This is a genomic window from Streptomyces ortus (assembly GCF_026341275.1).
Taxonomy (GTDB): Bacteria; Actinomycetota; Actinomycetes; order Streptomycetales; family Streptomycetaceae; genus Streptomyces; species Streptomyces ortus.
Genome location: NZ_JAIFZO010000002.1, coordinates 2136588 through 2597960, shown reverse-complemented (window position 1 = coordinate 2597960; position 461373 = coordinate 2136588). Strand labels below are relative to the sequence as shown.

General features: G+C 71.1%; 367 protein-coding genes, 4 tRNA genes, 11 pseudogenes and 2 riboswitches (1 of these 384 cut by a window edge). Of the genes and pseudogenes, 164 read left to right on the top strand and 218 right to left on the bottom strand.

Translation table 11 applies throughout. The annotated features are described in order from the left end of the window. The 4 genes from K3769_RS14680 to K3769_RS14665 form a co-directional block, all read right to left on the bottom strand. Nucleotides 1-548, bottom strand: the 5' portion of a protein-coding gene (locus tag K3769_RS14680; RefSeq protein ID WP_267026874.1) for a malate dehydrogenase. 442 nt of this gene lie to the left of the window's left edge; only the first 548 of its 990 coding nucleotides appear in the window; it begins with the start codon at nucleotides 546-548; the stop codon falls past the left edge of the window. A gap of 448 nt (nucleotides 549-996) precedes the next feature. Beyond that, a complete protein-coding gene (locus tag K3769_RS14675) occupies nucleotides 997-2223 on the bottom strand; it encodes a helix-turn-helix domain-containing protein (protein WP_267026873.1) in 1227 nt (408 codons plus the stop codon). A 746-nt stretch (nucleotides 2224-2969) separates the two neighbouring features. Beyond that, complete coding sequence (locus K3769_RS14670) at nucleotides 2970-3458, bottom strand: DUF3017 domain-containing protein (RefSeq protein WP_267031376.1); 489 nt, start codon at nucleotides 3456-3458, stop codon at nucleotides 2970-2972. Nucleotides 3459-3738: 280 nt separating this feature from the next. Continuing rightward, on the bottom strand, nucleotides 3739-4593 hold the full coding sequence (locus K3769_RS14665; protein ID WP_267026872.1) for a bifunctional methylenetetrahydrofolate dehydrogenase/methenyltetrahydrofolate cyclohydrolase: 855 nt from the start codon (nucleotides 4591-4593) through the stop codon (nucleotides 3739-3741). Between the two features lie 297 nt (nucleotides 4594-4890). On the opposite strand from K3769_RS14665, the gene K3769_RS14660 reads away from it, so the two are divergent. Next, nucleotides 4891-5547: a hypothetical protein gene (locus K3769_RS14660; protein WP_267026871.1), complete on the top strand. Its 657-nt coding sequence runs from the start codon at nucleotides 4891-4893 to the stop codon at nucleotides 5545-5547. A 230-nt stretch (nucleotides 5548-5777) separates the two neighbouring features. Here the strand turns inward: K3769_RS14660 and purH are convergent, their stop codons facing one another. Next, nucleotides 5778-7385: a bifunctional phosphoribosylaminoimidazolecarboxamide formyltransferase/IMP cyclohydrolase gene (gene purH / locus K3769_RS14655; RefSeq protein WP_267026870.1), complete on the bottom strand. Its 1608-nt coding sequence runs from the start codon at nucleotides 7383-7385 to the stop codon at nucleotides 5778-5780. Next, nucleotides 7382-8011 carry a phosphoribosylglycinamide formyltransferase gene (gene purN, locus K3769_RS14650; RefSeq protein ID WP_267026869.1) on the bottom strand — a complete coding sequence of 210 codons (630 nt, stop codon included), beginning with the start codon at nucleotides 8009-8011 and terminating at the stop codon, nucleotides 7382-7384. Before purN ends, purH begins: the two co-directional genes overlap by 4 nt. Before the next feature lie 360 nt (nucleotides 8012-8371). On the opposite strand from purN, the gene K3769_RS14645 reads away from it, so the two are divergent. Further along, on the top strand, nucleotides 8372-9166 hold the full coding sequence (locus tag K3769_RS14645; RefSeq protein ID WP_267026868.1) for a hypothetical protein: 795 nt from the start codon (nucleotides 8372-8374) through the stop codon (nucleotides 9164-9166). Between the two features lie 50 nt (nucleotides 9167-9216). On the opposite strand, the gene K3769_RS14640 is transcribed toward K3769_RS14645, so the two are convergent. Next, the gene (locus tag K3769_RS14640) at nucleotides 9217-11523 is read right to left on the bottom strand and encodes a cell division protein PerM (protein ID WP_267026867.1); all 2307 of its coding nucleotides are present in this window, start codon (nucleotides 11521-11523) and stop codon (nucleotides 9217-9219) included. 97 nt (nucleotides 11524-11620) lie between these two features. On the opposite strand from K3769_RS14640, the gene K3769_RS14635 reads away from it, so the two are divergent. Next, entirely contained in the window at nucleotides 11621-12493 is an 873-nt protein-coding gene (locus K3769_RS14635; protein ID WP_267026866.1) for a SigE family RNA polymerase sigma factor, read from the top strand. 163 nt (nucleotides 12494-12656) lie between these two features. Here K3769_RS14635 and sucD read toward each other — a convergent pair whose 3' ends face one another. The 6 genes from sucD to K3769_RS14605 form a co-directional block, all read right to left on the bottom strand. Further along, nucleotides 12657-13541 carry a succinate--CoA ligase subunit alpha gene (sucD, locus tag K3769_RS14630; protein ID WP_107015729.1) on the bottom strand — a complete coding sequence of 295 codons (885 nt, stop codon included), beginning with the start codon at nucleotides 13539-13541 and terminating at the stop codon, nucleotides 12657-12659. A 21-nt stretch (nucleotides 13542-13562) separates the two neighbouring features. Continuing rightward, the gene (sucC, locus tag K3769_RS14625) at nucleotides 13563-14741 is read right to left on the bottom strand and encodes an ADP-forming succinate--CoA ligase subunit beta (protein WP_267026865.1); all 1179 of its coding nucleotides are present in this window, start codon (nucleotides 14739-14741) and stop codon (nucleotides 13563-13565) included. Nucleotides 14742-15343: 602 nt separating this feature from the next. Continuing rightward, complete coding sequence (locus K3769_RS14620; protein ID WP_267026864.1) at nucleotides 15344-16294, bottom strand: hypothetical protein; 951 nt, start codon at nucleotides 16292-16294, stop codon at nucleotides 15344-15346. Nucleotides 16295-16516: 222 nt separating this feature from the next. Further along, nucleotides 16517-17746 carry a VWA domain-containing protein gene (locus K3769_RS14615; protein ID WP_267026863.1) on the bottom strand — a complete coding sequence of 410 codons (1230 nt, stop codon included), beginning with the start codon at nucleotides 17744-17746 and terminating at the stop codon, nucleotides 16517-16519. Further along, nucleotides 17743-20286 (bottom strand): DUF5682 family protein, encoded by a 2544-nt coding sequence (locus tag K3769_RS14610; RefSeq protein ID WP_267026862.1) that lies wholly within the window; start codon nucleotides 20284-20286, stop codon nucleotides 17743-17745. The genes K3769_RS14615 and K3769_RS14610 overlap by 4 nt, the downstream gene beginning before the upstream one ends. Then, complete coding sequence (locus K3769_RS14605) at nucleotides 20283-21455, bottom strand: ATP-binding protein (protein ID WP_267026861.1); 1173 nt, start codon at nucleotides 21453-21455, stop codon at nucleotides 20283-20285. The genes K3769_RS14610 and K3769_RS14605 overlap by 4 nt, the downstream gene beginning before the upstream one ends. A 134-nt stretch (nucleotides 21456-21589) precedes the next feature. Between K3769_RS14605 and K3769_RS14600 the strand changes: the two genes are divergently transcribed. Beyond that, a complete protein-coding gene (locus tag K3769_RS14600; RefSeq protein WP_267026860.1) occupies nucleotides 21590-22942 on the top strand; it encodes an SWIM zinc finger family protein in 1353 nt (450 codons plus the stop codon). Between the two features lie 129 nt (nucleotides 22943-23071). Then, complete coding sequence (locus K3769_RS14595; protein ID WP_267026859.1) at nucleotides 23072-24760, top strand: DUF5691 domain-containing protein; 1689 nt, start codon at nucleotides 23072-23074, stop codon at nucleotides 24758-24760. A 240-nt stretch (nucleotides 24761-25000) separates the two neighbouring features. Here K3769_RS14595 and icmB read toward each other — a convergent pair whose 3' ends face one another. Continuing rightward, on the bottom strand, nucleotides 25001-25411 hold the full coding sequence (gene icmB / locus K3769_RS14590; protein WP_107015720.1) for a coenzyme B12-dependent isobutyryl CoA mutase small subunit: 411 nt from the start codon (nucleotides 25409-25411) through the stop codon (nucleotides 25001-25003). Nucleotides 25412-25878: 467 nt separating this feature from the next. On the opposite strand from icmB, the gene K3769_RS14585 reads away from it, so the two are divergent. Together K3769_RS14585 and K3769_RS14580 are read left to right on the top strand one after the other, a co-directional pair. After that, nucleotides 25879-26784, top strand: a complete 906-nt coding sequence (locus K3769_RS14585; RefSeq protein ID WP_267026858.1) for an esterase/lipase family protein — start codon at nucleotides 25879-25881, stop codon at nucleotides 26782-26784. Between the two features lie 341 nt (nucleotides 26785-27125). Further along, on the top strand, nucleotides 27126-28808 hold the full coding sequence (locus tag K3769_RS14580; protein ID WP_267026857.1) for a M23 family metallopeptidase: 1683 nt from the start codon (nucleotides 27126-27128) through the stop codon (nucleotides 28806-28808). Between the two features lie 122 nt (nucleotides 28809-28930). Here the strand turns inward: K3769_RS14580 and pcrA are convergent, their stop codons facing one another. After that, nucleotides 28931-31489: a DNA helicase PcrA gene (gene pcrA / locus K3769_RS14575; RefSeq protein WP_267026856.1), complete on the bottom strand. Its 2559-nt coding sequence runs from the start codon at nucleotides 31487-31489 to the stop codon at nucleotides 28931-28933. Between the two features lie 445 nt (nucleotides 31490-31934). Beyond that, nucleotides 31935-32108, top strand: a riboswitch (cyclic di-AMP (ydaO/yuaA leader). 7 nt (nucleotides 32109-32115) lie between these two features. On the opposite strand from pcrA, the gene K3769_RS14570 reads away from it, so the two are divergent. Continuing rightward, entirely contained in the window at nucleotides 32116-33282 is a 1167-nt protein-coding gene (locus K3769_RS14570) for a C40 family peptidase (RefSeq protein WP_267026855.1), read from the top strand. A 166-nt stretch (nucleotides 33283-33448) separates the two neighbouring features. On the opposite strand, the gene K3769_RS14565 is transcribed toward K3769_RS14570, so the two are convergent. After that, entirely contained in the window at nucleotides 33449-33802 is a 354-nt protein-coding gene (locus K3769_RS14565; protein WP_267026854.1) for a hypothetical protein, read from the bottom strand. Between the two features lie 442 nt (nucleotides 33803-34244). Between K3769_RS14565 and K3769_RS14560 the strand changes: the two genes are divergently transcribed. After that, complete coding sequence (locus K3769_RS14560) at nucleotides 34245-35309, top strand: C40 family peptidase (RefSeq protein ID WP_267026853.1); 1065 nt, start codon at nucleotides 34245-34247, stop codon at nucleotides 35307-35309. 120 nt (nucleotides 35310-35429) lie between these two features. Here K3769_RS14560 and K3769_RS14555 read toward each other — a convergent pair whose 3' ends face one another. Together K3769_RS14555 and K3769_RS14550 are read right to left on the bottom strand one after the other, a co-directional pair. Beyond that, complete coding sequence (locus K3769_RS14555) at nucleotides 35430-36209, bottom strand: LuxR C-terminal-related transcriptional regulator (protein WP_267026852.1); 780 nt, start codon at nucleotides 36207-36209, stop codon at nucleotides 35430-35432. After that, nucleotides 36206-37489: an ATP-binding protein gene (locus tag K3769_RS14550; protein ID WP_267026851.1), complete on the bottom strand. Its 1284-nt coding sequence runs from the start codon at nucleotides 37487-37489 to the stop codon at nucleotides 36206-36208. Before K3769_RS14550 ends, K3769_RS14555 begins: the two co-directional genes overlap by 4 nt. 358 nt (nucleotides 37490-37847) lie before the next feature. Between K3769_RS14550 and K3769_RS14545 the strand changes: the two genes are divergently transcribed. Continuing rightward, on the top strand, nucleotides 37848-39383 hold the full coding sequence (locus K3769_RS14545) for a PspC domain-containing protein (RefSeq protein ID WP_267026850.1): 1536 nt from the start codon (nucleotides 37848-37850) through the stop codon (nucleotides 39381-39383). Further along, nucleotides 39370-39606, top strand: a complete 237-nt coding sequence (locus K3769_RS14540; RefSeq protein ID WP_267026849.1) for a hypothetical protein — start codon at nucleotides 39370-39372, stop codon at nucleotides 39604-39606. Before K3769_RS14545 ends, K3769_RS14540 begins: the two co-directional genes overlap by 14 nt. Before the next feature lie 134 nt (nucleotides 39607-39740). On the opposite strand, the gene K3769_RS14535 is transcribed toward K3769_RS14540, so the two are convergent. Together K3769_RS14535 and K3769_RS14530 are read right to left on the bottom strand one after the other, a co-directional pair. Further along, a complete protein-coding gene (locus K3769_RS14535; protein ID WP_267026848.1) occupies nucleotides 39741-40262 on the bottom strand; it encodes a DoxX family protein in 522 nt (173 codons plus the stop codon). A gap of 256 nt (nucleotides 40263-40518) precedes the next feature. After that, the gene (locus K3769_RS14530; protein ID WP_267026847.1) at nucleotides 40519-41820 is read right to left on the bottom strand and encodes a hypothetical protein; all 1302 of its coding nucleotides are present in this window, start codon (nucleotides 41818-41820) and stop codon (nucleotides 40519-40521) included. A 240-nt stretch (nucleotides 41821-42060) separates the two neighbouring features. Here K3769_RS14530 and K3769_RS14525 point away from each other — a divergent pair, with 240 nt between their 5' ends. Continuing rightward, nucleotides 42061-43041 (top strand): DUF4429 domain-containing protein, encoded by a 981-nt coding sequence (locus tag K3769_RS14525; protein ID WP_267026846.1) that lies wholly within the window; start codon nucleotides 42061-42063, stop codon nucleotides 43039-43041. Between the two features lie 156 nt (nucleotides 43042-43197). Here K3769_RS14525 and K3769_RS14520 read toward each other — a convergent pair whose 3' ends face one another. Next, a complete protein-coding gene (locus K3769_RS14520; protein WP_267026845.1) occupies nucleotides 43198-43992 on the bottom strand; it encodes a class II aldolase/adducin family protein in 795 nt (264 codons plus the stop codon). Nucleotides 43993-44242: 250 nt separating this feature from the next. Between K3769_RS14520 and K3769_RS14515 the strand changes: the two genes are divergently transcribed. Both K3769_RS14515 and K3769_RS14510 read left to right on the top strand, forming a co-directional pair. Beyond that, nucleotides 44243-44989 (top strand): hypothetical protein, encoded by a 747-nt coding sequence (locus K3769_RS14515; protein WP_267026844.1) that lies wholly within the window; start codon nucleotides 44243-44245, stop codon nucleotides 44987-44989. A gap of 29 nt (nucleotides 44990-45018) precedes the next feature. Next, nucleotides 45019-45501: a pyridoxamine 5'-phosphate oxidase family protein gene (locus K3769_RS14510; RefSeq protein ID WP_267026843.1), complete on the top strand. Its 483-nt coding sequence runs from the start codon at nucleotides 45019-45021 to the stop codon at nucleotides 45499-45501. 27 nt (nucleotides 45502-45528) lie between these two features. On the opposite strand, the gene guaA is transcribed toward K3769_RS14510, so the two are convergent. Further along, nucleotides 45529-47106: a glutamine-hydrolyzing GMP synthase gene (guaA, locus tag K3769_RS14505; RefSeq protein WP_267026842.1), complete on the bottom strand. Its 1578-nt coding sequence runs from the start codon at nucleotides 47104-47106 to the stop codon at nucleotides 45529-45531. A 526-nt stretch (nucleotides 47107-47632) separates the two neighbouring features. Between guaA and K3769_RS14500 the strand changes: the two genes are divergently transcribed. After that, nucleotides 47633-47929, top strand: a complete 297-nt coding sequence (locus K3769_RS14500) for a chorismate mutase (RefSeq protein WP_267026841.1) — start codon at nucleotides 47633-47635, stop codon at nucleotides 47927-47929. A 449-nt stretch (nucleotides 47930-48378) separates the two neighbouring features. On the opposite strand, the gene K3769_RS14495 is transcribed toward K3769_RS14500, so the two are convergent. Both K3769_RS14495 and K3769_RS14490 read right to left on the bottom strand, forming a co-directional pair. Continuing rightward, nucleotides 48379-49533, bottom strand: coding sequence for a hypothetical protein (locus tag K3769_RS14495; protein WP_267026840.1), 1155 nt, complete (start codon nucleotides 49531-49533; stop codon nucleotides 48379-48381). Then, the gene (locus K3769_RS14490; RefSeq protein ID WP_372514938.1) at nucleotides 49509-50759 is read right to left on the bottom strand and encodes a hypothetical protein; all 1251 of its coding nucleotides are present in this window, start codon (nucleotides 50757-50759) and stop codon (nucleotides 49509-49511) included. Before K3769_RS14490 ends, K3769_RS14495 begins: the two co-directional genes overlap by 25 nt. Before the next feature lie 272 nt (nucleotides 50760-51031). Between K3769_RS14490 and K3769_RS14485 the strand changes: the two genes are divergently transcribed. Continuing rightward, nucleotides 51032-52006 carry an LAETG motif-containing sortase-dependent surface protein gene (locus K3769_RS14485; RefSeq protein WP_267026839.1) on the top strand — a complete coding sequence of 325 codons (975 nt, stop codon included), beginning with the start codon at nucleotides 51032-51034 and terminating at the stop codon, nucleotides 52004-52006. A gap of 154 nt (nucleotides 52007-52160) precedes the next feature. Here the strand turns inward: K3769_RS14485 and K3769_RS14480 are convergent, their stop codons facing one another. The 9 genes from K3769_RS14480 to K3769_RS14440 form a co-directional block, all read right to left on the bottom strand. Next, the gene (locus K3769_RS14480; protein WP_267026838.1) at nucleotides 52161-53966 is read right to left on the bottom strand and encodes a GMC oxidoreductase; all 1806 of its coding nucleotides are present in this window, start codon (nucleotides 53964-53966) and stop codon (nucleotides 52161-52163) included. 47 nt (nucleotides 53967-54013) lie between these two features. Next, on the bottom strand, nucleotides 54014-55639 hold the full coding sequence (locus K3769_RS14475; protein WP_267026837.1) for a succinic semialdehyde dehydrogenase: 1626 nt from the start codon (nucleotides 55637-55639) through the stop codon (nucleotides 54014-54016). A gap of 126 nt (nucleotides 55640-55765) precedes the next feature. Beyond that, nucleotides 55766-57208 carry a diacylglycerol/lipid kinase family protein gene (locus K3769_RS14470; protein ID WP_267026836.1) on the bottom strand — a complete coding sequence of 481 codons (1443 nt, stop codon included), beginning with the start codon at nucleotides 57206-57208 and terminating at the stop codon, nucleotides 55766-55768. A 345-nt stretch (nucleotides 57209-57553) separates the two neighbouring features. Next, complete coding sequence (locus K3769_RS14465) at nucleotides 57554-59314, bottom strand: serine/threonine-protein kinase (protein WP_267026835.1); 1761 nt, start codon at nucleotides 59312-59314, stop codon at nucleotides 57554-57556. A gap of 100 nt (nucleotides 59315-59414) precedes the next feature. Further along, nucleotides 59415-61040, bottom strand: coding sequence for a serine/threonine-protein kinase (locus K3769_RS14460; protein WP_267026834.1), 1626 nt, complete (start codon nucleotides 61038-61040; stop codon nucleotides 59415-59417). Between the two features lie 176 nt (nucleotides 61041-61216). Continuing rightward, a complete protein-coding gene (locus K3769_RS14455; RefSeq protein ID WP_267031374.1) occupies nucleotides 61217-63064 on the bottom strand; it encodes a serine/threonine-protein kinase in 1848 nt (615 codons plus the stop codon). Nucleotides 63065-63387: 323 nt separating this feature from the next. After that, nucleotides 63388-66324 (bottom strand): serine/threonine kinase C-terminal domain-containing protein, encoded by a 2937-nt coding sequence (locus tag K3769_RS14450; protein WP_267026833.1) that lies wholly within the window; start codon nucleotides 66322-66324, stop codon nucleotides 63388-63390. Between the two features lie 154 nt (nucleotides 66325-66478). Further along, nucleotides 66479-68464: a serine/threonine-protein kinase gene (locus tag K3769_RS14445; RefSeq protein WP_267026832.1), complete on the bottom strand. Its 1986-nt coding sequence runs from the start codon at nucleotides 68462-68464 to the stop codon at nucleotides 66479-66481. 335 nt (nucleotides 68465-68799) lie between these two features. Beyond that, complete coding sequence (locus K3769_RS14440; RefSeq protein WP_267026831.1) at nucleotides 68800-70506, bottom strand: glycerol-3-phosphate dehydrogenase/oxidase; 1707 nt, start codon at nucleotides 70504-70506, stop codon at nucleotides 68800-68802. A gap of 299 nt (nucleotides 70507-70805) precedes the next feature. On the opposite strand from K3769_RS14440, the gene K3769_RS14435 reads away from it, so the two are divergent. Continuing rightward, the gene (locus K3769_RS14435) at nucleotides 70806-72011 is read left to right on the top strand and encodes a nucleotide sugar dehydrogenase (RefSeq protein ID WP_267026830.1); all 1206 of its coding nucleotides are present in this window, start codon (nucleotides 70806-70808) and stop codon (nucleotides 72009-72011) included. Between the two features lie 73 nt (nucleotides 72012-72084). Here K3769_RS14435 and K3769_RS14430 read toward each other — a convergent pair whose 3' ends face one another. The 4 genes from K3769_RS14430 to K3769_RS14415 all read right to left on the bottom strand — a co-directional run bounded on the left by K3769_RS14430 (nucleotide 72085) and on the right by K3769_RS14415 (nucleotide 76591). Continuing rightward, on the bottom strand, nucleotides 72085-73209 hold the full coding sequence (locus K3769_RS14430) for a GuaB3 family IMP dehydrogenase-related protein (RefSeq protein WP_267026829.1): 1125 nt from the start codon (nucleotides 73207-73209) through the stop codon (nucleotides 72085-72087). Between the two features lie 103 nt (nucleotides 73210-73312). Beyond that, complete coding sequence (guaB, locus tag K3769_RS14425; protein WP_267026828.1) at nucleotides 73313-74818, bottom strand: IMP dehydrogenase; 1506 nt, start codon at nucleotides 74816-74818, stop codon at nucleotides 73313-73315. Between the two features lie 302 nt (nucleotides 74819-75120). Further along, nucleotides 75121-75708, bottom strand: coding sequence for a sigma-70 family RNA polymerase sigma factor (locus K3769_RS14420; RefSeq protein WP_267026827.1), 588 nt, complete (start codon nucleotides 75706-75708; stop codon nucleotides 75121-75123). Between the two features lie 271 nt (nucleotides 75709-75979). After that, entirely contained in the window at nucleotides 75980-76591 is a 612-nt protein-coding gene (locus tag K3769_RS14415; RefSeq protein ID WP_003948568.1) for a response regulator transcription factor, read from the bottom strand. A 380-nt stretch (nucleotides 76592-76971) separates the two neighbouring features. Here K3769_RS14415 and K3769_RS14410 point away from each other — a divergent pair, with 380 nt between their 5' ends. After that, on the top strand, nucleotides 76972-77295 hold the full coding sequence (locus K3769_RS14410; protein ID WP_210880788.1) for a WhiB family transcriptional regulator: 324 nt from the start codon (nucleotides 76972-76974) through the stop codon (nucleotides 77293-77295). A 104-nt stretch (nucleotides 77296-77399) separates the two neighbouring features. On the opposite strand, the gene K3769_RS14405 is transcribed toward K3769_RS14410, so the two are convergent. Continuing rightward, nucleotides 77400-78320, bottom strand: a complete 921-nt coding sequence (locus K3769_RS14405) for a LysR family transcriptional regulator (RefSeq protein WP_267026826.1) — start codon at nucleotides 78318-78320, stop codon at nucleotides 77400-77402. Between the two features lie 79 nt (nucleotides 78321-78399). On the opposite strand from K3769_RS14405, the gene K3769_RS14400 reads away from it, so the two are divergent. Both K3769_RS14400 and K3769_RS14395 read left to right on the top strand, forming a co-directional pair. After that, nucleotides 78400-79071 (top strand): MOSC domain-containing protein, encoded by a 672-nt coding sequence (locus K3769_RS14400; RefSeq protein WP_267026825.1) that lies wholly within the window; start codon nucleotides 78400-78402, stop codon nucleotides 79069-79071. A 9-nt stretch (nucleotides 79072-79080) separates the two neighbouring features. Then, nucleotides 79081-79854, top strand: coding sequence for an SDR family NAD(P)-dependent oxidoreductase (locus tag K3769_RS14395; RefSeq protein ID WP_267026824.1), 774 nt, complete (start codon nucleotides 79081-79083; stop codon nucleotides 79852-79854). Nucleotides 79855-79996: 142 nt separating this feature from the next. On the opposite strand, the gene groL is transcribed toward K3769_RS14395, so the two are convergent. The 4 genes and pseudogenes from groL to K3769_RS14375 form a co-directional block, all read right to left on the bottom strand. Further along, a complete protein-coding gene (gene groL, locus K3769_RS14390) occupies nucleotides 79997-81622 on the bottom strand; it encodes a chaperonin GroEL (protein WP_267026823.1) in 1626 nt (541 codons plus the stop codon). A 117-nt stretch (nucleotides 81623-81739) separates the two neighbouring features. Beyond that, on the bottom strand, nucleotides 81740-82048 hold the full coding sequence (groES, locus tag K3769_RS14385) for a co-chaperone GroES (protein ID WP_003998759.1): 309 nt from the start codon (nucleotides 82046-82048) through the stop codon (nucleotides 81740-81742). A 438-nt stretch (nucleotides 82049-82486) separates the two neighbouring features. Next, a pseudogene (locus K3769_RS41130) lies at nucleotides 82487-83255 on the bottom strand (polysaccharide deacetylase family protein); the annotation flags it as partial. Further along, on the bottom strand, nucleotides 83252-84148 hold the full coding sequence (locus tag K3769_RS14375; RefSeq protein WP_267026822.1) for a polysaccharide deacetylase family protein: 897 nt from the start codon (nucleotides 84146-84148) through the stop codon (nucleotides 83252-83254). The pseudogene K3769_RS41130 and the gene K3769_RS14375, both read right to left, overlap by 4 nt. A 90-nt stretch (nucleotides 84149-84238) precedes the next feature. Between K3769_RS14375 and K3769_RS14370 the strand changes: the two genes are divergently transcribed. Further along, complete coding sequence (locus K3769_RS14370) at nucleotides 84239-85462, top strand: class I SAM-dependent methyltransferase (RefSeq protein ID WP_372514937.1); 1224 nt, start codon at nucleotides 84239-84241, stop codon at nucleotides 85460-85462. Here the strand turns inward: K3769_RS14370 and K3769_RS14365 are convergent. From K3769_RS14365 to K3769_RS14355, 3 genes are read right to left on the bottom strand one after another with little or no spacing between them, the layout of a single operon-like run. Beyond that, on the bottom strand, nucleotides 85459-86637 hold the full coding sequence (locus tag K3769_RS14365; protein ID WP_267031372.1) for a dipeptidase: 1179 nt from the start codon (nucleotides 86635-86637) through the stop codon (nucleotides 85459-85461). The two genes, K3769_RS14370 and K3769_RS14365, sit on opposite strands and share 4 nt — an antisense overlap. A gap of 14 nt (nucleotides 86638-86651) precedes the next feature. Beyond that, complete coding sequence (gene purE / locus K3769_RS14360) at nucleotides 86652-87200, bottom strand: 5-(carboxyamino)imidazole ribonucleotide mutase (protein WP_267026821.1); 549 nt, start codon at nucleotides 87198-87200, stop codon at nucleotides 86652-86654. Continuing rightward, complete coding sequence (locus K3769_RS14355) at nucleotides 87197-88369, bottom strand: 5-(carboxyamino)imidazole ribonucleotide synthase (RefSeq protein WP_267026820.1); 1173 nt, start codon at nucleotides 88367-88369, stop codon at nucleotides 87197-87199. Before K3769_RS14355 ends, purE begins: the two co-directional genes overlap by 4 nt. 193 nt (nucleotides 88370-88562) lie before the next feature. On the opposite strand from K3769_RS14355, the gene K3769_RS14350 reads away from it, so the two are divergent. Next, entirely contained in the window at nucleotides 88563-89135 is a 573-nt protein-coding gene (locus K3769_RS14350) for a GtrA family protein (RefSeq protein ID WP_267031371.1), read from the top strand. A gap of 107 nt (nucleotides 89136-89242) precedes the next feature. Here the strand turns inward: K3769_RS14350 and K3769_RS14345 are convergent, their stop codons facing one another. Beyond that, nucleotides 89243-90511 carry a sensor histidine kinase gene (locus K3769_RS14345; protein ID WP_267026819.1) on the bottom strand — a complete coding sequence of 423 codons (1269 nt, stop codon included), beginning with the start codon at nucleotides 90509-90511 and terminating at the stop codon, nucleotides 89243-89245. Between the two features lie 165 nt (nucleotides 90512-90676). After that, on the bottom strand, nucleotides 90677-91354 hold the full coding sequence (locus tag K3769_RS14340) for a response regulator transcription factor (protein WP_107015675.1): 678 nt from the start codon (nucleotides 91352-91354) through the stop codon (nucleotides 90677-90679). 552 nt (nucleotides 91355-91906) lie between these two features. On the opposite strand from K3769_RS14340, the gene K3769_RS14335 reads away from it, so the two are divergent. After that, nucleotides 91907-93409: an oligopeptide:H+ symporter gene (locus tag K3769_RS14335; protein ID WP_267026818.1), complete on the top strand. Its 1503-nt coding sequence runs from the start codon at nucleotides 91907-91909 to the stop codon at nucleotides 93407-93409. Nucleotides 93410-93525: 116 nt separating this feature from the next. On the opposite strand, the gene K3769_RS14330 is transcribed toward K3769_RS14335, so the two are convergent. The 6 genes and pseudogenes from K3769_RS14330 to K3769_RS14305 form a co-directional block, all read right to left on the bottom strand. Beyond that, nucleotides 93526-94839, bottom strand: a complete 1314-nt coding sequence (locus K3769_RS14330) for a hypothetical protein (RefSeq protein ID WP_267031370.1) — start codon at nucleotides 94837-94839, stop codon at nucleotides 93526-93528. A gap of 77 nt (nucleotides 94840-94916) precedes the next feature. Beyond that, the gene (locus tag K3769_RS14325; RefSeq protein ID WP_267031369.1) at nucleotides 94917-96086 is read right to left on the bottom strand and encodes a hypothetical protein; all 1170 of its coding nucleotides are present in this window, start codon (nucleotides 96084-96086) and stop codon (nucleotides 94917-94919) included. Nucleotides 96087-96127: 41 nt separating this feature from the next. Beyond that, the gene (locus tag K3769_RS14320) at nucleotides 96128-97084 is read right to left on the bottom strand and encodes a COG1470 family protein (RefSeq protein ID WP_267026817.1); all 957 of its coding nucleotides are present in this window, start codon (nucleotides 97082-97084) and stop codon (nucleotides 96128-96130) included. A gap of 37 nt (nucleotides 97085-97121) precedes the next feature. Then, complete coding sequence (locus K3769_RS14315) at nucleotides 97122-97826, bottom strand: LPXTG cell wall anchor domain-containing protein (protein ID WP_267026816.1); 705 nt, start codon at nucleotides 97824-97826, stop codon at nucleotides 97122-97124. A gap of 770 nt (nucleotides 97827-98596) precedes the next feature. Continuing rightward, nucleotides 98597-99100, bottom strand: coding sequence for an ATP-binding protein (locus K3769_RS14310; protein WP_267026815.1), 504 nt, complete (start codon nucleotides 99098-99100; stop codon nucleotides 98597-98599). 457 nt (nucleotides 99101-99557) lie between these two features. Further along, a pseudogene (locus K3769_RS14305) lies at nucleotides 99558-99923 on the bottom strand (STAS domain-containing protein); the annotation flags it as partial. Nucleotides 99924-100162: 239 nt separating this feature from the next. Between K3769_RS14305 and K3769_RS14300 the strand changes: the two are divergent. Further along, on the top strand, nucleotides 100163-101074 hold the full coding sequence (locus K3769_RS14300; RefSeq protein WP_267026813.1) for an RNA polymerase sigma factor SigF: 912 nt from the start codon (nucleotides 100163-100165) through the stop codon (nucleotides 101072-101074). A 275-nt stretch (nucleotides 101075-101349) separates the two neighbouring features. After that, the gene (locus K3769_RS14295; RefSeq protein ID WP_267026812.1) at nucleotides 101350-102888 is read left to right on the top strand and encodes a ricin-type beta-trefoil lectin domain protein; all 1539 of its coding nucleotides are present in this window, start codon (nucleotides 101350-101352) and stop codon (nucleotides 102886-102888) included. A gap of 16 nt (nucleotides 102889-102904) precedes the next feature. Here the strand turns inward: K3769_RS14295 and K3769_RS14290 are convergent, their stop codons facing one another. Next, nucleotides 102905-103804 (bottom strand): hypothetical protein, encoded by a 900-nt coding sequence (locus K3769_RS14290; RefSeq protein WP_267026811.1) that lies wholly within the window; start codon nucleotides 103802-103804, stop codon nucleotides 102905-102907. 33 nt (nucleotides 103805-103837) lie between these two features. Continuing rightward, nucleotides 103838-104269, bottom strand: coding sequence for an ATP-binding protein (locus tag K3769_RS14285; RefSeq protein ID WP_267026810.1), 432 nt, complete (start codon nucleotides 104267-104269; stop codon nucleotides 103838-103840). 213 nt (nucleotides 104270-104482) lie between these two features. Here K3769_RS14285 and K3769_RS14280 point away from each other — a divergent pair, with 213 nt between their 5' ends. Genes K3769_RS14280 through K3769_RS14270 form a run of 3 tightly spaced genes read left to right on the top strand, consistent with a single transcriptional unit; the run spans nucleotide 104483 to nucleotide 105765 of the window. Further along, nucleotides 104483-105334, top strand: coding sequence for a helix-turn-helix domain-containing protein (locus K3769_RS14280; RefSeq protein ID WP_282566173.1), 852 nt, complete (start codon nucleotides 104483-104485; stop codon nucleotides 105332-105334). A 7-nt stretch (nucleotides 105335-105341) separates the two neighbouring features. After that, nucleotides 105342-105542: a DUF397 domain-containing protein gene (locus K3769_RS14275; protein ID WP_267026809.1), complete on the top strand. Its 201-nt coding sequence runs from the start codon at nucleotides 105342-105344 to the stop codon at nucleotides 105540-105542. 22 nt (nucleotides 105543-105564) lie between these two features. Beyond that, nucleotides 105565-105765 (top strand): DUF397 domain-containing protein, encoded by a 201-nt coding sequence (locus tag K3769_RS14270; RefSeq protein WP_267026808.1) that lies wholly within the window; start codon nucleotides 105565-105567, stop codon nucleotides 105763-105765. Between the two features lie 99 nt (nucleotides 105766-105864). Here the strand turns inward: K3769_RS14270 and K3769_RS14265 are convergent, their stop codons facing one another. Continuing rightward, nucleotides 105865-106275, bottom strand: a complete 411-nt coding sequence (locus K3769_RS14265; protein ID WP_267026807.1) for an Imm10 family immunity protein — start codon at nucleotides 106273-106275, stop codon at nucleotides 105865-105867. A gap of 118 nt (nucleotides 106276-106393) precedes the next feature. Here K3769_RS14265 and K3769_RS14260 point away from each other — a divergent pair, with 118 nt between their 5' ends. Next, nucleotides 106394-106831, top strand: a complete 438-nt coding sequence (locus tag K3769_RS14260; protein WP_267026806.1) for a cytidine/deoxycytidylate deaminase family protein — start codon at nucleotides 106394-106396, stop codon at nucleotides 106829-106831. A gap of 19 nt (nucleotides 106832-106850) precedes the next feature. Here the strand turns inward: K3769_RS14260 and hutI are convergent, their stop codons facing one another. The 4 genes from hutI to hutU form a co-directional block, all read right to left on the bottom strand. Beyond that, nucleotides 106851-108038 (bottom strand): imidazolonepropionase, encoded by a 1188-nt coding sequence (gene hutI / locus K3769_RS14255; protein WP_267026805.1) that lies wholly within the window; start codon nucleotides 108036-108038, stop codon nucleotides 106851-106853. A gap of 50 nt (nucleotides 108039-108088) precedes the next feature. After that, nucleotides 108089-109456, bottom strand: coding sequence for a formimidoylglutamate deiminase (locus K3769_RS14250; protein WP_267031367.1), 1368 nt, complete (start codon nucleotides 109454-109456; stop codon nucleotides 108089-108091). A 5-nt stretch (nucleotides 109457-109461) separates the two neighbouring features. Next, the gene (locus K3769_RS14245) at nucleotides 109462-110721 is read right to left on the bottom strand and encodes an allantoate amidohydrolase (protein WP_267026804.1); all 1260 of its coding nucleotides are present in this window, start codon (nucleotides 110719-110721) and stop codon (nucleotides 109462-109464) included. 110 nt (nucleotides 110722-110831) lie between these two features. Continuing rightward, nucleotides 110832-112505 carry a urocanate hydratase gene (gene hutU / locus K3769_RS14240; protein ID WP_267026803.1) on the bottom strand — a complete coding sequence of 558 codons (1674 nt, stop codon included), beginning with the start codon at nucleotides 112503-112505 and terminating at the stop codon, nucleotides 110832-110834. Nucleotides 112506-112679: 174 nt separating this feature from the next. On the opposite strand from hutU, the gene K3769_RS14235 reads away from it, so the two are divergent. The 5 genes from K3769_RS14235 (at nucleotide 112680) to K3769_RS14215 (ending at nucleotide 116559) form a co-directional block, all read left to right on the top strand. Next, nucleotides 112680-114041, top strand: coding sequence for a type III PLP-dependent enzyme domain-containing protein (locus K3769_RS14235; protein WP_267026802.1), 1362 nt, complete (start codon nucleotides 112680-112682; stop codon nucleotides 114039-114041). Nucleotides 114042-114239: 198 nt separating this feature from the next. Beyond that, complete coding sequence (locus tag K3769_RS14230) at nucleotides 114240-114638, top strand: hypothetical protein (protein ID WP_267026801.1); 399 nt, start codon at nucleotides 114240-114242, stop codon at nucleotides 114636-114638. Nucleotides 114639-114778: 140 nt separating this feature from the next. Beyond that, entirely contained in the window at nucleotides 114779-115570 is a 792-nt protein-coding gene (locus K3769_RS14225) for a transcriptional regulator (protein WP_267031366.1), read from the top strand. After that, complete coding sequence (locus K3769_RS14220) at nucleotides 115567-116091, top strand: roadblock/LC7 domain-containing protein (protein ID WP_308216333.1); 525 nt, start codon at nucleotides 115567-115569, stop codon at nucleotides 116089-116091. The genes K3769_RS14225 and K3769_RS14220 overlap by 4 nt, the downstream gene beginning before the upstream one ends. 93 nt (nucleotides 116092-116184) lie before the next feature. Next, complete coding sequence (locus K3769_RS14215; protein WP_267026799.1) at nucleotides 116185-116559, top strand: roadblock/LC7 domain-containing protein; 375 nt, start codon at nucleotides 116185-116187, stop codon at nucleotides 116557-116559. 4 nt (nucleotides 116560-116563) lie between these two features. On the opposite strand, the gene K3769_RS14210 is transcribed toward K3769_RS14215, so the two are convergent. From K3769_RS14210 to K3769_RS14200, 3 genes are all read right to left on the bottom strand, one after another. Continuing rightward, nucleotides 116564-117148, bottom strand: coding sequence for a hypothetical protein (locus K3769_RS14210; RefSeq protein WP_267026798.1), 585 nt, complete (start codon nucleotides 117146-117148; stop codon nucleotides 116564-116566). 116 nt (nucleotides 117149-117264) lie between these two features. Then, nucleotides 117265-118194, bottom strand: a complete 930-nt coding sequence (locus K3769_RS14205; protein ID WP_267026797.1) for a MurR/RpiR family transcriptional regulator — start codon at nucleotides 118192-118194, stop codon at nucleotides 117265-117267. Further along, nucleotides 118191-119741 carry an aromatic amino acid ammonia-lyase gene (locus K3769_RS14200; protein WP_267026796.1) on the bottom strand — a complete coding sequence of 517 codons (1551 nt, stop codon included), beginning with the start codon at nucleotides 119739-119741 and terminating at the stop codon, nucleotides 118191-118193. Before K3769_RS14200 ends, K3769_RS14205 begins: the two co-directional genes overlap by 4 nt. 226 nt (nucleotides 119742-119967) lie before the next feature. Between K3769_RS14200 and K3769_RS14195 the strand changes: the two genes are divergently transcribed. Further along, on the top strand, nucleotides 119968-120402 hold the full coding sequence (locus tag K3769_RS14195; protein ID WP_267026795.1) for a hypothetical protein: 435 nt from the start codon (nucleotides 119968-119970) through the stop codon (nucleotides 120400-120402). Nucleotides 120403-120799: 397 nt separating this feature from the next. Here the strand turns inward: K3769_RS14195 and K3769_RS14190 are convergent, their stop codons facing one another. Then, entirely contained in the window at nucleotides 120800-122191 is a 1392-nt protein-coding gene (locus K3769_RS14190; RefSeq protein ID WP_267026794.1) for a cystathionine beta-synthase, read from the bottom strand. A 145-nt stretch (nucleotides 122192-122336) separates the two neighbouring features. Between K3769_RS14190 and K3769_RS14185 the strand changes: the two genes are divergently transcribed. The 3 genes from K3769_RS14185 (at nucleotide 122337) to K3769_RS14175 (ending at nucleotide 125903) form a co-directional block, all read left to right on the top strand. After that, entirely contained in the window at nucleotides 122337-123353 is a 1017-nt protein-coding gene (locus K3769_RS14185; RefSeq protein ID WP_267026793.1) for an SGNH/GDSL hydrolase family protein, read from the top strand. A 252-nt stretch (nucleotides 123354-123605) separates the two neighbouring features. Then, nucleotides 123606-124826: an acetyl-CoA C-acetyltransferase gene (locus K3769_RS14180; protein WP_267026792.1), complete on the top strand. Its 1221-nt coding sequence runs from the start codon at nucleotides 123606-123608 to the stop codon at nucleotides 124824-124826. A 285-nt stretch (nucleotides 124827-125111) separates the two neighbouring features. Then, entirely contained in the window at nucleotides 125112-125903 is a 792-nt protein-coding gene (locus K3769_RS14175) for a hypothetical protein (protein WP_267026791.1), read from the top strand. Nucleotides 125904-125936: 33 nt separating this feature from the next. Here K3769_RS14175 and K3769_RS14170 read toward each other — a convergent pair whose 3' ends face one another. Further along, on the bottom strand, nucleotides 125937-126248 hold the full coding sequence (locus tag K3769_RS14170; protein WP_267026790.1) for a hypothetical protein: 312 nt from the start codon (nucleotides 126246-126248) through the stop codon (nucleotides 125937-125939). 104 nt (nucleotides 126249-126352) lie between these two features. Here K3769_RS14170 and K3769_RS14165 point away from each other — a divergent pair, with 104 nt between their 5' ends. Beyond that, on the top strand, nucleotides 126353-126583 hold the full coding sequence (locus K3769_RS14165; RefSeq protein ID WP_107015651.1) for a DUF4287 domain-containing protein: 231 nt from the start codon (nucleotides 126353-126355) through the stop codon (nucleotides 126581-126583). A gap of 95 nt (nucleotides 126584-126678) precedes the next feature. On the opposite strand, the gene K3769_RS14160 is transcribed toward K3769_RS14165, so the two are convergent. The 3 genes from K3769_RS14160 to K3769_RS14150 all read right to left on the bottom strand — a co-directional run bounded on the left by K3769_RS14160 (nucleotide 126679) and on the right by K3769_RS14150 (nucleotide 129274). Then, entirely contained in the window at nucleotides 126679-127593 is a 915-nt protein-coding gene (locus K3769_RS14160; RefSeq protein WP_267026789.1) for a Bax inhibitor-1/YccA family protein, read from the bottom strand. Between the two features lie 185 nt (nucleotides 127594-127778). Continuing rightward, nucleotides 127779-128954, bottom strand: coding sequence for a 4-hydroxybenzoate 3-monooxygenase (locus K3769_RS14155; RefSeq protein ID WP_267026788.1), 1176 nt, complete (start codon nucleotides 128952-128954; stop codon nucleotides 127779-127781). 234 nt (nucleotides 128955-129188) lie between these two features. Beyond that, nucleotides 129189-129274: transfer RNA gene (locus K3769_RS14150), tRNA-Leu, on the bottom strand. Between the two features lie 454 nt (nucleotides 129275-129728). On the opposite strand from K3769_RS14150, the gene K3769_RS14145 reads away from it, so the two are divergent. Together K3769_RS14145 and K3769_RS14140 are read left to right on the top strand one after the other, a co-directional pair. Continuing rightward, nucleotides 129729-130499, top strand: coding sequence for an ABC transporter ATP-binding protein (locus K3769_RS14145; protein WP_267026787.1), 771 nt, complete (start codon nucleotides 129729-129731; stop codon nucleotides 130497-130499). A 304-nt stretch (nucleotides 130500-130803) separates the two neighbouring features. After that, on the top strand, nucleotides 130804-133332 hold the full coding sequence (locus tag K3769_RS14140) for an ABC transporter permease (protein ID WP_267026786.1): 2529 nt from the start codon (nucleotides 130804-130806) through the stop codon (nucleotides 133330-133332). A 94-nt stretch (nucleotides 133333-133426) separates the two neighbouring features. Here the strand turns inward: K3769_RS14140 and K3769_RS14135 are convergent. The 9 genes and pseudogenes from K3769_RS14135 to K3769_RS14095 all read right to left on the bottom strand — a co-directional run bounded on the left by K3769_RS14135 (nucleotide 133427) and on the right by K3769_RS14095 (nucleotide 144537). Next, nucleotides 133427-134724 (bottom strand): annotated as a pseudogene (locus tag K3769_RS14135) (class I SAM-dependent methyltransferase). Nucleotides 134725-135059: 335 nt separating this feature from the next. Beyond that, nucleotides 135060-136463 (bottom strand): NAD(P)/FAD-dependent oxidoreductase, encoded by a 1404-nt coding sequence (locus K3769_RS14130; protein ID WP_267026785.1) that lies wholly within the window; start codon nucleotides 136461-136463, stop codon nucleotides 135060-135062. 460 nt (nucleotides 136464-136923) lie between these two features. Beyond that, nucleotides 136924-137865 (bottom strand): Ppx/GppA phosphatase family protein, encoded by a 942-nt coding sequence (locus K3769_RS14125; RefSeq protein ID WP_267026784.1) that lies wholly within the window; start codon nucleotides 137863-137865, stop codon nucleotides 136924-136926. Between the two features lie 243 nt (nucleotides 137866-138108). Next, complete coding sequence (locus tag K3769_RS14120; protein ID WP_267026783.1) at nucleotides 138109-138630, bottom strand: DUF501 domain-containing protein; 522 nt, start codon at nucleotides 138628-138630, stop codon at nucleotides 138109-138111. Nucleotides 138631-138668: 38 nt separating this feature from the next. After that, nucleotides 138669-139145 (bottom strand): FtsB family cell division protein, encoded by a 477-nt coding sequence (locus K3769_RS14115; protein ID WP_210880832.1) that lies wholly within the window; start codon nucleotides 139143-139145, stop codon nucleotides 138669-138671. A 90-nt stretch (nucleotides 139146-139235) separates the two neighbouring features. Continuing rightward, the gene (eno, locus tag K3769_RS14110; protein WP_189769778.1) at nucleotides 139236-140522 is read right to left on the bottom strand and encodes a phosphopyruvate hydratase; all 1287 of its coding nucleotides are present in this window, start codon (nucleotides 140520-140522) and stop codon (nucleotides 139236-139238) included. Nucleotides 140523-140988: 466 nt separating this feature from the next. Then, the gene (locus tag K3769_RS14105) at nucleotides 140989-141690 is read right to left on the bottom strand and encodes a LysM peptidoglycan-binding domain-containing protein (RefSeq protein ID WP_267026782.1); all 702 of its coding nucleotides are present in this window, start codon (nucleotides 141688-141690) and stop codon (nucleotides 140989-140991) included. A 5-nt stretch (nucleotides 141691-141695) separates the two neighbouring features. Beyond that, a riboswitch (cyclic di-AMP (ydaO/yuaA leader) is annotated at nucleotides 141696-141865 on the bottom strand. A 218-nt stretch (nucleotides 141866-142083) separates the two neighbouring features. Continuing rightward, a complete protein-coding gene (locus tag K3769_RS14100) occupies nucleotides 142084-142986 on the bottom strand; it encodes a LysM peptidoglycan-binding domain-containing protein (protein WP_267026781.1) in 903 nt (300 codons plus the stop codon). 231 nt (nucleotides 142987-143217) lie between these two features. Continuing rightward, nucleotides 143218-144537 carry a cytochrome P450 family protein gene (locus tag K3769_RS14095; RefSeq protein ID WP_267026780.1) on the bottom strand — a complete coding sequence of 440 codons (1320 nt, stop codon included), beginning with the start codon at nucleotides 144535-144537 and terminating at the stop codon, nucleotides 143218-143220. 237 nt (nucleotides 144538-144774) lie between these two features. On the opposite strand from K3769_RS14095, the gene K3769_RS14090 reads away from it, so the two are divergent. Continuing rightward, on the top strand, nucleotides 144775-145983 hold the full coding sequence (locus tag K3769_RS14090; protein ID WP_267026779.1) for a globin domain-containing protein: 1209 nt from the start codon (nucleotides 144775-144777) through the stop codon (nucleotides 145981-145983). An 80-nt stretch (nucleotides 145984-146063) separates the two neighbouring features. Here the strand turns inward: K3769_RS14090 and K3769_RS14085 are convergent, their stop codons facing one another. From K3769_RS14085 to K3769_RS14065, 5 genes are all read right to left on the bottom strand, one after another. After that, complete coding sequence (locus K3769_RS14085) at nucleotides 146064-147050, bottom strand: nucleoside triphosphate pyrophosphohydrolase (RefSeq protein WP_372514936.1); 987 nt, start codon at nucleotides 147048-147050, stop codon at nucleotides 146064-146066. 37 nt (nucleotides 147051-147087) lie between these two features. Continuing rightward, the gene (locus K3769_RS14080) at nucleotides 147088-147732 is read right to left on the bottom strand and encodes a SurA N-terminal domain-containing protein (protein ID WP_267026777.1); all 645 of its coding nucleotides are present in this window, start codon (nucleotides 147730-147732) and stop codon (nucleotides 147088-147090) included. Nucleotides 147733-147885: 153 nt separating this feature from the next. Next, nucleotides 147886-149409: a serine/threonine-protein kinase gene (locus K3769_RS14075; RefSeq protein WP_267026776.1), complete on the bottom strand. Its 1524-nt coding sequence runs from the start codon at nucleotides 149407-149409 to the stop codon at nucleotides 147886-147888. Next, nucleotides 149406-150044 (bottom strand): hypothetical protein, encoded by a 639-nt coding sequence (locus K3769_RS14070; RefSeq protein WP_267026775.1) that lies wholly within the window; start codon nucleotides 150042-150044, stop codon nucleotides 149406-149408. Before K3769_RS14070 ends, K3769_RS14075 begins: the two co-directional genes overlap by 4 nt. Nucleotides 150045-150187: 143 nt before the next feature. Continuing rightward, entirely contained in the window at nucleotides 150188-152242 is a 2055-nt protein-coding gene (locus K3769_RS14065; protein ID WP_267026774.1) for an N-6 DNA methylase, read from the bottom strand. Between the two features lie 228 nt (nucleotides 152243-152470). Between K3769_RS14065 and K3769_RS14060 the strand changes: the two genes are divergently transcribed. Continuing rightward, the gene (locus K3769_RS14060; RefSeq protein WP_267026773.1) at nucleotides 152471-153193 is read left to right on the top strand and encodes an Rv1352/Rv1906c domain-containing protein; all 723 of its coding nucleotides are present in this window, start codon (nucleotides 152471-152473) and stop codon (nucleotides 153191-153193) included. 77 nt (nucleotides 153194-153270) lie between these two features. Continuing rightward, the gene (locus K3769_RS14055; RefSeq protein ID WP_267026772.1) at nucleotides 153271-154017 is read left to right on the top strand and encodes a hypothetical protein; all 747 of its coding nucleotides are present in this window, start codon (nucleotides 153271-153273) and stop codon (nucleotides 154015-154017) included. Between the two features lie 94 nt (nucleotides 154018-154111). On the opposite strand, the gene K3769_RS14050 is transcribed toward K3769_RS14055, so the two are convergent. From K3769_RS14050 to K3769_RS14030, 5 genes are all read right to left on the bottom strand, one after another. Continuing rightward, nucleotides 154112-154873 carry a GNAT family N-acetyltransferase gene (locus tag K3769_RS14050; protein WP_267026771.1) on the bottom strand — a complete coding sequence of 254 codons (762 nt, stop codon included), beginning with the start codon at nucleotides 154871-154873 and terminating at the stop codon, nucleotides 154112-154114. 125 nt (nucleotides 154874-154998) lie between these two features. Continuing rightward, entirely contained in the window at nucleotides 154999-155715 is a 717-nt protein-coding gene (locus K3769_RS14045; protein ID WP_267026770.1) for an HNH endonuclease family protein, read from the bottom strand. Between the two features lie 295 nt (nucleotides 155716-156010). Then, complete coding sequence (gene mfd, locus K3769_RS14040; protein ID WP_267026769.1) at nucleotides 156011-159571, bottom strand: transcription-repair coupling factor; 3561 nt, start codon at nucleotides 159569-159571, stop codon at nucleotides 156011-156013. A 328-nt stretch (nucleotides 159572-159899) separates the two neighbouring features. Next, nucleotides 159900-162473, bottom strand: coding sequence for an ABC transporter permease (locus K3769_RS14035; protein ID WP_267026768.1), 2574 nt, complete (start codon nucleotides 162471-162473; stop codon nucleotides 159900-159902). Continuing rightward, on the bottom strand, nucleotides 162470-163258 hold the full coding sequence (locus K3769_RS14030; RefSeq protein WP_267026767.1) for an ABC transporter ATP-binding protein: 789 nt from the start codon (nucleotides 163256-163258) through the stop codon (nucleotides 162470-162472). The genes K3769_RS14035 and K3769_RS14030 overlap by 4 nt, the downstream gene beginning before the upstream one ends. A 400-nt stretch (nucleotides 163259-163658) precedes the next feature. On the opposite strand from K3769_RS14030, the gene K3769_RS14025 reads away from it, so the two are divergent. The 3 genes from K3769_RS14025 (at nucleotide 163659) to K3769_RS14015 (ending at nucleotide 167426) form a co-directional block, all read left to right on the top strand. After that, nucleotides 163659-165182 (top strand): MFS transporter, encoded by a 1524-nt coding sequence (locus K3769_RS14025; protein ID WP_372514934.1) that lies wholly within the window; start codon nucleotides 163659-163661, stop codon nucleotides 165180-165182. 217 nt (nucleotides 165183-165399) lie between these two features. Then, on the top strand, nucleotides 165400-165822 hold the full coding sequence (locus tag K3769_RS14020) for a DUF485 domain-containing protein (protein ID WP_267026766.1): 423 nt from the start codon (nucleotides 165400-165402) through the stop codon (nucleotides 165820-165822). A 26-nt stretch (nucleotides 165823-165848) separates the two neighbouring features. Next, nucleotides 165849-167426: a sodium/solute symporter gene (locus K3769_RS14015; RefSeq protein WP_267031364.1), complete on the top strand. Its 1578-nt coding sequence runs from the start codon at nucleotides 165849-165851 to the stop codon at nucleotides 167424-167426. A gap of 267 nt (nucleotides 167427-167693) precedes the next feature. Here the strand turns inward: K3769_RS14015 and K3769_RS14010 are convergent, their stop codons facing one another. The 3 genes from K3769_RS14010 to K3769_RS14000 all read right to left on the bottom strand — a co-directional run bounded on the left by K3769_RS14010 (nucleotide 167694) and on the right by K3769_RS14000 (nucleotide 172465). Continuing rightward, on the bottom strand, nucleotides 167694-168581 hold the full coding sequence (locus K3769_RS14010; protein ID WP_267026765.1) for a cellulose-binding protein: 888 nt from the start codon (nucleotides 168579-168581) through the stop codon (nucleotides 167694-167696). 124 nt (nucleotides 168582-168705) lie between these two features. Continuing rightward, nucleotides 168706-171462: an SUKH-4 family immunity protein gene (locus K3769_RS14005; RefSeq protein WP_267026764.1), complete on the bottom strand. Its 2757-nt coding sequence runs from the start codon at nucleotides 171460-171462 to the stop codon at nucleotides 168706-168708. Between the two features lie 7 nt (nucleotides 171463-171469). Further along, on the bottom strand, nucleotides 171470-172465 hold the full coding sequence (locus K3769_RS14000) for an SMI1/KNR4 family protein (RefSeq protein WP_267026763.1): 996 nt from the start codon (nucleotides 172463-172465) through the stop codon (nucleotides 171470-171472). A gap of 248 nt (nucleotides 172466-172713) precedes the next feature. On the opposite strand from K3769_RS14000, the gene K3769_RS13995 reads away from it, so the two are divergent. Both K3769_RS13995 and K3769_RS13990 read left to right on the top strand, forming a co-directional pair. Next, a complete protein-coding gene (locus K3769_RS13995; protein WP_267026762.1) occupies nucleotides 172714-173220 on the top strand; it encodes a YwqJ-related putative deaminase in 507 nt (168 codons plus the stop codon). A gap of 193 nt (nucleotides 173221-173413) precedes the next feature. Then, nucleotides 173414-173917 (top strand): SUKH-3 domain-containing protein, encoded by a 504-nt coding sequence (locus tag K3769_RS13990; protein WP_267026761.1) that lies wholly within the window; start codon nucleotides 173414-173416, stop codon nucleotides 173915-173917. Between the two features lie 99 nt (nucleotides 173918-174016). Here K3769_RS13990 and K3769_RS13985 read toward each other — a convergent pair whose 3' ends face one another. Continuing rightward, on the bottom strand, nucleotides 174017-175357 hold the full coding sequence (locus tag K3769_RS13985) for a sensor histidine kinase (RefSeq protein WP_267026760.1): 1341 nt from the start codon (nucleotides 175355-175357) through the stop codon (nucleotides 174017-174019). 259 nt (nucleotides 175358-175616) lie between these two features. Here K3769_RS13985 and K3769_RS13980 point away from each other — a divergent pair. The 6 genes from K3769_RS13980 (at nucleotide 175617) to K3769_RS13955 (ending at nucleotide 180425) form a co-directional block, all read left to right on the top strand. Continuing rightward, a tRNA-Gln gene (locus K3769_RS13980) sits at nucleotides 175617-175688 on the top strand. Nucleotides 175689-175805: 117 nt separating this feature from the next. Continuing rightward, nucleotides 175806-177290, top strand: coding sequence for a bifunctional UDP-N-acetylglucosamine diphosphorylase/glucosamine-1-phosphate N-acetyltransferase GlmU (gene glmU, locus K3769_RS13975; RefSeq protein ID WP_308216332.1), 1485 nt, complete (start codon nucleotides 175806-175808; stop codon nucleotides 177288-177290). A 137-nt stretch (nucleotides 177291-177427) separates the two neighbouring features. Beyond that, complete coding sequence (locus K3769_RS13970) at nucleotides 177428-178399, top strand: ribose-phosphate diphosphokinase (protein WP_267026758.1); 972 nt, start codon at nucleotides 177428-177430, stop codon at nucleotides 178397-178399. A 185-nt stretch (nucleotides 178400-178584) separates the two neighbouring features. After that, complete coding sequence (locus K3769_RS13965; protein ID WP_267026757.1) at nucleotides 178585-179169, top strand: 50S ribosomal protein L25/general stress protein Ctc; 585 nt, start codon at nucleotides 178585-178587, stop codon at nucleotides 179167-179169. A 71-nt stretch (nucleotides 179170-179240) separates the two neighbouring features. Continuing rightward, a complete protein-coding gene (pth, locus tag K3769_RS13960) occupies nucleotides 179241-179852 on the top strand; it encodes an aminoacyl-tRNA hydrolase (protein ID WP_267026756.1) in 612 nt (203 codons plus the stop codon). A gap of 75 nt (nucleotides 179853-179927) precedes the next feature. After that, a complete protein-coding gene (locus K3769_RS13955) occupies nucleotides 179928-180425 on the top strand; it encodes a hypothetical protein (protein WP_267026755.1) in 498 nt (165 codons plus the stop codon). A 79-nt stretch (nucleotides 180426-180504) separates the two neighbouring features. On the opposite strand, the gene ppc is transcribed toward K3769_RS13955, so the two are convergent. Next, nucleotides 180505-183237, bottom strand: coding sequence for a phosphoenolpyruvate carboxylase (gene ppc, locus K3769_RS13950; RefSeq protein WP_267026754.1), 2733 nt, complete (start codon nucleotides 183235-183237; stop codon nucleotides 180505-180507). Between the two features lie 297 nt (nucleotides 183238-183534). Here ppc and K3769_RS13945 point away from each other — a divergent pair, with 297 nt between their 5' ends. Next, nucleotides 183535-184563: an acyl-CoA desaturase gene (locus K3769_RS13945; RefSeq protein ID WP_267026753.1), complete on the top strand. Its 1029-nt coding sequence runs from the start codon at nucleotides 183535-183537 to the stop codon at nucleotides 184561-184563. After that, nucleotides 184560-185231 (top strand): TetR/AcrR family transcriptional regulator, encoded by a 672-nt coding sequence (locus tag K3769_RS13940; protein WP_267026752.1) that lies wholly within the window; start codon nucleotides 184560-184562, stop codon nucleotides 185229-185231. The genes K3769_RS13945 and K3769_RS13940 overlap by 4 nt, the downstream gene beginning before the upstream one ends. Nucleotides 185232-185261: 30 nt before the next feature. Here the strand turns inward: K3769_RS13940 and K3769_RS13935 are convergent, their stop codons facing one another. After that, nucleotides 185262-185621: a VOC family protein gene (locus K3769_RS13935; protein ID WP_267026751.1), complete on the bottom strand. Its 360-nt coding sequence runs from the start codon at nucleotides 185619-185621 to the stop codon at nucleotides 185262-185264. A gap of 4 nt (nucleotides 185622-185625) precedes the next feature. Then, on the bottom strand, nucleotides 185626-186453 hold the full coding sequence (locus tag K3769_RS13930; RefSeq protein ID WP_267026750.1) for a trans-aconitate 2-methyltransferase: 828 nt from the start codon (nucleotides 186451-186453) through the stop codon (nucleotides 185626-185628). Nucleotides 186454-186570: 117 nt separating this feature from the next. Between K3769_RS13930 and K3769_RS13925 the strand changes: the two genes are divergently transcribed. Next, nucleotides 186571-187068: a MarR family winged helix-turn-helix transcriptional regulator gene (locus K3769_RS13925; RefSeq protein WP_189775043.1), complete on the top strand. Its 498-nt coding sequence runs from the start codon at nucleotides 186571-186573 to the stop codon at nucleotides 187066-187068. On the opposite strand, the gene K3769_RS13920 is transcribed toward K3769_RS13925, so the two are convergent. Next, entirely contained in the window at nucleotides 187027-187794 is a 768-nt protein-coding gene (locus K3769_RS13920; protein WP_267026749.1) for a LuxR C-terminal-related transcriptional regulator, read from the bottom strand. The two genes, K3769_RS13925 and K3769_RS13920, sit on opposite strands and share 42 nt — an antisense overlap. Before the next feature lie 258 nt (nucleotides 187795-188052). On the opposite strand from K3769_RS13920, the gene K3769_RS13915 reads away from it, so the two are divergent. Then, nucleotides 188053-188508: a GNAT family N-acetyltransferase gene (locus K3769_RS13915; RefSeq protein ID WP_267031363.1), complete on the top strand. Its 456-nt coding sequence runs from the start codon at nucleotides 188053-188055 to the stop codon at nucleotides 188506-188508. 80 nt (nucleotides 188509-188588) lie between these two features. Here the strand turns inward: K3769_RS13915 and galK are convergent, their stop codons facing one another. Genes galK through galT form a run of 3 tightly spaced genes read right to left on the bottom strand, consistent with a single transcriptional unit; the run spans nucleotide 188589 to nucleotide 191799 of the window. Continuing rightward, nucleotides 188589-189752, bottom strand: coding sequence for a galactokinase (gene galK / locus K3769_RS13910; protein WP_267026748.1), 1164 nt, complete (start codon nucleotides 189750-189752; stop codon nucleotides 188589-188591). Beyond that, nucleotides 189752-190741 carry a UDP-glucose 4-epimerase GalE gene (galE, locus tag K3769_RS13905; RefSeq protein WP_267026747.1) on the bottom strand — a complete coding sequence of 330 codons (990 nt, stop codon included), beginning with the start codon at nucleotides 190739-190741 and terminating at the stop codon, nucleotides 189752-189754. Before galE ends, galK begins: the two co-directional genes overlap by 1 nt. Further along, on the bottom strand, nucleotides 190738-191799 hold the full coding sequence (galT, locus tag K3769_RS13900) for a galactose-1-phosphate uridylyltransferase (protein WP_267026746.1): 1062 nt from the start codon (nucleotides 191797-191799) through the stop codon (nucleotides 190738-190740). The genes galE and galT overlap by 4 nt, the downstream gene beginning before the upstream one ends. Nucleotides 191800-191962: 163 nt before the next feature. Here galT and K3769_RS13895 point away from each other — a divergent pair. After that, nucleotides 191963-192157: pseudogene (locus tag K3769_RS13895) on the top strand (hypothetical protein); the annotation flags it as partial. Nucleotides 192158-192363: 206 nt separating this feature from the next. On the opposite strand, the gene K3769_RS13890 reads toward K3769_RS13895, so the two are convergent. From K3769_RS13890 to rsmI, 10 genes are all read right to left on the bottom strand, one after another. After that, the gene (locus K3769_RS13890; RefSeq protein ID WP_267026745.1) at nucleotides 192364-193068 is read right to left on the bottom strand and encodes a helix-turn-helix transcriptional regulator; all 705 of its coding nucleotides are present in this window, start codon (nucleotides 193066-193068) and stop codon (nucleotides 192364-192366) included. Nucleotides 193069-193522: 454 nt separating this feature from the next. Then, entirely contained in the window at nucleotides 193523-195379 is a 1857-nt protein-coding gene (locus K3769_RS13885) for an outer membrane protein assembly factor BamB family protein (RefSeq protein ID WP_267026744.1), read from the bottom strand. A gap of 187 nt (nucleotides 195380-195566) precedes the next feature. Further along, on the bottom strand, nucleotides 195567-197444 hold the full coding sequence (locus K3769_RS13880; RefSeq protein WP_267026743.1) for an outer membrane protein assembly factor BamB family protein: 1878 nt from the start codon (nucleotides 197442-197444) through the stop codon (nucleotides 195567-195569). Nucleotides 197445-197656: 212 nt separating this feature from the next. Beyond that, nucleotides 197657-199468: an ABC-F family ATP-binding cassette domain-containing protein gene (locus K3769_RS13875; protein WP_267026742.1), complete on the bottom strand. Its 1812-nt coding sequence runs from the start codon at nucleotides 199466-199468 to the stop codon at nucleotides 197657-197659. 375 nt (nucleotides 199469-199843) lie between these two features. After that, complete coding sequence (locus K3769_RS13870) at nucleotides 199844-200737, bottom strand: 4-(cytidine 5'-diphospho)-2-C-methyl-D-erythritol kinase (RefSeq protein WP_267026741.1); 894 nt, start codon at nucleotides 200735-200737, stop codon at nucleotides 199844-199846. Next, complete coding sequence (gene rsmA / locus K3769_RS13865; RefSeq protein WP_267026740.1) at nucleotides 200734-201612, bottom strand: 16S rRNA (adenine(1518)-N(6)/adenine(1519)-N(6))-dimethyltransferase RsmA; 879 nt, start codon at nucleotides 201610-201612, stop codon at nucleotides 200734-200736. Before rsmA ends, K3769_RS13870 begins: the two co-directional genes overlap by 4 nt. A 117-nt stretch (nucleotides 201613-201729) precedes the next feature. After that, on the bottom strand, nucleotides 201730-203256 hold the full coding sequence (locus K3769_RS13860; protein WP_267026739.1) for a resuscitation-promoting factor: 1527 nt from the start codon (nucleotides 203254-203256) through the stop codon (nucleotides 201730-201732). 182 nt (nucleotides 203257-203438) lie between these two features. Beyond that, entirely contained in the window at nucleotides 203439-204308 is an 870-nt protein-coding gene (locus K3769_RS13855) for a TatD family hydrolase (RefSeq protein WP_267026738.1), read from the bottom strand. Nucleotides 204309-204423: 115 nt separating this feature from the next. Continuing rightward, nucleotides 204424-204921, bottom strand: coding sequence for a hypothetical protein (locus K3769_RS13850; protein WP_267026737.1), 498 nt, complete (start codon nucleotides 204919-204921; stop codon nucleotides 204424-204426). A gap of 461 nt (nucleotides 204922-205382) precedes the next feature. Continuing rightward, nucleotides 205383-206258 carry a 16S rRNA (cytidine(1402)-2'-O)-methyltransferase gene (rsmI, locus tag K3769_RS13845; RefSeq protein WP_267026736.1) on the bottom strand — a complete coding sequence of 292 codons (876 nt, stop codon included), beginning with the start codon at nucleotides 206256-206258 and terminating at the stop codon, nucleotides 205383-205385. A gap of 62 nt (nucleotides 206259-206320) precedes the next feature. Between rsmI and K3769_RS13840 the strand changes: the two genes are divergently transcribed. The 5 genes from K3769_RS13840 to K3769_RS13820 all read left to right on the top strand — a co-directional run bounded on the left by K3769_RS13840 (nucleotide 206321) and on the right by K3769_RS13820 (nucleotide 212948). Beyond that, nucleotides 206321-208063, top strand: a complete 1743-nt coding sequence (locus K3769_RS13840) for a dolichyl-phosphate-mannose--protein mannosyltransferase (RefSeq protein WP_267026735.1) — start codon at nucleotides 206321-206323, stop codon at nucleotides 208061-208063. A gap of 126 nt (nucleotides 208064-208189) precedes the next feature. Next, nucleotides 208190-208546 carry a hypothetical protein gene (locus tag K3769_RS13835; protein WP_267026734.1) on the top strand — a complete coding sequence of 119 codons (357 nt, stop codon included), beginning with the start codon at nucleotides 208190-208192 and terminating at the stop codon, nucleotides 208544-208546. Between the two features lie 191 nt (nucleotides 208547-208737). Beyond that, on the top strand, nucleotides 208738-209211 hold the full coding sequence (locus K3769_RS13830) for a nuclear transport factor 2 family protein (protein WP_267026733.1): 474 nt from the start codon (nucleotides 208738-208740) through the stop codon (nucleotides 209209-209211). A gap of 167 nt (nucleotides 209212-209378) precedes the next feature. After that, complete coding sequence (locus K3769_RS13825) at nucleotides 209379-211013, top strand: penicillin-binding transpeptidase domain-containing protein (RefSeq protein ID WP_267026732.1); 1635 nt, start codon at nucleotides 209379-209381, stop codon at nucleotides 211011-211013. A 222-nt stretch (nucleotides 211014-211235) separates the two neighbouring features. Then, nucleotides 211236-212948: a penicillin-binding transpeptidase domain-containing protein gene (locus K3769_RS13820; protein WP_267026731.1), complete on the top strand. Its 1713-nt coding sequence runs from the start codon at nucleotides 211236-211238 to the stop codon at nucleotides 212946-212948. Between the two features lie 56 nt (nucleotides 212949-213004). On the opposite strand, the gene K3769_RS13815 is transcribed toward K3769_RS13820, so the two are convergent. Further along, nucleotides 213005-213346, bottom strand: a complete 342-nt coding sequence (locus tag K3769_RS13815; protein WP_267026730.1) for an SsgA family sporulation/cell division regulator — start codon at nucleotides 213344-213346, stop codon at nucleotides 213005-213007. A gap of 175 nt (nucleotides 213347-213521) precedes the next feature. Here K3769_RS13815 and K3769_RS13810 point away from each other — a divergent pair, with 175 nt between their 5' ends. The 6 genes from K3769_RS13810 (at nucleotide 213522) to K3769_RS13785 (ending at nucleotide 219040) form a co-directional block, all read left to right on the top strand. Then, nucleotides 213522-214601, top strand: a complete 1080-nt coding sequence (locus tag K3769_RS13810; protein ID WP_267026729.1) for an energy-coupling factor ABC transporter permease — start codon at nucleotides 213522-213524, stop codon at nucleotides 214599-214601. A 14-nt stretch (nucleotides 214602-214615) separates the two neighbouring features. Then, complete coding sequence (gene cbiQ, locus K3769_RS13805) at nucleotides 214616-215377, top strand: cobalt ECF transporter T component CbiQ (protein WP_267026728.1); 762 nt, start codon at nucleotides 214616-214618, stop codon at nucleotides 215375-215377. Beyond that, the gene (locus K3769_RS13800) at nucleotides 215353-216150 is read left to right on the top strand and encodes an energy-coupling factor ABC transporter ATP-binding protein (protein WP_267026727.1); all 798 of its coding nucleotides are present in this window, start codon (nucleotides 215353-215355) and stop codon (nucleotides 216148-216150) included. The genes cbiQ and K3769_RS13800 overlap by 25 nt, the downstream gene beginning before the upstream one ends. 28 nt (nucleotides 216151-216178) lie before the next feature. Then, entirely contained in the window at nucleotides 216179-217342 is a 1164-nt protein-coding gene (locus K3769_RS13795) for a serine hydrolase domain-containing protein (protein ID WP_267031362.1), read from the top strand. A gap of 361 nt (nucleotides 217343-217703) precedes the next feature. Then, entirely contained in the window at nucleotides 217704-218558 is an 855-nt protein-coding gene (locus K3769_RS13790; protein WP_267026726.1) for a helix-turn-helix domain-containing protein, read from the top strand. 104 nt (nucleotides 218559-218662) lie between these two features. Then, on the top strand, nucleotides 218663-219040 hold the full coding sequence (locus tag K3769_RS13785) for a hypothetical protein (RefSeq protein ID WP_267026725.1): 378 nt from the start codon (nucleotides 218663-218665) through the stop codon (nucleotides 219038-219040). Nucleotides 219041-219240: 200 nt separating this feature from the next. On the opposite strand, the gene K3769_RS13780 is transcribed toward K3769_RS13785, so the two are convergent. From K3769_RS13780 to K3769_RS13760, 5 genes are all read right to left on the bottom strand, one after another. After that, entirely contained in the window at nucleotides 219241-219483 is a 243-nt protein-coding gene (locus K3769_RS13780; protein WP_267026724.1) for a DUF397 domain-containing protein, read from the bottom strand. 267 nt (nucleotides 219484-219750) lie between these two features. Then, the gene (locus K3769_RS13775; protein ID WP_267026723.1) at nucleotides 219751-220596 is read right to left on the bottom strand and encodes an EamA family transporter; all 846 of its coding nucleotides are present in this window, start codon (nucleotides 220594-220596) and stop codon (nucleotides 219751-219753) included. Continuing rightward, a complete protein-coding gene (locus K3769_RS13770) occupies nucleotides 220593-221108 on the bottom strand; it encodes a YbaK/EbsC family protein (protein WP_267026722.1) in 516 nt (171 codons plus the stop codon). Before K3769_RS13770 ends, K3769_RS13775 begins: the two co-directional genes overlap by 4 nt. Before the next feature lie 10 nt (nucleotides 221109-221118). Continuing rightward, complete coding sequence (locus K3769_RS13765) at nucleotides 221119-221292, bottom strand: hypothetical protein (RefSeq protein ID WP_267026721.1); 174 nt, start codon at nucleotides 221290-221292, stop codon at nucleotides 221119-221121. Nucleotides 221293-221330: 38 nt separating this feature from the next. Continuing rightward, nucleotides 221331-221921, bottom strand: coding sequence for a TetR/AcrR family transcriptional regulator (locus K3769_RS13760; RefSeq protein ID WP_267026720.1), 591 nt, complete (start codon nucleotides 221919-221921; stop codon nucleotides 221331-221333). 228 nt (nucleotides 221922-222149) lie between these two features. On the opposite strand from K3769_RS13760, the gene K3769_RS13755 reads away from it, so the two are divergent. Further along, nucleotides 222150-225545, top strand: coding sequence for a S41 family peptidase (locus K3769_RS13755; RefSeq protein WP_267031361.1), 3396 nt, complete (start codon nucleotides 222150-222152; stop codon nucleotides 225543-225545). 282 nt (nucleotides 225546-225827) lie between these two features. On the opposite strand, the gene K3769_RS13750 is transcribed toward K3769_RS13755, so the two are convergent. The 4 genes from K3769_RS13750 to K3769_RS13735 all read right to left on the bottom strand — a co-directional run bounded on the left by K3769_RS13750 (nucleotide 225828) and on the right by K3769_RS13735 (nucleotide 229615). Beyond that, nucleotides 225828-226049 (bottom strand): hypothetical protein, encoded by a 222-nt coding sequence (locus K3769_RS13750; RefSeq protein ID WP_267026719.1) that lies wholly within the window; start codon nucleotides 226047-226049, stop codon nucleotides 225828-225830. 94 nt (nucleotides 226050-226143) lie between these two features. Continuing rightward, nucleotides 226144-227055 (bottom strand): SDR family oxidoreductase, encoded by a 912-nt coding sequence (locus K3769_RS13745; protein WP_267026718.1) that lies wholly within the window; start codon nucleotides 227053-227055, stop codon nucleotides 226144-226146. Then, nucleotides 227052-227978, bottom strand: coding sequence for an alpha/beta fold hydrolase (locus K3769_RS13740; RefSeq protein ID WP_267026717.1), 927 nt, complete (start codon nucleotides 227976-227978; stop codon nucleotides 227052-227054). Before K3769_RS13740 ends, K3769_RS13745 begins: the two co-directional genes overlap by 4 nt. Continuing rightward, nucleotides 227975-229615: a flavin-containing monooxygenase gene (locus K3769_RS13735; RefSeq protein ID WP_267026716.1), complete on the bottom strand. Its 1641-nt coding sequence runs from the start codon at nucleotides 229613-229615 to the stop codon at nucleotides 227975-227977. The genes K3769_RS13740 and K3769_RS13735 overlap by 4 nt, the downstream gene beginning before the upstream one ends. 201 nt (nucleotides 229616-229816) lie before the next feature. Here K3769_RS13735 and K3769_RS13730 point away from each other — a divergent pair, with 201 nt between their 5' ends. Next, nucleotides 229817-230440, top strand: coding sequence for a MerR family transcriptional regulator (locus K3769_RS13730; RefSeq protein WP_267031360.1), 624 nt, complete (start codon nucleotides 229817-229819; stop codon nucleotides 230438-230440). Between the two features lie 52 nt (nucleotides 230441-230492). Here K3769_RS13730 and K3769_RS13725 read toward each other — a convergent pair whose 3' ends face one another. Then, on the bottom strand, nucleotides 230493-231314 hold the full coding sequence (locus K3769_RS13725; protein WP_267026715.1) for an exodeoxyribonuclease III: 822 nt from the start codon (nucleotides 231312-231314) through the stop codon (nucleotides 230493-230495). A gap of 80 nt (nucleotides 231315-231394) precedes the next feature. Here K3769_RS13725 and K3769_RS13720 point away from each other — a divergent pair, with 80 nt between their 5' ends. Then, entirely contained in the window at nucleotides 231395-231871 is a 477-nt protein-coding gene (locus K3769_RS13720; RefSeq protein ID WP_267026714.1) for a GNAT family N-acetyltransferase, read from the top strand. A 67-nt stretch (nucleotides 231872-231938) separates the two neighbouring features. On the opposite strand, the pseudogene K3769_RS13715 reads toward K3769_RS13720, so the two are convergent. The 4 genes and pseudogenes from K3769_RS13715 to K3769_RS13700 form a co-directional block, all read right to left on the bottom strand. Further along, nucleotides 231939-232478 (bottom strand): annotated as a pseudogene (locus K3769_RS13715) (isoprenylcysteine carboxyl methyltransferase family protein); the annotation flags it as partial. 15 nt (nucleotides 232479-232493) lie between these two features. Then, the gene (locus tag K3769_RS13710; protein ID WP_267026713.1) at nucleotides 232494-233474 is read right to left on the bottom strand and encodes an acyl-ACP desaturase; all 981 of its coding nucleotides are present in this window, start codon (nucleotides 233472-233474) and stop codon (nucleotides 232494-232496) included. Between the two features lie 67 nt (nucleotides 233475-233541). Then, nucleotides 233542-234660, bottom strand: a complete 1119-nt coding sequence (locus tag K3769_RS13705; RefSeq protein ID WP_267026712.1) for a type III polyketide synthase — start codon at nucleotides 234658-234660, stop codon at nucleotides 233542-233544. Continuing rightward, nucleotides 234660-235325 carry an MMPL family transporter gene (locus K3769_RS13700; RefSeq protein WP_267026711.1) on the bottom strand — a complete coding sequence of 222 codons (666 nt, stop codon included), beginning with the start codon at nucleotides 235323-235325 and terminating at the stop codon, nucleotides 234660-234662. The genes K3769_RS13705 and K3769_RS13700 overlap by 1 nt, the downstream gene beginning before the upstream one ends. Before the next feature lie 338 nt (nucleotides 235326-235663). On the opposite strand from K3769_RS13700, the gene K3769_RS13695 reads away from it, so the two are divergent. The 3 genes from K3769_RS13695 (at nucleotide 235664) to K3769_RS13685 (ending at nucleotide 243911) form a co-directional block, all read left to right on the top strand. Beyond that, nucleotides 235664-239467, top strand: coding sequence for an AAA family ATPase (locus K3769_RS13695; protein WP_267026710.1), 3804 nt, complete (start codon nucleotides 235664-235666; stop codon nucleotides 239465-239467). 577 nt (nucleotides 239468-240044) lie between these two features. Next, complete coding sequence (gene kilB, locus K3769_RS13690) at nucleotides 240045-240491, top strand: plasmid transfer protein KilB (RefSeq protein ID WP_267026709.1); 447 nt, start codon at nucleotides 240045-240047, stop codon at nucleotides 240489-240491. Between the two features lie 63 nt (nucleotides 240492-240554). After that, on the top strand, nucleotides 240555-243911 hold the full coding sequence (locus tag K3769_RS13685) for a hypothetical protein (protein ID WP_267026708.1): 3357 nt from the start codon (nucleotides 240555-240557) through the stop codon (nucleotides 243909-243911). A gap of 50 nt (nucleotides 243912-243961) precedes the next feature. Here K3769_RS13685 and K3769_RS13680 read toward each other — a convergent pair whose 3' ends face one another. The 10 genes from K3769_RS13680 to K3769_RS13635 all read right to left on the bottom strand — a co-directional run bounded on the left by K3769_RS13680 (nucleotide 243962) and on the right by K3769_RS13635 (nucleotide 264214). Beyond that, nucleotides 243962-249073, bottom strand: coding sequence for a helicase-related protein (locus tag K3769_RS13680; protein WP_267026707.1), 5112 nt, complete (start codon nucleotides 249071-249073; stop codon nucleotides 243962-243964). Next, nucleotides 249070-250158, bottom strand: coding sequence for a hypothetical protein (locus tag K3769_RS13675; RefSeq protein WP_267026706.1), 1089 nt, complete (start codon nucleotides 250156-250158; stop codon nucleotides 249070-249072). The genes K3769_RS13680 and K3769_RS13675 overlap by 4 nt, the downstream gene beginning before the upstream one ends. Next, complete coding sequence (locus tag K3769_RS13670) at nucleotides 250155-251573, bottom strand: hypothetical protein (RefSeq protein WP_267026705.1); 1419 nt, start codon at nucleotides 251571-251573, stop codon at nucleotides 250155-250157. Before K3769_RS13670 ends, K3769_RS13675 begins: the two co-directional genes overlap by 4 nt. A gap of 77 nt (nucleotides 251574-251650) precedes the next feature. Next, nucleotides 251651-252064, bottom strand: a complete 414-nt coding sequence (locus K3769_RS13665) for a hypothetical protein (RefSeq protein WP_267026704.1) — start codon at nucleotides 252062-252064, stop codon at nucleotides 251651-251653. Nucleotides 252065-252520: 456 nt separating this feature from the next. After that, nucleotides 252521-254110, bottom strand: coding sequence for a serine/threonine-protein kinase (locus K3769_RS13660; protein ID WP_267026703.1), 1590 nt, complete (start codon nucleotides 254108-254110; stop codon nucleotides 252521-252523). 388 nt (nucleotides 254111-254498) lie between these two features. Further along, entirely contained in the window at nucleotides 254499-255167 is a 669-nt protein-coding gene (locus K3769_RS13655) for a hypothetical protein (RefSeq protein WP_267026702.1), read from the bottom strand. A gap of 286 nt (nucleotides 255168-255453) precedes the next feature. Next, nucleotides 255454-258654 carry a type I restriction endonuclease subunit R gene (locus K3769_RS13650; RefSeq protein ID WP_267026701.1) on the bottom strand — a complete coding sequence of 1067 codons (3201 nt, stop codon included), beginning with the start codon at nucleotides 258652-258654 and terminating at the stop codon, nucleotides 255454-255456. 2 nt (nucleotides 258655-258656) lie between these two features. After that, entirely contained in the window at nucleotides 258657-259868 is a 1212-nt protein-coding gene (locus K3769_RS13645; RefSeq protein ID WP_267026700.1) for a restriction endonuclease subunit S, read from the bottom strand. Then, a complete protein-coding gene (locus K3769_RS13640) occupies nucleotides 259865-261874 on the bottom strand; it encodes a type I restriction-modification system subunit M (protein ID WP_267026699.1) in 2010 nt (669 codons plus the stop codon). The genes K3769_RS13645 and K3769_RS13640 overlap by 4 nt, the downstream gene beginning before the upstream one ends. A 90-nt stretch (nucleotides 261875-261964) precedes the next feature. Continuing rightward, on the bottom strand, nucleotides 261965-264214 hold the full coding sequence (locus K3769_RS13635) for an N-6 DNA methylase (RefSeq protein ID WP_267026698.1): 2250 nt from the start codon (nucleotides 264212-264214) through the stop codon (nucleotides 261965-261967). 283 nt (nucleotides 264215-264497) lie between these two features. On the opposite strand from K3769_RS13635, the gene K3769_RS13630 reads away from it, so the two are divergent. The 6 genes from K3769_RS13630 to K3769_RS13605 all read left to right on the top strand — a co-directional run bounded on the left by K3769_RS13630 (nucleotide 264498) and on the right by K3769_RS13605 (nucleotide 273570). Then, nucleotides 264498-266963: an AAA family ATPase gene (locus K3769_RS13630; protein ID WP_267026697.1), complete on the top strand. Its 2466-nt coding sequence runs from the start codon at nucleotides 264498-264500 to the stop codon at nucleotides 266961-266963. Next, the gene (locus K3769_RS13625) at nucleotides 266963-267331 is read left to right on the top strand and encodes a hypothetical protein (RefSeq protein WP_267026696.1); all 369 of its coding nucleotides are present in this window, start codon (nucleotides 266963-266965) and stop codon (nucleotides 267329-267331) included. Before K3769_RS13630 ends, K3769_RS13625 begins: the two co-directional genes overlap by 1 nt. Before the next feature lie 98 nt (nucleotides 267332-267429). Continuing rightward, nucleotides 267430-270804, top strand: coding sequence for a HelD family protein (locus K3769_RS13620; protein ID WP_267026695.1), 3375 nt, complete (start codon nucleotides 267430-267432; stop codon nucleotides 270802-270804). Nucleotides 270805-271615: 811 nt separating this feature from the next. Further along, nucleotides 271616-272101: a hypothetical protein gene (locus K3769_RS13615; protein WP_267026694.1), complete on the top strand. Its 486-nt coding sequence runs from the start codon at nucleotides 271616-271618 to the stop codon at nucleotides 272099-272101. A 457-nt stretch (nucleotides 272102-272558) separates the two neighbouring features. After that, nucleotides 272559-272717 carry a hypothetical protein gene (locus K3769_RS13610; protein ID WP_267026693.1) on the top strand — a complete coding sequence of 53 codons (159 nt, stop codon included), beginning with the start codon at nucleotides 272559-272561 and terminating at the stop codon, nucleotides 272715-272717. A 337-nt stretch (nucleotides 272718-273054) separates the two neighbouring features. Continuing rightward, entirely contained in the window at nucleotides 273055-273570 is a 516-nt protein-coding gene (locus tag K3769_RS13605; protein ID WP_267026692.1) for a hypothetical protein, read from the top strand. 225 nt (nucleotides 273571-273795) lie between these two features. Here K3769_RS13605 and K3769_RS13600 read toward each other — a convergent pair whose 3' ends face one another. Further along, complete coding sequence (locus K3769_RS13600) at nucleotides 273796-274113, bottom strand: helix-turn-helix domain-containing protein (protein WP_266828538.1); 318 nt, start codon at nucleotides 274111-274113, stop codon at nucleotides 273796-273798. Between the two features lie 93 nt (nucleotides 274114-274206). On the opposite strand from K3769_RS13600, the gene K3769_RS13595 reads away from it, so the two are divergent. Both K3769_RS13595 and K3769_RS13590 read left to right on the top strand, forming a co-directional pair. Further along, nucleotides 274207-275118 carry a site-specific integrase gene (locus K3769_RS13595; protein WP_267026691.1) on the top strand — a complete coding sequence of 304 codons (912 nt, stop codon included), beginning with the start codon at nucleotides 274207-274209 and terminating at the stop codon, nucleotides 275116-275118. An 83-nt stretch (nucleotides 275119-275201) separates the two neighbouring features. Next, entirely contained in the window at nucleotides 275202-276878 is a 1677-nt protein-coding gene (locus K3769_RS13590; RefSeq protein ID WP_267026690.1) for a hypothetical protein, read from the top strand. Nucleotides 276879-277134: 256 nt separating this feature from the next. Here the strand turns inward: K3769_RS13590 and K3769_RS13585 are convergent. The 7 genes from K3769_RS13585 to galU all read right to left on the bottom strand — a co-directional run bounded on the left by K3769_RS13585 (nucleotide 277135) and on the right by galU (nucleotide 283010). Next, a tRNA-Ala gene (locus K3769_RS13585) sits at nucleotides 277135-277208 on the bottom strand. Between the two features lie 108 nt (nucleotides 277209-277316). Further along, a complete protein-coding gene (locus K3769_RS13580; protein ID WP_267026689.1) occupies nucleotides 277317-278789 on the bottom strand; it encodes a SepX/GlpR family protein in 1473 nt (490 codons plus the stop codon). Nucleotides 278790-278966: 177 nt separating this feature from the next. Further along, entirely contained in the window at nucleotides 278967-279596 is a 630-nt protein-coding gene (locus K3769_RS13575; protein WP_267026688.1) for a GNAT family N-acetyltransferase, read from the bottom strand. Between the two features lie 26 nt (nucleotides 279597-279622). After that, on the bottom strand, nucleotides 279623-280231 hold the full coding sequence (locus tag K3769_RS13570; protein ID WP_267026687.1) for a MogA/MoaB family molybdenum cofactor biosynthesis protein: 609 nt from the start codon (nucleotides 280229-280231) through the stop codon (nucleotides 279623-279625). After that, nucleotides 280228-280707, bottom strand: a complete 480-nt coding sequence (moaC, locus tag K3769_RS13565; RefSeq protein ID WP_267026686.1) for a cyclic pyranopterin monophosphate synthase MoaC — start codon at nucleotides 280705-280707, stop codon at nucleotides 280228-280230. Before moaC ends, K3769_RS13570 begins: the two co-directional genes overlap by 4 nt. Before the next feature lie 73 nt (nucleotides 280708-280780). Beyond that, nucleotides 280781-282103 (bottom strand): molybdotransferase-like divisome protein Glp, encoded by a 1323-nt coding sequence (gene glp / locus K3769_RS13560; RefSeq protein WP_267026685.1) that lies wholly within the window; start codon nucleotides 282101-282103, stop codon nucleotides 280781-280783. A 4-nt stretch (nucleotides 282104-282107) separates the two neighbouring features. Further along, a complete protein-coding gene (gene galU, locus K3769_RS13555; protein ID WP_267026684.1) occupies nucleotides 282108-283010 on the bottom strand; it encodes a UTP--glucose-1-phosphate uridylyltransferase GalU in 903 nt (300 codons plus the stop codon). 94 nt (nucleotides 283011-283104) lie between these two features. Here galU and K3769_RS13550 point away from each other — a divergent pair, with 94 nt between their 5' ends. Continuing rightward, nucleotides 283105-283752 (top strand): 5-formyltetrahydrofolate cyclo-ligase, encoded by a 648-nt coding sequence (locus K3769_RS13550; protein WP_267026683.1) that lies wholly within the window; start codon nucleotides 283105-283107, stop codon nucleotides 283750-283752. Between the two features lie 58 nt (nucleotides 283753-283810). Here the strand turns inward: K3769_RS13550 and K3769_RS13545 are convergent, their stop codons facing one another. After that, nucleotides 283811-286639: a penicillin acylase family protein gene (locus K3769_RS13545; protein WP_267026682.1), complete on the bottom strand. Its 2829-nt coding sequence runs from the start codon at nucleotides 286637-286639 to the stop codon at nucleotides 283811-283813. Nucleotides 286640-286870: 231 nt separating this feature from the next. Between K3769_RS13545 and K3769_RS13540 the strand changes: the two genes are divergently transcribed. The 6 genes from K3769_RS13540 (at nucleotide 286871) to K3769_RS13515 (ending at nucleotide 293203) form a co-directional block, all read left to right on the top strand. Further along, nucleotides 286871-288397 (top strand): potassium/proton antiporter, encoded by a 1527-nt coding sequence (locus tag K3769_RS13540; RefSeq protein WP_267031359.1) that lies wholly within the window; start codon nucleotides 286871-286873, stop codon nucleotides 288395-288397. A 501-nt stretch (nucleotides 288398-288898) separates the two neighbouring features. Beyond that, nucleotides 288899-290158, top strand: a complete 1260-nt coding sequence (locus K3769_RS13535; protein WP_267031358.1) for an MFS transporter — start codon at nucleotides 288899-288901, stop codon at nucleotides 290156-290158. 69 nt (nucleotides 290159-290227) lie between these two features. Beyond that, the gene (locus K3769_RS13530; protein WP_107015535.1) at nucleotides 290228-290575 is read left to right on the top strand and encodes an FmdB family zinc ribbon protein; all 348 of its coding nucleotides are present in this window, start codon (nucleotides 290228-290230) and stop codon (nucleotides 290573-290575) included. Between the two features lie 244 nt (nucleotides 290576-290819). Then, the gene (locus tag K3769_RS13525; RefSeq protein WP_267026681.1) at nucleotides 290820-291662 is read left to right on the top strand and encodes an S-methyl-5'-thioadenosine phosphorylase; all 843 of its coding nucleotides are present in this window, start codon (nucleotides 290820-290822) and stop codon (nucleotides 291660-291662) included. Nucleotides 291663-292054: 392 nt separating this feature from the next. Next, entirely contained in the window at nucleotides 292055-292585 is a 531-nt protein-coding gene (locus K3769_RS13520; RefSeq protein ID WP_267026680.1) for a hypothetical protein, read from the top strand. 189 nt (nucleotides 292586-292774) lie between these two features. Then, the gene (locus K3769_RS13515) at nucleotides 292775-293203 is read left to right on the top strand and encodes a large conductance mechanosensitive channel protein MscL (protein WP_267031357.1); all 429 of its coding nucleotides are present in this window, start codon (nucleotides 292775-292777) and stop codon (nucleotides 293201-293203) included. Nucleotides 293204-293267: 64 nt separating this feature from the next. On the opposite strand, the gene K3769_RS13510 is transcribed toward K3769_RS13515, so the two are convergent. Continuing rightward, nucleotides 293268-293456 (bottom strand): hypothetical protein, encoded by a 189-nt coding sequence (locus K3769_RS13510; RefSeq protein WP_267026679.1) that lies wholly within the window; start codon nucleotides 293454-293456, stop codon nucleotides 293268-293270. 54 nt (nucleotides 293457-293510) lie between these two features. Between K3769_RS13510 and K3769_RS13505 the strand changes: the two genes are divergently transcribed. The 3 genes from K3769_RS13505 to K3769_RS13490 all read left to right on the top strand — a co-directional run bounded on the left by K3769_RS13505 (nucleotide 293511) and on the right by K3769_RS13490 (nucleotide 297245). Then, the gene (locus K3769_RS13505) at nucleotides 293511-294539 is read left to right on the top strand and encodes a P1 family peptidase (protein ID WP_267026678.1); all 1029 of its coding nucleotides are present in this window, start codon (nucleotides 293511-293513) and stop codon (nucleotides 294537-294539) included. 596 nt (nucleotides 294540-295135) lie between these two features. Then, complete coding sequence (locus K3769_RS13495; RefSeq protein ID WP_267026677.1) at nucleotides 295136-296341, top strand: L,D-transpeptidase; 1206 nt, start codon at nucleotides 295136-295138, stop codon at nucleotides 296339-296341. Between the two features lie 157 nt (nucleotides 296342-296498). Beyond that, nucleotides 296499-297245, top strand: coding sequence for a DUF6227 family protein (locus K3769_RS13490; protein WP_267026676.1), 747 nt, complete (start codon nucleotides 296499-296501; stop codon nucleotides 297243-297245). 121 nt (nucleotides 297246-297366) lie between these two features. On the opposite strand, the gene K3769_RS13485 is transcribed toward K3769_RS13490, so the two are convergent. The 4 genes from K3769_RS13485 to K3769_RS13470 all read right to left on the bottom strand — a co-directional run bounded on the left by K3769_RS13485 (nucleotide 297367) and on the right by K3769_RS13470 (nucleotide 303053). Beyond that, nucleotides 297367-299481, bottom strand: coding sequence for a PTS fructose transporter subunit IIABC (locus K3769_RS13485; protein WP_267026675.1), 2115 nt, complete (start codon nucleotides 299479-299481; stop codon nucleotides 297367-297369). A gap of 190 nt (nucleotides 299482-299671) precedes the next feature. Then, a complete protein-coding gene (pfkB, locus tag K3769_RS13480; RefSeq protein ID WP_267026674.1) occupies nucleotides 299672-300619 on the bottom strand; it encodes a 1-phosphofructokinase in 948 nt (315 codons plus the stop codon). Then, nucleotides 300616-301377, bottom strand: coding sequence for a DeoR/GlpR family DNA-binding transcription regulator (locus K3769_RS13475; RefSeq protein WP_267026673.1), 762 nt, complete (start codon nucleotides 301375-301377; stop codon nucleotides 300616-300618). The genes pfkB and K3769_RS13475 overlap by 4 nt, the downstream gene beginning before the upstream one ends. A 125-nt stretch (nucleotides 301378-301502) precedes the next feature. Further along, nucleotides 301503-303053 (bottom strand): MFS transporter, encoded by a 1551-nt coding sequence (locus K3769_RS13470; RefSeq protein ID WP_267026672.1) that lies wholly within the window; start codon nucleotides 303051-303053, stop codon nucleotides 301503-301505. Between the two features lie 360 nt (nucleotides 303054-303413). On the opposite strand from K3769_RS13470, the gene K3769_RS13465 reads away from it, so the two are divergent. Continuing rightward, entirely contained in the window at nucleotides 303414-304379 is a 966-nt protein-coding gene (locus tag K3769_RS13465; protein ID WP_267026671.1) for a helix-turn-helix transcriptional regulator, read from the top strand. Between the two features lie 613 nt (nucleotides 304380-304992). Here K3769_RS13465 and K3769_RS13460 read toward each other — a convergent pair. After that, a complete protein-coding gene (locus K3769_RS13460; protein WP_267026670.1) occupies nucleotides 304993-305991 on the bottom strand; it encodes a sigma-70 family RNA polymerase sigma factor in 999 nt (332 codons plus the stop codon). A 178-nt stretch (nucleotides 305992-306169) separates the two neighbouring features. On the opposite strand from K3769_RS13460, the gene K3769_RS13455 reads away from it, so the two are divergent. Next, a complete protein-coding gene (locus tag K3769_RS13455) occupies nucleotides 306170-306688 on the top strand; it encodes a GNAT family N-acetyltransferase (protein WP_267026669.1) in 519 nt (172 codons plus the stop codon). 40 nt (nucleotides 306689-306728) lie between these two features. Here K3769_RS13455 and K3769_RS13450 read toward each other — a convergent pair whose 3' ends face one another. Further along, nucleotides 306729-307529, bottom strand: a complete 801-nt coding sequence (locus K3769_RS13450; protein ID WP_267026668.1) for a dioxygenase family protein — start codon at nucleotides 307527-307529, stop codon at nucleotides 306729-306731. A 117-nt stretch (nucleotides 307530-307646) separates the two neighbouring features. Between K3769_RS13450 and K3769_RS13445 the strand changes: the two genes are divergently transcribed. Then, a complete protein-coding gene (locus tag K3769_RS13445; RefSeq protein ID WP_267026667.1) occupies nucleotides 307647-308150 on the top strand; it encodes a MarR family winged helix-turn-helix transcriptional regulator in 504 nt (167 codons plus the stop codon). Between the two features lie 533 nt (nucleotides 308151-308683). Here the strand turns inward: K3769_RS13445 and K3769_RS13440 are convergent. Continuing rightward, nucleotides 308684-310222: an MFS transporter gene (locus K3769_RS13440; RefSeq protein ID WP_267026666.1), complete on the bottom strand. Its 1539-nt coding sequence runs from the start codon at nucleotides 310220-310222 to the stop codon at nucleotides 308684-308686. A 226-nt stretch (nucleotides 310223-310448) separates the two neighbouring features. Beyond that, nucleotides 310449-311093 carry a TetR/AcrR family transcriptional regulator gene (locus K3769_RS13435; protein WP_267026665.1) on the bottom strand — a complete coding sequence of 215 codons (645 nt, stop codon included), beginning with the start codon at nucleotides 311091-311093 and terminating at the stop codon, nucleotides 310449-310451. A gap of 397 nt (nucleotides 311094-311490) precedes the next feature. Between K3769_RS13435 and K3769_RS13430 the strand changes: the two genes are divergently transcribed. Both K3769_RS13430 and K3769_RS13425 read left to right on the top strand, forming a co-directional pair. Then, the gene (locus tag K3769_RS13430; RefSeq protein WP_267026664.1) at nucleotides 311491-312780 is read left to right on the top strand and encodes a M6 family metalloprotease domain-containing protein; all 1290 of its coding nucleotides are present in this window, start codon (nucleotides 311491-311493) and stop codon (nucleotides 312778-312780) included. 206 nt (nucleotides 312781-312986) lie between these two features. Further along, the gene (locus tag K3769_RS13425) at nucleotides 312987-314654 is read left to right on the top strand and encodes an IclR family transcriptional regulator domain-containing protein (RefSeq protein ID WP_267026663.1); all 1668 of its coding nucleotides are present in this window, start codon (nucleotides 312987-312989) and stop codon (nucleotides 314652-314654) included. A gap of 121 nt (nucleotides 314655-314775) precedes the next feature. Here the strand turns inward: K3769_RS13425 and K3769_RS13420 are convergent, their stop codons facing one another. From K3769_RS13420 to K3769_RS13410, 3 genes are all read right to left on the bottom strand, one after another. Then, nucleotides 314776-315471: a ScbR family autoregulator-binding transcription factor gene (locus tag K3769_RS13420; protein ID WP_267026662.1), complete on the bottom strand. Its 696-nt coding sequence runs from the start codon at nucleotides 315469-315471 to the stop codon at nucleotides 314776-314778. A 109-nt stretch (nucleotides 315472-315580) separates the two neighbouring features. Next, complete coding sequence (locus K3769_RS13415) at nucleotides 315581-316882, bottom strand: cytochrome P450 family protein (protein WP_267026661.1); 1302 nt, start codon at nucleotides 316880-316882, stop codon at nucleotides 315581-315583. Between the two features lie 84 nt (nucleotides 316883-316966). After that, nucleotides 316967-317875 carry a ScbR family autoregulator-binding transcription factor gene (locus K3769_RS13410; protein WP_372514932.1) on the bottom strand — a complete coding sequence of 303 codons (909 nt, stop codon included), beginning with the start codon at nucleotides 317873-317875 and terminating at the stop codon, nucleotides 316967-316969. Nucleotides 317876-318184: 309 nt separating this feature from the next. On the opposite strand from K3769_RS13410, the gene K3769_RS13405 reads away from it, so the two are divergent. Continuing rightward, the gene (locus K3769_RS13405) at nucleotides 318185-320209 is read left to right on the top strand and encodes an acyl-CoA dehydrogenase family protein (protein ID WP_267026660.1); all 2025 of its coding nucleotides are present in this window, start codon (nucleotides 318185-318187) and stop codon (nucleotides 320207-320209) included. Between the two features lie 173 nt (nucleotides 320210-320382). Here K3769_RS13405 and K3769_RS13400 read toward each other — a convergent pair whose 3' ends face one another. The 3 genes from K3769_RS13400 to K3769_RS13390 all read right to left on the bottom strand — a co-directional run bounded on the left by K3769_RS13400 (nucleotide 320383) and on the right by K3769_RS13390 (nucleotide 324272). Beyond that, the gene (locus K3769_RS13400) at nucleotides 320383-321711 is read right to left on the bottom strand and encodes an enolase C-terminal domain-like protein (protein WP_267026659.1); all 1329 of its coding nucleotides are present in this window, start codon (nucleotides 321709-321711) and stop codon (nucleotides 320383-320385) included. Nucleotides 321712-321770: 59 nt separating this feature from the next. Then, nucleotides 321771-323108, bottom strand: a complete 1338-nt coding sequence (locus K3769_RS13395) for a gluconate:H+ symporter (RefSeq protein ID WP_267026658.1) — start codon at nucleotides 323106-323108, stop codon at nucleotides 321771-321773. A gap of 105 nt (nucleotides 323109-323213) precedes the next feature. Beyond that, nucleotides 323214-324272 (bottom strand): 5-dehydro-4-deoxyglucarate dehydratase, encoded by a 1059-nt coding sequence (locus tag K3769_RS13390; protein WP_267026657.1) that lies wholly within the window; start codon nucleotides 324270-324272, stop codon nucleotides 323214-323216. 120 nt (nucleotides 324273-324392) lie between these two features. On the opposite strand from K3769_RS13390, the gene K3769_RS13385 reads away from it, so the two are divergent. Further along, complete coding sequence (locus tag K3769_RS13385) at nucleotides 324393-325190, top strand: IclR family transcriptional regulator (protein ID WP_267026656.1); 798 nt, start codon at nucleotides 324393-324395, stop codon at nucleotides 325188-325190. 197 nt (nucleotides 325191-325387) lie between these two features. Continuing rightward, nucleotides 325388-325463, top strand: a tRNA-Arg gene (locus K3769_RS13380). 55 nt (nucleotides 325464-325518) lie between these two features. On the opposite strand, the pseudogene K3769_RS13375 reads toward K3769_RS13380, so the two are convergent. After that, nucleotides 325519-325614 (bottom strand): annotated as a pseudogene (locus K3769_RS13375) (tyrosine-type recombinase/integrase); the annotation flags it as partial. A 2308-nt stretch (nucleotides 325615-327922) separates the two neighbouring features. Here K3769_RS13375 and K3769_RS13365 point away from each other — a divergent pair. Beyond that, entirely contained in the window at nucleotides 327923-328393 is a 471-nt protein-coding gene (locus tag K3769_RS13365; protein ID WP_267026655.1) for a peptidoglycan-binding domain-containing protein, read from the top strand. Between the two features lie 65 nt (nucleotides 328394-328458). On the opposite strand, the gene K3769_RS40895 is transcribed toward K3769_RS13365, so the two are convergent. The 3 genes and pseudogenes from K3769_RS40895 to K3769_RS13350 form a co-directional block, all read right to left on the bottom strand. Then, on the bottom strand, nucleotides 328459-329172 hold the full coding sequence (locus K3769_RS40895) for a peptidoglycan-binding protein (protein ID WP_267031356.1): 714 nt from the start codon (nucleotides 329170-329172) through the stop codon (nucleotides 328459-328461). Between the two features lie 399 nt (nucleotides 329173-329571). Then, a pseudogene (locus K3769_RS40890) lies at nucleotides 329572-329727 on the bottom strand (helix-turn-helix domain-containing protein); the annotation flags it as partial. A 427-nt stretch (nucleotides 329728-330154) separates the two neighbouring features. Beyond that, nucleotides 330155-330274, bottom strand: a pseudogene (locus K3769_RS13350) (transcriptional regulator); the annotation flags it as partial. 159 nt (nucleotides 330275-330433) lie between these two features. Here K3769_RS13350 and K3769_RS13345 point away from each other — a divergent pair. Then, complete coding sequence (locus K3769_RS13345) at nucleotides 330434-330787, top strand: hypothetical protein (protein WP_267026654.1); 354 nt, start codon at nucleotides 330434-330436, stop codon at nucleotides 330785-330787. A 121-nt stretch (nucleotides 330788-330908) separates the two neighbouring features. Next, nucleotides 330909-332333 carry an FG-GAP-like repeat-containing protein gene (locus tag K3769_RS13340; protein WP_267026653.1) on the top strand — a complete coding sequence of 475 codons (1425 nt, stop codon included), beginning with the start codon at nucleotides 330909-330911 and terminating at the stop codon, nucleotides 332331-332333. A 65-nt stretch (nucleotides 332334-332398) separates the two neighbouring features. Here K3769_RS13340 and K3769_RS13335 read toward each other — a convergent pair whose 3' ends face one another. After that, nucleotides 332399-332839, bottom strand: coding sequence for a VOC family protein (locus K3769_RS13335; protein WP_267026652.1), 441 nt, complete (start codon nucleotides 332837-332839; stop codon nucleotides 332399-332401). A 208-nt stretch (nucleotides 332840-333047) separates the two neighbouring features. Here K3769_RS13335 and K3769_RS13330 point away from each other — a divergent pair, with 208 nt between their 5' ends. Continuing rightward, on the top strand, nucleotides 333048-333413 hold the full coding sequence (locus K3769_RS13330; protein ID WP_189774847.1) for a PH domain-containing protein: 366 nt from the start codon (nucleotides 333048-333050) through the stop codon (nucleotides 333411-333413). Here K3769_RS13330 and K3769_RS13325 read toward each other — a convergent pair. Then, nucleotides 333391-334620: an MFS transporter gene (locus K3769_RS13325; protein WP_267026651.1), complete on the bottom strand. Its 1230-nt coding sequence runs from the start codon at nucleotides 334618-334620 to the stop codon at nucleotides 333391-333393. The two genes, K3769_RS13330 and K3769_RS13325, sit on opposite strands and share 23 nt — an antisense overlap. A gap of 106 nt (nucleotides 334621-334726) precedes the next feature. On the opposite strand from K3769_RS13325, the gene K3769_RS13320 reads away from it, so the two are divergent. Together K3769_RS13320 and K3769_RS13315 are read left to right on the top strand one after the other, a co-directional pair. After that, nucleotides 334727-335755: an ArsR/SmtB family transcription factor gene (locus K3769_RS13320; protein ID WP_267026650.1), complete on the top strand. Its 1029-nt coding sequence runs from the start codon at nucleotides 334727-334729 to the stop codon at nucleotides 335753-335755. Nucleotides 335756-335811: 56 nt separating this feature from the next. Continuing rightward, entirely contained in the window at nucleotides 335812-336339 is a 528-nt protein-coding gene (locus tag K3769_RS13315) for a glutathione peroxidase (protein WP_267026649.1), read from the top strand. Nucleotides 336340-336380: 41 nt separating this feature from the next. On the opposite strand, the gene K3769_RS13310 is transcribed toward K3769_RS13315, so the two are convergent. Both K3769_RS13310 and K3769_RS13305 read right to left on the bottom strand, forming a co-directional pair. Further along, nucleotides 336381-338138 carry a DUF8823 domain-containing protein gene (locus K3769_RS13310; RefSeq protein WP_372515146.1) on the bottom strand — a complete coding sequence of 586 codons (1758 nt, stop codon included), beginning with the start codon at nucleotides 338136-338138 and terminating at the stop codon, nucleotides 336381-336383. A gap of 681 nt (nucleotides 338139-338819) precedes the next feature. Next, entirely contained in the window at nucleotides 338820-341669 is a 2850-nt protein-coding gene (locus tag K3769_RS13305; protein ID WP_267026647.1) for a D-alanyl-D-alanine carboxypeptidase, read from the bottom strand. A gap of 567 nt (nucleotides 341670-342236) precedes the next feature. Here K3769_RS13305 and K3769_RS13300 point away from each other — a divergent pair. The 4 genes from K3769_RS13300 (at nucleotide 342237) to K3769_RS13285 (ending at nucleotide 346463) form a co-directional block, all read left to right on the top strand. Continuing rightward, the gene (locus tag K3769_RS13300) at nucleotides 342237-342992 is read left to right on the top strand and encodes a GOLPH3/VPS74 family protein (protein WP_107015497.1); all 756 of its coding nucleotides are present in this window, start codon (nucleotides 342237-342239) and stop codon (nucleotides 342990-342992) included. Nucleotides 342993-343537: 545 nt separating this feature from the next. Then, on the top strand, nucleotides 343538-344395 hold the full coding sequence (locus K3769_RS13295) for a helix-turn-helix domain-containing protein (protein WP_267026646.1): 858 nt from the start codon (nucleotides 343538-343540) through the stop codon (nucleotides 344393-344395). A gap of 244 nt (nucleotides 344396-344639) precedes the next feature. After that, nucleotides 344640-344840, top strand: a complete 201-nt coding sequence (locus K3769_RS13290; protein ID WP_267026645.1) for a DUF397 domain-containing protein — start codon at nucleotides 344640-344642, stop codon at nucleotides 344838-344840. Nucleotides 344841-345287: 447 nt separating this feature from the next. Further along, nucleotides 345288-346463, top strand: coding sequence for an ADP-ribosylglycohydrolase family protein (locus tag K3769_RS13285; protein ID WP_267026644.1), 1176 nt, complete (start codon nucleotides 345288-345290; stop codon nucleotides 346461-346463). A gap of 214 nt (nucleotides 346464-346677) precedes the next feature. On the opposite strand, the gene K3769_RS13280 is transcribed toward K3769_RS13285, so the two are convergent. Next, entirely contained in the window at nucleotides 346678-348243 is a 1566-nt protein-coding gene (locus K3769_RS13280) for a sodium:solute symporter family protein (RefSeq protein ID WP_267026643.1), read from the bottom strand. A 173-nt stretch (nucleotides 348244-348416) separates the two neighbouring features. After that, nucleotides 348417-349202, bottom strand: coding sequence for an SDR family oxidoreductase (locus K3769_RS13275; protein ID WP_267026642.1), 786 nt, complete (start codon nucleotides 349200-349202; stop codon nucleotides 348417-348419). 100 nt (nucleotides 349203-349302) lie between these two features. Between K3769_RS13275 and K3769_RS13270 the strand changes: the two genes are divergently transcribed. Both K3769_RS13270 and K3769_RS13265 read left to right on the top strand, forming a co-directional pair. Beyond that, complete coding sequence (locus tag K3769_RS13270) at nucleotides 349303-350142, top strand: hypothetical protein (protein ID WP_267026641.1); 840 nt, start codon at nucleotides 349303-349305, stop codon at nucleotides 350140-350142. 109 nt (nucleotides 350143-350251) lie between these two features. Further along, entirely contained in the window at nucleotides 350252-350761 is a 510-nt protein-coding gene (locus K3769_RS13265) for a DUF2165 domain-containing protein (RefSeq protein WP_267026640.1), read from the top strand. Here the strand turns inward: K3769_RS13265 and K3769_RS13260 are convergent. Continuing rightward, a complete protein-coding gene (locus tag K3769_RS13260) occupies nucleotides 350709-354095 on the bottom strand; it encodes a tetratricopeptide repeat protein (protein WP_267026639.1) in 3387 nt (1128 codons plus the stop codon). The two genes, K3769_RS13265 and K3769_RS13260, sit on opposite strands and share 53 nt — an antisense overlap. Nucleotides 354096-354303: 208 nt before the next feature. On the opposite strand from K3769_RS13260, the gene K3769_RS13255 reads away from it, so the two are divergent. Genes K3769_RS13255 through sigJ form a run of 4 tightly spaced genes read left to right on the top strand, consistent with a single transcriptional unit; the run spans nucleotide 354304 to nucleotide 356987 of the window. After that, complete coding sequence (locus K3769_RS13255; RefSeq protein ID WP_267026638.1) at nucleotides 354304-354765, top strand: ATP-binding protein; 462 nt, start codon at nucleotides 354304-354306, stop codon at nucleotides 354763-354765. 58 nt (nucleotides 354766-354823) lie between these two features. Then, on the top strand, nucleotides 354824-355270 hold the full coding sequence (locus K3769_RS13250) for a hypothetical protein (protein ID WP_267026637.1): 447 nt from the start codon (nucleotides 354824-354826) through the stop codon (nucleotides 355268-355270). Further along, nucleotides 355255-356058 carry an SDR family oxidoreductase gene (locus tag K3769_RS13245; protein ID WP_267026636.1) on the top strand — a complete coding sequence of 268 codons (804 nt, stop codon included), beginning with the start codon at nucleotides 355255-355257 and terminating at the stop codon, nucleotides 356056-356058. The genes K3769_RS13250 and K3769_RS13245 overlap by 16 nt, the downstream gene beginning before the upstream one ends. A 32-nt stretch (nucleotides 356059-356090) precedes the next feature. After that, a complete protein-coding gene (gene sigJ, locus K3769_RS13240) occupies nucleotides 356091-356987 on the top strand; it encodes an RNA polymerase sigma factor SigJ (protein WP_267031355.1) in 897 nt (298 codons plus the stop codon). A gap of 64 nt (nucleotides 356988-357051) precedes the next feature. Here sigJ and K3769_RS13235 read toward each other — a convergent pair whose 3' ends face one another. From K3769_RS13235 to K3769_RS13225, 3 genes are all read right to left on the bottom strand, one after another. Beyond that, entirely contained in the window at nucleotides 357052-357627 is a 576-nt protein-coding gene (locus K3769_RS13235; RefSeq protein WP_372514930.1) for a hypothetical protein, read from the bottom strand. A gap of 188 nt (nucleotides 357628-357815) precedes the next feature. Continuing rightward, complete coding sequence (locus tag K3769_RS13230; RefSeq protein ID WP_267026634.1) at nucleotides 357816-360401, bottom strand: bifunctional FO biosynthesis protein CofGH; 2586 nt, start codon at nucleotides 360399-360401, stop codon at nucleotides 357816-357818. A 98-nt stretch (nucleotides 360402-360499) separates the two neighbouring features. Beyond that, on the bottom strand, nucleotides 360500-361345 hold the full coding sequence (locus K3769_RS13225) for an LLM class F420-dependent oxidoreductase (RefSeq protein WP_267026633.1): 846 nt from the start codon (nucleotides 361343-361345) through the stop codon (nucleotides 360500-360502). A gap of 191 nt (nucleotides 361346-361536) precedes the next feature. On the opposite strand from K3769_RS13225, the gene K3769_RS13220 reads away from it, so the two are divergent. Then, on the top strand, nucleotides 361537-363108 hold the full coding sequence (locus K3769_RS13220; protein WP_267026632.1) for a CehA/McbA family metallohydrolase: 1572 nt from the start codon (nucleotides 361537-361539) through the stop codon (nucleotides 363106-363108). Between the two features lie 40 nt (nucleotides 363109-363148). On the opposite strand, the gene K3769_RS13215 is transcribed toward K3769_RS13220, so the two are convergent. From K3769_RS13215 to K3769_RS13200, 4 genes are all read right to left on the bottom strand, one after another. After that, nucleotides 363149-364969 carry a protein kinase domain-containing protein gene (locus K3769_RS13215; protein WP_267026631.1) on the bottom strand — a complete coding sequence of 607 codons (1821 nt, stop codon included), beginning with the start codon at nucleotides 364967-364969 and terminating at the stop codon, nucleotides 363149-363151. A gap of 260 nt (nucleotides 364970-365229) precedes the next feature. Further along, on the bottom strand, nucleotides 365230-365469 hold the full coding sequence (locus tag K3769_RS13210; RefSeq protein ID WP_267026630.1) for a hypothetical protein: 240 nt from the start codon (nucleotides 365467-365469) through the stop codon (nucleotides 365230-365232). A 215-nt stretch (nucleotides 365470-365684) separates the two neighbouring features. After that, nucleotides 365685-365966, bottom strand: coding sequence for a hypothetical protein (locus tag K3769_RS13205; RefSeq protein ID WP_267026629.1), 282 nt, complete (start codon nucleotides 365964-365966; stop codon nucleotides 365685-365687). Further along, on the bottom strand, nucleotides 365963-366238 hold the full coding sequence (locus K3769_RS13200; RefSeq protein ID WP_267026628.1) for a hypothetical protein: 276 nt from the start codon (nucleotides 366236-366238) through the stop codon (nucleotides 365963-365965). The genes K3769_RS13205 and K3769_RS13200 overlap by 4 nt, the downstream gene beginning before the upstream one ends. 673 nt (nucleotides 366239-366911) lie before the next feature. On the opposite strand from K3769_RS13200, the gene K3769_RS13195 reads away from it, so the two are divergent. Genes K3769_RS13195 through K3769_RS13185 form a run of 3 tightly spaced genes read left to right on the top strand, consistent with a single transcriptional unit; the run spans nucleotide 366912 to nucleotide 368408 of the window. Beyond that, complete coding sequence (locus K3769_RS13195; protein WP_267026627.1) at nucleotides 366912-367763, top strand: helix-turn-helix domain-containing protein; 852 nt, start codon at nucleotides 366912-366914, stop codon at nucleotides 367761-367763. An 11-nt stretch (nucleotides 367764-367774) separates the two neighbouring features. Continuing rightward, a complete protein-coding gene (locus tag K3769_RS13190) occupies nucleotides 367775-368023 on the top strand; it encodes a DUF397 domain-containing protein (protein WP_267026626.1) in 249 nt (82 codons plus the stop codon). Further along, nucleotides 368013-368408 (top strand): nitroreductase/quinone reductase family protein, encoded by a 396-nt coding sequence (locus K3769_RS13185; protein WP_267026625.1) that lies wholly within the window; start codon nucleotides 368013-368015, stop codon nucleotides 368406-368408. The genes K3769_RS13190 and K3769_RS13185 overlap by 11 nt, the downstream gene beginning before the upstream one ends. Nucleotides 368409-368417: 9 nt before the next feature. Here K3769_RS13185 and K3769_RS13180 read toward each other — a convergent pair. Next, nucleotides 368418-368841, bottom strand: a pseudogene (locus K3769_RS13180) (TetR/AcrR family transcriptional regulator); the annotation flags it as partial. Further along, nucleotides 368825-369067, bottom strand: a pseudogene (locus tag K3769_RS13175) (SDR family oxidoreductase); the annotation flags it as partial. The pseudogenes K3769_RS13180 and K3769_RS13175, both read right to left, overlap by 17 nt. A gap of 122 nt (nucleotides 369068-369189) precedes the next feature. On the opposite strand from K3769_RS13175, the gene K3769_RS13170 reads away from it, so the two are divergent. From K3769_RS13170 to K3769_RS13160, 3 genes are all read left to right on the top strand, one after another. Then, on the top strand, nucleotides 369190-370212 hold the full coding sequence (locus K3769_RS13170; RefSeq protein ID WP_267026624.1) for an aldo/keto reductase: 1023 nt from the start codon (nucleotides 369190-369192) through the stop codon (nucleotides 370210-370212). 77 nt (nucleotides 370213-370289) lie between these two features. Next, a complete protein-coding gene (locus K3769_RS13165; RefSeq protein ID WP_267026623.1) occupies nucleotides 370290-370520 on the top strand; it encodes a Clp protease/crotonase-like domain-containing protein in 231 nt (76 codons plus the stop codon). Then, nucleotides 370517-370816 carry a type II toxin-antitoxin system PemK/MazF family toxin gene (locus K3769_RS13160; protein ID WP_267026622.1) on the top strand — a complete coding sequence of 100 codons (300 nt, stop codon included), beginning with the start codon at nucleotides 370517-370519 and terminating at the stop codon, nucleotides 370814-370816. The genes K3769_RS13165 and K3769_RS13160 overlap by 4 nt, the downstream gene beginning before the upstream one ends. 66 nt (nucleotides 370817-370882) lie before the next feature. Here K3769_RS13160 and K3769_RS13155 read toward each other — a convergent pair whose 3' ends face one another. The 6 genes from K3769_RS13155 to K3769_RS13130 all read right to left on the bottom strand — a co-directional run bounded on the left by K3769_RS13155 (nucleotide 370883) and on the right by K3769_RS13130 (nucleotide 378580). Then, nucleotides 370883-372349, bottom strand: coding sequence for an aldehyde dehydrogenase family protein (locus K3769_RS13155; RefSeq protein ID WP_267026621.1), 1467 nt, complete (start codon nucleotides 372347-372349; stop codon nucleotides 370883-370885). Beyond that, a complete protein-coding gene (locus K3769_RS13150; protein WP_267026620.1) occupies nucleotides 372346-374076 on the bottom strand; it encodes an N-acyl-D-amino-acid deacylase family protein in 1731 nt (576 codons plus the stop codon). Before K3769_RS13150 ends, K3769_RS13155 begins: the two co-directional genes overlap by 4 nt. 131 nt (nucleotides 374077-374207) lie before the next feature. Continuing rightward, a complete protein-coding gene (locus K3769_RS13145; RefSeq protein ID WP_282566168.1) occupies nucleotides 374208-375326 on the bottom strand; it encodes an LLM class flavin-dependent oxidoreductase in 1119 nt (372 codons plus the stop codon). Nucleotides 375327-375448: 122 nt separating this feature from the next. Then, nucleotides 375449-376282, bottom strand: a complete 834-nt coding sequence (locus tag K3769_RS13140) for an SDR family NAD(P)-dependent oxidoreductase (RefSeq protein WP_267026619.1) — start codon at nucleotides 376280-376282, stop codon at nucleotides 375449-375451. 124 nt (nucleotides 376283-376406) lie between these two features. Then, nucleotides 376407-377312 (bottom strand): LLM class F420-dependent oxidoreductase, encoded by a 906-nt coding sequence (locus tag K3769_RS13135; protein WP_267031353.1) that lies wholly within the window; start codon nucleotides 377310-377312, stop codon nucleotides 376407-376409. A 35-nt stretch (nucleotides 377313-377347) separates the two neighbouring features. Further along, nucleotides 377348-378580: an amidohydrolase family protein gene (locus tag K3769_RS13130; RefSeq protein ID WP_267026618.1), complete on the bottom strand. Its 1233-nt coding sequence runs from the start codon at nucleotides 378578-378580 to the stop codon at nucleotides 377348-377350. 224 nt (nucleotides 378581-378804) lie between these two features. On the opposite strand from K3769_RS13130, the gene afsR reads away from it, so the two are divergent. The 4 genes from afsR to K3769_RS13110 all read left to right on the top strand — a co-directional run bounded on the left by afsR (nucleotide 378805) and on the right by K3769_RS13110 (nucleotide 383106). Beyond that, nucleotides 378805-381777: an SARP-family global regulator AfsR gene (gene afsR / locus K3769_RS13125; protein WP_267026617.1), complete on the top strand. Its 2973-nt coding sequence runs from the start codon at nucleotides 378805-378807 to the stop codon at nucleotides 381775-381777. Between the two features lie 213 nt (nucleotides 381778-381990). Beyond that, nucleotides 381991-382236: a sigma-like protein gene (locus K3769_RS13120; protein ID WP_267026616.1), complete on the top strand. Its 246-nt coding sequence runs from the start codon at nucleotides 381991-381993 to the stop codon at nucleotides 382234-382236. Between the two features lie 184 nt (nucleotides 382237-382420). Further along, nucleotides 382421-382600 (top strand): hypothetical protein, encoded by a 180-nt coding sequence (locus tag K3769_RS13115; protein ID WP_267026615.1) that lies wholly within the window; start codon nucleotides 382421-382423, stop codon nucleotides 382598-382600. Between the two features lie 146 nt (nucleotides 382601-382746). Continuing rightward, a complete protein-coding gene (locus K3769_RS13110; RefSeq protein WP_267026614.1) occupies nucleotides 382747-383106 on the top strand; it encodes a DUF6247 family protein in 360 nt (119 codons plus the stop codon). A gap of 30 nt (nucleotides 383107-383136) precedes the next feature. On the opposite strand, the gene K3769_RS13105 is transcribed toward K3769_RS13110, so the two are convergent. From K3769_RS13105 to K3769_RS13095, 3 genes are all read right to left on the bottom strand, one after another. Further along, a complete protein-coding gene (locus K3769_RS13105) occupies nucleotides 383137-384321 on the bottom strand; it encodes a serine hydrolase domain-containing protein (protein ID WP_267026613.1) in 1185 nt (394 codons plus the stop codon). Nucleotides 384322-384710: 389 nt separating this feature from the next. Next, nucleotides 384711-385370 (bottom strand): response regulator transcription factor, encoded by a 660-nt coding sequence (locus K3769_RS13100; protein WP_267026612.1) that lies wholly within the window; start codon nucleotides 385368-385370, stop codon nucleotides 384711-384713. Next, nucleotides 385358-386644, bottom strand: coding sequence for a sensor histidine kinase (locus K3769_RS13095; protein WP_267026611.1), 1287 nt, complete (start codon nucleotides 386642-386644; stop codon nucleotides 385358-385360). Before K3769_RS13095 ends, K3769_RS13100 begins: the two co-directional genes overlap by 13 nt. 308 nt (nucleotides 386645-386952) lie before the next feature. Between K3769_RS13095 and K3769_RS13090 the strand changes: the two genes are divergently transcribed. The 3 genes from K3769_RS13090 to K3769_RS13080 are packed head-to-tail and all read left to right on the top strand — an operon-like array spanning nucleotide 386953 to nucleotide 390606. Further along, nucleotides 386953-387213, top strand: coding sequence for a hypothetical protein (locus tag K3769_RS13090; protein WP_267026610.1), 261 nt, complete (start codon nucleotides 386953-386955; stop codon nucleotides 387211-387213). After that, a complete protein-coding gene (locus K3769_RS13085) occupies nucleotides 387210-387974 on the top strand; it encodes an ABC transporter ATP-binding protein (RefSeq protein WP_372514928.1) in 765 nt (254 codons plus the stop codon). Before K3769_RS13090 ends, K3769_RS13085 begins: the two co-directional genes overlap by 4 nt. Nucleotides 387975-387978: 4 nt before the next feature. Further along, nucleotides 387979-390606 (top strand): FtsX-like permease family protein, encoded by a 2628-nt coding sequence (locus tag K3769_RS13080; protein WP_267026609.1) that lies wholly within the window; start codon nucleotides 387979-387981, stop codon nucleotides 390604-390606. Nucleotides 390607-390655: 49 nt separating this feature from the next. Here K3769_RS13080 and K3769_RS13075 read toward each other — a convergent pair whose 3' ends face one another. Then, the gene (locus K3769_RS13075) at nucleotides 390656-392302 is read right to left on the bottom strand and encodes a fatty acid--CoA ligase family protein (RefSeq protein ID WP_267026608.1); all 1647 of its coding nucleotides are present in this window, start codon (nucleotides 392300-392302) and stop codon (nucleotides 390656-390658) included. Nucleotides 392303-392460: 158 nt separating this feature from the next. Between K3769_RS13075 and K3769_RS13070 the strand changes: the two genes are divergently transcribed. The 5 genes from K3769_RS13070 to K3769_RS13050 all read left to right on the top strand — a co-directional run bounded on the left by K3769_RS13070 (nucleotide 392461) and on the right by K3769_RS13050 (nucleotide 396380). After that, nucleotides 392461-393624, top strand: coding sequence for a lipid-transfer protein (locus K3769_RS13070; protein WP_267026607.1), 1164 nt, complete (start codon nucleotides 392461-392463; stop codon nucleotides 393622-393624). A 26-nt stretch (nucleotides 393625-393650) separates the two neighbouring features. Beyond that, nucleotides 393651-394088, top strand: a complete 438-nt coding sequence (locus K3769_RS13065; RefSeq protein WP_267026606.1) for a Zn-ribbon domain-containing OB-fold protein — start codon at nucleotides 393651-393653, stop codon at nucleotides 394086-394088. Beyond that, nucleotides 394085-394858, top strand: coding sequence for an enoyl-CoA hydratase/isomerase family protein (locus K3769_RS13060; RefSeq protein WP_267026605.1), 774 nt, complete (start codon nucleotides 394085-394087; stop codon nucleotides 394856-394858). Before K3769_RS13065 ends, K3769_RS13060 begins: the two co-directional genes overlap by 4 nt. Nucleotides 394859-395310: 452 nt before the next feature. Further along, nucleotides 395311-396171 (top strand): helix-turn-helix domain-containing protein, encoded by an 861-nt coding sequence (locus K3769_RS13055; protein ID WP_267031351.1) that lies wholly within the window; start codon nucleotides 395311-395313, stop codon nucleotides 396169-396171. Beyond that, nucleotides 396168-396380, top strand: coding sequence for a DUF397 domain-containing protein (locus K3769_RS13050; protein ID WP_267026604.1), 213 nt, complete (start codon nucleotides 396168-396170; stop codon nucleotides 396378-396380). The genes K3769_RS13055 and K3769_RS13050 overlap by 4 nt, the downstream gene beginning before the upstream one ends. 178 nt (nucleotides 396381-396558) lie before the next feature. Here the strand turns inward: K3769_RS13050 and afsK are convergent, their stop codons facing one another. Continuing rightward, a complete protein-coding gene (gene afsK / locus K3769_RS13045) occupies nucleotides 396559-398946 on the bottom strand; it encodes a protein serine/threonine kinase AfsK (protein ID WP_267026603.1) in 2388 nt (795 codons plus the stop codon). Nucleotides 398947-399308: 362 nt separating this feature from the next. Then, a complete protein-coding gene (gene kbpA / locus K3769_RS13040; protein WP_267026602.1) occupies nucleotides 399309-400106 on the bottom strand; it encodes an AfsK-binding protein KbpA in 798 nt (265 codons plus the stop codon). A 124-nt stretch (nucleotides 400107-400230) separates the two neighbouring features. On the opposite strand from kbpA, the gene K3769_RS13035 reads away from it, so the two are divergent. Further along, on the top strand, nucleotides 400231-400878 hold the full coding sequence (locus K3769_RS13035) for a TetR family transcriptional regulator (RefSeq protein ID WP_267026601.1): 648 nt from the start codon (nucleotides 400231-400233) through the stop codon (nucleotides 400876-400878). A gap of 218 nt (nucleotides 400879-401096) precedes the next feature. Here the strand turns inward: K3769_RS13035 and K3769_RS13030 are convergent, their stop codons facing one another. Further along, nucleotides 401097-401621, bottom strand: a complete 525-nt coding sequence (locus K3769_RS13030; RefSeq protein ID WP_267026600.1) for a nitroreductase family deazaflavin-dependent oxidoreductase — start codon at nucleotides 401619-401621, stop codon at nucleotides 401097-401099. Beyond that, on the bottom strand, nucleotides 401621-402805 hold the full coding sequence (locus K3769_RS13025; RefSeq protein WP_267026599.1) for an acyl-CoA dehydrogenase family protein: 1185 nt from the start codon (nucleotides 402803-402805) through the stop codon (nucleotides 401621-401623). Before K3769_RS13025 ends, K3769_RS13030 begins: the two co-directional genes overlap by 1 nt. Nucleotides 402806-402954: 149 nt before the next feature. On the opposite strand from K3769_RS13025, the gene K3769_RS13020 reads away from it, so the two are divergent. The 3 genes from K3769_RS13020 to K3769_RS13010 all read left to right on the top strand — a co-directional run bounded on the left by K3769_RS13020 (nucleotide 402955) and on the right by K3769_RS13010 (nucleotide 406794). Then, a complete protein-coding gene (locus K3769_RS13020; RefSeq protein ID WP_267026598.1) occupies nucleotides 402955-404106 on the top strand; it encodes a thiolase C-terminal domain-containing protein in 1152 nt (383 codons plus the stop codon). Nucleotides 404107-404735: 629 nt separating this feature from the next. Beyond that, on the top strand, nucleotides 404736-405869 hold the full coding sequence (locus tag K3769_RS13015; RefSeq protein WP_267026597.1) for a C40 family peptidase: 1134 nt from the start codon (nucleotides 404736-404738) through the stop codon (nucleotides 405867-405869). Between the two features lie 4 nt (nucleotides 405870-405873). Continuing rightward, a complete protein-coding gene (locus tag K3769_RS13010) occupies nucleotides 405874-406794 on the top strand; it encodes a hypothetical protein (RefSeq protein WP_267026596.1) in 921 nt (306 codons plus the stop codon). A 209-nt stretch (nucleotides 406795-407003) separates the two neighbouring features. Here the strand turns inward: K3769_RS13010 and K3769_RS13005 are convergent, their stop codons facing one another. Both K3769_RS13005 and K3769_RS13000 read right to left on the bottom strand, forming a co-directional pair. Beyond that, the gene (locus tag K3769_RS13005) at nucleotides 407004-407564 is read right to left on the bottom strand and encodes a dihydrofolate reductase family protein (protein ID WP_267026595.1); all 561 of its coding nucleotides are present in this window, start codon (nucleotides 407562-407564) and stop codon (nucleotides 407004-407006) included. 108 nt (nucleotides 407565-407672) lie between these two features. After that, the gene (locus K3769_RS13000; RefSeq protein WP_267026594.1) at nucleotides 407673-408203 is read right to left on the bottom strand and encodes a GtrA domain-containing protein; all 531 of its coding nucleotides are present in this window, start codon (nucleotides 408201-408203) and stop codon (nucleotides 407673-407675) included. Nucleotides 408204-408370: 167 nt separating this feature from the next. Here K3769_RS13000 and K3769_RS12995 point away from each other — a divergent pair. Together K3769_RS12995 and K3769_RS12990 are read left to right on the top strand one after the other, a co-directional pair. Further along, nucleotides 408371-408724: pseudogene (locus K3769_RS12995) on the top strand (pyridoxamine 5'-phosphate oxidase family protein); the annotation flags it as partial. 27 nt (nucleotides 408725-408751) lie between these two features. Then, nucleotides 408752-409471, top strand: coding sequence for a pyridoxine/pyridoxamine 5'-phosphate oxidase (locus K3769_RS12990; RefSeq protein ID WP_267026593.1), 720 nt, complete (start codon nucleotides 408752-408754; stop codon nucleotides 409469-409471). Between the two features lie 91 nt (nucleotides 409472-409562). On the opposite strand, the gene K3769_RS12985 is transcribed toward K3769_RS12990, so the two are convergent. From K3769_RS12985 to K3769_RS12975, 3 genes are read right to left on the bottom strand one after another with little or no spacing between them, the layout of a single operon-like run. After that, nucleotides 409563-410177 carry a GNAT family N-acetyltransferase gene (locus tag K3769_RS12985; RefSeq protein WP_267026592.1) on the bottom strand — a complete coding sequence of 205 codons (615 nt, stop codon included), beginning with the start codon at nucleotides 410175-410177 and terminating at the stop codon, nucleotides 409563-409565. 8 nt (nucleotides 410178-410185) lie between these two features. Next, entirely contained in the window at nucleotides 410186-410623 is a 438-nt protein-coding gene (locus tag K3769_RS12980; RefSeq protein ID WP_267031350.1) for a Zn-ribbon domain-containing OB-fold protein, read from the bottom strand. Between the two features lie 35 nt (nucleotides 410624-410658). Next, complete coding sequence (locus tag K3769_RS12975; protein ID WP_267026591.1) at nucleotides 410659-411108, bottom strand: DoxX family protein; 450 nt, start codon at nucleotides 411106-411108, stop codon at nucleotides 410659-410661. A 440-nt stretch (nucleotides 411109-411548) separates the two neighbouring features. On the opposite strand from K3769_RS12975, the gene K3769_RS12970 reads away from it, so the two are divergent. Next, nucleotides 411549-412697, top strand: coding sequence for a flavin-containing monooxygenase (locus K3769_RS12970; protein ID WP_267026590.1), 1149 nt, complete (start codon nucleotides 411549-411551; stop codon nucleotides 412695-412697). A 78-nt stretch (nucleotides 412698-412775) separates the two neighbouring features. Here K3769_RS12970 and K3769_RS12965 read toward each other — a convergent pair whose 3' ends face one another. Then, complete coding sequence (locus K3769_RS12965) at nucleotides 412776-413339, bottom strand: TetR/AcrR family transcriptional regulator (protein WP_267026589.1); 564 nt, start codon at nucleotides 413337-413339, stop codon at nucleotides 412776-412778. Nucleotides 413340-413561: 222 nt separating this feature from the next. Here K3769_RS12965 and K3769_RS12960 point away from each other — a divergent pair, with 222 nt between their 5' ends. The 6 genes from K3769_RS12960 (at nucleotide 413562) to K3769_RS12935 (ending at nucleotide 420302) form a co-directional block, all read left to right on the top strand. Beyond that, on the top strand, nucleotides 413562-414683 hold the full coding sequence (locus K3769_RS12960) for a medium chain dehydrogenase/reductase family protein (RefSeq protein WP_267026588.1): 1122 nt from the start codon (nucleotides 413562-413564) through the stop codon (nucleotides 414681-414683). A gap of 27 nt (nucleotides 414684-414710) precedes the next feature. Continuing rightward, on the top strand, nucleotides 414711-415349 hold the full coding sequence (locus K3769_RS12955) for an ABC transporter permease (protein WP_267026587.1): 639 nt from the start codon (nucleotides 414711-414713) through the stop codon (nucleotides 415347-415349). Nucleotides 415350-415533: 184 nt separating this feature from the next. Next, nucleotides 415534-416208, top strand: coding sequence for an SRPBCC family protein (locus K3769_RS12950; RefSeq protein ID WP_267031349.1), 675 nt, complete (start codon nucleotides 415534-415536; stop codon nucleotides 416206-416208). Nucleotides 416209-416267: 59 nt separating this feature from the next. Further along, on the top strand, nucleotides 416268-418505 hold the full coding sequence (locus K3769_RS12945) for an acetate--CoA ligase family protein (RefSeq protein WP_267026586.1): 2238 nt from the start codon (nucleotides 416268-416270) through the stop codon (nucleotides 418503-418505). A 291-nt stretch (nucleotides 418506-418796) separates the two neighbouring features. Further along, nucleotides 418797-419576, top strand: a complete 780-nt coding sequence (locus tag K3769_RS12940) for an enoyl-CoA hydratase/isomerase family protein (protein WP_267026585.1) — start codon at nucleotides 418797-418799, stop codon at nucleotides 419574-419576. Nucleotides 419577-419639: 63 nt separating this feature from the next. Beyond that, nucleotides 419640-420302 carry a flavin reductase family protein gene (locus K3769_RS12935; RefSeq protein ID WP_267026584.1) on the top strand — a complete coding sequence of 221 codons (663 nt, stop codon included), beginning with the start codon at nucleotides 419640-419642 and terminating at the stop codon, nucleotides 420300-420302. A gap of 201 nt (nucleotides 420303-420503) precedes the next feature. On the opposite strand, the gene K3769_RS12930 is transcribed toward K3769_RS12935, so the two are convergent. The 3 genes from K3769_RS12930 to K3769_RS12920 form a co-directional block, all read right to left on the bottom strand. Further along, a complete protein-coding gene (locus K3769_RS12930) occupies nucleotides 420504-421553 on the bottom strand; it encodes a Zn-dependent alcohol dehydrogenase (RefSeq protein WP_267026583.1) in 1050 nt (349 codons plus the stop codon). A gap of 24 nt (nucleotides 421554-421577) precedes the next feature. Next, entirely contained in the window at nucleotides 421578-422720 is a 1143-nt protein-coding gene (locus K3769_RS12925; RefSeq protein ID WP_267026582.1) for an acyl-CoA dehydrogenase family protein, read from the bottom strand. A 136-nt stretch (nucleotides 422721-422856) separates the two neighbouring features. Continuing rightward, the gene (locus tag K3769_RS12920; RefSeq protein WP_267026581.1) at nucleotides 422857-423765 is read right to left on the bottom strand and encodes an SDR family NAD(P)-dependent oxidoreductase; all 909 of its coding nucleotides are present in this window, start codon (nucleotides 423763-423765) and stop codon (nucleotides 422857-422859) included. 100 nt (nucleotides 423766-423865) lie between these two features. Between K3769_RS12920 and K3769_RS12915 the strand changes: the two genes are divergently transcribed. Further along, nucleotides 423866-424792 (top strand): cyclase family protein, encoded by a 927-nt coding sequence (locus K3769_RS12915; RefSeq protein ID WP_267026580.1) that lies wholly within the window; start codon nucleotides 423866-423868, stop codon nucleotides 424790-424792. Nucleotides 424793-425248: 456 nt separating this feature from the next. Here the strand turns inward: K3769_RS12915 and K3769_RS12910 are convergent, their stop codons facing one another. From K3769_RS12910 to K3769_RS12895, 4 genes are all read right to left on the bottom strand, one after another. Further along, nucleotides 425249-425767, bottom strand: coding sequence for an ATP-binding protein (locus K3769_RS12910; protein ID WP_267031348.1), 519 nt, complete (start codon nucleotides 425765-425767; stop codon nucleotides 425249-425251). Between the two features lie 516 nt (nucleotides 425768-426283). Continuing rightward, a complete protein-coding gene (locus tag K3769_RS12905; RefSeq protein WP_267026579.1) occupies nucleotides 426284-427192 on the bottom strand; it encodes an acyl-CoA dehydrogenase family protein in 909 nt (302 codons plus the stop codon). Between the two features lie 3 nt (nucleotides 427193-427195). Beyond that, a complete protein-coding gene (locus K3769_RS12900) occupies nucleotides 427196-428350 on the bottom strand; it encodes an acyl-CoA dehydrogenase (protein WP_267026578.1) in 1155 nt (384 codons plus the stop codon). A gap of 3 nt (nucleotides 428351-428353) precedes the next feature. Then, entirely contained in the window at nucleotides 428354-429559 is a 1206-nt protein-coding gene (locus K3769_RS12895) for an amidohydrolase family protein (protein ID WP_267026577.1), read from the bottom strand. A gap of 151 nt (nucleotides 429560-429710) precedes the next feature. On the opposite strand from K3769_RS12895, the gene K3769_RS12890 reads away from it, so the two are divergent. Next, nucleotides 429711-431222 (top strand): class I adenylate-forming enzyme family protein, encoded by a 1512-nt coding sequence (locus K3769_RS12890; RefSeq protein WP_267026576.1) that lies wholly within the window; start codon nucleotides 429711-429713, stop codon nucleotides 431220-431222. Here the strand turns inward: K3769_RS12890 and K3769_RS12885 are convergent. Beyond that, a complete protein-coding gene (locus K3769_RS12885) occupies nucleotides 431201-431713 on the bottom strand; it encodes an EF-hand domain-containing protein (protein ID WP_267026575.1) in 513 nt (170 codons plus the stop codon). The two genes, K3769_RS12890 and K3769_RS12885, sit on opposite strands and share 22 nt — an antisense overlap. 162 nt (nucleotides 431714-431875) lie before the next feature. Next, nucleotides 431876-432250 (bottom strand): STAS domain-containing protein, encoded by a 375-nt coding sequence (locus K3769_RS12880; RefSeq protein ID WP_267026574.1) that lies wholly within the window; start codon nucleotides 432248-432250, stop codon nucleotides 431876-431878. Nucleotides 432251-432610: 360 nt separating this feature from the next. Here K3769_RS12880 and K3769_RS12875 point away from each other — a divergent pair, with 360 nt between their 5' ends. Together K3769_RS12875 and K3769_RS12870 are read left to right on the top strand one after the other, a co-directional pair. Further along, nucleotides 432611-433177 carry a sigma-70 family RNA polymerase sigma factor gene (locus K3769_RS12875; RefSeq protein WP_267026573.1) on the top strand — a complete coding sequence of 189 codons (567 nt, stop codon included), beginning with the start codon at nucleotides 432611-432613 and terminating at the stop codon, nucleotides 433175-433177. After that, nucleotides 433174-434403, top strand: a complete 1230-nt coding sequence (locus K3769_RS12870; RefSeq protein ID WP_267026572.1) for a zf-HC2 domain-containing protein — start codon at nucleotides 433174-433176, stop codon at nucleotides 434401-434403. The genes K3769_RS12875 and K3769_RS12870 overlap by 4 nt, the downstream gene beginning before the upstream one ends. 242 nt (nucleotides 434404-434645) lie before the next feature. On the opposite strand, the gene purU is transcribed toward K3769_RS12870, so the two are convergent. Both purU and K3769_RS12860 read right to left on the bottom strand, forming a co-directional pair. Next, complete coding sequence (gene purU, locus K3769_RS12865; protein WP_267026571.1) at nucleotides 434646-435497, bottom strand: formyltetrahydrofolate deformylase; 852 nt, start codon at nucleotides 435495-435497, stop codon at nucleotides 434646-434648. Nucleotides 435498-435603: 106 nt separating this feature from the next. Then, nucleotides 435604-436104: an SCO4402 family protein gene (locus K3769_RS12860; RefSeq protein WP_267026570.1), complete on the bottom strand. Its 501-nt coding sequence runs from the start codon at nucleotides 436102-436104 to the stop codon at nucleotides 435604-435606. 117 nt (nucleotides 436105-436221) lie between these two features. Between K3769_RS12860 and K3769_RS12855 the strand changes: the two genes are divergently transcribed. Beyond that, entirely contained in the window at nucleotides 436222-437529 is a 1308-nt protein-coding gene (locus K3769_RS12855; RefSeq protein ID WP_267026569.1) for an ABC transporter substrate-binding protein, read from the top strand. A gap of 103 nt (nucleotides 437530-437632) precedes the next feature. On the opposite strand, the gene K3769_RS12850 is transcribed toward K3769_RS12855, so the two are convergent. Continuing rightward, entirely contained in the window at nucleotides 437633-439459 is a 1827-nt protein-coding gene (locus K3769_RS12850) for a hypothetical protein (RefSeq protein WP_267026568.1), read from the bottom strand. A 200-nt stretch (nucleotides 439460-439659) separates the two neighbouring features. After that, a complete protein-coding gene (locus K3769_RS12845) occupies nucleotides 439660-441045 on the bottom strand; it encodes an NsdA family TPR-like regulatory protein (RefSeq protein ID WP_267026567.1) in 1386 nt (461 codons plus the stop codon). 324 nt (nucleotides 441046-441369) lie between these two features. On the opposite strand from K3769_RS12845, the gene K3769_RS12840 reads away from it, so the two are divergent. The 3 genes from K3769_RS12840 to K3769_RS12830 all read left to right on the top strand — a co-directional run bounded on the left by K3769_RS12840 (nucleotide 441370) and on the right by K3769_RS12830 (nucleotide 444990). Then, nucleotides 441370-442035, top strand: coding sequence for a bifunctional DNA primase/polymerase (locus tag K3769_RS12840; protein ID WP_267026566.1), 666 nt, complete (start codon nucleotides 441370-441372; stop codon nucleotides 442033-442035). Between the two features lie 559 nt (nucleotides 442036-442594). Further along, entirely contained in the window at nucleotides 442595-443365 is a 771-nt protein-coding gene (locus K3769_RS12835; protein ID WP_267026565.1) for an ABC transporter ATP-binding protein, read from the top strand. Next, entirely contained in the window at nucleotides 443362-444990 is a 1629-nt protein-coding gene (locus K3769_RS12830) for a transporter (RefSeq protein WP_267026564.1), read from the top strand. The genes K3769_RS12835 and K3769_RS12830 overlap by 4 nt, the downstream gene beginning before the upstream one ends. Nucleotides 444991-445132: 142 nt before the next feature. Here K3769_RS12830 and K3769_RS12825 read toward each other — a convergent pair whose 3' ends face one another. After that, complete coding sequence (locus K3769_RS12825) at nucleotides 445133-446023, bottom strand: alpha/beta fold hydrolase (RefSeq protein ID WP_267026563.1); 891 nt, start codon at nucleotides 446021-446023, stop codon at nucleotides 445133-445135. Nucleotides 446024-446847: 824 nt separating this feature from the next. Beyond that, nucleotides 446848-447540 (bottom strand): iron-dependent transcriptional repressor DtxR, encoded by a 693-nt coding sequence (locus tag K3769_RS12820; protein ID WP_267026562.1) that lies wholly within the window; start codon nucleotides 447538-447540, stop codon nucleotides 446848-446850. Between the two features lie 281 nt (nucleotides 447541-447821). Here K3769_RS12820 and K3769_RS12815 point away from each other — a divergent pair, with 281 nt between their 5' ends. Further along, the gene (locus K3769_RS12815; RefSeq protein WP_267026561.1) at nucleotides 447822-448580 is read left to right on the top strand and encodes an SIS domain-containing protein; all 759 of its coding nucleotides are present in this window, start codon (nucleotides 447822-447824) and stop codon (nucleotides 448578-448580) included. 30 nt (nucleotides 448581-448610) lie between these two features. On the opposite strand, the gene K3769_RS12810 is transcribed toward K3769_RS12815, so the two are convergent. After that, nucleotides 448611-450005 carry a PAS domain-containing protein gene (locus tag K3769_RS12810; protein ID WP_267026560.1) on the bottom strand — a complete coding sequence of 465 codons (1395 nt, stop codon included), beginning with the start codon at nucleotides 450003-450005 and terminating at the stop codon, nucleotides 448611-448613. A 465-nt stretch (nucleotides 450006-450470) separates the two neighbouring features. Here K3769_RS12810 and iscB point away from each other — a divergent pair, with 465 nt between their 5' ends. From iscB to K3769_RS12795, 3 genes are all read left to right on the top strand, one after another. After that, nucleotides 450471-452138 (top strand): RNA-guided endonuclease IscB, encoded by a 1668-nt coding sequence (gene iscB / locus K3769_RS12805; protein ID WP_267026559.1) that lies wholly within the window; start codon nucleotides 450471-450473, stop codon nucleotides 452136-452138. Between the two features lie 303 nt (nucleotides 452139-452441). Next, nucleotides 452442-453287: an AraC family transcriptional regulator gene (locus tag K3769_RS12800; RefSeq protein ID WP_267026558.1), complete on the top strand. Its 846-nt coding sequence runs from the start codon at nucleotides 452442-452444 to the stop codon at nucleotides 453285-453287. A 91-nt stretch (nucleotides 453288-453378) separates the two neighbouring features. Then, nucleotides 453379-454551: a 4-hydroxybenzoate 3-monooxygenase gene (locus tag K3769_RS12795; protein WP_267026557.1), complete on the top strand. Its 1173-nt coding sequence runs from the start codon at nucleotides 453379-453381 to the stop codon at nucleotides 454549-454551. A 105-nt stretch (nucleotides 454552-454656) separates the two neighbouring features. Here the strand turns inward: K3769_RS12795 and K3769_RS12790 are convergent, their stop codons facing one another. Then, on the bottom strand, nucleotides 454657-455757 hold the full coding sequence (locus K3769_RS12790) for a citrate synthase 2 (protein ID WP_267026556.1): 1101 nt from the start codon (nucleotides 455755-455757) through the stop codon (nucleotides 454657-454659). Nucleotides 455758-456160: 403 nt separating this feature from the next. Here K3769_RS12790 and pdxH point away from each other — a divergent pair, with 403 nt between their 5' ends. After that, nucleotides 456161-456802: a pyridoxamine 5'-phosphate oxidase gene (gene pdxH / locus K3769_RS12785; RefSeq protein ID WP_267031347.1), complete on the top strand. Its 642-nt coding sequence runs from the start codon at nucleotides 456161-456163 to the stop codon at nucleotides 456800-456802. Nucleotides 456803-457068: 266 nt separating this feature from the next. Here the strand turns inward: pdxH and K3769_RS12780 are convergent, their stop codons facing one another. The 4 genes from K3769_RS12780 to K3769_RS12765 form a co-directional block, all read right to left on the bottom strand. Beyond that, on the bottom strand, nucleotides 457069-457683 hold the full coding sequence (locus K3769_RS12780; RefSeq protein ID WP_267026555.1) for a TetR/AcrR family transcriptional regulator: 615 nt from the start codon (nucleotides 457681-457683) through the stop codon (nucleotides 457069-457071). Further along, entirely contained in the window at nucleotides 457671-458414 is a 744-nt protein-coding gene (locus K3769_RS12775) for an enoyl-CoA hydratase family protein (RefSeq protein WP_267026554.1), read from the bottom strand. Before K3769_RS12775 ends, K3769_RS12780 begins: the two co-directional genes overlap by 13 nt. Then, a complete protein-coding gene (locus K3769_RS12770; protein WP_267031346.1) occupies nucleotides 458411-459985 on the bottom strand; it encodes a 4-coumarate--CoA ligase family protein in 1575 nt (524 codons plus the stop codon). Before K3769_RS12770 ends, K3769_RS12775 begins: the two co-directional genes overlap by 4 nt. A 100-nt stretch (nucleotides 459986-460085) precedes the next feature. Continuing rightward, entirely contained in the window at nucleotides 460086-461276 is a 1191-nt protein-coding gene (locus tag K3769_RS12765) for an acyl-CoA dehydrogenase family protein (RefSeq protein ID WP_267026553.1), read from the bottom strand. Nucleotides 461277-461373 lie beyond the last annotated feature (97 nt).

Genomic DNA, 461373 nt, shown 5'->3' with positions numbered 1-461373 from the left:
GTCAGGCGCTGGATGTCCGCGACCGTGGAGCCGGTCTTCTTCGCGAGCTGCGTCAGCGCGCGGTTGTGGTCCAGGCGGGTCATCGCCGTGAAGCGCTCCGCCGGTACGTCCGGGGCGGCGGCCTGGGCGATGAGGGCGTTGGTGTTGGCCGGGTTGCCGACGACGAGGATCTTGACGTCGTCCGCGGCGTTGTCGTTGATGGCCTTGCCCTGGGGCTTGAAGATGCCGCCGTTGGCCTCCAGGAGGTCACCGCGCTCCATGCCCTTGGTACGGGGGCGGGCGCCGACGAGCAGACCGACGTTCGTGCCGTCGAAGGCGACGTTCGGGTCGTCGGTGATGTCGATGCCCTGAAGGAGCGGGAAGGCGCAGTCGTCGAGCTCCATGGCGGTGCCCTCGGCGGCCTTCAGCGCCGGCGTGATCTCCAGCAGGCGGAGCTTGACCGGCACGTCCGCGCCGAGCAGCTGGCCGGAGGCGATGCGGAAGAGCAGGGCGTAACCGATCTGGCCGGCCGCGCCGGTGACGGTGACGTTCACGGGAGTGCGGGTCATGGCGTTCTCCGTATGGCAGCTGACGGTGGGGCGTCCCTGCCCCGGGGTGCGGGATCCCGGTCCTGGCGGCGCGATGATCGATCACCGGTGCCGATGATCGATCTCTCGTCGTCAAGAGAGATCCAGCGGTCAGGCTATCGCGCATCCGGGATCCCGGACGTCCGGGGCCGATGTGGCCCGTCCCACAAGGCCGTGGCCCGGCGGTTCGGCGGAGCCGGGAGGTCGGCGGGGGCCGGGGGGTTCGGCGAGGCGGGGGGGTTCGGCGAGGCCGGGGGCGTTGTGTTGTGCGGGCGGTGGGGGCCGGCCGCGCCGTTCCCCACGCCCCTGAAAGCAGGAGATTGCGCCGTTCCCCGCGCCCCTGACGGGGCGCAGCCCCTCCCGGGGGCGCGGGGTCCGCCGGACGCCAACGGGCGCCCGGCTCAAGGGAGTCGGGCGCCCGTCAGGGGCACTACTTCGTGCAGCCCTCCACGCCCGACGCGAGCGTCGCACAGGCCTTCGCCCCGGTGGCGCTCTTCACCGCGACCATCGGGGTGTACGCGTCGGTGTCCGTCTCGACCTCGGCGGTCTGCGCGGCAGCCGAACCGGCCGCTATCCGGACCGTGTCCCCCACTCCGGCCGCGGTGATACGGGCCCAGGCGGCGCCGCACGTCTCGCTGTACCGGACCTCGACCTGGGCGGTGCCGACCACGGCCTTCTCCACGGTCTGCGCCAGCGTCCCGCCGCAGCCCATGTTCTCCGGGTCCTTGCCCGCGCACTGCGCGCCGTAGCACTCGACGCCCGGCGGCAGTTCCTTGCTCACCGTCGGACTCGGGGTCGGCTTGGCCTGGTTCCCGCCGTCGCCGTCACCGCGGGAGCTCGTGACGTACACGGCCACGGCGACCAGGACGAGCGCGCCCGCGACCCCCGCGAGGAACATGGTGAGCCGCCGTTTCCGCCCCTGCCCGTCCGGCGAACCGGCGGCCCCCGGCCGCGCGTCCTGCGGCGGACCCCCGGCCGGACCGCCACCGGGTCCCGCGGGGCCGGCCGAGCCGGACGGCCCGTACGCGCCCGGCGGACCGTAGCCGGAGACCCCGGACGATCCCGGGGGCGAGGCGACGACTCCCCAACCGCCACCCCGCGCGTCCGCGCCGGCCCTCGCACCGGCACCCTCGCCGCCGCTGCCGGCCCCGTACGGCGGCCTGCGCTCGTCTCCCTGGGAGGGGTTCTGGGCCGGGCTCTGCGGGGGCACGGTGGGTGACACTCCGGCCGGGCCCGCGATACCCGGCTTGGGCGCGGTCGCGCTTCCCCCGGCGCGGGCCTGCTTCCCGCTCTTTCCCTCCTTGGCCGGAGTCGGCCCGAACTCCCCCAGCGCGGCGCGCGCCTGGGAGATCCGTATCGCCTCCATGGTCATGTCGTGGCGCATCTCCGAACGACTCCAGGCGCGCTCGGCCAGCTCCCACATCGTCGTCAGATGGACGGGGTTGGTCCCCGTCACCTCGGCCAACGCCACGATCGCGCCCTTGGGCGCGAGCAGGCGGCCGTTCAGGTACCGCTCCCAGGACGTCTTGCTGTATCCCGTGCGGTCGGCCACGGCGGCGATGCTCAGCCCGCCACGGTCGACCAGTCGGCGCAACTGGCTGGCGAACTCCCTTACCTGCGGATCGAGTTCATCCGGCAAGGGCCTCCAACGAGGCATTGGTACCCCCCTCTTCCCCCCGTACGTGCTGGTCTTTTCCCGCGTGTGAAGCCCTTGCCGAGTCCCCGTTCCGGCTACCCACAGGGATGCGTTCGGCCAGGATCCCAGTTCCCGGGATGGGGGCGCACGGGAGCATTCGGGCCTGTGGGCATGCACCGTCGCATGCCCCCTGGTCTGCGGTCCAGTGTCCCACCGACTTGCCCCTCGGCTGACGGGATCAGCGGGCCGAGGGGCCCACGCCGTCCGGGTCGCCCGCGACATCCGGGTCGTCCGGCTCGTCCGGGCCGTCCGGCTCGTCCGGGCCGTCCGGGCCGTGAGCGGTCTTGGAAGTGATCGCGACCCATCCTCGGACTTGTCAACATATCGACACGCAGGGAACACACGCACACCAGGGGCAGATCGGATCGTCGACCGCTCGCCGCCGTCACGACGGGGCGACGGCCGCGGTCGGTCCGCCAGGCTATCGACGGAAACGGTGGCGTGTACGGCGTCCGGGGCGACCGGTGCCGTCGGGGACACGTTTTGCGCGTCCCGCGCGCGGGAGGTGCCGGAACGGTCACCGCCCTGCCACAGGCGACTGACAGGTATTGAACGGCCGTCGGCACGTCCGTGACCCTTGATTCCAGGCGGCGCCCCTCCGCGTTTCGGGGGAGTGGACGGGCGCCGCCGCTCACGCCCTCGAAGGGGCGCTACCGCTTACGTCTTGCCACGACCCGTCACGTGGTGTCATGACCCGTCACGTGGTGTCACGTTCTGATCGTGAAGTGCAGGGTGTCGTCCAGGAACGGAAGCTCCAGCCAGGGATTCGGCTGCGCCATCATCGCGAGCAGGGCGATGGTCGCGCCCAGGACGCCGTACGTGACGAGGTCCGTGAACCGGGAGCGGACGGCGAGCATGCCCACGTCGGGCAGCACCCAGCGCATGGCGGCGCCCGCGAGCAGCGCGACGCCGATCAGCAGGGTCCCCGCCTTGAACGCGTCGAGCGCCGTCAGCAGCAGTCCGAGTGCGACCAGGCCGGTGACCGCGAGGATCGGCCACTGCCGTACGGGCGCGGGCGCGTCGCGGGGGGCCGCCCTGCCACCGCCCTCGGGCCGCGCGGTGTCCCGGGTGAACAGCGGAAACCGCCGCGTGACCCGCCGGGGCTCCCCGTCGGGGCCGGGCGCACTGACGGCGTCACGGACGGCCAGCTCATCTTCATGCCCGATCCCGCTCTCCACCACGGACTCCGCTCCCACCTCTGCATTCGCATCCGCATCCGTATCCGCGGCGGACACCGATGGCGGGGCCGGGTCGGAGGCCGACTTCGGCTGTACGGGCTCCGGTCGAGCCGGGTCCCCGCTCTCGGCCGAGGCCGAGGCCGGGGTCGCGGCCGGGGTCGCGGCCGGGGCCGGTGTCGCGGCCGGGGCCGGTGTCGCGGCCGGGGCCGGTGTCGCGGCCGGGGCGTCGCTTGTGGCCCCTGACCCGGTTGCCGGCGAGGTCACGGTGTCCTTCTTCGCCGGGGGCGCCGGCTCCTGGTCAGACGGCACTGCGCTCCGCCGCCTCGACCACGTTGACGAGGAGCTGGGCGCGGGTCATCGGGCCCACCCCGCCCGGGTTCGGCGAGATCCACCCGGCGACCTCGGCCACCCCGGGGTGGACGTCGCCCACGATCTTGCCCTCGGCGTTGCGGGAGACCCCGACGTCGAGGACGGCCGCCCCCGGCTTCACGTCCTCGGGGCGGATCAGGTGCGCGGAACCCGCCGCGGCCACGATGATGTCCGCCCGGCGCAGATGCGCGGCCAGATCACGCGTACCGGTGTGGCACTGGGTGACCGTCGCGTTCTCCGAGCGCCGCGTGAGCAGCAGCGGCATCGAGCGGCCGATGGTCACCCCACGGCCGACGACCACGACCTCGGCGCCCTTGATCTCGACCCCGTACCGCCTGAGCAGGGTCAGGACACCGTTCGGGGTGCAGGGCAGCGGGGCCGGCTCGTTCAGGACGAGACGGCCGAGGTTCATCGGGTGGAGCCCGTCCGCGTCCTTGTCCGGGTCCATCAGTTCGAGGATGCGGTTCTCGTCGATGCCCTTGGGAAGCGGCAACTGGACGATGTACCCGGTGCAGGCCGGGTCCTCGTTGAGCTCGCGGACGACCGCCTCGATCTCCTCCTGCGTGGCGGTCGCGGGCAGTTCACGCTGGATGGAGGCGATACCGACCTGCGCGCAGTCGCGGTGCTTGCCCGCGACGTACTTCTGGCTGCCGGGGTCCTCACCGACCAGGACGGTCCCGAGTCCGGGCGTGACGCCCCTCTCCTTCAGGGCCGCCACGCGGACGGTCAGATCGGACTTGATCGCGGCTGCGGTGGCCTTGCCATCGAGAATCTGGGCGGTCATGTGCCCATCCTCGCGGATGACGGGGCCCCGGTTCCAATCCGGCCCCCCGTCCGCGGCCCCCGGCCTCCCCCGACGCTGCGCCGCGCCCCCTGCCCGCCCCGCTTCGCCCCATGATCGGCGAGGTTGCACTTGCACAACGCAGCCGGTATCCGGCTGGACAAATAAGTGACGCGTTAAGGACGATGAATGACACAGTGCCGCGGACAGTACCGGGGGGACGAACCGCATCTGTAGAACTTTCCTCCGAAATGTGCCGCGTCGTCCCCGCACTTGACGCAACGACGGAGGAAAGACGCCATGAGTTTCGGCGATCCGAACAACCCCTACGGCCCGCCTCCCCAGGGCCAGCAGCCCGGATATCCGCAGCAGCCGCAGGGCCAGCCCGGCTACCCGCCCCAGCAGCCCCAGGGACAGGGACAGCCCGGTTACGGCTACCCGCAGGGCGCCCCGCAGCAGCCCGGTTACGGCTACGGCTATCCGCAGCAGCCGGCGTATCCGGGTTACCCGGGCGGGAACCACATACCCATGGAGATGCCGGGTCTGATGAAGACCGCGCGCGTCCTGCTGTTCATCCTGGCGGGCCTGCAGATCCTGTTCGGGATCATCGCCGGCATAGCCGTCGGCGCCGCGCAGGACGCGTCGAACGGCTTCGGCAGCGGCGACGACACCGACACCCTCGCGGGCCTCGGCTTCGTGCTCGCGGCGCTCCTGCTCGGCGTGGGCGCCCTGTCGATCTTCCTGGGCGTGAAGTTCAAGAACGGCGGCACCGGCATCCGCGTCACGACGATCGTGTACGCGTCGCTGATGATCCTCGGCGGTCTCAGCAACACCGTGCAGGGCGGCGGCGGTTCCGTGACGTTCGGCGGGATCATCTCCCTCGCCATCGCCGGCATCATCCTCGCCTCGATGGTGAACGGCGCCGCCTCCGCCTGGTTCAAGCGCCCGCGGTACTGACCCCGGGGAAACGGTTCGCCCACGCCGAGCACGTCGTACACGCCGCACACGTCGTACAGACCGTTCAGGCCGTTCAGGCCGTACACGCGCCGTTCACATGCCAAGGGCCGTGCTCCGCCTCGCGAGGGGGAACACGGCCCTGGCGCGTACCTGGGCGATCACCGGGGAGAGCCGGTGAACCCACCGGACCCGGTGGACCCGGCGGACCCGGCGGACCCGGTGGACGCGCCCTAGTGGAAGAAGTGGCGCGTCCCCGTGAAGTACATGGTGACGCCGGCCTTCCTGGCCGCCTCGACGACCAGTTCGTCGCGGACCGAACCACCGGGCTGGACCACCGCCCTGACGCCGGCCGCGGTCAGGATCTCCAGGCCGTCGGGGAACGGGAAGAAGGCGTCCGAGGCGGCGAAGGAACCCCGGGCCCGCTCGGCGCCCGCGCGCTCGACCGCGAGCTTGGCGGAGTCCACACGGTTGACCTGGCCCATGCCGACGCCGACGGAGGCGCCGTCCTTGGCGAGGAGGATCGCGTTGGACTTCACGGCCCGGCAGGCGCGCCAGGCGAAGGCCAGTTCGTCCAGCTCGCCCGGGGAGAGGGCGTCGCCGGTCGCGAGCGTCCAGGCGGACGGGTCGTCGCCGTCGGCCTGGAGACGGTCGGTGGCCTGCAGGAGCCGGCCGCCGTCGATCTGCTTGACCTCCACCTGCGTGGACGGACCCTGGTGGGCGCGCAGCACGCGGATGTTCTTCTTCTTGGCGAGGGCCTCCAGCGCGCCGTCCTCGTACTCGGGCGCGACGATGACCTCGGTGAAGATCTCCGCGACCTGCTCCGCCATCTCCTTGGACACGGGGCGGTTGACGGCGATGACGCCGCCGAACGCGGAGAGCGGGTCGCAGGCGTGTGCCTTGCGGTGCGCCTCGGCGACGTTCGTGCCGATCGCGATGCCGCACGGGTTGGCGTGCTTGATGATCGCGACGCACGGGTCGTCGTGGTCGTACGCGGCACGGCGCGCGGCGTCCGTGTCCGTGTAGTTGTTGAAGGACATCTCCTTGCCGTGCAGCTGCTCGGCGTCGGCCAGGCCGCCCGTGCCGTCTGCATACAGGGCGGCGCCCTGGTGCGGGTTCTCCCCGTAACGCAGGGTGTTGCGCTTCTCGAACGTCGAGCCGATGAACTCGGGGAAGCCCGAGTCGTCGGCCGGCGCGTACTCGCTCGCGAACCAGGAGGCGACGGTGACGTCGTACGCGGCGGTGTGCTGGAAGGCCTCGGCGGCGAGCCGCTTGCGGGCGTGCAGGTCGAAGCCGCCGTCGCGGACCGCGGACAACACGTCGGCGTACCGCTCGGGGCTGGTGACCACGGAGACGGACGGGTGGTTCTTGGCGGCGGCGCGGACCATCGAGGGGCCGCCGATGTCGATCTGCTCGACGCACTCGTCGGGGGTGGCGCCCGAGGCGACGGTCTCCCGGAACGGGTAGAGGTTCACGACGACCAGCTGGAACGGCTCCACGCCCAGCTCGGCGAGCTGCTCCCGGTGGGATTCGAGCCGCAGGTCGGCGAGGATGCCGGCGTGCACGCGCGGGTGCAGCGTCTTGACGCGGCCGTCCAGGCACTCGGGGAAGCCGGTGAGCTCCTCGACCTTGGTGACGGGCACTCCGGCGGCGGCGATCCTCGCGGCGGTGGAACCGGTGGAGACCAGCTCCACGCCTGCCGCGTGCAGGCCGCGGGCGAGCTCTTCGAGTCCGGTCTTGTCGTAGACGCTGACGAGCGCGCGCCGGATGACGCGCTTGCTGCCCTCGGCCGTGTCTGTGCTGCCGGCGCTGCCTGCGCTGCCTGTGCTCTCGGCGGTCACTGGATAACTACCTTTCGTCCCTCGATGCGATAGCCGTTGCGGGCGAGCCGCCCCACGACATCGACGAGCAGCCTTCGCTCGACTTCCTTGATCCGCTCATGGAGAGCGGACCCATCGTCTTCGTAGTCCTCGTTCCGGACCTCGACCACGCCCTGGGCGATGATCGGGCCGGTGTCGACGCCGTCGTCGACGAAGTGGACGGTGCACCCGGTGACCTTCGCGCCGTAGGCGAGGGCGTCACGGACGCCGTGCGCCCCCGGGAAGCTGGGCAGCAGGGCGGGGTGGGTGTTCACGCACCGGCCGCCGAAGCGGGCCAGGAACTCCTTGCCCACGATCTTCATGAACCCGGCGGAGACGACGAGATCGGGTGCGTACGACTCGGTGGCCTCGGCCAGTGCCGCGTCCCACTCGTCACGGGTCCCATAGTCCTTCACCCGGCGGACGAAGGTCGGCAGTCCGGCACGCTCCGCACGTTCGAGCCCCGCGATGTTCGCGCGGTCCGCGCCGACCGCGACGATCTCGGCTCCGTAGCCGGCCACTCCCCGCGACGCGATCGCGTCGAGGAGTGCCTGCAGATTCGTACCTGATCCGGAGACCAGCACGACGAGGCGCTTGGCCTTGGCCACGGCGGGGCCCTTTCTCGGGGAGTGCCTTTGTATGGTCGTACGAATGCTTCGCGCCCCCGGATACGGGAAAGTCTACGAAGCGGCCGACCGCCGGCAACGATACCGGCACACCGGGCGGCCCCCACGGGACGGGGGCGTGGCCGGAAGGTAGCGTCTGGGGAGGAACCACCCCGGGAAGACGGTCCGCGCAGGGGAACGCCTCTCGCCTACGGGACGTTGACCAGGGACAGGTACGGGTACGAATGTCCGGGTAACGAGCCCCGGAGGCGTAGCCGGCTCTGTGGACAGTGGACGGTTGCCCGCCGGTCACCCGCGCCGATCACCACCGCCCGACACCACCAAGGGGAAGACGCACACCTGATGCCGGACCGAAGTCTCCGACGCCCTCCGCTCCTGCTGCGCGAGCGGCGCTCCTCCCCCACTCCACCGCGGGAGAGCGACGACGTGCCCGAGAGCGGGCAGGGCTCCGGCGCGCCGGGGAACCCCTCGGACGACAACCCCTTCGCCCCGCCGCCGGAGGGCACCCCCGACCGGCCGTGGCAGCCGCGGCGGCCCGTGGGCGGTCAGGGGCAGGACGGCGGGGGCGGCCAGGACGACGGCGGTTCCCCGTGGGGCAGCCAGTGGAGCGACCGGCAGCCGGGGCCCGCACAGGGCGGCCGTTTCGGCGACCGGCCGGGGTCGGGCAACTCGGGCGGTCCCGGTGGCGGCCAGGGCGGCCCTGACGGCTCCGGAGGACCGGGCGCGGGTACGCGCTGGGACCCGACCGACCCCGCGCAGCGGCGCGCCAGGTACGCACTGCTGTCCGGCATGTGGGCGTTCTTCTTCGCCCTCTTCAGCTGGCCCTACGTGGCGTTGCTGCTCGGCGCGCTGGCCCTGTACTGGTCGATCAGCGCCCTGCGCGCCAAGCCGCGCCCGGCGGACCCGGACACCCCGGCGCCGGCCGGCCAGGGCTCCAGGCCCCAGACCACCGCGGCGGTCAGCGGCCTCGTCACGGCGTCCCTGGCGCTCGCCATGGTCGCGATGACGTTCACGGCACAGCTCGTGTACCGCGACTACTACACCTGTGTGAACGACTCCCTCACCAACACGGCGAAGAAGTCCTGCGACACGCTGCTGCCGGACCAGCTGCAGGGGTTCCTGGGCACCCGCGACTGACCCGGGACCGGGGCGCCACCGGCCGTCGGTCAGGGGGGTCGACTCGGTCGTCAGTCCGGGGGGTCGACCCGGTCGACGGGGGTGGACGCCCGCTTCAGGGCCGCCCAGCGGGTCTCGCGTGCGTCGTCGCCGTGCCAGTCGTCGTGCCAGAGGGACTCGAAGGAGTCGGAGGGCGGCAGGAAGTCGTACGGCTCGAAGTCGGGGTCGGGGGCCGCGTGTGTGCCGGCGCGTGCGCCTGTGCTTGTGCCTGTGGCGGGTGCGGCGGGGGGTCGCTTCCTCGCAGCCCGCAACCGCGAGAACCAACGGGTCCGCGGGGGCGCCTCCGCGGCGGCGGGGCGCGCAGCTCCGGCCTCGACGGCCTCGACGGCCCTCGCTGCGACGGAGCTGGAGGGTTGCTGTAGCGGGGACGAGGACTTGGGGGTGGGGTCGGGCACTGTTGCGCTGCCGGGCGAAGCGGACGGGCGCTGCGGATCCGGCGTCGAGGGCGCCTGAGCGGACGGCGCCTGCGCGAGGGGGGCGCGACCGGTTGGCGCCTGGCTGGTTGGCACTTGACCGGTTGGCGCTTGGTGGGTTGGCGCTTGACCGGTTGGCGCTTGGTGGGTTGGCGCTTGACCGGACGTCACCTGGGCCGACGGCTCGTGCACCGGAGTTGCTGAGCTCGGCTCGTCCGTCGGAGCCGTCGGAGCCGTCGCGGGCTCGTGGACCAGGAACTCGTAGATCGAGTGCTCCCCGGTCGCCCGCCCCTCGCGCGCCCGCCGCTCGTCCGGCTGCCCGTCGGCGGACCGCGCGGCGTCTCGTGTGCGCCGAGACCACAGGCCCCGTACCCCAAGTCCGGTCGCCCCCGGTCCGCGTACGCGCAGACCTCGTACGCGCAGGCCCCCTACGCGGTGCGCCCAGCCCCGCCGCGCGTCGTCCGAGTCCGCGGCCCGCGTCCGGGTCCGGCGTTCGCGCAGGCGCCAGGACCTCAGTGCCAGGCCCGTCGGCAGACCCACCGCCGCGATCCAGGCCGCCCCCGCCGGCCCCGTCTGCCACCAGACAGGGCCGAATTCGGCGAGCGCGGCCACCCCGAGGGGGCCACCGGCCAAGGCGGCGAGGACCGCGAGAGCCAGACCGCACAGGGCCGCCGCGAGCGCCAGGGCCCCGGCGGTACGTCCGGCCGACCAGGCCGCCGCGCGCCGAGCCGCCGCCGACGCCGCGTCCTCTCCCCCGCCCGCACGCGTACGCCCCGGCACCCCCGCCACCACCGTGAACCACGCCACCACCACACCGGCCACCAGGGGCAAGGCCCCCGCCGCCCAGTTCGGCGCTGTCCCCGGGCCCGCGTCCGGAAGGGCCGCCAGCAGGGGGAAGGGGGGCAGCCGCGAACCGGGGTCCGACAGCAACGGCCCCGCCGCATGCCCGGCCCCGAGCGCGAACCCGGGCCCGAGCGCGTACGCGGCCCCCCACACCGCCGCGTTCGGGACGAGCGCCAGCGCCAGCAGCAGCACCGCGAACCGGCCCGACCAGCTGTCCGTGAGCTGCAGGAACGTCAGCCGCGCCATACCTCCGTGCCACACCAGCGAGGCACCGACCAGCACGGCCCCGCCGCCCACGAGCACCGCGGCACCGGCAACCGCGGCGCGTGCGGCGGCCGAAAGCCTCGATCGGGCGTCGGGAGCCATGACGGACGTGACGGACCCGAGGTGCAGGGTGTCGAGAACCTGGCGCGCAGACCGTGGCAGCGGCCCGAACGATCGCCCGTACGCCGTCCGGACGCCCGCTCCCGCCACGATCGCCACGAGCAGCGGCGGCCACAGGACGACGGACGTCCACGACGGACTCGGTTCACCGCCCGAGGCGTACACCGCCGCGGCGGCGCCGACCACCAGGTAGCCCAGGACGGTTCCGGCCCACGCCGCACGCACGGCGGGCGACGGCACCCCGGGCTCGTCGCCGTCGGTCGGCTTGCCGTCCGCCGCGTCGCGTGCCGCGCGGTGCAGCAGCCACACCGGCAGCGCGACGAGGAGCAACGGGGTCACCCCAACGGGTGCGGGTACTCCGGACAGCGTGTCCGTGCGAACGAGTTCGGCGCCGTGTGCCAGCAGCCACAGCGCGGCGGCGACGTGCAGGGCCCCGTCGGGACCGCTGTCCGGGTAGGGCGAACTGATCCACAGGACCGTTACGAGGACGGCCAGCACCGCCAGCCCGAGCCCCGCCGCGAGCGCGCCGCCGACCAGGCCCGCAGCCAGTCCGGGCGACCGTTCGCGCAGCCGGCCGAGCGACGGCGGCAACAACGGGCCGCGGTCGGGGCTGCCGTTCGGGCTGCGATCAGGGCGGCGATCGGGGCTGCGGTCGGTCATCTGGGTCACGCCCGCCATGCTGCCAACGACACGCGCTTTCCCGTCGTAACAGGCGAACCTCGGATGTGTCGCTCAATATACGTTTTATGTTCTTTTACGTACGGAAGGGTGCCCGGTGACGCAGACCGCTGCCCCCGCCGCTGCCCCCGTTGACGCCGACGCCACCGCCGACGCCCCCGTCGACGACGACCTGACGCCCGCTCAGGCCTTCGACGCCCTCTACGCGTACGCCGCCCCCGCCCTCGTACGGCAGGCGTATCTGCTCACCGGGCGGCGCGAGCTGGCGCGGAAGTCCGTGGAGCGGGCCTTTCAGCAGGCGTGGCAGCGTTGGCCCGAGGTGGCGGTCGACCGGGATCCGGCGGGCTGGGTGCGGGCGGCGGCGTACGAGTACGCGATGTCTCCCTGGCACCGGCTGCGGCTGCGCCACCGGGCCCCGGAGCCTCCGCCCGCCGCCCTGGACGACCGCAGGCTGTTGTCCACACTGCTGAACCTGCCCCCCGTGTACCGGCGGACCCTGCTCCTCTACGACGGCGTCGGGATCGGGCTGGCGGAGACCGCGGCCGAGACGGAGGCGAGCACTCCGGCGGCGGCGAACCGGCTGCTGTACGCCCGCGCGACCGTCGCCCGGCGCCTGCCCGAACTGTCGGAGAAGGAGGAGCTGCGGCGGCGGCTCACGGAGCTCGGCGGCACGGAACGGCTGCGGACCCCACCGAAACCCGTCGTCGTGCGCTCGGGCAGCGAACGCCGGGCCCGCCGCTGGACCCGCGCGGCCATCGCCTTCACGGTCCTGATCATCGGCTCCACCGCGTTCACCCTGCACACGGCCCCCGATCACTACGAGGCTCCGCAGGCCCCGGCCACGAGGGTGCCCGGAGTTCCGCCGCGTTCCGGCCCCGCCCCGCTGTCGGTGGGGGACCTGGAGCTGCGCGCCAGGCTGCGCGGCATGTTCGGCGACGGTCCGGAGAGGCTGCTTCCGCAACCGCGCTGAGCGCCGGGCCGACCGACCGGTGACGCGGACGGGCCCGCACCCCCGATGAGGGTGCGGGCCCGTCGGCGTACCGACAAACAGTGAACCGCCGTAGCGGCAAACAGTGAGCCGGTGTGCCGCTGTGCCGCTGTGCCGCTGTGCCGACAAACGGTGAACCGGCTGGTCAGCCGGCGAGGATGGCGCGGGCCAGCTTCGCCGTCTCGGTCGGCGTCTTGCCGACCTTGACCCCGGCGGCCTCAAGGGCCTCCTTCTTGGCGGCGGCCGTGCCGGAGGAGCCGGAGACGATGGCGCCGGCGTGGCCCATGGTCTTGCCCTCGGGCGCGGTGAAGCCCGCGACGTAGCCGACGACCGGCTTCGTCACGTTCTTCGCGATGTAGTCCGCCGCACGCTCCTCGGCGTCGCCGCCGATCTCACCGATCATGACGATCAGGTCGGTGTCGGGGTCGGCCTCGAACGCGGCGAGCGCGTCGATGTGCGTCGTCCCGATGACGGGGTCACCACCGATGCCGACGGCCGACGAGAAGCCGATGTCACGGAGCTCGTACATCATCTGGTACGTCAGCGTGCCGGACTTCGAGACCAGGCCGATACGGCCCGGCTTCGTGATGTCGCCCGGGATGATGCCGGCGTTGGACTGGCCCGGGGTGATGAGACCGGGGCAGTTCGGGCCGATGATGCGGGTCTTGTTGCCCTTCGACTTCGCGTACGCCCAGAAGGCGGCGGAGTCGTGGACGGCGATGCCCTCGGTGATGACGACCGCGAGGGGGATCTCGGCGTCGATGGCCTCGACGACGGCGGCCTTCGAGAAGGCCGGCGGCACGAAGAGGACGGACACGTTGGCGCCCGTCTTCTCGATGGCCTCGGCGACCGTGCCGAAGACGGGGATGTCGGTGCCGTCGAAGTCGACCGACGTGCCGGCCTTGCGCGGGTTCACGCCGCCGACGATGTTCGTGCCGTCAGCGAGCATGAGCTTGGTGTGCTTCATGCCCGTGGCACCGGTCATGCCCTGGACGATGACCTTGCTGTCCTTGTTGAGGAAGATAGCCATGGCTGTTCTGTCCCTCGTCCCTTACTTCGCGGCCGCGAGCTCGGCGGCCTTGTCGGCCGCGCCGTCCATGGTGTCCACGCGCTGCACCAGCGGGTGGTTGGCGTCGGAGAGGATCTTGCGACCCAGCTCGGCGTTGTTGCCGTCGAGACGCACGACCAGCGGCTTGGTGACGTCCTCGCCCTTGTCCTTGAGCAGCTGCAGCGCCTGGACGATGCCGTTGGCGACCTCGTCACAGGCGGTGATGCCACCGAAGACGTTGACGAAGACGGACTTGACGTCCGGGTCGCCGAGGATGATCTCCAGGCCGTTCGCCATGACCGCGGCGGAGGCGCCACCGCCGATGTCGAGGAAGTTGGCCGGCTTCACGCCGCCGTGGTTCTCACCGGCGTACGCGACGACGTCGAGGGTGCTCATGACGAGACCCGCGCCGTTGCCGATGATGCCGACCTCGCCGTCGAGCTTGACGTAGTTGAGGTTCTTCGCCTTGGCAGCGGCCTCGAGCGGGTTGGCCGCGTCCTTGTCCTCGAGGGCCGCGTGGTCCGCCTGGCGGAACTCGGCGTTCTCGTCCAGGGAGACCTTGCCGTCCAGCGCCAGGACGTCACCGGAGGCGACCTTGGCGAGGGGGTTGACCTCCAGGAGGAGCGCGTCCTCCTTGACGAAGGTCTCCCACAGGGTCACGAGGATCTCGGCGACCTTCTCGGCCACCTCGGCCGGGAACTTCGCCAGGGCCACGATCTCGCGGGCCTTCTCGATCGAAACGCCCTCCACGGCGTCGACCGGGACCTTCGCGAGGGCCTCGGGGGTCTTCTCCGCGACCTCCTCGATGTCCATGCCGCCCTGTACGGACGCCATGGCGAGGAAGGTGCGGTTCGTGCGGTCGAGGAGGTACGAGACGTAGTACTCCTCCAGAATCTCCGGGGCCGTCTCGGCGATCATCACCTTGTGGACCGTGTGGCCCTTGATGTCCATGCCGAGAATGTCCGTCGCGCGAGCGACGGCCTCGTCCGGGGTGGCGGCCAGCTTCACGCCGCCGGCCTTGCCGCGGCCACCGACCTTGACCTGCGCCTTGACGACGGACTTGCCGCCAAGTCGCTCGGTCGCCGCGCGCGCCCCTTCAGGCGTGTCGATGACTTCACCGGCCAGCACCGGTACACCGTGCTTGGCGAAGAGGTCCCTCGCCTGGTACTCGAACAGGTCCACGCGCGTCCGTCCCTATCAGGTAATTCGCGGTTCGTTGTCTGCGTGGGCGTGCCGCGAGGGCAACGTGACTGCGCGGTCACAAGGAGGGCGTGAGCACGGTGGCCGACACGCGGCATGTCCGTCTCGCAGGTTATCTCCGCCGACCGTGGGGTCGTAAATCGCAGATCACACCTGGGCGGTGATTACGGTCACAGATTGCCAGAGTGAAGGGCCTCACCAGGCTGGGGTTTGCCTGGTGAGGCCCGTGGAACAGCCCCTGAAACCGATCTGAGGGCGTGGACCGTCCGTCCTCACCCCAATGAGGACGGACGGCCCGGACTGCGGGATCGATACCCGGACGGACCGAACGGATTTCGGCCGTACGGGCCTGCGCCCTGCGGAGTCGGATGGGGTGCCGGGGGTGGGAGGGGTGCCTTACGGCTGTACGGCTGTACGGCTGTACGGCTGGGGTGGTCGGTGGTCGGTGGTCAGCCGGCGTACGCGAACGGCCGGATGTCGCCCGTCACACCGACCGGCGCGGAGGGGCCCGGTCTCCGGAGGGTTCCGGGGCGGGCTCGCTCTCCGGGCAGGCGGACAGATCTGTTCGGCGGAGGGCGTCGGCTCTAGCCGGGGAACTCCGGAATGTCCCGGTGCCGGTCCCGGGGCCCGGCCGCGACGACGTCCGCGGCGGCGCCGGGCACCAGCGTCGGCCGAACCCTCTCGTTCAAGGTGACGGCCTGCGCGTCGCCGTGTCTCGGCGACCCGTTGTCGACGGCGAGGTGGCACGCCGACGCACCCGTGGGGTCGCCGCCGGGCATCTGGTGCACGGGCACCTGCACGGCTCCCGCCGCCCGGGTGTTCCGGGCGCCCGCTGCATGCCCCTGGCGGCCCAGGTCGTCACCGGCCGCCGCGAGGCCACCGGCGCCACCGGCGAACCGCGGCCCGTACGCCGCCGCCGCGCCGTGCTCCCCGCTCGGCCGCTTCCCGGCTGCCCGTCGCTGGTCCAGAACGTCGCCGGGCTGCGGCGGCTCCGCCGCCGAACCGGCCGGGAGGATCTGGCCGGGAACCGCGGGCAGCGGCAGGCCCGGCGACTCGGGCGGCTCAGGCAGTCCGGGAACACCGGGCAGCGTGGGCAGTTCGGGCTCCGACGGCCACCACCGCGGCGGATCCGGCTGCTCGACGCCCCCCTCGCCGATTCCGTCGGCTATGTCGTCGGCCACTCCGTCGGTGATCTGGTGGATCAGATCATCGACGGGCCGGACGACGTGTTCGGCGACCTGCGGTACGACGTGCGCGGGCACCTGCTGCACGACACCCTCGACGACCGGGCGAACGACGTCGTCGGTCACCGGCCGTACGAGGCCCTGGGCTCCGTCGGCCACGGGCCGCGAGTCGCCCGGCGCCGACAACTGCTCGCCGGTCCGCTCCGCCGCGTGCGCCCGCTCCCCGCAGAGGAGCCCCAGCACGAACAACCCGCCCACCAGCAACACCAGTTGCAGCACCCGCCGCCCCGCCGCCCCACGTGTCGTACGCGGAGCGGTTCCGGGCAGTACGGCTACGGCTGACAGGGCCAAGGCGGGCAGAGCCTCCCGTGCGGAGGGACAGGACGGAGCGGAGTACGCCGACGTCGTGGAGTGGTGCGGGTGGGGCGCGGCCGCGAGGCTGCACGCCCCCCAAGACCCGCCGATCCTCGCACGGGACTCCCGAGGTAGCGCAAGCCCCCTGTTACCGATGGATACTCATGTCCGCTTTTTCCGTAACCCCGCTCCCCCCGCCCCCTCTTCCGCGCTCTCCTCCTACCGCGTCGGGCTGCCGGTGTCCGGTATCGGCAGTGGGCGCTTCTCGATCGCCGCCGCCATCACCTCCGGAAAGAGGTCGGGCGTACAGGCGAACGCCGGTGCGCCCAGACCCGCCAACGCCGCCGCGTGTTCCCTGTCGTACGCCGGGGCCCCCTCGTCGGACAGCGCGAGCAACGTCACGAACTGCACCCCCGAGGCCTTCATCGCGGCGACCCGCTTCAGCATCTCGTTCCGGATGCCCCCTTCGTAGAGGTCGCTGATGAGCACGACCACCGTGTCGGCGGGGCGCGTGATTTGCGACTGGCAGTACGCGAGGGCCCTGTTGATGTCCGTACCGCCGCCGAGCTGCGTGCCGAAGAGGACGTCGACCGGGTCGTCGAGCTGGTCCGTGAGGTCGACGACCGCCGTGTCGAAGACGACGAGCCGGGTGTCGATCGACCGCATCGAGGCGAGCACCGCGCCGAACACCGACGCGTACACGACCGACGCCGCCATCGAGCCGGACTGGTCGATGCAGAGGACGACCTCCTTCTTCACCGACTGCGAGGCGCGTCCGTAGCCGATGAGCCGCTCGGGCACGACCGTGCGGTACTCGGGCAGATAGTGCTTGAGGTTGGCCGCGATGGTGCGGTTCCAGTCGATGTCCTGATGGCGCGGCCGGCTGATACGCGCACTGCGGTCGAGGGCCCCCTTGAGCGTCGCCCTGGTGCGGGTCACGAGCCGCTTCTCCAGGTCCTCGACCACCTTGCGCACGACCGCCCGTGCCGTCTCCTTGGTCGTCTCGGGCATCGCCTTGTTCAGTGACAACAGCGTGCCCACCAGGTGCACGTCGGCCTCCACGGCCTCCAGCATCTCCGGCTCCAGGAGCAGGGTGGACAGCCCGAGGCGGTCGATGGCGTCCCGCTGCATGACCTGGACGACGGAGGACGGGAAGTACGTCCGGATGTCGCCCAGCCACCGGGCGACGGACGGCGCGGACGCCCCGAGCCCCGCCGAACGCTCCTGCCCCGCCCGCGCCCTGCCGCCCTTCCCGTTGCCGTTCCCGTACAGCGCGCCGAGCGCCCCGTCCATCGCGGCGTCCTGCCCGGTGAGCGCGCAGCCCGTGCCGTCCGCGTCGTCCCCGCCCAGCACGAGCCGCCAGCGCCGCAGCCGCTCGTCGGTGGCCCCGGACTGATCGGGCACCCCGGCCCGGTCGGCCGTTCCCCCGCTCACCGCTCCCGTAGTCATCGGCCCGCCCCCACAAGGTCGTTGTCCCCTGGTCCACGGCGACCACCCGGATTACCGGGATTACCCGGTTCACCCGGATCGTCGTCGGTCTCGTCCAGCCCCAGCAGCATGCGCAGCACCGGCATTACGGCGCCGGCGCGGGCCTCGTCGAGGCCGGGTCCGAAGCCGGGTGTCCCGGAGACGGTGTCCGCGACGCTCCCGCGCGACCCCGGCCCACGCCGGACCAGTTCGCCGAGGGTGCGGCGCACTCCGGGCTCGTACTCCGAGAAGGTGCGCCGCAGCAACGGGAGCACGCCGGTGAACGCGTCCCCCGGCACACCGGTCAGCCAGGAGTCGACCAGGCCGAGCAGCCGCTCGTCGTGCACGAGCAGCATGCCGCCCCCCGATCCCCCGCCGATGAAGCCCTCGATCCAGGCCGCCGCGTCGCCGGGCGCGGTGCCCGGTGACAGGACGAGTCCCATGAGCCTCGCCGCCTCCTCCTGCCCCAGCTCCCCGTCGTCCAGCAGCAACCGCACGGCCCGCCCCCGGACGACGCCCGGAACGGTGTCCCGCGCGGACAGCGTGCCCAGGACGGAGTGCCACCGGCCGCGTATGCCGGCTCGGGGGTCGCCCGCGCCTCCCCCGGCCTCCTTGCCGCTCCCCGCACCCTCCGGCCCCTTGGCTTCCTCTGCCTCCTCCGTCCCCTCGACCAACAGTCCCACCGCGCTGTGCACGGCGTCGATGTGGCCTCGCATCTCCTCCGCGGCCTCCGCGTCGAGGGCGGCGCAGGCCGGGGGCAGTCCGACGAAGACCCGCTCCGCGAGCCCGGCGGCGACCTCGGCCAGGGCCTGGGTGTCCGTGCCCCGTACGTCGCCGTAGCGCAGGGAGCGGACGAGGGCGGGCAGCGCCTGGGCGAGGTGGCCGACGTCGGCGTCCAGGGCGGCCCGGTCGGCGAGGATCCGCATCACCACGGGGAGCGCGTCGGGGAGTTCGGCGAGGAGGCAGCGCTCGGCGAGGCCCGTGACCTCGGCCAGCGAGCGTGCGCCGACCGCGTCCGACTCGGCCTTGGCGGTCGCGGCGGCGATCACCGTCGTACCCCAGACTCCGGCCTCGGCGACGCGCACCGCGAGCTCCGGCTCCCAGTGCAACCGCCAGGTCTCCCGGAACGTACCCGTGCTGCCGCGCGACGAGACCGGCTCTCCCCACCGGATGCCGAGGAGGCGCAGCCGGTGCAGGAGCCTGCTGCGTCCGCCGTCGGTCTCCTTGCGCAGGTCGAGTTCCAGCTCTGTCTCCTGTGCCTCCGGCTTGAGCCGCAGCCGTCGCTGGAGCCGGGCGAGGTCGCGCTGGAGCGGGACGGCGGGCGCCGTCGCGGGCACCTCTCCCAGCACGTCGCCGACGACGAGGCGGTCGTGCACGAGCGCGAGCGGTACGTCCGAGCCCTCGCACATCACGGCCCGTACGGCGTCGGTGGTCTCGGTGAGGCCCGGCAGGGGGCGGCCCCGCATCGCGGCGAGGGTGTCGGCGAGCCGCACCGCCTCGATGACGTGCGCGGAGGAGACCGGCCGGTCCTCGTCCCGCAGCAGCCGCGCCACCTTCGTCATCCAGCGCTCTATGGGACGGTCGGCGGCGGCGAACAGATGCCCGTACCAGCCGGGCGAGTCGATGCCCGCTCCGTAACCGCTCATACGGGAGAGCCGCCGGTGGGTCCAGGGCACCCAGGTCATGTCGGCCTTCACCTTGGGCAGTCCCTTGAGCAGGGCCCGGTCGGCGGCGACGGTGGTCCGCTGCCGCAGTGCGGGAACGTGCCAGGCGCCGCACACCACGGCCACGTCGTCCGCGAACTCCCGCTGCGCTGCCCGCACCTGAAGCCGCATGTACGCCTCGCGCAGGAGATCCCGGTCGTGTCCCCCCGTCCCGTAGACCTCCCGCAGCGCCTCCATGGCCTCGCCGAGCACCTCGAACGGTGCGAACGCGTCCTCTCCTCGCGCCCCCCGGTGCTCGATCACGTCCTCCCACCACCGCTCGGGGTCGTCGTATCCGGCGGTCTCGGCGAGGACGGCCAGCGGGTCGATCCGCACGTCCCGGGCGGGTTCGGCGTCCTCGGCGTCCTCGGTTGCTTCGGCGTCCTCGGCGGTTTCGGGACGAGCCCCGTCCGGCTTCCCCTCGTCCTCGCTCTCCGCCGTCTCTTCCTTCTCGTCCCGGGCGAGCGTGTGCGTGGCCGGGAGGTCGATGAAGCGGGCCGGCACGTCGTGGTCCAGGGCCCAGCGGATGGCCACCCACTCCGGCGAGAACTCGGCGAGCGGCCAGAACGCCGACCGCCCCGGCTCGTCCACGACATGCGCGAGGAGCGCGACGGGCGGCCGCATGTCCTCGTCGGCGGCGAGCGCGATCAACGCGTCGGCCTCCGGCGGCCCTTCGAGGAGCACCACGCGCGGCTCCGCCGCGTCGAGCGCCGCCCGTACGGCCCGCGCCGAGCCGGGCCCGTGGTGGCGCACCCCCAGCAGCAGGGGTCCGGGCGGCCGGCGGACCCCGGCCCCGCTCTCCGCCGCGTGCGTGCTCACGCGCTCACCTCCCGGCACGCCCGGTAGAAGTCCTTCCAGCCGTCGCGCTCACGGACGACCGCTTCCAGATACTCCTGCCAGACGACGCGGTCGGCCGCCGGGTCACGGACGACGGCGCCGAGGATGCCCGCCGCCACGTCTGAGGCGCGCAGGACGCCGTCCCCGAAGTGGGCGGCCAGGGCGAGGCCGCTGGTGACGACGGAGATCGCCTCGGCGGTGGACAGCGTGCCGCTGGGCGACTTGAGCTTCGTACGCCCGTCGGTCGTGACGCCGTCGCGCAGCTCGCGGAAGACGGTGACGACACGGCGGATCTCCTCGATGCCCTCGGGCACGGCGGGCAGGTCCAGGGAGCGGCCGATCTGGTCGACCCGGCGCGAGACGATGTCGACCTCGGCCTCGGCGCTCTCCGGCAGGGGCAGGACCACCGTGTTGAAGCGGCGGCGCAGGGCGCTCGACAGGTCGTTCACCCCGCGGTCCCGGTCGTTGGCCGTCGCGATGAGATTGAAGCCCCGGACGGCCTGGACCTCGGAGTTCAGCTCCGGGATGGGCAGGTTCTTCTCCGACAGGATCGTGATGAGCGTGTCCTGTACGTCGGCGGGGATACGGGTCAGCTCCTCGACCCGGGCCGTCATCCCTTCGGCCATGGCCCGCATGACGGGGCTGGGCACCAGGGCGTCCCGGCTCGGTCCGTGCGCGAGCAGTTGCGCGTAGTTCCAGCCGTACCGGATCGCCTCCTCCGGTGTGCCGGCCGTGCCCTGCACGAGAAGCGTGGAGTCGCCGCTGACCGCCGCGGCCAGATGCTCGGACACCCACGTCTTGGCCGTGCCGGGTACGCCGAGGAGGAGCAGCGCCCGGTCGGTGGCGAGCGTGGTCACGGCCACTTCGACGATGCGGCGCGGTCCCACGTACTTCGGCGTGATCACCGTGCCGTCCGCCAGCGTGCCGCCCAGCAGGTACGTCGCGACGGCCCACGGTGACATCCGCCAGCGGGCGGGCCGCGGACGGTCGTCCTGCGCGGCCAGCGCGGCGAGTTCGGAGGCGAACGCGTCCTCGGCGTGCGGCCGCAGCTCCTCACCCTTGTCCGGCGCGGGCGTGACCGCGGGCGCGGGCACGCCTTCGGACTGGTGGTGGTTCGGGTCGACGGACGTCGGGTCGACGGACACGGACATGGAGCGGTCCCCCTTGCGGCTCGGCCGGTTCGGATCTGGTACCACCGTGCACCACGCCACTGACAATCGGCTCTGACCTGCGCGAACGTATCCGCCGCAGGCGATTGTCAGTGGCGGGACCTACCTTCGGTTCCATGACTCAGCAGGGGGTGCGCTGGACCGCGGATCAGGTGCTTGCACTGGCGCCTGACACCGCGTCACGCAAAGCGGGCAGCAAGCTCGGCGCGGCCGGGCCGTGGTCGGAGGCGGGCAGTTCCGAGGAGGGGACGGTATGGGGCCTGTGCAGAGGTAGCGGCAGCAAGCCGTACCGGACGGTGATCGACATCGCGGACTCCACCGGGCCCGCGTACAAGTGCAGTTGCCCGAGCCGCAAGTTCCCGTGCAAGCACGCGCTGGGGCTGCTGCTGCTCTGGGCCGGCGAGGACGGCGCGGTGCCGAAGGGGCAGGCGCCGGACTGGGCGGAGGAGTGGATCGAGGGCAGGCGCAAGCGCGCGGACGACAAACGGGCCGAGGACGCGGCCGGTTCGGCGTCCGCGGGTGATCCGGCGGCGGCGCGGCGCAGGGCGGAGCGGCGGGCCGAGTTGATCACCGCGGGGGCGTCGGAGCTGGAGCAGCGGCTGACCGATCTGCTGCGGGGCGGTCTGGCCTCGGCGGAGCGGAGGGGGTACGGGCTGTGGGAGGAGACGGCGGCCCGCATGGTCGACGCGCAGGCGCCGGGCCTTGCCGCGCGGGTGCGGGAGTTGGGGGCGATCCCGTCGTCGGGGCCCGGCTGGCCCGTGCGGCTGCTGGAGGAGTGCGCGCTGCTCCACCTCCTCGACCAGGGGTGGCTGCGCCGGGCCGCGCTGCCTGACGGCCTGGCCGCGACGGTCCGGTCCCGGATCGGGCTGCCCGGCTCGGCGGACGGCCCGCCGGTGCGTGACCGGTGGCTGGTCCTGGCCCAGTACGACACCGCGGACAGCCGTCTCACGACCCGCCGCATCTGGCTGTACGGGGCCGAGTCGGGGCGTACGGCGCTGCTGCTCTCCTACGGGGCCGCCGGGCGCGCACCGGAGCTGGCGTTGCCCGTCGGGCTGACGCTGGACGCGGAGCTGTCCGCGTATCCGGGCGCGGGGCAGTCGAGGGCGGCGCTGGGCGAGCGGTTCGCCGCGCCGGAGCCCGCCGGTTTCCGGCCGCCCGGGGTGGATGTGGCGCGGGCCGTGGCCGAGTACGGCGAGGCGCTCCGGGACGATCCGTGGCTCGAATCGCGGCCCGTGACGTTGGCCCGCGTCATACCGACTCCGGACGGCGATGACTGGCAGCTGGCGGACGCCGACGGAGAGCTCGCCCTGCCGCTGACACCGGCCGCCCGGTCGCGCTCCGGTCTGTGGCGACTGGTCGCCCTCTCCGGCGGCGCTCCGGTGACGGTCTTCGGAGAGTGCGGCCACCGCGGCTTCTCTCCCCTCACGGCCTGGCCTCAGGGCGCGGGCGAGGCGGTGACCCTGTGCTGACGTCACCGCGATCCAGCCTTCTCGACTCCCCTACGACCGGGCGACCGGATCGCCCCGCCGCCTCCCACGACGTTTCCCAAGACGCTTCTAAAGACGCTTCCTAAGACGCTTCCTAAGAGAGGGACGCCCATGACCAGCTCCCCTGTCCCCGCCTCCGCTGCGGCTCCCGCTCCCGCTTCCGCCCCCACGTCCGCTTCCACGGAAGCGTCCGGCGGGAGCCATTGGGAGGAGCTGGTGACCGTGGCGCTGCTGGGGACCACGCGGCGTACACCCTCCGGGGTCACGTCCCGGCGCGACGCGCCGACGGCCTTGCTGGACGCGGCGGCCGTGGAGACCGTACGACGACGGGCCGGGATGCGGCCGGGCCGGGCGGCGGCCCGCGTCGAGCCAGTGGCGGAGGACACCCGTCCCCCGCTGCCGCCGGCTGCGGCGCGCCGGCTGACGATGCTGCTCGCCGACCGGCCGGGGGCGGGAAGCAGCGGTCGCCGGGGGGCGGCCCCCGACCTCAAGGAGCTGCTGCCGCAGTGGCTCGCCACGGCGAACCGGCAGGGTTTCGCGGCCCCTCCCCAGGCACTTCCCGCGCTGCTGGACGCGGCCCGGGGGCGTACGGACATCCGGCCGGCGGTGCTGGCCTTCGCGGGGCCGCGCGCCCTGTGGCTGGCGCGGCTGAACGCGGACTGGCGCTTCGCGCTGCGGGCGGCGCCGGGCGGCGGCGCCGTGCTGCCCGGGTCCGAGGAGCCGGAGCGGATGCACGCGTTGTGGGAGGAGGGGCTGTTCGCCGAGCGGGTCGCGCTGCTGGCGGCGGTCCGGGCACAGGACGCGGGGGCCGCGCGCGATCTGCTCGCCGGGACGTGGGCTTCGGAGCGGGCCGAGGACCGGTTGATGTTCCTCGACTCGTTGCGGACGGGGCTGAGTGCGGCGGACGAGCCCTTCCTGGAGCGGGCGTTGGCCGACCGGAGCCGCAACGTACGGGCCACCGCGGCGGAGCTGCTGTCCGCGCTGCCCGGTTCGGCGCTCGCCGGGCGGATGGCGGAGCGGGCGGGATCCTGCGTCGCGATCGACCGCACGCACGGCACACCCGGCCCGCACGGCACGCCGACCATAGCGGTGGAGGCGCCGCACGAATGTGATGCGGGCATGGAGCGCGACGGCGTGGTGGCCAAGGCTCCGGCCGGCCGGGGCGAACGATCTTGGTGGCTGGGCCAGTTGGTGGAGGCGGCCCCGCTCGGCATCTGGTCGCCGCGGCTGGGGGGACGCACGCCGCAGGAGATCGTGGCGCTGCCCGTGGCCGACGACTGGCAGGGCGAGCTGCACGGAGCGTGGTGCCGGGCGGCGGTGCGGCAGCGGGACCCTTCCTGGTCCAGAGCGTTGCTGGGGACGCCGGGGGCGCCGGAGGCGGGCGGGCCCGGAGCCGTTTCCCTGGCCGAGCGCGCGAAGCTGCTCGGCACGTTGGGGGTCGAGGAGCGGGCCGAGTGGGTGGCGGGGTTCATAGCGGCGCACGGGCTGTCGGAGGCGTTCCAGTTGCTCGGGGTGTGCGCGGTGCCCTGGGCCGGGCCGTTGGGGCGCGCGGTGGTGGACGCGCTCAACATCGCGCGCGACGCGGGGAGTTATCCGTGGAGTTTCAGCGGGGTCATGGGACTGGCCGAACGGTGTCTGGATCCGGCGGAGGCCGTCCGCCTCGAAGGGCTCACGGCCGTCCCCGACGAATCGGAGAACGCGGCTCCGGGCGCCGGGGGTTACTGGGCCGAATCCTTCCAACGCCTGGTCACCACGCTGCGACTGAGAGCAGCGATCCAAACCGAACTGACCCACCCGTAACCCACCCCCGACCCTCAGGGACGCGGCGAAACCGACCCGCACCGATCCACCGGCCGAGGCCCCACCCACCCAGGGGCGCGGGGAACGGCGCGATCAGCCACGACGGACCCGCACCACCCCACCGCCGGCACTCCGGCCCACCCAGGGGCGCGAGGAACTGCGCGACCAGCCACGGTCGGCCCGCACCCTCCCACGCACGCACGCGCACCAAGCGCCCACGCCCGCCGATCCGGCGGAGCCCTACGCCGGCTGGCGCACGTTCGCCCGTACCCAGTCCACGATGGCCGTGGTCGTGGCTCCGGGCGTGAAGATCTCCGCGACGCCCTTCTCCTTGAGCGGCGCGATGTCCGCCTCGGGGATGATCCCGCCGCCGAACACCTTGATGTCCGCGGCGTCGCGCTCCTTCAGGAGCTCGATGACCGCCGCGAACAGCGTGTTGTGCGCACCGGACAGGATGGACAGCCCGATCGCGTCGGCATCCTCCTGGATCGCCGTGCCCACGATCTGCTCGGGCGTCTGGTGGAGGCCGGTGTAGATGACCTCCATTCCCGCGTCCCGCAGCGCCCGCGCGATCACCTTCGCCCCGCGATCGTGGCCGTCGAGCCCCGGTTTGGCCACCACCACGCGGATCGGACCGGTTGCCACACCCATCACTGCCTCCATGAACCCACTACACCGATGGCACGTATCCCGCGCCGGCGACCGTCCCCAGCATGCATCCCGGACATGCCCGGCACGACCACCCCGCACCGCACGGTCCGGGGAAGTGAACGAACGTTATCTCCAGCATCCCGCAACCGGCAGTTTCGCGGTGCGGACCGAGGGGGAAATCACACGGTGGGACAAGTTCGCAGCGCATCGATCCCGTACACCGCGACACAGGGTTCGCACCCGGGACGAGCGCAAGGGGAGCCGCTACGAGGTTTCCGCGCCTCCGCGTCGTCAGCCGCGCGACGGGGGTGGTGCGGCGCATCGGCGATCGCACGACGACGGACACCCCGTCGCTCCACCGGCGTCACGCACGCCGCACGTGCACCGTCGCCGTCCTCACGATCGGCTTCCCACGAGGGCACACGGGGGACAGAGGGTTCCTGCCGTGCGCCGACGGGAGGTCGGCCATGAAGGTCACCAGGGCACTGCTGCCCCTATTGCCATTCTGCCAGCGCCTGTTCCCCACCAGACTGGCCGGACTCTCGCTGACCCTGCTGAAGGCGACGGCCCTGGAGATCGCGATCCTGGCCGGCCATCTCGTCCTCTACCCCTCCGGGATCACCCCGGAGCGCCGCCGGTCCCCGATCCCGACCCGGTCCCTGGCCGACCTGCCCGACCCGGACCTCGACGCGGACGCCACCACCGAAGCGGCCCGGCTGCCCGCTCCGGACAAGCCCCCGGTCGTCCTGCTGCACGGCTTCATAGACAACCGCTCGGTCTTCGTACTGCTGCGCCGCTCCCTCGCCCAGCACGGCCGGCAGCAGATCGAGTCGCTCAACTACTCGCCGCTGACCTGCGACATACGGACCGCCGCCGAGTTGCTCGGGCGGCACATCGAGGAGATCTGCGAGCGCACCGGCCGCCAGGAGGTGGACATCGTGGGGCACAGTCTCGGCGGACTGATCGCGCGCTACTACGTGCAGCGCCTCGGCGGTGACATCCGCGTCCGGACCCTGGTCACCCTGGGCACGCCGCACGCGGGCACCCGCGTCGTACCGATGATGAACGCACACCCGATCGTCCGGCAGATGCGCCCGGGCTCCGGCGTACTGGAAGAGCTTCGCAAGCCTGCCCCGCACTGCCGTACGCGGTTCGTGAGTTTCTGGAGCGACCTCGACCAGCTGATGGATCCGCTGGAGACGGCGTGCATCGCACACCCGGATCTGCTCGCACAGAACGTACGCGTGAGCGGAATCGGACATCTCGCACTGCCGGTGCACCCGGCGGTCGCGGCCGGCATACGCCGCGCCCTGGACGCCGAGGAGGAGACCGCCCGCGCCGCCGCTCACACCGGCGGTCTGACAGTGGCGTGACCGAGGAGGTCCGTCCACAGAAACGAAACCCGGAGCCATCAGCGAGGTCCAACCGGAAGCGGACACGTGAGGGCGATCGACCCCGAACCGGGGCAACGGGGCGCGGCGGGAAGCGAGGGCAAGCGCACCAAGCGGAAGCCGAGTTCGCCTTCAGAGACGTTTTTTCTTCGAACGTTCATCGAACGCAAGGCCAAAGCTCTGCCCATCCTCCGCCGAAAGGCGGCCGAATGCCCCTTTCCTGAGAGGAGGAAACCTGCCGAAGATTGTCGCGCCCTCATACCGCCGGGTACAGTCGCCGCACTGCTCTGCCAGCCCCTGTTGTCGAGGCGAAAGAGAAGTTGGTGAACGACCGTCACCCGTCGGGGACCGTAACTCCCCCGGCTCCGGCTCCCGAAGCCGCCTCGGCGCATCACGCGTCCCACGGCCGCCAAGGGGCCCAGTACGGCGACTTCACCCCGTACGACGGATATCCCGCCACCGGCTTCGAAACGACCGGTTTTGACCCGGCCGCCACCGGCTCGTACGGAACGACAGGTGGTTACGACATGACGGGCGCCTACGCGACGACCACGTTCGACACCGATCCCCTCTTCGGCGATCTGCCCGGCAACGGAAGCGGAACCGAAGGCGGTGGGGCCGGAACGGGTTCGTACGGCACCACGACCGGGACGCCTCACGGCGGTAACTGGGCTGATTCCACCGGCAGTCATCACACGCTGAACTACGACCCGTACGCGGCCCAGCACCATGCCGCCGCCTACGAGACCGGCAGTTACGACACGAGCGGTGTCTGGCCGGATTCCGGTTACCAGCAGCTCGGTGAGATCCCGACGCAGGGCACCGGCCCCGACGGCACCGGGCAGTGGGACGCGAACGCCTGGCACCAGGCCGAACAGGCCGACCCCACCCAGCAGTGGACGGCCCCCACCTTCGAGACGGGTACGTACGACGCCACCGCGTGGAACTCTGACGGCGGCGAGCAGCCCCAGCCCGAGTCCTACGACCAGCGGGAGTCGTTCCACCAGCAGGCCACCGCCACATTCGAGCAGGTGCCGTCCGAGGAACAGGTAACCGCGCGGAGCGAGTTCAAACACTCCGGCCACAGCGACACCGACGCCCTCTCCGACGAGGACACCGGCGCTCACGCCCGTAGCCACGCATACGATCGCGGTCACGACCACGCCGACGACGACGAGCCCGAACTGCTCGACGGCGTCGAGGAGATCGCCCCCGCCGCCCCCCCGGGCTCCCGGGCCGGATCCCGCGCGGCGGGCCGTTCCGCTTCCCGGTCGCGCCGCCGTCCGCCGCCCAAGCGCTCCGCGCTGCTGACGATCGCCGTGCCGTCGGCGTGTGTGATGGGTGTCGCCGGTATCGCCGCCGCCTCGGTGACCGGGGGTGAGGGCGGAGACGACGTCCAGACGACGGCCGCCGCGCCCGATACGACCGACGTGAAGCCGTCGGTCGCGAACAACAAGCTGGACGCCCAGCTCGAAAGCCTCTCCGCGGACGCGGACGACTTCGCGGACCGGGCGAGCCGCACGCAGGAACGTATCGACTTGAAGGCCGAGCAGGCCGCCGAGAAGCAGAAGGCGGCGGCCGAGGCGGCCCGCAAGGAGCGGCTGCGGCCGAAGTTCGCACTGCCGGTCTCGCGGCACGGACTCAGCGCCTACTACGGCCAGGCCGGTATCAACTGGATGTCCGTGCACACCGGTATCGACTTCCCGGTCTCGTACGGCACGACGGTGATGGCCGCGACCGACGGAACCGTCCGTACGCAGTGGAACAGCGCCTACGGAAACATGATCATCGTAACGGCCAAGGACGGCACGGAGACCTGGTACTGCCACCTCTCCACGTACAAGGTCGCCTCGGGGACGGTCGTGAAGGCCGGCGACCCGATCGCGTACTCCGGCAACTCCGGCAACTCCACCGGCCCGCACCTGCACTTCGAGGTGCGCCCCGGCGGCGGTTCGGCGATCGACCCTCTGCCGTGGCTGCGCAGCCACGGCATCGACCCCACCTAGACGCCGTGCGCGCCTGCGCGCGGTAGTCCCAGACCGGCGGTAGCCCCAGACCGGCGGTAGCCCCGGGCCGGCGGAAGCCGCCGCCCGGTGCGCGGCCCCGCACGCGGGTCCGGTCCCGCCGCCTACAGCTTCTCCACCGGCGCGTACCGCAGCAGCAGGCGCTTGGGCTTCTCCCCGCCGAAGTCGACCGTGGCTTCCGAGTTCGCTCCCATGCCCTTGACCCCGACCACCGTGCCGAGGCCGAACTGGTCGTGGGTGACCCGGTCCCCGACCGCCAGCGACACCACCGGCTTCTCCGAGGAGCCGCGCCGCGTCGCGAAGCCGGACGCGCCCGAGGCCGCCGAGCGTGAGCGGGAGGAGGACAGGGAGGCCGCCACACCGCCGACCGGACCGGAGGCCACCGCTCCCATGGAACCCGTGCGCTTCCAGTCCAGATGCGCCTCCGGGATCTCCTCAAGGAAGCGGGAGGGCGGGTTGTACGAGGGCTGGCCCCAGGCGCTGCGCATCGACGCCCGCGTCAGATAGAGCCGCTCGCGCGCGCGAGTGATGCCCACGTACGCGAGCCGTCGCTCCTCCTCCAGCTCCTTGGTCTGGCCGAGGGCGCGCATGTGCGGGAACACGCCGTCCTCCATGCCGGTCAGGAAGACGACCGGGAATTCGAGGCCCTTGGCGGTGTGCAGGGTCATGAGGGTGATGACTCCGGAACCGTCCTCGTCCTCGTCCGGGATCTGGTCCGAGTCGGCGACCAGGGCCACCCGCTCCAGGAAGGCGGCGAGCCCGGTCGGCGTACCGCCCTCGGCTCCGCCCTCACCTTCGCCCCCGCCCTCGTTTGCACCTGTGCCCGCGCCCTCGGCGCCGGCAGCCTCCTGCTCGAACTCCAGCGCCACGGAGGCGAGTTCCTGGAGGTTCTCGATGCGGGTCTCGTCCTGGGGGTCGGTGGACGCCTGCAGCTCCGCGAGATAACCGGTGCGTTCGAGGATCGCCTCCACGACGGTCGCCGGGCCCGCGCCGGACTCGACGATCGTGCGGAGGTCCTCCATCAGCGTGTTGAACCGCTTGACCGCGTTCGTCGAGCGGGCCGCCATGCCGTACGCCTCGTCGACGCGGCGCAGCGCCTGCGGGAAGCTGATCTTCTCGCGCTGGGAGAGCGCGTCGATCATCGCCTCGGCGCGGTCGCCGATGCCGCGCTTGGGCACGTTCAGGATGCGGCGCAGCGGTACGGAGTCCTCGGGGTTCGCGAGCACCCGCAGGTACGCGAGGACGTCCCGGACCTCCTTGCGCTCGTAGAAGCGGACGCCGCCGACGACCTTGTAGGGCAGGCCGACCCGGATGAAGATCTCTTCGAAGACACGGGACTGGGCGTTCGTACGGTAGAAGACGGCGACGTCGCCGGCCTTCGCGTCGCCCGCGTCGGTGAGACGGTCTATCTCCTCGGCGACGAACTGCGCCTCGTCGTGCTCGGTGTCGGCGACATAGCCCGTGATGCGCGCGCCCGCGCCCGCGTTCGTCCACAGGTTCTTCGGGCGGCGCGATTCGTTGCGCTCGATGACCGCGTTGGCGGCGGTGAGGATCGTCTGTGTGGAGCGGTAGTTCTGCTCCAGCAGGATCGTCGTCGCGTTCGGGTAGTCCTCCTCGAACTGGAGGATGTTGCGGATGGTCGCGCCGCGGAAGGCGTAGATCGACTGGTCGGCGTCACCGACGACGCACAGCTCGGCCGGCGGGAGGTCGCCCTCCGAAGGCGGTACGTCCTCGGGGTGCGCGACAGGGTCCGTGACGCTGCCGACGAGCTCCCGGACGAGGGAGTACTGCGCGTGGTTCGTGTCCTGGTACTCGTCGACGAGGACGTGGCGGAAGCGGCGGCGGTAGTGCTCGGCGACGTCCGGGAAGGCGCGCAGGAGGTTGACCGTCGTCATGATCAGGTCGTCGAAGTCCAGCGCGTTCGCCTCGCGCAGCCGCGACTGGTACATCGCGTAGGCCTGGGCGGCGGTCTTCTCGAAACCGTCGGAGGCCTGGGCGGCGAAGTCCTCCTCGTCGATCAGCTCGTTCTTCAGGTTCGAGATCTTGGCGCTGAAGGACTTCGGCGGGAAGCGCTTGGGGTCGAGATCCAGGTCACGGCAGACCAGGGCCATGAGCCGCTTGCTGTCGGCGGCGTCGTAGATCGAGAAGGACGACGTGAAACCGAGCTTCTTGCTCTCCCTTCGCAGGATCCGCACGCAGGCGCTGTGGAAGGTCATCACCCACATCGCGTTCGCCCGCGGGCCCACGAGCTGCTCGACGCGCTCCTTCATCTCGCCCGCGGCCTTGTTCGTGAAGGTGATCGCGAGGATCTGGCCGGGGTGCACCCCGCGCTCACCCAGCAGGTGCGCGATGCGGTGGGTGAGCACACGGGTCTTGCCGGAGCCGGCGCCGGCCACGATGAGCAGGGGTGAGCCGTGGTGGACCACCGCCGCGCGCTGGTTCTCGTTCAGCCCGTGCAGGAGCGTGGCCGGGTCCACGAGCGGCCGGGGGGCGCCGTCGCGGTAGTACCCCCCGCTGCTCGGCGGCACGTCGAAGTGCCCGCCGAACAGGTCGTCCGGACCACGGTCCGGCTCCTCGTCGTCGGGCGGCGGCGGGGGCTCTTCCTCATCGGCCTGCGAGGGCCTGAGGTCCGCCAGGAAGCTGTCATCAAAGAGGCTGCTCATCGCTCTCCGAGTCTAGGCGCCCCCACTGACACCCGGCCGCCACCCCGGAAACTCGGCGGAATCCCGGCCGCACGGCCATGGGTAGACCTTCACCGACGAGAAGCGCGTCAGTACATACGGTGACCACTCCCCAGTGCAGTGACTTCCTCTATGACTTCCTCGACGGCTTCCTCAATGCAGTGACCTTCGCCCCGCACATGAACCGCGTGCGGGTGACCTACGTACAACTCTTGCGAGGACCCGCCCTCCCCCCTACCTCTTACCGCCCCACGCCCCAGGGACAACTCGGAGCAGATCGCGACCATTTGACGTCGGCGGACGACACCCGTGGGCCAGGTCACGAAAATGTATCGGGCATATCGCACATCAAACTTCACAGGTGCCACACGTATTGGCTAACTTTCGCGTAGGCCGCTCGACCCGCACCGGCGAACAACGCCGGGCCGAGCGGACTCCGCCGAATCCGGCATGCCCTCGTGGCCTGCGGAACCGGGGACCCAACCGAATCCTGGGGTGAATCGGTCCGAACTCCCTCGCGGGACACGGACCGTAGGGCAAACCTTCCGAAGCACTCGCCCGAACCCGACAGCTAACTCGGTAGGCGGATGACGGAAGGAGACGCCCTCGTGGCGCCACACCGCAAGTCGCGGCCCCCCAGTTCCCTGGGCCTGCGGACGCCGGCCCTCGCCACCGCGGCCCTGACCTCGGTGGCCCTGCTCTCCCAGACGGCGGAGGCCTCGCCGGCCGCGGAGCCCAGGCCGAGCACGGAGGAAGTCCAGAAGAAGATCGACGACCTCTACCAGCAGGCGGGTACGGCCACCGAGAAGTACAACGCCGCCAAGGAGAAGACCACCAAGCAGCGCAAGCGCGTCGCCACGCTCCTCGACGACGTGGCGCAGCGTACGGAGAAGCTCAACAGCGCGCGTGAGGCGCTCGGATCGTTCGCCGCGGCGCAGTACCGCACCGGAGCCTCCGCCCCCGACTCGGCCTCTCTCCTCCTCGCGGACAACCCGCAGGACTATTTCGACCAGACCCAGCTGATGAACCGGCTGACCGCCCGGCAGAAGCAGGCCGTCGACGAGTACGTCACCCAGCGGACCACCACGTCGAAGAAGCGGCAGGAGGCGTCCGAGGGCCTGGAGACGCTCACCACGACGCAGAGCACGCTGAAGACGTCCAAGGCCGACGTCCAGCGCAAGCTCGCCGACGCGCGCGAACTCCTCTCGAAGCTGACCGCCGAGGAGAAGGCCCGCCTCGCCGCGATCGAACGGAAGAAGCAGGAAGAGGCCCGGCGCAAGGCGGACGAGCTGGCGCGGCAGCAGGCGGCCGACGCGGAGCGCCGGCGCCAGGAGGCAGCGACACAGGGCACGGGAGCCGGTACCGGTGCCGGCACGGGCACGGGCACGGGCACGGGGAGTGTGCCGGGCTCGGACTCCGCCTCCTCCACCAAGGCGGCCAAGGCGCTCGCCTTCGCCCGCGCCCAGATCGGCAAGCCGTACGTCTGGGGCGCCAGCGGTCCCGGTTCGTACGACTGCTCCGGTCTGACCCAGGCCGCCTGGAAGGCGGCCGGTGTGACCCTGCCACGCACCACGTGGGACCAGGTGGACACCGGCACGACGGTCTCCGTGGACAGTGCCCAGCCCGGTGACCTGGTCTTCTTCTACGACGACATCAGTCACGTCGGCATCTACATCGGCGACGGCATGATGATCCACGCCCCGAAGCCGGGCGCGTACGTCCGCGAGGAGTCGATCTACTACATGCCGATCCACAGCGTGGTGCGGCCGGGCTAGCCGGGCCTGGGGGCCCGCCGGGGCAGGGGGCCCGCCGGGGCAGGGGGCCCGCCGGGGCAGGGGGCCCGCCGGGGCAGGGGGCCCGCCGGGGCAGGGGGCCCGCCTGGATCGGGACGGGGTACGCGGACGGGGTACGGCACGCATGTGCGGTACCCCGTCCCCGTCCTCAGGTCCAGAGCACCGCGATGAAGATGTTCACCGTGGTCAGCCCGCCCACCAGGGCGAACAAGCCCTTCTCCACCTTCTCGTCGTCCCGTTTGACGTAGACGAGGCCGAGGATCACGACCAGCAGGGCCAGCTTCACGCCGATCTTGACGTTGTTGACGGTCTGGTCGTCGGCCTGGTTGAGGCCGACGAGGACCGCGCCGGTGACCAGCATGGTCAGCGCGCCGTGCAGCATGGCGGGGGTGAAGCGGGCCGTGCCGTCGCCCATGGCCTTCATCTGGGTGAGGAACCCGCCCAGCAGGGAGGCGATGCCGATGATGTGCAGGGCGACGAAGACATGAATGAGTACGTCCATGAGCCCGGACCCTAACCGGACGCCCGTACGCCGCCTCGCACCGGCCCGGACCCCGGGCCCTCGGCGGGCTCAGGGCCGAGCCCATAGCACCGTCGCGCGTGCCGCTCCCCCACAACGCGTCCATCGGTCACCCCACCGCGCCAAGTCGGTGGCACCGGGCCCCGATCACGGTCGCACCCGGTCAGCTCGTGGCCGACTGCCACCACTTCCGTACATGCCGTTACCACCGGCGTGCGGCGAGGTTTAGCGTCCTTCCTCAGGTGACCGGCTCCCCACCACATCCGCCCGGGCCAGGGCGGCAGTCGGCACCACCGCCAAAAGGTCCGGCGGCGGTCCGCTCCCCCTGTGCGGGCTGCCGCCGGACGTGCAACCAGCCCCTGAGGGCCACCGCCGCGGACATACCCGTGCCCCGGCGGCCGTACGGAAGGAACGTGGATCGCACGTGGCAGCGCACCGCAAGCCCAGACAGCGCTCACTCGGCGGCGGTACGGCCCGCACCGCCTTCACCATCGCCCTCGCGGGAGCGGCGAGCGCGACCGGGTTCGAAGGGACGGGGGTCGCCGCACCCCAGCTGACGCCGGCCCAGGTGAAGGCGAAGGTCGACAAGCTGTACCAGGAGGCGGAGGTCGCCACCGAGAAGTACAACGGGGCGAAGGAGAAGGCCACGAAGGCGGCCGGCCGGCTCGGCACCCTGCAGGACGAGGCGGCACGGAAGACGGAGCGGCTCAACTCCGAGCGGGCCGCACTCGGCTCACTGGCGACCGCCCAGTACCGGGACGGCGGCATCGATCCCGCGCTGGGGCTGATGCTCTCCTCGGACCCCGACCGGTATCTGGACGGGGCCGCGTTCGCCGAGCGGGCCGGCAGCCGACAGGCCTCGGCGGTCTCCCGCGTCCGCACGCAGCTGCGCGACATCGAGCAGTTGCGTGGCGCCGCACACATCGAACTCACCTCTCTCAAGGCACGACAGGCGGACCTGAAACGCCACAAGAAGACGATCACCGGGAAGCTCGGCGAAGCACGCCACCTGCTGGCACGGCTGCCGGCCGCGGACCGGGCCCGCATCGGCGCGGACGACCCGGACACCGCACGCGCCTCACGTTCCGGACAGGCCTCCCGCGACCTCGGCCACGGCTCTCCCTCCACGACCGCGCCCAACGCCCGGGCGGCGGCAGCGGTCTCGTACGTCTACGGGAAGCTCGGCAGCCCTTACGTGTGGGGGGCCACCGGGCCCGACGCCTTCGACTGCTCGGGGCTGATGCAGGCCGCGTACCGCTCCGCGGGCATCTCGCTGCCCCGGACGACATACGCGCAGATCAACGCGGGCCAACGCGTCTCCCGCTCCGCACTCCAACCCGGTGACCTGGTGTTCTTCTACTCGGGCATCAGCCATGTGGGCATGTACGTCGGCAATGGACAGATGGTCCACGCACCCAACCCGTCGGCCCCGGTACGCGTCGCACCGATCGACGAGATGCCGTTCGCGGGGGCGACGCGGGTGGCGTGAGGGGGTTCCGGTACCGGTCCACCCGCCTGGGGTTGCTCGGCGGTCGGCGGGGTGGAGGCGGTTGGAGGTAACTAATGACTGGCGGGTGACGGTTGGCGGGTGACGGTTGGCGGACAGCCTCTAGACCAGGCGTCGTGCCGTCGCCCACCGTGTCAGCTCGTGGCGGTTGGAGAGCTGGAGCTTCCGCAGGACCGCCGAGACGTGGGACTCGACCGTCTTGACGGAGATGAAGAGCTGCTTCGCGATCTCCTTGTACGCGTAGCCGCGGGCGATGAGGCGCAGGACCTCGCGCTCGCGCTGGGTCAGGCGGTCGAGGTCCTCGTCGACCGGCGGGGCGTCGGTGGAGGCGAACGCATCCAGGACGAAGCCGGCCAGGCGGGGCGAGAAGACCGCGTCGCCGTCCTGGACGCGGAAGACCGAGTCGACCAGGTCCGTGCCGGTGATCGTCTTCGTGACGTAGCCGCGGGCGCCGCCCCGGATCACTCCGATGACGTCCTCCGCCGCGTCCGACACGGACAACGCGAGGAACCGCACCGGCTGCTCGGGGTCGGCCATCAAGGGCGAACAGCGGCGCAGCACTTCGACCCCGCCGCCGCCCGGGAGGTGGACGTCGAGGAGGACGACCTCGGGGCGGGTCGCCGTGATGACCGTGACCGCCTGGTCGACGTCCGCGGCCTCGCCGACCACCTCGACGCCGGTCCGCTCGGTCTGCCCGATCTCCGCCTGGACCCCCGTACGGAACATGCGGTGGTCGTCGACGAGCACCACGCGCACCCGACGCCCTGGCGCGGAACCGGCCGGATTCCCGGTCGAGCCAGCACCGGTCGCGCCGGCCTCCGCACCGCCGGTCACGCCGTCGGTCGGCCCGACCGCTCCGGTCGGTTCGTTCGCGTCGCTCATGTCTCCGCCCTCTCCATCTCCAGCTCGACCTCCGTGCCGCCGTCCGGCACCGCGCGCAGCCTGGCCGTACCGCCGTTGCGCTCCATGCGGCCGATGATCGATTCTCTGACGCCCATGCGGTCGGCGGGTATCGAGTCCAGGTCGAATCCGGGACCGCGGTCCCGGACCGACACGAAGACGGTCCTTCCCTCGACCTCGGCGAAGACCTGCACCGCGCCGCCGTCGCCACCGTACTTGGCCGCGTTCACCATGGCTTCCCTCGCGGCCTGCATCTGGGCGGCGGTCCTGTCGTCGAGCGGGCAGTCGCCGACGACCACCACCTCTATGGGGACGCCGTGCTTGTCCTCGACCTCCGCCGCGCTGCGCCTGACGGCCTCGGCGAGGGTGTCGGGCTCGTCCGCCTCGTCCTTTCCGGTGCCCGCCGGTTTGTAGAGCCAGTTGCGCAGGTCGCGCTCCTGGGCGCGGGCGAGGCGGCGGACCTCGCTCGCGTTCTCCGCGTTGCGCTGTATCAGTGTGAGGGTGTGCAGCACCGAGTCGTGGACGTGCGCGGCGACTTCGGCCCGCTCCTGTGCGCGGATGCGCATCAGGCGTTCCTCGGAGAGGTCCTGGGTCATGCGCACGAGATACGGACCGGCCAGCAGCGCTATCCCGACGAGGACGGCGAGCGCGGCCTGCAGGACCGACCCCAGGTGGGCGGCGGAGCCCTGCAGAACGAATATCCCGGAGACTCCCGCGGCGACGAGCAGGACACCGGCCGCGGAGCGGAGCAGGCTGATCGTGCGCTTGCGGCGGCCGACCTCCATCCAGCGGGCCCGGCGGGCATTGTCCGCCTGGCGCCAGACCAGGGCCACGCCCGCGCCGACGAGGACGGTGGGCCAGAGATAGGCCTTGGCGCCACCGCTCAGGTCCACGTTCCCCACGAAGACCAGGGCCACCACGACCATCGCGAGCAGCGCGACGATCTGGCCCTTGTCGGGCTTGCGGGCCACGAGTCTGCGGCGGCCGTCGGGGGCGGTCTCGGTGGCGAGGGCGGGTGGCCTCTGGGCGTCCACGCCACCGACGCCGAGAGGGACGAAGAACCAGAACGACGCGTACAGCAGGGCGCCCAGGCCGTCCGCCATGAACAGGCCCGCGAAGACCAGCCGGACCCAGATCACGGGCAGGCCGAGATGCCCGGCGAGCCCCCGCGCCACGCCACCGAGCCAGCGTCCGTCGCTGCTGCGGTAGAGCTTGCGCGGAGGCCGTGGGTCCTCGATGGTCAGGGCTGCGGCGTCCGGCATGCCATCGATGTTCACACGCCGGGCGCCACCGGGCATCAGGGTCGACCCCCGAGACTCCCCTGATCTTCGATTCCGGTCCGGTGATCTTCAAATCTAGTTCGATGATCTTCGAATCCGGTCCGGACGGGCGGCCCGAGGGGTGCGCGGGGGACGGGGCCGCGTCGCTCAAACAATGCCGCCACGCCGTCCGGACACCGGCCCGCACGGCCCGCATGGCTCGCACGGCCCCAGCCAGCCTGCACTCACGACCCCGCGACCGGCGCCGCACGGCCCTGAGGGTTGTCCCGGGGTCGAATTCAGGGTTCGGCCAGGGTCGTTCCGACTGCCGTCGGGCCGTCGCGGCCGTCACCATGGACGTATGAGCGATCAGCAGCACGCCGCGGCGCATCCGGGGCCCGGGCCGGGCCCCGGCTCCGGCGCGAGTGCGGCCCGGGGGCCGGACGCCGGGCCGCGGGACCCCGGACCCGCAGCGGACGCCCGGGCGGACACCTGGGCCGACACCCGGGCGGATGCACCGGCGGCCACCGCGGCCCCCGCCGGTGAGGAACCGCGTGCGCCCGGGGAGGGGCGCGCGCACGACGACGCGGTCGTGCCCGAGGTTCCGCGCAGGTTCCGGCGCGATCCGCGGCACAAGATGCTGGGCGGTGTGTGCGCGGGTCTCGGGCGGCAGTGCGACATGGACCCGGTGATCTTCCGGATCGTGCTCGCGGTGCTCGCCGCGACCGGCGGCCTCGGCCTCATCTTCTACGGCTTCGCCTGGCTCTTCGTCCCGTACGACGACGAGGAGGAGAACGAGGTGCGCAAGCTCCTCACGGGCCGCGTCGACGGCCAGGCGCTGGCGGGCGTGCTGTTCGCCCTCGTCGGCTGCGGTGTGTTCCTCTCCATGCTGAACAACGCGAGCGTGCTCACCTTCGCGGCGACGCTCTCCCTGCTCCTCGCGGGCGCCGGCTACTGGTCGCGGCAGCGCGGTACCGACGTCCCCGACCCGTCCCCGAGCTCCCGCGTGCGCTCGGGCAGGGGCGGCCCCATAGCCGCGCAGGCCGTCGCCGACGCCCCGCCCGAGGCACAGGCACCGCCGGTCCCCGCAGCCTTCCCCTCCTGGTGGCGGGAGCCCATCGTCAAGGACGGGACGTACGAAGGCGGCACGGGCTATCTGTGGGGCCCCAAGGGCCCGTGGGAGCGGGACATCGCGGCGGCGATCACCATCGCGCACGGCGGTGGCCCGGACCGGGGCATACGGCCGCGGGACGCCAAGCCGCGCGGCCCCCGCGGGATCGGTGGCCGGGTGTTCCTGCTCGCCCTCCTCGCAGGCGCCCTCGTCACCCGCCTGACCTGGGACGACCACACGCTCGGTGTCAGCCTGCAAGCCGGCCTGGCCAGTGCGCTCGCCGTGTTCGGCCTGGGTATCGCGGTCAGTTCGTTCCGCGGGCGTACGGGAGCGGGGTCGGTCTTCCTCGCGATCGTCACGGCGGGGCTGCTGGCCTGCTCGGCGGCGCTGCCGGCGGACATCACCACCCACTGGGAGCGAGTGGACTGGACACCGGCCACGGCGGCCGTCGTACAGGAGCAGTACGACCTCGGCACGGGCGTCGGCACCCTCGACCTCAGCCGGATCGACCCGGGCAAGGGGCGGACCGTGACGACGAACGCCGAGGTGGGCATGGGACAGCTCAAGGTGGTCATACCGAAGGACGTGACGGTGAGACTGAACATCGACGTGGGGGTCGGGGACATCCAGTTGCCGGGAGACGACCAGCGGGACGTGGACGTGGCTCCCGGCAAGCACAAGGAGCTGACGCTCGCGCCCGTGGACGGGAGCAAGGACGGCGGCACGCTCGACCTCACGCTCGAAGTCGGCCTCGGACAGGCGGAGGTGGCCCGTGCGGCGTCATGAGTTCAAGCCCGGCCGGCTCATAGCGGGTCTCTTCCTGATGCTCACAGGTGTCGTCTACGCCGGTGACGCGGGCGGCCTCTGGGAGACGCCGTGGTTCGCGGTGATCCCGCTCGTCACGGGAGGCCTGTTCCTGGCCGCTGTGACGGGCAGCGTGGCCCACGGGATACGGCGTCGCCACCGCCGCGGGGTGCCTGCGCCCGACCCCACACACGCCCCTGGCTGACCGCGCCACCCGGGCCCGCGCGCGGGCGGCCCCGGAAATCGGCCGCTGCACCGAGCCGGACTCCGTTCGGTGCGGCGAGCGGGCGGCCGGGCCGGGGCCCCGCCCCAGCGCCCGGCAGGACGGCCGGTGCCTGCCTAGTAGGTGCCCGACCTGCGCCGTCGGCGGGCGCGGAGTGTCGCGTCCAGGGAGAACACGCCTGCTCCGGCGAGGACGAGGGGCAGCCAGGCCATCAGATAGGGAAGGTCGTTGCCGTAGTAGTACGGGTCCGCGGCCCAGCTCATCGTCAGCCAGAGACTGAGGGAGATCAGCGCCCCGCCGAGCGCGGCGAGGCGGGCCAGCAGACCGATCAGCGTGCCGATGCCCACCGCGAGCTCGCCGAGGGCGATGGCGTAGCCGAAGCCGACGGGGCTCTTGAGAGCGAGGTCGATGAGTGCGGGAATCGCCGACGAGTCACGGACCGCGCGCATCATGTCGCCGATGGAACCGGCACCGGAGTCGGACATGAACGCGCTGTCGGTGAGCTTGTCGATCCCCGCGTAGATGAACGTGACACCAAGGAAGACGCGCAGCGGCAGCAGGGCGTACCGCGTCGCGGTGTCCCGCCAGTCGCCACCGCCGCCGTCGTCCGAGTATCCGGAGTGCGTGTCCGTGCGCATGCCGTGAGCCATAGCCCTCCGCCACCTCTCAACCGCCGAACGGTTCACCCCTCAACAAACAATACGTACGGGGGCCAGTCCCCGCTCAGGGGCGGACGCATAAATTTTTGCCGCGTCCACCCGATCGTCCCCTTTGACCCTTGGTCCTGGCCCCCTCGGCCTTTGTTCTTGGTCCTGGTCCTGCCCCTTAGTTCTGGTCCTGGCCCTTGGTTCTGAACTCCGGAAGGGCGGGAGTCCCGCCGTGGTTCGAGCGTCCTCAGTCCGTCACGTCGATCTCCACACGGTTCGTCTCCACGCCCGCGGCGGTGACGACCTGTACCGCCACCCGTCCCGGTTCCACGTCCGCGGGTACCGGCACGGTGAGGACCGCGTCGGAGGGGTTGCTGAAGCCGCCCGGCACGGGGACCAGCGGGACGTGTACGTGCACCGCGCCGATCCGCACCACCATCCGCGACAGCCGGTCCGCGCTCTGCGCGCCGGGCGGTACGAACCCGGCGCCCCGGATCTCGATGTCGTCGCCGGTCCTGATCGGCGCGTCCAGGTCGCCGGCCTCGCGCGCGCGGACGACCGAGAGGATCACCGGCCGGCCGCCCTCGGCGTACTTCGCGGCGACGTACGTGGCGGCCGAGATCAGCACCATGACCGCGAGTCCCCAGGGCAGGTCCGGGAGTTGTTCGGGGCGCCGGGCAAGCCGTACGGCGGCGAAGACGAGCGCGACGGCGCCCAGCACCGCGTACTGCGTGTCCGCGAAGCTGCCGCGTCCGGAGTCGTCGGTCAGCAGGTCGGCGGCCCGGGGCCGGTCGGCCCGTACCTTCTGCAGCCGCTGCCCGAGGACCCGCAGGCCGACCACCCGCCGTACCAGCACGGCGATCGCGCACACGACGGCGAGGACGGTCACGATGCCCGCGCCCCGGGCCAGTTCGAGTCCTTCGATCAGGGAGTCGCGTTCGGTGTGGGAGGACGCTCCGGCCAGCCGGCCGGCCAGTACCAGCACGGCGTAGACGACGAACAGCACCCATCCTGCGGCCACCACGCGGGAGGTGGAGAGCCGGTTGTCCTCACCGATGACCGGCGCCAGCACCCCGCCGCGCGCCCGGTGGAACCACGAGGCCGCGGTCAGCAGCACGGCCACGACGACCGCCGCGAGCAGCCCCGCCGTGCGCGCGGCCGTCCAGCCCGCCCCGATCGCGGTGAGCGCCTGCACTAGCAGCAGGACGGCCACAAGGCCCCATACGGACACGACCGTTCGCCGCCAGACGAGACCGAGCCAGACCTCCCCCTCGGCCCGGCCGCGCTCGGCGACGAGGTCGGCGGACTGGGTCAGCGCGTCCGACACCCACTGCCGGGAGGCCCCGGCCGAGTGTGCGACCGCGGCCGGCAGCCCGTGCCCCGACGCCAGTTCGTCCCGCTTGGAGAGGAACGCGGCGACGGCCCGCCGATGCCCCTCACGCGCCCCGTGCGGGCAGTCCCCGCAGGCACAGCCGCCCTCGTGCCCGCCCCGACCGGGACCCCGGACGGGGTCACGCCCCGTGCCCTGTCCCGTCTCCTGCACCGCCACGCCCGTTGCCGCCTTCCGCACCGCTCTGTCGAATACTCATCGGCTACTCATCGGCCGTGCGCCCGCCCACCGCGCACACCCGTCCACCGCACATCCGCCCACCGCACACCTGCGCAGCCGCACAACTGCCTTGTGACGACAGCGCATTGTGCCGTACCGCACACCCCCCGCGTCCGCCAGGTCTGGTCAGCGCGGGTGAACAGGCCACCCCCGTGTTGACCCGGCTGCGAGAATTTCCGTATGGCCGAGATCATCCAGCGCGACGGGACCTGGGCCTTCGACGGCAGCACGGTCCGGATCACCCCGGGGCTGCACCGTTCCGTGCCGCTGTTCCGGCAGACGTACGGAGAGATCGCCGTGCCCCTCGAAGCGGTCGCGGGCGTCGTCTACGAGCCCGAACGCAAGCGTGGCCGACTGCGGCTGAGACTCCGCGAGGGCGCCGACCCGCTCCTCCAGGCGACCGGGGGCCGGCTGCCCGACGCGGCGGATCCGTACCGGCTGTCCGTGGACATCGACCGGTCGGGGGTCGCCGAGTACGTCGCCGAGGAGATCCGGCACGCCCTGCTCATCGAACAGATTCCCAAGGAACCGGCCGGGGCGTATCTCCTGCCCGGTCCGCCGGTGCCCGTCTCGGTCCGCTCCAGCGACGGCACGGTCTCCTTCGACGGAGCGAGGGTCCGTATCGACTGGAGCGACACCTCGGACCGGGTGAAGCGCGCGACGGGCCCGCGCATCATCGGCCTGCCGGATCTGGTGCAGGTGGAGTGGCTGCCCAACTCCGGTTACGAGGAGGGCTTCCTGCGGTTCGTGACGAACGACTCGGTGTTCTCCAAGCTGCCGCCGGAGAAGGATCCGTTCGCGCTCGACCTGTGGGGCAGCGCGCGCCGCGATCTGCTCACGGCTCTCGTCGCCACCGCGGTCATGGCCCGCCTCCCGCACCCGTCCGCCCGGACGACCGGCGGGCTCGCGCGGGGCGAGCTCGTACGCGGAGATCCCCGCCTGCCGGCCGCCGCACCCGAAGGCTCCGTACGACCTCAGGTACCCCAGGTACCCCAGATATCCCAGGGGCACCAGACACCCCGGGCGTCCCAGACGCCTCCGGAGGGCCTTCACGACGTACTCCTGCGCAGGCTGCGGGAGTTGGGCGAGCTGCATCGCGACGGCGTGCTCACCGACGAGGAGTTCGCGACGACGAAAGCGGCCGTGCTGCGCGACTTCTAGTACGGCGGCCAGTACGTGGGCTGGTACGGCGGCGCATCCTTGCCGACGCGGCCCATCTCATGGCGCGGTCCATCTCATGGCGCGGTCCGTATTCTCGCGCGGCCCGTTTTCTCGCGTGGCCTCTCCTGAGACATGTGTGGTCTCTCCTGAGACATGTCAGGACAGCAGATCCGGCTCGCTGCGGCTGATGTCCTGCCACAGCGGCTGGTAGTTGATCCACGCGACCAGGTCCCCGCCGGCCTGTTCCCGCGTCGCGACCGCCTGCTTGTGGCCGATGAGCACCGGCCGCCCCGCGGCGCGCGCGGTCAGCTGCACCTGGCAGGAGCGTTCCATCGACAGGAACCACCAGGCCGCCGCGTCCACGGAGTCGCCCACGGTCAGCAGCCCGTGGTTGCGCAGCACGAGCGCCTTGAACGAACCGAGCGCGGAGGCGATCCGCCGCCCCTCCTCGGCGTCCACGGCGACCCCCGAGTAGGCGTCGTACAGCGCGTGGTCCTCGTAGAAGGCGCAGCTCTCCTGGGTGATCGGGTCGAGGAGCTCACCGAGCGCGGACAGCGCGCGTCCGTGCACCGAGTGGCAGTGGGCGACCGCGACGACGTCGGGCCGGGCCGCGTGCACCTGGGCGTGCACGGTGAACGCCGCCTGGTTCACGTGATAGCGGCCTTCCAGCACCTGACCGTCCTCGTTGGCCATCACCAGGTCCCCGACGGTGACATGCTTGAAGGGCATTCCGAACGGGTTCACCCAGAAGCAGTCGCTGTACTCCGGGTCGCGCGCGGTGATGTGGCCGGAGACCCCGTCCTCGAAACCGAGCCGACCGAAGAGCCGCAGCGCGCCCGCGAGGCGTTCCTTGCGGTGCCGGCGCTCGTCGTCGAGCGACTCGTGCATGGGCGGCATCGCGAACCGCAGTCTGTCGGTGGGAAGGGGCAGGGGCGGTGTGGGCCCGTGCATATGTCCTCCAGCCCTGAGGGGCGGACTCCGTACGTGTTTACGGGCGGGAAGTTACCGGCGGTCAGCGCAGGAGAACAGAGATGTCGACGAAGAGAGTGCACAACCGTTGTACGAGATCGCTGGTCTGCCTGACCGGAGCCGTCAAGCCCGTCGGGCACCCGCACCGACGCCCCCTGGAGGGACCCCCCGTGCACAGCCTTCCCCACACGCTGTGCGGACCGCGCCCCGCGACCGCATCACCGTCCTGCCCATGAGGAACACGAGGAGCAGCAAGAGCGGCAAGAGACCCGGAAGAACCAGCAGGACCAGCAGGACCAGTTGGCCGGGCAGGACCAGCAGGACCAGCAGGACCAGCAGAGCCTCAAGGACCATAGGGGCCCTGCAGACCCTACGGGCCATACCGGCCAAGAGAGTCGAGCGGCTGATCACGGACATGCTCAGGCAGGTGGCCACCCGTGACGTGGTCGTGCTGGACGACCGGGCCGGCTCCCCACGGCGTCTCGCCGCACTGGCCTACGTCGCCGTGCAGTACGGCTTCCGGTACGAGCGGTCGAGCCGGGTCGGCCAGACGCTTCAGGTCCGGCTGGTGCGCGACCGCCGACCCGAGGCCCGCGAGCGCAGTACGGCGGCTCTCGGCCGGCTGGCGGCGGGCCGCGCCCCCGGTATGCGTCCGGGCACGCTGAGACCCCTGCCGGACGTGGCGCCGACGGTGAGTCTGCTGAAGACCCGCATCGAGTTCGACGCCCTGGACGACGACCTCGACTGGCGCCGCAAGGCCGTGTTCATGGGCGCCAGCGCGCTCTTCATGGCGTTGTTGCTGATCCCCGCGGGGTGGACGGCGTCGCTCGCGGCGGGCGCCATGATGGCCGCGGTGTTCGCGCTCCTCCTGCGTCTGGAGATGGTGCGCAAGGACCGGCTCGCCCGCCGTCTGCGCTCGGCGGACCGCAACTCCCGCAGGACGAATCTCCGCACCTCGCTGCCGAAAAGACGCCACTAGATGTCGGGTATCGCCGCCACACTCGTCGTATGACTCGGACGACATCGAACTGGGCGGCCTTCGTCGCCGCGGAACAGGATTTCGCCAGGACCGTCGAGGAACGGTTCGCGGGCTTCACGCACCACGTGGTGGCGACCCTCCGCAGGGACGGGTCGCCCCGCACGTCCGGTCTGGAGGTCCGCTTCCTGAACGGGGAGCTGTGGCTCGGCATGATGCCGGACTCCCTCAAGGCGCTGGACCTGCGCCGGGACCCGCGTTTCGCCCTGCAGGCGAACCCGGGGCCGGGCACGGAGCCGGCCGGCGGCGACGTACGGATCGCGGGCCGGGCGGTCGAGGTCCAGGACCCGGCGGAGAAGGCCGGATACAGCGAAGAGGTGAAACCGCCGGAGCCGTTCCACCTCTTCCGCACCGAACTGACGGAGGTCGTACGGACCTACGTCGAGGACGACACGTATCTGGTCGTCCAGATCTGGCAGCCGGGAGTGCCGGTGCGCACTCTCAGGCGGACCTGAGCCCCGCGAGAGCGGGGCCCGGGACCGCTACTCCCACTCGATGGTGCCCGGCGGCTTCGACGTCACGTCGAGGACGACGCGGTTGACGTCCGCGACCTCGTTCGTGATGCGGGTGGAGATCTTCGCGAGGACGTCGTACGGCAGACGCGACCAGTCGGCGGTCATCGCGTCCTCGGAGGACACGGGCCGCAGCACGATCGGGTGGCCGTACGTGCGGCCGTCGCCCTGCACCCCGACGGAGCGGACGTCGGCGAGCAGCACGACCGGGCACTGCCAGATGTCGCGGTCGAGACCGGCGGCCGTCAGCTCCTCGCGGGCGATGGCGTCGGCTTCGCGGAGCAGGTCGAGCCGCTCCTTGTTGACCTCGCCGACGATGCGGATGCCCAGGCCGGGGCCGGGGAACGGCTGGCGCTGGACGATCTCGTCCGGCAGGCCGAGCTCCTGGCCGACCATCCGGACCTCGTCCTTGAAGAGCTGGCGCAGCGGCTCGATCAGCTGGAACTCAAGGTCTTCGGGGAGCCCGCCCACGTTGTGGTGGGACTTGATGTTCGCGGTGCCCGTGCCGCCACCGGACTCGACCACGTCGGGGTAGAGGGTGCCCTGGACCAGGAAGGCGACCTCCGGGCCCTCGTCCGCGATGATCTCCGCCTGGGCCTGCTCGAAGACCCGGATGAACTCGCGGCCGATGATCTTCCGCTTCTCCTCGGGGTCCGAGACGCCCTTGAGAGCGGTGAGGAAGCGGTCCTCAGCGTCCACGACCTTCAGCTGGACGCCGGTCGCCGCCACGAAGTCCTTCTCGACCTGCTCGGTCTCGCCCTTGCGCATCAGGCCGTGGTCCACGTACACGCAGGTCAGCTGGGTGCCGATGGCCTTCTGTACGAGGGCCGCGGCGACCGCGGAGTCCACGCCGCCGGAGAGGCCGCAGATGGCGCGCTTGTCGCCGACCTGCTCGCGGATGTGCGCGACCTGCTCCTCGATCACATTGCCAGTGGTCCAGTCCGGGCTCAGACCCGCGCCGCGGTACAGGAAGTGTTCGAGCACCTGCTGGCCGTGCGTGGAGTGCATGACCTCGGGGTGGTACTGGACCCCGTACAGCTTCTTCTCGTCGTTCTCGAAGGCCGCGACCGGGACGACGTCCGTGGAGCCGGTGACGGTGAAGCCCTCGGGGGCGGCGGAGCAGGCGTCGCCGTGCGACATCCACACCGACTGCTCGTCCGGGGTGCCCTCGAAGAGCGTCGAGCCGGACTTGCTGACGTGCAGTTGCGTACGGCCGTACTCGCGGGCGCCCGTGTTGTCGACGGTGCCGCCGAGGGTGGTGGCCATCAGCTGGAAGCCGTAGCACATGCCGAAGACCGGGACGCCGGCCTCGAAGAGCGCGCGGTCCAGGCGGGGGGCGCCTTCCGCGTACACCGACGAGGGGCCGCCGGAGAGGATGATCGCCGCGGGGTTCTTGGCGAGCATCTCGTCGACCGGCATGGTGCTCGGGACGATCTCGCTGTAGACCCGGGCCTCACGGACTCGGCGGGCGATGAGCTGGGCGTACTGCGCGCCGAAGTCGACGACCAGGACGGTGTCGGGGGTGGCGGCGGGGGACGCTTCTGGCACGGTTTGCCTTCCGGCGGTTTTGCGGGGCTGTGTTCTTGATTCTAACGGGGGTCCGAGGGCGGGTGGCCCCGCCGGGTTTTTCGCCCCCGCCGCCCCTTCCCGTCCCGTACCTGCCTCGGGGGCGCTGCCCCGGAACCCCGTCCTCAAACGCCGGACGGGTTGAGATGTCGCCGGACGGCGGCAACCCAGCCCGTCCGGCGTTTGAGGACAAAGGGGGCGAGGGGCGAGGGGGCGCAGCCCCCATGCGTGGACGGGAACGGGCAGGGGCGGCGGGGGCGACGAAAACCCGGTGTCTCAACATGCGGGCCGGCTTGGTGCCCGCCCCGCGCGCGGGCATACTGCTCTCATGCTCTCGCACCAGACCTTCGTCTTTACCTATGGCAACCGGCCCTCCGGCTGCCATGGTCGTGCTGCTTGAGCAACTGACAAGCGACTTCCCAGGCGCCCCGGGCCGACAAGGCCCGGGGCGCCTGCGTTTTCCGGACCTTTCCGCTCCGGGGCACCCCACCCCAAGAGGAGCCCCGACATGAGCACAGCCACCACGGCCTCCCCGGACAGGACCGGCGCCCGTACCGACGAGGCCGCCGACGTCATCACCGGCGCCCGCGAACGCATCGACACCCTCGACGACCGCATCATCGGCCTGGTCCAGGAACGCATGGCCGTCTCGGCGGTCATCCAGGAGGCCCGGATCACCTCCGGTGGCCGCCGGGTGAACCTGTCGCGCGAGATGGAGGTGCTCGGCCACTACAGGGAGGCGCTGGGCAAGCCGGGCACCGCGCTCGCGATGACGCTGCTGGAGCTGTGCCGGGGCCGCATCTGAGAAGCGGGGGGAGCGGGAAGAACCGGAGGAGCGGCCTCCGGGAGCGCGCACTGAGGGCGCGTACGGCATCCCGTACGAGGTGCGCCTACGACGGACGTCCGGTGCACGCACGTACGCATGCCCTCTCACCCGTACGGCGCGTGACCGTCCCCCTGCGGGCTTCGTTCTCCCGATGTCCGTGCCAGCCAGGGGCGGGCCCGAAGAACCACGCGTGGCTCCGCTGGAACGGGAGGCGTACGGACGTGCGCCGTGGGACCCCGTTCCAGAGAAGTGACCGGACGGCAGGGGACAGCAGCCCGGTCACCCAAGAGAGGTCGGCTCCGGGGACGCTCGGAGCCGACCGGCGGAATCTGTGCAAGGGCGGTCGGAACGGTTGCGTAGGCCGCGGCCCATCGAGCACGATGCCTGGAACACCCCGAGTCCTCGAACAACATCCGTATTGCACCGCGTTACCGCCATTGGTCGAGACCATGCGCACGCCCCGTGTGCGCCGGGTGCAGACCGGCGGACAAGCCAATAAGCGGCGCTACCCCCGGCGCCGCCCTCGAAGGCACCGGCGCTGCCCTGACGTCGGTGCTGACCACGAAGGGCCCTGCGGATCCTGGGCCCTTCGCCTGCCCCGGTGCTCCTGGCGCTCCGGCGAGCAGGCCGGGCGGGCTGGCGGGTGGGCCGGGCGGCGGGCGGGGCGGGCCGGCTGGGCGGGCTACGCGGTCGTCCTCGCCAGTTTGGCCAGTTGCGCCTCGGACCAGCTTCGCCGGGACCTTGATCTTGTCCGCGTCCAGCATGTTCATCGAGCTGAAGGCCACCAGCGTCGTACCGTCGCGGACGACCGTGTACGCGGCGGGCACCCGCGCCCCCTCGATCGAGGCGAGGAGTCTGAACGCGACGGACTCGTCGCCCAGGCGGGGGTCGGCCGCCGCCTCGACGTTCTTGTAGTCGTAGCCGGCGTGCCGGTACGCGGTGCACTCCTCGGCCGCCGTACGCAGACCGTCCATCACCTCGTCGGCCTCGCCGGACCCGTAGGCGAGAAGGGCGAACGTGATCACCGAGGCGTTCGTCTCGTCCTTCGGCACGACACCGCGGCTGACTCCCGCCCGCGCCGCCGGGTCGGTGGAGAACAGGAACATGTCGGCGATCGGCCGGCACTTCGACGGGGTCGCGGGGACGCTCTGGCCCAGGAGGTCCGCCCCTTCCGACTCCTCGATCTCGAAACCCTTGACGTCCCCGCCCGCGAGCGCGGCCTTCCTCAACTGCGCCTTGGTGAGAGGCCCGTCGGTGCGAGGCCCGTCGGTGTGGGACCCGTCGTCCTTCCGCGCGCCGCCGCCCGCGGGACCCCGCGAGTCCTTGGCGTCCTCGCTGCCCTCGCTCCCCTCGGCGGGTGTCCTTGTCCTCTCCCCGTCGGCCGACCGCCCGCCCGCCCTCGACGCCGACCCCGCCGCCCTCCCGTCCGGAGCGGCGGCGCCGCTGCCGCCATCCCCACCCCCGCCGCACGCCGCGACGCAGCCGAGGACGGCGACGGCCGACGCCGCCACCAGAGGGCGTGCGATCCTCGTCGTCACCCTCGCGCCCATGCCCGCCCTCACGTCCTCGACACCCTCCCGCACGGCTCCTCACCCGAGCCACCCGAGCCACCCGAGCCCCCGGAGCCAGCGGAATCGCCGGAGTCGTCGCCCTCGTTTCCGATGTCCCGGCTGCGGTCGTACGGGTCGACCGCGGGCCCGGTCGGGGGCGCGCCCGTCTCTCCGTCGCCGGAGGCCAGCCGCGGGTGCAGGAAGCCGTCGTGGACGTCGCAGGCGGAGTTGGCGATGTCGTCGTCGTACCTGACGACCGCCAGCCTGCCCGGTGTGGCGTCGTACTTGGCGGGGTTGAGGAGCCGCAGGTCGATGACCCGGCGGACGATGGTCCGCGCCACCTCGGTGGAGTGCGGGTCGGCGGGGGCCAGCGCGTAGACGAAGGTGTAGTCGGTGTGGATGTCCAACGCCCCCTTCGCGCCCGCCTCGAACGTCGTACGGCCACGGGTCTTGACCACGTCACCGACGAGCCGTACCTCGCCCTGGTCGAAGCGGCTGAAGAAGCGCAGCGGATCGTGGTCCTTGCCGGGCTTGCGCAGCCAGGACCTCAGGTCGTCGACCAGTTCGGGCTGTTTGGGGTCGAGCACCTTGCCGAGGACGGTCTCGGGGGTGTTTCCGAGGAGCGTCCCGCGGTCGATGTTCGCCCCGACGAGCAGGGTCCTGCTCTGCTCCAGGGCCTCGGCGACCTGGTCCTTCGAGAACGCGCCGACCGCTTTCGCCTCCGGCAGTACGATCCCGGCGGCGCCGTCGGCGTACCGCGCGGCCGGGGAACCGGCGAAAGGTTCCTCCAGGGTGGGCGTGCCGGGCGCGGAACCCGGGGCCGCGGTCTCGGGCGCGGTCTCCGCGGGCAGCGGGGACGCGGCCGAGCCGGAGCCCAGGGCCGCGGCCGAGTCCGTGCCGAAGGGGTCGCCCGGCAGCAGGGACGGCTTCATGGCGACCACGGCCACCGCGAGGGCGAGCGGGATGCCGATGACCGTCCACACCTTGCGGCGCCGGGCCGCGCGCCCGTTCGCCCGCTGTCCGACGGGGTCCGCGCGCCAGGCCGGGGGCAGTTCGCCACGGGCGTCCTGCTGCCGCAGCCGCTCGGTGACCATGCGGGCGCGCGCGGACGGCTCCTTGGGCGCCTGCGAGGTCCGGATGTCCCGCTCGCTGTCCTGGACGAAGCGCTCCCACACGTCGTCCGGTATGGACTCCCCCGACCCGTCGGGCCCCCCTGCCCCGCCGGGCTCCCCCGCCTGTCCGGACGGCTTCTCACTCACGGCGCTCGCGCCTCTCCCCCATGGCCGACATAGTGGCCGACGTGCTCGAACGGTCGACCGAGGGTCAGTTCTAAGGCGTGGGCACGGGAGTTCACAAGTCGAGCCCTGGTGTGACCCAGCCCACATAAAAATTCTGTGAGTTCCAGGACAACCCTTCACAGGAGTCACAGGTCTCACTCACGCAACCAACGGCCATACCCGCGACCGTCACGCGGAGGCCTCCCGAATCTCGCGCCGTGATGTCGCGGCGCACCGGACTTTCCGAGGTCTTCATGAAGCTTCGCCGTGTCATGGCCGCTGCGGCCACGACGGCTGTCATAGCCCCGCTCGCACTGCTGTCGGCCCCGGCCGCCTTCGCGACCGACCCCACGCCCACCGGCACCGAGACCGCGACCTCGACCGTGACGCCGGGCGCGACGGAGACCGAGACCTCCGGGGCGACGACACCTGCGGCGACGCCCCCGACGACCCCGCCGGCCGCCACGACCCCCGCGAGCACGCCTGCCTCGACTCCGCCGGCGACCAGCCCGGCGCCGGGCACCACCCCGCCCGAGACGTCGGAGACCCCGGACCCCGAGCCGTCCGTGTGCGAGGACACCAAGGTCGACGTCAGCATCTCCGGCCTGCCCGGCAAGATCGCCGTGGGCAGCGGCTGGCACAAGTTCTCGCTGAACGTCCTGAACTCCTCGGACTCGACGCTCCAGGACCTCGACTTCCTCGCCGGCGCCTCCTCCGACGTGGACGGCACGGACCTCTTCAAGAGCAAGCAGGTGCAGCTCCAGGCCTGGAACCCGGACGACAAGGTCTGGGAGGACCTCGACGAAGAGGGTTACGCGGTCGGCTTCGTCGGCTACACCGACGAGCTCAAGCCCGACTACGAGGTCCACGTCCCGCTGCGTATCAACGTGAAGTCCACCGCTCCGGTCGGCGCGGGCTTCTCGCTCGGCGCGACGATCTACGGTGACGACGACGCGGAGTGCACCGGCTTCGGCGAGGTCGCTTACAAGTTCACGATCGTCGCCGCGGGTACGGACACCGGCGGCACGAAGCCGCAGGAAGGCGGCAAGGCGCCGGTCAGCGACCAGAAGCCGGACAAGGCCGTCACGCCGCAGGTGACCGGCAACCTCGCCGAGACCGGGTCCAGCTCCGCGCTGCCGACCATCGGGCTCGTGGGCGGGGTCGCGCTGGTCGCCGGTGTGGGAGCGGTGGTCGTCGCTCGTCGTCGTAAGGCCGGCTCCGACGCGTAGCTGCCGGTGGTGTGCGGGGAGGCGGCTGCGGGCCCGGTGGGGGCCGGGCGCGCAGTTCCCCGCGCTCCTTGAGGGCTTGAAGACGTAAGGACCTGCGCTCGGAGGGGGGCGCAGGTCCTTACGTCTTCTGTCTTTTCCGGGGCTGCCCTTGGGGCTACTTCTTCGGTGGCATCGGGGGCATGCCGAGGAACGGGAGCTTCAGGGCGCCGAAGGCGTCCGCCGGGACCGCGGGGGCGAGCGGCTCGACCGGCCTCAGGCGCTCGTACGCCCCGCCGGGCGCCGGACGCGGGTCCTCCTCCCCCTTGTTGGGCCAGTACGACATCGCGCGCTCGGCCTGTGCGGTGATCGTCAGCGACGGGTTCACGCCCAGGTTCGCCGAGACCGCGGCGCCGTCGACGACGGAGATGCCCGGATGCCCGTACAGCCGGTGGTACGGGTCGATGACACCCTCGTCGGCAGAGGCGCCGATCGGGCAGCCGCCCAGGAAGTGGGCGGTCAGCGGGGTGCCCATCAGCTCGCCGACGTTCGAGCCCGCGAACCCGTTGATCTCGGCGGCGATCGCGGAGGCGCCCTCCGAGGCGGTCCTGATCTGCTTCGGATTGGGGGCCCCGTGCCCCTGGCGTGCCGTCAGCAGCCCCTTGCCCGCGCCCTTCGGCTTCAGGTACGTCGTCAGGGAGTTGTCGAGGGACTGCATCACCAGGCCGATGATGGTCCGCTCCGACCAGCGGCGGTTGGAGAGCGAGCGCGCCACGAGGGTGGGGTGCTTCACCGCGTTGACCAGCCAGGCGAACGCCCTCGACGAGCCCTCCGTGTACGGAACCTGGAGGATCGACAGGCTGCCCATCGAGTTGGAGCCCTTGCCGTAGCGGACGGGCTCGATGTGCGTGTTGGCGTCCGGGTGGATGGAGGACGTGATGGCGACACCGCGGGTGAAGTCGGCCTTCGCCTCACCGGTGGCCTTGCGGTAGCGGCGGTCGCTGGTCTGCGCGCCGACCAGCGCCTCTGAGTTCGTACGGGTCAGCTCCCCCAGCCGCTTCGACAGGTACGGCAGCTGGCCGCCCGCCTTCATCCGGTGCAGCAGGGTCTGCGTACCGTACGTGCCGGCCGCGAGGACCACGCGGCGCGCCTTGAAGACGCGCCCCTCACGCCCCGCACGCCCCTTGCGCCCCTCGCCCTTGCGCCCGCGGTCCGTGGGGAGCGTCGAGACCGCGAAACCGCCCTGCGAGTCGTCCGTGAGGGACACGACGGTCGTCAGGGGGTGGACGACCGCGCCCGCCTTCTCCGCGAGGTACAGGTAGTTCTCGTTGAGGGTGTTCTTCGCGCCGTGCCGGCAGCCCGTCATGCACTCGCCGCACTCGGCGCACGCGTTGCGGGCCGGGCCGGCTCCGCCGAAGTACGGGTCGTCGACCCGCTCCCCCGGCCGCGCCTTCGCCGTTCCGTCGGCGTCCTCGCCGTCACCGAAGAAGACCCCGACCGGCGCCATGTGGAAGGTGTCGCCGACGCCCATCCGCTGTGCGGCGGCCTTGAGATGGACGTCGGAGGGGGTCATGGTCGGGTTGAGCCGTACGCCGAGCATGCGCTGCGCCTGGTCGTAGTACGGCTTCAGCTCCTCCTGCCAGTCGGTGATGTCCTTCCACTGCGGGTCCTCGAAGAACGGCTTCGGCGGTACGTAGAGGGTGTTGGCGTAGTTGAGGGAACCGCCGCCCACGCCCGCGCCGGCGAGCACCATGACGTTGCCGAGGAGGTGGATACGCTGGAGGCCGTACATACCGAGCTTCGGCGCCCAGAGGTAGTTCTTGAGGTCCCAGGAGTTCTTGGGCAGTGTGCCTCGGGTGAAGCGGCGGCCTGCCTCCAGGACTCCGACGTGGTAGCCCTTCTCGGTGAGACGCAGGGCGGTGACGGATCCGCCGAAGCCGGAACCCACGACGATGACGTCGTAGTCGTACGTTTCCTGAGGCACGTGTGCTCCTCGTTGAGTGTCCGTGCGGGTGGTGTGGCCGGGCGCTTCTAGCGGAACCGGAAAGCCTTCATCAGCTTCAGGCTGCGGCTCATGAACCGGGCGTACTTCTCGTCGTCCATGCCCAGGGACGGCGCCATCGGCAGCAGGCGCTGCTGGGCCACCGTCTGGGCCTCCGTGTACTTGAGGATGCCCTCGGAGCCGTGGCGGCGGCCGAGGCCGGAGTCCTTCATGCCGCCCATCGGCGACTGGACGCTGCCGTACGCGGGCCCGTAGCCCTCGTTGATGTTGACCGTTCCGGTGCGCAGCCGGGCCGCGACCTCGGTGCCGCGACGGCCGTCCTTCGTCCAGACCGACGAGTTGAGGCCGTACGCCGTCGCGTTGGCGGCGGCGATCGCCTCGTCCTCGTCCTCGAACCGGTAGATCGAGACGACCGGGCCGAAGGTCTCCTCGCCGCAGACCGCCATCGGCGCCTCGACGCCGTCGAGGATGGTCGGCTCGAAGAAGTACGGGCCGATGTCGGGGCGCGCGACACCGCCGGCGACGACGGTCGCGCCCTTGGCGACGGCCTCCTCGACGTGCCGGGTCACGGTCTCCAGCTGGCGTTCGCCGACCAGCGAGCCCATCTCGGCGCCGTACGCGAGGGACGTGCCGAGGCGCATCGCCTTGGTGCGTGCGGCGAACCGCTCCAGGAACGTGTCCGCGATCGACTCGTGGACGTACAGGCGCTCGATGCTGATGCACAGCTGTCCGGCCGAGGAGAAGCAGGCGCGGACCGCGCCGGCCGCCGCCCGGTCGATGTCGGCGTCCTTGAGGACCAGCATGGCGTTCTTGCCGCCGAGTTCGAGGGAGACGCCGACCAGCCGGGCCGCCGCGCCCTGGGCGACCTCGCGGCCGGTGCGGGTGGAGCCGGTGAAGGAGACGTAGTCGGCGTGCTTGACGACCTCCGGGCCGATGACCGGTCCCTCGCCGAGGACGACCTGGAAGACGTCGGCCGGCAGGCCCGCCTCGATGAGCAGGTCACGGGCCCACAGGGCGGTGAGGCAGGTCTCGGTGTCGGGTTTCATCACGACGGCGTTGCCCGCGACGAAGGCGGGCAGCGCGTCGCCGACGGAGAGTTCGAGGGGGTAGTTCCAGGGGGCGATCTGGCCGACGACACCGCGCGGGTGGCGCAGCTCGGTGACCTTGGTGAGGGTCGGCATGGCGCCCGCGTGCCGCTTGGGGCGCAGGTAGAAGGGGGCGCGGCGGCCGTAGTGGCGGGCCGCGACGGCGACCGCCTGGACCTCCTCGTGGGCGTGCAGCCGGGCCTTGCCGGTCTCCAGCTGGATCAGGTCCAGCACCTCGGCCTGGCGGGCGAGCACGAGGTCGTGGAAGCGCAGGAGGACGGCCGCGCGCTCCTTGACGGGGATCTGGCCCCAGAGGAACTGGGCGGCGCGCGCCCGCGCGTAGGCCTCCTCCACATCCTGCGGGGTGGACTCGGGCAGGTCGGCCAGCTTCTCGCCGGTGAACGGCGTGTGGTTGGCGGTGCGGCCCGAGCCGACCACGCCACGGGTGAGCTGGGCGATCAGCTCGGGCGTGACCACGTCAGCGGCCGTGCGGGCGCCTTCGGGGGCGGGCGCGAGAGGGTTGGTACCGGTCTTTTCCGGGGCCTGTGCCGGGGCCTGCGAGTCCGTCATGAGCCGCAGGGTATGCCCGCCCGAGCTCTTTGGGTACCCGTCGGTAACAGGGTTTCACCGAGTACACACAACGCGCCAGTGATCACTGGCAGTAAATGGCCTGATCAGGGGGTTGTCCAGCAATGATCAGGCCGTGGGAGGTGTCCGGTCCACGGGCCGGGGTTCCTCCCGCTGCGGGGCCCGGTGCCGGGGCATCGCCGTACGCCCCACCGCCGCCGCGAGTTTGCGCAGCCGGCGCCAGTCCATGGGCGGCTTGGGCTCCGGCACGCCCGGCCGGTTCCCGGGAACGCGTACGCGCAGGGCACCGGGCTCGATGCGGCACCGTACCGGTGTGGGCAGCATGAGGGCCTCGCCGTCCACGCCGACCTCGATCTCGGGGCGGTCGGCGTCCACGACGACCTCGCGGGCGGTCAGCACCGTGAGCCCGGTGGAGTGCCTGCCCAGCAGCAGACCGGCGGCCTCGGCGGCGTTCTCGACCCTGACGCCGAGGACACCCAGCACGCCGGACTCCAGCCGCTCGCGGTAGCCGAGCCCCGCCGGGTCGTCCATGCGGTAGGGGTTGTTGCTCACCAGGAGGGCCTGGGGCCCGTCGACGACGGTCGCCGCCGTGGCGCCCCCCGTCCCCGGCCCTGCGGCCGGGCCCGTCTCCTCCACCCGGGCGGTCAGCCGCGGCCCCTTCTGGTGCGTGAGCAGTTCGGGCAGCAGCTCCAGCGTCGTACGGACCTTGTCGTCCCGGTACTCGGGGCTCTGCACGACGACCGCGTACGCGCCGAACGAGGCGTTGTTGACGAAGGGGTGCGTGTCGGCGAAGCCGAGGTCGACGCGGAGTTCGACGCCGTCGTCCGTGAGGGCGTCGAGGCTCGCCGCCGGGTCGTTCCGGTCGAGCCCGAGGTCCATGGCGAAGTGGTTGCGGGTGCCGGCGCTGACGACGAGGAACGGCAGGCCGTGCTCCGCTGCGACGGCGGCGACCAGCGCCTGCGTACCGTCGCCGCCCGCGACGCCGAGCAGATCGGCGCCGTCCGCGACGGCCCGGCGGGCGAGTACGGTCACGTCCTCGTGCGTGTCGGGGTCGAGGAGGTGGACCCGCGCCCCGAGCTTCTCGGCCTTCTCCTTCAGCCCGAACCGCTCGACCTTCCCGCCCCCGGACCGCGGGTTCATGATGAGGAAGGGGCTGGCGGGGGCCGGGGTCCGGTGCTCCCGCACGCTCACCGTGTGCGACCTGGTGCTGCTGAGCGCGAACTTCCCGGCCCAGACGGCGAAGGCCCACAGGGTCAGGGAGGCGATGACGACCCAGAGCAGGTTCTCGGCGGCGAAGAACCAGACGACCGCGGCGGGTGTCGTGGCGGCCAGCGCCACTGCTGCCGCGCGGGAGGGGCCCCTGAGGGTCAGTACCCACCACAGGGCGGCGACGGTGACGGCCGTGCCGAGCGCCCCCGCCGCTACGAGCAGCAGGCTCGCGAATCCCCCGAACGCGAGGGGGAGCAGCACCGCGGCGCCGGCTGCGGTCAGGGCGCTTCGTGCCGCCCAGCGCTGCCGGGCATGTGCCCGTGCGTCAAGATCCAGGCCCACGCCTGCCGCCTCTCTGTTCGCGCAGTTCCCCGCGCCCCTGAAAAGATTGCGCCGTTCCCCGCGCCCCCGAAGACAACAGCTTGCGCCGTTCGCCGCGCCCCTGAAGACAACAGCTTGCGCCGTTCCCCGCGTCCCTGAAGACAACAGCTTGCGTCGTTCCCCGCGGCCCTGAAGACGAAGGACTGCGCCGTTCCCCGCGCCCCTGAAAGATTGCGCCGTTCCCCGCGTCCCCGAAGACAACAGCGTGTGTCGTATCCGGCGAGCGGTGGTTCGAGGGAGCAGTATGCCGCTGTCGGCGTCCACTTGACGCCGAGGCGAGGCGTCAAGGGGCACGTCGGCAGAGGTCTACAGCTTGCCGATGTCCAGGTTCGCGATGGCCGTCTTCGCGACCGACCGGCCGCGCTCGGTGAAATCACCCTTGCTCGGGTAACCGATCATCAGCTTGTACATGTCGCCCGACGTCGTCCTGTAGTACAGGACCTGCATCTCGCGCGGACGCGGGTTCTCGGTGTCCGTCGTGGAGTAGACGACCGTGTTCTGCGCGGCCTTGCGGTCCTTGTACCTGACGTCGTTGGGGTCGCTCCTGGGCGCGGGGTCCGAGTCCATGTCGAGCCCGTACGCGCCGCTCTGCTTGTACGTGGCGTCGTCCTCGTACATCTCCGCCGAGGCCGTCCCGGCGATGTCGCCCGACGTGTCCTCGGCCTTCTTGTCCAGCGACAGACTGATCCACAGCGCGCCGCTCAGGTCGGTGAACCGCACCCAGTGTTCGCCCTTGGGCGCGTCGGCCTCGGGCACGGTCTTCTTGTACCCCTTCGGCACCGCCAGCGTGGCGCCCAGTGCCTTCACCTCGGTCTTCCGCCAGTCGTCCGGCAGCGGTCCGGCGAATGGGTCGGCGACCACCAGGTACGCCGCCACCGCCGCCGCGACGACCACGGCCCCGAGGCCGGTCCACCCCTTGCGGCCCACCCGGACGCCCCTGCCGCCGGGCACCGGCTGCCGGTCGATCCGGGTGGGAGCGGGCTGGGCGGGAGCGGGCTGGGGCGGTCTCGCGGCCTGCTCCAGGAGGGCGCGTACCCGCGCGGCGTCCGGGCGGCGGCCCGGGTCCTTGTCGAGGAGGCCGTTGATGACCTCGGCGAGCGGTCCCGTGGCCGCGTTGGGCGGGGCCGGCGTGGCGTTGAGGACGGACTGGAGCGTCGCGGGCGTGTTGCTGCGGCGGAACGGCGACACGCCCTCCGTGGCCGCGTACAGGACCACGCCCAGCGACCAGAGGTCGGAGGCCGGACCCGGTCGCTGCCCCAGCACCCGCTCGGGCGCGATGAACTCGGGTGAGCCGACGAAGCCGCCCGTGTCGGTCAGATTCGTCTCGCCCTCGATCTGGGCGATGCCGAAGTCGGTCAGGACGACGCGGTCGCCCGTGCCCAGCAGGACGTTGTCCGGCTTGACGTCGCGGTGCAGGATGCCCGCCGCGTGCGCGGACTCCAGCGCGCCGAGCACCTCCAGGCCGATTCTCGCCGCCTCACGCGCGCCGAGCGTGCCCTCCTGGAGTGCGGCGCCGAGCGAGCGCCCCCGGACCAGTTCCATCACGATCCACGGCCGGCCGTCCACGACGGCGACATCGTGGACGGTGACGACGGCCGGGTGGTCGAGCCGGGCCGCGGCGCGCGCCTCGCGGCGCATCCGCTCGGAGACATTGGCTCGTTCACGTTCGGGAAGGTGGTCGGGGAAGCGCGGTTCCTTGACCGCGACCTCCCGGTCCACGGTCTCGTCCTTGGCCCGCCACACGGTTCCCATGCCGCCGTGGCCGAGCTTGTCGAGCAGCCGGTACCGGTCCGCGATGAGCCGACCGGATCTGGGGTCGGATCCGGGGTCGGGGGCGGATCCGGATCCGGGGGCGGGCGGCGCCTGCTGTTCCGCCTGGGCCCGCGGTGCCTGCTGCGCCTGCTGCGTCTGCTGCGTCTGCTGCTGCGGCACGGTCTCCGGCACGACCTGCGTGGGCGTGGCGTACGGATTCCCGGGGTGCGGCACGGCGACCGGCGGGCGTGGCGGTTGCAGACCGAAACTCGTCGGCTCGTCCGGTCCGTAAGGGGCTCCCCCGTTGCTGCTCATGGGGTCCATCCTTATCGCGGCGGGCGCCCGCGCTCCACCCTGGGCGCTTTCCGGTCACAGACCCGTGACGCGCGAGGCACGCTTTGCGGTGAAATGCGGCTCAAGAGCCCTTACGGGCCACGGTGTCCACGGCGACGTCGAAGTACTCCCGCGCCTCGCGCGCCTGGCGGACCGGGGACGACACCAGGACGTCGTACATCCGGCCGCCCTCCTCCCAGCACAGTTCGTAGATGTGCCGCGCGCCCTCCGCCGCGCTGAAGCCGTCCCAGGTGAACTCCCAGAGCGCGGCGGGGCGTCCGGCACGGGTGGTCTCGGTGACCCGCCCGTCGCGGTACCCGGGGTAGGTGTCGGGCCCCTTCTCGGCCGCGCGTTGCAGCACGGCGAGCGGGCCGCCCGGTTCCGGTGCGGACACCTTGACGCCGATGCGGAAGGTCTTCCCGGCCGACATGTAGTAGACGCGCTCGTCCTGCGCCTCACGCGTGAAGCCCACGGGGACGGCGAGCGAGAAGCCCGCCGCGTCGCGGACGAGACGGTATCCCGTGGGGACCGTGCGGCCGGCGGAGGCCGTGGGCCGGGAGCCGGTGGCGGTGGGGCTCGGCGTCGGAGCGGTGGCCGTCCGGGACGAGGAGACCGAACCCCCCGGCGGCGTCGGCCCGTGGTCGCCGTCGCCCATCAGCAGCGCGGCGGCCGACACGCCCGCCACGGCCATCGCCGCGACCAGGGCCGCCGCGATCAGCACGTTGCGCATGGAGGAGGTGACGGCGAAGGGGACTCTCAGCGGGTGCGGCACGGCCGGCTCCGCGACCGCCGGCGCCGAGGGGCCGGGAGCCCGGCCCGACGCGTTCCGCCCTGAGGGCGTGTGGCCGGGCGGGACCTGCGGCATACGGCCCGTGTCCAGGAACGCCCGGAGCAGCCGCTCCGCCCCGACCGCGTCGAGCCGCCGCTCCGGATCGCGTTCGAGCAGGCCCCGTACGACGGGGAGCAGCGGCCCCGCGGCGGCCGGCGGAAGGATGTCGTCGACGACCACCGCGTGCAGTGTCCCGCCCAACGAGTCGCGGCGGAAAGGCGATTCGCCGCTCAGGGCCGTGCAGAGCAGCGCGCCCAGCGACCACAGGTCGGACTCGGGCCCGGTCCTGACGCCGGACATCCGCTCGGGTGCGGTGTACTCGGGCGAGCCCACGAACGACCCGCTCTCGGTGAGCGTCGTCGAGCCCGCGACCTGCGCGACGCCGAAGTCGGTGAGGACGACGATGCCGTCCAGGGTGAGGAGCACGTTCGCGGGTTTCAGGTCGCGGTGCAGGACACCGGCGTCGTGCGCCTTGCGCAGCGCGCTGAGGAGGTCGATGCCCATCCGCGCCGCCTCGACCGGTCCGACGGGCCCGGACCGGGAGATGCGCTCGGCGAGCGAACCTCCTTCGAGGAGGTCCATCACGATGTACGGGCGTTCGTCCTGCTCGACGACGTCGTGCACCACGATGATGTGCGGATGCCGCAGTTGCGCGATCGCGCGTGCCTCGCGCAGGGTGCGTTCGCGCTGCAGCCGGGACTCCGCCGCCGAGAGCGAGGCGTCGACGACGAGTTCCTTGACCGCTACCTGCCGGGCCAGCAACTGGTCCGTGGCCCGCCACACGACACCCATGCCGCCGCGGCCGATTCTGGCTTCCAGGCGGTAACGCCCCGCTATGACCCGGGCGTTGTCGGCCGGTCTTTCCCCCTCGGTCGCCATGAGTCCCATCATGCCGCACCGGACGGAGCCCTTCCGGGTCCGCGCGACGAGGGTTGGCCGACAACCGACCAAGCCGCGATCCGTCGGGGGCGCGGGGGACGGCGCAGTCTCTTCCGGGGGCGCGGAGACCGGCGCATGTGTGGGAGCGCGGCGAACTGCGCACTCTGCGGGACGGACTACGAACCCGGCGGTCGCCACCCCCGCAGAACGGTGTCGAACTGCTTCCGCGCGGTCTCCCAGTCGGCCGCGGGCGAGGACATGTAGATCACGTACTCGACGCCGTCACGGCCGAGATACGACTGTTCGATGGCCCGGCGCGGCCCGGGAAACTCCGTGTCCTTGCCCAGCGCGGTCCAGGTGAAGTCCCACAGCGCCCCCGGACGGTCGCGGAAGGTGTTGGACTCCAGACCGACCTGCTGGTACTCGCTCAGCCGCCCGGATATCTGCTGTTCCAGGTCGACGAGATGCCGGTAGGGGGTGTCGAAGTCCGGCGAGTCGTCGATGGCGATGCGTACGAAGTGCTCGCCTTCGTCGGGCGTGTAGTCGATCTGGGTGCCGTCGACCTGCCGCTTCCAGCCCTTGGGCAGTACGAGGCTGAAACCCTTGGGGTCGTCGACGCGCTGCCAGCCGACGGGCACGTCACCGGTCTGGGCCGTCCCGGTCTGCTTTCCGTCGTCCGCACCGCCCGAGGAGGACGGGTCCTTGGGCGACGAGGAGTGGTCCGGGGACTTGGACGCGCTGCCGTCCCCCCATCCGTCCGCCAGCAGCATCGCCGCGACGCCACCGCCGCCGAGGAGCGCGGCGGCCAGGACGACCGCGGCGACGGTACGGGACCGCCGCCGCCTCGGCCCGCCGGTCACCGCCGGCTGGTTCGCGGTGGCGACGGCCGGGTCCGGAGCGGGTCGGCCCTGACTGCCGTAGGTGTCGCGGCCGTCCGGACCGCCGTACGTACCGGGGCCCTGCGCATACTGGCCGCCCTGGGACCCGTATCCATAGGGCCCGTGCGATCCGTGGGATCCGTACGACCCGTGGGTGCCGGCGTGGGTGGCGTCCTCGGAGCCGGGAGCGGCCGATCCTGGAGGGGCCGATCCTGGAGCGGGGGACTGCCCGGACCCGTACGCGCCCGGCAGTCCCCCGCCGTACGTTCCGCGCGTATCCCGCGCGCCGTCCACGTGCTGCGTCGGCACATAGGCCTGCGCCGAGTCGGGTGCCCGTCCCTCCGCGGCCTCGGCGAGCATCTGCTCGGCCTCTTCGAGACCGGGCCGCTCGGCGGGGTCCTTGCGGAGCAGGGCGGTGATGACGGACGTGAGCGGGCCCGCGTGCTCCGGGGCCTCGGGCTCCTCGCCGACGACGGCCTGCATGGTCGTCAGGGGTGTCGTCCGCCGGAACGGCGACCTGCCCTCGACGGCCGTGTAGAGCGTCGCGCCGAGCGCCCACAGGTCGGCGGACGGGCCCGGGTCCTGGCCGCGGATACGTTCCGGCGCCAGATAGTCGACGGAACCGACGATCTCGCCGGTACGGGTGATCGTCGTGTCTCCCTCGACCTGGGCGATCCCGAAGTCGGTGAGCAGCACGCGCCGGTCGTGGGAGAGCAGGACGTTGCCGGGTTTGACGTCGCGGTGCAGTACGCCGGCGGAGTGCGCGGCCCGCAGAGCGCGCAGGACCCACAGCCCGACCCGGGCCGCCTCCCTGGGCTCGATGCGTCCCGCGTCCTTGACGGCGTCGGCCAGCGAGCCGCCCTCGACGAGTTCCATGACGATCCACGGGCGGCCGTCGTGTTCCAGTACGTCGTGCACGGTGACGACGGCCGAGTGGTTGATGCGCGCGGCGGCCCTGGCCTCGGCCCGGGTTCTGGCGAGGAGGACGACCTGCTCGCTCTCGGACACATAGAGCGCGGCCGTCAGCTCCTTGATCGCGACGGAGCGGTGCAGCACTTCGTCGCGCGCACGCCATACCCGGCCCATGCCGCCACTGCCGATGGAGTCGGCGAGCCGGTAGCGGCCTGCGAGAAGCAGGCCCTGCATCTGATTCACGTTTCCCCGCAATGCTCTTGACAGGGTCAGACTAAGGACCGACACGCACCCAGGGAACCGGCGGGGTCCTACGGAGACAGCACTGTGACGGTACCCACGGGTATGAACGCGCGGTTGCCGCACGGTGATCGGGCGTTGGCGGCGGAACCGGGGTCACAGCCGCACAAGGCCCCTGGCTGCGGGGCGTGATGACGTCGCGTCAACCAGTGATGCGGCACGTCGGTGTCACGCCGGTCTCACTTGGTGATCTGGTACGCCGATGTCCTTTGGTGATCTGGTACGCCGGTGTCCTTTGGTGATCTGGTACGCCGGTGTCACTTGGTGATCTGGTACGTCGAGGACGCCTGCTCGTAGAGCCGCGTCACCTCGTCCCGCTCGGCCTCCGGACCGCGCAGCTGCACGACGTGGTACTTCCCGCCGGAGATGATCACGAGGTTCCGTACGAAGACCTCGCCCCCCGTGGAGTCCTGCCAGGTGAACTGGCCCTCGGCCATGGCCCGTCCGCCCACGTCGATCCGCCGCATCCCGCTGGACGTGGCCCAGGTCGAGTCGCGGAAGGGCTGCAACTCGCGCTCGTCCTCACGCTGGTAGGACATCGGATCGCTGCCGAACTCCTCGGTCGTGTCGCGTCCGGGCACGACCAGCAGCTCGAACTTCCCGTGCGCGTAGACGACCTGCCCGCGTCCGTTCTTGCCCGTCCGCTCCCAGCCGTTGGCGACCGCCACCCGGAACCCCTCGGAGTCCTTGCGCAGGGTGAAGCCCTGCGGAAGGTCGGGGCCGGTGGTCTGGGTCGTCGAACTGGACGAGCGCGTCGGGCTCGGACTGTTCTTGTCGCCCGGCGCCTTCTCACCCTGCGGATCGGAGCTGGCCTTCCCGTCCGACCCCGCGCCGGTGTCCCCGGAGTGACCGGGGGTGGGGGCGACGACGTCCCCCGCGGAACCGGTGCGCTCACCGCCGGAGCCCGCCTTGGGCATGAACGCCACGGCGTACGCGACGGCCGCGGCCATGGCGAGCAGGATCAGCAGGAGCAGGGTCCGGCCGAGCCGGCGCGGCTTCACCTCCCTGCCCTGCTTGCCCCGCTTGTGGCGGCCGTGGGGGGTGGTCGCGGGCAGCCCGGCGCGACGCCTGCGGACCAGCTCGCCCCGACGGCGTATGACGGGCAGCCGGGCGGGGTCCACAGGCGGCGCCGCTATGACGAACGTGCCGGCCTCCGGCTCGGGCGCCGACCGCACCAGCGAGCGCAGCCAGCCCCGCAGTTCCTCGAAGTCCAGCCGCTCCGTGGGGTCCTGGCGCAGCAGCGACTCCACGACCGGCCGCAGCGGGCCGCACTCCTCCGCGAACGCCGGCGGCTCCGCGCACACCAGCTGCACCAGTTCGGCGGTGCTCTCCTCGGGGTAGGGCGCGTGGCCCTGGACGGCGCGGAAGAGCAGCGCGCCCAGCGCCCACAGGTCCGTGGCGGGTCCGATCGGCGCCGCCAGCTGCCAGTTCTCGTGCACGGGTCCGGCCTGCTCGGGCGCCCAGCGCTCGGTGACGGGTCCCACGACGGCCATCCGCGCCTGCCGGGCGCGCTCCGCCGCCAGCGCGGTCGCCGGACCCCGCCGGGTGGCGGCAGCGCCGGCGGGAAGCTGGCTCCACTGCGTGGGAGCCCCGCCCGCAGCCGTTCCCGTACCCGTATCTGCGCCCGCACCTGCGCCCGTGCCGGGATCCGCGTCCGCGCCCGGGTGGTCGGCCGACGGCGCGTATCCGGCGCCGTACGCGGCTGCCTCCGTCGCCCGGCCGCCGGTCGTCCCACCGATCCCGCCACCGGCGCCGTAAGCACCGTTGCCGCCGTTGCCGCCATGGCCACCGCCTCGGCCGTCGGGCAGCGCGGGAGGCCGGACCTGGTCGGGGCCCGTGACGGCAGGTGCCCCGCTGCGCGGCGCCGCACCGTGCCACGCGCCCGGCATCCCCGCGCCGCTCACCCCGTACGGGTCGGCGATCTGCCCGGGCGGCGAGGTGTGTTCCACCCCTTGTCCGGCTATCCGACCCGAGATGGGCCCCGGCGCCTGACCGGTCTCCGCGTCGCTCCCGCCGGACAGCGACCGCGGAGCGGGCAACGCCGCGTTCCCGCCGCCCCGCTGCTCCTCCTGCACCCGGGCCGCCGCCCGCGCGCCCGCGCGGTAGGCCGCGATGGCCCCGGCCCGCGCGGCCCGTACGTCACCGCCGGCCTCCAGCGCCCGCTGCGCCATGTCGGAGGCGTCCGCCTGTGACTGCGTCCGCCCCTGCGCCTGGGCCTGTGCCTGTGCCTGAGCTTGGGCGTGTGTCTGGGCCTGGGCGTGTGCTTGCGGGGCGGGCAGCGCACCCGTGCCACCGCCGCCGCCACTGCCACCGCGCGCGGCCTCGACCGCGGCACGGCCGCCGTCCGTCCCGCGCGCTCCGGGCACCGCCCGGCCGACGGCGCGGCCCGGAGTACCGGACTGGCCGAGCTGTCCGACCGCACCACCGGCCCGGCCGACCTGCCCCGCCCTGCCGTCCGCCTGTCCGGCCCGGCCGACCCGCTCTGCCGGGCCGCCCGGCGCTCCGTTCCCGCCTGGTCCGGTCTCGCCGGGTCCGGTCTCGCTTTCGGCTACCGGCACCGGGTCGTACCCGCACAGCGCCTCTTCCGCGGCCCCCGAGGCGAGCCCCGTGAGCATCACCCGGCCGTCGTCGCAGACGAGCACCGTGCGCGCGGTGATGTTCCGGTGCACCCATCCGTGCGCGTGCAGCACCCGCAGGGCCGTCAGTACGTCGGCGGCCACCTCGGCGGCCCGGTACGGGCTGAGCGGTCCCTCGGCGAGCAGGGCCGCGAGCTGCCGCGCGGGCACCAGCTCGCTCACTATCCACAGCGAGCCGCCCTCGGCGAACACGTCGAAGACCTGGTCGAGCCGCGGGTGGTCGGGTATCTGCGCGGCGGCCTGGGCCGCCTCGATCGCCCGTCGCACGGCCGGCTCGGTGGGCCGCCGTGTGGTCCGCGCGGACGGCCGTCGCACCCCGCCGTCCCGCGTCCCGCCGTCCCGCGTCCCGCCGTCCCGCGCCACGAATCCGTCGGGCAGCCCGTCCGCGTCGAGCACCTCCGCCTCGACGACCTCGGGCAGCGGCACCTGCCGGACCAGGACTTCCTGTCCGCTGTAGGTGTCCCAGGCCCGGGACTCGGCGGCGATCTCGTACTCGTCGGTCGGTGGGAGCGGCAGGCGGTAGCGGTCGGCGAGCACCCGTCCCGCATAGTCCTCCACGATGCCTCCCCCGGCCGCCCGGTTGGTCAAATCCGTTCGCCATACGTCCCGTTGTGGCTGCAGATGTGCCTGCGTACGGTCCGCAACCACTCACGATACGTGCCGGAGTCAACCCGTCATGAGGAGATACCAGATCTCAATCGTCTCGTGTCCCTCAGGACTTCGGTTCGAACGACTTGGTAAGCGTGCGCCACGTGTCCTTACGAAGGTCGGTGTCCCATTTCGAGCCCTTCGCGGTATACATGAGCGCATATCCCTGACTGTCGTTCACGACGAAGCCGCGGTCTATGGACCGGTATTCGGTGCCGCTCTCCACATAGGTGAATTCCCAGTCGGCCGTGTTCCAGCCGCGGTAGTCCACCTTCTCTATTCGGATCCGCTGATACTGCGACCGCTTCATGTACTGCTCTTGGTTCTTCCAGTCGGCCACCGGGTCGTCCTTGGGCGTCGTGGTCCAGCCGACCAGCAGCTTCTGTCCGTCGGGACCGGCGAACCGGGCACCGGCCGCACTCGTGGACTGGTATTTCCAGCCCTTGGGCAGGCCGATCGAGAAGCCCTGCCCGTCCTTGTGCGTCGACTCGACCCCGCTGCCCGAACCGCTGTTTGAGCCCTCTCCCGACCCACCCGATCCACTCGACTCGCCGGAAGCGCTCGCACTCGGCGAACTCTCCTTCGTCGCACCTCCGCCGGAGGAGCCCGCCTTGTCGTCGTCGTCCGAATCGGTGCCGCTGCTCTCGTCCTGTTTGGTGTCGCTTCCCGCGTTCGCGCCGCTGGACGTCGACTTGTCGTCGCCGCTCTTGTTGTCCTTCGCGCCCGAGCCGTCGTCGCCACCCAGCGTGACGGCGAGGATCGTGCCGAGCACGGCCAGCGCCACGACGACGGCGATGATCACCAGCGTCCGCCGGGACACCACGTCGGTGAGCGGTGCCCTGGACGTGGTGCCCCGCGAGTACGCGGGCCCGGAATCGCCCGGACTTCCGCCGACCGCACTGGAGTTCAGTGCCGAAGCGGCGGCGTCCCGGTTCTTCGCGGAAGCGGGCGCGCCGGCGCCCGCTGCGGCACCGGCCGCTGCTCCGGACGGCGCGCCGGAAGCGGCGTCCGATCCGGCGGGCGAGGCGGAGGAGGCCGGCGAGGCGGCCGACGCGGACCCCGCGGAAGCCAGTGCCGCCGCGGCGGCGGCCTTCTTCTTGCCGCCCGAAGTCCCCTTCTTGGCGGACTTGTCCGCGGGCGGGTCCGGCAGCGGCACGACCTTCGTCGCGTCCACCGGTTCCGGCTCGTCCTTGGGTTCGGGCGTGTTGATGATCTCGGTGAGCATCGCGCGCGCCCCGGCGTCGTCGAGGCGCTGCTCGGGGTCCTTCACCAGGAGGCCGTAGATGACCTTCTCCAGCGGGCCCGCGTTCTTCGGCTGCTCGACCGGCTCCGTCATCACCGCGGTGAGCGTCGCGATGGCGGAGCCCTTGTCGTACGGCGGTACGCCTTCCACCGCCGCGTACAGCAGGCCGCCCAGCGACCACAGGTCGGCCGCGGGTCCCGGCTTGTGGCCGCGCGCCCGCTCCGGCGAGATGTACGAGGGGGCGCCGACCAGCATGCCGGTCGAGGTGATGGACGGGTCGCCCTCCACCTGGGCGATGCCGAAGTCCGTGAGCACGACCCGGCCGTCCTCGGCGATAAGCACGTTCGACGGCTTCACGTCGCGGTGCAGGATGCCCTCGCGGTGGGCCGAGCGCAGCACGTCGAGGATGGCGAGACCCACCTCGGCGGCGCGCTTCGACGTGAGCAGTCCGTCCTCACGGATCACCTCGGCGAGGGACTTGCCCTCGACGAGCTCCATCACGATCCACGGCCGGTCGTCCTCGTCGACCACGTCGTAGACGGTCACCGCGCTGTTGTTGCGGATCCGTGCGATGGCCTTGGCCTCGCGGAAGGTCCGGGTGATCAGTCGCCGCTTCTCGTCCTCGTCGATGCGCGGCGGCAGTCGCAGCTCCTTCACGGCGACCGTGCGCCCCAGCGTCTCGTCCTCGGCCCGCCACACGGTGCCCATGCCGCCGCGGCCGAGAACCCCTCCCAGCCGGTACCGCCCGGCGAGGAGACGTCCACCATCGTCCTGACGGGATGCTCCCGCCCGCTCCGCCTCCGACATGCGTCCCCTCATGCAACCCGCCCTGACAGAGCCTCCATTGTCCCCCACGCGGGGACCGTCCGATGCCCCGGGTGCCTCTCCCGGACGCAGCGCTTCCCCGAACCGCTCCTCATCCGGTCCCCACCTGCCCCTCGGCCCGGCCCCTCCCCCGTCATGAGCTGCGACAAGGAAGGATCCCGCCGCCACCGCCGAGGGCGCTGCCTCCGTCAATACCCCCCGGCGGGTACCCACTTCACCCGCGCGAAAGCCCCCACGGGACGCCCGGTCGCCGCACACGGCCCTCCCGGCGGCGGGCACCACCCCCTGCCCGCCGCCGAGTTGGGCTCTTGCGGCCCTTACAGCGGCACGATGTCCGGCGCCCCCAGCCGGGCCGCGTCGGCCGTCAGGTCGTCCGGCTGGCGCTGCGACTCCCGCTCCGCCTCCACCCGCTTCTGGTAGTGCTCGATCTCGCGCTCGATCTGGTCCTTGTCCCAGCCGAGCACCGGCGCCATCAGCTCGGCGGCCTCCCGTGCGCTGCGCGTGCCCCGGTCGAACGTCTCGATCGAGATGCGCGTACGCCGCGTCAGCACGTCGTCCAGATGCCGCGCCCCCTCGTGCGAGGCGGCATAGACGATCTCGGCGCGCAGGTAGTCGTCGGCCGCCGGCAGCGGATCGCCGAGCGACTGGTCCGCGGCGATGAGGTCGAGGACCTCCTCGGCGAGCGACCCGTAGCGGTTCAGCAGGTGCTCCACGCGCACCACGTGCAGGCCGGTCCGCGCGGCGATCCGCGCTCGCGCGTTCCACAGGGCCCGGTAGCCCTCGGCGCCGACCAGCGGGATGTCCTCGGTGACGCATTCCGCCACCCGCTGGTCGAGGCCGTGCACCGCCTCGTCCACGGCGTCCTTGGCCATCACCCGGTAGGTGGTGTACTTGCCGCCCGCCACGACCACGAGTCCGGGCGCCGGATGCGCCACGGTGTGCTCGCGCGACAGCTTGCTCGTGGCCTCCGACTCGCCGGCGAGCAACGGCCGCAGCCCCGCGTACACCCCCTGTACGTCGTCACGTGTCAGCGGGACCGCCAGTACCGCGTTCACATGCTCCAGCACGTAGTCGATGTCGGCGCTGGACGCCGCCGGATGCGCCTTGTCCAGGTCCCACTCGGTGTCCGTCGTGCCCACGATCCAGTGCCGTCCCCAGGGGATCACGAACAGCACGGACTTCTCGGTGCGCAGGATCAGCCCGCTCGTCGAGGTGATCCGGTCCTTCGGTACGACCAGATGGACGCCCTTGGAGGCCCGCACGTGGAACTGGCCCCGCTCCCCGACCATCGCCTGGGTGTCGTCCGTCCACACGCCGGTGGCGTTCACGATCTGCTTGGCGCGGATCTCGTACTCCCCGCCGCCCTCGACGTCCTGCACCTTGGCGCCGACGACCCGTTCGCCCTCGCGGAGGAAGCCGGTGACGCGGGCGCGGTTGGCGACCTTCGCCCCGTACGCGGCCGAGGTGCGCACCAAGGTCGCCACATAGCGGGCGTCGTCCATCTGCGCGTCGTAGTACTGCAGCGCCCCGGTCAGGGCGTCCTTCTTCAGTGCGGGGGCGACGCGCAGGGCGTGCCGCCGCGTGAGGTGCCGGTGCACGGGCAGTCCGCGGCCGTGGCCGCGCGCCATCGACATCGCGTCGTAGAGCGCGACGCCCGATCCGGCGTACAGCCGCTCCCAGCCCTTGTGCTGCAGGGGGTACAGGAACGGCACCGGTTTCACGAGATGCGGTGCGAGCCGCTCCAGGAGCAGCCCGCGCTCCTTCAGCGCTTCCCGTACGAGCGCGAAGTCGAGCATCTCCAGATAGCGCAGGCCGCCATGGATCAGCTTGCTCGACCGGCTCGATGTGCCCGACGCCCAGTCACGCGCCTCGACCAGTCCGGTGGACAGGCCGCGGGTCACGGCGTCCAACGCGGTGCCCGCGCCCACCACGCCCGCTCCTACGACGAGCACGTCCAGTTCGCGCTCGGCCATCGCCGCGAGCGACTCGGCGCGCTCCGCCGGTCCCAGTGTCGCTGTCCGCACAGTTGCCTCCAGCTGTCTGTCGCGCCGGGCTCACCCGTACGGCGAGGCCCCGCTCACATCCCCCATGCCCAAATTCTGACGGTGATGCCCGCCATCGGCCACCACCGGCGGTCCGCCTGTGGACAACTCCGGGCGATCTCCACGGCGACTCCCGGAGAAACACAACCGAGCAATCCCGCACATCGGTCATATTTACTCCTAGTCTGACATTGCGCTCGCCCGTTCTGTCCACAGGGCTTGCGCCCTCGCCCCACTCCGGCTACTGCCACTCCGGCTACAGGGAAGGACGGCCCACCGCCATGCCCGCAGACCTCGCCGTCATCGGCCTCGGCCAGCTCGGCCTGCCCCTGGCCCGGGCCGCCGCCACCACCGGTATCCCCACCCTCGGCTACGAGTGCGGCGACCCGGCGCCCCTGGCCGCGGCCGACCTGCGCCGGATGCTGTCCACGGGATTCAGACGCGCCACGAACCCGGCCGAGCTGGGCCGCGTACGCACCGCCGTCATCTGCGCTCCGACCCCGCGCGGCGCGGACGGGACGCTCGACCTGGGACAGGTGGCCTCCGCCGCCCGCACCCTGGCCGCGCATCTGCGCCCGCACACCACGGTGATCCTGGAGTCCCCCGTGTACCCGGGGACGACCGAGGAATTCCTCCGGCCGCTCCTCGAAGAGGGCTCCGGACTCCGGGCCGGCCGCGACTTCCACCTCGCGTACTCACCCAGCCGGGTGGACCCGGGCAACCGCGACCACGGCCCCGCCAACACCCCGAAGGTCATCGGCGGGCTCACGCCGGCCTGCACCGAGTCCGCCGCCGCGTTCTACGGCCGGCTCACCGACAAGGTCGTACGCGCGCGTGGACCCCGCGAGGCGGAGACCGTGCAGCTCCTGGAGACCAACTACCGGCACGTCAACATCGCCCTGGTCAACGAGATGGCCGTCCTCTGCCACGACCTGGGCGTCGACCTGTGGGACGTCATCCGCTGCGCCGAGACCAAGCCGTTCGGCTTCCAGGCCTTCCGCCCCGGCCCCGGCGTGGGCGGCCACGCCGTCCCGCGCGACCTCGCGGGGCCGCGGACGCGCGCCCTGCGCATGGTCGAACTGGCCCAGCAGGTCAACGACCACATGCCCCGGTACGTCATCCAGCGCGCGGCCACGCTCCTCAACGAACACGGCAAGTCGGCCCGCGGCGCGCGCGTGCTGCTCCTCGGCGTCACCTACAAGGCCGACCACGCCGACCAGCAGGGCTCACCCGCCCGGGAGATCGCGACCCGCCTGATGGAACTGGGCGCGGCCGTCAGCTACCACGACCCGCACGTCCCTTCCTGGTCCATCCTCGACCGCCCGGTCCCCCGCGTGGACTCCCTGTACGAGGCGGCGGCCGACGCGGACCTCACGATCCTGCTCCAGCAGCACCGCACGTACGACCTGCAGGGCCTCTCGGTCAAGGCCCAACTGCTCCTGGACACCCGAGGAGCGACTCCGACGGGGGCGGCGCACCGGCTGTGACGCGTACGCCGAGGGGCCCGGCCACCGAGTGGCCGGGCCCCTTCCGTTCGCGCGCGCTCGGCGCGGTGTCACGTCAGCGCTTGTGCTGGGCGTCCGCCACCGTGACCTCGACCCGCTGGAACTCCTTCAGTTCGCTGTAGCCGGTCGTGGCCATCGCGCGGCGCAGGGCGCCGAAGAAGTTCATGGAGCCGTCGGGGGTGTGCGAGGGGCCCAGCAGGACCTCCTCGATGGTGCCGACGGTGCCGAGGTCGACCTTCTTGCCGCGCGGCAGCTCTTCGTTGACGGCCTCCATGCCCCAGTGATTGCCCCGGCCGGGCGCGTCCGTCGCGCGGGCCAGCGGGGAGCCCATCATCACCGAGTCGGCGCCGCAGGCGATCGCCTTGGGCAGGTCGCCGGACCAGCCGACCCCGCCGTCCGCGATCACGTGCACGTACCGGCCGCCGGACTCGTCCATGTAGTCGCGGCGGGCGGCGGCCACGTCGGCGACGGCGGTGGCCATCGGGACCTGGATGCCGAGCACGTTGCGCGTGGTGTGCGCGGCGCCGCCGCCGAAGCCCACCAGCACACCGGCCGCGCCGGTACGCATCAGGTGCAGCGCCGCCGTGTACGTGGCGCAGCCGCCGACGATGACCGGGACGTCCAGCTCGTAGATGAACTGCTTCAGGTTCAGCGGCTCGGAGGCGCCGGAGACGTGCTCCGCCGACACCGTCGTACCGCGGATGACGAAGATGTCGACGCCCGCGTCCACGACGGCCTTGGAGAACTGCGCGGTGCGCTGCGGCGAGAGCGCGGCGGCGGTGACCACGCCCGAGTCGCGCACCTCCTTGATGCGCAGCCCGATCAGCTCCTCCTTGATGGGAGCCGCGTAGATCTCCTGGAGGCGGCGGGTCGCGGTCTCCGCGTCCAGCTCCACGATCTCGTCGAGGAGCGACTGCGGGTCCTCGTGCCGCGTCCACAGGCCTTCGAGGTTGAGGACGCCCAGGCCGCCCAGCTCCCCGATGCGGATGGCGGTCGCCGGGGAGACCACCGAGTCCATGGGAGCCGCCAGGAACGGCAGCTCGAAGCGGTAGGCGTCGATCTGCCAGGCGATCGAGACCTCCTTCGGGTCGCGCGTACGGCGGCTCGGGACGACGGCGATGTCGTCGAAGGCGTACGCCCGGCGGCCGCGCTTGCCGCGCCCGATCTCGATCTCAGTCACGTGTGTGGCCTTTCCGTCTTCGGTTCTGCGCGTTCCAGTATCCCCGACACACGCGGCGGGGGCGGTCCCGGAGTCCCCGAGACCGCCCCCGACCGTGGTTTCGCTACTGGCCGCGACTGTAGTTCGGCGCCTCGACCGTCATCTGGATGTCGTGCGGGTGGCTCTCCTTGAGGCCCGCCGACGTGATCCGTACGAAGCGGCCCTTGGTCTCCATCTCGTCGATGGACGCGGCACCCACGTAGCCCATGGTCTGGCGCAGACCGCCGACGAGCTGGTGCAGCACGTTGGCGAGCGGGCCGCGGTAGGGCACCTGGCCCTCGATGCCCTCGGGGACGAGCTTGTCGTCGGAGGAGACCTCGGCCTGGAAGTAGCGGTCCTTCGAGTACGACTTGGCCTGGCCGCGGGACTGCATGGCACCGAGGGAGCCCATCCCGCGGTACGACTTGAACTGCTTGCCGTTGATGAACTGCAGCTCGCCGGGCGACTCCTCGCAGCCGGCGAGAAGGCTGCCGAGCATCACGGTGTCGGCGCCGGCGGCCAGCGCCTTGCCGATGTCTCCGGAGTACTGCAGTCCGCCGTCCCCGATCACCGGGACACCGGCGGAGCGGGCCGCGAGGGCCGCCTCGTAGATGGCGGTGACCTGCGGTACGCCGATGCCGGCGACCACCCGGGTCGTACAGATGGAGCCGGGGCCCACGCCCACCTTGACGCCGTCGACACCGGCGTCGATCAGCGCCTGGGCGCCGTCGCGGGTGGCCACGTTGCCGCCGATCACGTCGACGCCGACGCTCGACTTGATCTTCGCCATCCAGTTGAGGGCGTTGCTGTTGTGCCCGTGCGAGGTGTCGACGATCAGGAAGTCGACCCCGGCCTCGGCGAGAGCCTGGGCCCGCTCGAGGGCTTCGGGGCTGGCGCCCACGGCGGCGCCCACGAGGAGGCGGCCCTCGGCGTCCTTCGCGGCGTGCGGGTACTTCTCGGCCTTGACGAAGTCCTTGACCGTGATGAGGCCCTTGAGGATGCCCGCGTCGTCGACCAGCGGAAGCTTCTCGATCTTGTGGCGGCGCAGCAGCTCCATGGCGTCGGTCCCGGAGATGCCGACCTTGCCGGTGACGAGCGGCATCGGGGTCATGACCTCGCGCACCTGGCGGGAGCGGTCGGTCTCGAAGGCCATGTCGCGGTTGGTGACGATGCCGAGCAGCTTGCCGTTGCCGTCGGTGACGGGGACACCGCTGATGCGGAACTTGGCGCACAGCGCGTCGGCCTCGCCCAGCGTCGCGTCCGGGTGCACCGTGATCGGGTCGGTGACCATGCCGGACTCGGAGCGCTTCACGAGGTCGACCTGGTTGACCTGGTCCTCGATGGAGAGGTTGCGGTGCAGCACGCCGACGCCGCCCTGGCGGGCCATGGCGATCGCCATCCGGGACTCGGTGACCTTGTCCATCGCCGCGGAGAGCAGCGGGATGTTCACGCGTACGTTGCGGGAGATGCGGGACGAGGTGTCGACCGCGCCCGGCAGCACTTCCGATGCCCCCGGCAGCAGCAGCACGTCGTCGTAGGTCAGCCCGAGCGTCGCGAATTTCTCGGGCACTCCGTCGACGTTTGCAGTCATGACACCTTCCCCAAATGGCCTTGATCGGTGCGGATGTCCATGCTAACGGGAAGCATGGCTCTCTCATTCCACGGTCTGGAGCGCCCCCGGGGCTCGTAGGTTCCTACGGGCCGGGCGGCTGCCCTGTTCAGTACGCCGCTCCACCTCGATGCGTACCGCTGAGTCTCGTCGCGTACCGATGAGTGCGACTGAGTGCGACGCGTACCCGCGGGACAGCCCGTCCACCATGAGCCGCACGCCCCCGCGCACGGTCCCGTGCCCCGGAAGCCGCCCCCACCTGCCGCCCCCGTAAGGGGAAACGCCTACTGCTCGGCGAGGGCCCGCAGGCGGCTGAGCGCCCGGTGCTGGGCCACGCGGACCGCGCCGGGTGACATTCCCAACATCTGGCCGGTCTCCTCGGCCGTGAGGCCCACCGCGATCCGCAGCAGCAGCAGTTCGCGCTGGTTCTCGGGGAGGTTGGCCATGAGCTTCTTCGCCCACTCGGCGTCGCTGCTGAGGAGGGCGCGCTCCTCGGGGCCGAGCGAGTCGTCCGGCCGTTCGGGCATCTCGTCCGACGGCACGGCGGTCGAACCGGGATGCCGCATGGCGGCCCGCTGCAGGTCGGCCACCTTGTGGGCGGCGATGGCGAAGACGAAGGCCTCGAAGGGGCGTCCGGTGTCCTTGTAGCGAGGCAGTGCCAGCAGCACCGCTACGCAGACCTCCTGCGCCAGGTCCTCCACGAAGTGCCGCGCGTCCCCCGGCAGCCGGGACAGCCGCGTCCGGCAGTAGCGGATGGCGAGCGGGTGGACATGGGCGAGCAGATCGTGCGTGGCCTGCTCGTCGCCGTCGACCGCGCGATGGACGAGCCCACCGATGACCCCTTGGGCATGAGGCGCCTCGTCGTCACGCATCGGTCCATGGTGCCTTGGCGTCGTTCGTTCCGTGGCACCGCGTCCGTAGTTGTGCACCGAAGCGTTATGAGCAGGTGCGCCGGAACTCATCTCCTGCGCCCTCCCCTCCCGCTCGACCGACTTGTTCCCGAGGAACTCCACACCTCAAGGATGCGGCATCCGCCGGGAAACGGGGATCGGGTGCCCGAACGGCGTCATTCGATCCCCTGTCGGGCCCGGCCCCGCCCGCCTCGCGGCAGGCGGGGAAACCCGTACCCCAGCGGCGGTTCACCTAACGGACCAGGCCCCATCGGAATCCCAGCGCCACCGCGTGCGCCCGGTCCGAGGCGCCGAGCTTCTTGAAGAGCCGGCGGGCGTGCGTCTTGACCGTGTCCTCGGAGAGGAACAGCTCACGGCCGATCTCCGCGTTCGACCGGCCGTGGCTCATGCCCTCGAGGACCTGGATCTCACGCGCGGTGAGCGTCGGCGCGGCGCCCATCTCGGCCGAGCGCAGTCTGCGCGGGGCGAGCCGCCAGGTCGGGTCGGCGAGGGCCTGGGTGACGGTCGCCCGCAGTTCCGCGCGGGAGGCGTCCTTGTGGAGATAGCCGCGGGCACCGGCGGCGACCGCGAGCGCGACACCGTCCAGGTCCTCGGCCACGGTGAGCATGATGATGCGCGCACCGGGGTCGGCGGACAGCAACCGACGGACCGTCTCCACGCCGCCCAGACCGGGCATGCGTACGTCCATCAGAATCAGGTCCGAACGGTCGGCACCCCAGCGGCGGAGGACTTCCTCGCCGTTGGCCGCCGTGGTCACGCGCTCTACGCCGGGCACGGTCGCCACCGCACGGCGGAGCGCCTCTCGGGCAAGCGGGGAGTCGTCGCAGACGAGGACGGATGTCATGGCCGTCCTCCGCAGCTGATGCGCGTCACCTTGGGCCTCCAGGCTGGTACGAAATCGTCACCTGTGCGGTCGACCGACTCGGACGCTTGCCCGAGCGTTTGTTCCTTCAACCGCCTCGCACACTCAACGACGGTCACCCGAAAGAGTTACGGGGCGGGGAGCCACGTTCGGCACTCTACGTGAGGGCGCGGACACGGTGGAGACACGTGCGGCAGACCCTCAAGGTTTCATCACAAGCTATGCCCCATTCAGACCCTTTTCGTTCCATTTACTGGTGTCTGGGGCTAGATTCGCAATGAGTCATATTTTCATCTCCTTAGATCGTAGATGTACGGTCATGGGCGCGTAACCGACCAAAACGGCTACAAGGGGACAAAGCAATGGCAGATTTCTCCCGCCTTCCCGGACCGAACGCGGATCTGTGGGACTGGCAGCTCCTCGCGGCGTGCCGCGGGGTCGACAGCTCGCTCTTCTTCCACCCCGAGGGCGAGCGTGGCGCGGCACGGAGCGCTCGTGAGAACTCGGCCAAAGAGGTCTGCATGAGGTGCCCGGTGCGAGCGGAGTGCGCCGCACACGCGCTGGCGGTGCGCGAGCCGTACGGCGTGTGGGGCGGCCTGACCGAGGACGAGCGCGAGGAACTGATGGGACGGGCGCGCAACCGCCTGGTCTCGGCGTCGAGCGGGGGCGACCCGTCACCCCACTGAAGGAACGTTTCTCCGGACCGACACGCGCGCGCGTGCCCCTTCTTTCCGTCCCCCGCCGCATACCTCCCGGCTCCGGCAGCCGCTGAACGCGCCCGGCGCCGTCCTCAGCGGGCGGCGGCCCTGGCCAGCTGGTCCAGCGTGGCCGCCACGGCGGGCACCTGGGCCAGATCGGGCAGGGTCAGGGCGACGATCTCCCGCCGCAGCGCGGGCTCCACCGTCACTGTGCGTGCACCCTTGGGGCGTACGGACTCGATGGCCAGCTCGGGCAGGACCGCGACCCCGAGCCCCGCCCCGACCAGACCGACCACCGCCGGATAGTCGTCGGTCGCGAAGTCGATGCGCGGGGTGAAGCCCGCGCTCTCACAGACCTCGACCAGCTGGGCCCGGCAGCGGGGGCAGCCGGCGATCCACGGCTCGTCGGCCAGGTCGCCGATGGCGACCGCGCCCGCCCGCGCCAGCCGGTGGCCCTCGGGGACCAGACCGACAAGCCGGTCCGTGAGCAGCGGCCGGATCACCAGGTCGCCCCACTCCTCCGCGTCCGCCGAACCGGCCGCCGCGGCCCCCGTCCCGCCCTCGTAGCGGAAGGCGAGTGTCACGTCGCAGTCGCCCTCGCGCAGCATCTCGACGGAGCGCGGCGGTTCGGCCTCCTCAAGGGAGACCCGGGTGCCGGGGTGGGCGGCGCGCAGGGCGGCGAGCGCGGTCGGTACGAGTGTGGAGCTTCCGCTGGGGAACGACACCAGGCGCACCCGGCCCGCGCGCAGTCCGGCGATCGCGGCGACCTCCTCCTCGGCGGCGGTCAGACCGGCGATGATGCCCGCCGCGTGCCGTACCAGGGCCTCGCCGGCCTGGGTCAGCCGCATCTCACGGCCGGTGCGGACGAGGAGGGGGGTGCCGACGGAGGCTTCGAGGGCCTTCATCTGCTGGCTGACGGCGGGCTGGGTGCAGCCCAGTTCACGCCCCGCCGCCGAGAAGGAACCGGTGGCGGAGACGGCACGCAGGACACGCAGATGACGGGCCTCGATCACCCTTGAAGCATAAGCGAATCTTGGATTCGGGGAGGAATATCGCATCGACGCTTTGGCCCGGATCGCCTAGCGTGCCGTCATGAAGCTTCTGTCTCTGAATCTGGGGCGGCCGAAGGCCGTCGACTACACGGACCAGGCCGAGGGCGTGACCGGGATCGACAAGCGGCCGGTGGACGGGCCGGTACGGGTCGCCGCGCCCGGCCCCAAGGGCGTCGGCGGGAGCGGTCTCGCCGGGGACGCCGTGTGCGAGCTGCGGCACCACGGCGGCGACGACCAGGCGGTCTACGCCTTCGCGCGCGAGGATCTGGACGACTGGGAACGCGAGCTGGGGCGCACCCTGTCCAGCGGGATGTTCGGGGAGAATCTGACGACGGAGGGCGTCGACGTGTCCGGCGCGAAGATCGGGGAGCGCTGGCGCGTCGGCTCCGGGCTCGTGCTGGAAGTGACGTCCGGGCGGATCCCCTGCCTCACCTTCCAGGGCCACCTGGGTGAGAAGGGCTGGGTCAGGCGGTTCACGCGGAAGGGGGCGACCGGCGCGTACCTGCGGGTGATCGAGCCCGGGGAGATACGGGCGGGCGATCCGATCGAGATCGTGCACCGGCCGGACCACGAGGTCACCGCCGCCCTCCAGTTCCGCGCGGTCACGCTCGAACGGACGCTGCTGCCGAGGGTGCTGGCGGCGGGCGACGCCCTGCACCCGGAGGCACGGGCGACGGCGCTGAGGTACGTCGAGAAGTACGGCGGTCACTAACCTTGGGCCATGACAACGGCTTTGATCACAGGATCGACAGCGGGCATCGGTGCCGCCTTCGCACGGCGGCTGGCCGCCGACGGGCACAACCTCGTGCTGGTCGCGCGTGACACCGAGCGGCTCGGTGAGCAGGCGACGGAACTGCACGACCGGCACGGCATCGAGGCGGAGGTGCTGACGGCGGATCTGGCCACGGACGAGGGCATCGAGGCGGTGGCCGCCCGTGTCTCGGACCGCAAACACGCGGTCGACCTGCTCGTCAACAACGCGGGCTTCGGCAACAAGGGCCGGTATCTGGACGTACCGATGGCGGACGAGCTGAAGATGCTCAAGGTGCACTGCGAGGCGGTGCTCCGGCTGACGTCGGCGGCGGCCGAGGCCATGCGGGAGCGCGGGCGCGGCGGGGTCGTCAACGTGGCGTCGACGGCCGCGTTCCTGCCGCGCGGTACGTACGGGGCGTCGAAGGCGTGGGTCGTGCAGTTCACGCAGGGGGTGGCGAAGGACCTGGCGGGCAGCGGCGTCCGGCTGATGGCGCTGTGTCCCGGCTTCGTGCGGACCGAGTTCCACGAGCGGGCCGGGATGGGCACGGACAACATCCCCAACTGGATGTGGCTGGACGCCGACAAGGTGGTCGCCGCCGCGCTGGCCGACCTGGCCCGCGACAAGTCCCTGTCCATTCCTGACCCGCGCTACAAGGCCCTGATGGGGGTGGCGAAGGTGACCCCGCGGGGCCTGCTCGGCGGCATCAGCTCGAAGACGGGCCGCAAGTACGGGCCGCAGTGAGCGCTGCTGCCGTTGGGCGAGGAGAGCCGGTGGGTGGACCCCGGCAGCACGAAGGCCCGGTCCCCGTCGCAACGGGGTACCGGGCCTTCGTCAGGTACCGGCCGGGCGCGCGGTCGGTTCACCGCGCGCCCGGTGAAGACGCCTAGTGCGAGTGGCCGTGGCCGCCGTGGCCGGCGTCGGCCTCTTCCTCGGCCGGCTTCTCGACGACCAGGGTCTCGGTCGTGAGGAGCAGGGAGGCGATGGAGGCGGCGTTCTCCAGGGCGGAGCGGGTGACCTTGACCGGGTCGATGACGCCGGCCTTGACCAGGTCGCCGTACTCGCCGGTCGCGGCGTTGAAGCCCTGGCCCTTGTCGAGGTCGGCGACCTTGGAGGTGATGACGTAACCCTCCAGGCCGGCGTTCTCGGCGATCCAGCGCAGCGGCTCGACGGCGGCCCTGCGGACGACGGCGACACCGGTCGCCTCGTCGCCGGTCTTGCCGAGGTTGCCTTCGAGGACCTTCACGGCGTGGACGAGCGCGGAGCCACCACCGGAGACGATGCCCTCCTCGACCGCGGCGCGGGTCGCGGAGATGGCGTCCTCCAGACGGTGCTTCTTCTCCTTCAGCTCCACCTCCGTGGCGGCGCCGACCTTGATCACGCACACGCCGCCGGCCAGCTTCGCGAGGCGCTCCTGGAGCTTCTCGCGGTCCCAGTCGGAGTCCGTGGACTCGATCTCGGCCTTGATCTGGTTGACACGGCCGGCCACGTCGGCGCTGTTGCCGCCGCCGTCGACGATGGTCGTGTCGTCCTTGGTGACGGTCACACGGCGGGCGGTGCCCAGCACGTCCAGGCCGACCTGGTCGAGCTTGAGGCCGACCTCCTCGGCGATGACCGTGGCGCCGGTCAGCGTGGCGATGTCACCGAGCATGGCCTTGCGGCGGTCGCCGAAGCCGGGCGCCTTGACGGCCACCGCGTTGAAGGTGCCGCGGATCTTGTTCACGACCAGGGTCGACAGGGCTTCGCCCTCGACGTCCTCGGCGATGATCAGCAGCGGCTTCGAGGCGTTGGTCTGGATGACCTTCTCAAGGAGCGGCAGCAGGTCCTGGATCGAGGAGATCTTGCCCTGGTGGATCAGGATGTACGGGTCGTCGAGGACGGCCTCCATACGCTCCTGGTCGGACACCATGTACGGGGACAGGTAGCCCTTGTCGAAGGCCATGCCCTCGGTGAAGTCCAGCTCCAGACCGAAGGTGTTGGACTCCTCGACGGTGATGACACCGTCCTTGCCGACCTTGTCCATCGCCTCGGCGATGAGCTCGCCGACCTGGCTGTCCTGGGCGGACAGACCGGCGACGGCCGCGATGTCGGACTTCTCGTCAATGGGGCGCGCGGTCGCGAGGAGCTCCTCGGAGACCGCGGCCACGGCCGCGTCGATGCCCTTCTTGAGGAGGGCGGGGGACGCGCCGGCGGCGACGTTCTTCAGGCCCTCGCGGACGAGCGCCTGGGCCAGCACGGTGGCGGTGGTCGTACCGTCACCCGCGATGTCGTTGGTCTTGGTCGCCACCTCCTTCACCAGCTGGGCGCCGAGGTTCTCGTACGGGTCGTCGAGCTCGACCTCGCGGGCGATCGTGACACCGTCGTTGGTGATGGTGGGGGCGCCGAACTTCTTGTCGATGACGACGTTGCGGCCCTTGGGGCCGATCGTCACCTTCACGGTGTCGGCAAGCTTGTTGACGCCGCGCTCAAGGGCGCGACGGGCGTCCTCGTCGAACTTCAGGATCTTCGCCATGGAGCTGATTCAGTCCTCTCAAAAAACGAACGGCACCCCTGGCACCCGGCGCTTTTTAGTACTCGCGTTCAGTACTCGCTGGGGCCAGGGGCGCAGTTCAAAGCAAACCTGGGTGAATTACTTCTCGATGATCGCGAGCACGTCGCGGGCCGAGAGGACGAGGTACTCCTCGCCGTTGTACTTCACTTCGGTGCCGCCGTACTTGCTGTAAAGCACGATGTCGCCGGTCTTGACGTCGAGCGGGAGACGCTCGCCGTTCTCGAAACGGCCCGGGCCGACGGCCAGGACGACGCCCTCCTGGGGCTTCTCCTTCGCCGTGTCCGGAATGACCAGGCCAGAGGCGGTGGTCTGCTCGGCGTCGAGCGGCTGGACCACAATGCGGTCCTCGAGCGGCTTGATGGCAACCTTGGAGCTGGTGGTCGTCACGATCCGACCTCCCCCTTCGGAGATCTCACGGGGTTAACTGTCTGAGGTGGCGACCAGGTGGATCCGTCGTCGCGGGTGCCGGACCTGCCCGTCGCTATTGGCACTCTCCTGCGGTGAGTGCCAGAGCCGAGACTATGACCGGGATTAGCACTCGGTCAAGCGGAGTGCCAATCACCTCCGGCGGTTGGCGGCATCCGAACACCCCGGAGCGGGGTTCCTGGCGCCCGTTTTACGTCGGACAGGGGGAGGTGTCTTCGCTGGTGGACCCAGTAAGAGCTGGCCGCGCAGTTCCCCGCGCCCCTGGGGGCCGGGCTGCGCCCCACCCCCCAGCCCCCTTAGGGGCGCGGGGAACTGCGCAACGGGGGCGAGGGGGCACAGCCCCCATGTGTGGTCGGGGACGGGAAGGGGCGGCGGGGGCGAGAACCCTCTCCGGGGCCCCTGGTAGTCCTCCAGGCGCCCACGGCGAACCCCTCCGCCTGCACGCGCCGAAGCACCCCCACCACCCACCGGTCAGCCCACCCCCACCCTCCCCGCCTCCCGCGCAGTGGAGAATGTCACCCGCCCGCAACCGCCCCCACCCCCGCCAGAGAACCACCGCCGCGACCCCGCAGTCCCCGCCGCCCGCAGCGTGTCCCCGTCGTACTCCCCGTACGGCAGGCCGGAACAGCCGAGGCCGGACCCCGAACCGCTGCTTCAGCTTCTCCTGCTGACCGCAGATCTCCGCCCGCTGCCCCTCGTACGGCAGCCCCGGCAGATACGGATGGTCGAGCGTGTGGTTCTGCACGCTCGCACCGACCGCCCGCAACCGCCCCAGGTGCGCGTACCCAGGCCCCACCACGCTGTCCGTGAGGAACACGCTGACCGGCAGCCGCAGTTCCCGGACCAGGTCGACGAACCGCGGATCCCTCTCCGCGCCGTCGTCGAAGGTCAGGAAGACGACCTTGTCGCGGGTCGGGACCCGGTCCACCACGGGCGGCAGCCCGGGCCCCGCGGCCCGTAAGGCGGGCCGCCGGACGGACGGGCGCGGCGCGGCGGCGAGCGGGCCGCTCAGGCCCCAGCGGCGGTACGCCTCCACCGCCGGCCCGTGCGTGCGCACCTTCTGCGCCGCCTTCTTGCCCAGCCGCTCGATCGGGTCGACCGACTGGGCGCAGCCGGTGAGACAGAGCACGCCCGCCAGCAGAACGGCCGCGGCCCCCCGCCGCCTCACAGGTAGTCCTCCAGGCGCGCCACCGCGTACCCCTTGTCGGTGATCAGTTTCAGGAAGCGGCGGACCATGTCGGGCATCGTGCCCTTCCAGTCCTCCTTGCCGCGGAAATGGCTGAGAACGATGTCTCCGGGGCGCAGGTCGCGGTCCCACTCCCGGTACTCCCAGCGGTCGACGAAGACCTCCTCGTTCCAGAGGGGGGCCGCCTTGATGCCGCAGGCCTTGGCGGCCCGCAGGGTGTCCTCGTTGTAGTTGCCGTACGGCGGCCGGAAGAGCGTCGGGCGTTTCCCGTACCGCTTCTCGATCACGTCCTGCATCCCGCAGATCTCGCGTTTCTGCGCGGCGTACGACAGGCCCGGCATGAAGCGGTGGTGGAGGGTGTGGTTGTTCAGGGACACCCCGTCGGCGCCCATCCTCCCGAAGTACCCGTAGTCCTCCTTGACCAGGTAGTCACTGAGGAACGCGGTGTACGGGATCTTCAGCTCGCGCATCATCCGCAGGAACGCCGGGTCCTTCTCCGCGCCGTCGTCGATGGTGAGGAAGACGACCTTGTCCTTGGTGGGGATCGTCGTGAAGACGGGGGGCAGTCCGTCGTGGTCGTCCACCTCGAAGCCGTCACGGGTGGGGATGTGCGGCTTCCTCGCCGGGGCCGGCGGTGCGGGCAGCGGGGTCTTGGCCAGGCCCCATCTCTTGACCGCGGCGGCGTAAGCGCGTTGCTCCTGGCGGAGTTCGGCGGCTGCCTGCTGGCCCGCGGCCGGCTCGGTGTCCTTGGGGGCCGGGGTCGAGCAGGCGGTGGCCAGGGCGGTGGCTGTCAGCAGGGTCAGGGCCATGCGGGCCGGTTTTGCGGTTCCCCGCACCCTTGACCGAAAACTGTCAGTTTGTCGTACAAGTCGCATGGTGCCGGATACTCCCAGGTCACAAGCCCTCCCCCGGCCCGACACCGCCGTCGCGCGCGTGCCGTCCACCGACTGGCCCACAATGGGGCGGTGAACGACCTCGATCCCCCGGCCGCGTCGCCGGACTCTCCGCTCGCCTCCTTCGCCGCCCTCCGTACGTCCGAGGGACGAGCCCTTCTCGACGAGGTGCGCGGCAGCGAACCGGCCCAGGAACTGGCCGTGGCGACGCGGCTGCGGCGCGAGCACCCCGTCGGCCTCGTGTCGGCCGCGCTCGGGCAGGCGCGGCTGCGGCAGCGGGCCGCGGCGAAGTTCGGGGCGGCGGACGCGGCGGAGATGTTCTTCACGCCGAACGGGGTCGAGCAGTCGACCCGGGCGAGCGTCGCCGCGTACCGTGCCGCGCGGTTCGGGGAACTGGGGGTGCGGTCCGTGGCCGACCTGTGCTGCGGCATCGGCGGTGACGCGATCGCGCTCGCCCGTGCCGGCATCCGGGTCCTGGCCGTCGACCGGGACCCGCTGACCGCGGCCGTGGCCCGCGCGAACGCCGAGACGCTCGGGCTGGCGGAGCTGATCGAGGTGCGCGAGGCCGATGTCACCGAGGTCGACACCGCCGGGTACGACGCCGTGTTCGTGGATCCGGGGCGCCGGGGCGGGCGCGGGCGGATCTTCGACCCCGAGTCGTACTCACCGCCCCTCTCGTGGGCCGTCCAGGCGGCCCTGAAGGCACCCCTCGCCGCGCTGAAGGTCGCCCCCGGCATCCCGCACGAGGCCGTCCCCACCGAGGCCGGGGCCGAGTGGATCTCGGACGCCGGGGACGTGAAGGAGGCCGTGCTGTGGTTCGGCACCGGGGAGGCGGGTTCGGTCCGCGCGACCCTGCTGCCCGGCCCGCGCACCCTCCTCGGCCGCGGACTGCCCGATCCCGCGGTACGGCCCGTGGGACGCTTCCTGTACGAGCCCGACGGCGCCGTCATCCGCGCGCACCTGGTCGCCGAGGTGGCCGCGGATCTGGACGGCGGAGGGCTGGTCGACGAGACCATCGCCTACGTCACCGCGGACTCCGCGACGGCCACCCCGTACGCGACCGTCTACGAGATCACCGACCGGCTCCCGTTCGGCGTCAAGAAGCTCAAGGCGCTGTTGCGGCAGCGCGAGGTGGGCGTCCTGACCGTGAAGAAGCGCGGATCCGCGGTCGAGCCGGAGGAGCTGCGGCGCAAGGTGAAGCCGCAGGGCCCGCACTCGGCGACCGTGTTCCTGACGCGGGTGCAGGGCGCCCCCACCATGCTCCTGGGGCACCCCGTCACCGCACCGGAAAACTAATTGTCCAGCTGCTCCAGGGTCGCGTTCGACGGGCCCCTGCGGGACTGCTCGTCGCGTGCCACGTCCTCGGCCGCGGCCAGCACCCGTACCGAGTTCTGCCAGGTCAGCTTGGCGAGGTCCCGCTTCGACCAGCCGCGGTCCAGGAGCTCCGCGATCAGGTTCGGGTAGCCGGAGACATCGCCCAGGCCGTCGGGGGTGAACGCCGTGCCGTCGTAGTCGCCGCCGATACCCAGATGGTCGACGCCCGCCACCTCACGCATGTGGTCGAGATGGTCGGCGACCGTCGAGACGGTCGCGACCGGGCGGGGGGTGGACTCCTCGAAGGCCTGGTGGACCTTCATCGCCTCGGCGGTCGAGTCGAGGTGGTGGAAGCCCTTCTCGCGCATGTTCTCGTCGGCGGCCTCCGTCCAGTCGACGGCGGCCTGGAGGACGAACTTCGGTACGAACGTCACCATCGCCACCCCGCCGTTGGCGGGCAGGCGCTCCAGCACGTCGTCCGGGATGTTGCGCGGATGGTCGCAGATCGCGCGCGAGGACGAGTGGGAGAAGATCACCGGCGCGGTGGACGTGTCCAGCGCGTCCCGCATGGTCGTGGCGGCCACGTGGGAGAGGTCCACCAGCATGCCCAGACGGTTCATCTCGCGGACGACCCCGTGGCCGAACGCCGACAGACCGCCGACCACCGGCTCGTCGGTCGCCGAGTCCGCCCACGCGATGTTGTCGTTGTGGGTGAGGGTCATGTAGCGGACCCCCAGCTCGAACAGGCCGCGCAGCGTGGCGAGGGAGTTGTCGATCGAGTGGCCGCCCTCGGCGCCCATCAGCGAGGCGATCCGGCCCTCGGCACGCGCCGCCTCCATGTCGGCGGCGGTCAGGGCGCCCCGCAGATCGGCGGGGTAGCGCTCGATCAACTGCCGTACGCAGTCGATCTGTTCGAGGGTCGCCGTGACCGCGCCGGGCAGGTCCGAGCGCACGTACACCGACCAGTACTGCGCGCCGACGCCGCCCGCGCGCAGCCGCGCCAGGTCGGTGTGCAGATGGGCGCTCTGGTCGGCGGCGATGTCGCGGGCGCCGATGTCGTAGCGGACCTGCTCGCGCAGCGCCCAGGGCAGGTCGTTGTGGCCGTCGACCACGGGGAACTCGGCGAGGAACGCGCGGGCTTCTTCGAGAGAAGGCATGGTGGTCACGTCCGTCACTTTCCGAAGCCGAAGCCGCTGCCCGTGCCCGCGCCGCTGTCGACCTTGGCGCGCAGCCGCTTGCCCTTCTCGGTGGCCTGGTCGTTCAGCTCCTGCTGGAAGTCACGCATCCTCGCGAGGAGTTCCTCGTCGTGCGTGGCCAGGATGCGGGCGGCGAGCAGGCCCGCGTTGCGCGCGCCGCCCACCGAGACCGTGGCGACCGGCACCCCGGCCGGCATCTGGACGATCGACAGCAGCGAGTCCATGCCGTCGAGGTACTTCAGCGGGACCGGTACGCCGATCACGGGCAGCGGGCTGACCGAGGCGAGCATGCCGGGCAGATGGGCGGCGCCGCCCGCGCCCGCGATGATCGCTTTCAGGCCACGCCCGGCCGCCTCCTCGCCGTACGTGATCATCTCGCGCGGCATCCGGTGGGCGGAGACCACGTCGACCTCGTACGGGATCTCGAACTCGGCGAGGGCCTTCGCGGCGCCTTCCATGACGGGCCAGTCGGAGTCCGACCCCATGACGATGCCGACGACCGGGCTCGTGACGACAGAACTCATTCGGTGATCGTTCCTCTGAGGTAGCCGGCTGCGTGACGGGCGCGCTCCAGCACGTCGTCGAGGTGGTCGCCGTAGGTGTTGACGTGGCCCACCTTGCGGCCGGGCTTCACGTCCTTTCCGTACATGTGGATCTTGAGCTGGGGGTCGCGTGCCATGCAGTGCAGGTACGCGGAGTACATGTCGGGGTAGTCGCCCCCCAGGACGTTCACCATGACCGTCCAGGGTGCGCGCGGGCGCGGGTCGCCCAGGGGCAGGTCCAGGACCGCGCGGACGTGGTTGGCGAACTGGGAGGTGATCGCGCCGTCCTGGGTCCAGTGGCCGGAGTTGTGCGGGCGCATGGCCAGTTCGTTGACGAGGATGTCGTTCTTCCCGTCGGGTCCCCGGGTCTCGAACAGCTCGACGGCGAGGTGGCCGACGACGCCGAGCTCCTTCGCGATGCGCAGGGCCAGTTCCTCCGCCCGCAGCGCCAGCTCCTCGGAGATGCCGGGCGCGGGCGCGATCACCGTGTCGCAGACCCCGTCGACCTGCTGGGACTCGACCACCGGGTACGCCACGGCCTGGCCGTGCGGCGACCGTACGACGTTCGCGGCCAGCTCGCGGGTGAAGTCGACCTTCTCCTCGGCGAGGACCGGGACGCCGGCCCGGAAGGGGTCCTCGGCGTCGGCCGCGGACCGCACGATCCACACGCCCTTGCCGTCGTAGCCGCCGCGGACGGTCTTGAGGACGACGGGGAAGCCGTCCCCCTCGGCCCCTTCGGGGAGCCCCTCGGCCGCGAACGCGGCCACGTCGGCCGGATCGCTCACGATCCGGTGCCGTGGGCACGGCACCCCGATCTCCGTGAGCTTCGCGCGCATCACGCCCTTGTCCTGGGCGTGCACGAGCGCGTCGGGGCCGGGGCGCACGGGGATGCCGTCCGCCTCCAGGGCCCGCAGATGCTCGGTGGGTACGTGTTCGTGATCGAAAGTGATCACGTCGCAGCCCCGCGCAAAGGCCCGCAGCGTGCCGAGGTCGCGATGGTCGCCGACGACGACCTCGCTGACCACCTGCGCCGCGGACTCCTGGGGGGTCTCGCTGAGGAGCTTGAACCTGATGCCGAGCGGGATGCCAGCCTCGTGCGTCATACGAGCGAGCTGACCGCCGCCGACCATGCCGACTACCGGGAACGTCACACCCCCAGGGTATCGGCCGTTTCGAGCCACCCCTGTCGCCCGCGGAATCATAGGAAATTGTGCGGGTTCATCACATCCCGGCCACATCTTCGAGTCCGGGTCCGGCAGCGGAGAGAACCGCTGGTTAGCATGGCGGAGTCGACGAAGGTTGACGAAAATGACCTATCCGACGAGACGGGGGCTGGGCGACACCATGGGCACAGCTGGTAAACGCGGGGCTCATGCCAGGCAGGCCAGCGCTGTTCGCCTCCGGATCGAGCGCCTGACCAGGGAGATCGCCAAGTTCGGCGCGGTCGGCGGAGCAGGTCTCCTCGTCAACCTGATCACCTTCAACCTGGTGCGCAGTACGACCGATCTCCAGGTGGTCCGGGCCAGTGTGATCGCCACGGTCGTGGCCATCGTCTCGAACTACATCGGTTTCCGCTACTTCACCTACCGCGATCGCGACAAGAGCGGCCGCACGAGGGAACTGACGCTGTTCGTCCTGTTCAGCGCGATCGGGCTCGTCATCGAGAACGGGATCCTCTTCGCCGCGACGTACGGCCTGGGCTTCGACAGCCCGCTGGCGAGCAACGTCTTCAAGTTCGTCGGGATCGGCATCGCGACCCTCTTCCGCTTCTGGTCCTACCGCACGTGGGTCTTCCGGGTGGCCGCGGTCCACGTCCCGGTGCCGGAAGCGGAATCGTTCCTGGGGAACCCGACCCCGTACCTGGAGGAAGACCGCCCACCCGCCCAGGGCTTCCGCCAGATCCAACGCACCCGCTGACCCCCTTCAGGGGCGCGGGGAACGGCGCAATCTTTCGCCTTTGAGCCCTTAGGGGCGCGGGGAACGGCGCAATCTTTGGTCTTTGAACCTTCCGGCGCGCGGACGCGCTACCGCACCGTGGGTTCGTCCCCGTCCCGCCGCCGCAGAGGCGTACGCGACAAGAACAACCCGAATACCGGCGGCTGCGCCTGCAGCATCTCCAGCCGCCCCCCGTCCGCCTCGGCGAGGTCACGGGCGACGGCCAGCCCGATCCCCGTGGAGTTGCGCCCGCTGATCGCCCGCTCGAAGATCCGCGCACCCAGGTCCGCCGGCACCCCCGCCCCCTCGTCGGTGACCTCGATCACGGCCTGGTTCCCGGTGACCCGCGTACGCAGCGCGACCGTCCCGCCGCCGTGCATCAGCGAGTTCTCGATCAGCGCGGCGAGGACCTGGGCCACCGCCCCCGGCGTCCCGACGGCCTGCAGATGGTGCTTGCCCGAGCTGACGATCGCGCGGCCCGCGTTGCGGTAGGCCGGGCGCCACTCGGCGAGCTGCTGCTTGATGACCTCGTCGAGGTCGAACGTGACGGCGGAGCCCGTACGCGGGTCGCGGGCGTTGGTCAGCAGCCGCTCCACCACGTCGGTGAGCCGCTCGACCTGCGCCAGCGCGATGGTCGCCTCCTCCTTGACCGTGCTCGGGTCGTCGGTGAGGGTGATCTCCTCCAGCCGCATGGACAGCGCGGTCAGCGGCGTACGCAGCTGGTGCGAGGCGTCGGCCGCGAGGCGCCGCTCGGCCGTCAGCATCCGGGCGATGCGCTCGGCGGAGCCGTCCAGCACATCGGCGACCCGGTCCAGCTCCGGCACCCCGTACCGCTTGTGGCGCGGGCGCGGATCCCCCGATCCGAGCCGTTCCGCGGTCTCCGCGAGGTCGGTCAGCGGCGAGGTGAGCCGGTTGGCCTGGCGCACCGCGAGGAGGACGGCGGCGATCACCGCGAGCAGGGCCACCGCGGCGATGATCAGCAGTGTCCGGCCGACCTCGCGGGTGACCGCCGAGCTCGCCTCCTCGACCGTGACGGTCTCGCCCTCCTCGCCCTCGCGGGTGGAGGTGATGACGTCACCGGTGGGCGGCGTGCCGATGTGGATGGAGTCGCGGCCCGGGATCTCGATGCGCGCGTACCGGTCGCCCGTGACCTGGTCCTTGAGGACCCGGGCGTTGACCTGCTCGTCGCCGAGGATGCGGCTGTCGACGATGCTGACCAGCCGTACCGCCTCGGAGTCCACCCGCTCCTGGGCGCTGTTGCTGATCGTGCGGGTCTCGACGATGACGAGCGAGACCCCGAACACGGCGATCACCACCAGCACGACGGCCAGCGTGGAATTGATGAGACGGCGACGCACAGGTCCCTCCGGCCAACTGATGATCCGGGCCGGCCCCCACCCCGTCAGGGGAGCGGAGCCCGGACACGAGCGGCTCCGCCGCGGGGCGCGACCGGCCGCACACGGCCCGCGCCGCGCACTCACCGACGACGGGACGGTGGAAGGCGCGGCCCGAACGACAACGGGTCAGCTCTTCTCGAAGCGGAAGCCCACTCCTCGTACCGTCGCGATGTACCGCGGGTTCGCCGCGTCGTCCCCCAGCTTCTTCCGCAGCCAGGAGATGTGCATGTCGAGCGTCTTGGTGGACGACCACCAGGTGGTGTCCCAGACCTCGCGCATCAGCTGGTCGCGCGTGACGACCCGGCCCGCGTCCCTGACGAGCACCCGGAGCAGGTCGAACTCTTTCGCCGTCAGCTGCAGCTCCTCGTCGCCCATCCACGCCCGGTGCGACTCGACGTCGATCCGCACCCCGTGCGTGGCGGGCGGCTGCTGGGGTTCGGCCGCGCCGCGCCGCAGCAGGGCCCGCACCCGGGCCAGCAGTTCGGCGAGGCGGAAGGGCTTGGTCACATAGTCGTCCGCGCCGGCGTCCAGGCCCACGACGGTGTCCACCTCGTCGGCGCGCGCGGTCAGGATGAGGACCGGCACGGTCATCCCCTCGGCGCGCAGCCGCCGGGCCACCTCCAGGCCGTCCATTCCGGGCAGCCCGAGGTCGAGCACGACCAGATCTATACCGCCCTGGATGCCCGCGTCGAGCGCGGTGGGTCCGTCCTCGCGTACCTCAACCTCGTACCCCTCGCGGCGCAGGGCGCGAGCCAGGGGTTCCGAGATGGACGCGTCGTCCTCGGCGAGCAGTACTCGGGTCATGAACTGATGGTAGTCCGCTGCGGACCGGCGCAGTGAGGGTGATCGACATCTGTGACGCTCCCGCCCCTTCGGCCCCGTGCGACCCTGGGGTTCAGGATGTAAATCTGTGAACGGCCTTCGAATCAGTCGCATGGTTCCATCCACACCTGTGATCCATCTCTCAAGTCATGCCATATGCGGCATTGATGCGACCTAGGGCCTTATGGTGACCAGACGCCTGGAGCACCACCCAGGGACCTTCGGCGGGTGCTTCACGCTGAAGGTCTCTTTTGTGTGCGGGCTGGTGTCTACCAGCCTTGAAAGGAATGACCTGTGGCCGGGCCCGGCCAGCGTGGGAACGCGCGCCGGGCGTGGATCCCGGTGGTCGTCGTCCACCACTTCGACCTCGCCGAGCGAGGACGGAGCGGAACTCCCCGTGGGCGTGGGGCGGGACGGCCGACCCGCCGGTGCCGGCCGCCTCCCCCACCGGGCGCGCAACCCCATACCGCCCGAGCGGGCTCCGCTCTCGCGGTGTCCCCCTCGGCGGCGCGTCCCGACCAGCAAGGAACGACCATGGCGTCCAGCCTGACGAAGGACTCGGTCTCCCCGGGCACCCCCGGTTCCGGATACGAGCAGACCTTCTTCGGCCACCCCCGCGGACTGGCCACACTCTTCATGACCGAGATGTGGGAGAGGTTCTCCTACTACGGCATGCGTGCACTGCTCCCGCTCTACCTGGTGGCCCCCGGCGGCCTGCACCTGAGCGCGAGCACCGCGACCGCGATCTACTCGGTCTACCTGTCGCTCGTGTACCTGCTCGCCCTGCCCGGCGGCTGGTTCGCCGACCGCGTGCTCGGCCCCCGCAAGACCGTCGCCGTCGCGGGACTGGTCATCATGCTGGGCCATCTGACGCTGGCACTGCCCTCGTCCGGCACCTTCTTCGCGGGCCTCGGTCTCGTCGCGATCGGCTCGGGTCTGCTGAAGGCCAACATCTCGACGATGGTCGGCCACCTCTACAAGGGCCCGGACGACCCGCGCCGCGACGGCGGTTTCACCGTCTTCTACATCGGTATCAACCTCGGCGCCTTCGCCGCTCCGCTGGTGATCGGCACCATCGGCGAGAAGGTGAACTGGCACCTGGGCTTCGCGCTCGCCGCGCTCGGCATGGCCCTGGGCCTGGCGCAGTTCCTGATGGGCCGCCGCCACCTCGACGCGCGGTCCGATGTCGTCCCGACGCCGATGTCCGCCGAGGAGAAGGCCTCGACCCTGCGCAAGGGTCTGCTGTGGCTGGCCGTCGCCGTGGTCTTCTACGCCGTCGTCGCCCTGTCGGGCCACTACACGCTGAACTGGATCATGGTTCCGCTCGCGGTCGTCGGCCTGGTCATCCCGGTCTGGGTGATCGCCCGGATCAAGCGCGACAAGTCACTGGACCAGGTCGAGCAGTCGCGGATGTCGGCGTACATCTGGTTCTTCGTCGCCGCGGCCGTCTTCTGGATGATCTACGACCAGGGCGGCTCCACGCTGTCGATCTTCGCCGAGTCGTCGGCCGAGAACAGCGTCTTCGGCTGGGGGTTCCCGGTCTCCTGGTACCAGTCGGTCAACCCTGTCATGATCATGGCGCTCGCCCCGGTCTTCGCCTGGGCATGGCTGGCGCTGAACCGGGCCGGCCGGGAGCCGAGCACGATCGTGAAGTTCTCGTCGGGTCTGGTCCTGGTCGGTGCCTCGTTCTTCCTCTTCCTGGCTCCGCTGACGATCGCCGACGGCGGGCACAAGGCCGCCGCGCTGTGGCTGGTCGCCATCTACTTCGTACAGACCGTCGGTGAACTGACCCTCTCCCCGGTCGGCCTCTCCGTCACGACGAAGATGGCTCCCGCGAAGTACGCGTCCCAGATGATGGGTGTCTGGTTCCTGGCCGTCACCGCCGGGGACGCCACGACCGCGCTGCTCTCCATCGCCGGCGTCGACCTGAACGGCATGGGCGTCGTCGCCCTGGAGGCCACGCTCGCGGTGGTCGCCGGCGCGGCGATCTACATGTACCGCAACAAGGTCAAGTCCTTGATGGGCAACGTGAACTAGCCGCTCCGCGGAGGGGGGCTGCACGTCAACGGCGCGCGCAGTCTTTGGCTTTCAGGGGCGCGGGGAACTGCGCACCCCGGCCCCGGCGGACCCGCAGCCCCCCACCCCGCTCACCCCTACGGCGCCCTGCGCGAAGCCCGCCGCCAGGCGCCCGGCATGAACGTGAACACCGCTCCGCCGAGCAGCACCGCCGTCCCGGCGACGAGCCCGAGCGCCCGCAACCCCCCACCGTCGTCACTACCGGTCTCCGCGAGCCCGCCCGAGGCAGACCCGCTCCCACCGGAACCAGAAGCGCCACCGCCGACGGAGCCGCTCCCGCCCGCCGCCCCGCCCGGCTGGGCGGAGGTGTCCAGCGTCAGGGACACCGCGGACTCCTTCGGCGTGCACGTGGTCGTCGTCCCGAGCGCCTTCACCGTCAGCACGCCCGGCGACAGCGTCGACTCCCCGTCCGCGCCCGGCTTGTACGTACCCGTCATGTCGGAGATCACCATGGGATCCCCGGACTTGATGGCCTCGGCGTTCGTCGGCCCCTCGACCGCCACCGTGCCCTTGTCCGCGCCGCCCAGCACGACCTCCATCGACGGTTTGACCGAGTCGGCCGGGATGTCGGCGGGGCTGTCCATCACGGACCCCTTGAACTGGACGGTGAGGTCGTAACTCCCGCCGTTCTTCTTGGCGTTGATCTGCACCGGAGAGGTCGCGTCCTTGTCCCCGATCGGCGTCTTGCACGCGTAGGGGATGTCGACGGCCTTGCCGGTGAAGTCGGTCTGCTCCCCACCGCCGCCGGTGGTACCGCCGGTGTCGCCGCCCCCGGTCGTATCGCCCGTCGTGCCGCCGGTCGTCGTGTCACCGCCTGTCGTACCGCCGGTCGTACCGCCGGTGGTCGCCGGGTCGGTGGGGTCGGGCGACTCGGGGGGCGGGTCCCCCTCCCCCGCCGTGACCTCGATCGTCGCGGCGGGCTGCACCGTCTCCGTCGGCGCGCACTTGGTGTCCGTGGACATGACGTTGATGGCGTACGCGTCCGGCGTCAGCGTCACCTCGCCGGCCGTCGTCAGTTTCAGCTTGCCCTTCATGTCGGACAGGATCATCGCCCCGCCCTTGGGGATCGCCGGGTTCTCGCGCGGCCCCTGCATGGCGACGGACGCTGTCTGCGCACCGACCGCCTTCAGGGTGCCGGACGGCTGCACCGAGTCGGCGGGCAGGTCGATGAGGTCGGGGTTCTTGGACGCGGCCTGCGTGAACTTCCAGACCACCTCCACCTCGTCACCGACCTTCGCCGTGGCGGGCGCGGTGACCTCCACCTTCGTGGTGCCCTTGACCGTCGGCAGTCCGGAGACCGGCGGGGGTACGCAGTCGGTCGCGTAGGACACCTCGGCGGCCTGGGCGGGCGCCGCCGCCACACCCAGCAGGACTCCCGCACCGCCGAGCATCATCGCGACTCCGGCCGCGCTCGCTCTCCGGCCGCCTCCGGGTCTCTTCGGCCCGGGCCGGACTCTCCGTTGCGTACTCACGTGTTTCCCTTCCTGGTGGGGGTCGTCGGAGTGTTCCCGTGCGGTGCGGAGAGCTGATCGGCCTCGGCGGCCCCGGGATCGGTGTCCGGGGTGAACCAGGGCAGAGCGGAGTGCGTACGGGCGCGGGTACGCGTACCTGCGTCGGAGCCGGAACCGGCCACGTCGTGGTCGGCGCCGGGGTTTTCGGCGCGCGGGGAGAGATTCAGCCTCGGCATCCGCCAAGTGACCTCGGGCAGCCGCAGCCCCCCGCGCCGCACGCCGTGCGCACCGCGACCGGGCCGCACAACGCGTCCGCCCCGGGACCGTCCGGCGCGCGCGTGGGGACCACTCGGCCGCACCCGGTCCACCACGGCCATCCCGGTGCGGAACAGCGCGGCCGGTACGACGACGCAGACCAGGAGCCAGAAGAGGGTCACACCCCAGGGGCGGCCCACGCCCCACGGCTGTTCGGCGAGCACCTTGCCGCCGAACTTCAGGGAGACCGTGTAGTCGCCGTGCGCACCGGCGGTCAGCTCCACCGGCAACGTGATCCGTGCCTTCTTGCCGGGGCCGATGGTGCCGCGCCATTGGTGTTCCTCCCACTGCGGGGCGAACACACCGTGGGATGTGCCGACCTGGAAGACCGGGTTCTTCACCGCGGTGGTGCCGACGTTGCCGACGGTGAAGACGAGCGTGCGGGCCGGCGGCGCGCCGAACCAGGTGAGCAGACCGCTGGACCCGTCGAGCCGGGTGTCGGTGAGTACCGAGAGCCGCCCGGCGCTGTCCTCCTTGGGCAGCGGCTCGACCTCGTGCCCCGCGACCAGGAAGGGGGCGTCGGCCTGCGCCTCCGCGCCGGTGACCGTCGCGACGTGGACCACGCAGGGGCACGGTACGGGTGGTTCGGTGACCGGCAGCTTCTTGCTGAAGCGGCCCTTGGCGTCGGTGGTGACGGCCCGTCCGTCCGCGTTGGCGCAGGAGTTGGTCCCGCCGATCACGCCCCGGTCGGTCGAGGACCGACCGCAGACGAGCATCATCAGCAGAGCGTTCGCCCGCCAGCCGCTGCCGCTCACCGTGACGGAACCGCCCGTCCCCGCCTGCGACTTGGAGAGCTTCACCTGCGGTTTCTCCGCCGCGGTGGCGGTGGTTCCCACCAAGGGGATCAGCACGAGCGCGAGCGCCACAGCCATCGCGACCGCCCGCCACCGACGCACCCCTTCAGCCGTGCCGCTCACATCACCGCTCCCGTCGACTCGACTTTCGTACGCGGCTGTCGGGGGTCCTCCACCGGCCCCGGCCCCGGCCGCCCCCGAAGCCGTACACCCCGTACACGTCGTGCGCGCCGCACACGCTGTACGCACCACAGGGCGCCGCCCGCGCACACCGCGAGCCCGGCGAGCGCGCCCGTCACCACCGCCGCCTTCGGTACGAACCACGCTTCCGCGGCGGCCTCGGCGCGGGCCCCGCCCTCCGCCGTGACCGTCAGCTCGACGTCGACGCCGTCGAGCGGGGGCGGGTCGGGCCAGGGTTCGTCGAGCCGGACGCGGCGGCCGGGGAGCAGTTCGACGGGCAGGGTGCGCGGGGCCCGGTCGAGCACCTCGCCGAACAGCCCCTCGGCGCGTACGGCGAGCTTCGGGGTCAGCACGGTGGTGCCGCGGTTGACCAGTTCGTAGGAGATCCGGTCGTCGTGGATCCGCACGTGTTCGACCGTGAGCGCGCGGAGGGCCGGCCCGCCGACGCGCAGCTGGATGCGTACGGCCGCGGTCCGCCCCCGGGCGCTCGCGAGGATCGCGCCGGGGTGGTCGCCGGGGGTGGTGTCCGCGGGGACGCTCACGGTGAAGGGCACGTCGGCACGGGTGCGCGCGGGGATCCGTACCGTCCGCTCGGCGAAGGTGATCCAGGCTCCGGTGTCCTTCGCCCGCGCCCGTACGGAGGGCGTTCCGTCGGCGCCGTTGTCGGCGTCGGCGCCCCGGAGCCGTACCGTCAGCGGCTTTCCGCCGGGGTTGCGCACCGACACGGTGTCCTGGAGGACCGTGCCGGGCGCGCCCTCGGCGTAGAAGTACGGCCGGCCGTCCTGGATCCCGCCGCCCGCCGAGGGCACGACGGACCAGTCGTCGGCCACGGAGACCGGGGCGACGCCGAGCACGGTCACGGAGGCGAGGCACAGGGCACGGACGGCGAACGGCATCGGCGGCTCCGGAGCAGAAGGGCTGGTGCGGGGCGGTTCAGCCGCGGGCCTGGTGGCGCCGGGTCAGCCACAGCACGCCGGCCGCGCCCGCCAGCAGGACGGTGCCGCCGAGGGTGCCGAGGGCGATCGCGGAGTCCTCGGGGCCTGTCTGCGGCAGTTCCTCACCGCCCGCCGGGGTGTCCTGCGAGGAACCGGTGGCACCGGAGGTGCCCGTGGAGCCGGCCGCCGCCGCGACGGTCACGGTCAGCGAGGGCTTCGGATTGTTGCCGGGGGTGCACGTGGTCGTCGTACCGAGGGCCTTGATGGTCAGCACACCCGCGGTGAAGGTGACCTTGCCGCTGCCCTTCGGGGTGTACGTGCCGGTCAGGTCGGTGATCTTGATGGGGGTGTTGGCGGGGATCGCGGCCGGGTTCGGCGGTCCCTTGACCGCCACGGTGCCGCTGTCGGCGCCGCCGAGTTTGATGACCGCGCTCGGGTTCATGGCGCCCTTGCCCAGTTCGACGGGGCTGGACGAGACGCCCTTCTCGAAGGTCATCGTGAGCCGGTAGCCGCTGCCGCTCTTGACGCTTTTGATGTCGATGGGCGAGACGGCCGACTTGTCCCCGATGGGGGTTTTGCACTGGTAGTTGACGTCCACGACGTCGGCCCGGGCTGCGGGGGCGGCCATCAGCACCGCCGAGCCGGCCAGGGCCGCGGCGGACGCGAGCGCTGCGGTTCGTTTCTGGTACGTCCGGTATGACACGGTCCCCTCATTCCCGAAGGCGTTCCTGAAGCCATTCCTGACACGGTTCCTGACACTTCCTGGAACAGTTCCTGACGGAACATCAGATCGGCCGTCAAGGTACGCCCGGCCCCTCGCCGAGGGAAGACAAAATGCGCACTGGATCCGTGAGGATCCAATGCGCACGAAGTGAGCGACGGGGCGAGGGAGGGGGCCCTCCCTACCCGGGGGCGTCTCCCCGGGGGCGTCTCCCCGGGGGCGTCTCCCCGGGGGTCGCGCCGCCCGGGGGTCGCGAGGCCCGGGGGTCGCCTCCCGGGGGACTTCTCCCGGGGCCGCTTCCGGGGGCGCCTCGGGGGGCGCTTCAGGGAGCGAGGGTGAGCCGCGTGAAGATCTGACGGTCCGCTACGGCTGGACGCGCAGTTCCCCGCGCCCCTGGATGCCAGGGCCGCCCGGCCCTACACAGCCAGCCCCCCAGAACCGCGAACAACGGCGCAACCAGCCCCCTGGGGGCGCGGGGAACGGCGCAGTCTTGTGCCCTCAGGAGCGCGGGGAACAGCGCAGTCTTTCACCCTCAGGGGCGCGGGGAACAGCGCAGCCTTCTACCTTCAGGGCGCGGGGAACGACGCAGTCTTTCGCCCTCAGGGGCGCGGGGAACGGCGCAGCCTTCTGCCTTCAGGGGCGCGGGGAACGGCGCAGTCTTTTAGGGGCGCGGGGAACTGCGCACCCCGGCCCTGGCGGACCCGCACCAAGAAACCGCCCCCCACAGGGCAACGCCAAACCACAGCGGAGCGCTACGCGGGGGCACCCAATTCCGCCCACACCGTCTTCCCCGCGGCCCCCTCCGCCCGGATCACACCCCAGTCCAGACACAGCCGCTGCACGATGAACATCCCGTGCCCGCCGGGCCGCCCGGCCCGGTGCGGAGTACGCGGCGCGGGCTGACCGGCCCCACGGTCGGACACCTCGATCCGCAGCACCTTGTTCTCGCAGGAGATCCAGAGCTCGTCCGGACCCTCCGCATGCAGACAGGCGTTGGTGACCAGTTCGGAGACGACCAGCAGCACGTCCTCCGCGGCGGCCCGCCGATCGGCGGTGGCCGCGGGCAGCCACCCCCACTCGTACAGCGACTGCCGGGCGAAGTCGCGGGCGAGCGGGACGACGCCGCTCTCGCCGTCGAAGTTCAGCCGGCGGGCATGACGCCCGGAGGGCGTACCGCCCGGGGACGCCCCGGAAGCGCCGCCGTCGCCCGATTCAGGGCCGCGGTCGCCCGGCGAGTAAGGCCGGGTGGTGCTCATCAGCGCTTCACCTCACCGATTCACCAGTTCACGATTCAAGACTCAGTTCTCAGCACATTCCGCACACACGGCGTACCTGCGTGCCTGGCACACGGCGCACCCGCGTACCTGCATACCTACACACCTGCGCGCCCGCGTACCTGGAAAGCACAGGACCCTCGGGTTCCGGGAGTGGTCCGGGACTGCCGCGCGCTTGCCGTTCGATCCGCTGACATATCCAGGATGTCTCCTGCCCGACCGAACCGCGGGAACACCACATGTTCGGAACGGATGACGAGACTCCGCTATCGCGTTGATCACGTCGAAGGCGTCCCGGGCCCGATGCGGCCGCAGGACGGCACCCCGGCGCCTAGTCACCCCGATCAGCCGCGGGCCGGTCGCCCCCGGACCCTGCGGCTCCGGCATCGCCCGCCGCGGCCGAGCCGTCCGCCTGTGCGGAGTCACCCGCCCCGCCCTTGTCGTCCAGAGCCGCTTCCAGCGTGTCGTGCACGGTGAAGACGGCCTCCGCCCCGGTGATCTCGAAGACCCGGGCCACCACCGGCAGCATTCCCGCCAGGTGGACCCCGCCCCCGGCGGCCTCGGCGCGCAGCCGAGCCCCGAGCAGGACGTTCAGTCCGGTGGAGTCGCAGAACTCCAACCGTGAACAGTCCACGACGAGACGCACGAACCCGCGGTCGAGGCAGTCCTCGACCGGTTCGCGCAGAAGATCCGCCGTATGGTGATCCAGCTCACCCGCCGGGGTGACGACGGCACTAGTGCCCTCTTCTCGCACCTCGACCAGAAGCCGGCCCGACTGTGCGCTGCCGACCGTCCCGCGGTCCATGCCGTCTCTCTCTTCCGACCGATGTGGTTGTTCGTTGACGCACTCGAACCCTACGCCTTCCCTGCACACTCTGACACCCGAACAACCGCCAAGAATCGGACATTTCACCGCAAAACTCACTTGCGAGTGGGTCACGAAAGCGGGTAGGGCTAGTAGAGACAGTTTTCGACACGGCCGGCTTTGGAGGCGCCGCACACCGCAGTGCACGTATCGGCATCGGCAGCCATATGCCGAGAACGATGGAGGACAGCATGTCACCCCGGCTCGACGCATCGCATGCCCAGAGGGCGACGTCGACACGCCCTCTGGACGAACTGGAAGAAGAGTCCGCCGACGAGAACGCCGGCCTGGCCGGGCTTCCCGAGATCCCCCCGTTCGCGGAGGTGGGCCCGGTCGACGCGCGAGCGCTCTCCAAGACTCTCTTCGGGCGTCTTGAGTCGCTGGAGGAAGGCACCTCCGAGTATTCGTACGTCCGCAACACTCTGGTCGAACTGAACCTCGCCCTGGTGAAGTTCGCCGCCTCCCGGTTCCGCTCCCGCAGCGAGCCGATGGAAGACATCATCCAGGTCGGCACGATCGGCCTGATCAAGGCGATCGACCGCTTCGAACTCAGCCGCGGCGTCGAGTTCCCCACTTTCGCGATGCCAACCATCGTCGGCGAGATCAAGCGCTTCTTCCGTGACACGTCATGGTCGGTGCGCGTACCGCGAAGGCTTCAGGAACTCCGCCTGGACCTGGCGAAGGCCGGCGACGAACTCGCACAGCAACTGGACCGCGCTCCGACGGTGGGAGAGCTGGCGGAGCGCCTGGGGCTGTCGAACGACGAGGTCGTCGAGGGCATGGCGGCGTCCAACGCCTACACGGCCAGCTCACTGGACGCCCAGCCCGAGGAGGACGACTCCGAGGGCGCGCTGGCGGACCGGATCGGTTACGAGGACCACGGGCTCGAAGGCATCGAGTACGTGGAATCGCTGAAGCCGCTGATCGCCGAACTTCCGCAGCGCGACCGGCAGATCCTGTCGCTGCGCTTCGTCGCCAATCTGACCCAGTCGGAGATCGGCGAGGAACTGGGCATCTCGCAGATGCACGTGTCGCGACTGCTGTCGCGGACGCTGGTGCGACTGCGCAGGGGCCTGACCGTCGAGGAGTGACACCTCCGTCGCAGCAGGACATGCGCGGGTGAACACGTGGGTGCATGCGTGGGGCCGAGCCGGTCGAACCGGCTCGGCCCCACGCATTCTACCTGTGGACGGCTCCCCGTCCCCCGCACCTCGCGTCCCGTCCCATCCGTCATTCGACGCACCCGAGTTACTTACGGGAACCCCTTTCCCGTCCGGCCCCCTTCCCCCACCATGGTCACCCGGCAAACTGGCTGGTACGTCAGCAGCCGAGTGAAGTGACGGCGCGGGCGCAGGGAGGCAGACGCATGGCTCGGGGCGAGGATGAAGACGATCGGCCCGGTGGCGGCGTGCACACGGGGGCGTCCGACGCACGGCTCACGGAACTGCTGCGCGCCGACGCCTCGGCCGGGGCCGCGGCGCTGGAGGAACTGCGCGCCCGCCACCGCCCCGCGGTGCTCGCGTACGCGCGCCTGTGCACGACCGGCGAGTACGCGGCCCGGGAGCTGACGGCCCACGCGTTCACGCTCGCCGCGCGGGAGACCGAGCGCGGCACGGACCCGCGCGGGCCGTGGCGGCACCAACTCCTGCTGCTGGCCTGGCGGCTGGCCGTCGTCTGGGCCGCCGACCAGCACTCCCGCCGCCTCGACCCCGGACTGCTCGCGCGGCTGCACGAGGCGGGCCCCGGCGGCCCGACCCCGCCGATGCTGGACGCGTTCCACTCGCTCCCCACTCGCATCCAGGGCCTCATCTGGTACGGGCTGGTCGAGCGGGAGCCCGAGGACCGGACGGCGGAACTGCTGGGGCTCACGCGCCAGGACGTGGCGTACGGGCTGGAGTCCTCGCTACAGGCGCTGCGCGCGACGTTCCTGCAGTCCCACCTCGCCTCGTCCGGGGACCCGCGCTGCCAGGACTTCCGCCGGCTGATCGAGGAGTCGGTACACCCCGACAGCCCCCGGTACAGCACGGATCTGCGGACCCACATGACCGGGTGCGGGGTGTGCGCGACCGCGTACGAGGTGCTCTCCGCCCTGCGGGACGACCCGCGTACGGCGCTGGCCGAGGGCCTGCTGCCCTGGGGCGGCACGGCGTACGCGGCGACCCTCGGAACCGGGCCGCACGCCCACGAGCAACCGGAGCCCGGTCCCTGGACGGCCTTGAGCACCTGGCCACCCTCCCGCCGCTTCGTCCTCACCTCGGCGGCGCTCGGGGGAGCGCTGGCCCCGCTGCTCCTCTTCCTCGTCCCCTCGGGCGGCTCACAACCGCAGGGGGCGGCCGGTACGACGACTCCGGCCCGCCCGCCGGTGACGGTGACGGCGACGGCCCCTGCGGAACGGCCGCCGTCCACCCCGGCTCCCCCGAAGCCGACGCGCACCCCCGGCCCTACGAAGTCCCCGACCCCGAGCCCCACCCGCTCTTACACACAGCCGCCTCCCTCCCCTCCCGGGGGCCGCTACACGCAGGTGGTGAACCTCGCCTCGGGCCGCTGCCTGGACATAGAGCACGGCGACCTGGAGAAGGGCACGGACGTCATCACGGCGCCCTGCTCCTCGTCTCGCACGCAGCGCTGGCGCGTCGACACCGACGAGGGCGCTCTGCGGTCGTACGCGGACCCCGACTTCTGCCTGGACAGCCGGGGCGCGACGGACGACGGGGTCGGCATCTGGGAATGCGCCTCACTGGACGGCCACAACGGCCCGAACCTGCGCTTCGCGGTCACGAAGACAGGCGCCATCAGCCCGGCCATAGCCCCGGACCACGCCCTGACCCCGTCGGGCGACAACAGCCTGGACCTGTCCCCGGACACGGGCGTGTCGGTACAGCGGTGGAGGGCGGGCAAGGCGTAACCCGCCCGTACCGGGCTCAGGCGCCCTCGACGAACAACTCCCCGGCATCGGCGACCCGGTAGGAACGGTCGAGCCAGCAACCGAGTTCGTCCATGTCGGTGGAGGCGAGCACGCGCTTACGCACGAGGTCGGGCACGTCGATGCCACGCCACTGAAGAGTCCGAAGAACGCTCTCGGCCCGCTCCAGAGCCCGCCCCTCCTCCCGCCCCTCTTCGCGGCCTTCCTCACGCACCTGCTCGGCAAGCGGGTGCCGCCAGAAGTACTGGATCGCCGTCATCAGGTCCCTCCACATCTGCTGTGCCCGGGGGTCTGCCAGGCATGAGTCGACGAACTGCACGAAGACCGCGGCACTGTCCGGGTCGATGGTCCGCAGGGCGGCTGCCAGGGACTCCAGTATGGGCGCGGTCTGCGGGCCCTTGCCATGTGTCATCGCCGACAGCACCGCAAGAGGTACGTCCTGGGCGGCCTCTCGTTCGTCCGCGATCACCGGCACGTTGTCCGGCCCCAGGACGAACGGACGTACCGTCAGTGAAGGGCACCCCCGCACGCCAAGATGAATCGGCTGCGACGCCCAGCGAGCGGTGGCGCTGCTCTGCGTGGTCACGATGAGCACCGGTTCACAGCGGTACTTCTCGTACAGATAACTGAGGTAGTACGGCCAGCTGCCGCGTTTCCTCTCGTCCGGTTTTCCCTGGGACTCGACGACCAGGAGGTAGGCCCCGTCGTCGGTCTCCGCTCGCAGCAGCGTGTCAACGCGTCGCTCGATCGGTTCGATCTCCGTGAGGTCCACGTTCATCGCGGCGAACTCGCGCGGCTCGGGGAAGGGGATGCGTAAGACGCTCTGCAAGGCACGGGTCAGCAGCGCGGGATCCTTCTGGAAGATCCGGTGCATGGCCTCGTGTGACGAGCCGACCATGGGCTCTCCTTTCTTTCCGACTTGATCAACGAGCTACACGGCGGCCAGGTCACACCACACGTACTTGCCGTGGTTGCCGTGCCTGAACAGGGGGTGCCAGCCCCAGGCGTCGGAGCAGGCGTGGACCAGGGCGAGGCCTCGGCCGCCCTCGGCGTCCGTGAGTGCCGTCAACTCTCCGGGAGGCTCGGGCGGTTCCGGGTCCGTGTCCCACGCGCCGATCCGCAGGACCCCGACAGACCAGCAGACCCGGAGGGTGGCGGGCCCCTTCGTATGAAGCACGGCGTTGGCGACCAGTTCGGCCGCGAGGAGTTCGGCGACATCCACGAGGCGGATCAACCCGTGCATGGTGAGGATGAGGCGGAGGGTGCGGCGGCAGATGGTGACGCCGCGGGGGTCGTTGGGGATCGAGACGGAGTACTCCCAGGGTTCGGTCTCGATGCCGGTGCCGGTTGCGTTTCCGGGCATGCGTCAGCTCCAGGGGTGGGTGGGGTGAGGGGCCAGTCGCACGGGCGGTGGCAGGGCCGCGGCCGTCCTGGCAGGACGGCGCGGTGCACTTCCGCAGCGTGTGCGGCGCGTCACTGACGGTATTTCCTAATCTTAGGAAGACGCAAGCGGCTGGCGTATTCTGACCCTCGAACGAGGTACGTCCACCGCCCAGTTGAGACGAGGAGGCGCCGGTTGCCACCCAAGAGGCACCTCACGGCCCGCAGGCTGCGGCTAGGCGCTGAACTGCGCAAACTGCGCGAGGCAGCAGGCATGAAATCACGGGAGGCCGCCGCGCTGCTCGGGGCCGACGCCGTCCAGATGAGCCAGATCGAGTCCGGCGTCGCAGGCGTGAGCGCCGAACGCGTACGACGCCTCGCCGCCCACTACGCCTGCACGGACGAGGCGTTGATCGATGCCCTCATCACGATGGCGACCGACCGCACACGGGGCTGGTGGGAGGAGTACCGAGGGGTGCTGCCGCCGGTGTTCGCAGACGTCGCCGAGGTGGAGCACCACGCGACGTCTCTCCGCGAGGTGGTGATCACCCACGTGCCGGGGCTCCTGCAGACAGCCGACTACGCCCGGGCGGTCTACACGTACATGGTCCCCGGCCTGCCCGAGAGCAAGCTGGCTCCTCGGGTGGAACACCGGATGAGGCGCCGCGTCGTCATCGAGGGCGACGACCCGACGCCGTACGAGACGCTGATACACGAGTTCGCCCTGCGCATCCGCGTGGCCGACCGCCAGGCGTCCCGCGTACAGCTCCAGCAGATCCTCGACAAGATCGAGCAGGGCCACGTCACCGTCCGCATCATCCCGACGAACCAGGACGGCTTCGCCGGCGCCGACGCCTCCATGATGTACGTGGGAGGCCCGGTGCCTCAACTGGAAACCGTCCTCCGCGATTTCCCCACCGGCACCATGTTCATCGATGCAGAAACACAACTCAGGCAGCTCCGAACACTTTTCCGTAAAGTCGAGGAGATGACGCTGGAACCCAGGGCGTCACGGGACTTCATCCACCGTATGACCAAGGAGTTGTGAGCCGCACATGACCCAAGCGCTGCGCTGGCAAAAGTCCACCTTCTCCGGGGGCGGCGACGGCAACACCTGCGTCGAGATCGCCACCCACGCAGACCACGTCCGTCTCCGCGAGAGCGACGTCCCGTCAACCGAACTCATCACGTCCTCCGCACAACTGGCACATCTCATACGCGGGGTGAAGTCGGGCTTGTTCGATGCGACAGCCTGACAAAGGAACTGTGAGGCACCCCATGAGCCACGCCCTGCACTGGCAGAAGTCCACGTTCTCGGACGGCGGTGAGGGAAACACCTGCGTCGAGATCGCCGTGTCCCCCGGGACCGTTCACCTCCGCGAGAGCGACTCCCCTGGCACCGAACTCAGCACCATCATCGCTCCGTTGGCCCACCTGATACGCGGAGTCAAGGCAGGAACGGTCGGTACAACCGTTTGATCAGCACCCGCTTCTCGGCGAGATCCGAGCGGCCATCGGAGGGTGGCGTACCCCAAGCCAGCAACTCCCGCAACCGGCGACTGACGACGAAGACCAGGACTAGAGGTCGGCACGTCGGGGACGAGCATCCTCTCGCCCGAACGTCAGCACCTGCGCCAGCACTTCCCGCAGCCGCTCGATGTCCTCTTGCGGAACTTCGAGCAAAGCCTCGATCTCCGTATCCGCCAGCTCCAGGTCATCCAGGGCAGCAGGTTGCAACGACACGGTGAGCAGATTGTCGGACAGCGTCACCACGCGGGCACAGCCATAAGCGGTGCCCTGATCCGGTGTCACCAGGCAGTGCGTGTCGAGACCTAGCGCCACATTCTGACGGGACGGTTCGCCGATGTTGCTCATGAACAGAAGAAAGAAACCTTCGCCATCGTCGTCTTCGGCGACACCCGCCTGCATGATGTCGTTGTCCTCGTCGACCTCTGCAACTACCGCACGAGCTGTGAATCTGTACGTCATGCCTGGGTTCTAGCAGAAGCCCCCGTTCGCAACCCTGTACTGCTGCAGCGACGACCGGCTCCCACAGACGGTCGCCGCCGAGTCCGACGTCGCCTGACACCGTATGGAAGTAGAGAAGATGACCACGCAGGCCGACCTCGTCGACCATGAATTGATCCGGGCAGCGACACACATCGCGGCCACTCGCTGTCAGGGCGACAACCACACCATGGCGGCTGCGGCCCGCGCCGAGGACGGCCGGATCGTCACCGCGGTAAACGCCTATCACTTTACCGGAGGCCCCTGCGCCGAGCTGGTCGTCATCGGTGCGGCAGCCACCCAGGGCATCTACGACCTGGACACCATCGTCGCCGTGGGTGACCGCGACCGCGGGGTGGTGCCCCCGTGTGGCCGCTGCCGCCAGGTCCTTCTCGACTACTTTCCCGCCCTCAACGTCATCATCGTCGCGGACGACGGCCCCCGAACCGTCCCCATCACCCACCTGCTGCCCGAGAGCTACGTCTGGGCGGACCACCAACTCGACGCCGAGCAAATTGAACCTGCCGGCCCAAGCTGACAGCCCAGACGACCGCAGGTCAGACCGTACGGACTCCGTGCCTCCACACTTCTGAAACCAGCGGCACCCCCGGCCGGTACGCCAGGTGGACGTGGCTCGGGGCGTCCAGGAACGTCAGGTCCGCGTACGCGCCAGCCGCCACGCGGCCGATGTCCGTGCGGCGGAGGGCCGCCGCGCCGCCAGCCGTGGACGACCACAGCGCCTCGTCCGGCGTCATGCCCATGTCCCGTACGGCGAGTGCGATGCAGAACGGGACGGACGACGTGAAGGACGAGCCCGGATTGCAGTCCGTCGAGAGGGCGACCGTTACGCCCGCGTCGAGGAGCCGGCGGGCGTCCGGCCACGCGGCGCGGGTGGAGAACTCGGCGCCCGGGAGCAGCGTCGCCACCGTGTCACCGCTCGCGAGCGCGTCCACGTCCGCGTCGGTCAGGTGCGTGCAGTGGTCCGCGCTGGCCGCGTCCAGCTCGACGGCCAGTTGCACACCGGGGCCGTACGAGAGCTGGTTGGCGTGGATGCGCGGGTGCAGCCCCTTCGCCCGCCCCGCCGTGAGGATCGCGCGGGCCTGGTCCCCGTCGAAGGCGCCCTTCTCGCAGAAGACGTCGATCCACCGCGCGTACGGGGCGCACGCGTCCAGCATCTCGCCGGTGACGAGCGCGACGTACGCGGCGGGGTCGTCCGCGAGGTCCGGGGAGACGATGTGCGCGCCGAGGTAGGTGACCTCGTCGGTGTGCGCGGACGCGATCCGCAGCGCCCGCGCCTCGTCCTCGACCGTCAGCCCGTAGCCGGACTTGGTCTCGAACGTGGTCGTGCCCTGGCGCAGCGCCTCCGCGAGATAGCGGGTGAGGTTGCGCTCAAGCTCCTCGTCGCTCGCCGCGCGGGTGGCGGCGACGGTCGTCCGGATGCCGCCGGCGCTGTAGGCCCGGCCGGACATCCGGGCGTTGAACTCCTGCGTGCGGTCGCCCGCGAAGACGAGGTGCGAGTGGGAGTCCACGAAGCCGGGGATGACCGCGCGGCCACCGGCGTCGACCCGATTGTCAGTGGCGGGTGCTTTTCTTGAGTCACCGGTCCACGCGATGCGGTCGCCGTCGATGACGACGGCCGCATCCTGGATCAGACCGAGCGGGGATCCGTCACCGAGAGAGGAGTCGTTGGTGACCAGACTGGCGATGTTGGTGATGAGGGTCGTACTGCCGGTACTGCTGCTCATGGCGTCCTTCGGGGCGATGGGGGCGGCAGGGACAAGTGCTGAGCCGGCGTTCAGGTGCGCAGCGCTTCGACGGCGTCCGCCAGGGCCTGCGGCACGTTCGGGATCAGCGCGTGCTCCCCGTCGCGTACGACGTGCCGGCCGCCCACGACGGTGTGCCGCACGTCCGCCGCTGTCGCGGCGAATACGGCCGTCTCGGCCCCGAGCCGCGGCAGCGTCCCCGCTGTTCTGACGGAGTCGAGCGCGATCGTCGTGAAGTCGGCGAGCGCACCCGCTTCGAGCGTGCCCGCGTCGGCCCAGCCGAGGGCCGCGTGACCGTCGGCGGAGGCGGCGCGAAGGAGCGCCGCCGCGGTCCAGTGCCCCCGGGTGCGGCTGCGCAGGCGCTCGTTCAGCTCCATCGCGCGGGCCTCTTCGAGCAGGTCGATCACGGCGTGGCTGTCGGAGCCGAGGGACAGCGGGGAGCCCGCCTGCTGGAGGGCGACGGCCGGTCCGATGCCGTCGGCGAGGTCGCGCTCGGTGGTCGGGCACATGCAGGTGCCGGTCCCGGAGCGGCCGAGCAGCGCGATGTCCTCGCCGGTGAGGTGGGTGTTGTGCACGCCCGTGGTGCGCGGGCCCAGCACCCCGTGGTCGGCGAGCAGCTGCGTGGGCGTGCGGCCGTGCGCCGCCAGGCAGGCGTCGTTCTCCGCCGTCTGCTCGGACAGGTGCACATGGAGCGGGGCCCGCCGCTCCTCGGCCCACCGCGCCACCGTCGCCAACTGCCCCGCGGGCACCGCCCGTACGGAGTGGACGGCGGCCCCGATCCGCGCGTGATCCCGGTCCTTGAGAACTGAACAGCGTGTGGCCCAGGCCTCCGCCGTGCCGTCGGAGAAGCGGAGCTGGTGCCGGTTCGGGGGCTGTCCCCTGCGCGCGTCGACCAGGCCGGCGGCGAGGTAGACGGTGTCGAGGAGGGTGATGCGGATGCCCGCCTCGGCGGCGGCCTCGACGAGCGCCTCGCCCATCGCGTTCGGGTCGGCGTACGGGGTGCCGCCCGGCGCGTGGTGCACGTAGTGGAACTCGCCGACGGCCGTGACCCCGGCGAGCGCCATCTCCGCGTACACCGCGCGGGCGAGCGCGTGGTACGTGTCCGGGGTGAGCCGGTCCGCGACGGAGTACATGATCTCGCGCCAGGTCCAGAACGTGCCGGAGCCGACCTGGACGGTGCCGCGCAGGGCCCGGTGGAAGGCGTGGCTGTGGGCGTTGGCGAGGCCGGGGAGCGTCAGACCGCGCAGGATCTCCGCACCCGGAGGTGGACCGTCGATGCCCGTGCGGACGGCGGCGATCCGGCCGTCCGTCCCCACGTCGAGGGCCACGCCCGGCTCCACGTAGGAGTCGAGCCAGGCGTGCTCAAGCCAGTACGTCGTGCCTCGCGCGCTCACGTTCAGCTCGCTCACTTGCAGGCCAGCCCTTCCAGTACGTCGGCGAGTGCGGTCACCCCGGCCACGCAGTCGTCCTCGGCGGCGTACTCGGCCGGCGAGTGCGACACCCCCGTGGGGTTGCGTACGAACAGCATGGCGGTCGGGATCGAACCGGAGAGGATCCCGGCGTCGTGTCCCGCGCCGGTTCCGAGGACGGGCACGTTCAGGTGCGCGCTCTTCCCTCCGTCCTCCTTGCCCAGGAGACGGGCGATCTCGTCCCGCAGGGCGTGCTCGAACTCGACGACGGGGGTGAACGACTCCCGGACCACATCGAGGTGGATGCCGTGCGCGTCGGCGTACTCGCGGGCCGCCTTCTCGATGCCGTGGACGACCGTGTCGAGGGTCGCCTGGTCGGCTGCGCGGGAGTCGAGCCAGCCGCGGACGAGGGAGGGGATGGCGTTGACGCCGTTCGGCTCGACGGAGATCTTGCCGAAGGTTGCCACGGCGCCCGCGAGCCGGGCCTCCCGGCGGGCCGCGAGCACGGTCTCGGCGTACGACAGCATGGGGTCGCGGCGGTCCACGAGGCGGGTGGTGCCCGCGTGGTTGGCCTCGCCCCGGAAGTCGAACCGCCACCGGCCGTGCGGCCAGATGGCGCTGGCGACGCCGACCCGGTCGCCGGTCAGGTCGAGGGCGCGCCCCTGCTCGACGTGCAGCTCTACGAACGCGCCGATACGGGCCAGGCGTTCGGGGTCGGCCCCGATGGCGTCCGGGTCGTGGCCCGCGGCCTCCATCGCCTGCGGGAGGGTGATCCCGTCGGCGTCGGTGAGCCGGTGCGCCTGCTCGACGGTGAGTTCCCCGGCGGTGAGCCGCGAGCCGACACAGGCCAGCCCGAAGCGGGCGCCTTCCTCGTCGCCGAAGTTCACGATGGCGAGGGGCCTGGTGAACCTCGCGTTCCGGCCGCGCAGTTCGTCCAGCGCGGCGAAGGAGGACACCACGCCGAGGGGTCCGTCGAAGGCACCGCCGTCGGGCACCGAGTCGAGGTGGGACCCGGTGACGACGGCGTCCCCCGCCGAGGGGTCGCCGAGCCAGGCCCACTGGTTCCCGTTCCGGTCCAGTTCGAGGGTGAGCCCGCGGGCCTCCGCCTGCGCCTGGAACCAGGCCCGGCAGTCGGCATCGGCCCCGGTCCAGGCGAACCGCCGATACCCCCCGGACCCGGAATGCCGCCCGATACCCGCCAACTCCCCCCACATCCCAAGAAAGGAGGAACCCACCCCACTCAGCCCGTCCGGCATTTTCAGCCCGTCCGGCGTTTGAGGACGAGGCCGTTCAGGCCGATCGGGGGTCCGGGGGCGGAGCCCCTGGGCGGGCCCGGGGCCGGAACCCCCGCCGGACAACGACCCGCTCACTCGCCCTCCCGCATGGGAACCCGCACGCCACGCTCATCGGCGACCGTCTCCGCGATGTCGTACCCCGCGTCGACATGCCGGATGACACCCATCCCGGGGTCATTGGTCAGCACACGCCGGATCTTCTCCCCGGCAAGCTTCGTGCCGTCGGCCACCGACACCTGCCCCGCGTGGATGGACCGCCCCATGCCCACACCGCCACCGTGGTGGATGGACACCCAGGACGCGCCGGAGGCCACGTTCACCATCGCGTTCAGCAGCGGCCAGTCGGCGATCGCGTCCGAGCCGTCGAGCATGGCCTCGGTCTCCCGGTACGGGGAGGCGACGGAGCCGCAGTCGAGGTGGTCGCGGCCGATGGCCAGGGGCGCGGCCAGTTCGCCCGAGGCGACCATGTCGTTGAAGCGCTCGCCCGCCCTGTCCCGCTCGCCGTAGCCGAGCCAGCAGATCCGGGCGGGCAGGCCCTGGAAGTGGACGCGTTCGCCGGCCAGCTTGATCCAGCGGTGCAGGGACGCGTTCTGAACGGACTCAGCCTCGGGGAAGAGGTCGAGGATCGCCTTGTCCGTCTTGTGGATGTCGGACGCCTCACCGGACAGGGCGGCCCAGCGGAAGGGGCCCCTGCCCTCGGAGAACAGCGGCCGGATGTAGGCGGGCACGAACCCGGGGAAGGCGAACGCCCGCTCGTATCCGGCGAGTTGGGCCTCGCCACGGATGGAGTTGCCGTAGTCGAAGACCTCGGCGCCCGCGTCCATGAAGCCCACCATGGCCTCCACGTGCCGCGCCATGGACTCACGGGCCCGGGTGGTGAAGCCGGCCGGGTCCTTCGCGGCGTACGCGGCCATGTCGTCGAGTTCGACACCGACGGGCAGGTAGGCCAGCGGGTCGTGGGCCGAGGTCTGGTCGGTCACGATGTCGATCGGGGCGCCCTCGGCGAGCATCCGCGGCAGCAGTTCGGCGGCGTTGCCGAGCAGGCCGATGGAGAGCGGGCGGCGGGCGTCCCGCGCCTCCACGGCGAGCTGGAGGGCGTGCTCCAGGGAGTCGGCGCGCACGTCCAGGTACCGGTGCTCGATGCGGCGCTCGATGGCCCGCGGGTCGACGTCGATGCAGATCGCGACGCCGTCGTTCATCGTCACGGCGAGCGGCTGGGCCCCGCCCATGCCGCCGAGGCCGGCCGTCAGGGTGATGGTCCCGGCGAGCGTCCCGCCGAACTTCTTCGCGGCGACGGCGGAGAAGGTCTCGTAGGTGCCCTGGAGGATGCCCTGCGTGCCGATGTAGATCCACGAACCGGCGGTCATCTGGCCGTACATGGTGAGGCCGAGGGCTTCGAGGCGGCGGAACTCCTCCCAGTTCGCCCAGTCGCCGACCAGGTTGGAGTTGGCGATGAGGACACGCGGCGCCCACTCGTGGGTCTGCATGACGCCGACGGGGCGGCCGGACTGGACGAGCATCGTCTCGTCCTGCTTCAGCGTTCGCAGCGTACGGACCATGGCGTCGTAGGAGCGCCAGTCGCGGGCGGCCTTGCCGGTGCCGCCGTAGACGACGAGTTTGTCGGGGTGCTCGGCGACCTCGGGGTCGAGGTTGTTCTGCAGCATCCGCAGCGCGGCTTCCTGCTGCCATCCCAGGGCGCTCAGTTCCGTACCGCGCGGTGCTCGGACGGGGCGGGGTCCTGACATGGTCTGCCTCCTGGCGACGGGTGAGTACTGCGGTCAGCACTCCGGATGATGCCGTTCGTACGACGGTGCAGCAGTACGGCGATATAGCAGGTATTCACATCCTGATCACCTGAATAGAACTAGTCAATACCTCACGGTCCGGCAAGGGCGCCGCGCGGGTGTTTGGCTGGATGCATGTCTGCACATACAGATCCAGGGGCCGCGCGCCGTCACGAAGCCGTCCGCGCCGCCGTGGAGCAAGGGCTCGTCGGACCCTCCGCCCCCCTCGTCGCCCTCCTCGACATCACCGGAATCCGGGCCTCCGTCGCGGCCCTCCGGGCGGCCTTCGACGCGGTGACCGCACCGGGTACGCCCGTGCTGCACGCGTTCGCCGTGAAGGCCACCCCGCTCGTGCCCGTGCTGCGGCTGCTGCACCGGGAGGGCATCGGCATGGAGGTCGCGAGTCCGGGTGAACTCGCCCTCGCCCGCGCGGCCGGCGTGCCCCCGTCCCGTACGGTCCTCGACTCGCCCGCGAAGACCCCCTCGGAGCTGCGGGAGGCGCTCGCGCTGGGCATCGCGGTCAACGCGGACAACCCCCAGGAGCTGGCCCGGATCGACGCGCTGGTCGGGTCGGCGTCGACCCGCTCCCCTCTGGGGCTGCGAGTGAACCCGCAGGTCGGCGGAGGTTCGATCGGAGCGCTGTCCACGGCGACGGCGACCTCGAAGTTCGGCGTCGCACTGCGCGACGAGGGCGCTCGGGAGTGGGTGGTGCGGGCATACCTGGACCGGCCGTGGCTGACCCGGCTGCACACCCACTCGGGTTCGCAGGGGATGCCGCTGGAGCTGATGGCCCGCGGGGTGGCCGAGGCGTACGGGCTCGCGGAGGAGATCAACGAGCGGGCCGGGCGGCGGCGGATCGACACGCTCGACATCGGCGGCGGGCTGCCGGTGAACTTCGGCTCGGACGTCCACACCCCGACGTACGAGGAGTACGTAAGCCTGCTCGCGTCGACCGTGCCGGGACTGTTCGACGGACGCTACGGACTGGTCACGGAGTTCGGGCGGTCGCTGCTCGCCAAGCACGGCGTGGTGCTGGCGCGCGTCGAGTACGCGAAGTCGGCGGGCGGGCGGGCCATCGCGGTGACGCACGCGGGGGTCCAGGTGGCGGCCCGCACGGTGTACGCGCCCGAGTCCTGGCCGCTGCGGGTGGCCGCGTACGACGCCGAGGGGCGGCCGAAGACGGGGCCCGGGGTGGTGCAGGACGTGGCGGGGCCCGCCTGTTTCGCGGGCGACCTGCTGGCGGAGGGCCGGACGATGCCGCTGCTCGACCAGGGCGACTACGCCGCCGCGCTGGACACGGGGGCGTACTACTTCGCGCACCACTACGGCTACAACTCGCTCGCGCGGCCCGCCGTCCACGGTTTCGGTCCGGACGGGGCGGGCGGGGTGCGGTTCGCGACGGTCCGCGCGGCACAGACGATCGACGAACTCGTGGCGGAGTCGGGAGGAGCACACGCGGACGCGCTGACCGGCGCGAACCCCATGCGATCGGCGTGAAACCGGCAAACCGGTGCGAAGGGCATGAATCCGCGAACCGGTAAAAGCACTAAGGTCTGATTGTCTTCAGGGCAATCGACCCACACTAGCCAGCAAATGGCATGTTCCACGGGAAAATGCCTTATCTCTCACTCGTCAAGCACACGCTGCGTATCTTCTTCGTCACTCAGCTGAACCGACGGGCGGGAGGGAAGCACCGTGCCCGGAATCGACGAGTGCCTGCTGGAGGCCATGAGACTGCCCGGAGCCCGGGGGGCCTCGGTGGTCGACTGGACCAGCGGACTGGCTCTGGGCACGGTCGGGGACTCACCGAACGGGGATCACGAGGCCACCGCGGCCGAGGCGGCGGAACTCGCCCGGCTCGCCGCGGAACACAAGGCCTTCGCACCCGAGGAAGGAGCCGACTGGTCCGGCGGCACGCCGCCGGTGGAAGACCTCATCATCAGCAACAGGGACAGCTATCACGTCCTGCGTTTCGTGCGGACGACCTTCGACAGCAGTGTGTTCCTGCATCTGTGGCTGGGCCGTTCGGACGGCAATCTCGCCCTGGCCCGAATACGCCTGGGCGAGATGGCGGAACGGCTGGTGGTGGGGTGACCACGATGGAAGCAAGTCCCCTGCCGGGACTGGACAGACCCGATCCCGGCCCGCCCGTCGACTCGTCCGTCGGCCCGCCCGTCGGTCTGGACGGGGCGGACCGGCCGGGCGGGGCCCCGCCCGTGCCTGTGCTCAGTCCCATGCTCAGCCGGCTCGCGGAGGAGCGCGCCACCGGCGTACTGACACGGGACCGCGGGGTGCTGTACCTGGTCGAGGGCCAGGTAGTGCACGCCGAGAGCCCCGCGACCCCCGGGCTGGACATCCTGCTCACCAGCCGTGGGGCACTGGGTTCCGACGGCTGGTGGGAGGCGGTCTCGGAGGCGGGCGCCGAACGCCGCGTCGGGCGGTTCCTGGTGGACAGCGGACAACTGGCCGAGGGCGCCCTGGAGCTGTGCCACCTGGGGGCGCTGTACGACGCCGCGTTCTTCACACTCGGCGCGAGCAGCGGCCCGGCGCGGTTCAGGTACGGGGTCGCGCACTGGATAGGCCCCGTACGCCCGGTGACCGTGGACGCGGTGGAGCGCGAGACGCTGCGGCGCCGCGCGCTGCTGCACCGCATATGGCCGGATCCGGACACGGACACCGCGGAACTCGTCCGGACCGCCCGTGCCGTCGACGCGGCCCTCCCGCCGCGCCAGCGCACGGTTCTCGACCAGGTGGACGGGGAGCGCACGGTCTCGGACATCTCACGGGTCCTGGGCCGGCCGGGCTTCCACACGCTGGTCGACGTCCGCCGGCTGGCCGCCGCCGGGATCGTGACGACCCGCGCGCGGACGGTCGAGTGCCGGGCACCGGAGACCACCGCACCCCCGGTGTCCCCCCTGTCCCCCGTCTCCACTGCGACCGCGCAGGCGGCGCAGGCCGCGCAGGCGTCGGCGGATCCCGACGTGGCCCTGCTGCGCCGGCTCAGAGACGCATTGGAGGCCTTGTGATCCGCGCGCTCCGACAGCGTGCCGAGAGGAGACAACTGATGGCGGCGGAGGCCGAAGTCCTCGACGAACTGCACCGGTTGCGGGCCCGGGTGCCCCAGCTGACGGGCGCGCTCGCGGCCAGCGTCGACGGCCTGGTACTGGCCCAGGACACTCCGGGCGTGGAGCCGGAGGGGCTGGCCGCCCTCACCGCCGCCGCACTGGGGGTCGCCCTCCGCGTGGCGGACGCGACCGGACGGGGCGACTTCCGCGAACTGCTGGTACGCGGCGAGCACGGCTATGTGGCGACCTACGCGGCGGGACCCTCCGCCGTACTGACGCTGCTGGCGGGCGACCGGACGAACGTCGGCCGGCTGCACCTCGAAGGGCGCCGCTCCGGCACCCGGATCGGCGAACTCGTCGAGGCCGCCGTCGAAGCCCAGCCGGCCCCGGCGGCGCGGCCGGCCCAGAAGGCCCTCACGCCCCGCACCAGAACCGCGCGTACCGCGCGCACGGTTCCCGGACCGACCGGTGAAGGCCGCTGAGCCCGCTCGCACCGAACCGGCCCGAACCAACCTGAACCAATCCGAGTCAGCACGCGAACTGAACTGAACCGAACCGAAAGGACCGGCATCACCATGGCCAACACCGAGACCGCATTGAAAGAGACCCTGGCCTCCATCGAGGGCTCGACCGGAGCCGCTCTCGTCGACTACACCACCGGTATGGCGCTGGGCACGATCGGCGGCAGCAAGAGTTTCGACCTCACGGTCGCCGCGGCCGGCAACACCGACGTCGTCCGCGCCAAGATCCGCACGATGGAGCACCTGGGTCTGAAGGGCGAGATCGAGGACATCCTGATCACGCTGTCCGAGCAGTACCACCTGATCCGGCTGATCAAGGGCCGGGGCGGCAACGGCCTCTTCCTCTACCTGGTGCTCGACGCCAAACGCGCCAACCTGGCCATGGCACGACACCAGTTGAAGAAGATCGAAGGGGACCTGGAGGTCTGAGGGATCAGACCAGTACCCCGCTCCGACGCCGCGCCCCACCGGGTGCGGCGTCGCCCGCGGCGATTCCGGTGGTCCGGTAGCCCTTGACGCGCTTGCCCGCCGGAACGCCCGCACCGCGGCCGAGCCAGTCGACCCGCACCCACAGGAGCGACTCGGCCGCCCGTTCGAGCCGGCCGATCCAGGCCGCCTTGAGACGCAGGCCCGCTCCGGCCCCGGCGAGCAGCATCCCGCCGGCGGCCGGCACGGCGAACGCCGACCCCAGGGCCGCGGCGAAGGCGAGGAGTGCCCACCAGCGGTGCCCCCGACGCCAGTTCCGTACGGACACCGCCCGGTCCTGCAGTACGTCGTGCTTGCTCGCGCGGTCGGCGCCGCGGGCGAGTGCCACGTACCGTTTCCGGTGCGTCAGCAGGACGGCCACCGCCATGATCAGGAAGAGCGCGGCTCCGGCCAGCACCCCGATCCGCCGTCCCGTGAGCCCGGGCACCAGTACGCCCACCCCCGCCGCGACGACCCCGAGCCAGCCCAGCGGTGCCGCTCCGGCCCGTACGACGACGGCCACCCGAGCAAGTCCCTGCCCTCCGCGCGCCACGATCCGCCTCCTCACCAGACGCTTGTGTGTGGCGGGCAGATTAGCGGCCGAACGTGAGACAAGCGTGAGAGAGCACCAAGAAATCGGCCGGTCGCCGGCACTCCGCTTCCGGGCCGCTACTCGACGAACAGGCCCCGCGCCGCGGCCCGTGCGTCGAACTCCTCAAGGCGTGCCTGCGCGTCGGGCAGGCCGTCGCACATCGCCTCCAGCAGCACCCGCCCGAGCAGCATGGGTGCGCAGACCGTGTCGAAGGCGAGGCCCGTTCCGACGGCGGCGGGCAGCAGCAGGTCGGACACCTTGGCGACCGGCGCGAACGCGGAGTCCGCGACGGTGACGACGGTCAGCCCGGCCTCCTTCGCGTGGGCGAGGGTGTCCACGACCTCCCGCGGGTGCCGGGGCAGCGCGAAGCACAGCAGCGCGCTGGCTCCGGCCCGGACCGCCGCGTCGATCCGGTCGATGACCATCGTGCCGCCCTCGTGCAGCAGCCGGACGTCCGGATGGACCTTGGTCGCGAAGTACGCGAAGCCGTACGCCTGGGACGCGGCGGCGCGCAGCCCGAGCACCGGCAGGGGGCGGGAGGCGGCGAGGAGCCGGCCGGCCCGTTCGACGGGACGCGGGTCGGCGAGGGCGGCGGCGAGATGGCGCAGGTTCTCGATCTCGGCCTCGACGGCCTGCTGGTACTCGTTGTACGAGCCGGTGTCCGCGGCGGGTTCGGCCGGCGCGACCTCCCGCAGGTGTTTGCGCAGCGCCGGGTAGCCGTCGAAGCCGAGGGCGACGGCGAAGCGGGTGACGGAGGGCTGGCTGACCCCGGCGAGTTCGGCCAGCTCCACACTCGACAGGAAGGGCACGTCGGCGGCCCGGCGCACCATGCTGTGGGCGATGCGCCGCTGGGTGGGTGTCAGCCGGTGCCCTTCGAAGAGGGCTTGCAGCCGCCCGGCGGGAGCGTCGGTCACGCCGGTGCCCCCACCCGCGCCCCGGTCGCCCGCAACACTCGTACCGCCCGCATCACTCGTACCGCCCGTAACACTCGCATCGTTCGCGCTCATGCCGTGCCCCCACTCCAGATGTCCGTGAACCGGTCCAGCAGCACGGCCGCCGCCGTCACGTCGTCCGTGAGCGGCCGGTCGGTCGCGTCCGCGTCGAGCACCGACTCGGCGATCTCCAGCGCCCTGCCCACCGGCAGCTCGGGGTCGGGGCGCAGGCCGCGCTGGCGCAACGCCCGTACGGCGGCCACGAGTTCGCAGCCGACCACGAGACGGTACGCGCCGCACGCACGCAGGGTCTGCCGTGCGGCGAGCGAGGCGAAGCTCGCCTGTTCCTCGACGCCCCGGGAGAGTACAGCGTGGCCGAGCGAGGCGGGGGCGGAGAAGGCCCGCAGGTCACCGAGGGCGGCCCCGGCGGCGTACTCCAGGATCATCACGCCGGAGGAGGCGGGCTCATGGTCGGCGAGGAAGGGACGCAGCCGGGTGTAGGCGGGTTCGTTGAGGGTGGACAGGCGTGAGGTCGACAGGCGGGCGACCTGGGTGAGGGAGAGCCTGAAGTGGTCGAGGGCGAGGGCGAGCTGGGCCTGGTAGAAGCCGCCGTGGTGGTAGGCGGCCATGTCGTCGGCGCAGATCAGCGGGTTCTCGGCCGCCGCGTTGAGCTCGACGGCGAGGACCTCCTCCAGCGCGTCGGCGGCGTCGTGCGCGGGGCCGTGGATCTGCGGCACGCACCGGAAGCCGTACGGGTCCTGGATCCGTCCGAGGGGCGGGGTCGGCCGGTCGGGGGCGCCGATCATCTCCCGCATCCGGCGGGCCACTTCGGTCGATCCGCGATGCGGCCGGGCGGCGTGGACGGGCGCCGCGTAGGCCTCGTACGAGCCGTCCACCGCGACCAGCGACAGCGCGGCGACGACCTGCGTGGCCCCGATGAGTCCGCGCAGTTCGTGCAGGGCGAGCGCGGCCTGGCCGAGGGTGAGGGCGTTGCTGCTGATGAGCGCGAGGGCGTCGTTGTTGTCGAGCGGCTGCGGCTCGGGGGCCGCCACCGTCGCCGGCGGGCCCGGCTCCTCCCCCGGTGACGCGTCCGCGCCCCGCCAGGGGTGCTCGCCCGCCAGCGCGAGACCCACCTGGGCCAGGGCCGCGATGTCGCCGGTGCCGACCGAGCCGAACTCGTTCACGACGGGGTACGCGCCGCTCTCCAGCGCCTCGCACAGGGCCGTGACGACGGTGGGGCGCAGGCCGGCGCCGCCCGCGAGGAGCTGGTTGGCCCGCACGGCGAGCATCGCGCGGACCTCGCGGGCGGGCAGCTCGGCGCCGATGGCTCCCGCGTGGCTGCGCAGCAGGCGCAGACCGTGCTCGGCGGCGGCCTCGGTGGGCACGTCCTCGTTCCGGTTCGCGCCGACTCCGGTGGAGCGGCCGTACACGCGGCCGGTGGCGGCGATGCGCCGGGCGGCGTCCCAGGACTCCTCGACACGCTTCATCGCGTCGGTGCCGGGGACGGGCCGCGCGGACCCGTCGGCGAGGCGTACGACGTCGGCGACGCCGGTGCTGTAACCGTCCAGCACCACGAGGCCGTACGTCGCCGCACTCGGCGTGTCCACATCCGGAGACGACATAGAGCGCAAACTCCCCTCCAGCCGGGCATTCGGTCTCGCCCGTCGATCACTGGAAACCGGCGATCGACACCGCACCGTCAGCAGGTTATTCAAGCAGAGAGATCTCTGCATGACTATATACAGCCGCGGGAGGAGAACCCTCGTGATCCGGGTGGGGACGGGCCCAGCGCGGACAGGGGGGATAGCCCCCGTGCCAAGCCCGCCCCGGCTCCCTACCGTGGAACGCATGACCGGAATGGAAGCCCGCGACGCCGAACTCAAAAAGGAACTCGACGCCACCTTGCACGCACGCAAGGAACTGGGCGCCGACTACGAGTCCGCGCTGGTCGACTCGTTCCTGGAAAAGGTCGAACAGCGCCTGGACGGCGCGGTCGACCGCCGGGTGCGCCGCCAGCTCGCGGAACAGCAGATGGTGGTGGCCCGGGACGCGCGTTCCCCGCAGGGGTCCTCGGACTCCTGGGGCGAGCGCTTCGGATTCGGGATCGTCTCCCTCGTCCTCGCGGTACCCCTGTCCGCCATCGGCGGCGGCGTCGCCCATCTGCCGGGCCTGCTGGTCGCCTGGGTGGGCATCGTCGGCGTCAACGTGGTCCAGGCCGCCCGCTTCTCACCGAACTTCTTCGGGCGGCGCCGGACCAAGTCGGACTCGGACTGGGAAGGGTGACGGGAGAACACACGGGGACGGACGACGGACACCGAAGGGCCCGGTACCTGAACAGGTACCGGGCCCTTCGCGAAGCTTGCGCGGGGGCCGCCGCACCCCCGTTGCCGGGGGGCGGGACGACGGCGGTCCCCGCGAGGGACGCGAGCCGGGTCAGGGCCGAGCTGCGCGTCCGTGGCGTCCATGGAGGTCCGGGAGCCGCTCCGGAGGTCCTTGACGCCGTATCGGTGCCGGCCGGGCCGGGGAGCCGCTCCCGTCCCTGCCGACAACCATCACTCTGCCGTGCCCGTGTTAAGCGTGTGCTGCGTGGACGTGACGCGCTCGTACCACTTCCACCAAGTTCCGGCGTGACCGCTCACACCGGAAGTCCCGCTCCGGCGCGCTCGGTTCACCGGGCGTTCTACTGCCGGCCACCCTTGGCGAGGAAGGACAGGAGGTCCTGCCGGCTGACGACCCCGGTGGGCTTGCCCTCGACCAGGACGATCGCGGCGTCGGCCGCACCGAGCACGGTCATCAGGTCGCCCACCGGTTCACCGGAGCCGACCTGCGGCAGCGGCGCCGACATGTGCTTCTCCAGCGGGTCGGTGAGGGAGGCCCGCTGGGTGAACAGCGCGTCGAGCAGTTCCCGTTCGACGACGGAGCCCACGACCTCGGCGGCCATCACGTCCGGGTGTCCGGCGCCCGGCTTCACGATGGGCATCTGCGAGACGCCGTACTCGCGCAGCACCTCGATCGCCTCGCCGACCGTCTCGTCGGGGTGCATGTGGACGAGCTGCGGCATCGCGCCGTGCACCTTGTCGCTGAGGACGTCGGCGACGCGGGCGCTGGGGCCCTCGTCCTCCAGGAAGCCGTAGTCGGCCATCCACTCGTCGTTGAAGATCTTACTGAGGTAGCCGCGTCCGCTGTCCGGGAGGAGGACGACCACCACGTCGTCCGGGCCGAGGCGCTCCGCGACCCGCAGCGCCGCCACGACGGCCATCCCGCAGGAACCACCGACGAGCAGGCCCTCCTCCTTGGCGAGACGCCGGGTCATCTGGAAGGAGTCCTTGTCGGACACGGCGACGATCTCGTCGGCGACGGTCCGGTCGTACGCGGTCGGCCAGAAGTCCTCACCGACGCCCTCGACGAGATACGGGCGCCCGGAGCCGCCGGAGTAGACCGACCCCTCGGGGTCGGCGCCGATGACCTGGACCCTGCCGTCGCTGGCGTCCTTCAGATAGCGACCGGTGCCGGAGATGGTGCCGCCGGTGCCGACGCCCGTCACGAAGTGGGTGATCCGCCCCTCCGTCTGCGTCCACAGCTCAGGGCCGGTGGAGTGATAGTGCGAGGCGGGATTGTCGGCGTTGGAGTACTGGTCGGGCTTCCAGGCTCCGGGCGTCTCGCGCACCAGCCGGTCGGAGACGTTGTAGTACGAGTCGGGGTGCTCGGGGTCGACCGCGGTCGGGCAGACGACGACCTCGGCGCCGTACGCGCGCAGCACGTTGATCTTGTCGGTGCTCACCTTGTCGGGGCACACGAAGATGCACTTGTAGCCCTTCGTCTGGGCCACGATGGCAAGGCCCACACCCGTGTTGCCGCTGGTCGGCTCGACGATCGTGCCACCCGGCTGCAGCTCGCCGCTCTTCTCCGCGGCCTCGATCATGCGCAGGGCGATGCGGTCCTTCACGGAGCCGCCGGGGTTGAAGTACTCGACCTTCGCGAGGACGGTCGCCTGGATGCCGGCGGTCACGCTGTTGAGCCTCACCAGCGGGGTGTTGCCGACGAGACTGATCATCGAGTCGTGAAATTGCACCGTTGTCTCCGGAGCTGAAAAGAAATGGTCGGGGTGGTTCCGTCAGCCTAAGCCCCTCCTGGGCGTTCACACGGCGTTGAGATTGGCCGACGGTCTGTACGGGGCAAGGAGTGGGTGTACGGCTAGAAGGAGGTGGCGGCTTCGCATGTCGAGCTTGTCGAGGGCGAGGGTGGCACGGCGGATCGCGGCGGGCGCGGCGTACGGCGGCGGCGGGATCGGGCTGTTGGGCGCGGCGACGGTCGGCGTGGTGCTGGCCGAGGTGCAGCTGGCGAAACGGCAGGTGGGGCACGGGCGCAGTCCCCACCCACCGAGCGCGGACGGCCTGTACGGGTACGCCTACGCCGGTGGTGAGGAACCGCTGCGCCTGACGATGCTCGGGGACTCGACCGCGGCGGGACAGGGCGTCCACCGGGCCCGGCAGACGCCGGGCGCGCTGCTGGCGTCCGGGCTCGCGGCGGTGGCGGAACGGCCGGTGCGGCTGCGGAACGTGGCCCTGCCCGGCGCCCAGTCGGACGACCTCGACCGCCAGGTCCGGCTGGTCCTCTCGGATCCGGACGGGTTGCCCGAGGTGTGCGTGATCATGGTCGGTGCGAACGACGTGACGCACCGGATGCCGGCCACGAGGTCGGTCCGGCACCTTTCCGCCGCGGTACGCCGACTGCGTACGGCCGGTGCGGAGGTGATCGTCGGCACCTGTCCCGACCTGGGCACGATCGAGCCGGTCCACCGGCCGCTGCGGTGGTTCGCGCGGCGGGCCTCGCGGCAGCTGGCGGCGGCGCAGACGATCGGCACGGTCGAGCAGGGCGGGCGGACGGTGTCGCTGGGCGACCTGCTGGGACCGGAGTTCGCGGAGAACCCGCGCGAGCTGTTCGGGCCCGACAGCTACCACCCCTCGGCGGAGGGGTACGCGACGGCGGCGATGGCCGTGCTGCCGACGGTGTGCGCGGCGCTGGGGCTGTGGCCGGCGGACGAGGAGCGTCCTGACGTGGCCCGCCGGGAGGGGTTCCTGCCCGTGGCGCGGGCCGCGGCGGAGGCGGCGTCGGAGCCGGGTACGGAGGTGGCGGCGGCGATGCCCACCGGGCCGCGGGGCCCGTGGGCCCTCCTCAAGCGACGCCGCCGCCGTCGCGTCCCGGCCTCGGACCCGGCCCCGTCGTCCCCCTGACCGCCAACCGCATGGGGGCTGCGCCCCCGCGCCCCTAGGGGGTTCGAGGGGCGCGGGGAACTGCGCGAGCGGGGGCGAGGGGGCGCAGCCCCCATGCGTGGTCGGGAACGGGTAGGGGCGGCGGGGGCGAGGAAAGCAAGCGCTTGGAAAGTGCGGCCCGTGTCACACCACCACACCCGTGACCTCACCCATACGGACGGGTAGCTTCCCAAGCAGGTCCGCCCATCCCCCGCGACGCCAATGGAGCCGAAGATGCCCGAAGCCGTGATCGTCTCGACCGCCCGCTCCCCCATCGGCCGCGCATTCAAGGGCTCCCTCAAGGACCTGCGCCCCGACGACCTCACCGCGACCATCATCCAGGCGGCCCTCGCCAAGGTCCCGGAGCTCGACCCGAAGGACATCGAGGACCTGATGCTCGGCTGCGGCCTCCCCGGCGGCGAGCAGGGCAACAACCTCGGCCGCATCGTGGCCGTGCAGATGGGCATGGACCACCTCCCCGGCTGCACGATCACCCGCTACTGCTCCTCCTCGCTCCAGACGACCCGCATGGCCCTGCACGCCATCAAGGCGGGCGAGGGCGACGTCTTCATCTCGGCGGGCGTCGAGCTGGTGTCGCGCTTCACCAAGGGCAACTCCGACAGCCTCCCGGACACCCACAACCCGTTCTTCGCGGACGCGGAGGCCCGCACCGCCGAGGTGGCCGCCAGCGAGGGCGCGTCCTGGCACGACCCGCGCGAGGACGGCCTCGTCCCGGACGCGTACATCGCGATGGGCCAGACCGCGGAGAACCTCGCCCGGATCAAGGGCGTCACCCGCCAGGACATGGACGAGTTCGGTGTCCGCTCGCAGAACCTCGCCGAGGAAGCCATCAAGAACGGCTTCTGGGAGCGCGAGATCACCCCGGTCACCACCCCGGACGGCACGGTCGTCAGCAAGGACGACGGCCCCCGCGCCGGCGTCACGCTGGACGGCGTCGCGGGCCTCAAGCCCGTTTTCCGCCCCGACGGCATGGTCACGGCCGGCAACTGCTGCCCGCTGAACGACGGCGCCGCCGCCCTCGTGATCATGTCGGACACCAAGGCCCGCGAGCTCGGCCTGACCCCGCTGGCCCGGATCGTCTCGACCGGCGTCACCGGCCTCTCCCCCGAGATCATGGGCCTGGGCCCGGTGGAGGCGTCGAAGCAGGCCCTGTCCCGCGCCGGTCTGACGGTCGACGACATCGACCTGTTCGAGATCAACGAGGCGTTCGCCGCCCAGGTGATCCCGTCCTACCGCGACCTGGAGATCCCGCTGGAGAAGCTGAACGTGAACGGCGGCGCCATCGCGGTCGGCCACCCCTTCGGCATGACCGGCGCCCGCATCACCGGCACGCTCATCAATTCCCTCCAGTTCCACGACAAGCAGTTCGGCCTGGAGACGATGTGCGTGGGCGGCGGCCAGGGCATGGCGATGGTCATCGAGCGCCTGAGCTAGGGTCCGCAAGCACGCCCGCCGTAACCGCCATTGAACGCAGGGTGAACGAAACGACCCGGAGCCCAGCTCCCGCCGGGGCTCTGGGCCGTTTTGTGACCGAAACTCCCCCAGGATGTGACCTAAGTCCCATCGAGGAGGGATTCACGCAGGTCAGGACCAGTGGACGAACAAAGGTCGGGGCTAAAGTCCTGTCCGTTTCGTGACGTTACGCACTGACAGCTGGTTAGTCCACCCTTCAAGCTGATGTAGGAAGTCGGGGGTCGACTTTGAACCGGGAGTACGTCAGTGAGCACCACGTTTCTCGCTCTGCTGCTCGCCACAGCCACCACCACGGCCGTGGGCGTCGCCGTTCTGCGCACCCTGCTGGCCCTGCGCCGGCAGGTGGCGGCCCTGCACACCGAACTCGCCAGAAGCCGCTCCAAGGCCGCCGGCGGCCTCGTACCGGCCGCCCGCGGATCCTCGGACGCCGAGGAGATACGTGCCGCGGTGGCCGAGGCCCTCGCCGAGGAGCGCGAGCGTGAGCTCGCCGAGGCGCGTGCCTTCTGGGCCGCCCAGGAGGCACGTGACGCCAGTGACGCGCCGACACTGCTCGGCCTGCCCGACAGCGAGCTGTTCCTGCCGCGCCAGTCGGACTTCATCGGCCTCGAACACCTGGAGCCGGTGACCGAACCGGCCGCCGACGCGGACGAGTTCTCCGGCGACTCCGCCGAACTGGCCGCGGCCCGCCGCCGCCACCCCTCGCACCCGGACTTCGTCCCGGTCCAGTCGCCGATGGTGAACGACCACGAGCGCACGGTGTCCTGCCTGGAGGAACTGGCCGATTCCCGTACGGAGTTGGCGGACGTCCGCCCCGGCCCCCTCGGCACTCTCGACGTGTACGTCTTCGCCGACGGCACCACCCTCTGCATGACTCCGGGCCACCGGGAGACCGCCGAACGCCTCGCGGAGTCCCTGCGCACCGGCCACCCGCCGGTCCTGCTCGGCGGCTCGGGGGTCTCTGGCGCCTACGCGCTCACCTTCGAATGCGGCCAGGAGAACGTCTACGTCCTGGCGGACCGCGTCATAGCGTCGCTGTAACCGCCCGCGCGAGCCTCGGCGGAACCGGCCGCGTCAGACGCCCGCCCTCTTCTGCGCCTCCTCCACGAGCAGCAGCGCCTCCGCCAGTTCGGCCTCGTTCCTCAGTACGAGCGCGAGGTCGTGCACGGCCACCGTGATCTGGTCCGCCGACGCGAACATGCCCGCGTCCGGCATCTCCCGGGGGGCCTGCCCGGGGTTCTCGAGCCGCTGGGCGCGCAGCGCCAATTCCCTGGCCAGGCCCAGTGCCTCGGCCGCCGCCCCCCGTTGCAGCCGGCTCTGCGGCGCGGCCCGCAGCCGGTCGGCGAAGTGATCCACGGCACGGGTCAGCGGCGTCGTATCAAGCACGTCGTGAGACTACGCGTCGCAACCGGACTGTTGCCAACGACCGAACGCTCAGGCACGGTGGCGTGAAGGACCGGCTTACATCCCCTTTGCGTCCGGAGGCGCCGATGTCCCAAGTCTTCTCCGCGGAGACCCATCGCAATCTGCTCGCCCGCATCCCCCACTGCACCGGTCGTGAGATCTCCGACTGGCTGCGCACCGTCGACGAAGGCCCCGCTCTCCACCGCTTCGAGGAGAAGGTCAGCTGGCTCCGTGCCGAGCACGACCTCGCGTACGGCCACGCCAAGGCGATCATCCACGAGTACGACCTGAGAAGGGCGGCGCGCAACCTGCGCTGAGCGCGCCTTCACCTCGCTCCGGCACCGAAAAGAACGCGGGGCCCCGCGAACCGAGGTTCGCGGGGCCCCGCGTGTCGAACCGGGCCGAGCCCTGATCAGTCGTTGCCGCTGAAGATCGCCACCAGCCGCAGCATCTCCAGGTAGATCCAGACGAGACTCATGGTCAGACCGAACGCGGCCAGCCAGGACTCGTCACGCGGCGCGCCGTAGGCGATGCCGTCCTCGATCTGCTTGAAGTCGAGCGTCAGGAAGAAGGCGCCCAGGCAGATGGCCAGGATGCCGACGATCGCGCCGAGCGGGCCCATGCTGCGCAGTCCGCCGTCGTCGGCGACACCGAAGACGACCAGCAGCAGGTTGACCGCCATGACCAGCACGAAGGCGATCGCGATGGCCATACCGATGCGCGCGTACCTCGCGGTGACGCGGATCCAGCCCGCCTTGTAGATCAGCAGGGTGGCACCGGAGACGGCCAGCGTGCCGAGCACGGCCTGGAAGGGCGCGCCGGACCACCTGCTGTTGTACATCTCGCTGATCACGCCGAGGAAGACGCCCTCGAAGGCGGCGTACGCCAGGATCAGCGGGGGCGAGGCCTTGCGCTTGAAGGCCTGGACCAGCGCGAAGACCATCGCGATGAGCGCCGAGCCGATGGCCAGGCCGAAGCTGGTCGACGTGACCGGCAGGAGGACCCAGGCGAGAACGGCACCGACGGTGACGGTGCCGAGGGTCAGGGCCGTCCGCGCGACGACGTCGTCCATCGTCATGCGACCGGCGGCGGGCGGGGCCTGCGGCGGTGCGCCGTGCTGCAGGCCCTGCTGTGCGTACGGGTTCTGAGCGTAAGGATTCTGCGCGTACGGGTCACCGCTCTGCGAGGCGCCGGGGGCACCCTGTGCGTACGGGTTCCCCTGCGTTCCGACAGCGGGGCCCCCGGCCTGCGGCGCCGCGTTGAAGCCCGCGTAGCCGTTGTCGCGGCTGAACCCCCGTCGCGAGAAGACCGGGTTGCTGCTCCTCATTTCACTCCTCCATGGCCACCTTGCGCGGCCTTGGCTCAAGAGTAATGGGTAGGCAAAAGAATGCATCCAGTGCCTGAGAGGATCTTTCCCCTCTTGTGACCGGGAACACCGGGTCTCACCCCCGCATTCCCTCGTACCGGTACAACGCCGGCACATACCGGTCCGGTTCCCCGGCCAGGGGTCTTTCACTCCAGGGCGAAGCCGGTGTAGCCCTCGGCGAGGTCCTGCTCGGCGGCGTGCGAGGAGGCGAGCCGCTCCAGCCGGGCCAGCTGGATCCGGTCCTCGAAGGGCGTCGCCCCGGGCGGCCGGTGCAGCAGCGTCGTCATCTCGTACGAGAACCGCTCGGCCTGCCACACCCGGCGCAGGCAGGTCTGCGAGTACGCGTCGAGCAGTTCGCCGGAGCCGGTCTCCTCCTGGTGGACCAGGGCCCGCGCGAAGGTCACGACGTCGCCGACCGCGAGGTTCAGCCCCTTGGCACCGGTCGGCGGCACGATGTGGGCCGCGTCCCCGGCCAGGAAGAGCCGCCCGTGGCGCATCGGCTCGTGCACATGGCTGCGCATGGGGGTGACGGACTTGGCGGTGACGGGCCCCCGCGCCAGCCGCCAGTCGTCGGCCGTCTCGAAGCGGCGCTCCAGCTCGTCCCAGATCTCCTCGTCGCTCCACGCCTCGGCGTCCGTGCCCTCGGGCACCTGGAGGTAGAGCCGGGAGACGACGGGCGAGCGCATCGACAGCAGGGCGAAACCGCGATCGTGGCGGGCGTAGACGAGCTCGTCGTGCGACGGGGCCACGTCGGCGAGGATCCCCAGCCACCCGAAGGGGTACGTCCGCTCGAAGACCTGGGTGAGTTCCTCGGGTATCGCCTTGCGGGCCACCCCCCAGAAACCGTCGCACCCGACGACGTACGCGCACTCCAGGACGTCCTCACGCCCCTCGTGCCGGAAGCGCACCCGGGGGCTGTCGGTGTCGGCCCCCTCCACCTCCAGGGCCTCCGCCTCGAAGAGCAGCGGGCCGCCCTCTTTGAGCTGCAGTGCGATGAGGTCCTTGCACACCTCGGTCTGGGCGTAGACCATCACGGACCGCCCGCCGGTGAGGGCGGGGAAGTCGATCCGGTGGCGCCTGCGCGCGAACCGCAGCTCGATGCCGTCGTGGCGCAGCCCCTCCCGGTCCATGCGGGCACCGGCGCCGGCCGCGCGCAGGACGTCCACGGTGCCCTGCTCCAGGATTCCGGCGCGCTGGCGCTGCTCCACGTAACTCCGGTCGCGGCTCTCCAGGACGACGGAGTCGATCCCCGCGTTGTGCAGCAGCCTCGCCAGCAGCAGGCCGGCCGGTCCGGCCCCGATGATCCCGACCGTGGTTCGCATCGACACGCCCCTTCGCGCTCCGGCCCCGACGACTCCCGTGAGCGCCGTCAGCGTAGTTCCCCGTTTTGCGTTCGCAGAGTGAAGTTTTATTCACCATTTTCCGTTCACGAGAGTCTCCGGCGGACGGAACCCGCTGTCAACGGTCGAGTGGTGAAGTCTTCAATGAAGGATGCACCCTTCATCGCGATACGCCGGGAAGGGCGGGGAAGACCCGGAGAAGGGTGAAAGTGTCGGTGGTGCCCGGAACCGGACTTGAACCGGTACGCCCGTCAAGGGCAGCGAGGTTTAAGCTCGCCGTGTCTGCATTCCACCATCCGGGCAGGCCATGGACTCCGCTTCGAGCATCCCGAGCCTATCGGGACAGATCCCCCGAACAGCGGTGGGGCGACCCGATGTTGTCTTATTTTATTGGCGTCTGAGGGTGCATCAGCCCACGGTATGCGCCATCCGCACATGCCACGTGCGTTTCGACGTACGCGGGACGGCGCCAGGGGAATGACGTGATTTCACCGCCCGAACGAGTGGAACCTGACGAACCGTCGCCATTTTGCTCTCGCGCCGCTCCCCGCCCGCTCCCGGCTGCTCCCGCCCGCTGCCCGCTCTCCCGGCTTCACCTCGGGGGCGGTTGTCATCCCCAGGTATGACCCGGGGGCCCGCAGTCCGTCCCCAGTCCCCCCTCGGAACCGGAACAGGGGGTGACTACATGGCGGCCGACGGCGCCGACGATGGAACGGTCGTCCACTCGTCGTCGTACCGAACAAGGAGCACCCTTCCGTGACCACCACGCCCCTCGCCGAACGGTCCACCGCGGTGGCCGCCCGCGCCACGGAACTGTCGAAGGTCTACGGACAGGGGGAGACCCAGGTGGTCGCTCTGGACCGGGTCTCCGTCGACTTCCGGCAGGCCGAGTTCACCGCGATCATGGGCCCCTCCGGCTCCGGCAAGTCCACGCTGATGCACTGCGTGGCGGGTCTGGACAGCTTCTCCTCCGGCTCGGTCCGCATCGGTGAGACCGAGCTGGGCTCGCTGAAGGACAAGCAGTTGACGAAGTTGCGGCGGGACAAGATCGGCTTCATCTTCCAGGCGTTCAACCTGCTGCCGACCCTCACGGCGCTGGAGAACATCACGCTCCCCATGGACATCGCCGGCCGCAAGCCGGACAAGGAGTGGCTGCACAAGGTGATCGAGATGGTGGGTCTGGCCGACCGGCTCTCCCACCGGCCCTCCGAGCTGTCCGGCGGGCAGCAGCAGCGCGTGGCCGTGGCCCGGGCGCTGGCGTCCCGCCCGGACATCATCTTCGGCGACGAGCCCACCGGGAACCTGGACTCGCGCTCGGGTGCGGAGGTGCTGGGCTTCCTGCGCAACTCCGTCCGGGAGCTGGGGCAGACGGTCGTGATGGTCACCCACGATCCGGTGGCCGCGGCGTACGCGGACCGGGTGATCTTCCTGGCCGACGGGCGGGTGGTGGACGAGGTGCACGCGCCGACGGCCGACGCGGTGCTGGACCGCATGAAGCGCTTCGACACAAAGGGCCGCACGAGTTGACCGGGGCGCCCCCCGCTCCCTCGTGTCGGCCCGGCACCCTGCCGCCCTCCGGCAGGAACGGCGGCCCGCACGACCCGGGCACCCCGGTAGCGGCTGGAGTGCGCAGTTCCCCGCGCCCCTGAAGGGGCACACCCCAGGCCGGCCCGGCAGCCCTTCTTTCAGGGCCGCAGGGAACGGCGCGAACCCCTGGCCCCCTTCCTTCAGGGGCGCGGGGAACGGCGCAAAAGCCCTAGGGCACCCGGCACCCGCACCCGGCACCACGACCGCCCGCCCCACCCATCCACCCCACCTGGACTGAGAAGACATGCTCCGTACCGCCCTGCGCAACGTGCTGGCGCACAAGGCCAGGCTCCTGATGACCGTGCTCGCCGTGATGCTGGGCGTGGCGTTCGTCTCCGGCACCCTGGTCTTCACCAACACCATCTCGGACGCGTACCAGAAGAGTTCGGCGAAGGGCTTCGACCACGTCGACGTCGCCGTCGAACCGGAGTTCCCGCCCGACGGGCGCGACGACCTCGGCAAGGACCCCGAGCTGACCCAGGCCATGCTGGACAAGGCCGCCAAGGCCCCCGGCGCCGAGTCCGCCATCGGCGTGGTCAGCGGCTTCACCGCCATCGCCGGCAAGGACGGCAAGCTCATCGGCGGCGGCTTCCAGTCGCAGGGCGGCAACTACTGGGGCGACAAAGACCCCCGTTACCCCCTGAAGAGCGGCAAGGCCCCCGTCGGCAAGGACGAGGTCGCCATCGACGCCGAGACGGCGAGGCGGGCCGGCTACAAGGTCGGCGACACCGTACGGCTCTCGGTCGACGGCCCGGTCCTCACCCCCACCGTCACCGCGATCTTCACCACGGACGACGGCAACGTCGCCGCCGGCGGCAGCCTCGCCCTCTTCGACACGGCCACCGCGCAGCGGCTCTTCCACAAGACCGGCGCGTACGGCGAGATCGACGTGAAGGCCGCCCCGGGCACCAGCCAGACCGCCCTTCGCGAGAGCCTCGAGAAGGTCCTCCCGCAGGACCTCACCTCCACCACGACCGGCCAACAGCTCGCCGACTCCCAGGCGGAGATGATCGAGGCCGAGATGAGCGGCCTCAAGACCGGCCTGCTGGTCTTCGCCGGCATCGCGCTGTTCGTCGGCACGTTCATCATCGCCAACACCTTCACCATGCTGGTCGCCCAGCGCACCAAGGAACTGGCGCTGCTGCGCGCGGTGGGCGCCTCCCGCAAGCAGGTCACCCGCTCGGTGCTCCTCGAAGCCTTCCTGGTCGGCACGGTCGCCGCCGTCACGGGTCTGCTCGCCGGTATCGGTATCGGCGCGGGCCTGCGCGGCCTGATGGGCCTGCTGGACGCCACGGTCCCGGCCGGACCGCTGGTCATCACCCCGGGCACGGTCGGCACGTCGTTCGCCGTCGGCATCCTGATCACGATGCTGGCCGCCTGGCTGCCGGGCCGCCGCGCCGCGAAGATCCCGCCGGTCGCGGCGATGAGCAGCGTGCACGCCACGGCGACCACCAAGTCGCTGGTGCTGCGCAACACGCTCGGCGCACTGGTCGCGGCGGCGGGCGTCACCGTCGTCCTCTACGCCACGACCATGGACGGCAGCGACGGACAGGCCCCGATGGGCTTCGGCGCGGCCCTGCTGATCATCGGCGTCTTCATCCTCACGCCCCTGCTGTCCCGCCCGCTGATCGCGGGCGCGGCCCCGGTCCTGCGGATCTTCGGCGTCTCGGGCAAGCTGGCCCGCCAGAACTCCGTACGCAACCCGCGCCGCACCGCCGCCACCGCTTCCGCCCTCATGATCGGGCTGACCCTCATCACCGGTATGACGGTGATGGCGGGCAGTCTGCAGAAGGGCATCGACAAGATGGCCACGTCCGCGCTGAAGGCGGACTACGTGGTCTCGATGGCGAACTTCAACAACCTCTCGCCGGACGTCGAGAAGACGCTCGCGAAGACCGACGGCGTCACCACCATCAGTGCCCTGCGCGAGGCGCCCGCGCGCATCGACGGCGACACCGAGTACGTGACCGGTGTGAAGGGCTCCGCGATCGGCGAACTGACCGATCTGACGGTCGGCAACGGCTCGTTCAAGGTCAGCGGCACCCAGGCGGTGGTGGACGAGGACACCGCCGATCGCCTCGGCTGGAAGGCCGGTACGACGTTCTCGATCTCGTACGAGGACGGCAAGAAGCGGCAGATGACGGTCGCCGGTGTCTACGAGGGCAACGAGATGATCCGCGGGATCATGGTCGACCTCGCGACCCTCGCCCCGAACCAGGCGAACCCGGGCGACTCACAGGTCATGCTGAAGACCTCGGGCGGCACGTCCGACGCGACCAAGGACAAGCTGGAGAAGGCGCTCGGCAACAACCCTGCCGTCAAGGTCCAGGACAAGCAGGACGTGTCCAACGAGATCGCGCAGATGTTCACGCTGATGCTGAACATGCTCTACGGCCTGCTCGCGATGGCCGTCCTGGTCGCCGTGCTGGGCGTGATCAACACCCTCGCGATGTCCGTCTTCGAGCGTTCGCAGGAGATCGGCATGCTCCGCGCGATCGGCCTCGACCGCAAGGGGATCAAGCGGATGGTCCGCCTGGAGTCCCTGGTCATCTCCCTGTTCGGCGGAGTCCTCGGTGTGGGCCTCGGCGTGTTCTTCGGCTGGGCCGCCGGTGAACTCGCGGGCGCGAAGATGCCGACGTACGAGCTGGTGCTGCCCTGGGACCGGATGGCCGTCTTCCTGCTCCTGGCGGCGGCGGTCGGTGTCCTCGCGGCCCTGTGGCCGGCCCGCCGGGCGGCCCGTCTGAACATGCTGTCGGCGATCAAGTCCGAGTAGGCGCCGCCGCACGACGGTCCGGGTGACCGGGTAGGCCGATGGGGCCCGTTCCTGAGGGAACGGGCCCCCATCGGTCACCCGGATCGGCCTCGGTTCAGTTCCAGGTACGAGCCCGCAGCGGCATGCCCGACGCGCCGGAGGGGGTGTCCGCACCGCCAGCACCTGGTTGACGCCGATGCGGTTGCGTTCGAAGCCGAGCGCCGAGGCGGCCATGTAGAGGCGCCAGACGCGGGCCCGGCCGGGACTGGTGAGCTTGACCGCCCGCGGCCAGTCCGCCTCCAGGTTGGCCACCCAGCGGCGCAGGGTGAGCGCGTAGTGCTCCCGGATCGACTCGACGTCCCGCACCTCGAACCCGGCGTTCTCCAGCTGCGTCACGGTCTCGCCGATCGGCGCGAGCTCCCCGTCCGGGAAGACGTAGGCGTCGATGAACTCGTCGATCTCGTACGCCGCTTCGTCCCGCCACGGCCGGCGTCCGATCTGGTGGTTCAGCAGCCGTCCGCCCGGCTTGAGGAGGGCGAACAGATCGCGCGCGTACTCCAGATAGCGTTCGCCGCCGACGTGTTCGGCCATCCCGATCGAGGAGATGGCGTCGTACGGCCCGTCGCCGACGTCCCGGTAGTCCTGGACGCGGATCTCGACCCGGTCGGTGAGCCCTTCCTCCGCGACGCGCTTGCGGGCGTACGCGGCCTGCTCCTGGGACAGCGTCACGCCGACCACGCTCACGCCGTACTCACGGGCCGCGTGGATGGCCATCGAGCCCCAGCCGCAGCCGACGTCGAGCAGGCGCATGCCCGGCTTCAGCTCCAGCTTGCGGGCGATGAGATCGAGCTTGTCGCGCTGGGCGTCCTCCAGAGTGCCGTCCGGGGCCTCCCAGTAGGCGCACGAGTAGACCATGGACGGCCCGAGGACGATCTCGTAGAAGTCGTTGCCGACGTCGTAGTGGTGGCTGATGGCCCGCCGGTCGCTGCGCTTGGTGTGCAGATGGGAGAGCCGGGACCGGCCGCGCACCTCCTCGCGGGGCGGGGCGGGCGGCAGCGGCGAACCCGCCATCCGTACGAGCCCGCGCACGGCGGACCGTACGTCGGGGTCCCGCAGGGCCTGGGCGAGGGTCCTGGCGTCCTCCCCGCGCTCCCAGACCATCTCGGCCACCGCGTCCAGTACGGCGTACAGATCGCCGTCCACCGTGAGGTCACCGGCGACCCAGGCCCGCGCCAGACCCAACTCCCCCGGCTTCCACAGAAGTCGGCGCAGCGCCCGCCGGTTCCGTACGACGAGCACGGGCGTGCCCGGCGGTCCCGCTTCCGAACCGTCCCAGGCACGAATCCGCACCGGGAGCGGGGCTCCCAGCAGCTGTTCCATCAGCGCCTTGAGCCGAAGCGCCGCGTCCTGCATGACGCACACCTCCGTGACGAGGAATTCCACAGACTCCAACACCACGTAAACACCAACGGGGGCGGAGCGCAGTCCCGCGAAAGCGTCATGTTCGAGCAAAATACATGCACACACCACGTACTAGGGGGCTGTGCCCCAGGACCCCTGTCGCGCTCACGCGCTCGTCCTCAAACGCCGGACGGGCTGAAATGCTTCAGCCCGTCCGGCGTTTGAGGACCGGGGGTTCGGGGCGGAGCCCCTGAGAACGGGCTGGGGCGAGGAACGCCGAAGGGGCCTCCCGCACCACGGATGGCGGGAGGCCCCTTCGGAGCAAGCGGGTGGACGGTGACCGGAGGTCAGGAGGCCTTGGCCTTCTCCTCCGTCTTCGCCGCCTTCGCCGGAACAGCGGCAGCCGCAACCGCCGGCGCCGGCTTCGCCGCCTCGTAGAACTCCTCGCGAGGAGTCTCCATCGCTCCGAGCGAGACGACCTCACGCTTCAGGAACACGGCCAGCGTCCAGTCCGCGAAGACGCGGATCTTCCGGTTCCAGGTCGGCATGGCCAGCCCGTGGTACCCACGGTGCATGTACCAGGCCAGTCGGCCCTTGAGCTTGATCTTCATCTTGCCCACGACGATGAACGCGACGCCCTTGTGCAGCCCGAGACCGGCGACCGCACCCTTGTTGGCGTGGCTGTACTCCTTCTGCGGGAAGCCCCGCATACCGGAGATCACGTTGTCGCCGAGGACCCGCGCCTGACGCAGCGCGTGCTGGGCGTTCGGCGGGCACCAGGCGTTCTCGTTGCCCGCCTTGCGGCCGACGAGGTCGGGCACCTGGGCGTTGTCGCCCGCGGACCAGATGTAGTCCGTGCCGCGCACCTGGAGGGTGGTGCCGGTGTCCACGTGACCACGGGGGCCGAGCGGCAGGCCGAAGCGGGAGAGCACCGGGTTGGGCTTGACGCCGGCCGTCCACACGATCGTGCTGGAGTCGACTTCGAGGCCGTTCTTCAGGACCACGTGGCCGTCGACGCAGGAGTCCATGGAGGTGGAGAGGTAGACCTCGACCCCACGTCCTTCGAGGTGCTCCTTGCCGTACTGGCCGAGCTTGGGGCCGACCTCGGGAAGGATCTTGTCCGCGGCGTCGACGAGGATGAAGCGCATGTCCTCGCGGGAGACGTTGCTGTAGTACTTCGCGGCGTCCCTGGCCATGTCCTCGACCTCGCCGATGGTCTCCGCGCCTGCGAAGCCACCGCCGACGAAGACGAAGGTCAGCGCCTTGCGGCGGACGTCCTCGTCGGTCGTGGAGTCGGCCTTGTCGAGCTGCTCGAGGACGTGGTTGCGCAGGCCGATGGCCTCCTCGATGCCCTTCATGCCGATGCCCTGCTCGGCGAGGCCGGGGATCGGGAAGGTGCGGGAGACCGCGCCCATCGCGATGACGAGGTAGTCGAAGGGCAGCTCGTACGCCTCGCCCACGAGGGGGGCGATCGTGGCGACCTTGCGGTCCTGGTCGATGGTCGTGACCCGGCCGGTGAGGACTTCCGCCTTGGGCAGCACGCGTCGCAGCGGGACGACGACGTGCCGAGGCGAAATGCTGCCTGCGGCTGCTTCGGGGAGGAAGGGCTGGTAGGTCATGTACGACCGGGGGTCGACGACCGTGACGGTCGCCTCGCCGTAGCGCATCTTCTTGAGGATGCGCCGAGCTGCGTACAGGCCTACGTACCCACCGCCTACTACGAGGATCCTGGGACGCTCCGTGGTGCTCATGCCATCGAGTATCCACCTGTCACAGGGGGGTCGCTCGTGCGCCCCTTCACAAGCTTCTTCACACCCTCTGCTACACTGCGCGGCCCACGTGACCCAGGTCATGTTCCAGCAGGGGAACCAGCGCACGTCGCGACCCGTTGTCAATGCCGCCTGAGCTGCCACTCCGGCTCATTCACACTCCTGGACCAGCCGACCCGTTCACATGATCGCAGCCTTCACGAAACAGCCTGTTGATCATGGATTGAGCGCTGTCGGGAGCCGCGCGGTACCCGGAGGGAGTAAAACCTCCCTCAACAGGACCGATTCTCTTGTGAAGAACTTCACGAAGTTTTCCGCAGGGCTGTCGGCGCCGTCGTTTCCAGGCCCTCGCCAGGCCCCTCAAGTGCGCTCATCCGGTGCCGGACCTGCTCAGCCGAGGCCGCCGACGTGGGGGCGAGCGGGGCCTCGACGCGGGCCCGGTTCAGGCCACGGACCACGCGATGCCGTCGAGGATGTCGTGCTCGCTCACGACGACCTCCCGGGCGCCGGTCCGCTCCATGATCGCGAGGAGTACGAGGGCGCCGGCGCCGATGACGTCGACGCGCCCCGGATGCATCGAGGGGATCGCCGCCCGCTCGGCGTGCGTGGCCGCGAGCAGCCGCCCGGTGATCTCACGGACCTTGTCCAGGGAGACCCGGGAGTGGTGGATGGCCTCGGAGTCGTACTCCGGAAGCTCCAGGGCGATCGCCGCGACGGTGGTGACGGAGCCGGCCAGTCCGACGAGCGTGCGGGCCTCCCGCAGGGGCACGGACTCCTCGGCGAGGTCGAGGGCCGCCTCGATGTCGGCGCGGATCGCCCGGATCTGCTCCTCGGTCGGCGGGTCGGTGACCACGCCGTCCCGGACGAGGTGCCGTTCCGTCATCCGTACACAGCCGATGTCCACCGAGCGGGCGCCCCGCACGTGGTCGTCCCCGACGACGAACTCGGTGGAGCCGCCGCCGATGTCCACCACGAGATAGGGCTTGGCCAGGTCGTCACGGCCCGCCAGCTCCTTCGTGGCGCCCGTGAACGAGAACTCGGCCTCCTGGTCGCCGGAGATGACCTCGGGCTCCACGCCCAGGATGTCGAGGACCCCGCGGACGAACTCGTCGCGGTTCTCGGCGTCGCGGGAGGCCGAGGTGGCCACGAAGCGCAGGCGCTCGGCGCCGTGCTCCTTGATGACCTCGGCGTACTCGCGGCAGGCCGCGAAGGTGCGGTCCAGGGCCTCCGGGGCGAGGCGGCCCGTGCGGTCGACGTCCTGTCCGAGGCGGACGATCGTCATGCGGCGGTCCAGGTCGACGAGTTCGCCGGTGTCGGGGTGCGCGTCCGCGACGAGGAGGCGGATGGAGTTGGTGCCGCAGTCGACGGCGGCGACGCGAGTCATTGTGGTGAGATCTCCTGTTGCAGTCGTTCGTCCCGCTCAGGGGCTCCGCCCCCGAACCCCCGATTGCGCAGTTCCCCGCGCCCCTGAAGGCAAAGGATTGCGCCGTTCCCCGCGCCCCTAAAAGGCAAGAGATTGCGCCGTTCCCCGCGCCCCTGAAAGGCAAAAGATTGCGCCGTTCCCCGCGCCCCCGAAAACAACAGACTGCGCCGTTCCCCGCGCCCTCAAGAGGGGCTGCGCCCCGGTTCACCCCGCCGTAGGCACGACGCACGCGCCCTTGCGCCACCATTCCGGGAGCATCTCGATCGCCTCGTCGCCCAGGGGGTTCACCCCCGGGCCCGCGGCCAGCGAGTGCGCGACCAGGACGTGCAGGCACTTCACCCGGTCCGGCATCCCGCCCGCGCTCGGAAACCCTTCGAGCACCTCGATGGAGTCCCGCCGCGCGATGTAGTCCTCGTGCGCGGCCCGGTACGCCTTCGCCAGCTCGGGGTCCGTGGCGAGACGGTCCGTCATCTCCTTCATGACGCCGTTCGCCTCCAGCGTGCCGATGGCGGAGGCCGCACGCGGGCACGTCAGGTAGTACGTGGTCGGGAACGGCGTCCCGTCGGGAAGCCGGGGAGCCGTCTCGACGACGTCCGGCTGTCCGCACGGACAGCGGTGCGCGATCGCGCGCAGCCCGCGCGGTGGCCGACCGAGCTGCTGCTTGAAGGCCTCGACGTCGGCGTCGGTGGGCTCGGTGCGCCCGGTGGGCGGCGGGGGCGTTTGCATGCCTTGGCTCTGTGTCCTTCTGGTTCAGCTGGTTCGGTTCACTGGTCGGAGGCGTCGGCCTTGTCGACGCCGTCCCAGACGTTGGCGTACCAGGCCCGGTCGGCGGCCGTCCGGTCCGTACGCGTCTTCTTCGCCGCGTCGGGGTCGATCACGATGAAGCCGGTCTCGCCCGGCATCACGTAGTGCAGCCGTTCCCGGATGCGCTGCTCGGCGTACGCGTCGTCCTGCCAGCGCGCCTTCAGGTCGCGCAGCTCCTCGACGCGCTCACGGGCCTGCTCGCGCTCACGCTGCAGGTCGGCGACCTCGGCACGCTGGGAGACGTACTGCCTTATGGGATAGGCGAGGGCCACGACGAGCGAGCAGAGCACGAGGGCGAGCAGCGCCGCACGGCCGGTCAGCCGCGAGCGGCGCGCCTGGCGTTTGGTCTGGGAGCGGTAGACACGGGCGGCGGTCTGCTCACCGAGCGCCCGCAGCCTGGTCGCGGTGGAGAACCGGTCACGGTCCTTCACAGCCATCTGTCCCGCCTCCCCGATACGTACGTACGTCCCCGCACACGGTACGGGACCGCGTACGGGGACGTACGTACGACGCTGCCTACGAGGGCGTCAGCCCTTGAAGCGGGGGAAGGCCGAGCGGCCGGCGTACACCGCGGCGTCGTCGAGGATCTCCTCGATGCGCAGCAGCTGGTTGTACTTGGCGACGCGGTCCGAGCGGGCCGGGGCGCCGGTCTTGATCTGGCCGCAGTTCACGGCGACCGCGAGGTCGGCGATGGTGACGTCCTCGGTCTCGCCGGAGCGGTGGGACATCATGCACTTGAAGCCGTTGCGCTGGGCCATCTCGACGGCGTCCAGGGTCTCGGTCAGCGAACCGATCTGGTTGACCTTGACCAGCAGGGCGTTGGCGGAGCCCTCCTCGATGCCGCGGGCGAGGCGCTCGGGGTTGGTGACGAAGAGGTCGTCGCCGACGATCTGGACCTTGGAGCCCAGCTTCTCGGTGATGACGTTCCAGCCGGCCCAGTCGTCCTCGTACAGCGGGTCCTCGATGGAGACCAGCGGGTACGCGGAGACGAGCTCCTCGTAGTACTCGGTCATCTCGGCGGCCGAGCGGGACTTGCCCTCGAACTCGTACTTGCCGTCCTTGTAGAACTCGGACGCGGCGACGTCGAGCGCGAGCGCGACCTGCTCACCGGGGGTGTAGCCGGCTTCCTTGATGGCTTCGACGATGAGGTCGAGGGCCTCGCGGTTGGAGCCGAGGTTCGGGGCGAAGCCGCCCTCGTCGCCGAGGCCGGTGGACAGACCGCGGCTCTTCAGGACCTTCTTGAGGGTGTGGTAGACCTCGGCGCCCCAGCGCACGGCCTCGGAGAAGGACTCCGCGCCGATCGGGGCGATCATGAACTCCTGGATGTCGACGTTCGAGTCGGCGTGCGACCCGCCGTTCAGGATGTTCATCATCGGGACGGGCAGCAGGTGCGCGTTCGGTCCGCCCAGGTAGCGGAAGAGCGGCAGGTCGCTGGCCTCGGAGGCGGCGTGCGCGACGGCGAGGGAGACGCCGAGGATGGCGTTGGCGCCGAGCGAGCCCTTGTTGTCGGTGGCGTCCAGGTCGATCATCGCCTGGTCGATGAGGCGCTGCTCGGTGGCGTCGTAGCCGACGAGCTCCGGGCCGATCTGCTCGATGACGGCGAGGACGGCCTTCTCGACACCCTTGCCGAGGTAGCGGTTGGGGTCTCCGTCACGGAGCTCGACTGCTTCGAAGGCACCGGTGGAGGCACCGGACGGGACGGCGGCACGACCCGTGCTGCCGTCGTCGAGGCCGACCTCGACCTCGACCGTGGGGTTGCCTCGGGAGTCCAGGATTTCCCGGGCTACGACGACGTCGATGGACGGCACGAGCATCTCCTTCTGGGATGTGACACAAGCTGTGCCGGGCCGGAGGCCCGGTTGCGCGCAGGCCGTGGTGGCCCCGCGGGATGAGCCTAACCGGCTGCCGGGGATCGGCCAGCCCTCGACCGCCCCCTGGACAGAAACCGAGAGGAAATTGTTTCCGAACGGAACAAAGACACGGGCAGAAAGAACAGCCGGAAAGAACAGCCAGCGAGAACAGGCAACCAGAACAGGCAGAGAGAGCAGACACAAAAAAACCCGCTCCGGTGCGTACGGGGGAACACGCACCGGAGCGGGGAGCCCGTGGGGGACGGGGGTGACCCTCACGAGGCCTCCACTATGAAGGACACGGACGTGAGAGCGCTGTGGTTCAGTCGCGATCCGGATGCGGGCCGGACGTCCGGTCGGGGCCGAGCGGCCAGTGCCCCGACCGGATGCGCCGCCGCGCAGCCGCCGTACAGCCGTCGCGCGACCGCTGTCAGCTGAGGTGCAGCTGCTGACCGGGGAAGATGAAGTCGGCGTCGTCGACGATGTCGTCGTTCAGCTTGTAGAGCTTCGCCCAGCCGCCCTTGACGTTCTTCTTGTCGGCGATCTCGCTCAGGGTGTCGCCCTTGACGACCTTGTACTCGCCGTCGCCCTTCTTGACCTTCTTGCCGGTCGGGGTCTCGACGGTCTTCTTCGCCGCCGGACGCTCCTGCGAACGCGAGGCGCGCTCCTCGGAGGACTGCGAGTTCTGCTGCTGCTGCGGCTGCGAGGTGCTCTGGTTGGAGCTGTCGGAGCCCGACGGGGCGCTGGAGCCACCGGTCGAGGCGCCGGAGAGGCCCACGCCACAGCTCGGCCAGGCACCCTTGCCCTGGCTCGCGAGAACCTTCTCGGCAACGGCTATCTGCTGGGACTTGGACGCCTGGTCGGCGGTGGAGGCGTACGAGCTGCCGCCGTACGCGGCCCAGGTGGAGGCCGAGAACTGCAGGCCGCCGTAGTAGCCGTTGCCGGTGTTGATCGACCAGTTGCCGCCGGACTCGCACTGGGCGACGGTGTCCCACTCGGAGGTGGTGGCGGCGGAGGCTCCCGTGGCGCCCATCAGCGGGACGGCGACGGCGGCGGTGGTGACACCGGCGAGCGTGGCGATGCGGGTGGCCTTGGACGGGCGACGGTGCTTGCCCTTGTTCGAAAGCAGCATGAAGTAGATCCCCTCACCGACGCCTGCGAGGTGAGCTGTCGGGTTCGGGCCGAGTGAGTTGCCCGGCCGCGTGACACTGCTGTCACGCGGCTTAACCCCAAGCCGTGCCCGGCCATGTCGACCGGGTCCGGCACTTACCTGGGTCCCCCGCTCCTGCCTACGGCGCTTTACGCGACGACTGTTCCCGTACGGCCGTTGGCAGGATTCGGCGTGCGACCGTCGGGGCTCACCAATGGCGAGCGGTCACGACCGTAGACACGGGCCGCGCCGAATTTCAAAGACGATCAGGGGTGTTGAGATCCATGTCTCAATTCGCCAAATCGGACATTCAGCGCGAACTACCGCTGCTTTTCGCCCGATTCGGCGCCTTGATCACTACTTGCTCGGCGCCGCTCAGCCGTCGACCGCGAGGCGCTGACCGGGGATGATGAAGTCCGGGTCGGCGCCGATGCTGTCCTTGTTCTCGGCGTAGAGCTCGCTCCATCCGCCGTCGACGCCAAGGGAGTCGGCGATGCTGGACAGACTGTCCCCGGAACGGACCGCGTACGAGCCCTCGTCGGCGAGGACGCGCGAGGTGCTGTCGCTGCGCGAGGCGTGCCGGCCGGCGTAGTCGTCGGCGCGGGGCGCCATGTCGACCTCTTCGGCACTGCCGCCCCGGTGACGGCCGGAACTGTCCGCGGCCGTGTCGTCCGAAGCCTCGTCGTTCTGGTACGACTTGTCCGAGTCGTCACCCTTCGCCTTGCCGCCCGCGGACGAACTGTCCGAGCCCTGCGACTCCGAGGCGGACTTGTCGTCGGCCTTCGAATCGCCGTCCTGGGACAAGTCGGACTTCGCGCTCTCGCTCCCCTTGGCCGCGTCCGCGTCGGCCGACGGGCTCGCGGAGTCCTCGGCGAGGCCGGTGTCGACGTCGGCGGAGTCGGAGTCCTGCGTCAGGCCGGCGACGAGACCACAGGTCACCCAGGCGCTCGTCCCCTGGGCCGCGAGGATCTTCTCGGCGACGGCTATCTGCTGCGAACGGCTGGCCTGGTCGGCGCTCGGCGCGTAGTCGAGGCCGCCGTTCTGCTCCCAGGTCTCCTGGCTCATCTGGAGGCCGCCGTAGAGCCCGTTGCCGGTGTCGGCGCTCCAGGAGCCACCGCTCTCGCACTCGGCGACCGCGTCCCAGGTCGTACCGCTGGCGGCACTCGCGCCGCTCGCGCCGAGCAGGGGGATCGCGATGGCCGATCCGGCCACGCCGGCGGCGACGAGGAGCGCCGGAGCCTGGCGGGGGCGACGATGACGGCCGTTCCCGGAGAGCATGCGATTGCCTTTCGCGTGACAGCAAGGAATGCGCACGGCGCACAGCGCGAAAGCCGTGCTCGTGGCTGCTGCGACGGGCGGGCCTGCCGCATTGATGGGTGAAGGTAGCGGCACTCGAACTCTTGTCACAAGTCGATGCAGCGTAGATAACGTGAAGATCACAGAGTTGACGGAGTCTCACCTTCCGTCGGCTTCGGTGCTACGACCGCGACGCGTCCGCCACTACTTCGGTCAAGACGTCGCGACCGGGGTGAACTCCACCGGAAGCGTGCGCAACCCCCGCATGATGAGCCCGCCGCGCCACCTCAAATCAGCCGAATCTCCCGCGAGTTGCAGGTCGGGCAGCCGGGTCAGCAGCGTCGCCAGTGCCGTCTGCCCCTCCAGCCGGGCGAGGGGCGCGCCGAGGCAGTAGTGGATGCCGTGCCCGTAACCGAGGTGTTGGTTGTCACGGCGGGAGAGGTCGAGCGTGTCCGGATGCTGGAACCGCTCGGGATCGCGGTCGGCCGCCGCGAGCACGACGAGGACGGGGTCACCGGCGGCGATGTCCTGCCCGCCGACGCTGAGCGGTTCGGTCGCGAACCGCCAGGTGGCCAGCTCCACGGGCCCGTCGTAGCGGAGCAGTTCCTCGACGCCGGTCGCGAGCAGGTCCGTGCGGCCGGCCGCCAGGGAGTCCTGCAGCCGCCGCCGCTCTCCGGGGTGGGTGAGCAGGGCGTAGGTGCCGTTCCCGATGAGGTTCACGGTCGTCTCGAAACCGGCGAACAGGAGGATGAAGGCCATCGCCGCGGCCTCGTTCTCGCTGAGGTGCTCGCCGTGGTCGGAGGCCCGGATGAGACCGGAGATCAGGTCCTCGCCCGGGGCGGGCACGTCCGTCAGTTCCTGGCGCTTGCGGTGGATCAGCTCGGCGAGGTAGCCGCGCATCTTCTTGACCGACCGGGCGACGCCGCCCCTGGGGCCGCCCCCGTGCCGGATCATCATCCCGGCCCAGTCACGGAAGTCGTCCTGGTCCTCGCGCGGGACACCGAGGAGATCGCAGATGGCGTAGATGGGGAGCGGGAAGGCGAAGTCGTGGATGAGGTCCGCCTCCCCCTTCCCGGCGAACTCGTCGATCAGCTGGTCGGTCAACTCCTGCACCCGGGAGCCGAATTCGGCCACCCGCCGGGGCGTGAACGCCTTGCTGACGAGCCGCCGCAGCCGGGTGTGGTCCGGCGGGTCGATGTTGAGCAGATGCGTCATCAGCTCGGCCTTGCGCTCGCCCGGGATGCCGGTCTTGCCCTTCGCGTGCGCGGGCTCGTCGTGATGGGCGGGGTTCTTGCTGAGCCGGCCGTCGGCGAGGGCCTGCTTGGCGTCCGCGTAACGGGTGACGAGCCAGGCCTCCACCCCGCTGGGCAGTTTCGTCCGGTGCACGGGAGCGTGCTCGCGGAGCCAGGCGTACGCCGGGTAGGGATCGGTGGCGAACTCCCAGCTGAAGAGTTCGGGGACGGGCTGCCCCGGGGTCGGCGCGGGCGGCTGGGCAGGCGGCTGTACGGGCGGCTGTGCAGGCGTTTCGGTCACTCCGCGACGGTATCGGGAGGGGCGGCGCGAGCTTTCCCGGCGCCCGCCCGGCGCCCTTTCGGCGCGCTTCCGGCGTCCTATCAGCCTCATTCCGCGGACCGCCGGGCACTCCGGCCCGCCCCGGTCGCCTTCGCCTGTCGCCCGCGAATACGGCTTCCTTACGTGCTTCACCCCAGGCTGTCCTGAAATGTCCTCCCCCTTGACTGTCCGGCTCTCCGGCTACCTACATTCACGGGCGTGGACCCCGAAATACTCCGGACCAGTTTCGCGGTCGTCGAAAGGCGGGCCGAGTTCGCGCTCAAGTACTTCTACTCGCATCTGTTCTGGCACCACCCCGATGTCCGCGCCCTGTTCCCGCTGGACTCCCCGGCGGACAAGGAACGCCAGCGGGACCGTCTGTTCACCGCTCTGGCGCTCGTCGTCGCCCGCCTGGAAGAGCCGGGACTCCACGAGTACCTGCGGGTTCTGGGGCGGGACCACCGGAAGTACCTGGCGCGCCCCGAGCACTACACGGCCGTGGGCGACAGTCTGATCGCCGCGTTCGCCGCCGTGTCCGGGTCCGCCTGGAGCGATGAGGTGGCGAAGGCCTGGACCGAGGCGTACGCGCTGATCACGGACGTCATGCTGGAAGGCGCGGGCGAGTCGGAGAGCCAGGGGCAGCCGTCCTGGTGGGACGCCGAGGTCGTCGGCCGCACCGGACTGCCCGGGTGCACCGGGCGCGAGGGCGATCTCGCCGTGCTGACGCTCCGTCCGGACCGGCCTCTCCCCCATCTGCCGGGCCAGTACGTGAGCGTCGGCAGCCCCAGGGTGCCGGGTGTCTGGCGGCCGTACTCCGTCGGCAACGCGCCCCGCGGCGACGGCACCCTCGATCTGCACATCAGCCTCGTCGCGGGCGGCGCGCTGTCGCCCGAACTGGTCCGGCGCACGCGGCGGGGCGATGTGCTGCGGCTGGGCGCGCCGGGTGGCCGGCTCACCCTCCGTGCGCCCGTGGAGCGGCCCCTCACCTTCATCGCGGCGGGTACCGGGTGGGCGCCGGTGAAGGCGCTGCTCGAGCAGTTGGGGCGGGCGCCCTGCGCGTACGACGAGGCGCGGCTGTTCGTGGTGGCCCGCGAGGTCGCGTACCTCTATGACCGGGCCGTGCTCGACGGGTTGCGCACGCGGCTGCCCTGGCTGGACGTCACCGTGCTGACACCCGCGCCGGGGCGCCCGAAGGCCCAGGCCACGGAGCGGCTGCTGACGGCTCTGGGGAACCGGGCGAACTGGGCGCGCCACGATGTGTATCTGGCGGGGCCGCCGGGGTTGGTGGCGGGGATCTCCTCCGTGCTTCCCGGGCTCGGGGCGGAGCCGGGGCGGGTGTTCTTCGACGAACTCCCCTGCACGGGAGTGGGCCGCGAGCGGGGGGTGGGGCCGGGGGCGTGGTTGCTGCGGCGGCCTCGGCCGCGGTAGCCCCCTGGGGGAGGCCGGTGATGAGAGTGCGGGCCGGTCGGGGCTGGCCGCGCAGTTCCCCGCGCCCCTTTGGGGCGCTCTCAGGACTCCGATGCCCGTATGGCGTCCCGGTACGTGCGGGCTGCTGCTCTGAGGGCCGCTTCCGGGTCCACGCCCGATTCCTCGGCCCGGACGGCCAGGGCCAGGAGTTCGTAGCCGATGCCCTCGCCCTGGGGCAGCGGGGCGTCGAGGCCGGCCGTACGCGCGCGGGAGGCCAGCTTGGCGGCCAGCGCCAGGGCGGGCTGGCCGAGCGGAACGCCCTCCGTGACGGACGTCCGCCGCTTCTCCTCGGCCTTGGTGCGCAGCCAGTGCTCCTTGACCTCCTCCGGTGTGGAGGCGGTCTCGTCGCCGAACACATGCGGGTGGCGGTGGATCAGCTTGGTGACAATGCCGGCCGCGACGTCGTCGATGGAGAAGGGCTCCGAACCGTCGTCCGCGCTGCCCTCCTCGGCGATCCGGGAGTGGAAGACGACCTGGAGCAGTACGTCGCCGAGCTCCTCGCGCAGTTCGTCCCGGTCGCCCTCCTCGATGGCCTCGACGAGTTCGTACGCCTCCTCGATGCCGTATTTGGCGAGGCCCTTGTGGGTCTGCTGCGAGGACCAGGGGCATTCGAGGCGGATGCGGTCCATCACCTGGACGAGGTCGAGGAGGCGGGCGCCCGGCAGGTCGTACGAGGCGGGGAGCAGTTCGAGGTCGGGCATCCGCACCCGTCCCGTGCCGGCCAGCCGGGCCAGGCCGTCGGTCAGGCGCGGTTCGCCCTCGCCGGTGGCGACGACGGTGACCGTGCGCCCCCCGGCACAGGCGTCGACCAGCTCCTGGGCGCCGGGCGCGGTCTCCTCTACCTCGATGCCCGCCTCACGCAGGTACGGCAGCTGCGGGTGGGCGCCGTCCGCGCACAGGACGCGGTCGGCGCCGTGCAGCGCCTGCCAGGCGGGCCAGGACAGCAGTCCGGGCGCGACGCGGTGGCTGGTGGTGAGCAGGACGATGCGCCCGGGGCTGGATTCGTTCACCCCCCGAACGTAACCCACGCCACTGACAGTGAAGGGCGAGGGCTTCGGGCGGCGGTCACGCCGGCTTCTGGCTCGCCGCCGTGATGTCGCGCACCCACGGGAGCTTGGCGTCGACGCGGCTGCTCTTCTCGACGTCCCAGCTGCCGTACCGGGGGTTCAGGTCGACGTCCAGCTTCTTGGACGCCTCGGACAGCGCCTTCCAGAAGTCCGGCCGGCTGGTGTCCGTACCGAGGGCGGCGGCGAGCTTCTGGGCCTCGATCTGGACGCGGAGGTTGTCGTCGAGCCGCTCGGGCGGCACTCCGTACTGCTGGAGCCAGCTCACTTCGAGGGCCTTCGCGCCCCCTGCCTGCTGTTCCAGGCCGGTGCGGGCCTCCTGGATCTCCTTGCGGGTGACGCTCACGCCCGCGTCGTCGGCGGCCCGGTGCAGCACCTTGTCGAGGACCATGCCGTGCAGGGTGTCGCGGGTGAGGCCACCGGACTTGGCGATGGCCTGCTCGTACTGCGCCTCGCCCGTGGTGGCGGCCCGCTGTGCGGTCCGTACCTCGTTCACCCGGTTCTCCAGCTGGGAGACCGTGATGCGGTCGTCGCCGACGACGGCCGCGGCACCGGGATGCGCCTCGCTGCCACAGGCGGTCAGGAGGGGGGCCGCGGTGACGAGTGCGGCGGTGAGCAGGAACGCGGTGCGACGGCGGCGGTGCAAGGAAAACCTCCTGTGGGAGATTGTGCGACGGTGCACAAAGTCTTGCAGTGATCGATGTTAGGCAGGGGACCGGCTCTCGGCCACCCATTCGACCCAACGATTCGCCTGGACTTGGGGCACCGCCCGGCGGCACGCGGTTCGGGGACGCGCGAATCAGCCGCGGACCTGCCCGAGCCACTGCAGGGTCCGGCCGATGTCGCTCACCAGCGGGTGGCCGGGGCCCCGGAGCCGTTCGACGTCGTACTGGAGCCGGGCCAGCGTGTCGTGGGCGGCGGCCCGGTCGCCGAGCGCGAGGAGCAGATGCCCGATGCGCCGGCGCACCTCGAAGGAGAGTTCGGCGTCCTGGGCGACGTACTGGTTCTCGTAGTACGGCAGCAGCGCGCGGTATTCGGCGAGCGCCGCCGCCGGTTCGCCGAGCTGTTCGAGGCACTGGGCGGCCTCGTAGCGAAAACGCAGGGACTGCGGGTCGGCCCGGCCCGCCTCGGTGGCCCGTTCGTCGGCGAGGCGGCGCAGTTCGGGCAGGGCGCGGCGGTACTGGCCGTCGTCCATCAGCGTGGCCGCGTACTGCTTGCGCAGGGTGCGCACGACCGGTGAGTGCTCGCCGTGCTGGGCGGCGGCGGCCGGCAGGATCTGGCCGAGGATGTCGACGGCCTGGGTGATGCGGCCCTCGCCGAGGAGCCGTTTGACCTCGTCGACGGCTCCCGCGACATCGGGTTTCTCGACGGCGGGCGCGGCCTGCGGCTGCGCCGCGGGGGTGCGGGCGCGGTCCGGCCAGGGGGCGTGCGGGCGCAGAAAGGGGCGGGTGGGGTCGAGCGGCCCGCCGGACGGGATCCCGCGCGCGGGGAGCAGCGGCAGCAGCTGCTCGTACGTCTCCTGCGCCGAGTCCGGGCGGTGCTGCGGGTCCTTGGAGAGCAGCCGCAGCACGAGGGCTTCGAGCGCCTCGGGCACCTCGGGGCGCAGCCGGCGGACCGGCAGGGGCGGCTCGTAGAGGTGGCGGTGCAGCACGCCGAGGGCGGTCGATCCCGAGAACGGCACGTCCCCGCTGAGGAGTTCGTGCAGCAGCACCCCGAGCGCGTACAGGTCGGTGTACGGGCCGACCGCGCCGCCCATCGCCTGCTCGGGAGCCATGTAGGCGGGCGATCCGATGGGTGAGCCGGTGTGCGTGAGGCGGGTGGTGTCGGTGTCCATCACGGACGCGACGCCGAGGTCGAGGACGGTGACCGTGCCGTCCTGCTTGATCATGACGTTCCGCGGTTTGAGGTCGCGGTGGACGATCGGAACGGCGTGCACGGCGGAGAGCACGGCGCACAGTTGCGCGGCGACCGAGACGGCCCACTGCCAGGGGTAGGGGTCGTGCTCGGCGAGGTGGTCGCCGAGGTCGGCCCCGTCGACGTACTGCATGACGAGGAACAGCTCCTCGCCCTCGCTGCCCGCGTCGTGGACCGTGACCAGGCCGGGGTGGTCGACCTGCGCGGTGACGCGGCACTCGCGCACGAAGCGGCGGCGCAGTTCTTCGGCCTCCTGGCCCGCGACCTTGTCGGGCCGCAGCAGCTTGACGGCGACGCGCCGGTCGAGGCGCTGGTCGTACGCCGTCCACACCTGGCCCATGCCGCCCTGCCCGATGAGCGTGGACAGTTCGTAGCGGCCGGTGATCACCCGTCCCGGCGCCACGGTCATCTGCCGTCCTCGTGCTTGCGGAGGTAGTCACTCAGCTCGTCGAGCTCGGCGCGCACCTGGTCGATACGGGCGGGCGCGGGACGCTGCGGCGGCGGGGTCGGGGTCGGGGCGGAGGACGGGATCGGCGCGGAGGACGGGGGCCGGGGCATCGGGGCCATCTGCGGCACCGGCGTGTGCGGGCCGGTCGCGGCGGCGTACGGCGGCTGGGGCTGCGGCTGCGGCTGCGGCTGCGGCTGCGGCTGCGGATAGCCGTACGCGTGCGCCGGGGACTGTCCGCCGGCGTACGTCCGGTGGGCGTACGCGAGGGCGTGGAAGTGGCGGATCTCCGCCGCCAGGTAGTACGAGATCGCGGGGACGAGGGAGCCCAGGAGCAGGGCCAGGCCTGTCCAGCCACCCGGCGTGTGGATCTCCTCGCCGGGCTCGGTGCCGAGCAGGACGAGACCGAGGGCCTCGGCCGCGAAAAGGGCCACCAGGAGGCCCCAGTCGAGCGATTTGCGGGTCACGAGCGCCAGGCGCAGCAGCATCACCCAGCCGAGCAGGCCGAAGCTGCACACCGAGATCACCACGAAGAGCACGCGCAGGAAGACCAGCAGCCCGGTCGAGGGTGGCGGCTGCGCCTGGCCGTGGCCTTGCATGGTTGCTCCTGGAGGCCTGGTGGGGACGGACGGAGGTGCGGACGTACGACTGCGGAGTCCGAGCGTATAGGCCGACAAGGACAACTGGTCCAGGGTTGTACCGAACCGTTGTCGTGCTGGTCACCGCGTCCGTCCCAGGGGCCTCAGCCGGGCTCGACCGTGCCGTCCGTCAGACCGTCGTACATGCCGCGCACCAACTGTTCCCCGAGGCGTCCCGCGAGCCGCAGGGTCTCCTCGAACTCGGCGAGCGCGCGGAACCGTTCGCCGTAGACGCGCTGCTGTTCCAGGGGCAGCCGGGGCAGTTGGAGGCGGCGTACGTCGAGCCGGGTCGCGGTGGACGCGTAGCTGCTGGCCTGCCGGTTGTTGGCGGTGCCCCGCAGGAAACCGGCGAGGAACCACGGGTCGAGCGCGGCCGGATCGGGCCGCAGCAGCGCGAGGTTGCGGCCGAGGGCGGCGCCCGCGGTCGCCTCGTCGACCACGCGCGCGATGGAGCCGCCGCCGAGCACGGGCACGACGACGTCCCCCGCCTCGGTGAGCACGGCCTCCTCGTCGCTCTCGGGCAACGACCCGGAAGGTGCCGCTCCGGCGAGGACGTCGTGGTCGGTGAGGACGGGCACACGCGCGTGCCCGCCGTTTCCTCCCGTACGCAACCGGAGTGCGCCCCCGCGCGCCAGTTCACCGATCGTGGTGAGCGGCCAGCGGACGGGCGCGCGCGGAGCGGCGGGGGGCGGGGTGAGGCGGTCGGTCAGCCGGAGGCTCTCGCCCAGGCTGTCGCGCACGTCGGCCAGTCGTCCGGCGCCGCCGCCGGCCGCGGAGGGCGGCAGATGGCGGGCCGGGGCCAGGTCGACGTCGTCGTCGAGGAGTTCGATGACCGGCACGCAGCGGCTGAGGCCCGGCTGTTCCGGCACGGTGCCGGTGCGGTCGAAGGGCCGCCAGGCGCCGAGGACGGCGGTGCGCACGGCCTGCCAGTCGAGGCCGCCGCGGCTGTCCGCGGTGAACACGCCCGTGTCGGCGAGCAGCACCTCGGGCTGCGCGCTCCGCGCGGCGACGGCGGGCTTGCGCAGCACCCACAGATGCAGCGGGAGGTTGTACGGGGGTGCCGCGCCCGGCGGCAGGGCGATCACCGCGCGCAGGGCGCCGCGGCGCAGCAGGTCCGCGCGGATGCGGCGGCCGGAACGGCGGGACGCGGCGGCGGGGGGCATCAGGAGGACGGCGACGCCGCCTTCCCTGAGGCGGGCCAACGCGTGCTGCACCCAGGCCAGTTCGGACTCGGTACGGGCCGGGAAGCCGTACTCCCAGCGGGGGTCGTAGGCCAGCTCGTCGTGCCCCCAGTTGCGCTCGTTGAACGGCGGGTGGCACACGACTGCGTCGGCCCGCAGGCTCGCGTACGCGTCCTCGCGCAGGGTGTCGGCCGCGGCCGTGCGGACGACGGCGCGGGTGTGCAGGGCGAGGCGCAGTGCCGTCAGGGCCGCCAGCTCGGGTGCGCTGTCCTGGCCGTTGAGGTGCTGCTCCTCGGTGGCGGGTGTACCCGGTGCGGTGGCCACCGCACGCAGCAGGGCGCCGGTGCCGCAGGCCGGGTCGAGGACGGTGGTGGCCGGTCCTGCGAGGTCGGCCATCAGGGCGGCGAGGCCGGGCGGTGTGAGCGTGTACTGGCGGGGGTTCGCGTCGAGGTGCCTGCCGAGCAGGAACTCGTACGCCTTGCGCGCGTCCAGTTCGGCGGCGAGTTCGGCCGCGGCGCGCAACAGGGGGGCGGACGGCCGCAGTCGGTCGGCGGCCGGTGTGGCGACGGCCCGTTTGCGGATCGCGCCGAAGCGCGGGGTGAGGACCTGGTCGAGGGGCGTCGGCAGCAGCTCGGCGAGCCGGGCGTCGGAGCCGGCGCTCACCTCCAGCCAGACCGTGGGCCGGTCGTGGACGAGCAGCAGGACGCAGCCGACGTGGATCAGGGCCGTGACGGGGCCCTGCGGGTGTCCGGCGACCTGCTGCCAGACGCGCTCGCGCAGGGGGACCTCGGCCAGCTTGCCCTGGGCGCGCAGCCAGTCCTCGATCTCGGTGAGCGCGAAGGAGGGGCTGGTCTCGGTGCCGCCGACGGGCTTGGGGAAGTCGGCGTGGCGGCGGCGCCAGTTGCTGACGGCGGCGCGGCCGACTCCGGCGAGCCGGGCGATCCCGGCGGCGGTGACCTCTGTCCCGTTCTCCTGCACCCGCTCGGCTCCCCTCGTGCGCTGTGTGGTGTCCGTCCGGCGCGTGAAGCCCGTCCGGCGTGTGACGCCGATCATAGCCACGTGGGCAAGCCCTACCCATTCACGCCCGTGTACATGGCCGTCGTTGTGAACCGTGTTGACTCGGTTCACAAGCTCTGCTGTGATTGACCAATCGGATGAACGACCGCCGGGTGAAAGCGGTCGTCAACCTCTGGGGAGGGGACTGTCATGGGCGCCAAGGGAAAGATCGCGCTGGGTGTGGTCGTGAGCGTCGTCGTCATCGGCGCGGTGTCGGCGAACTCGGGTGACGGGGACGGCGGTTCCGGGAGCGACAAGGGCTCCTCGGCCTCCGTCGGGCGCGACACGGGCAGGAAGGCCGGGGGCGCCGCCGACGCGGACGCGGACACGAAGAGCGACACCAAGGCCGGCAAGGCGGCGGGGGCCGAGAAGAAGACGGCGTTCGAGGGGGACGGCGACTTCCAGGTCGGCACCGACGTGCGGTCCGGCACCTACCGGACCACCGGCAACGCCGACGCCCTCTGCTACTGGGAGCGCGCCAAGGACGCCTCGGGCGAGATGGACTCGATCATCGCCAACGACAACGTCAGCGGCACCAGCTACGTGACCGTCCTGAAGAGCGACAAGCTCTTCAAGTCGAGCGGCTGCAATGACTGGGAGGGCGTGGACGCGAAGGCGTCCGGCACCCCGGCCACGCTGATCAAGGGCGACGGCGGGATGCACAGAGTGGGCGCCGACATCGCCCCCGGCACCTACCGGTCCACGGGCAACACGGACGACCTCTGCTACTGGGAGCGGACCAAGGACGCCTCCCACTCGATGGAGTCGATCATCGCGAACGACAACGTGTCCGGCTCGGCCGTCGTGACCGTCGCCGCCGGGGACGCGTACTTCAAGACCTCGGGCTGCAAGGACTGGAAGAAGACGGGCTGACACCCCTCGCCCGCCCCGTCCCCCATCACCGGCCCCTCCCCCACCACCGCTCCATCCCGACTTCGAAGGAAACCGTCATGCGTCGCACCGCACTCGCCGCTCTCTGCCTCGCCGCCGCGGCCACCGCCTCGCTCACCGGCTGCCTGCCCGGCGAGGACAAGGCCGACAGCAAGCCGAAGGGCCCGTTCGCCGGGCTGACCGGCGGCCAGATCGCCGACCGGGCCGTGAAGGCCACCTCGAACGCCTCGTCGCTGCGCATGAAGGGCGACATCCGGGACGACGACGGCAGCCGCACGGACCTGGACATGGCCCTCGACAAGAAGGGCCGGTGCGCCGGCACGATGAGCGCCGACGGCCAGGGCGAGGCCCAGCTCGTGATGACCGGCGACACCCTCTACATGAAGTACGACGAGAAGTTCCTCCGCGCCCAGGACGAGGACGCGCCGAAGGAGGAGACCGACCAGGTGGTGGCCATGCTGGCGGGCAAGTGGACCAAGATGTCCGCGAAGGGCTCGGACGCCAAGGACATCGCCGGGTTCTGCGACCTCGACACCGTCCTCGCGGACTTCGAGGACGTCAGCTCCGATGCCACCCGCGGCAGGACAACCACGGTCGACGGCACCCCGGCGATCATCCTGCGCGAGAAGGACGGCAAGGACACGTACACGCTGTCCGTCGCCACCGAGGGCAAGCCCTATCTGCTGAAGGTCGTCAGCAGGTCCGCCAAGGACCCGGGCACGGTCACCTTCAGCGACTTCGACGCACCGGTCCCGGCCGAGACCCCCAAGGGCAAGATCCTCGACCTGGACGAGCTGGGCGGCTGACGGGCGACGCGAGATCCCGGCGACGCGAGATCCCGGCGAGGCGCGCTCACAAGGGGGGCGCCTCGCCGGCGGGGGCTCCTCGCCGGGGTGCGCCTCAAAGCGCGTGCCGCACCCACACGTTGGGCTCGACGTACACCGCGTACCCGCGCGACGGCTCGCAGTGCACCGGCACCAGCGCGCCGGGCACCTCGACCTGGCCCTCCTTGTCGAACGGCAGCCCCGTCCACTCCCGCCACTCGTCCAGCGACGCGGCGACGGTCATCGACGCCGGTGCCACCGTCTCGATGCGCCCGCCCGCCCGGACGTGCACCCGCAGCCACGGGTCGTGCGGCAGCCCGTCCTCACGCGTCCGGAACGCGTACTCCTCCATCACCGCCCACGGCTCCACATGCTTCGCGCTCGGCCGCACCGGCGCGACGACCTCGCCGAATCCCTTGGCCCGGGCGTTGTCGCGCATCGCGGAGAGCATCCGCGCCGACAGGCCGGTGCCCTGGGCATGCGGGGCGACGACGATCGAGATGGCGCTCACGGTGTCGGGTGCGACGCCCCGGCGCAGATCCCCGAACGCCCCCGCCAGCACCTCGTCCCAGCCCCGGGACGGCAACGCGCCCGGCCCTTCGGCCCCGTCCGGCCCTTCGTCGCCGAGGGCGAACGGCACGCTGTAGGCGTGCGCGACCACCTCGCCGCTCCCGTCCTCGGCGAACAGCACGTACTCCGGCAGTTCCACGGCGATCCGGCCGTAGTGCGCGTTGCCGACGAGGTCGTTGCGGATGAACTCGGGCCAGGTGTCGGCCATCCCCGTCACCGCGTCGTACATCTCCGGACGCTCGGCGAGGCTCGCGATTGTCAGCACCATGCCGGACACGGTAGGCACCGAACCGGCGTTGCCGAAACGGGTTTTCCGGCACGGAGCCGCCTGGCACGAGCCCCGCCCGGAGACCTGCCGGAACGCCTCCGTCAGTCGGTGTGGAACCGGCTCCGTCAGTCGGCGTGGAACCGGCTCGGCGCCTGCGTCGACGTACCGCCCGTGGGGAGCTTCTGCCCCGGGCAGGCGGACAGCACCTTCTTCATCGCGGCCTTCTCCGCCTCGGTGACCCACAGCTCGTACTTCTTCTTCACGGCCACCTGCCCGGCCACGTACGTGCAGCGGTACGCCTTGTGCGGCGGGAGCCAGGTCGCGGTGTCGCCGTCCCCCTTGCTGCGGTTGCGCCCGGCGTCGACGGCGAGGAGGTTCAACGGATCGTTGGCCAGAGCTATCCGCTTACTGGGGTCCCATTTCCCGGCGCCCTTCTGCCAGGCGTCCGACAGGGCGACGAGATGGTCTATGTCGACCTCGCTGCGCCCGCCGCGCACGAAGGTGACGTCCTTGTCGGTGTACGGGTCGGGATCGAGCGTCCCCGACTTCACGCTGCAGTCGCCGTCGCTGAACTTCACCTCCTTCAGGTCCCGTTTGAGGATGTCGTCGCGGGTGTCGCAGCCGTTCGAGTCGGTGTCGGCCCAGGCGGTGCCGAACTTGTCCCGGTCGTACCCCGTCTTGGGTGCCCTGCCCTTGACGGTCAGTGAGTCGACCGCGGTGAGGGCGGCTCCGCCCGCGCCGGCCGGCTGCTGGGGGCCGGCGGCACCGGTCGTCTCCGCGGTGCAGCCGGTCGCGGCGACCAGCAGGGCCGCGGCGCCTGCGGTCCTGGTCCAGAACGTCACGGGCGCTCCTTCTTCCTACGTGCCCTGCCCGCCCCGAGGGAGCGGTCTTCCGTCATCTCACCGTACTGGTCCGGGGATTGGGAGAGAACGGCGCGAAAGGTACTTATGGTGTCCTTGATGGGCAAGTGGCGCGCACCGGCGCACCAAGGGTGGTGAGACACCCTCGGCCCCCGACGAGGCACCCCCGACTCCCGGGCTCCCGGGCTCCCGGGCTCCCGGGCTCCCGGGGACCGGCTGTCCAGGATCGCGCCCCTCACACCTCCCCGACCGGAACCGCACGCCCCCCCTACGAGCCTTACGAGCCCAGGATCGAAGCGAGGAACTCCCCCGTCCAGCCCAGCAGTTCCCGGCCGACCAGTGGCTTGCCGCCGACCTTCGCCGTCTTCGGGCGCGGGACCAGGAGCTGGTGGGCGGACGGCTTGATGACGGTGCCCGGGTACAGGCGCTGGAGCCGTAGTTCCTGCGACTCCCGCAACTCCGCCGGTGCGAAGCGGATGTTGTTGCCCTGCAGGACGACCTCGCCGACCCCGCACGCGCGCGCGAGCATCCGCAGTCCGGCCACCAGAAGCAGGTTCTCCACCGGCTCGGGCAGCTTCCCGTAACGGTCGACGAGTTCCTCGCGTACGGCCTTGATGTCGTCCTCGGAGTTGACCGAGGCGATCGCGCGGTAGGCCTGCAGGCGCAGCCGCTCGCCCGGCGCGTAGTCGTGCGGGACGTGTGCGTCGACCGGGAGCTCGATCTTGACCTCCAGGGGCGCCTCCTCCACCACGCCGCCGTCCATGGAGGCGCGGTAGTCCGCGACCGCCTCGCCCACCATGCGTACGTACAGGTCGAAGCCGACTCCGGCGATGTGGCCCGACTGCTCGCCGCCCAGCAGGTTTCCGGCGCCGCGGATCTCCAGGTCCTTCATGGCCACGTACATGCCCGCGCCCATCTCCGTGTGCTGGGCGATGGTCGCGAGGCGTTCGTGGGCCGTCTCCGTGAGCGGCTTCTCCGGCGGGTAGAGGAAGTAGGCGTAACCGCGCTCGCGGCCACGGCCCACCCGGCCGCGCAGCTGGTGCAGTTGCGAGAGGCCGAAGTTGTCGCCGCGCTCGACGATGAGCGTGTTCGCGTTCGAGATGTCGATGCCCGACTCGACGATGGTCGTGGAGACGAGGACGTCGAACTTCTTCTCCCAGAAGTCGACGACGACCTGCTCCAGGGCCTGTTCGGTCATCTGGCCGTGGGCCGTCGCGATCCGCGCCTCCGGCACGATCTCGCGCAGCCGGGCCGCGGCCCGGTCGATCGACTCGACGCGGTTGTGGATGTAGAAGACCTGGCCCTCCCGCAGCAGCTCCCTGCGGACCGCCGCGCCGATCTGCTTCTCCTCGTAGGGGCCGACGAAGGTCAGGACCGGGTGCCGCTCCTCCGGCGGGGTGGTGATCGTGGACATCTCGCGGATGCCCGTCACCGCCATCTCCAGGGTGCGCGGGATCGGGGTCGCGGACATGGTCAGGACGTCCACGTTCGCGCGCAGCTTCTTCAGCTGCTCCTTGTGCTCGACGCCGAAGCGCTGTTCCTCGTCGACGATGACGAGGCCCAGGTCCTTGAACTTCGTCTCCGCGGAGAACAGGCGGTGGGTGCCGATGACGACGTCCACCGAGCCCTCCCGCAGCCCCTCCAGGGTCGCCTTCGACTCCGTGTCGGACTGGAAGCGCGACAGGGCCCGTACGTTGACGGGGAACTGCGAGTAGCGCTCGCCGAACGTCCCGAAGTGCTGCTGCACCAGCAGGGTCGTGGGCACCAGGACGGCGACCTGCTTGCCGTCCTGGACCGCCTTGAAGGCCGCGCGGACCGCGATCTCCGTCTTGCCGTAACCGACGTCGCCGCAGATCAGCCGGTCCATCGGGACCGTCTTCTCCATGTCGTCCTTGACCTCGGCGATGGTGGTCAGCTGGTCGGGCGTCTCGGTGTAGGGGAACGCGTCCTCCAGCTCGCGCTGCCACGGCGTGTCGGCGCCGAAGGCGTGCCCGGGGGCGGCCATCCGGGCCGAGTACAGCCTGATCAGGTCCGCCGCGATCTCCTTGACGGCCTTCTTGGCGCGCGCCTTGGTCTTCGTCCAGTCGGCGCCGCCGAGGCGGTGCATGGTCGGGGCCTCGCCGCCGACGTACTTGGTGATCTGTTCCAGCTGGTCCGTGGGGATGTACAGCCGGTCGCCCGGCTGGCCGCGCTTGGCCGGCGCGTACTCGACGACCAGGTACTCGCGGGTCGCGCCCTGCACGGTCCGCTGGACCATCTCGATGTAGCGGCCGACGCCGTGCTGCTCGTGGACGATGTAGTCGCCCGTCTCCAGCGTCAGCGGGTCGATGCTCTTCCTGCGGCGGGCCGGCATCCGGGCGCCGTCCTTGCCGGCCGCCTTCTGCCCGGTGAGGTCGGTCTCGGTGAGCACGGCGAGTCTGAGCGCCGGGTCGACGAACCCGTAGTCGATCGAGCCGCACGACACCTGCACGACCGAGGGGGCCAGCGCGCCGAGGTCCGACTCCAGGCGGGCCGCGATGCCCTCGCCGCCGAGCACCTCGACCGTACGGGCCGCCGGGCCGTGCGCCTCGGTGACGAACACCGTGCGCCAGCCGTCCGCGAGCCAGCCCTTGGTGTCCGCGAGGGCCTTCGCGGTGTCGCCGCGGTAGGTCTCGGGCGCGTGCATTCCGAGCTTCAGCGTGTCCGCGTCACCGGCGGCGGGGTCCGCGAAGGTCTCCGTCAGTGCTTCGTCCGCCGCGAACTGCGAGACCGACCACCACATCATGTCCAGCTCGCGCGCCCGCTCCCGGACGTCCGCGATGGACCACAGGGACGCCGCGTCCACGTCGATGGGGGCCTCGCCGCCGCCCGCGGTCGCCGCCCAGGACGCCTGCAGGAACTCCTGCGAGGTCGCCACCAGGTCCGCCGCACGCGTGCGCACCCGCTCGGGGTCGCAGACGAGGGCCATGGAGCCCTTGGGCAGGACGTCGATCAGCAGCTCCATGTCGTCGACGAGGACCGGAGCGAGGGATTCCATGCCCTCGACCGCGATGCCCTCGGCGATCTTGCCGAGCAGCTCGCCCAGCTCGGGGTGGGCCTCCGCCAGCGCCGCCGCCTTGGCGCGTACGTCGTCGGTGAGCAGCAGCTCGCGGCAGGGCGGCGCCCACAGGCCGTGCTCGGCGACTTCGAGGGACCGCTGGTCGGCGACCTTGAAGTAGCGGATCTCCTCGACGTCGTCGCCCCAGAACTCCACGCGCAGCGGATGCTCCTCGGTGGGCGGGAAGACGTCCAGGATCCCGCCGCGTACGGCGAACTCGCCGCGCTTCTCCACCAGCTCCACCCGGGCGTACGCCGCTGCCGCCAGGCCCTTCACGATGTCGCCGAGGTCGGCGCTCTGGCCGGTCCGCAGGGCGACGGGCTCCAGGTCGCCCAGGCCCTTGACCTGGGGCTGGAGGACCGAGCGCACGGGGGCGACCACCACGGAGACGGGGCCGGTCTCCGGGTCGTCGGGGCGGGGGTGGGCGAGCCTGCGCAGGACGGCGATCCTGCGGCCGACCGTGTCGCTGCGGGGGGAGAGCCGCTCGTGCGGCAGCGTCTCCCAGGACGGGTACTCGACGACGGTGTCGGCGGGCAGCAGGGAGCGCAGCGCCGCCGCCAGGTCCTCGGCCTCGCGGCCGGTGGCGGTGACCGCGAGGACCGTGCGGCCGGCCTCCCTGGCCAGGGCCGCCACCGCGAAGGGCCTGGCGGCGGGGGGGCCGACCAGGTCCACGTGCATGCGGTTGCCGTCGCCGGCGGCCTTCACCGCTTCGGTGAGGGCGGCGTCCTTGACGACGGCGTCGAGCAGACCGTGCAGGCTCATGAAGGGTTTCCGTCCGAGGAGCTGCCCAGGGGGGGAGGAAGGGTGGAGGAGGGGGATGGAGGCGGAGCAGCGCAGGGTCGCCGACGTCTTGCAGGCCGGGGGTGTCCAGGGTACGACGCCTTGGTCCTTGCCGCCCGCGCCTGTGGACAGCGGACCCTTCCACGCCCCCGCCGCCCCTGCCCTCCCCCACTCTCGGCTTCGCTCGACCGGGGGGACCCCCATCGTCCACGCATGGGGGCTACGCCCCCTCGCCCCCTTTGCGCAGTTCCCCGCGCCCCTAGGTACCTAGGGGCGCGGGGAACTGCGCAGTCCTTTGGGCCCGCAGCGGCTAATCCGTCGCGATCGCGTTGAGGACGTTCATCCGCCCCGCCCGGAACGCCGGCACCAGTGCCGCGAACAGTCCCACGAACGCCGAGCCGATGAAGACTCCGATGATCGTCGGCCAGGGGATGTCGAGGACCTTCAGGCCCTCCAGGGCGAGGAGCTGCTGGGCGGTGGCGCCCCAGCCCATGCCCAGACCGAGGCCGAGCAGCGCTCCGAAGAGGGCGATGACGACCGACTCCAGGCGGATCATGCGGCGCAGCTGGCGGCGGGAGAGACCGATGGCGCGCATCAGGCCGATCTCGCGGGTCCGCTCGACCACCGAGAGGGCCAGCGTGTTCACGACGCCCAGGACGGCCACGACGATCGCGAGGGCCAGCAGGCCGTAGACCATGTTCAGGAGCTGGCCGATCTGGTCCTTGAGCTGCTGCTTGTAGTCGGTCTGGTCGCGGACCTGGTATTGCGGGTACGCGTCCAGGGACTTCTTCAGCGACGCGTACGCCGTCTTCTCCTGGCCGTCCTCGGCGGTGGCGAACATCATGTCGTTCGGCGGCATCCTGTCGGCCGGGACGTACTGCTTCAGCGTGGTGATGTTCAGGTAGCGCGAGCCCTTGTCGAGGGCCGTGTCGTCGTCCGTGATCGCGGCGACCTTCAGCTTCGCGCTCTGTCCGCCCTTGAAGGCGACGGTCATCGTGTCGCCGACCCGCACGCCGTGCTTCTTGGCGTAGAGGGAGCCGACCGACATCGCGTTCTTCCCGTACGCCGCCGCCAGGTCGCCGGAGACCGTCTCGCGGCGCAGGTCACTGGCGTACGTCGGGTCCGCGGCCGTGACGTCGGTGTCCTCGGTCTTCCCGTCGGGCGCGGTCAGCTTCGCCTCGACGATCTTGTAGCTGGTGACGTGCTCCAGGCCGGGGGTGTCCTCGATGGCCTTCTGGGCCTGCGGGACGATCCGCTGGTTGCCCTGGATGATGAAGTCCGTGCCGACCGACTTGTCGAGTTCCTCCGTCGCGGAGGCGACCATCGAGGAGCCGACCACGGAGAGGCAGGCGACCAGCGCGAGGCCGATCATCAGGGCTGCTCCGGTGGCGCCGGTGCGGCGCGGGTTGCGCAGCGCGTTCCGTTCCGCCAGGCGGCCGACCGGGCCGAAGCCGCGCAGCAGGACGGCGCTGAGGGTCCGGACCACACCGCCCGCGAGCAGCGGGCCGATGATGACGAACCCGATCAGTGAGAGCACCACACCGATGCCCAGCATCGACGCGCCGTCGCTCGCCTTGTCCGCGCCGGCCGCCGTGAAGAGGGCGGCGACGCCGCTGCCCGTGAGGAGCAGGCCGATCAGCCCGCGGATCCAGCCGGCCTTGCCGTCGGCCGGTGTACCGGCGTCGCGCAGCGCGGCCATCGGGGAGACCTTGCCGGCCCGGCGGGCGGGCAGGTAGGCGGCGAGGACGGTGACGACGACACCGAGGACCAGGCCGATGACCGGGGTGGCGGCCTTGACCGTCAGGTCGGCGGTGGAGAGGTTCATTCCGGCCATCGACATGAGCTTCATGAGGCCGACGGCGATGCCGACACCGGCCGCGACGCCCAGGATCGAGCCCACGACGCCGAGGAACAGCGCCTCGATGAGCACGGACCGGTTGACCTGCTTGCGGGAGGAGCCGATGGCCCGCATCAGGCCGATCTCCCGGGTGCGCTGGGCGACCAGCATCGAGAAGGTGTTGATGATGAGGAAGATGCCGACGAGGAAGGCGATTCCGGCGAAGCCGAGCATGGCGTACTTGATGACGTTCATGAACTCGCCGATGCCTTCGCGGCTCTCGTCCGAGAACTCCTTCTGCGTCTGGATCTTGTACGTCCCGCCGGCGGCGGTGAGCTGCGCGGTCACGTTCTGCTTGAGCTGGGTGTCGGTCACCCCGGTGGCGGCCGTGACGTTGATCTGGGTGAAGCGGCCGGTGGAGCCGAGCAGTTCGCGCTGTGCGGTGGCGGTGTCGTAGTAGACCACGGCGGCACCGGGATTGGTGATCTTGAAGGTGGCGATACCGACGATCTTCGCCTTGAAGTCACCGGTGACGGCTATGGTGCGCAGCTCGTCGCCCATCTTGAGGTGGTGCTTGTCCGCGGTGTCGGCGTCGACCATCACCTCGGTGGGGCCGCGCGGGGCGTGCCCGGAGGTGATCTCCATCGACCGCAGGTCGTTCTTCGTCCAGTTGCCCGCGATGGTCGGGGCGCCGGTGCTGGACCCCATGTTCTTGTTGTCGCTGTCGACGACGGTCACGTTCATCGAACTGACCGCGCCCTCGGCGGACTTGACGCCTTGCGCCTTGCTCGTCCGCTCGACGGCCGAGGCGGGCAGCGATTCCGGCTTGCCGTTCTGCGGGCTGTCGTCGGCCTTGGCCGCCTTGGGCGAGACCGTGACGTCGGACGAGGTCGTCGCGAAGAGCTTGTCGAAGGTCGTGTTCATGGTGTCGGTGAAGACGAGCGTGCCGCACACGAACGCCACCGAGAGGAGGACGGCGACGGCCGAGAGGGCCATGCGTCCCTTGTGCGCGAAGAAGTTGCGCATCGAGGTCTTGAAGACGGTCATGACGTGCGCCCCCGGGCGTCGAAGTCCTTCATGCGGTCGAGCACGGCGTCGGCGGTCGGCCGGAGCATCTCGTCGACGATCCGGCCGTCGGCCAGGTACAGCACGCGGTCCGCGTACGAGGCGGCGACCGGGTCGTGCGTGACCATCACGATGGTCTGGCCGAGCTCGTCCACCGAGCGGCGCAGGAAGCCCAGTACCTCGGCGCCGGCGCGGGAGTCGAGGTTTCCGGTCGGCTCGTCACCGAAGATGATCTCGGGCCGCGCGGCCAGGGCGCGGGCCACGGCGACGCGCTGCTGCTGGCCGCCGGAGAGCTGGTTCGGCCGGTGCTTCAGCCGGGAGGCGAGCCCGACCGTCTCGACGACCTGGGCCAGCCACGCCTTGTCCGGCTTGCGGCCCGCGATGTCCATCGGGAGGGTGATGTTCTCCAGGGCGCTCAGCGTCGGCAGCAGGTTGAACGCCTGGAAGATGAAGCCGATCCGGTCCCGGCGCAGCTGCGTGAGCTTCTTGTCCTTGAGCCCGGTGATCTCGGTCTCGTCCAGGTAGATCTTTCCGGCGGAGACGGTGTCGAGGCCGGCGAGGCAGTGCATCAGGGTGGACTTGCCGGACCCCGAGGGGCCCATGATCGCGGTGAAGCGGCCCCGCGCGATGTCCACGTCGACGTGGTCCAGGGCGACGACCCGGGTCTCACCGGACCCGTACGCCTTGACGACCTGCCGGGCCCGCGCGGCAACGGCCGTACGCTCTCCAGTGCCCCCGTGCCTGGGAATGGTTACAGCCGATGTCACGGTATGTCTCCTAAGTCGGTCACTGACTGGTCAGTGACGATCCACGTAGATCTGCTGGTGTTCGTATCGAGCGGTCGAGCCGCCCCGGTCACAGCCATAAGTCTCGTGTCGGAGGGCGGTCCCCCGCGCTGGTGCCCAGCGCAGTCTTCTGCTGGGGAAAACCCCACCCCCGAAGGTGCGGAACACCGCCCCGCGCGGCCCCCTGCCCCCCCCGCCCTGGCCGTCCCCGGCGGCATAAAGCCAGGTTAAGTTCGGCCCCCGGACCGTCTCGTCCTCCGCCAGGACGACCCCTCCCCGAGCCGCAGTACGGAGGTACCCCTAGGGGCTGTCCGCCCTCCCGCGACGTGCGGCTCAAGTGGGAGAGTGGCCGCGGCAGATAGATGCAAGGGGAAGGAATCCTGTGGGCCAGGGGGACACCGAGATACCGGCCGTCACGGAGGACGGGCCCGCCGCGGCGCGGGCGGGGGCGAGGAACCGCCGGGCCGTCGTCGCCTCCCTCATGCTCTGCATGGGTCTGGCGGCGCTCGACTCCACGATCGTGTCGACCGCCGTCCCGCAGATCGTGGGCGACCTCGGCGGCTTCTCCGTCTTCTCGTGGCTGTTCTCCGGCTATCTGCTCGCGGTGACCGTCACCCTGCCCGTCTACGGCAAGCTCTCCGACACCTTCGGCCGCAAGCCGGTCCTGATCGCCGGCTGCGTCCTCTTCCTGCTCGGCTCCCTGCTCTGCGCGCTCGCCTGGAACATGGCCGCGCTGATCGCGTTCCGTGTCGTCCAGGGCCTCGGCGGCGGCGCCCTCCAGGGCACGGTCCAGACGCTCGCCGCCGACCTCTACCCGCTGAAGCAGCGCCCGAAGATACAGGCGAAGCTGTCCACGGTGTGGGCCACCTCCGCGATCACGGGCCCGGCGATCGGCGGACTGCTCGCCTCGTACGCCGACTGGCGCTGGATCTTCCTCATCAACCTGCCGCTCGGCGTGGTCGCCCTCTGGCTGCTGGTCCGCCACCTCCACGAGCCCGAACGGGCCGCGCCCGCGCGCCGCCCGCGCGTCGACTGGGCGGGCGCGCTCACCGTCTTCGCCTGTGGCGGCGTACTCCTGACGGCGCTGGTGCAGGGCGGGGTGGCGTGGCCGTGGCTGTCGGCTCCCTCAACGGCCCTGTTCGGTACGGGACTCGCGCTCATCGGTGTCCTCGTACTCGTCGAACGCCGTGCGGCCGAACCGATCATCCCCGGCTGGGTGTGGCGCCGCCGCACCATCGCCGCCGTGAACCTGGCGCTCGGCGCGCTCGGTCTGCTGATGGTCGCCCCGACCGTCTTCCTGCCCACGTACGCGCAGTCCGTCCTGGGCCTCACCCCCGTCGCCGCCGGATTCGTGCTCTCCGTCTGGACGTTGAGCTGGCCGGTGTCGGCGGCCCTCAGCCAGCACGTCTACCGGCGCATCGGCTTCCGCAGCACGGCCATGCTCGGCATCGGCACGGCCACGCTGATCCTGTTCGCGTTCCCTTTCCTGCCGTATCCCGGCGCGGCCTGGCAGCCCGCCGTCCTGATGCTCCTGCTCGGCGGGGCGCTCGGCCTCTTCCAACTGCCCCTGCTCATCGGCGTCCAGTCGACGGTCGACTGGGCGGAGCGCGGGACGACGACCGCCTCGGTCCTCTTCTGCCGGCAGACCGGGCAGACGGTCGGCGCCGCGCTCTTCGGCGCGGTCGCCAACGGCGTACTGGCCTCCCGGCTGGGCGGGGCGGGCGACCTGGACTCGGTGACCGCGTCCCTGGAGTCGGGCGCGCCGGCCGAGCACGTACGCCGGGCGGTCGCGGAGGCGGTCCACGCCGTCTACTTCGGCGCGGCCTGCGCGGCGGCGCTCGCCTTCCTGGTCCTGCTGTTCATGGCCCCGCGCCGCTTCCCGGTGCTCACGAACCCCGGGGACTGAGGCCCGCGGCAGCCGTTGGCCGCGAGTGGACAGCCCTGCGACGGACGTAAAGAGGTTAACGCGGGTAACACCGCAGGTCAGCGAAGCAAGCGCGTACCGACCAATCAGTTTGTCAAAACCCTCGCGTCGCTCAGCTACTTGCGAGTAGCGTGCGTGCTCGCTCACCCCCCGCTCCCTGCGGTCCACTTGGGACCCGAGCCACGCAAGGAGAACCGGGATGTCCTACGACACGTCCCCGTCCTACTCCACCTATCCCTGGGCGCCGCGGCAGCCCGAACAGCCGGAGCCCGGACCCACCGGGCCGCACCGCCACCGCCATCGCCACACCGCGTCGGAACAGCACAGCGACATCCGTGTCCTGCGCTCCGCCTACCGGTGGCAGCGGCGGGTGGCCACCCTGGCGGCGCTCGGCTACTTCACGCTGTTCCTCGTCCTGTCCGCGTCCGCGCCCGCGCTGATGACGGAGGAGGTGACCGACGGCCTCACCGTCGGCCTGCTCCTCGGCCTGATCCAGGTCCCCGTCACCGGCGCGGCGATCGGACTGTACGAGTACACCGCCCGCAGGACCGTCGATCCGATCGCCGAGCGGCTCAGAAGGCAGGCCGACCCGGACACCAGGCGCACGGAGGCACACCGGTGACCGGCTTCAGCAGTTCCGCCCAGGCGATGTCCCTGGTGGCGTTCACCGTCGTGGCCACCATCACCCTGCTGCTCTGTGTGATGACCGGCCCCGACCGGGACGACCTCGACGAGTTCTACACCGGCTACGGCAGCCTCTCCCCGATGCGCAACGGCCTCGCCATCGCCGGTGACTACATCTCCGCCGCCACCGTCCTCGGCACCGGCGGCGTGATCGCGCTCTTCGGTTACGACGGGGTCGTACTCGCCCTGAGCACCGCCCTGTCCCTCATGCTCCTGATGTTCCTGCTGGCCGAACCCCTGCGCAACGCGGGCCGGTTCACCATGGGCGACGCGCTGGCCCGGCGCATGCCGGGTCGCGCGGTACGGATCACGGCGTGCGCGGCGACCCTGATCGCGCTGCTCCCGCTGATGCTCGTCCAACTAGCCGGCACCGGTGACCTGCTCGCCTTCATCCTCGGCTTCTCCAGCGAGGGCTTGAAGACGGGCTGCATCATCGGCCTCGGCATCCTGATGATCAGCTACGCGGCGATCGGCGGTATGAAGGGCACCGCGCTGATCCAGATCCTGAAGATCGTGATGCTGCTCGGCTCCGGCGCCGTCGTCGCCGTACTCATCCTCAACCGGTTCGACTGGAGCGTGGGCAGCCTGTTCGGCCAGGCCGCGCGGAACAGTGGCGCGGGGTCGGCGTTCCTCGGCTCCGGCCTGCAGTTCTCGGCCGGGCCCAGCCCGCGCCTGGACATGATCAGTGCCCAGCTCACGGTGGTGCTGGGCGGGGCCTGTCTGCCGCACATCACCATGCGCATGTACACGGCGGGCAGTGCCCGTCAGGTGCGCCGGTCGATGTCCTGGGCGGTGCCGGCCGTGGCGCTGTTCGTCCTCGTCATCACGGTCGTCGGATTCGGCGCGACCGCGCTGATCGGGCGGGAGGCCATCGCGGGCGCCGACCCGCAGGGCAACACGGCGTATCTGCTGGGCTCGCGGGCCGCGTTCGGGGCGGACGTCTCCACCGCGGAGACGTTCCTCTTCACCACCGTCACCGCCGCGCTCTTCCTGACGCTGCTCGCCTCCGTCGCCGGCATGATCCTCGCCTGCGCCAACTCCCTCGCCCACGACGTCTTCGCCCACCGCAGGGAGCAGCTCACGGCGCGCCGCGAGATGACGCTGGCGCGGGTGTCCGCGGTGGCGGTCGGGCTTCCGGCGATCGTGCTGGCCACGCTCGTCCAGCACCACAGCCTGCAGCCGCTGGTCACGCTGTCGTTCTGCCTGGGCGCCTCGGCCATCGCGCCCGCGCTGGTCTACAGCCTCTTCTGGCGCCGCTACACCCAGGGCGGGCTGCTGTGCACGCTCATCGGCGGTTCGCTGGGCACGCTGATCCTGATGACCGGCACGAACCTCGTGTCCGGGTCGCCGATCTCGGCGTTCCCGGACCACGACTTCACGTGGTTCCCGTTCACCACGACGGGCATCGTCTCGATCCCGCTGGGCTTCGCGCTGGGCTGGCTGGGGACGGTCGCCTCGGGCCGACGGAAGGTGGAGGAGTGCCGGCGGCAGTACGAGGCGGTGGAGGGGTGGATTCTGGCGGGGGCGGTCCGTAAGGAGTAGGGGGATGCGGGGTGCGGGGCGCGTGCTGCGAACCTTCCGCGCCGTTCCCCGCGCCCCTTCGAGGGGGGTGCGGGCCGATCAACGCATCGTGCGCAGTTCCCCGCGCCCCTGGAGGGGTGAGCGCGTGTTGACAGGTGCGGGTCGGGCAGCGCTTCGTGCGCCGTTCCCCGCGCCCCTTGGAAACTGCCCGCGTGTTGACAGGTGCGGCGCGGTCGGTGCTGAGCGCGCAGTTCCCCGCGCCCGCCCACCCACCCAGGGGTGCAGGGGCTACTCCGCCGCCGCTCGGCCCGTCAGGGTTGCGAGGCTCGTGCGGACGTGGGCCATGTGCGTCTGCACCTCGTCCCACCGCTCGCCGTGTTCGCGCAGAACCCGTTCCGTCTCCCGCACCACGCGTTCCTCCCGGACCCGCGCCTCCGCGAGGAGTTCCGCCGCGCGGGCATCCGCGTCCTCCTGGAGATGCCGCGCCGACTCCCGCGCCTCGGCCAGCTCCCGCCCCGCCGCGGCCACGCTCTCCTCGGCGCGCGCGACGAGTTCCTCGTGGCGCGCGCCGAACGCCGCCTCCCGCTCGGCGACCTCGCACCCGACCCGCTCCCAGCGTTCGGCGTGCTCCTTCTCCTGCTCCGCGACGAGGTGCTCGGCGCGCCGCCGTGTCTCGCGCAGCGCGGCCAGCGCCTCACCCCGGCCCTCCTTCACCTCGCGCCGCGCGGCGATCCGCATCTCGTCGGCCTCGGCCTGCGCGGCCAGCAACCGGTGCCGGGCCCGCTCGTCGGCCCCGGCGCGCACCTCGTCCGCCTCCGCCCGCGCGGCCTCCCGTACCCGTTCGGCCGCCGCCCGCGCCTCGTCCACGGTCCGGCGCGCCTCCCGCACCGCGTCCGCGCGCAGCTCCGCGGCCTCCTCCTCGCCCAGCTCGAAGAGCCGCCGGGCCCGGTCGCCGAGCGTCTCGTACGTCTGGGGAACGAGCCCCGTCACGACCTCGCGCAGCCGCAGCGCCTCGGACTCCATCTCCCTGGCCAGCACGGTCAGCCGCGCGGCCCGCTCCCAGGCGGCGTCGCGCCCCTCCGAGAGCGCCGCGGCGTACGCGTCGACCTGCGCGGGACGGTAACCACGCCCCCGTACGGTCTCGAAACCCGGAGACGACACCGATGAGCTGCTCATGCCGCTCATCCTGGTGGATCAGACGGAAGTGTTCATAACGCGACACTCCGCACATTCCGCCGCCCGGATCCGGTCGGAAGGACGCGGATCCGGGCGGCCGGTGACAGCGGGGCGGACCGCTCCCTCAGAGCAGGCCGTCCCACATCTGCTCGAGCAGCACCGACCACCAGCTCTCCGGCGACCCGAGGGCCGCCGGATCGATCGCGGCCAACTGTGCCTGGAAATCGACGGTCCAACGCCCCGCCTGCTCCTGGTTGAGCCCGAAGCGCAGCCGCCACATCCGGCCCAGCAGCGCGAGACTGCGCGCGAACTCGGGCAGCCCCGTGTTCACGAACTGCGGCGGCACGGGAGCACCGCCCGGACCCGCCTCCACCGGCACGGCCACGATGTTCGCGGTCCCGTACTGGACGCAGATCGCCTTGCCGAAGTCACTGCCCATGACGAGGTACGAGCCCGCGTCCGCGCCCGGCTGGATGCCCCGCTCCTGCGCCAGTTCGGCGAGCGTGGGCACCGGACGGCCCGGCTGGGCCTGCGCCCAGAAGAACGGGTTCATGTCGACGGGCAGCCCGGCCACCACCAGGGTGTGCGCCACGATCGGCGGTACGCCCTGCCGCGAGACCGCCGCCTGGTCGAACCGGAACAGACCGGGCCCGAAGGCCGCCGCCAGCTCCTGCCCGATGGCCTCCGGCGGGATCGGCGGCGCGGACTGCACCGGCGGCAACGGCGCCCGTACCGGACCCGGCCGCGCCGGACCGTCCGCGACCTGGTGCAACTCGCCCTGATGCGCGAGCAGTTGGGCCATGCCCTGCTGACGGCTCGCATGGTCGGTGCCGTACGAGGCGATGCTCGTGATCCGCGCCTGCGGCCAGCTCTCGCGGATCATCCGGGCGCAGTACGCGCCCGGCAGCTCGCAGGACTCCAGCTCCGTGTGCAGTTCGAGCACCTGCTGCGGCGGCACGTTCATCGCCCGCAGCTCGTGCAGGATCTGCCATTCCGGGTGCGGGGTGCCGGGCGCGGACCGCCGGATCAGCTGCTGTTCGCTGCCGTCCTGGGCGCGGTAGCGCAGCACCGCCTGGTAGCCGGGGCCGACCGTGGGCTGCCCGTGCTGCGGATAGCCGTAGGCCGGGGGCTGCTGCCCGGGACCGGGCTGACCTGGCTGACCGGGCATCGGCTGGCCCGGGAACGGCGGCCGGCCACCCAGGTGCGGGGCGGGCGGCGGCATACCGGGCGCGGGGGGCGGCGGCGGAGCCGTACCCGGTCCGCCGACCGGCGGACCGGCCAGCATGGTCGCGGCATGGTGCACACCACCGGGCGGCGTACCACCCGGAGCACCGGGACCGCCGCCCGGAGCACCCGGAGCGCCGGGAGCACCCGGAGCGCCCGGAGGCTGCGGAGCACCGGGGCCGCCCACCGCGGGCCCGGCGAGCACGGTCGCCGCATGGTGCACACCACCCGAGCCACCGGGGCCGCCCGGAGCACCAGGAGCTCCAGGAGCACCCGGCGAGCTGGGCGCACCGGGAGGCTGCGGAGCCCCAGGACCGCCAGGACCACCCGGACCGCCAGGGCCGCCCTGCGCGCCCGAAGCCTCCGGCCCGTCCGGGCCGAGCTGCGAGACGAACTGCGTCGGTACGTATCCCCCGGCCGGTACGCCCGGCGCACCGGGCCCGGACGCCGGAGCGGGACCGCCTACGGGAGGACCGCCCGCAGCCGGACCGCCCGGACGCGCACCCGGCGTACCGGGCGCCCCGGGAGGCGGCGGCGTACCGGGCGCGTTCGCGCCGCGCGCGCCCCGCGGCGGACCCTGCGCCTTGCTGGTCGCCGCGTCCGCGATGTCACCGGCGCCCGGCGGCAGCGGCCGGCCCGGCGCGCTCGGAGCGGGCGGCTGCTGCGGAGCGCCCTGCGGATAGCCGTACGAGGGCGCGCCCGGCGGGGGCGTACCGGGGCCGGCGTTCTGCGGATGGCCGTACGAGGAGGGGCCGGCCGGCGCCGCGCCGGGCTGGGCCGGATCGTCGACGGCGGGCGAGACACTCGTGCGCGGCAGCCGGCTGCCGCCGGAGATCAGCTTGGTCCTGGCCTCGGGTTCGGCCTCGGGCGGTGTGCCACCGGGCCCGACGTCGCGGATCTGCGGCGCGTACACCGTCGCCGGCAGCGGCACGGAACGGTCTTCCCCCGCCTCGGCGTTGGTGTCCGTACCGGCCCACGGAGTCGCGTCGGCGGGCACGGCGGCGGCGCCGGATGCCTCTCCGCCGGCGGCGGGCCACGCCGTGCCGCCGCTCGGAGCGGCGGGCGCCGGCGAACCGGCGGGCGGTCCCGCCAGAGTCTCGGGCAGCGGACCCGCGGAGCCGTCGCGGGCGGCGGGAACCGCGTCGGCCGGAGGAACGGCGTCGGCCGGAGAAGCCGCGTGGGCGGCGGGAACCGCGTCGCTGACCTCGGCGGCGGGCCGCGATCCCGCACCGTCCGACGGCCGGGCCGAGGCCCCGCCGGACGTGGCGTCCCGGCGGTCCGGGATGCCCATCCGGTCGGCCGCCTCCTGCAGCCACTCCGGCGGAGTCAGCAGGAACGACGTCTGGTTGAGGTCCACCCGGGCGGGCGGCGCGGGCGCCGGATCGGGCACCGCCGCCGACACGCCGTACTCCTCCTCGTAGCGGCGGATCACCTCGCCCACCGGCAGCGAGGGCCACAGGGTGGCCTCCCCGCTGTCGCGCGCGATGACGAGCCGCTGGGCGCCGCCGTCGGAGCGCGGGCCCTCGGCCCGGTCCTCCGCCCACACGACGAAGCCGAGTTCGAACTCCCGGACCCGCACCTCGCGGTGCTGGTAGCCGGGCACGTCTGCGTTGATCCACTCCTCGGCGCGCTCCTGCGCCTGCGCGAAGGTCACCATCGGACGCTCACTCCCCCACCGAAGACACGGCGGACACCGGCACCGCCCGCGCGAAACCGCCGTCCACCATCAGGTTCGCCACCGTCTCCAGCTCGGGCGGATTGCCCGCGAGCCGGGACAGGAACTGATCGAAGTCGTCACCACAGGGCAGCAGCAGCCGCTGTACGCGCTCCGCGGGCGGCCACTCGTCCTGGTCACGGGCGTCGTCGAACGCGCAGAACCACACGGAGCCGATCCGCTCGCCCTTCACCTTCACCGCGAGCAGCCCGCCCTGCACGAAACCGACGCCCAGGTAGTCCTTGGTGAGGTGGTCCCGCAGGCACTTGTTGACGTAGACGAGGTCGTTGACGGCGGCCTCGTCCCGCACGGTGAAGAACGGCTGGTCGACCAGCAGCCCCAACTCCGCGTCCAGCGCGGCCCCCACCGGCGCACACCCGCCGGCGGCCTTCAGAAAGGAACGGTAGGCCCCCGGCAGCCGGTACCCGAGGTCCTCCTCGACGCCCTGCACCTGCTGCTCGGTCACCGCGACCGCGGCCTTCGGCAGTCCGAAGTGCGCGGGACGGGTCTCCTGCAGCGGCCGGGTGCCGCGCTTGTCCTGGTCGACCGGGGCGGTGGCGAGACCGCCGTGGTGCCGCAGCAACGCCTTCACCTCGACCGGCACCAGCTCCAGCCGGCGCGTGCGCGGCACGTGGTGCCACGTCCAGCCGTGCGGAGTCGCCACCGCCGGGATCGTGTCCCACAGCTCGTGTCCGGAAGCCGCCAGGGCGGCGTTCGCCGACACGTAGTCGGTCAGCCGCAGCTCGTCGACCCCGAATCCCTCGGGCGGTTCGGCGATCTCCGCAGCCGCGCGCGCGTAGAACGAGAAATCGGGGTAACCGACCTCGTCGACGCGTACCCCTCTCGGGTGACGTGCCGCCCGCACCGGATCCGGGAAGTGCACGACCTGCCCGGCATAGGCCGCGTTCGGCGGCGCGGCTTGTTGCCCGAGCCGACCTGTCGTCATGGCGGTTGCCCCCTGCGGCGTAATGAAGGATCGCGGATGTCGACAGCCTATGCGGTGGAACGACACCGGTCACCGGGCCTCCTGTTCCGTACCGGCCAGGGCCCTCCGCTTCCGTGACCTGCCGTCATCGAGCCGTGACCGTACGACGAAGACCGCGCGTGTCGCACCGCCCCAGCTTCCGCACGGGCCACGGAGTTTGGCACTCTGTCGGAGCACCGGGGGATGCATTAAGGGGAGGTAACGGGACGATGAGCGCGACACAGACGGGTACACAGGCGGGTAGGTCCGGGGATCCGCGGGTCGGCTGGAGCAGCAGCGAGGCGCCCGCCGTGCCGGTCCTGCTGCACCGGCGCGACGGCATACTCCCGACCATCGCCGCCGCCCTCTCCGTACGCGGCGCGACCCTCACCGGCACTGCGGGCCGCGGCGACCAGCCGCCACCCCTGCACCCTCTCGTACGGGACTTCCTCGACACCCTCACCAGCGGCCAGCGCGACCGCTTCACCGGCCGCTGCGCCGAGGCGATCCTCATCTCCCGCCATATCGCCGCCGCCGACGCCGCCCGCTCCAAACGCGCCACCCGGAAACCCATGACCAACGGCGAGGCCAGGAAATCGCTCAAGCAGGCCAAACTCACCGCCCGCCGCATCCGCGAGGACGGCGACCCGCTGCACGGCAGCTTCGCGCAGCCCTGCCGCGCCTGCACCGCGCTCAGCGCCCACTTCGGCGTACGCGTCGTCGACCCGACGGCCTAGGAGGCCGGACGCCCCCGGAGAACGGACGACCCACGAGGACTGACGACCCACCGACGAACCCGGGAGAACTGACGGCGGCCCCGCCGACGGCAGCGGCCTCCGACCCGCACGAAGGCGCCGCCGACGCCACCCGCAGCTGCCGGCCGGGACACCGGACCACCGCCCGGCAGCTCAGACCGATCGCGAAGGGCAGATGCACACCGACCGCACCGCCGCCACCTCGACCACCCGCTTCTCCGTCCAGGTCGACGCCTCGCTGCGCGACGCCGGATGGCAACCGGGCCGCTGGGACATAAAGCAGGCCGAGTTCTGGGCCGACACACTGCGCGGCCACGAGTCCCCCGCGGGGCACCGCCACGCCGTGTTCCCGGCGGCGGTGGAGGCGTGGGCGGAGTTCGGCGGGCTGCGCGTCAGTACGGCCGAGGCGGGCCGCCAGATCGCCTCGTCGCCCGTGCACCTGGACCCGCTGCACGGCCTCCACATGGCCCGCACCCTCGCCGACCTCGGCAGAGCCCTGGGCACCGAGGTCGCCCCCCTCGGCGAGGAGACCGACAGCGGAGCCCTGCTCACCATCGACACGGAGGGCCGCGTGTACACCCTGGACCACACGGGCGACTGGTACCTCGGCGCCGACGTCGACCAGGCACTGACCACGCTCATCTCGGGCCGCGAACCGGTGCGCCTGACCGCCGGCTGAGCCCGCGCCCGGGGGCCGCCGCCACCAGAGGCACCAGAGCCACCACCGGGACCGGCGCCGGCCCCGACACCGATGTCATGTCAGCCGCCGGCCCCCGCCTCAGCCCCCGGCCGGGATGACCGCCGACACCCGGAACCCGCCCGCGTCCGTCGGCCCCGACACGAACACCCCGCCGAGCCCGACGACCCGCTCCTTCATCCCCAGCAGGCCGTTCCCCCCACTGGGCAGCCTGGCGTCGGACGCGGCCCCCGGCTCCGGCGGCGGGCCGTTCTCCACCTGCATGGCGATCTCCGCCCCCCGATGCGCCAGCCGCACCCGGGTCTTCGCCCCCGCGGCGTGCTTGTGGACGTTCGTCAGCGCCTCCTGCACCACGCGGTACGCGGTCTGCTCCACCACCGCCACGTACACCCGCGCCTCCCCCTCCACGGAGAGCTCGACGACCATCCCGGCGGCGGCGGACTGCCCCACCAGCTCATCGAGATCGTCCAGGCAGGGACCGTCCCCCGACTCCTCCTCGGCGGCCCGGGACGCGGCGGCAGCGGCGGCGGCTGCCGCCCCCACCGCCGCCAGCGGCACGGCCTGCGGCGGCGCGGAGCCGTACCCCGTGCCCCGCGCCGACCCGTCGCCCGTCCGCAGCACGCCCAGCATCTCCCGCAGCTCGGTCAGCGCCTGGCGTCCCATGTCGCCCACCAGCGAGGCGTTCTTCACGGCCTTCTCGGGATCCTTGCGGGCCACCGCCTGCAACGCCGCCGCGTGCACCACCATCAGACTGACCCGGTGGGCGACCACGTCGTGCATCTCGCGGGCGATCCGGGTCCGCTCCTCGTTGCGCGCCCACTCCGCGCGCTCCTCGGCCCGCTCCGCGAGCAGCTGCAGCTCCCGCTCCAGGGAGTCGGCCCGCTCCCGCAGGCTCTCCATCAACCGCCGCCGCGCCCCCACGTACAGCCCGAGCAGCACCGGCGGGGCCGTCATCCCGAGCGAGGTCGTGATCGACACGAAGGGCACGAACCAGTCCCCCAGCGCCACATCGCCGCGCACCATCCCCTGGTGCGCCCGCACATAGGTGACGATGAGCATCCCCACCATCGACATCCCGGCCAGCGCCCCGGTGATCCGCCTCGGCAACTCGGACGCCGCCAGCGTGTACAGCCCGACGAGTCCCATCAGGAACCCCATCTGGGCCGGCGTGATCGCGATCGACACCAGCACGACGGCGATCGGCCAGCGCCGCCGGAACAGCAGTACGGACCCGGCGACGGCCCCGAACAGCATCCCCACGGGCACCGGCACCCCCGCCGCCCCCGCGAACGGGAATCCCTCTGTCGCGCACTCCACCGACGACACCAGCGCGAGGGTCCCGTCGAGTACCGCGCTGCGCCACCTCGCCCACCACCACGGCCCCGCCAGGGCCGCGGTGTGGTCTTCCCCCGTCGTGGTCATGACTCCAGCCTACGGTCGCGCCCCGCCCCTTTTCCGGCGAGTTTCCCGTACTGGCCTACACCACTCCCCGTAATCGAACAGATGCGAAACGGCCCGTTATCCCTCGAACTGCTGAATCGTCCACCGTTCGACTCCGGAGTGGAGATCCACAGACCCCTGGTGTGCCGATCCGTACCGTCGCGTCGAAGGGCCTGGGTACGGCATAGTGTTGGGTGCCGACTCGACGGCCGACCCCATGTCCGGCTTCAGTCGACTTCCATCCCCCGTGGTGTAATTGGCAGCACTGTGGCTTTTGGTGCCATCTGTCCGGGTTCAAGTCCTGGCGGGGGAGCTGTGGACGTCCGGGCCCCGACAGCACTGTCGGGGCCCGCTCCCATGTCGCTCCTGAAACGCCCCGGTATCCTGCGGATGTCCGTACCCCAGACACCAGTAGCCGAAAGGCCTATCCGTGAGCGCCAACCTTCCCCAAGCTCTCGGCTCCGGAGCAGGGGAGACCCCACCCGCAGCCGTCGTCGTTCTCGCAGCGGGTGAGGGCACCCGTATGAAATCGGCCACACCCAAGGTCCTGCACGAGCTCTGCGGCCGTTCCCTCGTCGGTCATGTGCTCGCCGCGGCGGGCGAGTTGGCCCCCGAGAACCTGGTCGTCGTCGTGGGTCACGCCCGCGAGAAGGTCACCGAGCACCTCGCCGGGACGGCTCCGGGCGTCCGGACCGCCGTACAGGCCGAGCAGAACGGCACGGGGCACGCCGTACGGATGGGCCTCGAAGAGCTGGGCGGCGTCGTCGACGGCACCGTCGTGGTCGTCTGCGGCGACACCCCCCTCCTCACCGGCGCGACCCTTCGCAAGCTCGCCTCGACGCACACCGGCGACGGCAACGCGGTCACCGTGCTGACCGCCGAGGTGCCGGACGCCACCGGGTACGGCCGGATCGTCCGCGACAGCGCCTCGGGCGCGGTGACGGCGATCGTCGAGCACAAGGACGCCTCCGACTCGCAGCGCGCGATCCGTGAGATCAACTCCGGTGTCTTCGCGTTCGACGGGCAGCTCCTCGCGGACGCGCTCGGCAAGGTCCGCACCGACAACAGCCAGGGCGAGGAGTACCTCACGGACGTCCTCGGCATCCTCCGGGAGGCCGGGCACCGCGTCGGCGCCGCCGTGGCGGACGACCACCGCGAGATCGCCGGCATCAACAACCGGGTGCAGCTGGCCGAGGCCCGCCGCATCCTCAACGACCGGCTGCTGCGGGACGCGATGCTCGCCGGCGTGACCGTCGTCGACCCGGCCTCCACGTGGGTCGACGTCACCGTCACCTTCGAGCAGGACGCGATCGTGCACCCGGGCACCCAGCTCCAGGGCGCCACGCACCTGGGCGAGGGCGCCGAGGTCGGCCCGAACACCCGCCTGAACGACACCACGGTGGGCGCGGGCGCCCGGGTGGACAACACGGTCTCGAACGGCGCGGAGATCGGCCCCCAGGCGAACGTGGGCCCCTTCGCGTATCTCCGTCCCGGCACCCGCCTCGGTCTGAAGGCCAAGGTGGGTACGTATGTGGAGACGAAGAACGCCACCGTCGGCGAGGGCACGAAGATCCCGCACCTCTCCTACGTCGGCGACGCGACCATCGGCGAGTACTCGAACATCGGTGCCGCGAGCGTCTTCGTGAACTACGACGGCGAGGCCAAGCACCACACGACGGTGGGCTCGCACTGCAAGACGGGTTCGGACAACATGTTTGTGGCTCCCGTCACCATCGGGGACGGCGCGTACACGGCGGCCGGCTCCGTGATCACGAAGGACGTACCGCCCGGTTCGCTGGCCGTGGCCCGCGGCCAGCAAAGGAATATCGAGGGCTGGGTGGCCCGCAAGCGTCCCGGCAGCGCGGCCGCGAAGGCGGCGGAGGCGACATCCCGGGAGGCCGGCGGCGAAAGCTGACCGGAACCTGACTGGAAAAGGTCGGGTCCGACTCGGGCTACCGTGATAGGCGCACACCCGCACACCCAGCTGAGACCGCAACTGAGAACTCGACTCATCTCGACATCCAGCTGAGACACCTCTGAGGAGACAGTGCTGTGACCGGGATCAAGACGACCGGCGAGAAGAAGATGATGTTCTTCTCCGGCCGCGCCCACCCCGAGCTTGCCGAGGAGGTCGCCCACCAGTTGGGTGTCGGGGTCGTTCCGACGAAGGCCTTCGATTTCGCCAACGGTGAGATCTACGTCCGCTACGAGGAGTCGGCCCGCGGCGCCGACTGCTTCCTGATCCAGAGCCACACCGCACCGATCAACAAGTGGATCATGGAACAGCTGATCATGATCGACGCTCTGAAGCGGGCCTCCGCCCGGAGCATCACCGTGATCATGCCGTTCTACGGTTACGCGCGCCAGGACAAGAAGCACCGTGGGCGTGAACCGATCTCGGCGCGTCTGATCGCCGACATGATGAAGACGGCCGGCGCCGACCGCCTCCTGACGGTCGATCTGCACACCGACCAGATCCAGGGCTTCTTCGACGGCCCCGTGGACCACCTGTTCGCGCTGCCGCTGCTCGCGGACTACGTGGGCCACAAGGTGGACCGCTCGAAGCTCACGGTCGTGTCCCCGGACGCCGGCCGGGTGCGGGTGGCCGACCGCTGGTGCGACCGCCTCGGCGCGCCGCTGGCGATCGTCCACAAGCGCCGCGACAAGGACGTCGCGAACCAGGTGACCGTCCACGAGGTCGTGGGTGACGTCGAGGGCCGGGTCTGCGTCCTGGTCGACGACATGATCGACACCGGTGGCACGATCTGCGCCGCGGCGGACGCGCTGTTCGCGCACGGCGCGGAGGACGTCATCGTGACGGCGACGCACGGTGTGCTGTCGGGTCCCGCGGCGGACCGTCTGATGGCCTCGAAGGTCAGCGAGTTCGTCTTCACGGACACCCTGCCCACCCCGGGCGAGCTGGAACTGGACAAGATCACGGTCCTGTCGATCGCGCCGACCATCGCGAACGCGGTCCGCGAGGTCTTCGAGGACGGTTCGGTGACGAGCCTCTTCGACGAGTAGTCGAAGACCGGACCAGATCGATTTCTTGTACGGCCTCCCCGCCACGTAAGCTGTCACAGTTGCTCGGCGAGGGAGGCCGCACTCTTTGGTGCGGCGGTCCGTTATCGACGCGCTCTTCGTAGCAGGCCGATGGTTCGGCCGGGTGACTTCCTTTCCCTGGCTTCCCTGTTACACGAGGAGTGATCATGTCCGAGGTCAAGCTCGCCGCCGAGACCCGCACCGAGTTCGGCAAGGGTGCCGCGCGCCGCATCCGCCGCGCCAGCAAGGTTCCCGCCGTGGTGTACGGCCACGGTGGCGACCCGGTCCACATCACGCTGCCGGGCCACGAGCTGCAGCTCGCCCTGCGTACCGCCAACGTCCTGCTGACCCTGGACATCGAGGGCAAGACCCAGCTCGCGATCCCGAAGGCCGTCCAGCGTGACGCCATCAAGGGCTTCCTGGAGCACGTCGACCTGCTTCTCGTGAAGAGCGGCGAGAAGGTCAACGTCGAGGTCTACGTGCACACCGAGGGCGACCTGGCCCCCGGCGCGTTCATCCTTGAGCACGTGCTGAGCACGCTGACGGTCGAGGCCGAGGCCACGCACATCCCCGAGTCGGTCACCGTCTCGATCGAGGGCCTGGAGGCCGGCGCCTCCATCCTCGCCAAGGACGTCCCGCTGCCCGAGGGCACCACGCTGGCCATCGACGAGGACGCGGTCGTGCTGCAGGTCCTGGCCGCCCAGTCGGAGGAGCCCTCGGACGACGCGTCCGACGAGTCCACCGAGGCCTGATCCCGCACCGGATCACCACCCACCGGCCGCCGCTCCTTCGGGGGCGGCGGCCGGTGCGTATCCACCGACCCATGGGAGTGACGGACGTGACCACGGAACCAGGCGCCCCCTGGCTGATCGTGGGGCTCGGAAACCCCGGCCCCGAGTACGCGATGAACCGCCACAACGTGGGCTTCATGGTCGCCGATCTCCTCGCCGGGCGGATCGGCGGCAAGTTCAAGCGGTCCGGCAAGGCGCAGGCCCAGGTGATCGAGGGGCGGATCGGCCCGCCGGGCCCGCTGAACCGGCGCGTCATCCTGGCGAAGCCGATGTCGTACATGAACCTGTCGGGCGGTCCGGTGACGGGTCTGCGGGACTTCTACAAGGTGCCGACGGCGAACATCGTGGCCGTCCACGACGAGCTGGACATCGACCACGGCGTGCTGCGGCTGAAGCTGGGCGGCGGCGACAACGGCCACAACGGCCTGAAGTCGATGACCAAGGCGATGGGTCCGGAGTACCACCGGGTCCGTTTCGGGATCGGGCGTCCCCCGGGCCGTATGCAGGTCGCCGACTTCGTGCTGAAGGACTTCTCCGCGGCGGAGCGCAAGGAGCTGGACTACTTCGTGGACCGCGCGGCGGACGCGGTGGAGGCTCTGGTCGTCGAGGGCCTGGAGCGGGCGCAGTCGACGTACAACTCGTGACAATGCGGTAATTTCACCCCACCTGAATCCAGCGCGAGTTGACCGACCGCACAAGCATGGCCAAGGATCGCCGCCATGCCCGCCCATTCCCATGCCCGCACCTCCCGCCCCAAAGCGGCGGCGGCGCTGCGGTTCGGGCAGCTCGCCGCGATGGGCACGGTCGCGGTGCTGATCCTGATCGCGGGCGTCTGGGCCTCCTGGGGCACCGCCCAGCACGTGATGCTCACCAAGGGCCGTGAGCGCGGCACGATGACGGTCACCAAGTGCGCCGAGGACCACTGCACGGGCCCGTACCGGCCGACGTCGGCGGGTTCCACCGCACGGGACCGGGTCGTCCTCGACAGCGAGGTGGCCGTGGAGAAGGGCCGCACGTACCCGGTCGTGGTGAAGCCGGGCACCGACGAGGTCGTCCGCGCGGGCACCGGTGGCCTGCTCTACGCCTGGGTGCCGCTGGGCGGCGCGCTGATGCTCGCCTCGGTGGTGGTGGCCGGCGGCCTGGGCAGGACGAGGCTGGGCTGGGTGCTCGGCGGCGCGGGCCTGGCACTGGTGACGACGGCGTTCCTGGCGCTCTGACACGACTCCGACACGACGAAGGCGCCCAGGTGGTCGGTACGTGCCACCTGGACGCCTTCGTCGTGTCCTGCCGGTCGGGTCAGCCGGTGTTGCGCAGCCCCGCCGCCACGCCGTTGACCGTCAGGAGCAGGGCGCGGGACAGCAGCGGGTCCGGCTCGGAGCCGGCCGCGGCGGCGTCGCGCTGCCGCTTCAGAAGGGCCACCTGGAGGTAGGAGATCGGGTCCAGGTAGGCGTCGCGGATGGTGAAGGTCTGCTTCAGCACGGGCTGGGCGTCCAGCAGTTCCCGCTCGCCGGTGACGCGCAGCACCTCGCGCACGGTCAGCTCGTGCTCCGCCTCGATGGTGGCGAAGACGTGCCGGAGCTCCTCGGGGACGAGGGTCTCGACGTAGTGGCGGGCGATCCTGAGGTCGGTCTTGGCGAGCGTCATCTCGACGTTGGAGATGAAGTTGCGGAAGAAGTGCCACTGCCCGTGCATCTCGTCCAGGACGCTGTCGAGGCCGGCCTCGCGCAGGGCCTTCAGGCCGGAGCCGACGCCGAACCAGCCGGGGACGATCTGCCGGGACTGGGTCCAGCCGAACACCCAGGGGATGGCGCGCAGGCCGTCGAGCGAGACGCCCGAGCCGGGGCGGCGGGAGGGCCGCGAGCCCAGGTGCAGGTCGGCGAGCTGGTCGACCGGCGTGGAGGCGAGGAAGTACGTCGGCAGGTCCGGGTCCTCGACCAGGTTGCGGTAGGCGGCCTCGGCGGCCTCGGAGACGACGTCCATGGCGGCGTCCCAGCGGGCCAGCGCCTCGTCGGACTGGCGCGGGGCGGTGTGCAGCGCGGACGCCTGGAGGGTGGCCGCGACGGTCAGTTCGAGGTTCTCCCGGGCCAGCGACGGCACGAGGTACTTGTCGGAGATGACCTCGCCCTGCTCGGTCACCTTGATCTCGCCTTCGAGGGTGCCCCAGGGCTGCGCGAGGATCGCGTCGTGCGAGGGGCCGCCACCGCGTCCCACCGTGCCGCCGCGGCCGTGGAAGAGCCGCAGCCGCACCCCGTAGCGGTGGGCGACATCGCGCAGTCGGCGCTGCGCGCGGTGGATCTCCCACTGGCTCGTCGTGATGCCGCCGAACTTCGACGAGTCCGAGTAGCCGAGCATGACCTCCTGGACATCGCCGCGCAGGGCCACGAGCCGCCGGTAGGACGGGTCGGACAGCATGTCCTCAAGGATGGTGTCGGCGGCCTTGAGCTCGTCGGTCGTCTCCAGGAGCGGCACGATGCCGATCTTCGCCCAGCCGGCGTGCAGGTCGAGGAGTCCGGCCTCGCGGGCCAGCACGGCGGCGGCGAACACGTCGTCGGCGCCCTGGCACATCGAGATGATGTACGACTCGACGACCTCGGGCCCGAAGACCCTGAGCGCCTTCTTGACGGTCTCGAAGACACCGAGGGTCTTGGATCCGGCGGCGTCCAGCGGGGCCGGGGTCGGTCCGAGCGGCCGGCGCGAGCGCAGTTCCTTTGCGAGCAGCTTGTGCCGGTACTCGCGCGGCATGTCCTCGTAGCGCCAGGACTCCTCGCCGAGCCGGTCGAAGAGCTGCCCGAGCGCGTGGTGGTGGGCGTCGGCGTGTTCGCGTACGTCCATGGTGGCGAGCTGCAGGCCGAAGGCGGCGAGCGTGCGGATCGTACGGTTCATGCGGCCGTCGGCGAACAGGGCGCCGCGGTGTGCGCGCAGCGAGGTCTGGATGAGCGTGAGGTCGCGCAGCAGCTCGGCGGTGCCGAGGTAGTCGCGGCCGTCCTCGTGCGGGATGCCCTTGGCCAGGCGGAGCTTGGTGTTCTCCAGCTTCTGCCGGATGCAGGTGGCCTTGAGCCGGTAGGGCTCCTCGGCGTTCAGGCGCTTGTAGCGGGGGCTGATCTCCGGCAGCCGCTCCAGGTCGGCCTGCAGCGAGGAGAGCAGTTCCTCGGTGGCACCGGTGTAGCGGATGGAGTTGGAGAGGAAGTGCCGCAGCTCGTCGATCAGCTCCAGCGCGTCGTTGATGCCGTGCTCGTGCTGGAGGATGAGGACGTCCCAGGTGACCTGCGGGGTCACGTTCGGGTTGCCGTCGCGGTCGCCGCCGATCCAGGTGCCGAACGTCAGCGGCCGGGTCTCGTCCGGCAGCTGGACCCCGACGCGCTCCAGTTCGGCGGTGAGGTCCTCCAGGACGTCCCCGACGGCCCCGGCGTGCAGCTCGTCCAGGTAGTAGATGGCGTTGCGGGCCTCGTCGGCCGGTTCGGGACGCACGACCCTGAGCTCGTCCGTCTGCCACACGAGGTCGATGTTCTCGGCCAGACGGGTGTCGTAGCGGCGCCGGTCGGCTTCGATGACCGGGGTCTCCAGCAGGGCGGCGATGCGGCGCAGCTTGTTCAGGACCGAACGTCTGGCCGCCTCGGTGGGGTGCGCGGTGAAGACGGGGCGGACGTTGAGGTTCTTGACGGTGGCGCGCAGGTGCTCGGGGTCGGCGTCCTTGAGCCGGTCGGCCGTGCGGGCGAGGAGTCCGCCCTCGGCGGCGCGGCGGGCGCGCAGCTCGCGACCGCGGTGCACCTGCTCGGTGACGTTGGCCAGATGGAAGTAGGTGGAGAAGGCGCGGACCAGCTTGGCCGCGGTCTCCAGTTCGGTGCCGCGCAGCAGCTCGGCGGCGGCTTCGCCGTCCTCGCGGGTGAGGCGGCGGACCTTCTCGACCAGCTCCAGAAGCTCGGGGCCCTCCTGCCGTACGAGGGTCTCGCCCAGCAGATCTCCGAGGCGGCGGATGTCGGCACGCAGCTCACTGCCGGTTGTCGTGTTCTGGTCGTCGGCACTGCTCACAGGTGCGGCTCCTTGCAGTGTTGAAGCTCGTCTGGAGGGGAACCCGTCAGCCCGAGGCGGCACGTGCCGCATCAGCGGCTGGGCATCCGGGAATGAAACAGAGCGGACCGCGCTGTCCGACCGAGACCAAGGATAGGTGTCCATCCGGACGCGCAGTCTCTCGGGCTCTTGCCCCGGCGGAACGCGCTGCCATACTTACGACGCCGTAGGTTACGCAGCCGTAAGCGCTGTTTCCGGCTACCCACAGCCACGCTTACCGGCCACACCCACCCTCCTCGACCCCCCAGGGGACGCCCCATGCCCATGAGCTCCGATGTGATCGACGACGCCCCGGAGGCGCGCGACAACGGTCCCGCAGCCGCTTCCGCCCCCGTCTCCTCCGCCACGCTGGGCGGCGAGAAGAAGCGTTCGATCGAGCAGATCACCCTTCTCCTTTTCATCACCGTCCCGTTCCTGGCCGTCCTCGGAGCGGTTCCGCTGGCCTGGGGCTGGGGTGTGAGCTGGCTGGACCTCGGCCTGCTGGTGTTCTTCTACTACCTGGGCTGCCACGGCATCACGATCGGCTTCCACCGCTACTTCACGCACGGCGCCTTCAAGGCGAAGCGCCCCCTGCGCATCGCGCTGGCGATCGCCGGCTCGATGGCCGTGGAAGGGCCGCTGGTCCGCTGGGTGGCCGACCACCGCAAGCACCACAAGTTCTCCGACGCCGAGGGCGACCCCCACTCGCCGTGGCGCTTCGGTGAGACGGTCCCGGCGCTGATGAAGGGCCTGTGGTGGGCGCACATCGCCTGGATGTTCGACGAGGAGCAGACCCCGCAGGAGAAGTACGCGCCGGACCTGATCCGCGACAACGCCCTCCGCGCGATCTCCCGCCAGTTCCTCCTCTGGGCGGGCCTGTCCATCGCGCTGCCGGCGCTGATCGGCGGCCTGGTGACGATGTCCTGGTGGGGCGCGTTCACGGGCTTCTTCTGGGGTTCCCTGGTCCGGGTGGCGCTGCTGCACCACGTGACCTGGTCGATCAACTCGATCTGCCACGCGGTGGGCAAGCGCCCCTTCAAGTCGCGTGACCGCTCGGGGAACGTCTGGTGGCTGGCCGTCCTGTCCTGCGGCGAGTCCTGGCACAACCTCCACCACGCGGACCCGACCTCGGCCCGGCACGGTGTGGAGCGCGGCCAGGTGGACTCCTCGGCACGCCTGATCCGCTGGTTCGAACGCCTCGGCTGGGCGTACGACGTGCGCTGGCCGTCACGCTCGCGTATCGATTCCCGCCGCAACCCGGACGGGAAGGGCGCCCGGCGCAAGTCGGAGACGGCCGAGGCGGCATGATTGACGGCGTGGCCGACTCCAGCACACCCAGCAATGAAAAGCCGCGGCGCGTACGCCGCACCCGGATGACCGGGGCGGAGCGACGGGCCCAGTTGCTGGAGATCGGCCGCACCCTCTTCGCCCAGAAGGGCTTCGAGGCGACGTCGGTGGAGGAGATCGCGGCGAAGGCCGGCGTCTCCAAGCCGGTCGTCTACGAGCACTTCGGCGGCAAGGAGGGCCTGTACGCGGTCGTGGTGGACCGCGAGATGCGCCGCCTCCTGGACGGCGTGACCAGCTCCCTCACCGCGGGCCACCCCCGCGAACTCTGCGAACAGGCGGCCTTCGCCCTCCTCGACTACATCGAGGAGTACACGGACGGCTTCCGCATCCTGGTCCGCGACTCCCCGATCCCCCAGTCGACGGGCAGCTTCGCGTCCCTGATCTCGGACATCGCCACGCAGGTGGAGGACATCCTGGGCCGCGAGTTCAAACGCCGCGGCTTCGACCCCAAACTGGCCCCCCTCTACGCCCAGGCCCTGGTGGGCATGGTCGCCCTCACCGGCCAGTGGTGGCTGGACGTCCGCCGCCCCAAGAAGGCGGAGGTGGCAGCCCACCTGGTCAACCTGGCCTGGCACGGCCTGGACGGCCTGGAGGCGAAGCCGCGCTTGATAGGGCGCCGAAAAAGTTAGCTCCGCCCGGCCCTCCCCACCCACCGCCCTTCACACCGGCTCCAGGAACTCCAGCCGGTTGCCCACCGGGTCCTCCGAGTAGAAGCGGCGGAGGTCCGGGAGCAGGTCGTCCCAGGCGACCGGCGCTCCATGGGCGGCGAGCCGGTCGGCGTACGCCTCGATCCCCACCACCCGCAGCCCCGGGTGCGCCTTCTTCGCGGGCCGGAAATCGCGCTCGATCCCCAGGTGCAGTTGCACGCCGTCCGCGCGGAACCAACAACCCCCGCGCCCGGCGAGGGCAGCCGGCTTGGGGATCTCGGTCATACCGAGCACGTCGGCGTAGTAGTCGCGCAGGAGCGGCTCCGACCCCGGCGGCGCGGCGAGCTGGACGTGGTCCACGGCCGTCAGCATCGGGTCAGCCGGTCTTCCGCGCCACCGCGAACAGCCGCCGGAACGGCAGAACCGTGCCGTACGGGGCGGTCGGGTAGGCCGTCCGGAGCAGGTCCCGGTATTCGGCGGTGAAGGCGTCCCGGGCCTCCGGGTCGTCGGCCAGAGCCGTGAGCGCCGGCCGCATCCCCGTCCCCTTCGACCAGTCGAGGACCGCGTCCTCACCCTGAAGAAGCTGCATGTACGTCGTCTCCCAGACATCCACCTCGCAACCCAGCCGAGCCAGCCGGTCCAGGTAGACGAGCGGGTCGTGCACGGAGTCCGCGCCACGCAGCACTCCGTCGAGCCGCCCCTTCCACCGCGCGGAGGCGGCGAGTTCACGCATCAGCGCGTGCAGAGGCGCGTCGAGGTTGTCGGGCACCTGAAAGGCGAAGGTCCCCCCGGCGGCCACCGCGTCGAGCCACGTCCCGAACGCCTCCAGATGCCCCGGCACCCACTGCAGCGCGGCATTGGAGACGATCAGGTCGTACGTTTCCGCGGGCGCCCAGCCGGTCAGGTCCGCGTGGGCGAAGTCGAGGCGGCCACCGCCCGCCGTGGGCCCCGCGTGCTCCTCGGCCCGGGCCAGCATCTCCGGGGAGTTGTCGTACCCGGTGATGTGCGCGGCCGGCCAGCGCTCGGCGAGCTGGAGGGTGACGTTGCCGGGCCCGCAGCCCAGGTCGGCGATCCGGGCGCTCCGGGCCGGTTCGCCGGGCAGGGCGGGAACGCGGCCGAGCAGTTCCGCGAAAGGGCGGGCGCGGTGCTCCGCGTGGCGCAGGTACTGGCCCGGGTCCCAGGTGGGAGTGGTGGTGGCGGACAAGGGAGCCTCCTCGGAGTCGGGGCGAGCCGGCCTCCACCCTCACATCCCAAGTATCTCGTCGTCAAGATACTTGACTTCAAGAGACTTCACATCGACACAACCACTACACTGATCGCCATGGAGGACGAGGTCGATCGGCTGGTCGCAGCATGGCGCCGGGAGCGCCCCGACCTCGACGTGGAACCACTCGAAGTGCTCAGCCGCGTGAGCAGGCTCGCGCGGCATCTGGACCGGGCGCGGCGGATCGCGTTCGCCGAGCACGCCCTGGAGCCCTGGGAGTTCGACGTGCTGACCTCGCTGAGGCGCGCGGGAGCCCCGTACCAGCTCTCCCCCGGGCAGTTGCTCACCCAGACCCTCGTCACCTCGGGCACGATGACGAACCGTATCGACCGGCTCGCGAAGAAGGGCCTCGTCGAGCGGCTCCCCGACCCCAGCGACCGCCGGGGCGTGCTCGTGCGGCTCACCGAGGAGGGCCGCGACCGCGCCGACCAGGCGCTCGCCGGACTCCTCGACCAGGAGCGCGCGATCCTCGCGGAGCTCAGCCGGGCCCAGCGCGGCGAACTGGCCGGGCTGCTACGCCAGCTGACCGCCCCGTTCGACAACATCCCCGGTTAGGTCGACCGGACCGACTCCGGCCCGGCGGGCGAGCGCCACGGCCGCGAGAGTCGAGTGGACGCCCAGCTTCCCCAGCACGTTCTGCATATGCGTACGGACCGTGTGCGGGGAGAGGAACAGCCGCTCGGCGACGGCTTTGCGCCCCAGCCCCGCCACCATGCACCGCAGCACCTCGCGCTCGCGCGGAGTCAGCGACTCCACCAGCCGCTCGCTCTCGGTGCGGTGCTTGCGGGCGGCGGTCAGCTCACGCAGCACACCCGTGAGCAGCGCGGGCGGCAGATGTGTCTCGTCCCGCAGCACCCCGCGGATGACGGTCAGCAGCCGGGACAGCGAGCAGTCCTTGGCCACCCAGCCCGAGGCGCCCGCCTGCAGGGCGAGGGCCGCGCGCCGCGAATCGTCCTTCTCGGCGAGTACGACGATACGGACACCGGGCTGGCCCGAACGGACGCCCGCCACCAGGGAGATGCCGTCGACCAGGCCTTCCTCGTTGTTGTCGTGCACGGGTACGGCCGGGCGGACGCCCGGTACGTTGCCGCCGAGGTCGGCGTCCACGAGCAGCACGTCGAACCTGCGGCCTTCCGCGACCGCCCGCTCCAGGCAGCGCAGCGCGGCCGGGCCACTGCCCGCCGCGGAAACATCGACATCGGGCTCGGCGGCCAGGGCGGCGGCGAGCGACTCGGCGAAGATACGATGGTCGTCAACGACCAGAACACGGATGCGAACCACAGAAACCCCCACTGGTCGGGGGACGGACCGGCGCAGGTACGGCGCCCGAGGTGATCCCGGACCTCCTGTCGGCCCGGAAAACGGGGTGCCGCGATCGCACGGCCGCCGCCGTGCTGGAACTGCTACCCCCACTTCGGGCGTCGTACCCGACTGTCTCGCCCCCTGATCAGCACCGGCCCCCACCGGTGCTGCTCATCAGAGTAAGGCCGTGCGGCAGGAGCGGAAGGTGATTTGCAGAACTGATTGCCCGACGCGTTTATGGTGAGCCGTATGTTTCGTATCGAGACAGAAGTCGACAAAGAGCGTGGCCAATTCCTGCGGTCCCGGCTGCTGGAGGCCAATACGGCGGCTTCTCCCGTGCTTCGTTCCCTGCGCGGAACCCCTGAGGAACGGGACGTTCCGCTCCACGTCTGGGCGTTGGAGCCGGGAGGCTCGATCGCGGGGGGACTGATCGGGCACACCTGGGCGACCTGGCTGCATGTCGCCTACCTCTGGGTCGACGACCGCCACCGCGGAGCCGGCCTCGGCTCCCAACTCCTGTCCCGCGCGGAACAACTGGCCGTGTCGTCCCGGGGTTGCCGTGCGTCCCGCCTGGAGACATGGGACTTCCAGGCTCCCGACTTCTACCGGAAGCAGGGGTACGAGGTGGTGTGCGTGATCCCCGACTACCCGCCGGGGATCACGGAGTACACCCTGACCAAACGCCTGCGCTGACCGTCCGTGGGGCTGCGCCCCCGGACCCCCCTGTCGCGCTTGCGCGCTCGTCCTCAAACGCCGGACGGGCTGAAAGGCTTTCAGCCCACCCGCCGCGCCCCCGCCGAGGGAACCGCCGGGAACACCCGCGGCTCCGTGTACCCCGCAGTCGCGAACGTCTCCTTCACCGCCTTCGTGACCGTGTCCGCGTCCGCCGTCTCGACCAGGACCACGGCCGAGCCGCCGAAGCCGCCGCCCGTCATACGGGCCCCCAGCGCACCCGCCCGGACAGACGTGTCGACGGCGAGGTCCAGTTCCGGGCAGGAGATGCGCAGGTCGTCACGGAGGGAGGCGTGGCCCGCCGTCAGGACGGGTCCGATCCCCCGGATGTCCCCCGCGTCGAGGAGCGCGATGACCTCCTCGACCCGGTGGTCGTCCGAGACGACGTGCCGCACATACCGGCGTACCCGCTCGTCCGGGAGGCGGGTCAGCGCCGCGTCGAGGTCCTCGTACGCGAGGTCCCGCAGGAACGGCACGCCCAACTGCCGCGCGCCCTCCTCACACCCCTCCCGTCGCTCCGCGTACGCCCCGTCGCCCAGCGCGTGCTTGACGCGGCTGTCGACGACGAGGAGCTGGAGCCCGTGGGCCGGAAGGTCGAAGGGGACCTGCCTGATCGACAGGTCCCGGCAGTCGAGGTGGAGGGCGTGGCCCTCCGTGCAGCACGCGGACGCCGTCTGGTCCATGACCCCGCAGGGCACGCCCACGAAGTCGTTCTCCGCGCGCTGCGCGATCCGGGCCAGCTCGGGCCCGGTGAGGTCGAGCTCGTACAGGTCGTTCAGGGCCAGGGCGGTGACCACCTCAAGGGCTGCCGAGGAGGACAGGCCCGCGCCCGTCGGGACCGTCGAGGCGAGGTGGATGTCCGCGCCCGTGATCGCGTGCCCGGCCTCGCGCAGGACCCAGACGACCCCGGCGGGGTACGCCGCCCAGCTGGTGTTCGTCAGCGGGGCCAGCGCGTCGACGTGCAGTTCGACGACCGGGCCCTCGATGTCGGCCGAGTGCAGGCGCAGTACGCCGTCGTCGCGTCGCGAGACCGCCGCAACCGCCGTGTGCGGCAGCGCGAGCGGCATGACGAAGCCCTCGTTGAAGTCGGTGTACTCACCGATCAGGTTGACCCGGCCGGGCGCCGCCCAGATCCCCTCGGGCGCCACCCCGTACAGCTCCTCGAAGCCGCCGCGGACCTGCTGAACCGCTTCCCGATCCCCCACTAGTGCCCCTCCACCTTCGCGCTGTCCTGCTGAGCGATGTTCTGCGCGAACTCCCACGCGTCCGCGACGATTCCCGCGAGGTCCGCGCGGGACGGGTTCCAGCCGAGCCGGTCGCGGGCCGTGGCGGCGGACGCGACGAGGACCGCCGGGTCGCCCGCCCGGCGCGGGGCCGCGACCTCGGGGATCGGGTGTCCGGTCACCTTGCGGACGGTCTCGATCACCTCGCGGACCGAGAAGCCGTTGCCGTTGCCGAGGTTGCAGATCAGATGCTCGCCCGGCCGCGCGGCGGCGACCGCCAGCAGGTGCGCCTCCGCGAGGTCGGCCACGTGGATGTAGTCGCGGACGCAGGTGCCGTCCGGTGTCGGGTAGTCGTCGCCGTAGACGGAGATGGCGTCGCGGCGGCCCTGGGCGACCTGGAGGACGAGCGGGATGAGATGCGACTCGGGGTCGTGCCGCTCACCGCTGGTCCCGTACGCGCCGGCCACGTTGAAGTAGCGCAGCGAGACGGCGGCCAGTCCGTGCGCGGCGGCCTCACCCGTGATCATGTGGTCGACGGCCAGCTTCGAGGCGCCGTAGGGGTTGGTGGGAAGCGTCGGCGCGGACTCGGTGATCGGGGTGGTCTCCGGCTCACCGTACGTCGCCGCCGTGGAGGAGAAGACCAGCGTGCGCACGCCCGCCCCGCGCATCGCGCCGAGCAGGGCCATCGTGCCGCCGACGTTGTTGTCCCAGTACTTCTCGGGCTTCACGACCGACTCGCCGACCTGCGAGAACGCGGCGAAGTGCAGCACGGCGTCGAAGGAGGGGTCCAGCCACTTCGCGGCGTCGCGGATGTCGCCCTCGATGAAGGCGGCGCCGGCCGGGACGCCCGCGCGGAAGCCGGTGGAGAGGTTGTCGAGGACGGTCACCTCGTGGCCCGCCTCCAGCAGGTGCTGGGCGACCACGCTGCCCACATAGCCCGCACCGCCGGTGACCAGGTACTTCCCGCTCATGAACTCGCTACCTCTCGCAGTCGCTGGGCCGCGGTCTCCGGCGGCACGTCGTTGATGAACACGTTCATGCCGGACTCGGAACCCGCGAGGAACTTCAGCTTGCCGGAAGTGCGGCGGATGGTGAAAAGCTCGAGGTGGAGCGCGAAGTCCTCGCGCACCACGCCGTCGAACTCCTCCAGCGTGCCGAACGGCGCCTGGTGCCAGGCCGAGATGTACGGCGTCGGAGGCTCACCCTCACCGAAGATCCGGTCGAAGCGCCTCAACAGTTCCAGATACACCTTGGGGAACTCTGTGCGCGCGCCCTCGTCCAGACCCAGCAGATCGGGCACGCGGCGGCGCGGATACAGGTGCACCTCGTAGGGCCAGTGCGCCGAGAACGGCACGAAGGCCACCCAGTGCTCGGTCTCCAGGACGACCCGCTCCTCGGCGAGCTCCCGCTCCAGCACGGCGTCGAAGAGGTTCTCCCCGCCGGTCGCCTCCTTGTGCGCGGCCAGCGAGCGGAGCATGAGGGCCGTGCGGGGGGTCGTGAAGGGGTACGCGTAGATCTGCCCGTGCGGGTGGCCGAGCGTCACGCCGATCTCCGCGCCCCGGTTCTCGAAGCAGAACACCTGCTCGACGGCGGGCAGATGGGACAGCTCCGCCGTACGGTCGGTCCACGCCTCCAGGACCAGACCCGCCTGTTCCTCGGTCAGATCGGCGAAGGACGCGTCGTGGTTCGAGGTGAAGCAGACGACCTCGCACCGCCCGGAGTCCCCGGCCAGTGACGGGAAGCGGTTCTCGAACACCGCGACGTCGTACGACGAGTCCGGGATCTCGCTCAGCCGGTCGCCCTCGGACGGGCACAGCGGACATTCGTCGGCCGGCGGGTGGTAGATGCGGCCCTGCCGGTGCGAGGCGACGGCCACCGCGTCACCGAGCAGCGGGTCGCGCCGTACCTCCGAAGTGGTGACCGTGCGGTCGAGCGGGCGCCGGTCCACCGCGTCGCGCACCGTGTCGTCGCGCGAGTCGTAGTAGATGAGCTCACGACCGTCGGCCAGCCGGGTCGAGGTCTTCTTCACGCCGGACTCCCCATCCCTAACCCGATCAAACCAATAAACAGAATCAAACACATCAAACCACAAACCCCCACGCACGTCAGCATCACAACCGAACAAAGAGCACCAAGGTGAGTGAGGGCAGGATGCAGACCCGGCTGCGCGGACTGACGTACGGGACCAGCTCATCCGCCGCGTCATCGGCGCCCTCTTCGTGGTCCAGGGGGTCATCGTGACGATCGCCGGGATCGCCGGGATCACCGCGTCCGACGCCGATATCGACAAGGCGGAGGGCGTCAACATCAACCTCAGGACGGGCCTGGGCATGCCGACCCTCGGCCTGTTCTTCCCGGCCTGGCTGTGGCTGCGCCCGAGGGTGTGACGGCCGACGAGCCGCAGCCGCCTCCCTCCCGGGGGCCGCGGGCCGGTGGGGCTGGCTGCGCCGTTCCCCGCGCCCCTTAAGGGGCTCGCCCGTGGGAGCCGGGTGCGACCCGCGGTGGGGCCGCGGAGCGGTGCAGTCCCGCGGTCCCACCGGAGACTCACGGCTCCGGGCTCAGCCCCTGAGGCCCCGCTCCCGGAACCGCGGCCTCAGTCCTCCGGCCCCGCTCCCGGTGCCGCGTGCTGCGACACCGGGCCCGCGCGGTCCAAGAGGCCCGTGCGGGCCGCCAGGGCCGCCGCCTCCAGGCGGGAGCCCACGCCCAGCTTCATCAGCACCCGCTGCACGTGCGTGCGGGCGGTGCTGGGCGCTATGCCCATACCGGCCGCGATGAGCCGCGTGTCCTCGCCGTCGGCGACCCGCACCAGCACCTCCACCTCCCGGGGCGTCAGCATCTGGAGCAGCCGCTGCCCCTCGTCGTCGGGCTGCGCGGCCGGGTTGAGCAGCTCGCTGAAGGCACCCTGGAGGAGCTGGGGCGCCACCGCGGCCTCCCCCGCGCGCGCCTTCATGATGGCGCGCTCGACACCCTCTATGCGCTCGTCGTGCCGTACGTAACCGGAGGCACCGGCGGCGAACGCGGCGGCGATGCCGCGCGGGTTGGGCACCGGCCCGAGGACCAGCACCGCGACCTGCGGGCGCTCCCGCTTGATCTTCACCACCGGGTCGAAGATGCCCGGTTCGGCGGGCGTGGCCGTGCCGATCAGGCACACCTCCGGCGCCCTGGTGATCACCAGCTCCGCCGCTCCCGCGGCGGGCGCGGCGGCGGCCAGTACGCGGTGTCCGCGCAGTTTCAAGGCCGAGGCGAGCGCCTCGGCGAGCAGTCGGTGGTCGTCGACCACCATGAGCCGCACTCCCATCGAGCCCAACCCCCCAGTCCCCCCAGGATCCTTACTGGTACCCCATGGATAGGAGCCCCCCGGCTCTCCATCCCCCGGAAGCTACACGCTTGTTCGACGTTGCGCTCCCCCCAGTGCGGAGAAGTGCCCCGTAATGTCAAGATTCATCTCATTCGCGGAACGGCGCGCGGGAGACTGCCTCCCCGCACCAACACACGGGTATACACCCGGAAGTTCCTTTGATCATGGGTCTCCGCCGAGCGCGGAGGGGCGACTTGCCACACTCCGCAGCGAACACGTCCGACCCGGATCACCGAATGACCACCCTGTATCGCCGCGTACCGCCCTTGGACCATTTCAGCTGTCGAAACGCCCTTGAGCCCCATGACCGGGAAGGCCCCCGCCGCCCGTCTCCCGGGCGGCGGGGGCCTTCCGTACGTGCCGTACGTGCCGTACGTGCCGGCGGCTCAGGCTGCTACTCGGCGCCGAACCCGATCGCCACGTAGTCCTTGTCGTCCTTGGAGTACGGGGCGCTGACCAGATCCTCGCCCATGAAGAGCCGGCCGTCGGCGTACAGCATCTCCGAAGACTTGGGCACCATCCCGCTGATCGCGCTGCGGACCTGGTCGGTGGCCGGGGTCTCCAGGAGCTTGGTCTCCTTGAAGGTCTTGCCGTCGATGGAGACGACCTGGGAACCCTTGTCGTAGGGGCCGTTCTTGTACGCGATGATGTCGGTGCCGTCCATCCGCACCGGCCAGATCTCGTAGCCGTCGCCGGCGTCGGCACGGTCGCTCGTGGACTTGCCGGTGGCCAGCGAGAACGACACGATCTCGTTGACCCGGCTGTACTTCTCGGTGCCCTCGTGCTGCTTGGTGGGCACGTACAGCCGGTCGTTGCCGACCGCGATCGACCTGCAGTTGTGGACCTTGTTCACACCGCAGTCGTGCTCGTACTTGCCGTCCTGCAGCGTGATCTTCGTGCGCAGCTTGCCGCTGTCGTCCAGCGAGAAGATGTCCGTGGCGCCGGACGCGGTGATGGCGTCGGGGCCGTCACCGGAGTCCACGCCGAAGACGACCGGCTTGGTGGAGATGACCTTGGCGTTGTCGATGCCCGAGGGGAGCTTGTAGCTCCACTTGACGGTGCCCGTCTTCGGGTCGAGCCGCTGGACCTCGAACGACTCGTTGCCGTAGGTACCGCACTTGCGGACCGCGACCAGCTGCTCGCCGCCCGCGTAGCCGACGTCCTCGCACGTGCCGACCTTCGGCTGCCACAGCACCTTGCCGTTGCTGATGTCGAAGGCGGCGCCGCCGTCGAGGCCGGAGCCCACCGCGACCGTGGTGCCGGAGATGCTGGCCTCCTTGAACTTGGCCTTCTCACCGCCGCCCGGCGCCACGGACTTCGTCCACAGGGCTTTGCCGGTGTCCACGTTGAAGGCCGTGACCTCGGTGCACGACGGGTACGGGTCGGCCTTGGTGCGCTTGGCGTCCTCCGCGACCACCACGGCGACGCCGTCCTTGGTGACCTCGGGCGAGCCGGCGCAGGTCAGGCCCGTCAGCGGCAGGGTCCAGGTCTCCTTGCCGGTGTCCGGGTCGTGGCCGACAATCTTGCGCACGCCCGCCTTGGCGTACACCTTGTCCGTCAGCCAGGAACCCTCCACGCTCCAGACGTCCTTCTTGGGGACCTCGGGCGCGGGCAGCTGGAAGAGGACCTTCGCGCTGGTGTCGGACGGCACCTTCTCGGAGCCGCCGCCACCGCCCGAGCCGTCGCCGCCGCTGTCGCCGTCCTTGCCGCCGTCGGTGCCGCCGGGGCCCGCGGAGGTGTCCTTGTCGTCCTTGCCGGACGAGCTCGCGTACCAGACGCCGGCGCCGACGATCAGCCCGATCGCCAGCACGGCCGCGACGATGATCGCCGCCTGGGCGCTGAACTTCTTCCCGCCCTGCGGGGCCTGCGGCTGCATCGGCATGGTGTGGGGCTGCGGATAGCCGTACTGGGGCTGCTGCCCCGGGTAGCCGTACCCTTGCGGCGGCTGCTGGCCCGGGTAGCCGTAACCGGGCACGGTCGGCGGCTGCGGGGGACCCTGCGGGTAGCCGTACGGCTGCTGCGGCGGGCCCTGCGGCGCGGCGGGCGGGCCGGCCGGGGGCGGGGTCTGGGACGGCGGCTGGGACGGCGGCGCCTGCGGGTAGCCGTAGCCCGGCTGGGGCTGCTGGGGCTGCTGCGGGGGCCCGGCGGGCGGCGTGGGCGGGCCGAACCCGCCCGGAGGCGGGTCCTGCGGGGCGCCGAAACCGCCACCCTGGGGCGGCTGGTTCGGCGGCGGGGGCGGCGGCTGGCTCATGACGTGTGTACCTCGGATACGAAGGGGACGGAGGGGACGAGGGGGACGCGGAAGGCGCGGGAGACGCGCGTGGCCCTGGAGACACGGAGAGGGCCGGCGACGCGGATGGGACCGGAGACGCGGATGGGGCGGGCGCGTCTGCGGCGGGCGCGAGCGGTGGACGCGGCGGAAGCGGAGACCGGCCGGGTCACTTGCCGTAGGCCAGCATCAGCTTCTCCTTCGACTCGTCCCTGCCGGTCAGCCGGGTGGTGGAGAGGTAGAAGCGCCCGTCCACGTAGTCGACGGCCTTCGAGAAGAAACCGTTCTCCACCTCCGCCTGGCCCTGCGCGTTCTGCAGCAGCGTCTTCGGGGTGTGCGAACCGCCGCCGGTCGGGATCGAGACGATCCGCCCGCCCGCGTCGTACGAGGGCTCCACGTACGCGACGAGGTTCGTGCCGTCCATCTTGAGCGGCAGCATCGAGTCGTCCGCGGGGGACTTGACCCGCCACTTCTCCTTGCCGGTCTCCAGGCTGACCGCGACGACCTCGTTGGCGCCGCTCTTCGCCTCGGTCGGCAGGTAGAGGGTGTTGGCGTCGGCCGCCACGCCCTCGCAGCCCAGGAGGTCACGCGAGAGGATCGCCCAGCCGCACTGCGGCGCGAACGACTCGTCGACGTCGAGCTGGGAACGGGCCGTGCCGTCGTTCTTCAGCGTGGTGACGTTCCACTGCTTCTTGTCGGCGTTGGTGAGGTAGAGGACCACGGGATCGACGGAGTACGCGCGCTCCACGCGCCAGCCCTTGGGGATCTTCTTGGTCCACTTGGCCTTGCCGGTCGCCGGGTCGAGCTCCTGCACCTCGTCGTGCTCTCCGTCGCCGCCCGCGCCGCAGGAGGCGACGGAGAGCAGCTTGGCGCCGCCCGCGAACGCCGCCGGGAAGCAGGCGTTGCTGTACCTCTTCTTGTCGAAGAGCTTGTCGCCGCTGTCCGTGTCGTAGCCGATGCCGGACTGGGAGCGGCCGACCATCAGGGTGTTTCCGGAGATGTTCAGGCTCAGGGAGAGGGAGCTGTCGAACAGCTCACCCTTCGGGATCTCCTTCGTCCAGCCCTTCTTGCCGGTCGCGAGGTCGACCTGCACGAGCTGGTTGCACTCGGCGCCGCTCTTGGTGCCCTCCTTGTACGCCACGAAGACCTTGTCGTCGGACGTCTTCTGGCTGGACGCGGCACAGATCGGCTGCGGGAAGGTGATCGCGGGCCAGCTGACCTTGCCGTCGTCGACGTTGTAGCCGAAGAGCTGCTTGTACGCGGCCTTCGCGGCGACCTTGTCCGTGATCCACATGCCGGGGGCGTCGGCGCCGGAACCGGGCGCGTCGGGCGCCTCCTTGTACCAGAGCACCTTCGACTCACCGGCCTGGCGGCCCTCGTTGAGGTCCTCGGAACCGGCGTCGCCGTCACCGTCGCCGTCACCGGGGTTGACGGGCGCGTCGGACCCGGAGGGCTTGGCGTCCTGGCTCTTGTCGGCGACGGGCTTCTTCTCGCCGCCGCCGTCGTCGCCGCTGGAGACGGCCAGGACGGTGCCACCGATGACGAGCACCGCGGCCAGCGCGCCGCCGATGATCATTGCGGGCTTCCCCTTGAAGGGGCTCCGCGAGCCACCGCCGGGCGGGGTCCCGGGCCCTCCCGGGAACTGCGGCTGCGTCGGGTAGCCGTACCCGGGCTGCTGCTGGCCGTAGGGCCCCGGCTGCTGCGGCGGACCGTAGGGACCGGGCTGTCCGTACGGGCCCGGCTGCTGCGGATAGCCGTAGGGTCCGGGCTGCTGCGGCTGCCCGTACGGGCCGGGCTGCTGCGGGTAGCCGTAACCGGGCGCGGGCGGCGGGGTGCCGGGGGCGCCCTGCGGCGGTGTCTGCGGGGGCCCCTGCGGTGCGCCCTGCGGCGCTTCCTGCGGGGGCGGCGGGGCCGCCGGCGGCTGGGCGGGCGGTGGCGGGGTGGCGCCCCGCGGGTCCTGCGGAGGTCCGAAGCCACCCTGCGGCGGCTGGTCCTGCGGCGCTCCGAACCCGCCCTGCTGCGACGGCTTTTCAGGCGGCTGAGTCATCAGCGCGTCCCCCCTCTTCACTGATTTTTAGCCATGCCCTGCAGTACGCACCGCAGCGGGCGATGCACTCACAGTGGTTGTCATAGGTCCTGAGAGTGTTCCCAGACGGCTCTTTCTATCACCCTGGAGCGCTCGAACACCGGGCCGGTTCTTCCCTGTTTCCAAGGGAGAACCGGCCCGTGATGCCCTCGTTACGCTTGTTCACGCGCTCTTCACGCGTCGTCGGCGAGCTCCAACCAGCGCATTTCCAACTCGTCGCGCTCGGTGGCCAGTTCGCGCAGGTCACTGTCCAGCTTCGCCACCTTCGCGAAGTCGGTGGCGTTATCGGCGATTTGCGTGTGGAGCTTGCTCTCCTTCTCGGAGATCTTGTCCAGCTGCCGCTCGATCTTCTGCAGTTCCTTCTTCGCCGCGCGGTCCTCCTTGGCGGACGCGGCGCCGGAGGAGCTCTTTTCGGTCACGGCCGCCGGAGCCGAGGCGGCGGCGGCCTCCTCCATCTTGTGGCGCCGCTCCAGGTACTCGTCGATACCGCGCGGCAGCATCCGCAGGGTCGCGTCGCCGAGGAGCGCGAAGACCCGGTCGGTCGTGCGCTCGATGAAGAACCGGTCGTGGGAGATCACGATCAGGGAGCCGGGCCAGCCGTCGAGCAGGTCTTCGAGCTGGGTGAGGGTCTCGATGTCGAGGTCGTTCGTCGGCTCGTCGAGGAAGAGGACGTTCGGCTCGTCCATCAGCAGCCGCAGGATCTGCAGCCGGCGGCGCTCACCGCCGCTGAGGTCGCCGACCGGCGTCCACTGCTTCTCCTTGTTGAAGCCGAAGGTCTCGCAGAGCTGGCCCGCGGTCATCTCACGGCCCTTGCCGAGGTCGACCCGGTCGCGGACCGCCTGGACGGCCTGGAGCACCCGCAGGTTCGGGTCGAGTTCGCCGACCTCCTGGGAGAGGTAGGCGAGCTTGACGGTCCGGCCGGTGACGACCCGGCCCGCGGCGGGCTGCGTCTCGCCCTCGGAGCGGGCGGCCTCCGCCATGGCGCGCAGGAGGGAGGTCTTGCCCGCGCCGTTCACCCCCACCAGGCCGATCCGGTCGCCCGGCCCGAGCTGCCAGGTCAGGTGCTTCAGCAGCACCTTGGGCCCGGCCTGCACGGTGACGTCCTCCAGCTCGAAGACGGTCTTGCCGAGCCGGGACGAGGCGAACTTCATCAGTTCGCTGCTGTCGCGGGGCGGCGGCACGTCCGCGATCAGCTCGTTGGCGGCCTCCACGCGAAAGCGCGGCTTGGACGTACGGGCCGGGGCGCCGCGGCGCAGCCAGGCCAGCTCCTTCCTGACCAGGTTCTGCCGCTTGACCTCCTCGGTGGCGGCGATGCGCTCCCGCTCGGCGCGCGCGAAGACGTAGTCGGTGTAGCCGCCCTCGTAGTCGTAGACGTCGCCCTTCTGCACGTCCCACATGCGGGTGCAGACCTGGTCCAGGAACCACCGGTCGTGGGTGACGCAGACGAGCGCGGACCTGCGCTCACGCAGATGCTGCGCCAGCCAGGCGATGCCTTCCACGTCGAGGTGGTTGGTGGGCTCGTCGAGGATGATCAGGTCCTGCTCGTCGATGAGCAGCTTGGCCAGCGCGATGCGCCGTCGCTCACCGCCGGAGAGCGGTCCGATCACGGTGTCGAGGCCCTGTGGGAAACCGGGCAGGTCGAGCCCGCCGAACAGGCCCGTCAGTACGTCCCTGATCTTGGCGTTGCCCGCCCACTCGTGGTCGGCCATGTCCCGGATGACCTCGTGGCGGACGGTGGCCGCGGGGTCCAGGGAGTCGTGCTGGGTGAGCACGCCGACGTGCAGGCCGCCCGAGTGCGTCACGCGCCCGGAGTCGGCCTCCTCCAGCTTCGCGAGCATCCGGATGAGCGTGGTCTTGCCATCACCGTTACGGCCGACCACGCCGATCCGGTCCCCTTCGGACACGCCGAGGGAGACTCCGTCGAGCAGCGCACGGGTTCCGTACACCTTGCTGACTGCCTCGACATTGACCAGATTGACGGCCATCGCACTCCTGACAAGGGGGATCGATCGACCTTCCAGGGTAGCCGCCCACAAGGATGATCCTTCCGGCCACCCAGGAAGGGGGCGGCGCCCCCATGGGGACGCGGGGAACGGCGCAGTCTTTTGTCTTCAGGGGCGCAGCCCCAGGGCCGCGGGGAACGGCGCAATCTTTTGCCTTTCAGGGGCGCAGCCCCAGGGGCGCGGGGAACGGCGCAATCTTTTGCCTTTCAGGGGCGCAGCCCCAGGGGCGCGGGGAACGGCGCAATCTTTTGTCTTTTGGGGGCGCGGGGAACGGCGCATTCTTTTTGCGTTTCGGGAGACGCGGGGAACAACGCAACCACCCCCCACGCACCCGCCGCCGACCGCCGACCGCCGAGGTCACACCACGACAGCCCCACCCACCGGCCCCACAGCCACGCGCGCAGCGCGACAAACCCCCGCCCCCACCAACGCGTCCGCGACCTTCCCCCCCGCCTCCGCGTCGGCGACGAGGAACGCGGTCGTGGGCCCGGACCCCGACACGATCCCGGCCAGCGCCCCACCGTCGACACCGACGGCCAGCGCCGAGGCCAGCGACGGCCGCAACGACAACGCGGCGGCCTGCAGGTCGTTGGACACCGCTTCGGCGAGCGCCGAGGCGTCCCCCGAGGCCAACGCCGCGAGAACCCCGCCGGAGGCGACCGGCTCCGGCACGGAAACCCCCTCGTTCAGCCGGTCGAACTCCCCGTACACCGCCGGCGTCGACAACCCCCCGTCGGCCACGGCGAACACCCAGTGGAAGCTCCCGCCGACCTCGAGGACCCGCAGCCTCTCCCCCCGCCCGGTCCCGAGCGCGGCCCCGCCGACCAGGCTGAACGGCACATCACTGCCCAACTCGGCGCAGATCTCGAGGAGCTCGTCCCGCGAGGCCCCCGTACCCCAGAGGGCGTCGCAGGCGACCAGCGCGCCCGCGCCGTCGGCGGAGCCGCCCGCCATGCCCCCGGCGACCGGGATGTCCTTCGCGATGTGGATGTGCACATCGGCCCGGCGCCCGTACCGCGCGGCCAGTTTCTCCACCGCCCGCGCCGCCAGGTTCGTACGGTCCAGGGGGACCTGGGACGCGTCGGGCCCCTCGCAGGTGACCCGGAGGGTGTCGGCGGGGCTCACCGTCACCTCGTCGTACAGGCCGACCGCGAGGAAGACGTTGGCGAGGTCGTGAAACCCGTCGGGCCGCGCACCCCCCACCGCGAGCTGGACGTTGACCTTGGCCGGGACCCGAACCGTCACGCTCACTGCTTGTTCTCCGCGATCTGTTTGTTCTCCGCGATCCGTGCGAACTCCTCCACCGTCAGCGACTCGCCGCGCGCCTGCGGCGAGACCCCCGCGGCGACCAGCGCGGCCTCGGCGGCGGGCGCCGAACCGGCCCAGCCGGCCAGCGCGGCCCGCAGGGTCTTGCGCCGCTGGGCGAAGGCGGCGTCCACGACGGCGAAGACCTCGCGCTGGGAGGCGGTCGTCTTCACCGGCTCCGCGCGGCGGACCAGCGAGACGAGCCCGCTGTCCACGTTCGGGGCGGGCCAGAAGACGTTGCGGCCGATCGATCCGGCCCGCTTGACGTCGGCGTGCCAGTTCGCCTTCACGGAGGGCACGCCGTAGACCTTCGAGCCGGGCGGCGCGGCCAGCCGGTCGGCGACCTCCGCCTGCACCATCACGAGCGTGCGCTCGATGGTGGGGAAGGTGTCGAGCATGTGCAGCAGCACCGGCACGGCGACGTTGTACGGGAGGTTCGCGACCAGGGCCGTCGGGGCGGGGCCCGGCAGCTCGGTCACCCGCATCGCGTCCTCGTGGACGAGCGAGAAACGCTCGGCGCGCTCCGGCATGCGGGCGGTGATCGTGGCGGGCAGCGCGCCCGCGAGGGCGTCGTCGATCTCGACGGCGACGACCCGGTCGGCCGCCTCCAGGAGCCCCAGGGTCAGGGACCCGAGGCCCGGTCCGACCTCGACGACCACGTCCTCGGGACGGACGCCGGCGGTCCGGACGATGCGCCGCACGGTGTTGGCGTCGATGACGAAGTTCTGACCGCGCTGCTTGGTGGGCCGTACGCCGAGGACTGCCGCGAGTTCGCGGATGTCGGCGGGGCCCAGGAGGGCGTCGGAGGCGGGGCTGGTCACGCCCCCAAGGGTAAGGGTGACCGGCGCCTGGTCCCGTCCGTGGGGGCTGCGCCCCCGCGCCACACCTGTCGCGCCACGCGCTCGTCCTCAAGCGCCGGACGGGCTGAGGAAGGCGCCCTACAACCGCTCCCCGCAGTGCGGCCAGGGGCTCGCCCCCCGCCGCACGTACAACTTCTTCGCCCGGAACGTCTGTTCCGCCGCGGAGGCGTCCTGCGGGCGCCCGGCCCCGCCCAGCGCCTGCCAGGTCCGGGTGTCGAACTGGTACAGCCCGCCGTACGTCCCGGACGGATCGACCGCCCCCGGCCGCCCTCCGGACTCGCAGTGGGCGAGCCCCTGCCAGTTCAGGCCGTCGGCGCCCGCCACGGACATCGGCAGCGGCTTCGTACCCACCTTCACCACCTGCGCGCGCGGCTCCCGCACCACCTCGGAGCGCAGCAGCCGCGGCTTCTGCCTGACGCCGTTGACGGTCCGCAGGGCGTACGTGACGCGCCGCAGCCCTGGCTGCCCCGCCTGCTCCACGACCTCGGTGCCCCGGAACAGCCCGGGGTCCTGGGTCCGCCGCACCTCGAAGGGCAGGGCCTCCTCGCTGACCTCCTTCGTGCCGGTGATCCGCAGGACCGTCACCGTCTGTCCGTCGCGCGGGAAACTGCCGGCGGGCACGGAGGTGGTGTCCTGGCCGCGCAGCGTGATCCCGGCCTCCTCCACGGTCTCGCCGACGGTCGCCGCGTTCGTACGGACCGTCCGTGCCTGTCCGTCCGCCATGACCGTCACGGTCCGCTCGGTACGGACGTCGAGCGCGAGTCCCGCCCGCCCGATCCGCCGAGCGCGCGGCACGGACACGTACGCGCCCTGCGCGCGCACCCCGAGCTCCCGCAGTGCCTCGTCCACGGTGTGCGCGGTGGTCCACACGTGGCTCGACCGCCCGTCCAGGGTGAGCCGCAGGGGCCGTCCGTAGCGCACGGCGATCTCCTCACCGCTGGCCAGGGCGGTCCCGGGGGCGGGGGACACCACGTCGTGGGCGCCCACCCGGACCCCTTCGTCGGCGAGGAGTTCGCCGACGTCGTCCGCGAAGGTGTGCAGGGTGCGGGGGCTGCCGTCCACGGTCAGTTCGATCGCCTTGTCGTCGGCGACGAAGGCGGAGGTGCCGCCCGCCAGGAAGGCGACGACCAGCGCCTGCGGGAGCAGCTTGCGTACGTCGGGCCGCTCCGCGCTCCTGCGGCGCCGGGCGGCCTTCCGGGTTTCGGCGCGGCCACCGGACCGGGCGGGCCCCGTGAACGGTTCGGCAGTCGGTCCGGGCGACCCGGGCCGTCCGGGGGCGAGTTCGGTGGGCAGTTCCGCGGTGAGTTCCGTGGTCGGGGCGAGCGGCGCCGCCTGCCGCGGAAGTGTCGGCGCGTCCGGGGCCCAGGCCTCGCCGGGGTGCCCGTGCCCGAGCCCGTACTCGTGGCCGTACGCGGGCTGGTGCTCGAGCTCGTGCGCGTACACGGGCCCGTGCCTGTTCCCGTACTCGTAGGCGTACTCGTACCCGTAGGCGTACTCGTACGCGGGCCGATACGGGTCCCGGCCGTGAGCGACGTACCCGTCCGCCCCGTGCGGATCCGGGCCGTACGCCTCGTACTGCGACGCCTCGTACTGCGGACTGCTCACGACGACACGCTCCAGAAGACCGGTGGAGAGAGGTACGCCCGCGGGGCTCCTTCGGGTGGGAGGGGAGGCGGGTGGGCGGACAGAACCTAGCGGAGCGTCCGTCACTCTCCAAAGCAGCGCGACTACAGCGTGTGGCGACACACCCTGGAGTGGACCCCGGGGAGCGGCCTGGCCGTGATGGGTCAGTAATCGAACGCGCGGGCGGTGTTCGCCGAGAGCGCTGTCGCCAGCGCGTCCTCGTCCAGCCCCCGCACGGCGGCCATGGCGCGGACCGTGACCGGAATGAGATAAGGGGCGTTGGGCCGTCCGCGGTACGGGACGGGCGTCAGGAAGGGCGCGTCGGTCTCGACGAGGACGAGTTCCAGCGGCGCCACGGCGAGGGCGTCGCGCAGCGGCTGGGCGTTCTTGAAGGTCATGTTCCCGGCGAACGACATGTAGTAGCCGGCGCGGGCGCAGACCGCCGCCATCTCCGCGTCGCCGGAGTAGCAGTGGAAGACGGTCCGCTCGGGCGCGCCCTCCTCCTTGAGGATCCGCAACACGTCGGCGTGGGCGTCCCGGTCGTGGATGACCAGCGTCCTGCCGTGCCGCTTGGCGATCTCGATGTGGGCGCGGAACGAGCGCTCCTGGGCGGCGATGCCCTCGGGTCCGGTGCGGAAGTGGTCGAGGCCGGTCTCTCCGACGCCCTTGACCTGGGGCAGTGCGGCCAGCCGGTCGATCTCGGCGAGCGCCTCGTCCAGCGCGCCCGCGCCACCGCCCTCCCGGGCGCCCTGCCGCGACCAGTTGTCGGGATCCCCGTGCACGATGCGGGGGGCCTCGTTCGGGTGAAGGGCGACGGTCGCGTGGACGGCGTCGTACGCGGCGGCCGTCTCGGCCGCCCAGCGCGAACCCTTCAGATCGCAGCCCACCTGCACGACCGTCGTCACGCCGACCGACGCTGCCTTGGCGAGGGTCTCCTCGACCGTGCCGGACTGCATGTCGAGATGGGTGTGCGAGTCGGCGACCGGCACCCTCAGGGGGTCCGGCAGGGGCGGGGCTTCGGCGTGGGAAGGCATACCCCGATCCTACGAAGGGGGCTGCTCGGCGATGGAACGCCGGGTCCCGCCTCGCGGGGAAGCGGTCCGCGAGGTGGGACCCGGCGCCCGTGCCGGGAGCCGGGGTGCCCGGGAGTCACCCCGCCTTGCGGTGGTGGAACGGGTGCAGCAGATCGGAGAGGTGCCAGTGGTGGTCGGCCTTGGGCAGCGCCGCCGTCTCCGCCAGCCGGGCCACCTCCGGCGCCTGTGCCGGGTCCGCGGACGTCTCGGACGTCGTCCCCGAAGCCGCCGGGGCGCGCTTCATCGGCGGTACGGACAGCGCGCGGCGCATCGAGTTCTGCGCCGAGGACACCTGGCCGGCGCGCATGATGCGCACGACGTGCCCGTCGCAGTTCACACAGCTCGGGCGGCTCAGTGGCGACGGCACGACCAGGCCGTCCGCCACGTACGTCACGAACTCGGCTCCCTCGTGGTCGAAGTGGTGCTCGATCTCGTACGACTGCTCCCAGCCGTGGCCACAGCGCATACAGGCGAAGGAATACGACTCGTGGACGGTGTCGGTGGCCGCGACGGCGTCGGGGCGGGGTACGGGTCCGCCGGCGATCCGGCCGGGCTGCCCTGCGATCTCACTCATGCCAGCTCCTCTTGTCCGCTGGACGAGGACGGGTCTGTCCTTCCTCCAGTGGACGCCTCCGCCGACGTGAATGCACCGGACCTGTCGAGTGTTGGAGCCGTCTTGGCCGATCCTTGTCGGACGGCCCTCGATTCCGGGTCGGGGCTTTGCTTTCGGCGGCGGTCCTTTACGAGCGCATGGGCCGGTGCGCTCCCCTGTGAAATCGTGCGCTCCCCTGAGGACACACGCGCTCCCTGTACGGAACCGGCCCCACACTCTTCCAGCAGGTCAAGCACTCATTCGCGCATGACGAGGGGGGTCGCGCAGAAGGCCGCGCAGACTCTCCGGGAGGCCGCCCGGAAGGTCACTCAGGGGGTACTCGGAAGGTCACCCAGGGGGCCGCTCGGGGGCCACTCGGGGGCCACTCGGGGTGTCTCTCAGGGGGCCGTCCCCAAGGTCGTTCAGGGAGGGCTGGGCCCTCGTCACGGGGCAGCGCGTTCGGCGTTCTTCGCCGCGACGACCGCGTCGAAGACCTCCCGCTTGGGCACGCCCGCGTCCGCCGCGACGGCGGCGATCGCCTCCTTGCGCCGCTCCCCCGCCTCCTCGCGCACCCGCACCCTGCGCACCAGTTCGCCGGCGTCGAGCACCTCGGTCTTCTCCGGGGCGCCCTCGACGACGACGGTGATCTCGCCGCGTACACCCTCCGCGGCCCAGGCGGCGAGTTCCCCGACCGACCCGCGCTTGACCTCCTCGTACGTCTTCGTCAGCTCGCGGCAGACGGCGGCCCGCCGCTCGGCGCCGAACACCTCGGCCATCGCGGCGAGCGTGTCGTCGAGCCGGTGCGGGGCCTCGAAGAAGACGAGGGTGCGCCGTTCGCCCTCGACCTCCCGCAGCCGCGAGAGCCGTTCGCCGGCCTTGCGCGGCAGGAATCCCTCGAAGCAGAACCGGTCGACGGGCAGCCCGGACAGCGCCAGCGCGGTGAGCACGGCGGACGGGCCGGGGACGGCCGTGACCCTGATGTCCTTCTCGACGGCGGCGGCGACGAGCCGGTAACCGGGGTCGGACACGGACGGCATCCCGGCGTCGGTCACGAGCAGCACGCGCGCGCCCCCGACCAGTGCCTCGACCAGTTCCGGCGTACGCGCGGACTCGTTGCCCTCGAAGTAGGACACGACGCGTCCGGTCGGCTGGACGTCGAGGCCCTGGGTCAGCCGCCGCAGCCGCCGGGTGTCCTCGGCGGCGATGACGTCGGCCCCCGCCAGCTCCGCCGCGAGCCGGGGCGGTGCGTCCGCGATGTCCCCGATGGGCGTTCCTGCGAGTACGAGGGTTCCTGCCGCGGTTCCACCGGTTCCTGTCACGTTTACATCCTCGCAGGGGCGGCCCGCGGGACTCACACAGACCTGTTCCCTACGATGGCGCGGTGACAAGTACCGCGTCCTCCACGGACACCCGGCAGGGACAGGGCGTCGAAGAGCAGCGGCCGTCGTGGCAGCAGCGGCTGCGCAGGTTCGGCTACGCGGCCGGATCCAGAGACGACGTCCGCGACCGCCTCGTGCCCGCGTACACCGAGCCCGGCCCACGTCTGTGGGCGGCGATCGGGCTCCGCCAGGAGGCCGCCGAACGCATCGTCCGCTGGTCGGCGTGGGGCGGCCCGCTGCTCATCACGCTGCTGGCGGGCGTGATGCGGTTCTGGAACCTGGGCAGCCCAAAGGCGGTGATATTCGACGAGACGTACTACGCCAAGGACGCCTGGGCGCTCATCCACCGCGGGTTCGAGGTCAACTGGGCCAAGGACGCCAACGACGTGGTCCTGCAGCACGGCGGGAGCATCCGTATCCCGACGGACGCCGCCTACGTGGTGCACCCGCCGGTCGGCAAGTACGTCATCGGGCTCGGCGAGTGGATGTTCGGGTTCACGCCGTTCGGCTGGCGGTTCATGACGGCGCTGCTCGGCACGCTGTCCGTGCTGATGCTGTGCCGCATCGGCCGCCGCCTGTTCCGTTCCACCTTCCTCGGGTGCCTGGCGGGCGCCCTGATGGCCGTGGACGGCCTGCACTTCGTGATGAGCCGCACGGCGCTGCTCGACCTGGTGCTGATGTTCTTCGTCCTCGCGGCGTTCGGCTGCCTGCTCATCGACCGCGACAAGGCCAGGGAACGGCTCGCCGCGGCCCTCCCACCGGACGCCGACGGGCTCGTACGCCCGGACTCCCACACCGCGACGACCACCCGCCTGGGCCTTCGCCCCTGGCGCCTGGCGGCCGGCCTGCTGCTCGGCCTCGCCATCGGCACGAAGTGGAACGGCCTCTACATCCTTGTCGCGTTCGGCCTGCTGACGGTCCTGTGGGACGTCGGCTCGCGGCGGGTGGCGGGCGCGCGCCGCCCCTACCGGGCGGTCCTGCGGCGCGATGTGGGCTGGGCGTTCCTCTCGACGGTCCCGGTGGCGATCGTCACGTACCTCCTGTCCTGGACGGGCTGGTTCCTGTCGGGCACCGACGGCAAGGGCGGCTACTACCGCAACTGGGCCACCGCCGACGGCCGCACCAGCGAGTGGTCCTGGCTGTTCCCCGACTGGTGGCGCAGTCTGTGGCACTACGAGACGCAGGTGTACGACTTCCATGTCGGCCTGCACTCCCCGCACACGTACCAGTCGAACCCGTGGAGCTGGATCGTCACGGGCCGCCCGGTCTCGTACTTCTACGAGTCGCCGCTGCCCGGCAAGGACGGCTGCCCGACGGACGCGGGCGAGAAGTGCGCACGCGAGGTACTGGCTCTCGGCACCCCGCTCCTGTGGTGGGCCGCGGCCTTCGCGATCCTGTACATCCTGTGGCGCTGGCTCTTCCGCCGCGACTGGCGGGCGGGCGCGATCGCCTGCGGCATCGCGGCGGGTTACGTCCCGTGGTTCCTCTACCAGGAACGCACGATCTTCTTCTTCTACGCGATCGTCTTCCTCCCCTTCCTGTGCCTGGCGGTGGCGATGATGATCGGCGCGATGCTGGGCCCCCCGGGCGCCACGGAACGCCGCCGGGTGGTCGGCGCGGCGGCCACAGGCGTCCTGGTCCTCCTGATCGCCTGGAACTTCATCTACTTCTGGCCGATCTACACGGGCCAGGCGATCCCCATCGACTCGTGGCGGTCGCGGATGTGGCTGGACACCTGGGTCTAGGCACCTGGGTCCAGACGGCCGGCCGGACAGCCGGGAGGGCGCGGCGATCTGCCGCGCCCTCTCCGTTTCGGTCCCGTCCACGTCCTGGCCGGGACGCGCCGCGAACAGCGCGCTATCTTCTCGGCCATGAGTGACGGCAAAGTGGCTCTCATAGCCGCGGGCGTGTCTCTGGTCGTCGGCGTTCTCACGGTCGTTGCGTCGATCTCCATCGCCCGCCTGCAGGCCAAGCAGGCGGTCGAGCTCAAGCGCGAGGACCTGCGCACCGAGTACATGGCCGAAGCCGCGATCCGCAGGCTCCTCATGCACACCGACTTCAAGAAGCGGACGTTCGGTGTGATCAAGAAGCGGCTCGGTGACGGGTTCGACGACACGGAACTGCGCAAGCTGCTCGTCCGCGCGGGCGCGGTGAGACTTCCTGACCCGAGGGGCGAGGACCGGGAGCTCTGGGGACTCGTGGAACGCAACACGAACGAACTCGGCTGAACGCCCCTCGCCCCCGGATTACTCCCGGATTAGTCCCGGATTACCCCTGGAGTAATCGACCGCTCTCCCCGCCCCCGGCAGGATCAGGCGCATCGACGGGGCCCCGCCGGGCCCCGGGCCCCGTCAGTCGCAGGCCCAGGCCCAGGCCCAGGCCCAGTCGCAGTCGCAGTCGCAGTCGCGAGGAGATCGTCATGTCTGTCACGTCCGCCGGCGGCACCCCAGTCGTCGCCCCAGCCGGCTCGGTCGGTGGCGTCCCCTCCGCCTCGGCGGCCACCCGGGCCGTCGTGGAGGAGTTCATCGCCGCTCGGGTCGCCGGGGACACCGGGCGGCTCGTCGAGCTGTTCGCCGACCGCGTCGACTGGATGCTCGCCCCGAATCCCACCGTGCCGTGGATCCGGCCGCGGTCCACCGCCGCCGAATGCGCCGCGCAGTTCACGGAGTTGGCGGAGCACACCGTGGCCGAGGACGCGCGTGCCTCCGTCGACGTCTTCCTCGTCGATGGCGCCGACGCCGTCCTTATGGGGCATCTCTCGGGGACCGTACGGACGACGGGGAAGTCCTTCGAGGGGCCGTTCGCGCTGCGTCTCACCGTCGAGGGCGGTCGCATCACCCGGCACCACCTCTACGAGGACGGCCTCGCGATCGCGCGGGCGTGCGCCGCCTGACACTCGGCCGGCGTCGGCCCGTACCGTCCGGCAACCGGGGCCCACGCGCCTAACGATCGGGGAACAGCACCCCCATCCGTCACTCTCCCCGCATACAGTGCGACGCAGGGACACCGTTCTGAACGCGTTCAGAACGGTGCACGGGGAAGATCGGGGAGGGGACGCGAATGCGGAGCGGGGTCAAGGTCGGCATTGTCGGCGGGGTGTTCGCCGTGCTGGTGGGGGGCGCGGGGTACGGCGCGTACAACATCGTGAGCTCCGTCAGCGGGGACGGCGGATCGTCGGCGACCGGTGCCAAGAAGACCGGGCCGCCCTCGCACGACGAGATCGCGGAGACCTCGGAGAAGTTCTTCGCGGCCTGGGAGCAGGGCGACGCCGCCACCGCCGCGGACCTGACGGACAACGCCCTGGCCGCCAAGGAACTCCTCGTCGCCTACGGCGGCCAGGCGCACATCGGGAAAGTGAAGATCACGCCCGGTACGGCGACGGGCGCGACCGTGCCGTTCGAGGTGTCGGCCACCGTCTCGTACGAGGGCAGGAGCAAGCCGCTGGCCTACAAGAGCGAGCTGGCCGTCGTGCGCGGGAAGACCACCGGGCGGGCGCTCGTCGACTGGCAGCCCTCCGTCCTGCACCCGGACCTCAAGACCGGCGACACCCTCGTCACGGGCGAGGCGGCGAGCCCGCCCATCGAGGCGGTGGACCGCAACGGCGTCGTCCTGACGAAGGGGAAGTACCCGTCCCTCGGGCCCGTGCTCGACACCCTGCGCGAGCGGTACGGCGACAAGGCGGGCGGTACTCCCGGCGTCGAGCTCGCGATCCAGCACGCGAGCGAGAGCGCGGGCGACAGCACGCTGGTGACCCTCGCCAAGGGCAAGGCGGGCAAGCTGCCCACGACGATCAGCGCGGGCGCGCAGGCCGCCGCGGAGAAGGCCGTCACGCGGTACGCGGAGTCGTCGGTGGTCGCCGTGAAGCCCAGCACCGGAGAGGTGCTGGCGGTCGCCAACCACCGGGGGGACGCCTTCAACGCGGCCTTCCAGGGCAAGGTCGCCCCCGGCTCCACCATGAAGATCATCACCGCGGCGATGTTCATCGACAACGGCGTGACCGCGATGAACAGCCCGGCGCCCTGTCCGCCGACCGCGACCTGGCAGAGCCAGACCTTCAAGAACCTCACGGGCATGGAGCCCAACGAGAAGGCCACCCTCGCCAACAGCTTCATGCGCTCGTGCAACACGGCCTTCATCAAGCTCATCGACGGCTCCGACGAGCGCCCGCTCACGGACGAGTCGCTCACCACCGAGGCGCAGGAGCGGTTCGGTCTGGGCAAGGACTGGAAGACGGGCATCGTCTCCTTCGACGGCAGCGTCCCCGCGTCCGGCGGCCCGAACCGCGCGGCCAACGCGATCGGCCAGGGCGACGTCCAGATGAACCCGCTGAACATGGCCTCGGTCACGGCGACCGCGATCACGGGCACGTTCCGCCAGCCCTATCTGGTGTCGCCGAAGCTCGACGACCGCGAGATGGCCACCGCCCGCGGTCTGCCGTCCGGCACCTCCGGCCAGCTGAAGCAGATGATGCGGCTCACCGCGACCAGCGGTACCGGCGCGCAGGCCATGGCCGGGCTCGGCGGTGACATCGGCGCCAAGACCGGCTCCGCCGAGGTCGACGGCCAGGAGACGTCCAACAGCTGGTTCACCGGTTACCGGGGCGACATCGCTGCCGCGGCCATGACGGAGGAGGGCGGCCACGGAGGGGACGCGGCGGGTCCGATTGTCGCAGCTGTGCTACGGACGGGCGGCTGAACTCACCCTCACAGGCCGGGACTCTAGGGTGGTGGCTCTCGTTCCAGTAGAGCCGGCAGGGACTCGGGGAGCGTGCGGGACTCGTAGAGTTCCGGAACTCGTGGAGGCTCTGGACTCGTAGAGTTCTGGGACGCGTCCAGGGTCTGGACTGGTAAAGGGCCGGGGCTCGTAAGGGCCGGGCAGGGCGTAGGGCGTCGGGGAAGCAGCGAAGGAACGGAAGCCGTGGGGAACAGAAGGCGCGCACCTGAGCGCGGCAGGACGAGGACGAAGCCCGCCGTCATCGGCGGGATGATCGCCGTCGTCGTCGGCGGCGCGGGGTTCGGCGTGTACGCCCTGTACGGCGGCGGAGCGGCGGCCGACGCGGGCTCCGCCTCCGACGCGAAGCCCGTGAAGAGCGGCCCGCTGTCGGCGGCCGAGGTGAAGTCGACGGCCAAGGCGTTCCTCACGGCCTGGCAGAGCGGTGACGTCGCCAAGGCCGCCGCGGCGACGAACGACACCACGGCGGCGCGCACCCTGCTCACCGGCTACGGCAAGGAGGCGCACATCGAGGATGTGACGCTCACCGCCAAGAAGCGCTCCGGTGACGCCGTGCCGTTCGCCGTCAAGGGCACGGTCGCGTACAAGACCCTGAGCAAGCCTCTCGCGTACGAGTCCGAGCTGACCGTCGTGCGTCGCGCCAAGGACGGGAAACCGCTGGTCGACTGGCATGCGGCGGTCGTGCACCCGGAGCTGGAGGACGGCGACAAGCTGGTCACCGGCGAGGCGGGTACGCCTCCGGTCAAGGCGCTGGACCGGGACGGCGGCGAGCTGACCACCGCCAAGTACCCCTCCCTCGGGACGGTCCTCGACGGTCTTCGGGAGAAGTACGGCAAGAAGGCCGGCGGCAAGGCGGGCGTCGAGCTGCGGGTGATCCGCGCCGGCTCCGAGGACGCCGAGGGCGGCAAGGGCGCCGACACCGCGAAGAAGACGGACGCCGCCGACAAGAACCCGGACAAGACCCTGCTGGAGCTGAGCAAGGGCACGCCCGGCACGGTCCGTACGACGCTCAGCCCGGCCCTGCAGGCGACCGCCGAGCAGCAGGTGGCCGCGAAGTCCAAGGCGTCGGCGGTCATGATCAGGCCGTCGACCGGGGAGATCCTGGCCGTCGCGAACTCGGGGCACGGCTTCAACACCGCCTTCCAGGGCTCGCTGGCCCCCGGCTCGACGATGAAGATCGTCACGGCCTCGCTGCTCATCGAGAAGGGGCTGGCGTCGGTGAACAAGGAGCACCCCTGCCCGAAGTACTCGACGTACGGCGGCTGGAAGTTCCAGAACGACGACAAGTTCCAGATCAAGGGCGGCACGTTCAAGGCGAGCTTCGCGCGCTCCTGCAACACCGCCTTCATCAGCCAGGCCAAGAAGCTGAGCGACGACGACCTGACCAAGCAGGCCCAGCAGGTGTTCGGCCTCGGCATGGACAACTGGGCGATCGGCGTGCCGACCTTCGACGGTTCGGTGCCGGTGCAGTCGCAGGCCCAGAAGGCGGCCTCGCTGATCGGGCAGGGCGGGGTGCGGATGAACCCGCTGAACATGGCGTCGGTCGTCGCCACGGCCAAGACGGGCACGTTCCATCAGCCCTATCTGGTGCCCGCGAGCGTCGACGACCGGACGCTCGCGAAGGGGTCGCGTTCGCTGTCGGCCGACACCCAGGCCCAGCTGAAGGAGCTTCTGCAGTACACGGCCGCGGCCGGTACGGCGGCCGAGGCCATGGCCGGGCTCGGCCCGGACTTCGGGGCCAAGACCGGTTCCGCGGAGGTCGACAACCAGAAGAAGCCCAATGGCTGGTTCACAGCCTGGAAGGGCGATCTGGCCGCCGCGGGCGTGGTGCAGCAGGGCGGCCACGGCGGCGAGACGGCCGGCCCGATCGTGGCGGCGCTCCTGAAGGCGGGCAGCTGACGAAGGCGGGCAGCTGACGATGCGGGCGGGCGGCTGAACCGGTCGGCTCAGTCGGCTCAGTTGGACACAGGCGCGGCCGTGTACGTCCGCCGCAGGAAGCGGATCAGCGTCTTCGCCTCGAACTGCACGACCGCCACTCCCTTCGCCGAGTGGAACTCCATGACGGCCTGGACCCGCCCGCAGGGCCAGATGCGTACGTCACCGGCGGCGGCCGGCGCCCGTAGTCCCTGTTCGAGCAGGTCGCGGGTGAAGACCCACTCGTGGTGGCCGGGCAGCATGATGTGCACCCGTCGGGGGTCGGTCTCGGGGTCGTAGCGAAGGGCCACCGGTACGGCGGGCGGATCCTGCGCCTCGTCCGTCACGATGTGGACGCGCGCGTACTGCTCAACGGCGGACATCGATCGCTCCCTCTTCGAACTGATCCTTCTCCAATGTCGCATATTTTCCGATATGCGCCCCCAGCTGAGTCTCGGCCGTATTCGAGGTCACCTCGCTCTTGCAAGCTGTTCGCATTAAGCCACTATCATCTAACGGTTATCGCCAGTCGGCCTGCCCCCGGAAGCGGAGCCCTCCATGCACGTGCCCGACGGATTCATCAACGCGCCCGTCTCCGTCGCCGCCGGAGCCGTGGCCGCCACGGCGGTCGCGGTGAGCCTGCGCGGCGCCCGCCGTGAGCTGGACGAGCGGACGGCCCCGCTCGCGGGACTGGTCGCCGCGTTCATCTTCGCCGTGCAGATGCTGAACTTCCCGGTCGCGGCCGGCACCAGCGGACATCTGCTCGGAGGCGCGCTCGCCGCGATACTCGTGGGCCCCTTCACCGGGGTCCTCTGCGTCTCGGTCGTGCTCCTCATGCAGGGCATCCTCTTCGCCGACGGCGGCCTCACGGCACTGGGCGTGAACATCACGAACATGGCGGTCGTCACCACGGTCGTGGCCTACGCCGTCTTCCGCGGCCTCGTAAAACTCCTGCCCAGGAAGCGTCGGTCCATTACCGTCTCAGCGTTCGTCGCCGCTGTGATCTCCGTCCCTGCCGCCGCCGCGGCCTTCACGCTGATCTACGCGATCGGCGGCACCACGGACGTCCCGATCGGGCAGGTCCTCACCGCCATGGTCGGCGTCCACGTCCTCATCGGCCTCGGTGAGGCCGCGATCACCGCCCTCACGGTCGGCGCCGTCATCGCCGTACGCCCTGACCTCGTGTACGGGGCCCGCGGCCTGACCGCGCCCCTGAAACTGCGGATCAACGGCGAGCTGGTCGACACCCCCGCCGCCGAGCCCGCCCCCGTCGCCGCCCGGTCCCACCGCAAGGTGTGGCTGGCCGGTCTCGCCACCTCCCTCGTCCTCGCCGGTTTCGTCAGCTTCTACGCCTCGGCGAACCCCGACGGCCTGGAGAAGGTCGCCGCCGACAAGGGCATCGACGCCAAGGCCGAGGACCACGCCGCCGCCGACTCGCCGCTCGCCGACTACGGCGTCGAGGGCCTGACCGACAGCCGGATCTCCGGCGGCCTCGCGGGTGTGATCGGGGTGGGCGTCACGGTCGTCGCGGGTACGGGCGTCTTCTGGGCCGTCCGCAGGCGCCGTACGCCCGAGCCCCAGGCCGGGTCCCGGAGCGGGCCTCAGAACGGGCCCTCGCACGTCGGCGAGTCCGTCTGACATGGAAGGCTGACATGGGTGCCGGTCACGCGCACAAGCTCTACCGGCACGGGCACTCCCCCGTGCACGCTCTGCCGCCGCACACCAAGCTGGCCGCCGTCTTCGCCTTCGTGCTGGTCGTCGTCTCGACCCCGCGGGAGGCGATGTGGGCCTTCGGGCTGTACGCGCTGCTGCTGGCGACCGTGGCGTACGCGGCCCGCGTCCCGGCCGGCTTCGTACTGAAGCGGCTGCTGATCGAGGTGCCGTTCGTGGCCTTCGCCGTGCTGATGCCGTTCGTGGCGCAGGGCGAGCGGGTCGACGTGCTCGGGCTGTCCCTGAGCGTGAACGGCCTGTGGGGCGCCTGGAACGTGCTGGCCAAGGGCACCCTCGGGGTCGCCGCGTCCGTCCTGCTCGCCTCCACGACCGAGCTGCGCGAGCTGCTGCTGGGCCTCCAGCGGCTCCGGCTGCCACCCCTCCTCGTACAGATCGCGTCCTTCATGATCCGTTACGGGGACGTCATCACGGACGAGATGCGGCGGATGCGGATCGCGCGGGAGTCGCGCGGCTTCGAGGCCCGCGGCGTCCGCTCCTGGGGCGTGCTCGCCAAGTCCGCCGGCGCCCTGTTCATCCGCTCCTACGAACGCGGGGAGCGGGTGCACCTGGCCATGGTCAGCCGGGGGTACGCCGGTTCGATGCCGGTCATCGACGAGGTGACCGCGTCGCGCGCGCAGTGGTCGTACGCCTTCGCCCTGCCGTGCGCCGCGCTCGTCGTATGTCTGCTGGGATGGACCCTGTGACCCCTGTGACCGATTCCGCGCCCACTCCCCCCTCCCTGGAGGTGGCCGGGCTGGCCTTCGCCTACCCCGACGGGCACCAGGCCCTCTTCGGCGTGGACTTCAGCGTCGGCCGGGGTGAGCGCGTGGCCCTGCTCGGTCCGAACGGCGCCGGCAAGACGACCCTCGTGCTCCACCTCAACGGCATCCTGACCGGCGGCGCGGGGACGGTGACGGTCGCCGGGCTGCGCGTCGGCAAGAAGCACATGGCGGAGATCCGGCGGAAGGTCGGCATCGTCTTCCAGGACCCGGACGACCAGCTCTTCATGCCGAGCGTGCGCGAGGACGTGGCGTTCGGGCCCGCGTCCGCCGGACTGAAGGGCCCGGAGCTGGAGGCTCGGGTGCGCACGGCCCTGGAACGGGTCGGCATGGAGAGCTTCGCCGACCGGCCGCCGCACCACCTCTCCTTCGGCCAGCGGCGCCGGGTGGCCGTCGCGACCGTGCTGGCGATGGAGCCGGAGATCCTCGTCCTGGACGAGCCGTCGTCCAACCTCGACCCCGCCTCGCGGCGCGAACTCGCCGACATCCTGCGCTCGTTGGACGTGACCGTGCTGATGGTCACGCACGACCTGCCGTACGCCCTCGAACTGTGCCCCCGAGCCCTGATCCTCAGCGACGGCGTGATCGCGGCGGACGGCCGCACCGGCGAACTGCTCTCCGACGAGGAGCTGATGCGGGAGCACCGCCTGGAGCTGCCGTTCGGCTTCGATCCGCGCTCGGTGACAATGGGGGCGTGACGCGGCGAAGGGTACGGACGTGGTGGACGTGAACGTGAACGGCACAGTGGCCGAGGGCTTCGAGCCGGTCAGGGCGGCGTTCGTACGCAACTTCGAGACACTCGGCGACCGGGGCGCGGCGGTGGCCGTGTACCGCGACGGCCGCAAGGTCGTCGACCTGTGGGCGGGCACCAAGGACATCGACGGCGATGACCCGTGGCAGCGCGGCACCGCCCAGATCGTCCGCTCGGCGACCAAGGGCGTCGCTGCGGCGGCACTGCTCCTCCTCCACCAGCGCGGGCAGGTGGACCTGGACGCGCCGGTGGGCGAGTACTGGCCCGAGTTCAAGGCGGCGGGCAAGGAGCGGGTGCTGGTCCGGCATGTGCTCTCGCACCGGGCCGGACTGCCGGTCCTGGACGTGCCGCTGACTGCCGAGGAGTCGCTCGACCCGCTGAAGGGCGCCGAGGCGGTCGCCCGCCAGGCCCCGGTCTGGGAGCCGGGCGCGGACCACGGCTACCACGCGCTGACGTACGGCTGGCTGACCGGTGAGCTGCTGCGGCGCGTCACCGGGGTCGGCATCGGTGACTGGATCGCGCGGGAGATCGCGGGGCCGGTGGGCGCGGACGTGTGGGTCGGGCTGCCGGACGAGGAGGCGGTCCGGGTCGGCAGGGTGGGCCGCGTCGAGACCCCGGCGGGCGACGGGGGCCTGCGGGCCCGCCCGAAGCAGTCGGTGGTGGAGGCCTACGAGGACCCCGACTCCCTCACCCGGCGGGCCTTCGCGGCGATCGCCCCGTTCCCGGACCAGAACGACCCCGCGTACCGGGCGGCGGAGCTCCCCGCGACGAACGGCATCGCGACGGCGGACGGGCTGGCGCGCTTCTACGCGTCCCTGATCGGCGAAGTGGACGGCGGCACGCGCCTGTTCACGGCACCGACCCTGGCGGCGGCTCGCGCGCGGGAGTCGGCGGGCCCGGACCGCGTCCTGGTGATCAACACGAGCTTCGGCCTCGGGTACATGCTCCACGGCTCGGCGTCCCCGTTCCTGGCCGCGGGCTCCTTCGGCCACCCGGGCCGCGGCGGCTCCCTGGGCTTCGCGGCCCCGGAGTCGGGAATCGCCTTCGGCTACGTCACGAACGGCTTCCGCAAATCGGTCACGGCGGATCCGCGGGCGCAGGGGTTGGTACGGGCGCTGCGGGGCGCGTTGTCGCTCTAGGCGACGACAGACAACGGGGGCGGGCGGTGGCGCACCAGGCCACCCCGACGTGCATCGCCACGGAGAGCCCCTGCCTACACGTGACGTGCGTCACCTTCGCACACCATCGCTCAGCCGGTCGATTAGACATATGTCTTTTGGGTAGAAGCATCCCGAGGACAGCATCCCGCCCTACGCAATTGTAAGGCTCCAGATGGATGAACTTCGTTCGAATGTGTCAGGCTGGCGCCTTCGAACGGGTAAGGTCACGAGCGAACTGCGGCACCTTTCAGCACGCACGCAGACCTGACCTTCCGCTGGGTCGCGTTCGGCAGGTTGCACCTTTTCGGCGCGTCCAGCGTCACCCGTAAAGGAGCACACCGTGCCTACCGCCTCTGACCCCAGCCTCAACCGCCGCAAGCTACGCCTGGCGCTGAAGGTCGCGCGCGACAAGACGAGCCTGACGCAGCGGGAAGCTGCGGAGCGGCTGGACTGGTCTCTGTCGAAGATCATTCGCATTGAGGCGGGCACGGTCAGCCTGTCGGTCACCGACCTGCAGGCGATGCTTCGCCTGTACGAGGTGACTGACGACGCGCTTGTCGAACAGCTGGAACAAGCAGCCCGCGGCAGCAAGGGTCAGTCCTGGTGGTCCGAGTACAACGACATCATCAGCCCGCCCTTCGCCCAGTACCTGGGCTACGAGAACTCAGCCGACGGCATGCGCACATACCACCCGACAATGATTCCTGGCCTGTTGCAGACCACGGACTACATGACCGCCTTCTTCGACGCCTCGCCTCCCACCACGCCCCGCCAGCGGGTCATCGATCTCCGGACCGCTCGGCAGGATCACGTCTTCAGCGAGAACGGCCTGTCCATGGAGGTGATCATCGATGAATCGGCGCTGCGTCGACTCGTCGGCGGGGCGAGCACCATGCGCCAGCAACTGGCCCACATCAAGGAGTTGGCCACCGGCAACAGTGTCTCCATCCGAGCACTGCCCTTCAGCGCCGGAGCCCACGACAGCCTGGAGAACAGCTTCATCCTCCTCAGTTTTCACGACGACGAGGACGTTCTGTACGTGGCCGGGCCCGGTGGCGTTCTCACCAACCGGGACAACCGTGTCATGGTCGCCCGTTTCCAGGAGTGCTTCGAAGACCTGACCGACAAAGCACTCGACCAGGACCAGACCGTCGCACTGCTTGATGAACTCCTGGACCAACTGAGCCGTTCCTGATTCCGACCAGGCACCGACGGGGGCACAAGGCTATGGCGAAAGCGAAACGGAGGCGAGAAGACCGTCGTGCGGGCGTCGGCCGCTCCCCCACGATCTCCCGCCCCGTGGACAAGGCTCCCACCTGCGAACCGTCGGTGCCAAGCTCCCTGACCTCGTCGGGCATCGCCAGCGACGATGCCTGCGCTCGGCTGCGACGCCTACGTCATGACGAGACCGAGAACGCGATACGCCGCCGCAGAGCCCACACGGACGATCTGATCCGAGTGCTGCGCAATCTGACCGCGCTCGCCCTGTTCTCCTCGATGACCCTCTCGCTGATCGTCTATGCCGGAGTGCAGACAGGAATCCCGCCCGAGATATGTCTGGGAGGCAGCCTCAGTCTCGCCGTCGTTCTGATCAAAACTTTCGCGAAGGCATTCGAGTCGGTGCGCCCCTCGCTACCGGACGCACCAAGAGACCCACCGTCCACCGATGAGCCGTAGCGGGCGACGAGGCCCACCACCAGCCGGCAGCGACGGTGACCACCAGCAGGACCAGCCCCCACACGAGGAACCGGACAGCCATTTCCCTGCCCAGCAGGGACGCGGCCGCGCCGGCCGTGGTGGCGAGCGTCGCGGTCACCGCGCAATAGGCCGTGAATTCCTTGCGCCCGGGCCGTGCACGCGCGCCGCACGCGGCTGGATCAGATGTGTTCATGGCCACCCCCGACAGACGGTGGACTGCCGAAGTGCGCTACCGCGATCTGCCACGCCGACCGAGTGAAGCCGAGTACTGCCCTCTCGGGGAGCTTGGAGTCGCGCACCTTGACCTCGGTCGCAAGAAAAGCAACTTCACAGCAGTTGTCGTTGCCGGTCTCACTGTACGTGCTCTTTCGCCATGAAACCGAGGCAAGTCCCTCGTCCAACACCGGCCCTCCAAGCGGCATCACGCCACATTCACGATCACGAAAAGCCTGGAGGGCAGGAGCGGACCATCCTCCAGGCACACGAAAAGCCAACGGCCCGCCACGGTTACGGGGGTTCTACCCACATCGGTCCGCACTCAACAGGAGGGGCCCGGCCCCCTGGGTCTTTCGGCCAGCGCGCGTATGCCGGGCACGGAGGTGCCTGGGCCATCCAACGGTCCGGCTGTGCGGTGGCCCGCCGGATGGACCGGCGCACCGGAGGAACGACGGACGGCCGCCGCCACCCGCCTACCCCGCGTGCAGCATCAGCCCGATCCCGACCACCACCAGCCCCGCCGCCGCGATGCGTGGGGCGCCGAATCTCTCCTTGAAGAACACCGCTCCGATGGCCGCCCCCACGATGATGCTCGACTCGCGCAGCGCCGCCACCGGGGCCAGTTCCGCGCGGGTCTGGGCCCACAGGACCAGGCCGTACGCGGCGACGGACAGGGCCGCGCCGAGGAGGCCCACCGCGGCGAACGGGCGTAGTACGGGGAGGAGTTCGCCGCGCCAGCGGTGCAGCGCGTACGCCGGGACGGCCACCCCCTCCACCGCCATCAGCCAGGCGATGTAGGCGAGGGAGGAGCCCGAGGCGCGTACGCCCAGGCCGTCCACGACCGTGTAGGCCGCGATGGTCAGGCCGGTCGCGAGCGCCGCGACGATCGCCGCCCAGTTCGGCCGGCTCCCGCGCAGGCCCCACAGCGCGACGCCGGTCAGGCCCGCGCACGACACCGCGATGCCCGCCGCCGCCCAGCCGTCGGGCACCTCGTGGGCGAAGAGGGCCGCGAACAGGGTGACCACCAGGGGCGCGGTGCCGCGCGCGATCGGGTACGCCTGGCCGAAGTCGCCCAGGCGGAAGGAACGCATGAGGAGGACGTAGTACGCGACGTGGATGACCGCCGAGGCGATCAGGTACGGCCAGGCCCCCGCGGCCGGGAACGGTACGAACGGAATCATGGCCAGGCCGATGAGGGCGCCGCCGCCCGCTATCAGTGTGAATCCGACCAGCTTGTCGGTGATCCGGTGGGCTATCGCGTTCCAGCCGGCGTGGGTGACCGCCGCGACCAGGACGGCCGCGGTGACCAGCGGAGTCACGCGGTCCGCTCCCGGACGTCCACCAGGGTGCCGCCGGCATGGTCGACCAGGGTCCTCGGGGCCATCGGGAACACGGAGTACGGGGTGCCCGCGGCGGCCCACACGATGTCGTGGTCCAGCAGCGAACGGTCGGCCAGGACACGGGTCTTGCTGCGGTGTCCGAAGGGAGGGACGCCGCCGATCGCGTAACCGGTCGTCTCCCGTACGAGATCCGCCCTGGCCCTGGTGACCTTCTCGGCGCCCAGCGCGTGCTGGACGAGTTCGAGGTCCACGCGGGACGAGCCGTCCATCAGGACGAGGACCGGGACGCCGTCCGCGGCGAAGATCAACGACTTGCAGATCTCGCTGAGTTCGCAGCCGAGTGCGGCGGCGGCCTCGGCGGCGGTACGGGTCGCCTCGGGGAAGCGGCGGATCCGCGGGAGCAGGTCGTCGAGACCCAACTTCCGCGCGGCCTCGGCGAAACGGGGGTGGGCTCCGGACTCTTCGGTGCCGTCAGCGGCGCTCGTCGTCATACCCGGCACGCTAGCGGTGCGTGTACGACGCAGGCGAACGGGTTGCGGGGTGTGCGCGGCGCGGGTCGCCGGACCGGCCGACGGAAAGCCGGCCGACGGAAAGCCGGCCGATGGCGAGCCCACCGATGGCGAGGCAGCCGATGAAGCCGCCGAAGACCGCCGTCATGACGACTACAACCGTCACGGTCACCGCCACCGCCGCCGAGTCGGGCGGGAGCGCAATCAGGCGACGAGGGCGGGGACGACCACCGCGTCGATGTACGAGGCGAGGAACGCCTGCGTGGGCGGCTCGTCGTCGATCATCGTCCGGGCCACGAAGGCCCCGATGATCATGTGCAGCACGTAGTCGATCGCGCGGTTGTCCGCACGGACCTCGCCGCGGTCGACGGCACGCTGCACCACCTGGCGCATCTCCCCCAGTTCCGGTTCGACCAGCCACTCCCTCAGGGCGGTCAGCAGCTCGGGGTTCGAGTGGGCCGCCGTCCCCAGGGCGCGCATGAGGGAGGAGTTCTGCTCCATCTCACAGTCGCCCTGGCGGGTCGTCATCGCGTGCAGGTCCCCCCGCAGGGAACCGGTGTCCACGCTGGCGAGGCCGGTCGGTTTGTGGTGCCGGACCGACCTGGCGACCAGTTCGGCCTTGCCGCCCCACTGGCGGTAGAGGGTGGCCTTGCTCGACCGGGTGCGGGCCGCCACGGCGTCCATGGTCAGGGAGTCGTAACCGACCTCCCGGAGCAGGTCGAGCACGGCCTCGTACAACTCGGCCTCGCGCTCGGGCGTGAGCCGGCTGCGACGCGTCGTTGCTGTCTCAGCCATCCCATTCACCGCTTCCATTCGAACGAAACTGTCTCGTACTCCCCCGAAGATACCCTGCACGTCAACGAAACGAAACCGTTTCGTACGTGTGGTGGGTCACGCGTCCGTCCGCGACCACGAGTTGCCGGGCCCCGCCCACCGGAAAAGCATGGGTGGGTGAGCGACGAGAACGAGACCGGGAACGAGTACACGTACGCGTCCGGGGCCGGCCGCGGTTCCGCCTCCTACCTGCGGTTCCCGCATCTCGGCGGGGACCGGCTCTGCTTCGTGGCCGAGGACGATCTCTGGGTGGCCCCCCTCGACGGGCCCGGCCGCGCCTGGCGGGTGACCGTTGACCGGACCAAGGTCAGCCACCCGCGCTTCTCCCCCGACGGACGGCACCTCGCGTACACGACCTGGCGCAGTCTCGTGCCGGAGATCCACCTGGCCCCCGTCGACGGCGGCCCCGCCCGGCGGCTCACCTACTGGGGCAACGCCGACACCCGGGTCTGCGGCTGGTCGCCCCCCGACGCGGAAGGCACCTGCGAGATCCTCGCCGTCGCCTCGCACGGGGAGCCCTTCTCCTACTACACCTGGGCCTACAGCGTGCCGGTCGACGGCGAGCCCGGCCGCAAACTGCCGTGGGGCCCGGTCTCCGACCTCGCGGTCGCCGATGTCGACGGCGAGCGCAGGACCCTGCTCCTCACCGGTACGCCCCCGCACGAGCCCGCCGCCTGGAAGCGCTACCGCGGTGGCGCCACCGGGCGGCTCTGGCTGCACGGCCGGCGCCTGCTCGCCGACCTCGACGGGCACCTGGACTCGCCGATGTTCGTCGGTGACCGGATCGCCTTCCTCTCCGACCACGAGGGCGTCGGCAACCTGTACTCGTGCCTGCACGACGGCTCCGGCCTGCGGCGCCACACCGATCACGACGCGTTCTACGCCCGGCACGCGTCCAGCGACGGCAGCCGCGTCGTCTACCAGTGCGCGGGCGATCTGTGGATCGTCGACGACCTGGCCGCGGACGCCCGGCCGCGCCGCCTCGACGTCCGGCTCGGCGGGCCGCGCGCGGGACGCCGCCCCTACCAGGTGCCGGCCGCCCAGCACGTCGACGGGATCTCCGTGGACGAGACGGGCCGGGCGAGCGCGGTCGTCGTCCGCGGCAGCCTGTACTGGCTCACGCACCGCGACGGCCCGGCGCGCACCATCGCCGACACCCCGGGCGTCCGCGTCCGGCTGCCGGAGATGCTCGGCAGCGGCGGGCAGGTGGCGTACGTGACGGACGCGGAGGGCGAGGACGCCGTCGAGATCGCGTATCTGCCGCGTGCGACGGGTGCCCGCGAGCCCCGCCGGCTGGCCGCGGGGAGGCTGGGCCGCGTCCTGGAACTCGTCTCCGACCCGAAGGGCGAACGACTCGCGATCGCCGCGCACGACGGCCGCCTGCTGCTGCTCACCGTGGACGAGGACGAGAACGAGAACGAGGACGAAGACAAGGACAAGGAGGGTGAGAGGGGTGAGAGGGATGAGGGGGGCGAGAGGGGCGGGACCGGTGGGGTCACTGAACTCGTCCGGTCCGTCAACGGGCCCGTACGCGACCTCGCCTTCTCCCCCGACGGCACCTGGCTGACCTGGTCGCATCCGGGCATCGGCCGCACCCTCCGCCAGATCAAGCTGGCGCGGATCGACGGGCCCGGCGCCCGCACGGTGGTCGACGTCACCAACGGCCGATTCGAGGACGAGAACCCGGTCTTCACCCGCGACGGCCGCTTCCTCGCCTTCCTCTCCTGGCGCGGCTTCGACCCGGTGTACGACGTCCACACCGGCGACCTCTCCTTCCCGCTGGGCTGCCGCCCGTACCTCGTACCGCTGTCCTCGGCGACCCCGTCCCCGTTCGCGCTGACCCCCGAGGGCCGCCCGGCGGCCGGCGGCCTGGACGACGAGGGCGGTGGAGGCGGGGACGGGGGGCCGGGGACGGTGACCGTCGAGACCGAGGGTCTGGAGAGCCGGGTGACGCCGTTCCCGGTCACGGCCTCCAAGTACTCGGCGCTGTACCCGGTCGCGGGCGGCGGGCTCGTCTGGCTGCGCTGGCCGATCTCGGGGGCGCTGGGCGAGACGTTCGCGAACCCGGACGACACCAGCGGCCGGCCGACCCTGGAGTACTTCAACCTCGCCAAGGCGAAGAAGTCCGAACTCGTCGACCACCTCGACTGGTTCGCGCCCAGCGGCGACGGCAGCCGACTCGTCGTGATCGACGAGGGAGAGCTGCGGGCCGTCCCGTCCACCGAGCCGGGCGACGGGGACACGACCGTCTGGATCGACCTGCGCCGCATCCTGCACGAGGCCGACCCGGCCGCGGAATGGCGTCAGGCGTACGCCGAGGCGGGCCGCCTCATCCACGCGTACTTCTGGGAACCCGGCATGTGCGGCATCGACTGGCCGGGCGTCCTCGACCAGTACCGTCCGCTGGTCGAACGGGTCGCGTCCCCGGACGAGTTCGCGGACCTGCTCCGCGAGGTACTGGGCGAACTGGGCACCTCGCACGCGTACGTGGTCGCCGCGCGGCGCAACGAAGGGCCGCCGCACTACCAGCGCCCCCAGGGCCTGCTGGGCGCCAACTTCGTCCGCAGGGACGGGAACTGGGTCGTCAAGCGCATCCTGCCCGGTGACTCCTCCGACTCCAAGGCGCGCTCACCGCTGGCCGGTACGGGCATCCGCGAGGGCGCGCGGCTGACGCATGTGGACGGGCGGCCGGTGGACCCGGTCACCGGCCCGTTCCCGCTGCTCGCGGGGGCGGGCGGTACGACGGTGGAACTCACCTTCACCCCGGCGGAGGACTCGGGGAGTACGACGAATACGGCGAGTACGGCGAGTAGGGCGAGTACGGGGTGTTCGCGCCGGGTGGCGGTGGTCCCCCTGGTCGACGAGCGCCCGCTCCGCTACCAGGACTGGGTGGCCAAACGCCGCGCTGTGGTACGGGAGTTGAGCGGCGGCCGGTGCGGCTATCTGCACATCCCCGACATGGGGGGCTCGGGCTGGGCCCAGTTCAACCGCGATCTGCGGATGGAGGTGTCACGGCCCGCCCTCATCGTCGACGTACGCGGCAACGCGGGCGGCCACATCAGCGAGCTGGTCATCGAGAAACTCACCCGTACGATCATGGGCTGGGACCTGACCCGCAACGCGCAGCCGGTGTCGTACGCGTCCAACGCCCCGCGCGGGCCGGTGGTCGCGCTGGCCGACGAGATGACCTCGTCGGACGGCGACATGATCACCGCCGCCTTCAAACTGCTGAAACTGGGGCCGGTGGTGGGGCAGCGCACGTGGGGCGGGGTGGTCGGGATGACCGGGCGCCACGAACTGGGGGACGGGTCGGTCATCACGGTTCCGATGAACGCGGCGTTCTTCGACGCGTACGGGTGGGGTGTGGAGAACCACGGGGTCGCTCCTGACCTGGAGGTGCTGCGTACACCTCTCGACTGGGCGGAGGGGCGGCACGCGCAGTTGGACGACGCGGTGCGGCTGGCTCTGGACCTGCTGGCCCTTCACCCGGCGGCGACCCCACCCCCCTACACGAACCTCCCCGACCGGTCCCGCCCCCGGCTGCCACCTCGCCCCTGCCGGGGGGATGGAGAAGGGTGGGACTGACCGAGTCGCTGCATCCTGCGGGCGGTAGGGGCGGGCCGCGCAGTTCCCCGCACCCCTGACGGGGCGCCCGTCAGGAGCGCACTTTCAGGGGCGCACTTTTGGGGGCGCGGGGAACGGCGCAGTCCTTTCGCCCTTCAGGGGCGCGGGGAACTGCGCAACCACCCCCCACCCACCAACGCGCCCCCACAGACAACGAAAAACGTGGGGCACCCCACAGAAGAGGGCACCCCACGTCAATTCCGGCCAAGGCCGAACGCTGAAAGCTCAGCCGAGTCGGACGTCTCAGACGTCGAACTCGTCACGCCGCTCAGACCGCTCCGACCGCTCCGGTCGCTCAGACCGCTCGGGCCGCTCACGGTCGGGCCGCTCCCGCTCGGCGGGACGCTCACGCTCGGGCATCTGCTGCCCACGCTCGCCCACCTGGTCACGACGCTCGCCGAGCCGCTGCTTCGCGTTGCGCTGAAGCTCGTCGGTCTTGTCCTGGAACTGGTCCTTCATGGCCATGAGGTTCACTCCCGTTTTGGGTGAGGGGGTTGGGCCTCGACCAGCGTGACACGCCCGGACATCACGCGCATTTCGGTCAGTTACGGTCGGTGACTCACAGTGTTCCGACCTTGTCCTGCCCGGTTTCCTCCCCCGTGGTCCGACCCGTCTCGTCAGCCTCCCCGCCCGCACCGACGAGCCCCGTCCCGACACTCCCCAGCCGCGGTGCGAACCGCCGCATCTCCCGCTGCCCGACGGTCCCGATGAGCGCCGGAAGGTATCCCCGTATCCCCTGCATCCCGCGCAGCCACCACTGCCCGTACACATGGCTGGACCTGCGCTCGATCCCGGCCACGATCCGGTCGACGGCGGGACCGAGCGGGTACGTCTTGTTGGCGGGCCACGGCAGCCGCTGCCGCAACTCCCGCATGACGTCGTCCTGGTCGGCCCCGCGCACCATGTCGGTGTCGGTCCAGGAGAGGTACCCGACCCCGACGCGTACGCCCTTGTACCCGACCTCGGCCCGCAGGCTGTGCGCGTACGCCTCGACGCCCGACTTGGACGCGCAGTACGCGCTCATCATCGGCGCGGGCGTGATCGCGGCGAGCGAGGCGATCTGGAGCAGATAGCCGCGGCTCTCCATGAGGACGGGCAGGAAGGCCCGGGCGGTGACGGCCGAACCGATGAGGTTCACCTCGATGACCCGCCGCCAGGCGACCGGGTCGGAGTCGACGAAAGGACCGCCGTTGGCGACCCCGGCGTTGGCGACGACGATGTCGACCTTCCCGAACCGCGCCTTCACCTCCCGCGCGACCTCCGCCATCGCCTCGTGGTCGGTGACGTCGGCGTGCCAGTACCCGCTCTCGCCGTGCAGCCGCTCGGAGACACCCTTCAGTTCCTCGGGTTCGAGACCTACGAGCGCGACGGTGGCGCCGCGCGCGGAGAGCTTGCGGGCGAGGAGTTCCCCGACACCCCGCGCGGCCCCCGTGACGACGGCGACCTGTCCTTGAAGACCGACCCTGCTCATGCGCCCTCCTTGAGCACTGCGTAGTTGGCGACGAGTTCCCGTATCCGGGCGGTGACCAGGTCGGGTGCCTCGATGGGGGTCATGTGCCCGATTCCGGGCAGCTCGGTGGAGCCGACGCAGTTCGGCAGCGCGGCGACCAGGGAGCGTGCGTGCACGGGGGGCGTCAGCCGGTCGGCCGTACCGACCACGACCGCGGTGGGCACGTGCAACTCCCTTACCGCGTGGTCGAGATCGAGCAGGTCGAGCACCTTCGACCAGGAATACCGCACCTGCCGGGGACACGCGTGCACGATCCGCGCGCACGCCTCGACCATGACCGGCGCCGAACCGGGCCCCATGGTCCCGTACTTGAGGATCCGCCGGGCGAGCGGTGTGACCGGTCCGAGCGGCGCCCGCGACCCGAGGATCCGCTTCGTCAGCCAGGTACGCGACCGGCCGGGCCGCATCGGCAGCATCAGCGACTCGGCGACCAGCCCTGAACTGCCCGTGCTGCACAGGAGTACCGCGGCGGCGTGCTCACGGAACCCGGCCCGCTCCGACGCGGCGATCAGCGTCATCCCGCCCATGGAGTGCCCGACGAGAACCGCCTTCTCGCCCGGCGCGAGGGTGGCCGCGAGCACCGCCTCCAGGTCGTCGGCGAGCCCGTCCGTGCTGCACGCGGGGCTGGCGGGACTGCGCCCGTGTCCGCGCTGGTCGTAGACGATCACCCGGTGGTCGGCGGCGAGATCCCGTATCTGCGCCGCCCAGAAGGCGGTCGAGCACGTCCAGCCGTGCGCGAGCACCACCGCGGGGGCGGCCGGGTCGTCCACGGCTCCGTGCACCTCGACGTGCAACCGTGCTCCGTCGGCGGAGACCGCGGTCAGCTCGCGTGCGGGGACGGGCGGCGCGTAGGGGCCGGCGGCCTCGCGCGTCAGTCGGCTCATGCTTCTGCCTCGGCCTTCTTCTTGGTACGGGCGGCCGGTTTCGCGGGCTGCGCGGCCGATGCCGGTACGAATTCGGATTCGGGAACGGATTCGGGAACGGGTTCGGGAACAGGTTCGGGAACGGGTTCGGGAACAGGTTCGGGAACGGGTTCGGGTGTGGGCGCGGGTCGCCGGATCAGGTCGTACTCCGCCAGATCCACGTGCCTGGTCGCGCCCCGGAACTCGGTGGTCGTGCCCGGCCAGACGGTCGTGTTGACGCCGTTCTCGTCGAGGTACCAGCTGGTGCAGCCGCCCGTGGACCAGACCGTCCGCTCCATGCGCTTCTGGACGCGGTCGTTCCAGGCGTCGACCGCGGCGGGGCGCGCGTCGAGGGCGGCCCGGCCGCCGAGCACGTCCAACTGCCGTACGTAGTCGGCCAGGTAGTTCAGCTGGGACTCGATCATCAGGATCATGCTGGAGTTCCCGAGGCCCGTGTTGGGTCCGACGATCGTCAGCCAGTTGGGGAACCCGGCGGCGGTCGCGCCCCGCAGCGACCGCATGCCGGACGCCGACCACGCCTCGGCGAGCGTCTTCCCCTCCGCGCCGACGACCCGGTCGGCGATGGGCATGTCGGTGACGTGGAACCCCGTACCGAAGACGATCGCGTCGACCTCGGTCCCGGTGCCGTCGGCGGCGACGACGGTGGAGCCGTGGATCTCCCGGAGTCCGCTCGCGACGACGTCCACGTTGGGCTTCGCGAGGGCCGGGTAGTACGTGCTGGACAGCAGGATGCGCTTGCAGCCGATGCGGTAGGACGGGGTCAGCTTGGACCGCAGTTCCGGATCCTTGATGGCCCGGAACATGTTCCGCTCGGCGACCCGCTCGACCAGCCCCAGCTCGTTCGGACGCTTGGTGAACGCCTGGACCTGCAACTCCCGGATCCCCCACAGGAGTCCGCGCCGCAGCCGGGCCGTGACGGGCAGCGTCCGGTGCAGCAGGCGCTCGGCGCCGCTGACGGCCCGGTCCACACGCGGCAGCACCCAGGGCGGGGTGCGCTGGAAGAGGGTCAGCTTCGCGACCTCGGGCTGGATCGCCGGGACGATCTGGATGGCCGAGGCGCCGGTGCCGATCACCGCGACCCGCTTGCCGCGCAGGTCGTAGCCGTGGTCCCAGCGGGCCGAGTGGAAGACCTTGCCGGGGAAGGTGTCTAGCCCCGGCACGTCCGGCATCTTGGGGTCGGAGAGCGCCCCGGTGGCGGAGACCACGAGGTCGGCGGTGAGGGTGCCGCTGCCGGTCTCGATCACCCAGCGCAGCCGCTCGCCGTCCCACGTCATCAGCTTCACCTCGGTGTTGAGGCGCAGATGGGCCCGCAGCCCGAAGACGTCGGTGACGTGCTCCAGATAGGCGCGGATGTGTTCCTGCCCGGAGAAGGTGCGCGGCCAGTCGGGGTTGGGCGCGAAGGAGAACGAGTAGAGGTGGGAGGGCACGTCGCAGGCGCAGCCGGGATAGCTGTTGTCCCGCCAGGTCCCGCCCACGCTGTCGGCCCGCTCCAGGACGACGAAGTCGGTGACGCCCTCGCGGCGCAGCCGCACGGCGGCTCCCAGCCCGGCGAAACCGGAGCCGATCACCGCCACCCGTACATGTTCGTGCTCGGTCATCCCGATGCCTCCATGCCGCGTCCGTGCCACATACGACCGCGCCAGTGAACACTGGCGCAATGGGAGACTAGAACAGCTCCGTACTCATGGGTAGGGGTTGCGCGCAGGAAAGTTACCGACGGTACGACCAGCGCCACGACTGGCGGTACGACCGGCGGTACGACATAGGGTGCCGATGTGGCGGACAAGCGGGAGTACCGAATGGAGGAGCTGGCCCAGGAGGCCGGCATCACCGTGCGCACGCTGCGCTTCTACCGCGAGCGGAAGCTGATCCCGCCACCGCGCCGCGAGGGCCGCATCGCCTGGTACGACGAGGACCACCTCGCCCGGCTGCGCACGATCGCCGCCCTCCTGGAGCGCGGCCACACCCTCAACGGCATCGCGGAACTGGCCGAGGCGTTCGACCACGGCCGTGACGTGGGTGAACTGCTGGGGCTCGGCGTACCCACGGAGGAGACCCCGGTCCGCCTCTCCCCCGAGGAACTGGCCGACGTCTTCGCGGGCCAGGCGACCCCGGAGAACCTCGCCGCGTCCCTGGACCTCGGCTACCTCGCCACCGACGGCACGGACATCGTCCACATCAGCCGCCGGCTCCTGGACACCTCGGCGGCGCTCGTCCGCGAGGGCATCCCGCTCGCGGACATCCTCGCGGCGGCCCTGCGCGTACGCGAACACGCCGACGCGCTGGCCGAGCTGTTCACCGACCTGGTCCTCACCACGGACCGCACCCCGGAAGACCTCCAACGCCTGCGCCCCCTGGCGAAGAGCGTGGTGGAGGCGGAACTCTCGATGGCACTGGACCGACGGCTGCGGAAGCGGCCGTGAACCTCAGAAACGGGTCCCGCCGGTCACCGGTCGCACATCAACTGCCGACAGGTCACCGGTCGTAGACCACGGTCACCGGCGCGTGGTCCGACCAGCGCTCCCCGTGCGTCGCCGCCCGCTCCACGAACCCCTTGACGGCCCGGGCCGCGAGTCCGGGCGTGGCGACGTGGTAGTCGATCCGCCACCCCGAGTCGTTGTCGAAGGCCCGTCCCCGGTACGACCACCACGAGTACGGCCCGTCCACGTCGGGATGCAGCGCGCGTACGACATCGACGTACCCGGCCCCGTCGGCGCCGCCGCCCTCCGCGTCGGTGAGGACCTTCCCCAGCCACTTCCGCTCCTCCGGCAGGAAGCCGGAACTCTTCTGGTTGGCCCGCCAGTTCTTGAGGTCGGCCGGCTGGTGGGCGATGTTCCAGTCGCCGCACACGACGACCTCGCGCCCCTCTGCGGCGGCCCGCGTGCGCAGTCCCTTCAGATAGGTGAGGAACTCGTCCATGAACCGGATCTTCTCGTCCTGCCGCTCGGTCCCGACCTCGCCCGAGGGCAGGTACAGACTGGCGACGGTGACCCCGGGCAGGTCGGCCTCGACATAGCGCCCGCTGCCGTCGAACTCGGCCGACCCGAAGCCGACCTGGACGCGGTCGGGCTCGCGGCGCGTGTAGAGGGAGACACCGGCCCGCCCCTTCGCGGCGGCGGGCGCGTGCACGACGTGCCACCCCTCGGGCTGCCGTACGCCCTCCGGGAGCTGCTCGGGCTCGGCCCGTACCTCCTGGAGGCACAGGACGTCGGCGGACGTCTCCGCCAGCCACTCCACGAAACCCTTTTTGGCGGCGGCCCGGAGCCCGTTTACATTCACAGAGGTCACAGTGAGCACCCGGGCACGATACCGGCACGCTGGACGAGCACCACGCACCCCTCCATAACCGCCTACTGCATAGAAGTACGATGCTTGGCATGGATATACGCCGGGTCGCCTTCGACCACCCCGACGCCGTCAAGCTCAACGACGAGGTGCAGGCCGAGTACGCCGTGCGCTACGGGGACGAGGGCGATGTCACCCCGCTCGACCCGTCGATGTTCGAGCCGCCGCTCGGCCTCTACCTGATCGCGTACGACGCCGCGGACCGGCCCGTGGCCACCGGCGGCTGGCGCAGCCAGGACGAGAACGACGAGGGCTACTCGGACGGCGACGCCGAGCTCAAGCGCATGTTCGTGATCGCTCAGGCCCGCGGCCACGGCCTCGCCCGCCGCATCCTCGGCGCCCTGGAGGCGGACGCGCGGGCGGCGGGCCGCACCCGCATGGTCCTGGAGACCGGCAACAAGCAGCCGGAGGCCATCGCCCTGTACGCGTCCAGCGGCTACGAGCCCTGCGTCAAGTTCGGCCACTACCGCTTCCACGAGGACAGCCGCTGCTACGCGAAGCCTCTGTGAGGAGTGGCACGCCACTTCGGGGGCCCGTCGACGAGGTCGGGGGACAGTTCCCCGAACTGTCCCGAGCCGCCGGTCCCACCGCGGGCCACAGCACCGCGTTCTCCGTGCGGACGCGGACGACGAGCCACATCGTGTTGGCGACGGTGAAGAGCGTGCCAGTCACCCATGCGGTGTGGACGAGGGGCAGCGCGACGCCTTCGAACAGGACGATGAGGTAGTTGGGGTGCCGCATCCAGCGGTAGGGCCCGGTGGTGATCAGCGGTAGCCCGGGCACGACGATGACCCGGGTGTTCCATCGGGGACCGAGCACCCTCATGCACCATGCGCGGCCCGCCTGCACGAGGATGAGGACGGCCAGCGCCGGCCAGCCGATCAGCGGGACGAAGGCACGTCCGGTGAGAGCGACCTCTGCGACGGTCCCCACGAGCAGGCAGACATGCAGGGTGATCATGACGGAGTAGTGGCGTCGCCCGTACTCGACACCGCCGCGGTCGATGGCCCAGCGTGCGTTGCGGCGGGCGGTTGTCACTTCGACCAGGCGCACGACGGCCACCGCGGTGACGAGGACGAGCAGGCTCACGGGAATCGTCACCCGGCCAAGGGACATGTCGGATCGCCCTTCTCACGCTCGGACGGCAGTGTCGCCGTCTCGGATAGCGGAATCGTCGTCTCGGGCGGTCGTGAGTCGGTTGACGCGTTCGGCCAGGGCGCGGTATCTGCCGGCACGGCCCGCTGATTCCTCCATGTGGGCGGCGATCTCCTCCTGGGCGTGCTGTCCGACCGGTGCGAGTCCGGTGGCGTCGAGGGCGCCGAGCATGCGGACGAAGGGAAGGGCGATGTCCTTGTAGTAGATCTCCGGTGAGAGGATGCCCGACCTGGCCAGGGAGCTGATCAGCCGGCCGAAGCCGGGGGCGGCGTGGCCGGGGGGACGGAACGACTTGAGGACTCTGGCCACCGCCTGAAGCGTTCGGTCGGGGTGCATGCGCATACACGCCTGGAGGGTGGTCCGGTAGAAGAGCATGTGCCGGTTCTCGTCGTGAGCGATGCGCTGCATCAGGGCCCCGCACACCGGTTCGTCGCACAGTCGCCGGATTCCCTGGTAGCTGACACGGGTGCCGAGTTCCTGGACGGTGACGTAGACCAGGGAGGCGATGAGGTCGCCGCGGTAGTCGATCTCGTAACCGTGCTGCACATGCGCGGCGCGGGCGTCCTCCAGAAGCACCGGATCGGCGCTGCGGGTGACCACGAGGTAGTCACGGATGGCGGTGCCGTGCCTGGCCTCCTCCACGGTCCATCGATTGACCCAGACACCCCAGGGGCCGTCGAGCGACAGCATCTCCCCGATCACCCGGTGGTAACTGGGCAGGTTTTCCTCGGTGAGCAGACTGTAGAGAAGGCCGTCCCGAGCGGCTGCCCTCAATTTCTGCTGGGAGGGGTCCCACGGCTCCCCTTCGAGGAGACCGTCGTAGTCACGGCCCTGACCCCACGGGACGTACTGGTGCGGGTACCAGTCGACGGTGGTCCGCAGGTGCGTGTCGAGAGCGTCGGCGACCACCGGTTCGAGGTCGATCAGGATGCGTACGTCTGCGGGGATGGCGGGCACGGTCCGTGACACCTTCCTTGTCGTGCGGTCGGTAGGTCCCATTGGCGATGGTGGCGGCGGGCGGCCCCTACCAGCGGAGGAGGACCAGTTCGATGGCGAACCCCGGCCCCATGGCGGCGACCAGGCCCGGGGCGCCCGCGGGGGGCGGTGTTTCCATGGCCGCATGCAGGATGTCCAGTACGGAGACGGACGAGAGGTTGCCCCGCTCGGCCACGGAGCGCCGGGTGAGCCGCAAGGCGCCGGGCTGCACGTCCAGGGCCCGCTGTACGGCGGTGAAGACCTTCGGTCCGCCACCGTGGATGATCCAGCTCGCGATCTGTTGCGGCGACAGTGCGTGCCGCGAGAGGAGCCCTTGGACGGCCGGGGGCAGGTGTTTCTCCGTGAGCACCGGGACCTCGGGCGACAGCAGGATCCGGAAGCCGTGGGAGCCGATCTCCCAGCCGAGGACGTCCTCGGTGCCGGGGACCAGCAGGCTGTGGGTGTCCACCAGCTCGGGCCCGGCGGGGCGGCCGTCCCGCTGGGCTCCGAAGGCCACGACGACGGCAGCGCCGTCCCCGAAGAGGCTGCCGGCGACGATGTTCGCCACGGAGCCGTCCTTGAGCTGGTGCGCCAGCGTGCACAGTTCCACGGCGAGGAGGACGGCCACTTGACCGGGGTGGGCCAGCAGGTAGTCGTGGAGCCGGGCCAGACCTGCGGCGCCTCCGGCACAGCCGCTGCCGAACAGCGGGATACGCTTGACGTCCGGTCGTAGCCCGACCCGGTGGGCGAGCCGAGCCTCCAGCGACGGCACGGCCAGCCCCGTGACGGTGGTGCTGATCACCGCGTCGACCTCGTCCGGCTGGACGCCCGCCGAGCGCAGCGCGCCGGTCAACGCCCGTTCCCCCAGGTCCATGGCGATGTCGAGCCAGACGCGGTTCTGCTCGGTGAAGTCCTCCCGGCGGGCGAGATCGACGAGCTTCTCCAGCGGCAGGGACAGCGAGCGGGTCTCCACACCCGAGCTGGCATGGATCTTGCGGAGTACCCGAGCGCCCGTCTCGGACTCCAGCAACGTCGTGCGGGCCAGGGCGGCCAGGACCTCTTCCTGCCGGTACTGATACGGCGGGAATGCCGTCCGGATCGCCGCCACCCGTGGGCCGGCGACCACCGACTGCCGACCGCGGTCATGTGTCGCCTGAGGCATCGACATCAGCTTCCGTCCTTCTTCACAGGTGTAGTGATCAACAACGGGGTCCTGATTCGGGCCGGAGCCCACCAGTTCGCCGGACCGAGGGCCGCCATGACGGCGGGCACCAGAACTCCCCGCACCAGGACGGCGTCCACGACCGCGCCGAGTGCGACGCCGATGCCGATGAGTTTGAGCAGGGCCACGTGGGAGGTGGCCATGGCCGCGGTCGAGATCGCCACGGCTGCCGCGGCGGACGTCATCAGTCGACCGGTGCGGGCCACGCCCTCGATGATCGAGGTGCGGTTGTCTCCGCAGCGGTCGTACTCCTCCCGGATACGGCCGAGCAGGAAGACCTCGTAGTCCACCGACAGGGCGAGCGCGATGAACAGGACGAACAGCAGCGTCGAGGCGTCCAGCGTTCCCGTCGCCGTGAAGTGGCCGAGTACGGCGCCGCCGTGGCCGTCCTGGAAGAGAACGACTAGCGCGCCGAGGCTCGCCCCGAGGCTGGCGGCGGCCACGATCAGAGCTTTCAGCGGGGCGACCGGAGTGCGGGTGAAGGCCCCGAGGAGGGCCAGGAGCCCCACCGCCAGCAGAGACAGGCACCACGGCAGGGCGCCGAGGACCGCGTCCGCCGTGTCGACGGCCTCCGCGGCTCGCCCGCCCACCGCCACGCTTGGGCCGTTCACGGGTGGGTCTGAGCTGGGGATACGAGCACGTTCTCCAGGACCTTCCCAATCAGGCGGAGATCATTTCCCGACAGCTTGCACACAGCATGCATATGCTTGGTGACCGATTCGGGGAGCTCCACGTAATGACGCGGTACGCCAGCGGGAAGATCGATCTACGAGACGTCTGCCGCTGGCTCGAGTGAGCGACCGCATCGGGTTGACCACCTGGGCCGTGCAGCTTCTCTTCCGGGAGGGCGGTCACCGGATGCGCCACCACGCACGGGCGAACGCGGTGAAAGACCACAGAGGGTCGGAAAGCCGGACTGTGTGTCCGTACCAGGTGATAGACCTCCTGTATGGCTGGCAATCAACACCTGTCGATGAGGGTTCCGTGGCGGGACCGCCCCTGGGACCAGTTCATCTGCGACGACCCGTTGGGGAACTCGTCATGTACGTTGCTCACCGCGATCGGCAAGGGCCGGGATGACTCGTTCGAGGTCGCCCACGCCGGTGCCGGGATCGACGCCCTCGATCAGAACCAGCTCCCCTGCCTCAGCGAGCGCGCGACGTTCATGTCTCCGCTCGGCTACACGGTCGTCAAGCAACATCCGTACCGACACAGCCGTGCGCTACAGGGGATGCTCCACGACACTCACGTCACGCTCCCCGGCTACGCCTTCGAGGCGGTTCCCTTCCGCTGGATGAACCGCGAGGTCTTCGCGCAGGAGGTCGGCCATGAGCGAGCCCCCTTGTTCAACCAAGTCGCGGAGGATGCCGTTGACGCCGCGCTGCGCTCCAACCCGCCGTGGGTGATGGATGGAGGCAACCAACGTGCCATCTTGGATGCCTTCTTCGAGCCCGTCGCCCCGGGTGACTCGTTGGTCTTCGCCTATCTGAAGCACTCACCATTTCAGGAGGAGCGCACCGACCGGCTGCTGGTAGGCGCCGCACGGGTCACCCGCGTCACCCCGCCGCCAATGTGGAACCAATCGGGGAACCCGCCTTTCAGTTCCGCCATGTGGGAAACGGTTGTCGAGCACTCGCTTCGCGCCGACATGGCCGATGGGATCTTGCTGCCTTACCAGCAGCTCATCTCCCTGATGGACGAGGGCATTGACGTCGACATGGCGCTCGCGTGGGCCCCCGAGGGCCGCGTTGTCGAGTTCTCGTACGTCACCGAGCACCTGTCCGACGATGCCGCCATCGAGGCGCTCACCTCGCTGCAGTCGGCCGCCGATGGCATGCGCGAACTGGGTGTGGATCTGCCTGACACCGGCTACGAATGGCTACAGGACCAGATCGAGCGACTCTGGCAGCTACGCGGCCCTGTCCCCGGCCTGCCGGGTTTCCTCAAGGCGATCGGTGTCCAGCAGCCGTACGTGGCAGCGCGAGCGGTGATGGCAGAGGCGGGTGACGACACCGACCCGTGGGACCTCCTCCAGGCTTTCTTTACCGACCCGTCCTGCGCGCCGAGTGGGATAAGAGCGCACATCGGCGCCCTCCAGGCCAGGATCTGGAAGAAGGTGACGCCAGAGCGTCAGGCTGTGCTGCGCCTGCTCTCCGGCTTCGACATCTCCCCGGCACAGGTGCAGATGCTGCTCGAAGGCGGCACGGAGGTCGAGATGACGGCCGAGGACCTGCTGCAAAATCCGTACTTCGCTTCCACGTGCACCTACGGCAGCGCGGAACACGTGCCGTTCACGACCATTGACCGCGCCCTCTTCCCCCCGACCCACGTCACCTGGAAGCCTCCGGTTCCTGACGCCGTCAAACTGAAGGACCACCTCGATCGACGTCGGATCGAAGCATTGCTGACCGACGTGCTCGAGCGACAAGGCCGGCAGGGCGACACAGTCGTGCCGGAAGGCGAGACCATCGCTCTGGCAATCGACGTTCCGCTCGCTCAACCGCCCGCGCTGACCAAGACCATCCTGGCGGGTCTCGATCTGGACCATGACAGCGTCAACGAGTGGAGTGAGTGGTCACCCCTGACAAGCGTGTCGCTCGCGGACGGCACGCCCGCGTACAAGCTCACACGATTCGACGAGACCTCTTCCGTCATCCGGGACTGGATCAGGACACAAGAGAACCGGGACAGCCTCGGGCGTGTCACGGACGCCAGAACAGTGTTGGACAGGGCGCTCGACCGGAACCAGAACGTCACTGGAGAGCTCGACGAACTGGAGGAACGCGCTCGCACCGAGAAGGCCGCCGGCCTCTCGGCCCTTCATGACGCCCCGCTCTCGGTGCTCATCGGGCCGGCGGGAACCGGCAAGACAACGCTGCTGCGCGCCTTGGTCGAGTATCCCGGTGTCCCCGCAGGCAATGTGCTGCTTCTCGCTCCCACCGGCAAGGCGAAGGTCCAGCTGGAGACCAAGGTGAAGCTGCCCGCCAAGACTCTGGCGTCGCACCTGAGCGCCACTCACAGGTACGACGGAGAGACCGGGCGGTACCTCGTGTGGGGAGACCAGCAACCACGACACAACTACGCCTTGGTCGTCATTGACGAAGCATCGATGCTCACCGAGGAGATGCTCGCAGCCACCCTCGACTCCTTCACCGGAGTCAAACGACTCATCCTCGTCGGCGACCCACGCCAACTCCCACCGATCGGCGCAGGCCGCCCCTTCGTCGACCTCGTCAACAAGCTGCGACCCGACAGTTTCAGTGGCTGGGTGCGGGTGGCACCGGGCTACGTCGAACTCCAGGTGCCTCGGCGCCAACTCGCCGATGGGAGCCACGGCAACCGACACGACCTTGAGCTGGCAGCCTGGTTCGGCGACAACACACGGGGCGCAGGCGACGAAGCCATCTGGGCAGAGCTGGCCGCCAACCCCGACTTGCCCACCGTGCGATACGTGCCCTGGGGCGACAGAACTGCCGTCGAGGCGCTGACCGACGAGCTCAAGCAGAACTTGGTTCTCGATGGCGACCCGGACCCAGCGCGAGCCTTCGCGCTCACCTATGGCGGCGTCATCAACGGCGCGTACCTCAACTGGCAGGTAGGCGCGGGCGAACATGCCGAGGACTGGCAAATTCTCTCCCCGACCCGCTCTCGGGCATTCGGCACAGTCGAGCTCAACCGCCACATCAAGCGCACGTACCGGTCAAACGACACCACGTGGGCACAACGAGACACCCGTCGCGGCAACATCCCGAAGCCGATCGGACCCGAGCTGATCGTTCGTGGCGACAAGGTCATGCAGACCACTAACAAGCGTCTGAACGCGTGGCCCAAGCAGAACGCGATGAACTACGTTGCGAACGGTGAGATCGGCGTCGCGATCGGATTCGTCACGCCAGCGGCGAAGACGCCCAAGTCCCAGCTGCGCCTCAGCGTCGAGTTCTCTTCCCAAACCGGGTTTCAGTACTCGTACTGGCCGACGGACTCCGATGACGCGCTACTGGAACTCGCATGGGCCGTCACGGTCCACAAGTCGCAGGGATCGGAGTTCGGCACGACCTTCCTCATTCTACCTTCCCGGGCGAACGTCTCCCGGGAACTCATGTACACCGCCCTGACCAGGCAGAGGGACAAGGTCGTCATCCTCCACGAGGGCACGCTCTCCGATCTACGCGATCTCGCACAGCCTTGGCACTCGGAAACGGCCCGCCGACTGACCGACCTGTTCGACGCGCCACACCCAGTAGCTCTCGAGGTCCAGGGCATGGCCCGCCGCTTCGACCGGAAGCTCATGCATGTGTCGGCAAGCGGCATCCCGATGGCGTCGAAGAACGAGGTCATCATCGCGGGCCTTCTCGACCAACTTGCCCCAGGTCACTGGCAATACGAGGGGCCTCTCACCGGTGCCGACGGACGCGTCGTCCTGCCCGATTTCACGATCTCAGCCAGCGATGGCCGCACGGTCTACTGGGAGCACGCAGGCATGCTCGACCTACCCGACTACGCCCGGAAGTGGGAGCTCAAGAAGGCCTGGTACGCAGACAACGGCATCCTTCCGCACAACCAAGGCGGCGGACAGAACGGTTCGCTCATTTGGACGGACGACCTCAACGGCGCCGACGCGCAGGCCTGGTTGACCTTTGCGTCCGAGGTTCTGGGAGTAGCGCCGGCCATGCCACCAGGCCGAGCGGGCGACCAGTCAGGGCCAGCACGGCGAGTCGCCAAGAAGACAGCGCAACGGCGTCCCAATTCATAGCGATCAAGATTCCCCCCATGTGCGCGGGGCGTGCAGCGACGCTCAGTCCGAGGGTGCCGCTGACGGCTCGACCGGCAGAGCATCCCCTTCAGGTTCAAGATCGGCGCCGTCGCACCCATGAGTATCGGACAGCCCCACGCCAACAGATGGAGGAGCGAGCAACGTCGCGATCACCCGATCAGGAACCCTGTTCGACCAGACAAACCACTCGATCGGCAAGAACCCGTAAACAAACCGATCGTTGCGTGCGGGCGGAAATCGGTGAAGTGACGTGACCGAACAGGGCTTCTGTCCGGAAAATCACGGGGCTCGAGGGCGTGCTGATGCTTGCTCCGTGCTCGGGGTGTTGATGGCGAAGCTGGCGGAGAGGCATTCGGTCAGGCCTGGCTGCAAGTCAGGGTGACGGTGTTGCCCAGGCGTTCGCGCTGGCGGACGAGTTCACGGGTGCGGCGCTCGTCCCAGTCTGTGCCGAGATCGTGATAGCGGGCATCGAGGTCGGCGATCAGCTGCCAGTTTCAGATCGGCAGAAAGCCGGGCGCCGCGATTGAAGACCGCGCTAGTTGAACAGGTACTCCCCATGGCTGACATGGTTTCCGCTCTGACTGGGATCGGCGGGGCCCTGCTGGGCACCGCGGTCGGTGCGTTCGTCACGCATTTCATGCAGCGGCGTAATACCTCCCTGGCCCGTCTGCACGAGGAGCGTCTCTCGGCCTACGTCGCCTTTGCAGAGGCGGTCATGGAGTTCCGCAGGGAACTCATGGACCGCTGGTTCGTCGAACGCGGTGGCGCCGTCCACGACTCCACCTCGGTCTACTCGGCGCGCAGCACCATGTGGACCGCCTACTACCGTGTAGTCCTGCTCGCTGGGGACGAGGACATACGGCAGTCGGCGGCGACCGCACGGGAGACCGTCTCCTCGATCAAGGAGGCAGAGAGCCTGGACACCATGAAGGAGCGCTCCGACCTGACGCGCGAGGAAGTGCGCCGGTTCGTCGACCGCGCCCGTACCGAAGTGTCCCGATAGCACCTTCCCGCCCTGTCGTCCAGATCGATTGCCCGGTCCCAACTCGCCTGCCACGATGGCCGGGTGACGGACAGCGACCGGCCGACAGGCCAGGCACCCCAGCCATCTCCGCTCGACATCATCACCAGCGACCTGCACACACATGGCGTCCCCTTGCCGGGAGATCTGTCACGGGCCATGCGCAAGTGCGTGCGCCCCGCGAGGCTCGACGCCGTCATCGCGGACCCGGCGCCCGACGACCTGGTGCGAGCCTGGAAGGCCACCGAACAGCACCGGAACAAGGAACCACGCGAGGTGGTGTGGATTCCTCTGCTGCACATGTTCCGGGAGCACTTCTCCCGGCCCGGCCCGGGTCTGGACGACGCGCTGAGGGCCGCAGGGATGCACCTGATGGCCACCCGGCGCGAGGTCACCGTTCAGCTCGGCAGCAGGTACTTCCACCTCGGGCAGAAACTCTTCATGGACGGACAGCGAGAGCCCGGCCGGTTCCTGCTGCGGGAGGCCGTTCGCACCCTCGAATGGGTCGACCGCAACGGACAACGCATGCCGATTGCACGGCGCTGCGCCTGGAACGGCCAGCTCGCCATCGCGCGCGTTCTGCTCGCCCGGGAGCGGGACGAGGCCGACCCCGAGGCCGTCGATCTGCTGCGGCGCGCCGAAGACCACTCGGCCTTCGCCGAACAAGGCGACAAGAGCGAGGAACACTTCGCCTACCGGGCCGAGATCCATCTCCGTCTGTTCCGAGCCGAGCGCACTCCTGCGCACCTCGAGAGGGCGTACAGCATCCTGCGGGGGCTCCGTCGTCCGCCGGCCTCGCGACGGCTCCGGGCGACGAGGGCGGACGTCCTGGCCGGGCTCGGCCTCGTCCGGCTGCGCAGCGGGCAGTTCGACGAAGGGCTCCGGCTGCTGCGCGACGCGGAAGAGGCGTACACCGACGCCCAGGAGACGGCCGGACCGCCGAACGCCCTGGGCGCCCACCCCGGATACCTCCTGGCCCGGCGCGGACAGGTACGGCACCAGCTCTACCGTTTCGACGTCGACGTCGTCGGCCGGCGCGCCAGCGCACGGCTTGAGGACGCGCTCAGCGATCTGCTCGCTCCCGAAGCCGCCGAGCACATGAGTGAGCGAGTGATCGCCGCGGCCCTGCTGGACCGTTCCCGGGTCCGGCAGCGACGCCGCGACCGGGCTGGTTCGGCCGCCGACCTGGACCTGGCGCGCGCCTTGCTGGGCACCTCGCCGGAATCGGCTCGCCTCGCCGCGCAGGTGCGCGTCCAGGAACTCGACGAGTCGGTGGACCGTGCCGTGGAGGACAGGGACACCGACGCTGTGCGCCGACTCGCCCGGGAGATCATCCGGCTCCCGTCCGACGCCCCCATTCCGAGTGCAGCCCTGGCCCGCGCGTGCCGGAGCGTGGTCGCCGGGGATGGCATCGACCGGAGCCGTCTGCTGCTTGAGGACGCGCTCGAACGCATCGAAACCGACGTCATCCACCCGCATCTGTCGCCGCCCGGGCACCGCCACGTGGCGGGTCACGCAGCCCTCATCGCCCGGATGCTCGCCCGGACCGAGGAAGAGGTCGCACCCGCCACGCTCGACCGGGCCCTGACCCTGTACCGGATCACCTTCGACGCATTGGACTCCCCCGCCGGCACCGATGCCTACGCCGATGCCGGTGCCTGCGCTCTGGACCTGGCCAAAGCACTGGCTGTCGGCGACGACACCGACAGCGAGGACGCGAGCGGATTGCTGCGCGAGGCGGTCGACTGGCTGGAGAAGTCACTGGCCAAGGCCCGCAATCCCTCGTCCGTGGTCCGTCCCAACTACGACCCGGCCATCGTCCACAGCCGACTGGGCGAGGCCGCCCTACGTTCCTACTCCCTCAACCCCAGCGAACGCATGCTCGAACTGGCGATCAAAAACCTGGAGGAGTCGCTGGCGCTCGAGTCGCTCGACGTGGAGGCGGTGGATCTCCGGCCGGAACGGGATCGGACCGCGATCCTCGGCCATCTGGGGGACGCCTACTACCGGCGGGGCACGAGGAACCGCGACGCCGAGGACTTTGAGCGCGCCCTCGCGCTCAAAGAAGAGACCTACACCGACGGCAACCGGGCCCGCGAGAACCGCAGTCTCGCCGCCGCCGCTGCCGAGCGGCTGCACCGCATCACCGCGGACGACACCCAGCTCACCCGCAGTGCCGGATACGCGCTCCAGGCGGCGGTCTGCGACCCCGCCTGGCCCTGGCCCGTGCTGCAGCTCGCCGACCTCGCGGCTCACCACGGGACTCTCGACCCGTCCCGCCTGCTGGGTCTGCCGCCCGCCTTCCTGTCCGCGCCGCTCCTCTCGGGCGACCGGTCGGAGCTCCTCGCGCATGCGGCCGGACTGGCCGCACGCAACCGCGAGTTCGCCGCGTCCGTCCTCGGCGGACAGCGGAGGTCCGGGGAACAGGGCGTCTTTGTCCTCAACGACGGTCACCGGCTAATCGAGCAGACCATCGTCCTCAAGCGACTAGCCGCCGGAGAGGCAGCCCGGGAATGGGAATGGACGCAACGCCTGCGCCAGTGGCTCACCGACCGGAACGCTCCCGTGCACTGGCAACTGCCCGAGCCCCTCGGACTGGTCCCGCTCGAAGCACCCCATGAACAGGACGCCGTCTATGTCATGCGGCGCATGCAGGGACGGCTCCTGGGAGCGACCGTGACCGACCGGCTCACGGGCCGGGGAGAAGATCCGCTCCCCCACTTCGCCGAGGCTCTGCGTTACCTCGCCGCCTTCCAAGCCTGGCGGGTCTTTGACGACGCGGACACCCCCCGCACCGCGACCGCACAACATGCCAGGGACTGGGCCGCCCAGGTGACCAAGGCCTGCGACAAACTCGACGCGTCCCTCGGCCTGAGGAAGGCGCTCCTGGACCTGGTACAGCCGCTCGGGGCGCTTGGCAGGCCCGTGGTGGCCAAGAAGGACCCCCACCCCGGAAACTGGATCCTCACCCCCCACGACGGCCTGGTTCTCATCGACGTGGAATCCGATAAGACCCTCCCGCTGCTGCAGGAAGCCGTCACGGTCATCGACGACCTTCCCCTGTTGCCCTTCGACGAGGAAGGCTGGGCGTTACGGGAAGAGTTGCACGACACCTACCTGGCCGCCCTGGACGAGTTTGGGCTGCCGGTGCCCCGTGCGGCGGAGGTTCTCGCCGACAGCCTCGAAGCCCTCACCGTCTTCCACGCGGTGAAGGGCATCGGCCGTATCCGGCGCTGGAGCGACGACGTCTCGTCGTTCACCCTCTCGTTGCGCGGTGCTCAGGACGAGCACTACTGGAGCGTCCTGGACCATCTCGCCGCCCACGGGCGCGACGAGACCGCCCGCGCCTTCTGCCGGCTCTTCCTGGCGGAGGTCCAGCGCGACCGCACCACGACGGGCTGACCCGGTCTGCTTTCCCCGACACCCCCGACACCCCCGGCTTCCTCGGCTCACTACTCGAGACTGAGACCGAAGGCGGGGAAGCCGGGACGCTTGCGGTCCTCGTGGATCGCGTCGACACAGACCGTCAGCTCCGTGCCCCGCGCATAGGAGGAGGGCGGCAGTCCCGGTGCCAGGTCACGTGCCCGGATCAGACCGTTGAAACCGGGGAGCACCTCGACGAACACCCCCACGGAGTCGAGGGCGTTGCGCACTCGGCCGGTGAAAACGGCGCCCTCCCGCACCCCCGCGTTGTCGAGCTGCTGCCCCAAGGAGGGAGTGTCCACGTTCCGTAGATCCAGCTGGATCTGCGGTGCGCCGCGGTGCAGGGTGACCGCCTTCACCGTGCCGATCACCTGCTGCTCCGGCGTCAGGACGTGCGGCAGGACCAGGACTGCGTGGCTGCCCACGTCGGCGGCGACCACGGTCGCCGTCAGCCCGTCCGGCAGCCGAAGCCACGCACGGCGAAGCTCCGCGCTGACGCGGTGAACCACGGCGCCGACCCATGATCCGACCGGGTAGCGTGCGCAGGCCTCCGCCAGGGTGAGGACCGGTTCCCTCCTGCCGTTGGCCGGTTCGCCCCGTCCGGGGCCGCTGTACCGGTCGGACTCCGGCCTCGGCTCACCGCCGGCTCCCTGCCCGGCGGGACCGGTGGTGGTCCTGCCAGGGCCCGTATCGGTCGTGCGGGGTTCTGCGGCGTTCTTCAACGGGCCGAGCGTGAGCATGCCGTATCCCTGCCGGTCGAAGACACCCGTCACGAGCCCGGTGAACTCGGCTCCCACGACGAGGGCCTGGGCGATCGTGCCCTGTCCGAGCCCCAGGTCACGCTCGGTGACACTGGCGGGGATGCCGTCGAACAGGCGCAGCCAGGCGCGGCCCAACTCCGCCTTGGCGGCCGTCACGACAGCGCTGACCCGCGTGCCCACGGGATGCATGGAGGTGACCTCGGCCCCCGGCAGACGCAGTTCCGGAGGCAGTTCCACTCGGACGGTGGCAGGCAGGTCGACGGGCTCGCGGTCGGTGCCGGCACGCAGCACGGGTTCCGTACGGGACGGGGTGTGGTGACGGCTCCGGGCCCACCACAACCAGACGTCGCGGACCCAGGTGGCGTCCATGTCTAGCTCGGCGAGTTCGATGGCACTGCCCCGGCTGAGGACGCGCTCCGCCTTCAGGAAGACGCCGCTGCCCCCGACTTCCGGTAGGGGTCCGTCCGGCAAGCCGATCAGGGACGCGTCCGTCAGGTGCTCGGCGACGTCCGCGACGGGACGCAACGACCGTCCCTGCAAGGACAGACGAGAGCGTTCCTGGTACAGGCGTACGACGATGGGTGACTCGGGCTCGGGCGGTGGCTCACCGGCCGATGCGCTGATCACGTGGCGCAGCCCGGTCCGGCTGTCGTGGGCCAGCAGACGGACCTCCACGTACCCGGCGCCGTTCGGAGCGCCGGTGACCACCCCGGCCACATCACGAGCCCCGTTGGTGGCCGCCTTGACGTGCTGGTGGGCCAGGTCTACGAGCGTGACGGTGAAATGCCCCGTCTGGCTGCGCGGCAGGACTGTCGCGGTCACGGTGGCCCCCTCTAGGAGGTCGGCCAGCTGCCTGGTGTCCCGGCGGTGAAGAGACACAGCGAGCTGGGCCCGCTCGTCCTGCCGCGGCGGATTCGGATCGGCCTCTCGCAGCAGGAACCGCCCGCGGGCGTCGGCACGCGTCAGGACCCGCAACTCCCCGTCGTGATCGCTGACCATGGGACCGACCACCACCTCGATGTGGTCACCGGCCTGCAGATCGGGGTGGGCCCCGGGACCGTCGGTGTCCTCGGGACGGCGCCAGTCGGGACGCAGGAAGAGCAGCGGTTCGCCGTCGGGAGTGACGTGGTAGCCGACGACCTCGTACCAGCCATCCCCGTTCAGGCCCCCCTCCTGTGCCAGCACGAACGGCCGGGAGACGTCGATTCCCCCGGCCGACGATGCCTGCCCGTGCCCTGGAGGGACGCCCGGCGCCCGACCGTCCGCGACCGCCCGCAGGGTCTCGCACTCGGCCAGGTCACCGGCGAGGCAACGGGGACACCGCCCGCAAGCCGTCTCGTCCGCTTCGACGTCACGGTGATCGAGGACAGTGGTACGGGCCATGGCCTCGAGGTCAGGGAAGGGCTCGGCGTTCGTGGGCCAGTTGTGATCGGTTTCCGGGGCGGCATCCACAAGCGTTGCCGCCCCGCTGTGCGCCAGCTCGTCCTGAGCGTCCAGTTCGGCGAGTTCCTGTGCGGCCCGGGGAAGGGGAGCCGGCGCGTGTCGGGCTTCGACGTGTCCGGCGACCGGCCGACCGGCCGCGTCCCGCTCGAGGCGCAGCAGGGCCCGGGTGCCGGCCGGCCACGCCTCCAGCAGGGCGGCGATGACCTCGCGCCTCGGCTCGGGCCGGGCATGGAGGGCGCTGAGGACCAGAAGGCGGACGGCGTCCGCGGGCCCCGTGCTGTCAGATGCCCCACCGCGTGCCCACGGTTCGGCGGTGACGAGGTGCGCCAGCCGGATCCCGTCGCGGCCCCGGTGACGCGCGAGGGGGATGACTCGTTCGGGCCGTCCGGTCAGATGCCCGGCATGAACGGCGCACGGCGTGGTGTGGTCGCCGTGCACGGCGTTGTAGTCGGTGCTAGCGGTGGTGGCGTCACTGCCGCTGGCCGAGCCGTCCAGCACGTGCTCCAGGTCGGCGAAGGCCCGGGTGATGGCCCCACGGGCGCGGCGCAGGAGCGACGGCTCGACGAACCGTTTGACTTCCTCCTTCATGGCGGGGGACAGACCGCCGATGATGTCCCGGCGGATCGCGGCCGCGGTCAGCAACCGGTCGTCGCTGACCCACCAGCGCCGCGCCCATTCGGCCCGTGCGGAGGAGACCTCCCACGGTGGGGTGGCGGGGTCGGCGCGTTCCCAGCCGGCGACGATCTGCAGCACCAGTTCGGCGTCGTCCTCGCAGACACTGGCCAGGGCACGATGGCGCTCCGCGGCTTCATGCCGCCATTCGTCCGGCCAGGAGAAGTCGGTCAAGAGCAGACCGGTGGTGCCGATGAGGCGTGCGGGCGTGGTGAGCAGCGCCAGAAGGGAGACTACTTCGGGCAGACACGCCAGACGGTCGGCGTGCATGACAGCCAGGGCGGCACCGGTGGAGCCCAGCACCTGGAGCCGATTGAGCTCCTTGCCGAACGTGGTGGGATGGCCTCCCGTGTCGAGCGAGCCGTTGGTCCGAAGAGCCTGGTCGGCGCGGCGCAGCTCGTCGACGAAGGTTTTCCGGGACGCTTCGGCGGCCTTGTCGAGCGCGAGGGGCGGCTCGGGCACGAACGCGGCCGGCCAGGGAAAATCGACGACGGAGTCCAGGCCGCCCATCTTGGCGGTCATCACCAAGCGTTCGAGGTTCTCACGGGTGGATCCCGGCGCGGTGTCCTCGGTGAGCTTGAGCAACTGGCCCTTGCTGTACAGGGGAAACACCCAGCCCGGCGCTTTGCGTCCGACCCGTCCCCAGCGCTGCTTGATCCCGGCCTGGGAGTGTGCCTTGGTCCTGATGCTCCCCTGGGCCGACTCCACGTCCCACTCCGACTGGGCGATGAGACCGGAGTCGACGACGAACCGGACCCCTTCGACGGTCAGGGACGTTTCCGCGAGGTTGGTGGATACGACGATCTTGCGGCGGTCGCCCTTGCGGCGCGCGGCCAGCGCGGCGCGCTTGTCCTCCACCGGCAAGGACGACAGCAGCGCGTACACATCGACGGTGTCCCCCAGTCCGGCGCGGATCAGGTCGCAGGCCTCCTCTATCGCCTTGGCGGTGGGGAGAAAGCTGAGAATGTCGCCGAAGATGTCCGCGGCGTCCAGCCCGCGGGTGAGCCGGACCATGAACTCCGCCAGCACGGAGGGCATCTCGCGCTGCCACTGCTTCTCGGGTAGCGGAGTGGAAGCGCGCAGCGGAAGCAGCGCGCGGGTGGTGGCGTGCAGGTCCTCGACATACCCCACGTCGGCGCTGTCGACGACTTCGCTCTCCTTGAGCGCCGGGGCGAACCGAGGCCATGCGCTGGCGACGAGCTCATCCTCGGCAGTGGCCTGTGGCCCTTCCGCCAGGCGTAGTTCGGGCGCCATCCGCCGCCAGGCCTCCACCAGCGCGGGGTCGGGTGGGGCGTCCAGCTCCGGGAATAGCGGCCACCCGTAACCGATCGACTTGACCGCGGGGACGACCACCTTGCCGACGGCACTCTCCCCGCCGAAGTACTGTTGGTAGAAGTCCTCGTCGAAGGTCGCAGACGTGATGATCACCCGCAGGTGGGGGTACCGGTCCAGTTCACGGCGCAGGTACCCCATGATGAAGTCGATGTTGGTCGACCGCTCGTGCGCCTCGTCGACGATGACCGTGCCGATACTGGCCAGCCGCCCTTCCCGCAGCCAGTTGATCATGGTGCCGTCGGTCACGTACACCAGTCGGCACGCCGCGTCATGATGACGGTCGCCAGACACCTGGTAGCCCACCGGGTAGCCGGGGCCGGCCCCGTCGGCACCGGAGAGGAGCTCACCGACGAAGGTGGCCACTCCGACCGTGGCCTGCACCCGGGGCTCGGTGACGATGATCGGTCCGTTGTCGATGAGGCGATAACAGCCCTCGGGCGGATCGAGGAGCCGGTAGGGCATGTAGGTGGACTTGCCCGTGCCGGTGCCGGCCTTGACGACCAGGACACGCCGCCTGGGGTCGGCCAGGGAATCGAGCATCTGCCGGATGTGGGACTCGTCCATGCCGAATCCGAACGCCCCCAAATCGACGGGGGCGGTGTCGGCCACGGTGTGGGCCTCGGGCAGCGGACCGAGCGCCCCGAGGGGACCGGTGGGGCTACTCCGGTCGGCGACCTCGCCGGTGGTCCGCAGATCGATGTAGGCCACGGAGAGGCCGGAGATGTGCCCCACGTGGGCGGCGCGGTGCTCCCGGCAGCGGTCCGAGCGCGAACCACCGCGTTCGAGCTGCCCGCCGGCCCAGGCCTCGGGATAGGTGAAGTACTCGGTGCCCGCCGGACGGTCGCCGAGGGCGACCTCGCGGGCGCAGTCCTTGCACACCGCGCGGCGCATGTCCGGCAGGGAGGAGCCACGGGGAGTCTCAGTGGTCATCGCAGTCCTTCCGCGGTCCAGGGCTCTCCCTGATGGAACACTGTCTGGTCGGGGCCGCCCGGCCGGCCTGCCGCCGCGAACATCGGAACGACGGCCACAGACCCGGGATGACGCAGCAGATGGACGGTCACGGCCCGGTAGAACCCGACGACCGCGCAGTCCAGTCCCGTCTGGTACAGGTGCAGGACCGCGGTACGCCGCCCGTGGTCGGTGAGGGCCGCCAGTTGCTCCAGGCTCGTGGCGTACACGAACTCGTCAGTCTGCGCGGCGGGCCGGGGCCTGGAGACCTCGGCGTTGCGCAGCCACGCACCGTCGATGCGGGCGTCCATCTCGGTGTGCCGGATCGACAGCAGTGCCAGACGCAAGGTGACGTCGGCCTGTGCGGGCAGCGCGTCGGCCGGCCGCAGACACCGCAGGGGAAACGGGTCAGCGGCGGCGGAGCCGTCCCGGTAGGCGATGGGCACGTCGACACGCCGGTCGGGGTGTCCGGCAACGTACTGCCGCAGCACCTCGGTCAGCACCCGGTTGTGCACCCCGGAAGGACTGACGGGCTGCCGGCCGGCCGCGTCCGGGCCGACGGCAGCCGCCACTTGGTCCCGGAACCGCGCTTCCACGGCCCGACGTCCCTCTACGCCCTCGGGAGCGCGCCAGGGAGCGGCCACGTCGGGGGCGGGCTCCCGGCCGGTCAGAGGGAAGCCCGAGCCGCCGGGCGCGAAGGGAACCGTGAGAGCGACGACGACGTTCTGCTCGGCCAGCCAATGCCGAACCAGCCGCGCCGCCTGGTGGGACACGCGGTCTGCCAGTGCGGAACCGAGCGGATCCGCCATGTCGTGGGCGGCCACCGGCAGTCCGGGGCCGTCGGGCGCCTCGTCCAGGACGAGGCAGGTGGCGCCCCCTGCGGCGGCGCGCCAGGCGTGGCTCTCCAGCTGGGAGCACAGCCGTTCGTAGCGGATGACGTCGGTCCGGTCGCCGGGTTCGGCCGTGGTCGAACGCAGGGCGGCCGTGGCGATGTCCCCCACCAGCGTGCGGAGCGGGCCGTCCGCAGTCAGGGACACGAGCGTGGTGGTGTGGGTGGTTGCCGTCATCCGCGTGCGAGCCTCGACGTGAGTAGTTTGTCCTCGATCGCGCGATCCAGGTCGGCCAGGCGGTCCGGACAGCGAAGTACAGGCACGTCGGCTTGCGCGGGCAGCCAGGCGTCCTGCGGAATCAGCAGCGCCGCGGCTGTGCCGCGGGTGCGCAACGCCCGTACGACGGCGAGATCGCGATCGCTCACATGGACCCGGGGCAGGACGGTGAGAGAAACATCGGCGACAGGAAGGGCGCTGTCACCGGCCGCCCAGGGCGGGACCGTCGAGTCGGACAGGTGGTATTCGACGGCGGCGGTGTCCTCGTGGACCGTCCAGGTCACTCCGGCGCTGACGTCCTCCACGACCCGTACGTCGTCCGTAGCACCCGCACTGTCGCGGCCGTTGAGCCGACGGAAGTACATACCGGCCATGAGGGCCCCACGGCAGACGTCGGCTTCCGCCTGCCGCAGGGATCGGTGGGTCCAGGCGCCGCCGCCGGCCAGGACGGACCCGCCGTGCGCACTCGTCGCCAGCAGGAGTTCCAGTTCGAGCTCACGCCACAACTGGGACAACAGGGCGTAGCAGATGCGTTCGGGACTGATTCCGTCCGCGGTCACGGCCGCTCCGACCCGGGCACGCAGCCCCCGGGGCATGGGCGTCACTGCCAGGAACAGCTCCCTCGCCTCGGCCGGGCTGATCGACGCGGGATCGTCGACTCCCAGGGGCACACCGGTAGCTCGTCCGTACCGGCGAAGGCCGGCGGGAACACGTCCCTCGGGATGGCCGGCGTAGCGGATCGTGCGTCCGTCGAGGTTCACCGACGCCGGCCGGTCGAAGCGGACTTCCATGGTGCCGCCGCGCGCGAAGGCGTCACACAGCGTCAGCGCCGCCATGGCGCGGTTGGCCTCGTGCGTGGCGACATGCGGCACTTCGGCTGTCATCCACGCGGGCACCGACAGACCGTCGAAGGCGCTGTCCTGGGCGATGGCGGCATAGCCGACGACGACGTTCTGGCAGGCCAGCCGCACGGGCCGGACGACGAAGTCGCGCGGCCGCCGGTCACGGTCGATGAAGGCGTGCTCGTAGGCCGGGCCGATCTCGTCGAGCATGCGGGTGAGCCCGGCCTCCCGCGCCAGGAGTTCCTCTTCCAGCGACGCAATGTAGAGCAGCGGATCGACGTCCAGAACTGCGAGCTGATGCTCCGGCGCCACCTCGCCGAGGAACAGTCGTACGACCGTGCCGGGAGCAAGAGCGCGGTCGCCGTCGCTCAGGGGGTTCAGCACCACACAGGCCAGGGAGGCTTCGTCGACGACCGCCAGGGGAACCAGCGAGGAGGCCAGAGCGTCCGGCACCACACGCCGTAACGCCTCACGCGCGTCTTCGAGACTGTGCGCGGTGCCGTGCCCGATGGGGGCGAGCAGGAGCTCGCGCACGGATGCGGACCACCGGCTGACGTATGTGAGGGCTAGCGACCGAAGGATCTCTGCGTCCAGTGCCCCGACGGGACCTGTCACCGGTACGGTCCACTGTTGCGCAGGATGGCGGCGAGTTTCTCGATCGCCTCGTTCACCAGGTTGCCACGGAAATCTTTGTCGATGGCGACCTCCACGGTCTCGATCTCAGGGATGGGCTTCCGGACCTTGGTGGATTCGGGACCCTTGAGACGGCGGAGTTCAACCCGTACCTCGCCTTGGTAAGGATCGTGAATCACGTGGATGTGGGGGTAGGCGTTTCCCTGCACCGGCTGTCCGTGCTCGTCATGCCACGTGTGGACGAGCTTCTCCGCGCCGGGAACCGGGTTGCGGCCCTCCATGTCGCCCATGCGGGAGTAGGCCGGATCCTTTTGAGGGCGCCTCAGCCGCATGCCTTCGGGGGCGACGTCCTGGGTTGTCGTCGCGCGCCAGTTCGCGATGGCCCGCTGCACGACGGCGGCACGCTCCGACCGCAGGGCTTCCTCGACCGCGATGCGTCCCAGGTCTTGGACAGGCGTAGGAGCCTGAGACAGATGAGATCCACCGACATGATTGTTGCCGCAAGCCACAGCCTGCCCCCAGAGATGTACCCGCGCCCCGGTCCGGACCTCACCGCCCTCTCAGCGTCCGGAGCACGTGCGGTCCGATGAACACCATAGATACCGGTATTCCCGTTCGGTGTCTGTAAAATCAGCAAAATCAGCGAACATCGCACCAAATTTCACGGGAGGCTGCCGACGAGACGGCGCGGCTCAACGCAATGCCCGTGGAGGGTCCGGCCCACCGCCTCCCGCGTCGCCCCGGTACTCCCCCGCACGATCAGCCCCGGCACCTGTACGGTTCCCGCCGGCCCTCCGTCGAGCAGTGCCACAAGTTCTGTCGAAGTGCCTGCGAGGTGTTCGAGCGGGTTACCCGGCGGCGTCGCCGTCGAGGTCGAGGCGGATTAGAGCCAGCGCCTCGGCGATCTCGACGGTCATCTCGTCGTCGGGGCCGAACACCATGCACATGTCCTGGTGGAGAGGTTCGAGGATTTGCCGGGCTTCGACGGCCCGGCCCTGGGCGAGCAGCAGCATCCCGATGTTGTGCCGCAGCTCCACGGCTTCCTCGCTCACGTCGCTGTCGACGGCCCGTACGACGTTCAGCACGCCCTGGAGTGCGGCGAGCGCGTCGGTGACCTGGCCGAGTTCGGCGCGGCACCGGGCCGCCTGGGCGCGGCAGGCGCGGGTCTGCTCGGCGGTGGGTCCGGCGATGCGGGCGTACGCGTCGGCGAGGGCCTCGAACTCGGGCAGGGTGGCCCGGTAGTCGCCGCCGAGGAGGCGGATCGCTGCTCGCTGGCGGCGCAGCGACAGGACCTGCTTGCTCTCGGAGCCGAGGGCGAGGGCCGCAGGTTCGATGATCTCGCCGAGCACCTCGGCGGCCTGAGCGAACCGCTCCTCCTCCAGCAGGGCGTCGGAGTGGGCGTAAGCCTCCTTGATGTCCTCACGCAACTGGGCGGGGACGGGCACCGGCTGGGCCCCCGGGAGGACGGCCGTGGGCGGCAAACCGCCAGGTGCGGGCGCCTGGGCGCGGGCGCGGGGCGCGAAGGGGTGACGGAACACGCCCGTCGGGTCGGGCGCGCCGGCCGGCCCGGCATCGGCCGTGCCGGGCTCCTGGCCCGGAGGCGGGAGGAACGGCAGCAGCCGCGCGTACACCTCCTGCGTGTCGGCGGGCCGCGCCTCGGGCGCCTTGCGCAGCAGGTGCAGGACCAGCTCCTCCAGCGCCTCGGGGACGTCGGGCCGCAGCTGTCGCAGCGGGGTGGGAGCGGCGTTGACGTGCTGGTACATCAGCAGGTACTCGCTCTCCGCCTCGAACACGAGGCGCCCGCTGAGGAGTTCGTGCAGCACGCAGCCCAGCGCGTACAGATCGGTCTGCGGGGTGATGCGTCCGCCGCGGACCTGCTCGGGCGACATGTACTGGTGGGTGCCGATGGGGCTGCCGGTGACGGTCAGCTTGGTGACGTCGGTGCGCAGGATCGCCGCGATACCGAAGTCGAGGACCTTCACGGTGCCGTCGCGTGCGACGAGGATGTTGCCCGGCTTGAGGTCCCGGTGGATCACCGGCACGTCGTGCGCGTACGACAGCACGGTCGCGATCTGCGCGGCGACGGCTGCCGCCCAGCTGACCGGCAGCGGCCGGCCGGGGTCGAGGTAGGCGGACAGCGGTACGCCGTCGACGAGCTCCATCACCAGGAACAGACGCTCGTACGACGCGTCGAGCACCGCGTCGTACACCTGCGGCACGCCGGGGTGCTGGATGCGCGCGGTGATGCGGGCCTCGCGGCGGAACCGCTTGGCGAACTCCTCGGCCAGCTGCGGGGAGGTGACCGACGCCTGCCGGATGACCTTCACGGCGACGGGCCGGTCGAGCACGGCGTCGTAGCCGCGCCATACGTCGCCCATGCCGCCGTGGCTGAGCTCCTCCAGGAGTTCGTAACGGTCGGAGATCGCCTCCTGTGGCACCTTGCCCCCGGTGTGCGCGATGAACAGTCACGGTCAGGGGTCAAGTGTGACCGCGGTGTTGATCTGCCGTCCAGCGATCGCGGTGCGACGGCGGTTCGGGCGCGGCGGTGGACGACGGGCGGGAGCGGGCGGCGGCCTCCTGTCGGCAGGACATACGCCGTCCAGACCGTCTTGCCTGGGCCGCCCTGGCGCGGGTGCCGGTCCCAGCGGTCGGCGAGGTACTTCATCAGGAGCAGGCCGCGGCCGGTGTCGCGGAGGGACGTGGGCGTCGCCACGGCCGGTACGCCTTGGGTGCGGGTGTCGGTGATCTCCATCCGTACGGTCGTGGTGTCGCGGGCCGGCGCGATATGGAACTGAAGTCGGAGGTACCGGATCCGGTGCAGCGTTGCTACTTCACCTCTTTGGCCAGAACGGCGACAGCGACCTTGCCGACGACCGTCGTCAGGACGTAGTTGGTTGAGCTACTGAAAGCGACACCTACGCCGGCTGGTATCGCCTTGGCCATCGCCTTCTGAGTGAAGGTGATGGACGCCCGTTTGAACAACTGCTTGATCGTGATCAAGGCGGGCCCTCGCAGGTACTGGTAGACCAACTTCTCGGCGATCTTCAGGACCGCTGCCTTGCCGCCCTTCGACGCCATCTGTTCCACCGAACCCGCCAGCGCGAGCACGAAGGCGAGGTGCTTTTTGTCCTCACTGCTCAGCTCGGTCTCGTACACCTCGACCAGGCACATGCACATGTCGATCTGGAGCTTGAGTGCCATGGCAATATCAGTGACGCCGCCGCCCAGGACTGCGACCGCCGTCCCGATCCCCGGAATCACGCTCGGCGCTGCGGTGACCGCCCCAGCGGCTGCCGAAAGTTTGGAGTACCGGCCAATGATCTTGGCGGCGATCCGGCACTTGTCCTCCAGGCTCTCGGGCTCCCGCTTGAACTTGGCCTCGAAGGTCGCACGGTAACCGCCCACGAGCTTGGTGGCCGCCTCCGGTGTGATGGCGATCATCTCGACGGCCTTCTGGAGCCGAGACTCTTCGAGCTCGCCCGCTGCATGGTTCATGGTTTCCCCTCCAGATCCGTTGCACCTCATGAAGAGGACAACTTGCACTGCGCACGGTCTTGTATGCACAAATCCAGTGATATGTGCAGCCGATCCCGGAGCCTGACTTCCACGGGTTCGGTCTCGCGGTGGGCCAGACAAGGAATGGCCGCGACTGCTCTATCGCCGCATTGCCGAGGAGCGTTGCGCCGCTCCAACAGGGCGCGCCGCGCCTCGACAGTCTCGACCTGCTCGCGATGTCCTTCAAAGGATGCCCCGGCCGGCATATCCAACCGAGGCGTACGCATCAGACGTCGTCGTCCAGGCCCTCCTCACGGCGGATCATCCGCCAGGCGGCCTTGCGGGCGCTGCGGTCCAGGCTGGACTTGAAGCCCTTGTCGGGGCCGAAGTACTGGCGGCCCATGCCCGCGATGGTGTCGATGTGGTCGGCCATCTTGTCCGCGAAGACGTTGTCGAAGACGAGGCCGAAGTTGTCCTCGTCGTTGACGACGGCCGCCGCCCGCACCTTCGGGTCGGCCTTGGCCTCCTCGAACGGGCGGATGACGTCCTGCTCGGTGAACTCGGTGCCGAAGCGTTCGTTGAACTTGTCGATCAGCTGCGAGAGCAGCGACTTCTCCGCTTCCTTCGCGCCGCCCGAGCCGTCGCCGAAGCCCTGCATCGTCGTCGGCCCCTCGGCGGTGAGGGAGACGTCGTACTCGCCGGTCTTCTCCACCCGCATATGGCTGAGGTCGACCTCGCCTATGTCCACGCCGCCGTCCGCGCGGCGCGGCAGCCGGTTGAGGAGGTAGCGGCCGTAGAGGTGCAGCCGCTCCAGCTCGGCGTCCCTGTAGGGGACGATCTGCGCGAGGAAGCCGTACTTCCTGACATAGTCGTTGAGGTCGGCGCGGAAGCCCTCCGCCGTCTCCTGGTCGTCCTCGTCCTCGCTTTCGAGCAGGGGCGTGAAGCGGGCGACGGCGGGGGAAAGCAGCCGGTACAGCTCGGCGTGCAGCTTCTCCCACTTGGACTGTGAGCCTGCCGCCTTCTCCTTGGCGGCGAAGTACGCGGCGGCGAACTCGTCCATCTCCTGTCCGGACAGGATCGGCGCCTGCATGACCCGGCTCTGCGCGGTGTAGAGCAGGTTGGGGTCGGAGGGAAGGGTGTTCGCCTCCTCGAAGTACGGGCGGAAGGACTCCTGTATGTCGTCGGCGTCGTTGACGAAGTCCAGGACCGCCAGGTCCGCCTGGGACTTGCGCTCAGCGATCCGGTTCAGCCGGGACAGGGTCTGGACAGCGGAGATGCCGGTCAGCGTCTTGTTGACGTACATCGTCGTCAGCAGCGGCTGGTCGAAGCCGGTCTGGTACTTCTCCGCCACGACGAGGATCCTGTACTCGCGCTGGCCCGCACCGCCGGCTCGGGCGGCCTTGTCGTCGGCACGCGTGTACGCGAACGCCTTCGGCAGCGCGCTCTCCGACAACCCGCCGTTCTCCTTCGGCTCGGTGGTCTCCTCGCCGTCGACGGTGAGCGAGCCGGAGAAGGCGACGAGGACACCCAGGTCGGGGTACTTGGTGTCGTAGTCCCGGTCCTTGATGTAGCTCTTGATGGCGCGGGCCATCTGCACGGCGGACTGCCGCGACGCGGTCACCACCATCGACTTGGCCCGCCCGCCGAGACGGCCCCGGCTGTGCGCCACGAAGTGCTCCACGATCACCTGGGCGTGCTGGGCGACGGTGGAGTCATGGGTCAGCGCGTACCGGGCGAGCAGGCCGTTCGCCTTCGACGGGTCGACCTCGCGCTCGTCGGGGTTCTGGTTCACCAGCTTCCAGTACGTGTTGTACGTGACGTAGTTGCGCAGCGGGTCGAGGATGAAGCCCTCCTCGATCGCCTGCCGCATGGAGTATGTGTGGAAGGGCCGGTAGGTCGCCTTGCCGTCGATGTCCTGGAGCGTGCCGAAGAGTTCGAGGGTCTTGGCCTTCGGCGTGGCGGTGAACGAGAAGTAGGAGAGGTTCGCGGCGCGGGAGCGCTGCTCGGCCCGCTTCTTGAGCTGCTCGTCGAGGGTGGCGCCTGCCGAGGCCTTGACCGTGGTCGCGCCCGCGTCGTCCGAGTCGGAGTCCAGGCCGAGGTCGCGCAGGGCGGCCCGTACATCCTTGGCGGCGTCGCCGGACTGCGAGGAGTGCGCCTCGTCCACGATGATCGCGAAGTGGCTGCCCCGGATCTCGGTGGGGTTGCGCTCGATGTACGAGATCAGCGCCGGGAACGAGTGCAGGGTGACGGTTACGATCTTGCCGGTGTCGCGGGACAACGCCTTGGCGAGCTGCTCGCCCTTCGCCCCGTGCTTCTCGTCGATCTTCACGACAAGACCTGCGGTCTGCTCGAAGTTGCCGACGGTTTCCCGGAGTTGGGCGTCCAGGTTGCGGCGGTCGGTGATGACGATGACCTTGTCGAAGACCGGCACGCCCGGCTTGAGGCCCTTGGCCACGACCTCGGGGTCGAGTTCGCGCGGGTCGGTCGGGGTGTGCAGGTCGCTGAGCCGATGCGCGAGCCAGCCGATGGTGTTCGACTTGCCCGAGCCGGCCGAGGCCATGACCAGGTAGTCGTGGCCCGCGCCGTGCGTGGCGGCATGCGCGGTGAGTTTCTTGACCGCGTCCCACTGCTGGAACCGGGGAAAGACCATCGTCTTGGTGGTGCCGCCGCCGGGCGTCTTGTTCTTCTGCAGGTGCACGAACCTCTGGAGCAGGTCCAGCCAGTTGTCCGGCTGCCAGACCTGCTCCCAGAGGTACGAGGTCGCGTACGTGCCGTAGGCGGTGGGGGCCGGGTTGCCGGCGCCGCCCGGCTGGCCGGGGCCGTTGGAGCCGGTGTTGAAGGGGAGGAAGCGGGTGTTCTTGCCCTTGAGCTGGGTGGCGACGAAGACCAGATCCGGGTCGACGGCGAAGTTCGCGACGACGCGGCGCGTGAAGATCAGCTCGGTCGGGTCGCGGTCGGTGCGGTACTGCTCCTTGGCCTGCTCCACCCCCTGCTTGGTCAGCGGGTTCTTCAACTCGGCCGTTGCGACGGGGATTCCGTTGAGGAAGAGGGCGAGGTCGAGTCGGTTGCCCCAGTCGGCCTGCTTCGTCGCGTACTCGAGTTCGCGGACGACGGTGAGGCGGTTGGCCCGGTAGCCGTCGAGGACGGAGTCGTGGGCGACGAGGTTCGGCCTGAAGTAGGCGACGCGGAGCAGGACGCCGCGGTCCTTGACGCCGTTGCGAAGCACGTCCAGGAGCCCGTTGGTGGCGATGGCCTGGTCGAGCCGGCCGGCGAACCCGCGCTGCGCCTCGTTTGGGTCGCTGCCGTAGACGGTGAGCAGTTCGCTCCACTCCTCGGGCTGGGTCGCGCCGATGAAGGTGAACAACTCGTTGGTGTCCAGGCCGAGATCGGCCCGGTAGTCCTGCGGGCGAGCCTCGCGCCAGCCGCGCTCGACCATGGCGGCGACGATGGCATCGCCGAAGGCGGCCTCCGTGTGGATGGGGCTCATGGCTACGCGCTCACTCCGTCCGTTACGTTGCGCCCGCTGGCGGTGGAGACGTCGAACTGGCCGGTTACGGCGGCGGTGATGAGGGCTTGGCGGCGTTCGGCGAGCAAGGCCAGCTGCCGGTTGACGAGATCTTCGCATCGACTGGCGTGGCTGAGTGCATCCTGCACATTGTGCACAATCCGCATTTGCTCGTGGGGGGACGGCAGCGGGGCTTGAATTTGCGATAGGTGAGTGGGGCCGAAGTGCTGCATCGCGGCCCCCGTCTTCAACACGTCGATTTGACGGGAGAAGAGAGATGAGCGAAGGAATGATTCTACGTACGTCATGTCTACGTCTTGCCGAGCGGGACGCAGAATAATCAAGCCGGTGTAGGGAATAGACCCGATAACAGCCGGGTCTTTCACTACAGAAACTCCGCCCATCGTGGCACTGCCACTAATCAGCCGGTCACCCAACTTCAGGCGAAACTGAGACCACTGGCGGGCCGCCTTTTCCGGGTCGAGGAAGTTGCATCCATTCAGCGTAACTTTGCCACGATGAAGACCCGAAATTCGAATCAGCGGGATTCCATCATCATGGAAGTCTACAGCCATGATTCCGGGTCCTTCGCGGAAGCGCACCAGGTAACGAAATGGAGTGAGTTTTCGGTGTTTCTCGATCTCCGAGTCGATCACGCACTGTGACCGCTCGGATGCCAGTTTGTTTAGTCGGACGTATGCCCTAGTTAGTGCGTCGATGCGGGCGGTCTCGGCGTCGAGGAAGTCGGCGATGCGGCGCTGCTCCTCAAGCGGGGGCACAGGCATCGAGAGGTTATCGAAGGCCTCAATGTCAATTGCCTGACCCTGCCGGATCCCCTGGGTAATGTTCGCCAGATGAGAGATGAGCAGGCTGGATCGGAAATAGTGCTTGAAGAACCTCGGATCCAAGTCATCTCCTGACCGCAGAACTGTGTATGCGGGGCTCACGATGCCCCGCACGGAGGAGTGCGAAATCCCGTGTTGGAAGGACCGCAGGCCGATGACGAAGTCGTCTGACTCAACGAGCTTGTAGTTACTTACGTTGGAGTCCGGGTTCCATACCGCGAAGTCCAGGTCGCTTCGCAAAATGACACCATCTTTGGTTGCGGAGGCCAACGGGGCCTCAGCGCCTCGTACGTCGCGACGCGAGAAAGCGAAGCGAGCTCGGAGAGTCTGCCAGTTGGCGGGAACCGTCATTCGGTCACCTCACCCAACAGCGCCTGAATCTGCGCCTCCAGAGACTTCAACTCCGCGTCGATTTCCGCCAACGGCCGCGGCGGTTCGTACACGTAGAAGCGTCGCGTGAACGGGATCTCGTAGCCGATTTTCGTCTTGGCGTGGTCGATCCACGCGTCCGGCACGTGCGGCAGCACCTCGCGCTTGAGGTAGTCCTCGACGTCCTCGCCGAGCGGGACGTTCTCGTAGTCCCGCAGGTCCGCGTCCGGCTCCGGCGCGCCCTTGATCTTCTGGACCTCGCCTCCCGGGTCCCGGACGCCGATCGTCTCCCGTACCGCCTTCGCGAACGGCGCTCCCGACGGCCAGGTCAGGCCGGCCGCGACCACCGCGTCCTTGAGCGCGATGAACGCCTCGGACTTCGTCGTCCAGGACGAGCCGAGCAACGTACGCACCGCCGCGACGAACTCCTCAGTCCATTCCAGTTTGGCCACCGGCTTGGCCTCCGCCAGGGCCGCCAATGTCTCCTCCGTCACCTCAAAGCGCAGCTTCAGCGGGCGTTCGACGGTGATGCGCTGGTAGCCGAAGTCCTCGTTCCAGAAGACCTTGACCTTGCCGTGCAGAGCGTGCTCCGGGTCGCCCGCGACCTGCAACGCCTCCGCGTACAGCCGCGTGATGTCGCCGATGTGGTCCGGGCGGCCGTTCGTCCCGTCGCCGAGTTCCTTGCGCTTGTCGCCGAGTGACTTGCGCATCTTCTGCCACTGGTCGCGCGCGTCCAGCAGGACGACCTTGCCCTTGTGGTCCGCGTCCTTGCGGTTGGTGAGGATCCAGAAGTACGTGGAGATGCCGGTGTTGTAGAAGAGCTGGTCCGGGAGGGCGACGATTGCCTCCAGCCAGTCGTTCTCCAGGATCCAGCGGCGGATGTTGGACTCGCCGGACTCGGCCGCGCCCGTGAACAGCGGGGAGCCGTTGAAGACGATGGCGATGCGGGAGCCGCCCCCGCCGTTCACGTCCACCGGCTTCATCTTCGAGATCATGTGCTGGAGGAAGAGGAGCGAGCCGTCGTTGATGCGCGGCAGGCCCGCGCCGAAGCGGCCGGCGTCGCCCAGTGAGCTGTGCTCGTATTCCACCTCCTCCTTGACCTTCTTCCACTCCACGCCGAACGGCGGGTTGGCGAGGATGTAGTCGAACCTGCGGCGGGCGTGGCCGTCGTCGGAGAAGGAGTTGCCGAAGCGGATGTTCTCCGGGTCCTGGCCCTTGATCATGAGGTCGGACCGGCAGATCGCCCAGGACTCGGGGTTGAGCTCCTGCCCGTACACCTCGACCGTCGCGTCCGGGTTGAGGGCCTTGATGCGGTCGTCGGCGGCGCTGAGCATGCCGCCCGTGCCGCAGGCCGGGTCCATGACCGTGCGGACGACACCCGGCAGGCTGAGGGCGTCCGCGTCGGGCGCCACCAGCAGGTTGACCATCAGCTTGATGACCTCGCGCGGGGTGAAGTGCTCACCCGCGGTCTCGTTCGACTGCTCGGCGAAGCGGCGGATCAACTCCTCGAAGATGTAGCCCATGTTGTGGTTGGGCACGACATTGGGGTGCAGGTCGAGGTCGGTGAACCTGCCGATGACCTGGTAGAGCAGGTTCGCGCTGTCGAGCTTCCTGACCTGCTGGTTGAACTCGTACTTGTCGAGGACCTCACGGGCGTTGTCGGAGAAGGCGCCGAGATAGATCTGCAGGTTCTTCGCCGCGTTCTGCGGGTCGGCCGCGATCTTTCGCAGCGTGAGGTCGCTCTTGTTGTAGAAGGAGTGGCCCGAGGCCTTGCGCAGGAAGTGGTCGGTGTCGATCTCCTGGCCCGCGAACCTGGTGACGGTCTCGACGACCTTGTCGCGCGTCGGCTCCAGGACGCACTCCAGGCGGCGCAGCACGGTGAACGGCAGGATGACCTTGCCGTAGTCGGACTGCTTGTAGTCGCCGCGCAGGAGATCGGCGACGGACCAGGCGTGGTTCGCCAGCTCCGTGTGCTTGCTGCTGTTCAAGAGGTCCCGGCTTCCTTCCGAAGAGCGCCGTCCGGGCGTGGGACGGCAGGTGTCCAGTGTGGTTGTGTGCGGTGGGACGTGTGGGGCGTTTCAACCGGAACGGCCGGGTCTGCTGTCCGGGGTGTCCGGTGGCAGGAGTACGCCGGCGGTGAGGCCGGTGGTGAGGGTGGCCGCGGTGTCGGCGGCGAGGTCGGCGCTTCGGCGGACGGCCGCGCGCAGCTCGTACACACGGCGGAAGGCCTCCCCGTAACGCCGCTGTTCCTCCAAGGGCAGCAGCGGTACGCGCAAGCGGCCCGGTGTGACGTGTACGAGGGTGCTGCCGGTGGACGCGGAGGCGATGTTGTCCTCGGCGCCGAGGAATCCGGCCAGGAACCACGGGTCGAGGCGGGCCGGGTCTGGGCGCAGGAGGTGGACGTTCGGACCGAGCAGGGCTCCGACATCCTGGTCGTCCGCGACCCGGGTCATCGCGGCCGCGTCGCCGCCGCCCGCTACAGCGCGTACGAGGACGTCACCGGCGGCGACAGGCTGCGTGGCGTCCGAGTGGACGTCACCGGCGCCGCCGGACGGCGGGTTTCCGGCTGAGATGTCCAGGGCGGTGAGGACCGGCCGGTCTGTGGCAGGGGTGGCGGCGCCCTTGGAGCCTCGCGTCCCGGGCGTCGCCGCCCGCAGCACAGTCAGGGCTCCGCCGCGCGCCAGGTCGGAGACGGTCGCCGTACGCCACTCACGGGCTGACGCCCCGGACGGCTGCCAGCCGCCGGACTCGGAGGCGCCTGCCAGGGCAGCGACTTGCTCGACCAGTTGCCCGTGCAGCTCGGAGACGCGCCGGGCCAGGGCTACCGGGTCGATGTCAGCTGCCGTCGCCCTCACATGGCGGGCCGGGGTGACGTCGACGACGTCGTCGAGGAGGTCGACGAGTGGCACCGCGCGAGCGACGCCGGGTTCGCCGGTGTAGGCGTCGGGGGCTGCGGTGAACGCGGCCCACTGGGTGAGGACCCTGCCGGTCAGCCCCGCCCAGTCGAAGGTGGAACCGGGGGAAGAGGATGCGGCGGAAGAGGAAGAGCCGGACCGGCCAAGGCGCGAGCCACCGCGTGTGCCGAAGCCGGCCGTGGCCGCAACGGTCGCGCCAGGCGTTCCCGTCGTGGCGTCCCGCTGCTCGCCCTCGCCGTCGACGAACAGCACCGGCGTACGGTCCGCGCCGCCCGGTTCGGGGCGCTGGAGCACCCAGATCTGCAGACCGATGTGGAGCGGATACGCGGCACGCGCCGGGAGTGAAATGACTGCTCGCAAGGCCCCGCTGCGGATGAGCTCGGCGCGGATGCGGCGGCCGGAGGAGCGGAAGGCGAGCGCGGGCGGCAGCAGCATGACCGCGTGGCCGCCGGCCTCCAGATGCGCGAGGGCGTGCTGCACCCAGGCCAACTCGGATTCGAAGCGCGGCGGGACCCCGTACGCCCACCTCGGGTCGTACGCCAGCTCGTCGTGACCCCACTCGCGGTCGCCGAAAGGCGGGTTGGACAGGACGGCGTCGACCGTGACCTCGGGGAAGGCGTCGGCGCGCAGGCTGTCGCCGACGCGGATCGCCACGTCGGCCCCGGGTGCGGCGAGCAGGAGCCCGACTGCGCTGCGCTGGGCCTGCACTGGGAGCGTGTCCTGCCCGAACAGTTCCTGTGCGCCCTGCCGGGCAGCGGCAGCGAGGAGAGTGCCGCTGCCGCAGGCTGGATCGAGGACGCGGGCCACGCCGGCGGGCAGGAGCCGCGACATGAGCAGAGCCAGGCCCTCCGGAGTCTGGTAAACGCCGCTGGCGGCACCCTCGTCCAGCTCGCGCTCAGCGAGGACATCGAGGGCGGCCTGCGCTCCGGCCTCACGGACGCAACCCAGCAGGGCGCGGACCGTGCCCGCATCGTCCGGGCCGTAGCGGACCGGCTCGGCCTCGGGCACAGCCGCGGGGAGCTGGGCTGCGGCCTTCTCCATGCGGGCGATCAACTGGTCGTCGGATGCGGTGGCGAGTTCGGCCAGTTCCCCGGGCGTGAGGCGGGACATGGCCGCAACCAGAGGGAACAGCCGCGCCGCCGCACCCGACCCGGGCCCGAGCAGACGCAGCGCCGTACGCAACTCCTCGGCCGGCGAGGCAGCGGAGGTATGCCCGCGCCCCCGCAGCCATGCCTGGACAGCCGCCAAATCGTAGAGCGGGCTGCTCTCCGTGCCCCCGCTGGGGGCGGGGAAGTCGTCGTGGCGACGGCGCCAGTTGCTGACGGTGGCGCGCGTGACCCCTGCGACGCGGGAGATCTCGGCGGCGGTCACGTGCGCCGAGGTGGGCAGTTGAGCTGCGGGCTGCTGGGGCATGGCGTGGGGTGCTGCTCCTCTCGGGCCAGTAGGTAGTGAACAGTAAACACATTACAGCGCCCGTCAAGCCAGTCAAGCTGTTTGACGATGCTTTCAGTGATGTGCTTATCTGGATCCGCTTCCACGTGGAAGCGGGGACTGCGCGACCGCAGTCACCACCGCCGCACAACGGAGGAACCCCGCCGCCCACCCGACGCGAACGACGGGGGCATCGTCCTCACCGGCTGAGTGCCGGTGTCCGACCCATCCTCCGAACCAGCATCCGGCCCCCGGGAGACAGCACATGACCGTCACGGAACAGCCCCAGCAGAACGCGGACCACCCCGCCGACCCCGCTCAGCCGACCCCCGCCGATCAGCCCGTGCCCGTGGCTGAGCTGGTGCGGACCCGCCTGGGCGAGGTGGCACTCACCGAGCCCGTGAAGACGCTCCTGAAGGAGGCACTGGGCGACAGCGAGACCGGTGGGACCTCCACGGTCGGCCGGATCTACCTCGAGTCGGTCGCCGTCGCCCGGTTCCGCGGCATCGGACCGCGCGCCTTGCTCAAGCTCAGCCCCCGGCCCGGCGTGAACCTGGTCGTGGGTCGCAACGGCTCCGGCAAGTCCAGCATCGCCGAGGGCATCGAGACGGCCTTCACCGGCGTGAACATGCGCTGGCAGGGGCAGCACGCGACGCGCAGCAGCAACTGGCGCAACCTCCACGACACCGACGGTAGGCCGGAGATCGAGGTCAAGCTCGCCATCGAGGGCGACACCGGCCGCAGCACACTCACCCGCACCTGGGAGGGCGACGACTTCGACGACTCCCAGGCCGAGCTCAAGCGCCCCGGTCACGGCCGCGCACCCCTCGACCAGGTGGGCTGGAAGCAGGCCCTGCGGGACTTCCGGCCCTTCCTGTCGTACGTCGATCTCGACCGCATGATCAGTGGCAAGCCCTCCGAGATGTACGACTCCATCGCCACCATCCTCGGCCTGGGGCAGCTCAGCGCCGCCGACGGCCGGCTCCGCCAGGAGGCCAAGGCGCTCGAAGACGCGGACAAGGTGGCGAAGGCGGAGCTGCCGGGCCTCAAGGAGGCCCTGTACGAGCTGGAGGACGACGACCGCGCGGTCCAGGCACTCGTCGCCGTCGACACGGCGGGAACGCCCGACTTCGAGACCGTTGAAGCCCTGATCGCCGGTCTGCCCGCCGACACGGACGATGGCCTGCTCGCCCGGCTGCGCGCCGAGGCAGAGGTGCGGGGACCCGAGATGGCGCAGGTCCGCACGACCGTGGACCGCCTGCGCAGAGCTCTCGCCGACGTCGAGGACCTGCGCGGCACCGGCACCGAGGACGCTCTGCAGCGTGCGGAACTCCTCGAACGGGCTGTGGCGCACAACGACCGTCACCCCGACGCTGACTCCTGCCCCGTATGTGGGACCGACGGAATGCTGGACGCGGCATGGGCTGCGGACGCCATCGCCCAGATCGCCGCACTGCGGCAGGAGGCGGAGGCAGCCGCGGGCGCGCGCAGCGAACTCCGGTCGGCCGCGCGGGCCGTGCAGGACCTCGTTCACACGCCCCCGCGGATCCCCGCCGCCCTCGCCGACCCGTGGCGCGCCTGGACCGCCTGCCGGACGATCAGCGATCCCGACGAGCTCGCCCGGCGCGCCCACGAGGCCGCCGCGCCCCTGGCCGATGCCTGCGCCGCGGTCAAGGAGAACGCCGTCAGGGAGCTGGAGAAGCGGGACGAACGCTGGCGCGGGCTCGTCATCCGCCTGGCGGGCTGGGCGGGGAGAGCCCGTGCCGTGGAGGCGAACAAGCCTCGGCTGCGGGACATCAGGAAGGCGAGCACCTGGATCAAGGCGCTGGCCGCCGAGTTGCGGGAACAGCGCATGGAAGGCTTCGCCGACCAGTCGCAGCGGATCTGGGAGCGGCTCCGCCAGGAGAGCAACATCGACCTCAAGGCCGTGAGCCTGAAGGGCAGCGAGAAGGCCACTGTCCGCAAGCTCGTCATGGATGTCTCCGTCGACGGCCAGGAAGCCTCGGCTCTCAGCGTCATGAGCCAGGGCGAGCAGCACTCCCTCGCGCTGTCCCTGTTCCTGCCCAGGGCCGCCACCGCCGACAGCCCGTTCGGCTTCATCGTCATCGACGACCCCGTGCAGTCCATGGACCCCGCCAAGGTCAACGGACTCGCCCAGGTCCTGCACGAGCTCGGCGAGCACCGGCAGGTCGTCGTGTTCACCCACGACACCCGGCTCCAGCGGGCGTTCACGAGTCAGGATCTGCCCGTGACGGTGTTCGAGGTCGAGCGGGCCGAGTCGTCCAAGGTGAAGGTCAAGCCGGTGACAGACCCGGTACGGCAGGCGCTCGACGACGCGCGAGCCATCGCCAGTACCAGTGACCTGCCGACGGCGGCACGCACCCACGTGCTGCCCAGCCTGTGCCGTATCGCCCTGGAGAACGCCTTCCTTGAGGCCGCCTGGATCCGGCACCACCGTTCCGGCGCGCCCGAGCACACGCTGCAGGCCGCCGTCGGCGGCGCCGACAAGCTCATGAAAGTCACGGCCCTGGCCCTGTTCGGCGACGCTGAGCGGACCGGCGACGTCTACCGGGAACTGCGCACCCTCTGCGGACCGCGTGCGGTGGACCTCCTCAAACAGTGCCAGGACGGCGCCCACGCTGCGGGAGCGCAGATCACCGACCCTCACCGTTTCGTGGACGACATCGAGATCATGGCGCAGAAGGTGCGCAAGCCGGAGGCGACCCCGTGATGAGCACTTCCACTACCTCGGTCGAGGAACTCCTGCTGACGGCCGATCAGCTGCTTGCCGCCCGCACGGGCGCCACGGCCGCCGGCCGCCACCGCGGAGCCTCCCTCGCTCTGCGGACCGCCCTGGAGATCTCCATCGACCGCGTGCTCGACGCCGCGGTGCCAGGGCTCGCCGACACCACGATGCGGGCCAAGATGCTGTGCCTGGGCTGCTACACCGCGGCGAAGACCGCGCGCCGCGCCAACGCCGTGTGGTCGCACCTCTGCCTGGGATGCCACTACCACCAGTACGAGATCGGCCCCACGCACGACCAGGTCCGCACCTGGCGGACGGAAGTCGGCCAGGTGGTCGGGGCGTTGACCCTCTGACTGTTTGTCATCGGAAGGTATCTGATAGTTATTCCGTCGGGGGACGGGCGTATGCCCGTCGCAGCGTCCTTCGGGTGCTGCAAGGGAGGGGAATACACATGGGCACCGTTACGCGCGACGAGACCATCGCCATCGAGCAGAAGGCGGTTGACCGCGCCTATGACTGCTACGCCGCGCGACTGGCCGAAATGACCGAGGGGTCCGTCGTCTCGGCCTCGGCCAGCGGCAAGGACAGCATCGCCAACCGGGTCGAGGCCGAGGAGCGGGCCGCGGCCTACGACGGACTCGGCAATGAATCGCTGGTCATCAGCCGCATCGATGTACAGGACGAGCACAAGCCCTGGTATGTGGGACGACGTGGCGTCAGCGACCCCGCGACCAGTGACCGTGTGGTCCTCCTGTGGACCAGCCCGCTGGCCAAGAAGTGGTTCGAGGCTCAGCCCGACGCCCCGGGCGAGGTGCTCCTGCGGCGGAAACTGTGCTGTGTACGGAATCTCGTCGAGGACTACTTCGACGAGATCGCCATCGCCGCCACCGTTCCGCAGCCGCGGCCGGCGGACGCCGAGCCGGAGGCCCAGCCCGCGGCACCCGCCACCGTCACCCGGGCGGGAGGAACACCGCGCCCGCCCGTCCCCACACCTGCCGACATCACCCGTGTCCAGCGCCAGAAGCCGCTGCAACCCGACGACTTCCTCCTGCGTGAACTCCAGCGCTCGCGCAGCGGCAGCATGCGGGACATCGTCGAGACCATCCGCCGCGACCAGATGGATCTGGTCACAGGTTCACCCTCCGACATCCTCGTCGTGCAGGGCGGCCCAGGCACCGGCAAGTCCGCGGTCGGCCTGCACCGCGTGACGTGGCTGGTCAACAACAACCACTTCAAGGCCCAGGACATTCTCGTCGTCGGCCCTCACCAGCGGTTCCTCAACTACGTCGGTCAGGTCCTACCCACCCTCGGCACCCGCGACGTCAACGCCGTGCAGCTGACCCGCTTGTGGGACGGCGAGATCCTCGGTTCCGACACCCCGCAGGCGCGGCTGGTGAAGTCCGACGAGCGTATGGCGGCCGTCCTGAGGCGACGGGTCGAGAACGAGTGCCGTGCCGAGGCCCTCGACACACTCACCACCGCCCCCTCCTACGAGGGCGACGAAGCAGCGTTCACCGTCACAGCAGGCAGCACGACCCTGCGCATCCCGCGCTCCGAACTCCTCACCCTCCTCGACGAGGCCCGCGGCGGCGACGGCGCCTACCGTGATCGGCGCGACCGCTTCCGCAGCCTGCTCGTCGACCGCCTTCTGCAGGAACTCATGGCCGTTGCCCCGCGCCGCCGCGGCGACGACACCATCCGCCGCGACCTGGAACGCAACCGCCGAGTCGAGCGCCTCATCGAACGTGTCTGGCCGTCACCGGGCGCCAGGGAAGCGCTCCGGAGCCTCTACGACTCGCCGGACCTCCTGCGCACGTGCGCCGACAGCATCCTCGCCGACGAGGAGCAGGCCGCCCTGCACCGCCCCCGGGCGGCCACCGCCGCCGACGACCCTTGGACCCTCGACGACCGCGTCTGCCTCGAAGAACTCGGGTACCTCATCGCCGGGGAAACCCCACGGCGCTATGGACACATCGTCGTCGACGAGGCACAGGACCTCACCCCCATGCAGGCCCGCTCCCTGCGCCGCCGATGCGCGGTGAACGGCTCCATGACGGTCCTCGGCGACCTCGCCCAAGCCACCGGGCCCCACACGTACGCGGACTGGGACCGCCTCGGCGCCCTCCTCTCCGACCACGGCGACTGGCGCGTCGCCCAGCTGAACACGAGCTACCGCGTGCCCGCCGAGATCATGGACTTCGTCGCACCCCTGGCCCGTGCGGTCGCCCCGGCGCTGCCCTACCCGCAGGCCGTGCGCGAAGCCGGCGAGGACGCTGTACGAACCGTGTCGACGGAGCCGTGGAAGCTCCTCGACGACACCGTCGCCCAGGCCACTCGCCTGGTGGGCACAAGCGACGGGCACACCCTGCGCTCGGTGGCCGTCATCGTCCCCGACGACTCAGGCTGGCTCGACGAGATCAGCCGCCACCTGGATCAGAGTGCCGACATCACCGGCCAGAGCCGCGAGGCGGTGTCCGTACTGGCCGCGGCCCAGGCCAAGGGCATGGAGTACGACCACGTCCTTGTCGTCGAACCCACCACCATCGCCGATCGCGGCCCGGCGGGCTTGCGCCAGCTCTACATCGCCCTCACCCGCAGCACGCAAAGCCTGACCGTCCTGCACACCTCCCCGCTCCCGGAGAGCCTCACGAACACCGCTGACACCACCGAACCACCACCCACCGAAGCCGAAGCCAACACAGGACCGGGTGACGTCCCCGAGATCGGGGCCGACATCCGGGTCCGGGTCATCGGCCCTGGGCCCGGCGGCCGCTACAAGGTCAAGGCCCTGTCTCCCGCCATCGACCGCACGCTGGTCCTGACCGTCCGGCACGGCTCGGTTTCCCCGCGTCCGGGCGAGGACCTGGACTGCTGGGTGTTCGCCAACGAGACGAACCAGAGCGTGCTCACAGCCGACCAGCGTGGCCACCTGCCCATCTCGCCCAGGATGGCGGAACGCTATGTTGCGGCGCTCGGCGTTCTCGACGAACTGACCAGCGGTGACGGCGGCACTGTTTCGGAGGATGCCCGCAGCCGCCTCTCCGAGCTCCAGGGCATGGCCAACCGCGTCCTCCGCCGCGACCAGGCGGACTGGGTGGACGTACGGCGCGTGCTCGGTTCTCCGGACAGGCACCGGCTGAGCGCGCTGCGCGACCTCGCGGCAAGCACGAACCGTGCACTCAAGGACGAGGCGCCGGACGTGAGTCGACTCCGGGAGAACCTTGCGAGTTCGGGCTGGACCCAGGCCCTGGCCGAAGCACGGGAAACGCTCAAGGCGCGCCTTGCCGCTGCGGCCGAACTGGACTTCGAGAACACCCCCACCACCGCTGCGCATCAACCCGAGCAGAAGGAAACCGAACCCGTGACCGCCGTCGAAGAAGTCCCCGCCACACAGGCAGCGACCACGAAGGAGGGTTTCCTGCGCGCCCTGGAGACGTCGGCGGCTGCCGACCGTACATGCAGGAAACACGAGGCTGTGCGCCACGCGCTGAAGTCGGCCCTGTTGTGGTCGGACCTGCAGCCGGCCGACTCCACGGTCGTCGACGTCAGTTGCGTCACCAGCGAGGGCCTCTTCATCTACGAGGTTCTGGGGGCCGGCCGCTCCACGTATGAGGACCTCCGCTCCGGAGCGACCCGCCTCCTCGAGATCAACCACACGCTCCCCGTCCCGGCCACCGGCCTCTACCTGGTCCTGTGCGAACCGCCGGTAGAAGACTGGTCGGCCGACACCGTCCACGACGTCTTCGGCGTCCACGTCCTGTGGCGAACTCCGGACAGCTGGGGCGGCCTCGACAAGGAGACTGCATTGGGCCTCGTCCAGCAGTAACCCCGTCCGACATGCGCCCGCGCCGCAGGGGGCCCGGGCGCATGTCATCCAGCGCGGCACCAGCACCGCAGGCGCCCTATGCCTCGCGCAACGCGAACCGCGTCCTCTTCGCGAGCGCCAGAACCCAGGTCGCTTGAGACTCGCCCCTGTAGCCCTTTCAGCCCACCCAGGTGGCTATTTGTCTGGCCATACGTCGATGCTGTCCTCATGGGTCTTCCCGGTCCTCGATTCCGCCGCATGGCCACTCTCGTCGTTATCGACGCCGACGAGCAGGTGGCTCTTTTCCACCATCCCGGTTGGGCCTCCGGTCACTGGGCCTTGCCGCAGGCCAATGTCAGGCTCTCGGAGTCGTACGCAGAAGCCGCTGTCCGGGTAGCAGCACGCTGGTTCACTGGCCGACCCGTGCGGTGGGGGTCAGTGGTCGGGCGGCGCTGGGCCCCTCCTCCTGATGATCCATCGCTCGTACGAGTAGAAGAGCGTGTCTTTCTCGCTCGCGCCGGGTCTTCCCCATCCTCAACCTCGGTCGCTGTGGACCATCCCGGCCCAACCGCCGTCTGGACGCCGCGCGCGACCCTGGACCATGTCCTGCAGGAATCACACGTCGACAGCACCACTGATCTTGTCCACGGCTACCTCGACGGGTGGCTGCCGGACGGTCCGATCACCCTTCACTGAGACCAGCCATGGGCTGTTACGCATCTGGTTCACGCCTCTTCCGGCCGATGACTCCGCCTGCTCCACGGCCACCCGCCCGCGACTGAACCCCTCGCTGGAGGACGGAGGCATCATTCCCTCACGAGTAGGAGTGGGTATGTCCCTCCACGCCATCGAGATCACGTTGGTCCGTCCAACGGTAAAGAAGGAGCTCAAAGCTGCTCGCCGCGAAAGCCGGCTGCCGCTCGTGGTTTCCGCGGACCAGGTCCGGCTATTGACCATGATCTGCGCACCAAACCGGCAGGCCGCACTGCGCGGTGTCTGGGCGGCCCTGGAGAACCTGCTACCTATCGACGCTTTGTGGACCGCGTACGCGGACAACGGCATGCATTTGCTCAGCGTGCAGGTGAGCGAAGAGGTGTGCTCAAGGGCGCAGGATGCCGCCGCGGTCGCCGGGCAGGATCCGGACGAGTACATGAAGCGGGCGCTGCTGGATGCCATCGCCCGCGATCAGGCTGACACCGATGCTCGCCTGAACGCAGCATTGGATCACCTGGTGGCCGAGTTCACCCCCGAACAGATCACGGCCGCCGCTGCCCGAAGAATTGCTCCTTATCCGGGAGTTGTCACGGCTCGCAGGTAGGAACCGTCAGCGTCGACAGCCGTTGGTGCTTGTGCTGCCACCCTGGACGGCGCTCGCCTGATGTCAGCCGTTGACGTTTCTGGACGGCTCATTCCTGACACGCGGCTCCCCCGGGCGGTGCCCGACGCCCTCGCCCATCGCTCCGCCCCCGCGCCCTGCCCGGGCGGGACCGTCCCCGGGGTTGAACGTCAGCCCGGAGAAGCTCTGCCCCTGAAACACCGGGCCGTGCTGCACACCCCCGCTGATGCTGTGGCCTCGGGATCATCCTGCAGGCCGCGGCGTAACCGGGTGCGCCACCCAGCCTCGATGTCTGCTGCGGCCAGTTCGTCGCCGGACTCACGAGTTCCAATCAACTACTGGCGGGAAAGGCGCAGTTCCTCCTCGGCCGAGCCGCCGTCACCACTCCTGGAGAAGAACCGAGCGACCCGGTCCCGCGCCTGCGTCGATACCCGGTGAGATGATCGCCGCTGGCCTCCAGTTGTCCGCGATGATTTCCGATCTCCGCGACGAGGCAAGGAACGGCTTCGCGGGCATCGAGGTAGGGCTGGTCCACCACCGCAAGCATGGCTCGCTGACTGCGGGCGCGCTGCGCGGCATCCACGCAAGCTGGCCTTGAACCCCGGTTGCCCACAACGCACCTCAAACCAGAACCCCGCCCGCCGGGCGGGCCAATCGCCCTCTGTTGAAAGCCACTTACAGCAACAGGGTGAGCGAACCGTCCGCCGCACGGCAACTTCCAGTCTGCCCACGCAAACCTCGCCGTCACCACGGCGGGCCAGGTCTGCAAGCTCTTCGGATGCGACTTGCTGGGGAAGTGCCTCTTGCGCAGGGCCAAATCTTGCAAGGTCCCGCGCAAGGCCATGCGCTGGCTCTAGAGTGAGGGTTGCTTGCAAGGTGCGGAAAGCTTGCGCGCAACTGGCCTAGAAGAACAGCTTCTGATGTGGAGTCAGTCCATGAGTGAGATGCTCTTTCAGCGTCTCGACGCGGAGGAGCACGCCGCTCGGGAGCTGGCCAGCCGACTGCGCGCGGAGATCGCCGAGGTGGAGGAGCGGTTGGCCGCACTGGCGATCACGCGGCGTACTGCAGCCCAGCTCCTCGAAGAGGTACCCCCGGAGCAGGCTACTGAGAGCGGGCCTCCCCCCAAGAACGGCGGCGGGACTTCTCCGCAGCCCTCCATGGATGACGCTTCAGAAACCACCAGGCTGCATGAAGAGTCGAGCCTCGGCAAGCAGCAGCCCTCGATGCCCTCTGGCCCACTTACGGCGGAGCTGAACCGGAAGATCGTCACACTGGTGGCCTCGGCAGATCGACCAATGAGCCCCAAGGACGTCGTCATCCCTCTGGTCGACAAGGGCGCACCTCGAACAGAAATAGAACGGATGCGTCACCGGCTTAACCGCCTGGTGACCAAGGGATACCTGCAGCAGGTTGGACCAGGCCTGTACGCCGGCACGGAGGTGAAGCAATAGGAAGCGCCGCTTAGCAACACGTCCACTGTCGTGAAGGATCAGCACGGCGTGGACGAGGGTGAATTGGTGGTGCCGCCAAGGGATCAGTCTCGGCGGCACCGAGCATGTGAGTCCGGTTAGGGGCTTCTGCATGCCATTTTTGAGGGTAGCCCACCGCTGGGCTACCTGTGGCGTGCTGAGCCCAATCCATCCTGCCTGCGCAGACACCGTGCGGGTTCCGGAGGTTCAGCAATGCATCGATCCCGGATCATTGGTACCCGGGTAGAGACCAACACCGAGCCCGTCCTCCAGACGGCTCAGAGTCGCCACATCCGGCCAGCTACTGCCGGCGAGAAGATTCGCGACGGCCTGGCGATTGACGCCGCTGAGAGTTGCCACGCGCCGCAGCCCCAGTCCCTGGATGGTCATCTGCCTGGTCAGAGCCTGTGCGACGGCCTGCACCACCCTGGCCTGGGGGTGGTCAACGAACGTCGCCTCGGGCCAGTTCTCCGGGTCCCGAGCCAGCTCCCGCGGCGGCACACTGCGGCCTCGTCCTCCGGTCATGCGCATGCGCTCCTGACAGTCGAAGTGCACACTCACGAAACAGGTGGCCATTTGTGTAGCCACTACTCGTGGTGTGTTCCTTTGGAGACGGACATGAGCGGCGCGATCCTCGGCTACCAGCCGTCGGAGGAACCATCGGAATGGCCCCTGGTCGCCGATGGGGTTCGCATGGTGGCGGCTGCGACCTGCGATTCCGTCCCGTACCCGGTGCCGAAGCTGATGCTCGCGCTCTCCGGACTCGCTGTGTACGCCGAACGCATCGGCATTGCCCGCGACCCGCTGGCCTGGCTGGCACCAGAGGTGATGACGCGTTACCTGCTCGCGCGGACGAAACTCGAAGGCAGTTCCATCCAGACGTACCGAAGCATCCTGCTGCGTATCCGTGAGGCGCTGCTGTGGCTGGAGTACGGGCAACAACCCACACCTCGGATGAGCGCCAAGCGGCAGCGCGCCGCCCCCTATACCCCGCCGGAACTCGCCCGCTACCTGATGTGGGCCCGCACACTGCCTCCTACTTCCACCCTCGGCGGTAGCGCCCTGTCCCTGCTGGCCCTCGGCGCCGGCTGCGGACTGGCACGCCGCGAGGTACTGGCCACCCGCGGCACCGACATCACCGTGCTGCCGTCGGAGGCGGTGGTCGTCGCAGTACCGGGCAGCGATCGGCTGGTGGTCTGCCGAGCGATGTGGGAGGAGTCTCTCGCCGCAAGGGCGTGTGCCGCAGGTGACGGATACCTGTTCCTGCCCCAACGCCAGGTCGACGACCCGAAGAACGGTGTGTCCAACTGGGCCGAGCGGACGTTGAAGGGTGCATCGGGGCTTCCCGAACTGAAGCTGGCCCGGCTGCGCAGCACCTGGATCGTTGAGCTCCTTCGCCAACGTGTCCCAGAAGATGTCATCGCCAGGGCGGCTGGCATGAAGTCGACCGCCGCCCTGGCCCCCTACCGGGCATCGGTCCCCCCGCTCACCACCGCGGCCACCGCCCGCATGCTGCGCGGCTCGGCATGAGAACGCCCGCCGATGACCCCCGCTACCAACCTGGCAACGGCCGCCCCCGCCGCCCGTACCCGCGCTCACACGAGCCGTCCAAGATGGCCGACAGCAAGATCATGAAGCTTCGGCGCGCGCTCCATCAGAGCGGCGTCGTTAAGATGATCGAGGCCCAGTTTGCAGGGCTGCCGGGCCCGCCCGGGTACCCCGTCCGTCTGGTTCTGCTCGGTCTGGTCTGCGCGAGCTACGAGAGGACCAGCGGCAACCTCGACGATGCCTTCGAGATCATGACGTTCGGCACCAGCGAGCGGTTGCGCGCCCACCTCGCCATTCCGACCTGTGACATCGAGGACCAGGACGCGGTCAACGCGCTCTACAACCGCTTCCACCGCGCCTGGACTCGCATGAACCGACTGCTGGACGCTGCACCGCACCAGCGCCGCAGTCGGCTTCCCAGAGCAGCAGGCCGCAAAGTGGCCGCTCAGTGGAACGGTGAACACGGACAGCCCGCTCTCCGCCGTCTGGAAGAACTGGCCAACCGGCTGGTCACCGCCCCGGTCCGCATCGCCTTCGTGAAAGGTCTGATGCGCCACTGGCGCGGCGACACTGCGATCGACACCACCTGCGTGCCAACTTGGGCCCGTCCCCACACACGCAAGCGCTCCGCTCTGGAGGCGAGCGCGAACTGGCACTACAAGGGGGGCGGCGACCGGGAGTTCGGCTACAGCGCCACGCTCGCCATCGCGGCCCACGCCGACCCGGACCGAGCTGGCCGTTACCCACAGCTGATCCTCGGCATGGTGCTGCATACGCCGGAGAAGGACATGGGCCGCCACGCCCACTACGTCAGCGCCGTGCTGGCGCAGCTCACAGAGCTCCGTGGCTTCACCGCGGCCGACCGCGCCTACACCAAACTCCTCCCCGAGAACTTCCACCGGCCGATGCGTGCCCTCGGCTACATGCCCGTGCTCGACTTCACTGGGCCCCAGGTCACCTCCGCCAGGGCGGAAGGCCATCACCAGGGCGCGATCACGAAGGTCGGTCGGCTCTTCTGCCCCCTCACGCCACGCCGCTTGCTCGACCTGTACTCGCAGATCCGCACCGCCAAGAACGAGCGTGAACGCATCCCGCTCCGAGAGCGGCTGCAGGAGATCGAGACGTACGCGCTCACCCGCAAGGACACACTCGACGATCGCGGAACCGAGCGGTTCGCCTGCCCCATCACCAAGCTCAACTGCCCTTGGGCACAGGAGCGTGAGGGCCGCGGCGCACCGCCGAAGAGGGAGCCCGTACCGGTCGTCATCAACCTCGATGCCCACCGGGAGCGCACCGCGCACCCCGCGAGCCGGCCCACTGTAGAGCCCCCAACCCTGCCGCTCGCCGAACGCCCCAAATGTTGCCGCCAGTCTTCCGTCACCGTGCAGGCACACGTCATGCCCCGCACGCGCCAGGAACTGCCTTGGCAAACGCCCTCCTGGGCCCTGGCCTACCAGACGCTGCGGGCTCACATCGAAGGTGGCAACGGGCGGCTGAAGTCCGTCGACTCCGCCCTGCACGCCCGGGAGAGACGTCAGCCCCGTGGTCGCGTCGCCCAGACCCTCCTGTCCGCCATCACCGTCATGGTCCACAACATCAAGGAACTCGAGCAGTACCTGGCAGCCAGCAAGCAGAGCGCGATCACCGGCCTCGACCTCGAGCCACACGACGTCCTTCTGCCCTACCCGACGATCAGCTTGACGGTCCCGTCCCGCCCTCAGGTGCTTAGCCGTAGCCCCTGAGCGGGCACGTTCCGGATAATTGAAGATCGGCACGTCGCGAGACCGCAGGAGCCTGCCTCCACGCCTGCGGTCCCTGCGGCATGTCCGCATCCCGACCCCCTGTCCGTTCCGACGCGGACCGCCGCGCTTCCCAGCGGCCCGGCAGGCTGACTTTCACACAAGCAGGAGCTCAAACGACGAGATCCCGGTCAGACGATGACCGTCTGACCGGGATCTCGTGAACCGTTCTGGGATGAACCCGTGAACGGCCCTGCGGTGGACCTGTGGGGATTTGAACCCCAGACCCCCTCGATGCGAACGAGGTGCGCTACCAGACTGCGCCACAGGCCCTTGCAACGAGTGAAACTCTAGCATCCCGGTCGGGGTGCTTGGAAATCCGTTCCCGGTGGCTCTCCCGCTGGTCAGGGGCAGGGCCTCAGGTGGACTTCTGAGGCGTCGTCACTCGTTGGCGGCGCGTGGCCGGTCGCCGTCCTCGTACTGGTCGAAGAGGGGCGTGCGGCCCCGTTCGCGGGCCCGGCGGGCCGAGGCCGCGCGGCGGGCGTCCGCGGCGCTGCCGGGGGTGCCGTCTCCGTCGCCCCAGTCGTCCCCCTCGTCCTCGCCTCCCCCCTCGTACTCCTGGGGTTCGCCCGGTGCCCTGTGCGCCTCGGCCGCCTCCGTGCCCTCCGCCGCCGTGCGGTCCGCGTTCGGCTCGGCCGTGCTGGACCGGGCCGAACTCCACGCGTCGGGCGCGCCCAGATCGACGTCGGACGTCGCACGCGGGGCGACCGGCGCCGTCACGTACGTCGGCAGGGGCACCGGGACGGGGTCCCAGCTGTCGCCGCGGGCGGGTCCGTTGCGGCGCTCGCGCTGCTGGTCGACCCACTCCGCGTGATCGGTCTGCTCGACGAGGGCGCGGCGGTCCGCCGCGAGCGCCGACATGCCGGGATCGGTGTCGGGCTCAGGTCCGTCCTCCGGCTCGTCGGCGGCGCCCGGGTCGGCCGGGGGGCGCCGGCGCGGCTGCCGCTCCCGCAGCCGCTGCGCCGCGGCCTCGGCCTGCCTGCGGTCCATCACGTACGTGAAGCGCCGGCGTTCCTGGGAGCGCAGGTACGCGATGTAGATGCTCAGCATCACAGCGGGCACCCCGGGCGCCCACAGGAACGCGAGCCCGCCGACGGCCGCCACGATCGCGCCGAGCGTGAAGGCGAGGAAGAGCATGACGGTCGTACGCCGTCGGCGCGCGAGCACCTTCGAGCGCCGGGCGCGTGCTGCGGCCTCCGCCGCGGCGGCCCGTCGCGCGGGGGACGCGGTGGATCCGTTCGACGCCTTCGAGGCCCTGGACGTCTTCGAGGGCTTGGCGCCCTGCTGGGGCACGGGCCGGGCGCCGGGCTTGGAAGCCGTCGCCGCCGCCTGCCGTGCCTCCTGCCGTGCCGCCTGCCTCGCCTCTTGTTCCGACGCCTGCTGCGCCTGCTGCAGCGCCTGCTGCTTCGCGGCCTGCCTCGACGCCTGCGCCTGTCTGGAGGCCTGCTGCGCCTGAGCCTGTGCATGCTGGGCCTGCGCCTGCGCGTGCTGCGCCTCGGAGCGCGCAGCACGCGCGTCCCGAGCGTCACGCGCGTCCCGTGCGTCCCGTGCCTCGTCGACGTTCGCCCGTACTTCCCGGCGCGTCGGAGGCATGGCGAAGGCCCGGACGTCCACCGAGTCGGTGACGCCGTCCGGGTCGGCGCGGTGCTCCCCCTCCTCGGCGGAGCGCGCCTGCAGGTCCTTGGCGTATCGGCGCTCCATGCCCGCTCGTCCGGACAGAAGCCGGATGGCGGTGCTGAAGCGTTCCGTCGGACGGGCCTCGTTCAGCTCGTCCTGCCTACGGAGCCACATAGGCACCAAGTAGGCGGCCCAGGCCCCGACAATGACTGCGTAGATGAGGCCGCTGCTGCTCACGCCTCACACGGTAGAGGGGTTTGCGTGAGGCCATCTGCCAATTGAGCCGGTGTGTCGCACGATCTGGCTGATATTTCGAGCTTTTTTTGTGACCGATGCGATCAGCAGGTCACGGAGAGCATGAAATTAATGCCCGAGGGTGGTCGATCGCCGATCATTTTCGAACACCTATTTCATTTACGCGGTGTTCCGGGGTGTGTCCCGTGGTGAGTTTTCGGACGCGTTCCTCGTGCGTGTGCGGCGCCAGCGGGCCAGCAGTCCTTCGGGGATCTCCTCGGCCGTGAGGGCGTAGACGAGGTGGTCGCGCCAGGCTCCGTCGATGTGGAGATAACGCGGGCGGAGACCTTCGTCACGGAATCCGAGTTTCTCGACGACCCGCCGGCTCGGTCCGTTCTCGGGCCGAATGCAGACCTCGATGCGGTGCAGACCAACGGTTCGGAAGCAGTGGTCGGACACCAGCGCCACAGCCGTCGGCATCACTCCGCGCCCGGCGACCGCCTCGTCCACCCAGTAGCCGACATGGCCCGAACACATGGAGCCCCAGGTGATTCCGGCGACCGTCAGCTGTCCGACGAGCCGCCCCTGGTACTCGATGACGAACGGCAGCATCCGCCCCGCGTTCGCCTCGGCGCGCAGATGCCGGACCATCTGCCGGTACGTCGGCCGGTGGGCGATCGGCCCGCTGGGCGTGGGCGGCGGAATGGTCGCCTCCCAGGGGCGCAGCCAGTCCCGGTTGCGCCGGTTCACGTCACGCCAGGCGCGCTGGTCGCGCAGCTTTATGGGCCTGAGGACCACATCGCCGTGCACCAGCTCGACCGGCCAGGATGGGCTGTTCAGCTCACACCCCCACTGCCGCCGGGTCTGGGGTGGTCGCCGCCGCGGAGCTGGTCGACGGCGTGGATCAGCAGGGGTTCGAGGACGGCCAGGCCGTCCCTGACGCCGCCGGTGGAGCCCGGCAGGTTCACGATCAGCGTTCGGTCCGCGACTCCGGCGAGACCTCGGGAGAGCGCCGCCGTGGGCACCTTCTCCCGTCCGAACGCCCTGATGGCCTCGGGGATGCCCGGCACCTCGTACCCGATCACCTTCCGGGTGGCCTCCGGGGTGCGGTCGGTGGGTGAGATGCCGGTGCCGCCGGTGGTCACGACGACGTCGTATCCGGCGCGGACGCCCGTCCGCAGCGCGTGCTCCACGGGGTCCCCGTCGGGGACCGCCCACGGGCCGTCGACGGCGAACCCGAACGCCGCGAGGCCCTCCGCGATCAGGGGCCCGCCCCTGTCCTCGTAGACCCCGGCCGCCGCGCGGTTCGAGGCCGTCACGACGAGCGCGCTGTACGGGGCGCCCAGGGCGGCGCCGATCGGCGGATCGGCCGGTGCCGCCGCGGTCGGGGCCTGCGGAACCTCCGAGGTCGCCGGGGTTTCCGGGGTTTCCGGGGTTCGGGTCATGGCCTGCTCCAGTCGCCCGACTTGCCGCCCGTCTTCTCCTCCACGCGCACGTCCGTGATGACCGCCCCCTTGTCGACCGCCTTGACCATGTCGATCACGGTGAGAGCCGCCACGGTGACCGCGGTGAGGGCCTCCATCTCGACGCCCGTGCGGTCGGTGGTCTTCACGGTGGCCAGGATCTCGACGGCGTCGTCCGCGACCGACAGGTCCAGCTTGACACCCGACACCGACAACGGGTGGCAGAGCGGGATCAGATCCGGTGTGCGCTTGGCGCCCATGATGCCCGCGATGCGCGCGGTGGCGAGGGCGTCGCCCTTGGGCACCCCCTCGCCCCGCAGCAGCTCGATCACGCGGGCCGAGACCAGGACGCGGCCGCTCGCGCGGGCGGTGCGGGCCGTCACGTCCTTCGCGGACACGTCGACCATACGGGCGGCACCCGCCTCGTCGATGTGGGTCAGTCTGTCCTGCGTACTCATGCCGTACTCATGCTGTGGCGGCGCTCCCGGTCGTGCCTGTCGTGCGCGACACGGTACCCCCAACCCGGAGCTGTCAGCCCAGGAGGACCACGTCGACCTCCGTGCCGGGCTCCACGGACTCGACGGTCTCCGGGACGACGATCAGCGCGTCGGCGTGCGCGAGGGCGGCGATCAGATGGGATCCGGCGCCCCCGACGGGCGTCACTTCCCCGTCCGCGTACCGGCCGCGCAGGAATTGACGGCGGCCGGCGGGCGAGGTGAGCGACTTCTCCGTACGCAGCGTCGCCCTGACGGTGGGCCGGTGGACGTCGTCCAGGCCCGCCAGGGTGCGGATCGCGGGGCGCACGAACAGCTCGAAGGACACGTACGACGAGACGGGGTTGCCCGGGAGGGCGAGGAGCGGGGTGTGGTCGGGGCCGATGGTGCCGAAGCCCTGGGGTTTGCCGGGCTGCATGGCGAGCTTGCGGAACTCGATGCCGCCGCCCGCCTCGTCCTCGTCGCCGACCGAGGAGAGCGCCTCCTTGACGACGTCGTACGCGCCGACGCTGACGCCGCCCGTGGTGACCACGAGGTCCGCGCGGATGAGCTGGTCCTCGATGGTGGCGCGGAGCGTCTCGGCGTCGTCGGCGACGGCGCCCACGCGGTAGGCGATCGCTCCGGCGTCCCGGGCGGCGGCGCACAGCGCGTAGCTGTTGGAGTCGTAGATCTGGCCGCTCTCCAACTCACCGTCGGGCTGGACCAGTTCGCTGCCGGTGGACAGCACCACCACGCGCGGGCGGGGGCGGACGCGGACGGTCCCGCGGCCGATCGCGGCGAGCAGGCCGATCTGCGGCGGGCCGAGGACGGTGCCGGCGGACAGGGCGCGGTCTCCGGCGTTCACGTCGCTGCCCTTCGCGCGTACGTGCGCGCGTGGTCCCGCCGGGCGGTGGACGTGCACCTGTCCCGAGGCGCCCTCGGGGGACGTGCTGCGGGCGCGCATCTGGGAGACGGGGCCCTCACCGAGGCCGCCGTCGGTCCACTCCACGGGGACGACCGCCTCGGCGCCGGGCGGCAGCGGAGCCCCCGTCATGATGCGGGCGGTCTGGCCGGGTCCCACGTGCTGCAGCTCGGACTGGCCCGCCGCCACGTCGCCGACGACGGTGAGCACCGCCGGGTACTCCTCGCTGGCGCCCGCGACATCGGCGACCCTGACCGCGTACCCGTCCATCGAGCTGTTGTCGAAGGGCGGCAGGGACACCGGGACCATGACGTCCTCGACCAGGACGCAGCCCTGGGCGTCGAGGAGTTGCAGCTGGATGGGGTCCAGGGGCCGCACGGTCGAGAGGATGTCCTCCAAGTGCTCGGTCACCGACCAGAGGTGGTCCTGGCCGGTGGCACGGGTCACGGCGTTGCTCAAAGTGCTACATCTCCTCGGTGACGTAACGGCGAAGCCAGGTCCGGAAGTCCGGGCCCAGGTCTTCACGTTCGCACGCGAGTCGGACAATGGCACGCAGGTAGTCGCCGCGGTCACCGGTGTCATAGCGGCGGCCCTTGAAGACGACGCCGTGCACGGGGCCGCCGATCTTCTCGTCGTCCGCGAGCTGCTGGAGGGCGTCGGTGAGCTGGATCTCACCGCCGCGGCCGGGCTCGGTCGTGCGGAGTATGTCGAAGATGTGCGGGTCGAGGACGTAGCGGCCGATGACCGCGTAGTTGCTGGGGGCGTCCGCCGGGTCGGGCTTCTCGACGAGGCCGGTCACCTTGACGACGTCGCCGTCCTCCGTGACCTCGACGGCCGCGCAGCCGTAGAGGTGGATCTGCTCGGGCTCGACCTCCATGAGCGCGATGACGCTGCCGCCGTACTGCTCGTGGACGTCGACCATGCGCTTGAGCAGCGGGTCGCGCGGGTCGATCAGGTCGTCGCCGAGGAGCACGGCGAAGGGCTCGCTGCCGACGTGCGGCGCGGCGCACAGCACGGCGTGACCGAGGCCCCTGGGGTCGCCCTGGCGGACGTAGTGCATGGTGGCGAGGTCGCTTGACTCCTGCACCTTGGCGAGCCGGCCGGCGTCGCCCTTCTTCTGAAGGGCCGATTCCAGCTCGTAGTTGCGGTCGAAGTGGTCCTCCAGCGGGCGCTTGTTGCGGCCCGTGATCATGAGGACGTCATCGAGGCCGGCGGACGCGGCTTCCTCGACCACGTACTGGATCGCCGGCTTGTCCACGACCGGCAGCATCTCCTTGGGAGTGGCCTTGGTGGCCGGCAGGAACCGGGTGCCGAGACCTGCTGCGGGGATGACAGCCTTGCTGATCCTTGGGTGCGACTGAGTCATGCCCGACACCATATCCGGTGCCTTTGTAGTGAATCTGTGGCTCCGGTTAATTCGCTCTCATATGAGCGCATTATGAAGGGTACGGAACAAGCCTATGAATCACCTGGGACCCGAAGAGGACTCTGCCAAGCGTGTGTTGCGTCGGGAGATTCTCACGGTGAGGGGCAGGTTGACGGCCGATGACGTGCGGGAGACGGAGGCCGTTCTCGCGGCCCGCGCGCTGGAACTGCCCGAATTGGCGCGTGCGCGCACGGTGGCGGCGTACGTCTCCGTGGGGAGCGAACCGGGCACCCGCGCGCTCCTCGACGCACTCCACGCGCGCGGAGTGCGTGTCCTGCTCCCCGTGCTCCTCGCGGACAACGATCTCGACTGGGGCGCCTACGACGGCCCCCGCTCGCTGGTGCCCGTCCGGCACGGGGGCCGGATGACCCTCCTGGAGCCCGCGGGCACCCGCCTGGGTCCGGGGGCCGTCCTCGGCGCCGACGCCGTGCTGCTGCCGGGTCTGGCCGTGGATGGGCGCGGGATGCGGCTCGGCAGGGGCGGCGGCTCGTACGACCGGGTGCTCGCGCGACTGGAGCGGGCGGGCGCGGATCCGGCCCTGGTGGTGCTGCTGCACGACTCCGAAGTCGTGGGCCACGTACCCGAGGAGCCGCACGACCGGCCGGTGCACGCGGCGGTGACCCCGTCGGGGGTGCACCGGTTCCGCGGCCTCCTGTGGGCACCGATTGGCGAAAAGGCATGAAACAGCCCTCCACGCGTGCGTGGAGGGCTGTTTCAGTGATGCCTGGCAGCGGTGCCGGTCAGGGTTTCAGCACCAGCGTGTCCGACGTGGCCTTGTCGACGGCCCGGTCCGAGGAGGCCCACGGGAGCAGTTCGCCCTTGACCCACTTGCTCGTCTGGTCGATGTAGTGGGCGCTGTACGCGTGGCCGGAGGCCCCGGTCAGGTTGATCCACTTGGACTTGTCGAAGTTGTCGAGGTTCACGACCATGCGCATCGACGGCACCCAGACCACGGAGTAACCGCCCGCCGCGTTCCAGCCGGTGGCGTTCACCGCCGCCTCGCCGCCGCCCATGTTGTACGGGCCACGGTTGAGCATGTACTGCAGGAAGCCGGGGCCGCTGGTGCCCAGGGTCTGGTTCTTGAGGTACAGCCGGTGCAGGCGGCCCCAGCTCCAGGTGTCCAGGTCCTTGCCGAGCTTGGCGGTCAGCTCCCAGCGGGCGTCCGCGAGGGCCCGTCCGAAGAGCTCGTCACGGGTGTCGACGGCCTTGTCGTTACGCGTCTTGGGCGCCGACCACCAGTCGTTGTCCTCGTCGTCGAGGATCTTGCGCACCACCTCGAACCAGCGGTCGCCGCCGTCCGGCTGGGCGCTGTCCGCGTCGCGCTGACCGCACTCGCGCACCTTGTCGTCCTCGTCGTCGACCGGTCCGGTGGAGTCGGTCGGTTCGACGTACAGGCACTGGCCCTTGACCCGCAGCTCCTTGGGGAGCTTGTTGCCGAAGGCGAGCTTGAGGATGTTGCGCCAGGTCGCGTTGAAGTACGCGGCGGCGGCGGAGTCGGCGTCCTGGGTGTAGTTCCAGCCCTCCAGGAGCTTCTGTGCCTCGCGGACGTCCTTGTCCGCCACGTCGATCTTGAGCAGCTTGGGCACCAGCAGCTTGGCGATCTCGCTGCTGTTGTCGAGCTGCATCTGACGCATGTCGTCCGTGGAGACCTTGCCGCCGTTCTTGATCTTCGACGCGATGAGGTCGGAGATCCGCTGGCTGCGAGTGCCGTAACCCCAGTCCGTGGTGAGCGTGTAGGGGTACTTGTCCGTGTCGACCACGGCCTGGTTGGCGGTCACGATGTAACCGCGCTTCGGGTTGTACTCGTTGGGCAGTTCGTCCTGGTCGATGTAGCCGGTCCAGCGGTACTTGGAGTCCCAGCCCGGTGACGGGAGCGAGCCGTCGCCCTCGCCGCGGATCGGGATCCGGCCGGGCAGCTGGTAGCCGATGTTGTTCTCGCGGTCCGCGTAGACGAGGTTCTGCGAGGGGACGTCGAAGAGGGTGGCCGCCTTGCGGAACGACGTCCAGTCGGTGGCCTTGTTGATCGCGAAGACGGCGTCCATCGAGGTGCCCGGGTCCAGCGCGGTCCACCGCAGGGCGATGCCGTAGCCGTCGCCGCGGTCGGGGGCGGCGCTGTCGACACCGGCCTTCTTGCCGACCTTCACGAGCTCGTCGTCACGGTCGGACAGCAGCGGTCCGTTGTTGGTCTCCCGGACGGTGATGCTCTTGCTCGCGCCGCCCGCGACGTCGATCTTCTCCTTGCGGGTGGTGAAGGGCACCACCTTGTCGTCGTACTCGTAGCCCTCCCCGGTGAGCTTCTCCAGGTAGAGGTCGGTGACGTCGGCCCCGGAGTTCGTCATGCCCCAGGCGATCTCCTGGTTGTGTCCGATGATCACACCGGGCATGCCCGCGAAGGTGTACCCGGAGACGTCGTACTGGCACTTCTCGGAGACGCTCTTGCAGTGCAGGCCCATCTGGTACCAGACCGACGGCAGCGAGGGCGACAGGTGCGGGTCGTTGGCCAGCAGCGGCTTGCCGCTGATGGTGTGGTCGCCGCCGACGACCCAGGAGTTGGAGCCGATGCCGTTGCCGTTCACGCCGACGGCCTCGGGGACGTCGTCCAGCACCCCGTAGAGGCCCGACAGCTGGCTCTCCAGCCCCGCGGGCGCCTCGGTGCCGTTCGTGAGCCCGGAGCCCGCGGTGGACTGCGTACCGCTGGTACCGGTGCCCGTTCCGGTGCCGTTGCCGGTCCCGGTGCCCGTACCCGTGCCGGTCCCCGTTCCAGTGCCCGTGCCGGTGCTGTCCTGCGAGTACTGGCCGGTGACGGTGTCGTACTGGCCCTCCCGCACGATCGGCTTGTTCCGGTCGTACGGGTACTGCGGGTACAGGTCGGCGATCTGCTTCGGGCCGAGCCTGCTGGTCATCAGGGAGCGGTCGATCTCGTCCTGCATGTTGCCGCGCAGGTCCCAGGCCATCGCCTTGAGCCAGGCCACGGAGTCGACCGGGGTCCACTCCCTCGGCTTGTAGTCGTTGGTGAAGCCGAGAGCCGCGTACTCCAGGGAGATGTCGGCGCCGTCCTTGCCCTTCAGGTAGGCGTTGACCCCCTTGGCGTACGCCTGGAGATACTTCTTGGTCTCCGGCGACAGCTTGCTCTTGTACTCCTTCTCCGCCACCCGTTCCCAGCCGAGCGTGCGCAGGAACTCGTCGTTGTCGACCTGGCCCGCGCCGAACATCTCGGAGAGCTTGCCGGCTGTCATGTGGCGGCGGACGTCCATCTCGTAGAACCGGTCCTGCGCCTGGACGTAGCCCTGCGCCATGAACAGGTCCTCGTCGGTCGAGGCGTAGACCTGCGGGATGCCGTAGCCGTCCCGCTTCACGTCCACGGGCCCCGATAGACCGTCGAGGGTGATGGAACCCTTGGTCTGCGGGAAGGAGCCGCGGACGGTGCTGATGCTCCAGAACGCCCCGTAGGCGATACCGCCGACAATGGCCAGAACCAGGATGATCAGGATCAGACGGGCTCTGCGCCCCTTCTTCCTGCCGGACTTGCCGGGCTTCTGACCGGAAGATGCGGTGGTGTTGGGGGGCATCGCTGTCCTTGCTGTCCTCACGCGAGCGGCAGACGGGCTTGTCCATTTGACTGAACGCTGGAGCAACCATAGGCGCAGGGCCAACCCCGGCTTGACGCGGTGTCGGGAACCCGGGCGGACGAAAGTTCGATCTTGCCCTGGCAAGCGTCAAGAAAGCGTCAAGAGTTAGGTAAGGTAACGAAGTAGTTGCGCTGACGGAACCGATCAGACCGAGCCACTCGGAACAGCAGGATCGGAACGACGAGAAGGGAACAGCCGCTGACTGTCCACCACCTCAACCAGCTCTTGCTCGTCTGCTCGCTCGTTCTGCTCGTCGCGGTGGCAGCGGTTCGGATCTCCTCGCGCAGCGGACTCCCCAGCCTGCTCGTCTACCTGGGCATCGGCGTCGCCATGGGCCAGGACGGGATCGGCGACGTCCACTTCGACAGCGCCGAACTGACCCAGGTCATCGGATACGCGGCCCTGGTCGTGATCCTCGCCGAGGGCGGTCTGGGCACCAAGTGGAAGGAGATCGGGCCGGGGCTCCCGGCCGCCTCCTCACTGGCGCTCGTCGGTGTCTCGGTGAGCGTCGGCGTCACGGCGACGGCGGCCCACTACCTGATCGGGCTGGAGTGGCGGCAGGCGCTCATCATCGGCGCGGTGGTGTCCTCCACAGACGCGGCGGCAGTCTTCTCGGTCCTGCGGAAGGTGCCCCTCCCCTCGCGCGTGACGGGCATCCTGGAGGCCGAGTCGGGGTTCAACGACGCCCCGGTCGTCATCCTCGTCGTGGCCTTCTCCACGGCGGGTCCGGTGGACCACTGGTACCACCTGATCGGCGAGATAGCGCTGGAGCTGGTCATCGGAGCGGCCATCGGGCTCGCGGTGGGCTTCCTGGGGGCGTACGGACTGCGGCATGTGGCACTGCCCGCCTCCGGCCTCTATCCGATCGCGGTCATGGCGATCGCGGTCACCGCGTACGCGGCCGGGGCGCTGGCGCACGGCAGCGGCTTCCTCGCCGTGTATCTGGCGGCGATGGTGCTCGGCAACGCGAAGCTGCCGCACTGGCCCGCCACCCGCGGCTTCGCCGACGGGCTCGGCTGGATCGCGCAGATCGGCATGTTCGTGCTGCTCGGCCTGCTCGTCACGCCGCACGAGATGGGCGACGACATCTGGCCGGCGCTCGTCATCGGCCTGGTACTGACCATGGTGGCGCGGCCCCTGAGCGTCGTGGTGGCCCTGCTGCCGTTCCGTATGCGCTGGCAGGAACAGGCCCTGATGTCCTGGGCCGGGCTGCGCGGTGCCGTGCCCATCATCCTGGCGACGATCCCGATGGTGAGCGGCATCGAGGGAAGCCTTCGCATCTTCAACATCGTGTTCGTCCTGGTCGTCGTCTACACCCTCGTACAGGGGCCGACGCTCCCCTGGCTGGCCCGCAGACTGGGGCTGTCCAAGTCCGACTCGGAGACCGCCGACCTGGGGATCGAGTCGGCGCCCCTGGAGCGGCTGCGCGGGCATCTGCTGTCCGTGGCCATCCCGGACGGGTCGAAGATGCACGGCGTCGAGATCAATGAGCTGCGGCTGCCGGCGGGGGCCGCGGTCACGCTGGTCGTCCGCGGCGGAGAATCGTTCGTGCCGCTTCCCACGACCGTGCTGCGGCGCGACGACGAACTGCTCGTCGTGGCGACGGACCCCGTCCGCGACGCCGCCGAACGGCGCCTGCGGGCGGTCGGGCAGGGCGGAAAGCTGGCGGACTGGCTGGGGACGGGCGGGGATCGCTGAGCGCGGGGCGAGGTGGTTGACGGGGGCTGTGGGCTTGGCGGGGGCCGGGGCGGTGCGTTGTGAAAGCCAGGCTTTGGGTTTGGACGTGCTGGTTTTCACAGGTCCGGGCCTGGTAGAGCCTGTATCATCAAGGCACACTTGATCGAACCAACTCTGCCTGACGCAGTGCTGGCGCGACCGTATGGCGGCCGCGGCGCCCCTCTCAGTGGGCGGCCCGGTATCTACCGCAGTTCCGCGCAAGAGGACAGCTCTCGGCGCCCCGCGCCCCGCCACAGGGGCCGCGCTACCAGGCGGCAGAAAGGCACGGCCGTGGCATCCACGGTCACCCGGGAGACCGGCGGAACGCCCGAGTCCGACGGGACCCCGGTCTCCGACGGCGGTCTCGTCTTCGACGGCGGTCTCGTCTCCGACGGCAGTCTCGTCTTCGACGGCAGTTCCGTCTCCGCGGGCAGTTCCGTCTCCGTCGGCAGTTCCGTCTCCGCTCGTCCTGGATACGGGCAGCTGCTGCGCACGCGCGGTGCCTGGGCGTTTCTGCTTCCCGGCTTCGCCGCGCGTCAGCCGTTCGCGATGCTGACCATCTCCATCGTGCTGCTCGTGCAGCACACCACCGGCTCGTACGGGGCCGCCGGCGCCGTCGCCGCCGTGACCGGTGTCGCGATGGCCCTGTTCGCGCCGTTCACGGGCCGTCTCGCCGATCGGCACGGGCAGCGGGCCGTGCTGCTCCCCGGTGTCGCCGTCCACGCGCTGGCGGGCCTCTCCCTGACCGCGCTGGCCCTCGCGGACGCTCCGCTGTGGGCCCTGTTCGCCGCCGCCGTGCCGACGGGCGCCTCCGTGCCGCAGGTCGGGCCCATGGTGCGAGCCCGCTGGGGCACCAAGCTCCAGGGCTCGCCCCTCATGACGACCGCGGCGGCCTTCGAGTCCGTCACGGACGAGCTGACCTTCGTGTTGGGGCCGCTCCTGGCGACCGCCCTGTGCACGGCCGTGGACCCGGCCGCGGGGCTGCTCACGGAGGCGGCTCTGACGTTGGTGGGCGGCTTGCTGTTCGCCGCCCAGCGGGGATCCCAGCCGCCGGTGGGTGTCGGTACCGGGGCCCTGTGCGGCTCGGGGGCCGGTGACGCCGGGCACGCGCGCGTGAAGGCCGTTTCCGCACTGGCCGTCCCCGGTGTGCGGGTGCTGGTCGTGGCCTTCCTCGGCATCGGCGCGGTCTTCGGCGGCATGCAGGTCTCACTGGCCGCGTTCAGCGAGTCGATCGGCGAGCCCGGCCTGAACGGCGTCCTGTACGGGACCTTCGCCGCGGGCAACATGCTCTCCGGCATCGTCTGCGGTGCCATCGCCTGGAAGGTCGCCCCGCGCCGCCGCCTCCTCATCGGGTACGCGGCCCTGGCGCTGACCGCCTCCGGGCTGTGGGCGGCACAGTCCGTGGTCGTCCTCGCCGGCGTCGGCCTCGTGGTCGGCATGTGCATCGCACCCGCCCTGATCACCGGCTACACGCTGGTCGAGGGGCTGGTGCCGGTGGGCGCCCGTACGGAGGCCTTCACCTGGCTGACCGGCGCGGTCGCCCTCGGCCAGGCGACCGCCGTCATGATCGCCGGACAGCTGGAGGACCGGCTGTGGGACGGGGCCGGTTTCCTGGTCCCGATGGGCGGCACGCTGCTCGCTCTGGCGACCCTGGTGGGCCTGCGTTCGCGGCTCGCTCCGCCGGCCGTGAGCCGGACCGTCGCACGTGGCGTGGGTCACCGCACGCCGGTGGCAGTGGACTGATCCCGAGGAATAGGTCAGTATGGACCGTCGTTAGCACTCACTGAGTGAGAGTGCCAGGAGGAAGACACAGTGCCGACCTACCAGTACCAGTGCACCGAGTGCGGCGAAGGCCTTGAGGCGGTGCAGAAGTTCACCGATGACGCCCTGACCGTGTGCCCCAACTGCAGTGGCCGCCTGAAGAAGGTGTACTCCGCAGTAGGCATCGTCTTCAAGGGTTCCGGTTTCTACCGCAACGACAGCCGCGGGTCGTCGTCGAGCAGCAGCCCTGCCTCGGCCTCGAAGTCCTCGGGCTCGTCGTCCGACTCGAAGCCGTCCGGTTCGTCGGACTCCAAGTCTTCGTCGTCCTCGTCGGATTCGAAGTCGTCGTCCTCGAAGTCGTCGTCCACGAGTTCGTCCTCCGGCAGCAACGCCGCCTGACGCTTTACTCGCGCCTTTCTTCTTACGGGACCCTGTCGTTCGCGCGCTGCGCGTGCGGCAGGGTCTTCGGCGTTTCCCGGGTCCCGTCAGGGCACGTTTTCGAGGGACGGTCACGGCACGTTTCCGATGCAGGGTTGGGGCACGTTTGCGAGGCACGGCTGGGGCACGTTTTCGAGGCACGGTCACGGCACGTTTTCCGGGCACGGTTGAGGCACGTTTTCGAGGCACGGCTAGGGTGCCGTTCATGGCGAACACGGAGAACGTCGAGATCGGCGTCATCGGCGGGTCGGGCTTCTACTCGTTCCTCGACGACGTGACCGAGATACAGGTGGACACCCCCTACGGGCCGCCCAGCGACTCCCTTTTCATCGGCGAGATCGCCGGGCGGCGGGTCGCCTTCCTCCCTCGCCACGGTCGCGGGCATCATCTGCCACCGCATCGCATCAACTACCGGGCCAATCTGTGGGCACTGCGGTCCGTCGGCGCGCGGCAGGTGCTGGGGCCGTGTGCCGTGGGCGGGCTGCGGCCCGAGTACGGGCCCGGGACGCTGCTCGTGCCGGACCAGTTCGTCGACCGCACGCAGTCCCGGGCGCAGTCGTACTTCGACGGCGTGCCGTTGGTCGGTGGCGGCACCCCGAACGTGGTGCACGTGTCGCTGGCCGATCCGTACTGCCCCGTCGGGCGCGAGGTCGCGCTCGCGGCGGCGCGGGGGCGGGAGTGGGAGGCGGTGGACGGCGGGACGCTCGTCGTGATCGAGGGGCCGCGGTTCTCGACCCGTGCGGAGTCTCTCTGGTATCAGGCGCAGGGATGGTCCGTGGTGGGGATGACCGGGCATCCGGAGGCGGCGCTCGCCCGTGAACTGGAGCTCTGCTACACGTCGATGACGTTGGTCACCGATCTTGATGCGGGGGCCGCGGCGGGTGAGGGTGTCTCGCACGACGAGGTGCTGAAGGTGTTCGCCGCGAATGTGGGGCGGTTGCGGGGGGTTCTGTTCGACGCGGTCGCCGGGTTGCCTGCGGGGGGTTCGCGGGACTGCCTTTGCGCTTCGGCGCTGGGTGGGATGGATCCGGGGGTTGCGTTGCCGTAGGGGTGCGCGGAGGGCCGAGGGGCCGGGGTGTCGGAGGGTGGGAGCGGGCCGTGCCGGTACGTCGAGTCCGCCGCCCCCGTGCATACGGCTCTTCGTTGGAAGGTCGGGCTCTTTTGCGGGAGCCCTACGCGGCGGACTTTCGACGTACCGGCACGGCCCGCTCCCCGTTGCGTCGCCGGGTGTCGGTCGGGCGTCGGCTTACCGGCATGGCCCGCTCCCGGTTTCGTCGCCGGGTGTCGTCGGGCGTTGTGGCGTTGGGGGTGGGGCGGAGTCTCTCCTTCGGGTGGTGGGGTTTTCCACAAGTGGAGGGCTGTCCACGGGCTTCGGCGGGGATTCTCGGGAGGCTGCAGTCTGGGGGCGAAGGCGATCTCCGATTGCAGGTGGTGGTACTCGTGTCGCAGTTGTCCTCCTTCCCGCGGCCCTCGGGCACGGACGTTCCCGGTACGTGCCAGGTGCCGCACTTCGCTCCTGTACGGGTGCGGGGTGGGCGGTATCGGTTGCGTCGGCTGGTTCGGTGCCGGAGACGGGCTCTGGCGGCGGGGCTGGCCGTGACCGCGGCGGCTCTTGTCGCGGCCGGGCCCCGGGAGGTGGCGGCGCGCGGGGCCGGACCGCCCCGGCCGGTGGTCGACTCCGTGCGGGAGCGGCGGCCCGTCGAGATGGTGACGGCGCCTGTGCGGATCGCCGACGGCGCTACCGTGCGGCTGCTCAGGCCCGGTGACCTGGTGGACGTGGTCGCTGCCGGGCAGTCGGGTGCGGGTGACGCCCGGGTGGTGGCCCGGGGGGTGCGGGTGACGAAAGTACCGGAGTCGTTGGACAGCGTGTCCGAGGGCGGGGCGTTGGTCGTTCTGTCCGTGCCCAGGAGGACTGCCGCACGGCTGGCCGGGGCAGGCGTGACCTCGCGGCTGGCGGTGACCTTGTGCTGAGCATGCTCAGGCGGAGTGTGGTTTGGGTGTCAAGTCGCTCGTTGGAGTTATGGAATTGGACAGGGCCGCCGCCCCCTGACGTAGGTTGCGGAGCTGTTCGTTCCACGATCTGTGCAACCGAGAAGGGCCCCCCTGGTGAGCGAGAACAAGAAGGACCCGAGCATCTGGGACGGCTTCAAGGCCTTTCTGATGCGCGGGAACGTCGTCGACCTGGCTGTCGCGGTCGTCATCGGCGCCGCCTTCACCAACATCGTCAACTCCGTGGTGAAGGGAGTGATCAATCCGCTGGTCGGCGCCTTCGGGACCAAGGACCTCGACAAGTACAGCTCGTGTCTGAAGCACCCCTGCAACTTCGACGAGGCGACGGGGACCGCGACCAGCGGCATCCCCATCATGTGGGGCACCGTTCTCAGCGCGACGCTGACCTTCCTGATCACCGCCGCTGTCGTGTACTTCCTGATGGTGCTGCCGATGTCGAAGTACCTCGCGCGGCAGGCGGCCCGCCAGAAGGCGAAGGAGAACACGCAGGAGGTGATCGAGGTCACCGAGTTGGCGGTCCTGAAGGAGATCCGCGACGCCCTGGTGGCCCAGCGCGGCTCCGGGCAGGGCGAGAGGTAGGAGCGGCGGGCGAGGGGCCGGGCAGGCGGGGTTCGGCTCTGCGGCGGCCGGGCCGCGGGTGTGGTCAGATGTGGTGGGGCGGCTTCTCGTCCAGGAAGCGGGCCAGGTCCGCGGCGGCGCTGTCGCCGGTCGGCCTCTCGCCCCACCCGCGGTCCGTGTCGTCCGCCGACGGCCGGCTCAGCGGGTCGTCGAAGATCAGCGCGGCGACCTTCGGGTCACGGGGTTCGGGGGTGGGCGCTCCGGCTTCGCTCATACCTTCAGGGTACGCGCAGGCGGTGGGGTGCTGGGCGGGGTCGACACTGGGCGCATGACTGTTGACGCTCTGACCGATGTGACCGGGCTGCGTGTGGGGCATGCCACGCGGGTCGGCGATGGCTGGCTCACCGGGACGACGGTCGTCCTGGCTCCGGAGGGTGGCGCGGTCGCCGCCGTGGACGTGCGCGGCGGCGGGCCCGGTACGAAGGAGACGGACGCGCTCGACCCGCGCAATGTGGTGCGCAAGGTCGAGGCGATCGTGCTGACCGGCGGCAGCGCGTTCGGGCTGGACTCGGCGACGGGTGTGATGGCCTGGCTGGAGGAGCGGGGGCGCGGGGTGCGGGTCGGACCCGATCCGCACCATGTCGTGCCGGTCGTGCCGGCGGCCTGCGTCTTCGACCTGGGCCGGGGTGGCGACTTCCGGGCCCGGCCGGACGCGGCGACGGGCCGCGAGGCGGTGGAGGCCGCGGCGGCGAGCGAGCAGGGCGCGCCCGTGCGGGAGGGGTGCGTGGGCGCCGGGACCGGGGCGGCCGTCGGAATGATGAAGGGCGGGGTCGGCACGGCGAGTGCCGTCCTCGAATCGGGGATCACGGTGGCGGCGCTCGTCGTGGCCAACGCGGCGGGCTCGGTGCTGGAGCCGGAGACAGGGGCGCTGTACGGGGAGTTGGTGCAGGGGAGGCTGGGCTGTCCGGCCGCGGAGGTCCACCGGGCGGCGCGGACGCGGCTGGCCGAGGCCGCGGCGAAGAACTCGGTTCCGCCGCTCAACACCACCCTGGCGGTGGTCGCCACCGACGCCGACCTGTCGAAGGCACAGGCCCAGAAGATGGCGGGCACGGCACACGACGGCATCGCGCGAGCCGTCCGTCCGGTGCATCTACTGAACGACGGGGACACGGTGTTCGCCCTGGCCACGGGCGCGCACCCGCTCGCCGACGAGAACCCCCTCGCCCTGAACGACCTCCTCGCCGCAGGCGCGGACCTCGTGACCCGAGCGATCGTGCGTGCGGTCCGGGCCGCCGAATCGGCGGAGGGCCCGGGCGGAGTGTGGCTGTCGCACGGGGACTTGTACGGGAGGGGGTAGGGGGAGGGCGTTCCTACGACTTTGGTCACGGGGCGCTCGGGGGTTGGTGGCTGATAGAGGGCGCCGTCGCCGTCGCGGAGCACCGCGACGACGGCCTGCTCGGCGAGCGCGGTGAAGACCTCGTCGACGAGCCGGACAGCCGTCCTGGGCGGATCAGGTGACCAGCCGTCGGCGTCCGAGCTTGCGGATCTGCGCCGGCGAGCCGTACCGGCTGAGCATTTTCAGCACGGCTGGGTGCTGGATGCGTGGTCTCAGGGCCCAGGGCCCAGGGCCCTGGGCCCTGGACACGTTCGAGGTGTGGGTGAACCTGTGTGAACAGGTCTCGCAGCCGGGTCCAGCGCTGGGTCGCTTCCGCGGCCAGCTCGTCGTCGTGGGGAGGGAGGGGCCCCGGGTCCCCCAGGAGGGCGGAGCGCCGGGCGGTGGGGGGTCGGGGGTGGGCAAGTGTGGTGGTGGCTGGTGGGATTGTCCCGACTTTGTCACGTGATGGTGTTTGGGGTGGGGGGTGGGAACCCGGGCCGCCCGTGTTCGCCTCCTTGTTCGTGGTTCCTCCACGACGGACCGGAGCGGATCCCCATCACCAGAACCTGGAGCAGCCCGTGACCACGCCCGACGCGCACCCGAACGCCAGGCGCACGCTGGCGGCCTGTGCCGCCCTGATGGTCGGCGCCCTGACCCTCACCGCCTGCGGCGGCGACGCCAAGGCCGACAACAAGGCCGGCGGGTCCGACGAGGCGCGGATCGTGATCTCCGCCAAGGACGGCTCCGCCGGGGCCTCGATCAACTCGACCGGTGTGAAGGTCAGCGACGGGAAGCTGACCGAGGTGAAGATGACCGAGTCGGAGACCGGGGCCGAGGTACCGGGGTCGGTGGCCGGGGACGGGAAGAGCTGGAAGCCCGCGAAGCGGCTGGAGAGGGGTACCAAGTACCGGATAGCGGCCACCGCCGAGGGCGACGGCGGGAAGGCCGCGGCGGCGAACTCCACCTTCACCACGGTCTCCACGGCCAACAGCTTCATCGGGACGTACACGCCCGACGGCGGGGCGAAGGTCGGCGTCGGGATGCCGGTGTCCTTCACCTTCGACAAGGCGATCACCGACAAGAAGGAGGTCCAGTCGCACATCGAGGTCACGTCCAGCAGCGGGCAGAAGGTGGTCGGGCACTGGTTCGGGGCGCAGCGGCTGGACTTCCGGCCCAAGGAGTACTGGAAGGCCGGCTCCAAGGTGACGACCAAGGTCGACCTGGACGGCGTCGAGGGCGCGAAGGGCGTCTACGGGGTGCAGGACAAGACGGTCAGCTTCACGGTGGGGCGTTCGCAGGTGTCGACCGTCGACGTGGACTCGCAGACCATGAAGGTCGTGCGTGACGGACGGACCGTCAAGACGGTCCCGATCTCGGCGGGCAGCGCGGACAACAGCACGTACAACGGGCAGATGGTGATCGCCGAGAAGTTCCGGCAGACGCGGATGAACGGGTCGACGGTCGGCTACGGCGGCGAGTACGACATCGCGGACGTGCCGAACGCGATGCGGCTGACGACCTCGGGGACCTTCATCCACGGCAACTACTGGTACGACCGGGGCAACCCGCCCTTCGGCAGGCAGGGCACCAGCCACGGCTGCATCGGCCTCGCGGACGTGCAGGGCGCCGGGAGCGACACCAGCGCCAAGTGGTTCTTCGACAACTCGCTCGTCGGGGACGTCGTGACCGTCAAGAACTCCCCCGACAAGACGGTCGCGCCGGACAACGGGCTCAACGGCTGGAACATGGCATGGAGTGCATGGACCGCCGGAAGTGCCCTCTGACCTAAGGGTTTTGTGATTTTCGCGGGCCGCGCGGGAACTTCTCCCGCGGCCACGGCGTTTTCTGTGTGTACGTTTTCTCGGTTCGCGGACATGATGTCCGCCCGAGGGGCTACGGTATGCACCCACAAGGTGACATGCAGCAACGCCGGGAGAAGCCTTGAGCGTTCCGTACGAGACGGCAGCGTACGAACCACCCGAGTCGCCCGAGTCTCCGGAGGAGCATCTCGCGCGACTCCTCGGTCGCGCCCTGAACTCCTTCGAGCTGCCGGACGACACCATAGGGCGGCTCGACCGAGCGCTGGCGCACGACAGTTCACTCCACTCCGCGCACCACAGCGCGGGGCTGCACCGCGAGACGTATCGTCACACGTGGCTGCTGGCCGATGGGAGCGCGCTCACGCTCTGGGAGCTGGTCCACAACACCGCGCCGGGCCGCGACACCCAGCACGAGGTCTACGAGGACGAGGAAGAGCTGCGGACCGCGACCGCGCGCCTGCCGTTGCCGGTGGACACCCCCGACTTCGAACTGCCCCTCCAGGTACGGCTGTCGGCCATTCCGGAACCGCTGCACGTGTACGTTCCGGACGACTCGGCGGACCACGGCCGGCGGCTGCTGCGGCGCGCCGAGAACGCGGACCGGCCGGGCGAGGACATGGCCGAGTTACTGCGGGTGGCGTTCGCGCACCAGATCACCCAGGCCTTCGGACGGCCGTTCCGGGCGGGCCGGAAAAGGCTGTGCTTCTCGCTGTACGAGCACGCGTTCCTGCTGCGGGACGGCCGTGAGCTGTCCCTGTGGGAGGTCGAGCACACGGCGACGCCCGACGGACGGCACATGTGCGAGGTGTACGCGTCCGAGGAGGACGCCCGGGAGGCCATGGAGCGCCGGGCGGCCAACCCGCGCTGACAAAGCCGGCAGGTTCGCGGGCGCATGAGAACCTACCTGAGGACCTATACGGACACGGCCGTGGCCCGGGACGAACTCCCCGGCCACGGCCGTGCCGTGTGCTGGTCCCGCGGCTGGGTTGCTACGCCGCCACCGGCTCCTTCGGCTGCGGTGCCGCGGCCCCGGCGGACGCCTTCGTACCGCCGTCGGGGGTCTGCTTGCGCATGCCCTTCAGGACGATGACCAGGCCGGCCGTGACCGCCGTGCCGATCGCGATGGCCAGCAGGTAGAGGAACGGGCTGCCGATCAGGAAGGTGACCCAGATGCCGCCGTGCGGGGCGCGCAGGGTCGAGCCGAACGCCATGGTCAGGGCGCCGGTGACCGCGCCGCCCGCCATCGAGGCCGGAATGACCCGCAGCGGGTCGGCCGCCGCGAACGGGATGGCGCCCTCGGAGATGAAGGACGCGCCCAGAACCCAGGCGGCCTTGCCGTTCTCCTGCTCGGTCGGGGTGAAGAGCTTCTTGCGGAGGGTGGTCGCCAGCGCCATGCCGAGCGGCGGGACCATGCCCGCGGCCATCACGGCCGCCATGATCTTCATCGCGGAGTCGCTGGGGTCCTGCACGGCGATGCCGGCCGTGGCGAAGGCGTACGCGACCTTGTTGACCGGGCCGCCCAGGTCGAAGCACATCATCAGGCCGAGCAGGACGCCGAGCAGCACCGCGTTCGTGCCGGAGAGACCGCCGAGCCAGTCCGTCATCGCCTTCTGTGCCTCGGCGATGGGTTTGCCGATCACGATCAGCATCAGGAAGCCGACGACGATCGACGAGATCAGCGGGATCACGACCACCGGCATGATGCCGCGCAGCACCGGCGGGATCTTCACCCGCTGGATGCCCAGGACCACCGCGCCGGCCAGCAGACCGGCGACCAGGCCGCCGAGGAAACCGGCGTTGATGTTGACCGAGATCATGCCGCCGACGAAGCCCGGTACGAGGCCCGGCCGGTCGGCCATCCCGTAGGCGATGTAGCCGGCGAGGACGGGGATCAGGAAGCCGAAGGCGACGCCGCCGATCTGGAAGAGCAGCGCGCCCCAGCTGTCGACCTGGCCCCAGTGGAAGACCTCGGTGACCGGTTTGGCCTCGTTGATCTGGTAGCCGCCGATCGCGAACCCGAGCGCGATCAGCAGTCCGCCCGCGGCGACGAAGGGGACCATGTAACTCACGCCGGTCATGAGCCACTTGCGGAGTTTGGTGCCGTAGCCGTCGCCGGGGTCGCCCGCCCGGTCCACCGGGGTGCCGCCGGGCCGGGCGGCCGAGGTGGACTCGCCGCGTTCGGCCCTGCCGCGTACGTCGGCGATCAGCTCGGCGGGCTTGTTGATGCCCGCCTTCACGCCGACGTCCACGGTCGGCTTGCCCGCGAATCGTTCCTTCTCCCGTACGGGCACGTCGTGCGCGAAGATCACGCCGTCCGCCGCGGCGATGACGGCGGGGTCGAGCCGGGTGAAGCCGGCCGAGCCCTGCGTCTCTACGACGATCTCGACGCCCTCGGTCTCGCGGCCCGCCTTCTCCAGCGACTCGGCCGCCATGTAGGTGTGCGCGATACCGGTGGGGCAGGAGGTGACGGCGACGATCCGGAACGGCGGCCGAGCGCTGTCCTCGGCCGCGGGCCCGGCGCCGGCCGGGGTCTCGGCGACCGGCGCCTCCGCGGGCGGCGCCGGTTCGGCCGGGGCGTCGGCCGTGGGCTTTGCGGCTGCCGTGGGCTTTGCGGCTGCCGTGGGTTCGGCGGCGGGTTCGGGCCCGACGCCCGCCTCGGCGGGCTCGTCCCCGCGGATGAGCGCCGCCGCGGACGCCGCGTCGTCCACCGACCGCAGCGCGGACGTGAACTCGGCGTTCATCAACTGGCGGGCCAGCGACGACAGGATCGTGAGGTGGGCGTCGTCCGCGCCGGCCGGAGCGGCGATCAGGAAGATCAGGTCGGCGGGGCCGTCCGGCGCGCCGAAGTCGACCCCGGCCGCGCTGCGCCCGAAGGCCAGGGTCGGCTCGGTGACGTGCTCGCTGCGGCAGTGCGGGATGCCGATGCCGCCGTCGAGGCCGGTCGGCATCTGGGCTTCACGGGCGGCGACGTCGGCGAGGAATCCGTCCAGGTCGGTCACCCGCCCCAGAGACACCATGCGCTCGGCGAGGGCACGCGCCGCCGCTTCCTTCGTATCGGCGGACAGGTCGAGATCGACCAGGTCCGCGGTGATCATCTCGCTCATCGCGGGCTCCTTCGCTCGCGTATCGCCCGGGGAGAGTGTTGGGCGAGGGTGGGGATGGGGACGGGGACAGGCATGGGGACGGGGGTTGCTTCTGATGCCTCGGCTGCTGCTGGGGCTAGTGGGGTTACTAGGACTGCTGGGGCTGGTGGGGCTGGTGGAGGGTCGGTTGAGGGGTGGAGCGCGTGGGTGCTCATGACGCCGGTTCCGTCAGGACGCGGTCGGACGGGATCTCCGCGGTGACCGTCACCGCGTCCGGGTCGAGGTTCGCCGGGCCTGGCATCACGCTGCCCGGCAGTTGGACGGCCGCCGCTCCGTGCGCCACGGCGGAGGCGAGCGCGCCGGGTCCGCTGCCGCCGGCGATGAGGAATCCGGCGAGGGAGGAGTCGCCCGCGCCCACATTGCTGCGTACGACGTCGACGCGGGCGCTCGCGAACCACGTGCCGTCCTCGGCGACGAGCAACTGCCCGTCGGCGCCGAGGGAGGCCAGTACGGCCCGCGCGCCCAGTTCCCGCAGTTCTTCGGCGGCCTTGACCGCGTCGCCCACCGTGGTGAGCGGGCGGCCGACCGCCTCGGCGAGTTCCTCGACGTTCGGCTTGACGACGTCGGGCCGTTCGCGCAGGGCCGCGAGCAGCGCCGGTCCGGAGGTGTCCAGGGCGATGCGGGTGCCCGCCCGGTGGGCGCGGGCGACCAGTTCCGCGTACCAGGAGGGGGCGAGGCCGCGGGGCAGGCTGCCGCAGCAGGCGATCCAGTCGGCGTCGCGGGACTGCTCCCGTACGGTCTCCAGGAGTGACTCCTGTTCGGCGGCGGTGAGTTCGGGCCCGGGTGCGTTGATTTTGGTGAGGACGCCGTCCGCCTCGGCGAGCGCGATGTTCGAGCGGGTCGCCCCGGCGACGGGGACCGGTGCGACCTCGATGCCCTGGGCGTCGAGCAGGTCGGCGACGAGTGCGCCGGGGGCGCCGCCGAGCGGCAGGACCGCGACGGTGCGCCGGCCGGCCGCGGCGACCGCCCGCGAGACGTTGACGCCCTTGCCGCCCGGATCCATGCGTTCGCCGGTGGCCCGGATGACCTCGCCGCGGTCGAGCGAGGGGACCTCGTACGTCCGGTCGAGGGACGGGTTCGGGGTGACGGTGAGGATCATGCGCGCACTACTTCCGTGCCGCCGCGTTCGATGGCGGTGGTGTCTTCGGGGCTCAGCCCGCTGTCGGTGATCAGGAGGTCCACCTCGCCGAGGCCGCCGAAGCGCGCGAAGTGTTCCTGGCCGTGTTTCGCGGAGTCGGCGAGCAGGACCACGCGGCGGGCCGCGGCGAGGGCGGCGCGTTTCACGGCGGCTTCGGCGAGATCGGGGGTGGTCAGGCCGTGTTCGGCGGAGAAGCCGTTCGCGGCGAGGAAGACCACGTCGGCGCGGATCTCCGCGTACGCCCGCAGCGCCCAGGCGTCGACGGCCGCGCGCGTACGGTGCCGGACGCGACCGCCGATGAGGTGGAGCTGGACGCCGGGGTGGTCCGCGAGGCGGGCGGCGATGGGGAGGCTGTGCGTCACGACGGTGAGCGAGGCCTCAAGCGGGAGGGCGCCGGCGAGGCGGGCGACGGTGGTGCCCGCGTCGAGGATCATCGTGCCCTCTTCGGGCAGTTCGGCGAGGGCCGCCTTGGCGATGCGGTCCTTCTCGTCGGCGGCGGTGGTCTCGCGCTCGGCGAGGTCGGGCTCGAAGTCGAGCCGCCCGGCCGGCAGGGCGCCGCCGTGGACGCGGCGCAGGAGTCCCGCCCGGTCGAGGGCCTTGAGGTCCCGCCGGATGGTCTCGGCCGTGACCTGGAACTCCTCGGCCAGCGATACGACGTCCACGCGTCCACCGTCACGTGCGAGCCGGAGGATCTCCTGCTGCCGCTCAGGTGCGTACATGCCCGTTCGCCTCCACTCTCTGCCCGAACCTGTTGTTTCCCTGGCAGGCTACGCTCGCGTTTCGGGAAAGTAAACAGGTTCAGGCATCGATGTGGGCATGAACGGGCATGTACGGGTGTCTCTGCTCAGCCGACGAGTTCGGGCTCCTGGTCGTCAGCGAGGGTGAGCGCACTCGCCGCTCCGGGCGCGCCCTCCCCCGGCTCCGCCCCCTCCACGTGCTGGGCCGGGCGCTTCGGGAGGGCGGACATCAGGAGGAAGATGACCGTCATCACGGCGACCACCCAGACCATCGCGTGCTGGAAGGCGTCGACGAACGCGGGGCCGACCTCCGACGGGGTCGGCCGGTCGGGCATCGCGCCGAAGAAGACGACGGAGACCAGGGCGAGGCCGAGGGCGTTGCCCATCTGCTGGACGGTGTTGATCAGGCCGGACGCCGAACCGGCGTGCTCGCGCGGCACCTCGGAGAGGACCGCGTCCGTCAGCGGGGCCACGATCAGGCCCATGCCGAGGCCCATCACGATCAGCGGGAGCGCCATCTGCCAGGGGGCGATGGACAGGCCGTACCGCTCGGACTCCCAGATGTAGAGCAGCACACCGGCGGCCATGGTGAGCGCGCCCGCCTGCAGCACCTTCCGGCCGAACCGCGGTACCAGCTGCTGCACGGAGAGCCCGGCCGCGAGGGACACCGCGATCGAGAACGGTACGCCCGTCAGGCCGGCCCGCAGCGGACTCCAGCCGAGGCCCGTCTGCATGTAGAGCGTCCAGATCAGGAAGAAGATGCCCAGACCGATCCCGAAGACGGTCTGGACGGCGATGCCCGCCGCGAAGCTCTTCACCTTGAACAGGGAGAGTTCGACGAGCGGCGAACCGTCACGCGCCGCCTTGCGCCTCTCGTACGCCACCAGCGCCCCGAGGACGACGAGGGAGCCGCCCATCGACACGTACCCCCAGGCCGGCCAGTCCAGCTCGCGACCGCGGATCAGCGGGTAGAGCAGCATCAGCAGGCCGAGGGTGACCAGGGCGACGCCGACGAGGTCGAGCTTCAGGGCGCGGGGAGCCTTGGACTCGGTGATGAACTTCTGACCGAGGATCAGGCCCGCGATGCCCACGGGGAGGTTGATGAGGAAGATCGGCCGCCACTCCAGGCCGAAGAGGTTCCACTCGGTGAGCAGCGCACCCAGGAGGGGGCCGGAGACCGCGCCGAGGCCCACGATCGCGCCGAACAGGCCGAAGACCTTGCCGCGTTCGTGCGCCGGGAAGGTGGCGTGCACGATCGACAGGACCTGCGGGACCATCAGCGCGGCCATCGCGCCCTGGAGGATGCGGGAGGCGACGAGCATGTCCGGGTTCACCGCGAAGCCGCAGAGCGCGGACGCGAGGGTGAAGCCGCCGATGCCGATGAGGAAGAGGCGCTTGCGGCCGTGGATGTCGCCCAGGCGTCCGCCGGTGATCAGGCCCGCGGCGAAGGCGAGCGCGTAGCCGGCGGTGATCCACTGGATCTGGCTGAACGTGGCGCCGGCGTCCCGCTGGATCGAGGGGATCGCGATGTTGACGATCGTCACGTCGACCAGGTCCATGAAGGCGGCCGTCATGACGATGGCCAGGGCGTACCAGCGACGGCGGTCCGTGGGGGCCTCCGGGGCGGGGGGTGCGGGGGTGCTGCTTGGCGAGGTCATGGTTGGAAGGTAGGGGGGATGTAGGTCAGGTGTTGTCCTAGTTGTGGGGTGCTCGGGGTGTTGGTGGGGGCGTTGGTGGGGGTGTTGGTGGGGGCATTGGGGTGGCCGGGGCGTGGGGATGGTGCGGGTGCGTTGGGGGTGGCCGCGCAGTTCCCCGCGCCCCTGAAGGCAAAGGATTGCGCCGTTCCCCGCGCCCCCAAAGGACGAAGGATTGCGCCGTTCCCCGCGCCCCTGAAAGCAAAAGACTGTGCCGTTCCCCGCGCCCCTGAAAGCAAAAGACTGCGCCGTTCCCCGCGTCCCTAAGGGGGCGGGCCCTGGGGTGGGGTGCTTGCCTGCGATGTCTGACCAGAGGGAGAGCCCATGAGTACGGATACTCCGGCACGGCTGTTGCAGTTGCTGTCGCTTCTGCAGACTCCTCGGGAGTGGCCCGGTGGGGAGTTGTCCGAGCGGCTCGGGGTGTCCCGGCGGACCGTGCGGCGCGATGTCGACCGGCTGCGGGAGCTGGGGTATCCGGTGCAGGCGACGAAGGGCGCGGACGGCGGCTACCGGCTCGTCGCCGGTAAGGCCATGCCTCCGCTCGTCCTCGACGACGAGGAGGCGGTGGCGATAGCGGTCGGTCTGCGGGCCGGTGCGGGGCACGCCGTCGAGGGTGTCGACGAGGCCTCGGTCCGGGCGCTGGCCAAGCTCGAACAGGTCCTGCCGAGCCGGCTGCGCCACCGCGTCTCCACCCTGCAGGCCGCCACCACACTCCTGACGACGGGCGACGGCGCCGGCATCGCGCCCGAGACGCTGACCACCATGGCGTCCACGATCGCGGGGCAGGAGCAGTTGCGGTTCGCGTACCGCGCGGGGGACGGGGCGGAGAGCAGGCGGCGGACGGAGCCGTACCGGCTCGTGTCGACCGGGCGCCGCTGGTATCTCGTCGCGTACGACCTCGGCCGCGAGGACTGGCGTACGTTCCGGGTCGACCGGGTCTCCGAACCCTTCGCGACCGGGGCCCGTTTCACGCAGCGCGAGCTGCCGACGGGGGACGCGGCCGAGTATCTGCGGCAGTCGATGTACCGGCGGCAGGAGACGTACGAGGTCGACGTGACGTTCGTGGCGTCGGCGGACTTCATCACGGCGCGGCTGCCCGCGTGGCTGGGGGCGCCCGAGCCGATCGACGACCGGCGGTGCCGGTTGCGGGCCTCGACGGGGGACGCGGTGGAGTGGATGGCCGTACGGCTGGCGATGGTGGACTGTGAGTTCACCGTGCACGCGCCGGCGGAACTCGTGGCCTGCGTGCGGGACTTGGGGGGACGGCTCAGCCGGGCCGTCGCGGGCTGACGGGCCGCGCGGGCGGGGAGGCGGCCCTGGAGGTAACCCCTGCCGGCGGACGGTGCGTTCGTCGGCAGGGGTTACCTCCGTGACACAATGTGTCGCCTGGGTCACCCCGGGGTTCAGGTTCGGGGTGGCCCAGTCGTCGTGTTCACGCGCCGTCATCGCGTTCGTAGTCCGCAGTCCGTACGGCCGGATGGGCGCGGAGACGAAGCCGAGCCCCGGCGCCAGGGGGGGAGGCGCCGGGACTCGGCTCTGGAAGAGTCCCGGCACCGGGGGGAGTGCGTCGGGACTCGGCTCTGGGGGTCCTGGAGTTTGTGCCCCGGGACCGATGGGTTGAAGCGGCTGTAAACGGACTTCTGTGCGACCCGGTGAGCCGCTCCGACCAGCCATGCCGTGGGGCATGGCCGACACGGAACTGCTCGTCCGGCCTGCGATAGGCTCGCCTGCCCCCGAAACACGAACCCAATCCTCTTGATGGGAAAGAATTTTTCTCAGCACGGTTCTCAGTGCGGATCGGGCCCGGGGCCGGGGCTCGAACCGGGGGCGGTATCGAGGCGTCGTCGGTTCCGGAACCGGTGCCGGAACCGGTGCCGGAGGCGAGGGCGGCGTCGCCGGGGGCCTACGCCGCGGCGTCGAACCCCGTGGACCGGGCCAGCTTCTTCAGTTCCATCAGCGCGTGCTTCTCGATCTGGCGGATGCGCTCACGGGTGAGGCCGTGCTCCTTGCCGACCTCGGTCAGCGTGCGCTCCCGGCCGTCCTCGATCCCGTACCGCATCTTGATGATCGAGGCGGTGCGCTGGTCGAGGCGGCCTATGAGGTCGTCCAGCTCCTCGCTGCGCAGCAGCGTCAGCACGGACTGCTCGGGCGACACGGCCGAGGTGTCCTCAAGCAGGTCACCGAACTGGGTGTCGCCGTCGTCGTCCACCGCCATGTTCAGCGAGACCGGGTCGCGGGCCCAGTCGAGGACGTCGACGACGCGCTCCGGCTTGGTGTCCAGCTCCGCCGCGATCTCCGTGGGCTCCGGATCGCGGCCGTGCTCGCGGTTGAACTCGCGCTGCACACGGCGGATCCGGCCCAGCTCCTCCACCAGGTGGACGGGGAGCCGGATGGTGCGGGACTGGTCCGCGATGGACCGGGTGATGGCCTGACGGATCCACCAGGTGGCGTACGTCGAGAACTTGAAGCCCTTGCGGTAGTCGAACTTCTCGACCGCGCGCACCAGGCCCGCGTTCCCCTCCTGGATCAGGTCCAGCAGCGGCAGGCCGCTGCGGGGGTAGCGGCGGGCCACCGCGACGACCAGGCGGAGGTTCGACTTGATGAAGACGTCCTTGGCCCGCTCGGCCTCGGCGACCAGCGCTTCGAGCTCCTCGCGGGACGCCTTCACCTTCGTGTCGGTGGTCACCCCGTCGAGAAGCTGCCGCGCGAAGACGCCGGCCTCGATGGTCTGCGACAGCTCGACCTCCTTGGCGGCGTCGAGCAGCGGTGTACGCGCTATCTCGTCGAGATACATGCCGACCAGGTCGCGGTCGGCGATCTCGCCGCCTACGACGCGAACACTGCGTGCCGCGTCGGTCTCGCCGGAGGCGGACTTACGACGGGCGACGGCACGGGTTGCCATGCGTGCTCCCTTACGATGGTGGGCTTGCGGGTCCTAGTGGTGGCTTCGGTGGCTCGGACACCCTCCCGAGTGCCCTGCTTCCAATGGAAACAACGACTGGAATCCGGACAGAATTCCCAACCCGGCCCTCGATTTTTCTGATCTTGCAGTACCCTGTGCCGCCGTAAAAGGAGGCGCGGTGCCGTCGGAACGTACAGAGGTCGAGGTCAGACCGGGAGTCGAGGCCGACCTCGGCGCGCTCACGGACATCTACAACCACTACGTCCTCGAGACGCCCGTCACCTTCGACACGGCGGTCTTCACCCCGGAGGAGCGACGTCCCTGGCTGCTCTCCCACCCTGAAGACGGCCCGCACCGGCTGATGGTTGCCGTGGAAACGGACTCACAGCGGATTCTGGGGTACGCCACGTCGAGCGAGTTCCGGCCGAAGCCCGCGTACGCGACGTCCGTGGCCATGACGGTCTACGTGGCTCCCGGCGCGGGCGGGCGGGGCATCGGCACGCGGCTCTACGAGGCCCTGTTCGACGCGCTCGCGGGCGAGGACCTCCACCGGGCGTACGCGGGGATCGCGCAGCCCAACGAGGCGTCCGTGCGGCTGCACGAGCGGTTCGGTTTCCGGTACCTCGGTACGTACCGGGAGGCGGGGCGGAAGTTCGGCCGGTACTGGGACGTGGCGCGGTACGAGAAGGATCTCTGAGGCCTGGAAAAGAGCCTCCGTGAGGAAGAGGCGGTCCCCGTCAGCCGTACTGCACCGAGCGCTTGGCCAGGCCCAGCCAGAAGCCGTCGATCACGGACCGTTGGGATGCCAGGTCACCGGCGGCGTCCGCCGCCCCCATGGTCACGAACAGCGGGGCGAAGTGCTCCGTGCGCGGGTGGGCCAGCTGCCCGGCCGGGGACTTGTGGAGGAAATCGAGGAGGCCGTCCACGTCCCCGGAGTCGAGCGCCTGGTGACCCCAGGCGTCGAACTCGGCGGACCAGCCGGGGATGCCGCCCTGGCGGAGGGCGGCGAGGTTGTGGGTGAAGAAGCCGGAGCCGACGATGAGGACGCCCTCGTCGCGCAGGGGGGCGAGCTTGCGGCCTATGTCCATGAGACGGCCGGGGTCCAGCGTGGGCATGGAGATCTGCAGGACCGGGATGTCGGCCTCGGGGAACATCTCCACGAGCGGGACGTACGCGCCGTGGTCCAGGCCGCGGTCCGGGATGTCCTGGACCGGCGTGCCGGGGGCGCGCAGCAGCTTGCGGACGGACTCCGCGAGGGCGGGGGCGCCCGGGGCGTCGTACCGCACCTTGTAGTAGTGCTCGGGGAAGCCCCAGAAGTCGTAGACCAGCGGGACGGGGGCGGTGGCGCCGAGGGCGAGCGGGGCCTCCTCCCAGTGCGCGGAGACCATCAGGATCGCCTTGGGGCGCAGGAGGTCGGCGGACCAGGCGGCGAGCTGGCCGGGCCAGACCGGGTCGTCGGCCAGGGGCGGGGCGCCGTGGGAGAGGTAGAGGGCGGGCATGCGCTCCACGGCGGGGTGTTCCTCGGTGGCAACGGACATGACTGCGGCTCCCTCTCGTGCTGCTCGAAGCGAGATTGCTTGAAGTATCAAGCTCTATGAGGCGGAGCCTACTCCCTACTTGTTTAAGATTCAAGAAGGGGCTCGTACAGTAGGTGTATGAACACGGCACCCGCTGACGAGCCGCGCTGGCTCAGTGACGAGGAACAGCGCACCTGGCGTGCGTTCATGCACGCGACCACGCTTCTTGAGGACCATCTCGACCGGCAGCTGCAGCGTGACGCGGGCATGCCGCACATCTACTACGGCCTGCTGGTGCAGCTGGTCGACGCGCCGCAGCGGCGATTGCGGATGACCGAACTGGCGATGAAGGCGAAGATCACGCGGTCTCGGCTCTCGCATGCGATCGCGCGACTGGAGAAGAACGGGTGGGTGCGGCGGGAGGACTGCCCGTCCGACAAGCGGGGGCAGTTCGCCGTTCTGACGGACGAGGGGTACGCCGTGCTCGAGCGGGTCGCTCCCGGGCATGTGGCCGCGGTGCGGCAGGCGCTGTTCGACCGGCTCACGCCCGAGCAGCAGAAGGCGCTCGGGGAGGCGATGCTGCTCATCGCGGAGGGCCTTCAGCCGGAGGGGGCGGGGGCGGACCTCCCCTGGCTGCGGTAGCCGTCCGGCTGGGGAGGTGCTTACCGGGGAGGGCGGGCACGCTGGTGCCGATCGCGCCGTTCCCCGCGCCCCTTGTAGGCAGGCCCCCGCTGCCCAAGGTGCGGGTCAGTGAGGGTTGCCCGCGCAGTTCCCCGCGCCCCTTAAAAGCAGCCTGTTGCCCGGCGCGGGACTCTGGAGGTTGAGCGCGCCGTTCCCCGCGCCCCTTAAAAGCAGCCTGTGGCCCAGGCGCAGCCCCGTGAGGGGCGCGGGGAACTGCGCGGGTAACGGCAACCGGGCCGCGCCCGCACGACAGCACCCCGAGCCCCAACTCACCCAGGGGCGCGGGGAACTGCGCGGGCAACCTCCATCGGGGCCGCACGTTGAAAGCGGCCCTCACCTACCCGCCGGGGAGCGCGCATGGATCTGCCCCGGCTCCATCACTCTCGGAGCCGAGGCAGATCGGGGTTCGTGCGTACGAAGGCGTCCCCACCCCAGCGTACGCACGAGGTCAGTGGGTGACCCAGTCAATGCCGGGCCCGCGCACCGCGAAGCGGCTAGTGGGCGATGACCGGCACCTTCAGGTCGTCCTCGACCCCGTCGACGGCCTCGTCGGACGACGCCACGTCGGCCGGGTGGGCGTTGACGAGGGTGAAGACGATCGCCGCCGCCGCGACGAGGATGCCCACGGCGAACCAGATCGCGTTGGTGTACCCGTGCACCTGCGCCTGCAGCTGCACGAGCTGCTGCTGGGACTGCGTGGTCGCACCGGCGATGTGGTCCTTGACGTACGCCGTGGTCGCCGAGGCGGCGATCGTGTTCAGCAGCGCCGTACCGATCGCGCCGCCGACCTGCTGCGAGGTGTTGACCATCGCGGAGGCGACACCGGAGTCACGCGGCTCGACACCCAGCGTGGCCAGGGACATGGCCGGCATGAACGCCGTACCCATGCCGAGGCCGAGGAGCAGCATGCCCGGCAGGAACAGGGTCGCGTACGAGGAGCCGATCTCCATCTGGGTCAGCACCAGCATGCCGAGCGCGGCGACCAGGAAGCCCGGGCCCATGAGCAGTCGCGCCGGGACGCGGGTCATCAGACGGGCGCCGATCTGCGTGGAGCCCGTGATCATACCGGCGATCATCGGCAGGAAGGCGAAACCGGTCTTGACCGGCGAGTAGCCCTTCACGATCTGCAGGTAGTAGGTCAGGAAGAGGAACAGACCGAACATCGCGATGATCGCGAGGCCGAGCGAGAGGTAGATACCGCCACGGTTGCGGTCGGTGATGACGCGCAGGGGCAGCAGCGGGGCCTTGACCTTGGACTCGACGAAGACGAAGGACGCGAGGAGCAGCGCCGACACGACGAACAGGCCGATCGTCATGGAGTCGCCCCAGCCCTCGGACTCGGCGCGCGTGAAGCCGTAGACCAGGGAGACCAGACCGAGGGTGGACAGGACGACGCCCGGGATGTCGAGCGGCGAGCGGTTGCGGCTGCCGGACGGCTCACGGATGACGAAGTACGCACCGGTGGCGGCGACGATCGCGAACGGGATGTTCACGAAGAACGTCCAGCGCCAGTTCAGGTACTCGGTGAGGAATCCGCCGAGGATCAGGCCGACGGCGCCACCGCCACCGGCGATCGCCCCGTAGATGCCGAACGCCTTGGCGCGCTCCTTGGCGTCCGTGAACATCACGGCCAGGAGGGAGAGCGCGGCGGGCGCGAGCAGCGCGCCGAAGGCACCCTGCAGGGCGCGGGAGCCGAGGAGCATCGCCTCGTTGGTCGCGGCGCCGCCCAGGGCGGACGCACCGGCGAAGCCGATCAGACCGGTGACGAAGGTGCGCTTGCGGCCCCACAGGTCGGCTATGCGGCCACCAAACAGGAGGAGTCCGCCGAAGGCGAGGGCGTAGGCGGTGATGACCCACTGCCGGTTGCCGTCGGAGATCCCGAGGTCCTGCTGGGCCGAGGGAAGGGCGATGTTTACGATGGTCGCGTCGAGCACGACCATCAGCTGGGCGATCGCGATGAACGCGAGCGCTTTCCAGCGGTTGGAATCGGGAGCCGGCGCCTTGGCGGCGGTGGCCGGGACTGTTTCAGACATGGGAGTACCCACTTCAGGACTTCGTGGCGAAAAAACGTGACGGAAGGGACGGCTCGTCACCGGTGACGTCTTCGTCGACTTCGTTGTCGACGCCCTCCTCGACGTCCTTGTCGATGACGACCGGTGGCAGTGGTGTGAGTAGTGACTCTCGGAGTACGCGAATCTGATCGGTCGGCCTGCCGGTCTCCCGGTCCCCCCGGTCGGGCAGGTCGGTCTGGCTAGTCGGTCATGCTCGGCGGAGATCCTCCATGGTCGCGGCCGCACCCGGCAGTTCGGAGCGGGCGGGCGCCCGTAGCCCGTCCAGGAACAGTTGCAGGTGGCGGTGGACGAAGCGGTCCATGTTCGGGCACGCGGTGCCCGGCAGGGGCCGGGTGAGCTGGGTGAGGGCGACCATGAGGTCCCCGACGGCGACGTCGGGGCGGAGCTGGCCCGCCAGGCGGGCGCGTTCCATGAGCGTCTCGATCAACTCCTCGACCCGTACGCGCGAGGCGACCAGGTCGGGGTGGTTCGCGTCGAAGGTCGCGGAGAGCATCGGGCACAGGGCGCCGATCCGCTCGTCGGCCGAAGCGTGCACGAACCGTGACAGCGCCTCGAAGGCGTCACCGGTCTCGGCGAGCATCTGCTCGACCTGTTCCGAGACGCGGTCCATGACCGAGCAGACGACCTCGCGCTGGAGGGCCGCCCGGTCCGGGAAGTTGCGGTACAGCGTGGCGTTGCCGATACCCGCGCGGCGGGCGATCTCGTCGAGCGGCACCTCGGCACCGAACTCGACGAACATCTCCCGTGCGGCGGCGACGATCCGCTCCCGGTTGCGCAGAGCATCGGCCCTCGGGCGGGGCACCTTGCGCTGAGCGACGGTTGCGGTCTCCACGGCGTCCTCCTTCGAAGTCTTCTCGGTCGGTCGATCTCGGCTGTGCGATCTCGGTCGGTCGAGCTCAGTCAGTCGAGCTCGGTCAGCCGATCTCGGTCAGCCGATCTCAACTGTTCGATCTCGTCTGTTCGATCTCGATTGTTCGTGTCGCCCGTCCGATCCGGGGAGCACCTCCCCGCATCGTGCGGACACAGGTCTAAACGGGGAGACGGTCCCCGGTTATTTCCCGATCCCGAAGAGATTCGATGTGACCTGAGTCACAGATCATCTCGGGGTGGTTTGCCGCCCGTCTCCCACGATCGGTCTCCTCCAGCGCGCGCCCTCGCATCCGGCGGCACAGGGTGATCGGACAGGGTGCAGCCACAAACGGCAGGCTGCCCGGAGCGAAGGGCTTCGTATGCAGCCGTCCAGCCGCCGGATACGCCCGCGCCGCCGCACCGCAGCCCTCGTCTCGGTCACCGCCCTCACGCTGGCGGTCAGCACCTCCGCGGGGTCCGGGCATCCGACGGCCGGCTCGACCTCGGCGGCGGGCCCGGTGGCACCGGCGGCCGGCACCTCCCCGCTCGGTCCCTGCATGATCAGCGGCTCGACGGGCGTGCAGATGTCGGAGGGCATCCCCACCCCCACGGGTTACGCCCGCTCCACCGGCACCGTCCGCGCCCTCAACCTGATGGTCGACTTCTCCGACGCGCCCGGCCAGGGCAGGGCGCTCGACCGCTTCGGCGAGTTCTTCCCGCAGACCACCGACTGGTTCCGCACCAGTTCGTACGGCCGTCTCGACTACCGTCCGCAGGCCCCGATAGGCGACTGGCTGCGTATGCCCAAGCCCTTCAAGGAGTACGGGATAGAACGCGGCGCCCCCTTCGATCCCGGGTACCGCGAGCTGGTGCAGGACATCGTGAGCACCGCCGACCCGAAGGTGAACTTCCAGGACTACGACCTGCTGAACGTGCTGATCACCCCGAACGCCGGCCCCTCCGCCCTGGACACCGTCCTCTCCGTCACCTTCGCGGGCAACACCGAGGCGCCGGTCGCGGACGGGGTGCCCGTCGCCAACGCGTCGTTCGTCTACAGCCGTCAGGACGACGGTTCCGGCACGTACACCGAGACCGGTTACCGCGTACTCCCCCACGAGAACGGGCATGTCTTCGGGCTGCCCGACCTCTACACCCAGGACGGCGGCGGCGCGGTCGGGCACTGGGACATCATGAGCGAGGACTGGGGGGCCGACAACGACCTGCTGGGCTGGCACAAGTGGAAACTCGGCTGGCTCGACGACTCCCAGGTCAGCTGCGCGGCCTCGCCCGGGACGACCGAGCATGTGCTGACCCCGCTGACCGAGCGCGGCGGCGGCGGCAAACTGCTCTTCGTGCCGGTCGACGCGAAGACGGGGTACGCGGTCGAGCTGCGCACGCAGGCGGGCAACGACGAGGCGGTCTGCAAGACGGGCGTACTGATCTACAAGGTGAACGCGGACGTCGACACCGGCCACGGCCCGATCTCGGTCGTCGACTCCACGAAGGACAGCGGCGGCTGCACCCGCAGCCCCAACGTCCACGCCGAACTCTCCGACGCCCCCTTCTCCCCCGGCCAGTACTTCAAGGACCTGGACTCCGGCATCCGCGTCACCATCGCGGGCAAGGACCCCAAGGGCAACCACCGCGTATACGTAACCCGAGGCCCCTGAGGGGCACGGGGAACAGGCAACGGCGCAATCCCCTACCCAGGGGCGCGGGGAACGGCGCAATCCTTTGTCTTTGGGGGCGCAGCCCCAGGGGCGCGGGGAACTGCGCGACCGGCCCCACCGGCCCCACCGGCCCCGGGGGTCAAGTACGACACCCCGCCCTCCCCCTCCCATTCATTACCGTGGTCGGCACACCGTTATGGGGAGCCATGCCACCGACCCACCTCACCCCGGCCAAGCCCGACGCAGTCGAACCCGCCGAGGCGGTAGCCCCGCTGATACGCGGCGTCACCGTGCTGCACCGCCTCACCGAGGCCGGCGGCACCCAGAGCCTCAGCGCCCTGGAGAAGACCACCGGACTCGCCAGATCCACGGTGGACCGCATCGCGGCGACGCTCGCCCGGATGGGATACCTGCGCCTGGACGGCCGCGACGCCGTACTCACCCCACGGCTGATGGAGCTGGGCAACGCCTACCTCGCCGCCCTGCAACTCCCCCGCCTGCTGGACACCCGCGCCGACGCCCTCGCGGACGAACTCGACGAGTCGGTCTCCCTCGCGGTCGCCGACCGGGACGGCATCCGCTTCATCCACCAGGCCACGCGCCGACGCGCGATGTCCCTGAGCTTCCGTATCGGCGACCTCCTGCCGGCCGAACGGACGGCGCCGGGCCCGCTGTTCGCCACCGAGTGGACCCTGGAGGACTGGGCGCGGTGGCGGGACAGACGGGCGGCGGACCCGCGGGACCAGGGCTTCCCGGCGCTGCCCCCGCGCGAACACCCCACCCCGGACACGGAGTTCGAGGAGCGGACCCACCAGGCGGGCACCCGGGGCTGGGCCCTCGACGACCAGCTGATCGAACCCGGCCTGGTCGCCGTCTCGATGCCCGTACGGGACCGGGGCGGCCGTGTCGCCTGCGTGGTGAGCGTGGTGAGCCACACCAGCCAGCACAGCGCGCAGTCCCTGCGGGAGACCATGCTGCCGCGGCTGCGGGCGACCGTACACGCCATGGAACGGGATCTGCGCGACGCGCCCGCCCGGCCACCCGCCGCTCCGGCCGGGCTCGCCACCTGGACCGGCGCCTCGAAACAGGAACTGGGCCGGGAGTTCATCGAGTCGCTGGCCCGCGGGCTGACCGTGATCACGGCGTTCGGCGAGGGCCGCGACGAGCTGACGCTCACCGAGGTGGCGCAGGCGACCGGGCTCGCCCGGGCGACGGCACGGCGGGCGCTGATCACGTTGGAACACCTGGGCCATGTCGCGTCCCGTGGCAGGCACTTCACGCTGACGCCCCGCGTCCTGTCGCTCGGCTTCCCGCCCCTCTCCCGTACGACGCTGCCGCAGATCGCGGCCCCGCACCTCGCCGATCTCGCGGGCCGGCTGCACGACTCGGCGTCCCTCGCGGTGCTGGCGGGCGACGAGATCCAGTACACGGCACGCGTCGCCACCAGTCGCATCATGAGCGTCAACATCACGGTCGGCACCCGACTCCCGGCGTACGCGACCTCGCTGGGACGGGTGATGGTGGCGGACCTCTCCCCGGCCGGGCGGGGGCGGTTCCTGACCGGCCGCCTCGACGCGCTGACCCCGCACACGGTCACGGACCCGGCCGCGCTCGCGGCCACCCTGGACCGCGTACGGGAGGCCGGTTACGCGCTGGTCGACGGGGAGTTGGAGGAGGGGCTGCGGTCGATCGCGGCGCCGGTCCGGGATCGTACGGGGGCCGTCGTGGCCGCCGTCAACGTGGCCATGCACAGTTCCCGCCGGACGGTCGAGCGGTGCGTGGCCGAGGTGCTGCCGGAGTTGTCGGCGACGGCGGGTCTGATCGAGGCGGACCTGCGCGTGGCGGGCCGCTTCACCCGCGTCCCCGCCACGTAACGGGCGGGACGGGGCTTGAACAGGGCACGTAGGGCCGGTCGCGCCGTTCCCCTCGCCCCCAGGGGCCGCGCCCCCGAAGACAAAGGATTGCGCCGTTCCCCTCGCCCCCAGGAGCCCGGTGTCACGCGCTCTGGCGGGACACCGCCCGGTGCAGCGGCGCCACCGCTTCCGGCGGCGCCGTCCCCTCCCGGCGGCGACCCGAGGCGACCAGTTCCTTCAGGGTCGGCTCCGCCGCCAGGCGCGGCAGCAGCAGGGCCCAGAAGCGGGTCAGCATGGACTGGGAGAGCCACTGCGCGTTGCGGCTGCCCAGCGCCCCGAAGCCGACCGTGGCCGCGACCACCGCGTGAGCGGCGTCCTGCGGCGCCACGTCCCGCGCCAACGCGCCCTCCCTGGCCGCCTGGACCAGCAGACTCTCGACCCACGCCTGCCAACGCCGCCGCAGATCGGCGCCGGGCACCGGGACAGGACTCTCGCTCAGGTCGAAGCCGGCCCGCAGGATCACATCGTGCCGCAGCCCCCGCAGGAGGGCGTGCGTCGTGTCGACGAGCACCTGCAACGGCCCCCCGCTCCCGGCGGCCTGCCCCCGCGCCGCACCCTCATGGGTGATCTGGCGCAGCCGCTGCGCCGCCGCCTCCCACACCGCCGCGGTCAACGCCGCCTTGCTGGCGAAGTGGAAGTGCAGCGCGCCGTTGCTGACGCCCGCCCGGGTGCTGATCGTGGACAGGGACACGACGTCGAAGCCGTCCTTGCTGAACAGTTCGGCAGCCGATTCGATCAACGCGTTGCGCGTACGCACCGCTCGCTCCTGCTGGGCCATCAGAACGCTCCGTTGCTGCGAGGGCATGCCGGAAAGGCAGCATCACGTTAACAAACCGCACGGGCGGTTTCTATAGCGCGTACGGCTTCTCGCGCGGCTTCTTGCATGGTTACGAGGCCGCCGAGAGCAGCACCGGCAGTGAGCCGTAGCCGTTCACGATGAAGGACTCCACGGGCTCGATCCCCTCCACCGGCACCGCCAGGGACAGTTGGGGGAAGCGCCCGAACAGCGCGGCCAACGCCACCCCCGCCTCGATCCGCGCGAGCGGTGCCCCCAGGCACCGGTGCACCCCGTAGCCGAAGGCCAGGTCCTCGCGCCGGCCCGGCCGCAGCACGTCGAAGACGGCGACATCGTCCCCGTACGCCTCGGGATCGCCACAGGCCGCCGCGAAGGAGACGAGGATGGGATCCCCCTGCCGGATCACCACGGCGTCCGCCCCGGAGCCGCCCTCCGCCCCACCGTCCGGCGCGCCGCCCGCCCCACCCTCCGGTCCGCTCTCGCCCAGCGTGATGTCGTCCACCGCGAACCGCATCGGCGAGTACGCCGCCGGGCTGTGCACCCGTAGCGTCTCGTCCACCGCGTCCGCCCAGGTCGCCCGTCCCTCGCGTACGTGGGCCAGTTGGTCCGGGTGTGCGAGCAGCGCGCCGACGGCGTTGGTGATGAGGGTGCAGGTCGTCTCCTGGCCCGCGGCGATCATGAGATAGAGGGTGCCGAGAAGTTCCTGCTCGGTGAGCCCGCCGTCCTGGTCGCGCGCCTCGATCAGCGCGGACGTCAGATCGCCGCCGGGACGCTCCCGCTTCTCGGCGACGACGCGCGCCAGCATGCCGAAGACCTCCACCTGCGCGGCGGCCATCTCCACCGCCGGCACCGCCGTACCGAACACCAGCTCCAACGCGGTGCACAGGGGTTCGCGCGCCTCATCCGCCACCCCGAACAACTCGCAGATCACCCGCATCGGCAGCAACTTGGCGAACTCGGCCCGCAGGTCGATCCGTTCACCGGCCGGACGGGCGGCCAACTCGTCCAGCAGTGCGGCCGTCAGTTCCTCGACGCGCGGTCGCAGGGCCTCGCTGCGGCGAGCGGTGAACGCGCCCGCGACCAGCCGCCGCAGCCGGGCGTGGTGCTCTCCGTAGGCGAACAGCATGTTCTCGTTGGCGACCCACGGATACAGCGGCCACTCGGCGTCTATCCGCCCGTCGACGAAGGCGGGCCAGTGCTGCCGGGCGTCCTTGGACACCCGCGGATCGAGGAGGAGTTGCTTGACGTACTTCTGCCGGACGACCGCCCAGGCGGCCACCTTGCCCGGCAGTTCCACCGCCGCCGCCGGCCCTCGCGAGCGCAGCTTCCCGGCCTCCGAGGAGAGGTCGCGTCCCGTCACGTCCAACGCGTACGGGCAAGCGGGCATGTCCATCCGTGCACTCCGTTCGGTAGGTCGTCCACACGCCCCGCCGACACGGGGAGGCGTCTTAACGGGGCGCCCGGCCGGCTCGTCCTCTCACTGGCCGGCGGTCACGGCCGCTACCGGCCACCCGGCCCGCGACGCCTTCGGTCCCCCGTCCGCGGCCCCCTCCGCCACTTCGCTTCCGGGCCCGAGGCCGACACCGGCTTCGGACTCGGCACCGGACTTGGACTCCGAGTCGGAGTCGGAGTCCGCATCCCCTTGCGACTCCGCATCCCCTTCCGACTCCGTATCCCCTTCCGGCTCCGTATCCGCCTCCGCCTCCGACTCCGCGTCCGCTTCCGCCTCGCGCAGTCGCATCGCGTCCGCGTGGACGCGGGTCGCCCGTTCCGGTGAGAAGTCCAGCCGTACGAGGATCCCGGGCACCGCGATCGACGGCATCAGGTGCCGGTAGAGGTCGGCCACCCGCTCCGCCAGGTCCGCGCGGCCCGTCATGATCCGCGACAGCACCTGGACGCCCGTGAAGGCGCCGACGAACAGCTTGGCCAGCGCGTCCACGTCGGCGTGCGGCAGCACCTCACCCCTGGCCTTGGCCTCCCGGAACAGGGCGTGGGTGTGTTCCTGCCAGGCCTGCATGGGAACCCGGCGGTTGAGATGGTCCTTGGGGGAGCCCTGGTCCACGGTGAGCCGCACACTGCCCTGCACGATCGGGTCCCCGGTGTCCTGCTTGAGCAGATACGCGAGCAGCAACGCCTCGTCCAGCGACTGCTGCAGTTTCAGCTCCTGTTCGGGCACGCGCGGCAGGGAGTCGACCTGTCCCGCGAGGACCGCCTGGGCCAGCTCCTCCTTGGAGGTGAAGTGGAAGTAGAGGGCGCCTTTGGTCATGCCGGACTTCTTGAGGACGTCCGAGATGGTCGCCGCCTCGTATCCGACCTCGTCGAAGACCTGGGCCGCCGCGACGAGGATCGCGCGTCGTGTCCGGATCGCTCGCTCTTGCCGCGCCACGGGGAACCTCCGTACCATCCCGCTCACCGGGAAAAGAGACCAAGAGGTCCGTACCGTACGCCCACGACCTCGCGGCATAGAATAAAACCAGCCGAACGGTTTCTCAAGGATTCCTCCGGCCCGAACGCGTCGCGCCGTACTGAGCTGCGACGGCGACGAGTTGCCGTCGATCGGCGCCTCCGGGACTCCCGATGCTTCTGGTTGATCCCCTCCACCTCGCACCGGCCACCTTGAAAAGAAAACCGGTTGGTACGTATCTTTGTGGCGCAGTGGTCCGCATCCGACCAGTCCCACACCCTGGGGAGTTCGATGTCCGTGCCCGCACACACCAAGACCCACCCCGTGGCCGACGAACTGGCCCGGCTCCTCTTCGAGGGCGCTGACCGCGAGCGCGTCCACGGGGCCTGGCGCAGGCTCGTCCGCGGCAGGGAGTTCGCCTACCGGGCGGAGTTGTCGCCGCAGGAGCGGACGGCGCTCTCGTACGAGCGGCTGCGGCTGCTGAACGAGCGGGTGGGCGACCCGGTGGAGCTGGCGGCCGACCCGTACCGCCTCGCGGGTCTGCACGAGTGGACGGGGCCGGTGGACGGCGGGCTGACCACACTCGCGAGCATCCACTACAACCTCTTCCTCGGCAGCGTCCTCGACCACGACGGGGGCCGCGACAGAGACCTCTCCCCCTTTACGTCCCTGCAGAGCACAGGAACGTTCCTCTGCACGGAGTTGGAGCACGGCAACGACGTGGCGTCGATGGAGACGGTCGCGGTGTTCGACCGGGGGACGGGCGGTTTCCGGCTGACCACGCCGACCGAGGGCGCGCAGAAGTTCATGCCCAACACCAGCCTGACCGGCGGGCCCAAGACGGCCGTGGTCGCGGCCCGCCTCCTCGTCGACGGCGAGGACCGGGGGACGTTCCTGTTCCTGACCCCGCTCAGCGACGAGAGCGGCCACCTGCCCGGCGTACGGGTCCGTCCGCTGCCGCAGCGCACCGGCACCCCGGTGGACCACTGCCTCACCTCCTTCGACGAGGTGTGGCTGCCGCGCGAGGCGCTGCTGGAGGCCGAACACGGGCGGCTGTCCACCGACGGGACCCTGACCAGCAGCCTCGGCAACAGACGCAAGCGGCTCCTGCGCTCCATCAACCGCGTCACCATGGGCAAGCTGTGCATGAGCGCCGGCACGCTGGGGATGTCCCGCGCGGCACTGACGATCGCGGTGCGGTACGCCCACAGCCGGCTGCTGGCCGGTCCGAAGGCGGGCGAGCGCATTCCGCTGGCGGCCCACCGCAGCCATCACGGGCGGCTGCTGCACGCGCTGGCGACGGCGTACGCGATGACGTTCCTGCACCGGTCGACGGTGAGCCGGTTCGCCGCGCACGCGGAGGAGGAGCGGGCGGAGGTGGAGCGTGAGGTGGCCGTGGCCAAGGGATGGATCACCTGGCAGGCGCGGGCGATCACGACCGAGTGCCGCGAACGCTGCGGCGCACAGGGGCTGTTCCCGGCCAACGGCCTCGCCGACCTCCCCCTGAACATCGAGGGCGGCATCACCGCCGAGGGCGACAACCTGGTGATCTGGGTGAAGGCGGCGTCCGAGATGATCTTCGGCCACGAGGTGCCACGGCGGGGCGGCGCCGGGGGCGCTGACGCATCCGATGCGGCCATCGAAGGCGTCAACTCAGCGGATGCCACCGGTTCCAGCGACTTCAGCAGCTCTACCGGTTCTACCGGTTCTACCGGTTCTACCGGTTCTACCGGTTCTACCGGTTCTACCGGTTCTACCGGTTCTACCGACGTCACCGGCTCCACCGGTTCCACCGGCTCTACCGACGTCACCGGTCGGGAGATCACCGAACTTGGCTTCCTGCGTGACCTGCTGGCCGATGTCGAGCACATCTGGCAGGACCGGGCGCGCGCCGCTCTGCGCGCGGGTCCCTCGGGGGACCCGGTCGGCCGGTGGAACGTGACCTCGGACGCGGCCCTGGAGATGGTCTCCGCGCATGCCCGCCTCCGGGCGGCCGACGCGTTCCTGGCCGCGATCGCCCGGACCGCGGATCCCCGGGCGGGCCAGCTGATGCGGAACCTGTGCCGGCTGTTCCTGCTGCGCCAACTCGGTCCGCACACGGGTGACTTGCTGGCCGAGGGCCGCCTCACGGCAGATCACGTACGCGGTCTGCCGAAGGCCGTCGACATGGTGCTGGGGGACCTTGCGCCGCACCTGATGACGCTGGTCGACGCGTTCGACCTGCCGGCGGAGGTACTGTCCAGCATCCCGATCGCCAGCGGGGGGTCCGTCGGCGGGGCCGACGTGAGCGAGAACTTGGTGGGCGCGACCCGGTGAGGGCTGAGTGCGCCGTTCCCCGCGCCCCTGGCGAACAACCACAGGCGCGCGGCCCTGCGATACGACGCGGCCCCAGCGACGGCTAGCTGCGCGGTTCCTCGCGCCCCCCACTCCCCCCAGGGGCGCGGGGAACGGCGCACTCAGCCCCACCCACCGTGGGCCGGCCCACACCCCTAACGCACCAAAGCAGGCCGCTTCGCGTCGAACTGCCAGTCCGGCACCAGGTACCGCATCCCGACCGCATCGTCCCGCGCCCCCAACGCCTCCTTCACATACAGCTCGTGCGCCGCGAGCAACCGCTCCACGTCCACCCGCACCCCCAGCCCCGGCGCATCCGGCACCGCGATCTCCCCGTCGACGATGCGAGGCGGACTGACGGTGAGCCGTTCCAGCCCCTCCTGCCAGATCCAGTGCGTGTCCAGCGCGTTGTACTCCCCCGGCGCCGCCGCCCCGCAGTGCGTCACCATCGCCAGCGAGATGTCGAAGTGGTTGTTGGAGTGACACCCCCAGGTCAGCCCCATCGCGTTGCACAGCTGAGCCACCCGCACGGACCCCTGCATCGTCCAGAAGTGCGGGTCCGCCAGCGGAATGGACACCGACTGGAGCGCCAACGCGTGCGTCATCTGCCGCCAGTCCGTGGCGATCATGTTGGTGGCCGTCGGCAACCCGGTCGCACGCCGGAACTCCGCCAGGATCTCCCGCCCGGAGTACCCGCCCTCCGCCCCGCAAGGATCCTCGGCGTACGCGAGCGTGCCGACCAGCGGTTTGCACAGCTCGACGGCCTCGCTCAGCGACCACGCCCCATTCGGATCCAGGGTGACCCGCGCCTGCGGAAACCGCTCCTTGAGCGCCCGTACGGCCTCGACCTCCTCCGCCCCCGCCAGGACCCCGCCCTTCAGCTTGAAGTCCCGGAAGCCGTAGAGGTCGTACGCCGTCTCGGCCTGCCGCACGATCGCCTCCGGCGTGAGCGCCTCCTCGTGCCGGACGCGGTACCAGTCGACGTCCGCGTCGAGCTCCCGCACGTACTCCAGATCGGTCCGGCCGGGATCACCGACGTAGAAGAGGTAGCCCAGGACCCGTACGGACGAACGCTGTTGGCCGTCCCCGAGCAGCGCCGCGACCGGTACGTCCAGGTGCTGGCCCAGAAGGTCCAGCAGCCCCGACTCGACGGCCGTCACGGCGTGCACGGTGGTGCGCAGATCGAAGGTCTGGGCTCCCCGGCCGCCCGCGTCACGGTCGGCGAAGCGGTCGCCGATCGCCCGCAGGACCCGCTTGTAGTCGCCCACCTTCGCACCGACGACCAGGGACTCGGCATCCCGCAGTGTCCGGGTGATCTTCTCGCCGCCGGGCACCTCCCCCAGTCCCGTACGGCCCTCGGAGTCCTTGAGGACGACGATGTTGCGGGTGAAGAAGGGGCCGTGGGCGCCGGAGAGGTTCAGCTCCATGCTGTCGCGGCCGGCGACGGGATAGACGGCGAACTCGGTGACGGTCGGCTGACTCATACGTATCGAAGACCCTTCGGAGCGGAGTGAGAGGGGGCGGTGCCCTTCCTGGGGGTGGCTCAGAGGCTGAGGACGTCGAGGACCCACTCCATCGCCAGCACACCGCCCAGGCCGAGGACCGCGAGCACGGTCGTATAGGTGGTACGCACCTTGATGGCCTCGACGACCGAAAGGTTGAAGTACTCCTTGAAGAGCCAGAATCCCGGGTCGTTGACGTGGGAGAAGGCGATCGAGCCGCAGGACACGGCGAGCACCATGATCTCGGGGTGGATCCCGCTGCCCGCGAGGAGCGGCAGCACCACGCCCGAGGCGGTGACGACGGCCACGGTCGCCGAGCCGAGCGCGATGCGGAGGATGACCGCGATGAGCCACGCCAGGATGATCGGCGAGATGGACCAGCTGTCGGTGGCGTCCTTGATGTAGTCGGAGATGCCGCCCTCGACGAGGACGTTCTTGAACGCGCCGCCCGCGCCGATGACGAGCAGGATCATCGCCATGGACTGGGCGGCGGAGGTGCAGGACGTGTTGACGTCCGCCAGGCTGCGGCCGATGCGCGGGCCGAAGGCCCAGATCGCCAGGAGCAGGGTCAGCATGAGCGCGATCGGCGCCGAGCCGATGAAGGCGACGAAGTGCAGGACGGGCCCGTCCCCGGAGGCCGCCATGTCGACGACCGCGGCGCCCGCGATGAGTACGACGGGGAAGAGCGCGACGGACAGCGACCAGCCGAGGCCGGGCATCTCGCCGTCCTCGAACTCGCGCTCGGTGACCAGGCCCTTGGGGATGGCCGGGTCCATGGCCCTGATGAACGGCAGCCGCGGCCACAGCAGGGCGATGAACGCGCCCACCGGGACGGCGATGAACAGGCCGTAGAACAGGGTGTGTCCGACGGAGGCGTGGAAGGTGGCGGCCACGGCGGTGGGGCCGGGGTGCGGCGGCAGAAAGCTGTGCATCGTGGACAGCGCGATCGACATCGGCAGGCCGACCCACAGCAGTTTCGCCCCGGTGACCCTGACGAGCGTGAACGCGATCGGCACGATGATGATGAACGCGACCTCGTAGAACATGGTCACGCCGATGAGCATGGACGTGACCACCATCGCCACCTGGACCCAGCGCGGCCCGAACGCGTCCAGCAGCCGGACGGCTATCCGCTGGGCGGCGCCGGAGTCCCCCATCACCCGGCCGACCATGGCGCCGAGCCCGATGACGAGCATGGTGTCGCCGATCTGGCCCCCGATGCCCTCCGAGAGGACGTCCGGGATGTCGGCCACGGGAATGCCCTGGACCAGGGCGACGCCCACCGCCACGAGCAGCAGCGCGGCGAAGCCGTTGAGTTTCATCCGGGTCATCAGGAACAGCAGCACCAGAACGCTGATCCCGACTACGAGCAGAGGCATGCAGTTCCCCTTTGAACTGGCCGTGTGTCAGGCGGTGGAACGGGCGGTACGTCAGGCGACGACGCGTCGGGCGGTAGGTCGGACGATGAGGCGTCGGGCGGTGGGTCAGGCGACGAGGCGTCGGCGCGGCGCTCGGACGAGGGCGAGGCCGGTGTCGAGGATCGCCTCCAGTTCGGCGAGGTCGGCGGCGCCGGGATCGGTGAGCGGGGCCCGTACGGGTCCGACCGGCAGGCCGCGCAGCCGGGCGGCGGCCTTGACGAGGGACACGGCGTATCCCGGCACGCGGTCGCGCAGTTCGACGAACGGGATGTAGAAGTCGCGCAGGAGCGTGGTGAGCGTGGCCTCGTCGTTCCCACGCAGGGCGGTGAAGAAGGCGCCCGCGATCTCGGGGGCGAAGGCGTGGACGGCCGACGAGTAGGCGGGGACGCCGACGGTGGCGTACGCGCGCGCCTGGATCTCGGCGGTGGAGGCACCGTTGAAGAAGAGGAAGCCGTCGGGGGCGGCGAGCGTGAGCCGCTGCAGCCGGTCGAGGTCGCTGTGCCCGTCCTTGAGGCCGACGACGGTGGGGATCTCCGCGATACGCCGCAGAGTGTCCGCGGTGAAGGCGACCTGCCCGCGCTGGTACGCGATCAGCGGCAGCCGGGTGCCGGCGGCGATCCGGCGCAGCTGCCCGACCAGGCCGTCCTGCGGGGCGCCGACCAGGTAGTGCGGCATCACGAGCAGGGCGTCGGCGCCGGCCTCCTCCGCGATCCGCGCGAAGCGCAGGGCCTGCGCCCAGCCGTATCCGATGCCGGCGACGACCGGGAGGCGGCCGTCGGCGACGTCGACCGTGGCCTCGACGACCGCGCGGTACTCGTCCTCGTCCAGCGAGAAGAACTCTCCCGTCCCGCAGGCGGGAAAGACGGCGCCGGGGGCGGCGGCGTGGGGCGCGGCGGCATCGGACCCGGAGGCATCGGGCCCGGGGGCCAACTGGGCGGTCAGGTACGCCCGATAGGCCTCCAGATCGAGCCCGCCGCCATTGCCATCGCCGTCCCCGTTGCCATCGCCGTCCCCGTTGCCGTCACCGTCGTCACGGAAGCTGGTGAGAGGAAAGGACAGCACTCCGCCCGCCATACCGTCGCGCAGCCGCTGCACCACGCTCTCGACCTCAGCGCTGTACCGCATTCCCGACCTCCGATCTCTCTCATCTCTATATGCAGATGACGTACACGTATGAGAACGGAGGCTAGGTCGATGAACCGGGCACGGTCAATGGGTGCGGCGGCGCGGATTTACGATGAGGCCATGCCGGAGAGCAGTGGGGGCCGCGGAGTACGCGGGGTGAAGTCGGCGAGCCGCACGGTCGCGTTGCTCGAACTGCTCGCCGCCCGCGGCGACCGCCCCGCACGCCTGGACGAACTGGCCGAGGAGCTGGACGTACCGCGCAGCAGCATGTACCAGCTGCTCCAGACCCTCATCGACTGCGGCTGGGTGCGTTCGGACACGACGGGTTCCCTGTACGGCATCGGGATCCGCGCCCTGTTCACGGGCACGAGCTACCTCGACAGCGACCCGCACGTCCGTCTGGTACGCCCCTACCTGGACCAGGCCTCGGACGCGCTGGGCGAGACGATCCACCTGGCCCGGCTCGACGGCCCGGACGTCGTCTACCTCGCGACCCGCGAGTCCCATGAGTACCTGCGGACCATCAGCAGGGTCGGCCGCCGGATCCCGGCCCACGCGGGCGCGCTGGGCAAAGCCCTCCTCGCGGAACGCCCCGACACCGAACTACCGCTCCCCGAGGACCCGTTGCCCGCCCTCACCGAGAACACGCACACCACCAGGGCCACCCTGCTCACGGACCTCGCGGAGGTACGCGCCCGAGGCCACTCCGTCGACCGCGAGGAGACGGTGCCGGGCATCGCGGGCTTCGGCTTCGCCCTGCGCTACGACTCCCCGGCCACGGACGCCATCAGCTGCTCGGTCCCGGTGGCCCGCCTCAGCGAGTCCCACGAGGCCAGGGTGATCGCGGTAATGCGAGAGACCCGCACAAAGATCGAGAACGCGTTCCCCTCCACTTCGGGAGCACCGGACTGGCGGTGACGGGGGTGGCCCCTCACCCGCCCGCCTGGACCCCGATCCGGTACCCTGTGGTGCGAGCGTCCCTGGCAGGCGCTGCGGCATGTGGCGCGATCCCCGCACCTCACCACCGCGGCAACGATCCAGATCGCTCAGGGCTTGACCGGGAGACCTGGCCACGACTCATCACCGAGTCCCACGCAAGGCCTCGCACAAGCCCCGCCTTCGTAGCTCAGGGGATAGAGCACCGCTCTCCTAAAGCGGGTGTCGCAGGTTCGAATCCTGCCGGGGGCACCAGCCAAAAGGCCCCGGACCGATCATGGTCCGGGGCCTTTGACATCCACTTCTGACATCAACGAGGACGGTCACCCGCAACCGGCCGCCGCTTGAGCAGCCGGTCCATGTGGCTGATGGCCTCGCGCTGAGTGTCCTGTACGACGTGCGGCCATGGGCGCGGGGACGCCGAGGCGAGCGCGCAGAGTCGGAGTGTCGATGGCCCCTCCGATACGGGTGCGGTGCTCGGCGGCGACCTTGCGGGCGTGCTCGATCAGGGCGGCCGGGACGGACACCGCCGGGGCAGGAGCAGAAGCAGGTGGAGTGAGCGCGGCCGTCGGCACGGGCGCCGGATCTGCGGCCGGTAGCGTGGGCGGTTCGGGGACGGGTTCGGCGCGCTCCTCCTGGTCCGCGTCGTCTTCAGCGGTCTCTCCCACGTCCTCCGCCGCTTTCGGCACCGAGTGCGCGAGGAGCGTTCCGCCGAGGAAGGCGAGCGCGGGCCGGCCCGCGACCAGGATGCGCAGCCAGGCCGGCACGTGGTCGTGGTCGAGGTCGAGGTCGTGGTCGAGCAGTCCGGGGGTGGCGATGTTCGCCCCGAGGGACGCGGCCAGGGCGATGACGAACCAGCACCATGGCCCAGCACATTGGTGCATCACTCTTGCGTGCCGGACACCGTAGATCCCTATGGTCTGGCCCCGGAGCTGCAAAAACGCAGGCCCCCAAGATCCCCGACAAGTCCCAGGGCAAGAAGAAGGCAACAACCAGCGGTAGCCTTCGGACACGGATCAGACGTGTGGGGAACAGCGTGGTGAAGCGCGAGGTCAGCCGACCGGCCTACCAGGTGGGCGATGTACTGAGGGTGAGTTGCTCCCCAGCGAGGGCGCGAGTCGCCGATGTTCGAGGCTCCTACATCTCTGTGGAGTGGCCCTGGGAGCAGGTCGATCCGCACTCCCGGTTCCGATGGAACGGGCAAGTGGCCTTCCCTGTCGACCCTGGCTCGCGGGAGTGGTCGTACACGCTGTTTCGCACCGAGCCGAGTCCTCAACACCTGAACCGTGGGGACTCGTGCAGCGTCAGCATCCCCGAGACGCTCGTTCGTGTCGTCGACATCCTGCGTCACGATCCGCCCCTGGACCTGGGTCGGCTTCCTCGGCCACACACGAGGCTGGTCGTACTCCCCGTCGACGCTTCCTCTGACGCCCCGCAGGAGGACGAAGGGGCCACGATCAATATCGACTCCGCAGCGCCCATCGCGATTGAACTGGCGGTTTGACCGTCGCCGACCGACCTGCATGGAGCTACGGATCAGATGGTCCCCGTGCCACATCCGTGCCGGAACGAGCGGGGACTCACAGGGAGCGACAGACCCCAACGGGCCACGGGGCCCACGTCCGCTGGAGTGCTCCTTCCGCAGGTCAGCCGTCAAGTCACCCAACCTCGCTCCTAAAGCGGGTGTCGCGGGTTCGAATCCTGCCGGGGGCACCGCGTATTGCGCCGCTGAACTGGGGTTTCCTCTCCGGGGAGGCGCCCTGTTCGGCCTCGGACCACTCGTCCGGGGCCGTTTGAGTGAGCGGCGCGCGAGTGGACGGAGAGTTGATCTCCCGGATATCGCCCAATGGATTCGGCACCGTCCGGCACGGACCCCGCGTCGGGATCCTCCGTGTCGTCGGAATCGGCCTCCGCGATCGCCAGTTCCGCCTCGGGGAGCAGGCTCGTGCACGTGTCCGAGTGGACTCGTACAGGGCCACAGCATCGGCCTTGAACTCGCCCGAGCAGTCCTTCATCGCCATCGGCGGTCTTCTCGCTTCCTCCGGATCAAGCAGGTCCAGTATCAGCGTGTCCACCACTCAGGGGAGGCCCCCTCGTCTTGCGCAAGACCGTCAGCAGCACGATCCGTTGTCCCGGCGCCAGCCAGTACGGAATGCATACGCCAAGCCGTCGTGGGCTTCGGGGTGCGCCTGCTCAGATCGCGCCGCCCTTCAGCACGGCCGGGAAGGTGGCAGCCCTGCCCAGCGAAAACTCCTGCATCGGGCGCAGTCCGGCTCGGCTCCTTCGGAGCTCGGCTCCTTCGGTGAGCGACTCGTCAGGCGCGATACGTCGCCGCCGCGGGCCGGAGAGCAACCCTATGGCGGTGTCGAAGCCCTGAAGGGGCCCGGCAGTTCGAGTCGCCGAACAGCCCGGTGAGTACGTTCCGGATCTCGGTGCCGCCGACCCGCTTCCTCCTCCCCTTCCTCCTCCCCCTCAGCGTCCAGCGTCCCACCTCCGTCCCAGCGCGTCGGCTAAGTGCCCAGGTCATGGGCTTGACGATGTCCCGCCATCCCACTGGTACGGGTTTCCGTTGCCGGGTGTCGGCGCGCTCTGCGAACTTCGAGCCCGGCTTCGGCGTCAGTGCCGGACCGGACGTACCGCGACACGGACCAGCGGTACGGAGCAGCGGTACGAACCAGCACACCAGTGGCTCCAACGAACCAAAGGGGAAAGACATGCGACCGCGTGTTGTGAGCAGGGCACTCGTCAGTGTCACCGCCATCGTCGGCATCGCCGCCGGCAGCCTCGCGACAGCGAGCACCAGCTTCGCGGCCTCGGACGCGGCGCCCTCGAAGCCTGCGGCCAGTGCCCAGGACGTCGGCGTGCTCGCGGTGGTGAACCTCGGTCTGAGCACGAACCAGGCCAAGGGCGTCCAGCGCTGGCTGAAGAAGGAATGGGGGTACAACGGCGCGATCGACGGGGAACTCGGCACCAACAGCTGGAAGGCCTTCCAGCGCCACCTCGCCGCGCACCACGGCTACCGCGGCGAGATCGACGGAATCGTCGGCAGCGGCACGATCAGTGCGCTGCAGCGTTTCCTGAAGAACAACGGCTGGGGCTACACCGGTTCCATCGACGGGATCGCCGGTCCCGGGACCCAGTCCGCGTTCAAAACCTTCGCCAACTGGTGCGTGGCCACCTACTGAGGTCCCGGGTTTCAGCCCGAGTCGGCCGGTGGCAGTGCTTGTCCTGCCACCGGCCGACGCGTCGCTCAGGACTGCGACGGCGACGCCTGCGGGAGGGCCCGTGCGCACTGCCAGTGGTGGAAGTCGCGGTCGCGGCTCCACAGCTTCTTGGCGGCCTGGATGTTCCACTCGGGGTCCAGTGCCTCGCTCGGGGTGCCGCCCAGTTCCTGCAGCCGGAGGTCGGAGATCTGGAACAAGCCCCAGTTCCTGGTGCCGTCGGTGTTCGGCAGGATGTACAGGGGGTCCAGGAAGGACTGGCAGTCGGCGATGGCGACGGCGTCGGCAGGTGCCTCGGCGAACACCTCATGGATGCGTCCCCGGACCTTCTCCGGGGACCAGGTGTCCAGGCGAGCCTTCGACTCGTAGAGGGCCTTCTTCGTGGGGTCGGCGACGACCCCGTTCGGGGTGAGGCCCGCGAACACCTGGAAGGCCGTCACCCGGAGCCGTGTCTCCGGACCGAAGATGCCGTCGACACCGATGTCGGCGCCACGCTGTCGGAGCAGCCGCTGGGCCTCTTTCACGCACTCGTCCTGCTGGCCCAGGGCGAGCACGGGCGGACAGGCGGCCGAGAACAGCACGCGCTCGGCGTTCGCTTCGGCTGCCTTCGTCTGGGAGGAGCGCGTGGACACACCCCAGACCACGATCCCGAGGGCGACCACGGTGATCGCGGCGATGACGGCGGTGCGCAGGCGGCCCCGCCGCCCACCCTTCCCGCGCACCGTCGGGGGTCCCGGCGGCACGGTCGGTTCTCCCTCTGGGAGTCTCCGGTCGGTCGTCGCTTCGGGACATGGTCCATCGGTATCGGAATCGGTATGGAGATCGGTATGGGTATGGGTATCGGTTTCGGGTTCAGGTTCCCGAGGTGTCCCGTCGGTTCCCGACTGCCGGTGCGTTTCGTCCGTCTCCAGGTCCTCGGCTACGGAGGCCGTCAAGGTCTCCGCTGCCGACGCCTCCCCTCCGTCCCCCTCACCCGCCGCATTCCCCTCATTCCCTGCATTCCCCGCGTTCCCCGCGTCCTCCGCGTCCTCCGGCAGGACCCGTTGAGCCCGTTCCGCGTCGGACAGGGCCCAGAGCCGGTGCAGTGCACGTAGTTCCGTCGGGGTCGCCCCGCAGACCGTGGCAATGCGGTGGACCACTCCGTAGTCCTGCGGGACCGATAAGCCCGCGCAATACCGATGAAGGCTGGAGCGGCTGATGCCGGTCTTCTGTGCGAGTGCCTCGTAGCTGTAATCGGCTCGTTCCCGCAGTGCGCGCAACCGAGCGGCGAACCGTGCGGCCTCCCCATGGCCCGTCATCACAAACCCCCTTGCCGGATCGGAACATGGTCGAAGTCCGGCGGTCTCAATGTGCCACACGCGGCCCTACGAGCCCGAGGGTTTGCCCGTGCCTCGTGCGTTGCCGTCGTTCTCATCCTGCTGGGAAGTGAGAGGAGAAGGGTCGGCTCAGGGGCCCGGTCGAGGGGCAGGACGTCGAGGGAGAAGGCCACCGCCTGTGACCACAGCGCCGCCGACGAGCAGCCACATTCCCTGCAACGCCTCCTTGGACGCGTCGGACGGATCGGCGCTGTCATAGGCGTCGGCCCAGACCGTCATGGGTCGTCAGTACTTCAGCCCCGACAAGGGCTTCAAGTCCAGCTTGGACCGCAGTGCCCGCAGTGCCCGCAGTGCCCGCAAGGCGGCGTGACCGCGTGGCCGCGTGGGAGTCGTAGGAGTCGTAGGAGCACTCGACAGCCGCGGCCTCCAGCCGCGCCGTGTCCCGGAAGAACGCCGGATACTGTGCCCGCCCCACCTCCTCCTTCAGCACCTTGAGGACGCCTCCGGCGTCCAGCACCTCGTCCGCGCGTCCCCGAGGCGCGGCCCGCCGACACGCAGGAGGCGTACGTGCGGGTGACGCAGGTTCGACTCCACGAATCCCCATGACACGAGAAGGGCAGGGGCCGTGAGCGCGAGCCCGTAAAGCGGTTGCGCCTACGGCATGTTCATGCGGAAAGATGTGCGTGTGATGCGACCCGCGCGTGTGCTGCTTCCCCTTCTCCTGTTGTCAGTTCTGCTCGCAGGATGCGGCCCCGACAAGAACGACGGAACGGCCGCCGACAGCGCCGACCTCGATGCCGTCGCGCGCGAGTGGGGTGTCGCGCCGGAACTCGTCCACGTCACCGAGGTCTCCGGCTACACCGTGTTCCAAGAGTCGGTCGGCGAGTACGAGGACGAGTTCGCCGCCGCGTATCGGTCCGAGAAGGGCGCCACCAAGTTCGGCCTCTTCGTGGGCCGCGGCACGATGACAACGGAGAGCTGTCCCGAGCCGCAGCTGGGTGAGGTGTCGGACAAGCCGACCACCGACGGCTCGGGCGCCTGACAGGACGGTACGACGTCGACCGCCGACCCATCCAGTCCCGCCGAGTCGTCGATGATGCGCGTCCCCCAGCCCTTCTCCCTTTCAGCCCTTCTCCCTTTCAGCCTTTCAGGAGGAAATCTCTATGCCCATGCCCTTCCGTACCGTTGTCGCCGTTGCGGCCGTGACCGCGTTGGCCGGTGGGCTGATCACCGTGACCGGCGCGGGGCCGGCGGCTGCCGCTCCCGCCAAGTACGCCGACGACTTCAACGGTGACGGGCACCGGGATCTTGCGATCGGCGCGCCGTACAAGTCCGTGAACGGTGCTGAGGCCGCGGGTGCCGTGGTCGTGTCCTTCGGGTCCGCCGCCGGGCTGACCACGCGGAAGGTCGAGCTCACCCAGAGTTCCGCGGGGGTGCCGGGCACGCCGGAGGACAGCGACAACTTCGGGATCTCGATCGCCGGTGGGGATCTGGACTCGGACGGGTACGCGGACCTGGTCGTGGGCGCCGACGGGGAGGACGTCGGCGAGTACGAGGGCCAGGGCAGCGTGACCATCCTCTGGGGTGGCGCCGAGCCGTTCACCACCAGCACCACGACCACCGTGGACAACCCGCACCAGTGGCAGGGGCACGGTCTGGATGTGGCCGTGGGGGACTTCACCGGTGACAGCGCCGCTGACCTCGCCGTCATCGAGCCGAACGCGGTCGTCGTCTACAAGGGCGGCTCCTCCCGGACGACCCAGCCGGCCTCCGCCTACACCCTGACGGTCCCGGGCGCCCCGCTCCTCAACTGGGAAGCGGCCGTGGGCGATGTGAACGGAGACGGCAAGGACGACCTTGCCGTGACCGGCGACCCCGGCACCGGACGCCCGGGCACCGACGTCTACACCGGCCAGGAAGGCCGTCCGAACCGGATACAGCGGGTCGAGAACGGCGACACCGCCGTCGCCCTCGGCGACCTCAACGGCGACGGCTTCGACGACCTGGCCACCTCCCTCACCTGGCCCGAGACGTTCTCCATCGCCGACCCCAGCGACGGCGCCGGTTACGTGACCGTCCGGTACGGCGGCCTGACGGGGTTCGGCGACCCGGTGACCCTGCACCAGGACAGCACCGGTGTTCCCGGCGCCAACGAGGACGGCGACGGCTGGGGAGCCTCGGTGGCGATCGGCGACATCACCGGCGACGGCAAGGCCGAACTGGTCGTCGGCGCCAACGGCGAATGGCTCGGCGACCTGGAGAACGCCGGCGACGTGACGGTGTTCCGCGGCTCCGCCTCCGGTGTCTCGCAGTCCGGCGTCGTACGCATCTCCCAGGACACCGCCGGCGTTCCGGGTGCCGCCGAGACCAACGACCTCTTCGGTGCCCAGGTCCGGCTCGCCGACTACGACAACAACGGCAAGGCCGACATGGCGGTGACCGCCTCCTTCGAGAACGACCGCAGCGGGGGCCTGTGGACCCTGCCGGGCACCGCGTCGGGCCTCACCGGTACCGGTTCCGCGTCCCTCAGCTCCGCCGACTTCGGCCTCGCGAGCGGGTCACGGTTCGGGGAGTCGCTGCTCGACTGAGCCGGGCGCACGTCTCTGCTCCCGCGCGGACCGCCGGTACGGACGCTGTCCTGACGCGATCCCTCTCAGCTCAGTTGCTCCGCCAGGCCGACGATGATGCCCTCCGGGCCGCGGACGTAGCAGAGCAGGTAGCTGTCCTCGAAGCGGGCGATCTCGCCGAGGAGTTCGGCGCCGTGCGGGCGCAGGCGGGCGACCGTGTCCTTGATGTCGTCGACGGCGAACATGACGCGGTGCGTGCCCAGGATGTTGTGCGGCTGGTTGCGCGGGCCGGCGCCGACCGCCGCCGGGCTGCGGTACTTCGCCAGTTCCAGCCGGCTGTGGCCGTCCGGGGTCCGGACCATCGCGATGTCGCAGCTGACTCCGTCGAGTCCGGTGCACTGGTCGGCGACGGGGCCCTCGACCCGCGCCCTGCCCTCCAGCTCCATACCGAGTTCCACGAAGTACGCGATGGCGGCATCCAAGTCCTCGACGACGATGCCGACGTTGTCCATCCGCTGAATTGCCATGCCCGTCTCTCCTTCTGCTCATACTTCTTGCGCTTCTCGGACTTCTCGTGCGGCCGGCGGTGGCCGCTCGCATACCTGGGACGGAGCCGGGGTCGCGTTCTCGACATCCGTTCGCACGCCGGAAACCAGGCATTGCTCCCCATGGATCCCGGTGCGAGGATCCTGGCACTTCACACATCCCGACTTCACTTATCCCATGGGGGCTGTCATGGCGCTGTTCGGAAACGCGCACACCGTCGATCCGGCGAAGGCCCAGAACGACTACGCGCGCCTGCTCGGGCAGAACGAGCAGGTCTACGCCGCCTTCCAGTTGATCCGCGACACCATCCTCTTCACCGACCGCCGTCTCATCCTGGTCGACAAGCAGGGCATCACGGGCAAGAAGACGGAGTACCACTCCGTTCCGTACCGCAGCATCACGCACTTCGCCGTCGAGACCGCCGGGACCTTCGACCTCGACGCCGAACTGAAGATCTGGATCTCCGGCACGCCCACGCCCATCGAGAAGACCTTCACCAAGGGCGTCGACATCTACGAGGTCCAGGCGATCCTCACCCAGTTCGTCGCCCGATAGGCGCGCCTACAGGCGATACCGACGGCGGTCGTACGGGGGCGGAGGCCAAGCCCCGCGCCAGCGTCAGCGTGACCGTGATCGAGGTCGCCGCCGTGATCGTCATCGCCGTCGCCGGTGACGTCAGCTGGGCCAGCGAACCCGCCAGCGCCGCGCCCACACCCTGCATCGCCAGCATCCCCGCCGAGTGCAACCCCAGGGCGTGGCCCGCCAGTTCGGGCGGTGTGACAGCCATGAGGTGTTCCTGCTGCAGAAGGCTCGCGCCGAAGCCGATGGAGGCCAGCGCGGCGAGCGCCGCGGCCAGGGACGGGCGCGGGTGCAGGACGAAGAGGAGATACGGGGCCGCCAGCAGCAGGAGCAGGGGTACGCCGAGGCGGGCGCGCAGGGCCGGTCCGGCGAGACGGGCCACCGCCACGTCCCCGGCCAGCATGCCCAGCGCCGCGCACGCGAAGAGCAGACCCGCGTGCTCGGGGGCGTACGGGACGTAGAGGGACTCGCAGCCGACGATCAGGCCGTTGGGAATCCACAGGGCCAGGTAGAGGTGGCGGCGGGGGGACGGGGAGAGCAGGGTCCTGTTCGTGTGCCAGGTGGCGCGTATCGACGGGCGGCCCTTCGCTCTCGGCGGGCGGGCAGTCAGGGCACAGCGGGCGATCAGCGCGGCCGTCGCGTACAGGGCCGCCGCCGTGAGCAGGGTGCCGCGCGGGGACAGGAGCGTGATCAGGACGCCTCCGGTGGCGTACCCCGTGATCTGGGTGATCCCGTTCGCCATGTTGAAGACCGAACGGCCCACGATGTACGCGTCCTTGGGCAGGATCTCGTTCAGCAGGCCCCAGCGGACACCGCCGCCGAGGGAGGCCACCAGGCCGAGGGTGAGGACCAGCGCGAAGACCGTCCAGAGGGGGGCGGGGAGCGCCAGGAGCGCCGTACCCGCCGCGAACGCGAGCGCCGTGCCCGTCATCGTGGCGCGCGGTGCGAGCCGGTCGGCCGCCGACAGGAGCGTGGTCGCGCCCAGGACCTGGGCGAGCGAGGGCCCGAACATGCTCAGGGCCGACAGGAGGGGTGAGTCCGTGGCCCGGTAGACCAGCGTGCCGAGCGCGAGTCCGCTCATCGTCTGCGCCGCCACCTGCGCCGAGGAGGCCAGGAAGAGGGGGGTGAATTCCGGGGTGCGGAAGAGGGAGCGGTAGGTCGTGGACCGGCATGTCGTGGGCATGCGCCGGAGTCTCGGATCCTCGTCGAAGCGACCGTTATTGTTTCGCGTCTGTGCGAAACAATCGTGACGACGCGACGCGACACGACACGGGAAGAGAGGGGAAGACGTGGGCTGGTGGCAGGTCAGTGCCGACACCCTTGCCGGCAGCCGGTTCGCGCTCTCACCGCTCGCCGAGACCTTCGCCTGTCTGAAGGCTCTGCACGTCCGCGGCGCCGCGCATCCCGGCGAACGGGCCTGGCTGAACGCCCATCTGTCCTGCTACGAGCGGCACTTGGCGGCCGATCCCGTCACCGCCGCCCTCGTCCGGGCCGGGTTCGGACGCGAGTGGATCGCCGACTTCCTCACGCCCACCCCGCGCGGCGACGAGGACTTCGCCACGGAGGTCGCCCGGGTGCGCGAGGCCTCCCCCGAGGCGGCCCGCGCCCACCTCGCCGTCGCTCTGCGCGGTCCGCTTCCCGAGATCCTCCGGGACCGCGAGGACCTTCCCGAACGCGCCGCCGACCTGCTCACCCATGTCTGGACCGAGGCGGTACGCCCCGACTGGCACCGGCGCCGACGCGTGCTCGAAGCGGATGTCGTGGCCCGCACCGCCCGGCTGAGCCAGGAGGGGTGGGCGGCGGCGCTCGGGGCGATGCGGCCGGGTATGCGCTGGCTCGGCGAGAACCGGCTGCAGGTCAACCTGCACGAGTACCCGCCGCACGACGTCTCCGACGCCCGCATCGTCTTCGTACCGGTGACTCCGCAGCGACACGGATGGGTGTCGTGGGAGGAGCCCCCGCAGCACCCTCACCCCGGCGCGACGCCGCCCCGGTACGGGATCGTGTACCCCTGCTCGGGTGTGCTGGCGCAGGCTCGGCCGGGCGGCGGGGGCGGGCCCTCGTCCGTCGCCGTTCCGGGCAGTCTCGCCCGGCTGCTCGGGGGCGCTCGGGCCCGCGTGCTCGTCCTGCTCGGGGCCCCCATGAGTACGAGCCAGCTGGTCGCCGTCACCGGGCAGGGGCTCGGCTCCGTCGGCCGCCATCTGAGGCTGCTGCTCGACGCCCACCTGGTGGAGCGGCGGCGTTCGGGGCGGTCGGTCCTCTACTACCGGACGGCCGAGGGCGACGTGCTCGTCGGAGCGCAGGAGGCGGGGGCGTAGCGCGCGGGGCGCAGGGTGCCGATCCGGCTCCGTCGGACCGGAGCTAGCATCCGGTCATGACTACTGACAACGCCTCCGTCTCCCCCGCCGCCTCCGGCGCCTCCGCTCTCGACGTCGACATCGATGCGCTGCAGGGCGGTTCCGCGGACCTCGGCCAGTACAAGGGCCGGGCCGTGCTCGTCGTCAACGTGGCGTCCAAGTGCGGGCTCACCCCGCAGTACGCGGGCCTGGAGCGGCTGCACGAGCGGTACGCGGCGCAGGGCTTCACCGTGCTCGGGGTGCCGTGCAACCAGTTCATGGGCCAGGAGCCCGGCTCGTCCGAGGAGATCGCGGAGTTCTGCTCGGCGACGTACGGCGTGACCTTCCCGATGACCGAGAAGGTCGACGTGAACGGGGACGCCCGCCACACCCTCTACGAACGCCTCACCGGCTTCGCCGACGGCGAGGGGCACAGCGGCGACATCCGCTGGAACTTCGAGAAGTTCCTGATCGGCCGGGACGGCACGGTCGTCGCGCGCTTCTCGCCGCAGACCGAACCGGAGTCCGCCGAGGTCGTCGCCGCGGTCGAGGCCCACCTCGGCTGAGCCCGGCGCCCACCCGTCCTCCTCGGCGCCCCGGCGGCGCGCTACTCCTCGCTGCCGCGGACCTCTTCCCGCAGCTCCTCGGGGCAGCCCGTGCCCCGGGGCAGCTGATAGGGCGCCGCCAGACGGTACGTGCCGGCCCTGGGCGCGAGCAGTTCCGTCCACTGGTCGCCCTGGGCGTCCTCCTCCGTCTCCATCAGGCAGCCGTTGACGTTGTCGTACGTCTTCGGCGCCCCGTCCTCCCGCCGCTTGGACTCCTCGGTCTCCTGCGGGGGCTGCAGGCTCTTGCCCTCCGCGTCGACGAGCCCGAGCCACGGCGAGTACGGGATCCGGATGAGCACGCGTCCCGCCCGCTTAACCTCCAGGGTCAGCTCGCCCTGCTCGGCACGGTCGACGACGGCGGGCGGGTCGGCCATCGGCTTGGGGTCGGTGACCCGGAAGAGCTGCCAGTTGGCGTCGCCCCAGACCTGCTTCAGGTACGGCATCCCGCGCTGGACCAGTTCGCGCTCGCGTTCGCCGCCGTCGCCGTCGGGCTCGCCCTTGGGGACGACGACGTAGTGGACGGCCCAGCGCTGCAGCCACTCGTGGTAGTTCGCGGAGTTGAGGGTGTCGTCGTAGAAGAGGGGGTTGCGCTCCATGTCCGCCTGCCGGTTCCAGCCGCGGGCGAGGTTCACGTACGGGGCGAGGGCGGACGCCTCACGGTGGGAGCGCGCCGGTACGACCTCGACGCGGCCCTTCTCGGCGCCGGCCACCTGGAGCTGGTTGACGAGGGGGGCCAGCTCGCGGGCCCAGGACGCGGCGGGCGTGGTGTGCACGATGTCGTCGACGGCCTTGAAGGCGATCCAGCCGTTCACCGTCACGAAGGCCAGCAGGATCGCGTACCACTTGCGTGAGCGCGGCACCGTGAAGGGCAGCGCGGCGATCAGCGTGACCCCGCCCAGCAGCATCGGCAGCCGGCTGATGTTGGAGCCGATCTGCGAGCTGATCAGCCAGACGAGGACGACGGCCAGGCCGTACACCGCCGACGTGATCCGGACCGTCTTCCACTCCTTGGGGACGAGGAGGAAGGCGCAGGCCGCGGAGGCGAACGGCAGCAGGACCGAGCCGAACATCATCGGCTGCGTACCGGAGAACGGGAACATCCAGGCCGAGACGCCCACGACCGCGGCGGGCGCGAGGCCCAGCGCCCACGCGCCCGGACGGCGTTTCTGCAGGAACAGCGCGACGGCGACGAAGCCGACGAAGAGGCCCGCCACCGGGGACGCGGCGGTCGCCGCCGCGGCGAGGGGGGCGGCGCACAGGGCCTTGGCCCAGCGCTTGTAGCGCCAGCGGTACGGCCAGCAGAAGACGACGGCGGCGGCGCCGAGCGCGAAGACCATGCCGAGGCCGAAGGTCACGCGGCCCGAGATCGCGTTGCACAGGAGCGCGAACACTCCGGCGGCTGCCGCGGCCACGGGGTTGCGGACGGCCCGGCTGCGCATGAGCACCAGCATGAGCAGTCCGGCGGAGAGCGTGCCCGCGATCATCATCGTCGTCCGCACACCGAGCACGGCCATCAGGTACGGGGACACCACGCTGTACGACACCGGGTGCATGCCGCCGTACCAGGCGAGGTTGTACGCGGAGCCGGGGTTGCGCCCCACGAACTCCGCCCACGCGTCCTGCGCCGCGAGGTCGCCCCCACTGTTCGCGAACGTGAAGAACCAGATGATGTGCAGGACACCGGAGAGGGCGGTCGCGAGGACCGCGGGGTGCCGGAGGAAGCGGTGCAGCCGGGTGCTTTCGCGGACGCCGGGGGCCACCTTCGGGGCGGCGGTGGGGGTGGGGGCCGGCACGAGGGGGGGGGCCTGCTTGGTCTCGGCGCTCGGCGGGAGGCCTGGAGCCGGCTCCGGGGCCGGGGCCGGGGCCGGGGCCGGTACGGCTTCGGCTTCGGCTTCGGCTTCGGGGAGCGGCTCGGCGGCACGGGCCGGTCCAGTCGCCGTGTCCGGGCCTGAAGCGGTGCCCGGGGCGGAGTCGTCCTCCTGGCCGGAGTCACCGGCCCGCCCGGAGGCGCGGTCATGCCCGGAGTCGCCGTCCCGGTCGGGGTCGGGGCTCCCGGTCGTATCCGGTGAGGTTCCGGTCGGGTCCGGCGGGGTCCCGTTCGCGTCGGGCGGTGTTCCGGCCGCGACGTCGGGGTTCTCGGCGTGCCGTGTACGCACGCTTATTCGCGGGCCGGCCCCTCGGCCCGGCTCGGCGTCGTCGGCATGTGTCGGCTCCGCTGTCGCCACGTGCTGGCACTCCCGTGTCCCGTTGTTCCACTCCCGGCCGGGCATCGCGGCGGACGGCCTGCCCCATCCTGGCGACGCTAGCACGCACCCCGCCGTGGAGTACCTGGCGGTGCTCCGTCGGCGGGGTGCGGCCGGTTCTTCCGTTTACCGGGTCTACTTGTTTGTCTTGTCTTCTGTTCTTTGCGGGCGTACGTCCCCGGGAGGGCGTACGTCCCGTCAGCCGACCCGGGTCAGCTTGGCGCCGAATGCCGGTTCGGCGAGATCCGACTGGAGCGCGACCGGAACATCGACCGCGTCGCCCGTCGTACCGTCACCGACGCTCAGCGAGCCGACCTCGGTTCCGGCCTTCGCCTCGTGCGGGATGGCCTCGCCGCCCTCGTCCAGCTTCAGCTTGACGGTCTGCCCGGCCCAGCCCACCGCGGAGACGTCCTTGGTGGCGACGACCGGCGTGCGACCGCCGAGCCCGTCGTCCACGTACCCCACGACGTCACCCTTCTTGAGGATCTTCCGCGAGGTCAGCGCCTCCTGGGCGGCGATCATCGCCGTCTTGCTGACCGCGTTGACCGTGTCGATGATCGGCGGCGTGTGCTGGCCGAGGATCGCGCCGACGACGATGACGTTCTCGCCCCCGACCTCCTGCGTGGCGGCGAAGAGCAGGTTGCCGCCGGCCTTGGTGGTGGAGCCGGTCTTGATGCCGATGGCGTTGTTGTACGGCACGAGGCGGTTGTAGTTGTCCCACTTCTTGCCGGACGGGTCCACCCAGGTCGGCAGCTTGGTGATGTCGACCAGGGCCTTGATGTCCACGAGCTCGTTGCCGAGCTTCACCTGGTCCTCGGCGGTGGAGACGGTGGTCTCCTTCAGGCCCGAGGGGTCGGTGTACTTCGTGTTCTTCATCCCCAGGTCCTTGGCGGCGGCGTTCATCTTCTCGACGAACTTCGCCTCGGAACCCGCGTCCCAACGGGCCAGCAGCCGCGCGATGTTGTTCGCGGACGGGATCATGATGGCCGCGATGGCGTCCTTCTCGGTGAGGGTGTCGCCCTTCTTGACGGTGTTGAGCGTCGACTCTCCCTGCGCGTCGTAGCCGCCCTCCGTCTCCGCCTTCGCGTCGACGGGGATCTTCGCGCCGTCCGCGCCGGCCTTCAGCGGGTGCTCCTTGAGGATCACGTACGCCGTCATGGCCTTGGCGACCGAGCCGATCGCGACGGGCTTCTGGTCCCCGAACGAGTCGACCGTGCCGACGCCGTTGACGTCCATCCAGCCCTGGCCCTCCTCGGGCCACGGGAGGGAGACCTTGTCGCCCTTGAAGGCGTAGGTCTCGTCGGCGGTCAGCGCGAGGGTGGGGGTCGGCAGTGGACGTACGACCTGTACGACTGCAAACACCACGGCCAGCAGGAGTACCAGGGGTGTCCAGATCTTGACCCGGCGCACGAGGGTGCGGACCGGGGTCTGGCGGGGCGGCGGGGTGTTCGTCAGCTCCGCCAGCAGGTCCAGCGGGGGCCTCGGCGGGAGGGGCTGCTGGGTCGTCCGCTCGGGGCCGACCTGCGGGACGGCGGCGGTCGGCGACGCCGCGGGCGGGGCGGACGGTCCCGGGGGCGGGACGGCGGGCCTCGCCTTCGGCGGGGCGGGCTCGTCGAGCGGCTTGAGCGCGACGAACTTGCTGGTGCGCTCGGCGGGGGCGGCGGTCTCGGCCTCGCCGGCCGACTCACTCCCGCCCTTCGCGTCACCGTCTCCCTCGGACGCGGCGGTCTTGCCCGGTGCGGCTTCCTTGCCCGGTCCGGCTTCCTTGCCCGGTCCGGCATCCGGCTTGGCGTCGCCCAGTTTGAGCATGGTGGTGGGCTGATCCACGGCGGGCGGCCGCTTGAAGATCGCGGTGGCCTGGTCGACGGGGGGCTTCGACTCCGGCCGCCCCCCGCCGGAGGGGGCCCCCGACTCGGCGGGTCCCGACCCGGCCGCCGCATCCGACGTCGCGGCGGAGTCGGACTCACCGCCTGCGTCCGGCTTGGCGACACCGTCGGGGCGGCCTGCGGAGTCCGCGTGCGCCGCCGCGGTGTCCGGCTCCGCCGTGGAGCCGGTCTTGCCCGCGGAGTCCGCGTCGCCCGCGGGGGCCGACGTCGCTCCGGAGCCTGGCTTCGCCGAGGGATCCGGCTTCGCTGCGGCGTCCTGCTTCGCCGAAAGGCCCGGCTTCGCTGCGGCGTCCCGCTTTCCCGCAGGGCGTGCGTCGGCCACGGGACCCGGCGCTGCCGCGGAATCCGGCTTCGCTGTGTCGTCCGGCTCGCCGTCGGCGTCCGCGTGCGCGGCGGAGGTCGGCGTAGCCGCGGGGTCCGGCTTCCCAGCGGAGTCGGACTTCCCCGCCGGGTCCGCGTCGGCCGCGCGTCCCTGCGTCGTCACCGACGCGGGGTCGGCGTCGGCGTCGGAAGCTCCGCCCGAGGGGGCCTCCCCCGCAAGGGCTTGAGCCCCGGCGGTCGCCGCCGTGCGCTCGGGGTCGGCGCTCGCGTCAGCCTTCGACCCGGCCTTCGCGGCGGCGACGCCCCCGGCGCTCTCACCAGACGCGGAGGTTCCACTCCTGAGCGGAAGGCCCTCGGCCTCGTCCGCGTCCTCCGTGGCGCGGTCCGCGGCAGCGGCCTCAGCCCGCGCCTCCCCCGGCACAGAGCCGCGGTCGGCGCTGACGTCGGCGTCGGAGTCGGCGTTTTCAGCGGACCCGCTCCGCGTCAAACCCCCGGCATCGGTATCCCGGTCCGGGTCGCGGTCGACGTCGGCATCCCCGCCGTCACCGGCAGACGCACCCTCCACCGAACTCCCGGCATCGGTCTCCCGACCGGAGTCGCGCTCGACGTCGGCACCGGAGTCGGAACCGGAGTCTGCGTCGCCCGCAAACGCCCCCCGCGCCGCGCTATCCGTGCTCGGGGCAGACTCGGCCGCCCCGGGAGCCGCGCCGTCCGCGTCCGCCTCCGGCTTCGTACCGGCGCTCGCGTCCTTCGCGCCCTCCGGCGCACCCGGATCCGCTCCCGCGCCCGCAGGAGCGCCCTCAGGCGCCTCCTCGTCCGCCGTGGCGGCCCAGGCGGCCACAGCGGACCGGAGTCGCCCGTCGCCGCCTCCGGCGCCCTCCGCGGGGCTCTCCGGCTCCGACTCCGGCTCCGCAGAACCGTCACTCCCCAGGGAACTCCCGGCAGCCGGCTCCGCCTCCCCCTCCGCGCCGGCGGAATCCGTGGAACCTGCGGATTCCGCAGAGCGCTTCGTGGAGAACACAGCCGTGGCCGTGTCCGCCCGCGCAGCCGCCGGCACGGCCTCCCGCGCGACCGCCAGCCGCGGATCCGGAACCGGGACCCTGCTCCCCGACGTCGGTTCTGCCGACGACTCGTGCTGCTTCGACCTGTCGGGGAACTCGCCCGCCACCGATGCCTCCTCCGTGCGCCACACACCGTGCGCCCAACCGAACCATGAACCCGTTAAACAGTGCACACGCGGCCCGGACACTCGTGTCCGAACCATCTACCAGTGTCCTGTGTGAGGGATTGACCCCTGCGGTAGACGAGAACGACATATCTACTGGTTCCACTACGAACCGGTCACGTGCTCTCGACAGACCAATGTGAGAGGGGTCACCCTGTCATTCATCCACGCGGGGAGGCATGGATGGGCAGGAGCCGCAGAACACTTCCGGAGGAGCTTCTGCTGCTGGCGTTGGACCCGACCACGGGTACCACCGCACAGCCGCAGTCGCTCGACCTCGGTCTGGCCGGAGCACAGCTAGTAGAGCTGGCGCTGGCCGGACGGATAGCCCCAGACGGGGATCGTATCGCCGTGGTGGCACCACGGCCGACCGGAGATCCGACCTTGGACTGTGCGCTGGAACTACTCCGCAGGCGGGGTGCTCCAGTACGCGCTGTGAACTGGATCGGCGGACCCCGCCTGGGGTTGCGCCAGACATATCTCTCGCATCTGGAGCGATGCGGCATGGTCCATGCCGTGGCAGGCCAGATGTGCGGGGTGCTTCCGACGACTCGCTACCAAGCGACGGACACGGAAATCAGCCGGGAGATCAGGGCCCGGCTGGACAGCGCGATCCGCACCGGCGTCCCGCCGGACCCGCGGACCGCCGCTCTGGCCGCACTGGCGCACGCCGTCGGCCTGGGCAAGCACCTCTACCCGGGGAACGAAGGGCGTTCGTCACGCTCCCGGCTCCGGGATCTGATCAGGCACGACCCCATGGGCGGACTCGTGGCGCACGCCGTGATGGACGTCCAGAACGGAGTGGCCGCACAGCCACGCCGCAGCCCGGCACCGACCGGCCGCCAGGCCGCCCCCGGAGCCAGGCCAGCACCGGAGCCCGCCAGGGGCGTCCCGATGCAACCGCACCGCAGTTCGATGGCACGCGCCGTGGCCCACTGAGTCGCAGGTCCACGGCACACACCCACCGACACGACGGCGCACCGCACCAACGCAACATCGCAGCACCGCACCGCACCGTCCCACCACCGCACCACCGCAGTCCCCGAAGTACCGCAGTCCCCATGACCCGGTTCGGGAGCCGCTGGGCCGCGCGGGGCGGCGGGCCGTACGTCCGGACGACGACATGGCCCGCCACCCCGCGCGTCCGCATGTCCCGGGCCCGTATGTCCCCATGTCCGCGTTCCCAGTTGTTCCTGGTTGCCCCGTCGGCCTCGTAGGCCACGCGGACCCGCGACCCGGCGGACCGGATCCGTGCCTACGCCCGCCCGTCACCCATGCTCGTCCCTCGTCAGGACCGCCGCCAGGTGGCGGCCAGGTAGCGGCAGGTGGCGCGAGGTGGCGGCAAGTGGCGGCAAGTGGCGGGTACTTATTGCATATCCGCTGCATATCCGCTGTTTCCCAGCGGTAGCAAGCCCCTTGGTGGCAATCTGCTCAACAGCAGATACGCAAAGTACAGGCAGTCCTCAGCCGGAGGTGCACGTCCCGTGGCGTCCAACGTCAATCCCACCGTCAGGCGACGCCGGTTGGGCCAGGAGCTGCGAAGGCTCCGAGAGCTCAAGGGCATGACGGCAGAAGAGGTGGCCGAGCGGCTGCTCGTCTCGCAGTCGAAGATCAGCCGTCTGGAGAACGGGCGGCGCAGCATCAGCCAGCGCGACGTCCGTGATCTGTGCGGGGTGTACGAGGTCGAGGACGTCCGGATCGTCGATTCGCTGATGCAGATGGCCAAGGACTCGCGCCAGCAGGGCTGGTGGCACTCCTTCGGCGACATCCCGTACAGCGTCTACATCGGTCTGGAGACCGACGCGGCGAGCCTGCGCGTGTACGACCCGCTGGTCGTGCCGGGTCTGCTGCAGACCCGGCCGTACGCCGAGTCGCTGATCCAGGGCGCCCTGCCGGAGGCGGCGGCCGGCGACATCGACAAGCGCGTACAGGTGCGGCTGCGGCGACAGGAACGTATCTCCGACCTGGAGAACCCGCTGCGGCTGTGGGCCGTCCTCGACGAGGCGGCGCTGCGCAGGAACGTCGGCAACAAGCAGGTGATGATCGACCAGTTGGAGCATCTGGTCGAGATGTCGCACGTGCCGCACGTGACGGTTCAGGTCATTCCGTTCGCGATGGGCGCCCATCCGGGGGTCAGCGGCCAGTACGCCATCCTGGAATTCCCCGACGCGGCCGACTCCAGCGTGGTCTACATCGAGGGCGTCACCAGCGATCTGTACCTGGAGAAGGCGAACGACGTCCAGAAGTACAGCGTCATGTACGAGCATCTGCGGGCGCAGGCGCTCAACGCCGACCAGTCACGGGAGTTCATCGCGGACGTCGCGAAGGACTACGCGCGTTGAGGAACCCGCCGAAGAACGGTGCATGGTGTAGGGCGGCGGAAAGATACACCCTCCTCCTATCCCGGCGGAAGACTCAGCTGGCATATGTCACCCGGTCGAGTGAATAGTCGCTTCGTACACCGATGTTGGCGAGTAGCGTCGATCACGCCAAGGGGGAACAACCTTGGCGCAATCCGAACCGTGGGTTCCGGAAGGAACCCGCAACTCGGTGACAGCTACTCAGCAACCGGCCACCGGAGTGAACATGGCAATCAAGCAAGGCGTCACGGACACGTGGACGAAGTCCTCGTACTCGCAGGGAAACGGCGCGTGCGTCGAGGTCAAGTCCCCCGTCACGGCGGCGATGGCCGTCCGCGACTCGAAGGTCGCCGAAGGGCCCGCGCTGTCCTTCCCGGCGCGGTCCTGGAACGCGTTCGTGGCAGAAGTGAGCCGGGGCACCGTCTGACATCGACGGAGGCCTCGCACAGCACGTCCGCGCCACCGGCGCCCTGTGCGCCAGAGGAAACAACTTCATCGACAACCGCATACGCAACTGGATCAACAACCGCGTACGCACCGTGAAAGAGCCCTCTCGACTGGCCCGCCGTCCTGGCCGAGGGGGCTCGGCCCTGTCCGCGGTCGTAGTTCCATCCCCCTGGAAGATCCTCCCGCAATTGTGCGCATGATGCGCAGGTATCGCGTATGAAAGTCGTCGTCATTCGTGTGGATCTTCATTTACCGGTGGCTTCCCGGTGACCGCTCGCCGGAAATGCGTACCGATCGCTGACAAACACGCTCAGTCGGCCCACTGCGCGCATACCGATCCGGCCCTCAACCGACCGTTCCTGTTCGATTACAGTGCTGAGTTGTCGGCCGTACGGACGGAATCGGATCGGGATCTCGGGAGGCCTCGGTGGGTGCGACAGCCGGTGCCGTCTGGGGCCGCGCCGAACAGCAGGATTTCCGCAGCCGGGTGCGCGGCACGCTCCTCGGCGCGGCCGTGGGCGACACGCTCGGCTCACCCGTCCGCGATCTCTCGATGGAGCAGATCCGTGCGGCGCACGGCGCGGAGGGCCTCACCGATCTGGCCCACGGGCACGGCAGACGCGGCGCCGTCTCCCACTTCACCCAGCTGAACCTGTTCTCGGTCGACGGGCTGATCAGGGCCCAGGTCCGCCGGGACACCGGTGCCTGGCATCCGCCGACGGATCTGCACCGGGCGTATCTGCGCTGGGCCGCCACCCAGCGCGACTGGGGCCCGGACGAGCGGCGCAAGGAGGACGGCTGGCTGGCCCGCGAGGAGTGGCTGTACGCACGCCGTGATCCCTCGCGCGCCTGTCTGCTGGGCCTCGGCGACGAGACGATGGGCACCCTGGACGCGCCCAAGAACCCCGACCAGCGTGGCGTCGAGGCCGCGACCCGCTCCGCGCCCTTCGGGCTTCTCGTCGGCTGGGAGCCGCAGCTCGTCATGCAGCTCGCGGTGGAGTGCGCGGCGCAGACGCACGGCCACCCACTCTCCTACCTGTCGGCGGGCGCGTACGCCGTGATCGTGCACGGTCTCGCGCGCGGCGAGAGTCTCGACACGGCCGTCCAGCGGGCGTTGCAGCTGCTGGCGCCGCGACCGGGCCAGCAGCCGGTGGCCGAGGCGCTGCAGCGGGCGCTGGGGGCCGTACGGCAGGGCATGCCGTCCCCGTCCCGTATCGAGGACCTGGCGGGGCCGGGCACGGCCGAGGGGCTGCTCTCGGTGGCGGTGTACTGCGCCCTGGTCGGCGAGGACACCCGGCACGGGCTGTGCCTGTCGGTGAACCACGGCGGCGCCTCGGGAGCCACCGGCACACTCACGGGTGCGCTGCTCGGCGCCCTGCACGGGGAGACGGCGCTGCCGCCGTCCTGGCTGGCCGAGCTGGAGGGCCGTCCCACAATGCTCGTCCTCGCCGACGACTTCGCGATGGAGATGACCCAGGGTCCGGCCCTGCACGGTCCGGCGGGCTCCTCCCCGGGCTGGCTGGCCCGCTACCCGCGCGGCTACGCCGCCCTGTCGGGCACGGTCGCCACCCCGATCCCGGCCGGCCTGACCACCCGGGCCTGACCACCGGGGCTGACGCGCCCGCCGCGACGCACCCGTCCCTGACGCGCCTGGGCGGAGCCCCGCCTTCCCGCCGACGCGTGGGGGTGGCCGCTCGTCAGGAAGCGGCCACCCCCACAGTCCTGCGTACGCGTCGTGCCAGTCGCACGGACGCCTCGTGCGCGCGGTTCGGCGTCAGAGCCTGTGCATACCCGCGGCCGGGCTATCACACGGGCTCTCAGTCCTTGGCCGGCGCGCCCACCACGTCGTCCGCCGGCCCGGCCGGAGCCGGGATCGCCGAGGCGGCCGATCCGCCGCCGTCCGAGTTGATCTTCGCGATGAGCGCGTCCCGCTCCGGGGTGTCCTCCGGCTTCACGTAGCCGATGAGGATGTAGAGGACGAGGGAGACCGCGAGCGGGATCGACACCTGGTACTGGAGCGGGACCCCGCCGTCGACGTTCCAGCTGATCGGGTAGTTGACCAGCCAGAAGGTGACGAGGCCGACGGCCCAGCTGATCAGCGCGGCCGTCGGACCGCTCTTGCGGAACCACGGGAGCAGGCCCAGCATCAGCGGGATCGCGATCGGGCCCATCAGACCGGCCACCCACTTGATGACGACGGTGATGATGTCGCCGAAGAAGGCGGAGTTGACCTGGGTCGCGATGGCCATCGACAGGCCGAGGAAGAGCAGCGTGGCCCAGCGCGCGGCCAGCAGCCCCATCCGGGTGTCCCATTCGCGGGCCTTGCGGGAGACCGCGGGCATGATGTCGCGGGTGACGACGGCCGCGATGGCGTTGGCGTCCGAGGAGCACATCGCCATCGTGTGGGAGAAGAACCCGACGATGACCAGGCCCAGCAGCCCGTGCGGCAGCAGGTGTTCGGCCATCAGCGCGTACGAATCGGCCGGTACGTCGGTCTTGATGATCAGCGGCGCGACCCACATGGGGAAGAACAGCACCAGCGGCCAGATGAGCCAGAGCGAGGCGGACAGGACGCCCGAGCGCGTGGCGGACTTCGCGGAGTCCGTGGCCATGTAGCGCTGGGCCTGGTTCCACATGCCGCCGTTGTACTCGAAGGTCTTGATGAAGAGATACGCGATCAGGAAGACCATCATGTACGGGCCGGCCAGCGGCTTGGTGTGCCCGTCGAGCGCGGGTTCGTCCCAGACGCTCCACAGGGTGCTGAAGCCGTTCAGCTCGGCCATGACGGCGACGAGCATCGCGACACCGGCGATGAACTGGATGATGAACTGGCCGAGTTCGGTCAGCGCGTCCGCCCAGAGGCCGCCGACCGTGCAGTAGATCGCGGTCACCGCGCCGGTGACCATGATGCCGGTGTTGAGCGAGACGCCGGTGAAGACGGACAGCAGGGTCGCGATGGCGGCCCACTTGGCGCCCACGTCCACGATCTTCAGCAGCACGCCGGACCAGGCGAGCGCCTGCTGGGTGGGCAGGTCGTAGCGGTTCTTCAGGTATTCCAGGGGCGAGGACACGTGCAGTCGTGAGCGCACCCGGTTGAGCCGGGGCGCGAACACCTTCGCGCCGATCGCGATGCCGATGGCGATCGGGAAGGACCAGGTGACGTAGGAAGTGACGCCGTACGTGTAGGCGATGGCCGCGTACCCCGTGAACATGACCGCGCTGTAGCCGGACATGTGGTGCGAGATGCCCGACAGCCACCACGGCATCTTGCCGCCGGCCGTGAAGAAGTCGCTGACGTTGTCGACCCGTTTGTGGGACCAGACACCGATCGCGACCATCACGCCGAAGTAGCCGATGAGCACGGCCCAGTCGAGACCGTTCATATGCCCTCTCCCAGGATCGTCAGGGTCGTGAAGCGCCCGCTCATCGTGGGTTCGATGGCATGACTGCGACAACTGCCTGTACGGTCAAAGGGGAGTAAAATAGTTCTGCTTACTGACCTCGGTTCATGTCCCTGAACGTTTTCGATCGACGTGGCGAACGGGACAAGTGGGCTCTACCGCATCAACTCCCCCGCGTTGACCAGCAACGACTGCCCCGTGATCGCCCGCGCCCGGTCCGAGGCCAGAAACACCGCGGCATCCGCCACGTCCGAGTCCGTGGCCAGCTCGGGCAGCGCCATCCGCGAGGTCAGCCGCTCCAGCACCTCCGCCTCCGGCACGCCCTCCGTGTACGCCGTGAACTGCACGTACGCCTCCACCGGCGGACCCCACATCCAGCCCGGCAGCACGGTGTTCACCCGGATCCGGTCCGGCCCGAGCTCCCGCGCCAGCGAGTACATCGCACTGGTCAGCGCGCCCTTCGAGGCCGCGTACGCCGCCTGGCGCACCTGGGAGGGTGCGGCGACGGACGACTGCGTGCCGATGACGACCACGGAGCCGCCGCGCTCCTTCAGCCCGGGCAGACAGGCGCGGGTCATCCGCAGCGTGCCGAGCAGGTTCACGTCGAGCACGGCCTGCCAGGTGGTGAAGTCCGCGTCCTGGAGGCCGCCGAAGTAGCTGTCCCAGGCGGCCACGTGGACGACCGCGTCGAGCCGCCCGAACCGCTCCCGGGCGAGCGCCGCGAGCGCGTCGCACTGACCCTCGTCGGTGATGTCCGTGGCCCGGTACGCCGTGTGCGCGCCGGTCGGGTCGAGTTCGGCGGCGGCCTTGGCGAGGTTCGCCTCGGTGCGCGCCCCGAGCACGGCGTTCCCGCCGTCGCGCACGACGGCCGCCGCGACCTGGTGACCGAGCCCGGCCCCGACCCCCGACACGACGACGGTCCTGCCCTGGAGCAGTGACATTGCGGCCCTCCCGGCTCTGGCGATCGAACTGACGGTCCGTCAGAGTAAGGGCGTCCGGCAGATGACGGAAGAGAACGCGACGCGGTGGAAGGGGAGCGCCATGCTCGACGACACGCGCAGCGAGGTGTACGGGGAACTGGCCGCCGTCGGTCCGTACGGGGTGCGTCCCGGCCATGCGCTGATCACGATGGTGGAGCCGCATCCGGGGCACGAGTACGCGTACAACCGCTGGTACGAGGACGACCACTACTACGCGGGCGCGATGGCGATGCCGTGGATGTACGCGGGGCGGCGGTGGGTGGCGACCCGCGATCTCCAGCTCCTGCGCCGTCCCGAGAAGTCGGCGGTCGCGGAGCCGGTCACCGCCGGGTGCTACCTCTCGACGTACTGGGTCACGGAGGGCCGCTACGACGACCACATGAAGTGGACCGTGGGCATCAACAAGCGGCTGAACAGGGACGGCCGGGTCTACCAGGACCGTACGCACGTCTTCACCGCGTTCCAGGACCACGAGGCGACGGTGTACCGGGACGGGGCCGCCGGGCCGCGCGACTTCCACGCGCTGGACCATCCGTATCAGGGGCTGGTGCTTCAGGTCGTCGACGCCGAATCGGGCGAGCGGCGGGCCGAGTTGCTGGAGTGGCTGCGCTCCCGGCACCTTCCGAAGCGGCTCACGGGCTCCCCCGCCGCCATGGTCACGGTCTTCCGCCCGACCCCGCTGCCCGGTGACCGCATGACGTACGTCAAGCAGGTCGAGGGGGTCGATACGCGGCTGACACTCCTGTGGTTCCTGGAGGCGGATCCGCGGGAGTGCTGGGAGGAGTACTTCACCGGGCTGGAGGCGCCGGTGGCCGCAACGGGCCTCGGGCGGGTGGAGTTGGTGGCGCCCTTCATTCCCACGGTGCCGGGGACCGACCGGTACGTCGACCGCCTGCGGTGAAGCGGGTGCAGCGGGTGCAGCGGAAAATTCGGTGGTCCGCGTGGCGTGCATGGTGTCGAGTGTCAGGTGTTCCGTTCGGCAACACACCTGACACCTAGGGGACTTGAGGATGGCGGCAGCACGGGCTCTACCGATCACCGCGACCCTGCTCACCGGCACGGTCGCGCTCTACATCACGCTCGTCGCGTTCGGGAACATCACCGACTTCGGCACGAACCAGCAGTTCGTCCAGCACGTTCTGGCCATGGACACCACCTTCAAGGACGACGACCTGATGTGGCGGGCCGTCGAGTCCGAGGCGCTTCAGAACGCGGCGTACGTCGCGATCATCGTGTGGGAGACGGTGGCCGCGCTCGTGCTGATCCTCGGCACGGTTCAGTGGGTGCGGCGGGACGTCGCGCGGGCTCGGCGGACCTCCACGGTGGGGCTGCTGATGCTCATGCTGCTCTTCGGCGCGGGGTTTCTCGCGATCGGGGGCGAGTGGTTCGCGATGTGGCAGTCGGAGGACTGGAACGGGCTGGACGCGGCAATGCGGGTGTTCCTGCTCAGCGCGGTCGTGCTGATCGTCATCCACCTTCCCGTGGACCGGGGAACAGGGGTGGACGGTGGCGGGACCTGATCTCGTCGCGGGCCCTTGTCGCCTCCGCCAGCAGGGGAGCGATGCGGGACGCGTCGGCCCCGGGGGAGGCCAGGAGGTCCTTGAGGATCAGGGTGAGGGTGGCCAGGTCGTCCCAGTCGAGGGGTGAGGTCAGAAGGCCGGTCAGGGCCTCCTGCGCGGCGGCCGGGTCCGAGAGGGCGCAGGCGAGGAAGCAGCGGGCCTGGGCGCGTTCCAGGTCGCCGAGCGCGCTGTCCTCGGCGGGCAGTTCGGCGTCGGCGCGGATCAGGGTCGCCAGTTCCCGCCAGAGGGGTTCCGCGGCCGGCAGGCCCTCCGACCCGCTCACCGTCATCGCCAGTTCGAACGTGCCCGGGATCGGGGCCGTCGCGCGCAGCCGCTCGGCCGTCCGGCGTGCCTGCGGCCACTGCCCGGCCTGGCGGTGTGCCTCGCAGCGCAGGTCGTCCAGGTCGTCCGCGTCGTCCGCCGCCGCCAGCCGTGCCGTCGCCTCCTCCCAGCGCTCACACTGCGTCAGCAGTTCGACGGCGGTGCGGCGCGCCCAGGCCGCCTGCGAGGCGGGTTCCAGTCCGGCGCAGCGGTCCAGGTCGGTGAGGGCCTGTTCGGTCCGTCCGGTCGCCAGGCGGACCCGGGCGCGCATGGCGTACGTCCAGCTGTCGTCCGGGCTCAGTGTCAGGGCGCGGGAGAGCGGGCCGAGGGCGTCCTCGTACCGCCTCATGAGGAGGTAGGTGCCGCCGAGGCCGGTCAGTGACGCCTCGTCGTCCGGGCTGCGGTCCAGTACGCGGCGGAAGACGGCGACCGCTTCCTCGTACCGGCCCTCCTTGGTGTACTCCGCGGCCAGTTCGTGGCTGATCCAGTCGGCGTCGGGGGCCGCGGCCACGGCTCGCTCCAGGGACCCGAACATGGCCGGCCGGTCGCCGAGTCCGTCCTTCGCGCGGGCCGTCATCACCAGCGCCCACGCGTAGTCGGGCCGCAGTTCGACGGCTCGGCCGAAGTCGGCCAGGCCCTCCTCGTGACGGCCCAGGTCGCACAGGGCGGCGCCGCGGCTCGCCAGCGCGGAGGCGTAGTCGGGGGTGAGGGCGAGCGCGCGGGTCAGTTCGGCGACGGCCTCCTCGGGGCGGTCGGCGAGCCGGTAGGCGTCACCGCGTTCCGAGGCGACCCAGGCGGCGTCGGGCGCGACCCGGACCGCCCGGTCGAAGTCGGCGAAGGCCTCGGCCGGTTCGCCCCTGGTGCGGCGCAGCCGGGCCCTGCGCACCAGCGCCCAGGCGTTGTCCGGGTCGAGGGCGAGCGCCCGGTCGAAGTCGGCGAGCGCCTCGTCGTACCGCCCGAGTGCGTGCCGGCTCACGGCCCGGCCGGTCAGCGGATCGGCGTCGGCCGGGACGAGGGCGACAGCGCGGTCGAAGTCGGCGACGGCTTCCGCGAAGCGGCCCGCGAGCCGGTGGGTCTCCGCGCGCCCGGCGAGGATCCACCAGGTGCCGGGGGCCAGTTCGTCCGCCCGGTCGAGGGCGGCCAGTGCCGCCGGGAAGTCGTCCAGCAGCTGGAGGGTGTAGCCGCGGCCGTAGTGCGCCCAGGCGAGCCGGGGGTCGAGTTCAAGGGCCCGGTCGTACTCCTCCATGGCCCGGTGGTGCTCACCGCCGTAGCGCAGTTCCCGGCCCCGCAGTGTGTGCGCGAGGGCCCGGCACGCCGGGTCCGGGCCGGGGTGGGTCAGCAGCAGGGCCATCGCGCCGGCGATCCCGGCCGAGTCGTCGTCGAGGGCCTGACCGAGCCGCGCGCCCCACGCGGCGAGGTCGGTGTCGTCCGTGTCGTGGCCCGCGTCCGCCAGCATCCGCGCCCAGCCGCGGCCCAGGACGGCGTCCTCGCGGCAGGCCTCGACCAGGGCCCGCAGCGCCGCGCCGAGCGCCGCGGGCGGGCGGGCGCAGAGCAGGTGGTAGGTCTCCTCCAGGCGCAGTTCGCGCCACTCCTCGTCGGCCCACAGGTTCTCGCCCTCCCGCCCGGCTTCGGCCTCCGCCCGCCAGCGGGCGAACGTCTCCGCGAGCCGCCGGTGCCGGCCGGCCCACTCCCGCCGGGAGCGGCGGCGCTCCAGCCGCAGCATCGGGGCCCGTACGACGTCGTGGTACCGCACGCGGGTCCCGCGCTCGCCGACGAACGGCAGCCCGGTCAGCCAGTCGTACAGCTCGTCCGGATCGCCCGCCCCGTCCAGGCCGCCGTCCGGGCCGCCGACGAGGGCCCGGAAGACGTCCGCGTCCAGTTGCCGGGGCAGCGCGCAGACGCGGGCGACCTGGCGGCGGGTGTCGTCGGCCTCCCACTGCAGGAAGCGGTTGACGGCTCCGGCGCTGGGGTCGCCCACGTCGTCCGGGTCGCCGGGGCGGGTCTCCGCGAGCGTCGACACGAGGACGGGCAGGCCGCCGGTGAGGCGCAGCACCTCCTTGACGACCGGTTCGGCGACGACCCCCTTCCCGGCGAGGAGCCCGCGCGACTCGGACTCGGTGAACGGTGCCAGCGGCACGTCCGCCACGGAGCCCACGCCGCTCCAGCGCGCGGTGTCCGGCGGGCGTTGTCCCGCCGTGACGACCAGGACGGCGGCGGGCAGCCCGCCGTCCTCCGCGTGCCGGGTGACCAGGTCGTACAGCCACGGGTCCAGGAACGGGCCGGTCCGTTCGTACGTGTCGAGGAACAGGACGATCCAGGGGTGGGCGGAGGCCGCCGCACGCAGTTCGCGGAGCAGGACGGGGGTGAGGACCCTCTCCGGGGACAGGACCAGTTCGATGTCGTCGGGGTTGCGGAAGCGGGCGCTCAGACCGGCGCGCAGCCGGTCCGCGCCCTGGGCGAGCAGATCGGCGGGCAGGGCGCTCGTGAGGAGGCCGGCGCCCGGTACGGCGGCCTCCACGGCGGCGAGGCCGAGCCCGACGGCGGTCCTGCTTCCGGCGGACGCGGGCTGCGGCTGCTGCTGTTCCGGTGCCAGGGCGGCGAGGGCGGCGGCCTCCGCCTCGTGCCGGCGGTCCCGGTACACGGCGAGCCGCCGCTCCAGCTCCTTGAGCCTTCGCCCCTGATCGGCGAACTGACGGCACATCTCGGCCATCGCCTCCGGCACACTGCCGGCCCGCTCGTCGACGTACGCGGTCAGCGCGCCGCGTTCGCGGGCGAGCTGGCGCAACTCCTGGATCAGGAAGGTCTTTCCGACACCCGCGGTGCCGTGCACATGGAAGCGGAAGCGCCGCCGGGCGTCTCCCACGGGGAGGTCGAAGTTCGTCAGGAACGCGGCCCGTTCGGCGTCCCGTCCCACGAATCCGGCGCGGTTGCCCTGCTGGATCAGCTCCTGCCACGACGGCCCTGCCTGCGCCACCGGTCCGCCTCCTCGCCATGCCGCCGGGTCGTGTACGGGTCCCAGTGTGGATCAACTCGGCCCCTGAGGCCCAGCAGTTGGCGGGCGGGGCGCCGCAAGGTGACGCCGTGCCGTCTCGACCGCTCGGCCGGTGGCTGCCAGAGTCAGATGAAGCGCACCGTGTCAGGAACCGGGCCGGGACGGGCGAACACGAAGGCGGGCCGAGGCCGTGGAGTCAGTCGACGGTGGGAACGGATCGGACGCGCGGGTCAGCTCCACCGTCATGGAGCTGAGCGGTGACACCTCGTGCATCGCCGCGGCGCGTCGCCTCGCGGCCGACTTCCTCTCCCGCGCGGGCCCCGAGCAGCACGTGGCCGTCTCCGACCATGCCCTGGGCCTCACCCAGCTGGTCGTCAGCGAACTGGTCACCAACGCCCGCCGGCACGCTCCCGGGCCCGCGCTGATGGAACTGCGCCTCGCGGACTCCACGGTGGAGGTGACCGTGCAGGACAGCGTTCCGGTGCGGCCCACCATCCACGCCTTCGACCCGGAGCGCATCGGCCGGCACGGCCTGGAGATCGTCGCGGCCGTCGCCGACGACTTCTACGTCCAACTCGAACCGACCGGCAAACGCGTCACCGCGCATATCTCCCTGAACGACACTCCGGCTCCCGGGCCGCGGCAGCCCTGAGCGGCCGGGCCGGACCTGCCCCGCCTCACACTTTCGCGGGCTGTCCCGTCAGAGAGGTATGAACACGAGAATCCGGTACGCCTCCCTGGGCTTCCTGGGCGTGACCGCGCTGTACACCGGAGGCTGGGCCTACTTCGCGCCACGGGAGTGGCATGCCGGTTTTCCCGGCTTCGGGATGAGCTGGCTGCCCCAGCTGGGCCCCTACAACGAACACCTCGCCAAGGACGCCGGGGCGATGTTCCTGGCGCTGGCCGTGCTCACGGCGATCGCGCTGCGTTCCGTACGGAACAACCGGCTCGTGCAGACGGCCGGTGCGGTGTGGCTCGTCTTCAACGTGCTGCACCTCGGCTATCACATGCGGCATCTGGGCATGTACGGCACGCGTGACCAGGTCCTCAACGTCGTCGCGCTGACGGCCCTGGTGCTCGCGTCGGCCGTGCTGCTCATGCCGGTACCGGGGAAGCCCGCACCGTCCGAGGGAGGTTCCTCATGCGTGTCGCGGTAGCGGGCGGGACCGGGCTGGTCGGCGGGTACGTCGTCCGGGAGCTGACGGCGGCCGGGCACGAGCCGGTGGTACTGGCCAGGTCCCGGGGGGTCGACCTGGTGACGGGTGCGGGGCTCGACGCTGCCCTGGCAGGGGCCGAGGCGGTCGTGGACGTCAGCAATCTGGAGACGACCCGCGCCAGGACGGCGATCGCGTTCTTCGACAGCGCCGGACGCCATCTGCTGGACGCCGGCGCCCGGGCCGGCGTACTGCACCACGTCGTCCTGTCGATCGTCGGCCTCGAACGTGTCGGCCTCGGCTACTACCAGGGCAAGCTGCGGCAGGAGGAGCTGGTCACGAAGGGCGGAACCGGGGGCAACAGGGACGGGGCCGGGGCCGTTCCGTGGACCGTGCTGCGGGCCACGCAGTTCCACGAGTTCCCGCTCCAGGTGCTGGGCCAGGTGCCCGGCCCGTTCGCCGTGGTGCCCCGGATGCGTACGCAGCCGGTGGCGGCCCGCGAGGTCGCCCGGCATCTCGTGGAACTCGTCCTCGGATCGCCGCGGGGCAGGGCCCCCGAGCTGGCCGGGCCCCGGGTCGAGGAGCTGGTCGACATGGCGCGGCGGGTGCTGCGGGTCCGCGGGCGGCGCCGGCTGCTCCTGCCGGTGAAGATGCCCGGCGGGGCGGGCACTGCCATGGTCGAGGGGGGCAACCTGCCGACCGGGTCCGCCGGACCCCGTGGCCGCCAGACCTTCGACGAGTGGCTGGCCGAGTACGCCGGGCAGGGTGAGAAGGAGGTACGGGGCGAGTGAGCGGTGGCGGCGGTCCCGGGCTCGGGGACCTCATGACGGAGCGGCGGCGGCTGCTCGGGCTCGGCTACCGCATGCTGGGCTCCGTGCAGGACGCCGAGGACGTCGTCCAGGAGACGTACGCCCGCTGGTACGCCCTGTCCGAGGCCGAGCAGGAGGCGATCGTCGCGCCGCTGGCCTGGCTGACCCGGGTCGCCTCGCGGATCTGCCTCGACCAGCTGGCCTCGGCGCGCGTCCGCCGGGAGCGCTACACCGGCGAGTGGCTGCCCGAGCCCGTCCGGGGCGGCGCGGCCACCTGGGGCGGCGGGGGCGGAGGGGGTGCCGGGGACGGCGGTGATCCCGCCGACCGCGTCACGCTCGACGAGTCGGTGAGCATGGGCATGCTGGTGGTGCTGGACTCGGTCACGCCCGCGGAGCGGGTGGCCTTCGTCCTGCACGACGTCTTCGGGGTGCCGTTCGCGGAGATCGCGGAGACCGTCGGCCGCTCCCCCGCGGCCTGCCGCCAACTCGCCACCTCCGCGCGGCGGCGCCTCGCCGAGCGGCGGCCCGTCGGCGCCACGACGAAGGAGCACCGGCGGGTCGTCTCCGCGTTCCTCGACGCGTGCGGGACCGGCGATCTCGACACGCTGGTCGCCCTGCTGGATCCGGCGGTCGAGGCGCGCAGTGACGGTGGGGGCAAGGTCCGCGCGGCCCTGCGGCCGGTCGTCGGGCCGGACAAGGTGGCCCGGTTCCTGCTCGGGCTGCTCCGCAAGGAGCCGGGTCTCGACGTCGTGGAGGACGACGTCAACGGCTCTCCCGGCGTCGCGGTCCGGATCGCCGGGACGACCGTCGCCGTCGTGGGTGTGGGCGTCCGCGCGGGCCGGGTCAGCGATCTGTGGCTCGTGGTCAACCCGGACAAGCTGCACGCGTGGACCGACGCCGAACCGGGCTGAGCGCCTGGTGGGGGACGGCGTCCGGGACCCCCGGCCGGGAGCCCTCCGGGGGCGGCGTCCGGGCCTACTTCACGACCGCGACCGTCGTCCCCGCCGTGCCGAACTTCCACACCGCGGCCCCGTCCGCCGCCTTCATCCGGACGCCGCCCGTCGTCGCGCCCGACGCGGGCGGCGGCGGGGAGGAGCCGTCGAGGGCGTTGGAGAAGGCGACGTTGACGCCGGACGCCACGGCGAAGTAGACGATGTTCTCGATCTCCACGCCGTCACTGCCGGTCGCGGCCTCGCGCCGGGTGCCGACCGTGTACGTACCGGGGTCCGGGCTCACCGTCCCCTGCCACACCTTGAACGTGCGCCGGGGCGCGTCGCTCGCGTCGACCAGCCACACCCGCTTCTGCCCGAGGGAGTAGACGATCCGCCGTCCCGTGCCGGAACCGTCCGGCACGGCGACCGGCTCGGACTCGTCGGGCTTCGCCGAGGGCTTGGGGCTCGCCGAGGGACTGCTCGTCTTCTTGCTCGCCGACGCGGTCGGCTGGGGCCCGTCCCCGGCCTTGACGGCCAGCACGGCGACCATGACCAGGGCGGCGGCGGTCAGGCCGGTGACCCAGGCCCACGAGGGAAGCCGTCGGGCAGGCACGGGCACGCATCTCCTCAGCTCTGGCTCACCCCGTCGGAGACACCCCGCCGGAGGTCCGATCATCCTACTCCGACGGGGAACTCCCTCCGGAACCGGCGGCTCGCCCGCCCTCTGTGCGGAACGGCTGCACGGAACGGCTGCACGGAACGGCTGTGCGGAACGGCTGCACGGAACGGCTGTGCGGAACGGCCCGTCTACTCCAGAACCGGCAGCAGCTCCGGCAGATGCCCGTCGGAGACCGCCGCCGCCCGCTGCCGCTCCTCGGGCACCTCCCCGTACAGCGTGGTCCGCGGCCTGGCCGGACGGCCCGCCGCCTCCGCCACCGCGATCAGGTCCTTCACGGACTTGTACGAGCCGTAACTCGACCCCGCCATACGGGAGATGGTCTCCTCCATCAGCGTCCCGCCGAGGTCGTTGGCGCCCGAGCGCAGCATCTCGGCCGCACCCTCCGTGCCCAGCTTCACCCAGCTGGTCTGGATGTTGGGGATGTGCGGGTGGAGCAGGAGCCGGGCCATCGCGATCACCGCGCGGTTGTCGCGGGTGGTCGGGCCGGGCCGGGCGATCCCCGCCAGATAGACCGGCGCGTTGGTGTGGATGAACGGCAGGGTCACGAACTCCGTGAAGCCGCCGGTCCGCTGCTGGATGCGGGAGAGCGTGCGGAAGTGGCCGAGCCAGTGGCGGGGCTGGTCCACGTGCCCGTACATCATGGTGGAGGAGGACCGGATGCCGAGTTCGTGCGCGGTCGTCACGACCTCGATCCAGGTCGCCGTCGGGAGCTTGCCCTTGGTGAGGACCCAGCGGACCTCGTCGTCCAGGATCTCGGCGGCGGTGCCGGGAATGGAGTCGAGGCCCGCCTCCTTGGCGGCCGTCAGCCACTCGCGGACGGACATACCCGTACGGGTCGCGCCGTTGACGACCTCCATCGGCGAGAAGGCGTGGACGTGCATGCCGGGGACGCGTTCCTTCACCGCCCGCGCGATGTCGAAGTACGCGGTGCCCGGCAGGTCGGGGTGGATGCCGCCCTGCATGCAGACCTCGACGGCCCCGACGTCCCAGGCCTGCGCGGCACGGTCGGCGACCTGGTCGAGGGAGAGCGTGTAGGCGTCGGCGTCGGTGCGGCGCTGGGCGAAGGCGCAGAACCGGCAGCCGGTGTAGCAGACGTTGGTGAAGTTGATGTTCCGCGTGACGATGTACGTGACGTCGTCGCCGACGGCCGACTTCCGGACGTCGTCGGCGATCCGGCAGAGCGCGTCGAGCGCCGGGCCGTCCGCGTGGAGCAGGGCCAGTGCCTCGTCGTCGGTCAGCCGGGTCGGGTCGTCGGCCGCGGTGGCGAGGGCCGCCCGTACGTCCGTGTCGATGCGCGAGGGGACCATCCCGGGCGCCGCCGCCTCCCGCAGCGACTCCCAGTCGCCGTACACGTGGTCGTAGTCCTCGCGCCGGTCGGAGGTGCGCCCCTCGGTGTCGATGGACGCGTGCAGATCCGTCCGCCCCGACGAGGTGAACGCCTCCTCGGGCTCCTGCCACGGGTGGCCCTCCACGACCGCGTCCGGCACGGCGAGCCCGGTCTCCGGGTCGGCGAGGGCCCGTACGTGCGGGAGCAGGCGCGGGTCCAGCCACGGCTCGCCGCGCCGCACGAACTCGGGGTACACGCAGAGCCGTTCGCGCAGTTCGAAGCCCGCCTCGGCCGACTGCTCGCGCAGCAGGTCGATCTGGGGCCAGGGGCGCTCGGGGTTGACGTGGTCGATGGTCAGCGGCGAGACGCCGCCCCAGTCGTCGATCCCGGCGCCGATCAGCCGCGCGTACTCGGAGTCCACGAGGTTCGGCGGTGCCTGGAGGCAGGCGGCGGGGCCCATGATGTGCCGGGCCACGGCGACCGTCGCGATCAGCTCGTCGAGTTCGGCGTCCGGCATGCCGCGCATCGCCGTGTCCGGCTTGGCGCGGAAGTTCTGGATGATCAGTTCCTGGACGCCGTGGTAGGCGCGGGAGACGCGGCGCAGTGCGAACAGGCCGTCCGCCCGCTCCTCGTACGTCTCGCCGATGCCGATCAGCAGCCCGCTGGTGAAGGGGACGGAGGAGCGGCCGGCGTCCTCCAGGACCCGCAGCCGGACCGCCGGCTCCTTGTCCGGGGAGCCGTGGTGGGGGCCGCCGGGCTCGCTCCACAGCCGGGTCGCGGTCGTCTCCAGCATCATGCCCATGCTCGGCGCGACGGGCTTGAGCCGCTGGAAGTCGGTCCACGACATGACGCCCGGGTTGAGGTGCGGCAGCAGGCCCGTCTCCTCCAGGATCCGGATGGAGATGGCCCGCACGTAGGCGATCGTGTCGTCGTAGCCGTGCGCGTCGAGCCATTCGCGGGCCTCGGGCCAGCGGTCCTCGGGCTTGTCGCCGAGGGTGATCAGGGCTTCCTTGCAGCCGGCCGCGGCGCCCTTGCGGGCGATGTCCAGCACCTCGTCGGGGGACATGAACATGCCGTGCCCGGCCCGGCGCAGCTTGCCCGGGACGGTGACGAACGTGCAGTAGTGGCACTTGTCCCGGCACAGCCGGGTGAGCGGGACGAAGACGCTCTTCGAGTACGTGATCACGCCGGGGCGGCCCGCCGCGGCGAGGCCCGCGTCCCGCACCCGGGCGGCGGACGCGGTGAGGTCGTCCAGGTCGGCGCCGCGCGCCTGGAGCAGCACGGCGGCCTCGGTGACGTCGAGGGCGACGCCGTCGCGGGCGCGTTTGAGGGCGCGGCGCATGGCGTTCTCGGTGGGCCCGGTTCCGGAGGTCGCGGAAGTCGTCATCCTTCGAGCATACGATCGCAGTGATCAGGCATTACCGGTGTGCCGCGTCACAAACGACACACCGGCGCCATCCCGCGGAGGCGACGGGCGGGGGCGTCCTACAGGTACGGCGCGAACTCGTCCAGTACCCGCAGGACCTCCCCCTCGCCGGCCGGCGGCAGCTGCAGGACGACCTCCTCGACGCCGAGGTCCGCGTAGTGCGCGAGCTTTCCGGCGCCGGGCAGTACGGCGTACGGCACGATTTGGAGGTGGTCGGGGTCGCGGCCCGCCTCGGCCCACGCGGCCCGCAGCACGGGCAGCGACTCGGTGAGGCCCCGGCCGCCGATGGGCAGCCAGCCGTCCGCGTACTCGGCGATGTGCGCGAAGAGCTTGGGTCCGGCCGCTCCCCCGATGAGCGTGCGCGGCCCGACGAGCGGTCCGCGCGGCTTCTGCACGGGCTTGGGGTACGCGTGGCTGGCCCGTACGGAGTCGAACCGGCCCTCGTAGGCGGTCGGTTCGGGCGACCACAGGGCCCGCATCAGCGCCATCCGGTCGCGGCCCAGCTCCCGCCTCGTACGCCACTCGACGCCGTGGTCGGCGGATTCCTCGACGTTCCAGCCGAAGCCGACGCCGAGGGTGAAGCGGCCCCCGGAGAGGTGGTCGAGGGTCGCGACCTGCTTGGCGAGGTCGATCGGGTCGTGCTGGGTGACGAGGGTGATGCCGGTGCCGAGCGCGAGGCTTTCGGTGACGGCCGCCGCCTGGCCGAGGGCGACGAAGGGGTCGAGCGTGCGGGCGTACTCGGGCGGCAGTTCACCGCCCATCGGGTACGGAGTGGTCCGTTCGGCGGGGATGTGGGTGTGTTCGGGCAGATAGAGCCCGGCGAAGCCGCGTTGCTCCAGCTCACGGGCGAGCCGGGTCGGAGTGATCGTCTCATCGGTGAGGAAGATCGTCACGGAGATGCGCATGCCCCATCTCTACCGGCAGGAGGTTCAGGTGTCCATACCGACCGGTCGGCACCCTAAATGCGTCGTACGAGTGCTCTGTCCCCGAAAGCTGTCGATCCCCTTCCCTTGCCCCGGAGTTCACGGCTGAATACGAGGGTGTCCGGTACCACTCCTGCACCACCCATGCACGCACGACACCGGGAGCAGCAGACATGTGCGAGGACGAACACCACGGCGTCGGCAGACGCGCCCTGTTCGTGACGGGGGCCGCCGCCGCGCTTACGTTGGGGAGCGTGACCTTTCCGAGTGAGGCGGCCGACGCGGCCGATGCGGCGGGCGCGGCAGACGGTCCCTCCGGTCCGGGCGGATCCGTGACCCGTACCGTGCGCGGCACGCTGCCCACCGGCTCGCCGGACTTCGTGTACCTGCCCGTCGAAGTCCCGTCCGGGGTACGGGAGATCAAGGTCGCGTACACCTACGAGCGGCCGGCCGTCCCGGCGGGCACCGCGGGCAACGCGCTCGACATCGGGATCTTCGACCAGCACGGCACCGAGCTGGGCGGGCGGGGTTTCAGGGGCTGGTCGGGCGGCGCGCGCACGGAGTTCTTCATCCGCGCGGACGACGCGACCCCCGGCTACCTCCCGGGGCCGGTCCGCGCGGGCACCTGGCACATCGCGCTGGGCCCCTACACGGTGGCTCCGCAGGGCCTCGCGTACGAGGTCACCATCACGCTGACGTACGGCGAACCGGGCGAGACGGTGAAGCCGGTGTACCCGCCGTCACGGGCCAGGGGGCGCGGGCGGGCCTGGTACCGGGGCGACTGCCATCTGCACTCCTGGTACTCCGACGGCCGCCGCACCCCCGCCGAGATCGCGGCGCTCGCGCGGGCGGCGGGCCTGGACTTCATCAACACCTCCGACCACAACACGCACTCCGCGCACGCCCACTGGGCCGACCAGGCCGGCCCGCACCCGGACGGTGAGCTGCTGATCCTGCTGGGCGAGGAGGTGACGACGAGGAACGGTCACGTCGTCGCGCTCGGCACGGACCCGGGCACGTTCGTGGACTGGCGCTACCGGGCCCGCGACAACCGCTTCGGCAAGTACGCGCGCCGCATCCGCCAGGCGGGCGGTCTTGTCGTCCCCGCCCATCCGCACGCCACCTGCGTCGGCTGCAACTGGAAGTTCGGCTTCGGCGAGGCGGACGCGGTCGAGGTGTGGAACGGCGCGTACGGGCCCGACGACGAGGTGTCGCTCGCGGACTGGGACAGCATGCTGGTGGCCTCCGTCCGGGAGGGCCGCGGGAGCCGGGACTGGATTCCGGCGATGGGCAACAGCGACGCCCACCGCGATCCCGACCCGGTCGGCACCCCGCAGACGGTCGTCCTCGCCGACGAACTGTCCCGTGCGGCGATCCAGGAGGGCATCCGCGCGGGCCGTTCGTACGTGGCCGAGTCGAAGGCGGTGTCGCTGTCGTTCTCGGCGACCGGCCCGAAGGGTGAACACGCGGGCATCGGCGGCCGGTTGAAGGTGGCCGGCGACGACCCGGTCACGGTCCGCCTGGACGTGTCGGGCGCACCCCGCTGCACGGTCCGCTTCGTCACGGACCAGGGCGTCCTGCACACGAGCGCCGTCCTGCCGGTGGCGGGCTCCGGCACGGTGGAGTGGCGTACGACGGCCCAATACGCGGCGTACGTGCGCGCGGAGGTACGGCACGAGGCGGCGGCGGGGCCGGTGCCGGGGGCGCTGGCCGCGTTCACCAACCCGATCTTCCTGGGCCGGTAGCAGCCGCCCGCGTCCGTCCCTCGCCACCTCCCCGCCCGCGTCAGGAGGCCCCGTTGCTCCGGGCCTCCTCGATGCGGTTCTGCTGCATGGAGGTGAGCCGCCGGACGAAGAACACCGCCAGCACGGTGCTCACGACCCCCGCGACGATCGACATCTCCGCGGTGATGATGTCCTCCTGCGCGCCCGAGACGGTGTCGTTCGAATACCAGGTGCTGAACGATTCGTTCAGGGCCGCCAGCATGTAGGCGACCCAGCACCACCACCAGGTGTGCATCAGCCACCGTGCGGCGCCGCGGGCCTGTCCGGCGGTGGCCGTCCAGATGTCGTTGGTCATCTGCTTGGGCATGAAGAGGTTGACGACCGGGATGAACCAGGCGCCGGCCGCCATGCCGGGTGCGAAGCGCAGGCGCACGGGCGCGAAGGCGTCGGCGTTGTTGCGCATGCGCTGGAACCACAGCGGCCACAGGATGACCAGTCCGAGACCGATCAGCAGCTCCAGGAACTCGACCCCGTCCGTGGCGAACTGCAGCACGTCGTAGTCCTGGACGACTCTCGGGTCGGCCTCCCCGTCCTGCCCGTCGAGCACGACGAAGGTGTACGCGAGAACGGCGCCCCGGATCAGCAGGGGCACGACGTAGAGGCCGAGCACGAGGGACAGCGCCGTGCCCAGCGCACGGGCCGAGCGGGCCGGCGGACGCGGCGAGAAGTAGTGCGGCGAGGGGCGCAGACTGCCGGGCGGGGGGCTGCCCGCGTGGAGGCTGCCGGGCGGGGGGCTCTGCTGCCAGGGGGGCGGGGACGGGTGGTGGGCGGGGTCGAAGGGGACGGGCGGCCCGAACCCCTGGACCGGGGCATGGGCCGGTGCCTGCCCGACTCCGCCCGGCGGGGTCTCCACGGCTCCGGCCGCCGGGGCCGGTGCGGCGAGTACGTGGCTCTGCAGGCGCTGCGGGCTCTGCGGGTCCTCGCTGTTGAGGAGCTGCACGGCGTGCCGGCCCAGCTCGGCCAGCACCTCGCCCGGCAGCCACGCGCCGCCGGCGTCCTCCATGCTCTCGATGCGCGCCAACAGGGTTTCGAGGGAGGGCCGTTGGGAGGGATCCTTCACGAGACACCAGCCGACCAGCTGGTCCCAGGGAGCCGGAAGTCCTGTCAGGTCCGGTTCCTCGCTGGCGATCCGGTAGAGCAGCGAGTGGATCCCGCCCTCGCCCGTGCCGAACGGCAGCTTGCCCGTAGCGGTGTACGCGAGGACGGCGCCGAGGCAGAAGACGTCACTCGCGAACGTCACGCGCTCGCCGCGGACCTGCTCGGGCGACATGAAACCGGGCGAACCTACGAGGGCGCCCGTCATCGTCAGCCCGTCGGTGGACTGCAGGGCGGGGTCGAGGGCGCGGGCGATGCCGAAGTCGATGACGCGGGGGCCGTCGATCGTCACCAGGACGTTGGACGGCTTGAGGTCGCGGTGCACGAGCCCGGCGCCGTGGATGGCCTGGAGGGCGCGGACGAGCCCGATGCCGAGGGCCCGTACGGAGTTCGCAGGCAGCGGGCCGTACTGCTTGTCCACCACTTCGGCGAGGGAGGGCCCGGCGACGTAGCCGGTGGCGACCCACGGGGTGGGCGCGTCCGTGTCGGCGTCCAGGACGGGGGCCGTCCACTCGCCGCCGACGCGCTGGGCGGCCTTCACCTCCTGGGCGAAGCGCCGCCTGAAGTCGGGCTTGCGGGCCAGCTGCTCCTGGACGACCTTGACCGCGACCGTACGGCCCCGGTCGGAGCGGGCCAGGTACACCCGCCCCATGCCGCCCTCGCCGAGTCTGCCGAGCAGTCGGTAATTGCCTATCCAGCCCGGATCGTCCGGGGCCAACCCGTCCATGCGTACTTCCTCAATCCCCGACACCCACCGAACCGCCGCCGAGTCCCCGCCGACGCCTTCGCAGCGAGGATAGGAGATACGACGGCAGTGGCGCGCCCGAACCCTGGGTCTGTCGGGGGCACTTGTGCCGGGCGGACAGGTGCGGCGCCGCCCAAGTCCCCTGTGCCGGGCCGGTCTTCGCGGGCGGTGCGGTCGGGTGCCGTCGCGGAGGCGGGCGGCTTCCCGGACCGGTGCGGCGTCGGCGCTGCGGGTCGATCCGGCTAGAGCACGGGCATGCCGGGAATGCCTGGCGGCGTCCCGTTGCCCGAGTCGCGGAGGCGGGGAGCCCACGCGATCACCGCGTCACGCCCGAGCGCCGCCACCGAGACGACGACCACCCCGGCGATGCTCGATCCGTCATGGACGACCCCCGCCGCGATCAGGGCGATGGCACCCGACGCGTTGACCGTCCCCAGGCTCACACCCATCCGACGGATCTTGACAGTGAAGTACTCGGCCATGGCCCTCAGCTTCCGTGTAGTCGCGCTTACCCGAAACGCTAGGGCGGCCTTCGCAGGGGCAGACGACTTTCCGCACGACCCGCCACTGTGCGGGCGAATGCTGTAAAGTCCCCGCGCTTTTGGCAAACCCGACCTCACCCGTCCGAGTGAACGGATTACGTTCCCCTCCGGATGAGCCGGGTCGCCGGTATGCGACGTCCGTCGGACCGCGCCGCTCAGTCCACCACCTGTGGATCGCGGAAGTAGTACACGACGGTCACTCCGAGGCCGGGTGTGTGCGTGTACACGACGGTGACCGCCTCGGCGGAGTCCCGGGCGAGGGGAGTCGTATAGGTGTACTCCACGGACGGAGGCCGCCAACCGGGGATCTCCCGACCGACCGTCGGATCGCGCCCGATGAGCGCGAGCGCGTCCAGGGCCACTTCCTGCTCGCCCTCCGTGAGATCGACGAACGCCTTCCTGGCGGGCTCCGCCTCCTCCAGCGGGACTTCGCTCATGGGCCGCCGTCCCCGGGACGCGCGTCTTCGAGGGCCGCCATGATCTCCGGCGAGTTCCTGATCCGTACGCGGTGACGGTAGGCCCGCACCACGGCTGCGGCGCCCGCGAAGTCGTCGGTCGGCGAAGCTCCTATGGCGGCTGCCAGCTCCTCTTCGAACCGCTCCCGATCACCGGGAAACCCGTAACGGCTGAGCGCGCTGCGCAGGTCGTCCACGGTCCGGATCTCGGGCTTGGGCATCGTTCCCCAGCCGTACTCAGGCTGTGCGCTCATGATCTGCTCCTGACGGACAGGCGTGGCTCCACCTCCCAGTATGGTGCCGCCTTCGCGAGGCGGACAGCTCGCGCTGTGCGCGCGAGCCCGCGCCGGCACGCTCACCGGTCCGTCGTTTCGTGGCCGCACTCCGCCCACAGGAGTTTGCCGCCTCGGGCGGATCCCAGGACGGGTGCGCCCCAGTTGTCCGCGCACGCCTGTACGAGGTGGAGGCCGCGGCCGTTCTCGGCGGTGTGCGGTGTTGCGCGAGCCGGTCCGGCTCCGCCGAGCGGACGCGGAGGGCGTACGGGCCCCGCGTGTGCAGGTGGGCGTTGGTGAGCAGTTCGGAGGCGAGCAGTTCCGCGGTGGGGGTGAGACCAGCGAGGTCGTGCGCGGCGAGGACGGTTCGAAGAGTTGCGCGGGCGATACCCGGTGCGCGTGGATCGTGCGGGAGTTGGAGGGTGTACGCCCAGGGCGGCGATACGGTGGCCATGGGAGTCTCCGATCACGCGTGGGGGTTGAGTACGGGCCCCAGTGACCGTGTCGCTCCGTCGAGCGGGGTGCTTCTGGGTGATGGCGCCTGAGACACAGAATAGGGGCCCACCAAAGTCGCTTTGCGTGATTCCAAGAGAATCCATACAGAATCGCTCGTGTGGGTGAAGACGCCAACATGAGTTGCCACAGGAGGAGTTGCATGGCGGACAGGCCAGCACCCACGGCCCGCCGCAGTCGCGTTGCCGTCGAGCTGCGCAAGCTCCGTGAACGCGCGGGGATGACCACCACCGAGGCCGCGCGCCAGCTGGGCACAAGCACGGGGCAGCTGAGCAACGTGGAGTCGGCCCGCTTCGGCGTGAGCGCCGACCGGATCCGGGCCATGGCCTGCACGTACGACTGCTCGGACCAGGAGTTCGTCGAAGCCCTGGTGACCCTGGCGGGCGACCGCACACGCGGGTGGTGGGAGCAGTACCGCGGCGTCCTCTCCGCCGGGCTGCTCGACCTGGCCGAGCTGGAACATCATGCGACGGGCCTTCGCACCGCGTTCACCGCGCACGTGCCGGGCCTGCTGCAGACCAATGAGCACGCCCGCGAGATCTTCCGTCATGTGATCCCCGCGCCCACACCGCCCGAGGTCGAGCACCGTATCTCGTACCGGATCAAGCGCCAGGACGTCCTGTACCGCGCGGACCCGGTCCCGTACCGGACGGTGATCCACGAGGCGGCCCTGCGCATGAAGGTCGGCGGACCCGAAGTGGCCCGTGCGCAGCTGGAGCATCTGCTCGACATGAGCGAGCGCGAGCACGTGACGATCCGGGTACTCCCGTACGACGTGGGCGCCTTTCCCGGCTCCGGCCAGTCCATCAACTACGCCTATGGGCCGGTGCCGCGCCTCGACACCCTGCAACTGGACCAGTTCCACGGGCCCGTACTCCTCGACGCCGAAGCCCATCTGGACAAGTACAGGCGCCTGCTTGACGTCGTGGAGACGATGGCTCTGCCGCCGGAGAAGTCACGGGACTTCATCCACGGCATCACCCGACACCTGTGAAGGGACCCGCGATGACCGCCAGCGCTAGGCAGAAGTCGTCCCACTGCGGACAAGGCGACTCGTGCCTCCACGTGGCCGAAACGTGGCAGAAGTCCTCCCTCTGCCAGGAAGGCGAAGCCTGTCTACACGTGGGGGTTGCCGCGAAAACGATTCGCCTCACCGAGAGCGGTGATCCCCGCGGAGCGATACTCGGGGCCTCCCCCGGGGCCTTCTCGGCGCTGCTCAGTGTGGTGAAGGGGCGGGGGCGGCATGGGGCGTGAGCGGGATCTGCGGTTTCGGGTTGTCACCCGGGTTCAGCGGTATCTGGCGAACCCCGTGAGCCGGCGGCTGCCGTTCCACACCCTCGTGGAGACCACCGGGCGTACCTCCGGGCTGCCCCGGCGGACGCCGGTCGGGGGGCGGCGGGTCGGGCGGGCGTTCTGGTTCGTGTCCGAGTACGGCGAGAAGTCGCAGTACGTGCGGAACATCCAGGCCGACCCGCGCGTACGCGTCCGGGTCGGCGGGCGCTGGCACCACGGCACTGCCCACCTGATGCCGGAGGACGACCCGCGCGCCAGGCTCGCCTCCCTGCCGCGCGTGAACAGCACGGCCGTCCGCCTCGTCGGGACGAACCTGCTGACCGTGCGGGTCGATCTGGCCGACTGAACCGCCGCCTCAGGCCGGCCCGTTCGACAGGCGGTCCAGCCACTCCGTGAGCAGCGCGCCCTCGGCCCGGGTGAGGGCCGGGGGCGGGGACTGCTGGAGGAGTGCGTTCAGGTGGGCGGCCGTGGAGGGGACGTGGGGCTAGGCCGGTTCGGCAGCCCCCCCTCCCTCGCGCGCTGTCGCCGCCGTCACGTCCGGCGTGAACACCGTCGCGTGGACCGCGTCCCGCACCCGGCGCGACACCGACTCGTCCGTGAACGTCGCCGGGCGCGAGACCAGCATCAGGGCCACGCCGACGTTCGCGGACATGATCATCTGGGCCGCCAGCTCAGGGCGCGATCGTCACCTTGCCCTGCGCGGCGGCCCGTTGCAGGTCCGAGGTGAGGATGCGGTGGGCCTCCAGCGCCGCCGCCGGGGGCGTACGCATGGCGGGCGAGCCCCAGCACGCTGGTGGAGGAGTTGAGGATCGCGCCGCCCCCGCGCAGCCGACGCGCGGCCTGCTGGTCGACGACGAAGGTGCCGCGGATGTTGCTGCGGTGCATGCGGTCCAGGGCGTCGAGGTCGGTGTCGACGAGCGGGGCCAGGGTCATGACGCCGGCCGCGTGCACGACGACGTCGATCCCGCCGTACGTCGACTCGGCGGCGTCGAAGAGTGCCGCGACCTCGTTCAGGGCACCGCAACGAGGCGGCTTGCGAAGCGGAACAGCGTTCCGTATATTTACCGGAACAACGCTCCGCTTATCCGCGAAGGTGGCGGAGCACCCCGACATCCGGAGGAACAGCCATGCAGTACCGCACTTTGGGCCGCACCGGTGTGCAGGTCAGCTCCCTCGCACTCGGCGCGATGAACTTCGGCAGGATCGGGCGCACCACCCAGGAGGAGGCCACCGCGATCGTCGACGCCGCGCTCGAGGGCGGGGTCAACGTCATCGACACCGCCGACGCGTACAGCGCCGGGGAGTCCGAGGAGATGGTCGGCAAGGCCGTCGCGGGCCGCCGGGACGATCTCGTGCTGGCCACGAAGGCGTATCTGCCGATGGGCGAGGAGCGCAACCGCCGGGGCGGTTCGCGCCGCTGGCTGATCACCGCGCTGGAGGACAGCCTGCGGCGCCTGGGTGTCGACCACGTCGACCTCTACCAGGTCCACCGGTGGGGCCCGGCCACCAGCGACGAGGAGACCCTGTCGGCCCTGACCGACCTGCAACGCGCGGGCAAGATCCGCTACTTCGGCTCGTCCACCTTCCCGGCGTACCGGATCGTGCAGGCGCAGTGGGCCGCCCGTGAGCACCGCCTGGGCCGCTACGTGACCGAGCAGCCGGCCTATTCGATCCTGCAGCGCGGCATCGAGACGCACGTCCTGCCGGTGACCGAGGAGTACGGGCTCGGAGTGCTGGCGTGGAGCCCGCTCGCGTCGGGCTGGCTGTCGGGGGCGATCCGGGAGGGCCGGGAGGTCACCACGAGCCGGTCGGCGTTCATGCCGCAGCGCTTCGACACCGCCGTGCCGTCCAACCGGGCCAAGCTCGACGCGGTCGAGCGGCTGGCCGAGGTCGCCGACGAGGCCGGGCTGACCATGATCCAGCTCGCCCTCGGCTTCGTGACCGCGCACCCCGCCGTGACCAGCGCGCTCATCGGCCCCCGCACCCTGGACCATCTGCACTCGCAACTGGCCGCCGCGGACACGGTCCTCCCGGCCGACGTACTGGACGCCATCGACACGATCGTGGCCCCGGGCACGGACCTGGCCCCCGACGAGAAGAACGACACCCCGCCGTCCCTGCTGGGCCCGGCCCTGCGACGCCGCCGCTGAGCGGCGGCTCATCGGCCCGGCGTCGCCCTGCACGATCGTTCGCATGAGACGGGCCACACACTGCGTATGATGGTGGCATGACGGTGAACATGACGATGAGCCTGCCCGATGACGTAGCCGCCTATGTGAAGGCCAAAGGGAACGCCTCCGCTTACACCGCCCGGATACTGCGCCGACAGATGCTGGCCGAAGAGCTGGAAAAATCCGCGCGGGTACGGTCCGAGGCGGGGATAGTGACCACCGTGGCGGAGCCCGCCGAGAGCGAGGACGCCACCCTTGAGCGCTGGGCGCGGGTGGCGGGCCGGTGAACCGAGGGAACGTCTACCAGCTGTCCTTTGCCGGCGGCCCCGCCCATGTCCTGGTGATCTCGTCCGACGCCCTCAACGCTCAGAACAAGACCGCGACCTGCGTGCTGATCTACCCGCAGCAGGTTCGTGAGGCGACGCTCGTCGACATTCCGGTCGGCGCACCCTCGTCGGGCACGATCGTGCTGGGCGAGTTCCGCACGCTGTCCGTGTCCCGGTTCACCGAAGATCTGGGGCCGGTGGACGAACGCGTCATGGAAGCCGTCGAGATCGGCCTCCGCGCTGTCTTCGACCTGTGACCCGGGGCGCAGGCCCTCGTCCGTGAGCGCATCCGTGCCCGGCGGTGCGGAAGCGAGGGGGCGCCGTCAGCCCGGCCACACCAGTGACTGGAGTTCCGCGTACGCGTGCAGGGCGTACGAGCCGACGTCCCGGCCCACTCCGCTCTGTTTGAAGCCGCCGAACGGGGCCTCCATGTTGCGGCCCACCGTGTTGACGCCGACCCCGCCGGCGCGGAGGCGGGCCGCCACGCGGAAGGCTCGGGACACGTCGCCGGACCAGACGTAGTCGATCAGGCCGTAGTCGCTGTCGTCGGCGAGCGCGACGGCCTCCTCCTCGTCGTCGAAGGGGACGACCACGACCACCGGGCCGAAGATCTCCTCGCGGACCACCCGCATGTCGGCCGTGCAGTCCGCCATCAGGGTGGGGGCCACGTAGAAGCCCCGGTCGAGCGGCGGGCGTTCGCCGCCCGTGACCACCCGCGCGCCCTCCTTGCGGCCCAGTTCGACGTACGACTCGACCCGGTCCCGGTGGGCGGCAGAGATCAACGGGCCGACGACCGTGGACGGGGCTCGGGGGTCGCCCACCGGCAGACGGCTCGCGTAGGCGGCCAGTTGGGACACCAGGCGGTCGTAGATCGGGCGCTGTGCCAGCACCCGCGTCGGGGCCGTGCAGATCTGGCCGCTGTAGAACGAGAACGTCGTTCCGATGCCCCGCACCGCCGACTCCAGGTCCGCGTCCTCGAAGACGATCGCCGCGCCCTTCCCGCCCAGCTCCATCAGCTGCCGTTTCATCCCGCGTCCGCACACCTCGGCGATCCGCCGGCCGACCGCCGTCGAACCGGTGAAGCTCACCATGTCGACGTCGTCCGAGTCGACGGCCGCCTCCCCCGCCTCCGCGCGCGAGCCGGAGACGACGTTCACGACCCCCGGCGGTACGCCCGCCGCCTCCAGCGCCTCGGCCATCCGGTAGACGGAGAGCGGGTCCTGCGGGGCGGGCTTCACGAGGACCGTGTTGCCCATCGCGAGCGCCGGGGCGATCTTGCCCGCCGGGTTCGCCCAGGGGTTGTTGTACGAGGTGATGCAGGTGACCACGCCCACCGGACGGCGTACGGCGAGCGCGCCGAGCACCGCGGCCCCGCCGAACGGGCCCGCCTCGTTGATCTGCGGGGGCAGCGGCACCTCGACGGGCTCCACGCGCGCGTACCGCTGGAAACGGGCCGCGCCCACCCCCACCTGCATCCCGCGCGCGGTCCCGGTCGTGGCGCCCGTCTCCGCCTGCGCCAGTTCCGCGTACGGGAGAAGGTTGCGCCGGATCTCCCCGGCCGCCCGGTGCAGGATCGCCGCCCGTTCCTCAGGTGTCGTACGCGACCACGTCCGGAAGGCCTCGCGGGCCGCGCCTGCCGCCGCGTGCACCTGATCCCGCGAGGCCTCCGGCGCCAGCCCGACGACCTCCTCGGTCGCCGGGTCGATCACCTCGTAGTGGCCGCCGTCCGGCTCCACCCACGAGCCGCCGATGAACAGCCCCCGCACAGCGGAGACCGGCGTGCCCGTCACTTGGTGCTCACCGTGCGCGTGTCGCGGCCCGACCTGAGCACCTTGCCCGGTACGGCCCCGGTCACCACGTCGTCGCGTATCGACTCGACGCCGTTGACCCACACGGCCGTGATGCCGATCGCCTTGGAGTCGAGGCGCGGGCTGTCTCCCGGCAGGTCGTGCACCAGGGTGGCCTTGCCGGCGTCGATCCGTTCCGGGTCGAAGAGCACGAGGTCCGCATGGAAACCCTCCGCGATCCGTCCGCGCCCACGGAGCCCGAAGAGCTGTGCCGGATCGTCCGTGAGCATCTTCACCGCCTGCTCCAGCGTGACGAGTTTGCGGCCCCGCAGGCAATCCCCCAGGAACCGGGTCGTGTACGGCGCCCCGCACATCCGGTCCAGATGGGCGCCCGCGTCCGAGCCGCCGAGCAGCACGTCCTCGTGCCGCCACGTCTCCTGGCGCAGGGTCCACGAGCCGGGGTCGTTGTCGGTCGGCATGGGCCACAGCACCGTACGCATCACGTCATTGGCGCAGATCTCGACGATGCACTCGAAGGGTTCCTGGCCCCGCTCGGCCGCGATGTCCCGTACGACGCGGCCGGTGAGGCCCTCGTTCTGCGCGCTGTAGGTGTCCCCGATGACGTACCGGCCGAAGTCCGCGAGGCGCCGGAAGACGCCCGCCTCCTTGGATTCGGCCCGCCGCAGCATCCCGGCGCGGACATCCGGGTCCCGCAGTTTCTCTATCCGCTCGGGCACCGGGAGGCCCAGGATCTCACCCCAGCCGGGGATGAGGTTGAGGGCGCAGAAGGTGCCCAGCGACATGTTCATCGGCGTGAGGATCGGCATCGTGAGCGCCACGATCCGCCCGCCGGCCTTACGGGCCCGCTCGCTCGCCGCCAGCTGCCGCGGGACGCGCTCGGGCACGGCCGCGTCGATCGTCAGGACGTTCCAGTTCAGGGGCCGGCCGGCCGCCGCGCTCATCTCCACGAACAGGTCGATCTCGTCGTCGCTGAACTGGTCGAGGCAGCCCGCCACGATCGCCTCGATCTGGGTGCCCTCGCGCTCGCCCACCGCCCGGGACAGGGCGAGGAGTTCGGCGGGTCCGGCGTGCCGGGAGGCGACGGGCCTGCCGTCGCCGTCGGAGTGCGTCGACGACTGGGTGGTGGACAGCCCCCAGGCCCCGGCCTCCATCGCCTCGTCGAGGAGCGCGACCATCTCCGCCAGCTGCTCCTGCGTGGGCTGCCCGCCCACCGCGTCCGGACCCATCACGTACCGCCGCAGCGCGCAATGCCCCACCATGAAGCCCGCGTTGACCGCGATCCGGCCCTCCAGGGCGTCGAGGTACTCCCCGAAGGAGTGCCAGCTCCAGGGCGCGCCCTCCTCCAGGGCGACCAGCGACATGCCCTCGACCTTGGACATCATCCGCCGCGTGTAGTCGGCGTCCTCGGGCCGCGCGGGGTTCAGGGGGGCGAGCGTGAAACCGCAGTTGCCGCCCGCGACGGTCGTCACGCCGTGGTTGAGCGAAGGCGTCGCGTACGGGTCCCAGAAGAGCTGCGCGTCGTAGTGCGTGTGGGGGTCGACGAATCCGGGGGCGAGGACGAGCCCGGCGGCGTCCTCGGACGTGCGGGCCTCCTCGGTGACCGCCCCGACGACGGCGATCCGCCCGTCCCGTATCCCGACATCGGCGACGAAGGAGTCCCCGCCCGACCCATCGACGACGGTCACACCTTTGATGAGATGGTCAAGCACGACAACCCCTTCCCTCCCTGTCACCTTCTGGCTTGCGGCAGGCACACCCGCCAAGGGGCGCGGGGCCGTGTCGCTATGCGGCTCCGCCGCGGGGCGCGGCCGGGCCACGCCGCCGCACCCGCCGACGCCCCTCAGACCGCCCCGCGGAACCGCGTGGTCCGATGCACGGGATCCGTGTCTATCTTCGGAATGACGTGCTCCCCGATCAGCCTGATCGTCTGCAGCGTCTCCTCCCTGGGCACCCCGACGGGCAGCCCGAACGACAACTGATCGGCCCCGGCCTGCTCCCACCGCTTGCACTGCGTCAGGACCTCGTCCGGATCCCCGCAGATCAGCAGCTCCTCCGCGATGAGCAGCTCGATGAACTCCTCGTTGTACTCCGGCAGCGTCTCCGGCCAGACGGGGAAGCCCTCGGGCCGCGGGAACGTGTCGTGGTAGCGGAAGACGAGCGAGGGCAGATAGTGCAGCCCGCCGCTCACGGCGACCCGTACCGCCTCGTCGTGCGTGGGCGCGCAGACCGCCGTCGTCGTCACCATCACGTTGTCGTTGACGAAGTCGCCGACCGGCTCGGCGTCGACGACGGCCGTCTTGTACTGGTCCAGGACCCACTCCATGTCGGAGACCTTCTGCACGCTGAAGCCGAGCACCCCGAGCCCTTTGCGGGCGGCCATGGCGTACGAGGGCGGCGACCCGGCGGCGTACCACATGGCGGGGTGCGACTTCCCGTACGGCTTCGGCAGGATCTTGCGCGGCGGGAGCTGCCAGTGCTTGCCCTGGAAGCCGACGTACTCGTCCTGGAGCCACATCTTGGGGAACTCGGCGATGGTCTCTTCCCAGATCTCCTTGGTGTAGTTCATGTCGGTGATGCCGGGGAGGAAGCCGAGTATCTCGTGCGAGCCGGCCCCGCGTCCGCTGCCGAACTCGAAGCGGCCCTCGGTGAGATGGTCGAGCATGGCGACCTTCTCGGCGACCTTGACCGGGTGGTTGACCTGGGCGAGCGGGTTGAAGATGCCCGATCCCAGATGGATGCGCTCGGTGGCGTGCGCCAGATAGCCGAGGTAGACGTCGTTGGCGGACAGGTGCGAGTACTCCTCCAGGAAGTGGTGCTCGGACGCCCAGGCGTACTTGAAGCCGGACGCGTCCGCCTGGATGACGTACTCGGTCTCCTCCATCAGCGCCTTGTGCTCCGCGAGCGGATCGGTCTCGGCCCGCTTGCCCACGTATCCCTGTACAAAGAGCCCGAATTCCAAGGAGGTTCACCGTCCCCTGTGTCCGTCGTCCGTCCGGCGAACGCCGAACCTGACGCATCGTCAGATTGACCTGCCGCCGACTGTGGCACCGAGCCCGTGAGGCGTCAATAGCTGATGGCCCGTCACATCGCGCGCACTCCCGCCAGCCATCCCCCGTCGATCACGAAGGGCTGGCCGGTGATGTAGGAGGAGTCGTCGCAGGACAGGAAGAGGGCGAGGCGGGCGACCTCCTCGGCCCGGCCGATGCGGCCCATCGGGACGAGCTTGCGGTAGAACCTGGCGACGGCCGCCGAGGCCGCCTCCGCGTCAGCCCCTGCCCCTGCCCCTGCTTCTGCCTCTCCTCCGGCCTCGGCCTCCGTGGTCGCCGGGGCGAGCAGGGCGGGGTTGCTCATGGCGGTGTCGATCGCGCCGGGACAGACGGCGTTGACGCGGATCCCCTTCGCCGCCAGCTCCAGCGCGGCGACACGGGTGAGGCCGACGATGGCGTGCTTGCTCGCGGCGTACGCGCCGACGTACGCCATGCCGGTGAGACCGGTGTACGAGGCGGTGTTGACGACGGTCCCGCCGCCGGCCGCCTCGATCTCGGGGGCGAGCGCCTTGATACCGAGGAAGACGCCGACCTGGTTGACCCGCACGATCCGCATGAACTCGTCGAGGGGGGTGTCGACGAGGGCGTTGAAGCGCAGGATGCCGGCGTTGTTGACGAGCCCGTCGACCTTCCCGTACGCCTCCTTCGCCACCTCCACCGCCGCCGCCCAGTCGTCCTCCCGTCCCACGTCCAGGTGTACGTACCGGGCGCGGGCCCCCAGCTCCTTGGCCAGGGTCCGGCCCTGCTCGTCGAGCACGTCGGCGACGAGGACCGAGGCACCCTCCTCGACGAAGAGCCGAGCCTCCTGCTCCCCCTGCCCCCGAGCCGCCCCGGTGACGACGACGACACGTCCGTCCAACTTGCCCATGAACACTCCCTGGCCGATGGGCGCCCACGGTCGGGGCGCGGGGCTGTGACATCTGCGGCTCCGACCCGTGGCGTGGCGGGTCACGACGGACCCGCACCCGCGGTCGCGTACACGGAGGCGTCCGCTACCCGAGCAGCGGAGCGACCCCCGACCCGAACGCCGCCATCTGGTCGGTCAGTTCGGCCCGGCTCCGGGACCGGAACCGCACCTGGATCTGGTGCACGCCCATCGCCGCGTACGCGCGCAGCGACTCGGCGATCTCCTCGGCCGGGCCGGAGACCGTGCGGCGGCCCACGGCCCACGAGGGGTGTCCGACGTAGAGCGGTTCGGTGATGGCGCCGACGGTGAACGGGCGGGGCACCCCCGCCTCCTCCCGCAGGCGCCCGAGCCGGGCGATCTGCTCGGGCAGCCGCTCCCGCGGGTCCCCCTGCGGCAGCCACCCGTCGCCCTTGACCGCGGCCCGCCGGACGGCGGCGGGTGAGGAACCGCCGATCCACACGGGCACCCGTTCCTGTGCGGGCCGGGGGCGCTGGCCGAGCCCCTCGAAGTCGTACAGCTTCCCGTGGTGGGAGGGGAACTCCTCGGGGCCCAGCGCGGCCCGGAGCGCGTCGATGGACTCGTCCAGCACCGCGCCGCGCCGCTCGAAGTCCGCGCCCAGCGCCTCGAACTCCTCCTGTACGTGTCCGGCGCCGACCCCGAGGATCAGGCGTCCGCCGCTGAGGTGGTCGAGGGTCGCGTACTGCTTGGCGGTGGCGAGGGGGTGGCGGAGTCCGACGACGGCGACGTGGCTGAGCAGCCGTACGCGTTCGGTGACGCCCGCCAGGAAGGAGAGGGTGGCGACGGGGTCGTACCAGATCGTGCTCATCGCGGCGGCCAGGCGGCGGGGGATGGCGACGTGGTCGCAGCTCGCGAGGTAGGCGAAGCCGGAGGTGTCGGCGACCCGGGCGATCTCCACCAGATCGGCCGGGCCCGCGTCCGCCTCCCACGCCTCGGCGTAGAGGGTGCTCTGCGACTGGACCGGGAGCTGCATCCCGTAGGTGAGGGACGCGGCGCCGGGGGGCGCGCTCAACGGGCACCGCCCGGCCCGGCCCACAGCCCGTCCGCCGTGAGGCCCAGCAGGTCGATCGCGTTGCGGCGGACGATCCGGTCGACGACGTCAGCGTCCAGGTGGCCCATCTGGGCCTCGCCGACCTGGCGCGACTCCGGCCACGTGGAGTCGGAGTGGGGGTAGTCGGTCTCGTAGAGGACGTTGCCGACGCCGATCGCGTCCAGGTTCTTCAGGCCGAAGGCGTCGTCGAAGAAGCAGCCGTACACGTGCTCGGTGAAGAGTTCGGAGGGCGGGCGGTGGACCTTGTCCGCGACGCCGCCCCAGGCGCGGTTCTCCTCCCAGACGACGTCCGCGCGTTCCAGGATGTAGGGGATCCAGCCGATCTGGCCCTCCGCGTACATCACCCTCAGATTCGGGAAGCGCTCGAACTTGCCGCTCATCAGCCAGTCGACCATCGAGAAGCAGCAGTTGGCGAAGGTGATCGTCGAACCGACGGCCGGCGGCGCGTCCGCCGAGGTGGAGGGCATCCGGCTGCTGGACCCGATGTGCATCGCGATGACCGTGCCGGTCTCGTCGCAGGCGGCGAGGAACGGATCCCATGCGTCCGTATGAACGGAGGGCAGTCCGAGGTGCGGTGGTATCTCGGAGAAGGCGACGGCCCGCACACCCCTGGAGGCGTTGCGCCGCACCTCCCGCGCGGCGAGCTCCGGGTCCCACAGAGGGATGAGCGTGAGCGGTATCAGCCGCCCCCGCGCCTCGGGCCCGCACCACTCCTCGACCATCCAGTCGTTGTAGGCCCGCACCGAGAGCAGCCCCAGCTCGCGGTCCGCGGCCTCGGTGAACGTCTGGCCGCAGAAACGGGGGAAGGTCGGGAAGCAGAGCGCGGACTGCACGTGGTTGACGTCCATGTCGGCCAGGCGCCGCGGGACGTCGTACGAGCCGGGCCGCATCTGCTCGTACGTGATGATCTCCAGCTTGATCTCGTCCCTGTCGTAGCCGACGGCCGTGTCGAGACGGGTGAGCGGGCGGTGCAGGTCCTCGTAGACCCACCAGTCGCCGATCGGCCCGTCGTCGCCGGGGCTGCCCATGACGGGAGCGAACTTCCCGCCCAGGAAGGTCATTTCCTTCAGCGGGGCGCGTACGACGCGCGGCCCGGTGTCCCGGTACTTCGACGGGAGCCGGTCCCGCCAGACGTTGGGGGGCTCCACCGTGTGGTCGTCCACCGAGATGATCTTCGGGAAGGTCTCCATGCGTTGTACGGTAGCGCCGATCTGACGGCCCGTCAGCTACTGGTGGCCGATCTCCGGAATGCGGGTACGGCACCGCGTGGTTGCGGGGAGGGGGTGTGGGCCCTGTGTGGGCTTGCGTGAATCTGGCATGGCGGCCTGTGATCGGTGTCTCCCACGGCTGACGCATCCGCCATGAACAAGGCAAACTGGCCTGGTTGTCATGACGGTTCGGCAGGGGGACAGCGATGGACGGTGTACCGCGAGTACCGGAGCAGTGGGTTCCCGAGGAATCGGTGGCCCTGCGCTTCAGTGTGCTCGGACCGGTGCGCGCCTGGCGGGGGGCACAGGCGCTGCCCATGGGGTCCCCTCAGCAACGCGCCCTGCTGGCCGCCCTGCTGCTCCGCGAGGGCCGCACGGCGACGTCCGGCGAGCTGATCGACGCCCTGTGGGGCGACGACCCGCCGTCCCAGGCCCTGGCCGCCGTCCGTACGTACGCCTCGCGGCTGCGCAAGACCCTCTCCCCGGGCGTCCTGGTCAGTGAGTCCGGCGGTTACGCGATCCGGCTCGCCGACGCCTCCGGCGGCGACGCCTCCGGAAGCGGCGCCACCCTCGACCTCGCGCTGGCCCAGGAACTGGTGGCCGACGCGGAGAAGGCGAAGAGCGGGGGCGACCTTCGCCATGCGCGCGCCCTGCTGAACAAGACGCTCAGCCTGTGGGACGGGGAGGTGCTGGCGAGCGTCCCGGGCCCGTACGCGGAGACCCAGCGCACCCGGCTGCAGGAGTGGAAGCTCCAGCTCACCGAGTCCCGCCTGGACATGGACCTCGAACAGGGCTGCCACGCCGAGGCGGTCTCCGAACTGACCGCGCTCACCGCGGCGCACCCCCTGCGGGAGCGGCTGCGCGCGCTGCTGATGCTGGCGCTGTACCGCTCGGGCCGGCAGGCCGAAGCGCTGGCCGCGTACGCCGACACCCGGCGGCTGCTCGCCGACGAGCTGGGCGTGGACCCGGGCGCGGAACTCCAGGAACTCCAGCAGCGCATCCTCCAGGCCGACCCGGGCCTCGCCGAACCCTCGGCGCCGCTGGCCCCGGAGACCGCGGCCACCCCGGTGCGTCCGGCACAACTACCCGCCACCGTCCCGGACTTCACCGGCCGCATGTCGTTCGTCTCCGAGCTGTGCGAGGTCCTCGCCAGCGCCGAGGGCCGCGTGATGGCCGTCTCCGCGCTGGCCGGCATCGGCGGCGTGGGCAAGACCACGCTCGCCGTCCACGTCGCCCACCAGGCGCGAGGCGCCTTCCCGGACGGACAGCTGTACATCGACCTGCAGGGCGCGGGCGCGCGGGCCGCGGCGCCCGAGGCCGTCCTGGGCGCCTTCCTGCGCGCGCTGGGCACCCCGGACTCGGCCATTCCGGACACCCTGGAGGAACGGGCGGCGCTGTACCGCTCGGTGCTGGACGGCCGCCGGGTGCTCGTGCTGCTGGACAACGCCCGGGACGCGGCCCAGGTCCGGCCCCTGCTGCCCGGCACCGAGGGGTGCGCCGCGCTGGTGACCTCGCGGGCACGGATGGTCGACCTGGCCGGCGCGCACCTGGTCGACCTGGACGTGATGTCACCGGAGGAGGCCCTCCAGCTCTTCACGAAGATCGTCGGCACCGAGCGGGTGGAGTCGGAGCGGCAGTCCGCGCTGGACGTGGTGGCCGCCTGCGGCTTCCTGCCCCTCGCGATCCGGATCGCCGCCTCCCGGCTGGCCGCCCGGCGCACCTGGACCGTCTCGGTCCTCGCGGCGAAGCTCGCGGACGAGCGGCGGCGCCTGGACGAGCTGCAGGCCGGCGACCTGGCCGTGAAGGCCACCTTCGAGCTGGGCTACGGACAGCTGGAGGCGGCCCAGGCCCGCGCCTTCCGGCTGCTGGGCCTCGCGGACGGCCCCGACATGTCCCTGGCCGCCGCCGCCGCGGTCCTCGACCTGCCCCTCGACGACACCGAGGAACTCCTCGAATCCCTCGTCGACACCTCGCTGCTGGAATCGGCCGCGCCCGGCCGCTACCGCTACCACGACCTCGTCCGGCTCTACGCGCGTGCGTGCGCCGAACGCGACGAACACCCGCCCGGCGAACGGGCCGCCGCGATGTCGCGCCTGCTCGACTTCTACCTCGCCACGGCCGCGGGCGTCTACGCCATCGAGCGCCCCGGCGACCGCCTCGTGGACCACCTGGAGACGACGCGGTACCCGGGGCTGACCTTCTCCGGAGGCAGCGCCGCGCTCGACTGGCTCTACACGGAGGCCGCGCCCCTGCTGGCGTGCGTACGGCAGTCGGCGGGCACGGAGCTGCTGCGGCGCGCGGTGGATCTGCTGTGGGCCGCCCGGGACCTCGCGGAGTCGGGCGCCAACTCCCACCAGTACGAGACCACGGCCAGGGCGATGTGCGACGCCACCCTGGCCGCCGGGGACGCGCACGCGGAGGGCAGAGCACGGACCACGCTCACCCACCCGCTGCTGGTCTCCGGCCGGATCCAGCAGGCCGCCGAGCAGGCGCAGCTCTCCATGGACCGCGCCGCCGCCGCGCAGGACGCCATGGCCATGAGCTGGGCGGCCAACGACCGTGGGCTCACCTTCCTCCACCAGGAGCAGTTCGCGAGCGGCAAGACGCACTTCGAACATGCCATAGAGGGGTACGCCGCGATCGGCAACCGGCCCCTCGAAGCGCTCAGCCTCTGCAACCTCTCACGCGCCCACCTCGGCATGGGCAACACCGACAAGGCCGTGGAGATCGCGCAGCGCGCCCTGGCGACCTACCTGGAGATCGGCAAGACCCTGCGACTGGCCAACGGCCACTTCACGCTGGGCATCGCGCTGACCCGGGCCGGCCGGCACGCCGAGGCCCTCAGCCAGTTCTCCGACGCCCTGTCCGTCTTCGCCGGCCACCGCCAGCGGCTCTGGGAAGGCACCACCAACTTCCGGATGGCCGAGGTGCATCTTGCGGCCCGCCGGCCCGCACAGGCCGCGCAGCACGCCGAGCAGGCACTGGCGCTCGGCTGCATCGGCGGCGACCGGATGCAGGGCACCGTGCTGACGCTGCTCGGCCGGGCGCTCACCATGCTCGGGCAGCTGGACCGGGCCCGGGCGTGCTGGCACGAGGCCGTCAACCTCTTGGAGCAGAACGGCGGCTCCGCACAGGCCGAGGAGGTCAGGGTCCTGCTCACGCCCGCCACGGCGGCCTGAGAAGGGGGCCCGGGACCGGGCCGTTGCGGACGTTCAGCATTCGTTTATCTCCGCGCGGCACTCTCATACCTGTCACACCGTCGCGTCGGGGGGCAGACGGTCTGACCAGGAGCCCAACGGCTAGTGTGCGGCTCCGAACGCCCGTCCAGCGGCCCTCGGGGGAGTCTCTGGACGGGCGTTCCTCACTCGTCAACACAACGGAGGACACACGCCATGAGCGACCAGACGAAGGACACGAACCCCACCGCGACCACGCAGGACAACGGGATGCCGACTCCTCCCGCCAAGGACCCGGTGGTGGCCACTCCGCTCGACAACGGGATGCCCACCCCGCCTGCCGAGGACCCGGTCGTCTCTCCGCTGGACAACGGGATGCCGACGCCGCCCCAGACCGACATCCGGACGCTGGACAACGGCATGCCTTCGCCGCCCGCGCTGGACCTCGACGGCGGCAAGTAAAGACTTTTCTCCCGACGGGGATCGGCCGCGGTGGCGCGGAGGGGGAGCCACCGCGGCCGAAGTCTGTCCTGGCGCGATCCGGCCGATCGGCGACGTGCGCCGTTTCGGCCCGGCAGGACGTAGCACCAGTAGAGGGACGGCGCCTTCGGACGGCCGGCCTCATCCCTTCACCCAGGAGTTCGGTATGACCCGTACGCAGAAGTTCCTCACGACGCTCACCCTGATACTCGGTGCCGCCGCCGCGCTCGCGAGCCCGGCGGCGGCAGACAACTCCATGCCGGCGCCCGCGCCCAACGGCGCGGCGCCGGTGGCCACTTCGCACCACCCGGCTGCCGTGAACTCGCCGGACGGCACGGCGTCCTGACACCTCACCGCCCCGACCGGGCCGGGCCCCGAACGGGTGCTCGGCCCGTCGTCGGGTCCGGGGCGCGCCGTCCCGGCCGGAATTCGCCGCCGGGCGGGTCCAGCCCCTCGCGGTGGCCGCCCGTACGCCGTACTGTGCGGATCACGATGACAGCGCAGCCCACCGAGCCCGGCAGACCGCTCGTTCCCCGGCCGGCACGGACCCCCGGCGCCCTTCGCGCGGCCGTCATCCGGGTTGCCCCGCACCGGCTCGCCGAACTGGAACGGGACACCGACGGGGCGATCGGGGCCGCCGCCCGCACCGGCAGTCTCGGGCCGATCATCCAGCTTCTCGACACGTGGGCCGTCACCGTGGAGATCGTCAGGTTCCCCTCCACGGCCGCGCGGCTGCGCAAGGCCGAGCACACGGCGGGGGCCGCGGGCCGGGGCGCGCCCGCGCGACGCGGCGCCCGGGACGAGATCCACGCGCTGCGGGCCGCCGCGCGGGAGTCGCTCGCACAGGGCTGAGCGGTCCCTCCGCGGCGCAGCCGCACCTGGTCACGCGCAGAGTTGGTCGTCGATCAGGGTGTTCTGGGATTCCTGGGTGGCGGAGTCGGACGACCCGTCACCGGTCGAGTTCAGGACGACGGTACGGCGGCCGTCGCCGCTGATGCCGTTGCGGGTGGTGTAGCCGGGGAGGTTGCCCCCGTGGCTCCAGTAGACGCCGCCGCAGGACAGCGGGACGCTCATCAGTCCGAGGCCGTAGCGCACGCCGGGCCAGCCGGGTTCCAGCTCCGGGGCCGGTACGGTCGACTTCATCGCCGCCAGTTCCGCCGGGCGCAGCAGCCTGCCGCCGAGGAGCGCCTGGTAGAAGCGGGTCAGGTCGGCCGTCGTACTGACCATGGCACCCGCCGCGCCGCCCGCGGAGGCGTTGAGTTCGGTGATGTCGATCGCCGGTCCCGCCTCCTTGAAGCTGGAGTAGCCGTGCAGATGGCGGCCGGTGATGCGGGACGCGGTGGTCGGGGCGGAGGTGTCGCGCAGGCCCAGCGGGCGGATGAGACGCCGGGCGACCTCCTCGTTCCAGGTGTGCCCGGTGGCCCTCTCGATGATCATTCCGGCCAGGATGTAGTTGGTGTTGGAGTAGCTCCACCCCTCGCCCGGGGCGAATCCCGGGGCGTGCCGCATCGCGACGGCGACCAGGTGTTCCGGGGTCCAGGTGGTGTACCGGTCGGCCTGGTAGCCGGCCGTACTGGCGAACAGGGGGAAGTCCGCCGTGTAGTCGAACAGTCCGCTGGTGTGCTGGAGCAGCTGCCGTACGGTGATCGCGCCGCCGTCGTTGCCGTGGCCGGAGACGACTCCGGGCAGCCAGTGCTCCACGGTGTCGTCGAGCGACAGGCGTCCCTCGCCGACGAGTTGCAGGATCACCGTGGCGACGAAGGTCTTGCTGGAGCTGGCGATGCGGAACTTGTCGCCGGGGCGTACGGGCGCTCGCGTCGCCTTGTCGGCGACGCCGCCGGTGGCGTAGCGGGAGCCTCGCGGGTCCGTCGTCCGCGCCACGACCCCCACGGTGCCGGTCCTCATGACCGCGTCCACGCCGGCCTGCAGTGTCCTGCTGTGCGAGGCGCTGTGCGCGGGGGTGGCGGTGGCGCCGGTCGCGCCCGCGGCGGGCAGGGTGAGGCCGATGCCGGCCAGGGTGGTCGCCAGGGTGGTGGCCACCGCTCGGGAGGTGAGTCGGGTCTTCATGGGTCACGGGCTCCTCGCGTCCGGGTCCGGCCGTCGTTGCGGTGCGACCACCACGCTAGGAACTCCGGCGGTACGTCACGATCATGCAGGCGGGTGGGTTGGTAGGGGTGCGTTCCCCCTGGCCGGGGTGGCGCCTGCTGTACGGGGGGCTGCGCGGTTCGCCGCGCTCCTTGGGGAGTTGGGGTTGCCGGGGTGATGGGACGAGGCAGATCGGTGCCACTGTTGCGCAGTTCCCCGCGCCCCTAGGGGGTTGGGGTCGCCGAGGCCGCGAGGCGAGGCAGATCGGCGGCACCGCCGCGCAGTTCCCCGCGCCCCCAGGGGGCTTGCTCGTGACGGCGTGCGACGCCGAACGCCCACCCAGGGGCGCGGGGAACGGCGCGGGAACTGCTTCACGCCCGGCGGCGCGCGTCGTCCAGGTATCTCAGGACCGCCGCGACCCGCCGGTCCACCTGATCGGCCGGCGACAGGTCCAGCTTCGCGAAGATACTGCGGATGTGCTTGTGCACAGCACCCTCCGTCACCACCAGCCGCCCCGCGATCGCCCCGTTGCCCAACCCCTCCGCCATCAGCGCCAGCACATCCCGCTCCCGCGGACTGAGCCGCTCCAGCCGGGTGTCCTGCCGACTGCGGGTGAACAGCTGCGCGACCACCTCCGGATCGATGGCCGTACCCCCGCCCGCCACCCGGTGGAGCGCGTCCAGGAACTCCTCCACCCGCCCCACCCGCTCCTTGAGCAGATAGCCGAGCCCCGTCACCCCACCGCCCAGCAACTCCGTCGCGAACGACTGCTCCACGTACGCCGACAGCACGAGGACCGCGAGATCGGGCCGCCGCCGACGGGCCTCCACGGCCGCGACGATCCCCTCGTCGGTGTGCGTCGGCGGCATCCGTACGTCCAGGATGGCGACGTCCGGCTTGTGGGTGTCGATGGCGTCGAGGGCACCGTCGCCGGTACCGGCCGTGCCCACCACGTCGAGGCCCTCCGCGCGCAACAGCAGCGCCAGCCCCTCCCGCAGCAGCGCGTCGTCCTCGGCGATCACAATCCGCATGGCAGTTCCACCTTGAGAGTCGTCGGGCCGCCGGGCGGGCTGGCCAGTTCGAGGGTGCCGTCGTGCGCGGCGATCCGGTTGCGGATGCCGCTGAGCCCGGAGCCACCGGCTTCGTCGGCACCGCCCCGGCCGTCGTCGGTGATGTCCAGCCGCAGCCGCCCGCCACCGCTGCGGACCGTGACCGCCGCCTGCCGTGCCCCGCTGTGCTTGGCGATGTTCGTCAGGGTCTCCGCCACCACGAAGTAGGCGGTCGCCTCCACGGACGCGGCGCACCGCTCGGGCGCCTCCACGTCGATCCGGCAGGGCACGGGGCAGCTCGCGGCGAGCCCGGTGAGCGCCCCGGCGAGCCCCCGGTCTGCCAGTACGGGCGGCAGGATGCCCCGCGCCACCGACCGCAGCTCGGACAGGGCCTGCTCGGCGGCGCTCTGGGCGCGTTCGAGGAGTTCCTCGGCGCCCGCCGGGTCGCGGGCCACCATGCGGCGCGCGGCGCCGAGGAGCACGGTGACGGTGACGAGCCGGTTCTGGGTGCCGTCGTGCAACGAGCGCTCGATGCGGCGCAGTTCGACGGCGTGGGCGTCCAGTGCGGCGGCCCGCGTCGCGGTGAGTTCCGCGACGCGCAGGGACAGGTCCGTGTCGGGCCCGGCCGCGAGAAGGAGCCGCCCCGGCCGGGCCTGGACGCGTGCCATACCGGGGCCGAGACCCAGGATGATGGCGGTCCAGCCGAGCCCGAGCAGACCGGCGGCTGCCGCGTCGGCCCAGGTCTCCGCGACGCCTATCCCCAGGGACGTGCTGGTCGCGCCCTCCGGCAGCAGGCGCCAGTACAGCGGAAAGAGGGTGTCGCGCAGGGCCAGCAGGGGCAGCAGCAGCCCGCAGAGCCCGAGCAGCAGGCCGAGCGTGGCGTGGCGGGCCAGCCAGCGCAGTTCGCGGCGCGTGGTCGGGTCGACGACGGCGAGCCGCAGCGCGGTCGGCGCCGGGTCCGGGCCCAGCACCTCGGGCCCCCACCGGCCGAGCCGGCCGCGTTCGCGGCCGGCGAGCCCGTGCAGGGCACGCAGGACGAGCGGTGCCATCAGCAGCCCGACGCCCACCAGGGACGCCACGGCGGTCACGGCCGCCCAGAGCAGGACGAGCAGCGCCATCATCGCGGTGCCGAGTCCGCCGACGAGCTGCTCCAGTGCGGCGACGGCCGCACCGGCCGCGCGGACGGCGGTGTCGCGGAGACCGGGCCTGTCCTCGCCGCCGTCGTCCGGTGCGTCGTGCCGGTCCGAGATCGGCATCCGCCCCTCCCCTCCTGCTTTCCCGTCCCGCTTTCCCGCTCGTCGGGAGCCTGCCACCTGCGACCGCTCACGGCCGTGCGAGGAGCCTAGAGGTACAGCCTGCTGTACCCCCACTCGGGCGGCTGGCGGGCTCGGCCAGCCGGGGCCCCGATCCGTAACTTCGACATCACGACAGCGAGACCCGCAGCACGCGTCGCGAACCGCACACCGCACGCCGCACGCCGCACGCCGCACGCCGCGAAGAGTGAAGTGCGCACCGCGCACCGCGCAGGGTCCGAAGAGCTCGCAGACTCCGAAGAGGGACAGCCATGACGACCACGGACCCCTACCGCCTCGACGGCCTTCCCGGGAGCACGGACCCGGCCGGGCGGGAGGACACCGCCCGCGAAGCCCTCACCTGGGACCGCCTCGTCCGTACGGTGCTGTGGCTGGTCCTGGTGATCAGCACCGTCGGCAACATGGTGGCCTCGTACAGCGCCGCCTCCACCCTGGTCCACCTGGTCTGCGGCGGGGTCACCGCGCTGTGCGTGACCACGCTCGTCGTCCGTCACCTGCGGGGCCGGCGATGAGCGGGCTCCTCGCCGGGGCCGGCCGGCCGATGGCGGCACCGCCCGCCCCGGCCATCGAGCTGGCGAACGTCAGCAAGACGTACGCGGGAGGCGTCCGCGCCCTCGACGACGTGTCGCTGAGCGTCGAGCACGGCACGTTCCTGGCCGTGATGGGGCCCTCGGGGTCGGGCAAGAGCACGCTGATGCACTGCGCCGCCGGCCTCGACTCCCCCACCTCCGGAAGCATCCGCATCGGCGAGCGCGAGATCAGCGGGCTCAACGAGACCCGCCGCACCGAACTGCGCCGCGAGCACATCGGTTTCGTGTTCCAGTCCTACAACCTGGTCCCCGCCCTCAGCGTCGCCGACAACATCACGCTGCCGCTGCGGCTGGCGGGGCGCGCCCCGGACCGGGAGTGGGTGGGGACGCTGGTCGAGCGGGTCGGTCTCGCCGACCGGATGGCGCACCGGCCCGCCGAACTCTCCGGCGGCCAGCAGCAACGGGCCGCGATCGTACGGGCCCTGGTGGCGAAGCCCGCCGTCGTGTTCGCCGACGAGCCGACCGGCGCCCTGGATCTGCGCAGCGCCCACGAGGTGCTGGGCCTGCTGCGCGAACTCGTCGACGAACTGCGCCAGACGGTGGTGATGGTGACCCACGACCCGGCCGCCGCCGCCCAGGCCCACCACGCGGTGGTGATGGCCGACGGCCGGGTGGTCGAGCGCCTGTACCGGCCCAGCGCCCCCGAACTGGCCGACCGTCTCGTCAAGCTGGGAGAGGTCTAGAACCATGCTGCATCTCGCGGTCCGTATGGCGGGCCACCGCATCACCGCCCTGCTGGCGGTGGCGTGCGCGGTGCTCGGCGGCGCGGCACTGATCACCGGCACGGGCGTACTGGCCGAGTCGGGCCTGCGCTCGCAGTTGCCGGCCGGCCGGCTCGCGGGGGCCGACGTCGTGGTCTCCACCGACCAGAGTTTCCGTCCGGCCGGGGACCTGCCGATCGCCCTGCCGGAACGCGGCACGGTCCCGGCCGCCCTGGTCGACCGGCTCGCCGCACTGCCCGGCGTCACGGCGGCGGTCGGCGACGTCAGCTTCCCCGCCGCCGTCCTCGACGCCGACGGCCGCGTCGTACCGGCCGAGGAGCCGCGGACGGCCGGTCACGGCTGGTCCTCGACGAAGCTGCTCACGGACCCGAAGGTCAGTGGCGACAAGCCGTCCGGCACCGCCGAGGTGGCGCTCGACCGGGCGACGGCCGAGGCCGCGGGTGTCCGGGCGGGCGACCGGGTCGAGGTCGTCGCGGCCGGCCGGTCCGCCGCCGCGTACCGCGTCACGGCGGTGGTCGACGCCCCGGGCGCGGGCATCCTCTTCGCCGACCCGACGGCCGCCCGGCTGTCCGGCCGCGACGGCGGCACCGACGGCAGCGACGGCGGCGGCAAGGGAGCGCGCGCCGGGACCGTCGACCTGGTCGGTCTGCGCACCGAGCCCGGCGCCGAGGCCTCGGTGGCCACCGCGGCCCGCGAGACGATCGAGGACGCCGGCGAGAACGCCGGCCGGAAGGCGGCCGGAACCTCTTCCGGCGAGGCCGGCGCCGAAGTGATCGTCTCCACCGGTTCCGACCGTGGTGACATCGCCTCCCCCGGCGCGGGCGCGGCCCGTTCGCTGCTGATCCTGCTCGCCGGTTCGCTCTCCGGGATCGTCCTCCTGATCATCGGATTCGTGCTGGCGAGCGCGCTGGCCGTGTCGGTCGGCGGCCAGCGCCGCGACCTCGCCCTGATGCGGGCCGTCGGCGCGACTCCGAAGCAGATCAGGCGACTGGCCGCCGCGCAGGCCTCGGTCATCGCCGCCGTGGCGGTCGTGCCCGGTGTGGGCCTCGGCCATCTGCTGGCCGGGCAGTTCCGGCGGATGCTCGTCGACCGCGAGGTGATCCCGGCGGGGCTGCCGCTCACCTACAGCCCGCTGCCCGCGCTCGCCACCGTGCTCCTGCTGGGGCTCGCCGTGCAGGTGTCGGCCCGCGGTGCCGCGTGGCGCACCTCGCGGCTGCCCGCCACGGAGGCGGTCGCCGAGTCGCGCAGCGAGCCCCGTAACCCGTCGAAGACCCGGATCCGCGCCGGTCTCCTGCTGATCGTCGCCGCGACGAGCCTCTCGGTGGTGCCGCTGCTGAGCCGGACGGTCCTCGGCGCGGCGGCCACCTCCATGGCCGGGATCATCGGCGCGACCGGTCTGGCCCTGGCGGGTCCCGCCCTGGTCCGGGGCATCGGCGACACGGCGGCCCGGCGACTGCGGCCCGGCGTCTCGGCCCCGACCTGGCTCGCGGTGGCGAACATCCGCGGCTACGCCCTGCGGCTGTCGGGCGTCGTCAGCGCCCTCGCCATGGCGGTCGTGTTCGTCCTGACCTACACCCTCGCCCAGACGACCGTCATGAGCGCCACCGCCCAGGACACCCGCACCGGCACCCTCGCCCAGCAGCGCCTGACCGCGCCGGGACTCGGCGGTGTGCCCGCCGGCACCCTCGCGGACGTCGAGAGGACCGACGGCGTACGGTCGGCGGCCCCGGTCAGCGACACCACGGTCGTGTGGGAGTACGAGATGTTCGGCGAACCGGAGGTCGAGGCCGCCTCGGCGATGGTCCTGACCCCGGCCGCGCCGGACGTCCTGGACCTCGGCGTACGGGACGGCAGCCTGGCCCGGCTCTCCGGTGACACGGTCGCCGTCGACAGCGAGGTCGCCCGTTCCCGCGACGCGGGGGTCGGCGAGCGGATCGACCTGGTCCTCGGGGACGGCAGCCGGGTCAGCCCGAAGGTCGTCGCCGTCTACGACCGCGGCCTCGGCTTCGGCCCGGTCGCCGTCTCCCACGACCTGGCCGAGGGGCACACCACCGGCGGCCTCGACCAGAGTGTCCTCGTACGCACCGACGGCACCGACGCCGCGCTGCGCGGCCTCACCGAACTCGCCGCGTCCCGGCCCGGGTTGGCACTTGAGCCCACGGACACCGGGTCCGGCGACAGTCTGAGCGACGCACCCGCGACGGTCTGGATCAACCTCGCCACCGTCGTCGTGCTCCTCGGCTACCTCCTCCTGTCCATCGCCAACAAACTGGTCGCCACGACCGCCCAGCGCCGCAACGAGATCGCCACGCTGCGCCTCAACGGCACCACCCCGCGCCAGATCCTCGCGATGATGCGCCGCGAGGCCGCGGTGATCGGGGTCGCGGCGGTGGCCACCGGTCTGCTGCTGTCCGCGGTCCCGCTGGCGTTGCTCGGCATCGGCTTCCTGGACCGGCCGTGGCCCGCGGGCCCGGTGTGGCTGCTCCCGGCCGTCGCGCTGACGGTGATCGGCACGGCCTTCGTCACGGTCGAACTCCCCACCCGGCAGGCCCTGCGTACGGCCCCGGCCCACGCGCTGTCCGCCCGCGAATAGCGCGTACCGCGTGGGCGACCGGGGTCCCGCCGCGACAGGGCGGGGCCCCTCAACGGCGCCCGCGCAGCTCCCCCTTCACGACCTTCCCGCTCGCGTTGCGCGGCAGCTCGCCGACGAACTCCACCGCCCTGGGCACCTTGTAGTTCGCCATCTCGCGGCGCGCCCAGGCGATCAGGTCGTCGCCGGTGAGCGGGACGCCCGGACGGCGTACGACATAGGCCTTGCCGACCTCGCCGAGCCGGGCGTCCGGGACGCCGATCACCGCCACGTCCGCCACCTCCGGGTGCAGCCCCAGGAGTTGCTCTATCTCCGCCGGGTACGCGTTGAAGCCGCCGACGATGAACATGTCCTTGATGCGGTCGGTGATCCGGAGGTTGCCGGCCGCGTCCAGGACACCGATGTCGCCCGTGCGGAGCCAGCCGTCCGGGGTCATGGCCTCCGAGGTCGCGAGGGCGTCCTCGTAGTAGCCGCGCATCACGTTGAAGCCGCGGACCAGGACCTCGCCCGCGGTGCCGGGGGCGACGGCCGTGCCCGCCCCGTCGACCACCTTCACCTCCGTGCCGGGGATCGCGCGGCCGGACGTGGAGGCGATCACGTCCGGCTCGTCGCCGCGCCGGCACATCGTGACGATCCCGCTGGCCTCGGAGAGCCCGTAGGCGGTGAGGACCGTGTCCACGCCCAGCTCCGCCCGCAACCGCTCCACCAGCAGCAGCGGCACGACCGCCGCGCCCGTCACCACCAGCCGCAGGGCCGAGAGGTCGTACGCGTCACGGTCGGGGTGGTCCAGGAGGGACTGGTGGAGGGTGGGCGGGCCGGGGAGCACCGAGATGCGTTCCGAGGCCACGTTCGCGAGGACCGTGCTCACGGTGAACACCGGCTGCGGGATCATCGTCGCGCCCCGCATCAGACAGGCGATCACGCCCGCCTTGTAGCCGAAGGTGTGGAAGAAGGGGTTCACGATCAGATAGCGGTCGCCCTCGCGCAGACCGGCCAGTTCGCACCACACGTCGTACGCCCGCAGGGTCTGCGCGTGGGTGATCACGGCACCCTTGGGGCGGCCGGTGGTGCCCGAGGTGAAGATGATGTCCGAGGGCGCGGAGGGGTCCAGCGCGTCCGCCCGGGCCCGCACCTCGGCCTCCCCCACGCCGTCCCCACTGGCCAGGAAGTCCTTCCAGGTGCGGAAGTCGGCGGGGGCGTCGTCGGACAGGACGACCACCTGTTCCAGGTCCGGCAGCCCCGGCAGGGGACCGGTACGGGGGCCGGGACGCGTACTCGGGTGGGGGCCCGTCCCGGCCGGTTCCTGGCTGTCGGCGCAGGCCCGCCGCAGGGACGCCACGTACGAGGTCCCGAGGAACGTACCCGTCACGAACAGCAGTTTCGTACGGCTGCGGGCCAGTACGTAGGCGGCCTCCGTCCCCTTGAAGCGGGTGTTCAGCGGGACGAGGACCGCGCCCGCCGACACCGCGCCCAGCGCGGAGGCGATCCAGTCCAGGGTGTTGGGCGCCCAGATCGCCACCCGGTCGCCGGGCCGCACGCCGTTGGCGACGCAGGCCGCCGCCGCGCGGTCCACGCGGGCGCCCAGCTCCGCGTACGTGACGCGGGTCCGGCCCTCGACGACGGCCTCCACGTCCGCGTACCGCCCGGCCGCCGCCCGCACGAGCCCCGGGATCGTCTCCCACTCCAAGTCGCCGCGCACAGCGTGCCTCCCTTCGCCGCCCGAGCGCTCGGCCGCTCGGTCGATCGGCCGATCGACCGGCCTGCCGATCAACCGGCCGACCACTAGCTGACTACCCGTCAGATTAGCTGTAGCCTGACGCCCTGTCAGCATTCGTGGACCGTCGTGGAGGTGTGCCCATGGCAGGCACCGGTGCAGCGGGGCTCAAGGACGCGACCGCGGTCGTCGGGATCGGGCAGACACCCTTCGCCAAGCAACTGCCGGACAGCGAGAAGGCGTTGGCCTGCCGTGCGATCCTCGCCGCCCTCGACGACGCGGGCATCCCGCCGGCCGAGGTCGACGCGCTCGCCTCCTACACCATGGAGGAGACCGACGAGGTCGAGGTCGCCAAGGCCGTCGGATTCGGCGACCTCAGCTTCTTCGGCAAGGTCGGCTTCGGGGGCGGCGGTTCGTGCGCCACGGTCGCGCATCTGGCGTCCGCGGTGGCCACCGGGCAGGCGACGGTCGGAGTCGCCTGGCGCTCACGCAAGCGCGGCAGCGGCCCGCGCCCGTGGAAGAACACGGCCGTCCAACTCCCCACCCCCGCCCAGTGGACCCGCCCCTTCGGCCTGCTGCGCCCCGCCGACGAGATAGCCATGCTGACCCGCCGCTACCTGCACGAGTACGGGGCGACCCGCGACCACCTCTTCAACGTGGCCCTCGCCTGCCGCAACCGGGCCAACCAGAACCCCGCCGCGATGATGTACGAGCGACCGCTGACCCGGGACATGTATATGACCTCCCGCTGGATCAGCGAGCCGCTCTGCCTCTTCGACAACTGCCTGGAGACGGACGGGGCGCTGGCCTGCGTGGTCGTCTCCGCCGAACGGGCCCGCGACTGCCGCCGACGGCCCGTGTACGTGCACTCCGCCGCCCAGGGCCTGCCCGCCCAGCACCACGGGATGGTCAACTACTGGAACGACGATCCGCTGACCGGCCCCGCCTGGACGGCCGCCCGCCACCTCTGGAAGCAGGCCGACTTCACCCCGGAGGACGTGGACGTCGCCCAGATCTACGACGCGTTCACCCCGCTCATCCCGCTCTCCCTGGAGGGCTACGGCTTCTGCGGCCGGGGCGAGGGCGGCGCGTTCACGGAAGGGGGCGCCCTGGAGATCGGCGGCCGGCTGCCGCTGAACACGAGCGGGGGCGGGCTCTCGGAGGCGTACGTCCATGGTTTCAACCTCATCAACGAGGGCGTGAAGCAGCTCAGGGGGACGAGTACGGCGCAGGTCCCGGACGCGGCGACCTGCCTGGTCACGGCGGGCGAGGGCGTCCCGACGTCTGCGCTGCTCCTGAGGAACTGAGGACCCGAGTCAACCTAGGAGGCCACATGCTGACACCCGTGGTGGACGACGACGGCGCCCCCTTCTGGGAGTACGCGGCCCGGGGCGAGCTGCGCGTCCAGGCCTGCGCCGGCCCCGGCTGCGGGGAGCTGCGCTTCCCGCCCCGCCCCTGCTGCCCGCACTGCCACTCCTTCGACAGCGAGTGGCGCAGGATGAGCGGCAGAGGCCGTGTCTGGTCGTACGTGATTCCGCACCCCCCGCTCCTGCCGGAGTACGCGGCGCTGGCCCCGTACAACGTGATCGTCGTCGAGCTGGCGGAGGCGCCGCGGATCCGGCTGGTGGGGAATCTCGTCAGCGGGCCGGACGCGCCGCTCAACTCGGTCGCGGGGGAACGGATCCGGATCGGGGCGCGGGTGCAGGTGGTGTTCGGCGCCGACGGCGGGGACGGCGTCCGGCTGCCGCGCTGGGTGCTGGAGCGGCCATGACCGCCCTGCGGACCACCACCGACAAGGAGACGGGCGTCGCGGTGGTGACACTGGACCGCCCTGAGCGCCTGAACGCCATCGACCTGGACATGGTGGCTCAATTGCGGTCGACATGGTCGGAGTTCAGATTCGACGACTCCGTACGGGCGGTCGTGCTGACCGGGGCGGGCGACCGGGCCTTCTCGACGGGCCTCGACCGCGACGCGGAGGTCCCGCAGCCGGCGTCGCCCTACATGCTGGACGACCCACTCGCCTCGATCGGCCCGAAGGCGTCCGCTCTGTGGAAGCCGGTGATCGCCGCGGTCAACGGGATGGCGTGCGGCGGGGCGTTCTACCTGCTCGGGGAGTCGGACTTCGTCATCGCGGACGAGACGGCCACGTTCTTCGACCCGCACACGACGTACGGCATGGTCAGCGCGTACGAGTCGGTGTACCTGGCGCAGCGGACGCCGTTCGGGGAGGTGGCCCGGATGGCCCTGATGGGCACGGCGGAACGGGTCTCCGCACGGCGGGCGTACGAGGTGGGGCTGGTGTCGGAGGTGACGGCGCGGGGGGAGTCGGCGGCGGCGGCGGTGCGCTGCGCGTCCGTGATCGCGTCCTACCCGCCCGCGGCGGTGCAGGGCACGGTCCGAGCACTCTGGTCGGCCCAGGAGGCGACCCGCACGGCAGCCCTGTCCCAGGCTCCCCACCTGATCGCCCTGGGCAACCTGCCCCCCACGGACCAGGCGAAGCTGTTCGGCGCCCGGGACAGGGGGTTCCGGACACGCTGAGCCGACCGGCAAGGCCCGTCCGACGAGGCGGTCGTGGTCACGGCCTATGGGCGCGGGCCACGATCCCGCAGAGCACTGATGCCTCCGCCGTCGTACGCAGCGAGCGGATACGGAAAAACCGGCCCTCTCCGGGGCAGCCACAGAACCGTTCCGCACAAGCTCCGCTGACGCTTCTCGTCCGCGCGGTCGCTCCCTGACCCGCCTCATGAACCGGTTCGAAGTATTTCGCGACGGCCACTCGCCACTTACGAACCCAAGGCCCGGTGCGCGGGCTGGCGGACCGATCAGCTCCGACCAGCCGCCTGAGCCCGTCGCACGGCGGTCGTCACACCACTGGTTCCGGTGAACTTCCGTCGTTCGCAAGTGTGGTGACCTGCTCGTTTCTAGCGTGAGGTCCGCAGAACGATACGTGGTGGTGATCCCGGATGGAAGTGAGAGCGCGCATGCGAGACATGGTCGGGGGACGAGACGGCGAGGGTCCGGGGACCGAGCCACCGGACGCGAGCGCGTCCGAACCGGGCTCGGGCATCCTGCGGGTGTTCGGCCGCCAGCTCAAACGGTTCCGGCTGCGGGCCGGGATCGAACGCACCGACCTCGGGGCACGGACCGGGTACTCACCGTCGACGATCGCGGCGTACGAACAGGGGCGCCGGGTGCCACCGCCCCGGTTCATCGACTTGGCGGACGAGGTACTTGACGCGGACAGGATCCTCCGCGAGATGAAGGAGGAGGTGGCACGGGCGCAGTATCCGGCGTTTTTCAGGGACGCGGCGAAACTGGAGGCGGAAGCGGTCGAGCTGTGGGTGTATGGGACCCATGCGGTCCCCGGGCTCTTGCAGACCGAGGAGTACATGCAGGCCGTGTTCGAGATGTGGCGTCCTCTGCTGGATGAAGCAACGGTCCAGCAACGCGTTGCGGCACGGCTGGCCCGACAGCAGATCTTCGAGCGGAGGCCGACTCCGTTGTTGAGCTTCGTCGTCGACGAGTCGGTTCTACGGCGACCGTTGGGAGGGGCTGCCGTCATGCGGAGGCAGTTGCAGCAGCTCCTGCTGATCGGCGCCTACCGAAACGTGGAGATTCAGATCATGCCTCTGAACAGAGAGGACAATGCCGGCGTCGACGGACCGTTTGTCGTGCTGCACAGAGACAATGAAGATCAGGTCGCCTACCTGGAAGCCCAGGGGCGGAGCACGATCGTGAACGAGCGAACAGAGGTTCGCGGCATCGTGTCCCGGTATGGAATCATCCGAGCACAAGCTCTGACTCCGCGTGAGTCCTTGGCATTCATCGAGAAGTCGCTGGGAGACCTATGAGCATCGCAGAGACCGCCGACTGCTCGAACCGGCTGGACTGGTCCAAGAGCAGCCACAGCGGAGGAGCCGGCGGCGAGTGCCTGGAAGTGGCCGTCTGCTCCCACGGCGTGCGTGTACGGGACTCCAAGGACACCGCCCGTCCCGCGCTGGCTGTCGCCCGGGACGCCTGGGTGATGTTCGTCGGCCACGCCGTGGAACAGACCGGCTGAGCCGGGCCGGCCGGATCGGCTGGGATCACCGACCACGAGATGCCGCCGGCCGCGGCCCAGGGTCAGGAAGCGATCGCCGCGATGTTGCGGGCGCGTACGGCTCCGATGCGGGAGCGCGGCGTTCCCGACCCGCCCCCGTGAAACCGGCTCCGTGCCCCGGACGCCGGGCACGGCCCGTTCAGGAGCGCGCCGTCCCCGTGCCCTTCTCCGCGTCCAGGGCGTACACGCACCGGTCCTTGCTGCACGCGTACACCACCCCGTCCTTGACGACCGGTGATCCCGTGATCTCCCCGCCGGTCGCGAGCTTCCAGCGCAGACGGCCGTCGTCCGCCTTCAGGGTGTACAGGAGGTGGTCCGTCGAGCCGAAGTGGATGCGGCCGTCCGCGACGGCCGGGGCCCCCACCAGGTCGCCGCCCGCCTGGAAGCGCCACTTGGGTGTGCCGGTGACCGCGTCCAGGGTGTAGAGCCCCTTGCCGCTGCCTACGTGGACGTGTCCTGCCGAGACCAGCACGGGGTCGATGGACGAACGGGCCTCCGTCGCGATGCGCCAGCGGTCCCGGCCGTCGGTGGCGTCGAGCGCGTACACCGTGCCGAGGTAGTCGGCGAGGTACACCCCGCCGCCCGCGACGGCGGGACCCGGCGCGAACGTGGGCGCGCTCAGGAACACCGCCGGCGCCTCGAAGTGCCAGCGCACATGCCCGCCGGCGATGTCGATGGCGAGGACGCGCGTCCCGGCCGACACGTACACATATCCGTCGTCGGCGTGCGTGATGCGGACGGGCACACCCCCGCAGGAGGCCGCGTCGCCGATCGGGTACGACCAGCGCTCCTCCCCCGTACGGGCCTCCAGGGCACGCAGCCGGGCGTCCTTCCAGACGTACACCGTGCCGTCGTGGACGGCCGGACCCGCCTCCGGCGACTCGAAGTCGGTCTGCGCGCCGGTGATCTCCCAGAGCTTCTGCCCGTTGGCGGCCTCCCAGGCCTGCACGCCGCCTCCGCGGGTGCCGGTGACGACCGTGCCGCGGTCGGCCTTGAGGGAGTACACCCACGCGTCGGTCGGCAGCCGCCACAGATCGCCGCCCTCGCGGGCGTCGAGCGCGAACAGCGTGGGCCCGTCGGAGGCGTGCACGCGGCCGTCGGCGACCGCCATCGACCAGGCGACGTCCCGCGTCTTGAAGCGGCGCCGGCCGGTGGCCACGTCCAGCGCGTGCACCTCGAAGGAGGTGACGTAGACCAGGTCCCCGGCGACGGAGGGCGTACCCCACACGTCGTTCGACATCCGGAAGCGCCACGGCCGCCAGGAGGAGCCGCCGTCCGGCCCGGCGGGCGAGGGGACGGCCGCCACGGGCTCGGCGCCGTTCACACCCGGCCGCGACCGGGACCAGGCCGCCGCGAGTCCGGCCTCCGGAGGAGGCGCCTTCACTGCCGCCGCGCGGGCGTCGGCGACGCGCGGGCCGGGCCCGATCGGCACCTGGGCACCGGCGAGCCGTACGGGCCCGGCGTCGGGCGCGCCACCGCCCCGGCCGACCCCCGCGCCGACCGGTACGGACGGCAGGGGCGGCGGCCCGGACGACGGCATGGGCGGAATCGGCGGGTCGTGGCGCGGCGGTGGCGGCACCACGGCCACTCCGCGCCCGCCACTGCGGCCCGACGGGGGCTTCGGGGCCGGCCGGCCTCCGCGCCGCGTCTCTATCAGGCTCACGGCCCGCTCGGGCAGCCACGCGGACGCGGTACCGCTGTCGTCGGAGCCGGAGCCGAAGAGATGGGGTGCCAGCTGGGCCTGGAGGTCGGCCGGGTTGGGGCGGGCCGTCGCGTCCATCTGCATGCAGGACTCGATCAGCGGACGCAGTTCGTCGGGGAGCCCTTCGAGGTCCGGGCCTTCCCTGAGCAGCATGAAGACGGTCTCGACGGGGTTCGCGCCGTGGAAGGGCGCGTGTCCGGTCGCGGCGAAGACGAGCATCGAGCCGAGCGAGAAGACATCGCTCGCCCCGGTCACGCTGCGGGAGTCCTTGGCCTGCTCGGGTGACATGTACGCGGGGGTACCGACGGCGACGTTCGTCATGGTCAAACGCGTGTTCGAGACACCGGAGGCGATGCCGAAGTCGATGACGCGCGGCCCGTCCTCGACGACGAGCACGTTCGACGGCTTCAGGTCGCGGTGGACGAGACCGGCGCCGTGGATGGACTGCAGCGCCTCGGCGACCCCCGCGGCGAGCCAGCGGACCGCCTGGGCCGGCATCGGCCCGCACTCCGTCACTATCTCTTCGAGGGAGGGCGCGGGCACGTACGCGGTGGCCAGCCAGGGCACGGCCGCGCGCGCGTCGGCGTCGACGACGGCCGCCGTGTAGAAGCCGGAGACGGCACGGGCCGCCTCGACCTCACGCGAGAAGCGGACGCGGAACAGCTGGTCCTCGGCGAGCTCGGTCCTGACGGTCTTGATCGCCACGCGCCTGCCCGAGGCCGAGCGCGCGAGATAGACCAGCCCCATGCCGCCGGCGCCCAGCCGTCCCAGCACCTCGAACGGACCGATCCGCCGCGGATCGTGCTGTGTCAGCTGATCCACCACTTGCCTGCCACCTCCCCGTACGCGGCCGCGCTTCCAGCCACCGCTCCAGCCGCAGCTTCAGCCACTGCGCAGCGTCTCACCACCGAACCGCTCCGGCGGCACGCACCCCGATTCTTCCTGTCCTGCGCTCCGGTTGCGAACCCGGGACCCATTCGGGATGTCTCCCGCCATTGCGGGGCAAACAGCCCGGGACCACCTTGATTTTCCACGTCACCCGGGGCTTTTCGGTGCCTTTCAGAGCTTCCGGCACGGGTTTCGACCGCGGAGCATCGCCCATTTCAACGGCGCAGAATCCTGAATTTCCGCGCTGGAGCACGACTCGTCCCCCGCCGTGGACGCCTCGCGGACGCCTCACCCCCGCCTCATACCCCGTCCCGGCGCTGCAGCAGCGCGAAGGACGCCCCCTGATTGTCACTGACGACGGCCACCCTCCCGTACGAGGTGTCGAACGGCGGAGCCTGCACCCGGCCGCCGAGCCTCGTCACCGCGCCGAGCTCTTCCTCGCAGTCCTGGACCCCGAAATGCACGAGGAAGTGGGGCGGCATCTCGGCGGGATAGACGTCGGAGATGTGGGCCCGCCCGAATTCACGGGTGACGCCCGGCCCGAAGAGGGCGTCGCGGAAGAGGCCGGGGTAGAAGGCGTCGGCGGTGGCGGTGTCCCGTGCGTACAGCTCGACCCAGCTGAACGTGCCCGTCCCGCGCCCGCTCCCGAAGCCGGGGTGCGTACCGGCCTCCCAGAGCCCGAAGACCGCGCCCTCCGGGTCGGCGGCGAGGGCCACGACCCCGTACGAGCCCACCGGCTCGGGGGTCGTGACGATCTGGCCGCCCCCCTTGCGGATCCGGTCTGCCATGTCCTGGGCGTCCGGAGTGGCGAAGTAGACCGTCCAGACGGTGGGCATCCGCCCGTCCCGCTTGGGCACGAGGGCGGCGACCGCCTCCCCGCCGAGCCGCGCCCACGCGGCGCCCTCGTACGGGCCGTCGGCCCCCTGCCCGGCCTCCGAGGGGCTCGCGGAGTCGGCGGGGCGGGCGGGGTCGGCGGGGTCGAAGGTCCAGCCGAAGAGTCCGCCGTAGAAACGCTTGCCCGCCTCGACGTCCGGCAGCTGGGCGTCGATCCAGCAGGGGACGCCCTCGGGGAACGCGGCAGAGTCAGATCCAGCCATGCGGCCAAGCTAACGGCGTTCCACCGATCCCGCAGAGCGGGCGGTTCCAGCGCCCCGCGGGCCCGTGCACCCCATTTGCAGTCGGCCGAATCGCGCTCCGATCACCCCTCGGTAAGCTGACGGCATGACAGGACAAGTGCGTACCGTCGACGGCCGTGTGGCCGGTCGGCGCGGGCAGGCGACGCGGCAGAAGCTGCTCGACTGCCTCAGCGAGATGCTCAGCTCCTCGCCCTACCGCGACGTCAAAGTCATCGACGTCGCCCGGAAGGCGGGCACTTCACCGGCGACCTTCTACCAGTACTTCCCGGACGTCGAAGGCGCCGTCCTGGAGATCGCCGAGCAAATGGCGGCCGAGGGCGCCGGGTTGACCGAGGTCCTCGAAGGACGCTCATGGGTCGGCAAGGCGGGCTGGCAGACCGCGCAGGAACTCGTGGACGGTTTCCTTGAGTTCTGGCGCAAAAACGACGCCATCCTCCGGGTCGTCGACCTGGGCGCCGCCGAAGGCGACAAACGCTTCTACAAACTCCGCATGAAGATCCTCAACTCCGTGAACAACTCCCTCACGGAGACGGTCAAGGAGCTCCAGGCGAAGGGCAAGGTCGACAAGGACGTCAGCCCCGCGGCCATGGCGGGCTCCCTCGTGGCGATGCTCGCGGCGGTGGCCTCGCACCAGAAGGGCTTCCAGACGTGGGGCGTCAAGCAGGCTGAACTGAGGCCGAACCTGGCGCTGTTGGTGTACCTGGGCGTGACGGGCAAGAAGCCGACCAGGTAGCCCGGCCGACTCGGCCGACCAGGCCGACCAGGCACGTCACGCGTCTTCAGCCCGCCGCTCCAGGCACACGTCCTGTCACCCAGGCGGCAGTTCACCCCGGTGGCCCCGCCCCGGTGGACTGCCGCCTGTCGCGCGCTCACCGCCGTCGTACGATCCGGCGCCCGCCACCTCCGTACGATCCGGCGTCCGCCACCCACCTCCGTACGATCCGGCGCTCGTCACCTCCGTACGATCCGGAACAGGCGGATCTCCCGCTCCACCCGCGCCTGGTACGTCGCGTACGGCGGCCAGAAAGCCAGCAGTGCCCGCCACACCGCGTCCCGTTCCGCACCGGCCAGCAGGCGGGCGGTCACCGGGATGTCCCGGCCCCTCCAGTTGATCTCCGCGTCCGGATGGGCGAGCAGATTGGCGGTCCAGGCGGGATGGTCCGTACGCCCGAAGTTGGACCCGATGAGAATCCAGCTCCCGACCGAGTCCTCGCCCCCGCCCGCACCCTTTCCGGTGGGCCCCTCCGGCATGCAGGCCAGCGGCGTACGCCTCGGCAGCCCGCTCCTCGCGCCCCGCGCCGTCAGGATGACACCGGGCAGCATCTGAGCGCTGAGCAGCACCTTCCCCCGCGTGAGCCGGTGCACGGCACGGTCGAGCGCCGGAACGACATGCGGCGCGACCTTCGCGAAACCCCGGGTCGAGGACACCCTCTGGACCAGCCGCACCCCGGGACGACGGGACGGAGTCGTGGCCATCAGACCGCCACCTCCCCGCCGCCGAAGAGCCGCGCTTCCTGGGCCGCGTACGCCCGCAGCCGGTGCACCGGCCCGAAGAGCAGTTCGTCGCCTGCCGCCCGCTTGAAGTACAGATGCGCCTCGTGCTCCCAGGTGAACCCGATCCCGCCGTGCAGCTGGACGGCCTCGGCGGCGCAGGTGCGCTGCGCCTCCAGCGCCTGCGCGAGCGCGAGCCCGCCGACCCGCTCCCGGCCCTCGACGGTCGCCCAGGCGGCGTAGTAGGCGGCGGAGCGGGCGCCCTGGACCTGTACGTACAGATCGGCGAGCCGGTGCTTCACCGCCTGGAAGGAGCCGATCGCGCGCCCGAACTGCTCACGCTGCTTGACGTACTCCACGGTCCGCTCCAGTACGCGGTCGGCGGCGCCGACGGCCTCCGCGGCGAGGACGGTGGCGGCCGAGTCCCCCACCCGGGCGAGGACGCCGCCCACGTCCGCGCCCGGCCCGTCGTCGCCGAGCAACTCGGCCTCGACGTCCCTGAACTGCACGCGGCCCTGCGTACGGGTCTCGTCGAGGGAGGTCTGCCGTACGCGGGTCGCCCCCTCCCGTACGAGGAAGAGGAGGGTGCGCGGGCGGGCGAAGCCCCCGGTGTGCGCGGCGACGAGCAGCAGGTCCGCGCTGTGTCCGTCGAGCACCTGGTCGGCCTGCCCGTACAGCCGCCATCCGCCGTCGGCCCGCCGCGCCTGCACGCCGCCGGCCCGGCCGCCGCCCGCCCAGTCGCCGCGGTTGCCGCCGGTCAGGCCGAGGGCGGTGGTCAGCGCGGCGCCCGGCACGGCGAGGGCGGCGGTGAGTCCGCCGGAGGCGATACGAGGCAGCAGTGCGGCGCGCTGGTCCGCGCTGCCGAGGGCGAGTACGAGGGGCGCGCCGAGGGCGGCGGTGGCGAGGAGGGGGGACGGGGCGAGGGCGCGCCCCATCTCCTCGGCGGCCAGGGCCAGTTCGGTGGTCGTGCACCCCACTCCCCCGTACGCCTCGGGGAGTGCGAGGCCGGGCAGGCCGAGCTGCTGGGCGAGGGTCTCCCAGAGGCCGGGGTCATGACCGGCGGCGGTCCGTACGGCGGCCCTGACCTCCTCCGGGCCGCAGCGTTTGAGGAGCAGCTCACGGAGGGTGCGGCGGATCTCGTCCTGTTCCGCGGTGAAGGTGGCGTCCATCGGCGGGCTCCTCCCCGGGGCCGGGTGTCCGGCGTCCGCTTCCCTGATCTGACGGGCCGTCATGTTAGAGCGGTGGCAGGCAGATGCACAGGGCCGCGACGCCACCACGCCTCCCCATGTGGGCCCCATCTGATGTACCGTCAGATTCCATGACTCCGTCCGGGAACCGCAAGGTGGCAGTCGTCGGTGTGGCGCTCTCCGACTGCGGGCGCGTGGACGAGGCGACGCCGTACGCGCTCCACGCCCAGGCCGCGCGCAGGGCCCTGGCCGACTCGGGCCTGGACCGCTCGGTGATCGACGGTCTGGCCTCGGCGGGGCTGGGCACGCTGCAGCCGATCGAGGTGGCGGAGTATCTGGGCCTGCGGCCGACCTGGGTGGACTCCACGTCCGTCGGCGGCTCGACGTGGGAGGTCATGGCGGCGCACGCGGCCGACGCGATAGCGGCAGGGCACGCGAACGCGGTCCTGCTGGTGTACGGGTCCACCGCCCGCGCGGACATCAGGGCGGGCCGCCGCACCGGCGACCTCTCCTTCGGCGCCCGGGGGCCGCTGCAGTTCGAGGTCCCGTACGGGCACACGCTCATCGCCAAGTACGCGATGGCCGCGCGGCGCCACATGCACGAGTACGGCACCACGCTGGAGCAGTTGGCGTCGGTGGCGGTGCGGGCGCGGCAGAACGCGGCGCTCAACCCCGACGCGATGTTCCGCGACCCGATCACGGTCGACGACGTCCTGGCGGGCCCGATGATCGCGGACCCCTTCACCAAGCTGCACTGCTGTCTGCGGTCGGACGGCGGGGCGGCGGTCCTGCTGGCGGCGGAGGAGTACGTACGGGACTGCCGTACGGCCCCTGTCTGGGTCCTCGGCACCGGTGAGCACGTCTCGCACACGACGATGTCCGAGTGGCCGGACTTCACGGTGTCGCCGGCGGCGGTGAGCGGGCGGATCGCGTTCGGGCGGGCGGGGGTCCGGCCGGGGGAGGTCGATGTGGCGCAGATCTACGACGCGTTCACGTACATGACGCTCGTGACCCTGGAGGATCTCGGCTTCTGCGAGAAGGGGGAGGGGGGTGCGTTCGTGGAGGGCGGCGGGTTGCCGGTCAACACGGACGGGGGTGGGCTGTCGAGTCAACACCCTGGGATGCGGGGCTTGTTCCTCCTGGTGGAGGCGGCGCGGCAACTCCGCGGAGAGGCGGGGGCCCGCCAGGTTCGCCGCTCCGACGGCGGCCTCCCTGAGCTGGCGGTGGCGTCGGGGACGGGGGGTTGGTTCTGCTCGGCAGCAACGGTGGTACTGGGCCGCTAGCCGGCGACCGGGCCGCCTGCGGCCGTGGGAGGGGCGGGGCACAACTGGGTTTCGGCTGCGGGCCGACGGGGGTTGAACGCGCAGTTCCCCGCGCCCCCAGGTAAGTCGGTCACAGCCGGGATTGCGACCGCAGGCCGACCAGGGTTGAACGCGCGCAGTTCCCCGCGCCCCCAGGTGAGTGGGGGACGGCCGGGACCACGACCGCAGGCCCACCGGCGCTGAACGCGCGCAGTTCCCCGCGCCCCCTGAATGATGACTCCTGCCCACCCCGCCACCCATTTGCCCGCCGCCACCCATCCACCTGGGGGCGCGGGGAACTGCGCGACGGCCCGGGCGACCCGCACCAGCGCCCCGCCCACCCCCCGCACTCACCCAGGGGCGCGGGGAACTGCGCGCTCAACCCGGGCGACCCGCACCCTTATCCCCACCCCCCAAGCGGAGCGCACCCGTACGGGAGGGGAAAAGTTGTTGGCGTGGTGATTGACACGCCTGGGGATACAGGGGCCACCCGTACAAGGGGCGGTAGTGTGTTCGAGGGTTGAAGGCCCCCCGCCCACCCCGCGGAGGCGACTCCGACACACGACCAGTCCGTCCGAGCAACCCGCACGTGACCTCTGAAAGTGGAGCTGATGAACGTGTCTACCGGCGGCAGACGGCTCCGCAGTCGCGCCACCATAGCCACCCTCACCCTCGCCATCTCCCTCATATCAGGACCGAGTTACGCAGCCCCGGGCGAACCCGACCCCCAGGGCGACCGGTCGATCGAGAACATCCGCGCCGAACTGGACGGCCTCTACCGCGCGGCGGAGGTGGCCACCGAGGCGTACAACACCGCGGACGAGAAGGCGAAGAAGCAGGAGAAACACCTCAAGTCGCTCCGCAAGGGACTCGCCCGCGCCGAGAGCCGCGTCGACGACCTGCACGAACTCGGCGGCGCCGCCGCCCGCACGCAGTACCGCGGAGGCGATCTCGCCGCCACCGGCATCCAGTTGCTGCTCGGCGACCACCCCGAACAGGCCCTGAACGAGGCGTCCCAGGCCCGCCAGGCCATGCGGGGCCTGGTCAACGTCTCCGAGTCCCAGAAAACCGCCCGCGCGGAGCTGACCCGGCAGACCGACACCGCCGCGGGGGAACTGCGGAAGCTGAAGAGCACCCGCGCCGACAAGGCCGAGTCGCGGGAGAAGATCGAGGGGAAGATCGCCGAGGCCGAGCAGATCGAGGCCGGCCTCGAAAAGGAACAGACCCGCAAACTGGCCGCGTTGGAGAGGCAGCGGGCCAAGGAGGCCGAGTCCCAGTGGACGGGCTCGGGCTCCGGCACGGGCGGCGGCACCTCGACCGGAAACAGCGGCGGATCCGGGAACGGCGGCGGAGGCGGAGGCGGCGGTTCGATCGGCGGCGGGACGAACGCCACCGGCGCCGCCGCGAAGGCCGTCAACTTCGCGATGGCCCAGATCGGCAAACCGTACGGGTGGGGCGCCACCGGCCCCTCCGCGTACGACTGCTCGGGACTCACCTCCGTGGCGTGGGCGCGCGCCGGCCACCCCATACCCCGTACGTCACAGGCGCAGTGGGCGGGCCTGACCCGCGTCAGCCTGGCGTCCGCACGGCCCGGCGACCTGATCATCTACTTCAACGACGCCACGCACGTGGGCATGTACATCGGCGGCGGGAAGATCGTCCACGCGCCGCGCCCAGGACGTACGATCACGACCGCCCCGGCCGCCTCCATGGCCATTCTTGGTGTCGTCCGACCGGGAGTATGAGCGGATGTCCCACTCGCTGACACCCCGTGACACGGGAAACCTGCCCGCGCTCGCCGCCCGGCCGCTGGTCCGCCTCGACGCCTACGTGGCCGAGGACGGATCGACGGTCGTCAACGGCCATCTGCTGCAGATGGGCGGCACGAGCAAGCCCAACGAGGCGATCCTCGACGCCATCGCCATGTTCGCCCGCACCCTGGGCGCGCCGGTGGCGGCCACCGTCATCGACCGCTCCGTGATGCAGGTGGCGCGCCTGCGGGTGCACCCCGACGGGTCGAGCCGGACCATCGCCGACGAGGACGATCTGCCGCCGGGGCTCGAACGCACCGCCGCGGAGGAGGAGGCGTTTCCTCCGCTCGCCCGCGTCGAGCGGATCATCCAGCACGCGCAGCGCGAGGATCTGCACACCGCGTTCGTCCTCGCCAGCGCGTTGCGGGAGCACCTCACGCTGCGCAGGGGGCCCGAGGACGATCTGTCGCTGGAGGCGCGGGCGATCGAGGCGTATCTCGCGTATCTGCGCGCCGACTACACGCTGTCCATCACGCTCGCGCTGACCGTCGCACGCATCCGGTGCCGCACGGATCTGCACCGGGCGGCGCCCGATGTGGCTCGCGCCACGGCGGCGTGGCAGCGGCTGATGGACGAGGGGCAGGTGGTCACGCGGGGGCAGGAGTTGCTGCACATGTGGGGGCGGTTGTCCGCGGAGGGGTTGTTGCTGGAGCCGGCGCACCAGGCGATGGCGCAGACGGTCCGGACCCGGCTGGCACAGGGCGCCCGGTCCGTCCCGGCGGCCCCGCCCGCGACCCCGGCGCTGCCCCCGGGCCAGGCCACCGAGTCCCCGGCGGCTCCCGAGGACAAGCCGCTCAAACCGACCCGCCGAGGCCTGCGCCGCTTCACCCGCAAGGCGGGCAGAACACCGGCGCCCTAGGGTCTGTCCAGTTCCCCGCGCCCCTGACCGCCCAGCTGCCCGACTTCCCGAAAAACACCGGCGGGAATGATCACGCAGTTCGGAGGGCGCGGGCCGGCAGCGGCTGGCCGCGCAGTTCCCCGCGCCCCTAAAAGACGGGCCTGCGCCCCCGCTGCCCGGGAACACGGGGGTAATAGGGGCGCGCGGAACGGCGCACTGTACGGACCGGCCTACTTGCCCGCCGGTCCGTACACGAGATTCAGCACCCCCGTGCTGAACGTCTCCGACGAGATCAGCGTCAGCGGAACCGCGGACTCCGCCTCCTCGAACAACCGCATCCCCTTCCGCACCGCGATCGGATGCACCAGCAGATGCAGCTCGTCCAACAACCCCGCCGCCAACAGCTGCCGTACGACCGACACGGACCCGCTGAGCGCGATGCCCCCGCCCTCCCCGTTCTTGAGCGCGGTCACGGTCTCGACGAGGTCCCCCTCCAACTGCTCGGAGTTGCGCCACTCGAACGCGAGCCGCCGCTTCGACACAACGATCTTGCGCATGTCCCCGAGCTGCTTGGCGAACCCCGCGTCCTCGCCCCCGGCGGCCTCCCGCTCCGGCCACGCCCCGGCGAAGGTGTCATAGGTCTTGCGGCCGAACAGCATGGTGTCCGCCGAGCCGAAGGTCGCGTCGACCGCCGCGCCCATCTCGTCGTTGAAGTACGGGAAGTGCCACTGGTCGGGCGCTTCGACGACACCGTCGAGCGAGATGAACAGTCCGGCGTTGATCTTCCTCATGATGTTCCTCCAGAGTCCGAAAGAGCCGGTCGGTGAAATCCGTGAACCGGTCATCACTTGGACGGCGCGAGCCGGAAAAACTAATCGGTCCCAGCCCGTCCCAGCTCATCACGCCCCGGCCGCGAGAACCAGCGGAGAGAGAGGGACAGGGGAGACGGGGACAGAACAGACGGAGACAGCAGCGGCCGGCACCGGCCCGCGCAGCTTCGGGGCGAAGACGAACACCCGCAGCACCACGAACCGCCCCACCCCCGCCAGCCCGGAAGCCCCGAGGTAGACGAGCTGCTCGGTGAGCACCCCGGGCGACGGCTGCACCAGGTGCAGGACGAGCACCGCGAGGGACGTCACCGCGTAGGCGGCCGTCGCCGACCCCGCGGACTGCCAGTGCCGCCGCCACCCGGCCCGCTTCCCGGTCCCGAAGGTGAACAGCGCGTGCAACTCGGTGCACAGGGCGGTCGACGCGACCGTGATCACCGCGTTCGCCACCACCCACGGCATCGCCCCGGCCAGCAGCGCCACCGCGCCGCTGGAGAGCACCCCGACACCCCCGCCGCACACCACGAACCGGACGAAGGAGACCAACGCCCCGGGAGCGGCCACGCCCACCGTCTCCGGCTCCGCCGCGAGCTGCGACTTCATGGGGGTTTTCCTTCCGGGGGAAGAGGCTGCGGCCCCTTCGATCAACTGGCTTCGACCGGGTCCAACAATGCCGTCGCCCGGCCGCCCCATCGAGACAGTCCGCACCCGGATCCATGGTGGTGCCAGCCCTACCCCCGACCTGCGCTCCGCCCCCGCTCCGCCCACCAGGACCAGGCCGCGCCCCGCTCACCGTGCCGATCTGGTACCAGTACGAGCCCGGCGGCGACGTCTGGATCCTGACCGGGATGAATTCCCGCAAGAACGAGCTGATCAGCGCCGCGGGCCGGTTCTCCCTGATGGTGGAGCGAGTCGAACCCACCATCAGGTAGGTGTCCCTCGAAGGGGCGGTCGTGGAATCGACCCCCGCCACCCGCGAACAGCTCCACGAGATCTCGGCCCGCTACCTCCCGGCGGACAAGGTCGACGGGTACGTCGACTTCTCCTGGAAGGAGCACGGCGAGATGGTGGTCGTCCGGATGCGCCCCGACCGGTGGCTGTCGTCCGACCTCGGTTCGGTCTGAGGCCGCCCACCACGTGACAATCGGGGCATGAGCGCCGACACCCCCACCCCGCCCACGCCCGACTCCCCCGCCCCCTCCGCCGCCACCACCGGTCCCTCCGAGTTCGTACGGCTGCTGAGGGCTCAGCGGGTCTGGGACACCGAGCTGCCGAAGTTCGCCCCGGCCACCGCCCCGGCCGCACCGCTGCCGCTCTTCGAGCAGTGGTTCGCCGAGGCCGTGGCCGCCGGGCAGACGGAGCCGCACACGATGTCGCTGGCCACGGCGGACGCCGACGGCCTGCCCGACGTACGGACCGTGATGCTGCACGGCGCCGACGAAAAGGGCTGGCACTTCGCCTCGCACGCGGGCAGCCGGAAGGGACGGCACCTGGCAGCCCGCCCGTACGCGGCACTCGGCTTCTACTGGCCCGCGCAGGGCCGGCAGATCCGGGTACGCGGCCCGGTGACCGCCGCCCCGCCCGAGGTCGCGCGGGCCGACCTGCACGCCCGCTCGACCGGCGCGCTCGCCTCGGCCCTGGTGGGCCGGCAGAGCGAAGTGCTCAGCTCGTACGAGGAGTTGGAGCGCGCCTCGGACGCGGCCTGGGACCGCGCCCACCGCGAACCGGACGCGTCGGCGCCGTCGTGGACGGTGTACGTCCTGGACCCGGCCGAGGTGGAGTTCTTCCAGGGCGACGCGCGCCGCCGGCACGTACGCCTGACCTACCGCCGCGCGGACGGCACCTGGCGCAAGGAACTGCTGTGGCCCTGACGACCACCACCGGCCAGGGGGCCGGGGCGGTCCGCTAGGGCGTTTCTGATGGATCTCCGTGGGTGAAGGAGGGAGATCCATCAGAAACGCCCTAGGGCAGTGCGGGTCCGCGTTCCGGGGCGGGGTCCGTGGCCAGCCGGGCGTGCAGATGCACGTCTCGGAAGGCGTCCAGGCGCCCCGCCTCGAACATCGCCCCGCGCAGCGTCCCCTCGTACGGATAGCCGCACCGCTCGGCGATCCGGCACGACGCCTCGTGCCCCAGCGCGTGCCCCAACTCCAGCCGGTGCAGACCCAGTTCCTCGAAGGCCCAGCGTGAGGCCAGGGCGAGGGCGCGCGTGGCCACCCGGCGGCCCCGCGCGTCGGGGAGCACCCAGTAGCCGACGCGGGCGACCCGTACGACGTGGTCGATGTCGTTGATCCCGATGTGCCCGAGCGGTACGCCGCCGCTCGCGTCCGTGACGCAGAAGGAGGCGCCCACCCCCTCCTGGGCCGACTTGGCCCGCGCCGCCATCGACTCCAGCGCGTCGGCGCGGTCCTCCAGCGGCCTGAGCGGTGTGTTCCACCGCTGGAACTCGGGGTCGAGGTAGCCCCGCAGCCACGCCTGGACATCCTCCTCGGCGTCCGCGTCCCAGGGGCGGAGCCGCAGTCCGTAACCGCGGATCCCGGGACGGGGGAGGGAGCCGGAGGACTCGTACAAGTCGGTCATCGAGCCATTCAACAACGACCCACGGGCCGGAACACCGGCACCCCGACAGCCCCCTCCGCGTCCCCTTCCCTGAAGGCCGCCTCCAAGGCCATCCCCACCCGCAGGTCCCCCTCCCCGCACTCCACCACCTCGGTCATCATCCGCGGCCCCTCGTCGAGGTCGACGACGGCGGCGACGTACGGGATGCGGGCCCCGAAGGGCGGCAGGTCGTTGCGGTGGACGACGGACCAGGTGTAGAGCGTGGCGCGACCGCTCGCCCGTTCCCAGGTCACGTCCTCGCTCCAGCAGTGCGGGCAGAACTCGCGCGGGTAGTGGTGGGCGCGTCCGCACGCACCGCACCGGCGCAGCAGCAGCCGCCCGTCGGTGGCGGCGTCCCAGTAGGGCCGGCTGAACGCGTCGATCTCCGGCAGGTCGAAGCGGGCAGGTCCACCGGAGCCGGCCGGCATGTCCGAGCCGGCCGAGCCGCCGGAGCCGGTCGCCATCAGAAGAGTCCCAGCGCGCTGTCCAGGGACCACGTCTGCCAGGACATGCCGAACAGGGCCACCAGGGAGATGAGGGCCATCATCGTGTTCTGCCCCTGCTCGGCCCAGTCGTGGATCATCAGGACGAGGTAGAGGAGATTGAGCAGCAGGCCGCCGACCAGGGCGATCGGGGTCAGGAAGCCCACCACGAGGCCCAGGCCGAGGGCGAGTTCCGCGTACACGACGACGTACGCCATCGTGCGCGGCCGGGGTGCGACGACCACGTCGAAGCCGCTGCGCACCGGGTTCCACCGGTGCTTCGCGGCGACGTCGGCCGCCCACGCGATCCCGGTCCCCCGCTCGAACCAGCCCTTCTTGTCCTTGTGCCGCCAGCTCTCCAGCCACCACAGCCCGAGCCCGACCCGGAGCACGGCGACCCATTCCGCACCGGTGAGCCAGATGGTGTCCATGGCCCCGCACCCCCTCCACAGCCGCCTATCTGACGGTACGTCAGTTCAGCGCACCGGGCGCGGGTGCGCAAGAGTCCTACGCCCGCCCGTCCCGGCGCGACCATCTCCCCTGCCGCACACACGCATGTGGCCTACGACACAAACCCCCCACACCCCTCCTACAGCCGTGATCAATTCGCAACCGATTCCGGGCTTGACCGAGACCCATCAAATGACCACGTGCATACGCTCGGCACATGGCCGACTCTCCCGACCCGACACCCCGGACGCCCGAAGTGTCCGAGGCAAGCACGCAGACACCCGCGCAAACGCCCGCACAAACACCCGCGCAGGCGCCTTCGCAGGCAGCCGCACGGACATCGGCGCAGGAATCCTCGCCCCCGTCGGCTTCGCCGAGGTCGGCGAAGCCGACGGGGGCCGCGCCTCAGCAGGACCGGCCCGTGTACGTCATCGGGGGCGGGCCGGGCGGCCTCGCGGCGGCGTACGCGCTGCGCGCCCAGGGCGTACGGGCCGTCGTGCTGGAGAAGTCCGACCGGGTCGGGGCCTCCTGGCGGCGGCACTACGACCGGCTGCGGCTCCACACGACGCGGCGGCTCTCCGGGCTCCCGGGCCTGCCGATGCCGCGTTCGTTCGGGCGGTGGGTGGCGCGCGACAACGTGGTGCGCTATCTGGAGAAGTACGCCGAGCACCACGAGCTGGAGATCGTCACGGGCGTCGAGGTCTCCCGCGTGGAGCCCTCCGCGGACGGTACCGGCTGGCTGCTGCACGCGACCGGCGGGCGCGAGCTGACCGGCAGCGCGGTGGTCGTCGCCACCGGCTTCAACCACACGCCGTACGTGCCCGACTGGCCGGGCCGGGACGGGTACACGGGCGAGTTCCTGCACGCGGGCGAGTACCGCAACCCCGCCCCCTTCGCCGGACAGGACGTCCTCGTGGTCGGCGTCGGCAACACCGGCGCCGAGATCGCCGTGGACCTCGTCGAGGGCGGCGCGGCGCGCGTACGGCTCGCCGTGCGGACCGCGCCGCACATCGTGCGCCGGTCGACGGCCGGGTGGGCGGCCCAGTACACCGGGGTGCTCTGCCGGCGGCTGCCGGTCGCGCTGGTGGACCGGCTGGCCCGGCCGATGGCGAAGCTGAGCGTTCCGGACCTGGCCGCGAAGGGGCTGCCGCGGCCCGACACCGGGCTGTACTCGCGGGTGAAGGACGGGTCCATCCCCGTACAGGACGTCGGCCTGATCGACGCGGTCCGCAAGGGCCGGGTCGAGGTGGTGGCGGCGGTCGAGGGCTTCGAGGACGGCAAGGTCGTCCTCGCGAACGGCGACCGCGTCGGCCCGGACGCCGTGATCGCCGCGACCGGCTACCGGCGCGCCCTGGAGAACGTCGTCGGCCACCTCGACGTGCTCGACGGCCGGGGCCGCCCGGTCGTCCACGGCGCCCGCGCGCCGAAGACCGCGCCCGGCCTCTACTTCACCGGCTTCACCAACCCGATCAGCGGCATGTTCCGCGAACTCGCCCTCGACGCCGAGAAGATCGCGAAGGCGATCGCGCGCGACGCCGCCCGAAGGAATCCGTCCCGCCTCGCACGCTGATACCTGGGCGGGCGGCCTCCGCCGCCCCCCTCACCCGTCCACGGCGGCCGGCCCCGGGAGGGGCCGGCCGCGCCCGCCCTACTCCTCCGTGAAGTGCGCGAGCGTGGCGATGAGCCGGTCCGCGATGTCCGGCGGCCAGGGGAACGAGGGCGCGACCGCCCGCTGGTGGGCAAGTCCGTGCAGGCCGAGCCAGAGCACGACCACGTCGGCCGCCACGTCGGTACTGGCCGCGACGCCGGCGGTGACGCACTCCTGGAGTGCGTCACCGAGCCGCCGCAGGCTCGCGTCGCCGAGCGCGCCGAGGTCCTCGGCCGTCACGGAACTCGCGCCCGGATCGGGCATCCAGAACCCGCCGAACATCGTGCGGTAGCGCCCCGGATGGGCCTCGGCGAACTCCAGATAGCCCTCGCACAGGGCCGTGAGCCGCGCGCGGGGCGTGTCGTCGGCCGCCTCCACGGCCGCCCGCAACCGCTCGTCCAGTTCGGCGAACGCGTTGCGCACCACGGCCAGCATGATGGCGGGCTGATCGGAGAAGTGCCGGTAGATCGACGGGGCGGCGATACCGACCCTGCGGGCCACGGAACGCAGGGTGATGGCGCTCTCGTCGCCGGTCTCGTCGAGCAGGGCGACCGCCGCCGTCACGATCTCCTGGCGTAGCCGGTCCCCTTCCCCCCGCCGGTTTCGGACGCGGACGGGTGTCGCCGCGGCATCGCCTGTTTCGTCTCCCGTACCTGTTCCCACACCTGTTCCCATGCCTGTCACCTTACAGCGCGAAGCTTATGGCTGTTTCCTCTTGCCATCCATCAGCTAACAGGCATAACCTTACAACCGTAAGCACACGGCAGCAACTTCGAGGGGTACGCCATGACCAGCACCGCCGCCCACGCATCCGCCACCTCCGCCGCCCCCGTCGTCTCGGCGACCCAGATCGTCCTGCCCGGGCTGGTCGAGCCGGACGGTCTGGAGCTCCGCAGCCGCGAGCTGCCGGCCCCCGCCAAGGGCCAGGTCGTCCTGCGGATGGACGCGACGGGCGTGTCGTTCGCCGAGCAGCAGATGCGCCGCGGCAAGTACTACGACCAGCCGCCGTTCCCCTTCGTGCCCGGTTACGACGTGGTCGGCACCGCCACGGCGGCCGGTCCGGAGGTGGACACCGCGCTCGTCGGACGCCGGTTCGCCGCGGTCACCAAGACCGGCGCATGGGCCAGCCACCTCCTGGTGGACGCCGTGGACCTGATGCCCGTACCGGACGAGGTGGACGCGGCCGACGCGGAGACCGTCGTCGTCAACGGCATCACGGCCTGGCAGATGCTGCACCGCGTCGCCAAGGTCCGTACCGGCGGGACGATCGTGGTCCTGGGCGCCAACGGCGGCGTCGGCTCCACGCTCGTACAACTGGCCCGCCCGGCCGGCATCACCGTGATCGGCACGGCGTCGCCCCGCCACCACGCGACCGTACGGGAGCTGGGCGCGACCCCCGTCGACTACCGCGACCCCGACCTGTACGCCCGGATCCGCGAACTCGCCCCGGACGGCGTGGACGCGGTGTTCGACCACGTCGGCGGCGCCGGGGTGGAGCAGTCGTGGCAGCTGCTGCGCCGGGGCGGCACGCTGGTCTCGTACGGCACCGCCGCCACCAAGGACGACGAGGGCAACTCCCAGCTGCCGGTGCTGAAGCTGTTCGCGCGCCTCGCCGCCTGGAACTCCCTGCCCAACGGCAGGAGCGCGCACTTCTACAACTTCTGGGCCGGCAAGCGCCGTGGCCGTGCCTCCTGGCAGCGGCGGATGACCGAGGACCTGACCCAGGTCCTGCGGCTGGTCGCCGACGGCGTCATCACCCCGCAGATCGCCGCGCGGATCCCGCTGCCGGACGCCGCCGCGGCCCTGACGCTCGCCGAGTCCCGCACGGTCGCCGGAAAGGTCGTCATCGTCCCCGCTCCCCCGTTCCAGAGCGCGCAGTCGTGCCGGCAGCCCTCGCCCCGCCCGTAGCCCGCCCGTAGCCCGGAGGTTTCCACCATGTCCGCCCCCGCCCTGACCGTCACGCCGATCGCCGGCACCGGCGCCGCCACCGTCGCCGGGCATCCGGCCGCGAGAGCCCTCGTAGGCGGCGACGTCGACAACCGTGCGACCTACGTCAGCTTCGGGCTCGCCTATCTGTTCGGCCATGGCTCCGCGGCGGTCTCCGAGGGTGCGACCCCGCTGCTCGACCTGCCCGGTTGGCTGCCCATGACGCTCCTCGGGGCGGGGCTGGCCCTCGGTACCGTCCAGGCCACGGTGGCCGCCCTGCGCGCCCAGCGTTCCACCGCCGAGCCGGACGACGTCCTCCCAGGCAAGCTCCTCGGCCTCGCCTGGGCCACCGCCTTCGCCGCCCTGTTCCTCGCCATCACGGGCCTGACGGCCACGCTCGACCTGCCCGACGTGCAGTCCCTTCTCTGGCCCACCGGCTCCGGCTTCGTCGTCGGTCTGCTCTACATCGCCGAAGGCGCCCAGCGCCGCAACCTGCTCCACTACGGCCTCGGCAGCTGGCTCGCCCTGACCTCCACCGCGGCCCTCCTCCTCGGCAGCCCCGGCCTCTACTGGGTCCTCACCCTGGCGGGCGGCGGCGCCTACGCCCTCGCGGCGGTCCTCGAACACCGCCGCCTCACCACCACCTGACCAGCGCCATCGCCACACCCACACCCACACCCACACCCACACCCACACCCACACCCACAGCGAGAGGTACACCATGCCCAGCAACAGCCCCGCCGCCCTCCCCGTCCAGCCCGCGCGGCACCGGCGCCGGACGCACGTACGCACCATCACCACGCGCAAGGCGTCACTCGCGTCAATCGCTTCAATGGCCTCACTCGCCTCTCTCGCCACGCTCGGCGTCCTCGCGAGTACCGTTCCCGCCCAGGCCGCCCCCGCCCGGACGGGAGCCGTGACCCACACCGACGGGCTGAAGTGCCAGGGCAGGGGCGCGGACTCCGACGCCCTCATCCGGTACCGGACCGACATCGTGATCAAGGCCCCGCTGAGCACCGTCTTCAAGTTGCAGACCGACGTCGAGGGCTGGCCGTCGTGGCAGGCGCCGGTGCTGTCCGCGAAACGCCTCGACCGCGGTCCGCTCCGCGCGGGCTCGCAGTTCCGCTGGACGACCCCGGCGCCTGCCACTCCCACCACCCCCGAGACCACTCTGAACATCACCTCCACCGTCCGCGCGCTCGACCGGAACTCCTGCATCAGGTGGACAGGGCCCGCGGTCGGCGAGGGGCTGCGTATCGACGAGGGCGTCCACGTCTGGAAGTTCACCAAGGTCAAGGGCGGCGTACGCGTGCAGACCGAGGAGACGTGGACGGGCGCCCAGGTCGAGGCGGACGTCCCCCTGGCGACCTCGATGCTCGGCGCGGGACTCGAACAGTGGCTGCGCGAGCTGAAGACCACCGCGGAAGCCCCGCACCACCCCCATACCCATGGCCGCCACAAGTTCTTTGCTTCCCGACCCATTCCTGACGCAGCGTCAGTTCAGTAATCTGGCCTGATCTGACACTGCGTCAGTTATTGGCAGCCACACAGGAGCGGGCGGACGCGATGCTTGGATCAACCCACGGCACCCTCACCACCGACTCCCGCCGGGCCCGGGTCATCGCCTGCGGTGAGCAACCGGCCCCTGCCGTGCACGGCAGGCCGGCCGCCACCGACGACCTGGACGTCAGCGGCCGGCCGCTGTACGCGGGCGTACCCGATCTGGACCGCTTCTTCCGCCCCGAGTCGGTGGCCGTCGTCGGCGCCTCGGACGCCGAAGGGCGGCCGAACACCGGCATCACCCGTCAACTGCTCGCCTGGGCCGGGCGCGTGGGCGCGCGCCTCCACCCCGTGCACCCCACCCGGGAGTCCGTGTTCGGTCTGACCTGCGTCCCGTCGGTCGCGGAGCTGCCCGAACAGGTCGACCTGGCCGTGCTGCTGGTCTCCGACCCGCTCCCCGTGATCGAGCAACTCGCGGAGACCAAGGTGCGGTTCGCGGTCGCCTTCGCCTCCGGGTTCGCCGAGACGGGAACCGTGGGCGCCGCCGCACAGGCCCGGCTCGCCGACGCCGTACAGCGCTCCGCGATCCGCTCCGGTCTGCGGCTGCTCGGCCCGAACACCAACCTCAACGCCTTCGAGAGGTTCCGCGACGACCTGACCGGCCCGGCGATCGCGCTGATCACCCAGTCCGGCCACCAGGGCCGCCCGGTCTTCACCCTCCAGGAACTGGGCATCCGAGTCTCCCACTGGGCGCCCACCGGCAACGAGGCCGACCTGGAGAGCGCCGACTTCATCTCGTACTTCTCCGAGCAGCCCGAGGTGGGCGCCATCGCCTGCTACGTCGAGGGCCTCAAGGACGGCCGCTCCTTCCTCCTCGCCGCCGACCGGGCCGCCCGGCGCGGGGTCCCCGTCGTCGCGGTCAAGGTCGGCCGCACGGAGACGGGTGCGCGTACGGCGGCCTCCCACACCGGCAAACTGACGGGCGCGGACGCGGTGGTGGACGCGGCGATGCGTCAGTACGGGGTCGTACGCGTCGACGGCCTCGACGAACTCCAGGACACCGCGGCCCTGATGGCACGGGCCCGCCCGCCGTCCGCCGACGGGGTGGCCGTCTACTCGATCTCGGGCGGTACGGGCGCCCACTTCTCCGACCTGGCCACGGCGGCGGGCCTGCGCCTGCCGCCCCTTTCCGCCGCCAAGCAGGCCGAACTGCACGAGTGGATACCGGACTACCTGGACGTCTCGAACCCCGTCGACAACGGCGGCCATCCGGTCGGCGACTGGCGGGGCCGCAAGATCATCGACGCGATCCTCGCCGACCCGGCCGTCGGGGTGCTGATCTGTCCGATCACGGGGCCCTTCCCGCCCATGAGCGACAGGCTCGCGCAGGACCTCGTGGACGCGGCGGAACAGACGGACAAACTGGTGTGCGTGGTGTGGGGTTCACCGGTCGGCACGGAGCCCGCGTACCGCGACACCCTCCTCGGCTCGTCCCGCGTGGCGACCTTCCGCACGTTCGCGAACTGCATCACGGCGGTACGGGCCCACCTGGAGCACGCCCGCTTCACCGCCTCCTACCGCTCCCCCTTCGACGAGGCCCCGCGCACCCCGTCCCCCTCCTTCCGCAAGGCGCAGGCGCTGATGCGGCCGGGCAGCAGGCTGAGCGAACACGCGGCGAAACAACTGCTGCGGGCGTACGGGATCCGGGTGCCGCGCGAGCAGTTGGTGACCAGCGCGGCGGCCTCCGTACGGGCGGCCGGGCTGGTCGGGTACCCGGTCGTCATGAAGGCGTCCGGCGCGCGGCTCGCCCACAAGACGGAACTCGGCCTGGTCAAGATCGGGCTCACGTCCGCCAGCCAGGTACGGGACGCGTACCGCGAGCTGACGGACATCGCCCGTTACGAGGACGTGTCGCTCGACGGGGTCCTGGTGTGCCAGATGGTGGAGCCGGGGGTCGAGATGGTGGTCGGGGTGACGCACGACGACCTCTTCGGGCCGACGGTGACGGTGGGTCTCGGCGGCGTACTGGTCGAGGTCCTCCAGGACAGCGCGGTACGGGTGCCGCCGTTCGGCGAGGACCAGGCGCGGTCGATGCTCGACGAGTTGCGGGGGCGGGCGCTGCTCGACGGCGTCCGCGGGCGGCCTCCGGCGGACCTGGACGCGCTGGTGGAGGTGGTCCTGCGGGTCCAGCGCATGGCCCTGGAACTGGACACGGAACTCTCCGAGCTGGACATCAACCCCCTGATGGTCCTCCCCCGAGGCCAGGGAGCCATAGCCCTGGACGCCCTGGCCACCTGCCGCTGACCGCGAGGGGCCCGGTGCGGATCGGCGGGAGGGGGAGGGGGAGGGGGAGGGGGAGGCGTGTTGTCGAGTGGAGGTCGGACGGGTGCTGGCCGCGCAGTTCCCCGCGCCCCTGAAGAGGCGCCCTTCACGGGCGCGGCGAACTGCGCACCCCGCTCCGACCTCCCCGCACCCACAAACGCCCTCAGCCCCCACCCACCAAAGGGGCGCGGGGAACTGCGCGACCAGCACCCTTCCGACCCGCACTCACAAACCCACCCCCACCCACCCACCACCGGAGCCCTCGGAGCCCCCGTGACAGTCCACACCCTCGACAAGCACATCTCCTGGATCACCCTCGACCGACCGGAGGTCATGAACGCCCTCACCCCCGACCAGCGAGAAGAGCTCATCCACCTCCTGGAGACCGCGTCCGCGGACGCGACCACCCGCGTGGTCGTCCTCACCGCCACCGGCCGAGGTTTCTGCACCGGCGCGGACCTCCGCGGAACCCCACCCCCCAAGGACCGCCTCCCAGGAGACGTCGCCCGCGTCATCCGCAACGGCGCCCAACGCCTCATCACCGCGGTCCTCGACTGCGAGAAACCCGTGATCGCCGCGGTGAACGGCACCGCCGCCGGCCTCGGCGCCCACCTCGCGTACGCCTGCGACCTGGTCCTCGCCGCGGAGTCGGCCAGGTTCATCGAGGTGTTCGCCCGCCGCGGCCTCGTCCCGGACGGCGGCGGCGCCTACCTCCTCCCCCGCCTGATCGGCCCCCAGCGCGCGAAGGAGCTGATGTTCTTCGGTGACGCCCTCACCGCCGCGGACGCCCACCGCCTCGGCCTGGTCAACCGCGTGGTCCCGGACGTGGAGCTGGAGAAGACGGCCCGCTCCTGGGCCGAACGCCTCGCCGCCGGCCCCACCCGCGCCCACGCCCTCACCAAGCAACTGGTGAACGCCTCCCTGGACTCCGACCGCGCCACCGCGTTCACCGCCGAGGCCACCGCGCAGGAGATCAACATGACGACGTCGGACGCCGTGGAAGGCGTAACGGCGTTCGTGGAGCGCCGCACCCCGGACTTCACGGGCCGCTGAACACCACTGAGCACCGTTGCGGCCCTTCCCATCTGACGCCCCGTCACCTTCAATGGAGGTGTGATGGGACACGCAGGAATGGCCGCGGCAGCCGTCCGCTATCTGAGGTCGGCCGGAGAGCCGAGGACCGCGGGACCGGTCGAACCACTCCCGCGCCCCGATCTGCGCGCGGTCGGCGACGACGAACGCGCACCCGTCGACCCGGCCGAGTTCCGCCGCGTACTGGGCAACTTCGCGACGGGCGTCACCGTCATCACAGCCCCGGCCCCGGACCCGGCCGCCGACCCGGAGGCCGACCCCGGGGCCACCCCCGCCGGCTTCGCCTGCCAGTCCTTCGCCGCGCTCTCCCTCGACCCGCCCCTGATCGCGTTCATGGTCGCGCGTACGTCCACGACCTGGCCGCGTATCGCCCGCGCGGGCGTCTTCTGCGTGAACGTCCTCGGCGCGCACCAGGGCGACCTGTGCCGCGGCTTCGCGGTGAGCGGCTCGGACAAGTTCGCCGGTGTCGCCCACGAACCGTCGCCGGTCTCCGGCTCGCCTCGCCTGGAGGGCGCCACGGCGTGGATCGACTGCGCCGTCCACGCGGTCCATACGGGCGGCGACCACCTGATCGTGGTGGGCAGGGTGCGCGCCCTGGGCACCCCGGCCCCCGGCCCCGACGGCAACGGCCCCGCCGACGCCCCTCTCCTCTTCCACCGCGGCCGTTTCGGCCACTTCACGCCCTGACGCCGCAAGGACGGCCCTAAGGGCTGTCCCGTAGGGTCTGTCTGACAATTCCCGTCTGCCGCGCGACGCCATGCACGCACTCTCGCCGCACCGGGCGCGGTGAACGGCGCAGTCCTCTGCCTTTTGGGGGCGCGGGGAACTGCGCAACCAACCCCGCCGGGGCTGGGGCCCGCCCGCGCCCGCGATCCGCCTGGACGTGGGCTAGAACGTCAGAACCGCCCGGGCCGCAAGGCCTCCCCGCGCGTCCGCGACCGCCTTCTCGAAGTCCTCCACCCCATACGTCTCCGTCACCAGCTCATCCAGCAACAGCCGCCCCTCCCGATACATCTCCGCGTACAACGCGACATCCCGCTGCGGCCGGGCAGACCCGTACCGGCACCCCAGGATCGACTTGTCCAGGTACATCGACGAGACGAGGAAGGTCGCCTCGGCGCCGGCCGGCGGCACGCCGAGCAGCACCGCCTGCCCCCGCCGGTCGAGCAGATCGACGGCCTGCCGTACGAGCTCCACCCGCCCCACGCACTCGAAGACGTGATCCGCCCCCGTCGGCAGGACGTCCCGCACCCCCGCCACGGACGTGAAGAAGTGCGAGGCCCCGAACTGCCGGGCCACCGCCTCCTTCTCCGGGTTCGAGTCCACCGCGACCACCGCCGACGCCCCGGCGATCCGCGCGCCCTGGATCACGTTGAGCCCGATCCCGCCCGTGCCGATGACGACCACGCTGTCCCCGTGCTCGACCCGCGCCCGGTTCAGCACGGCCCCGACCCCGGTCAGCACCCCGCACCCGATCAGCGCGGCGGACGTCATCGGGATGTCCCGCGGGATCCGTACGGCCTGCACGGCCTTCACCAACGTCCGTTCCGCGAAGGCCGAGTTGGACGCGAACTGGTACAGCGGCTGCCCGTCCCGCAGGAACGGCCGCCGCGGCATCCCGATGGCCTTGCGGCACATGGTGGGCCGCCCCCGGTCGCACTCGGCACACGCACCGCAGTTCGCCAGCGTGGACAGGGAGACGTGGTCGCCGGGCCCGACATGCGTGACGCCCGCGCCGACCTCCTCCACGACGCCCGCGCCCTCGTGGCCGAGCACCACGGGTACGGGGAAGGGGATGGTCCCGTCCAGCACGGAGAGGTCACTGTGGCACAGCCCCGCCGCCGAGACCGCCACCAGCACCTCGCCCGGCCCCGGACCCCGTATCTCCAGGTCGTCCACCACCTGGGCCCGCTTTCCGTCGAAGACGACGCCCCTCATGTCGCGCCTCTCGTCGCACTCATCTCAGCCCTTCGCTTCCCTGGGAAGGCCGAGCACGCGCTCGGCGATGATCGTGCGCTGGATCTCGTCCGAGCCGCCGTAGATCGTGTCGGCCCGGCTGAAGAGGAACAGGTGCTGCAGCGCGTCCAGTTCGTAGGGCGCCCCGGCCGACCACTCCCGGGGGCCGACCGCCGCTCCGGGCCCCCGCACCCGCATCGCCAGTTCGCCCAGCCGCTGATGCCACCGGCCCCACAGCAGCTTGGCCACGCTGGGAGCGCCCCGGTCCGCCGAACTCCCCAGCGTCCGAAGGGCGTTCCACCGCATGGCACGCAGTTCGGCCCACTGGCGTACGAGCAGATCGCGGACGACCGGGTCGTCGGCCGCCCCCGAGGCGACGGCCGCCTCCACCACCTGCGTCAGCTCCTGCGCGAACCCGACCTGCTGGGCCAGTGTGGAGACTCCGCGCTCGAAGCCGAGGAGGCTCATGGCGACCTGCCAGCCGTTGCCCTCGCCACCGACGAGATGCTCCGCGCGTGCGTGCGCCCCGTCGAAGAAGACCTCGTTGAACTCGCTTGTCCCGGTCAGCTGCCGGATCGGCCGGACGTCGATCCGGCCGGGCTGGTCCATGGGTACGAGCAGAAAGCTCAGCCCGTGGTGCCGACGCGACCCCGTCTCCGTACGCGCCAGTACGAAGCACCAGTCCGCCTCGTGGGCAAGGGAGGTCCAGATCTTCTGCCCGCTGATCCGGTACCCGTCGGCGTCCCGCACGGCCCGCGTACGGATTCCCGCGAGGTCGGACCCGGCCCCGGGTTCGCTGTACCCCTGGCACCACAGTTCGTCACCGGAGGCGATGGGCGGCAGGAAGCGGTTCTTCTGCTCCTCGCTGCCGTGCGCGAGGAGGGTGGGGGCCAGCAGCTTCTCGCCGATGTGCCCGCTGCGCGCGGGTGCCCGGGAGCGCGCGTACTCCTCGGCCCACACCACCTGCCGCCCGAGTCCGACCGCACGGTTCCCGTACCCCTGCGCCCCCCACCCGATCCCGATCCACCCACCGGCCCCGAGAACCCGCTCCCACTCCCTGCGGCCCCCGTCCCACGGCACATGCCCGTCCAGCCACCCCCGCACCTCAGCGCGAAAGGCTTCATCCTCCGCGGTGACCCCGAACTCCATAAACCCCTCCACCGCCCGTCGACCGACTCACCCAGGGGCGCGGGGAACGGCGCAAAAGCCCTGGCCGACCCGTACCCGCTCTTCCAGGGGCGCGGGGAACGGCGCGAAAACCCACAGCGCGCCCGCGCCCCGCCCCCTACGGCGCCCTCTTCACCCCCCGGGCCGCCCGCGCCATCTCCTCCACCCGCGCCAGCAACGGCATGGGATCCGTCCCCACCGTCCCCGGCAGGAAGTCGGCGATCCGCTCGGGCGTCCACCCCCCTTCCGCATACCCGGAACGGAGTTCCCTCGGCTGGGCCCAGACCGCGATCTTCGGCCCCGCCACCGTGTACACCTGCCCGGTGATCCCCTCCTGCCGGGCCCGCCCGGACAGCAGATAGACCACGAGCGCGGCCACGTCCTCCGGCTCGCCGATCTCCGTCAGCTCCATCGGCACGTTCGCGGACATCCGCGTACGGGCGACCGGCGCGACCGCGTTCGCCGTGACCCCGTACTTGTGGAGCCCGAGCGCCGCGCTGCGGACGAGCGAGATGATGCCGCCCTTCGCCGCGCTGTAGTTGGCCTGCGAGACGGACCCCTGGTGGTTGCCGCTGGTGAACCCGATCAGCGTCCCCGCCCCCTGCTTGCGCATGACGGCGGACGCCGCGCGGAACACGGTGAAGGTGCCCTTGAGGTGCGTGGCGATGACCGGGTCCCACTCGTCCTCGGACATGTTGAAGAGCATGCGTTCGCGCAGGATGCCGGCCACGCAGACGACGCCGTCGAGCCGCCCGTACGCCTCCAGGGCCGTGTCGACGATCCGCTGCCCGCCCGCCATGGTGGAGATGTCGTCGGCCACCGCGACGGCTTCCCCGCCGGCCGCCCCGATCTCCTTGACGACGGCGTCGGCGACCGAACTGCTCGGCTCCGAGCCCTCGATCGACACGCCGTAGTCGTTGACGACGACCCTGGCGCCCTCGGCCGCGGCGGCCAGGGCCACCGCGCGTCCGATGCCCCGGCCCGCCCCGGTCACGGCGACGACCCCGCCTTCCAGGAAGTTCCCCACGCCCCGGCCCCTTCCCGCAGTTTCTGACGGTCCGTTAGATTTGCTTCGGTCAGATTCTACGACCCGTCAGATACCTGGAGACAAGCCCCGCGGAGGACTCATGTCACTGCCGGCCGAGTTCCACGAGATCGCCAAGCGCGTGAACAACTGGGGGCGTTGGGGTGCCGACGACGAGATCGGCACCCTGAACCTGATCACCGACGAGGTCGTGCGCGAGGCCGCCTCGAACGTCCGGACCGGCCGCCGCGTGCCGCTGGCGCTGCCCCTCCGCCAGGACGGCGTACAGACGGGGATGATCCCGGGCCGGGTCGATCCGCTGCACACGATGGTGCAGATCAACCAGGAGCTGTTCGGCCCGGGCACGGTCGCCTGCAGCGACGACGCCGTGACGATGGGCCTCCAGGCGGCCACCCACTGGGACGCGCTCAGTCATGTCTCGCACTCGGGCAGGCTCTACAACAACCGCCCCGCCGGGACGATCACCGCCCACGGGGGCGCCGAGTTCAACGGCATCGACAAACCGGGGCACATCGTCTCGCGCGGTGTCCTGCTGGACGTGGCCCGCGCACTCGGCGTGGAGCGCCTGGACAGCGGGCACGCGGTGACCCCGGAGGACCTCGAAGCGGCCGAGGAGTTGAGCGGCACGAAGGTCGGCCCGGGCGACATCGTCCTCGTACGCACCGGCCAGATCCAGCTCCTCCTCGCGGGCGACAAGCACGGGTACGCCTTCCCCTCCCCCGGCCTGTCGGTACGCACCCCGGAGTGGTTCCACGCCCGCGATGTCGCGGCGGTCGCGAACGACACCCTCACCTTTGAGATATTTCCTCCGGAGATAGAGGACTTGTGGCTGCCCGTGCACGGGCTCCATCTGGTCGAGATGGGCATGCTTCAGGGCCAGAACTGGAATCTCGAAAAGTTGTCCACAGCCTGTGGAGAGATCGGCGGCTTCACGTTCCTGCTGTCGGCGATGCCCGAACCGTTCACCGGCGCCACCGGAACCCCCGTCGCACCCGTCGCGATCCTCTGAGGGAGGCGGACTCCCCGCCCGGGACCGTCCGGGGCCGGCTGGCGGCGCGTCTCCCCCACGTACGACCACGCCCGGGCGCGAGGTGCCCCCACCCCGGCCCGAGCGCCGCATCGCGCGCCGCCATCCGGCTCTCCGGCGCGTCCGCCCCTGACCCCGCAGGAGCCGACGCCGAATCACGGTCCGCGCCCGCCGAGGGCTCCCGTCACCGAGGACCTCGACATCCCCTCACGGCGAACCGCTGAACGCAAGCGTGACGAAACGGACAAGCGCCGTCAACACCCGTTCGGGGATTCATGCCATTGGCGGCCTTTGTGCCGTCCACCGACGGAAGCACGGCCCGGCGCATGCGACCGCGGCGGACGCCCCGGCCCCGAACTCCGTGCCACGCGTGCGCCAGCGGGCGCACCCGTGCCCGAGCGCCCGCTCCCGCGTGACGAGCCCTGGCGGGGCCAGTCCCTACACGGCCTCGTACGCCAGATCCCCGTACACCGCGGGAGACGCCACCGAAGGAACCACGGGCGCCGCGTCGCATCCCGCGTCGAGGGTGGCGGCCGACGAACAGCGGTCCACCTCGCACCAGATGCGCTTGCCGGCGCCCTCCGCGCTCCAGCCCCAGCGGTCGGCGAGACCGTCGACGAGCGCGAGGCCGCGGCCGTTGGTGTCGTCGCCGTCGGCGCAGCGCGGGCGCGGGGCGCGCGTACTGGCGTCGACGACCTCCAGGCGGACGGTCGCCACGGCCTCTCCGACGGCCCGCTCACCGGCCGTCGGCGCGCTCGCCGCGTCCGGCACGAACAGCCGCAGGACGGCGGGGCGGCCGGTGTGCACCACGGCGTTGGTGACCAGCTCCGAGATGAGCAGGATCAGCGTCTCGGCCAGTGGCTCATCGGCCTCTATCCCGGAACCCGCGAGCCGCGAACGGGCCCACCTCCGGGCTCGCCCCACCTCCGCGGGGTCGGGCCGGATCTCCAGCTGCACTTGAAGCACCTGCACCGCTCACACCATCCGAACCGGCGGACACATCGCCTCGCGCCTCGCAAGGGCCACGATCGTGGTCAGAAAAGGGCTCACGGAACGTGATTCCCTCAGGAGACAGCATGGTTGACGTACAGTCACCCCGCCAAGCGCTTCGGGCATATTCCAGCGCGAAGGAGTACGCGTGCGGCATACTGTGCGACGCTCGCCGCGGGGAGTCGAACAGGCAGGAACGGTCCTGCTTCCCGCCCCACGAGCGGCACGCATCGCCGGATCCGGGGCTGCCCCGGGGGCAACACCGTGATGGCCCGGCCTCAGAACCACTCGCATCCCACACAAGGTACCGGAGCGGGCCCTCGACTCCAGGCCGTGACGAGTCACGCGTAGGACACAACCCGATATCAACGCTCGGTAATTCCGGTATGCCACGTTCCGTGACTTCCGTCCCCCTCGGGGCGCTCCCCCTCCCCGCCACAGCGCCACGATCGGCGGCATTCGGCTCCGCTCAGCCCCCGCGGTTCACCTCCCGGACCGGGCCCCCGACGCCAGCAGATCCTCCGCGAGCGCCTCCTCGGCCGCCGCCGCGCCCGCCCCGCGACGGGCCCGCGACCAGGCTCGTTTGAGGTGCAGGTGGACGTCGGACTCCCAGGTGAAACCCATCCCGCCGTGCACCTGGAGGCAGTCGCGGGCCCCGCGCTCGGCGGCCTCGTCAGCCAGCAGCCGGGCCGCCGCGATGTCGAGCGGATCGCCGGTGACGGCCGCCGCGTACACCGCCGCGCGGGCCACTTCGACCCGCACCAGCATCTCCGAGCACAGGTGTTTCACCGCCTGGAAGGCCCCGATCGGCTGCCCGAACTGCTCACGGGTCCGGGCGTGTTGCACGGCCAGCGCACAGGTCCACCCGGCCGAGCCGAGCTGCTCGGCGGCGGTCAGCAGGGCGGCGACCGGGTCGTGGGGCGCGGCCCGGGGCACCCGGTGCAGCGGCGTCAGCGGGTCGACGGAGCGAAGGGCGACGGCTCCGGTCACCTCTCCGCGTACGACGTCGGCCTCGTCCAGCCATTCAACGAGGTCGCCGTCGGCGGCGGCGACGACACACGCGCCGGTGGCCGCGCCCGGCACCTCGCCGGCCGCGAGGTGGGTGGCCACCAGGGGTCCGGGCAGCAGCGCCCGGCCGGCCTCCTCGAAGGCGAGCACCGCCTCGGGCAGCCCGAGCCCGACCCCGCCCCGCTCCTCCGGCAGCCGCAGCGCGAAGAACCCGGCCTCCCCCAACTCACGCCAGAGCGCCCGGTCGAGCGCCCCGGAGCCCGCAATCTGCCCCGGCCCCGGGTCCGCGGCGGCCCGCAACCGCTCCCGCCCGAACCGCCGCGCCAGCAACTCCCGCATCCCGGCCCGTAACGCTCGTTGATCGTCGGTGAGTTGGAAGTCCACCGCTCACCGTCCCTTCGGGAGGCCCAGGATCCGCTCGGCCACGATGTTCCGCTGGATCTGCGAGGTCCCGGCCGCGATGGTGTACGAGAGCGACGACAGCCGGTCGACCGTCCACTCCCGGCCCAGATCGAGCGCTTCGGGGCCCAGCACCTCGGCCGCCGCGTCGTAGAGTTCCTGCCGCGCCTGCGAGTACCGCAGCTTGAAGACCGAACCGCCCACGCCCGGCACCCCGCCGCCGCGCTCGGACTCGCTCACGTTCCACTGCGTCAGCCGCCAGAGCGCCCGGAACTCGGCGTTGAGCCGCCCGAGCCGGCGCCGCAGCGACGCGTCGTCCCACCGGCCGTTCTTCCGGGCCTCCCGGGCCATCTCGCCCAGCACCCGCCGGCAGGCCACCACCTCGCCCACGAAGGCGGTGCCGCGTTCGAAGGACAGCGTCACCATGGTCACGCGCCAGCCGTCGTTCTCCTCGCCGACCCGGTTGGCGACGGGCACCCGCACCTCGTCGAGGAAGACCTCGGCGAACTCGGCCGAACCGGCGAGCGTACGAAGCGGTCGCACGGTGATCCCCGGCGCGTCCATCGGCATCGCCAGCCAGGTGATCCCCCGATGCTTCGGAGCGTCCCCGTCGGTGCGCACCAACAGCTCGCACCAGTCGGCGACTTCGGCATGCGAGGTCCAGATCTTGGACCCGGTGACCACATAGTCGTCGCCGTCCCGCCACGCGCGCGTGCGCAGCGACGCGAGGTCGGACCCGGCGTCCGGCTCGCTGAAGCCCTGGCACCACACCTCCTCGCCGCGCAGCACGGGCGGCAGCCACCGCGCCCGCTGCCGAGCGCTGCCCTCGGCGGCGATGGTCGGCCCGGCGTGCAGCAGCCCGACGAAATTGGCCCCCACGTAGGGAGCGCCCGCCTTCTCGGTCTCCTCCAGAAAGATCAGATGCCGGGTCGGCGTGGCACCACGGCCCCCCGCGTCGACCGGCCAGTGCAGGCCCGCGTACCCGGCGCCGTACAGCAGCCGCTGCCACCCGAGGTCGTACGCCCGCCGCCCCGGCCAGTCGTCGGCCGAGGGCTTGGCGGGCAGCCCGGGAAGCACCTCCCTGAGCCATTCCCGCAGCCGGGCCCGGAACTCCTCGTCCTCGACCGAGTACGAAAGATCCATCGCCTACCGAGCCCTGTCGAGGTCCAGGTCCAGGCCCAGCATGCGGATGGCGTTGCCGCGCATCAGCTTGTAGACGGTCTCGTCGTCGAGGCCCTTCACATGATCGAGGGCGACCTCCTTGGTGTGCGGGAAGGTCGAGTCGACGTGCGGATAGTCGGTCTCGAACGTGGCATTGTCCCGCCCCACCACATCCAGCGAGGCGACCCCGTGCTTGTCACGGAAGAAGCAGCAGAAGATCTGCCGGTAGTAGTAAGTGGACGGCGGCTCGGGAATCAGATCCCGCACCCCGCCCCAGGCCCGGTGCTCCTCCCACACGTCATCGGCACGCTCCAGCGCGTACGGGATCCACCCCATCTGCCCTTCGCTGTACGCGAGTTTCAGCCGCGGGAACTTGACCAGCACACCCGAGAACAGGAAATCCATCATCGAGGCCATGGCGTTGTTGAAACTCAGGGACGCCTGGACAGCGGGGGGAGCATCGGGAGACGCGGCAGGCATCTGGGAACTGCTGCCGATATGCATGTTGACGACCGTGCCGGTCTCCTGGCAGACGGCGAAGAACGGATCCCAGTACCCGGAGTGGATGGACGGCAGTCCCAGATGGGTCGGGATCTCCGAGAACGTCACGGCCCGTACGCCCCGACCGGCGTTGCGCCGTATCTCCGCGACAGCGAGGTCGATGTCCCAGAGCGGAATGATGCACAGCGGAATCAGCCGCCCTCCGCTCCCCCCGCACCACTCCTCGACCATGAAGTCGTTGTAGGCACGCACGCAGGCCAGCGCGACCTCCTTGTCGTGCGCCTCGGAGAAGGTCTGCCCGCAAAAGCGCGGAAAGGTCGGGAAGCACAGGCTCCCCTCCACATGATTCGCGTCCATGTCCTTGAGCCGCTCGACCGGATCCCAGCACCCGGGCCGCATCTCCGCGCGCGTGATGCCCTCAAGCGTCATCTCGTCCCGGTCGAAGCCGACGGCGGCGATGTTGCGCTTGTACGGGAACTTCAGGTCCTCGTAGATCCACCAGTCGGTCGGCGGCCCGTCCGGGTCCATCGTGATCCGGTACTTGCCGGCCACGTAGGCCAGCTCGCCGATGCCCGCCGTCAGCGGCTTGGGTCCGCGATCGCGGTATTTCCTCGGCAGCCAGGTCTCGAAGAGGTGGGCGGGCTCGATCACATGGTCGTCGACGCTGATGATCCGAGGCAGTTCGGTCATGAGTCCAGCCCTCTCCCACGGCATATCTGATGGACCGTCAGAAGGCAGGCTAGCCCCGCACCCCTGGACCGACAAGGCGCAGACGCCTACGCTCTCCACGCAACCTGACGGACCGTCAGTTCCGTCCATGCCGGCGGCGAGGAGCACGGACATGCCCACGGACACCGCGCACGCACTCGGCGCCTCCCGCACCTTCTGGGAACTGGTCGAGCGCCGCGCCGCACTCACCCCCGACCGCCCGGTCCTCCTCCAGGACGACCGCACCCTCACCTTCGAGGAGCTGCGCGCCGGCGCCGAGCGCACGGCGGCGGGCCTGCACGACATGGGCGTACGGCCGGGAACGGTGGTCGCCTGGCAGCTGCCCACGCGCATCGAGACGGTCGTCCTCGCGATGGCCCTGACGCGACTGGGCGCGATCCAGTCCCCGGTCATCCCCTTCTACCGGGACCGAGAGGTGTCCTTCGCGCTCAGCGCCTCCCAGGCCGCCTTCTTCGCGGTCCCCGGCACCTGGCGGGGCTTCGACCACACCGCCATGGCCGAACGCGTCGGCGCCCACGGCACCTTCGAGGCGTACACCGCACTCCCCACCGGCGACCCCGCGTCGCTCCCCGCGCCCCCGGCCACCGGTACGGACGTGCGCTGGATCTACTGGACATCGGGCACGACCTCGGACCCCAAGGGCGTCCTGCACACGGACCGTTCGCTGATCGCGGGCGGCAGCTGCCTGGCCCACGCCCTGCACCTGTCGGAAGCCGACACTGGCTCGATCGCCTTCCCCTTCGCCCACATAGGCGGCCCCGACTACCTGGTCATGCTGCTGCTGTACGGGTTCCCGGCGGTCCTCTTCGAGAAGTTCGCGCTGCCGGACGCACTGGAGGGCTACCGCAAGCACGGGGTGACGGTGGCGGGCGGTTCGACGGCGTTCTACTCCATGTTCCTGGCAGAGCAACGCAAGCAGCCGAACGTCAGGCTCATCCCGACCTTGCGCCTCCTGGCCGGCGGAGGGGCGCCCAAGCCCCCCGAGATCCACCACGCGGTCGTACGCGAGATGGGGGTGAAGCTCACCCACGGCTACGGCATGACAGAGGTCCCGATGATCACCATGGGCTCACCGGACGACACGGAGGAGAACCTGGCGACGACGGAGGGCAAGCCTCCACCGGGCATGGAGATCCGCATCGAGAACAACGAAGTACGCCTGCGCGGCGAAGCGGTGTGCGCGGGCTACCTGGACCCCGCCCACACCGCACAGGCCTTCGACGAGGACGGCTTCCTGATCACGGGGGACCTCGGCCACCTCACCCCGACCGGCCACCTCGTCCTGACGGGCCGCCTGAAGGACGTGATCATCCGCAAGGGCGAGAACATCAGCGCCAAGGAGATAGAGGACCTGCTGCACAGCCATCCGGCCGTGGCCGACGCAGCCGTCATCGGCCTCCCCGACCCGGAGCGAGGAGAAAGAGTCTGCGCCGTGGTGGAACAGACCACCGGAACCCGGCCACTCACCCTCTCCGCCATCACGGCCCATCTGCGCGCGGAAGGACTGTCCACCCACAAACTGCCGGAGCAACTGGAGGTGGTCGACGCCCTTCCGCGCAACGAGACCCTGCGCAAGGTACTCAAGTACCGCCTCAGGGAGCGTTACTCGGGCACCGTGAAGTAACGGGCGAAAGCACTCACGATGTCGGGCTCGGTGACGACTCCGTCGGCATCCGAGTCGAGCGCGCCGGCCGCGGTGGCAGCGGTGTCCTCGGGCACACCCAGGGCCTTCAGAATCCGCACGGTCTCATCCAGTGTCACGGAACCGTCCCCGTCGGCGTCCGCGACGGCGAGCGCCGCGTCCAGGAACGGCCGGGCGATCTCGGCGAAGCGGTCGGGGTTGTCGCGCAGCCGCTTCACGGCCCCGTTCACGAACTCCTCGCGGGTGATCCGCTGGTCGCCGTCACGGTCCGCTATGCCGGCCATGCCCTGCCAGAAGGCCTCCGCGCCGATGTACAGGGCCTGACCCTTGTCGCACCGGGCCGTCGTGCCGAACTCGGCGAGCAGCGCCTTCGTCGCCGTGTTGAAGTCCTCGCGGTCGATATAGCCGTTGCCGTCCTGGTCGAAGCCGGCGAACCGGGCGGCGATCTTCCGCTCGTACTCGGTACTGACCATGTCTTTCGGGCCGCCTTACCTCACGTGGGTGCGTCTGGCAGGAGCGTACGACGACCGGCCCCCTCGGGGAGCGGGAAAACGACGCTTGCGCCAAGACCGGGGAAAATCCGCGACAACGTCGTCACGAACACACCCAACGATCTTCCCCATACGTGACGGTAATCACGCGGAAAGTGAACTCGTCTCATCGTCCACGGCGGCGTCGACATCGGGATAGGCGTCGAAGAGCCGGCGCACACCGAGCGCACCCAGCACCCGGTTCACATGGGACCCGTCCTCCGCGCCCTGCGCGGGCAGGATCACCCGCAGCCGCCCCTGGCACGAGCGGATCAGCCGCCGCGACGCGATCAGCACACTCACACCGCTGGAGTCGCAGAACAGCACCCCGGACAGATCCAGCACGACATCCCGCCGCCCGTCGGCCACGGCCTCGTGCACCCGCTGCCGCAGTACGGGCGAGGTCACCAGATCCATCTCACCCGAAACCCGCACGACGGCCCAGCCGCGCTGCTCGCCTTCGGTCACCCTGAGCGTCACACGCCTGTCCCTCGCTCGACAATGTCGGACCCGGAAACGGAAGCCAAAGCCTCACTTCCCTGCTGCGTGGCTGCCCCACTCCGCCGTACCCAAACACCCCCCACCCGACCGTCCCCGATCAAACCCGAGCCGCCCCCGGGGCCCCCGATCGGGACAATCAACCCCACCAGCCCACTCACCGTGACAACCGGCACACACAACGCGATCGCAGCCCTATCACCCCACCCCTCCCCGGGGCGTGCATTGCCACAAAGGGGCGTGCGTCACCACGGGTGCCGACTACATTCGTAAGAAGACCGGAGAGGAGAATCCGGTGGACACGGGCACAGGCGCACGGCACGACAGGGGCGAGGGGGCCGTATGGCCAGGAGGGACACGCCACCCCGCTGGGACCGCAAGATGCAACAGCGGCTCGCGCGGGGGGAGGCTGCCGCGCTGGGCGAGCTCTATGACCGATTCGCTTCACTCGTGCACGCTCTCGCCCATCGCGTGCTCGGGGACGAGCACGCGGCCGACGGCATCACCCGCGAGGTCTTCGCCCACGTCTGGGAGAACCCCGAGTCGTACGACCCCAAGCAGGGCCCCCTGCGCTCCTGGGTCGCCACCCTCACGCACCGCCTCGCCGTGCAGCGCCTGCGCACCACGGAGACCGCCGCGCTGGCCGACAACGACACGGACGGCACCGAGGAACTGGAACGCAAGGTCCGCCGCGCCTCGGTGGCGGCCCGCGCCGACTACATCGTCACGTCCATGCCGACCCCACTGCGCACCGCCCTGGAACTCGCCTACTTGCAGCGCCGCGACTACCGCCAGACCGCGGCAGACCTGGGCGTCACGGCGGACGAGGCCCGCCGCCGCCTGCGCCTGGGCCTCCAACTCCTCTCCACAGCCCAGGACACGGCCCCCGGCCAAGGGGGCCCCGGATGACCAACGCGAACCCCTTCGGCGAGTACGAAGAGGACCCGACCCCCCACAACCCGCCACGCATCCCCATCCCCCGCACCTCGATAGAGGACACAGGCCTCCCCCTCCCCACCCCGCCCCTCATCCTCGAACACCGCGTGCTCAAGGCGCTGCTCGGGGCATGGGCGCTGGCGGCCTGCTCGCCCGAGGAGACGGCGGCGGTGGAGGACCACCTGGGCGGCTGCGGCGCCTGCGCGGACGAGGCTCTGCGACTGCGGGGAGCGGTGGGCCTCCTGCACGCGCCGGAGACCCTCGACCTGGACCCGGCCCTGCGCACCCGAGTCCTCCAGGCCTGTCTGACCCGCCGCCCGCCCCGGATCCCGGTCCCCTCCTGGGCCACCCCGTATGACGCGGAGACCGCCCGCCTGGACGCCCTGCTCCAGGACATCGGCGACGTCGAATGGCACGCCCCCGTACGCCTGCGCTGGTTCGACGGCAAGGAACCGACCAGCCGCCGCACCACCGTCGCCGGAGTGATCGCCCATCTCCTCACCGTGGACGGCCTCGTCGCCGTCACCCTCGGCCTGGACGACCCCCTGGAAACCCCGGCGGACACCCCCACACCCTCGGCCCGCACCGAGGCCTTCTGGGGCGCCGCCCCCTTCCCGCCCACGCGTTCCGTACGCGGTCCCTGGCGCGAGCAGTCCCACAACCTCGTCCGCACGGTCGCCTTCGCGGGCGGCGGCTCCGGCCGCCTCCCCGTCCCGTACGGCGACTTCGAACTCCCGCTCCGGGACTCCATGCTCGACCGGGCCTTCGAGACCTGGGTCCACGCGGGAGACATCGCCGACGCGGTCGACTACCCCTATGAGCCGCCCTCGCCCCGCCATCTGCACGCGATGATCGACCTGGGCGCCCGCATGCTCCCCTCGGCCCTGACCGCCCGCCGCCAGGCAGGCCTCGCGGATCCGGGCGAGATGCCCCACCTGGTCCCGGCCGGCACTCCCGGCCGCAGCCTCCGCCTGGAGATCGAGGGCCTGGGCGGCGGCGAGTGGTTCATCCCGCTCGACGCACCAGGCGCCCTGGCCTCCCAGGACCGCGAGGTGGCCCACGTGGCCCTGGACGGCGTGGAGTTCTGCCAACTGGCAGCGGGCCACGTAAGCCCAGAAGAAGCAGCGGCGGGCCAATCGGGCGACCGAGAAGCAATCAGAGACGTCCTCTTCGCCGCAGCGTCCCTGAGCCGCATGTAACAACACCCCGGCCGCAAAGGCCGCCCACGAAGGTCGGCGGCGCACCAGCCGCGAATCCGTACCCACCCACGAATCCGCACCCGCAGGCGCGCCAAGGGGGCCGGGGCGACGTGTTCGCCCGCAGCGGCCGGCGCGTCCGCCCAGGTCGCCCTCTGATTCCCACGCAATTCGCGCCGGACCGAGGACGGACACGTCGCCCCGGCCCCCGCCCCCACGCCAAGCGTCCGCGAATCCCCGGACCCTCAGTCGAACACGACGGTCCGCCGCCCGTTCAACAGAATCCGCCGCTCCGCATGCCACTTCACGGCCCGCGCCAACGCCTGGCACTCGACATCGCGCCCCACAGCCACCAACTGCTCCGGCGTGACCTGATGCCCCACCCGCTCGACCTCCTGCTCGATGATCGGCCCCTCATCAAGGTCGGCCGTCACATAGTGCGCGGTGGCCCCGATGAGTTTCACACCCCGCGCATGCGCCTGGTGATAAGGCTTCGCACCCTTGAAGCTAGGCAGGAAAGAGTGATGGATATTAATAATTTTCCCACTCAACTGCTTGCACAGATCATCCGAGAGCACCTGCATATACCGAGCGAGCACGACCAGCTCGACCCCCTGCTCCCGCACCAACTCCAGCAGCTGCGCCTCAGCCTGCGCCTTGTTCTCCTTGGTGACCGGAATATGCCGAAACGGCACCTGATAGGAGCCCACGAGCTCGGCGAACTCCATATGGTTGGACACAACAGCCGCGATCTCCACGGGAAGCGCCCCGCTCCGCGCCCGGAACAGCAGGTCATTAAGACAGTGCCCGAACTTGCTGACCATCAGCACGACCCGCATCTTCTCGTCGGCCCGATGGATCTGCCACTCCATCTGGAACGAGTCACCGATCGCCGCGAAGCTCGCGCGCAGCTTGTCCACGGTCACCGGCGACTCCGCCGAGAAGTGGACACGCATGAAGAACAGCCCCGTGTCGTGGTCACCGAACTGCTGACTGTCCTCGATGTTGCAGCCGGTCATGAACAGATAGCTCGACACGGCATGCACGATGCCCTGCTTGTCGGGGCAGGAAAGCGTCAGGACGTACTGGTCGTTCATGCCCGCCAGGGTCCCACAAAGGCCGGACCCCCCAGGCACACGCCCGAATCCCGGACGCCCCCGCCCAGCCCGAACCGGACGCACGAGGCCGAACCCAAGCCGAACTTCAGGCGGACCGAGTCATGATCTGCAGCACCTCAAGCGTGCGGGGCGGAACATCCGGATCCTCCCCGTCACTCACGGCCATCCGCACATGCGCGTCCCGCGCGGCCCGCACCGCATCGGCCCACCCCGCATGTTCGAGATACACAGAGACAGCCGCATCGGGCCCCACCTGATGCATGATCCGCAACACCCGCAACACCGCGGAGTCGACCAGCGCCGCCTCCTGCGAGTCCCGGAAGATCGTCCCCACATATTTCTCGGCGGACCAGTTGTCCAGCCAGGTGTCCTCGACGAGGCGATAGACGGCGTCGGTCACATCCCCGTACCCGTCGACCCCCGCGAGCCATATCCCCCGCTGGAAATCGGTATCGGAAAGCATGTGCAGCGCGGAGCGCACATTGCTGCGCCAGCGCCACCACGGCATATCGTTCAGTGGCATGCCGCCCATGGTGGATGAGCGACGCCCGCGACGGGAAGAGTTCTCCGAACCTTGCACGGTCACCGATCGTACGTTCCCGCCGAACCGGCCCCTCCCGCACCCCGCGGTTCACCCAAAAGTCACCACACGCACACCAAGAGTCACACCCACCGTAGCTACGTGACGGAATCGTGCGTACCCATGACCGGCCGGCGACGCACCCACAGCTTCCTCACCGCCCTGCGCCCTCGCCTCCCCCTCACCCTCTCCCTCCCCAAGGCGAGAGCACTGTCGGCGGGCGCACTGGCGGTGTGCCTGTCCACGGCCGTCGGCTGCGGTGCAGTCCCCGGCGGCACGGGGGACGACACGATCACCGTCATGACCTGGGCCCCCGAAAAAACAAAAACGACCAACAAGCCCGGTATGCCCGCCCTGGCCAAGGCATACGCCCGCTGGGTCAACTCCCACGGCGGCCTCAACGGCCGCAAGCTCAAGGTGCTGACCTGCAACGACCACAACGACACGGTGGAGGCCGCGGGCTGCGCCCGCCGCGCCGCCGCGGAGAACGTCGTCGCGGTCGTCGGTTCGTACAGCCAGCATGCCCGCTCCTTCCTCGGCCCGCTGGAGGCGGCCGGCATCCCGTACCTCGGCGGATACGGCGTCACGGACGACGAGTTCACGAGCCCGCTCTCGTACCCGGTGAACGGCGGCCAGCCGTCCCTGCTGGTCGGCCTCGGCCAGCAACTGGCCGGCTCCTGCGGCCCGGTCACACTCGTCCGCCCCGACACGATCGCGGGCGACGAACTCCCCGTACTCCTGGACTCCGGACTCACCGCGAGCGGCCACCGGGCCTCCGTCGACCAGCGGGCCGCCGAGGACGCCACGGAGTTCTCGGGCCACGCCCAGCGGGCCCTGCAACGGGTCACGAAGGACCCCCAGGAGGAGGAGGGCTGCGTGGTCCCCGCCCTCGGCGACCGCACCGACACCTTCATGGACTCGTTCCGGCGCACCCGCGAGGACTACCCGACGGTACGGACGGCTTCCGTACTGGGCAGCATCGACCAGTCGATGATCGACACGACGGGAAGCATGTACGAGGGCTCGTACGTCACCGGCTGGTACCCGGCGTCGAGCGACGAGCGGTGGGATCCGATGCGTGAGGTCATCCGCGAGGAGGCGTTCGGCGACAACCGCATCGACGCCTCCGACCCCGGCGTCCAGACGACCTGGATCGCGTACACGGTCCTGAAGAGGGCCATCGAGTCGCTCGGCGACGACGACGTGACCGCGCGATCGCTGCGGCGCACGCTCGATGACGGCCTGAAGATCGACACGGGCGGGCTCACGCCGACCCTGAACTGGAGCTTCCAGGACCTGATCGCGTCGAGCGGCTTCGCACGCCTGGTGAACGCGGACGTCACCTTCCAGGTGGTACGCGAGGGCAAGCTGGTCACGGAACGCAAGGGCTTCGTAAACGTCTCAAAAACCCTGGAAAAAACCCAAACATAACCGGGCCGCTCAACCCAACCACTGATCAACCCAGCCGGTGATCAACCCAGCCCGCGATCAAACCAACCCCTGATCAACCCAACCGGTCGGCCGACCGGACAGATCAAAGCTGCCCCGGCTGCCGCTCCGTAAGCCCATGGGCCTGCGCGATGGAATTCCACAGCTCCGCGGCCGCGGCCTTCTGCGTGGTCGCGGTACCACTCTCCCGGTTGCCCGCGGCGGTCTGCCCCGTGGACCGGGCCTGCCCCTTGTTGCAGCCCTTCTTGCCCGCCACCTGATCCGCCCACGCGGCGTAGTGGGTGTCCGCCGCGGCGGAGGCCTTCCACGCGCTCTTGAGCGCGGCCGTCAGCTTCGCGTGGTTCTCCAGCTTGTCCACGGACAGCCCCGACAGCCGCGTGACCAGCCCGTTGCGCTGCTCGGCGGCGTCACGCAGATCCGCCGCCGCCTGGCCGAGGTTGGTGCACTTGCGTACGTTGTCGACGGCCTTGACCACCGAGTCACGGCTGTTGCCGCTGTCCGCGAGGAGCTTGTCCAGGGCCACGGCCTGCTTCTCCTCCGGCCCCACCTCGGAAGAGCCCGAGTCCTCACTGGCCGACGCGGTGGCCGCGACCGTCGTGTTCTCGTCGCCCTTGTCCTCCTCGCCCCCGCCACCACTGAGCAGGGCGCCCGCGCCGATGCCGAGCACCGCTATGCCCACGCCGACGGCGGCTATGAGGGGAACGCGGGAGCGGGAACGGCCACCGCGGCCGTGGTCACCGTCCGCGGCCCGGCGCGCACCACGCCCGCCGGGACCCTCGGGGCCCCCCGACGCACCGGCACCACCGACCCCACCCGCACCACCGGACGCACCGAAGCCACCGGGCGTACCGAATCCGGCCGGAGCGCCGAACTCCGGCGAGGCAGCGCCCGGCTGCCTCCCCCGTCGCGCCCGCGGCTGGTCGACCGGGGGCAACTGCTGGGTGGCGCCTCCGCCGTCGGCCCGGAAGAGATTGTCGAACTCGGCAGGCGGCTGCTGCCGATCCTCCGGCCCAGGCCCGCTCCCAGGACCACCGGGCCGCACCCCGAATCCGGTCCCGGTCCCGGTCCCGGTCCCGGCCGAGCCGGGCTGCGAAGGCACCGGCGCCATGAACTGCGTGGGCTGGGCGTCGGGATCGACGGCGGCGGGCAGGGGCCCGGGACCGTCCGACGGAACCTGCCCGAGGTACTGCGTGGCATCACCGGAAGCGGCACCCGCGGCAGGCATCTCCGGAGGCAGCGCCCCGGGCCCCACCGGAGGAAGGAACTGCGTGGCGCCCTCGTCCATGGCCGGAGCCGAGGCGACGGGCGGCAGGAACTGGGTCGCGCCCTCGTCCATGGAGGCGGCAGGCGGCAATGCACCCGCACCCGGATATCCGTAGCCACCGTGCGCCTGCGAGACGCCGTACCCATCACCGGTCCGGCCGTCGTACTGCTGCTGCTGTTGCTGCTGTTGCTGTTGCTGGGGCGGTTGATGCTGCTGCTGAGGTATCGCGCCCCCGTGCGCCTGCGGGCCGGCGGCACCCCACGGACCGCCCTGGTCCTGCGCCCCGTACGAACCAGCAGGCGGCTCGTTGTACTGCGAGACCTGCCCGCCGGCACCCTGCGGCCCGGCACTCCAGCTGGATATCTGCGTATCCGGAGCCTGACCGGCACCACCGGCACCGGCCCCGCCCCGCGCGCCACCCGGACCACCCGCACCACCGGGGCTTCCCGCGCCCCCCGCGCCACCCCACTCGTCACCCTGTGAAGCGGACCGCGGACCCCACGGCTGGTCCCAGGCCTGGCCGCCCGCCGGGACCGCGCGGTCGCCGGTCTGGCCCGGCAGGAGGGGCTCGCCGCCGTCGGACGGCAGCACGATGCCTTCGCGCGCGGGTCGCGCCGAGGGCTCGTCGCCCTGTCCGTTGTGCGTCACCGGGACTCCTACGAATGGGGGACCTTCGGAATCGTCGGTTCACGCTACCGGGTCCCCAGGAGCCGGTGCCACGCAGCACGGGACGTGACACCCGCCACCGGGGACAGTGAGTGACAAACCGCCCCCGGAAAGCTGTTCGAGCCCCCTTTTCGCGCCTCCTTTCGCCACACGTGCTTCTTTTCTCACACGTTCACGCCCGCCTAGGCCGCCGCCTGAAGCTCCATCCGTGCCCCGAACTCCCGCACCACGGGCTCGTCCCGGTACGGCTCCAGGCGCTGCTGCAAGTCGTCCAGGTACTCGGCGCCGCGGTTGGACCGGAGCGTGCCCAGCAGTTCGACCGCTCGCAGGCCCGTGTGGCAGGCCTCCTCCACCTCGCGCTGCTGCACCTGCGCGGAGGCCAGGAGCACGTACCCGATCGCGCGCCGCCTGGCCCGCGACTCGGGGTGCCCGTCGAGGGACTCCCGCGCGCGCCGCGCGGCGGCCTCGCCCTGTCCGAGGTCCCGGTGACAGTGCGCCAGTTCGTCGGCCAGATAGGCCTCGTCGAAGTGCGCGATCCAGCGCGGGTCGTCCCCGGACTCCGGATCGGCCTGCTCCAGCGCCGCAACGGCCCGGCCGGACGCCGACTGCGCCGAGCGCGCGTCGCCCATCAGCGCGTGGCCCCGCGCCTCCGCGGCGTGGAACATCGACTCCGCGCGCGGTGTGACCCGCCCGCGCGCCCCCTCCTGCGCCGCCCGCGCCAACTGGGCGATCTCCCGGGGGTTTCCGAGCTGCGCGGCCAGGTGGCTCATGGACGCGGCGAGCACGTATCCGCCGTATCCGCGGTCGCCCGCCGCCTGTGCGAGCCGCAGCGCCTGGATGTAGTAGCGCTGTGCGAGGCCCGGCTGGCCGGTGTCGATCGCCATGTACCCGGCCAGTTCCGTCAACCGTGCGACCGCCGCGAAGAGTTCGCGTCCGACCGCTTCCCGGTACGAGCCGGCCAGCAGCCCCGAGACGACGCTGTTCAGGTAGTGCACGACGACCGGGCGCACGTGCCCGCTGCCGTACTGGTGGTCCAGGTCGACGAGCGCCTGCGTCATCGCGGTGACCGCGGCCACGTCGGACTGCCCGACCCGCGGCCCGGCGGAGCGCGAGACCTGCGCGTCCGGCGAGGAGATCAGCCAGTCCCGGCTCGGCTCGACGAGCGCGGAGGCCGCGACGGACGAACCGGACAGGAAGTCCCGGCGCCCCACGTCGCTGCGCCACAGCTCGCAGACCTGCTCGATCGCGCCGAGGACCGTCGGCGAGAACTGCAGACCCACGCCGGAGGCGAGGTTCTTGCCGTTCGCCATGCCGATCTCGTCGATCGTGACGGTCCGGCCCAGCTTGCGGCCCAGCGCCTCGGCGATGATCGCGGGCGCCCGGCCGCGCGGCTGCTGTCCGCGCAGCCAGCGCGCCACGGACGTTTTGTCGTAGCGGAGATCGAGGCCGTGTTCCGCGCCGCACATGTTGACCCGGCGGGCCAGACCGGCGTTCGAACAGCCCGCTTCCTGAATGAGCGCCTGCAGTCGTTCGTTCGGCTGCCGCGCGACGAGAGGCCTTGCGGCCATTGGCGTACCCCCTGTGGCTGCGGTGCCTGCCCACGCGCACCGAGTTGATGAGCCCTCAGTGACCGGGCCCTTCCGCTCCTCGTGCGAGGAACGAAAAGTCCGGCCTCGAAGATCAATGCCCCGCGGACATACCGAAGATGCGAGACATGCGAGGATTGCCGGGTAAAGGCTGCTGCCCGCCCCACACAGGGCTACCCACCACCCGCTGCCGCCTCCCATGCGCGCCCCCACAGATGCATCCATGCGCCCCACGCGTGGGATCGGTGCTCTCCCCCGCGCGCGCACGGGCCGTAACCAGTGGTGGGTGCGGGAGTTGAGTTCAGCGTGGAAGAGACGATCGCAGGCACCGAGACCGCCCAGATCCCCAAGCAGCGCGGCGAGTCGCTGCAGGACACAGCCGTGCGCTATGCCGAGGAGCGCCATTGGGACGTGTTCCCCGGCACCTGGCTGGAGGCCGTCGAGGGCGTGCAGTGCTGCTCCTGCGGCGATCCGTCGTGCGCGGTGCCCGGCGCGCACCCGGCGCGCGAGGACTGGGGGACGCTGGCCACGGGCAGTGCGACCGTCGCGCGCCGGCTGTGGGCGCTGCAGCCCATGGCGTCGATCCTGCTGCCGACGGGGCGGACGTTCGACGCGATCGACGTGCCCGAGACGGCGGGGTTTCTCGCGCTCGCGCGGATGCGGCGGATGGAGCTGACGCTCGGGCCCGTGACGTGTACGCCGGATCGGCGGATGCAGTTCTTCGTGCTTCCCGGGGCCGCGGCGAAGGTGCCCGACCTCGTGCGGAGGCTGGGGTGGCCGCTCGCGTCCCTCGACCTGGACGTGCTCGGGGAGGACGCGTATGTGGCCGCGCCGCCGACGCGGTTCGGGGCGCGGGGGGCCGTGCAGTGGGCCTGCCGGCCGACGCCGGCGAACCGGTGGCTGCCGGACGCGGAGGAGCTGATCTCGCCCCTGGCGTACGCGTGCGGCCGCGACACCCGGCGCCATCCTTGACGCCCGCCGTCTTCCCCGCACCCCAGGGCGCCAAGGCTCACACACACCCCCAGGTGCGGGTACGCAGAGGCGGAGCGCGCAGTTCCCCGCGCCCCTAGGGGGCCAAGGCCGGCGCATACCCCCAAGTGCGGGTACGCAGAGGTCGAGCGCGCAGTTCCCCGCGCCCCTAGGGGGCCAAGGCCCGGGCATACCCCCAAGTGCGGGTACGCAGAGGTCGAGCGCGCAGTTCCCCGCGCCCCTGGGGGGCCAAGGCCCGGGCATACCTACACGTGCGGGTACGCAGCCGCTGGGCGCGCAGTTCCCCGCGCCCCTCAAAAGCGGGGCTGCGCCCCTGCTTCTGCCCCCGCGAGGGCACGCCTTCAGGGGCGCGGGGAACGGCGCGGGCAACTTCCGACCGGGCCGCACCTGTAAACCCCGCTCACCCCCACTCCCTAAGGGGCGCGGGGAACGGCGCGGGCAACCTCAGCTGGGCCGCGCCTGTAAGCCGCCCTCGCCCCGACTCCCCCGGGGGCGCGGGGAACTGCGCAGGCGAGCCCCGCCGCCCCGTATCGTGCCCCGCATGACGGTCGCGGTGCGGGTGCAGGGACTCTGGAAGCGGTTCGGGGAACAGATCGCCGTCGCGGGGATCGATCTGGCGCTGCCCGCGGGCCAGTTCATCGGCCTCGTCGGCCCGAACGGCGCAGGAAAGACCACCACCCTCTCCATGGTGACCGGCCTGCTGCGCCCCGACCACGGCACCGTCGAGGTCGTGGGCCACGACGTGTGGCGCGACCCCACCGAGGTCAAGGCCCGCATCGGCGTACTCCCCGAGGGCCTGCGCCTCTTCGAACGCCTCTCCGGCCGGGAACTGCTCGCCTACACCGGCCGCCTGCGCGGCCTCCCCGGCCCGGAGGTCGACAAGCGCGCCACCCAGCTCCTCGACGTCCTCGACCTCGCCGGCGCCCAGCACAAACTGGTCGTCGACTACTCCACCGGCATGCGCAAGAAGATCGGCCTGGCCGCGGCCCTGCTCCACAACCCCGAAGTGCTGTTCCTCGACGAACCCTTCGAGGGCGTCGACCCCGTCTCCGCCCAGACCATCCGCGGCGTCCTGGAGCGCTACACCGCCTCCGGAGCGACCGTCGTCTTCTCCTCCCACGTGATGGAGCTCGTCGAGTCGCTCTGCGACTGGGTCGCCGTGATGGCCGCGGGCCGCATCCGCGCACACGGCCCCCTCGCCGACGTACGCGGCGCCGCGCCCTCCCTCCAGCAGGCCTTCCTGGAATTCGTCGGCGCGAACGGCCGCACCACCGGCTCCGACCTCGACTGGCTGGGCGGCGGCGCCCGATGAGCCCCGCCACAGGCGCCACCCCCGCACCCGCCACGGCCGCCTCCGTCACCCCCGTCGTCGTACGCCTGAAGCTGGCCCTCCTGCGCAACGGCCTGCGCCAGTCGTCCGGCCGCCGGGCCGCCTACGTCGCCTCCCTCGTCGTCGTACTCCTCTTCGCCGCGCTCCAGCTCCTCGGCCTGATCGCACTGCGCGGCAACCCGCACGCCCTGAACGTCACCGTGCTGCTGACGGCCGTCCTGGCCCTCGGCTGGGCCGTGATGCCGCTCTTCTTCCCCGGCGGCGACGAAACCCTCGACCCCACCCGCCTGGTGATGCTCCCGCTGCGCCCACGCCCCCTCGTACGGGCGCTCCTGGCGGCGTCGCTCGTCGGCATGGGACCTTTCTTCACGCTGGTCCTGCTCGTCGGCTCGGTCGTCGCGACGGCCCACGGGGCGGCGGCGTACGTCACCGGCGTCGTCGCGACCGGCCTCGCGCTGCTGATCTGCGTGGCCCTCGCACGGGCCGTCGCGACCGCCAACCTCCGTCTGCTGACCAGCCGCAAGGGCCGGGACCTGGCCGTACTGAGCGGCCTGGTGATCGCCATCGGCGCCCAGGTCGTCAACTTCGGTGCGCAGCGGCTCGGTTCGTCGGGCCTGTCCACGCTCGACCCGGCGGTGGACGTCCTGCGCTGGGTGCCGCCCGCGTCAGCACTCGGCGCGGTGGACTCCGTCAGCGAGGGCTCGTACGCCGTCGCCGTCGCCCAACTCGCCCTGAGCGGCCTGGCCCTCGCGGCGCTGCTGAGCTACTGGCAGCGGACCCTCACCCGGCTGATGACCGCGCCGGACGGCTCCACCCTGCAGGCCGCCGAGCCGGAACGGGACAGGGCGGGGCGTTCCTCCGGACTCGGCCGGCTGCTGCCCGCGGGGCGCACGGGCACGGTCATGGAGCGCAGCCTGCGGTACGTGTGGCGGGATCCGAAGACGAAGGCGGCGTGGGCGACCTCGCTCGCGATCGGCCTGATCGTCCCGGTGTTCAACGCGTTGCAGGGGACCGGCTCGATCTACTTCGCGTGCTTCGCGGCGGGGATGCTGGGCATCCAGATGTACAACCAGTTCGGGCAGGACACGTCCGCGTTCTGGATGGTCGCGATGACGATCTCCTCGACCCGGGACGCGTACGTCGAGCTGCGGGGCCGCGCGCTGGCGCTCCTGCTGATCACCCTCCCGTACACGGTTCTCGTCACCGTCCTGACGACGGCGCTGCTCGGCGACTGGGCCGCCCTGCCCGAGGTGCTCGGCCTCTCCTTCGCGCTGCTCGGCGCGATGCTGGCGACCGGTGCCTGGTCCTCGGCGCGGTTCCCGTACTCGATCCCGCAGGAGGGCTACAAGAACGTGGCCCCCGGTCAGGCGGGACTGGCCTGGATCTCGATCTTCGGCGGCATGGTCGCGGCGGCGCTGCTGTGCGCGCCCGTCATCGCCCTCGCCATCTGGCTGAACGTCTCGGCCGGCGGCAACGGCTGGACCTGGCTCCTCCTGCCCCTGGGCGCGGCGTACGGCGCCCTCCTCACCCTCGCGGGCCTCCGCCTCGCCGCCCCCCGAACCGCCCACCACCTCCCAGAAATCCTGACAGCAGTAAGCAAGGGCTGACCCCGCCCCCTTCCGGCCAGGGGGCGCGGGGAACGGCGCAATCTTTTGCCGTTGGGCTTCTCACCTTCAGGGGCGCGGGGAACGGCGCAGTCCCGTGGCTTTCAGGGGCGCGGGGAACGGCGCAATCCCTTACCCCCGCCCGCTACCGCAGCACCTCGTCCAGGAACGGCTCAACCGCCACCCGCCACGCCTCCGGCTGGTCGTAGTGGACAAGATGCCCCGCATCGACCACCTCCGCATACCGCCCATCGGGCAGCACCCGAACCATCTCCTGGGCCTCGGCCCGCCCCAACTCCCCGTCGAGCCCCCGGACGACCAGCGTGGGACACCGCACCTGCGCCAGCTCCTCCCAGTGCGCGTCGTACACCCACGCCTCCCGCGACTTGAGCATCTGCCCGGGCTCGAAGACCGGCCGCCACCCGTCCTCGTGCTCGGCCATGACCTCCGCGTAGAACTCCCCGCGCGAGGTGTTGGGCCGCTCCACCCAGGGGTCGTCCTCGCCGAACCACTTCCGTACATCCGCGAGCGTGGCGAAGGGAACCGGCCAGGACTTGAACCACTCCTCCCACTCGCGCTGCGAGGCCGCCCCGAGCGCCGAGGCCCGCATGTCGCAGATGACCAGGCCCCGCACCAGGTCGGGCCGTCTGGCGGCGAGCTGCCACGCCGTCAGGGCGCCCATGGCGTGCCCGATGAGGACAGCGGGGGCGAGGCCCAGCTCTTCGAGAGCGGCCTCCGCGTCCTCGACGTACGCCTCGCGTGTGTACTCCGTCTCCGGCGGCTTCGCGCTCTGTCCGTGGCCCCGCTGGTCGAGCGCCACGGCCCGGCGCCGTTCGGCGAGCCAGCGCGCTGTGGACGCCCAGTGCGAGGCGCGGCCCATGAGCCCGTGAAGTAAGAGCACGCCGGGCGCCTGCTCGCTCCCGCTACCGCTCCCGCTGCCCCGCGTCCCGCCCGGACCGCTCTTGGGAGGGTCGGCGAACTCCCAGGCAGCGAGGCGTATCCCGCTCGCACCGGTCACGTCGATGCGCCGCACCATCCGCTGGCACCCCCCTTGATCCGCTCGGCCGACTCAACCCGCACGAGCCCGCCGGTCCGCCCGTACCGTTCGCCGTGCCGCTGCTCCTGCTCCTGCTGGTTGTTCCTGCGTAATCCGTGGTCGATCCGTCACCCACACGCTATCGAATGCGCATTCGAAAGTGGGCTTCTCGGCGGTAACACCCCTCCTTCGAGTGACCCCGCCCAAGGATTGACCGCCGCCGCCGAGGGGAGATCTCCAACGGGAGGCGGGCCGCTCGGGGACAACGGTCCGAAGGGGATGACCCTGGGAGCTCGGGGCTCCGGGTCAGCACAGGGGAGGACAGGCCTCGGCGCCTCAGGGCGCCGAGGCCCACCTCACGTCCGCGGCACATCCTTGCGCCCCCTCCCCGACCGCACGTCGGCGCCGCTGCCGCCCCCGGTCCAGAGCCCTCAGGTCATATGCCTTTCGCGACAGCCTCGCATGGGATCGGCCCGTTCGCTGCGATTCCGCGCACTGAATCTGTGTTTCTACGGGAACGCCGAGGTGGGGCAACTGAGCTGCATGTTGCGGGAGTTGACAGCGGGGTCCGGGGCGCGGAGAAGCGGCCACGAGGGGGCCTGGTCACGGTCGCGCTCCCCCGCCCGCTCCCGGAGTACGCCGACACGCACGACGGCGCCCGGACCGGCGCGGGGCACCGCACGACCGGCCCGGGAAGGGTCCGCGGACACCCCCGCCCCTCCCGCGAACCTGTGCGCACAGCGCACACCGCGAACTCGCGGCGCGAACTTGCAACGCGAACCCGCAGCACGAACTCGCGGCGCGAACCCGCAACGATCGCCCCGCTACTTCTTCGCCACGAACACGTGGGACGCCACGTCCGACTCCAGCTCCGCGGCTTCCCCGCCACTGCCCACGAGCACCCCGCCCGCGGACTCCGTCACGCTGACGACCGAACCGGGCTGTACGCCCGCCCGGCGCAGCGTGTACATCAACTGCGCGTCCGTCTGGATCGGCTCACCGATGCGGCGGACGACGACCGTCTTGCCGTCGAGGCCGGGGTCGAGGTCGGCCAGCGAGACCATGCCCGCGTCCAGGAACGGGTCCGCCCCGTCCTTCTCGCCCAGCTCCTCCAGGCCCGGGATCGGGTTCCCGTACGGCGACTCGGTCGGGTGGCGGAGCAGTTCGAGCACGCGGCGCTCGACCGCCTCGCTCATCACGTGCTCCCAGCGGCACGCCTCCGCGTGCACCTGCTCCCACTCCAGACCGATCACGTCGACGAGCAGGCATTCGGCGAGGCGGTGCTTGCGCATCACGCGCGTGGCCAGCCGGCGGCCCTCCTCCGTGAGCTCCAGGTGGCGGTCGCTCGCGACAGCCACGAGACCGTCGCGCTCCATGCGCGCCACGGTCTGGCTGACGGTCGGCCCGCTCTGGTCGAGCCGCTCGGCGATCCGGGCGCGCATGGGGACCACACCTTCCTCCTCCAGCTCAAGGATGGTGCGGAGATACATCTCCGTGGTGTCGATCAGTCCGGACATACGTGCCCCTCGATTAGCTCTGCCGGAGGCTGGGTGGCTCACCGGCGTGTGCGCTGGCCCTGGCGTCAATTCTGACGCATCCCACTGACAACCGTGCCGCGCCGTTGGAAGCACGTGGTGGCGAGTGCCCGCGCGATGCGGCCGGGCCCGGCACCCGGCCGGGTGGAAAGGGGCCCTCGTCACCCAGTGTCGCCCCTGCGGAGCGTATTGACACAGCAGTGGTCCAGACCGCAACGTGATCCGCGACACGACAGGCGCAGGCGGTGGAAAGGGCTTCGCGGATGGGCGACAGCAAGCTGGCCGGGCAGTTCTTCGACGCCGCGATCGGCCTGCTGCAGCGGGTGCGGGACGAGGAGGCGGCGTCGATCGAGGCCGCCGGGACGCTGATCGCCGACACGGTCGCCGACGGCGGGCGGCTCTTCGCCTTCGGCGCCGGGCACTCGTCGCTGGCCGCGCAGGACCTCGTCTACCGCGCGGGCAGCCTCGCGCTGATGAACCTGCTCGCCGTGCCGGGCGCGGTCGGTGTCGACGTGATGCCCGCGACGCTGGGCTCCGCGCTGGAGCGGGTCGACGGCCTCGCGAGCGCGGTCCTCGACTCCAGTCCGGCCCGCTCCGGCGACCTCCTGGTGGTCATCTCCCTCTCCGGGCGCAACGCGCTCCCCGTCGAGATGGCGATGAGCGCCCGCGCGCTCGGGCTCAGGGTCATCGGGGTCACATCGGTCGTGTACGCCTCCGAGACGGCGTCCCGGCACTCCTCGGGGACGTATCTGAAGGACCACTGCGACGTCGTCCTCGACTCGAAGATCGCGATCGGTGACGCGGAGCTCAGCCTCGACGCCATTCCCGCGCCCTTCGCTTCCGCGTCCACGGTCGTGACCTCGGCACTCCTCCAGTCGGTCATGGCGACGGCGGCGGGCGTCCTCGCGGACCGCGGGGTCGAACCCCCACTGCTGCGGTCGGGCAACGTGGACGGCGGCCTCGAATGGAACGACCGCGTCTTCAAGGAGTACGGGGACCGGATCTTCTACTGGCAGGGCTGAGGGCTGTCCCGCAGGACCGCCGGGCCCGCTTCACCCCGTCCGGCGTTCCAGGACCGCCGCCAGGTCCAGCGCCGCCGCGATCCGGACGGCGACATCCTCCGCGTACGTCGCGTCGAACCGTTCGAACTGCGTACGGCTGGCGCCCCGCAGGAACGTGACGACGCCCAGCGTCCGCCCCCGGCTGCGCAGGACGACACACAACGCGTGCACGGAGTCCGCGGGCCACTGCCGAGCCGCGGCCCACTCGCGCGTACGGTCGGGCTCCGTCGACCCCGCGCTCGCCCGTACGGAACCGATCCGCTCGACGCACTGCAGCGCCGGATGCCCCTCGGAGTACCGCACGGGCAGCCCGGCCCGGCCCGCGGGCAGGCTGGGTCCCGGCGCTCCGGAGGGCGTGGCGGGACCCCGTACGAGCCGGACCGGACCCTCGCCGTCCGCCACCGAGCCACCCGCCCCCGCCACCCGGTCGATCAGCGCGTGGTCGGCGAATCCGGCCAGCGCGAAGTCGAGGTGGACGGACGCCGCCTCCGCGGGGTCCTCGCACTCGGCTGCGGCCCGCGCGGCCCGGTGCAGCTGATTGGTCCTGAAGCGCAGCAGCGCCGCTTCCTGCTCGGTCTGCTTACTCTCGGTCACGTCCTGGAACAGCCAGCCCACACCGAGCGGAACCGGTTCCTCCGTGAGCGGTGAGGCGAGCCGCAGGAAACCGCTGCGCCAGCAACGGCGCTGCTCACCCTCGGCGGTCCGCAGCGTCACCCACATCTCGGCGGGCGCCGGCGGCGCGCCCTCGGCGAGCACGTGCGTGAGCGCGCTCTCCAGCTCCTCCACGCCCTGCGCGATCAACTCGCCCAGGGGGCGGCCCAGTACAGCCGTACGCCCCATGCCGAGCGCCCGCGCGGCGTGTCCGTTGACCACGGCGGGCCGCAGATCGGCGTCGACGAGGACGACACCCCAGGAGGCGTCGTCGAACAGCGCCTCGCTCAGGGCGATCGACCGCTCCAGGTCGATCTGCGCGTGCACCTCGCTGAAGGCGCAGTACACCCCGGCCGGCTTCCCGTCGGGACCCGGCACGGAGGCCGACTGGGTCCGTACGAGCACCCGGCCGCCCTCCTTGGTGAGCAGCGCGAACTCGTGGACCTGCCGTCCCGGGGCCTGCATCGCGGACAGCAGCCGGCTCTCGACCTCCCCGGCGTCCGCGGTCCGCACGGCCCAGCCGGCGAACCCGTGCCGACCGACCGCCTCGGCCGCGGTCCAGCCGAGGATGCGCTCGGCCTCGCGGTTCCAGTGCGTCACCACTCCGTCGGCGTCGAACGCGCACAGCGCCGCGTCCATCCCGTCGAGCAGAGCGGCCAGCAGATCGGCCCCGTCCCGCTCCGGCTCGTCCGGCCCGAGCTCGTCCGTGGTCCCACTACGCCGCGAAGCACTCACCTGGCACCCCCTGCAGGCCGTGTCGGCGTGTCCTGCGCGGTGCGCCCGCGCGTCCGTCCACTCACTACGAATCACTCACTGCCAGTCATTCAACTCGAACGTGACACACCCCACATCTGGTTCCCACAAGATTGCGGAAATCGTTGCGCCGGCCACTTCACCTTCCGGTTCGATCAGCCGGCACTCCCTGTTCCCTCCCCAGAATCACATGTCCAGTACCCCGCGTACGACACGTCAGTAGCAGCAAGATCGGGTGCGCGTTCGGAAAACCGGAGCGATTCGCACATACGGGCCCTTCACCAGTGCGATCGGCCCTTCGCCGGAGTCGGATCACTAACGTCGTCCGTACACGCCGAAGGGAGGTCACCCGCTCCTCGGCGAGAGCCGAAGCCCGGGCCGAGTGCCACGGACTCCGGGTGACCAGCCCCAGTCGTCACGATCCTCGGGATCAGGGAGGTGCCCTCGATGACTACGTTTTCTGCGGGCGAGCAGACCCACCAGGCTGTGCTTCCTCAGCAGCCTGCTCTGGAATCCGTGGGAGCAGACACCCCTGGGAGCAGGGACGAAACGGCTCACGGACACCCCACCACCGCGCGGGGCACCGGCAGGAAACATGGGCGAGGGGAGACCGACGGGCGCGGCACCGGGCCCCGTCGGCGTCACGCCGAAGCCAGCGCTCCGGCGCCGACGACGGCAGAGAACGGGAACGGTGACGTTCCCCCGCACGACCGCGCGTACTCCGGTGGCACCGGGGCGCAGCGGGTCTTCGTCCTCGCCAAGGACGGCCGCCCGCTCATGCCCTGCCATCCGGCCCGCGCACGAGAGCTCCTCGGCAAAGGACGCGCTGTGGTCGCACGGCAAGTCCCTTTCACCATCCGGCTGAAGGACCGCACCTTCGCCGCATCCGAGGTCGACGGTGTGCAGGTGCGCATCGACCCAGGCTCGAAGGGCACGGGGCTCATCCTCACCGACGAAAAGAAAGAATCCGACGAGCAGGGCGCCACCGTCACCGTCCGGCGCGGGCTGATCGCGGTCGAACTCCGGCACAGGGGCGACCACATCCGCATGACCATGCGACAGCGTGCTGGATACCGGCACCGGCGACGATCCGCCAACTGCCGCTACCGAGCGCCCCGCTCCGACCATCGCACCCGCCCCGAAGGCTGGCTCCCTCCCTCACTGCGCCATCACGTCGACACCACCCTGTCCCTGGTCGTACGCATGTGCCGATACGCACCCGTCACCGAGATCCACCTGGAACACGTCGCCTTCGACACGCACTCCATGAGCGCGGGCAGACCCCTCACCGAAGCCGAACACCGGCAGGGCACCCTCGTCGGAACCGATGCCCGCGCCTACCTCCACACGAGATGGAACCGCGCCTGCGCCTACTGCGACGCCTCCGGCGTACCTCTGAACATCGAGCATCTCCGGCCCCGGAGCCGCGGGGGTTCCGACCGCGTCTCGAACCTCGTCCTCGCCTGTGTTCCCTGCAACCGGGCCAAAGGCAGCACGCCCGTCGACGTCTTCCTGGCCCACCGGCCCGACCGTCTGGCGAAGATCCTCCGACAGGTCAGAACTCCACTCCATGACGCCGCCGCGATGAACGCCACCCGCCAGCGGCTGACCGAAGTCCTGGAACGCCTCGGCAGACCGGTCCACACGTGGTCGGGCGGGCGTACCAAGTGGAACCGCACGGCCATGGGGCTGGGTAAGACCCACACGCTGGACGCCCTGTCCGTCGGGCGTCTGGACCACGAGAGCGGCGACAGGATCGTCCGCTTTCCGGCGCAGGTCCTCCTCGTCAAGGCCACCGGACGCGGTTCGTACGCCCGCACCACTCCGGACCGGTTCGGGTTTCCGCGCCTCCGCCGCAGCCGCGTGAAGCAGCACTTCGGGTACATCACCGGGGACCTCGTGCGCGCCACCGTGCCGAGCGGCAAGTGGGCGGGCAACTGGACAGGACATGTCTCCGTACGGTCCATGGGGCAGCACAGTCTCATGACGTCAGTGGGCCGTTTCAACGTCCGTCACAAGAACCTCCGGCTCGTGCAGCGCGGTGACGGGTACGGGTACGCCGTCCGAGCCGAGCTCGGGGCACCACCTCTTCAAAAACCGGTTGAAGCGCGCTGACCGGGTTCCTAGGGTGAGTGCCATTCCAGAGAGGAGGTGGTTCGGCAGATGTATGAAACCCGGACAGGAGAGGTGGCTGCGGGCTAGCGGCCCGTCACCACACACAGTGCGGTGCCGGACCAGCGCGTGAGACGAGCGTGCGGCCGGCCCAATCTCAGCAGTCACCCGACCCGCGTGCTCGCCGGTAAGTCCGGCCGGCCCCTTCCTCGGAGGGGACCAGAGCACGCGGGTCGTCTGCGTTTTCCCAGGGCGGGCATCACTGCCCCCCATCTGACCCGTCGGTCAACGGTAATGTGGGCCCCTATGCCGAAAGACCGCCAGGCCGCTGCGACGCACGCCGGATCACGGCCGGGGCCCGAGGAGACCGTCTTTCGGGGAGCCGCGTGGCTTCCGCACGGGTATCGGCTCCATCCTCACTCGCACGCCCAGGGACAGCTCGTGTACGCCGCCGCCGGCACGCTCGCCACGGCGACCGAGCGCGGGACCTGGGTCGCCCCGGCCAACCGCGTCACCTGGACGCCGCCGCGCTTCGCGCACTCCCACCGCTTCTACGGCGAGACCGACGTCCGCCTGCTCTCCGTGCCGGTCGACCTGTGCGGTGAACTCGTCGACCACCCCAGCGTCTTCGCCGTGAGCCCGCTGCTGCGCGAGGCACTCCTGGCCCTGACCGACGGGTCGGAGAGGAGGGCCGGCGCGCGCAGGCGGCTGCTCACCGTGGTCGTGGACGAGCTCGCCGACTCCGCCGAGCAGTCCCTGCATCTGCCCGAGCCCGGGGACGACCGGCTGCGTTCGGCCACCGACCTCCTGCACGAGGATCCGGCCCGGCCGACCACCCTTGCCGGGCTGGGGCGCGCGGTCGGGGCGAGCGAGCGCACCCTGAGCCGGCTGTTCCACTCGGAGCTCGGTATGAGCTTCCATCGGTGGCGCACCACCCTGCGCATCCATCACGCCCTGGGCCACCTCACCGACGGCCTGTCCGTCACCGACACGGCGATGGCGTGCGGCTGGTCCAACCCCTCCAGCTTCATCGACGCCTTCACCGAGGTCGTCGGCCAGACCCCCGGCCGCTATCAGGCGGACCTGCGCAGACCCGCGCCCGCACCCTCGCCCTCGCCCTCGCCCGCACGGCAGCAGTCCGTAGGGCGCTGAATCCCCGCCGACACCAGGTTGGCGGCTTTTCGGTATTCGGCGTCCTATTACCGGTGGTTCGCGGGCCCCGGCGACTTCCACAGTGGGTCCCATGACTGGAAACCGTGAAAACACGACCGTCGCCGTCATCGGGGCCGGGGTCGCCGGGCTGACGCTCGGCAACTTCCTCCTGCGCAACGGCGTCGACTGCGTCGTACTGGAGAAGCACTCCCGGGCCTACGTCGAGCAGCGTCAGCGCGCCGGGACGATCGACGCCTTCGGGGTGCGCATGTTCCGGGCGTGGGGGCTCGGAGAGGTGCTGGAGGGCGACCCCGTTCCGCAGAGCGAGGGCGGCTTCTACATCGACGGCGAGGCGATGCCGATCGACATGGACGACGACAACGACGACAGTCTCTTCTGCCCCCAGCAGGTCCTCGTCCGCAACCTCACGGACCGCTTCCTGCGCGACGGCGGGGATCTTCGTTACGAGGCCGCCGACGTGTCCCTGGAGGACATCACCGGCGAGCGTCCCCGCGTCCGCTATCGAGGGGCCGACGGCTCGGCCGAGGTCGTCGCCTGCGACTTCGTCGCCGGCTGCGACGGTTTCCACGGAGTGAGCCGGCGTACGATTCCGGCCGCCGCGCTGACCGAGTACTCGCACGCGTACGGGTACAACTGGCTGAGCGTCCTGGCCGCGGTCCCGGCGGACCCCTCCGGCATGGCGATCCACGCGCGCGGCCTGGCCGGCATGATCCCGCGGGGCCCGCGGGCCAGCCGCGTCTACCTTCAGTGCCGGGTCGACGACACGGTCGGGCAGTGGCCGGACGAGCGTGTCTGGAGCGAGCTGGAAGCCCGGTTCGGCACCCCCGTGCCGAGCGGCGAGATCGTCGACAAGCGGATCGTGCCGCTGCGCAGTGTGGTGTTCGACCCCATGAGCTACGGCAGCCTGTACCTCCTCGGGGACGCGGCGCACATCGTCCCGCCGATGAGCGCCAAGGGCATCCACCTGGCCCTCCATGACACCGAGGTCTTCGCCCGGGCCGTCATCCGGCAGGTCCGGGAAGGCGACGCGAGCCTCCTCGACAGCTACTCGGAGACCTGTCTGCCGCACATCTGGAACTACCAGGCGTTCGCGACCTGGATCACGGACATGATGCACAACGCCGGTTTCACCGGTTACGAGGGAGAGTTCCGCAAGCAGGTGGCCCGGGCCGAGCTGCAGCGCCAGTTCACCTCACAGACGGCCAACAAGCTCTTCGGCGAACTCGCCGCCGGGACCAACTGACGCGTCCCCGTACGCCGTACGTGCGCCCGCGGGGCAGACGGATGGCGGCGCCCCGTGGAGCGCCGCCACCTGTGCCGTGCACACCGGTCCCGCCCGCAGGGCAGATCAGTGGGCGATGTCCTCGTAGCCCTCGATCTCGGCCGGGTTGCGGGTGCCGGGGCCGATGTAGCGGGCCGAGGGGCGTACGAGGCGGCCCGTGCGCTTCTGCTCCAGGATGTGCGCGGCCCAGCCCGCCGTACGGGCGCACGTGAACATCGAGGTGAACATGTGGGCCGGGACCTCGGCGAAGTCCAGGACGATGGCGGCCCAGAACTCGACGTTCGTCGCCAGGACGCGGTCCGGACGGCGGGCGTGCAGTTCGGCGAGTGCCGCCTTCTCCAGGGCTTCGGCGATCTCGAAGCGGGGGGCTCCGAGCTCCCGGGCGGTGCGGCGGAGCACGCGCGCGCGGGGGTCCTCGGCGCGGTACACCCGGTGGCCGAAGCCCATCAGGCGCTCGCCCTTGTCGAGGGCCTGCTTGACGAAGGCGTCGGCGTCGCCCGTGCGCTCGATCTCCTCGATCATGCCGAGGACGCGCGAGGGGGCGCCGCCGTGCAGTGGGCCCGACATGGCGCCGACGGCTCCGGAGAGGGCCGCCGACACGTCCGCGCCGGTGGACGCGATGACGCGGGCGGTGAACGTGGACGCGTTCATGCCGTGCTCGGCGGCGCTGGTCCAGTAGGCGTCGACCGCAGCCACGTGCTTGGGGTCGGGTTCGCCGCGCCAGCGGATCATGAAGCGTTCGACGACGGACTGCGCCTTGTCGATCTCCCGCTGCGGGACCATCGGCAGGCCCTGGCCGCGGGCGGACTGGGCGACGTACGACAGGGCCATGACGGCGGCGCGGGCGAGGTCGGCGCGCGCCTGCTTCTCGTCGATGTCGAGGAGGGGTTTGAGGCCCCAGACGGGGGCGAGCATGGCGAGCGCGGACTGGACGTCCACGCGGATGTCACCGGAGTGGACCGGGATCGGGAACGGCTCGGCGGGCGGCAGGCCGGGGTTGAACGCTCCGTCCACGAGCAGCCCCCAGACGTTGCCGAAGGAGACGTGGCCGACCAGGTCCTCGATGTCGACGCCCCGGTACCGCAGGGCGCCGCCCTCCTTGTCCGGTTCGGCGATCTCCGTCTCGAAAGCGACGACTCCCTCAAGTCCGGGTACGAAGTCGGACATCAGGCGGCTCCTCATGATGTGGGCGACAGACGATGTGTGGGATGTGCGCGGTGCGGGGTCGGCTGTGCGGGTGAGCTGTGCGAGGGGTGGGTGGTGCGGTGTCCTCGGTGGGTGCGAGCGTGCGGGTACGCGGTCGCCTCGGGGACTCGCGGTCCGTACGTCACTGCGGTCATGCCCGGTGCGGTCGGCGGTCACCCCACCTCTTGGCAGCAGGACGATATCCCTTGGTGCCACCTTTGGGGAGGGTACGCGGCACTCAGTGCCAGTCAGTGATGAAGCCCACGCCCGGTGACGAGTACGGCAGGATGGCCGCGTGACCGACCGTGAGCCCCGTCCGGGCCCCAGCTCCCCGCTCGATCCCGTCCTCGGCCCCGGCCTCGATCCCCTCCTCGACCCCGCCTCGATGCGCAAGCAGTACCGGGCCGCGGGACTCGACGAGACCGGGCTGGCCGAGCACCCCATGGAGCAGTTCGCGCGCTGGTTCGCGCAGGCCGCGGCGCACGGTGAGGCGCGGGGAGGGGTGTACGAGCCGAACGCGATGGTCGTCTCCACGGCGGACGCGGCGGGGCGGCCCAGTTCCCGCACGGTGCTGTTGAAGCAGTACGACGAGCGGGGTTTCGTCTTCTTCACCAACTACGAGTCCCGCAAGGCGCGCGAGCTGGCGGAGAATCCGCACGTGTCGTTGCTCTTCCCGTGGCATCCGGTGGCGCGCCAGGTCGTCGTGACGGGGACGGCGCGGCGTACGGGGCGGGACGAGACGGCGGCGTACTTCCGTACGCGGCCTCATGGGTCGCAGCTCGGGGCGTGGGCCAGTGCGCAGTCCTCGGTGGTGGGCTCGCGGGACGAGCTGGACGCGTCGTACGCGGAGTTGGCGGCGCGGTATCCCGAGGGGGCGCAGGTGCCGGTGCCGCCGGAGTGGGGCGGGTTCCGGGTGTCGCCGCGGACGGTGGAGTTCTGGCAGGGGCGGGAGAACCGGTTGCACGACCGGTTGCGGTATGTGGCGGAGCCCGACGGGGGGTGGGTCGTTGAGCGGCTCAGTCCTTGAGGGGCTGTGCCCCTCTGGCGCCCCCTTGCCGCGGGGCGGCCCTGGCGGCGGGCCGCGGGCCGCGGGCCGCGAAGGACGAAAGATTGCGCCGTTCCCCGCGCCCCTGAAGCCGAGCAGCCAAAAGATTGCGCCGTTCCTCGCGCCCCTCAAGCCGAAAAGCTAAAAGATTGCGCCGTTCCTGCGCCCCTGAAAGACGAAAAGCAAAAAGACTGCGCCGTTCCCCGCGCCCCTGGGGGCGTGGGGGGTGGGGGGTGGGGGCGTGGGGCTCAGTCCAGGGTGGTGTCCAGGATTTGGGACCACTGGGTTACCACTCCGGCTCGGCGGGTGGCGTCGTCCGTGAGGAGGTTGGCCAGGCCCAGGCCCCGGGACATGTCCAGGAAGCCCTGGACCGTTTCGCGTACGCCGGGGCGGGTCTCGTCGGCGTTCAGGAGGTCCACCGCGATGCGGTGGGTCTCGCGGCCGACCCGGCCCTCCAGTTCGGTCACGCGGGTGCGCAGCTGGTCCTCGTTGGAGGCGGCCACCCACAGGTGGAGGGCGGCGCGGAACAGCGGGCCCGTGTAGAGGTCGACCAGGGCGGTGACGACGGCACGGCGGTCCGCCGCGCCCTCCGGGAAGAGGGCGCGCAGCGCGGTGGAGCGTTCCTCGGCGACGTACTCGACGGCCGCCGTGAAGAGGTCCTCGCGGGTCGGGAAGTGGTGCTGGGCGGCGCCGCGCGACACTCCGGCGTGTTCCGCGACGACGGAGACCGTGGAGCCCGCCCAGCCGCGCTCGGCCAGGCAGGCGACCGCCGCTTCGAGGAGGCGTTGCCGGGTGGCGCGGCTGCGGTCCTGTTTGGGGACGCGCTCCGCCGGCGCCTGTGCCGCGCCGCTCACCAAACCCATGAGGGATCCCGTCGTTCGAGGAAGGCCGTCATTCCCTCGCGGGCCTGCGCGGAGGAGAACAGCCGGGCCGAGAGCGCGGTCAGGTCGGCCGCGTCCCGGTCGAAGGTGTCCAGCACCTTAGCCGTGAGCAGCCGCTTGGTCTCGGCCAGCCCCTGGGGGGAGGCGCGGCGCAGTCCGTCGAGGACCGGTGCGAGGACGTCGTCCACGGCCTCCCCCGCCGCTCCCGCCACCGTGACGAGGCCGATGCGGGCGGCCTCGGCCGCGTCGAACTTCTCTCCGGTGAGGTAGTAGCGGGCCACCGCGCGCGGGTCGAGGCGTGGCAGGAGGGGCAGCGAGATCACGGCGGGGGCGACCCCGATGCGTACCTCCGTGAAGGCGAAGGTGGCCTCGTGGGAGGCCGCCGCGAGGTCGCAGGCGCCGAGCAGTCCGAGTCCGCCCGCGCGGACGTGTCCGGTGACGCGCGCGACGACCGGCTTGGGCAGTTCGACGATCTGCCGCAGCAGGGCCACCAGGGCGTCGGGGGGCGGGGGGTCGTTCAGGTCCGCGCCCGCGCTGAAGGTGTTGCCGGTGTGGGTGAGGACGACGGCGCGTACGTCACCCTCCTTGCCGGCTTCCCGGAGCGCGTCCGCCAGGTCCGCCACCAGCCGGGCGGAGAGGGCGTTGCGCCGCTCGGGCGCGTCGAGCGCGAGGGTGGTGATCCCGCGCTCGTACGCCCGCCGCACCGTGGTCATGCGCGCCCCCGCAGTTCTCGAAGCTCTCGTCGAAGGATCTTCCCGGAGGCTGCCCTGGGCACCGCGTCGAGGAACGTGATGTGCCGGACCTTCTTGTACGGGGAGACGCGCTCGGCGACGTACTCCATGACGTCGTCCCCGGTGACGTCGGGCGCGGTCGGCTGGCGTACGACGTACGCGTGCGGCCTCTCGTTGTTGTCGATGTCGTAGACCCCGATGACGGCGGCGTCGGCGATGCCGGGATGGGTCAGCAGGAGGGCTTCGAGTTCGGCGGGGGCCACCTGGAAGCCCTTGTACTTGATGAGTTCCTTGACCCGGTCGACGACGTACAGCCAGCCGTTCGCGTCGACGTGGCCGACGTCCCCGGTGGAGAGCCACCCGTCGTCGTCGATCATGGCGGCCGTCTCGACGGGCCGGCCGAGGTAGCCCTTCATGACCTGGGGGCCGCGGATGACAATCTCGCCGCGTTCGCCGGCGCCGAGGTCCTTTCCGGGGTCGTCCAGGGAGACGATGCGCATCTCCGTGCCGGCGATGAGTTTGCCGACGCTTCCGGGGGGCGGGTTCGTCTCCTCCAGAGGGACTACATGGGTGCCGGGCGAGAGTTCCGTCATGCCGTACGCCTGGCCGACGGGCGGCAGGCCGAGGCGGCGCGAGCACGCTTCGGCGAGTCCGGCGTCCAGGGGTGCCGCCGCGCTGATGACGTACTTCAGGGACGACAGGTCGTAGCCCTCGACGGCCGGGTGCTTGGCGAGGGCGAGGACGATCGGCGGGGCCACGTAGAGACCGCTGATGCGGTGTTTCTCGATGGCCGCGAGGAACGTGTCGAGGTCGAAGCGCGGCAGTACGACGACGGTGGCGCCCTGCCTGAGGGGTGCGTTCATGAGGGCGGTGAGCCCGTAGATGTGGAAGAACGGCAGCACGGCGAGGATGCGGTCGCCGGGGCCCATCGGCATGGTGGGCGTCAGCTGCGCGAGGTTGGTGGCGATGTTCCGGTGGGTGAGCATCACGCCCTTGGGGGTGCCGGTCGTCCCGGAGGAGTACGGGAGGGCCGCCACGTCCGTCACCGGGTCGATGTCGACCTGCGGCTCGGGGGTGGTGGAGCCGAGCATGTCGAGCAGCGAGCGGTGCCCTTCGGCCTGGTCGCAGACGAGGATCTCGCGTATGCCGCCCGCGAGTTCGGCCGCCGCGCGGGCCGTCTCCAGGAGCGGCGACACGGTGACGATCCACCGGGCGGCGCAGTCCCGCAGCTGTTTCGCGAACTCCTCGGCCGTGGCGAGGGGGTGCACGGTGGTGACCGACGCCCCCGCGCGCGTGGCGGCGTAGAAGGCGGTGGGGAAGGCGACGGTGTTGGGGCTGTGCAGGGCCAGTACGTCGCCCTTGCGGACGCCGAGTTCGGCGAGCGCGGCGGCGACCCGGCGGTGGAACGTGTCGAGCTGGGCGTAGGTGAGGGTCATGCCGTTCACGCCGTCGATCAGCGCGGGTGCGTCGCCCCGGGAGGCGGCGTGGCCCAGCACCGCCTCGTGGATGGGTTCTTCGACGGCGGGAACGTCCTCGTACTCGCTGCGGAACACCATGGCGGGCCCTTTCCAGGAGCCGGAAGTTGCACGGAAGCCGGAGAGAAATGCGGGAGCTGAGGCTGTACGGAAGATGGGGCTGTACGGGAGATGGTGCCTAATAGGACTTGGGCAGGCCCAGGGTCTGGTGCGATACGTAGTTGAGGATCATCTCCCGGCTGACGGGTGCGATCCGGGCCACCCGGGACGCGGTGATGAGCGACGCGAGGCCGAACTCGGCGGTCAGGCCGTTGCCACCGAGCGTGTGCACGGACTGGTCGACGGCCTTCACACAGGCCTCGGCCGCCGCGTACTTGGCCATGTTGGCGGCCTCCCCGGCGCCGGCGTCGTCCCCGGAGTCGTACAGGAGGGCGGCCTTCTGCATCATCAGGCGGGCGAGTTCGAGGTCGATGTGGGCCTGGGCGAGGGGGTGCGCTATGGCCTGGTGGGCGCCGATGGGCTCGCGCCAGACGGTGCGTTCGCGGGCGTAGGCGAGGGCCTTGGAGAGCGCGTGGCGGCCCATGCCGATCGCGAAGGCGGCGGTCATGATGCGCTCGGGGTTGAGGCCCGCGAAGAGCTGGAGCAGGCCCGCGTCCTCGTCGCCGACGAGCGCGTCGGCGGGCAGCCGTACGTCGTCCAGGGTCAGCTCGAACTGCTTCTCCGCGCCGTGCAGTTCCATGTCGATCTGCCGTCGCCCGAAGCCGGGGGTGTCCCGGGGGACGATGAACAGGCAGGGCTTGAGCTTGCCGGTGCGGGCGTCCGCCGTGCGGCCGACGACGAGGGTGGCGTCGGCGATGTCGACGCCGGAGATGAACACCTTGCGGCCGGTGAGGATCCAGTCGGCGCGGTCCTCCGGCTGTCCTGCGGGGCCGTCGGTCGCGCGGCGGGCGGTCGTGGTGATGCGGTGGCTGTTGGAGCCGGCGTCGGGTTCGGTGATGCCGAAGGCCATGGTGCGGGTGCCGTCGGCGAGGGCCGGGAGCCACTCGCGCTTCTGCTCTTCCGTACCGAAGCGGGCGATCACCGTGCCGCAGATGGCCGGTGAGACCACCATCATGAGCAGGGGGCAGCCGGCCGCGCCGAGTTCTTCGAGGACTATGGAGAGTTCGGCTATGCCGCCGCCTCCGCCACCGTGTTCCTCCGGAAGGTTGACGCCGAGGTAGCCGAGCTTGGCGGCTTCCGCCCATAGCTCGGTGGGGTGCGACTTCTCTGCGATGACCTTGGCCAGGTAGGGGTGGCCGTAGCGGTTGCCGAGGGCGGATACCGCTGCGCGGAGGGCTTTGTGCTCGTCGGATTCCAGAGTGGTCGTCATGAGGGCTCCTCAAGGGATGGGGGCTGGTGTCGGGTGGAGGGGGCGGGGTCGTGCGGGTGGTCGCGCCGTTCCCCGCGCCCCTGAAAGCGGAAAGACT

What these genes read in the sequence shown, in the direction of transcription:
- K3769_RS14675 (WP_267026873.1), bottom strand. Translation starts at nt 2,223, where the DNA reads ATGCCTCGTTGGAGGCCCTTGCCGGATGAACTCGATCCGCAGGTAAGG.
- K3769_RS14665 (WP_267026872.1), bottom strand. Translation starts at nt 4,593, where the DNA reads ATGACCGCCCAGATTCTCGATGGCAAGGCCACCGCAGCCGCGATCAAG.
- K3769_RS14660 (WP_267026871.1), top strand. Translation starts at nt 4,891, where the DNA reads ATGAGTTTCGGCGATCCGAACAACCCCTACGGCCCGCCTCCCCAGGGC.
- K3769_RS14645 (WP_267026868.1), top strand. Translation starts at nt 8,372, where the DNA reads ATGCCGGACCGAAGTCTCCGACGCCCTCCGCTCCTGCTGCGCGAGCGG.
- K3769_RS14640 (WP_267026867.1), bottom strand. Translation starts at nt 11,523, where the DNA reads ATGGCGGGCGTGACCCAGATGACCGACCGCAGCCCCGATCGCCGCCCT.
- sucD (WP_107015729.1), bottom strand. Translation starts at nt 13,541, where the DNA reads ATGGCTATCTTCCTCAACAAGGACAGCAAGGTCATCGTCCAGGGCATG.
- K3769_RS14615 (WP_267026863.1), bottom strand. Translation starts at nt 17,746, where the DNA reads ATGACTACGGGAGCGGTGAGCGGGGGAACGGCCGACCGGGCCGGGGTG.
- K3769_RS14605 (WP_267026861.1), bottom strand. Translation starts at nt 21,455, where the DNA reads ATGTCCGTGTCCGTCGACCCGACGTCCGTCGACCCGAACCACCACCAG.
- K3769_RS14600 (WP_267026860.1), top strand. Translation starts at nt 21,590, where the DNA reads ATGACTCAGCAGGGGGTGCGCTGGACCGCGGATCAGGTGCTTGCACTG.
- K3769_RS14595 (WP_267026859.1), top strand. Translation starts at nt 23,072, where the DNA reads ATGACCAGCTCCCCTGTCCCCGCCTCCGCTGCGGCTCCCGCTCCCGCT.
- icmB (WP_107015720.1), bottom strand. Translation starts at nt 25,411, where the DNA reads ATGGGTGTGGCAACCGGTCCGATCCGCGTGGTGGTGGCCAAACCGGGG.
- K3769_RS14585 (WP_267026858.1), top strand. Translation starts at nt 25,879, where the DNA reads ATGAAGGTCACCAGGGCACTGCTGCCCCTATTGCCATTCTGCCAGCGC.
- pcrA (WP_267026856.1), bottom strand. Translation starts at nt 31,489, where the DNA reads ATGAGCAGCCTCTTTGATGACAGCTTCCTGGCGGACCTCAGGCCCTCG.
- K3769_RS14565 (WP_267026854.1), bottom strand. Translation starts at nt 33,802, where the DNA reads ATGGACGTACTCATTCATGTCTTCGTCGCCCTGCACATCATCGGCATC.
- K3769_RS14555 (WP_267026852.1), bottom strand. Translation starts at nt 36,209, where the DNA reads ATGAGCGACGCGAACGAACCGACCGGAGCGGTCGGGCCGACCGACGGC.
- K3769_RS14550 (WP_267026851.1), bottom strand. Translation starts at nt 37,489, where the DNA reads ATGCCGGACGCCGCAGCCCTGACCATCGAGGACCCACGGCCTCCGCGC.
- K3769_RS14545 (WP_267026850.1), top strand. Translation starts at nt 37,848, where the DNA reads ATGAGCGATCAGCAGCACGCCGCGGCGCATCCGGGGCCCGGGCCGGGC.
- K3769_RS14535 (WP_267026848.1), bottom strand. Translation starts at nt 40,262, where the DNA reads ATGCGCACGGACACGCACTCCGGATACTCGGACGACGGCGGCGGTGGC.
- K3769_RS14525 (WP_267026846.1), top strand. Translation starts at nt 42,061, where the DNA reads ATGGCCGAGATCATCCAGCGCGACGGGACCTGGGCCTTCGACGGCAGC.
- K3769_RS14520 (WP_267026845.1), bottom strand. Translation starts at nt 43,992, where the DNA reads ATGCACGGGCCCACACCGCCCCTGCCCCTTCCCACCGACAGACTGCGG.
- K3769_RS14515 (WP_267026844.1), top strand. Translation starts at nt 44,243, where the DNA reads ATGAGGAACACGAGGAGCAGCAAGAGCGGCAAGAGACCCGGAAGAACC.
- K3769_RS14510 (WP_267026843.1), top strand. Translation starts at nt 45,019, where the DNA reads ATGACTCGGACGACATCGAACTGGGCGGCCTTCGTCGCCGCGGAACAG.
- K3769_RS14500 (WP_267026841.1), top strand. Translation starts at nt 47,633, where the DNA reads ATGAGCACAGCCACCACGGCCTCCCCGGACAGGACCGGCGCCCGTACC.
- K3769_RS14485 (WP_267026839.1), top strand. Translation starts at nt 51,032, where the DNA reads ATGAAGCTTCGCCGTGTCATGGCCGCTGCGGCCACGACGGCTGTCATA.
- K3769_RS14475 (WP_267026837.1), bottom strand. Translation starts at nt 55,639, where the DNA reads ATGACGGACTCGCAGGCCCCGGCACAGGCCCCGGAAAAGACCGGTACC.
- K3769_RS14465 (WP_267026835.1), bottom strand. Translation starts at nt 59,314, where the DNA reads ATGAGCAGCAACGGGGGAGCCCCTTACGGACCGGACGAGCCGACGAGT.
- K3769_RS14460 (WP_267026834.1), bottom strand. Translation starts at nt 61,040, where the DNA reads ATGGCGACCGAGGGGGAAAGACCGGCCGACAACGCCCGGGTCATAGCG.
- K3769_RS14455 (WP_267031374.1), bottom strand. Translation starts at nt 63,064, where the DNA reads ATGCAGGGCCTGCTTCTCGCAGGCCGCTACCGGCTCGCCGACTCCATC.
- K3769_RS14445 (WP_267026832.1), bottom strand. Translation starts at nt 68,464, where the DNA reads ATGTCGGAGGCGGAGCGGGCGGGAGCATCCCGTCAGGACGATGGTGGA.
- K3769_RS14435 (WP_267026830.1), top strand. Translation starts at nt 70,806, where the DNA reads ATGCCCGCAGACCTCGCCGTCATCGGCCTCGGCCAGCTCGGCCTGCCC.
- guaB (WP_267026828.1), bottom strand. Translation starts at nt 74,818, where the DNA reads ATGACTGCAAACGTCGACGGAGTGCCCGAGAAATTCGCGACGCTCGGG.
- K3769_RS14420 (WP_267026827.1), bottom strand. Translation starts at nt 75,708, where the DNA reads ATGCGTGACGACGAGGCGCCTCATGCCCAAGGGGTCATCGGTGGGCTC.
- K3769_RS14415 (WP_003948568.1), bottom strand. Translation starts at nt 76,591, where the DNA reads ATGACATCCGTCCTCGTCTGCGACGACTCCCCGCTTGCCCGAGAGGCG.
- K3769_RS14410 (WP_210880788.1), top strand. Translation starts at nt 76,972, where the DNA reads ATGGCAGATTTCTCCCGCCTTCCCGGACCGAACGCGGATCTGTGGGAC.
- K3769_RS14400 (WP_267026825.1), top strand. Translation starts at nt 78,400, where the DNA reads ATGAAGCTTCTGTCTCTGAATCTGGGGCGGCCGAAGGCCGTCGACTAC.
- K3769_RS14395 (WP_267026824.1), top strand. Translation starts at nt 79,081, where the DNA reads ATGACAACGGCTTTGATCACAGGATCGACAGCGGGCATCGGTGCCGCC.
- groL (WP_267026823.1), bottom strand. Translation starts at nt 81,622, where the DNA reads ATGGCGAAGATCCTGAAGTTCGACGAGGACGCCCGTCGCGCCCTTGAG.
- K3769_RS14375 (WP_267026822.1), bottom strand. Translation starts at nt 84,148, where the DNA reads ATGCGACTTGTACGACAAACTGACAGTTTTCGGTCAAGGGTGCGGGGA.
- K3769_RS14365 (WP_267031372.1), bottom strand. Translation starts at nt 86,637, where the DNA reads ATGCCTTCTCTCGAAGAAGCCCGCGCGTTCCTCGCCGAGTTCCCCGTG.
- purE (WP_267026821.1), bottom strand. Translation starts at nt 87,200, where the DNA reads ATGAGTTCTGTCGTCACGAGCCCGGTCGTCGGCATCGTCATGGGGTCG.
- K3769_RS14350 (WP_267031371.1), top strand. Translation starts at nt 88,563, where the DNA reads ATGGGCACAGCTGGTAAACGCGGGGCTCATGCCAGGCAGGCCAGCGCT.
- K3769_RS14340 (WP_107015675.1), bottom strand. Translation starts at nt 91,354, where the DNA reads ATGACCCGAGTACTGCTCGCCGAGGACGACGCGTCCATCTCGGAACCC.
- K3769_RS14335 (WP_267026818.1), top strand. Translation starts at nt 91,907, where the DNA reads ATGGCGTCCAGCCTGACGAAGGACTCGGTCTCCCCGGGCACCCCCGGT.
- K3769_RS14330 (WP_267031370.1), bottom strand. Translation starts at nt 94,839, where the DNA reads ATGCTCGGCGGTGCGGGAGTCCTGCTGGGTGTGGCGGCGGCGCCCGCC.
- K3769_RS14325 (WP_267031369.1), bottom strand. Translation starts at nt 96,086, where the DNA reads ATGGCTGTGGCGCTCGCGCTCGTGCTGATCCCCTTGGTGGGAACCACC.
- K3769_RS14320 (WP_267026817.1), bottom strand. Translation starts at nt 97,084, where the DNA reads ATGCCGTTCGCCGTCCGTGCCCTGTGCCTCGCCTCCGTGACCGTGCTC.
- K3769_RS14310 (WP_267026815.1), bottom strand. Translation starts at nt 99,100, where the DNA reads ATGAGCACCACCCGGCCTTACTCGCCGGGCGACCGCGGCCCTGAATCG.
- K3769_RS14300 (WP_267026813.1), top strand. Translation starts at nt 100,163, where the DNA reads ATGGAGGACAGCATGTCACCCCGGCTCGACGCATCGCATGCCCAGAGG.
- K3769_RS14295 (WP_267026812.1), top strand. Translation starts at nt 101,350, where the DNA reads ATGGCTCGGGGCGAGGATGAAGACGATCGGCCCGGTGGCGGCGTGCAC.
- K3769_RS14290 (WP_267026811.1), bottom strand. Translation starts at nt 103,804, where the DNA reads ATGGTCGGCTCGTCACACGAGGCCATGCACCGGATCTTCCAGAAGGAT.
- K3769_RS14285 (WP_267026810.1), bottom strand. Translation starts at nt 104,269, where the DNA reads ATGCCCGGAAACGCAACCGGCACCGGCATCGAGACCGAACCCTGGGAG.
- K3769_RS14275 (WP_267026809.1), top strand. Translation starts at nt 105,342, where the DNA reads ATGACCCAAGCGCTGCGCTGGCAAAAGTCCACCTTCTCCGGGGGCGGC.
- K3769_RS14270 (WP_267026808.1), top strand. Translation starts at nt 105,565, where the DNA reads ATGAGCCACGCCCTGCACTGGCAGAAGTCCACGTTCTCGGACGGCGGT.
- K3769_RS14265 (WP_267026807.1), bottom strand. Translation starts at nt 106,275, where the DNA reads ATGACGTACAGATTCACAGCTCGTGCGGTAGTTGCAGAGGTCGACGAG.
- K3769_RS14260 (WP_267026806.1), top strand. Translation starts at nt 106,394, where the DNA reads ATGACCACGCAGGCCGACCTCGTCGACCATGAATTGATCCGGGCAGCG.
- hutI (WP_267026805.1), bottom strand. Translation starts at nt 108,038, where the DNA reads ATGAGCAGCAGTACCGGCAGTACGACCCTCATCACCAACATCGCCAGT.
- K3769_RS14245 (WP_267026804.1), bottom strand. Translation starts at nt 110,721, where the DNA reads ATGCCGGACGGGCTGAGTGGGGTGGGTTCCTCCTTTCTTGGGATGTGG.
- hutU (WP_267026803.1), bottom strand. Translation starts at nt 112,505, where the DNA reads ATGTCAGGACCCCGCCCCGTCCGAGCACCGCGCGGTACGGAACTGAGC.
- K3769_RS14235 (WP_267026802.1), top strand. Translation starts at nt 112,680, where the DNA reads ATGTCTGCACATACAGATCCAGGGGCCGCGCGCCGTCACGAAGCCGTC.
- K3769_RS14225 (WP_267031366.1), top strand. Translation starts at nt 114,779, where the DNA reads ATGCTCAGCCGGCTCGCGGAGGAGCGCGCCACCGGCGTACTGACACGG.
- K3769_RS14215 (WP_267026799.1), top strand. Translation starts at nt 116,185, where the DNA reads ATGGCCAACACCGAGACCGCATTGAAAGAGACCCTGGCCTCCATCGAG.
- K3769_RS14205 (WP_267026797.1), bottom strand. Translation starts at nt 118,194, where the DNA reads ATGAGCGCGAACGATGCGAGTGTTACGGGCGGTACGAGTGATGCGGGC.
- K3769_RS14200 (WP_267026796.1), bottom strand. Translation starts at nt 119,741, where the DNA reads ATGTCGTCTCCGGATGTGGACACGCCGAGTGCGGCGACGTACGGCCTC.
- K3769_RS14195 (WP_267026795.1), top strand. Translation starts at nt 119,968, where the DNA reads ATGACCGGAATGGAAGCCCGCGACGCCGAACTCAAAAAGGAACTCGAC.
- K3769_RS14185 (WP_267026793.1), top strand. Translation starts at nt 122,337, where the DNA reads ATGTCGAGCTTGTCGAGGGCGAGGGTGGCACGGCGGATCGCGGCGGGC.
- K3769_RS14180 (WP_267026792.1), top strand. Translation starts at nt 123,606, where the DNA reads ATGCCCGAAGCCGTGATCGTCTCGACCGCCCGCTCCCCCATCGGCCGC.
- K3769_RS14165 (WP_107015651.1), top strand. Translation starts at nt 126,353, where the DNA reads ATGTCCCAAGTCTTCTCCGCGGAGACCCATCGCAATCTGCTCGCCCGC.
- K3769_RS14160 (WP_267026789.1), bottom strand. Translation starts at nt 127,593, where the DNA reads ATGAGGAGCAGCAACCCGGTCTTCTCGCGACGGGGGTTCAGCCGCGAC.
- K3769_RS14155 (WP_267026788.1), bottom strand. Translation starts at nt 128,954, where the DNA reads ATGCGAACCACGGTCGGGATCATCGGGGCCGGACCGGCCGGCCTGCTG.
- K3769_RS14140 (WP_267026786.1), top strand. Translation starts at nt 130,804, where the DNA reads ATGCTCCGTACCGCCCTGCGCAACGTGCTGGCGCACAAGGCCAGGCTC.
- K3769_RS14130 (WP_267026785.1), bottom strand. Translation starts at nt 136,463, where the DNA reads ATGAGCACCACGGAGCGTCCCAGGATCCTCGTAGTAGGCGGTGGGTAC.
- K3769_RS14125 (WP_267026784.1), bottom strand. Translation starts at nt 137,865, where the DNA reads ATGACTCGCGTCGCCGCCGTCGACTGCGGCACCAACTCCATCCGCCTC.
- K3769_RS14120 (WP_267026783.1), bottom strand. Translation starts at nt 138,630, where the DNA reads ATGCAAACGCCCCCGCCGCCCACCGGGCGCACCGAGCCCACCGACGCC.
- K3769_RS14115 (WP_210880832.1), bottom strand. Translation starts at nt 139,145, where the DNA reads ATGGCTGTGAAGGACCGTGACCGGTTCTCCACCGCGACCAGGCTGCGG.
- eno (WP_189769778.1), bottom strand. Translation starts at nt 140,522, where the DNA reads ATGCTCGTGCCGTCCATCGACGTCGTCGTAGCCCGGGAAATCCTGGAC.
- K3769_RS14105 (WP_267026782.1), bottom strand. Translation starts at nt 141,690, where the DNA reads ATGCTGCTTTCGAACAAGGGCAAGCACCGTCGCCCGTCCAAGGCCACC.
- K3769_RS14100 (WP_267026781.1), bottom strand. Translation starts at nt 142,986, where the DNA reads ATGCTCTCCGGGAACGGCCGTCATCGTCGCCCCCGCCAGGCTCCGGCG.
- K3769_RS14075 (WP_267026776.1), bottom strand. Translation starts at nt 149,409, where the DNA reads ATGACCGTGGCGCCGGGACGGGTGATCACCGGCCGCTACGAACTGTCC.
- K3769_RS14070 (WP_267026775.1), bottom strand. Translation starts at nt 150,044, where the DNA reads ATGCAAGGCCACGGCCAGGCGCAGCCGCCACCCTCGACCGGGCTGCTG.
- K3769_RS14060 (WP_267026773.1), top strand. Translation starts at nt 152,471, where the DNA reads ATGGGCGCCAAGGGAAAGATCGCGCTGGGTGTGGTCGTGAGCGTCGTC.
- K3769_RS14055 (WP_267026772.1), top strand. Translation starts at nt 153,271, where the DNA reads ATGCGTCGCACCGCACTCGCCGCTCTCTGCCTCGCCGCCGCGGCCACC.
- K3769_RS14050 (WP_267026771.1), bottom strand. Translation starts at nt 154,873, where the DNA reads ATGGTGCTGACAATCGCGAGCCTCGCCGAGCGTCCGGAGATGTACGAC.
- mfd (WP_267026769.1), bottom strand. Translation starts at nt 159,571, where the DNA reads ATGAGCCTGCACGGTCTGCTCGACGCCGTCGTCAAGGACGCCGCCCTC.
- K3769_RS14035 (WP_267026768.1), bottom strand. Translation starts at nt 162,473, where the DNA reads ATGACCGTCTTCAAGACCTCGATGCGCAACTTCTTCGCGCACAAGGGA.
- K3769_RS14020 (WP_267026766.1), top strand. Translation starts at nt 165,400, where the DNA reads ATGTCCTACGACACGTCCCCGTCCTACTCCACCTATCCCTGGGCGCCG.
- K3769_RS14015 (WP_267031364.1), top strand. Translation starts at nt 165,849, where the DNA reads ATGTCCCTGGTGGCGTTCACCGTCGTGGCCACCATCACCCTGCTGCTC.
- K3769_RS14010 (WP_267026765.1), bottom strand. Translation starts at nt 168,581, where the DNA reads ATGAGCAGCTCATCGGTGTCGTCTCCGGGTTTCGAGACCGTACGGGGG.
- K3769_RS14005 (WP_267026764.1), bottom strand. Translation starts at nt 171,462, where the DNA reads ATGGTGACCTTCGCGCAGGCGCAGGAGCGCGCCGAGGAGTGGATCAAC.
- K3769_RS14000 (WP_267026763.1), bottom strand. Translation starts at nt 172,465, where the DNA reads ATGACGACAGGTCGGCTCGGGCAACAAGCCGCGCCGCCGAACGCGGCC.
- K3769_RS13995 (WP_267026762.1), top strand. Translation starts at nt 172,714, where the DNA reads ATGAGCGCGACACAGACGGGTACACAGGCGGGTAGGTCCGGGGATCCG.
- K3769_RS13990 (WP_267026761.1), top strand. Translation starts at nt 173,414, where the DNA reads ATGCACACCGACCGCACCGCCGCCACCTCGACCACCCGCTTCTCCGTC.
- K3769_RS13985 (WP_267026760.1), bottom strand. Translation starts at nt 175,357, where the DNA reads ATGACCACGACGGGGGAAGACCACACCGCGGCCCTGGCGGGGCCGTGG.
- K3769_RS13965 (WP_267026757.1), top strand. Translation starts at nt 178,585, where the DNA reads ATGTCCGAGGTCAAGCTCGCCGCCGAGACCCGCACCGAGTTCGGCAAG.
- pth (WP_267026756.1), top strand. Translation starts at nt 179,241, where the DNA reads ATGGGAGTGACGGACGTGACCACGGAACCAGGCGCCCCCTGGCTGATC.
- K3769_RS13955 (WP_267026755.1), top strand. Translation starts at nt 179,928, where the DNA reads ATGCCCGCCCATTCCCATGCCCGCACCTCCCGCCCCAAAGCGGCGGCG.
- K3769_RS13945 (WP_267026753.1), top strand. Translation starts at nt 183,535, where the DNA reads ATGCCCATGAGCTCCGATGTGATCGACGACGCCCCGGAGGCGCGCGAC.
- K3769_RS13940 (WP_267026752.1), top strand. Translation starts at nt 184,560, where the DNA reads ATGATTGACGGCGTGGCCGACTCCAGCACACCCAGCAATGAAAAGCCG.
- K3769_RS13935 (WP_267026751.1), bottom strand. Translation starts at nt 185,621, where the DNA reads ATGCTGACGGCCGTGGACCACGTCCAGCTCGCCGCGCCGCCGGGGTCG.
- K3769_RS13925 (WP_189775043.1), top strand. Translation starts at nt 186,571, where the DNA reads ATGGAGGACGAGGTCGATCGGCTGGTCGCAGCATGGCGCCGGGAGCGC.
- K3769_RS13915 (WP_267031363.1), top strand. Translation starts at nt 188,053, where the DNA reads ATGGTGAGCCGTATGTTTCGTATCGAGACAGAAGTCGACAAAGAGCGT.
- galE (WP_267026747.1), bottom strand. Translation starts at nt 190,741, where the DNA reads ATGAGCGGGAAGTACCTGGTCACCGGCGGTGCGGGCTATGTGGGCAGC.
- K3769_RS13890 (WP_267026745.1), bottom strand. Translation starts at nt 193,068, where the DNA reads ATGGGAGTGCGGCTCATGGTGGTCGACGACCACCGACTGCTCGCCGAG.
- K3769_RS13885 (WP_267026744.1), bottom strand. Translation starts at nt 195,379, where the DNA reads ATGAGCCAGCCGCCGCCCCCGCCGCCGAACCAGCCGCCCCAGGGTGGC.
- K3769_RS13880 (WP_267026743.1), bottom strand. Translation starts at nt 197,444, where the DNA reads ATGACTCAGCCGCCTGAAAAGCCGTCGCAGCAGGGCGGGTTCGGAGCG.
- K3769_RS13875 (WP_267026742.1), bottom strand. Translation starts at nt 199,468, where the DNA reads ATGGCCGTCAATCTGGTCAATGTCGAGGCAGTCAGCAAGGTGTACGGA.
- K3769_RS13855 (WP_267026738.1), bottom strand. Translation starts at nt 204,308, where the DNA reads ATGCCTTCCCACGCCGAAGCCCCGCCCCTGCCGGACCCCCTGAGGGTG.
- K3769_RS13850 (WP_267026737.1), bottom strand. Translation starts at nt 204,921, where the DNA reads ATGAGTGAGATCGCAGGGCAGCCCGGCCGGATCGCCGGCGGACCCGTA.
- K3769_RS13835 (WP_267026734.1), top strand. Translation starts at nt 208,190, where the DNA reads ATGAGTGACGGCAAAGTGGCTCTCATAGCCGCGGGCGTGTCTCTGGTC.
- K3769_RS13830 (WP_267026733.1), top strand. Translation starts at nt 208,738, where the DNA reads ATGTCTGTCACGTCCGCCGGCGGCACCCCAGTCGTCGCCCCAGCCGGC.
- K3769_RS13825 (WP_267026732.1), top strand. Translation starts at nt 209,379, where the DNA reads ATGCGGAGCGGGGTCAAGGTCGGCATTGTCGGCGGGGTGTTCGCCGTG.
- K3769_RS13815 (WP_267026730.1), bottom strand. Translation starts at nt 213,346, where the DNA reads ATGTCCGCCGTTGAGCAGTACGCGCGCGTCCACATCGTGACGGACGAG.
- K3769_RS13810 (WP_267026729.1), top strand. Translation starts at nt 213,522, where the DNA reads ATGCACGTGCCCGACGGATTCATCAACGCGCCCGTCTCCGTCGCCGCC.
- cbiQ (WP_267026728.1), top strand. Translation starts at nt 214,616, where the DNA reads ATGGGTGCCGGTCACGCGCACAAGCTCTACCGGCACGGGCACTCCCCC.
- K3769_RS13800 (WP_267026727.1), top strand. Translation starts at nt 215,353, where the DNA reads ATGTCTGCTGGGATGGACCCTGTGACCCCTGTGACCGATTCCGCGCCC.
- K3769_RS13780 (WP_267026724.1), bottom strand. Translation starts at nt 219,483, where the DNA reads ATGCCGCTTGGAGGGCCGGTGTTGGACGAGGGACTTGCCTCGGTTTCA.
- K3769_RS13770 (WP_267026722.1), bottom strand. Translation starts at nt 221,108, where the DNA reads ATGACGACGAGCGCCGCTGACGGCACCGAAGAGTCCGGAGCCCACCCC.
- K3769_RS13760 (WP_267026720.1), bottom strand. Translation starts at nt 221,921, where the DNA reads ATGGCTGAGACAGCAACGACGCGTCGCAGCCGGCTCACGCCCGAGCGC.
- K3769_RS13750 (WP_267026719.1), bottom strand. Translation starts at nt 226,049, where the DNA reads ATGGCCATGAAGGACCAGTTCCAGGACAAGACCGACGAGCTTCAGCGC.
- K3769_RS13745 (WP_267026718.1), bottom strand. Translation starts at nt 227,055, where the DNA reads ATGAGCAGGGTCGGTCTTCAAGGACAGGTCGCCGTCGTCACGGGGGCC.
- K3769_RS13740 (WP_267026717.1), bottom strand. Translation starts at nt 227,978, where the DNA reads ATGAGCCGACTGACGCGCGAGGCCGCCGGCCCCTACGCGCCGCCCGTC.
- K3769_RS13735 (WP_267026716.1), bottom strand. Translation starts at nt 229,615, where the DNA reads ATGACCGAGCACGAACATGTACGGGTGGCGGTGATCGGCTCCGGTTTC.
- K3769_RS13730 (WP_267031360.1), top strand. Translation starts at nt 229,817, where the DNA reads ATGGAGGAGCTGGCCCAGGAGGCCGGCATCACCGTGCGCACGCTGCGC.
- K3769_RS13720 (WP_267026714.1), top strand. Translation starts at nt 231,395, where the DNA reads ATGGATATACGCCGGGTCGCCTTCGACCACCCCGACGCCGTCAAGCTC.
- K3769_RS13705 (WP_267026712.1), bottom strand. Translation starts at nt 234,660, where the DNA reads ATGTCGATGCCTCAGGCGACACATGACCGCGGTCGGCAGTCGGTGGTC.
- K3769_RS13695 (WP_267026710.1), top strand. Translation starts at nt 235,664, where the DNA reads ATGGCTGGCAATCAACACCTGTCGATGAGGGTTCCGTGGCGGGACCGC.
- kilB (WP_267026709.1), top strand. Translation starts at nt 240,045, where the DNA reads ATGGCTGACATGGTTTCCGCTCTGACTGGGATCGGCGGGGCCCTGCTG.
- K3769_RS13680 (WP_267026707.1), bottom strand. Translation starts at nt 249,073, where the DNA reads ATGACCACTGAGACTCCCCGTGGCTCCTCCCTGCCGGACATGCGCCGC.
- K3769_RS13675 (WP_267026706.1), bottom strand. Translation starts at nt 250,158, where the DNA reads ATGACGGCAACCACCCACACCACCACGCTCGTGTCCCTGACTGCGGAC.
- K3769_RS13655 (WP_267026702.1), bottom strand. Translation starts at nt 255,167, where the DNA reads ATGAACCATGCAGCGGGCGAGCTCGAAGAGTCTCGGCTCCAGAAGGCC.
- K3769_RS13650 (WP_267026701.1), bottom strand. Translation starts at nt 258,654, where the DNA reads ATGAGCCCCATCCACACGGAGGCCGCCTTCGGCGATGCCATCGTCGCC.
- K3769_RS13645 (WP_267026700.1), bottom strand. Translation starts at nt 259,868, where the DNA reads ATGACGGTTCCCGCCAACTGGCAGACTCTCCGAGCTCGCTTCGCTTTC.
- K3769_RS13635 (WP_267026698.1), bottom strand. Translation starts at nt 264,214, where the DNA reads ATGCCCCAGCAGCCCGCAGCTCAACTGCCCACCTCGGCGCACGTGACC.
- K3769_RS13630 (WP_267026697.1), top strand. Translation starts at nt 264,498, where the DNA reads ATGACCGTCACGGAACAGCCCCAGCAGAACGCGGACCACCCCGCCGAC.
- K3769_RS13625 (WP_267026696.1), top strand. Translation starts at nt 266,963, where the DNA reads ATGAGCACTTCCACTACCTCGGTCGAGGAACTCCTGCTGACGGCCGAT.
- K3769_RS13620 (WP_267026695.1), top strand. Translation starts at nt 267,430, where the DNA reads ATGGGCACCGTTACGCGCGACGAGACCATCGCCATCGAGCAGAAGGCG.
- K3769_RS13615 (WP_267026694.1), top strand. Translation starts at nt 271,616, where the DNA reads ATGTCCCTCCACGCCATCGAGATCACGTTGGTCCGTCCAACGGTAAAG.
- K3769_RS13610 (WP_267026693.1), top strand. Translation starts at nt 272,559, where the DNA reads ATGATCGCCGCTGGCCTCCAGTTGTCCGCGATGATTTCCGATCTCCGC.
- K3769_RS13605 (WP_267026692.1), top strand. Translation starts at nt 273,055, where the DNA reads ATGAGTGAGATGCTCTTTCAGCGTCTCGACGCGGAGGAGCACGCCGCT.
- K3769_RS13600 (WP_266828538.1), bottom strand. Translation starts at nt 274,113, where the DNA reads ATGACCGGAGGACGAGGCCGCAGTGTGCCGCCGCGGGAGCTGGCTCGG.
- K3769_RS13595 (WP_267026691.1), top strand. Translation starts at nt 274,207, where the DNA reads ATGAGCGGCGCGATCCTCGGCTACCAGCCGTCGGAGGAACCATCGGAA.
- K3769_RS13590 (WP_267026690.1), top strand. Translation starts at nt 275,202, where the DNA reads ATGGCCGACAGCAAGATCATGAAGCTTCGGCGCGCGCTCCATCAGAGC.
- K3769_RS13570 (WP_267026687.1), bottom strand. Translation starts at nt 280,231, where the DNA reads ATGACCCGAACCCCGGAAACCCCGGAAACCCCGGCGACCTCGGAGGTT.
- moaC (WP_267026686.1), bottom strand. Translation starts at nt 280,707, where the DNA reads ATGAGTACGCAGGACAGACTGACCCACATCGACGAGGCGGGTGCCGCC.
- galU (WP_267026684.1), bottom strand. Translation starts at nt 283,010, where the DNA reads ATGACTCAGTCGCACCCAAGGATCAGCAAGGCTGTCATCCCCGCAGCA.
- K3769_RS13550 (WP_267026683.1), top strand. Translation starts at nt 283,105, where the DNA reads ATGAATCACCTGGGACCCGAAGAGGACTCTGCCAAGCGTGTGTTGCGT.
- K3769_RS13545 (WP_267026682.1), bottom strand. Translation starts at nt 286,639, where the DNA reads ATGCCCCCCAACACCACCGCATCTTCCGGTCAGAAGCCCGGCAAGTCC.
- K3769_RS13525 (WP_267026681.1), top strand. Translation starts at nt 290,820, where the DNA reads ATGGCGAACACGGAGAACGTCGAGATCGGCGTCATCGGCGGGTCGGGC.
- K3769_RS13515 (WP_267031357.1), top strand. Translation starts at nt 292,775, where the DNA reads ATGCGCGGGAACGTCGTCGACCTGGCTGTCGCGGTCGTCATCGGCGCC.
- K3769_RS13510 (WP_267026679.1), bottom strand. Translation starts at nt 293,456, where the DNA reads ATGAGCGAAGCCGGAGCGCCCACCCCCGAACCCCGTGACCCGAAGGTC.
- K3769_RS13505 (WP_267026678.1), top strand. Translation starts at nt 293,511, where the DNA reads ATGACTGTTGACGCTCTGACCGATGTGACCGGGCTGCGTGTGGGGCAT.
- K3769_RS13485 (WP_267026675.1), bottom strand. Translation starts at nt 299,481, where the DNA reads ATGAGCGAGATGATCACCGCGGACCTGGTCGATCTCGACCTGTCCGCC.
- pfkB (WP_267026674.1), bottom strand. Translation starts at nt 300,619, where the DNA reads ATGATCCTCACCGTCACCCCGAACCCGTCCCTCGACCGGACGTACGAG.
- K3769_RS13475 (WP_267026673.1), bottom strand. Translation starts at nt 301,377, where the DNA reads ATGTACGCACCTGAGCGGCAGCAGGAGATCCTCCGGCTCGCACGTGAC.
- K3769_RS13470 (WP_267026672.1), bottom strand. Translation starts at nt 303,053, where the DNA reads ATGACCTCGCCAAGCAGCACCCCCGCACCCCCCGCCCCGGAGGCCCCC.
- K3769_RS13465 (WP_267026671.1), top strand. Translation starts at nt 303,414, where the DNA reads ATGAGTACGGATACTCCGGCACGGCTGTTGCAGTTGCTGTCGCTTCTG.
- K3769_RS13460 (WP_267026670.1), bottom strand. Translation starts at nt 305,991, where the DNA reads ATGGCAACCCGTGCCGTCGCCCGTCGTAAGTCCGCCTCCGGCGAGACC.
- K3769_RS13450 (WP_267026668.1), bottom strand. Translation starts at nt 307,529, where the DNA reads ATGTCCGTTGCCACCGAGGAACACCCCGCCGTGGAGCGCATGCCCGCC.
- K3769_RS13445 (WP_267026667.1), top strand. Translation starts at nt 307,647, where the DNA reads ATGAACACGGCACCCGCTGACGAGCCGCGCTGGCTCAGTGACGAGGAA.
- K3769_RS13440 (WP_267026666.1), bottom strand. Translation starts at nt 310,222, where the DNA reads ATGTCTGAAACAGTCCCGGCCACCGCCGCCAAGGCGCCGGCTCCCGAT.
- K3769_RS13430 (WP_267026664.1), top strand. Translation starts at nt 311,491, where the DNA reads ATGCAGCCGTCCAGCCGCCGGATACGCCCGCGCCGCCGCACCGCAGCC.
- K3769_RS13425 (WP_267026663.1), top strand. Translation starts at nt 312,987, where the DNA reads ATGCCACCGACCCACCTCACCCCGGCCAAGCCCGACGCAGTCGAACCC.
- K3769_RS13420 (WP_267026662.1), bottom strand. Translation starts at nt 315,471, where the DNA reads ATGGCCCAGCAGGAGCGAGCGGTGCGTACGCGCAACGCGTTGATCGAA.
- K3769_RS13415 (WP_267026661.1), bottom strand. Translation starts at nt 316,882, where the DNA reads ATGGACATGCCCGCTTGCCCGTACGCGTTGGACGTGACGGGACGCGAC.
- K3769_RS13405 (WP_267026660.1), top strand. Translation starts at nt 318,185, where the DNA reads ATGTCCGTGCCCGCACACACCAAGACCCACCCCGTGGCCGACGAACTG.
- K3769_RS13400 (WP_267026659.1), bottom strand. Translation starts at nt 321,711, where the DNA reads ATGAGTCAGCCGACCGTCACCGAGTTCGCCGTCTATCCCGTCGCCGGC.
- K3769_RS13395 (WP_267026658.1), bottom strand. Translation starts at nt 323,108, where the DNA reads ATGCCTCTGCTCGTAGTCGGGATCAGCGTTCTGGTGCTGCTGTTCCTG.
- K3769_RS13390 (WP_267026657.1), bottom strand. Translation starts at nt 324,272, where the DNA reads ATGCGGTACAGCGCTGAGGTCGAGAGCGTGGTGCAGCGGCTGCGCGAC.
- K3769_RS13385 (WP_267026656.1), top strand. Translation starts at nt 324,393, where the DNA reads ATGCCGGAGAGCAGTGGGGGCCGCGGAGTACGCGGGGTGAAGTCGGCG.
- K3769_RS13365 (WP_267026655.1), top strand. Translation starts at nt 327,923, where the DNA reads ATGCGACCGCGTGTTGTGAGCAGGGCACTCGTCAGTGTCACCGCCATC.
- K3769_RS13345 (WP_267026654.1), top strand. Translation starts at nt 330,434, where the DNA reads ATGCGACCCGCGCGTGTGCTGCTTCCCCTTCTCCTGTTGTCAGTTCTG.
- K3769_RS13340 (WP_267026653.1), top strand. Translation starts at nt 330,909, where the DNA reads ATGCCCATGCCCTTCCGTACCGTTGTCGCCGTTGCGGCCGTGACCGCG.
- K3769_RS13335 (WP_267026652.1), bottom strand. Translation starts at nt 332,839, where the DNA reads ATGGCAATTCAGCGGATGGACAACGTCGGCATCGTCGTCGAGGACTTG.
- K3769_RS13330 (WP_189774847.1), top strand. Translation starts at nt 333,048, where the DNA reads ATGGCGCTGTTCGGAAACGCGCACACCGTCGATCCGGCGAAGGCCCAG.
- K3769_RS13325 (WP_267026651.1), bottom strand. Translation starts at nt 334,620, where the DNA reads ATGCCCACGACATGCCGGTCCACGACCTACCGCTCCCTCTTCCGCACC.
- K3769_RS13315 (WP_267026649.1), top strand. Translation starts at nt 335,812, where the DNA reads ATGACTACTGACAACGCCTCCGTCTCCCCCGCCGCCTCCGGCGCCTCC.
- K3769_RS13300 (WP_107015497.1), top strand. Translation starts at nt 342,237, where the DNA reads ATGGGCAGGAGCCGCAGAACACTTCCGGAGGAGCTTCTGCTGCTGGCG.
- K3769_RS13290 (WP_267026645.1), top strand. Translation starts at nt 344,640, where the DNA reads ATGGCAATCAAGCAAGGCGTCACGGACACGTGGACGAAGTCCTCGTAC.
- K3769_RS13280 (WP_267026643.1), bottom strand. Translation starts at nt 348,243, where the DNA reads ATGAACGGTCTCGACTGGGCCGTGCTCATCGGCTACTTCGGCGTGATG.
- K3769_RS13275 (WP_267026642.1), bottom strand. Translation starts at nt 349,202, where the DNA reads ATGTCACTGCTCCAGGGCAGGACCGTCGTCGTGTCGGGGGTCGGGGCC.
- K3769_RS13270 (WP_267026641.1), top strand. Translation starts at nt 349,303, where the DNA reads ATGCTCGACGACACGCGCAGCGAGGTGTACGGGGAACTGGCCGCCGTC.
- K3769_RS13265 (WP_267026640.1), top strand. Translation starts at nt 350,252, where the DNA reads ATGGCGGCAGCACGGGCTCTACCGATCACCGCGACCCTGCTCACCGGC.
- K3769_RS13250 (WP_267026637.1), top strand. Translation starts at nt 354,824, where the DNA reads ATGAACACGAGAATCCGGTACGCCTCCCTGGGCTTCCTGGGCGTGACC.
- K3769_RS13245 (WP_267026636.1), top strand. Translation starts at nt 355,255, where the DNA reads ATGCGTGTCGCGGTAGCGGGCGGGACCGGGCTGGTCGGCGGGTACGTC.
- sigJ (WP_267031355.1), top strand. Translation starts at nt 356,091, where the DNA reads ATGACGGAGCGGCGGCGGCTGCTCGGGCTCGGCTACCGCATGCTGGGC.
- K3769_RS13230 (WP_267026634.1), bottom strand. Translation starts at nt 360,401, where the DNA reads ATGACGACTTCCGCGACCTCCGGAACCGGGCCCACCGAGAACGCCATG.
- K3769_RS13225 (WP_267026633.1), bottom strand. Translation starts at nt 361,345, where the DNA reads ATGCGCATCTCCGTGACGATCTTCCTCACCGATGAGACGATCACTCCG.
- K3769_RS13220 (WP_267026632.1), top strand. Translation starts at nt 361,537, where the DNA reads ATGTGCGAGGACGAACACCACGGCGTCGGCAGACGCGCCCTGTTCGTG.
- K3769_RS13215 (WP_267026631.1), bottom strand. Translation starts at nt 364,969, where the DNA reads ATGGACGGGTTGGCCCCGGACGATCCGGGCTGGATAGGCAATTACCGA.
- K3769_RS13210 (WP_267026630.1), bottom strand. Translation starts at nt 365,469, where the DNA reads ATGGCCGAGTACTTCACTGTCAAGATCCGTCGGATGGGTGTGAGCCTG.
- K3769_RS13205 (WP_267026629.1), bottom strand. Translation starts at nt 365,966, where the DNA reads ATGAGCGAAGTCCCGCTGGAGGAGGCGGAGCCCGCCAGGAAGGCGTTC.
- K3769_RS13200 (WP_267026628.1), bottom strand. Translation starts at nt 366,238, where the DNA reads ATGAGCGCACAGCCTGAGTACGGCTGGGGAACGATGCCCAAGCCCGAG.
- K3769_RS13195 (WP_267026627.1), top strand. Translation starts at nt 366,912, where the DNA reads ATGGCGGACAGGCCAGCACCCACGGCCCGCCGCAGTCGCGTTGCCGTC.
- K3769_RS13190 (WP_267026626.1), top strand. Translation starts at nt 367,775, where the DNA reads ATGACCGCCAGCGCTAGGCAGAAGTCGTCCCACTGCGGACAAGGCGAC.
- K3769_RS13185 (WP_267026625.1), top strand. Translation starts at nt 368,013, where the DNA reads ATGGGGCGTGAGCGGGATCTGCGGTTTCGGGTTGTCACCCGGGTTCAG.
- K3769_RS13170 (WP_267026624.1), top strand. Translation starts at nt 369,190, where the DNA reads ATGCAGTACCGCACTTTGGGCCGCACCGGTGTGCAGGTCAGCTCCCTC.
- K3769_RS13165 (WP_267026623.1), top strand. Translation starts at nt 370,290, where the DNA reads ATGACGGTGAACATGACGATGAGCCTGCCCGATGACGTAGCCGCCTAT.
- K3769_RS13140 (WP_267026619.1), bottom strand. Translation starts at nt 376,282, where the DNA reads ATGGGCAAGTTGGACGGACGTGTCGTCGTCGTCACCGGGGCGGCTCGG.
- K3769_RS13135 (WP_267031353.1), bottom strand. Translation starts at nt 377,312, where the DNA reads ATGCAGCTCCCGGTCCAGTCGCAGAGCACCCTCTACGCCGAGGCGTGG.
- K3769_RS13130 (WP_267026618.1), bottom strand. Translation starts at nt 378,580, where the DNA reads ATGGAGACCTTCCCGAAGATCATCTCGGTGGACGACCACACGGTGGAG.
- afsR (WP_267026617.1), top strand. Translation starts at nt 378,805, where the DNA reads ATGGACGGTGTACCGCGAGTACCGGAGCAGTGGGTTCCCGAGGAATCG.
- K3769_RS13120 (WP_267026616.1), top strand. Translation starts at nt 381,991, where the DNA reads ATGAGCGACCAGACGAAGGACACGAACCCCACCGCGACCACGCAGGAC.
- K3769_RS13115 (WP_267026615.1), top strand. Translation starts at nt 382,421, where the DNA reads ATGACCCGTACGCAGAAGTTCCTCACGACGCTCACCCTGATACTCGGT.
- K3769_RS13110 (WP_267026614.1), top strand. Translation starts at nt 382,747, where the DNA reads ATGACAGCGCAGCCCACCGAGCCCGGCAGACCGCTCGTTCCCCGGCCG.
- K3769_RS13105 (WP_267026613.1), bottom strand. Translation starts at nt 384,321, where the DNA reads ATGAAGACCCGACTCACCTCCCGAGCGGTGGCCACCACCCTGGCGACC.
- K3769_RS13100 (WP_267026612.1), bottom strand. Translation starts at nt 385,370, where the DNA reads ATGCGGATTGTGATCGCCGAGGACGACGCGCTGCTGCGGGAGGGGCTG.
- K3769_RS13095 (WP_267026611.1), bottom strand. Translation starts at nt 386,644, where the DNA reads ATGCCGATCTCGGACCGGCACGACGCACCGGACGACGGCGGCGAGGAC.
- K3769_RS13090 (WP_267026610.1), top strand. Translation starts at nt 386,953, where the DNA reads ATGACGACCACGGACCCCTACCGCCTCGACGGCCTTCCCGGGAGCACG.
- K3769_RS13085 (WP_372514928.1), top strand. Translation starts at nt 387,210, where the DNA reads ATGAGCGGGCTCCTCGCCGGGGCCGGCCGGCCGATGGCGGCACCGCCC.
- K3769_RS13080 (WP_267026609.1), top strand. Translation starts at nt 387,979, where the DNA reads ATGCTGCATCTCGCGGTCCGTATGGCGGGCCACCGCATCACCGCCCTG.
- K3769_RS13070 (WP_267026607.1), top strand. Translation starts at nt 392,461, where the DNA reads ATGGCAGGCACCGGTGCAGCGGGGCTCAAGGACGCGACCGCGGTCGTC.
- K3769_RS13065 (WP_267026606.1), top strand. Translation starts at nt 393,651, where the DNA reads ATGCTGACACCCGTGGTGGACGACGACGGCGCCCCCTTCTGGGAGTAC.
- K3769_RS13060 (WP_267026605.1), top strand. Translation starts at nt 394,085, where the DNA reads ATGACCGCCCTGCGGACCACCACCGACAAGGAGACGGGCGTCGCGGTG.
- K3769_RS13055 (WP_267031351.1), top strand. Translation starts at nt 395,311, where the DNA reads ATGGTCGGGGGACGAGACGGCGAGGGTCCGGGGACCGAGCCACCGGAC.
- K3769_RS13050 (WP_267026604.1), top strand. Translation starts at nt 396,168, where the DNA reads ATGAGCATCGCAGAGACCGCCGACTGCTCGAACCGGCTGGACTGGTCC.
- kbpA (WP_267026602.1), bottom strand. Translation starts at nt 400,106, where the DNA reads ATGGCTGGATCTGACTCTGCCGCGTTCCCCGAGGGCGTCCCCTGCTGG.
- K3769_RS13035 (WP_267026601.1), top strand. Translation starts at nt 400,231, where the DNA reads ATGACAGGACAAGTGCGTACCGTCGACGGCCGTGTGGCCGGTCGGCGC.
- K3769_RS13030 (WP_267026600.1), bottom strand. Translation starts at nt 401,621, where the DNA reads ATGGCCACGACTCCGTCCCGTCGTCCCGGGGTGCGGCTGGTCCAGAGG.
- K3769_RS13025 (WP_267026599.1), bottom strand. Translation starts at nt 402,805, where the DNA reads ATGGACGCCACCTTCACCGCGGAACAGGACGAGATCCGCCGCACCCTC.
- K3769_RS13020 (WP_267026598.1), top strand. Translation starts at nt 402,955, where the DNA reads ATGACTCCGTCCGGGAACCGCAAGGTGGCAGTCGTCGGTGTGGCGCTC.
- K3769_RS13015 (WP_267026597.1), top strand. Translation starts at nt 404,736, where the DNA reads ATGAACGTGTCTACCGGCGGCAGACGGCTCCGCAGTCGCGCCACCATA.
- K3769_RS13010 (WP_267026596.1), top strand. Translation starts at nt 405,874, where the DNA reads ATGTCCCACTCGCTGACACCCCGTGACACGGGAAACCTGCCCGCGCTC.
- K3769_RS13005 (WP_267026595.1), bottom strand. Translation starts at nt 407,564, where the DNA reads ATGAGGAAGATCAACGCCGGACTGTTCATCTCGCTCGACGGTGTCGTC.
- K3769_RS13000 (WP_267026594.1), bottom strand. Translation starts at nt 408,203, where the DNA reads ATGAAGTCGCAGCTCGCGGCGGAGCCGGAGACGGTGGGCGTGGCCGCT.
- K3769_RS12990 (WP_267026593.1), top strand. Translation starts at nt 408,752, where the DNA reads ATGAGCGCCGACACCCCCACCCCGCCCACGCCCGACTCCCCCGCCCCC.
- K3769_RS12985 (WP_267026592.1), bottom strand. Translation starts at nt 410,177, where the DNA reads ATGACCGACTTGTACGAGTCCTCCGGCTCCCTCCCCCGTCCCGGGATC.
- K3769_RS12980 (WP_267031350.1), bottom strand. Translation starts at nt 410,623, where the DNA reads ATGCCGGCCGGCTCCGGTGGACCTGCCCGCTTCGACCTGCCGGAGATC.
- K3769_RS12975 (WP_267026591.1), bottom strand. Translation starts at nt 411,108, where the DNA reads ATGGACACCATCTGGCTCACCGGTGCGGAATGGGTCGCCGTGCTCCGG.
- K3769_RS12960 (WP_267026588.1), top strand. Translation starts at nt 413,562, where the DNA reads ATGACCAGCACCGCCGCCCACGCATCCGCCACCTCCGCCGCCCCCGTC.
- K3769_RS12955 (WP_267026587.1), top strand. Translation starts at nt 414,711, where the DNA reads ATGTCCGCCCCCGCCCTGACCGTCACGCCGATCGCCGGCACCGGCGCC.
- K3769_RS12950 (WP_267031349.1), top strand. Translation starts at nt 415,534, where the DNA reads ATGGCCTCACTCGCCTCTCTCGCCACGCTCGGCGTCCTCGCGAGTACC.
- K3769_RS12945 (WP_267026586.1), top strand. Translation starts at nt 416,268, where the DNA reads ATGCTTGGATCAACCCACGGCACCCTCACCACCGACTCCCGCCGGGCC.
- K3769_RS12935 (WP_267026584.1), top strand. Translation starts at nt 419,640, where the DNA reads ATGGGACACGCAGGAATGGCCGCGGCAGCCGTCCGCTATCTGAGGTCG.
- K3769_RS12930 (WP_267026583.1), bottom strand. Translation starts at nt 421,553, where the DNA reads ATGAGGGGCGTCGTCTTCGACGGAAAGCGGGCCCAGGTGGTGGACGAC.
- K3769_RS12925 (WP_267026582.1), bottom strand. Translation starts at nt 422,720, where the DNA reads ATGGAGTTCGGGGTCACCGCGGAGGATGAAGCCTTTCGCGCTGAGGTG.
- K3769_RS12915 (WP_267026580.1), top strand. Translation starts at nt 423,866, where the DNA reads ATGTCACTGCCGGCCGAGTTCCACGAGATCGCCAAGCGCGTGAACAAC.
- K3769_RS12900 (WP_267026578.1), bottom strand. Translation starts at nt 428,350, where the DNA reads ATGGATCTTTCGTACTCGGTCGAGGACGAGGAGTTCCGGGCCCGGCTG.
- K3769_RS12895 (WP_267026577.1), bottom strand. Translation starts at nt 429,559, where the DNA reads ATGACCGAACTGCCTCGGATCATCAGCGTCGACGACCATGTGATCGAG.
- K3769_RS12890 (WP_267026576.1), top strand. Translation starts at nt 429,711, where the DNA reads ATGCCCACGGACACCGCGCACGCACTCGGCGCCTCCCGCACCTTCTGG.
- K3769_RS12885 (WP_267026575.1), bottom strand. Translation starts at nt 431,713, where the DNA reads ATGGTCAGTACCGAGTACGAGCGGAAGATCGCCGCCCGGTTCGCCGGC.
- K3769_RS12875 (WP_267026573.1), top strand. Translation starts at nt 432,611, where the DNA reads ATGGCCAGGAGGGACACGCCACCCCGCTGGGACCGCAAGATGCAACAG.
- K3769_RS12870 (WP_267026572.1), top strand. Translation starts at nt 433,174, where the DNA reads ATGACCAACGCGAACCCCTTCGGCGAGTACGAAGAGGACCCGACCCCC.
- purU (WP_267026571.1), bottom strand. Translation starts at nt 435,497, where the DNA reads ATGAACGACCAGTACGTCCTGACGCTTTCCTGCCCCGACAAGCAGGGC.
- K3769_RS12855 (WP_267026569.1), top strand. Translation starts at nt 436,222, where the DNA reads ATGACCGGCCGGCGACGCACCCACAGCTTCCTCACCGCCCTGCGCCCT.
- K3769_RS12845 (WP_267026567.1), bottom strand. Translation starts at nt 441,045, where the DNA reads ATGGCCGCAAGGCCTCTCGTCGCGCGGCAGCCGAACGAACGACTGCAG.
- K3769_RS12835 (WP_267026565.1), top strand. Translation starts at nt 442,595, where the DNA reads ATGACGGTCGCGGTGCGGGTGCAGGGACTCTGGAAGCGGTTCGGGGAA.
- K3769_RS12830 (WP_267026564.1), top strand. Translation starts at nt 443,362, where the DNA reads ATGAGCCCCGCCACAGGCGCCACCCCCGCACCCGCCACGGCCGCCTCC.
- K3769_RS12825 (WP_267026563.1), bottom strand. Translation starts at nt 446,023, where the DNA reads ATGGTGCGGCGCATCGACGTGACCGGTGCGAGCGGGATACGCCTCGCT.
- K3769_RS12820 (WP_267026562.1), bottom strand. Translation starts at nt 447,540, where the DNA reads ATGTCCGGACTGATCGACACCACGGAGATGTATCTCCGCACCATCCTT.
- K3769_RS12815 (WP_267026561.1), top strand. Translation starts at nt 447,822, where the DNA reads ATGGGCGACAGCAAGCTGGCCGGGCAGTTCTTCGACGCCGCGATCGGC.
- iscB (WP_267026559.1), top strand. Translation starts at nt 450,471, where the DNA reads ATGACTACGTTTTCTGCGGGCGAGCAGACCCACCAGGCTGTGCTTCCT.
- K3769_RS12800 (WP_267026558.1), top strand. Translation starts at nt 452,442, where the DNA reads ATGCCGAAAGACCGCCAGGCCGCTGCGACGCACGCCGGATCACGGCCG.
- K3769_RS12795 (WP_267026557.1), top strand. Translation starts at nt 453,379, where the DNA reads ATGACTGGAAACCGTGAAAACACGACCGTCGCCGTCATCGGGGCCGGG.
- K3769_RS12790 (WP_267026556.1), bottom strand. Translation starts at nt 455,757, where the DNA reads ATGTCCGACTTCGTACCCGGACTTGAGGGAGTCGTCGCTTTCGAGACG.
- pdxH (WP_267031347.1), top strand. Translation starts at nt 456,161, where the DNA reads ATGCGCAAGCAGTACCGGGCCGCGGGACTCGACGAGACCGGGCTGGCC.
- K3769_RS12780 (WP_267026555.1), bottom strand. Translation starts at nt 457,683, where the DNA reads ATGGGTTTGGTGAGCGGCGCGGCACAGGCGCCGGCGGAGCGCGTCCCC.
- K3769_RS12775 (WP_267026554.1), bottom strand. Translation starts at nt 458,414, where the DNA reads ATGACCACGGTGCGGCGGGCGTACGAGCGCGGGATCACCACCCTCGCG.
- K3769_RS12765 (WP_267026553.1), bottom strand. Translation starts at nt 461,276, where the DNA reads ATGACGACCACTCTGGAATCCGACGAGCACAAAGCCCTCCGCGCAGCG.